A 447,270-nucleotide genomic window follows, 5' to 3' on the forward strand; every position below is an offset into this window, starting at 1 on the left:
CACCAGCAGCGGCAGGGTCTGCGAGGCGGTGACGAACTCCCGCAGCGGATGCCGGGCCAGCACCGCATCCACCTCCGGCGTCAACGCCGCCGCCAGGCGCGAGGCGGCCGGGCGGGTCTCGTCCCGCAGGGCGTCCACGGCGGCGACGATCACGTTCCGTCCGCCGCCCTCGGGGGTGCCGTCGGCCGCCCGCTCGTACAGCCGCGCCCCTTCCTCCAGCACCAGGTCCGTGTCCATCCCCGCCGGGATCTTGATCTGGGCGTGGTGCCGCCAGGTGGTGATCGGGTCGCCCCAGGCCTCCACCGTGTACGTCCAGTGGCCGGGTTCGCCGGCGGTGACAGCGGCGCCCCAGCGGTCGGTGCCCGGGGCCAGCTCCCGCATCGGCGTCCATGGACCGGCACGGCCCTCCGGATCCGTGAGGACGACGTTGGCGGCGACCGCGTCGTGGCCCTCGCGGAACACGGTGGCCGAGATCTCGAACGACTCGCCGGTCACGGCCTTGGCCGGCCTGCGCCCGTGCTGGACCACGGGGCGGACATCGAGGACGGGTATGCGCCCGATGCCCGCGGTGCCGCCCGCGGAGGGTGGCTCCGGGGTCGGCGGTCCGGCGTCGGCGGGGCGCACGGGAGGCGCTTCGGTGCTGGTCGTCGGGGGTGCTGACGAGTGGTGCGTGGCGGGCATGACCGCTCCTGTCCGCGTCAACGTGGGTGGGCGGATGGCAGTGGGGAGGTGGGTCCTGCGGGTGATGTTGCGTGGTGTGTCTGTGGAGTACCTGAGTCGTGTACCGGAGGAGCCTTCCCACCCTATTCGGGTGCGCAATCCGGCACTTTGTTAACTACTCACGCGTATGTCTACACACAAGACCGGTCCCGTTCGTGAACGAACGGGACCGGTCTTGGGACTGTGTGACTAAGAAGGCGGCACCTGCAGAAGTTCGTCCGGTGAGCCGAGGCCCCGGCCGGAGACCTTCCCGGACACCGCCAGCTTGACGAGTGCCTTGGAGACCTGGGCCGGCGTGGCCTTCGGATGGTCGGCCAGATACAGGGCGGCCGTGCCTGTGACGTGGGGAGTCGCCATCGACGTACCGGAGAAGGTCGCCTTCCCGGTGTCGCTCGCGTAGGAGTCCGAGGTGATCGACACTCCGGGGGCGAACAGGTCCACGACCGAGCCGAAGTTGGAGAAGCTCGCCCGCGCGTCCTTCTTGTCGGTCGCGCCGACCGTGATGGCCTCCTTCACGTCCGCCGGGGAGTAGAGGGCGGCCGGGAGGCCGTCGTTCCCCGCGGCGACTGCGTACGTGACGCCCGAGGCGATGGAGTTGCGGACGGCCGCGTCCAGCTGGGCGTTGTAGTAGCCGCCCAGGCTGAGGTTGGCGACCGCCGGTTTCCTCGCGTGCTTGGTCACCCAGTCGATGCCCGCGATGACCTGCGATGTCGTACCGGAGCCGTCGTTGTCGAGGACGCGGACGGCGACGACCTTCGCCTGCTTGGCGACGCCGTACGCCGTGCCGGCGATGGTGCCGGCGACGTGGGTGCCGTGCCCGTTGCCGTCGGCTGCGGTCCTGTCGTTTCCGACGAAGTCCCAGCCGTAGCTCGCCCGGCCGCCGAAGTCCTTGTGCGTGATGCGGATACCGGTGTCGATCACGTACGCGGTGACCCCTTTGCCCGCGGACTCGGGCCAGGTGTAGCTCCTGTCCAGCGGCAGGCTCGGCTGGTCGATCCGGTCCAGGCCCCAGGACGGCGGGTTCTTCTGCGTGTGGTCCAGCGACACACGCGTGTCCTGGACGACCGAGGCGACCTGCGAGTCGGCCGCGAGCAGCTTGGCCTGTCTCTCGTTGGCCTTGACGGCGTAGCCGTTGAGGACCGAGCCGTAGGCGTGGCTTATTTTCGCCCCGTACTTCTCGGCGATGCCTTTTCCGGTCGCCGACGGAGCCTTCGTTCCCCCCTTGAGCGTCACGAGATAACTTCCGCTGACGGAGCCGGGCTCACCGGCGCCGAGTATCTGCCCCTCCGGTGCGGCGTGCGCAGGCAGGGTGATGGCCGAAAGCGTGGCGGCACAGGCCACCGCGGTCAGACCCCCTGTCAAGCGCAGACGCCGTGTTCGCGTCCGTGCCATGGTCCGAATTCCCCTCCATTGACTCCACTTGGCAGCCTCTCGTGCGGTGTAGAAGGCCCACAAGAGGGCCTATGGGGGCGGAATCGGCCATGTCGGCCATGGTGGACGCGTGAAGGTTGCGGCGTTTTCCGGACGGCGTAGGAGTGTGGCGTGCTCTTGGACGTGCCGTGGTTGCGAAGCCCTCCACACGGATACCGTCGAGGTTGACGACGAGGCGCACAGCGTTGTGCGTCCGCACAGCGACACGCGTCGAGGTGGAAAGTGAAGGCGATCCGTCGATTCACCGTCCGACCCGTTCTCCCCGAACCCCTGCGGCCGCTCAGTGATCTGGCCCGCAATCTGCGCTGGTCCTGGCATGCGGAGACCCGCGATCTGTTCCAGTCCGTCGACCCCGAGCGCTGGGCGGCCTCGGACGGCGATCCCGTACGGCTCCTGGGCAGCGTGTCGCCGGCGCGGCTCGCGGAGCTGGCCGGGGACCACCGCTTCCTGCGCCGGCTGACGGAGGTCACGGGCGACCTGGACGACTACATGACCGGCGACCGCTGGTACCAGACCCACCCCGGGGAACTCCCCGCCGCCATTGCCTACTTCTCGCCCGAGTTCGGCATCACGGCCGCCCTGCCCCAGTACTCCGGCGGCCTGGGCATCCTGGCGGGCGACCATCTGAAGGCGGCCAGCGACCTCGGCGTACCCCTGGTCGGCGTGGGCCTCCTCTACCGGCACGGCTATTTCCGCCAGTCGCTGTCCCGGGACGGCTGGCAGCAGGAGCACTACCCGGTCCTGGACCCCAACGAGCTGCCCGTGGCCCTCCTCGAGGAACCCGACGGCACCCCTGCCCAGGTCTCCCTCGCCCTGCCCGGCGGCAGGCAGCTGCACGCCCGCATCTGGCTCGCCCAGGTCGGCCGGGTCCCGCTGCTGATGCTCGACTCGGACGTCGAGGAGAACGACCTCGGCGAGCGACAGGTGACCGACCGGCTCTACGGCGGCGGCAGCGAGCACCGGCTGCTGCAGGAGATGCTGCTCGGCATAGGGGGTGTGCGGGCGGTGCGGACGTACTGCCGCCTCACCGGCCATCCCGCCCCCGAGGTCTTCCACACCAACGAGGGCCACGCCGGCTTCCTGGGCCTGGAGCGCATCGCCGAGCTCTGCGACGGCGGGCTGGACTTCGATTCCGCGCTGGAGGCGGTCCGCGCCGGGACCGTCTTCACCACCCACACCCCGGTCCCCGCCGGTATCGACCGGTTCGACCGCGAGCTGGTCGCCCACCACTTCGGCCCCGACGCCGAACTCCCGCGCATCGACGTCGAGCGCATCCTGCAACTCGGCATGGAGACCTACCCCGGCGGCGAACCGAACCTCTTCAACATGGCCGTGATGGGCCTGCGCCTCGGCCAGCGCGCCAACGGCGTCTCCCTCCTGCACGGCCACGTCAGCCGCGAGATGTTCTCCGGACTGTGGCCGGGATTCGACCCCGACGAGGTACCGATCACCTCCGTGACCAACGGGGTGCACGCGCCCACCTGGGTCGCCCCCGAGGTCTTCCGGCTCGGAGCCCGGCAGATCGGCGCCCAGCGCACCGAGGACGCGCTGACCGTCGGCGGCTCGGACCGCTGGGACGCGGTCGGGGACATCGCCGACCAGGACATCTGGGAGCTGCGCCGGAACCTGCGCGAACAGCTGGTGGACGAGGTACGGGTGCGGCTGCGCGCCTCCTGGCGTCAACGCGGGGCGGGAACCGCCGAGCTGGGGTGGATCGACGGGGTCATGGATCCGGACGTCCTCACCATCGGGTTCGCGCGGCGCGTCCCGTCGTACAAGCGCCTGACCCTGATGCTGCGCGACCGCGACCGTCTGATGGACCTCCTCCTGCACCCGGAACGGCCCATCCAGATCGTCGTCGCGGGCAAGGCGCATCCGGCCGACGACGGCGGAAAACGCCTGGTCCAGGAGCTGGTCCGGTTCGCGGACGACCCACGCGTCCGCCACCGCATCGTCTTCCTCCCCGACTACGGCATGGCGATGGCGCAGAAGCTCTACCCGGGCTGCGACATCTGGCTCAACAACCCACTGCGCCCCCTGGAGGCCTGCGGCACGTCCGGCATGAAGGCGGCGCTGAACGGCTGCCTCAATCTCTCCGTCCTGGACGGCTGGTGGGACGAGTGGTTCCAGCCCGACTTCGGCTGGGCGATCCCCACGGCGGACGGCGCGGGCACCGACCCCGACCACCGTGACGCCATAGAGGCAGAAGCGCTCTACGACCTGCTGGAACAGCGTGTGGCCCCGCGCTTCTACGAGCGTGGTCAGCACGGTCTGCCCGACCGGTGGATCGAGATGGTCCGCCAGACCCTGACCCTGCTCGGCCCGAAGGTGCTGGCCGGCCGCATGGTCCGCGAGTACGTCGAGCGCCTCTACGCACCGGCCGCCCACGCACACCGCGCGATGGCCCCCGACTCCGCGCGCGAACTCGCCGCCTGGAAGGCACGGGTGCGGGCCGCCTGGCACGGCGTCACCGTCGACCACGTGGAGACGTCCGCCGCCACGGCCACCGCGGAACTCGGCAGCACGCTCGCCCTGCGGGTGCGCGTGGGCCTCGGCGAGCTCGGCCCGGACGACGTGGAGGTCCAGGCCGTCTCGGGCCGCGTCGACCCGGAGGACCGCATCGCGGACGCGGCGACGGTCCCGCTGAAACCGGCGGGAGGCCCCGACCAGGAGGGCAGGTGGGTGTACGAGGGCCCGCTCTCCCTCGACCGCACCGGCCCCTACGGCTACACGGTCCGCATCCTGCCGGCGCATCGACTGCTGGCGTCCGGTGTGGAGCTGGGGTTGGTGGCGGTGCCTTCGGAGGAGACGGGAGAGGGCGCAGGAGTACTTATGCGGTGAGGCAATTCAGCGGCGCTTCGGGCTTTCCGGCGCGGCAGGCATCTTCAGCCCGTCCGGCGTTTGAGGACGAGGCCGTTCAGGCCGAAGCGGGGGTCTGGGGGCGGCAGCCCCCGGCCAACGGTGCCCCAGACCCCCGCTCAGTCCTCGGACACCGGCGCGCACAACTGCTGCAAAACCTTCCCGCACCGCCGCGCGTAAGCGTTCTGCAGCCCCCGTGTAGCCGGGCCGCCGGCCTTCGCGTACCACTTCGCGGGCCTGCTGAACGCGGACACCGTCAGCCACACCGTGCCGTCGCCCGTGCGGTCCACGACGAAGAGTTCCTCGCCGCACTCCGGGTGCCCGGTCAGGGTGCCGTACGCCCAGCCCGCACGGCGGGGTTCGTCGACCGTGTAGATGATGCGGCACGGGGCCTTGATCACACCGGCGAGGGTGACGGTGACGTCGACGTCCGGGGCGGCGCGGTCCGCGCTCGCGTCGATGCCCACGCCCAGTTCCCGGTGCATCTCCCAGGTCAGGACCGCGTCGGCAGCTCTGCGGAAGCAGGGTTCCCCCTCGCCGATGCGCGTGCGCACGTGCAGGGGGCGGAAGCCCGGCGGGCAGAAACCGCGGCGGCGGGTGCCGCCGACGTCGTCGTAGGTGAAGTCCTCCAGGCGCATGGGACACAAGAGTAGGGCGGTACCCGGGAATGCCTTCGTCCCGGGTACCGCCCGCCAACCCCCCTCGGGTCAGCTCACGTTGACCGCGGACCAGGCCGCGGCGACCGTCTTGTACTCGGTGCTGCTCGACCCGTACAGGCTCGCCGCCGCCGCCAGCGTGCCCGTGCGGGCCGCCTTGTAGTTGGTGGTCGAGGTGAACTGCTCGGTCAGCGCCTTGTACCAGATCTGCAGTGCCTTGTCCCGGCCGATGCCGGTGACCGTGGAGCCGTTGGACGTCGGCGAGTTGTAGCTGACGCCGTTGATCGTCTTCGAACCGCTGCCCTCGGCCAGCAGGTAGAAGAAGTGGTTGGCGACACCGGACGAGTAGTGGACGTCCAGGTTGCCGACGGAGGAGGACCAGGAGTCCGCCGAGCCGCCGTCCTTGCTGGGCTTGTCGAAGTAGCGCAGCGGGGTGCCGTCGCCGTTGATGTCGATCTTCTCGCCGATGAGGTAGTCGCCCTTGTCGGACGAGTTGTTGGCGTAGAACTCGACGCCGACGCCGCCGAGGATGTCGGAGGTGGCCTCGTTGAGGCCGCCGGACTCGCCGCTGTAGTCCAGGCCCGCGGTGTTGGCGGTGACGCCGTGGGTCATCTCGTGGCCGGCCACGTCCAGCGAGGTCAGCGGGTGAGTGTTGCTGTCACCGTCGCCGTAGGTCATGCAGAAGCAGTCGTCGTCCCAGAAGGCGTTGACGTACGAGCTGCCGTAGTGGACGCGCGAGTAGGCGCCGACACCGTCGTTCTTGATGCCGCTGCGGCCGAAGGTGGCCTTGTAGTAGTCCCACGTCTCCTGCGCACCGTAGGTGGCGTCGGCGGCCGCGGTCTGGTCGGTCGTCGAGCTGGAGGCGGCGCCCGTGCCCCAGACGTTGTCCGAGTCGGTGAACAGCGTGCCGGTGCCGGAGCTGCTGGTGTGCTTCAGGTTGTACGTCTTGTGACCACCGCGCGTGGTGTCGTACAGCTGGTACGTCGAGCCCGACAGGTTGGTGGTCAGGCTGACGGTGCCCGAGTACAGCGTCTTGCCGGTGCCGGTCGCGTTCTCGACGGCCTGGTACTCGAAGAGCTTCTTGCCCGTGGCCGCGTCGGTGATGACGTGCAGCGCGTTCGGGGTGCCGTCGTCCTGGAGGCCGCCGACGACGGTCTCGATGGCGAGGACGGGCTTGCCGGAGCCGGCCCAGACGACCTTGCGGGCCTTGTCGGCCGAGGTCTTGTCCGAACCCGCGGCCTTGGCGGCGGTCAGCGCCTGCTTCTCGGCCTTGGCGGTGGTGATCTGCGGCTTGAGCGAGGCCACCTTGATCGCCGACTTCGTGGCCTTGGTGACGCTCTCGGTCTTGCCGGACTTCGTCGCGACGACCAGGTCGCCGCCGAGGACCGGCAGGCCCGCGTAGGTGCGCTCGTAGCGGGTGTGGACCGTGCCGTCGGCGTCCTTGATGACGTCCTTGACGACCAGCTTCTCCTTGGTGCCGAGGCCTATCTGCTGGGCCGTCTCGGCAACGTTGTCCTGTGCCTTCTGGATGAGGGCGGTGCGGGACGAGGCCGAGAGCGCGGCGGGGGCGCCTGCCGTGCGGGCCGTGGCCGTGGAGTCCGCCGTGGTCTGGGCGGCGGCCGAACCGGTGGTCAGACCGGTGGTGAGCAGGGCTCCGGCGGCAACGGCGGTTGCGATGGCCAGAGTCGAGCGCTTGTGACGCGCGTAGAGGGGGGTCACACAAGCTCCTTGTGGTGGGGGAGTCCGGCACGGCGTGGGGCGCCCGGCCGGAGTTGCTGTGAAGTTGTGCGGCGGTTGTGGGGAAGAGTGTCATCAAGGCGCGTACATGTCATGACCCTCAAGTGATGTTGGCTGAAAAACGACTGTCTGGTTAACGTTTCGGGAATGTAAACGGGCGCCGCCCCGGGAGTCGTACCCGGGACGGCGCCCTGTTTCCGATACCGCTACGTGCGGTCTACGGGAACGTCACCTTCCAGCTGTTGAGCGTGCCGACGTCCTGCGCGGCCTGGTCCTGGATCTTCAATTTCCAGGTCCCGTTTGCCGTTTCGGAGGAGGCGTTGACCGTGTAGGTCGCCTGTACGTTGTCGGCCGAGTCCGAGGAACTGAAGTTCTTCAGGCGGTACGCGGTGCCCGAAGGGCCGAGCAGATCGATCACCAGGTCGCCCCGCCAGGTGTGCGTGATGTCCACGGTCACCTGGAGGTTGCTTGGCGCGTTTCCGCTCCTGCCGGAGACGGTGATCGACGAGGTGACGGCCGGGCCGTTGTCCGGGATCGACAGCGGGGTCGTGTTCTCGTACGAGGTCCCGGACCCGCCGCCCCCGCCGGAGCGCGAGCCGACCGCGACGGCCGCCCACGCGTCCTGCACGGCCTTGTACTCGGTGGACGTGGTGCCGTACAGCTCACCGGCGGCCGCGAGCGTGCCGGTGCGTGCGCTCGCGTAGTTGGTGGTGGACGTCCACTTGGTGGTCAGTGCCCGGTACCAGATCGCCAGGGCCTTGTCCCGGCCGATGCCCGTGACCGGCAGGCCGTCCGAGGTGGGCGAGTTGTAGCTGACGCCGTTGATGACCTTGGCGCCGCTGCCCTCGCTCAGCAGGTAGAAGAAGTGGTTGGCGACACCGGACGAGTAGTGCACGTCGAGGTTGCCGACACCCGAGTACCAGGAGTCGGCGGAGCCGCCGTCCTTGCTGGGCTTGTCCATGTAGCGCAGCGGGGTGCCGTCGCCGTTGATGTCGATCTTCTCGCCGATGAGGTAGTCACCCGGGTCGGACGAGTTGTTGGCGTAGAACTCGACGCCGACGCCGCCGAGGATGTCGGAGGTCGCCTCGTTGAGGCCGCCGGACTCGCCGCTGTAGTTGAGGCCCGCGGTGTTGGAGGTGACGCCGTGGGTCATCTCGTGGCCCGCCACGTCCAGCGAGGTCAGCGGGTCCGCGTTGCCGGAGCCGTCGCCGTACGTCATGCAGAAGCAGCCGTCGTCCCAGAACGCGTTCACGTACGAGTTGCCGTAGTGGACGCGCGAGTAGGCGCCGACGCCGTTGTTCTTGATGCCGCTGCGACCGAAGGTGTTCTTGTAGAAGTCCCAGGTCTCCGCGGCGCCGTAGTGCGCGTCCGCGCCCGCGGTCGCGGCGTTCGACGTCGTCCCGTTGCCCCAGGTGTTGCTGGTCTGCGAGAACAGTGTGCCGGTGCCGGACGTGCCGTGGTTCAGGTTGTACGTCTTGTGGCCGCCGCGGTCGCCGTCGGTCAGGTTGTAGTTGGAGCCCGACTGCGTCGTCGTCAGCGAGACCGTGCCGCTGTACTGCGTGTTGCCGGTACCCGTCGCGTTCTCGATGCCCTGGTACTCGTAGAGCTTCTTGCCGGTGGCCGCGTCGGTGATGACGTGCAGCTGGTTCGGCGTGCCGTCGTCCTGGAGGCCGCCGACGACCGTCTCGTACGCCAGGACCGGCTTGCCGCTCGCCGCCCAGATCACCTTGCGGGCGCTGTCGGCGGTCGACTTGGTGGAGCCGAGGGCCTTCGCGCGCTTCACGGCCTGCTGCTCGGCGGCCGCTCTGGTGATGTCCGGGGTGACGTCGGAGACCTTGATGGCGGCGTTCGTCGCCTTGATGACGCCCTTGGTGGCGCCCGACTTGGCGGTGTCGACGACCAGGTCGCCGCCGAGGACCGGCAGGCCGTCGTAGGTGCGCTCGTAGCGGGTGTGCAGGGTGCCGTCGGTGTCCTTGACGACGTCACGGACGACGAGCTTCTCCTTCGCGCCCAGGCCTATGTCCTTGGCGGTCTGCGCACGGGCGCTGTCCGCGTCGCGTATCAGCTCGGCACGCTGCGAGGGGGAGAGCTTGACGGCCGCGTGGGCCTTGCTCGTGGACGAGGCCCGGTCCGGGGCGGCGGACGCGGCGCCCGACTGGACGGCCGCGGCGAGCAGGGCGGTGACGCCGGCGACGGCGACGATGTGGGAGGTGCGTCTGCGAGAGGAACTGCTTCTCAACACTGACTCCTTCTGCGTGGCCGCGGGTTGCGCGGCCAGGGAGATCCGGACGGTGGGTCGACCGACCGGGCAGAACATGGGGATGGAGCTTGTGGGGTTGCTGTGTTGAAGCTGTGGGAAGGGTGGCAGGAGATTTCCGCCCTGTCAGGAGCGCGTCACGAAGTTGGCCGGAAATGGTTCGTTGTCCGGGTGTTCATGTTCGGTATGCGGACTGCCTGTTGGATCGTGAGCGGAAATTTGCTCCGCCGACATGCCCTCGGAACCGAGGGGCAACGGATCCGGCAGGATCCTGCCGTCCAACCGGCGGTCGCCGGACCGCCGCTCCCTGGAGGGGAGTTGACGGTGCAGTGATCCCCTATCCCTCATGGCTCGACGCCGGCGACAACGCCTGGCAACTCGTCGCGGCCACGCTCGTCGGAATGATGAGCATCCCCGGTATCGCGATCCTCTACGGTGGTCTGGTCCAGCGCAAGTGGGTCGTGAACACCATGTTCATGGCCTTCACCGGCTTCTCGCTGGTGCTGGTCGGCTGGGTGCTCTGGGAGTTCAAGATGGGGTTCGGCGAACCCCTGAACTCGCACTGGCCCGGCATCCTCGGCGCCTTCGTCGGCCGCCCCGGCACGATCGTCGGCTCGGCGAGCGAACAGCAGCAGGCGTGGATACCGCTCATCAACGGCACCGACCTGATGCCGCACTTCCGTTTCTCCCAGTCCACGCTCGCGTACTTCCACTTCGCGTTCGCAGCGATCACGCCCCTGCTTTTCATGGGCAGCGTGATCGGCCGCATGAACATCCGCGCGTGGCTGCTCTTCGTCCCCCTGTGGTCGACCCTCGTCTACACCGTCAACGCCTTCCTGCTGTGGGGCGGCGGCTGGTGGGCGGCCCAGGGCGCGCTCGACTACTCGGGCGGCTACGTCATCCATCTCGCCGCCGGTACCTCTGGCTTCGTGGCGGCCGCGGTGATCGGCCCGCGCCTCGCCCGCGACCGGGCGCATGGCGTCCCCAACAACCTCCCCATGGTCGCGGTCGGCGCGGGCATCCTCTGGCTCGGCTGGAACGGCTTCAACGGCGGCGACATGTACTTCGGCGGCCACAACGCGGCCGCAGCCGTCCTGAACACCAATCTCTGTACGGCGGTTGCGCTGCTGGTGTGGGTGCTGTGGGACATGTTCGCGGGCCCGCAGCGCAAGCCGACCTTCCTCGGCGGCATCAACGGCATGATCGTGGGCCTGGTCGCGATCACCCCGGCGGCCGGCTTCGTGTCCGGCATCGGCGCGATCTACATCGGCATCATCGCGTCCTCGATCGTCTGGCTGGCCTGGAACTACCTCCCGAAGATCAGGCCCTTCTCGAAGGTCGACGACGCGCTCGGCGTCGTCTACACCCACGGCATCGCGGGCCTGGCGGGCGGCCTGCTGGTCGGCATCTTCGCCGACCCGGCCATGGCGGTCTACCTCAACAAGGACGGCTCCACGGCCTTCTCCACCAGCGGCTGGCTCTACGGCAACTTCGACCAGCTGTGGAAGCAGGCGGGGTCGGCCGGCACGATCATCCTCTACGACGCCGTGATGACCTTCCTGATCCTCAAGGGCATCGGCCTGTTCGTGAAACTCCGGGCCCCCGACGCGGTGCTGGAGAGCGGCGACCTCGCGGTGCACGACGAGGAGGCGTACCCGGCGGAGACGGCGGTGGCGTCGGCGGCGGAGCCGGTTTCGGTGGCCGCTTCGGCACCCGCGCCGAGTCCGCAGAAGGAGGCGGTGGAACCGGACTCCGGCTGAGGGAAGGGGAGTTGAGGAGCTCCCCATGAAACTCGTCACCGCGGTCCTCCCCCCGCACCGCGTCCCCGACGTCATGAAGGCGCTGCAGTCCTTCGGGGTGCGCGGAGTGACCGTGACAGAGGTGCAGGCGTATGTGCCCAGGACCGTCCGGGTGGAGATCTACCGGGGCAGCGAGTACCGCGTGAACCTCGCCCCGCAGCTCCGCCTCGACATCCTCACCCTCGACTTCGACGCCGCCGACCTGGTCCGCGTCATCCGTGCCGCGGGCGCCCGCGGCACGGGCGGCGGCACGGTCTGGGTGACGCCGGTGGAGGAGGTGGTGCGCATCAGGACGCGGGAGCGGGGGCCGGACGCGGTGTGAGTCCGGTGACTCCTGTGACTCCTGTGGCTCCTACGGCGACGGTTCGCCGTGCCAGGTGTGCCACAGCGCCGCGTACGCCCCCTCGGCCGCCACCAGCTCCTCGTGCGTGCCGAGTTCGGACAGCCGGCCGTCCTCCATCACCGCCACCCGGTCCGCGTCGTGGGCGGTGTGCAGGCGGTGGGCGATGGCGATGACCGTGCGGCCCTCGAGCACGGCGGCCAGGGCGCGCTCGGTGTGGCGGGCGGTCGTCGGGTCGAGGAGGGCGGTGGCCTCGTCGAGGATCAGGGTGTGCGGGTCGGCCAGGACCACGCGGGCGAGGGCGAGTTGCTGGGCCTGGGAGCCGTCGGTGCGGGACCCTCCCTCGCCGAGCGGGGTGTCCAGGCCGTCCGGCAGTTCGCGCACCCAGTCGTCGGCACCCACCGCCGTCAGCGCCGCCCACAACTCCTCGTCGGTGGCGGCCGGTTCGGCGATGAGCAGGTTGTCGCGGACCGAGCCGAGGAACACATGGTGCTCCTGGGTGACCAGGACGACCTGGCGGCGCAGCTGCTCGGGGCCGAGGTCGACGACGGGCACCCCACCGACGGTCACCGTGCCTTCGGTGGGCGCGTCGACGCCTGCCAACAGCCTGCTCAGCGTGGTCTTTCCGGCGCCCGAGGGGCCCACGACCGCCAGTCGCTCGCCGGGCCGTACGGTCAGGTCGACGCCGTGCAGCACCTCGCCGCCGCGGTCGTAGGCGTACCGCACGCCGGTGACGTCGATACGGTCGTCGGCGGGGGCGGGGGAGCCGTCGTCCGGGCCGGACCGCGGGGCGGCGGCCAGCCCCTCCACCCGGGCGAACGAGGCGTTGCTGCCCTGCAGTTGCTCCACCCGCATCAGGATCTGGTCCAGCGGCTCGGTGAACTGCCGCAGATACAGCGCGGCCGCCACCACCGCACCCAGCCCCACGTCCCCGCGCGCCTGCAGCACCCCGCCCACCAGCAGCACCCCCGCCACGGGGACGGTGTACGACACCTCGACCGCCGGGAAGAACACGCTGCGCAGGAACAGGGTGTAGAGGCGGGTCCGCCGTGACGTGTCCAGCGCGTCCCGGCTCGCCGCGATCCGCCGCTCCTGCAGACCGAACGCCTCCACCGTGCGGGCCCCGGATGCGGTCGCCGCAAGGATCTCGGCGACCTCCGAGGTGGCCGCGCCCTCCGCGAGATAGCCGTCCCGGGCCCGGCGCAGATACCAGCGCAGCGCAAACCAGATGGGCGTCAGCCCGAGCACACCGAAGAGACCGAGCAGCGGGTCGAGCGCGAAGACGGCGCCCATGATGAACAGCGCCTGCACGGTGCTGACCAGCAGTTCGGGCCCCACGTCGCGCAGCGTGGTGCCGACGGTGCTCACGTCGGCCGTGCCGCGCGCGGTGAGGTCGCCGGCGCCGGCCCGCTCCACGACGGAGGCGGGCAGTGCCAGTGTCCGGTCGACGAACTCCTCGCGCACCCGGGCGAGTGTGCGCTCACCGAAGCGGTGGCCCACGTAGCGGGCCCAGCGGGCGAGCAGCAGTTGGGCCAGCGAGGCGACGAGGATGCCGAGGGCCAGGCGGTCCACGGCCGCGACGCCGTGACCGGAGCGGACCTCGTCCACGATGCGGCCGAGCAGCCACGGTCCGGCGAGACCGGCCGCGGCGGCCAGGGCGTTCAGTGTCAGTGCGGCGGCGAACGCCTTGCGGTCGGCGCGCATCAGCCGGAGCATGGCGCGGCGTACGGCGGCCGGTTCGGCGACGGGGAGGTGGTCAGTCGTCACCGTACGGCCTCCTCGGCATCGTTGTCCCGGGCCACGAGCGCCTGGTAGCCGGGCACTTGGGCCAGCAGCTGTCGGTGGGTTCCGGTGGCTGCGACCTTGCCGTCCACCAAGTAGTGGACGGCGTCCATCCGGTCGAGGACCAGGGGGGAAGTGGTGGTCAGCAGCGTTGTGCGGCCCTCGCGGGCCTCGCGGAGGCGGGCGGCGACGGTGGACTCCGTGTGGGCGTCGAGGGCGGAGGTCGGTTCTACGGCGAGCAGGACCTCGGGGTTGGCCGCGAGTGCCCTGGCCAGGCGGATGCGTTGGCGTTGGCCGCCCGAGAGGCTTCGCCCTTCTGCGGTTACCAGTGAAGCCAGGCCTTCGGGTAGGCCCTGGACGATGTCGCTGGCGGCGGCTGCGTGTATTGCTTGGGTGAGGTGCGCCTCAGAGGGTGCCTCGGATTGTTGTCGGGCGTGTGCAGGTTCGTCGTGGCTTGTCGCGCAGTTCCCCGCGCCCCTGAGAGCCGCTGCTCCACCGTCGATCACGTCGTGCAGGGGGCCTGCGAACAGGGCCGCTTCGTTGTCGGCGACCAGGATGCGGGTCCGGACCTGCGCCATCGGGATTGCGTCCAGGCGCACGCCGCCCCAGGTGACGTTGGACGGTGCGTACCGTCCCAGGCGGTCCACCACGAGCTCGGTGTCGGCGGGGCGGGCGGAGACCAGGGCGGTCAGGCGGCCCGGCAGGACCCGTACGCCGGACTCGGGGTCGTGCAGTGCCGATGGTTCCGCGGGGGCCGGGTGTGTGCCTTCGTCGGGCTCCGGCTCCAGTTCCAGCAGGCGTACGACGCGGCGTGCGGCCACCACTCCGCGGCCCAGTTCGTAGGTCATCTGGATGAAGAACGCCACCGGGCCCACCAGCACCGCGACATAGCCGTACACCGCCACCAACTCGCCCACGCTGATCTCCCCTTGGGCGGCCAGGCGGGCCGCCAGCCAGGTCACCAGGGCGAGGAACAGGGTCGGCAGGCCCACGCCGAACGCCTGCATCCAGCTGGCCACCGAGCCCACCCGGTAGCCCTGGGCCCGCAGGCGTTGCGAGTCGCGTCGGAAGGCGTCCGCGAACAGGCCCTTGCCGCCGAGGCCGTTGAGGACGCGGAGGCCGCCCGCCAGGTCGCCGATGCGGGCGGTCAGCACGCCCTGCCGTTGCCGGTACTCGGTCTCCACGCCCTGCAGCCGTACGCTCAGCGGCCCGGCGCACAGCGCGATCAGCGGTACCCCGAGCAGGACCACCGCGGCCAGCGGCGTCGAGATGGAGAGCAGCAGTCCGGCCACGACCGCGTAGACGACCACGGCGCCGGCCCCGGGGCCGACGACGGTCAGGGACTGGGCGATCGTCAGCACGTCGCCGACGCCGATCGTGACGACCTCACCGGCCCCGGTCCGGCGCGGCAGCGCGGCGCCCAGCCGGACCGCGTGCCCCACGACCACCTTGACCGTACGGAAGTTGGCGTCCATCCGTACCCGGGTCATGGTGCGGTGGCGCATGATGCTCAGCCATGCGTTGACCGCGCCGACCAGGAAGAGGACGACGGTCCACATGGCCAGGATGCCCAGGCGGCCCGGCACGAGGCCGTCGTCGATGGCCCGGGACATCAGGTACGGCGCCGCCGCCATCAGCACCATCCACACACTGGCGAGCAGCGCCCCGGCGAGACATCTGCCCCACTGGCGCATCACCAGCCACCACAGGAAGTGCCAGCCGCCGCGACAGTCGGGCGTCCCGGGATCCTCGTACGCGTCGATCATGTGCCCCCGTTCCTCTCGCGTCCGCTACGCCAGACTGTCCCGCCAGGCCCGGTGCAGATCCGCGAACCGCCCCGTCCCCGCGATGAGTTCGGCCGGGCTGCCGTCCTCCACGATCTTCCCGTGCTCCATGACCAGCACCCGGTCCGCGATCTCGACGGTCGACAGCCGGTGTGCGATGACGACGGCCGTACGGCCGCGCAGGACCGTCAGCATCGCGCGCTGCACGGCCCGTTCGCCCGGAATGTCGAGCGAGCTGGTGGCCTCGTCGAGGATCAGCACGGCCGGGTCGGCGAGCAACGCCCTCGCGAAGGCGACGAGTTGGCGCTGGCCCGCGGAGATACGGCCGCCTCGTTTCCGTACGTCCGTGTCGTACCCGTCGGGGAGTGCGCTGATGAACTCGTGCGCACCGATCGCCTTCGCGGCCTGCTCGATCTGCTCGCGGGTCGCGTCCGGGCGGCCGATGGCGATGTTCTCGGCGACCGTGCCGGAGAACAGGAAGGCCTCCTGCGTCACCATCACCACCCCGCGCCGCAGTTCGGGCACGGCCAGTTCGCGCAGGTCGACGCCGTCCAGCAGGACCTGCCCGGCGGAGGGGTCGTAGAAGCGGGCCAGCAGCTTGGCGAGCGTCGACTTGCCGGCGCCCGTCGAGCCGACGACCGCGACCGTCTGCCCGGCGGGGATCGTGAGATCGAAGGCGGGCAGCACCTCGCCGCCGGTGCGGTAGCCGAAGCGGACGCCGTCGAAGACGACCTCGCGGCCCGGGTGCTCGCTCTCAAGTGCCGGAAGTTCCACGGGACTTGACGGCTCCGGCACGGACGGTGTCTGCGCCAGCAACCCGGCGATCTTCTCCAGGGAGGCCGCCGCCGACTGGTACGAGTTCAGGAACATGCCGAACCGGTCGATGGGGTCGTAGAGGCGGCGCAGATAGAGGACCGCCGCCGCCAGCACGCCCAGCTCCAGCGAGCCGCCCGCCACCCGGTAGGCGCCCCACAGCACGATCAGCGCGACGGCCGTGTTGGCGACCAGCCGGGAGCCGACGACATAGCGGGCCATCTCCAGCATGGCGTCGCCGTTGACCCGCTCGTGCCGCCGGTTCAGCACCAGGAAGTCGGCGTCGTTGGCGGCCTCGCGGCGGAAGGCGCGCACCGGCCGGATGCCGTTCATGGTCTCGACGAACTTGACGATGACGCCCGCGATGGCGGTGGACCGCACCCGGTACACCCGTACCGCGCGCCGCTGGTAGACCCGTACGAGCAGGTACAGCGGCACGAAGGACGCCACCGCCAGGGCGCCGAGCCCCAGGTCCAGCCAGAGCAGCATGGCCGAGATGTAGACGAAGGACAGGACGACCGTGATGAGTTCCTGCAGGCCCTCGTTGAGCAGCTCCCGCAACGACTCCACGTCCGCCGTGGACCGGGAGATCAGCCGGCCCGAGGTGTAGCGCTCGTGGAAGTCGATGCTCAGCGCCTGCGCGTGCCGGAAGATACGGCCGCGCAGATCGAGCAGCACGTCCTGGCTGACGCGGGCGGAGGCGATGATGAACGCGGACTGCAGCCCGCCGGAGACCAGCGCGCACAGCAGATAGGCCACGGCCACCGCGATCAGCGGGCCATGGTCGTGGTCCCGGAACGCCGGTACGGCCTTGTCGATCGCGTACGCCACCAGCAGCGGGCCCGCCTGGACTGCCGCCAGCTGGAGCAGCAGCAGGAGCGTGGCGACGGTGACACGGGCCTTCATCGGGGCGAGCAGGGAGCGCAGCAGGCCGGCGGTGGCGCCCGGGGGAGTGGGCAGGACGTCCCGGTCGAAGGGGTCGCCGGCGTCCTTGGGGCGGGGGAGGTCCGGCTCGTCCTCCGCCGTGGGGGCGGACGTGGTGGGGGCCGTCATCGGTCGTCTTCCTCCGCTTCCCCGGTACCGGACATCAGGTGGGCGTACTCGGCGTTCGTGCGCAGCAGTTCGTGATGCGTGCCGACGGCGGTGATCCGGCCGCCGGAGAGCAGCGCGACCCGGTCGGCGAGCAGCACCGTGGACGGGCGGTGCGCCACGATGAGCGCCGTGGTGTCCGCGAGCACATCCCGCAGGGCCCCCTCGACGGCGGCCTCGGTGTGCACGTCGAGCGCGGACAGGGGGTCGTCCAGGACGAGGAATCTGGGTCTGCCCACAACGGCCCGCGCGAGCGCCAGCCGCTGCCGCTGCCCGCCGGAGAGGCTGAGCCCCTGTTCGCCGACCTGGGTGTCCGTGCCCTGGGGGAGCGCATGCGCGAACTCGGCCTGCGCGACGGCGAGCGCCCGGTTCAGCTCGGCGGCTCCCGCGCTGTCCTGGGCACCCATGAGCACGTTGTCCCCGACGCTCGCGGAGAAGAGCGTGGGCTCCTCGAAGGCCACGGCGACGAGGGCGCGCAACGTTTCCCGAGGCATCGTGGTGATGTCCTCACCGTCCAGCGTGATGCGACCGGAGGTGACCTCGTGGAGACGGGGCACGAGAGCAGTGAGGGTCGTCTTGCCGCTGCCTGTGGCGCCCACCAGGGCCATGGACTCGCCGGGCCGGATGTGGAGGTCTATGCGGTCGAGGACGGGAGGGGAGTCGGCGGGGGCGTCGGGGTAACGGAACCGCACGTCATGAAAGCGAAGTCCGTTGTCCTTGCCGCCGGTTGAGCCCGTGCCTGGCGCAGCGGTCTGCTCCTCAGGGGCCTCGTCCATCACCTCGAAGTACCGCTCCGTCGCCGTCGCCGCCTCTTGACTCATCGCAAGCAGAAACCCGATCGAATCCACCGGCCACCGCAGCGCAAGTGCCGTCGACAGAAAGGCGACCAGCGTGCCGGCCGACAGGTCACCGTCCGCCACCTGCACGGTGCCCAGCACCAACGCCGCCCCAATGGCCACCTCCGGCAGCGTCACGATGACCCCCCAGATCGTGGCGAGCAGCCGAGCCTTCCGCAGCTCCGTCCCCCGCAGGGTCCGGGTCAGCTCCCGGAACGCCTGCGCCTGGCTGCGGTGCCGCCCGAACCCCTTGATGATCCGGATCCCGAGCACGCTCTCCTCGACGACCGTCGTCAGATCGCCGACCTGGTCCTGCGCGAGCCGCGCCACATCGGCGTACCGCTTCTCGAAGATCACGCAGGTGACCATCACGGGGACGGCCGGGCCCAGGATCACCAGCCCGAGGGTCCAGTCCTGCAGCAGCATGATCACCACGCCGACGAGAATCGTCACCCCGTTGACCAGCAGGAACGTCAGGGGAAAGGCGAGGAACATGCGCAGCAGCATCAGGTCCGTCGTGCCGCGGGACAGCAACTGGCCCGAGGCCCAGCGGTCGTGGAAGGCGACCGGCAGCCGCTGCAGATGCCGGTACAGATCCGCCCGCATCCCCGCCTCGACGCCGGCGAGCGGCCGCGACACCAGCCACCGCCGCAGCCCGAACAGCAGCGCCTCCGCGAGCCCGAGGAGCAGCAGGTACAGCGCCCCGAGCCATACGCCCGCCGGATCCCGGTCGGCGACCGGCCCGTCCACCATCCACTTCAGCACGAGCGGGATGACGAGCCCGGTACACGAGGCGAGCACGGCGACGAACGCGGCGGTGGACAGCCGCGCCCGCACGGGCCGTACGTACGGCCACAGGCGCAGCAGTGTGCGTACGGCCGATCGTTTGCTGGCTCCTGTGGGTTCCTTGGTGGTTGCACGTGTCGAGGGCATCGTCTGTGAGCCTACGGATCGGCACTGACAACGCCCACCGAGTTTTGGCCGGACCCGGATCGGCCGCTGGTCCTACGACCTGCGCGTTCGAGGGGTCGTACAGGAGATCCGGAGGGGTCGTACGCCGGCATCAACCGATCGGTTGATGTCCCTTCGAGCGCGACGGCCGATGTGGCGGCAGGGCGCTTCCCGCGAACCTGAGGCCATGCCCGTCATCGAAGTCACCGAACTGCGCAAGTCCTACGGCGGCCGGACCGTCGTCGACGGCGTCTCCTTCGCCGTCGAGGAGGGCGAGATCTTCGGGATCCTCGGCCCCAACGGCGCCGGCAAGACCACCACCGTCGAGTGCGTCGAGGGGCTCAGGGTCCCCGACGCCGGCCGGGTCCGTGTCACCGGCCTCGACCCCGTCGCCGACCACGCACGCGTGGCGCGCGTTCTGGGCGCCCAGCTCCAGGAGAGCGAGCTGCAGCCCAAACTCACCGTCCGCGAGGCGCTGGAGTTGTACGCCTCCTTCTACCCGAGCCCGCTCGACTGGGCGCCGCTCGCCGAACGTCTCGGGCTGACCGCGAAGCTGACCACCCGGTTCGGCAAGCTCTCCGGCGGCCAGAAGCAGCGCCTGTTCATCGCGCTCGCCCTGATCGGCAATCCGCGGGTCGTCGTCCTGGACGAGCTGACGACCGGCCTGGACCCGCGGGCCCGCCGGGACACCTGGGCGCTGATCGAGGACGTCCGGGACAGCGGCGTGACCGTCCTCCTCGTCACCCACTTCATGGAGGAGGCCCAGCGGCTGTGCGACCGGATCGCCGTGATCGACAAGGGGCGGGTGGCCGCCCTGGACACCCCGGCCGGGCTCATCCGGCGCTCGGCGGGCGCCACCGTCATCAGCTTCACCCCGTCCGCACCCCTGGACGACCGTGAGCTGAACGCGCTCCCCGCCCTCGCCTCGATCGAGCACAAGGACGGCCGTATCACGCTCTCCGGCACGGACGAGACGGTCAACGCCGTCATCACCCTTCTCGCCCGCCACCGCATCACCGCGCACCAACTGCGCGTCGTGGACGCCACGCTCGACGACGCGTTCCTCGACCTGACGAAGGCCGACAACGCCGACGACGCCGACAACACCGGCAACACCGCCAACAAGGAGGCAGCGGCATGAGCACCGCCGTACTGAAGACCGAGATCCGCCTGTTCCGCCGCGAACCCGGCGCCCTCTTCTGGATCCTGCTCTTCCCGACCCTCCTCCTTGTCATCCTCGGCTCCATCCCGTCCTTCCGCGACCATCAGGCCGACCTCGGCGGTCTGCGCACGATCGACGTCTACGTCCCGGTCGCCGTGCTGCTCGGCATGATCGTCGGCGGCCTGCAGTCGATGCCGCAGACCCTCACCGGCTACCGCGAGCGCGGCATCCTGCGCCGGATGGCCACGACGCCGGTCCGCCCGTCCGCCCTGCTGTCCGCGCAGATGCTGGTCTACGGCGGCGCCGCCCTCGCGTCGGCGCTGCTCTCCCTCGCGGTCGGGCGGCTCGGCTTCGACGTACGCCTGCCCGAGCAGCCCTTCGGATACGTCCTCGCCCTGCTGCTGGCCGTCCTGGTCGCCCTTGCTCTCGGATCGGTGGTGTCGGCACTGTCCCGTACGACGAAGATCGCCGGCGCGATCGGGTCCGCGGTGTTCTTCCCGTCGATGTTCTGCGCGGGCGTGTGGCTGCCGACGCAGGCCATGCCGGACATGATGGCCCGGATCGTCGGGTACACGCCCTTCGGGGCGGCCGCGCAGGCCCTGAACCAGGCCGCGGCCGGGCACTGGCCGGGCTGGGGTCACCTGGGCGTGCTGGCGATGTGGATCCTGCTGCTGACCGGCGCCGCGAGCCGCTGGTTCCGCTGGGAGTAGGCGGTCGGCCGTGCAGACTGGGGAAATGACCGTCGCGGACAGCCAGATCGACCGGCGCTGGGACCAGTTGCACACCTGGGGGCCCTACGGGCTGCTCGGCATCAGCGTCGTCCTCGGGGTCGCCTCGGCCGGCCCGGGGACCAGCGCGGCCAAGTGGTACACCGCCTGGGCCCTGATCTTCGCCGCGGTCGCGCTCCAGCTCTGGTGGCACTCCACCCGCCTGCGCCGCGGCGACTGCCGCCGTACGCCGTCCTGGACCGGGACGGCGTACTACGTCGTCCGCTGGGCCCTCGCCTTCGCCCTCACCTGGATCAGCCCGTTCTTCGCGTTCTACGCCGCCGCCGGCTACATGGACGCCGACGAGACGATCCCGGGCAGGTGGTGGCAGCGGCTCGGACTGCTCGCGAGCGCGGTCACCGTGGCCGGTGCGCAGGCCGGGGGAATGCCGTTCGGAAGCCTGGTCCAGTGGATCGTCTTCGCCGGGCTGCTGGTCGCCAACTCCGGCCTGCAGATGGCGGTCGCCCATCTCACCGATCAAGAGCAGCAGCGGGCCCGCGAGCGCACCGCCACCATCGCCGAACTCGAACGCACCAACACCGCCCTCCAGCAGGCCCTCGACGAGAACGCCGCCCTGCACGCCCAACTCCTCGTCCAGGCAAGGGAGGCCGGGGTCGCCGACGAACGGCGACGCCTGGCCGCCGAGATCCACGACACCATCGCCCAAGGCCTGACCGGCATCATCGCCCAGCTCCAGGTCGTCGCGAACACGCCCGACCGGGACCAGGCCCGCGAGCACATGGGCCGAGCCATGGAGCTGGCCCGGCACAGCCTCGGCGAGGCCCGCCGCTCCGTGCACAACCTGGCGCCGGTGGCGCTGGAGAACGACGGGCTCCCGGAGGCCCTGAAGAAGACGGTCGCCGAATGGGGCGAACGGACCGGCGTACGCGCCGAGTTCACGGTCACCGGCACCACGGAACAGCTCCACGAGGAGGTCGCCGCCACCCTCCTGCGCATCGTCCAGGAAGCCCTCTCCAACGCGGCCCGCCACGCCCGCGCCACCCGAGTCGGCGTCACCCTCTCCTTCCTGGGCGACGAGGTCATCCTCGACATCCGCGACGACGGCTCCGGCTTCGACCCCCTGGCCCTCCCCGCCCGCTCCCACGCGGGCGGCTTCGGCCTCGACGGCATGCGCGCCCGCGCCGAACGCATCGCCGGCTCGCTCACCGTGGAGTCCGAACCGGGTCACGGCACCGCGCTGTCTGCTCGCGTACCGTTGGTCCGCCATGAGTGACGAGCCGTTGATCTCCCTGCTGATCGTCGACGACCATCCCGTCGTACGGGACGGCCTGCGCGGCATGTTCGAGTCCGCGCCGGGCTTCCGTGTCCTCGGCGAGGCGGCGAACGGCGTCGAGGCCGTCGCCAGGACGGACGAACTCGACCCGGACGTGGTCCTGATGGACCTGCGGATGCCCGGCGGCGGAGGAGTGGACGCCATCCGCGAACTCACCCGACGCGGTGCCCGCGCCAAGGTCCTGGTCCTGACGACGTACGACACCGACTCGGACACCCTGCCCGCGATCGAGGCGGGCGCGACGGGCTATCTGCTGAAGGACGCCCCGCGCGACGAACTCTTCACCGCCGTCCGGGCGGCGGCCGACGGCCGCACGGTCCTCTCCCCGGCGGTCGCCTCCCGCCTGGTCTCGGCGGTCCGCACCCCGGGGTCGGGCGGCAACGAGCCCCTGTCCACCCGCGAACGCGAGGTCCTCGCCCTGGTCGCCAGGGGCACGTCCAACCGCGAGATCGCCCGCGAACTGTTCATCAGCGAGGCGACCGTGAAGACCCATCTCACCCATCTGTACGCCAAGTTGGGTGTCAGCGACCGCGCGGCGGCGGTCGCGACGGCGTACCAGCGGGGGATCCTCGGCTAGCTCGGGTACGGGAGCAGCCCGGAGGCGGTCTTCTCCCAGGCGGCCTTCAACTGCGCAAGCAACTCCGGCTTGTCGGGGGCCAGGTCGGCCTGCTCGCGCAGGTCGGCGCCGAGGTCGTAGAGGTGGTCCTCGCCGTCCGAGTCCTGGTAGTACTTCCAACTCCCGCGCCTGAGTGCCCGGTTGGCCCGTACCCGCCAGAACAGGTCCCGCTCCGGGAGCTCGTCGCCGCGCAGCAGGTACCCGGCCAGGCTCGTTCCGTCCAGCGGGTACGCCGGGTCGGGGCGGGCGCCCGCCACCTCCAGGAAGGTCGCCGTCCAGTCGGGGGAGAAGTTCGGCTCGTGGCTGACCTGGCCGCCGTCGATGCGGTGCGGCCAGCGCACGATCGTCGGGACGCGGATGCCGCCCTCCTGCAGCACGAACTTCTCGCCGCTGAGCGGCCACAGGTACGACCAGCGCTCGCCGCCGTTGTCGCTGGCGAAGTACACCAGCGTGTGCTCCTCCTGCCCGGAGCGGCGCAGCGCGGCGAGCACCTCGCCGACGGCCGCGTCCAGGCTCTGCACCATCTCCGTGTACTTGGCGACCGAACCGCCGTCGTAGTGGTTGAGGGCGTTGCTGACCTCCGCCTGGCTCTTCGCGGCCCGGATCTTCGCCGCGATCTCGGCGCCGGTCTCCTCGTCGCCCTCCGCCAGCCACGGCCAGTGCGGGGTGGTGAAGTTGAGGTTGAGCAGCCAGGGCGCGTCGTGGTCGCGGCTCACGTACTCCACGGCCCGCTCGGTCAGGACCTCCGTGTAGTAGCGCAGGTCCTTGTACTCGGCGTCGCCCTCGTAGAGGTCGTAGTCACCGAGCTGCCCGAGCTTGGAGAAGTACTCGAGGACGCCTCCGTGGTTGCCGAAGAACTCGTCCCAGCCGGACTTGGTGGGGCTGTAGTCGGGCAGCCAGCCGCAGTGCCACTTGCCGATGAGGGCGGTGGCGTACCCGGCCTTCTTCAGCAGGGAGGCCAGGGTCGGGTGATGGGGATCCAGCCCCTGTGTCCTGTTCGCGATGGGCTCGGCGAGCCCGCCCTTCGTACGACCGGGATAGCGCCCGGTGTACAGGCTGAACCGGGTCGGCGAGCAGGTCGCGGAGCCGGAGTAGGCGTCCGTGAAGCGCACACCCTGCCGGGCCAGCCGGTCCAGGTTCGGCGTCCGGATGTGCGGGGCGCCGTAGGAGGAGAGGTCGGCCCAGCCGAGGTCGTCGCCGAGGATGACCAGGAGGTTGGGGCGCTTTGTGGCCACGGAGGCCGTACGGGCCTGGAACGGGCGCTCGGCGGGGGCGGCTTCGGCGGCGCTCGCGGCGCCTGCCGTACCGGCAACGGCGGTCACGGCACCGCCACCGACGAGACCACCGAAGGCGCGACGGGATATGTGAGGCATAGGAATCCTAGGGATCGGCGCACCCTGCAACAGGGCACGCAGAAGCGAGGAGGAGAAGGGAGAGGCGAGAGAAAGGTGGAGGGGCTGCGGCTCAGCGACAGATGGCGCTGGACTGCCGGCACAGATCCACATGGCGTCGCTCCACGAGCGCGACGCGCGCGCAGCGGTGGTCGGCGGACAGCCTCATGACCATGGACCGTGCCAGCGGGACGGTTCAGCCGTCAAGGACGTGTTCGCAGTGTGGAACGCGGTCCACCGGGGCCGGCGGGGTGCCTACTTCACGGCTCCGCGCGCCGGCAGTGCGGTCAACCGCGCCATGACAGGCTGGAGTTGGCGCTTGACCAGCCGGCTCAGTGTGACGACGCTCGGCAGTCGCAGGGTCGTCGGATCGAACCGGATGAAGGTCGCCCGCCAGTCCGGTCCGAAGACGACGAGGCCCTTGAGTTCGAAGTCCCAGCGCAGCCGCGACCGGCCGCCGTTCACCAGCACCTCCCAGAGCGGCCGCTCGGGGCGGGCCGGCGGCGGGTAGTCGGGCAGCGCGGGCAGGGGCGGCCACCGGCCCGTGTCCGGCGCTCCCGGCTCGCTGCGTGACCGCCGTTCGTACTCGGCGGCAACGGCCGTGCGGAAGCCGTCGTAGGCCCCGGCGTCGCAGTAGGCGAGCAGCACCAGCCGCTCGGGCGGCAGCAGGCGCAGCGCCTCGACGAACTCCCACACGGTCCCGGGGCCGGGACCCGCCGACAGCATCACCACGTGCGCACCCGTGATCAGCCCGCTCACGGTGTCCCGCCAGTCGTCGATCGGCAGATACGCGCGCGCCGCGCCGGGCAGCGGAAGCGGCTCCCCGGGGCTGCCGATCGCGATGACCCGGCCGAGCCGCCCGAAGCGCCGGACCAGGCTCTCCTCGTGGGTCAGCCCGGAGATGAAGAAGAAGTTCTCCAGGTTCGCACCGCCGCCGGTGATGTCGGTGGGCAACAAGGACATGCTCTTGTCGTTCGAGAACGGGCGCAGATACAGCACGTAGCGGGTTCCGGCCAAGGGAGCGAAGGAGCCGATGACTCCGCTGGTGTGCTGTTTGCCGCGCACGATGCAGAGGCGTCCCGCGAAGAAGACCCCAACGCCGGCGCAGAAGGCGACCGCGGCCCCCAGCAGGCGCAGCCACCAGGAGACGTGCGTGACGGCCAACTGGTCGCTGTAGAAGCTCTTCTTGAAGACCGTGAAGCTCACCAGGCCCACCACCGCCCCGGCCACCCGCAGCGCCCACCCGGCGGCGATCAGCGTGCGCCCCAGCCCCGGCCGCTGCACAGGGCGCGGTGACGGCTCCCGGTCGCTCAAGAAGTACGTGTTCCCGTTGGTCACCGGCATCCCCCGTAGCCCAGCCGACTCACGCCGAAGCCCAGGATGACCGCTCAGCCGACCCGCAGCAACAGCACCGCCCGCGCCGGCACCGTGATCGCCGTACCCGCCCGGTGCACCACCCCGGGCGCCTCCCCCTGCGCCTCCCTCGACGTGTCGACGACCACCTCGTACTGCTCGGCCCAGGGCGGCCCCGGCAGTACGAAGCTCACCGGACGGTCCCCGGCGTGCAGGACGGCGAGGAAGCTGTCGTCGAGGATCGGGTCGCCGTGCTCGTCGCGGCCCGGTATGTCCCGCCCGGACAGATACATGCCGAGCGTGGCGGCGGGCGCGTACCAGTCCCGTTCCGTCATCTCCGTGCCGCGCGCGGTGAACCAGGCCAGGTCGCGCAGACCGTCGGCGGAGTGCGCCCGCCCAGAGAAGAAGGCCCGGCGGCGCAGCACGGGGTGCTGGTGCCGGAGCTCGATGAGCCGGGCCGTGAGGTCGAACAGGGCCTTCCAGCCCGGCTCTTCCAGCAGCTTCCAGTCCAGCCAGCTGATCTCGTTGTCCTGGCAGTACGCGTTGTTGTTGCCGCGCTGGGTGCGCCCAAGTTCGTCGCCGGCCACCAGCATCGGCACGCCCGTCGACAGCAGCAGAGTGGTCAGCAGGTTCCGCAACTGCCTTCGCCGCAGGCCCCGTACCCGCTCGTCGGCCGTCTCCCCCTCCGCCCCGCAGTTCCACGACCGGTTGTCGTCCGAACCGTCCCGGTTGCCCTCGCCGTTGGCCTCGTTGTGCTTGCGTTCGTACGACACCAGGTCGCGCAGGGTGAAACCGTCGTGCGCGGTGATGAAGTTGACGGACGCGTACGGCCGGCGGCCGCCCCACGCGTACAGGTCGCTCGACCCCGACAGCCGGTACCCCAGATCCCGTACGTCCGGCAGCGCGCCCCGCCAGAAGTCCCGTACGGCATTGCGGTACCGGTCGTTCCACTCCGTCCACAGGGGTGGGAAGGACCCCACCTGGTAGCCCCCGGAGCCCACGTCCCACGGTTCGGCGATCAGCTTCACCCGCCGCAGCACCGGGTCCTGCGCGATGACCGCCAGGAAAGGCGACAGCATGTCGACGTCGTGCATGGAGCGGGCGAGGGCAGCGGCCAGGTCGAAGCGGAAGCCGTCGACGCCCATCTCCGTCACCCAGTAGCGCAGGGAGTCGGTGATGAGGCGGAGTACGTGCGGCTGGACGACGTGCAGGGTGTTGCCGCAGCCCGTGTAGTCCGCGTATCGACGCGCGTCGGACTGCAGGCGGTAGTAGCCGCGGTTGTCGATGCCCTTCAGGGAGAGCGTCGGGCCCAGCTCGCCCGCCTCCGCCGTGTGGTTGTAGACCACGTCGAGGATGACCTCGATGCCGGCCGCGTGCAGCGCGCGCACCATGCGCTTGAACTCGCCGACCTGCTGCCCCGTCGTACCGGATGCGGCGTACGCGGCGTGCGGGGCGAAGTAGCCGATGGAGTTGTAGCCCCAGTAGTTCTTCAGGCCGCGGCGCAGCAGGTGGTCCTCGTGGGCGAACTGGTGCACCGGCAGCAGCTCCACGGCCGTCACGCCCAGCTTGACCAGGTGCTCGACGGCGGCCGGGTGCGCCAGTCCGGCGTACGTACCGCGGAGTTCCTCCGGGATCCCGGGGTGCAGGGCGGTGAACCCCCTGACGTGCAGCTCGTAGATGACGGAGTCCGCCCACGGCGTCTTCGGGCGGCGGTCGTCGGCCCAGTCGTCGTCATCGTGGACCACGACACCCTTGGGGACGTACGGCGCCGAGTCCCGGTCGTCGCGCACGGTGTCCGCGACCTGCTGCTGCGGCCAGTCGCGGACGTGGCCGTACACCTCGGGCGGCAGGCTGAAGTCGCCGTCCACCGCGCGCGCGTACGGGTCGAGGAGCAGCTTCGCCGGGTTCCAGCGGCCGCCGGTCCACGGGTCCCAGCGGCCGTGCACCCGGTAGCCGTACCGCTGCCCGGGCATCACACCCGGCACGAAGCCGTGCCAGATCTCGTGCGTCAGCTCGGTCAGCCGCGCGCGGGTCTCCTTGCCGGCCTCGTCGAACAGGCACAGCTCCACCGCCTCGGCCCCGCCCGCCCACAGCGCGAAGTTGGTGCCCGCGACGCCGTCCGGGCCGACCCGGAACCTGGCCCCGAGCGGCATCGGCGCACCCGGCCGCACGGGCACGCCCGGCACCTTGCGGGGCGCGCCGTTGACCGCGGTGGCCGGGCGTTCGCCCTCGTCGGCGCGCCCCTCGGCCACCGCCTCCTGCTCGGCTGCGCTGGACACCAGTCCGCCTCCCACGGCTCGTGGAACGACCTCGAAAGAGCCCACGGCGTCCCGGCCGCGGCTCCCCGTCGCGTCGTCCTCCCCACTGTTCTGCCCAGAGCATGGCCGACGAAGTCTCATCCGGTTCGGCTGCGCCCCTACAGGGGTGCGGGGCCGTGACATCAGCGGCTCCGCCGCGGGGCGCGACCAGCCACAATGGCGCCGCGGACGAAAGACGACCTCACGGCACAACCCGCGGAGCGCCCACGTCGTTGGGTACGCCGTGAGGCAGAGGCATGCACAAGGGCGCGCACGGCGCGCGGGGGCCGCTCTGGCCGCCGTACTGACATGGGCAGGACTGCTGGCCGGAGCCGCCGGCTGCTCTTCGAACCCGGCGGAGCGGAGCGACATCGACGAGGTGCTCGGCAAACCCCCGGCACCCGAGGACGTCATTCGGATCACCCCGGACGACGCCAGTAAGGACGTCCGCCCCGGCCGCCCGCTCCGGGTACGCGTGCCCAGTGGACGCCTGGAGTCGGTGAAGGTCGTCAAGTCCCAGGACGCGCAGGAGTCCGCGGTGCCCGGCCGTATCTCCGAGGACGGCCTGAGCTGGGAACCCGACCAGCCCAGGCTCGCGCTGGCCGCCAAGTACACGGTCGACGCGGTGGCCCTGGACGGCCACGGGCGCAGGTCCGCACGGCACACCACCTTCACCACGTTCGTCCCCGACGAGCGCTTCATCGGCTACGTCACCCCGGAGAACCGCTCCACGGTCGGCACCGGAATGATCGTCTCCCTGGAGTTCAACCGGGAGATCGAGCACCGCGCGGCCGTCGAGCGAGCCGTCCACGTCACCGCGAAACCGGCGGTCGAGATCCGTCCGCACTGGTTCGGCGATGACCGCCTCGACTTCCGCCCCGAGCGGTACTGGAAGCCCGGCACCCAGGTCACCGTCTCCCTCCGGCTCCGCGACGTCGAGGGGGCGCCCGGTGTCTACGGGCTGCAGTACAAGACGTTCTCCTTCACCGTCGGCCGCAGCCAGGTCTCCCTGGTCGACGCGGCCGCGCACACCATGCAGGTACGGCGCGACGGGGCGCTCCTCGCCACCGTGCCGATCACGGCCGGGGCGCCCAAGCACACCACCTACAACGGGAAGATGGTGGTGATGGAGATGCTCGAGCTGACCCGGATGAACGGCGCCACCGTCGGTTTCAAGAAGGAGAACGGCAAGGGCGAGTACGACATCCCGGACGTCCCGCACGCCCTGCGCCTCACCGACTCCGGCACCTTCCTGCACGGCAACTACTGGGCGCCGAACGCCCCCGGACACGTCAACGTCAGCCACGGGTGCGTGGGGCTCATGGACGTCAAGGGCGGCAGCTCCGACACCCCGGCCGGCTGGTTCTTCGACCGCAGTCTCGTCGGGGACGTCGTCCAGGTCGTCCACAGCAATGACAAAAAGGTCGCTCCTGACAACGGCCTCGGAGGGTGGAATATGGGCTGGAAGGAGTGGAAGGCGGGCACCGCGGTCAAGTAACCCGAGGGGAGGCGGGGATGGGGACAGGCGCCTGGCCGATGTTGCGACTGAACAGTGACCTTCACCTGACACGATCCCCAAAACCTTGGGGTTAAATTGCGCCAATGAGCGCGCGGGACGCGCCGGGGTGCGGGCCCGACCAGGCCCGGCGAGGGGAGAGCAACTTGAACGTGCGGCCGATATCGGGGGCGTCGGTTGACGCGCGCGGACGTGGGGGCAGGGGACTGCTGGCACTGATACTCGGGGTGCTGGTGCTGGCCGTCACCGCGTGCGGAGGCGGCGGTTCGGGTTCCGGATCCGGTTCCGGCGACGGCAAGGGCAAGGATGCCGACTCGGCGCAGAGCAAGCAGTCGGTGGCCGTCGTCACCATCGCCCCCAAGGACGGCGCGAAGTCCGTCGACACCAGCGGCGCCCTCAAGGTCAGCGCCAGCAAGGGCAAGCTGACCGCGGTCGAGGTCAAGGACTCCAAGGGCGCGGAGATATCCGGGACGATCACGGGCGGCGGCACCGGCTGGACGCCGTCCACCCACCTGGCGGCGTCCACCAAGTACACGGTGCACGCCGTCGCCAAGGACTCCGCGGGCCGGGTCGCGGCCGAGGACTCCAGCTTCACCACACTGACTCCGAAGAACACCTTCATCGGCACCTACACCCCCGAGGACGGCTCCACGGTCGGCGTCGGTATGCCGTTCTCCGTCCGCTTCACCCGGGGCATCACGCACCCCGAGGACGTCGAGAAGGCCATCAGCATCAAGACCGAGCCGGCCGTCGACGTCGAGGGCCACTGGTTCGGCAACGACCGCCTCGACTTCCGCCCCGAGCAGTACTGGAAGTCCGGCACCAAGGTCACGGTCAAGCTGAACCTCAACGGTGTCGAGGGCCGCCCCGGCGTCTACGGCTCGCAGGCCAAGACGGTCAAGTTCACGATCGGCCGCAACCAGGTCTCCTACGTGGACGCCAAGAAGCACACGATGAAGGTCACCCAGGACGGCAAGGTCATCAAGACCATCCCGGTCACCACCGGCAAGCCCGGATACGACACCTGGAACGGCCAGATGGTCGTGAGCGAGAAGTCCATCGAGACGCGCATGAACAGCGAGACGGTGGGCTACGGCAAGGAGTACGACATCAAGGACGTGCCCCACGCCGTCCGCCTGACCGACTCGGGCACCTTCGCCCACGGCAACTACTGGGGCGGCGACGCCTTCGGCAACTACAACGCCAGCCACGGCTGCATCGGCCTGCGCGACGTGCGCGGCGGCTACGACAGCGGCACGCCGGCGGCCTGGTTCTACAACCACTCGATCATCGGCGACGTGGTGGTCGTGAAGAAGGCCCACGACGCGACGGTCGATCCGGCCAACGGCCTCAACGGCTGGAACATGTCGTGGGAGAAGTGGAAGTCGTAAGCGGCTTCTGATCTGCGGCCCCGGTGTGAGGTACGGCACCGGGGCCGTTGTCGTTAGTCCCCGTTAACCTGCCTGCATGACCGTGAATCTCGAAGTCGCCGAAGGCGTCGGCACCATCCGCCTCGACCGCCCGCCGATGAACGCGCTGGACATCGCCACCCAGGACCGGCTCAAGGAGCTGGCCGAGGAGGCGACCCGTCGCGACGACGTACGGGCCGTGATCGTGTACGGCGGGGAGAAGGTGTTCGCGGCGGGCGCGGACATCAAGGAGATGCAGAACATGGACCACGCGGCGATGGTCCTGCGCGCCCGCGCCCTGCAGGACTCGTTCACGGCGGTGGCCCGCATCCCCAAGCCGGTCGTCGCGGCGATCACGGGCTACGCGCTCGGCGGCGGCTGCGAGTTGGCGCTGTGCGCGGACTACCGGATCGCGGCGGAGAACGCCAAGCTGGGCCAGCCGGAGATCCTGCTGGGCCTGATCCCGGGCGCCGGCGGCACCCAGCGGCTGTCCCGTCTGGTCGGCCCGTCGAAGGCCAAGGACCTGATCTTCACCGGCCGTATGGTCAAGGCGGACGAGGCGCTGACGCTGGGTCTGGTCGACCGGGTGGTGCCGGCCGAGGAGGTCTACACTGCCGCGCACGAGTGGGCGGCGAAGCTGGCGCAAGGCCCGGCGATCGCGCTCCGGGCAGCCAAGGAGTCCATCGACACCGGACTGGAGACGGACATCGAGACGGGCCTGGCCGTCGAACGGAACTGGTTCGCGGGCCTGTTCGCGACGGAGGACCGCGAGCGCGGGATGCGCAGCTTCGTGGAGGAGGGGCCGGGCAAGGCGAAGTTCCTCTGAGTCCCTCTGAACCACTTGCAATTGACGCGACGTCTGATCCGGGTCCCTCGATGGGGCGGTTTATGGGAGCCTTAAGGCAACCTTAAGTCTGCCTTGTCGAGGGAGACCGTCGATTGCCTCCAGTGGAGCCTTCGCCGCAGGTCGAGCAGGCTGTGGAAGCCTCTGAACTGCCTGTGGCATATGTCAACCCGCCTATTCGGAACGTCGTATTCCGGGGGGCGTATTCCTCCGGAACGGCCCCGGAGGGCGCTCTGGGCGGCCATGATGGGGGCATGGCGGGGCTGGAGGGCATCGAACAGCCGCGGGGACACAGCCGTGCGACCGCGGCACGCTGGTCGCCTGCGGTCGAGGACGAACGGGCGCTCAAGGCACTCGAGTTGTTCGGCAACCCGACCGAGGCGGAGGTCCCGCTGCCGTCCCGCCCGGAGTCCGCCGCCACCGCCCGCCGTCTCACCCAGGTCGTGGTGCTGCGCCAGTGGGGCCTGACTCCCAAGATGACGGAGGACGCCGTCCTGCTCGTCTCCGAACTGGTCGGCAACGCGGTCCGCCACACCGGCGCCCGAGTCTTCGGTCTGCGGATGCGCCGCCGCCGGGGCTGGATCCGCATCGAGGTTCGCGACCCCTCCCGGGGCCTGCCCTGTCTGATGCCGGTTCAGGAGACGGACATCAGCGGCCGGGGCCTGTTCCTGGTCGACAAGCTCTCCGACCGCTGGGGGGTCGACCTCCTGCCGCGCGGCAAGACGACATGGTTCGAAATGAGGGTCGCCGACCGCTGAGGGGTGCCTCCGGCGGTGGGGGCGTGTTCCGTGCGGGTGAGTGGGGGGTGCTGTCCCTGGTGGCTGCGCCCCCAGACCCCCGTCGGCCCGGAGGGCCTTGTCCTCAAACGCCGGACGGGCTGAGTTGCTGGCCGCGACCCGAAGAATGTTCCCCGATCGGGTCAATCGGCTGTTTTCTTACCCTTCGCCTCTTAAATGGTGAAGGTGACCTCGACCGACCGCCGTACGGCGCTCCGCACGGGCGCCGGCCTCCTCGCCGCAGGCGCCCTCACCGCAGGATGCGCCCCGAACGGTGCCGTCGCGCACTCCACTTCACCGGCGCACCCGTCGTCCTCCCCGCCTTCCACGCCATCCGCCGCACCCGCCCCCCGCCGCTACCCCGGCCGACCCGCCCAACTCACCCACGGCCCCCGCACCCACCCCCGCGTCGCCCTCACCTTCCACGGCCAGGGCGACCCCGCCATCGCCCACGCCATCCTCACCGAGGCCGAGAAGCGCGGCGCCCACCTCACGGTCCTGGCCGTCGGCAGCTGGCTCGACGAACACCCGGACATGGCCCGCCGCGTCCTCGACGGCGGCCACGACCTCGGCAACCACACCCAGCGCCATCTGGCCGTCAACGCCATGTCCGAGGCCGACGCCCGCAGCGAGATCACCGCCTGCGCCGACCGCCTGGAGCACCTCACCGGCTCCATCGGCACCTGGTTCCGCCCCTCGCGCGCACCCCTCGCATCCCCGCTGGTCCTGCGCCTGGCCCGCAGCGCCGGCTATCCGCACGTTCTCTCGTACGACGTCGACTCCCTCGACTACACCCGGCCCGGTGCCGATGCAATCCAGCGCAAGATCCTCGACGAGGTCCGCAACGGATCCGTGGTGAGCATGCATTTCGGATACCCGGACACGGTCGCCGCCCTCCCCGTCGTACTGGAAGAACTCGCCCGCCGCGGGCTGACCGCGGTGACCACCACGGAGCTGTTCAGCTGATGAACCCCACCCGGCTCACCCGCGCCCTGATCGCGACCGCCGCCCTCGCCTCGCTCACCGTTCTCGCCGCCTGCACCAGCGCCCCGCGGCACCAGGACGAGGCCCTCGGCAGCAAGGCCGCCATCGCCCCGGCGAAGAAGAAGGCCCCCGTCCCGGGCCTGCCCGGCATGCCGCCCGTCCTCGACCCGCACGACGTGTACGCGGCCGACCGCCCGAACCAACTCTCCCCGGCCGTAAGGGACTTCCCGTCCCGCGTCTACGTCCCCAACACCAACTCCAACACCGTCTCGGTCATCGACCCGAAGACGTACAAGGTCATCGAGACGATCCCGGTCGGCACCCAGCCCCAGCACGTCGTCCCCTCCTGGGACATGAAGACGCTGTGGGTCAACAACGACCGGGGCAACACCCTCACCCCCATCGACCCGAGGACGGGGAAGGCCGGCAAGCCCGTGGACGTGCACGACCCCTACAACCTCTACTTCACGCCGAACGGCAAGTACGCGATCGTCATGGCCTCGCTCGACCGGGCACTCGTCTTCCGTGACGCGCACACCATGAAGGTGGAGAAGACCGTCCCGGTCAGCTGCTACGGCGTCAACCATGCCGACTTCTCCCTCGACGGCCGCTACTTCATCGTCTCCTGCGAGTTCAGCGGCGAACTGCTCAAGGTCGACACGGAGAAGATGAAGGTGATCGAGCAGGAGAAACTGCCGTTCCACGGCGCGATGCCGCAGGACGTCAAGATCTCGCCCGACGGCAAGAGGTTCTACATCGCCGACATGATGGCCGACGGTGTGTGGATCCTGGACGGCGACAAGTTCACCAAGCCCACCCTCCTGCCCACCGGCAAGGGCGCCCACGGCCTCTACGTCAGCCGCGACTCGCGCGTGATGTACATCTCCAACCGCGGCGAAGGCACCATCTCCATCTTCGACTTCGCGCAGAACAGGCTCACCGAGAAGTGGCACCTGCCGGACGGCGGCAGCCCCGACATGGGCGGCGTCTCCGCGGACGGCAAGGTCCTGTGGCTGTCGGGCCGTTACAACTCCGAGGTGTACGCCATCGACACCCGCACCGGCACCCAGCTGGCCCGCATCAAGGTCGGCAGCGGCCCGCACGGCCTCGCGGTGTACCCGCAGCCGGGCCGCTACTCGCTCGGCCACACGGGCATCTTCCGCTGAAACACGGTGAGTTGAGAAAGGCCGGGAAAGGCTGGGGACACGCCGCCGAACGAGTGACGCTACGCATTCCGCAGCCGCGGGACGGGGATCGTCCACCCCATGATCACAACTCGCCTGCGGCGGCGGGCCGCTGCCGTCGTCCTGTCCCTCGCGGCAGCCTTCGCGACGACGGCCGCGACCGTCCCCACCGCCACCCCCGCGAAGGCCGCCGCTCCTGTCTGTCCCCAGTTCGACGACCCGATCAAGGCCGCCGTCGACCGCCGGGTCGACGTCGACCGCATCACACCCGAACCGGTCTGGCGCAAGACGTGCGGCACGCTCTACCGCAGCGACAGCCGCGGCCCCACGACCGTCTTCGAGCAGGGCTTCCACCCCAAGGACGTCATCAACGGCCAGTACGACATCGAGCAGTACGTCCTGGTCAACCAGCCCTCCCCGTACGTGTCGACGACGTACGACCACGACCTCTACAAGACCTGGTACAAGTCGGGCTACAACTACTACATCGATGCCCCCGGCGGCGTGGACGTCAACAAGACCATCGGTGACACCCACAAGTGGGCCGACCAGGTCGAGGTGGCCTTCCCCGGCGGCATCGCGCGGCAGTACATCATCGGCGTCTGCCCGGTCGACAAGAAGACCAAGACCGAGATCATGAACGACTGCCAGAGCAACCCGTACTACGAGCCGTGGCACTGAGCAGTACCTCTGCTCCCACAGGGCGATAGCCCGCCGCCTGGAACGCCCGCATGCTGCGGGCGTTCCCCGGCGCGACCTGCGCCCACAGGGGTTCGGGGGCGAGATGCCGGGCGGCGGTCACGAGCAGCCGCCCCAGCCCCCGGTGCCGTACCCCTTCGTCGACCTCGACGGAGACCTCCAGCCGCCCGGCGATCCCGCGCCCCATCACCAGCACGCCGCGCTCTGCCGTCCAGGCGCGCACGTCGTCGCGCCGCCCGCGGGCGTACCTGATCCGTGGATGCCCGGCGTCCGTGATCTCCTTCAGCGCGAGCGGCGGCCCGCCCGGCAAGGGGGAGCCGACCAGCATCGCGTCGATGGTCTCGGACGTGCGCCCCGTCCGCTCCATGAAGGCTGCCAGGAACACCGGGTTCATCGTCGCCGCGAGGGCGTCGCAGTCCAGGGCGTCCAGCGTGTCGTACACCCAGCGCGGATCCTCGTCCGTGAAGACGACCGAGTGTGCGGTGAAGGCGACAACGCCCGCGTCCCGGGCGCAGGCCTGCGGGACCACGGTCGTACGGCCGTCCGCCGGCGGGAAGACACCGCGGGCGGCCGCGTCGAGAATGTCGCGCAAGGTGTCCATCGGGCCCCTCCGCGCTCCTTGAGTCTCCACCCACTGGAAGGCCCAGACTCACACACATGATCGACGACGGCACCGGACTTCTCACCATCGGCGAGCTGGCGCGGTCCACCGGACTGACCGTGCGCACCATCCGCTACTGGTCCGACGAGGGCGTCCTGACCCCCGTGACCCGTTCCGCGGGCGGCTACCGGCTCTACGACGCCGAGTCCGCCGCCCGGCTGGAGCTGATCCGCACCCTGCGCGAGCTGGGCCTCGGCCTGGACGACGTGCGCAAGGTGCTGGACGGGGAGCGGACGGTCGCGGAGGTCGCGGCGGCGCACGTGGTGGCGCTGGACGCGCAGATCCGCTCGCTGAAGGTGACCCGTGCGGTGCTGTCGACCGTGGCGCGACGCGACTCGACCGCAGAGGAGATGACCCTGATGAACAAACTGGCGCGGCTGTCGGCCGCCGAGCGGGCCCGTATCGCCGAGGACTTCACGACGGAGATCTTCGACGGGCTCGACACGGCCGACCCCGACATCCGCAAGCGGCTCCGGTTCGCCCCGGCGGACCTGCCGGACGAGCCGACACCCGAGCAGGTGGACGCCTGGGTGGAGCTCGCCGAGATGATGCAGGATCCCGAGTTCCGGGGCCTGATGCGCAGGATGATCGAGTTCAATGCGGCGGACCGCGGCCCGGACGTGCCCGCGGGCACCTCGCTGTGGTTCATGAGCCGCCTGGTTCAGCTCGCGGGGGAGGCCCTGGAGCGGGGCATCGCCCCCGAGGCGCCCGAGGCCGAGGAACTCCTGCGCGGCCTGCTCGGCGACGCGGACCCGGCCGAGGTGTTGAAGCGGCTGGAGGCGGGCTCCAACGTCCGCGTGGCCCGGTACCGCCAGTTGTGGGCGGTCGTGAAGGGGCTCGGCCCGCAGTCGGCGCACGAGCCGGAGTTCGCCTGGGTGGTCGCCGCACTGAAGGCTCGCGTGGCCAGCTAATCTGACCTGCGTCAGTACGACAGCAAGACGCGCAGTTATGGAGAAAAGGGGCGGATCGGTGGCCGACATCGAAGCAGCACGCAAGGAGTTCCAGCGGATCGACACCGACGGCGACGGGTTCATCACCGCCGCCGAGTTCAAGGCCGCCCTCGCCCAGGAGGGCGACTGGAACGTCACCGAGTCGGTCGCCGAGGCGATCATCAAGACGCGTGACCTGAACGGCGACAAGGTGCTGTCGTTCGACGAGTTCTGGGCGTACCTGAACAAGTAGGACGTACCGGGGGGTGCCCGTCCGCACGGCGGACGGGCACCCCTTCGTCATGTCCGCAGGACCCGCGGAGGGCTAGGGAACCCGCCTGCGGTACTGCCCCGGCGCCACGCCGTACCCCCGCTTGAAGGCTTTGGCGAAGGCGAACTCCGAGGTGTAGCCCGCGCGTTCGGCCACCTGGCGCAGGGGGAGGTCCTTCTCGCGCAGGAGGCGGCCCGCCGTCGTCATGCGCCACCAGGTGAGGTAGGCGAGCGGCGGTTCGCCGACCAGCGTGGTGAAGCGGCGGGCGAAGGCCGCGCGGGACAGGCCGCCCGCGGCGCCGAGTTCCTCGACGGTCCAGGGGTGCGCCGGGTCGCCGTGGATGGCGCGCAGGGCGGCCGCCACGGCCGGGTCGGCGAGGGCGGCCGACCAGCCCGTCGGGCGGGCGGCGCCGTCCCGCTCCCACCAGGCACGCAGGATGTACAGCAACAGCGTGTCCAGGAGCGAGGTCACGATGGCCTCCGAACCCGGCCGCCGTTCCTCCAGCTCCATGCCCAGCAGTTCCACCGCCGCCCGCAGCGAACGGTGCGCGCCGACCCGGGCGGGCAGGTGCACCACCTCCGGCAGCTCGGTCAGCAGCCGGTGGGCGCGGCTGCGGTCCAGCTGGTACGCGCCGCACAGCATGACCGTGTCCGGAGCCGACTCCCTTGTCGCGGGCGGCGGTTCGGGCCACCGCCCGTCCGGCCCCGGCCGCACCTCCTCCAGCGGTACGTCGGGCCCGCTGGCCAGGGCGTGTCCGCGCCCGTGTGCCAGGAACACCACGTCCCCCGGCCCGACGGCCACCGGCTCGCCCTCGGCCGGGAGCAGCCACGCCGACCCGCGCAGCACCACATGGAACCCGGCCCCCTCGGAGGCCTCGAACCGCATGCCCCAGGGCGCCCACTTGTCCCGACGCGAGGAGTGCGGCCGCCCGGTGCGCATCGCGCCCACGGCGTCGCTGAGTACGTCCATGTCCGTACGGTAGCCGCAGGACGTACCGGCAAGACGATCGGACAGAAAAGGGAGACCGGCGAACATGGATCGTCTCGCGCCTGGCTCTTAGCGTCGTGTGTATGCCAACTACCGCACGTACCGTGCTTTTCCATGAAATCGGCGAACCGGAGGTCCTGCGGATCGAAGACGCCGCCGTCCCGGATGTCGCCCCCGGCCAAGTCCTGGTCCGGGTGGAGGCGTTGGGCCTCAACCGCGCCGAAGTCCTCTTCCGGTCCGGCACTTGCTACTACCAGCCCACCCTCCCCGCCTCCCGCCTCGGCTACGAGGCCGCCGGCGTCGTCGAGGCGGTCGGCGAGGGTGTCACCGAACTCGCCGTCGGCGACCCGGTGTTGACCGGTCCAGGCATCGAGATGAGCGCGCAGGGCGTGTACGCGGATCGGGTCGTCCTGCCCGAGACGGCCGTCCTGCGGCGCCCCGACTCCGTGGACGCCGTCACCGGCGCCGCGGCCTGGCTGACGTACACGACCGCATACGGCGCCCTGCTGGAGACCGCGGGTCTCAGGCCCGGCGACCACGTCCTCGTCACCGGCGCGTCCAGCGGCGTGGGCACGGCGGCGATCCAGGTCGCCCGTCGCATCGGCGCGATCCCGCTGGCCACCACCCGCACCGAGGCGAAACGGCGGCAGCTGCTCGGCCTGGGTGCGGCGGACGTGATCGTCACCGGGGAGTCGGCGCCGGAGGCCGTGGCCAAGGAGGCCAAGCGGCTCACCGGAGGCAAGGGCGTCGAGGTGATCTTCGACGCGATCGGCGGCCCCGGCTTCCGCCCGCTGGCGGAGGGCCTCGCGCCGGGCGGCGCCGTGGTGATCTACGGCTGGCTGGACCCCCGGCCCGCCGAGATCCCCTGGACCTGGCCCTTCACCATCCACACGTACGCCAACGGCGTCCTCACCAGCACTCCCGACGGCCGCCGCCGCTCCACCGCCTTCCTCAACGCCGGGCTCGCCGACGGGGGATTCCGCCCGGTCGTCGGCGAGGTTTTGGAGGGCCTCGACCGCATCCGGGACGCCCACCGCCTGATGGAGTCCAACCGGCACACGGGCAAGATCGTCGTACGGGTCTGAGGGCCGTCACCCGTTCGCCGCACCAGCGGAATAGTCCAGGGCCCCCCAGGGTTGATGCCGCCCAGACGTATGCATGCGCATCGACCGTGGAAGGCTCTGTCATGAAGATCGGCATCATCGGCGCGGGCAACATCGGCGGCAACCTCACCAGGCGGCTCACCACCCTCGGCCACGACGTCTCCGTCGCCAACTCCCGTGGCCCGCAGACGCTCACCGCACTGGCCGAGGAGACCGGCGCGACCCCTGTGCCGGTCGAGGAGGCGGCCCGCGGTGCCGAGGTCGTGATCGTCACGATCCCGGTGAAGGCGATCCCGAACCTCCCGTCCGGCCTGCTGGACGAGGCCGCCGACGGGGTCGCGGTGATCGACACCGGCAACTACTACCCCCAGCGCGACGGGAAGATCGCCGCGATCGAGGACGAGGGCCTCACCGAGAGCCGCTGGACGGAACGCCAGATCGGGCACCCCGTCGTCAAGGCCTTCAACGGCACATACGCCATCGACCTCCTGGAGCGCCCGCTCCCGGCCGGCGCCCCCGACCGCCAGGCGCTTCCGGTCGCCGGCGACGACGAGGCGGCCAAGCTCAAGGTCCGGGCCCTGATCGACGAACTCGGCTTCGACACCGTGGACGCGGGCGGCCTCGACGAGTCCTGGCGACAGCAGCCCGGCACCCCGGTCTACGGCCTGCGCGAGGGCGTCGACGGGGTCGCCAAGGCGCTCGCGGAGGCGTCCGAGGAGCGCCCCTCGGACTTCCGCGCCTAGCCGGCGGCGGCTTGCAGCGGGTTGCCGATCTACGGATCGTCAGGCGCCCTTGGCCCACTCCTTCAGCGCCGCCTTGTCGGCGAAGTCGGCGACGTCCTTGTCGTGGGGGTCGCTGGTGTACTGGTGGAAGCGCCACTTGGCCTTGATGCGGGGCTTGCCTGCCGTGACGTAGTCGGCGATCCAGAGGCCGTCGCCGGCGTACGAGGTCGTGTCGATGTTCAGCCAGAAATCGCGATTGGTGTAGAGCACGACCTGGTTGTGCGGCCGCAGTTCCTTCACCTTGCGGATGAAGAGGTCCTTCTCCGCGTTGCTCGCATGCGTCCCTGCGCTCGTCCGCTCCCAGTCCACGGCGAGGATGTCGCCCGCCTTCTCGGGGGCGTGCTCGACGAAGTACTCCGCCTGGGCCTGGAGATGGCCCGGCCACAGGAAGTGGTAGAAGCCGACGACGAGGCCCGCGTCGCGGCCGTGTTTTGTCTGGGCGCCGAGTCTCGGGTTGACGTACGAACGGCCCTCCGTCGCCTTGATGAAGGCGAAGGAGAGGCCGTCCGTGCCGTACGAGGAGGACTGGTAGGCGCTTACGTCGATACCGCGCAGCATGGAAGGACTCCCTGAAGTGCCGGTGGGGGGACAGCGGTTGATGTATCCCCACCTTTCCACGGGTGATCCGTTCCGGATGTGGAAACGAGGTGGAAACGTCGGCAGCAGGCCGGGTCTTGACGTCCTCGCCTCCGGGCGCGAATGTTTATCGATAAAACCTCGACGCATCCCGCGCCCCGCACGCCACCACATCCCCCGGAGAACTCCGTGCCCGACGCCACCGCGATCATCAACCTCGACCTCGAGGGCCCGAGGATCAGCCGTCATCTCTACGGTCACTTCGCCGAGCACCTCGGCCGCTGCATCTACGGCGGCTTCTGGGTCGGGGAGGACTCGTCGATACCCAACGAAGGAGGCATCCGGCTCGACGTCGTGGAGGCGCTGCGCGCGCTGAACATCCCCAACCTGCGCTGGCCGGGCGGCTGTTTCGCCGACGAGTACCACTGGAAGGACGGCATCGGACCTCGGGACCAGCGGCCCCGCATGGTCAACACGCACTGGGGCGACGTCGAGGAGAACAACCACTTCGGCACCCACGAGTTCATGGCCCTGTGCGAACTCCTCGGCGCCGAGCCGTACATCAGCGGCAATGTCGGCTCCGGCACCGTCCAGGAGATGAGCGAGTGGGTCGAGTACCTGACCCGCGACGGCGACAGCCCCATGGTGCGGCAGCGCAGGGCGAACGGCCGCAACGAGCCCTGGCGGGTGAAGTTCTGGGGCATCGGCAACGAGACCTGGGGCTGCGGCGGCAACATGCGCGCCGAGTACTCCGCCGACCTGGCCAGGCAGTACGCCACGTACTGCCGCGACCACGGCGACAACAAGCTCTACCGCATCGCCTCGGGTGCCTCCGACGACGACTACAAGTGGACCGAGACGCTGATGCAGCAGATCAGCTGCTTCGGCTGCGAGGCCACCCCGAAGACCTTCTTCCAGGGCCTGTCCGTGCACTACTACACGCTGGCCGGGCCCTGGGAGGCCAAGGGCAGCGCCACCGACTTCGACACCGACGACTACTACCGCACGATGGTCGCGGCCCGGCGCGTCGACCGCATCCTGACCGGTCACGCCACGGTCATGGACGTCTACGACCCCGGACGCAGGGTCGGCCTGGTCCTCGACGAGTGGGGCACCTGGTGGGACGTCGAGCCCGGCACCAACCCGGGGTTCCTGTTCCAGCAGAACTCCCTGCGCGACGCACTCGTGGCGAGCACCCACTTCGACGTCTTCCACAAGCACGCGGCCCGTCTGCACATGGCCAACATCGCGCAGACCGTCAACGTCCTGCAGGCGATGCTCCTCACCGACGGCGACGCGCTCGTCCTGACCCCGACGTACCACGTCTTCGAGATGAACAAGGGCCACCAGGACGCCGCCTCGCTCGCCGTCCACCTGCGCGGCGACGACATCCGGCGCACGGTCGGGGACACGGAGCTGGAGACCCTGTCCGCCTCCGCCAGCGTCAAGGACGGGGCAGTGCTGATCTCGCTGTCCAACCTGGACGCCGAGGAGCCCGCCGAGGTGACGCTCGACCTGCGCGGCCGCTCCGTCGGCGAGCCGACCGCGCGCATCCTGACGGCCGAGCGGCTCCAGGACCACAACACGCCCGGCACACCGGAGGCGGTCGGCCCGCGTCCCTTCGACGCCCTGAAGGCCACGGACCGGGGGCTCTCCCTGACCCTGCCGCCCCACTCGTTCGTGACGGTCCGGGCACCGCTCGCCTGACCGCCGCCGGCTGCTGAGAGACCACGGACGACGACCACAGACCTGGAGTGAACGTGACAACGGTGCAGGACGTGGCGAAGGCCGCCGGGGTCTCGGCGATGACCGTCTCGAACGTGATCAACGACCGCCCCAACGTGAGTGAGGCGACCCGGGAGAAGGTCCTCGCGGCGATGGCCCGGCTCGACTACCGCGTCAACGTGGCCGCCCGCAATCTGCGCAAGGGACGTACCGGCACCATCGGCCTCGCGGTCCCCGAGGTGAACAGCCCGTACTACGGCCGCCTGGCGACCGCCATCATCACCGCGGCCGAGCGATACGGCCTCCGGGTGAGCATCGAGCAGACCGGCGCCTCGCGCGAGAACGAGCTGGACGTGCTGTCCATGTCGCGCAACCGGCTCTACGACGGACTCATCCTCAGCACGGTGGGCATGGGATCGGCCGACGTCGAACTGCTCAAGGTGGACTACCCGGTGGTCATCCTCGGCGAGCGGATCTTCGGCGGTCCCGTGGACCATGTCGCCATGCCCAATGTCGAGGCTTCGCAGGCCGCCACCCGCCATCTGATCGAGCGCGGTTGCCGGCGTATCGCGATGGTGTGCGGGCGCGTACGGGACGAGGTCGACGTCTCCAGCCTCCGCTTCACGGGCTATCGGCAGGCACTGCTCGGCGCGGGCCTGCCCGTGGACCCCGACCTCGTGCAGAGCGTGGACGCCTTCACACGGCGCGCCGGTGCGGAGTGCGCCCGCCGGATGGTGGCGAGCGGACTCGACTTCGACGGTGTCTTCTGCGTGACCGACACCGTGGCGATGGGGGTGCTCCGCGGCCTGGCCGACACCGGGACACCGGTGCCGGACCGGGTCAAGGTGATCGGCTTCGACAACGTCGAGGAGAGCGAGTTCCTCGTCCCCTCACTGTCCACCATCGATCCGGACCACGACGCCATGGCACAGCGCGCGGTCGACCTGCTCGCCGGACGGATCGAGCGGAACGGGTCTCGAACCGAACGGGAAGGGACCGGACAGGAACGGATCGGACAGGAAGGGACCGGACAGGAAGAGTTCGTCAGCTCCTACTCGGTGGTCGTCCGGGAGTCCACGGACCTCCGCTCCTCTCAGCAGGGTGCGGGAGGAGGCTGAGGCCGCCTCAGGCGGAAACGTCCAACCAGGGGGCGCGAGCCCGCTCGTACGCCGTGATCCGGTCGGCGGCGCGCAACGTCACCTCCAGCTGGGTCAGCCCGGAGACGAGCCTGTCGTGGGCGTCGTCGTCGAGCCTGAACGGCGCGGCCCTGACCCCCGCGGCCTCGCAGGTGACCGTTCGCTCGGCCACGTCGACGCCGATCTCGGCGGTGGCGTCGGCGGTGGTGGCGGCCATCAGGGCGGTGACCACGGCCGGCTCGCACCATACGGGGACCAGCCCGGCGTTCGGCATGTTGTTGCGGAAGATGTCCGCGAAGCCCGGCGCGATCACCGCCCGGAAACCCCACTCGTGCAGCGCCCACGGCGCGTGCTCACGCGACGAACCGCAGCCGAAGTTCGGGCCGCTGACCAGGATCGCCGCCCCGGCACGCTCGGGCCGGTTGAGGACGAACTCCGGGTCGCGGCGCCACTGTTCGAAGAGGCCGTCGGCGTAACCGGTGCGGGTGGTGTTCTTCAGCCATGCGGCGGGGATGATCTGGTCGGTGTCGACATTGGGCCGGTCCAGGGGCACCCCACGGCCGGTGACATGGATGAGCGGTTCCATACGGCGTCTCCCTACAGGTCGGCCGGCGTGGCGAAACGCCCGGCAACGGCGGTGGCGGCGGCCGTGGCGGGGGACACGAGATGCGTCCGGGCCCCGGCGCCCTGCCGGCCTTCGAAGTTGCGGTTGGAGGTCGACGCACAGCGCTCACCCGGCGCGACGGTGTCGCCGTTGATGCCGACACACATCGAGCAGCCCGGCATGCGCCATTCGAAGCCGGCCGCGGTGAAGACCCGGTCCAGCCCTTCCTGTTCGGCCAGCTGACGTACGAGCATCGAGCCGGGGACGACCAGGCCGCGTACGCCGTCGGCCACGCGCCGCCCGCGCAGTACGTCGGCCGCGGCGCGCAGATCCTCGATCCGGCTGTTGGTGCAGGATCCGATGAAGACCACATCGATGCCGACCTCGCGCATCGGGGTGCCGGGACGCAGGTCCATGTAGGTGAGGGCGCGCTCGGCGGCGGCCCGCTCGCCGGGATCGGCGCTGTCGGCGGGGTCGGGGACCACGCCGTCGACCGGAACGCTCTGCCCGGGGTTCGTGCCCCAGGTCACCCGCGGCGCCAAAGACCCCGCGTCGAAGACCAGTTCGCGGCCGAAGACCGCGTCCGGGTCGCTGCACAACGTCCGCCATTCGGCGACGGCTTGGTCCCACAGCTCACCGCGCGGGGCCCGAGGACGGCCCTTCAGGTACGCGAACGTGGTCTCGTCGGGAGCGACCAGACCACTGCGCGCGCCCATCTCGACAGCCATGTTGCACAGCGTCATCCGCCCTTCCATGGACAGCGCGCGTACGGCGGGGCCCCGGAACTCGATGAGCGTGCCCGTGCCCGCGTCCGTGCCGCCGGCCGCGAGGATGCCGAGCGCGAGGTCCTTGGCGGTGGCTCCGGGCGGGAGTTCGCCGGTGACCGTGACGGCCATGGATTCCGGCCGACGGGCCCGCAGGGTCTGCGTGGCGAGGACGTGCTCGATCTCGCTGGTGCCGATGCCGAACGCGATGGCGCCGAACGCGCCGTGGGTGGCGGTGTGGCTGTCGCCGCAGACGATGGTCGTGCCGGGCCGGGTGAGCCCCATCTGGGGGCCGATCACATGCACGATGCCCTGCCCCGGGGTGCCCACCGGGTGCAGTTCGATGTCGTTGTCGCGGCAGTTGTCGGCGAGCACCTGCAACTGCTTGGCGGCGCCCGCGTCCGACGGCAGCTCGCGTCCGTCGGTCGGGACGTCGTGGTCGGAGGTGGCGACCGCGAGGGCGGGGCGGCGTACCGCGCGGCCGGCCTCGCGCAGCCCGGCGAACGCCTGGGGCGAACTGACCTCGTGCAGCAGATGCAGGTCGATGTAGATGAGGTCCGATGCCCCGGGCTCCACGACGTGCAGGTCCCAGATCTTGTCTACCAGGGTCTTCCGGGTCATGACTCGCCCTTTCGGAGCAGGTCGCCGACGGCGGGTGCGTCAGGAGGAACTCGAGGAGGTGATGTGGCGGCGGCGGAGCAGCGCGCGGTCGGCCTTGCCGACGACCGTGCGCGGGATCCGGTCGAACGCCAGGACGGCACCGGTCAGCCCGTGCGCGGCGAGGAGCTTGTCGACAGCGGCGACGGCGTCGTCGTCGGAGGTCCCCGGAGCCGCGCGCAACACCACGAGCACGCGGTTGCTCAAGGTGTCCGTGTCGGCGGCGAGGCTGACGGACTCGGCGACCGGGCATTGCCGGGCGATGAGTTCGTCGAGCAGGGGAGCGGCCAGGGGACCGTCCGTGGCCAGCACCAGGTCGGTGACGCGCCCGAGCAGGCGGAAGCTGCCGTCGGCCAGGCGCTGGGCGACGTCGCCGGTCCAGAAGTCGGGGCCGCGGAAGGTGGCCGCGTTCGCCTCGGCGTCGTCCAGGTAGCCGTTGCTGGTGCAGTCGGAGGTAAGTACCAGATGGCCGAGGTCGTCCCGGTCGTACCCGGCAAGTGGCTCCAGACGGGCGCGAACGCCCGCGACCTCGTGCATACCGCCGACGGTCTGCACCTCGTCCGCCATGTTGCCCAGGGCGAGGCCGAACTCCGTCGAGCCGTAGATGTGGCGGATGCGGATGCCGAGCACCTCGGCAGCGCCGGCGATGAGGGCCGGGCTCGCGTAGGCGCCGCCGCACATCGGGCGGCGCAGCCGGGACAGATCGGTGCCGGGCCGCTGCCCGGCGGCCGCGATCAGGTCCTCGTAGTGATTGGGCAGCATGCTGGTGTACGTGGCCCCGGTCGCGGCCAGCTGCGACAGCAGCGTCGCGGGTTCCGCGCCCGGGTCGGCGAGGATCAGGCGGGCCCCGGCGAGCAGCGCCGCGAAGGCGTGCAGGTCGGTCGCGTGCGCCACGTCAAGGGTGTGCCTGCAGAAGAACGCGTCGTGCTCGGTCGCTTCGATGTGGGCGATCCAGCGCCGGCGCTCGCGCACGAAAGGCTCCTGGCGCCAGGTGACGAGCTTGGGCGCCTTCGTCGAGCCGGAGGTCCACAGCATCCGGAAGGTCCCCGGCGCGAACGCCCGTCCCTCCGGCGCCGCGCCGGCCGCGCCGCCGGCGGTCCCCAGCTCGGCGAGCTCCACGCGGGGCAGGGTGACGCCTGCGCGATGGTGATTGTCGGGACCGACCCAGAGCACGGGCTGCGTCATCCGCAGGGCACGGGCCACGGCGGCGGCGTCGAAGTCGGCGAGCAGCGGGACATAGGCGGCACCGGCCGCGCAGAGTCCGAGCAGGAAGGCGATGTAGGAGGCGTCGTTGGCCAGGCCCGAGCAGACGACCACGCGGCCCTCGGTGACGCCGCGGGCGCGCAGGCCGACCGCGATCCGGTCGGCCTGCACGAGCAGTTCGGCGTACGAGGTGCGCTCGCCGGCCGTGGTCTCGACCGCGATCGCGTCCGGTCGGCGTCGCGCGATTTCGCGAATTGCTTTGTAGAGCGCTGTCATTAAGAGACCCAGCCCGCATAGGTGGCGAAGCGGAAGTCCTTGGCGAGGCAGTCGACGCTGCGGAATCCGGCGTCGCGCAGCCACTGCAATTGTGTTTCCAGGTCGATGCAGACGTCGAATTTCATCCGCTCGCGACCGGCCGCCCATTCGTGCGCCGGCGCCTGCTCCCGGACCACGTGCAGTTCGTGCTGACTGTCGTAGAGGGATTCCAGGTGGGGCAGCGGGCCCTGCACCTGTTCGACATTGACAAAGACGCCGCCGGGGAGCAGCGCATCGCGAATGCGCCGGAACAGGTCGCGCTTGTCGGTGTGGCTCAGGTGGTGGATCGCGAGACCGGAGACGACCGCGTCGAACTGCCCTTCCGGCAGCGGGTCGGTCAGGTCGCCGGTCTGCACCGTGACCCCTTCCTGGCTGGCGAAACGGCTGCGGGCCTGCGTCAGCATCAGTTCCGAGCGGTCGACAAGTACGACGTTCGCCTTGGGGAGTTCGCGCAGGATCGCCGCGCTCAGCAGACCGGTGCCGGCGCCGAGATCGAGTACCCGTGGCGCGTCCGGTACGGTCGCCGCGACGGTACGCACCGCGGCCTCGTAGATCAGGTCGAACGACGGGATCAGCTGACGACGCAGCGCGTCGAACGTTGTCGGGTCCCAGAGGTCGTTTCCCTTGATCTCAAACGCTTGCGCCACGTCTTCTCTCCGTTCGTCATCATGCCGCTGATGCGGAATCGTGGTGAGTATTACGGCGCCAAAGAAGTGGCGTCAACGCCGTTGCCGTAAAGCGCAATGGGGCGTTGCGGTAAAGCGCAATGGCGCTTCCTTTCCTCCGACTTCGCTTCTGCGCAGTTTTCTGGATGGCCGCTGCATCGCTGGCTAGCATGCTTTGCAATTTATGCGCGAGGAGTGTCCATGACGAACGAATTCGCGGCCCGTCCGGTCTGGAATGAGCAGCGCCCGAGCCCCATGCCGGCTCACCGCTACCGCTCGTACGCCGAGGAGGTCGAACCAGTTCTGCTGCCGGACCGGACCTGGCCGGACCGGACGATCACCCGTGCCCCGCTGTGGTGCTCGGTCGATCTGCGCGACGGCAACCAGGCCCTCGCCGTGCCGATGGACCCGGCCCGCAAGCACCGCTTCTTCCAACTGCTCGTGCGGATGGGCTACAAGGAGATCGAGGTCGGCTTCCCCGCGGCCAGCGAAACGGATCTCACGTTCATCCGGGAGATCATCGAGACCGACGCCATCCCGGACGACGTCCGCATCCAGGTCCTTTCGCCCTGCCGGCCCGAGCTCATCGACCGCACGGTCGAGGCCGTCGCCGGGGCGCGCAAGGTGACCCTGCACATCTACAACCCGACCTCCGAGCTGCAGCGACGGGTGGTCTTCCGCCAGGAGCGGGCGCAGATTCGCGAGCTCGCCGTCGCGTCGGCCCGCCGTCTCGCCGCGGGCGCCGAGTCGCTGACCGGTGCCGACGTGCGCCTGCAGTATTCGCCGGAGTCGTTCACCGGCACCGAGCCGGGCTTCGCGGCCGAGGTCTGCAACGCGGTCCTCGACGTCTGGCAGCCCACCCCGCAGCGCCCGGCCACGATTTGCCTGCCGGCCACGGTGGAGATGACCACCCCGAACACCTACGCCGACTCCATCGAGTGGATGAGCCGCAATCTGGAGCGGCGCGACTCGGTCCTTCTCTCGCTGCACCCGCACAACGACCGAGGCACTGCCGTCGCCGCCGCAGAACTCGGCCTCGCCGCCGGCGCGGACCGCATCGAGGGCTGTCTGTTCGGCAACGGTGAACGCACCGGCAACGTCTGCCTCGTCACGCTGGGCATGAACCTGTTCAGCCGCGGCGTCGACCCCGAGATCGACTTCTCCGACCTGGGCGAGGTCCGCCGGGTCGTGGAGGAATGCACGGCACTGCCGGTGCACGAACGCCACCCGTGGGGCGGCGAGCTCGTCTTCACCGCCTTCTCCGGCGGCCACCAGGACGCCATCAGCAAGGGGATCTCGGCACTCGCCGACGTGGCCCAGTCGAGCGGCTACGACCTGCGCGACGAGCACTGGCAAGTGCCCTACCTGCCGATCGACCCCGGCGATGTCGGCCGCGAGTACGAACCGGTCGTCCGGGTCAACTCGCAGTCCGGCAAGGGCGGCGTGGCGTTCGTGCTCAATGACTCCTACGGTCTGCACCTGCCCCAGCAACTCCGCGCGGACTTCGCCGTCCTGGTGCAGCAGGTCACGGACCGCGAAGGCGGCGAACTGAGCCCACAACAACTGCGTGAGCTTTTCGACACCGCGTACGCACCCGTCCCCGGCGCGCTGCGGCTCCTCGACCACACGCCGTCCTCAGTGACGGTCAGTCTTGACGGCATCGACAAGGAAATACCCCTGACCGGAACCGCGCCGTTACCCGCATTCGCCGACGCACTCACCCAACTCGGCCTGAAACTCACCATCACCGCGGCCACGGCACACGAACTGCCCGACGGCCGGGCAATTGCCTATCTGAACAGCGGTGGAACCTGGTCCGTCGGAACCGGCGAAGACACCACCACGGCGGAACTCGCCGCCGCCGTCGGCATCATCAACCGGACGCACCACACGGTGAAAGAATCTATTTATGAGGGCGATAAATAACTGAACTTGGACCGTGCGCAGCACCTCTGGGTAGGCTGACATAAAACGCAGCTGAAATCGTATTCGGCGTTTCGCTGAAGGGAAAAGCACGACATGCCTGATCCGCAGCAGAACGATTTCCCGCTCCTGGCCGATTTCACGGCGGCGCTCGCCTCGGTGACCTTCGGGAAATGGCAGGAGCTCGTCGACGACTACGCCCACCGCGCCGAGCTGGCCGGGGAGTGCCGACGCCTTGCGGACCTGGCCTTCCACGGCCGCGACGCCGCGGCGCGCGCACACCTGCACGACGTACTCGCGGTCGTCTACGCCCACGAGTTCAGCCAGTCCGCGGCGCACAACCCCGACCAGGACCCCCAGCCGGTCCTGCGGGACGTCACGAGCATCCTCGAGAACGCCATGCTGGACAATGAATTCCAGCAGGTGCCCGAGGAGCTGCTGAGCGGCTATCCCAGCGGCGAGAAGGAGTATGTGCGCTGGCTCAAGGCCCTCATCCAGGACCACCCGGCGAGCGCCCACCCGATGTACTCCGAGCACCTGACGAACTCGGCGACCATCGAGGACATACGCTTTCTGCTGGCCCAGGAGACCTCCCTGGATCCTCGCTTCGACGACATCCTCGCTGTCATGCAGTTAGGCGCGACCGGCGCCGAGAAGATGGAGATTGCGGCCAACTACTGGGACGAGATGGGCAACGGCGATTTCGCCGACGTCCATACGACGCTCTTCTCCCAGTGCCTCACCTCGATCGGCGTCGACCAGGGCTATGTCGAATCGAATCTGCTGCCCATAGCGAAGGAATGCGGCAATATATCGGCCGGCCTCGCGCTCAGCCGCCGGCACTACCTGCGCGCCATCGGCTACTACGGCGTCACCGAATTCCTCGCCCCCCGGCGTTTCCGCCAGTTGGTCACCGCATGGGACCGCCTCGGGCTCCCGGCGGAGGGCAAGATCTACCACGACATCCACATCGGCATCGACGCCCAGCATGCGGCCGGTTGGTACAAGAACGTCATCGGGCCCGTCGTCGAGCGCGATCCCGCCGCCGGCCGCGAGATCGCGCTCGGCACCTTCGTGCGGCTCAACACCTCTGCGCACTACCTCGACCAGGTCCTCGACGTGTGTCTGAAGCAGCCCCAGCCCGCCTGAACCACCGTTGCCCCGCCTCCCCCCGAAAGGCATCGACCGTGACTCTCAACGCGCAGCACTTCCAGGTCTTCGACCTCCCCGAGACGGGTGAGGACATTCTGAAGAGCTTCGAGGACCTCGCCTTCGACGAGTACATCGGCAACGGCAACCGCTGGCGCCGCTTCTCCCAGTACCGGCTCGAACACCGCGACGGCGCCTGGGATTTCGAGCGGCTCCCGCACCGCCCGTACGTCACCTATTCCAAGTTCAACCCGATAGCGGGCGGCATCCGCCGGCACTACCAGCCGATCCAGATCGACCTGGTCGAGCACATCCGGGAGGCCTGCGCCCAGATCCCGTTGCCCGAGGACGACATCTGGCAGATCAACGTCCACCAGTACCGGGTCATCGCCAACAAGGAGCTGCAGGGCGTCGTCGTCCCCGAGGGCGTGCACCAGGACGGCCATGAGTTCGTGGTGATCTCCGTCTACAACCGTGTCGGCATCACCGGCGCCGAGCTGACCCTGCGAAGCGGCGACGACAAGGAAAAGCCCATCTACACCGCGACCCTGCCGGCGGGGCAGGCCATCGCCTTCGACGACCGTGCGCTGTGGCACTACGTCACCGACATCGTGCCGATCGAGGAGGAGGGCCACCGCGACATCACGGTGGTGTCGTTCTCGCGCTGGAGCGAGCGCTGGTACGGCGATGCCTTCGAGGAGGACGCCATCGGTGAGGGCCGGTGACGACCACCCTCACGAAGTACCACACCCTCGGCAACGACTACCTCGTTGCCGACCCGGAGCTCGGCGCGCCCGCGCCGGGCGCCGCGGCCACCCGGGCCCTGTGCGACCGGCGCACCGGAGTCGGGGCGGACGGGGTGCTGTACGGCCCTCTCCCCGCCGCGGGTCCGGTGGCCGACCCGCAGGACACGTTCGACGTACGGGTCTTCAACTCCGACGGCTCCGAGTGCGCGCGCAACGCGAACGGCCTGCGTATCTTCGCCCGATACCTGCGCGAGCACGGCCGTACGCACCGCGACGAGATCACGCTGCGGACACCCGGCGGAGACGTGAGAGTGCGGCTCGGCAGCTCGGTCACCGCCGCCAGCACCATCGACCTGGGCCCGTGGACCCACCACAGCCCCGCACTGGCCGGCGGTGCGGAACTGATCGGCGTACCCCTCGAAATCGAGCCGGGCACAACGGTGAACGCGACGGCGGTGCACAACGGCGTGCCGCATCTGGTCGCCCTGGTCGACGACGCGACCGCCGAGCTGGCCGCCCGGATCGGCCCGGCGATCGTCGGGTACGCCGGCTTCGCGGAGCGGCCCAACGCCGAACTGCTCACCGTCGAGGACCGGCGCACCCTGCGGATCCAGATCTGGGAGCGGGGTGTCGGCTACGCTCCGGCCTCCGGCAGCGGTGCCTGCGCCGCCGCCTGCGCCGCCCACCGGCTGGGGCTCACCGATTCCTCGGTGACCGTGGTCATGCCCGGCGGCACCGTGGCCGTGGAGATCACGAAGGACGAGCGGGTGCTGCTCTCCGGACCCAGCTCCTGCGTCGGCCGGGTGACCCTGGCCGACGAGTTCGTGCCGTACCTGCGCGCGGAGCGGCCGCAGTGAACCGGGACACCCGAGACCCGGCGCAGGCGGCGCCGGGCGCTTCAGCGCCGGCCGGACGTGCCCTGAAGATCCTTCCCGGCGGCTGCCCGCTGGACTGCCCGGACGCGTGCTCCTGGCAGGTCGAGGTCGAGGACGGCGTCGCCGTGCGGCTGCGCGGAACCCCGGATCATCCGTACACCCGCGGAACCCTGTGCGTGAAGGTGAACCAGTATCTGGAGCACACGCAGGCCCCCGACCGTCTGCTGCACCCCCTGCGCCGGACCGGGCGCAAGGGCGAGGGCCGGTTCGAGCGGATCGGCTGGGACGAGGCGCTCGGCGAGATCGCCGACCGCCTCACGGAGGTGATCGACCGGTACGGCGGACAGGCCGTCTGGCCCTACCAGGGAACAGGGAACCTGGGCTATCTGCAGGGCCTGCAGGGGCGCGCCGGCAGCCGGCTGTGGAACACCCTGGGCGCCTCCCGCCACGACATGACGATCTGCTCCGTCGCGGGCCTGGTGGGCACCGGTTACACGCTCGGCACCAGCCGGGGCATCGACCCGGAGGATCTGCGCCACGCCCGGCTCATCCTGTTGTGGGGCTGCAACACGCTCACCACGAGCCATCACCTCTGGAAGGTGCTGTCGCAGGCGCAGCGGTCCGGGGCGTACGTCGTGGCCATCGATCCGGTCCTGACCAAGACGGCCCGGCTCGCCGACGAGCATGTGCCGCTCAACCCCGGCACGGACGCCGCGTTCGCCCTCGGGCTGCTCAACGTGGTGATATCGCTCGGCGCCGAGGACCGTGCGTACCTGGCGGAACACACGGTGGGCTGGCCCGAGTTCCGCGCACGCATCGAGCAGTTCACGCCCGAACGCACGGCGGAGATCTGCGGACTGCCGGTGGAGACGGTCGAGCGACTCGGGCGGCGCCTGGCCGTCACCCGGCCCACCGGGATGAAGGCGGCGCAGGGGATCCAGCGGCACGCCGGGGGTGGCATGGCGCTGCGTACGCTGGCGGCGCTGCCCGGGGTGACAGGGGACTGGAAGCTCCCGGGCGGCGGTCTGGCCTACTCGACGGACGGCTACTTCGGCGGCGACCGCGAAGCCCTCTTCCGTGACGACCTGCTGCCCGGGCCGGTACGAAGCCTCTCGATGACCCGCCTCGGCGAGACGCTCACCACGGTCGACGATCCGCCGGTCAAGGCGTTGTTCGTCTACGGGGCCAACCCGGCCACGGCGGTCGGCGGCCAGGGCCAGGTGCGCGCGGGCCTGCTGCGCGAGGACCTGTTCACCGTGGTCATGGAGCATTTCCGCACCGACACGGTGGACTACGCCGACATCGTGCTGCCGGCCACGATGCAGACCGAGCACACCGATCTGCTCGACGGGTACGGGCACATGTACATCACCTGGAACGAACCCGCGGTCGCCGCGCCCGGCGAATGCCTGTCGACCACGGAAACGTTCCGCCGGCTCGCGGCGCGGCTCGGCCTGACGGATCCGAGCCTCTTCGACTCCGACGAAGACCTGGCCCGGGAGCTGCTGTCCGGTGGTCACCCGTCGTTGGACGGCATCGACCTGGACCGGCTGCGCCGGGAGGGCTATGTCCGGCTCAACTACCCCAGTCCCTTCGTCCCGTTCGCGGACGGCTTTCCCACGCCGTCGGGGAAGCTGGAGTTCGTGTCCGCATCGGCGGCCGCCGACGGGTACGACCCGCTGACCGGATACACGCCGCCCAAGGAGGCCGCGGATCCGGAGCTGGCACGCCGGCTGCCGCTGGTGCTCATCTCGTCGGCCTCGCACTTCTTCCTCAACACGACGTTCGCGAACAAGGAATCACTGGTGCGCCGGGCCGGGGCACCCTTCGTGGAGCTGCATCCCGACGACGCGGCGGCCCGGGGGCTGGTCGAGGGGGAGCAGGTGCGGATCTTCAACGACCGGGGCGCCTTCACCGCGCAGCTTCAGGTGAGCGACTCGGTGCGGCCGGGGGTGGCCCGCACCACCAAGGGCTGGTGGGCGAAGCTCACCGGGAACCGGGCGGGGGTCAACGCCACCGTGGCCGAGCGGGACTCGGACATGGGCGGCGGCGCCGTCTACCACGACAACCGCGTCGAGGTGTCCGCGACCGAGCAGCGAGGGTGAGGGATGGACGACAACAACGAGGCAAGGCGCGCGGAGCTTCTCCTGGAAGCACAGGACAAGGCGGAGAAACTCTTCGAGGAGATCGGGCACCGGCAGCTGATCGCCGCCGGAAAGGGCGAGCGGGAACTCAGCGATCAGATCCGGGACTTGGCGCACGAGATGTTCGGCATCGAACGCTTCTGGCACAAGCGCATCGTGCGCGCGGGCCCGAACACCCTGCACCCCTACCGCGTGAACCCCCCGGACCGGCTGATCGCCGAGGACGACATCGTGTTCTGCGACTTCGGGCCGCTCCTCGAACAGTGGGAAGCCGATTTCGGCCGGACGTACGTGCTCGGTGACGACCCGGTGAAGCATCGTCTCCGCGACGACCTGCCGGTCGTCTTCGACGCCGGCCGCCGCTACTTCCACGACCGTCCGGACATCACCGGCGCCCAGCTGTTCGCCGAGATCCAACGGCTGGCAGGCGAGGCGGGCTGGGAGATCGGCGCCACCCACGCCGGACACCTGGTGGGCGAGTTCCCGCACGAGCGCATCAACGGCGACGACCTCGAGTACTACATCACCACCGGCAGCGACGAGCCGATGCGCCGCCCGGACCGTGCCGGGCGGCTCTGCCACTGGATTCTGGAGATCCACCTCGTCGACCGGTCCCGCGGGTTCGGCGGCTTCCACGAGCAGTTGCTCGACCTCGGCCGATGACGCCGTCGAGCGTGAGCGGGCACGGAGACAGCAACGTGACTGGCGAGCCCGTACGGCCGCCGCGACGTCCGCGGCGGCCGATGACCCGAGCGCTACGGTGAGCCGGTCAGGCCGCGCTTCGGGGCACCCGTGCGGGCTCGTCGACCAACGGGAACTGGCGAAGCGCCGCCCGGGCGACGGAGAACGCGGCCTCGACCACATCGGCCGGTGTGCCCGGCGCATAGACGAAGGAGACCGGCACGGGTCCGGGATGAAACGGCAACATGCCTCCGGGGACGGGCGTCAGATTCCACTTCTCGCCGCTGTTGGCGAGCAGGCCGATGACGCCGAGCCCTGCCCGGGTGGCCGCTCGCAGCCCAGCCAGGTCGGGGCCTTCGTAGGCTACGTGCCAGGGAACTCCCTGGCTGTCGAGGGCGCTGACGATGTGGGTGCGCGTATTGCACGGCTCGGCGGGCAGCACCATCGGAAGGGAACGGCCGGCGGCCAGGCCTGCCGCGTCGTGTGCGTACCAGGCCAGCTGCAGCGAGCCGAGCGAGCGGCTCCGTTCACCGAGGGAGCGGCCGATGACGACGGCGACGTCGGTCTCCTGCTCGGCCGTCCGCGCGGCAATGTGCACACTGGCGCCGATCCGCGCGGTCAGCGTGACCCGGGGCAGAGCGCGAGTGAGGCCGACGAGCAGGTCCTGGAGGACGTCCTCCAACTGCTCCGAGACGCCTATGGTGAGCCGGAGGGAATTCCTCGGTGCAGTCAGCCGGGCCATTGCCTCGTCATTGACGGTGAGGATTTTGCGAGCATAGAAAAGCAGCTCCTCACCGGCGTCGCTGAGTTCGAGCCGGCCCCTGGTCCTGACGAAGACGGGGCCATGCAGAACCGCCTCGAGCCGGCGAATATGATAGCTTACTGCGGGCTGAGTCAGTGCGAGCGCATCCGCTGCCCGCCGGAAACTCCCCGTTTCCACGATTGTGTTCAGCGTTCGCAGCTGATTCATGTCGAGATTACGAGACGTGATTATTCGTTCTGGACTCATAGGTCTTCACTTTCGCAGTCGCCGAGCCGCCTCGAACATCCCCCGTAATTTGAATCAAACGCTCATCGAGCGTGTCCGCGGTAACGACCGTGGTCATGTGGGCTGTTCGTCATGGCAGGCTGGCGCGGCGCCGGGCACGTGGTGCAGACACGGGTGCGGGCGCCGACGGCGATACCGAGCTGGAAGCGGTTGTTGATGCCTAACTCGTCCATCATGGAACGGAGCATGTAGGTCACGGTGCGACGGCTGACACCGAGCTGCCGGGCCGCGCTGGCATCGGTATGACCGGTGGCCAGTAAGGCGATCAGCCTTTCATGGCGGTTCTCGAGCGTCTCTCTCGGACTGTGCGGAGGTGCGGTGAGGGCGCGCTGACGTATTTGCTCACAATTTTGGCACATTACTCGAACCAATCTGAGATTGTCATGCTGGTCGAATGATGAAGAGCACCCGGCCCTGCCGATCGGGGCAGGACAGCGGGACGATCGCGCATGCTTGAACGGGACTGGTGCCGGTCGGTGCGGGCGCCGGCACTGCTGAATACGTCGCCTGCGGCGAAATGCCTCAGCGAACGAGGAAATCGATCTCCTCGAAAGAGGACAACGATGTCAAGTGAAATCTTGGTTCGCGGCAGAACAACTGCCGTGGCTGGAATCCTGCACAAGCGCGACCGGGAGAACACATTCCACCGTTCCCCTCCATTCCCGGCCGGTCGAGGTGCCACGCAAAACGCTACGTTCGATCGGCGGACTCAGCCACGCACTATCGATGTGTGGACACGGCATCGTCCGGCACGTATGAAAGGCCGGCCAACCGCTGTTGGGTGAGGGTGCCCGGAACCGGGTGAAGCGAGACCATACGCTGCCGCGACCGCGTACTCGTCATCACCGCGTAGTCGAAGTCCAGGCGTCCGATGCGGTCGTCCAGCACGCTCATGATCGGAGGGGGGACCCTGGAGACCCGGTGCTCGTCCCACATCCGCGAGAATTCCGCGCTCACCCCGCGCAGATCGGCCACCAGTGCCGCCGAGTCCGGGTCGTAGCCGCGCTCGGCCAGGACGACGCGCAGGTACGCGACGTAATTGCGGCCGATGGCCTCCTGGTGCTCCGCCGAGTTCAGTACGGTCCGTCGCCAACGGCCCGAGCAGAACCAGCGCCACAACATGTTCCCCTCCCGGCCGGGCAGACCGGCGATCTGGCCGAACAGCGTTGTGTGCAACTCGTTCTGTGCCGCGACGGTGGTGAGGTCGTCCATGACGAAGGCAGGGGACGCCGCGGCCACCGCCCGCATGACGGAGAGCAGTTCGGGATCGACGACGCCGTCCGGTTTCGCCCCCGCGGGCTCGGTGCGACCGGCCAGCAGGTACAGGTAGGCGCGCCCGTCCGGGGCCAGTCGTAACGCGCCGGCCAGCCCGGCGAGGATGGCGGCCGACGGCTGTGGGCCACGGCCCTGCTCCAGCCGTTCGTAGTAGGTCGTCGACATGTTCGCCAGGCGCGCCACCTCGTCCCGGCGCAGTCCCGGTGTCCGGCGCCGTTGACCGGTCCGCAGCCCGACCACCTCTGGTGACAGCGCATCACGTCGCCGGCGCAGGAAGTCGGCCAGCGCCTCCCGCGTGGTCGACTCGGTGTTCTCCCCCATCGGCTACACCGCCCCGCGCAGGTCACGAGGCCCCCACCCCGGTGACGCATTGGTGTTCATGTTCATAGTCTTGAGGATGACTTCCAGGCCTCGGGAGGTTCCGATGCCAGGGGCCTGGCGGTGGGGCGCAACGGCCACATTGACTCCTTTGCGGTAGCCGAGCTTCGTCGTGATCTTGGGTGCTCGGTCTGTGTGCCGCAAGGGCGAGTCGGTGCCGTTGGCTGGTCCCGGTCGGTGTGATGCGGCCCTTCGGGCCGCCCGGCCTGCCACCCGGAATCCCCCGACATGCGTTTATAAAATCTATTTATCGGCGCTTCGAAATGTGCGATTGCGCGGCGGTCGAACATAAGAAAGTTTGATCAACGCCCGGACCATAGTTTTGTGGGCTGGCCGTATATTTTGATCATTGCACCCGGGGGATCGATAGGAGTTCTCACCATGCTCGAAGTGATTCATCATGTCCGGCGCCCCGGTGTCGGGCCGACCGTGTTGTTCGTCCCGGGCCTGGGAATGACCTCGCGCTGTTTCGCGGACATGGCGCCCGGCCTCGGCCCGGACTACGACGTCATCACCGTGGATTTACGCGGGCACGGGGACAGCCCGGAACCGCCGCTCGGCTGGACCCTCGAGGACGCCGCCACCGATCTGGCGCAGGTCGTCGAGCAGCTCGACCTGCACGACGTCACGCTCGTCGGGTGGTCGCTCGGCGCGACCGTCACCTACAACTACCTCGACCGATACGGAACCGACCGGGTCTCCCGGCTGGTCTCCGTGGAGATGTCGCCGCACCTGCTGCGGGAGGAGGGCTGGGAGCACGCGGCATTCGGTGGTCTGGACGCGGTCGGCGCGCTGCAGGCGACCCAGCAGCAGTGGACCGACCCGGACACCTACCTCACCGCCCTGATCGAGAACTGCTTCGCTTCCGGGAGCGAACCCGAACCCGCCGCACTGCGGCCGCTGTTGGCGGAATCGCTGAAGACGTCGCGGCTGGCGCTGCTGGCCCTGTGGAGCGGGGTCCTCACCCAGGACTGGCGCGAGCGGATCGGTGCGCTGACGCTGCCGACCCTGCTGCTGCACGGGGCGAAAAGCCGGATCTTTCCCACTGAGGTCGGCAAGTGGCTGCTGGGTGCGCTCCCCGATGCCCGGCTGGAGATGTTCCCGGAGAGCGGCCACGCTCCCTTCCTCGAGGAACCGGACCGGTTCGTCCGCGTGCTCCGCGACTTCGTGGACGGGACGGCGGGCGCGTGAGCCGGCTGCGCGGCAACCCCTGGGCGACGCTGGTGGTGTTGTCCCTGGGCTACTTCATGACCTTGCTGGACTCGACGATCGTCACCATCGCGATCCCCAGCATCATCGACTCGATGCACGCCACGCTGCCCCAGGTGCTGTGGGCGTTGAACAGCTACATCATCGCCATCACCGTGCTGTTGATCACCGCGGGCCGATTGGGCGACCGGTACGGCCCGCGGCAGATATTCGTCGTGGGCGTCCTGCTCTTCACCGTCGCAAGCCTGCTGTGCGGGCTGGCGACGGTACCCGGCGTCCTGGTGGGTGCACGCGTGCTGCAGGGTGCCGGCGCCGCCTTGCTCATGCCGCAGAGCCTGGCCCTGATCGTGGCCTCCTTCCCGCGCGAGCGGCGCGGCACCGCACTGGGGGTGTGGGGCGCGATCGGCGGGGTGGCCTCGGTGCTCGGCCCCTCGCTCGGCGGCCTGTTGATCAACATGGCCGGCTGGCGGTGGATCTTCCTCATCAACCTGCCGATCGGCGTGCTCGTCGTGGTGGCGGGCCTGACCGTCGTCCCGGATCTGCGGACGGGCCGGCAGCACTCCTTGGACCCGCTCGGCGTCGGTATCGCCTCGGTGGCCCTTGCCTGCTTCGCCTACGCCGTGACCAACGGCGCGGATCACCACTGGGGCCCCCTCGTGTGGGCACTGCTGGCGGCAGCCGCGCTCTTCGGCACCGGTTTCACCGTCCACCAGCGCAATCGCCAGGACAGTGATCCGCTGGTGCCCTTCGCCCTCTTACGGATCCGCAGTTACACCGTGACGCTCGGGATCGCCGCGGCGATCACCGGTGCCACCTTCGCCATCACGGTGTTGGCCGCGCTGTACTTCCAGTCCGTACTCGGCCTGAGCGCCTTCCGGGCAGGGGTGATCCTGGCGCCGGCGTCGGCGATGTCCATGCTGATCGCCCTCGTCGCCGGCCGGCTGGCCGACCGGATCGAGGGCCGGTACATCCTGCTGACCGGGATGGTCGTACAGGGGACCGGCATCCTGTGGACCGCGCTGCTGATGACGGGCTCGGTGCACTGGACGGCCTTCCTGGTCCCGATGGCGGTCATCGGCATGGGCAACGGCTGCTCGATCGCGCCGAGGACGACGGTCGCCATGCGCGACGTCCCCCAGGAATTGACGGGTGCGGCCTCCGGGATCCTGGAAACGATGCGACAGCTGGGCGCGATGGTCTTCACCGCGGGCGTCGTGGCGCTGGTGGAGGGTCTGCAGTCGGTGACCGGCGGCAGCGGCGCGGCGATGCGCGCCGCCACGGTGCTGCCGATCGCGGCGCTGGCTCTCGGCGCCGTCGCCTGCCTGGCACTGCCGCGCGAGGAGGCGGCTGAGCCCGTCGTGCCTGCCCAGGCAGTACCGTCGGACTGACGGCGACAGACCTGAGGAGTGCGGCTTCCCCGGCGGCGAACGGGACTCCGGACAAGTCCCGTCGTCCCGGGGCAGCCGCACTCCTGTCTCATTCGGTCAGGCCGGCCGGCTTCCGGAACCGCTCTGTCCGGGCGTGTTGTGGAGCAGGAAGTCGATGTTCTCGTGGACGGAAGCGTGATCGTCGGCCGCGAACAGGGCATGGCCTGCTCGCCAGTACCGGATGCGCAGGCCTTCGTACGCGAAGACCTTCGGAGCCCGGCGGCGGTCGAGGTCGATCGAGACGACGGCCTCGGGGTGCGGGAAGGCATACGACGGCCAGGTGAAGGGAGCATCGGTCGGGCCGTTGAAGAAGCCCACGCCGTAGTGGGCCCCGGTCGGCCGAGGCCGGCCCGGGGAGCGGCCGTTGAGCATCGCGTCGAAGTACGCCTCGTACGGACGTATCTCGTACGCCGATTCGAGCAGCTCGACAACGCGGTCGCCGGGGTAGCGGGTGTGGATCTCGACGAGCTCGATCCGGTCGTCGAGCAGCTTGATCTCAGCATGCATCGGCGAGGTGACGAAGCCCAGCGCCGACACGACGGCCTGGAGGTACTCCTCGACCTGCGCGGCCCGCTCCTGCGTGTGCCTGCTGGGCACCATGTGGCCGACTTCCTCGAAGTGCGGCATACCGGTGTTGACCTTGTCGGTCAGGGAGAACAGCGTGAGCCGGCCGTCAACGACGAGCCCCTCGGCGCTGATCTCGGGGCCCGGCACGTACTCCTCGACGATGACCTCGTGCGTACGGTGGTCCCCGGCCAGGTGGGCCACCCGGGTGTCACGGTCCTCGAGATTGCTCTCGGCCAGGTCGTACGGCTCGAAGACGCGCGGCAGTTCGGAATGGTCGGCGACGAATGTCACGCCGTGGCTGCCGCTGAACGATCGCGGCTTGACCACCACCGGCGGCTCCAGGCCGCCGAGCAGGTCCTCGGGGGAGAGCAGCGAACTCCGGTGGAAACCAACCTTGGTGAGCCCGTGCTCGTGCAGCACCTCGCGGGTCTCCGCCTTGTCCAGGACGCGGGCCTCGACGGCGGACGGCGTGCCGGGGATGCCGAGTTGCTCGCGCACGGCCGCCGCCAGCTCCATGCAGAACTCGGTGATGGCAAGGACGGTGGCCGGCTCGGTGTCGCGCACGCAGTCGGCGATGAGCAACGGGTCGAGTGCCTTGACGGTCCGGGTGTCCACGGCGGTCTGGTCGCCGATCTGCGCGAGGGACTCGGGCGTGTCGACGACGAGGAGCGAGGCGCCGAGTGTGGCCGCGTCACGGATGGCGTCGTCCAGTTCATGGACGCTCCACGGGACTCCCACGAGCACGACGGTCTTGGTATTCATCCCGCTATTTTCCATACACAACGGCGCGTCGACAATGCCGGATACTCGCAGGAATTGTTATCGGCCGATTAAAAATCATTATTGGACCATTCCGTCGCAGGTTGCATAGGGTTTATTCGACCCAGTGCCACACGGCGTGTGAATTATCCGAGCGAATCGACAGCATATTTCGCACGTGCCAGTGTCCCTTCATCGATCTGCCAGGAGAATCATGATCGGAACCATCGCCCCGGACATCCTGCTCGCTCACGCCCGGATGATCGCCTCGTCCGGCGGGAAGGCAGTCCCCGACGGGGCGAAAGAGCTTTCCGACCTGGAGATCTGCGGTGCTGCCGAGATAACGGCGATGACCAGGGCGGCGGCCGAACGTGACGGCAGCGTGCTCGTCTCCAGCGGCGGCACCACGGGCACCCCGAAGCTGACCTACCTGCCCCACCACATGGCCTTCGACCGGCTCCTGCCGGTCTGGCGCCCGCTGGGCATCGGCGACGTCGTGCTCAACCTCTACGACGCGGGCCGTATGTGGGGCACCCACTATTTCGTCCAGAAACTCGCCGAGCGCACCGAATCCACGGTGATTCCCTCGGGACCGATGACGGCCGAGGAGCTCGAACTCCGGCTTCCGATGCTCCGCGAGGTCGGCGTCAGCGCTCTGGCCAGCGTTCCGTCCGTTCTCGCCGACTTCGCCGAGACCGTGCTCAAGACTGGCGTGAAGCCGCCGGTCAAGACCATCATCTGGATGGGCGAGGCATGGACGGAGTCCAAGCGGGAGCTGGTTCGACGTGCCTTTCCCGATGTGCAGTTGTGGGGCATCTACGGCTCGGTCGAGACCTGGGCGAATGGGTACAACCGGCCGGAGTGCGACGAGACGACGCTCCATCTGCTCGCGGACGAGATCTTCGAACTGGACGACGCGGGTGCCCTGCTGACCCGGGCCGGCGAAGGATGGACCGTGCCCGTCGTTCGCTATCGCCTCGGTGACCGCATCGCGGCAGCGGAGTGCCGCTGCGGACGCGGCGACGCTTTCCGGGTCCTGGGACGTGCCGACGACGGCTTCGGCCTTCTCGGCAACTACGTCAATATCGCGGACATCGTCGACCGCGCCCGGCAGTGCCCGGACGTCGTGGACGCCCAGCTCGTGTTGGTCCGCGACACCGACGCGGCCGACTCGGCGCGTTCGATGACGGTCGAATACACCGGGACGGCTGCCCCGGAAGCCGTCCGGAGCTGGCTGACCGGGGGCCACGTGCGCCTCGGCACCGTCGACAGCCAGCACCCCGAGGCGATCTCCGCCCGCCGCGTCGACCGGTTGCGCCGCATCGCGAGGACGAACAAGACGCCGGCCGCGGTCTGGCAAGACGCACTGGGAAGCGGTTCGTGACGGTGGTGACCGTCACTCACGACCGTCCCGAACTGTTCGCTGCCCGCTCGACGACGACAACACGACCGGCTGGTCGAACCCGGTGTTCCCAGGGCCTTTCCGCCGCCTGAGCCGGAAAGGCCCCCACAAACGCCGAAAGACACGAACGCGCAGGTCATGTTGATGCGAGCCGATGCCGTCGGGTTTCTGACAGCGGAAGGAGATGGCCGCAGGGGCCCTGTCCGCATACCTGGGAGCGGAGCTAGGCTGGCTGACGAGGCCCGAGCCCCCGGCAGCAGCTCAGTTGCTCTGCTCCAGGGAGGCGCGCGGTGTACGCAGGTCTCGACATCAGCGATGTGATACGCCCCGGCAGGGCGTAGGGGCGTCGGGCGCACCGTGACCCGACCCATCTGTCGGCCGGTCGGCGGCCTGTGCTGAGCGCCACCACGCGTCCGCCGACGGCATCTCGTGGCGCTTTGCGGACCGTTTCCCCCTGGAGGTCGCGTACGCAGCCTGCGTACCGGCGAACTTCACGCACAGCCACGCAAGGAGTCCCCTGTGACTGCGACCGCTCCCGAGCTCCAAGAGGCCACCCTCGGCGATGAGTTCGGCAAGGAACTCGACCGTGTGCGCTCCGAGATCATCGCCGCGCGAGGCGCCGACGACGCGCGCTACATCCGTACCGTGATCGCCACGCAGCGCGGCCTGGAAGCGGGAGGCCGGATCGCCCTCGCCGTCTCGCTGTTCCCGCCCGCCTGGGCGGCGGGCACCGCCCTGCTCTCCCTCGCCAAGATCCTGGAGAACATGGAGCTGGGTCACAACATCCTGCACGGCCAGTGGGACTGGATGGGCGACCCGGCGATCCACTCCACGACCTGGGAGTGGGATCACCTCACGCCCGCCGAGGCCTGGAAGCACACCCACAATCATCTGCACCACACCTGGACCAACGTCGTGGACCGCGACCGCGACCTCGGGTACGTCGTCTTCCGGATGAGCGCCGACCAGGCCTGGCATCCGCGCCATCTCGCCCAGCCGTTCTACAATTTCGTGCTCGCGCCCCTCTTCGAATGGGGCATCGCGCTGTACGACCTGGAACCGGATGCCGTCGTCGCCGGCCGCAAGACGTGGCGTTCCTTCCTGAACGACGTGAGTGGGTTTCTCGCCAAGGCGACCCGCCAGCTCGCCAAGGACTACGTGATCTTCCCGCTGCTGGCCGGGCCCTCCGCGTTGCCGTGTCTGCTCGGGAACCTCACCGCCAACACGGTGCGCAACCTCTGGACCCACACCGTCATCTTCTGCGGCCATTTCCCCGGCGACGTCCAGACGTTCACCGAGGAGCACATCGAGGGCGAGACCCGCGGTGAGTGGTACCTGCGTCAGGTTCAGGGCTCCGCCAACATCGAGGGCGGCCTGCTCTTTCACGTCCTCAGCGGCAACCTCGGCCACCAGATCGAGCACCATGCCTTCCCGGATCTGCCCAGCAACCGCTACGCCGAGATCGCCCCGCAGATGCGTGAACTCTGCAAGAAGCACGACATCCCGTACGTCACCGGCCCGTTGTGGCGGCAGTACGGCTCCACCTGGGGACGCATCCTGCGTTTCGCCGTACCGACCGGCTGAACTGCCGGACGGACTGGGGCGTTCGCCTTCGCGTCGGTGTCCTGGTCCTGCCGGCGTGCGCGCAGGACGCGGCGCCGTTCTGTGAGGGTGTCGGTGAACCGGGTGGCGACATTGGCGAGGACGGCGTCGGCCTCCTCCACCGCCTGGCGCGGGTTGTCGGCGAAGGTGGTCAGGGCCTGTTGGAGGCGCAGGGTGATCTTGTCCCGTTCGCCCTGCGAGACCAGGTCCTGGCCCGGCCCGGCCCCCGATCGGAGCCGCCGGCGCTGGTGCCGGGCTCAGGTGGCGCGAGGTGGCTGCGGGGCGCGCTGCATCGCTGGATCCGGGCCCTCGGCTGGGGTTGCCGTGCGTGTTCGGCGTCGTGCGACATCAGGTGCTGCTTCCCTTCACGGTGCGTGGCCCTGGTCGTCGGGGGACGGCCGGTGAGGCCGGTCCGGGTCGGCCGGCTGCACGGTGACCAGTGCTGTGTGCATGCTGCGGTAGCCCTGGACGTAGTGGGCGTGGTGGACGGACAGGGCGGCGATCTGGTCCTCGAACCGCTCGCCGTCGGGGAAGCCGCGGTCCCTGGCCAGGCGTGCCGGCAGCGCATCCGCCCGGACTGCCCACCCGGCACCGCCTGGTCTTCGTCCCCCCTTGAGGGCGCGATCGCCGGGCCCGGCCATCTCAAGGCCGGCTATGTCAGAACGCTGGTGAAGCAGGCCCCTTCGATCGGCACCGACGACGTGCTTCCCGCCGAACAGGAGGAAGCGATCTTCAGGCACTACGGACTGCCCTACCAGCCCGGCACGGCCGGCGAGCGGCAACTGGCGCGCCGCTGACCACCTACGGACGGGACGACTGTGTTCGCCGCGGCCGGGATCTGCGGTGGCAGCCGTCCGCTCACACAGACACCGGTGGGGCCGTGGCTCCTGGTCCGCCGTCGTGATCGGGCTGATTCTCCTCGTTCTCCTCGGCGTCTTCGTCCTTCGCCTCAGCCCGCCGGAGCCGCCTGTGAAGCGGTGGCCCAAGCCGGGTCGGCGAGGTTTCAACTCTGCTGGCAGGGCTAGTCGTTGGACATGTCCAGACGCTACGGCGGAAGCTCCGCGGGGACGGTCATCTCCATCATCGCGGACATCGCGGCACTGATTCTGATCCTGTGGATCGCCCTCTACCTGTTCGACGCCAACACCGCCAACAGCACGGTCTCCTGGGTCCACGACGCGGCGAACTGGCTCTCGGGCTGGTCGCACAATCTGTTCACCATCGACTCGGACAACTGGCGCACCGTGGTCAACTACGGTCTGCCCGCTGTCGTCTACCTGCTGATCGGTCACGCGGTGGCCGGCCGGGTCAACCGGACCTAGCCTCCCTTCCGCCGGCGCGCAGCCGCGCGTAGAAGTGAAATGCGGACGGCACTGAACTGCCGGAAGACGTTCAGAGCGCCGACGACCTCGTCCCGCAGACGCATCGGCAGCGCCTGCACCGCCCGTATCCATTCGGCGGAGACGGCCATGACACGCAGTTCACCGTCCCGGTCCGCGAGCAGCGCACCGGTGTCCTCCGCAGGAGTGTGCTTCCACGCGGCTGCGAAACGCTCCCGGATCTCCATCAAGGGCGCGTCAGCCCCACCGTGAGCAGCACAGATCCGGCCCTCACGCCGATGGCCACGGAGCCCGACGGCCGTCGGGCTCCGGAACTGTCCAGGGATATTGATGGGGAATCCGAGAGAAGAAGAACGGGCGCCCAAGCACAAGGTGCTCGACCTGACTGTTGTGCAGGTAGTGGCGAGCGCACTCGCGACTGTGGTGGGCGCGGTGCTGGCGTCCCTGCTGGGGGTGACGGGGACGATCATCGGAGCCGCCGTGGTCAGTACCAGCGCGACCACCGGCGCGGCGGTCTTCTCGCATGCTTTCCGACGGACAGGCGAGGGGATTCGTAGCCGGGTGCCGCCCGTGGGAGTGCCGAGGACGCCGGGCGAGGAGCGGGCGGAACACCGCGCGGACGCCTGGGCGGCGTTCGGGTCACCGCCCGACGCCAAGGCTGTTGACGCCAGGCCGCCCTTCAGGTCCGGTGGACCGGATGGCGAGCACGACGGTACAACAGCGGGCTCCGTGCCTCCCGAAGGCGAGTCGATCACCACGTATCGTGCCGGCTCCGTCCGGAGATCCATCGGATGGAGGAAATACGCCCTGGCGACGGGCCTGGTGTTCGCCCTGGCGATGGTCACGGTGACCACGGTGGAGCTGATCATGGGCAAGCCCGTGGCGGCCGTGGTCAAGAACGAGCCGGGCAGGGGAACCTCGGTGGGCGGTGGCTCGGCCGGTACCCCCGGTCCCACAGACAGCCGGGTACCCACCCAGGGTGCGTCCAGCGGCACGGCGCCGCACCCGGCCGGCTCTGCCTCGCCGGACGCGAGTGCGGCGCCGGACACCAGTTCTGGTCCCACCCCCACCCCCACCCCCAGCTCCAGCCCCAGCCCCAGTCCCAGCGGTTCGGCGTCGTCCGCGCCGTCCAGCGGCGCTGCCGTGAGCAGTTCCTACGGCCACCGCTGATTGAGCGGTGACCAGCGGGTCCAGACCTCGGTGGGCGGCCTCGGCGGCGAGCGGAGCGGGTAGGACCCGGCCCCTCGGGCAGCCGCGCCCGCGTCTGCCCGGGCGAGGCTCTAGTGCACCCGGTCCTCACGGGTCTCCTGCGTGTCCTCGTCCGGCAGGTGCACGTCGTTGACCGCGATGTTCACCTCGACGACCTCCAGGCCCGTCATCCGTTCCACCGCCGCGATCACGTTCTCACGGACCTCTGCGGCGATGTCGGTGATGCTCACTCCGTATTCGACGACGACCTGTAGGTCGATTGCGGTCTGCTTCTCACCGACCTCGACCTTGACGCCACGCCCCGCGCTCGGATGCCCGCCCGGGACCCGGTCGCGCATCGCACCCATGGTGCGGGTGAATCCGCCGCCCAGCGCGTGGATTCCCGGGACCTCCCGTGCGGCGATGCCGGCGATCTTCTCCACCACCCCGTCCGCGATGGTCGTCCGGCCGCGGGTCTCCGCCGGTTCCTGGGGCCTGGACCGTGCGGCGTGCAGCGTCGTGCCCAGGGCGGTGCGCGGCTCATCAGAGCCGGGCTTGGGCAGGGTCGAACCGTTCGGTTCCGTCATGCGGAGCCACCTCCTCGGGTGGTGCACGGACTGCCGTGCCCGGACGGCCGTCGGCCGCCGTGTTTCGTGCCGCTTGCCGAGTACCGCGCTGCGCATCGGGCAGCCTGCGTACGGCATCACATCGCGGCCACGGTCCAGGCGCCGGGAACAGGCAGGTCGCCCGCCCCCACCGGACCGCGCCGGGGACTATGCTGCTGGACGGACGTCCCAGACCCTGGCGGCTTGTCGTTGCTCGACACAAATGGCGCGGGGAGCGGACTTGTCGTCCGTCACCCGGCGCATCCCTGGAGGGAACCGGGTGGGTCCTCTGTCCTGTCGCACAGGCGGTCGGACCGGCCTTCGCTCCGACTCCGCCGAACGTACGTCCCCACCGGGAGCGCCAAGGGGGCCGGGTATCCGGCGTCACCGCGTTCACTGCCGGATGGTCCTCAGAACCGAGGCGTCATGTCCCTCCCACAGCTCGTCGTGTATCGCCATGACCGGAGGAAACGGGCACTGATCACCCTGGCGGGTGAGATCGACCTGGAATCGGTGCCACTGGTGCGCGCGGCATTGGAGCGCTGTCTGCACGACGACATGCGCACCATCGACGTCGATCTCACCCCCGTCACCTTCTGTGACTGCAGCGGCCTCAACGCCTTCCTGCACGCTGCGCAGCAGACCACGGTGGCGGGCGGGACGCTGCGGCTGCACCACCCGCCGCCGATGTTCGCCCTTGTCGTCGGCCTCGCCGGCTGCGGGTTCCTGCTCCTCGGCCTTCCGTCCGGCCAACTGCCACCTCCCCTCGGCGACAGCCTGGCCGCGCCCCGTCCAGCCCCCTCGCACGGGTCTGTCCCGCACGCGCCTGTTCTCTCGGGCGATGTGCGATGACGGCCGAACCCGGGCGGGGACCGTCACGGAAGCCGGGGGACGGCGAGCCCACCGCCATGGCTCCGGTGCGGTTGCGTCGGCTGAACCGCTGGCTGGTGGAGGGCATGCGGGAGGATCTGGCGGATCTGTACGTGGAGTCCCGGGTAACGGCGTCGGGTGATGCGTACCGTCGTCCCAGCTGCCAGAACTTCCTGAACCGTCTCACCGCGGACATGCGCCGGCCGGGATTCGCCATGGTGATCGGTGAGACGGACAGGCTGATGGGATGCGCCTTCGGATTCCCGGTACGCGGCGACGGCTCCTGGTGGTTCGGCTTCGACGGAGTGTTGCCACGCAGCATCGATCAACTCACGGTGTCCGACAGGGTCTTCGCGTTCTGTGACATCTTGATCCGGCCGCACCCGCAGGATCGGGGCCTCGCCCGCCGGGTGCAGGAGCGGCTGCTGACCGACCATCAGGCGTCACTCGGCGCCACGCTGGTGGACCGGGCCGATCGTGCAACCTCCGCTGCGCTGCGCTCCTGGGGGTGGCTGGATGTCGGGGAGCTTCGCAGGCCGCCCGGTCCCACGTTCCGCGCGCTGGTGCTTCCCGTCGGGGAACGCACCACCGCCAGGCTGGAGGGCCTCGCCACGATGCCCGGAGGCGGTGGCCCGGGTGGTCCCTGAGAGCCGGTCGGCCCGCATACAGATGCTGGTGGCCGAGCAGGCGGCGCGACGCGGTGTTCGGGTCGGTGTGGTGGATGTGTGCACCGCGGCCGTGGCCGCGCTGCCGGTCGGCGGGGCCGGGCTGTCGGCGATGTCCAAGGCCGCGCCGAGCCACCCGCTGTGCAGCACCGACACCGTCAGCGAGCAGCTGGAAGAGCTCCAGCTCACGCTGGGCGAGGGGCCCTGTGTGGACGCCTTCCGGCACGGCTCGGCCGTCCTGACACCCGATCTGCTCACCCCTGATCTGCAGGACCGCTGGATGGTGTTCGCCGAGGCGGCCCTGGAAGCCGGGGCCCGCGCGGTCTTCGCGCTCCCTCTGCAGATGGGGGCGATCAGCCCGGGGGTTCTGGACCTGTACGCCCGCCTTCCGGTCCGGTTGGACGCGAAGGAACTTGCGGACGCGATGGCGTTCGCCGATCTGGCGACTCTGGTGCTGCTCGACGCGCGAATCGACGAGACGGGCGGGCCGCCCGACGGCCCCGTCGAGGACCTGGGCGCGTACCGGGCGGAGATCGACCAGGCCAGCGGGATGCTCACGGTCCAGCTCGGCGTCGGCATCGAAGAAGCCTTCGTCCGCCTCCGCGCCCACGCCTATGCGCAGGGATGTCGGCTCGCCGACGTGGCCGCGGACGTGGTGGCTCGTCGGCTCCGTTTCCCACCGGACGCGGAGCCGGACCAGACTGGCAAGGACACTTGACGTCATCGGTACCGGCCGAGGCACGTGCCGTACTTCCCGCCCCGTCGGGCTGGGACTAGTCTCAATCGAGGGTGCCCACGATGGATCAACAGCTCCTGGCCAAGACCTTCGTCGAGCTGGCCGACAACCTGGTCGCCGACTTCGACCTCATCGACTTCCTGCGCCTGCTGACCGACCGCTGCGTCGGCATGCTCGACGCGAGCGCCGCCGGGGTGCTGCTCGCCGACCGGGACGGCAAACTCCGTGTCATGGCCGCCTCCGACGAACAGGTGCGCCTGCTCGAGCTCTTCCAGCTCCAGAACGACGAAGGGCCCTGCCTCGAGTGCTTCCGCACCGGCGCACCGGTGATCATCCACGACCTGACCCGGGAGGTCGACCGCTGGCCGCGCTTCGTCACGGTGGCTCACCGCAGCGGATTCGGGGCCGTCCAGGCCCTGCCCATGCGCCTGCGGGAGGAGACCGTGGGTGCCCTGAACCTCTTCCGCGCAGCCCCCGGCCCCTTCGACCCGGCCGCCACACTCGTCGCCCAGGCGCTGGCCGACGTCGCCACCATCAGCCTGCTTCAACAACGCACCGCGCAGCGCAGCACGGTGCTCAACGAGCAGCTGCAGACGGCGCTGAACAGCCGGGTGCTGATCGAGCAGGCGAAGGGGAAGCTCGCCGAACGCCAGGGCATCGACATGGAGCGGGCGTTCAGCGCGCTGCGCGGTTACGCCCGTTCCCACAACCGGCGCCTGGCCGACGTGGCCCGTGCCTTCATCGACGACTCCGAACCCCTCCCCGGTCTGGGGTTCTGACCCACGCCCCGGCGGGGCCCGCTACCTCTCTGCGCCGTCCTCGATCTGGCTCACTCACCGTTCAGTTGCCTGGCCCACAGCGGCCCCCTGCCTCCAACGGGCCCCGGCGCGGCGCCGATCCGGGGCTATGCTGATGGAGAGACGTCCCGGACCCCGGCGCCGCACCGCACATCGGCCACGATGGCACTCCCGCACCTGCTGGTCTCCTGAACCGAGGCGCCCATGCGCACTCCGCGGCAACCCCACGACCCCGAAGGCTCGGAGCCGTCCGCCATGGACACGGTGCGGCTGCGCCGGCTGAACCGCTGGCAGGCCGAGGGCCTGCGCGAGGACCTGGCGGATCTGTACGTGGAGTCCTCCACCACCCCGCCCGGCGAGGAGTTCCGCGGCCGGCAGGAGTTCCTGCACCGTCTGGCGGACGGCGTGAAACTGCCGGGATTCGACATGCTGGTCGCCGAGGCCCGGTCCCTGACCGGTTGTGTCTTCGGAATTCCCGTGCCGCGTGACGGCTCCTGGTGGCAGGGGTTCGACGGGCCGCTGCCGCAGAACCTGGAGCAACTGACCGCGTCCGGACACGTCTTCGCGATCCTTGAAACCGTCGTCCATCCGCACCAGTACGCCCGCGGGCTCGCCCGCCGGCTCCAGGAGCGCCTGCTCGCCGACCACCAGGCTTCGCTCGGCGTCACTTTGGTGGACCAGTCCGACCGTTCGGCCCGTGCCGGCTTGGAGGCGTGGGGCTGGCAGGAGGCGGGCCTGGTCCACCGGCTTCCGGGACCGACAACCTTGCGGCTACTGGTTCTTCCCCTCGGAGAGCGCACGGTGGAGCACCCGGACGGCCTCGGCCACAATGCCCGCACCCAACGGCCCGGATAGCCGCCTGCGCCGGCCGGGCGCCATGCGTGCGAAGACGTGGAGGCGTTGAGAAGCCGTGGAGGAGCGGGTGGAGCTGTCGCCGGAGCAGGAGGCGCGGCGGATCGCCGCGGTGCGTCGTTACGACATCCTGGACACTCCGCCCGACGGTGCCTTCGACCGGATCGCCGCGCTGGCCGCCCGCCTGTTCGACGCTCCGGCCGCCACGGTGACGATCGTGGACACCGACCGGGTCTGGTTCAAGGCCGCGTACGGTCTGGCGGGGGTCACACAGATCGGCCGGGACCCGGGGCTGTGCACCTCGGCGATCGTCGCCGGCGGCCCTCTGATCGTCCCCGACACCCTCGACGACCCGGTCGCCCGCGCCCACTCCCTGGTGACCGGGCCCGCTCGGGTGCGCTTCTACGCCGCCGCCCCGATCACCACCGGCGACGGTCACCGCCTGGGCACCGTGGACGTCCTGGACACCAGGCCGCGCCGCATCACACCGGACCAGGCCACCGCCCTGACCGACCTGGCCGCGCTCGTCATGGACGAACTGGAGCTGCGGCTGTCCTCCCTGCGCATGCTCCGTGTGGAACGGGAGCTGGTGGAGGCCGAGCACGCGGCACGGGAGCGCGCCGAGCGGGACCGGTCGGAGATCGCCGCGTACGCCTCCACCTTGCAGCGCACGCTGCTGCCCCCGGCACTGCCGGAGGTGCCGGGCCTGGAGGCCGCCTGCCACTACACCACCGCCTCGGTCCACGACGTCGGCGGCGACTTCTACGACGTCTTCCCGCTCGGCGCCGGGCGGTGGGCGTTCTTCCTCGGTGACGTCGGCGGCCGGGGCGCACCCGCCGCCGCGCTCACCTCGCTGATCCGCTACACGCTGCGCACCACCGCCCTGCTGGAACCGGACCCGTGTGCCGTACTGCGAGCGCTCAACACCGCCCTGCTGGCGGCATCGTCCGACGACAGCGGCTTCTGCACCCTGGTCTTCGGCACCCTCGTTCCCGAGCCCGCGGGCGGTTTCGCCCTCACCCTGGCAGGCGGCGGCCACCTCCCGGCCCACCACCTGCGGCCTGCCCGCCGCGACGGGCCCGACCGGGCCGTCGCCCGGGCCGAGCCGGTGAACCTGGCCGGAGGGATGCTCGTCGGCGCCCTGCCGCAGGCGGACTTCGTCTCCCGGGACCTTCAACTCCTGCCCGGCGAGGCGCTCTTCCTCTACAGCAACGGACTCACCGAGGCCCGTACTCCCCGAGGCGCCCGGTTCGGCGAGAGCGGCCTGGCCGCCCACCTCACCCACCACGCCGCCACCAACCGGGCCCTCGGCGCCACCGCTGTCATCAGCGACCTCACCGCGCTGCTGAACACGTTCCCCGCAGGACCCGCGGACGACGTCGCGCTCCTCGCCCTCAGCGCCACCTCCACGACGCCCGCCCCCACACCCTCCGGCGCCTCGGGCACCGCACACACCAGCGTGCCCCTCCCACCCCCCGACAGCACGTGACCGGGCCGAACGGGCGAAGAGCCGACAGGGCGTCCGCCGGGCGCGCGCCGTCATCGCCGGTCCGCCCTGTGAAGGCGCCGCAGTGCCTGGCGCAACTCCTGTCGTACCGGTTCCGGGAGTGCCTCGTCCTTCGCCGTGGCGACCAGGGCCGCGGCCACGTCCCGGAGCTTGACGTTGCAGCGCTGCGACACGTCCACCAGCAGGTCCCAGGCCCTCTCACCGGAACAGGGCGCCAGGGCCATGATCATGCCGCGCGCCTGGTCGATTACCGCACGGCTCACCAGCGCCCGCTCCAACTGCTCGTTCCGGGCTCGCAGTTCGACGACCTCGGCCAGCAGAGCCGCGTCCTCCGCCGACGTCACAGCCGTCGGCAGCCGCTGCTCTTCGCGAGGCGTGCTCACCTGGTGCATGGTGCGTACCTCACAACGCAGTCATCCTGTCCATGGGCGGTCGGCGGTACGCCAGTTGCTGTTCGCCGGCCGTACCGGACGGGTGGGGCAGGCCGCGGTGTCGGTCACTTGTCGTGCTCGCTGTCCCGACGGACCTCGCGCCTCCAGCGCGCCCGATGCGTACGGCGGTCCCGGTGCTCCCCGGGATCAGAACCGCCGCCACGGTCCCAGCCCCCGCCTTCACCACGGCGGCCGTATTGGACGGCGCCGAACACCAGCACGGCCGAGGCTGCGGCCACCCACCAGATGGGGTGGAGGAAGCCGAAGCCGAGCAGGACCGCGATGAGAACGAGAAGGAAGACGAACACGGCGGGCCTCCCCGGAGCGGAGCGTCACTGCCGGGGGCCGGGGGCCGGGGCCTGTTCGAACAGCGTAGCCCTGCCCGGAGACAGCTGGTAGCGCCCCATGTAACGGTCTCGCACCCGGAGAGGCTGGCTACTTGCCGTCTGTTCAGGGAGCGTGTCGAGGGCCGGCGTGCGCGGTACGGCCCGATTCCCTGGCAGCGGCGATCACCTCTCGCGCTCCTTCGGGGAGCGCACCTTGCACATCGGTGCCGGAACCTGCCTCGTCGGCGGCGCGTCCGCCACGAGGGCCGGCAGGAGCCGGACCGGGAGATCACGTAACGGCTGCTGCGCGTGTGAGCGGGGCATGGATCCACCGCACCGGCGTATCCATCAAGAGTGCGAGCCGCACCAGCCGCAGTAACATGGATCGTGGGTTGGCTCACTCTCACGTGCAGCCGCCCGGAAGGGCGACTCCGGCGTGGTTGCGCCGGAGTCGTTGTGCTCGAAGCGGTCTACGTGGGCACCATCACCGACGTCCCGCCGTGGTCACCGTACGAACCGGGCTGCCGGCTCGCCCTAACCAGGAGCCTGGTCAGGAAGGCTCAGGGAGGTGTACGAGTCGTGGCGTACTTTCTCTTGTTCGTCGTTGTTGCCGTCGTCCTGGGAATCATCGGCGCGACAGCCGAAGGCCTGGGTTATCTGCTGATCGTCGGCATCGTGGTTCTCGTGGCCGATGTGACCGTGGTCGCCGTGCGGCTGTCCCGGCGCGCACGGCGGCGTCCTCTCCGCTGACCTGTCTCGGCTCACCGGTTCTGGTCGACCTCGTTCCGCCGGAGCCGGTGAGCGTTCGGCGCGGCCGGAAGGCGCTTGCTCACCTGAGAACCGTTGTCGTGCTGATCACGGGCGCGGTGCCGGTGCCGAGCGGGTCAGGGCGATGCGAAGCCTTCGCAGGGCCGAGGTGACCGAGTGACCTCGTATCCCGTCGGACTCCTCGCGAAGGGGAGCCGTGGCATCGGGGCGTCGGACGAGTTGTCGTAGCCTGGCGCGGCTGTTGTGCTCGACGAGGATCGGCACGTAGCCGGCGATACGGGCGTTGCTGAGCGGCTGGTAGCAGTCCTGCACCACCTCCCGTACGACCGCGGGTGTCAGCAGGCCGGCGTAGGAGGCCGTCAGATGGTTGGTGAGCTTCCGAAGGGTGTCGGGTAGCGCGGTCTCGGCCGTGTTCGCGCCCATGGCGCGCTCCTCACTTCACAGACGGCCGACCTCGGCAGCCGATCGGTATCCGCGTGCTCGGCGACGCCCGTCCACTCCCCACACTTGCACGGATCGCGTCCGCGGAACGGCCCGCCGGATCTGTTCACCAAATGGCCATCTCGGACCTGTCGACCGCGTACGGCCCGTACGGCGGGCCGCAGGAGTACCCTGGTGTTACCGAGGGTATTTCGCGCACCGGCCGCCATGCTTGTGTCGTTTTCGGCGATTGATTACACCGGGCCGGTCCAACCGGCCCGGAGCAGGGTTCGCATCATGACTGCGACCGTTTGGTACACGCCGACACTCGAAGACCGGCCCTCCTCTCCGTCTCTCCGCATGCCGCCGGCTCTCACCGGTTCGGCTCCGGCCCTGCTGGATGGTGTCTCATCGACTGCCGTGCTCGACGCGCAGAGGACTCCCGTCTCGGCCCGCTGGTTGATGGCCGCCGTGAGCGACCCACTGCGCATGTCAAGTGCGGGCCGGCTGATGGAGGAGGCGGCGCGCCTGCGCACCGTGTCGGGGATCGACCGGGTGGTGGGGGCCGTCTGGGACGCCGAAGGAGGCCATGAGGGCCGCGGTCCGACCTCACGTCCACGGATTCCGGCAGTCACCGCTCCGGTACTCGGCATCCCGGCAGTAGCTCTGCCGACACCGACGGTGAGTTCCAGGCGTCCCAGCGGCTGAGTGACGCCGCGGCGACCATGGCCGACACTCCGGGCACGCTCCAACTGCGCCTGCTGCAGACCGTGGTGGACGTCTCCGCGGAGAAGAACAGCACGCTGGTCATGCCGTTCCCGGTGGAGATGCTCCGCTTCTTCGAGCACCAGAGCCGGGAGACCGACGGCGAATCCATCCACCGGAGCATCCCGCACCCCGCGCTCCCCGAACGCCCGGAACTCCCTGAACTCCCTGAACTGATCACCTCTGCCCCACTCGCCGCGCCCGCCTTCCCGCTGAGCGGAGAACGGGTCGGTTCCCACGGAGACCGGGTCGGCAGCCGCGCGGCAGTGGCGCGTGAACGGCGGGACGACTGGCCGACACACACAGACTCCGACCCCGACGCGTCACATGTCGGCGGCTGATCCCCGCCTGGTGCCGAGCAGTCGGCGGGTGAGCGCGAAGCGCCATGGCGGCGAGTCGTCCACCATGGGCGTTGTGCATTCCGCCGCGTGAGCAGGGAAGGCCCCGACAGCGCTGAAAGATACGAACGCACTGGTCAGGGCCTTTTCCGTCAGCACTCGATGATGTTGACCGCCAGCCCGCCCCGCGCCGTCTCCTTGTACTTCACGCTCATGTCCGCGCCGGTGTCCTTCATCGTCTTGATGACCTTGTCCAGGGACACCTTGTGCGAGCCGTCGCCGCGCATCGCCATCCGTGCGGCCGTGACCGCCTTCACCGCGGCCATGCCGTTGCGCTCGATGCAGGGGATCTGGACCAGGCCGCCGACCGGGTCGCAGGTCAGGCCGAGGTTGTGTTCCATGCCGATCTCCGCGGCGTTCTCGACCTGTTCGGGAGAGCCGCCGAGCACCTCCGCAAGTGCGCCCGCGGCCATCGAGCAGGCGGAGCCGACCTCGCCCTGGCAGCCGACCTCGGCGCCGGAGATGGAGGCGTTCTCCTTGAAGAGCATGCCGATCGCGCCGGCGGCGAGAAGGAAGCGGACCACCCCGTCCTCGTCGGCGCCGGGGACGAAGTTGATGTAGTAGTGCAGGACTGCCGGGATGATGCCCGCCGCGCCGTTCGTCGGGGCGGTGACCACCCGGCCGCCGGCCGCGTTCTCCTCGTTGACGGCCATCGCGTAGAGCGTGATCCACTCCATCGCGTGCGCCAACGGGTCGCCCTCGGCGCGGAGTTGGCGCGCGGAGAGCGCGGCCCGGCGCCGTACCTTCAGACCGCCCGGCAGGATGCCCTCGCGGGACATGCCGCGGGCCACGCACGCCTGCATGACCCGCCAGATGTCGAGAAGTCCCGTGCGGATCTCGTCCTCGGTGCGCCAGGCCCGCTCGTTCTCCAGCAACAGAGCGGAGATGGACAGGCCCGTCTCCCTGGTCAGGCGCAGCAGTTCGTCACCGGTGCGGAAGGGGTACTTCAGCACCGTGTCGTCCAGCTTGATGCGGTCCGCGCCCACCGCGTCCTCGTCGACGACGAAACCGCCGCCCACCGAGTAGTACGTCTTCGACAGCAGCTCCGCACCGTCCGCGTCGAACGCCCAGAGCGTCATGCCGTTCGCGTGGTACGGGAGGGCCTTACGGCGGTGCAGCTTCAGGTCCTCGTCGAAGGAGAACGGGATCTCGTGCTCGCCCAGGAGCCGGATGCGGCCGGACGACTTGATCGCCTCCACCCGGTCGTCCGCCGTCTCCACGTTCACCGTCCGCGGCGAGGCGCCCTCCAGGCCGAGCAGCACCGCCTTGGGTGTTCCGTGGCCGTGGCCGGTCGCGCCCAGGGAGCCGTACAGCTCGGAACGTATGGACGCGACGGAGCCCAGCAGCTCCTCATTGCGCAGGCGCCGCGCGAACATGCGTGCCGCGCGCATCGGGCCGACCGTGTGGGAGCTGGACGGGCCGATGCCGATCGAGAACAGGTCGAAGACCGAGATGGCCACGGTGACTCCTCAGAACGGGGGTGGTGCGAGGGGCTCCACACCGGGTGGAGCGGGGGCGGGGCACCGCGCACACCTCCCAGTGTGCGCGGCACCCTCGCGAAACGGGCCTACTTGCCCAGACCGGGGTACAGCGGGTGCTTGTCGGCCAGGGTCCTGACCCGGGCCTTCAACGCCTCCACGTCGGCCTCCCCGAAGGGAGAAGGCGCCTTGAGCGCCTCCGCGATGACGTCCGCGACCTCGGCGAAGTCCTCGGCCGCAAAGCCGCGGGTGGCCAGGGCCGGGGTGCCGATGCGCAGGCCGGAGGTGACCATCGGCGGGCGCGGGTCGTTCGGGACGGCGTTGCGGTTGACCGTGATGCCGACCTCGTGCAGACGGTCCTCCGCCTGCTGCCCGTCCAGCTCGGACTCGCGCAGGTCGACCAGGATCAGGTGCACGTCGGTGCCGCCGGACAGCACGTTGACCCCGGCGGCGCGGGCGTCGTCCGCGGTCAGCCGCGCGGCGAGGATCTGCGCGCCCTCGACCGTGCGGCGCTGCCGCTCCTTGAACTCCTCCGAAGCGGCGACCTTGAAGGAGACCGCCTTCGCCGCGATCACGTGCTCCAGCGGACCGCCCTGGAAGCCCGGGAAGACCGACGAGTTGAGCTTCTTCGCGAAGTCCTTCTTCGCCAGGATGATGCCGCCGCGCGGGCCGCCCAGCGTCTTGTGGGTGGTCGAGGTGACCACGTCCGCGTGCTCGACCGGGTTGGGGTGCAGCCCGGCCGCGACCAGGCCGGCGAAGTGCGCCATGTCGACCCACAGGTACGCGCCGACCTCGTCCGCGATCCGCCGGAAGGCGGCGAAGTCCAGCTGCCGCGGATACGCCGACCAGCCCGCGATGATCACCTTCGGGCGGTGCTCCTTGGCCAGCTTCTCCAGCTCGGCCATGTCGACCAGGCCGGTCGCCGCGTCCACGTGGTAGGCGACCACGTTGAACTGCTTGCCGGAGAAGTTCAGCCGCATCCCGTGGGTGAGGTGGCCGCCGTGGGCGAGGTCCAGGCCGAGGATGGTGTCCCCGGGCTGGGCCAGCGCGAACAGGGCGGCCTGGTTGGCGGAGGCGCCCGAGTGCGGTTGCACATTCGCATACTCGGCGCCGAACAGTTCCTTGACGCGGTCGATGGCGATCTGCTCGGCGACGTCGACGTGCTCGCAGCCGCCGTAGTAGCGGCGGCCCGGGTAGCCCTCGGCGTACTTGTTGGTCAGCACCGAGCCCTGCGCCTCGAGCACCGCCACCGGGGCGAAGTTCTCCGAGGCGATCATCTCGAGGGTGGACTGCTGACGGTGCAGCTCGGCGTCGACCGCGGCGGCGATGTCCGGGTCGAGCTCGTGCAGGGGCGTGTTCAGTACGGACATGCGTCTACGGCTCCTCAGCCGGCGTTCTGGGCGGTGTACTCGTCGGCGGAGAGCAGGTCGGCCGGCTCCTCCGTGACGCGGACCCTGAAGAGCCAACCGCCCTCGAAGGGGGCCGAGTTGACCAGCGACGGGTCGTTCACCACGTCCTCGTTGATCTCGGTGACCTCACCGGTGACCGGGGAGTACAGGTCGCTGACCGACTTGGTCGACTCCAGCTCGCCGCAGGTCTCGCCCGCGGTCACGGCGGAGCCCACCTCGGGAAGCTGGGCGTAGACGACATCGCCGAGCGCGTTGGCCGCGAACTCCGTGATGCCGACCGTCGAGACGCCGTCCTCGGCGGCCGACAGCCACTCGTGCTCCTTGCTGTAACGCAGCTGCTGGGGGTTGCTCATGGCCTGAATTCTCCTGTACGCGGGGGAGTGCTGATGAATGGGGGACTGCTGAAAACGCGTGTGAGCAGGGAAAATGTGCGCGGGGTCACGTCCGAGGACGGAGCCGGCCCTCGCCCAGTGTCGGTCAGTGTCTACTTCTTGCGCTTGTAGAACGGCAGCGCCACGACCTCGTACGGCTCGTGACTGCCCCGGATGTCCACACCGACACCCTCGCTGCCGGGCGCCGCGTGCGCCGCGTCGACGTACGCCATCGCGACCGGCTTGCCCAGCGTCGGGGAGGGGGCGCCGGAGGTGACCTCGCCGATCACCTCGCCGCCCGCGACGACCGGGTACCCGGCGCGCGGGACCCGGCGGCCCTGAGCGACCAGGCCGACGAGGACTCGCGGCGGGTTCTCGGAAGCCCTGGCGGCCGCCTCCCGGAGCGCCTCGCGCCCCACGAAGTCGCCCTCCTTCTCGAACTTCACCACCCGCCCGAGCCCGGCGTCGAACGGCGTGAGCGAGGTGGACAGTTCATGCCCGTACAGCGGCATGCCCGCCTCCAGGCGCAGCGTGTCCCGGCAGGACAGCCCGCAGGGCACCAGCCCGACGGGCGCCCCCGCATCGGTCAGCGCCTGCCACAGCTTCTCGGCGTCACCGGGGGCGACGAACAGCTCGAAGCCGTCCTCGCCGGTGTAGCCGGTGCGCGCGATGAGGGCGGGGACGCCGGCGACGGTGCCGGGCAGGCCGGCGTAGTACTTCAGGCCGTCGAGGTCGGCGTCGGTGAGCGACTTGAGGATGCCGGGGGACTCGGGGCCCTGCACGGCGATCAGCGCGTAGTTGTCCCGGTCGTCGCGCACCTCGGCGTCGAAGCCGGCCGAACGCTCCACCAAAGCGTCCAGCACCACCTGGGCGTTGGAGGCATTGGCAACCACCATGTATTCGGTCTCGGCGAGCCGGTAGACGATCAGGTCGTCGAGGATGCCGCCGTCGGCCCGGCAGATCATGGTGTAGCGGGCGCGGCCGACGCCGACGGAGGCGATGTTGCCCACGAGGGCGAAGTTCAGCAGGGCGGCCGATTCCGGCCCGGTCACCGTGATCTCGCCCATGTGCGAGAGATCGAAGAGACCGGCCCTCGTACGTACGGCGATGTGCTCGTCGCGCTCGGAGCCGTAGCGCAGGGGCATGTCCCAGCCGGCGAAGTCGGTCATCGTCGCGCCGAGCGAGCGATGCAGGGCATCGAGCGCGGTGTGACGGGGTGCGGTGCTGCTCATCGGACGGTCGTCTCCCAAGGCATGACGGGCGAGGTCGTTCCTCCCCATCTGTCATCGGAACCTGAGAGGTTCGCCATGACCACGAGTGTGGCTTCTGGCTTGCACCTTGGGTGGAGCCGCTGACGCAGCGGCCCGCTTTTCAGATGTGCCTCGCCCGCGCGGTAACGGGGCCTGAGAGATTCAAGGGAGGGACTTGCTCCTTCGGCGCCCCAGCGACACACACGTACTGCTGGGGACTCTCCCGCGCGGATTCGAACGGCCGGTATGCAGTTGGCGCGCACATCATTGCACGCCTCGTCCGCATCCGGCAGGGCCGCTCCGGCACCTCCTTTTCGACCCCTCCCTTTGTAACCGGGCTGTGGCCGGAACCGAACGGAACCGCGAGAGATCGTGCATTACCTTCTCTTTACATTCGATGGGGAGAACCTTTCCTGACCCCGCAGGGAGGACGATCACGGTGAACAGGACCACGGCATACGCCACGATCTCGGCCGTAGCGCTGCCCAAGCAGCCCGCGGCCCCGGCCGGGGAGGCGTGCGGCGCCCTCCCGGCACCCGTGGTCCGCGACCTGCGCGACCGCTCGGGGCACAGCCCGCACGCCCTGCTCTTCGGCCCCCGTGACCTCGTGGTGATCACCGGCCTGCCCGGCAGCGGCAAGTCCACGCTGATGGAGCGCGCGGTCCGCGGCATCCGCATCGACTCCCAGGACGCCCGAGACCGCTGGGACGCCCGCGCGTCCCGCTTCCTGCCGTACGCGGTCTACCGGCCGCTGGTCCGCCTCGCCCACTACGCGGGACTGCGCCGCGCCCTGCGCAGCGGCGAGGGCGTCGTCGTGCACGACTGCGGTACGCAGGCCTGGGTGCGCGGCTGGCTGGCCCGCGAGGCCCGTCGCCGCGGCGGCACCCTGCATCTGCTGCTGCTCGACGTCACGCCCGGCACGGCCCTGGAGGGCCAGCGCGAGCGCGGCCGGGGCGTCTCGCGCTACGCCTTCCTGCGTCATCGCACGGCGGCGGCCCGTCTGATCCGCGCGGTGGAGCGGGGCGACCTGCCCGAGGGCGTCGGCTCGGCGGTGCTGCTGGACCGGGACGCGGCGGACGTCCTGCGCAGGATCGGCTTCACGGGCTGACGCTCTGCGCGTCTTCACCCGATAGCCTTTTGGCCACATCAGTGGTTCACAGCAGGCGGTCGGACAGATGGACTTCCCAGCGGATCTCCCCGCGGACTTTCCCATGCAGGCGCACCCCCATCCGCACGGCGGATGGCCCGGCAACGAGCTGGAGGAGGTGCTGTCGGCCTCCCTCGGCATGCCCTCGGCGGGCGGCCGGATCATCGAGGTGCTCGGCCGCAGCTTCGTCTGGGTGCCGCTGCCGAGCGGCGGCGGCCCGCACAGCGGCCCCCTCGACCTGCCCACGCTGGAGATCGAGGGCCAGGCATACGTTCCGGTCTTCAGCTCCGAGGAGCAGTTCCGGCAGGTCGTCGGCTCCCACATGTCGTTCACGGTCGCCCCGGCCGTCGAGTTCGCCCGCGGACTGCCCCCGCAGGTCGGCCTCGCCGTGAACCCGGACGGTGTGGTCGGTGTCCCGCTCCCGCCGTCCGCCGTCGCCGAACTCTGCCGCGTGGGCCGCACCCCGCTGGACGGCCCCGCCTCCGGCGGCCGGGTCAAGCTCTTCGAACCGGACTGGCAGGACGACCCGATCGACTTCCTCGCCGCGGCCTCCGCCGAGTTCGCGGAAACCGGCGTGGTCGTCACGGCCCGCCGCTGCCTCGCCGCCGTCGAGACGGCGGACCCGGTGATGTTCGTGGGCGTCGAACTCTCCCAGTGGGAGGGGGACATCAGGGCGCTTCCCCTTCAGGCCCTGGGCCGGGCCATCACCAGGATCCCCACCCAGTGGCCGGTCAACCTGGTCCTCCTGGACGTGACGGACGACCCGGTGGCGAACTGGATGCGCGAACAGGTGCGCCCTTTCTATACAAGGGATCACCTGTAAGTGCCGCCGGGGGGAACGGGCCACCAGGTCCCGAGCTCCTGGGCGCTTAAGCTGTTGGCATACGCGGGGCAACCACCAGAAGGGGCACACACGTGAGCGCCAGCACCACGACCGGGACGGTCGAGCACATGCTGCGCCAGGTGACGCCGGGGCGCTACGACGCCTACGAGGCACTCCTCCGCGCACTCGCGACCCCGGGCTCCGGCCAGGTCTGGATGCTTCTGTGGCACGGCCAGGCGGGCTCCCCGGACGCCCAGTACGGAAACATGGAGGTCGACGGGTACGGGTACGCCCCGTGCGTCACCTCCGCCCAGGAGCTCTCGGCCAGCGGCTGGAACAGATCGTACGAGGTGGTCGACGGTCTGGACGTCGCCCGGACCCTGTACCCCGACCACTTCGGCCTCTGGCTCAACCCGCATGCCCCGGGCGGTGGCGTGGGCATCCCCTGGCTGGACCTGCGCCGGATCGCCACCGGTCTGGAGCGCCAGGCCGCCGGCCCGCTGCGGATGTCGGAACCCGCCATCGAGATCCCGCAGTTCTACGCCCTCCTCGCGCAGAACGCCCACCGTACCCCGGCCGTCCGCTCGCTGCGCCGCGCCTGGGTGCAGCCGGCGCTCGGGGCGCCGTATCTCGCCATCGGCCTGGACGTGTACGACACCAGCCCGCCCGCGGTGGACTCGGTGCGGGCGATGATGCAGCAGTCCATCGGCGCCGTCCCGGACGGGCTGCCGGTGTCGACGGTGGCGATGTCGGACGAGTACGACCCCGTCGCGCTGTGGATGCGCGCGAGCGCCCGCCCGTTCTACGACCGCGAGGCCCACGCGGCGGCCCCGGCCCAGGCCCCGGCGGCGGGGTACGGCTACCCGCCGGTGCACGGCGGATACTGAGACGCGGGCCTGGTCCATAGCGGGCCGGGAGTCGATCTGCGCGCGTAGATAGCGCCGGAAGATCCTTTTCTGTCCTGATTGTCCGAAATCGTCCCTGTCCGGCCGCCGTTACCCGCTGTCCGGATAACGGAACCCTCCAGCCCGCATCACGTTTACGCATCCTTTCACCGCCAAGTCTGGCAACAGATCGCCAAAGCGTTGAAGACTCCCGCTCCAGGGGGGTTCGCCCCCGTGTACGACGGACTGATCACGCCGCCACCGCGGCAAAGTGCGGGCCGGCTACCGCCGGTTGAGAGGGGTCCCTGCCAGATGACGGCACCATTGCACGAGCCGACCGCGGAAGCGGCCCCGAGCGCGGCCGAAGAAGCGGCGGCAGCCAGCGCCGGCGAGAAGGCCGTACAGGGGCGTTCCCTGGGCCGGATCGCCTGGGAGCGCCTCAAGCGGGACAAACTCGCCCTCACGGGCGGCGTCGTCGTGCTCGTCCTCATCGTGATCGCCCTGCTTGCACCGGTGATCACCAACCTGATCGGGCAGGATCCCGACGTCTACCACGAGAGCCTGATCGACCCGCTCTTCGGCACCCCCAAGGGGTCGCTGGGCGGCATCAGCGGCGAGCACCTGCTGGGCGTCGAGCCGGTCAACGGCCGCGACATCTTCGCCCGCATCCTCTACGGCGCCCGGATCTCGCTCCTGGTCGGCTTCCTGTCCGCGATCGTCGCCGTCGTGCTCGGCACGATCCTCGGCATCCTGGCCGGCTTCTTCGGCGGCTGGGTCGACTCGGTCATCAGCCGCGTCATGGACGGCCTGCTGGCCTTCCCGCAGCTGCTCTTCATCATCGCGCTGGTCTCCGTCATGCCGAACGAGATGCTCGGCCTGAGCGGCTCCAACGTGCGTGTGTTCGTGATGATCCTGGTCATCGGCTTCTTCGGCTGGCCCTACATCGGACGCGTGGTGCGCGGCCAGACGCTCTCGATGCGTGAGCGCGAGTACGTCGAGGCGGCCCGATCGCTGGGTGCCGGGCGGTACTACATCCTGTTCAAGGAACTGCTGCCCAACCTCGTCGCGCCCATCATCGTCTACACGACGATGATGATCCCCACCAACATCCTCACCGAGGCGGCACTCAGCTTCCTGGGCGTGGGCGTCAAGCCGCCCACGTCCTCGTGGGGGCAGATGCTCTCGACTGCGATCGACTACTACGACTCGGACCCCATGTTCATGGTCGTCCCCGGCGTGGCGATCTTCATCACCGTTCTGGCCTTCAACCTGTTCGGCGACGGCGTGCGGGACGCGCTGGACCCGAAGGGCTCGCGCTGAACTGCCGTACCCCAAGCGTCCCGTGAGTACTTCCACGGGGTCTCTCATCAAAACCGGAGGATCCGAGATCGTGACTACCCAGCGCACCTCAGGGCGGCGTAAGCAGGCTTTGGCCGCTGCTGCCGCGGTCGCCGGCATGCTGACCATGGCGGCGTGCGGCGGCGGCAACGGCGGCGGTTCGAGCAGCGGTGCGGCCGGCTTCGATGCAGCGAACAACAAGGTCGCCCAGGCCGATCAGGTCAAGAAGGGCGGCACGCTGAAGTTCGTCACCGCCCAGGACGCCGACTCGTGGGACACCACGCGCGGTTACTACGGCTTCATGTGGGACTTCTCGCGCTACTACAGCCGTCAGCTGCTCACCTACAAGACCGAGCCGGGCGCCAAGGGCGCCGAGCTCACCCCGGACCTCGCCACGGACACCGGCAAGGTCTCCGCCGACGGCAAGACGTACACGTTCACGCTGCGCGACGGGATCACCTGGGAGGACGGCAAGGCCATCACCTCCCAGGACATCAAGTACGGCATCGAGCGCAGCTGGGCGCAGGACGTCCTGTCCGGCGGTCCGGTCTACCTGCAGCAGATGCTCGACCCCAAGGGCACCTACAAGGGTCCGTACAAGGACACCTCCAAGGACAAGCTCGGCCTGAAGGCGATCGACACGCCCGACGCCAAGACGATCGTCTTCCACCTGCCCACGGCGAACTCCGACTTCCCGCAGGTGCTGGCGATGGTCACGGCCTCGCCGGTCCGCCAGGACCAGGACACCAAGTCCAAGTACGGCCTGCACCCGTTCTCCTCCGGCCCGTACAAGTTCCAGTCGTACAGCCCGGGCAAGAACCTGATCCTGGTCCGCAACGCCAACTGGAAGGCGTCCTCGGACCCGGTCCGCAAGGCGTACCCGGACAAGATCACTCTGGACATCTCCACCAACCAGAGCGACATGGACCAGCGTCTGATCAACGGCGACTACGACCTGGACGCCGGCCAGACGGGTCTCGGCCCGCAGGGCCGCACCATCGCCCTGAAGCAGCACAAGGGCAACCTGGACAACCCGGTCTCCGGCTTCATCCGCTACGCGGTCTTCCCGCAGACGGTCAAGCCGTTCGACAACATCGAGTGCCGCAAGGCCGTGATCTACGCAGCCGACCACGTGTCGCTGCAGACCGCGCGCGGTGGCCCGGTCGCCGGTGGTCTCATCGGCACCAACATGCTCCCGCCGTCGGTCTCGGGTGGCGAGGGCCAGAAGTACGACCCGTACCAGATCGCCGGTGCCAACAAGAACGGCAACGACGACCTGGCCAAGAAGGCGCTGAAGGCCTGCGGTCAGCCGAACGGCTTCAAGACCACCATCGCGGTCCGCAACAACAAGCAGCAGGAGGTGGCCACGGCCACGTCCCTGCAGGCGGCGCTGAAGAAGGTCGGCATCCAGGCCGACATCTACCAGTACGACGGTTCGCAGAGCCCGGGCATCATCGGCAGCCCCTCGAACGTCGAGAAGAAGAAGCTCGGCATCATCATCATGGGCTGGGGTCCGGACTTCCCGACCGTGCAGGGCTACGGCATCCCGCTGTGGAGCAGCAAGTACATCCTGCAGAGCGGCAACAACAACTACGCCATGATCAAGGACAAGACGATCGACGGCCTGTTCGACCAGTACAACGCCGAGCAGGACGCGGCGAAGAAGACCACGATCGCCACGGAGATCAACCACAAGGTCAGTGAGGGCGCGTACTACCTGCCCTTCACCTTCGAGCGACTCCTCAACTGGCGCTCGTCGCGACTGGCCAACGTGTACACGACGAACGCGTACAGCGGTTACTACGACTTCGTCAACCTCGGCCTGAAGTCCTCGAAGTAAACCCGGCACACCCGCCGTACGGCACGAAAGGCAGGTGAAGGCCGGCGCGGCGTGACCGCGGGCCACCGGACGACCTCCGGTGGCCCGCGATCCGCAGCGGGCCGTTAGCTGTGCTCGCTTACCTCATCAGGCGGCTCTTCGCCGCCGCAGTGATGCTGGTGGTCATCATCCTGGTGGTCTTCAGCATCTTCTTCCTCGTCCCCAAGTGGGCGGGCGTGGACATCGCCACGAGCTTCGTGGGCAAGCAGGCCGACCCCGCGGCGGTGGAAGCGGTTCGGACGAAGCTGGGTCTGAGCGACCCGATCTTCATCCAGGTATGGCACTTCTTCAAGGGCATCTTCGTGGGCCGCACCTACGCGGCCGGCGGCGACGTCACTCACTGCTCCGCGCCGTGCTTCGGCTACTCCTTCCGCAGCGAGCAGGCCGTCTGGCCGGTGCTGACCGACCGCTTCCCGGTGACCCTGGGTCTCGCGCTCGGTGCCGCCGTGCTGTGGCTGATCTTCGGTGTCGCGGCCGGTGTGCTCTCCGCGCTCAAGCGGGGCAGCATGTGGGACCGCAGCGCGATGGTCGTCGCCCTGGGCGGTGTGTCCCTGCCGATCTACTTCACCGGTCTGCTCTCGCTGGCGATCTTCAGTTACGGACTGAACTGGATCGACGGCAAGTACGTGCCCCTCAGCCAGAGTTTCTCCGGCTGGCTCGGCGGCATGATCCTGCCCTGGATCACCCTCGCCTTCCTCTACGCGGCGATGTACGCCCGGATCACCCGCGCCACCATGCTGGAGATCCTCGGCGAGGACTACATCCGCACGGCACGCGCGAAGGGCCTCAAGGAGCAGGTCGTCATCGGAAAGCACGCCATGCGCTCCACGATGACGCCCATCCTCACCATGCTCGGCATGGACCTCGGTGCCCTCATCGGCGGCGCGATCCTGACCGAGTCCACGTTCAGCATCCCCGGCCTCGGGCAGGCGGTGCTCAGCGCCATCAAGAACCAGGACCTGCCCATCATCCTGGGCGTCACCCTGATCACCTCCCTCGCGGTACTCATCGCCAACCTCGTGGTGGACGTCCTGTACGCCGTGATCGACCCCCGAGTGAGGCTCGCATGACCGAACTCAGCAAGACCGGAGCAGCCGTGGGCGAACCCACCTCGGCCTCGCCGGCCCCGACCTCCTTCCTGGAAGTGCGCGACCTGAAGGTGCACTTCCCGACCGACGACGGACTGGTCAAGTCCGTCGACGGGCTCTCCTTCCAGCTGGAGAAGGGCAAGACCCTCGGCATCGTGGGCGAGTCGGGTTCCGGCAAGTCGGTGACCTCGCTCGGCATCATGGGTCTGCACACGGCCGGCCAGTACGGCAAGCGCAAGGCGCAGATCTCCGGCGAGATCTGGCTGGACGGCACCGAGCTGCTGACCGCCGACCCGGACGAGGTGCGCAAGCTGCGCGGCCGGAACATGGCGATGATCTTCCAGGATCCGCTGTCCGCGCTGCACCCGTACTACACGATCGGTCAGCAGATCGTGGAGGCGTACCGCATCCACCACGACGTCGACAAGAAGACCGCGAAGCGACGCGCGGTCGAGATGCTCGACCGCGTGGGCATCCCGCAGCCGGACAAGCGGGTGGACAGCTACCCGCACGAGTTCTCCGGCGGTATGCGCCAGCGCGCGATGATCGCGATGTCGCTGGTCAACAACCCCGAACTGCTCATCGCGGACGAGCCGACGACCGCCCTGGACGTGACCGTCCAGGCGCAGATCCTCGACCTGATCCGGGATCTGCAGAAGGAGTTCGGCTCCGCGGTCATCATCATCACCCACGACCTGGGCGTCGTCGCCGAGCTGGCCGACGACATCCTGGTGATGTACGGCGGCCGTTGTGTGGAGCGCGGCCCGGCCGACAAGGTGTTCTACGAGCCCCGCCACCCCTACACCTGGGGCCTGCTCGGCTCGATGCCGCGCCTGGACCGTGAGCAGCAGGAGCGTCTGATCCCGGTCAAGGGCTCCCCGCCCTCGCTGATCAACGTCCCGTCCGGCTGCGCCTTCAACCCGCGCTGCCCGTACGCCGACATCCCCAAGGACAACGTCACCCGCACGGTCCGCCCCGAGCTGACCGAGGTCGGCAGCCAGCACTGGGCCGCCTGCCACATGACGCAGGAGCAGCGGGAGCGTATCTGGATCGAAGAGATTGCGCCGAAGCTGTGAGCGAGACCCCTAAGGACACAGCCGTGACCCTTCCCGCGCAGAGCGACGGTGCCACCCTCACCAAGGACGCCGCCCCCGGCGAGACCCTGCTGAAGGTGACCGGGCTCCAGAAGCACTTCCCGATCAAGAAGGGCCTGCTCCAGCGGCAGGTCGGCGCCGTGCACGCGGTCGACGGCATCGACTTCGAGGTCAAGGCCGGCGAGACCCTCGGTGTCGTGGGCGAGTCCGGCTGCGGCAAGTCGACGATGGGCCGGCTGATCACCCGGCTGCTCGAACCGACCGGCGGCAAGGTCGAGTTCGAGGGCAAGGACATCACGCACCTCGGGGTGAGCGGCATGCGTCCGCTGCGCCGCGATGTGCAGATGATCTTCCAGGACCCGTACTCGTCGCTGAACCCGCGCCACACCATCGGCACGATCGTCGGCGCCCCCTTCAAGCTGCAGGGCGTCGACCCCGAGGGCGGCATCAAGAAGGAAGTCCAGCGGCTGCTGTCGGTCGTGGGTCTCAACCCCGAGCACTACAACCGCTATCCGCACGAGTTCTCCGGCGGTCAGCGCCAGCGCATCGGCATCGCCCGCGCGCTCGCCCTGAACCCGAAGCTGGTCGTGGCGGACGAGCCGGTCTCCGCGCTGGACGTGTCGATCCAGGCCCAGGTCGTCAACCTGCTGGACGACCTCCAGAAGGAGCTGGGCCTGACGTATGTGATCATCGCGCACGACCTCTCCGTCGTCCGGCACGTCTCGGACCGGATCGCGGTGATGTACCTCGGCAAGATCGTGGAGCTGGCCGACCGCGAGTCGCTGTACAGGGCGCCGATGCACCCGTACACCAAGGCGCTGATGTCGGCGGTGCCGATCCCGGACCCGCGGCGCAGGAACGCCAAGAGCGAGCGCATCCTGCTCAAGGGCGACGTGCCCTCGCCGATCTCCCCGCCGAGCGGCTGCCGCTTCCACACCCGGTGCTGGAAGGCGACACAGATCTGCAAGACGACCGAGCCGAAGCTCGTGGAGCTCAAGCCCGGCCAGCAGGTCGCCTGCCACCACCCGGAGAACTTCGAGGACCAGGCCCCGCAGGACACCGTCCTGCTGACGGTCGCCAAGGAGGCGGCCGAGCTGGTCGCGGACGAGGTGCTCGCGGAGTCGGCGGAGACGTCGGCGGCGGTGGCGGCGGAGGTCGCGGCCGAGGTCGCGGAGACGGCCGAGGCAACGGCTGAGGCAACGGCTGAGGAGACCTCTGCAGACGAGGCCTCCGACAACGCCGGCTCCACAGAGGCGGAAGCGGGCGGTCAGAAGTCGGCCGACGGGCAGAACTGACCACTTGTGCGCCCGGGCCGGCAGCCCGACAGGAAAGAGCCCCTGCCAGTACTGGCAGGGGCTCTTTCCTGTCGGGCACCGCCTTTGTTCGCGCCTGGCGGGGGCCACCTGGGCTACCCCCAGACCAGCACCCGCCACGACACGGAAGGCTTCACCGCGAGCCGCATCACCCGGTCACTCTTCGCGCCGGTGAATCCCGTGGTGTACGCCGCCATGGCGTTGCAACCGGCCACCTCCATAACGGAACCGCCGGATCCGTCGGTCACCTTCGCAGCACCGGGCCCCAGGCAGATCAGCCGCACCGTGACAGTGGAGCCCGCTTTCGCCAGGGGCACATCGAACTGCTGGGCACCCTGCCCGCTCTTCGCGACCAGCAGCTTCCCGGACGGAACCGGGGACTTGAGAGATTCCAGCGGCGGCATCTTTGTTTCCGCGGCCGGCGAGGCGTGCACTGCCGTTCGTGGTGCCGGCTGCTGCGCCTCAGACCCCGAGCCGCTGCAGCCCGCCACGGATATCAACGCCCCGGACAGTACGGCCAGGCGTGCCGCGCATTGCGAGAAACGAACTCCGGCGATGGAAATCATCCCTTGCTGTGCCAGAATGCCGGAATGTGGTACGGGAATTTCGCGACGCCCTTGCGCGAGATCACCCACTTGCAATTCGCGCCGTAGTGTCCGACGTCCCAATTCATCACCTTGCGGTCGGCGCCGGCGTGGAGGTACCCCTCCCGCCACGACGACGGCACCTTCCAGCTGTCCGAGTAGGAGACCGACGCCGTCATCGAGACCGCGATCGAGACGCTCACGCTTGCCTTGGCCTTGGCGAAGATGACGCCCTCTTCGGTCGACACGGAGCCGGTGATGGTGCCGGTGACCGATGTCCCCGCAGTAAGGGTGATGCCGAGGGTGTGTCCGCCCGGTGCGCTGGACGGGGGGATCATCCCGATCCGGTCGGAGTGCACATTGCTGACTTCATATACCGAGCCCGTGCCGCAATTGGTCGGATGCGTTGTCACGGACGTAGCGGCCTGAGCCGAGGTCGTACCTACGGCGACCAGGGCGAGCATTGCCGCACCGACGGTCATGGTTCTCGCGTATTGCGTCAAGATTCTGGTCCCTCATCGAGGAATGGAGGAGACCCGTCAACCACCCCGTGTGGTGACTCCCCCGTGGTCATGAAGTTAGTGCATGAGCCGGATGGCGCAATAGGCAATTTGCAATCCCGTTGCCATCAGTTTGTCGGCAACCTCAGGTAAACCTCAAATGATTCACGGCCGGGGATTTGCCCTCAAGTAATCCTCAATTAATTGACGGCTCTAATTCCCGTAAGTTGGACATTCAGGGGTCGGTCGTCAGGAGTCAACTGTCGTCTAGGGCATGACAAGTTGGCAAAGTCATGTCCATGGCCGACCGGGAGGGTGCAGAGTCGGTCTGCCCGTCTGATCGGAACACACCCCGAAGGGACGACTCATGGCACTCTCCCGTTCGGCACGTTTAGGGGCCCTCGCAACAGCGGCGGCCTCTTTCCTCGTCATCGCCGCCTCATCCGCCCCCACCCCGGGCGCCCCCGGTATCGGTGACCCGTACTTCCCCAACCTGGGCGACGGCGGCTTCGACGCCCGCCACTACGCCCTCGACGTGGCGTACAACCCGGACACCGACCGCCTCGACGGCCGTACGACGCTCACCGCCCGCGCCACCCAGACCCTCTCCTCCTTCGACCTGGACCTGCAGAAGCTGGAGGTCACCAGAGTCGAAGTGAACGGCAGACGCGCCGAGTTCACCCGGGACGGCGACGAACTGCGCATCACCCCGCGCGGCGCCCTCCCCAAGGGCCACGACTTCACGGCCACCGTCACCTACGGCGGCGTCCCCGAACCCCTCAACGGCCCCATCGTCTTCGGCTCCGACTACGGGTGGATGAAGACCACCGACGGCGTCTTCGTCGCCTGCGAACCGAACGCCGCCTCCACCTGGTTCCCGTCCAGCGACCACCCGGACGACAAGGCCACGTACGACATCCGCATCAAGGCACCCAAGGGGCTGACCGGCGTCTCCAACGGCCGCCTCGTCTCGACGTACGACAAGGGCGACTCGACGTACACCCACTGGCGCGAGTCGAAGCCCATGGCGACCTATCTCGCGACCGCCACCATCGGGAAGTTCGACGTCAAGACCGGCAGGACCCCCTCCGGGATCCCGATCTACGTCGCCATCGACCCGGTGCTCACGAACAGCAACAACGTCGACGTGTACGCCGTCACCGCCGCGGTCACCGACTACTGGTCGCAGGTCTTCGGGCCGTATCCCTTCGAGGAGACCGGCGCGATCGTCGACGACATGCCCCAGGCCGGGTTCTCGCTGGAGGTGCAGAGCAAGCCGGCGTACTCGGCCGTGCGCAGCGAGACGACGATCGTGCACGAGCTGTCCCACCAGTGGTTCGGCGACTCGGTGTCGGTGGAGCGCTGGAAGGACATCTGGCTCAACGAGGGCTTCGCCACCTACGCCCAGTGGCTGTGGGCCGAGCACCTGGGCACGCGCAGCGCGCACGACTCGTTCCTGGCCGCCTACAACGCCCGCCCGGCCGACAGCGCCTTCTGGCAGATCACCGTCGCCGACCCGCAGCGCGACACCATGTTCGCCTCCGCGGTCTACCAGCGTGGCGCGATGACCCTCCAGGCGCTGCGCGAACGCATCGGCGACAAGGCGTTCTTCCAGCTGCTGCCGACCTGGACGAGGATCCACCGCTACGGCAACGCGAACACCGGGGAGTTCATCCGGCTCGCCGAGAAGATCTCCGGGCAGAACCTCGACGACCTGTTCCAGAAGTGGATCTACACCACCGGCAAACCGGCCCTGTGAGGACCGTAAGGACCCCTCGGTAAGAATGTGGGGTGCTTCAGCAACTGTTCAGCCCCTCCGTCCAGCACACGCTCGACCTCGTCGGCATCTTCGTGTTCGCCATCTCCGGCGCGCTGCTGGCCGTCCGCAAGAACTTCGACGTCTTCGGCATCGCCGTGCTCGCCGAGGTCACCGCGCTGGGCGGAGGACTGTTCCGGGACCTGATCATCGGGGCCGTGCCCCCGGCCGCCTTCACGGACCTGGGCTACTTCATCACCCCGCTCCTCGCCGCCCTTCTCGTGGTCTTCCTCCACCCGCAGGTGGAGCGCATCCAGGTCGCCGTCAACGTCTTCGACGCGGCCGGCCTCGGCCTGTTCTGCGTCGCCGGGACGACCAAGGCGTACGAGTACGGGCTCGGCCTCACCCAGTCGGCGACCCTCGGCCTCGCCACCGCCGTGGGCGGCGGTGTGCTCCGGGACGTGCTCGCCAACGAGGTTCCCTCACTGCTGCGCTGGGACCGCGACCTGTACGCGGTCCCGGCGATCGTCGGCGCCACCATGGTCGTCCTGTGCATCCGCTACGACGTCCTGACCCCGTTCACCAGCGGGCTCGCGGTCGTCACCGCCTTCGTGCTGCGCCTGCTTGCGATGAAGTACCACTGGCGAGCTCCGCGTGCGTGGAACCGGCGGTCGACGGTACGCGAGGAGTAGTGGCCCGGCTCCGGCCGCGGTGCTGGCCCATCTCCACGGAGAGCCAGCGGAACGACGGGACCACCTGCGGCCGCCACAGCGCCATGGTGTGGCCGCCCGCGCTCTTCGGGATGAAGATGACGTGCACGGTCGTCGGCGCCTTCGCGGTCTGCTCGAGGGCGACGCCGGCCTCGTAGCCGTCGTGCGGCTGGCCGGAGACGTACAGGGCGATCCGGGGCGGGGTGGGGGACTTCCTCAGCAGCAGGTAGGGGTTGTTCTGGGCCCTGACCGTCGGGTTCTGTGCGGCGAGCGAATTGCGTTCGCCGATCGGGTCGTTGTAGCCGGACATGCTGATCGCGGCCATGTAGCGGTTGGGGTGCGCGACGGCGAGCTTGACCGCGCAGTGCGCGCCGGCCGAGTATCCGGCGACCGCCCAGCCCTTGGGGCCGGGCTCGGCGCGGAAGTTGTCCATGACCATCTTCGGTACGTCGATGCTGAGCCAGCTGTCGGCGTTGACCTGGCCCGGGATGTTCGCACAGCCCGTGTCCACGCCGGCCAGCAGATTGGTGCGCGGGGCGACCAGGATGAACGGCGCGACCTGGCCGCTGCGCATCAGCGGGGCCAGTTGCTGGGTGGCCTTCATCGACCCGAACCACGCCTTCGCAGAGCCCGGGTAGCCGGGCAGCAGCTCCACCACCGGGAACTTGTGGTGGCGGTAGGCGGGCTCGTCGTACTGCGGCGGCAGCCACACGTAGACCTCGGCGTTCACGCCGGAGACACGGCCCTTGAGCTGCGTCTCGCGCACGCCGCGCATCCCCGGTCCGGTGGCCGGGGAGAAGTTCTGCCTGACCTTGGGCAACCGTTTCAGCGCTATTCCGCCGGTGCCGTCGGCGCCGAGGTTGGCCGCCTGCTGCACGTGGTTGCCCGTGCCGAGCAGGTCGTCCCAGTTGTCGTACAGGTTGTTGGCGTTGTTGACCATGGTGAAGACCAGCGCGACTGCCGTCCCCTGGGCGAACAGCAGCATCAGCATCCGGGCGGCCGTGCGCAGGGCCTTGGGCCCGCGCATCCGCGTCCACAGGGCGAGCGGCAGTATCAGGGCGACCGTGAACAGCACGATCAGTGTGTAGAGGAACGGAGTCCCGGTGAGGCTCATGTCCCCATAGAGGGGCAGACAGGCCCTCGGGTTGAGGACGAGTGCGGACACTTACCAAGAAATTGCCGGAACCTCACCCGGGAGGGTGGGGTTGGCCGGGACGTGTCACGCAGCCGTAACCTCAAAAGCTACCGCTTAGTAATTTCTCATTGTACGGTTCAGGCATGTCAGAAGCAGCTTCCGTGCAGGCCGTCAGGGCCACCATCGGTGACAGCGAGTTCGACCGGGACACTGCCCTCGTCCCGCGCGCACCCGGCGTGTACGACATCGACCTCTCCGCCGGCTGGACCATCATCAACGCCGTCAACGGCGGCTATCTGCTGGCCGTCCTGGGCCGCGCACTCGCGGACGCCCTGCCGCACGCCGACCCGTTCACGATCTCGGCGCACTACCTGACGGCGTCCCAGCCGGGCCCGGCGGTCGTCCGCACCGACGTCGTACGGACGGGCCGCACCCTGTCGACCGGCCAGGCCTCGCTCTTCCAGTACGACGAGCAGGGCCGCGAGGTGGAGCGCATCCGCGTCCTCGCCTCCTACGGCGACCTGGACGCACTGCCGGACGACGTCCGCACGACGGCCGTCCCGCCGGCGTTGCCGCCCATGGACCAGTGCTTCGGTCCCCAGGACGGTCCTGCCCCCGTCTCCGGCAGCTCGGCGATCACCGACCGCCTGATGATCAAGATCGACCCCGCCACCCTCGGCTGGGCACTCGGCGCACCGTCCGGCAAGGGCGAGATGCGCGCCTGGTTCGGCCTGGCGGACGGCCGGGACGCCGACCCCCTGTCCCTGCTGCTTGCGGTGGACGCGCTCCCGCCCACCGCCTTCGAACTCGGACTGAAGGGCTGGGTGCCGACAGTGGAGCTCACGGTCCACGTCCGCTCCCGCCCGGCCCCCGGCCCCCTCCGCGTCTCGATCACCACCCGCAACCTCGCCGGCGGCTTCCTGGAGGAGGACGCGGAGGTCTGGGACAGCAGCGACCGACTGGTGGCACAGTCCCGCCAGCTGGCCCGGGTCAGGCTCGGCTGAGCGCTTCCCGCCCGAGCCAGGCTGCCAACTGCCGGTAGGTGTCGGCGTCTTCGGGACTCGGCAGGACGTCGCCGAAGGGGGTCTGTTCGTCGCGGTGGGGGTCGGGCAGGACGCGGTGGGCGGTGGTGAGGGCGAATTCGGCCAGTTCCGGGTCGAGTTCGAGGGGGTGGCCGAGGGACTCGGAGAGGTCCCAGGTGTGGGTCACCAGTTCCATGACGTAGCCGGAGAGGGCCGCACGGCCGGGGACCTCACCCCACGGCACGCGGACCGGTGCCTCCATGCGGGAGTCGCTCTCCCAGGCCTTGAGGACCCGGGTGCGGACCTCGTCGTACACGGCCGTCCAGTCGTCGTCCGCCACGTCGTCCGCGAACGGGCGTACGGCGAGCCCGTCGCCGCCCTCGCCGACCACCGCGATACGCAGGGTGCCGCCGACGATGTGGCTGAGCAGGGTGCGCACGTCGAACTCGGTACAGGGCGTCGGGCCGGTCAGCTGCTCGGGACGTACGGTCTTGATGAGCGCCGCCATCTGCTCGGTGGCGCGGGTGTACACGGGGCGGGGGTCGATGGCGTTCGTGGTGTTCATGGCGTTCATGGGGCCTCTCTCCGAAGGGCTGTTGAGTCAGAGAGTCGGCGCATAACCTGACAGTTTCCGTCAACATTTGCCGGAGACCTTCGCGCGGCGCGATTCTGGTGCCGTGAAGTCCGACCGACTGCTCTCGATCCTGCTGCTCCTGCAGACCCGTGGCCGCGTTCCCGCGCACGAACTCGCCGACCGGCTGGAGGTGTCGGTGCGGACCATCTACCGCGACGTCGAGGCCCTGTCGGCCTCCGGCGTCCCGGTCTACGCCGAGCGCGGGCGGCACGGCGGCATCGAGCTGCTCGCCGGGTTCCGTACGGACGTCACGGGCCTGACCGCCGACGAGTCCCGCGCCCTGTTCATCCTCGCCGGCCAGGGCGTACACGCCGCGCTCGGCCTGGACGCGGCGCTCGGCTCGGCGCTGCGCAAGGTGATGGCCGCGCTGCCGGCGCCGTACCGCCCGGCCGCCGAGGTGACCTCCCGCCGCATCCTCGTCGACGCCACGCGCTGGAAGGGCGGTCCGCAACCCGCCGTCGACCTGGACACCCTGCAGGACGCCGTCTTCGCCGACCGCCGGCTGCGGCTGCGCTACCGGCACAGCGGGACGCAGGAGGCGCGGACGTACACCGTCGACCCGTACGGGCTCGTGTCGAAAGCGGGTGTCTGGTACCTCGTCGCCGACCGCCGTACGAAACCGCAGCTCTTCCGCGCCGACCGGGTGCAGTCCGCCACCGTCCTGGACGACGCCGTGCAGCGGCGGCCCGGCGTCGAACTTGCGCATGTGTGGGAGGTGTTGCGCCGCCAGGTCGAGGAGCGGCCCGGCGGACTCGACGTCACCGTCCGCGTCCGCCGCGACCGCCTCGACATGTTCCTGCGCCTGAACGCCTCGTACCTCACCGAACTCCCCGACGACGACGGCGAGAGCGAGTGGGTGACCGCGCGACTCTCGTACGCGTTCGCCCGCGCGGCCCGCCAACTTCTGGCGTTCTCCGATCAGGTCGAGGTCCTCTCGCCGCCCGAGGTGCGCGCGGAGCTCGCCGCCGCGGCCGCTTCTGTCACGGACCTGTACCAGCGAGTAGGCGAGACCGGTTTGTGAAGCCCCAGGTCAGCGCGGTCTCTTGAGATCCTCTTTACCTGAATCACAGGCCGGGGACAGACCGCCCCCAAGGAAGCCCTAAGCGCCGTTGATTGAGTGCCCGCCTCAAGGTTCCCTCATCTTCCTTGGAGTTGTTTCTCATGAAGCGTGTGCGTCTCGTCCCCGCAGTGGCCCTGCTGGCGCTCTCGCCTCTGGTCCTGGCGGCCTGCGGTTCGGGCGACTCGTCGTCGTCCTCGAACAGCGGCAACTCCGGGCAGCAGCAGGCCTGTCAGGCACCGACCGGCAACGCCTCCGGGCGCCCGAGCGGCGCCCCCTCGGGTGCTCCTTCGAGCGCCCCCACCGGCAACGCCACCGCCAAGCCGTCCGGCGCGCCCTCGGGCATGCCGAGCGGCGCGCCCAGCGCCGGCGCGGCCGCCGGCGGCGGTCAGGGCGGCCCCGGCGGAGGCGGCCAGGGCGGCGGCTGCGGCGGCGGTCAGGGCGGTCCCGGCGGCGGTGGTGCCGCACCCAGCGGCGCCCCCAGCGCGCAGGCGACCAAGAACTGACCTCGGACGCCGTACGCCGGCGTACGACAAGGGGCGGCACCCCCGGTGAACGGGGGTGCCGCCCCTGCGTGTTGCCTGTCTGCTGCCCGGGCGTCCGGGCTCAGGCCGGCCAGTGATGCCGGCCGATGCTGATCAGCCGCATCTGCCGGGTCGCGACCTGCGCCACACGCTCGCGCTCCTCCTTCGGGCCCTCCAGCGCCTCCAGGAACAGCGACGCGGTGATCAGCATCTGGTCCACGTACAGATGGGCCAGCATGAGCAGGTCGTCGTCGTTCCAGCCCACCGACTCGGGGTCCTTGGCCAGCTCGGTCTTCACCTCCTCGGCGAACCGGGCCAGTTGGTCCCGGATGGCCTCCCTCACCGGCTGGACTCCGCCGTGCCGCTCGCGGGCGATGAAGCGGACATGGGCGGGGTACGCGTCCACATGGCCGGCGATCAACTCGATGGCGCGTGCTATCCGTTCGTCGCTGCTGTCGCCCGTGGCCACCGTCGTCCGGATCATCGGGTGCAGGCTGCCCAGCGCCTCCTCGACCAGGGACACGCCGAGGTCCGCCGTGGAGCGGAAATGGCGGTAGAAGGCGGTCGGGGCGACGCCGACGGCGCGCGTGACCTCGCGCAGGCCCAGACTGCTCAGGCTCTGCTCCTCCAGCAGACCGAGCGCCGCGTCCAGGAGCGCCTGCCGGGTCTTCTGCTTCTGGGCCTGCCGGATGCCGAGGGTGTGACTCATGTCATCCAGTTAACAACTGTTCTCTGGATTTGAAAAGCCGTAGGGCGCGCTAGACTCTGGAGTCAGTGAACAAGTGTTACTACAACCGTTCACCGAAACTTAACGAGAGGCGCCCTTCCGGGCGTCCTGGAGGGGGATCGAATCCCATGCTGTTCCTCGTCGCCGCACTCATGCTCCTCGGCGTCGTCCTGGGCACCGTGGCCCACGCGCCGCTGACCGTCACCGCTCTCGTGGCCGCCGGCATCGCCGTCTGGCTCGGCATCTTCGCCGCCCGCGAGCGCCACAGCCGCCGCACCTCGGCCAACTGACCGCCCGACCCGACTTCCCGTCCCTGGAGATGAGCACGATGCAACTGACCGCCCCGGCCACGAGCCGCACCGACACCACCACCCGCAAGCCCGCCCGCGACGCCGACGGCATGGCCGTGGCGTCCTTCATCCTCGGCCTCCTCGGCCTCCTCGTGCTGAACGTCTTCCTCGGCCCCGTCGCCATCGTCCTGGCCGCCGTCGCCCTCTGGCGCGGCACCACCCGCCGCGGGCGCGCGTACCTCGGCCTGGGCCTGGGAGTGGCCGACCTGGCGGTCCTGGTGATCGCCATGCAGATGTCCAACACGGTTTCCTGGAGCCTGTGACCCCGAGGCACACACCATGACGAACGGCCGACCTCCCCGAGGACGACGGGGCCCGGTCGCCGAGCCCGGCCTGGACGTACGGCCGACGACAGGGGCCCCGTAGAATCGGCCCCACCATGGCTTACCTCGACCACGCCGCGACCACCCCGATGCTCCCCGAGGCAGTCGAGGCGATGACCGCCCAGCTGAGCGTCACGGGCAACGCCTCCTCCCTCCACGCCTCCGGCCGGCAGGCCCGCCGTACCGTCGAGGAGGCCCGCGAGACCCTTGCGGAGGCGCTCGGCGCCCGCCCCAGCGAGGTCGTTCTCACCTCCGGCGGCACCGAGGCCGACAACCTCGCCGTGAAGGGCCTGTACTGGTCCCGCCGCGACGCCGACCCGGCCCGCACCCGCGTCCTCGCCAGCCCCGTCGAACACCACGCCGTCCTCGACGCCGTGCACTGGCTCGGTGAACACGAGGGCGCCACCGTCGAGTACCTCCCGGTCGACGCGTACGGACGGGTGCACCCCGAGGCGCTGCGCGAGGCGATCGCCCGCAACCCCGACGACGTGGCCCTGGCCACCGTGATGTGGGCGAACAACGAGATCGGCACGGTCATGCCGGTCCGTGAACTCGCCGATGCGGCAGGGGAGTTCGGCATCCCGCTGCACGCCGACGCGGTCCAGGCCTTCGGCCAGGTCCCGGTCGACTTCGCCGCCTCCGGCCTCGCCGCGATGACGGTCTCCGGCCACAAGATCGGCGGCCCGTACGGCATCGGCGCCCTGGTCCTCGGCCGCGAGTACACCCCCGTACCCGTCCTGCACGGCGGCGGCCAGGAGCGCCATGTCCGCTCCGGCACCCTCGACGTCCCCGCCGTCGCCTCCTTCGCGGTGGCCGGACGCCTCGCCGCCGAGCAGCGCGAGTGGTTCGAGCGGGAGATCGGCGCCCTGCGCGACAGCCTGGTCGAGGCGGTCCGTACGGCGGTTCCGGACGCGATCCTGGGCGGGGACCCGGTGGACCGGCTGCCGGCCAACGCCCACTTCACCTTCCCCGGCTGCGAGGGCGACTCCCTGCTTCTGCTGCTCGACGCCCAGGGCATCGAGTGCTCCACCGGCTCCGCCTGCACCGCGGGTGTCGCTCAGCCCAGCCATGTCCTGCTGGCCACCGGCACCGCCCCCGACCTGGCCCGCGGCACCCTCCGCTTCTCCCTCGGCCACACCTCCACGGAGGCGGACGTCGAGGCGGTCGCCAAGGCGATCGGCCCGGCGGTCGAGCGTGCTCGAGCCGCCGGGCTGACCTGAACCGTGCCGGTCTGACGGTCGCTAGCTGTCGGTGATCATGAGGGACGCCATCATGCCCTCGTCCTCGTGCTGCAGCAGATGGCAGTGAAGCATGTACATGTAGGTGTCGTCGGAGAAGTCCGTGAACTCCATGGCGATCTCGATGGATCCGCCGCCGACCACTTCGTAGGTGTCGAACCAGCCGAGGTCGACACCGGTCGGATCGTCGCCGTTGATGGAGATCAACTGGTACGGCACATCGTGCAGATGGAACGAGTGCTCCAGCTGCGTGCTGTTCTTGATCGTCCAGATCTCCTTGGACCCCAGCGTGGTGCTGATCATGGCCATGGAGGACATGCTCGTGCCGGCCGAGCCGTTGATCGTCATCGTCGTGCCGCTCTGGCCGAGCGTGATGGTCCGGGCGGTGAAGTCGCTCGTGTCGTACCGGTCGATCGTGTTGAGCGAGCTCGGCAGGTCGTCCGGGGTGTCGGTGCCGGACGCGGTGATCGCGAGCACGTCGTAGGTGCCGCTGCCGCCGCGCACCCACCCGGTGGTGACCACGGCCTGCAGCGTCACGGCGTCCGACAGGTCCAGCACGAACTCGGCGCGGGCGCCCGCCACCAGCCGGATGCTGTCCACCTCGGTGGCCGCGGTGAGGTAGCCCTGGTCGGTGGCGATCTGGTTGAGCGTGCCGCCGTCGCTTCGCTGGATGGTGATGATGTCGGACGGCGAGGCGTTGAGCACGCGGAACCGGGTGCGGGTCTTGGTCGCCGTGAAGGTGAGCGTGGTGTCGTCGACGTTGGTGCCGTTCAGCAGCAGCGGGAAGCTCAGCCCGCTGCTCAGATAGCCGGTCAGGTTGTACTTGAGGTCACCGGCGCTGTCGGTGGCGAGGCTCTGGAAGATGAGCGGGATGTCGTCGGTGCCGTAGGTGCTCGGCAGGTCGGAGGACGCCGTGGAGTCGTCCTCCACGATGATCATGCCGGCCAGACCGTGCACGGCCTGCTTGGCCGTGGTGCCCAGGGCGTGCGGGTGGTACCAGAGCGTCTTGGCGTCGTCCTTGACCGTGAACGTCGGGGACCAGGTCTCCCCGTCGGCGAAGGCGACCTGGGGGCCGCCGTCCATCTTGGCCGGGACATGGGCGCCGTGGAAGTGGACAGTGGTGTCCTCGCCCAGGCTGTTGGTGATGTTGAGCAGGACCGTGTCGCCACTGGTCCACTTCATGGTGGGGCCGAGGAAGGACTGGTTGTAGCCCATCGTGTCGCTGGTGACCCCGGAGATCACCTCGGCGGTGCCGGTCTTCGCCTCCAGCGTGAAGGTGGTGGTGCTGTCGGACGTGGTGCCCTCCAGCAGGTCCGGGACGGTCAGGGTGGCGGTGTTGGTCGCGGCCCCGGCCTTGTTCCTGCCCGCCTCGGTCAGCAGGGAGAAGGCGGCCCCGGCCCCGGCGACGGCCCCGAGGCCGACTCCGGCCATGCCGCCGAGGAACCTGCGCCGGTGCATGCCTTTCCCGCCGGCGGTCCTGCTGCTCTTGGAGTGCTTGCCGTCGTTGCTTCTGCCCGTGGTGCTACCGGGCTCGGTGATGTCAGCCATGGCCCGGGATGTTTGACCCGCGGGCTATGGGAAGACTGGGACGAAGTTAGGAGCAGGCCGCGTCCGCTGTGAGGGTGCCGTGAGCGGCGAGATCGGTTAACTCCCTTGAAAAAAAGCCAAGTTGAGGAACGCCTGATCGCGCACGGCGGGAGGGACGCATCGGACACGTCGTCCCGGCGGAAGGCTTTACGACTTCGTTGTCATCGCAGACCGCACGAGCCCCATGTACCGGTCCCAGTCCCAGTACCGCCCCGGATCGGTGTGGTCCGTCCCGGCACCTCCACATGCCCGATGATGTGCTCCCGGTCGACGGGGATGCCGTACCGCCCGCATATCCCCGCCGTCAGCCGCGCGGAGGCCGCGTACATCGCGTCCGTGAACGAGGAGGCGCGCTCCACGAAGCCCTCGTGCTCGATGCCGACACTGCGTTCGTTGTACTCCCGGTTGCCCGCGTGGAACGCCACGTCCAGCTCGCGGATCATCTGGGTGATGTGCCCGTCCTTGCGGACTATGTAGTGGGCCGCGGCCTTGTGGTCCGGATCCTGGAAGGCCTTGACCGCGCTCGCGAAGCCGCCCTGGGTGACATGGATGATCACCCGGTCTATCGAGTAGTCGTCCGGCCGGTCGGCCCGCCGGTAGTTGGACGACGAGGCCGCCACCCAGGTGGCGCCCCGGAAGTCCACCGCGCCCGGCACCCGCGGCTTCTCCACCCCCGGCAGCCGCCACCACAGATGCGACAGCTCCTTGCGCGCCAGCACGGCCGTGCCGACGGCGGCCGCCGCCCCGCCCAGCAGCAGCGCACGGCGCCCGATGTGCCGGTCCGTATCGCTCTTCCTCGCCCCCATGCGATCACCAACGGATACTCGGGGGCTCCGGTTCCCGCGCCCCGTACTCTTGAAGGGCTATGACTGACACCACGCAGCGCCCCCGCCCTCTTCGCGTACTCGCCGCCATGTCCGGCGGAGTGGACTCCGCCGTCGCCGCCGCCCGCGCCGCCGAAGCCGGCCATGACGTGACCGGCGTCCACCTCGCGCTCTCCGCGAACCCGCAATCCTTCCGCACGGGCGCGCGTGGCTGTTGCACCATCGAGGACTCCCGCGACGCCCGCCGCGCCGCGGACGTCATCGGCATCCCGTTCTACGTCTGGGACCTCGCCGACCGCTTCCGCGAGGACGTGGTCGAGGACTTCGTCGCCGAGTACGAGGCCGGCCGCACCCCCAACCCGTGCCTGCGCTGCAACGAGAAGATCAAGTTCGCCGCCCTGCTGGACAAGGCCCTCGCGCTCGGCTTCGACGCGGTCTGCACCGGCCACTACGCCCAGGTGATCGTGAACGAGGACGGCACGCGCGAGCTGCACCGCGCCTCCGACATGGCCAAGGACCAGTCGTACGTCCTCGGCGTCCTCGACGAGAAGCAGCTCGCCCACGCGCTCTTCCCGCTCGGGGACACGGTGACGACCAAGGACGAGATCCGCGCCGAGGCCGAGCGCCGCGGCCTGGCGGTCGCCAAGAAGCCCGACTCGCACGACATCTGCTTCATCGCGGACGGCGACACCCAGGGCTTCCTGGCGAACAGGCTGGGCAAGGCCGAGGGCGACATCGTCGACGAGTCCGGCGCCAAGCTGGGCACGCACGAGGGCGCGTACGGCTTCACCATCGGCCAGCGCAAGGGGCTGCGCATCGGCACCCCGGCGCCCGACGGCAAGCCGCGCTACGTCCTCGACATCTCGCCGGTGAACAACACGGTGACGGTCGGCCCGGCCGACGCCCTGGACGTGACCGCCCTGACCGCGATCAAGCCCCGCTGGTGCGGCACCGCCCCCTCCGGCCCCGGCAGCTACACGGCCCAGCTGCGCGCCCACGGCGGCGAGACCGAGGTCACCGCCGAACTGGTCGACGGCCGCCTGGAGGTGTCGTTCACGGAGCCGGTCCGCGGCGTCGCCCCCGGCCAGGCGATCGTGCTGTACGACGGCACGCGCGTGGTGGGCTCGGCGACGATCGCGACGACCACGCGCGCGAGGACGGCGACTTCGCTCGCGTAAGCCCTAGGAAGGCGCCCAGAGCTCGAACCGGCTGCTGCCCCAGCCCGTGGCATAGGGCACCGTGCCGATGAGGCGGTAGCCGGTCGAGTGCACGAGCGCGTCGCGGACGGTCGTGCTCTCGCCCGTCGGGTTGCCCCGGTCCAGCACGATCAGCGTGAAGTGCCGCTCGGCCACCGCGGCCTTGAAGCCCGCGGCCCCGGTGAGGTGCCGTCCGGAACGGCTTGTGTAGTCGATCGTGTAGGTCGAGTTCCACTGGCGGTACGAGGTGTCCCGGCCCAGCGCGTAGACCGGCACCTCGTAGGTGTCGGCCAGGTAGCGGCCGTGCGCGCTCATGTAGGGCCGTACGGCGGCCACCAGGCCCCTGGAGTCCGGCCACACGTGGAAGTTGTCGTACGCCTGCGACATCCCGCTGGAGAGCAGCACCACGCCCAGGAAGATCGCCCACTGCGGGTACTTGAAGTGGGCCCCCATCAGCCGGGTGACGCCGACCCCGGCGAGCGGCGCCGCGAAGAACAGGCCGTAGCCGATGTGCTTGTGCAGCGAGACCTCGGTGTGCAGGTGCAGCTGGTAGGCGGGCGCGAGCAGGGCCGTGCCGACCAGGAGCAGTCCGAGCGCTGCCCGCCAGCGGGCCCCCGGCAGCGCCGCGCGCCAGCCCGGCATCTCGCTCATGCGGCCACTGCGGACGTAGCTGAACGCCCCCAGGAGGGCCACGGCGACCGCCAGGCCGCCCCAGCGGGCGGAGTCCCGCAGGATCGTCCAGGAGGGCGTCGTACCGGCCGCACGGGCCGTCGTGGTGGACTGGATCGCCGCCAGGTATCCGGAGGCGTACAGCCCGGCGCCCAGCAGCGCGCCGGTGGCCACGGCCAGCAGCACACCCCGCCCCAGCGCCCGCGGCAGACCGCGCCGTTGGTAGGCGGTCAGCACGCCGAGCAGGACCACGGTGGGCAGGTACAGCGCCGAGGCGTACTTGACCGCGACCGCCAGCGCGGCCACCGGTGCGGCCAGCAGGGCGAGCAGCGGGTGCGAGTCCGCGGTGCGTACGACGATCCAGGCGGCCAGCGCCAGCAGGAACAGGGCGAGGGCGTCGTAGGTGGCGAAGTTGCCCATGAAGGCCGTGGACTGGGCGATGGCGAAGACGCCGGCGGCGCACAGGCCCGCGCGCTCGTTGAACAGGCGGCGCGTCATCGCGTACAGCAGGGATGTGCAGCCCAGCATGCAGGCGAGGCTCAGCGCGCGGGCCCCGGCCAGCCCGAAGACGGAGTCGGCGGCGGCCGCCAGGACCGGGTAGAGGACGGGCGCGCCGGAGAAGTAGCTCTCGAAGCCGCCGTAGAGCTTCGTGCCGTGCAGCAGGTGGCCGAGTTCGGCGTGGCCGGCGAACAGGTAGAGCGCCTCGTCCTCGAAGGCCGTGTTCTGCAGGCGCAGCGACAGCGCGGTCTGCATGACCAGCAGGGCGAGCAGGACGAGCCGGCTGACCCGGGCGCGGCGCGAGCTCGGGGCGGCGGACCAGCCGGAGTCGGGGGCCGGGGGGAGCGTGTAGCCGGACCTGCGGGGCCTGAGCACCCGCAACTGCATCGTCTCGGCCACCCTCGACCGGGCCTTCGGCCTGGCCACGGGCAGTTGCATGGTGGAGTCGTTGCGCTCCATTGACGGGCCCCCTACGGTTTCCGGACGTCGAAGCCGAAGGAGTCGTCCGCCGCCGCCTTCTTGAACGCGGCGAGCGACAGCGGGCCGCTGTTGATCCGCCAGTCGGCCTCCTTCTTGAGGTTGAACCAGACCAGGCCCAGCACGTCGCCACGCGCGCGTACACCCGCGAACAGGTCGGCGATCTCGGTGGGCTTGCTCTCCCCGGCCTGGACACCCGTCTCCGCGATGACGAACGGCTTGCGGCTGAAGCGGCGGATCTCGGTCATGGTCGGGCCGAACAGGGTGCGGAAGGTGGTCGGGCCGCTCAGTGCGTAGTAGCCGACGACGCCGACCCAGTCGACATACGCGTCCCCGGGGTAGTACGGCTCGAGCCGTACGTCCGGGACCGGGTTGATGACGTTCGGGCTCCACACCCAGATGACATCGGCCGCGCCCTCGTCCGTGAACAGGTCGTGGATGTGCCGCCATGCGCGCGCGAAGTCGGCGGCACTGGTCTTCTCGCTGCCCCAGGGGTACCAGCCGCCGTTCATCTCGTGCCCGAAGCTCAGCGCGAGCGGCCGGTTGTAGTCGCGCACGGCGTCCGCGAACTCCCGGATGTACGCGTCGTCCCGTCCGGCGGCGATCTGCGCGGCCGTACGGGAGAAGGGTTCCCAGACCAGGAAGGGCAGTTGGCCGTCGTCCCACACGGCACGGTTGACGTCCGGCTGGAACGGGTCGCCCCATTTCGCGTAGTACTCACGCAGATTGGGCCGCTTCCCCGCCTTCTCGGCGAAGGCGGCCACGGGCGCGGCGGCGCGGGGCGAGCCGTTGAAGGCGGCACCGAGGTACTTGTGCTCCGGCTTCAGCAACGGGCGTATGTCGTACGGCGGTTCGGCACCCTGCGTCTGCTGCTGCGCCTTGGCCGCCGCGGCCGGGGAGACCTGCGGGGCGGGCGGCGCACAGGCGGCGACGGTGGCCAGCAGGCAGCCGACGAGGGTGAGCAGCAGGTGGCGGCGGGGCCCGGTCGTCCGGCTCATACGGCGGCCGCCTCGGCGTGCGGCTGGATGAGGGCGCGGGCGACCGCGACGCCGTAGAAGAGGCCGGAGGCGAGCATCAGGGCGTAGTCGGACGGGCTGAGCGAGGTGCTCATCCGCCAGACGGCGACCGCGATCCAGGCCACGGCCGTCGTCCCGCTCCAGGCCCACATGCCGATCCACAGGCGGCGCGTCTTGCTGCCCTTGGCGCCGCCCGCTCCGGTCGGCGTCCAGCCCATCGGGCGGCGGCGCACGGTGTCCCAGATGGCGAAGGCGTGCGCCCAGCCGTACAGGATGCGGGTGGCCCAGGCCTCCAGGCGGTAGGGGTTGCGGTGCCAGATCGGGTAGATCACGGTCAGGTAGATCACGCTGGGCAGCACCAGGCCGATGTTCGCCAGCTTCAGCTGCTCGGGGGCCGCCAGCATGATCGTCAGGGCGATCAGCGGGCCGCTGAAGGTCAGCAGGCCGGTCTCGACGTAGTAGATGAATCCGGACAGATAGCACAGCCGGCTGACGAAGCGCATCTTCGTGCGCCAGAAGTCCCTGCTGCCGAGCATCGCGAGCGAGGCCATGCACCAGCGGTACTGCTGGCTGTAGAAGGCACCCACGGTGTCCGGGCACACCCCCGTGGACAGCGCGACCGGCACGTACGTCAGATCCCATCCACGCGCGCGCAGTTCGAAGCCGGTGTACATGTCCTCGGAGTGCTCGACCAGGCTGGTGCCGCCGATCTCCGCCAGCGCGCTGCGCCGGTACACGGCGCAGCTGCCCACGCAGATCGAGCCGTCGCTCTTCTGCCGGGACACCTGGACGCTGCGGTAGAACAGCTCCTGCACGGCCGCCGCCCCGCGCTCGATCCAGTTCTGCTGGTCCAGGACGCGGAAGAACTGCGGCGACTGCACGATGCCGGTGCGCGGCTCGCGGTCCATGTACGGGAGCAGCTCGTGCAGCAGATCCGCGCGCGGGGCGAAGTCGGCGTCCAGGATGAGGATGAACTCGCCCGCCGAGCGCTCGAAGCCGTGGCGCAGATTGCCCGCCTTCTTCATCCAGCCCCGATTGGGCCGCACCAGATACCGGAAGCCGAAGTCGGCGGCCATCGCGCCGATCTCCGAGTCGTCGGAGTCGTCCAGCACGATCGGGGTGACTCTTCCCGGGTAGCGCTCGGCCAGCGTGCGCACATGCAGCCAGGTGTTGTGCAGCACCTCGATGGGCTCGCCGCACACGGGCAGGAAGACGTCGACGTCCGGGTACCGCTGCGGCTGCCACGCCTTGACCAGCCGGCGGTGCCCGCGCAGGTCGAAGCTCGGCGTGAAGGCGTCCAGCCGGAACGAGATCAGAAAGCTCACCACGGACAGCAGCAGGAACGGGACGTAGGCCCAGATCCACGCGCTGGTCGTCGCCGCCTGCACCTGACTGATCACCAGGCACACGAATCCCACGACGGAGGAATACGTCAGCACCCAGGTATGGCGCCTGACGTACGAGATCTTCTCCCGGTCGTCGGGAGGGGAGGGCAGCAGCCCGGTCCGGTCGTGGCCGGAAAGGGCCTTGCGCGGTTCGGCCCGGCGGCGGCGCTGCGGCGGGACCGCCGGGATGCCGCCGTCGGGCAGGGTGTGCGCGGTGTTCATGGGTCGTGCTCCACAAGCGAGCCGGAATGCCGGGGGACAAGGAGGCTCGCCGGAAGCGCGAGTTGGTTGTGAAGCTTATGTGACTATCCGGCCCGGTGGGTTGCGGGTTCTTTAAGTCTTGACGTGGGAGCGCGCCCATTTACGCGCCCGTCTACGCGCCCGTCTAGAAGAACTCCGCCAGCGCCGGCGCAAGGGCGTTCGGATCCACCATGTGGGTCTGGCCCTCCAGGACGCGATACGTCCCCTGGGGTGCCGTTTCGGCCACGGCCCGGGCGGCCTCGCGCATCCAGGCAGGGCTCGCGCTGCCCGCAAGGGACAGGACGGGCACGTCGATCCCGGCCAGCCGGTCCCGCGGCACCAGACCGCCTCCCATCACTGCGTTGTCGTACGCCAGGCTCGGCGCGATCGTCTCCATGCCGGGCCACATGGGGGAGTTGCGGGCACCCTGGATCATCTCCTCGGCCAGCCCGGTGAGCCTGAGGAACAGCTCGACCGCGTCCCCGCGCCGGCCCTGCCCGAGCGCCTCGTCGAGCTGCTCGGTGTACGCGGCGCGCTCCTTCGCGCCGCCTTCGTACACGGCGTACGGCACCTCGTACACCGCGACCCGACGGACCGGCAGCCCGCTCGCGGCCGCCTCCAGGACGAGCGCGCCGCCCGACGAGATGCCGTACAGCGAGGCCTCGCCGCCCGCCGTGTCGATAAGTGCGGCAAGGTCCTCGACCTCTCGGGCCACCTCGTACGGCTTGGTGTCGCCGCTCTCGCCGCGGCCCCGGCGGTCGTAGGAGATGACGCTGAAACGACTGGAGAGCGGCCCGGCGAGGGGCGCCACGGTGGCGCCCGTCGACATCGCGCCACTGACGAGGATGACCGCGGGCCCCTGCCCGGTGCGTTCATACGCGAGGGAGGTGCCGTCGCGCGAAATGGTCTTCTTGTCCATGCCTGTGGAGACTGCCCCAAGGCGGAGAAATAATCGCGGTTACTCGCTCACGACTCGCTCACGACACCTCGACTTCGTAGAAGCAGAGGTGGTCCTTGATCTCGGCGACCTCGGGCTTGGGCTCGGGATAGGACCACACCAGGTCCGCCGCATCCGGCAGCGACCAATAGCTCGCGGTGCCCTTGAACGGGCAGTAGGTGTGGGTGTCGGACGGGGTCAACAGCTCGAGTCGTACGTCCTCGGCGGGGAGGTAGTACCGCGGCGGACAGCCCGTCTCGCGCAGCACGAGGGCCCGCTCGCTCTCCGCCAGGACCTGCTCGCCGTGCACCACGCGCACGTGCTGGTCGACTTGCTCGATGGTGATCGTGTGTCCTTGTGCCATACCGGAAAAGCGCTCGCGGGCGCCCGGTTCTTCCCGCGTACGGTGACCTCATGCGAATCTGCGTCTTCCTCTCCGCCGCCGACCTCGACGACCGCTACACGCGTCCCGCGCGCGAGTTCGCGAAACTGCTGGGCAAGGGCGGGCACACGCTCGTCTGGGGCGGCTCCGACGTAGGCCTGATGAAGGTGGTCGCCGACGGCGTGCAGGAGGCGGGAGGGCGGCTCTGCGGGGTCTCCGTGGGCTTCCTGGCGGCCAAGGTGCGGCCCGGTGCCGACGAGATGGTGATCGCGAAGGACCTCGCCGAACGGAAGAGGCTGCTCCTGGAGAAGGCCGACGCCGTGGTGATCATGGTGGGCGGCACCGGAACGCTCGACGAGGCCACCGAGATCCTGGAACTGAAGAAGCACGGCCACACCGACAAGCCGGTGGTCCTGCTGAACACCGCAGGCTTCTACGACGGCCTGAAAGAGCAGTTCCGGCGGATGGAGGACGAGGGGTTCCTGCCCCGGCCCCTCGCCGACCTGGTGTTCTTTGCCGAGGAGCCGGTGGGCGCGCTGGCGTATCTGGAGGCTGTGACATCGGCTGCCACCGCCGCGGGCCAGGGCGTCGAGTGAGGCGCGCGTGACGCGAGCAGGGGAACAGGGCGGGGCGACGGGCGGCCGCCGGCGGGTGCGAGCATGGCGGACATGGCTACACATGTGATCACCGGAGCGGGCTCCGGCATCGGCGCGGCCGTCGCCCGCCGCCTCCACGCGCGCGGGGACGAACTCGTGCTGCACGCGCGCGATGCGGGCCGCGCCAAGGAGCTCGCGGCGGAGTTCCCCGGTGCGAGGACGCTGGTCGGCGACCTGGCCGACCCGGACAAGCTGTCCTGGGCCTTCTCGCACCAGACGCTGCCGGACCGTGTCGACTCCCTGCTCCACATCGCCGGTGTCGTCGACCTGGGCCCGGTGGGCGAGCTCACCCCGAAGTCCTGGCGCCACCAGCTCAATGTCAACCTGATCGCCCCGGCCGAGCTGACCCGCCACTTCCTGCCCCAACTCCGCGCCGCCCGCGGCCATGTGGTCTTCGTCAACTCCGGGGCGGGCCTGAACGCCCACGCCGACTGGTCCGCGTACGCGGCCTCGAAACACGGTCTGAAGGCGTTGGCGGACTCGCTGCGGCACGAGGAGCACGGCAATGGCGTCCGCGTCACCTCGGTGTACCCGGGGCGCACCGCCAGCCCCATGCAGGCCAAGGTCCATCAGCAGGAGGGCAAGGAGTACGACGCGTCGAAGTGGATCGACCCGGAGTCGGTGGCGACGACGATTCTGATGGCTGTTGATCTGCCGGCGGATGCGGAGGTCAACGATCTGACGGTGCGGCCGGGCCGCTGACGGCTTTGTCTCGCCCCCGCCGCCCCTACCCGTCCCATCCCCAGACCCCCGTTCGGCCCTGAACGGGCCTCGTCCTCAAACGCCGGACGGGCTGAAATCCAGCCCCTCCGGCGTTTGAGGAGCGGGGGTCCGGGGGCTGGCCCCCGAAGCGGGGTGCAGGGGCGCGGTCCCTGGTGGGGTCGAAGGGGCGGAGCCCCTGGGGATGGGACGGGTAGGGGCGGCGGGGGCGAGAAACATAGGCTTCTCGTGTGAACGCAGACCTTTCCTTCGGGGCAGCCACCGGTGTCGGCTCCATGCCCGGCGGCGACGCCCGCGAGGCCGCCAAGACCGTCACCGGGACCTTCGAGGACTTCCCGTTCCTGCCCGAGCTGCCCGCCCGCGGCCCCGGCGCGGACATGATCGGCAGGACCGCGGGGATGCTCGTCGAGTTGTACGCGCGCGTAGAGCCCAGCGGCTGGCGGATCGGGGACCACCCGGGCCGGGACACCAAGCGGGCGAGGTCGTGGCTGGGGGAAGACCTCGACGCCCTGGAGGAGTTCACGCAGGGGTACGAGGGCCCCCTGAAGGTGCAGGCCGTGGGCCCCTGGACCCTCGCCGCCGGCCTCGAGCTGAGGAACGGCGAGGCCGCCCTCTCCGACCCCGGCGCCTCCCGCGACCTCGCCGCCTCGCTCGCCGAGGGCCTGCGCCTGCACCTGGGTGAGGTGCAGCGACGCATCCCCGGCGCGCAGCTCGTCCTCCAGCTCGACGAACCCTCTCTCACCGCCGTACTCCGCGGCCAGCTGAAGACCGCCAGCGGCTACCGCACCCACCGCGCCGTCGACCGCCAGCTCGTCGAGGCCACCCTCCGCGATGTCGTCGGGGTTCACAGCGACGGCCCCACCGTGGTCCACTCCTGCGCACCGGACGTCCCGTTCGCCCTCCTGCGCAGGGCCGGCGCGGCGGCGATCTCCTTCGACTTCTCGCTCCTCACCGAGCGTGACGACGACACGATCGGCGAGGCGGTGGAAGGGGGTACCCGGCTGTTCGCCGGTGTCGTGCCGGGCACGGACGGCCCATTGTCAGACCCTGCCGGTAGCGTCATGGGTGTCAGGACGCTGTGGCGCAGGCTGGGGCTGCAACCGGGGCTTCTCGCGGAGACGGTCACGATCACTCCGTCGTGCGGACTCGCGGGGGCTTCCCCGGATTACGCGCGCAAGGCCCTCGCCCACTGCGTCCGGGCGGCGAGATCCCTCGCGGACAACCCAGAGTAACGGGAGGACAACACGGTGGCCGGCGACAAGCAAGCGGAGACGACGGTGCCCGCGGAGGCACGGGAGCAGCACGCGAAGCTCGCTGAGCAGATCGAGGAGCACCGCTTCCGGTACTACGTGAACGACGCTCCGGTCATCAGCGACGCGGAGTTCGACAAGCTCCTGCGCTCCCTGGAGGCCCTGGAGGAGGAACACCCCGAGCTGCGCACGCCCGACTCGCCGACCCAGAAGGTCGCGGGGGCGTACGAGACGGAGTTCACCTCCGTCGAGCACCGCTCACGCATGCTCTCCCTCGACAACGCCTTCAGCGACGAGGAACTGGCCGCCTGGGCGGAGCGCGTCGCCAGGGACGTCGGCGGGCCCGGCTACCACCTCCTGTGCGAGCTCAAGGTCGACGGCCTCGCCGTCAACCTCACCTACGAGCACGGCCGCCTCACCCGCGCGGCGACCCGCGGCGACGGCCGCACGGGCGAGGAGATCACGCCCAATGTCCGTACGATCGCGGAGATTCCGGACCGGCTCGGCGGTGACCGCGTCCCCGACCTCGTGGAGATCCGCGGCGAGGTCTACTTCCCGATGGAGAAGTTCGAGGAGCTCAACGCCCGCCTGGTCGAGGCAGGCGACAAGCCCTTCGCCAACCCGCGCAACGCGGCGGCGGGTTCACTGCGCCAGAAGGACCCCCGCGTCACCGCCACCCGACCGCTCCACATGGTCGTCCACGGCATCGGCGCCCTGGAGGGCTTCGAAGGCCTCACCCGCCTCTCCCAGGCCTACGACCTGCTGAAGACCTGGGGCCTGCCCACCTCCCGGCACAACAAGGTGGTCGACGACCTCGACGGCGTACGGGAGTTCATCGCCTACTACGGCGAGAACCGCCACTCCGTGGAGCACGAGATCGACGGAGTCGTCGTCAAGCTCGACGAAATCCCGCTCCAGGGACGGCTCGGCTCCACCTCCCGCGCCCCGCGCTGGGCGATCGCGTACAAGTACGCGCCCGAAGAGGTCAACACCAAGCTCATCAACATCCGCGTGGGCGTGGGCCGTACCGGCCGGGTCACTCCGTACGCCCAGGTCGAGCCGGTCACGGTGGCCGGCTCCGAGGTCGAGTTCGCGACGCTGCACAACCAGGACGTCGTCAAGGCCAAGGGCGTCCTCATCGGTGACACGGTGGTGCTGCGCAAGGCCGGTGACGTCATCCCGGAGATCCTCGGCCCGGTCGTCGACCTGCGCGACGGCAGCGAGCGCGAGTTCGTGATGCCGGCCGAGTGCCCCGAGTGCGGTACGGCGCTTCGGCCGATGAAGGAGGGCGACGTCGACCTGCGCTGCCCCAACGCCCGCACCTGCCCGGCCCAGTTGCGCGAGCGCCTGTTCTACCTGGCAGGCCGCAAGGCCCTCGACATCGAGCACTTCGGATACGTCGCCGCCGCGGCCCTCACCAAGCCGCTGGAGCCCGCCGACCCGCCGCTGCTGGACGAGGGCGACCTCTTCGACCTCACCGTCGAGCAGCTGCTGCCCATCAAGGCGTACGTCCTCGACCAGGACAGCGGCCTGCCCAAGCGCGACCCGAAGACCGGCGAGGAGAAGGTCGCCACGGTCTTCGCCAACCAGCAGGGCGAGCCGAAGAAGAACGCGGTTGCCATGCTGGAGAACATCGCCGCGGCCAAGGAGCGCCCGCTCGCGCGCATCCTCACCGGCCTGTCGATCCGTCATGTCGGCCCGGTCGCCGCCGAGGCTCTGGCCCGCGAGTTCCGGTCGATCGAGCGCATCGAGCAGGCCACGGAGGAGGAGCTGGCGAACACGGACGGCGTCGGCGGAATCATCGCCGCCTCCCTCAAGGAATGGTTCGCCGAGGAGTGGCACCAGGAGATCCTCCGCAAGTGGCGGGCCGCCGGCGTCCGCATGGAGGAGGAGAGCTCGGGCGAGGACGAGGGCCCGCGCCCGCTCGAAGGCCTGACCGTCGTGGTCACCGGCACGCTGGAGCACTTCACGCGCGACGGGGCCAAGGAGGCGCTGCAGACCCGGGGAGCGAAAGTGACCGGTTCTGTTTCGAAGAAGACGTCTTTCGTTGTCGTAGGTGACAATCCTGGTTCGAAATACGACAAGGCGATGCAGCTCAAGGTGCCTGTTCTGAACGAGGACGGCTTCGGCGTCCTGCTGGAACAGGGACCGGAAGCGGCGGCCGAAGTTGCGCTTCCCACAGAGGAATAGCGATTGAAGGCCACCCGATCGGCGCATACCAGATGCATACGGGTGGCCGGGGTGCATTCGGGCAACCGTCTACGACCGCTGCCCGTGGAAGCCTTCTGCGGCCTACTGTTGAGGTGTGCACCTGCCGTGCCCAGCTGCGGTTGGGGCATCCCCTTGCTCTTGACGAGCAAGGGGAAGGGTTTTCCAAACGCGGCGCCGTTGATGGATGTCGGGCATCGGGCCGCGTGGCGTGGGCACCGCCGGCTGTGAGAGGGACGGGAATGGAACCGACCGAGAGTGCCGCCCCTGACTCACGGCTGCGCCTGCGCCGGGTGACCGGCGCATGGCGGGCGAGCCGGTGGGCCGGGCGGCCTTCGGAGCGTCCGGGTGCGGAGGGGCGCGCCACCGGACAGTACACCGTGACGGACGGGCGCGCCCCGCACCTCACAGCCGACCACCCTCCCGGACTGTCGGATCCCGAACACGAACGGCACCTGTCCTGGCCCGCGCTGCCCGCGGCGGTCGTCGCGGCGGCCGCCTTCGTCCTCGGCGCCGGCTTCTACCGGGGGTTCACCGGCACCCACGCGCTCTTCCCGTCCGGCGCCGTCGGCTGGTCCTTCGCCGTGCTGACCGGCATCATCGTCGGCCACCTGGTCATGCTCGGCCGCTCCCGCTGGTGGGGCGGCACCGGCTCCGGCGCCGCCCTCACCCTCGCCGTTCTGATGCTGTACGGCTGGGTACCCGCCGGAATGGTCAGCCTCACCGTCGTCGTGCTGGTCGGGATAGCCCGGCGCAACCGCTGGCGCCAGGGCGTGCTGCACGGCTCGGTGGACATCCTCGGCATCGGGGCCGGAGCCCTGGTGCTCGGCGCCTTCGGACGCGTGCCGTCCGTGGAGAAGCCCTGGACCCCCGACACCTGGACCCTCTACACCGCCCCCGAGGTGGTGCTGGTCGCCACCGCATACCTCCTGGTGACCCGCACCCTGCTCTGGTATCTGCACGCCCCACGCGGCGGCCTGCCCACCGTCGCCCGGACCGCCCTGGTCAGACAGGGTCTGGTCGCGGTCGCGCTGCTCGGCATCGCACCGCTGGTCTGCGTGGTCGCCGTCGCGCAGCCGGTGCTGCTGCCGCTGTTCGCCATCCCGCTGATCGCCCTCGACTCCACCCTGTGGATAGCCCGCGCCCGGGCCGAGGAGCAGCTGCGCGACCCGCTGACCGGGCTGCCCAACCGGCAGTGGCTGCTGGAGCGCATCTGGACCGCGCTGGACGACGCCGAACGTATCGGCGCCCGCGCCGCCCTGATGCTGATCGACCTGGACCGCTTCCGCTCGGTCAACGACACGCTCGGGCATCTCGCCGGCGACCGGCTGCTCCTGCAGATAGCCGACCGGCTGCGCCTTGCGCTCCCGCGCGGAGCGGAGGCCGCGCGGCTCGGCGGCGACGAGTTCGCCGTTTTACTGCCGGTCGCCGACTCCACGACCTCCGCGACCCGGGTCGCCCGAGGCCTTGTCGCCGCGCTCAGCTCCCCGCTCGACCTCGACGGGCTCACCCTCGTCCTGGAGGCGAGTGCGGGAGTCGCCGTCTTCCCGGACCACGCGCTGGATGCCGAGGGGCTGCTGCGGCGGGCGGACGTGGCGATGTACCAGGCGAAGCGGGACCGTACGGGCGTCGAGGTGTACGAGTCCAAGCGGGACTCGAACACACCGGACCGGCTGGGCCTGCTGGGCGACCTGCGCCGGGCGCTGGACGCGCACGAGGTGCAGCTGCACTACCAGCCCAAGGTCCGCTTCGACGGACAGGTCGCCGGCCTGGAGGCCCTGGTCCGGTGGGTGCATCCCGAGCGCGGGAAGGTGCCGCCGGACGAGTTCATAGCGATCGCCGAGTCGTCGGGGCTGATGCCCCATCTCACGGAGTACGTGCTGGAGACGGCGCTGGGTCAGGTGGCCAGGTGGCGGGCCCAGGGACTGCATGTGCCGGTCGCGGTCAACGTCTCCCCGCGTGATGTCCACACCCCCGGTTTCGCGGGCTCCGTCGCCGCACGGCTGGCCCGGCACGGGGTCCCGGCGGGAGCGCTCCAGCTGGAGATAACGGAACACGTCCTCCTCGAGGACCCGCAGCGTGCCGCCGACACGCTGGCCGGCCTGACCGGGCACGGCGTGAAGATGTCGCTGGACGACTTCGGCACGGGCTATTCGTCCCTCGTGCATCTGAGGCGGCTTCCGGTGAGCGAGCTGAAGATCGACCGCTCCTTCGTGGCCCGCCTTGCCGTCGACGCGGAGGACGCGGAGATCGTCCGCTGCACGGTCGACCTCGCCCATTCCCTCGGTCTGCTGGTCGTCGCGGAGGGCGTCGAGGACGACGAGACCTGGGAGCGGCTGCGGGACCTCGGCTGCGACGCCGTACAGGGCTGGCTGGTCGCAGCCGCGATGCCGCCGGAGGAGACGACGGCGTGGCTACTGGCGCGGGGATCGCGGGGGTGGCAGCGGCCCCGCGCGGCCCTGCCGGCCGCGGCGACCGACGAGTAGTCCGCCCACCGGCCCGCGCGGGCCACACGGCGACGCCGCATGCCTCAGGAGCAAGGGCCTGAGACCCCATGGGCGTAGGGTCCGGGAAACCGTTTCACGGTCACCGGGCCCCGCCCCATAGGATTAGGGCCTGTCGTCACATTCCCGACTGCCCTTCGGGCGGACGACGGGAATGTGACGACAGGCCCTAGGCCCAAACCACACACACTCACCCCAGAGGAACGCTGCATGCCTGGCATCACGCGCGAGGAGGTCGCCCACCTCGCCCGGCTGGCGCGTCTGGAGCTGAAGCCCGAAGAGCTCGAACACTTCGCAGGCCAGCTGGACGACATCATCGGCGCGGTGGCCCGCGTCAGCGAGGTCGCCGACCAAGACGTACCGCCGACCTCGCACCCGCTCCCGCTGACGAACGTCATGCGGGCGGACGAGGTCCGTCCCTCGCTCACCCCCGAGCAGGCGCTCTCCGGCGCCCCGGCCCAGGAGCAGCAGCGTTTCAAGGTGCCGCAGATCCTGGGGGAGGACTAATCGCCATGACGGACCACGTCAACATCATCAAGCTCACCGCCGCCGAGACCGCCGCGAAGATCGCCTCCGGCGAGCTCACGGCCGTCCAGGTCGCCGAGGCCCACCTGGCCCGTATCGAGGCCGTCGACGAGAAGGTTCATGCCTTCCTGCACGTCGACCGCGAGGGTGCCCTGGCCCAGGCCCGCGCCGTCGACGAGAAGCGCGAGCGGGGCGAGAAGCTCGGTCCGCTGGCCGGTGTCCCCCTCGCGCTCAAGGACATCTTCACCACTGAGGGCGTCCCGACGACCGTCGGTTCGAAGATCCTGGAGGGGTGGATTCCGCCGTACGACGCCACCCTCACCAAGAAGCTCAAGGCCGCTGACGTCGTCATCCTCGGCAAGACCAACATGGACGAGTTCGCCATGGGGTCGAGCACCGAGAACAGCGCGTACGGGCCGACCGGCAACCCCTGGGACCTCACCAAGATCCCCGGCGGTTCCGGCGGTGGCTCCTCCGCCGCGCTCGCCTCCTTCCAGGCGCCGCTCGCCATCGGCACCGACACCGGCGGCTCCATCCGCCAGCCTGCCGCCGTCACCGGCACGGTGGGCGTGAAGCCGACCTACGGTGCCGTGTCCCGCTTCGGCATGGTCGCCTTCTCCTCCTCCCTCGACCAGGGCGGGCCCTGCGCCCGTACGGTCCTGGACGCGGCGCTGCTGCACGAGGTCATCGCCGGGCACGACCCGCTGGACTCGACGTCCATCGACGCGCCGGTCCCGCCGGTCGTCGAGGCCGCCCGCAACGGCAGCGTCGAGGGCATGCGCGTCGGCGTCGTCAAGCAGTTCCGCGGCGAGGGCTACCAGGCCGGTGTCATCCAGCGGTTCGACGAGTCCGTCGCGCTGCTGAAGGAGCTGGGCGCCGAGATCGTCGAGCTGGACTGTCCGAGCTTCGACCTCGCGCTGTCGGCGTACTACCTGATCGCGCCCTCCGAGTGCTCCTCCAACCTCGCCCGCTTCGACGGCCTGCGCTACGGCCTGCGTTCCGGCGACGACGGCTCGCACTCCGCCGAGGAGGTCACCTCGATCACCCGCGAGGCCGGCTTCGGCCCCGAGGTCAAGCGCCGCATCATGCTCGGCACTTACGCCCTCTCCAGCGGCTACTACGACGCCTACTACGGCTCCGCCCAGAAGGTCCGCACGCTCATCACGCGCGACTTCGAGAAGGCCTTCGAGCAGGTGGATGTCATCGTTTCGCCGACGACGCCCACCACCGCCTTCCCGATCGGCGAGCGCGCCGACGATCCGATGGCGATGTACCTGGCCGACCTGTGCACCATCCCCACGAACCTCGCGGGCAACGCGGCCATGTCGCTGCCCTGCGGTCTGGCCCCGGAGGACAACCTCCCGGTCGGCCTGCAGATCATCGCCCCGGCGCTGAAGGACGACCGTCTTTACAAGGTCGGCGCAGCCGTCGAAGCCGCCTTCGTGGAAAGGTGGGGGCACCCGCTCCTCGAGGAGGCTCCGTCGCTGTGACCAAGGCACTGACCAAGGCCAAGGACTTCAAGAAGTCCAAGTCCGGTACGTACGTGTCCATCGCCACCACCGCCTTCGGCGCGTTCGGTGTCGCCAAGCGGATCAAGAAGGCCAAGGCCGAACAGGACACGCTGCGGCTGATCGACGCGACGGTGGCCGCCGTCGGCATCGTCACCGGCCTCGCCATCCTGTACCGCGAGCTGAAGCGGCTGGGCGACGACGACGTCCTGCTGGGCTGAGAGGGAAGTTTCACCGTGACCACCACGACCGACCTGGAGTCGTACGAGGACGCGCTGGCGTCGTACGACCCCGTCATGGGCCTCGAGGTCCATGTCGAACTCGGCACCAAGACCAAGATGTTCTGCGGCTGTTCGACCGAGCTCGGTCAGGACGCCAACACGCAGACCTGTCCCACCTGCCTCGGCCTGCCCGGCGCGCTACCGGTCGTCAACGCGATCGGCATCGAGTCGGCGATCAAGATCGGTCTCGCGCTGAACTGCGAGATCGCCGAGTGGTGCCGCTTCGCCCGGAAGAACTACTTCTATCCGGACATGCCGAAGAACTTCCAGACCTCCCAGTACGACGAGCCGATCGCCTTCAACGGCTACCTCGACGTACAGCTGGAGGACGGCGAGACCTTCCGCGTGGAGATCGAGCGCGCGCACATGGAGGAGGACACCGGCAAGTCGACCCACGTGGGCGGCGCGACGGGCCGTATCCACGGCGCCTCGCACTCGCTGCTCGACTACAACCGCGCCGGCATCCCGCTCATCGAGATCGTCACCAAGCCGATCGAGGGCGCGGGCGAGCGTGCTCCCGAGGTCGCGCGGGCGTACGTCCGTGAGCTGCGTGAGGTCATCAGGGCGCTCGGCGTGTCGGAAGCCCGTATGGAGATGGGCCAGATGCGCTGCGACGTGAACCTGTCGCTGCGCCCGATCGGCACCGAGAAGTTCGGTACCCGCTCCGAGACGAAGAACGTCAACTCGCTGCGGTCCGTGGAGCGTGCGGCCCGCTTCGAGATCCAGCGGCACGCGGCCGTGCTGAACAGCGGCGGCACGATCATTCAGGAGACCCGCCACTTCCACGAGGACACCGGGTCGACGACCTCGGGCCGAGTGAAGGAAGAGGCCGAGGACTACCGGTACTTCCCCGAGCCGGACCTGGTGCCGGTGGCCCCCTCGCGCGAGTGGGTCGAGGAGATCCGGGCGGCGCTCCCCGAGATGCCGCTGGCCCGCCGCAACCGGCTGCTGGCCGAGTGGGGCATCTCGGCCACCGACATGCAGGCGATCCTGAACGCCGGTGCGCTGGACCCGATCGTCGCCACGATCGACGCCGGTGCCGACGCGGCCTCCGCCCGCAAGTGGTGGATGGGTGAACTGGCGCGCAGCGCCAACGAGTCGGGCACCTCGCTCGACGAGCTGGCGATCACGCCGGAGCAGGTCGCCCGGGTCACCGCGCTGGTCAACTCCGGTGACCTGAACGACAAGCTGGCCCGCCAGGTCATCGAAGGCGTTCTCGCGGGCGAAGGCACCCCGGACGAGGTCGTCGAGAAGCGCGGTCTGAAGGTCGTCTCCGACGACTCGGCGCTGGGCACGGCGGTCGACGAGGCCATCGCCGGCAACCCGGGCATCGCCGACAAGATCCGCGGCGGCAAGGTGGCCGCGGCCGGCGCCCTGGTCGGCGCGGTCATGAAGGCGACCCGCGGTCAGGCCGACGCGGCCCGCGTCAAGGAACTGATCCTGGAGAAGCTGGGCGTCAGCGAGGGCTGAGCGGCCACTCGCGGTACGGCCCCGGAGGCATGTCCTCCGGGGCCGTACGCCTACTTACGGCGCCCCACGACCCGTACGAATCCCAGCGCGCGGCCCTCGTCCGCCCGCACCATTTCGCCGACCCGGCGGGCCATCGTGCGGTGGAACTCCTCCGGGCTCTCCTCGGCGACCACCTCGCACCACAGCAGCCAGTCCCGCCAGCCGTCCGGCTGCCAGTCGGCCGCCTCGACCTCGACGGCTCCGCCGCGGGTCCAGTGGCGGCGCCACCATTCGGGGGAGTGGAAGCACCAGAAGTCGGGCTCCCACCACGGCTCGAGGTGCTCCGGCGGCTCGTCGCCCTGCGGTTCTTCCCGGAGTGCCGGTACGACGATCCCGATCCGCCCGCCGGGCTTCAACAGCCGGGTCAGTGTGGGCAGATACAGGTCGTTGGTGCCGAAGTACTGATATGCGTCGATGGACACGATCGCGTCGAACGTGCCCTGGCCGAACGGCAGGTCGTGCGCCTCGGCGTGCACGGGCAGGACGCGGTCGGCGACGCCCGCCTCCGCGATGCGTACGGCGTTCTCGTCGGGCTTCACCCACAGGTCGGCCGCGGTGACCTGGACGTCGTACTCCTTGGCGAGGAAGACGGACGTCATCGCGCGGCCGCAGCCCAGGTCGAGGACGCGGGCGCCGGGGCGCAGGTCCTCCAGGCCGAGCGCGGGGGCCAGCCACTCCAGCAGCCACAGGGCGTACGGGCCCATCTGGTTCTCGACGGCCCAGCGGGCGTCGTAGCGGCTGCTGCGGGGGTGGCGCGGGTGGGTCAGGCGGTCAGTCAGGTCGTCGTTCGTGGTCCTGGTGTCGGACATCGGTGAACGGGCTCCTCAAGATCTTCGTAGTGGAAGGAGATGCGTAGGAGCTCGGTCGGACCTTCAAACAATGCACCCGCTTCGGTCGTCGGCGAGGAGCCGGGGACGGTCGACGGGCGGAGGCTAGCAACTGCCCCGGATGCCCCGCACCCGGTTTCTCAGCGGGACGCGCTACGCTCGCCCGCCATGAACGGACGCGTTGATTCCGAGATACCGGACACGGATGTCGTGGACGCGCGCCGGGCCCGCTGGACGGCGGCCGGGACCGGAGCGCTGCTGGCCCTCGCGGGACTGGCCGCCTCCGTGCTGCGAGCCTCCGGTTCCGCCCCGGCGGTGGTGCCCGCCGCCTACGCCTTCGGGGCCGCCGTCTGTGCACTGGCCTCGGTGCTCGGCTCCCGGGGGCGCACCCGCCGGGCGCTGTGGCTGCTGATCATCGGGGCGATGGTGATGGCGCTGGGGGACCAGTTCGACTGAGGTGACAGAGTTATCGTTACTGTCCTGTGATGTGCCTCCCATTCCTGTGAAGAAACCCACGAATGGCATAAACGATCACTTCTGCCTGCAAGAGTGGTCTTCGCATTGCTCATGCGTTCTTTGCGGGCTGTTCATGTTGTGAACGACTGTTTCACGAATGTTCCCGGCCAAAGATCCATAAATCGTCCCCTGGGAGCTCGTTCGTGGCAGCCCTTGCACGCTGGTGTGTTCGGCATCGCCTTGTCGCGGTACTGCTGTGGCTCCTCGCCTTCGGCGGGGTGAGCGCGGCCGCCGCCGTCACCGGCTCGGCGTACTCGAACAACTACGAGGCTCCCGGCACCGAGTCCGGCCGGGCCATGCAGCTGCTGCAGGACGGCTTCCCGGGGTTCGGCGGCGACAGCGACACCGTTGTCTGGCACACCACGTCCGGCACCGTCCGCGCCGCCGACGTCGAACAGACGATGACGCAGACCCTGGACAAGATCGCCGACCTGCCCGGAATCGCCTCCGTCGCCGGTCCCTACGACGGCCAGGGCACGGGCCGGATCAGCGCCGACGGGCACACCGCGTACGCCACGGTCACCTTCGACGACCGGGCCGAGGACATCAAGAAGTCCGAGGCCCAGGCCGTCGTCAAGGCGGCCGAGTCGGCCCGGGCCGACGGGCTCCAGGTGGAGCTGGGCGGCAGTGCCATCGGGCTCACCGAGTCCTCGGGCGGGCACCTGGCCGAGGTGGTCGGCGTGGTCGTCGCCGCCGTCGTCCTGCTGCTCGCCTTCGGCTCGCTCGCCGCCTCGATGCTGCCCATCGCGACCGCGCTGGTGAGCGTCGGCACCGCGTACGGCGCGATCGTGCTGCTCGGGCATGCCATGACCGTCGCCGACTTCGCGCCCATGCTCGGGATGCTGATCGGGCTCGGCGTCGGCATCGACTACGCGCTGTTCATCGTGACCAGACACCGGCGCGGACTCAAACGCGGGCTGTCCGTCACCGAGGCGGTCACCAATGCCGTGGCGACGACGGGACGCGCCGTGGTCTTCGCAGGTGCCACGGTTTGCATCGCGCTGCTCGGGATGCTGATCCTCAGGCTGAGCTTCCTCAACGGCGTCGCGATCGCCGCCTCCCTGACCGTCGTCCTGACGGTCGCGGCCGCCGTCACCCTGCTGCCCGCCCTGCTGTCCTTCATCGGCCCGCGCGCCCTGAGCCGGCGCGAGCGGCGCCATCTGGAGGAGCACGGTCCGCAACCGGAGCTGCCGACCGGGTTCGCCCACCGCTGGTCGGCGTTCGTGGAACGCCACCCCAAGGTGCTCGGCATCGTCGCGCTGGTCGTCATGACCGTCCTGGCGCTGCCCACGCTCTCCCTCCACCTGGGCACCTCCGACCAGGGCAACGACCCCAGGTCGTCGACCACGCGGCAGGCGTACGACCGTCTCGCCGACGGCTTCGGGCCCGGCGTCAACGGGCCGCTGACCGTGGTGACGCGCGTCGAGGGGGCCGAGGACAAGCTCGCCCTCGACAACCTCGACGCCACCATCCGCACCACCGAGGGTGTCGCGTCGGTGACCCCGGTGACGTACAACGGCGCCAGTGACACGGCGTACTTCACGGTCGTCCCGGAGTCGGCGCCCCAGTCGCAGAAGACCAGCGACCTGGTCGACCGGCTGCGCACCGAGGTGCTGCCGCGCGCCGAGACCGGCACCACGCTCGACCTGCACGTCGGCGGTGTGACGGCCAGCTACGACGACTTCGCCGGCGTCATCGTCGGCAAGCTGCCCCTGTTCGTGGGCGTCGTCATCGGCCTCGGCTGTCTCCTGCTGCTCCTCGCGTTCCGGTCCATCGGCATCCCGGTGAAGGCCGCCGCGATGAACGTCGCCGCGGTCGCCGCCGCCTTCGGCATCGTCGTCGCGATCTTCCAGTGGGGCTGGGGGAGCGAGCTGCTGGGCCTCGGCCGCGCCGGGCCCATCGAGCCCTTCCTCCCCGTGATCATGGTGTCCGTCCTCTTCGGCCTCTCCATGGACTACCAGGTCTTCCTGGTCAGCCGGATGTACGAGGAGTGGCTGGAGACCGGCGACAACCGGCGCGCCGTCCGCGTCGGCCTCGCCGAGACGAGCCGGGTGATCAACTCCGCCGCGGTCATCATGATCTCGGTCTTCCTCGCCTTCGTGCTCAGCGGCGACCGCGTGATCGCCATGTTCGGCATCGCGCTCGCCTCCGCCGTCGCCCTCGACGCCTTCGTGCTCCGCACCCTGCTCGTACCGGCCCTCATGCACATGCTCGGCGGCGCCAACTGGTGGCTGCCCCGCTGGCTCGACCAGCGCCTGCCCCGCATCAGCATCGAACCCCCCGAGGCCCGCGCCGCCCATGAAAGGCTGGCTGCTGCGACGGACGCCGAGGTGGCGGACGTACTGGCGAAGGGGCGGGAAGAGGATGTACGCGATACCTCTGGGTGACGATGCCGAACTGCGTCCCCTGGAGACCTGGCACGCCGAGGAGTTCCTGGCGCATCTGGAGCGGGGGCGGGAGTTCATCGGGCAGTTCATCGCGTTCGGCTCCAAGGCCGTCGACGTGCCCTCCGCGCGGGAGGCGCTCCAGCGGTACGCCGACATGCGCGCCGCCGACACGGCGTCCGTGCACGGCATCTGGCTGGACGGAAAGCTCGTGGGCGGCGTGCTCACACTCAACTTCGACGCGGAGCAGGGCAACGCCGAGGTCGGCTGCTGGCTGGAGCCCGCCGCCACCGGCCGCGGACTGATCACCCGGGCGATGCGTGTGCTCATCGACTGGGCGGTCGAGGAGCGCGGCATCCACCGCATCGAATGGGTCGCCGCCTCGGGGAACGTCCCCAGTCTGAACGTCGCCCGCCGCCTCGGAATGACCCGCGATGGGGTACGGCGCCAGGCGCACCCCTATGGTGGGGTGCGGCACGATCTCGAGGTGTGGTCGATCCTCGCCCCGGAGTGGCGTGAAACACGCGCGCGTGCCGAACACAGCGATCAGTAACGATCAGTAAGAAGAGGCCTCCGCGATCGCCTCGGCGATCTTTTAGAGACTTCTCAGACAGTGTCCGTACGGTGCGAGGTATGGGAACCACCAAGACTGATGACGAGGCCGGCACGACCGAGGCCACCGAAGTGAAGCCCGACGAGGAGACGGTGGACGCCACCGGAACCGAGGCGACCGACGACACCCCCGAGGAGGCGACCGCCGAGGCCGACCTTGTCGAGAGCGACGGCGAGGACAAGGAGCCCTCCGGTGTCGGCCAGGGCGCGGGCGCCGTGGTCTCCGCCGCGCTCGGCATCGTCTCGCTGACCGGCAGCTGGATCGGCACGGTCGCGGCCGCGCGCGAGACGCTCATCGGCCAGCTGCAGACCTCGCAGACCGCGACCGTCGCCAAGCAGGTCAAGGAGGTCTACGGCGACGCCTGGCAGACCAGTGCCCTGTGGGGCGGCCTGTTCGCGCTGCTGGCGCTGGTCGTCGGCGTCGTGGTGCTTGCCCGGCCCGCCTTCGGCGCCCCCGGCAAGCCGCAGCCGGTCTGGATCAAGTCGGTCGCCTGGGGCGGCGTGGCGCTCGGCGTCATCGGCCTGCTCCTGGCCGTCCTCAAGTACACCGACATCCTGCTCGGGCTGCCCTCCACCAGCTGAATCACCGCAGGTCCTGAGGGGTCTTAGGGCATCCGTAAGCACCTTACGGAGCTCCTGAGGCCCCTCACGCACATCTAAGGCCCCGGGCGGTGCCGAAGATGCGGAACTCTCCCGATGTGGCGCACCCCCCTTGGAGACGAAGGTTGAGGCATCGCAGCAAGCGAAGCCGAAACCGACTCTCACAAGGGACACACCATGTATGAATACGAGCTCTCCCAGTTCCGCTCCGCCGAACTGATCCGCCGGGCCGACAACGAGCGGCTGGCCCGCGAGGCCGTCCGCGGCCGCCGCGCCGCCCGCCGCGAGGCCGCCCACCACGCCGCCGAGGACGAAAGCCATAGCCCACGTCTCCGCCGGCTTCGGTCCGCCCGCGCGGCGTGAGCGCGGCAAACGCCGGTCGGCTGCAACCAGCAGCCCGTCCGGCGTTTGAGGACGAGTCCCGTCCAGTGCCGAAGCCGGGGTCTGGGGGCGGCAGCCCCCAGCAGACGGCAACACCGGCGCCGGGCAACGAGCACCACACCGGCCCACTGAAAACCGGTGCCGCGTCGCCGGACACCCGTGCGATGCTCGGGTTCGTGGAGACCAGGTCCGTCAGTCCGGTGTTCGTCGGTCGTGCCGAAGAACTGGAGATATTGAACGATGCGCTCGCCCGTGCTGCCGCGGGCGAGCCGCAGGCCTTGCTGATCGGCGGAGAGGCCGGGGTCGGCAAGACCCGGCTGGTCGAAGAGTTCGCCACCGCGGCCTGCCGCGCGGGCGCCGTCGTCGCGCTCGGCGGCTGCGTCGAGATAGGCGCCGACGGCCTGCCCTTCGCCCCCTTCTCCACCGCCCTGCGTGCCCTGCGCCGGGAACTGCCCGAGGAACTCGCCGCCGCGGCCGCCGGCCAGGAGGAGGAACTCACCCGGCTGCTGCCCGAGTTGGGCGAGTCCACCGGCGGACGGCACGACGAGGAGGGCATGGCCCGCCTCTTCGAACTCACCGCCCGCGTCCTGGAGCGGGTCGCCGCCGACCGGACCGTCGTCGTCGCCCTGGAGGACCTCCACTGGGCCGACGCCTCCACCCGCCACCTCCTCGCCTACCTCTTCCGCACCCTGCGCACCGGCCGCCTCGTCGTCCTCGCCACCTACCGCGCCGATGACATCCACCGCCGCCACCCGCTGCGCCCCCTGCTCGCCGAACTCGACCGGCTGCGCACCGTCCGCCGCGTCGAACTCGGCCGCTTCAACCGGGAGGAAGTGGGCCGCCAGATCGCCGGCATCCTCGCCGCCGAACCGGACCCCACCCAGGTCGACGACATCTTCGAACGCTCCGACGGCAACGCCTTCTTCGTCGAGGAACTCGCCGTCTGCGCCCACGAGGGCTGCGGCACCGGCCTCACCGACTCTCTGCGCGACCTGCTCCTGGTCCGCGTCGAAGGCCTGTCCGAGATCGCCCAGCGGGTCGCCCGGATCGTCGCCGAGGGCGGCTCCACCGTCGAATACCGGCTGCTCGCCGCCGTCGCCCGGCTCGCCGAGGACGACCTCATCGAGGCACTGCGGGCCGCCGTGAACGCCAACATCCTGCTGGCCACGCCCACCGGTGACGGCTACCGCTTCCGCCACTCGCTGGTCCGAGAGGCCGTCAGCGACGACCTGCTGCCCGGCGAGCGCTCCCGCCTCAACCGCCGCTACGCCGAGGCTCTGGAGGCCGACCCGGCGCTCGTCCCCGCCGACGAACGTGTCATGCGCCTGGCCAGCTACTGGTACCACGCCCACAACGCCGCCAAGGCCCTCCCCGCCGTCCTGGACGCCTCCGTCGAAGCTCGCTGCCGCCACGCCTACAGCGAGCAACTGCGGCTCCTGGAACGGGCGATGGAGCTGTGGGACACCGCCCCCGAGGACGTACGGGACCAGCTGCGGCCCATCGACTACACCGAGGTCTATCCGCCCTGCGGCTGCGACCCGGCCACCACACCCCTGCGCTACCTCGACCTCATGGCCGAGGCCGCCGTCGCCGGCCGGCTGTCCGGTGAACGCGAGCGCGCCCTGAAGATCACCAAGCGGGCGCTGCACCTCCTGGAGGACGAGGGCGATCCGCTGCGTGCCGCCTGGTTCTGGGTCCAGCGCTCGCGGCTGGTGCAGGCGCTGGCCCGCGGCGACGGCTGGAAGGAACTGGCCACCGCCCAGGAGCTGGTCCGCGGTCTGCCGCCCTCCGAGGTGCACGCCGAGGTCCTCACCAACGTCGCCGGCTGGTCGATGCTCCACGAGCCGGGTCCCGACGCCCTCTCGGCCGCGGAACGGGCCGTGGAGTACGCGCGCATGGTCGGCGTCCGCGAGATCGAACTCAACGCCCGCCTCACCCTCGGCGGACTCATGGTCGACGCGGGCTCCGTCGAGGCCGGGCTCGCCGAGATGTACGAGGTCAAGGAACGCGCCCTGGCGGAAGGCGTCTCTTTCGTCGCCGGCCGCGCCTATGTCAATCTGCCCTCCGCACTCGACGCGGTCGGCCGCACCCGGGAAGCCGTACCCCTGCTCGAGGAGGGCCTCACCTTCACCAGGAGGTTCGGCCAGCTGGACTCCGAGGCCTGGGTGTGGGCGAATCTCTCCGAGTCGCTGTACTCCCTGGGCCGGTGGGACGAGGCCGCCGACGCCGCGGCGAGTGCCCTGCGCGTCGGGCACAGCGCCAAACCCCAGAGCGGTGGCGCCTTGTGCCTGGCGCACCTCGCCCTCGGCCGGGGCGATCTGGCCGAGGCCGCCCGCCAACTGGCCGCCGCGCGCGGCTACCTGGGCACGCACGACCCCATGCCCCAGTACACGCTGCTGCTCTCCCGCATCGCGATCGGCATGGCCGTCGGCGAGGGCCGACTCCTCGACGCCCGCGCCGAACTCGCCCGCGCCCTCGACGCCGGCTTCCCCACCGGCACCCAGCGCCACGCCTGGCCCCTGCTGCTGGCCGCCACCACCGCCGAGGCCGATGCGAGCGGCCTGCCCGCGGTCGCCCAGGGCCGCACCGACGTCCTCGAACGGCTCCGCGAGGCCGTCAAGAAGACCACCACCGACACCCCCATCTGGCTCGCCCACGAGCAGTGGGTCCGCGCCGAACTCGCCCGCGCCGAAGGCCTCGACACCGCCGACACCTGGTCCGACGTCGTCACCGCCTTCGAATGCCTGGACCGCCCCTACGATCTCGCCCGCGTCCGCCACCGCCTGGCCACCGCTCTGCTCGCAGCCGGCGGCGAGGACGAGCGCGACCGAGCCGCCGAACTGCTCCGGCTGGCCCACGCCGTCGCCGGTCATCTCGGTGCCCGCCCCCTCTCCGACTCCGTCGCGCTGCTCGCCCAGCGCGCCCGCCTCACCCTGAGCCGCGTCCCGGAACCGCGGGCCGCCGACCCGGCCGAGGCCCTCGGCCTCACCGGCCGGGAACGCGATGTCCTGCGTCTGGTGGCCGCCGGCCGCACCAACCGCCAGATAGCCGAGGAACTCTTCATCTCCCCGAAGACGGCCAGCGTCCACGTCTCGAACATCCTGGCCAAGCTGGGCGTCTCAGGAAGGGGAGAGGCGGCGGCGGTCGCGCACAGGCTCAGGTTGTTCCCCGCCGACGTCCTCCGCTCGACTCGGTAGGAGACCGACAGGGGAGGCAACGTGTTCAACATCTTTGAGGAGCTATTCGCACCAGGCCGCAAGCACACGCGCGACGAACAGAACCGGCTGGAGCTGACCCGGGAGGACGTGGGGGACGGGGATCCTGGGCGCGGACCGATAGATCTGGCGTCCGGGAAAGTCGTCGTACGCCCGGCGAAGCCGACGGAGACGGATGACGACACGGACGCCGCCGAAGAGTGAGGGACGGCTCTACTTCACCTCCAGCTCCAGGATCCGGTCGTCCCCGCTCTTGGGGTTTCCCCGTCCGTCCGTGTTGCTGGTCGTCAGCCACAGCTTGTCGCCGCCCGCCGAGACCACCGTACGAAGACGGCCGTACTTGCCGGTGAGGAACGCCTGCGGGGCGGCCGAGGCCTCCGTGCCCTTCAGGGGTATGCGCCACAGGCGTTGGCCCTTCAGAGCCGCCATCCAGATCGAGCCCTCGGCGTAGGCGATGCCGCTGGGGGAGGCGTCGTCCGTGTGCCACTGGGCTATCGGGTTGTGGTACTTGGGGTCGGACGACCTGCCCTCGGCCTCCGGCCAGCCGTAGTTGTCGCCCGGCTTGATCGCGTTCAGCTCGTCCCAGGTGTCCTGGCCGAACTCCGAGGCGAACAGGCGCTGTTCGGAGTCCCAGGCCAGGCCCTGCACATTGCGGTGGCCGTAGGTGTAGACGGCGGAGTCCGGGAACGGGTTGCCGGGAGCCGGGTCGCCCTCCGGGGTAAGGCGGAGGATCTTGCCGCCCAGGGACTTCTTGTCCTGGGCCAGGCCCCGGTCACCGCTCTCGCCCGTGCCCGCGTACAGCATCTTGTCCGGGCCGAAGGCGATGCGGCCGCCGTTGTGGATATAGCCCTTGGGGATGCCCTTGAAGATCGTGTCCGGCGCGCCCAGCTGTTCGCCGGACGGCTTCTTCGCGTCGTACAGCATGCGGACGATGCGGTTGTCCGAGGCGGAGGTGAAGTACGCGTAGATCATGTGGTCCGAGGCGTAGTCCGGGGAGAGCGCGATGCCGAGGAGACCGCCCTCTCCGGCGGGGGAGACCCCGGACACCTTGCCCAGCTCGGTCTTCCTGCCGGTCTTCGCGTCGACCTTGGTGATCGTCCCCTGGTCCCGGGAGGCGACGAGCAGGGCGCTGCCGTCGGGCAGCGGGGCGAGGCCCCAGGGGGTGTTCAGGCCCGTGCTCACCGTGCGCAGCACCTTGACGGACCCCTTGGCGGGCGGGGCCTGTTCGGCGGCCCGTTCCGACGGGGACGAGTTCGCGCTCGTGCTCCCCGGCGCCGTACTGTCACCGCCGCCCCCGGACCCTCCGCCTCCTCCGCTGGATGAACAGCCGGCCGTCAGCAGGAGCGCGGTCGTGGCCAGCACGGCCGGTAGTGCTCGTCGTAGCACGATCTTGGTCCCTTCGGGCGGCGGTCCAGCGGCAGGTTCTACTTGTCTTACACCGCTCGCGCCTCGCAGGTTCCCGGTCGACGGATCCCGAATCCCGGGCGCCGCGGCCACCCGTCCGCTTTCGGTCCCGCGTCCGCGATCCTCAGTCCCAGGATCCCCGCGCGCCCGGCAGCTCCGCCACCTCGGCGAGGTCCTCCGGCGTCAGCCGCAGAGCCGCGGACGCCGCGTTCTCCGTCGCCCAGCGCTCCTGTTTGGTGCCCGGGACCGGGACCACGTGCCGCCCCTGCGCCAGCACCCAGGCCAGGGCCACCTGGGCGGGCGTGACCTCGGCGCCGTGCCGGGCCGCGACCCGGCGCAGGCCGGCCACGATCGGCTGGTTGGCGGCCATCATCTCCGCGGTGAAACGGGGGTGGCGGGCGCGCACGTCGTCCGGTTCGAAGCCCTGGCCGGGGGTGAGCGTGCCGGTCAGGAAGCCGTTGCCGAGCGGCATCGCGGCCAGGAAGCCGACGTCACGCGCCTCGCACCACGGCAGCAGCGACTCCAGCGCCTCCGGCGACCACACCGACAGCTCGGCCTCCACCGCGCTCACCGGGAACACCTGCTGCACCCGCTGCAACTGCCTGATCGTCGCGTCGTGCAGCCGCCCGCCGGACCGGCGCCCGCCCCGCGCCCCGACCGCGCACAGCCCCAACGCCCGTACCTTTCCCGCCTGGACGAGCTCCGCCATCGCGCCCCACGTCTCCTCGACCGGAACCTCGGGGTCGGCGCGGTGCAGCTGGTACAGGTCGATCACGTCCGTCTGCAGGCGCCGCAGCGACGCGTCGCAGGCGCGCTTCACATAGCCGGGGCGGCCGTTGGCCACGATGTGCTGCTCGCCCACCAGCAGGCCGACCTTCGTCGACACGAACGCGTCCTGGCGGCGCTCCTTCAACGCCCGCCCCACCAGCAGCTCGTTGGTGAACGGGCCGTACATGTCGGCCGTGTCGAGGAGCGTCGAGCCCGCGTCCAGCGCCCGGTGCACCGCCCTGAGCGATGCGTCGCCCCGCTGCCGCGACCCGCTGTACGCCCAGCTCATCGGCATGCACCCGAGTCCGACGGCCCCCACCGCGAGTGCCCCCGCGCCGATCGTCCTGCGCTCCACCTGCTCGTGACCCTCCCTCTTCGGCCCCCCAACCTAACCTCTGCACTCCCATGGGCCTGACATAGCCTCCTGACATGACTGCTGACGTGTGGCTTTCCATCCCGCCCGACACCATCGACGGGCTCCCCGAAGGCCCCAACTACCGTTTCTGGGACGGCGCCGACGAGTTCCCCGCGGACCCGGCCGACTGCGTCTACTACGTCGTTCCCTACATGAAGCCCAGTGAGGTGGGCGTACGTCCCCTGCCCGAGATGAGTGGCCTGCAGGTCGTACAGACCCTGTCGGCCGGCATCGACAGCCTGGAGCCGGGGCTGGGGCATCTGCGTCCAGGCGTGCAGGTGTGCAACGCGCGCGGGGTGCACGAGGCGAGCACCGCCGAGCTCGCGCTCACGCTGATCCTCGCCTCGCTGCGCGGCGTCCCCGACTTCGTGCGCGCCCAGGGCCGCGGGGAGTGGCTCGGCGGGTTCCGGCCCGCGCTGGCCGACAAGAACGTCCTCATCGTCGGGTACGGGTCGATCGGATCCGCCATCGAGGACCGGCTCGTTCCGTTCGAGGTGGCGCGGGTGGCGCGCGTCGCGCGCTCTGAGCGCACCACGGCGCGCGGCCCGGTGCATCCGCTCACCGATCTGCCCGCCCTGCTCCCCGAAGCGGACGTCGTCGTCCTGGTCACGCCCCTCACCGAAGCCACCCGGGGCCTGGCCGGCGCCGAATTCCTCGCGCGGATGAAGGACGGCGCACTCCTCGTGAACGTCTCCCGCGGCCCCGTCGTCGACATCAAGGCCCTGCTCGCCGAGGTGGAGACCGGCCGCATCACCGCCGCCCTCGACGTCACCGACCCGGAGCCGCTGCCCCGCGAACACCCCCTGTGGCGTGCGCCCGGCGTCCTCATCAGCCCTCATGTCGGCGGCCCCACGTCCGCGTTCCTGCCCCGCGCCAAGCGACTGCTGGTGGACCAGTTGACCCGATTCGTGAACCGGGAGCCGTTGCGCAACGTGATCCTTACGACAGGCGCAACCGGCGCGTGACCCCGACGACTTGAGCGGCCCGAGCGCGCCCTGCGCGACGGGCGCAACGGGCGTGTAATCCGTTTCCGGTACCCTCCGCAACCTTGCGGACGCGGTCCGTGCTCACATTCCCGCTGGTCGTCACGGAGCGTAGAGGAACTATGTCCCTGAGTGACGAGACTGGTGTATCGTCCCGAGCAGGGGCTGCGCCGCGCACCAATCGGCGCCGGGGATGAACATTTCAGACTGTGAGGGGGGCGACGGGCGATGCACGGCCTATGGGCGAGCGATCCGACGCGACGGGGCCGCCGGAGGCGACCCTGGCGTACGGCCGCGCGCAGACGCGGTCACCACGGCAGTCACGGCTGCCGCCACAGCCATCACCACCGCAGGCACAGCAGTCGCCGGGAGCATGCGCACCCAGCGCACCGGGAGCCGCGGGATCTGGGAGCGACGCGGACCGGGTGGGCCCGGTGAGCTCGCCCCCGACTCCCACGACCATCCTCGACGGAGCGCTGCGGGTACAGCCTTCGCCAGGGACGCTGCTGCCCCGGCCGCCGGCCACCGGCCGCGGACCCGGCCTGGTCCACCAACTCGTCCTGGCCCTGGTCTGCGCGGGATACGCCGTCGGTTCCGCACTCGACTGGGGTTCGAACGAAATCGCACTGATCATGGGTGACTTCGGGCTGAGCGCCGCGGCGGGCACCGCCGCCGTGTCGCTGTTCCTGTACGCCCGCAGCCGCCGTGTCCGCTTTCGACCCGCCTGGCTGCTGTTCGCCCTCTCCTCGGCGATGGCCGCCCTGGGCAACGCGGTCTGGGGGTGGTACGAGGTGGTCCTGGGCCAGCAGGTGCCCACTCCCAGCTATGCCGACCTGTTCTTCCTGTGCTTCGCGCCGCCCGCGATCGTGGGGCTCCTGGTGCTCGCCAAGCGGCCGGTGACGAAGGCCGGTTGGGTCTGCCTCGCGCTCGATGCCTGGCTGATCGGCGGCTCGCTGCTGACGCTGTCGTGGAGCCTCGCGCTCGCCCAGGCGGCCAAGTTCGACGGGCCGAGCGTCGCGCACACCGCGCTGTCGCTCGCGTACCCGTTGCTGGACATCGCCCTGGTCAGCATGGTGCTCGCGCTGCACTTCAGGCGCTCTGCGGTGAACCGCACGGCGGTCAACACCGCCATCGGCGCGCTGGCGCTGACGGTGATGTGCGACGCCCTGTTCACCTCACCGCTGCTGCACAACAGCTACCACTCCGGCCAGTTGCTCGACGCGGGCTGGTTCGCCGGCTCCCTGCTCCTCGCGTACGCCCCCTGGGCCGCGCCCCGGCACGGGCAGCAGCCCGAGGCCGACAGGTGCGACATCGACGGGCACACGCGCGTGGTGCACGAACACGTGCCGGGCCAGCGGGGCGGCGCGCACCAGCATCACGCAGCACCGCAGGGAGGTGATCACAGCCGGTATCCGGCCGCCCGGCCGATCGCCGGCTCCCTGGCCGCCCTCACGCCCTATCTCGCCGCAGCCGTGTGCACGCTGGGGATCCTCTACACCGTCCTCAACGGCCACAGGGTCGACCGCGTGGTGCTCCTGACCGGCGGCACGGTCGTGCTCGCCCTCGTGGTGCGCCAGGGCATCATGCTGCTCGACAACATCACCCTCACCCAGGAACTCGCGCAGAAGGAGAACCACTTCCGCTCCCTGGTGCAGGGCTCCAGCGACGTCATCATGATCGCCGCGCCCAACGGCATCCTCCGGTACGTCTCCCCGGCCGCCGCCGGGGTCTACGGACGCCCCGCCGAGGAACTGGTGGGTACGGAACTGGCCAATCTCATCCACCCGGAGGACCTGGGCTGCGTGGTGCACGAGGTGCGCCGCTTCCTCGCCGCCAGCCCGCTCGAGGAACCCACTACGCGCATCGAATGCCGCTTCCGGTCCGGCGGCGGGGGCACCTCCCGCTCGAGCGAAGCCGAGAGTGGGGGAGGCTGGCTCAACGTCGAGTCCACCGTCAACCGCCACCACGGCGGCCTCATCTTCAACAGCCGGGACGTGACCGAAAGAGTGCGCCTGCAGGCACAGCTGCAGCACAACGCCGAGCACGACCCGCTCACCGACCTGCCCAACCGCGCCCTGTTCACCAAGCGCGTCCAGCAGGCCCTGTCCGGCCGCCGTGCCTCCGACCGGGTGGCCCTGCGCGGCACGGCCGTTCTCTTCATCGACCTCGACGGCTTCAAGGCCGTCAACGACACGATCGGGCACCAGGCCGGGGACGAGCTGCTCGTCCAGGCCGCCCGCAGACTCCAGGACGCGGTCCGGCACGGGGACACCGCCTCCCGGCTCGGCGGTGACGAGTTCGCGGCGCTGATCGCGGGTGACGGCACCCGTGACCGCTCCGCGCGCGAACGTCACATCCTGGAGCTCGCCGACCGCCTCAGGATCACGCTCTCGCAGCCGTACCTCATCGACGGCAACGATGTCCGGGTGGCGGCCTCCATCGGCGTCGCCTTCGCCGAACCGGGCCTCGGCGCGGGCGAGCTGCTGCGCAACGCCGACCTCGCCATGTACCGCGCCAAGGCGGCCGGCAAGGGTCGCGTGGAGCTGTACGCCCCGCAGATGCAGCAGGACGTCGTACGGAAGGCGGAGCTGGCCACGCGGCTGCGTGCCGCACTGCACGACGGCGAGTTCGCGCTGCTGCACCAGCCCGTGGTCTGCCTGGAGGACGGCCGGATCACGTCGGTCGAGGCCCAGGCGCGCTGGCGCTCCTCGCAGGGGGTGCTGTTCACCCCTGCCGAGTTCCTGCGCGTCGCCGAGGACAGCGACCGGACCGCCGAGCTGGGCCGCTGGATGCTGGAGGAGGCAGTGGAGCAGGCCGCCGAGCGCACCGGCACGGGGCTGTCCGTGCCCGTCGCGGTCCGGATGAGTGCCCGGCGGCTGCTCGACCGGTCGATGCCGCTCGGCTCGATCGAGGCGCTGCTGACCCGGCACGGGCTGCCGTCCGGGTCGCTGCTGATCGAGCTGTCCGACACGGATCCCCGAGTCTCTCTGGATGAACTCGAGCGACGCTTGGGCGCCTTGCGCAGGCTCGGCGTCCGGATCGCCCTGGACGGCTTCGGCAGCGGCTACGCGGCGATCACCGCACTGCGCAGACTTCCCGTCGACGTGCTGAAACTCGACCGCAGCCTGGTCGAGGGCGTCGTGGAGTCCGCGCGGCTGCACAAGATCACCAGCGGGCTGCTGCGGATCGCGACCGACCTCGGGCTGCAGTCCGTGGCCGACGGCGTGGACCTGCCCGAGCAGGTCGTCGCGCTGCGCGCGATGGGCTGCACGCACGGGCAGGGCATGGCGTTCTCCGGCCCGCTGGACGAGTACCGGCTGCGCCGGGCGCTCGCTTCCGGCCACTATCCGGTGCCGCACGGGCCGATCGAGCCCGCGTTCGCGGGCGGCGGCGCCGGGGTGTACACAGGTGGTGTGACCGCTGTTCTGGGAGGCGGAAGTGCCCTCCGCTCACATAATGAGACTCCCGTCCCACCCACTTGACACGTGGTGCGTGCCGGGGGGAGGGTCTGTGCCATGCGCACCCGAATTCTCGTACTTGGAAAGCGCGTCGGCTGAGCTGGTGATGTCCGGACGGACCCGGAACTCCCAGCGACCGCACCCGGCGCGCTCCCCTCGCTTGCCTTACGGCACGAGGGGTTTTTTGTTGCACAGGCACCAGTCGTGCAGCGCTTGAACACCGCACAAACCTCGCAAAAACCCTCAGCATCGAGAAGAGACTGACGATGACCGAGCAGGCCACCGGGGCCCATCCGCAGCCGCGGCCCCGATCCGGAGGACAGCAGTCCGCACCCGAGCACGTCACGGGTGCGAAGTCCCTCATCCGCTCTCTCGAGGAGGTCGGGGCCGACACGGTATTCGGCATTCCCGGCGGTGCGATCCTTCCCGCGTACGACCCGATGATGGACTCCACCCGGGTGCGCCACGTCCTGGTCCGCCACGAGCAGGGGGCCGGTCACGCGGCGACGGGTTACGCGCAGGCCACCGGCAAGGTCGGCGTCTGCATGGCGACCTCCGGGCCGGGCGCCACCAACCTGGTGACCCCGATCGCCGACGCACACATGGACTCGGTGGCGCTCGTGGCGATCACCGGGCAGGTCGCGTCCAAGGCGATCGGTACGGACGCCTTCCAGGAGGCGGACATCGTCGGCATCACCATGCCGATCACCAAGCACAACTTCCTGGTCACCAAGGCCGAGGACATCCCGCGGGTGATCGCGCAGGCCTTCCACATCGCCTCCACCGGCCGCCCCGGCCCGGTCCTGGTCGACATCGCGAAGGACGCGCTGCAGGCGCAGACGACCTTCTCGTGGCCGCCGGTCATGGACCTGCCCGGCTACCGCCCGGTGACCAAGCCGCACGCCAAGCAGATCCGCGAGGCCGCGAAGCTCATCACCTCCGCCAAGCGGCCCGTCCTCTACGTCGGCGGCGGTGTCATCAAGGCACACGCCACCGCCGAGCTCAAGGTTCTCGCCGAGCTCACCGGAGCGCCCGTCACCACCACCCTGATGGCGCTCGGCGCATTCCCCGACAGCCACCCGCTGCACGTGGGAATGCCGGGCATGCACGGTGCGGTCACCGCCGTCACCGCGCTGCAGAAGGCCGACCTGATCGTCGCCCTCGGAGCCCGCTTCGACGACCGCGTCACCGGCAAGCTGGACAGCTTCGCCCCGTACGCCAAGATCGTCCACGCCGACATCGACCCGGCGGAGATCGGCAAGAACCGCGCCGCGGACGTGCCGATCGTCGGTGACGCGCGCGAGGTCCTCGCCGACCTGATCCAGGCCGTCCAGAAGGAGCACAGCGAGGGCCACCAGGGTGACTACACCGCCTGGTGGAAGGACCTCAACCGCTGGCGCGAGACGTACCCGCTGGGCTACGAGCAGCCCGAGAACGGCCAGCTGTCGCCGCAGCAGGTCATCCAGCGCATCGGACAGCTCGCACCGGAAGGCACGATCTTCGCCGCGGGCGTGGGCCAGCACCAGATGTGGGCCGCGCACTACATCGAGTACGAGAAGCCCGCGACCTGGCTGAACTCCGGCGGCGCCGGAACGATGGGCTACGCGGTCCCGGCCGCGATGGGCGCCAAGGCCGGAGCCCCGGACCAGACGGTCTGGGCGATCGACGGCGACGGCTGCTTCCAGATGACCAACCAGGAGCTCACCACCTGCGCCCTGAACAACATCCCGATCAAGGTCGCCATCATCAACAACGGCGCTCTCGGGATGGTCCGCCAGTGGCAGACCCTCTTCTACAACCAGCGCTACTCCAACACCGTGCTGCACAGCGGCCCCGAGGCCGACGGCAAGCAGCCGAGCGCCGGCACCCGCGTCCCCGACTTCGTGAAGCTGTCGGAGGCGATGGGCTGCTACGCGATCCGCTGCGAGTCCCCGGACGACCTCGACAAGGTCATCGAGGAGGCGAACTCGATCAACGACCGCCCGGTCGTCATCGACTTCATCGTCCACGAGGACGCGATGGTGTGGCCGATGGTCGCCGCCGGCACCTCGAACGACACGATCATGGCCGCCCGGGACGTCCGCCCCGACTTCGGCGACAACGAAGACGACTGAGCGAGAGAGACGCAACCAGACCATGTCCAAGCACACGCTCTCCGTCCTGGTGGAGAACACCCCGGGCATCCTGGCCCGGATCGCCGCCCTGTTCTCCCGCCGCGGCTTCAACATCGACTCGCTCGCGGTCGGCGTCACCGAGCACCCCGACATCTCCCGCATCACCATCGTGGTGAACGTCGAGGACCTGCCGCTCGAGCAGGTGACCAAGCAGCTCAACAAGCTCGTCAACGTGCTGAAGATCGTCGAGCTGGAGCCGGCGCAGGCCGTTCAGCGCGAACTCGTCCTGGTGAAGGTGCGCGCCGACAACGAGACGCGCTCCCAGATCGTCGAGATCGTCCAGCTGTTCCGCGCCAAGACCGTCGACGTCTCCCCGGAGGCCGTCACGATCGAGGCCACCGGCAGCAACGACAAGCTGTCCGCCATGCTCAAGATGCTGGAGCCGTACGGCATCAAGGAACTCGTCCAGTCCGGCACGATCGCGATCGGCCGGGGCGCACGCTCCATCACGGACCGGTCGCTGCGCGCCCTCGACCGGTCGGCGTAACGACGGATTGGGGCGGCCGGGTGACACCGGCCGCCCGAATTCCGAGACCGCGAAACTTCATTTCCGCCCCCCGTCATACGGTGGGACGCAACACCTGCACACAAGGAGAGAACCCAAAGTGGCCGAGCTGTTCTACGACGCCGACGCCGACCTGTCCATCATCCAGGGCCGCAAGGTCGCGGTCATCGGTTACGGCAGCCAGGGCCACGCCCACGCGCTGTCGCTCCGTGACTCGGGTGTCGACGTCCGTGTCGGTCTGCACGAGGGCTCCAAGTCCAAGGCCAAGGCCGAGGAGCAGGGCCTGCGCGTGGTGACGCCGTCCGAGGCCGCCGCCGAGGCCGACGTCATCATGATCCTGGTGCCGGACCCGATCCAGGCCCAGGTCTACGAGGAGTCCATCAAGGACAACCTCAAGGACGGCGACGCGCTGTTCTTCGGTCACGGCCTGAACATCCGGTTCGACTTCATCAAGCCGCCGGCCAACGTCGACGTGTGCATGGTCGCCCCGAAGGGCCCGGGCCACCTGGTGCGCCGTCAGTACGAGGAGGGCCGCGGCGTTCCGTGTATCGCGGCCGTCGAGCAGGACGCGACGGGCAACGCCTTCGCGCTCGCGCTGTCGTACGCCAAGGGCATCGGCGGCACCCGCGCCGGCGTCATCAAGACGACCTTCACCGAGGAGACCGAGACCGACCTGTTCGGTGAGCAGGCCGTTCTCTGCGGTGGTACGGCCGCGCTGGTCAAGGCCGGTTTCGAGACGCTGACCGAGGCCGGCTACCAGCCGGAGATCGCGTACTTCGAGTGCCTGCACGAGCTGAAGCTGATCGTGGACCTCATGTACGAGGGCGGCCTGGAGAAGATGCGCTGGTCGATCTCCGAGACCGCCGAGTGGGGCGACTACGTCACCGGCCCGCGGATCATCACCGATGCCACCAAGGCCGAGATGAAGAAGGTCCTCGCCGAGATCCAGGACGGCACCTTCGCGCGTGAGTGGATGGCCGAGTACCACGGCGGTCTGAAGAAGTACAACGAGTACAAGACCGCGGACTCCGAGCACCTGCTGGAGACCACCGGCAAGCAGCTGCGCAAGCTGATGTCGTGGGTGGACGAGGAGGCGTAAGCCTCAAGGCCGCGGGGCCGGAGCGGACCGCTCCGGCCCCGTTGTCCAGTCCGTCCACTCACGGACGGGTGATCCTTCCGCAGAGGCGCAGGACGATCGTCGCCGCGCCACTACACTGCCGTACTACATACGCGTCAGGCCCACAGCGTCGTGCGTCTCCAACGCGGCTAGCAAACCTCCACCGCCTGCGGCCGTCGGGACGGCCGTCCGCATTGGACTTGTGAGGACTCACGTGAGCTCGAAACCCGTCGTACTCATCGCTGAAGAGCTGTCGCCCGCGACCGTGGACGCGCTTGGCCCGGACTTCGAGATCCGGCACTGCAACGGAGCAGACCGAGCCGAACTGCTCCCCGCCATCGCCGACGTCGACGCCATCCTGATCCGCTCGGCCACCAAGGTCGACGCCGAGGCCATCGCCGCCGCGAACAAGCTGAAGGTCGTCGCACGAGCCGGCGTCGGCCTGGACAACGTGGACGTCTCCGCCGCCACCAAGGCCGGCGTGATGGTCGTCAACGCCCCCACCTCGAACATCGTGACCGCCGCCGAGCTGGCCTGCGGTCTCATCGTCGCCACCGCCCGCCACATCCCGCAGGCCAACGCCGCGCTGAAGAACGGCGAGTGGAAGCGCAGCAAGTACACGGGCGTCGAGCTCGCCGAGAAGACCCTGGGTGTCGTCGGTCTCGGGCGGATCGGCGCGCTGGTCGCCCAGCGCATGTCCGGGTTCGGCATGAAGGTCGTCGCCTACGACCCCTACATTCAGCCCGCCCGCGCCGCGCAGATGGGCGTCAAGGTGCTGTCCCTCGACGAGCTGCTCGAGGTCTCCGACTTCATCACCGTCCACCTGCCCAAGACCCCCGAGACCGTCGGCCTCATCGGCGACGAGGCGCTGCGCAAGGTCAAGCCGAGCGTGCGCATCGTCAACGCCGCGCGCGGCGGCATCGTCGACGAGGAGGCGCTGTACTCGGCGCTGAAGGAGGGGCGCGTCGCGGGCGCCGGTCTGGACGTGTACGCCAAGGAGCCGTGCACCGACTCCCCGCTCTTCGAGTTCGACCAGGTCGTCGCCACCCCGCACCTCGGTGCCTCCACCGACGAGGCGCAGGAGAAGGCCGGTATCGCCGTCGCCCGCTCGGTGCGTCTCGCCCTCGCCGGTGAGCTCGTGCCCGACGCGGTGAACGTCCAGGGCGGCGTCATCGCCGAGGACGTCAAGCCGGGTCTGCCCCTCGCCGAGCGCCTCGGCCGCATCTTCACCGCGCTCGCGGGCGAGGTCGCGGTCCGTCTCGACGTCGAGGTGTACGGCGAGATCACCCAGCACGACGTGAAGGTGCTGGAGCTCAGCGCCCTCAAGGGTGTCTTCGAGGACGTCGTCGACGAGACGGTGTCGTACGTCAACGCCCCGCTGTTCGCGCAGGAGCGCGGCGTCGAGGTGCGGCTGACCACCAGCTCGGAGTCGGCCGACCACCGCAACGTCGTCACCGTGCGCGGCACGCTCTCGGGCGGCGAGGAGGTGGCGGTGTCCGGCACGCTGGCCGGCCCGAAGCACCTGCAGAAGATCGTGGCCGTGGGCGAGTACGACGTCGACCTCGCCCTTGCCGACCACATGGTCGTGCTGCGGTACGAGGACCGTCCCGGTGTCGTCGGCACGGTGGGCCGTATCTTCGGCGAGGCGGGGATCAACATCGCCGGTATGCAGGTTTCGCGGGCGGTGGCCGGCGGCGAGGCGCTGGCCGTCCTGACGGTCGACGACACGGTGCCCTCCGGGGTGCTGGCGGAAGTTGAGGCGGAGATCGGGGCGACGTTCGCTCGTTCCGTGAACCTCGTCTGAGGTTGCCGTCTGGGGGCTGCCGCCCCCAGGCCCCCGCTTCGGCCCTTAAGGGGCCTCGTCCTCAAACGCCGGACGGGCTGAAAATGCCTGACGCGCCGGACGGGCTGAAGAAGTTCAGCCCGTCCGGCGTTTTGTTTGTCCCGTTACCTGTCGGCCACGTGGATCCCCCGCAGCGCCCGTGCCGCCAGCACCGCCGCCCCCGCCAGCAGTACCGTGCCCGCGATCGCCGCGCCCTGCATCCCGTTGGTGAAGGCCTCGCGGGCCGCCGTTGCCAGGGCGTCTCCCGCGCGCCCCGGCAGCTGACCGGCGACCGCCAGCGCGCCGCCCAGTGTTTCGTGTGCCGCCGCCGGGGCCGAAGCCGGGATGTCGTGGCGGTAGAGCGCCGTACCGATGGAGCCGAGGACCGCCATGCCCAGTGCGCCGCCGAACTCGGCGCCGGTCTCCATCAGGGAGGACGCCGAGCCCGCCCGTTCCACCGGGGCGCTGCTCATCGCCAGGTCCGTGATCTGGGAGATGACCATGACGATGCCGGAGGCGAGGACGCCGCACGCGGTCAGGACCAGCCAGAGCGAGTCGGTGTCCGCGAGGGCCAGCAGGGCGTAGCCGACCGCGCCGATCGCGAAGCCCGCGGTGACGACGTAGGCGCGGTTGACGCCCTTCTGGACCAACGTGGTCGCCATCGGAGCCGCCATGCCGATCGGCACCGAGGGGAGCAGCGCCCACAGGGCCGCTTCCATCGCGCTCTTGTCGAGCACCGACTGCAGGTACTGCGTGGTGAAGAACGCCGAGCCCAGCATGGCGAAGGAAGCGATCAGGTTGAGGACGACCGACGGGGCGAAGCCGGCGCCGCGGAACAGGGCCGGGGAGATCATCGGGTTCGCGGCCGTGCGCTGACGGTGGACGAAGACGGCGGCGAAGAGCAGACCGACCGTGATCGAGACGACGTACTGCGCGTGCCAGCCCTCGGAGGGGATCTCCTTGAGGCCGTAGACGACGGGGAGCACCGCTGCCATCGAGAGCGGGACGCTCAGCCAGTCGAAGCGGCCGGGGTTGGGGTCCTTCGACTCAGGCAGCAGGAACGGGCCGAGGACCAGCAGCAGTGCCATCGCGGGCAGGTTGACCAGGAAGACCGAGCCCCACCAGAAGTACTGGACGAGGACACCGCTCATCACCGAGCCGAGCGCGATGCCGGCCGTCATCACGCCGGACCACATGCCGATCGCCTTGGCGCGCTGGCCGGGGTCGCTGAACATCGTGCGGATCAGCGCCATCGTCGAGGGCATCAGGGTCGCGCCGCCGATGCCGAGGACCGCGCGGGCCGCGATCAGGGTTTCGGCGCTGTTCGCGTAGGCCGCCGTGAGTGACGCGATACCGAAGGCCGCCGCGCCGATCAGGAGCAGCTTGCGGCGGCCTATGCGGTCGCCCAGCGAGCCCATCGTCATCAGCAGGCCGGCCAGGACGAAGGCGTAGATGTCGAAGATCCACAGCTGCTGCGTGCCGCTCGGCTCCAGGTCCGCGCTGATCGCCGGGATGGCGAAGTAGAGGACCGAGACATCCATCGAGACCAGCAGCAACGGGAGCATCAGCACGCCCAGTGCGGTCCATTCGCGGCGGCCGGCGAGGGCGCCGGCCGGGGTTGTGGTGGTGCTCGTCGAGTTCGTCATGACAGGGACTGTACGGGCGTCTTAAACGCTTGTCTAGAACGAATGTATAAGTCGTACGTATAGGACGGTTGTATGGATCGGGGGTAGGGTGGTGGGCATGGGACATCGTGAGGATCTGCTCGAGGGCGCCAAGCGCTGCCTGGTGGAGAAGGGTTTCGTGCGTACGACGGCGCGCGACATCGTGAAGGAGTCGGGGACCAATCTGGCGTCCATCGGCTATCACTACGGGTCGAAGGATGCGCTGCTCACGCAGGCCTTCGTGGAGCTGGTGCAGGAGTGGGGCGAGAACTTCGACCCCGCCGAGGCGCGGGATGTCGAGGCCGGGGGCTCGCTGGAGCGGTTCCGGGGGGTCTGGGTGCGGATGCTGGGCTCCGCGGAGGAGTTCCGCCCGATCTGGGCGGCCAGCCTGGAGATCGCCACCCAGGGCGAACGGGTGCCCGAGTTGCGCAAGTTGATGGCGGAGGCGCAGATGGAGGGTCGTTCCGGTCTGGTCGCCATGTTCACGGGCCTGGAGGAGGCCACGCTCGACGAGCGTACCGTCCAGACCCTCGGCGGCTTCTATCAGGCGCTGCTGAACGGTCTGATGGTGCAGTGGCTCTTCGACCCGGCGAGCGCCTCCACGGCCGACGACCTCACCGAAGGCCTGCGCCGCGTCATCGCGGGCGTCAAGGAGAGCTGACCCGCCCGTCCCGCATCTGCACCACCCGGTCCGCGAAGTGCCGTACCACCGCCCGGTCGTGGCAGATGAACAGGTACCCGAGGCCGAGTTCGTCCTGCAGGTCGGCGAGCAGGTTGAGGACGCCGGCCCGGATGGACGGGTCCAGGGCGGACACCGGTTCGTCGAGCACCAGCAGGTGCGGGTCGGAGGCCAACGCCCGGGCGATTCCCGCGCGTTGGCACTGGCCGCCGGAGAGTTCGTGCGGCCGGCGGTCTCCGTACGACGGGTCCAGGCCGACCCGGTCGAGGAGTTCGGCGACGCGGGCCGGGCCGTCGGCGGCGGTCCAGCGGCCCTGGACCTTCAGCGGTTCCGCCACCGCGTCGCGGATGCGGTGGCGGGGGCTGAGGGAGCCGTACGGGTCCTGGAAGACGGGCTGCATGCGCGGGCGGAGGGGGCGGAGCTCGCGTTCGGGGAGGCTCGTCAACTCCCGGCCCTCGAAATGGACTTCGCCTGCGTGCGGGCGGCGCAGCTGGAGGACCGCCAGCGCGGTGGACGACTTGCCGCAGCCGCTCGGGCCGTTCAGGGCGAGGGTCTCGCCGGGGGCGAGGGTGAAGGACACGTGGTCCACGGCGGTGACGGCGCCGTAGCGGACGACGAGGTCGCGGACGTCCAGCAGGGGCGCGCTCACGCTTCCTCCCAGTGGTGGCAGGCGACCAGTCGTCCGTCGACCCGCTGCGGCTCCGGCTCCTCTTGCCGGCAGGATTCCGTCGCGCGTCGGCAGCGCGGGGCGAAGGCGCAGCCCGGCGGGAGCGTGCCCGGCGCGGGTGGTGTGCCGGGGAGGGTGGGGAGACGGCGGCGGGCCGGGGCGTTCTGGGGGAGGGATGCCAGCAGGCCGGCGGTGTAGGGGGCCAGGGGGCGGCTCAACACCCGTTCCGCCGGGCCGAGTTCGGTCAGTCGCCCCGCGTACATGACCAGCGCCCGGTCCGCGTGCTCCCGTACGGCGTCCAGGTCGTGCGTGACCAGGACGAGCGCCGCACCCACCGCCTCCCGCTGCTCGGCCAGGACCCGCAGGACCTGGTCCCGGCGCTCCTCGTCCAGTGCGGTGGTGGGCTCGTCGGCGACCAGGACGGCGGGATCGTTGATCGTGGCCATCGCGACGACCGCCCGCTGCCGCATGCCGCCGGAGTACTCGTGCGGGTAGGCGCGTGCCCGGCGTACGGCGTCGGGGATGCCGACGCGTTCGAGCGCGGCGACGGCGCGGGCTCGGGCCTCCTTGCGGGACACGCGGCCCACTGAGCGCACGGCGGCGGCGAGTTGGTCGCCCACGGGGTGGACGGGGGAGAGGGCCGACAGCGCGTCCTGGGGGACGAGCGCGATACGTCGGCCGCGCGCGGCGGCCAGGTCGGTCGTGCCGAGCAGCTCGATGCTCCCGCTGCTCCTCGCGCCCCGCGGCACCATCCCCAGCAGCGCCCGCGCGGTGAGGGACTTGCCCGCGCCCGACTCCCCGACGATCGCGAGGACTTCGCGCCGGCGGACGTCGAAGGACAGGCCGCGCACGGCCTCGACCGAGCCGAACGAGATCCGCAGGTCCCGTATCGAGAGCAGCACTTCGGACGCTGCAGATTCGGCAGATTCCTCAGACTCCAACGGGGGCCTCCTTGGCGGCTTTCCGGCCCTGCCCGTACGCCGCTCCTGACACCGCCAGGCCCGCCAGCAGGGCCAGTGCGACGGCCGGGGCGAGGGCCGCCCACGGGGCCCGTTCCAGGTAGGCGCGGGACTCGTCGAGCAGCAGGCCCCACTCGGGGGCGGGCGGCTGGGCGCCCAGGCCGAGGAAGCCGAGGGAGGCGAGCGCGAGGGCGATGCCGGGCAGGCGGAGCAGAGCGTGACGGGCGACGGGCGCGGCGACGGACGGCAGGACGTGCCGGGTGAGGATCCACAACGGGGTTGCGCCGATGGCCCGTTGAGCGGTCAGGAAGGAGGAGGCGCGTACCTCCTGGACCAGGGCCGCCGCGTGTGCGGCAAGCGGGGGCCAGGAGATCAGGGCGACCGCGAGGGCCGCGCCACCGATGCCGGGTCCTGCGGCCGCCGCGACCAGGATGCCGACGATCACCGGGGGCAGCGCGTTGGCGATGTCGGCCGCGCCCGCCGCGACGCCGGGCAGAAAGCCGAGCGCCAGCGCGAGCAGCAGGCTCAGAAGGCATACGGCGGCTGCGGTGCCGACGGTCGGGGCGGCGCCGTGCCCGAGCCGGGCGAGGACGTCCCGGCCGAGGGCGTCCGTGCCGAGGGGGTGCGACCAGGAGGGGGCGGCCAGCCGGTCCGTCGTGTGTACGGCGTACGGGTCGCGCAGCAGGCCCGATCCGATGGTTGCGGCGAGTGCTGTGAACAGGGTCAACGGGATCGCCGGGTGTGTACGGACCGGACGGGCCGGCGGCAGGTTGAGCGAGGCGTCACGCAGCGCCGGTCCCAGCAGCCGGCGCCGTGTGAACGCCGCCGCCGCGCCCGTGACCAGCCCGAGCAGCAGCAGCGCGAGCACCGCACCCTGCAGCAGCGGCAGGTCCTGCGACTTGGCCGCACCCAGTGCCGTACGACCGATGCCGGGCACGGCGAACACGGTCTCCACCGCGACCGCGCCCCCGGTCAGACCGACGGCGACCATGCCGAACTGTGGTACCAGCGGCGGCAGCACGCGCCGAAGCGCGGCACCCGCAACACGCACACGGCTCACCCCCGCACCCCGCCACAGCTCCACCCACCGCTCGTCCAGCACCGCCGGCAGCGCGTCCGCGACCAGCCGGCCGAGCAGCCCGCCCGCCGGGACGCCGAGGGCGAGGGCGGGCAGCACCAGATACTCGGGCCCCTGCCAGCCGGACGTCGGCAGCCATCCGAGCCACACCCCGCAGACCAGTAGCGCCACGGTGGCCAGCAGGAATTCGGGTACGGCGGCGAGCATCGCGGCCCACGCCCCGGCCGAGGCCCGCTCCCGTACCAGCACGGGCGCCACCAGCGCGCACGCCAGCAGCACCGCCACGCCGAGTGCCGCGCCCATCAGCGCCAGTGACACCTGGAGCCCGGCCAGGACGGACGGCAGGACGTCGGTGCCCGACACCCAGGAGGTGCCGAGGTCGCCGTGCAGCAGGTCGTCGGCCCAACTCCCCAGCAGGGAAAGGGCACCTGCGTCCAGGCCGAGGTCACGGCGTACCGCGTCCAGGGCCTCCTTCGTGGGTTCCTGCTCGGCGGAGCGGGCGCGCAGGACCGTGAGTGCGGGGTCCTTGCCGGAGAGCCAGGGGAGGAGCCCCACCGCGGCCAGGACGGCGACGAGACAGAGGGCGCGGGTCGCCCCGGCGGTGGTCGGCAACCCCCTGGTGCGGGGCAACCCCCTTGTGCGGAGCCTCACTTGACGTACGTGTCCGCCGTGACCAGCTCCCGCTCGCGCGGGTCGTGGGCGGCGCCCCTGACCGAGGCCGCGTCGCCCTGGATCACGCGCTCGTGGAGCATCGGCACGGCGGCGTCGGTGGCGAGCACGGCGGCCTCGGCCGCGACGACCGCCTTGCGCCGGGCCGCACCGGTTTCGCTCTCACCGGCCTGCTTCAGCGCCTTGTCCACGTCCGGGTCCGAGAGCTGGGAGATGTTGAAGGAGCCGTCCGAGGCGAAGTCGCTGTAGAGGTACGCGGCCGGGTCGCCGGAGTCGAGGACCGTCGCCCGGGAAAGGATGAACGCGTCGAACTCGCCCGCCAGCGCGTCGGATTCGATGTTCGCGTACTCGCGGACGTCCAGCTTCACCTTGAACCCGGCCTTCTGGAGCTGCTGCTGCAGTGCGGCGGCGACCTCGGGGAGTTCGGCGCGGTCGGTGAAGGTGCCGATGGTGATGGCCCGGCCTTCGGGCTTGCCCGCCTTGGCGTGGGTCACCGGCCTGCGCAGTTCGGCCGCCCACGGCAGCGCGGGGCCGAGCAGGCCCTCGGCGACGTCGGCGCGGCCCTCGTACACACCCTTCACGATCGACCCGGCATCGACGGCCTCACGGGCAGCGGCCCGCAGGGAGGCGTCCTTGAAGGGGCCCTTCGCCGTGTTCAGGTACAGCGTGTTCGTACGTGGCATCGGGACCTCGGTGATCAGGTCCTGGTCGAGCAGCGCGGCCTGCGAGACGGGCACCGCCTCGACGACGTCGGCCTCGCCGCTGCGGAGCGCCGCCGCGCGGGCGGTGCCGTCGGGCACGAACTTCACGTCGATTCCGGGGGACTTGGCCCTGCCACCCCAGTAGGCGTCGTAGCGGTCGAGGGTGGCGGCGGAGGTGCCGTTCACGGAGACGAGCTCGAAGGGGCCGGTGCCCGCGCCGACCGGGTTCACCGTCTTCCCGCGGTACGCCTTCGCCGCGAGGATCGACAGCTGCGGTGAGCTGAGCCGCTGGGGGACGAGCGGGTCCTCGTCGGCGGTGGTGACGGTGACGGTGTCTCCGTGTGCCTCGGCGGTGAGGTCGACGCCGTCGAGGATGCGGGGCTTGGGGGCGGCGGTCGCGGCCCTGGTGAGGGAGCGGACGACGGCCTCGGCGTCGAGATTCGTACCGTCGTGGAAGGTGACGCCGTCGCGTATCTCGAAGGTCCAACTCCGGCCGGACTGCTGCCATTTGGTGGCGAGGGCGGGTTCGGCGTCGCCGTCCGCGTCCAGTGTCACCAGGGTCTCGGCGGTCGACCAGCGCGACAGTTTGAACGCGTCGTCGGAGAGGGGGGACAGGCCCGAGCGCGGGGGCTGCATCATCGCGACGCGGATGCGCCCGCCGGCTCCGTCCCCCTCGGCGGGGGTCCCCGAGAAGCAGCCGGTGAGCAGGGTGGACGCCACAGCGGCTGAGAGCAGGTGACGGGCGGACAGGCGCACGGAACCCTCCGGGTAAAGGGGTGGTCAAGGGTGGGTGCGCCGACGCTAGCATGATGACAATCATTTTCAGTAATCATTGTGGTGGCGATCACGCAGGGCCGGTGCCAGCGCGCCCAGCATCAGCACCGCCGTCATCGCGAAGGCCCACGGGTAGCCGGTCAGTCCCGCGAGGACGCCGAAGCCCGCGGCGCCGACGCCCATGCCGCCGTCGTAGGCGAGGTTCCACAGCGCGCTGACCGTGCCGTAGGAGGAGGCGGAGACCCGGGCGTACATCAGTGTCAGGGTGGCGTTCTGCGCGATGCCGAAGCCGGCTCCGAACAGGGCGGTACCCGCCACGACGGCGGCCGCGCTCCCGGTCGCCGCGGTGACCAGCACACCCGCCGCCGACAGGAGCAGGCCGGGCAGGACGAGCCGGGCGCTGCCGTGCCGGTCGCCGTGCCGGCCCGCCGCCCAGCGGGCCACGGTCGCGGCGGCGGGCTGCACGAACAGGGCCACGGTGACCACCGAGGCGGACGCCGAAGGGACGGCCAGCGGGAGGAAGGTGACCAGGATTCCGGCCGCCGTCGCGGTGGCCGCGAACACGACGACGGGGCGCAGCAGGGCGCCCGTGCGCAGCCCGCGCAGCACGCCCACCGACTCCTGCGAGTTCTCCGACCCCGCCGCACGGTCCGGCAGTCCGAGCACGGAGACGATCGCGGCCAGCGCCGCCGCGCCCCCGGCCACGGCGACCGGCCCGTACCCCACCTGCCCGACCAGCCACAGCCCCAGCGGCAGGCCGATCAGCGACGGCACCCCGGACACCACACCCACCACCGCCAGGCCCTCGCCCCGGCGCTCGGCCGGGATCAGCGACGCGGTCAGGGCGCCGCCCGCCACGATCGTGAGCGCGAAGCCCAGCCCGCGCACCAGGCACACCGCCACGATCCAGGCCGCACTGCCGGAGACGGTCAGCACCAGCGCCGGGGCGCCGAGCAGGAACAGGCCGGCCATCAGGGTCGCCCGGTACCCGTGGCGGGCGACGAGCCGGGGAGTGATCAGTTCGCCGAGGACCGTGGCGAGCATCAGGGAGCCGGTGGCGAGACCCGCCGCACCCCCACCGCCCGCCTCGGCCGCATAGGCGGGCACCACCGACAGCAGCAGGAAGAAGCTGACGCTCGCGCCGATCATGCTCACGAAGCGCAGCAGCAGGGGCCGGGTCAGCAGCGGCGGGCGCGAAGTGATCGTCTGCGGAGGGCAGTCGGCCGAAGGCTTCGTAGTCGTCATACCGTCGACGCTACGGATCGACCGGCCCTGGGCTAAGCTCCAATTCCATGCCTGTGCAGTGGGCCGGTTTGTCACCCGAGCTGCTCCTGACCGTCGACCGGGACAGCGGGGACCGGCTCTGCGCCCAGCTGGAGCGGCAGCTGCGCGACGCGATCCGCTCGGGTCGGCTGCAGGCCGGCGAACGCCTCCCCTCCTCCCGCGAACTCGCCCGCCTCCTGGGACTGTCCCGCGGTCTCGTCCAGGACTGCTACGGGCAGCTCCAGGCCGAGGGCTACCTCGTCACCCGCGTCGGCTCGGCCACCCGCGTGGCAGCCTGCGCACAGGTGGAGCCGACCCCCGCGGCACCCGCGCCCGACACCCGCCCGCGCCTGATCGCCGACTTCCGGCACGGCGTCCCCGACCTGGCCTCCTTCCCGCTCGCCGACTGGCTGTGGGCGACCAGGGAGGCCGCCCGCACCATGCCGACCGCGGAGTTCGACTACGGGGATCCGCGCGGCAGCCGGGCCCTGCGCGAGGTGGTGGCCGGGTATCTGCGGCGGGTACGCGGCGCCGCCGCCGACCCCGCCCGCACCGTCGTCTGCTCCGGCTATGCACAGGGCCTGAGCCTCGCCCTGCGTGCCCTCGCCCGCAGCGGGGCGCAGGCCGTGGCCTACGAGGACCCGGGCGGACCGGCCACCGCGAGGGCCGCCGCCGACGCGGCGGGCCTGACGGCCGTACCGGTGCCGGTCGACGAAGACGGCGTCGACGTACGGGCGTTGGACGCCACCGGCGCCCGCGCGGTGATCGTCACCCCGGCCCACCAGTGGCCGACGGGCGTCGTGCTGACGCCTGCCCGTCGCCACGCGCTGATCGAGTGGGCGGCCCGCCGGGACGCGTACGTCATCGAGGACGACTACGACGCAGAGTTCCGCTACGACCGCGAACCGGTCGGCTCGCTCCAGGGGCTGGCCGCGGACCGGGTGATCTCCATCGGCACGGTCAGCAAGTCCCTCGCCCCCGCCCTGCGCCTGGGCTGGCTGCTGTGCCCGCCCGCGCTCTTGGAGGCGGTCACCGACCTCAAGCGCATCGCCGACCGCGGCTCACCCACCCTCGACCAGCTCGCCCTCGCCCGCCTGATCGAGTCCGGCCGCTACGACCGCCATCTGCGCCGCATGCGTACGACGTACGCGACCCGCCGCACCGCCCTCGTCGAGGCCCTCGCCCGACACGCCCCGGCGGTACGGCTGTCGGGGCTCGCCGCGGGGTTCCACGCGGTGGCGCATCTGCCGGAGGGTGTGGGGGAGCGGGCGGTGGTGGCGGAGGCACGCGGGCGTGGGGTGGGGCTGTACGGCATGAGCCCGTGCAGGGCTTCGGGGGACGAGTCCCCCGCTCTACTCATCTTGGGGTTCGGTGATGTGACGGAGCGGGCGATTGTGGAGGGGGTGGGGGCGGTTGGGGATGTGCTCGGCGGCGGTGTGTGAGGGGGCCGCGATGGGTTGTTTGTTGGCTGCGGCGCCGTCGTGGCTGGTCGCGCAGTTCCCCGCGCCCCTTCGGGGCCCTGGCTACAGCCTTGCCCCCTTCAATGCCATATGTAGGAGCAGGCGGTCCTCGCCGTCGTCCAGGTCCAGGCCCGTCAGTTTTTCCACGCGGGAGAGGCGGTAGTACAGGGTCTGGCGGTGGATGCCCAGTTCGGCGGCCGTGCGGCCGGCCTGGCCTGCGCAGTCGAGGTAGATCTCGGCGGTGCGGGCGAGCTCCCGGTGGGCGGGGGACAACAGGGTCTGTACGGCAGGGTCGTGGGCCGCCTCCGGCGGCAGTGAGGTGAGCAGGCGGAACGGGCCGATGTGTGCCCACTGGGCGACCGGACCGAGCCGGGGCTCCGCCAGCGCGGCCCGCGCCGCCGCGGAGGCCTCCCGCCAGGCCGCCGCCAGTTCCGCGAGCCCGGTGCGCGCGGCCGCGACCCCGCACGCCGCCGTGCCGCCCCCGTCCAGCCGCTGGGCGCGCTCCAGCAGCCGCCCCGCCGCCGAGGTCGCCGGCGTCAGGACGTCCGCCGAGCGCAGCCGTACCAGCAGGGCGAGGGACTGGGAGGCCGCACCCCAGGGCACCGTGCACAACGCCGTCGCCCCCGGCACCGTACGGACCGAAGGGGCGTCGTCCGGGTCGGCGGACGGCCACGGAGTCACGCAGACCACCGTGTGCAGGCCGTCCGCGCGGGACCCCAGCGCCGTGCGCAGCTCCGCCACCGCCATGTCCTGGGGCCAGCCGCGCTCGGCGGTGAGCACGGCCCGCAGCTCCCGGGTGAGGTCGGCGCCGTGCTGCGCCTCGTCCGCGAGCAGGGCGCCGATGCGGACCGTCACGTTCATGGCCGCGGTCAGCTGTCGCTCGGTCGGGCCCGGGTCGGAGTCCAGCAGCCAGACGTAACCCAGGACGACACCCCGATGGCGTACGGGGAGACAGATCCGGCCCCGGTAGACCCCGGCCTCCGGTGTGGGCGGAATACGGACCGGGCCCGTCGCCCGGGTGATGCCGAAGCCCTCGAACCACGAACGGACGGCGGACGTGGAGCGCCGGGTCAGGATCGAGCGGGTGCGCACCGGATCCAGGGCGGACGCGTCGAGGTCGCCCTCGCTGTCGTACGCACCGAAGGCGATCAGCTCGAAGTCCCGGTTCTCCAGGGTCGCGGGGGCGCCGAGAAGCTCCGAGATCTCGTCGACCAGCTCCTGGTAGTCACCTCTGTATTCCGGTGTCACTCGGGCATTCTCCCGCATAATCCAGGACCCTTCATACATCTGTCTGAGATCTGCGGCACGGATGCGTGACAGCTGTCGATGGCTGACGATCGGAGGGATCCTTAGGTTTCACGGTGGTTCTATCTGCTGGTTTGTGGAGGTGCCCCGTGCTGGGTCCCGTGATTCTTGCCGCGTCGCGCAGCGACCGGATGCGACGCCTGATCTCGGCGGCCCCGGTGACCAAGCAGGTCGTCGACCGCTTCATCCCCGGTGAGACCGTCGACGACATCGTGCCGATCATCAAGGACCTCACCGGCCGCGGTCTGGAGCTGACGATGGACGTCGTCGGCGAGGACATCACCACCCCCGAGCAGGCGCGTGCCGCCCGCGACGCCTACCTGGCGCTGATCGACCGGCTGCGCGACCTCGGCCTGGGCGAGCGGGTCGAGATGTCCGTCAAGCTGTCGATGTTCGGCCAGGCGCTGGACGGCGGCCACGAGCTGGCCCTCGCCAACGTCCGGCCCGTCGTCGAAGCCGCCGCCGCCATCGGTACGACGGTCACGCTCGACGCCGAGGACCACACCACCCTCGACTCGATGTTCGCCATCCACGACGAGCTGCGGAAGGACTTCCCGCAGACCGGCTGCGTCATCCAGGCCTACCTGTTCCGCACCGAGGCCGACGCCCGCCGCCTAGCCGCGAGCGGCAGCCGGGTAAGGCTGGTGAAGGGCGCGTACAAGGAGCCCGCCGAGGTCGCGTACCAGCAGAAGCACGAGATCGACAAGGCGTACGTCCGGGTCCTGAGGACTCTGATGGACGGCGAGGGGTATCCGATGATCGGGTCCCACGACCCGCGCCTCATCTCCATCGCGCAGGAACTCGCCCGCAAGGCCGGGCGCAAACTCGACGAGTACGAGTTCCAGATGCTGTACGGGATCAGGAGCGACGAGCACCTGCGGCTGGCTGCCGAGGGTCACCGCATGCGCGTCTACACCGCCTACGGCACCGACTGGTACGGCTACTTCATGCGGCGCCTGGCGGAGAAGCCGGCGAACCTGCGCTTCTTCGCCCGCTCGATGCTCAGCAAGGGCTGAACCCGAACACCCGCTCAAGTTCAAGGAGTTACGGATCTCATGGACGCTGTGACCCAGGTCCCCACCCCCGTCAACGAGCCGGTGCACGGCTACGCCCCCGGCTCGTCCGAGCGCGCCCGGCTCGAGGCCAAGCTGAAGGAGCTGGCCGAGAACCCGGTCGACCTGCCGATGACGATCGGCGGCGAGAAGCGGATGGGCGGCGGCGAGCGGTTCGACGTCGTGCAGCCGCACAACCACAAGGCCCGCCTCGGCACGTACGCCAACGCCACCCAGCAGGACGCGCAGGACGCCATCGACGCGGCCCTCGCCGCCGCGCCCGCCTGGCGCGCGATGTCCTTCGACGACCGCGCCGCGATCATCCTGCGCGCGGCCGAGCTGCTGTCCGGCCCGTGGCGCGAGACGCTCGCCGCGTCCACCATGCTCGGCCAGTCGAAGACCGCCCAGCAGGCCGAGATCGACTGTCCCTGCGAGCTCATCGACTTCTGGCGCTTCAACGTCGCCTACGCCCGCCAGATCCTGGCCGAGCAGCCCCCCGCCAACTCCACGGGTGTCTGGAACCGCCTGGACCACCGCCCGCTGGAGGGCTTCGTCTACGCGATCACGCCCTTCAACTTCAGCGCCATCGCGGGCAATCTGCCCACCGCGCCCGCGCTGATGGGCAACGTCGTGGTCTGGAAGCCGTCCCCGACGCAGACCCACGCGGCGGTCCTGCTGATGCAGCTGCTGGAGGAGGCGGGTCTGCCCAAGGGCGTCATCAACCTCGTCACCGGTGACGGCATCGAGGTCTCGAAGGTGGCGCTCGAGCACCGCGACCTCGCCGGCATCCACTTCACCGGCTCGACCAAGACCTTCCAGTACCTGTGGAAGACGGTCGGCAACAACATCGAGAAGTACCGCTCCTACCCGCGTCTGGTCGGCGAGACCGGCGGCAAGGACTTCCTGGTCGCGCACCCGAGCGCGGACCGCGCGGTGCTCAAGACCGCCCTGACCCGCGGTGCCTTCGAGTACCAGGGCCAGAAGTGCAGCGCGACCTCCCGCGCCTACATCCCGGCGTCCATCTGGAACTCCGGCTTCAAGGAGGAGTTCGCCGCCGAGGTCGACTACCTCACCATGGGCGACGTCACCGACCTCTCCAACTTCATCGGCGCCGTCATCGACGACCGCTCCTTCGCCAAGAACAAGGCCGCCATCGACCGCGCCAAGCAGGACCCGGCGTGCACGATCGTCGCGGGCGGCAGCTACGACGACTCGGTCGGCTACTTCGTCCGCCCGACCGTCGTCGAGTGCAGCGACCCGGAGAACGAGGTCTTCCGCACCGAGTACTTCGGCCCGTTCCTCGCCGTGCACGTCTACGAGGACGACAAGTACGAGGAGATGCTGACCCAGATGGAGTCGGTCTCCGACTACGCGCTCACCGGCTCGGTCATCTCCAACGACCGCGCCGCGGCCGCGCACACGATGGAGAAGCTCCGCTTCGCGGCCGGCAACTTCTACATCAACGACAAGTCGACCGGCGCCGTCGTCGGCCAGCAGCCCTTCGGCGGCGGCCGCTCCTCCGGCACCAACGACAAGGCCGGCGCCCCGCAGAACCTGCAGCGCTGGACCCTGACCCGCGCCATCAAGGAGACGCTGGTCCCGCCGACCGACTACGGGTACCCGCACATGGGCTGACCCGTCATCGGGGCACACTGCCCCCATGACCGTGATGACGGAGAACGAGTCCCCGACCGTGGTGGCCGACGACGGTGTACGTCTGTGGGCCGCACGGTCGGGCGACGGCGAACCCCTCGTGCTGTGCCACGGCGGGCCGGGCCTGTGGGACATGTTCGCGGACGTGGCGGAGCTGCTGGCAGACCTGACCCCCGTCGTGCGCTGGGACCAGCGCGGCTGCGGGCGTTCGGAGCGGTCCGTCGCCGGGCCGTGGACGAGTGACCGCTTCGTCGCCGATCTCGACGCCGTACGACGGCACTTCGGGCTGGAGCGGATACGGCTGCTCGGCCACTCGTGGGGTGCACAGCTCGCGCTGAGCTACGCCCTGTCCCATCCGGAGCGGGTGAGTGGCCTGGTGTACGTGGCCGGCACGGGCATCGGCCCCGACGCCGACTGGCACCCGGGCTACCAGGCCAACCTCCTCGCCCGGCTCGGCGAGCATCCCGAACGCCTCGCCCGCTGGCGGGAGTTGAAGGACCGGCCGGCACGCTCCGAGGACGAGGACCGGGAGATGTCGGTCCTCCAGTGGTCGGCCGAGTTCGAGGACCGCGAGCGCGCCCTGGAGCACGCGGGGCGGATGGCCGACCCGTGGTTCGGCATCAACCACGAGAGCAACAAGGCCCTCAACGAGGAACGCAGGCGCATCTGGGGCACACCGGAGCTCTACGACGCCTGCCGCTCCCTCGACCTGCCCGTACTGATCCTCGACGGAGTCCACGACATCCGCCCGCGCTCCGCCGTGGACTCCCTGGAACGGGCCCTGCCCCGCGTCCGCCGGGTGATCCTGCCGGACGCGGGGCACATGGTGTGGACGGACGACCCGAAGGGCTTCCGGGAGGCGGTGGCGTCGGCGCCGGCCTAGCTGGGCATTTCCGTCCGCTCCCACCACTCGTACACGGGGAGGCTGCCCTCCGGGGTGTCCGCCTGGCGCGAGGTGGCCCTGAAGTGCTCGTAGCCGTTGCGGATCTCGATCTTGACGTCGGATCCGGGCGACGGGACCGGCACGATCCGCTGGGGCAGATCCTGGGGGCCGCCCTCGAGAAGCGCCTTCGCGTTGTCGTTCATGACCTCACCCTCCTCTTCACTGTCAGTCCGACAGGACGAGTACGAGCTTGCCCTTCGCATGTCCAGCCTCGCCCAGCTCGTGCGCCTTGGCCACCTCTGTGAACGGGAGAGCCGCCTCCACGTGGATGCGGATCCGGTCGCTCGCCAGGAGGGCGGCGATCTTGGCGAGGCGTTCGCCCGACGGTTCCGACCGGACGACCGCGAAGCGCATCCCGCGGGCCTCCACCTCCTCCGGGGACAGGCCCAGGTTGCCGGGGATCGCGGCGACGAGCAGGCCGTTCGGGCGGAGGGTGTTCAGGGTGCGGGGGCCGTAGTCGCCGCCGATCAGGTCGAGGGCCACGTCGATGTCGTGCACGGCGTCGGTGAAGTCGGTGGTCGTGTAGTCGATCAGTTCGTCGGCGCCGAGGCCGTGCAGGAAGGCGTGGTTGGCGGCGCGGGCGGTGCCGATGACATGTGCGCCCTCCGCCTTGGCCAGCTGCACCGCCGCGTGGCCGACGCCGCCGGCCGCCGCGTGGATCAACACCCGGGTTCCCGGGCCGACTTGGCCGATGTCGATCAGGGCCTGCCAGGCAGTGAGCGTGGCCGTCGGGGCGGCGGCCGCGTGGATGTGGTCGAGGGTGGCGGGCTTCGGGGCGAAGTGGGCTGCCGGGGCGGTGACGTGGGTGGCGTATCCGCCGGCCTCGATCCTGGCGAAGGCCTCGTCGCCGGGGCGGAGTCCGGTGACCGAGTCGCCGACGGCCTCCACGACGCCGGACACGTCCAGTCCCAGCGTGAACGGCGGCTCCCCGTACAGCGGGGCCGTGCCCGAACGCGCCAGCAGGTCAACGGCGTTGACGCCGGCCGCGCGCACGCGGAGCAGGACCTCTCCCGGGGCGGGCACGGGCCGCGGCCGCTCCTCGATCTCCAGGACCTCAGGCCCGCCGAACCGGTGCTGGGTCATCACCAGAGTGCGGGGACGTTCCGTGGTCATCGGGTCTCCCTCCCGAGTCCGGTCTCCCCATCGTGCTCCCCCGTTCGGCCGCTGTCAGCCGACACCGGCACGAGCGGGAAAACGCAGGTCAGTGCGGTGTGACCCAACCCACCGTCTCAGATAGTAGGAAGTCCGAGTAATTGTGGAGACAGACCGGGCCCGCTCCCTTACTTTTGTAGGAGCCGAACGTCTCGCTCGACCAAGCGAATGGCGGTCGTGAGCGCGCCCCGTGCAGGCAACCCCTGCGGCGCTACTCCCCGCCCCATCCGGCGTCTCGTAACCCCTTTCCGCACTCCCGGATTTCGAAGGAGTCGATTTCCCATGGCCGAGACGACCGCCCGCCGCCGAGTCCGTCACCTCTCCCGTACGAGCGAGTCCGACCGCAAGAACGCCGCAGCCGCCCTCCAGCGCGCCCTCGACCGCAGGGACAACGGCGGTTCGACCGGCCACTGAGCCGGGCATCACGTACAAGCCGGGAGCCGCACCCGCACGAGGTGCGGCGCGGGCTCATGCCCCGCGCCGCACCTCGAAGTGATCGATGCGCTCGCCGCTGTCCGTGAGCGCCGACACCTTCAGGGTGGGCCTGGCACCGCTCTCCGCCTCCACCGAGAGGAGGGAGAAGCCCCGGTAGCGCACCCGCGACCACTCCACGGTCTCCGCCGCGGAGGCCCTCGACTTCGTCCACCGGAAGGTGTCGACGGAGTCGTGGTGCGTGATGTGTCCCTCGTAGCTCTCCTTCACGCCCGCCGGGAAGCCGTACAGATCACGGCCGCCGCCGCCCGCTGTGACGTACACGATCCCATCCCGTGTCGGATCGGTCGACGCGCCGATGGGGACCGGCCTGCCGACCCCGCCGTTCCTGATGGCGTCCGTCCGCTCGTACACATGGTTGTGGCCGTTGATCACCAGGTCCACCTGGTACTGCGCAAACAGCGGCAGCCACTGCGCCCGTACTCCGCCGTCGGAGGCGTGTGCGGAGGTCGAGTAGGCGCAGTGGTGGAAGAAGACGACGATGAAGTCGACCGCCTTGGACGCCCGCAGTTCGGCCAGCTTCTGGTCCAGCCACCTCGTCTGCCTGCCGTCCGTGTAGCCGAAGTTGGCGGGGATCTCGTACGACACGTCGTTCGCGTCCAGCGCCACGAAGCCGACGTTGCCGTACGTGAACGCGTACACCCCCGGCGCCGTGCGCGCATCGAAGCCGCTGTCCGGCAGGGACCAGCGGGCCAGCTGGCCGCCGTAGCCCTCCGGCGAGTACCAGGCCTCCATGTCGTGGTTGCCGGTCGTCACCATCCACGGCACCGACCGGGCCACCGACTCGTTCTGCTTGAGGAACAGGTCCCAGAAGGCGGGGTCGTAGCCGTCCGACTTCTCGCCGCGGCCGTTGGTGTCGGCGTAGCAGATGTCGCCCGCATGCAGGTGGAAGGCGGGCTTCTGGCGCAGGATGACATGGTCGTTGGCGGCCGCGGCCTGGCTGACGCCCTGGTCGCCGAAGGCCGTGAACACGAACTTCTCCGGGGACGCCGGCGCCGTGCGGAAGGTGCCGATCGTCGAGCGGTGCTGCGCGGAGGCGGGGTCGTAGCCGTCGTGGCCGACGCCGTAGTAGTACGTCGTGCCGGGGCGCAGGCCGTCCAGGGCCGCGTGGAGGTAGTACTGCTCCAGCGCCGAGCGCACGCCCGTCACGCCCGGCGTGTGCAGGTCGCGGACCTCGGCCTCGATCTTCCGGCCCAGGTCGTCGGGCTTCAGACCGATGCGGACATACGGCTTCTGCACCGCGAGCGGTACCTGCCAGGAGATCCGCATCTGCGACTTCGGGTCGGCGCCGAAGGCGAGATGGCGTCCGAAGGGGGAGACGACCGAGCCGTGGACCTGCGGGGTCGTGGGCGCCGTGGTCGTCGTCCCCTGCGCTCCCGAGCCGCCGCCGCAGCCGGTCAGCAGCCCGCCGGCCGCCACGGCGCCCGCCGTCACCAGCGTGCGGCGCCGGATCAGCTTGGTGCGCAGGTACTCGTGCTGCTCTGCCATGCTCATCCGGCTTGCGAGCTGCGGCGGAATGCCGAAGTCGGGTATGTCCATGGAGGGGACGTTCCCAGCGAATCCCAACGCCCGCCATACGTACGGGTGAATGGAGGGCGTCGGGAAGGCGCCGCCGCCCGATCGGGTGTCCGTATGGCGGACGGCCTGTGTCATCCCATGGGACGGGGAGTAGGGTGCCGACATGTCTCGCAGCATCAATCTCGCAGTGATTCCGGGTGACGGCATCGGCCAGGAGGTCGTGGCCGAAGGCCTGAAGGTCCTCTCCGCCGTCCTTCCGCAGGATGTGAAGCTGGAGACCAAGGAGTACGACTTCGGCGCCAAGCGCTACCACGCCACCGGTGAGACCCTCACCGACGCCGACGTCGACGCGCTCAAGCAGCACGACGCCATCCTGCTCGGCGCCATCGGTGACCCGTCGGTGCCGTCCGGCGTCCTGGAGCGAGGCTTCCTGCTCAAGCTCCGCTTCGCTCTGGACCACCACGTCAACCTGCGGCCGAGCAAGCTGCTCCCCGGCGTGGCCACCCCGCTGGCCGGCGAGCCGAGCATCGACTTCGTCGTGGTCCGCGAGGGCACCGAGGGTCCGTACACCGGCAACGGCGGCACCATCCGCAAGGGCACCGAGCACGAGGTCGCCACCGAGGTCTCCGTGAACACGGCCTTCGGTGTCGAGCGCGTCGTCCGCGATGCCTTCGCCCGTGCCCAGGCCCGCCCGCGCAAGAAGCTCGCGCTGATCCACAAGAACAACGTGCTGACCTTCGCGGGTCACCTGTGGACCAACATCTTCAACAAGGTGGCCGCGGAGTTCCCCGAGGTCACCACCGAGTACATGCACGTGGACGCGGCGACCATCTACCTGGTCACGCAGCCCGAGCGGTTCGACGTGATCGTCACCGACAACCTCTTCGGCGACATCATCACCGACCTCGCCGCGGCCGTCTCCGGCGGCATCGGCGTCGCCGCGAGCGGGAACATCAACCCGTCCGGCGAATTCCCCTCGATGTTCGAGCCCGTGCACGGCTCGGCGCCCGACATCGCAGGCCAGGGCAAGGCCGACCCCTCCGCCACGGTCCTGTCCGTCGCGCTGCTCCTGCGCCACCTCGGCTACGAGGCCGAGGCCGCCCGCATCGACGAGGCGGTCTCCGCCGACCTCGCCGAGCGCACCGGCAAGCCCGCCCGCAGCACGTCGGAGATCGGCGACGCGCTGGCCGTACGAGTAGCCGGCTGACCCCGCCGCTCCTCGAAACCTTTCGAAGCCGCCGGGTCACTCCGCACCCGGCGGCTTTCGCATGTCCCCGCCGGGTGCCACCATCATCCCCTGGGTCGCATTTCACGCCGTTTCTTCCACGGCCCCCCGCTTGAGATAATCGAACGCGGAGCCGCGGAATGAGGGAATGCTCGGACGTCCTAGCACTGGCCACTGGCAGTACGGACGTGAGCGCGGCCCGTCACACACAACCGGTGAAGGACAACCACTCATGACGACGCCCACGATCGAGCTCAAGCCCTCGGCCTCGCCACTCTCCGCCGCCGAGCGCGACGAGATCCTGGCGAACCCCGGGTTCGGCCGCCACTTCACCGACCACATGGTGACGATCAAGTGGACCGAGGGCCGCGGCTGGCACGACGGCCAGCTCGTCCCGTACGCCCCGCTCTCCCTCGACCCCGCCACGATGGTCCTGCACTACGCGCAGGAGATCTTCGAGGGCCTCAAGGCCTACCGCCGGCCCGACGGCACCGTCGCCACCTTCCGCCCCGAGAAGAACGCCGAGCGGTTCCAGCGCTCCGCGCACCGCCTCGGCATGCCCGAGCTGCCGGTCGACACGTTCATCGAGGCCTGCGACGCCCTGGTCCAGCAGGACAAGGCATGGGTGCCCGCGCACGGCGGCGAGGAGTCCCTCTACCTGCGCCCGTTCATGATCGCGACCGAGGTCGGCCTGGGCGTGAAGCCCGCCAACGAGTACCTCTTCCTGGTCATTGCCTCCCCGGCCGGCGCCTACTTCCCCGGCGGCGTCAAGCCGGTCACCATCTGGCTCTCCGAGAACCGCGTCCGCGCCGTCCCCGGCGGCACCGGCGACGCCAAGACCGGCGGCAACTACGCGGCCTCCCTGCTCGCCCAGGCCGAGGCCGCCGCCAAGGGCTGCGACCAGGTCTGCTACCTCGACGCGGTCGAGCACAAGTGGGTCGAGGAACTCGGCGGCATGAACCTGTACTTCGTGTACGGCGACAAGATCATCACGCCGTCCCTGACCGGCTCCATCCTGGAGGGCGTGACGCGTGACTCGCTCCTGACCGTCGCCCGCGACCTCGGCTACGAGTCGGAGGAGGGCCGTGTCTCCATCGACCAGTGGCAGCGCGACGCGGAGAACGGCACGCTGACGGAGGTCTTCGCGTGCGGTACCGCCGCCGTGATCACCCCGGTCGGCACCGTCAAGCGCGAGGGTGCCGAGTGGCAGCAGGCGGGCGGCGAGCCGGGCGAGGTCACGCTCCGGCTCCGTGAGGCGCTGCTGAACATTCAGCGCGGTACGGCGGAGGACAAGCACGGCTGGATGCATCCTCTCGCCTGAGGGGTGGGCCCACTGGGGGGTGGCCCTACTGGGGGGCTCCGCCCCCCAGGCCCCCCGTTTCGGCCTGAACGGCCTCGTCCTCAAACGCCGGACGGGCTGAAATGATCGGCCCTCGCTCAGAACGTGCCCGGGGCTGCAGCAGCAGGTACGCCATGCCGCCCACCAGCCCCGACAGCACAAAGCTGCAGTCCACCCCACCCGTCAGCGACAGCAGCGGCCCCTCGTACGACGGCAGGGACACGGCGAGCAGGCCGACTCCCGCGCCCACCGCCCAGGACACCGCCGCCGGGATGTTCCAGCCCGCGCGGTACCAGTAAATGCCGCCTCGGAAGCGGCGGTTGAAGACCTGGAGCGCGTCCGCGTCGTACACCCCGCGGCAGCGCGCGAAGCCGATGAGTGTGATGACGGCCCACGGTGCGCCGATGGCCGTCAGGAGAAGCACGAAGGACGTCATCGCGGACTGGGCGTCCCAGGCATAGTGACCCGCGAAGACGCAGACCGTGGCGACGACGGCGACCGTGCAGGTGGCCCGCGCCCGGGAGGCGCGCGGCAGGATGGCGTCCAGGTCGAGACCCATGGAGTACAGCATCAGACCCGCGTTGCCGACCGAGCCCGCGGAGGCCGCCAGGAGCAGGGGGACCAGGTACCAGGTGGGGGACGCGGACACCAGCGGGCCCGCGTAGTCGAGCGCCGCCCGGGCCGCGTACGCCGTGAAGGTGCCGAAGAGCTGGGGGACCAGCAGGCCGAGGATCAGGCCGAGCCAGGTCGCGTGCAGGACCCGGCGGGAGGTGTGGCGGGCCGGGGAGATGTAGCGCGTGTAGTCGCCGAGGAGGGTGATGAAGGCGATCGGGCCCGACAGCCCGGCCGCCACCGTTGCCAGGAACCATGTCGGCCAGAAGCCGCCCAGCAGGTAGCCGCCGGTCTCCGGCAGTGCGGTGGTCGTGAAGTGCGGCGCGTACGCGATCACGCCCAGCGCCAGCAGTGCCGTCATGCCGATCGCCAGGACCCGGGACATCGCGAGGAGCACGCGGTAGCCGTACACCGCGCCCGCGACCGTCGCCGCCGCGAGCAGTCCGTACACGAGCCCGTACGACAACCCGCCCGCCGGCAGGCCGAACAGGCGGCCCAGCACGCTCACCATCACATCGCCGCCGATCCACACGGTCAGCGCGGTGTAGCCGAGGGCCAGCAGCAGGCCGACGACCGAGCCGACCAGCCGGCCCCGCACGCCGAACTGGGCGCCGGAGGAGGTGGAGAGGTTGGTCGCCGTGCGGAGCGAGATCAGGGCGAGGGGGGCCGTGAGCAGCGTCCCCAGCACCGTGCCGGCCACGATCGAGCTCACCGACGACCACCAGTCCAGCCCGAACGACGGCGGCAGCCAGCCGAAGATGATCACGCCCAGACAGAGGTTGGAGCCGAGCAGGATCGACACCAGGTCGCGCGGCCCGCTGGTGCGTTCCTCGTCGGGGATGGTGTCGACTCCTCGCTGTTCCATCGGCATGGCTGGTCTCCCTCGCGTTGCGCAGCAGTTAGAACGACACTCAATGTGAGTCACGCCAGGAGAGGCGTCAAGGCCTCCGATGCTCGCGATTACTTTCCATTCACGGATCTCACGATTAGAGTGACGTTCTAAGTGAAGGGAATGACATGCGGCTGACTCCCACCGAACGTGACCGGCTGCTGCTCTTCGGAGCCGCCGAGCTGGCCCGCGCCCGCCGGGCCCGCGGGCTCCGGCTCAACGTGCCGGAGGCCACCGCGCTCATCGCGGACACCGTCTGCGAGGCCGCCCGTGACGGCGCCCGGCTCGCCGAGGCCATCGAGCGCGCCCGGTCCGTCCTCGGCCCGGCCGATGTGCTGCCCGGTGTCGCGGACGTCGTCACCGAGGTGCACGTCGAGGCCGTCTTCGACGACGGCTCGCGGCTCGCGGTGGTGAGCGATCCGATCGGCGGGGGCGGACTGGGCGACCGGGCGCCGGGAGCGCTGCTGCCCGGGCCCGAGCACACCGAGCCCGAGGCGGTCGTGCGGGTGACGGTCACCAACACCGCCACCGTGCCCGTCTCCGTCACCTCCCACTTCCACTTCTTCGAGGCCAACCCGCGCCTGGACTTCGAACGGGCAACGGCCTACGGGATGCGGCTCGCCGTGCCCGCCGGGTCGTCGGTGCGGTTCGGGCCGGGGGAGAGCGTCGAGGTCGGGTTGGTGCCGATCGGGGGCGAGCGGGTCGCGATCGGGTTCGCGGGGCTCGTCGACGGGGCGCTGGACGCGCCGGGGGCGAAGGAAGAGGCCCTGCGCAGGGCCGCCGCCTGCGGATATCTGGGAGCAGACCGATGAGCAACGATTCCTACGCAAGCATCGATTCCGAAGCGAACATCGATCCTTATGCGTACGCCGCCACTCACGGGCCCCGCGCCGGCGACCGTATCCGGCTCGGCGACTCCGGGCTGACCATTCGCGTCGAGTCCGACTCCCAGCAGTACGGCGACGAATTCCTCGCCGGGTTCGGCAAGACCGCCCGCGACGGGCTGCACCTCAGGGCGGCCGCCGTCCGGGAGACCTGTGACGTCGTCATCAGCAACGTCGTCGTGATCGACGCCGTGCAGGGGATCCGGAAGGTCTCCATCGGCATCCGGGAGGGGCGGATCTGCTCGATCGGGCGCGCCGGGAACCCCGACACCCTCGACAGGGTCGACGTCGTCGTCGGTACGGGCACCTCGATCGTGTCCGGCGAGGGGCTCATCGCCACCGCCGGTGCCGTCGACACCCACGTCCATCTGCTGTCGCCGCGGATCATGGAGGCCTCGCTGGCGTCCGGCGTGACCACGATCATCGGGCAGGAGTTCGGGCCCGTGTGGGGCGTCGGCGTCAACTCGCCGTGGGCACTGCGGCACGCGTTCAACGCCTTCGACGCCTGGCCGGTCAACATCGGCTTCCTGGGGCGCGGTTCGTCCTCCCACCAGGCCCCGTTGGTCGAGGCCCTCGCCGAGGGCGGCGCCTGCGGCTTCAAGGTGCACGAGGACATGGGCGCCCATACGCGTGCGCTGGACACGGCGTTGCGGGTGGCCGAGGAGCACGACGTCCAGGTCGCCCTGCACAGCGACGGGCTGAACGAGTGCCTCTCCGTCGAGGACACCCTGCGGGTGCTGGAAGGGCGCACCATCCATGCCTTCCACATCGAAGGATGCGGGGGCGGTCACGTACCGAATGTCTTGAAAATGGCGGGAGTTGCGAACGTCATCGGGTCGTCCACCAACCCGACCCTGCCCTTCGGGCGGGACGCCGTCGCCGAGCACTACGGCATGATCGTCTCCGTCCACGACCTGAAGACCGACCTGCCCGGCGACGCCGCCATGGCCCGCGACCGCATCCGCGCCGGGACCATGGGCGCCGAGGACGTGCTGCACGACCTGGGCGCGATCGGCATCACCTCGTCCGACGCGCAGGGCATGGGCAGGGCGGGGGAGACCGTCCGCCGTACCTTCGCCATGGCCGGGAAGATGAAGGCCGAGTTCGGTGCCCCGGACGACCACGACAACGAGCGCGTCCTGCGCTACATGGCCAAGCTGACCATCAACCCGGCCATCGCGCACGGGCTCTCCCACGAGGTCGGCTCGATCGAGGTCGGCAAGCTGGCCGACGTAGTGCTGTGGCGGCCCGAGTACTTCGGCGCCAAACCGCAGCTCGTCCTCAAGTCCGGCTTCCCGGCGTACGGCGTGGTCGGTGACCCGAATGCGGCCACCGACACCTGCGAACCCCTCGTCCTGGGGCCGCAGTTCGGGGCGCACGGCGCGACGCCCGCCGATATCTCCGTCGCCTTCGTCGCCCAGGCCGCCCTCGACCAGGGCGACGACACGATGCCCACCCGGCGCAGAAGGGTCGCCGTGCGCGGCACCCGCGGCATCGGACCGGCCGACCTGCGGCTCAACTCCCGTACCGGAGCGGTGGACGTCGACCAGCGCACGGGGCTGGTCACCCTCGACGGCGAGCCGATCCGCTCGGAGCCGGCCGACTCCGTCTCCCTCAACCGCCTCTACTTCCTCTGAGAAGGACCTCCCATGTCTGCTGCCGCCGACGGCTTCCGCATGCCCGCCGAATGGACCCCGCACGAGCGCACCTGGATGGCGTGGCCGGGCCCCAACCACACCTTCGAGGATCCGGACGACCTCGCCCTCTCCCGTATCGCCTGGGCTGCGGTGGCCCGCGCCGTCCTCCGCTTCGAACCGGTGACGGTCGTGTGCGGTCCCGGCCAGTCGGCGGATGCACGGGCGCTTCTCGGACCTGGCGTGGACACCGTCGAGCGTGAGCTGGACGACGCGTGGATGCGGGACATCGGCCCCACGTTCCTCACGAACGGGCGTGAACTCGCCGCCGTCGACTGGACGTTCAACGGCTGGGGCGCCCAGGGCTGGGCCCGCTGGGAGCACGACGCGAAGATCGCCGCGTACGTCTCGGACCTCGCGGGCGCGAGGACGTACGCCTCGAAGCTCGTCAACGAGGGCGGCGCGATCCACGTCGACGGCGAGGGGACGGTCCTGCTCACGGAGACCGTGCAGCTCGGCCCCGAGCGCAACCCGGACTGGACGAAGGAACAGGTCGAGGCCGAGATCCACGCCCATCTCGGCACCCGCAAGGCCATCTGGCTGCCGCGCGGCCTCACCGGCGACTACCCGCCGCACGGCTTCGGCACTCTCGGCCATGTAGACATCGTCGCCGCCTTCGCGCGCCCCGGTGTCGTGGTCGCGCACTCCCAGCCCGATCCCGCGCACCCCGACCACGAGGTGACGAAGGAGGTCATCGGGCTGCTGAAGGCACAGACGGACGCCCGGGGCCGCAGCCTGGAGGTCGTCGAGGTCCCGGCGCCCACGGTCCTGGAGGCCGACGGCCACTGGGCCGACTACTCCTACATCAACCACTACCTCTGCAACGGCGGCGTCGTGCTGTGCGGCTTCGACGACGCGCGCGACGAGATCGCCGCGGGGATCTTCCGCCGGCTCTTCCCCGAGCGGACGGTGACGCTCGTCGACGCGCGGACGATCTTCGCCGGCGGGGGCGGCATCCACTGCATCACGCAGCAGCAGCCGAAGGTCCGGTGACGGTCCGCGTCGGGCAGAGGAGTCAGGTAGAACAGACGGGTGAACGTCCTGGTCTGCGCGGCCTGCGGCCGCCGCCTCAGCGAGCCGCTGCGTCTGCTTCCCGAGCTGTCCGAACGCCCGGAGTACGACGGGCTGAAGAACCCCGACGGCTCGCGGCACGCCCCGTCGACCGTGCGGCGCGGCACCTACGCGGTGGACCCCGAGCCGTGCGGGGCTCCGTACGCGCCGCACCCGGATCCCGAGTCCTACGAGTTCCGGTCCGCCACCGACTCCTACCTGCTCAACGGCGAGATCCTGGTCTCGGCCGGCCCGCGCGACACCCTGGTCGTGCATCCCGAGGACACCCTCGGTCATCTGGTGCATAACCCGGCCTCTGCGGAGTTCGGGTGTTGCGGCGCCCCCGGACGCGAGGGCCCCAACCAGGTGTGCGACGGCTGCGGGGCGGTCGTCGCGACCCGGTTCAGTGAGTGCTACGGCCGTTACGAGACCCACTTCCTGCCCGACGCCGTACAGGTGGCCGCCGTATGAGCACCCCCCGTCGCACCCCGGCCCCGCCGCGCGAGCAGGTTCTCGCCGCCGCCATGGGCATGATCGCCGAGCGCGGTCTGGAGAAGCTCACCATGGCGGCGCTCGGCCGCGAGGTCGGGATGAGCAGCGGGCACCTGCTCTACTACTTCCACTCCAAGGACGAGCTGCTGCTGCAGGCCCTGGAGTGGAGCGAGGGCAGGCTGGGCGCCGAGCGCGGACGGCTGCTGGCCCGTGTCGGCACGGCCCGTGAGCGGCTCGACGCATACGTCGACCTGTACGTCCCCGACGGCCACCGCGACCCGCACTGGACCCTCTGGCTGGAGGTCTGGAACCGCTCGCAGAACGCAGACGAGCAGGCCCGCGACCGGCAGGCCGCCATCGAGGGCGTCTGGCACCGCGACCTCGTGGCGCTGATCGCGGAGGGAGTGTCGCGTGGGGAGTTCCGCCGCGTCGACCCCGACCGCTTCGCGACCCGGCTGCGGGCGCTTCTCGACGGCTTCTCCATCCATGTGGCGATCGGGCTGCGGGGCACGGACCGGGGGCAAGTTCTCGGCCACGTAAGGGAGTTCCTGGACGAGAGTCTCCTCGCGGACGCTTGAGCCCACGCCCGGGTTGTACTCAATTCGGGGGATTGACGCTGTCCCGTGTGGTGCGTTTGCCTCGAAAGGAGCCCTTGGCGCAGGGCCGGGGGAGAAGCGTCACACGGGGAACGCAGGGGGAATCGTGCTGAGAGTCATGCGTGGGGTGTCCGTCGCGGTGGTCGCGGGAGCCGCGCTCGCGTTGGCGGCGACGTCGACGTCCGCGGCACCGGCGCCGGTGCCGCGGACCGAGCGGGTCACGCTGACGGCGACGGGGGAGCAGGCCGACGAGAACGCGTCCGGGCCGCAGTTCAGCGCCGACGGCCGGTTTGCGCTGTTCACGGCGTACGCCTCCAATCTGGTGCCGGGCGACACCAACCGGAACTCGGACGTCTTCGTGCGCGACCTGCGCAAGGGGACCGTCGAGCGGGTCAGTGTCGCCTCGGACGGGGCCCAGGCCGTCGGCGGCGAGTCGACCGCGCGGGCCATCAGCGCCGACGGGCGGTACGTCCTGTTCAGCTCCAACGCCAGGAACCTGGTCCACTGGGACAACCCGCCCACGAACGAAGCGGCCCAGGACATCTACCTGCACGACCGGCGCACCGGCCGCACCGAGCGGATCAGCGTCGCCCTCGACGGGGGTTCCGCCTTCACGGCGGGCGCCGTCATGTCGCCCAACGCCCGCTACATCGCCTTCAACGCCAAGGCCGACCGGATGGAGAAGGACCCCGGCGACCTCTTCGGGATCGTGTACCTCCTCGACCGCCGCACCGGCACCGTCGAGCGGATCAGCAACCGGGACCGCCCGGACAACCCCTCCCTGCTGCAGGGCCTGAGCGACAACGGCCGCTATGTGGCGTACACCCAGCCGGTGCCGCGCAGCTCGTACGGCCGCACCTGGGTGCACGACCGCCGCACCGGCACCGAGGAACAGGTCAACGTCAAGCCGGACGGCACCCCGGCCCAGCGGTACGCGATGCCCGCCTCGCTCTCCGCGGACGGCCGCACCATCGCCTTCGACTACTGGGGCGACGAGGAACTGGTCCCGGGTGAGAATCCCGGCACCGGCTCCACCGTCTACGTCCGCGACCTGCGCAGGGACGTCACCCGGCGGGTCAAGGCCGGTCCCGCCGGCGAGGACCGGATCAGTGGGCCCGCGCTCAGCCCGGACGGCCGGTACGTAGCCTACGAAGGGGAACAGCGGCTGGCGGACGGGCGGTTCGGGCCCGACAACGTCTACCTCCGTGACCTGCGCACCGGCTCCACCCGTCTGGTCAGCGAGTCCGTCACCGGCGGACCCGTCACGGACCAGTCCGTGGCCGTCTACACGGTGAGCGCCGGCGCCCGTCGCATCGGCTTCGGCAGCTACTCCAGCCAGCTCGTCGCGGGCGACACCAACGGCTTCTACGACGGCTTCGTCCGCCGTATGCGCTGAACTCCGTTATTTCACACGGCACTTGCAAGGAACCCCGGGGGGACTTCCATGCAGCTCGTAAGACACAGCACCGTCAGACGCAGCACCGTCCTGATCGCCACCGCCCTCGTGGCCGCCCTCGGGGGCACCGCCCTCCAGGCCGCGCACGCCGACTCCGCTCCGCCCCGGACCTCCCGGGTGAGCACAGCCACCGGCGGACTGGAGGCCGACGGTGCCTCCTCCGCCCCGGCGATCAGCGCCGACGGCCGCTACGTGGCGTTCGTCTCGGCCGCCGACAACCTTGTCCGGGGCGACACCAACGGCGTCGCCGACGTCTTCGTCCGCGACCTGCGCACGGGCCGCACCCAGCGCGTCGCCGAGGGCCCGGCCGAGGACCCCGCGCTCAGCGCGGACGGCCGCTATGTGGTCTTCTCCACCAGGGCCGCGCTCGCAAAGGGCGACGACAACGGCCTGGACGACATCTATCTCGTCGACCGCAGAACCCACCGCACCGAGCGCATCAGCACCGGCCACGCGACCGAGCCGCCCTCCTACAAGCTCAACTACGAGCCGACGATCAGCGCGAACGGCCGCTACGTCGCCTACAGCACCGCGACCGCGGACGCCGCGCCCGGCGACACCAACGGCCGTGACGACGTGATCGTGCACGACCGCAGGACGGGAGGGAACGAGCTGGTCCAGTACCGCACGGACGGCACCCTCGGCGACAGCGCCTCGTTCCTCGCCTCGTTCAGCGCGAACGGCCGCTACGTCGCCTTCACCACGGCCGCCCAGCTGGACCCGGCGCACGAGTGGACCCACGGCACCAACGTGTACGTCCGCGACCGCGCCAAGGGCACCACCGAGCAGGTCAGCATCCCCACCCGCTTCGTCTACAAGAACGGATCCTGGGGCCCGTCCATCAGCGCCGACGCCCGCTACGTCGCCTTCTCCTCCAACGTGAACAACCTGGTGCCGGACGACACCAACAAGACCACCGACGCCTTCGTCTTCGACCGGAAGCTGAAGACCACCCAGCGGCTGAGCACCGCGGCCGACGGCAGCCAGTCGGACGGTCCCAGCGAGGGCGTGAGCCTCAGCCCCGACGGCCGCCGCGTCGCCTTCGTCTCCAGCGCCGACAACCTCGTCCCGGGCGACACCAACGGCGTCGCCGACATCTTCGTCAAGGACCTGCGCACCGACGCCGTCCAGCGCGTGAGTCTGGCCGCCGACGGCAGCCAGGCCGACGGGCCCTCCGACGCCGTGTCCCTGAGCACCGGCGGACACGCGGCGTTCTCCTCGACGGCCACGAACCTCGTCCCGGGCGACGGCAACGGGGTCGCCGACGTCTTCGTACGACACCTGCGGTGATCAGCAGAGTGCTCGCATTCTGAGACGGAGGGTGAGCACGGGGGCGGGTTGTGCCAGACTGCCTCCGTGCTCTCGTTCGCCATGATTATTGGCAGCAGGCGCGCCGGTCCGCAGTGACCGCCACGTACGACCAGGTACGGGCGGACACCGTCGTCCTCGACCCGCGCGCAGACCTCTCGCACCCGCGAGAGGTTTTTCGCTTTTCTGGCCCACCTTCAGCCGGGAGCAAAGCGCGAGGGATCATTGGGGGACGGTGGAGCCGGTCATTCCGGTACAGACCGAGATCCAATACAGGAGTCTTGACACCATGACCGAAACCAGCGAGCTCGACGATTCTTTCCACGTCTTCGACACGACCCTGCGCGACGGTGCGCAGCGTGAGGGCATCAACCTCACCGTCGCGGACAAGCTGGCCATCGCACGGCACCTGGACGACTTCGGCGTGGGCTTCATCGAGGGCGGCTGGCCCGGCGCCAACCCGCGGGACACGGAGTTCTTCGCCCGCGCCCGGCAGGAGATCGACTTCAAGCACGCCCAGCTGGTCGCCTTCGGCGCCACCCGCCGGGCCGGCGCGAAGGCCTCGGAGGACCCGCAGGTCAAGGCGCTTCTGGACTCGGGCGCCGAGGTCATCACGCTGGTCGCCAAGTCCCACGACCGGCACGTCGAACTCGCCCTGCGCACCACCCTCGACGAGAACCTGGAGATGGTCCGCGACACCGTCTCCCACCTGCGCGAGCAGGGCCGCCGGGTGTTCGTCGACTGCGAGCACTTCTTCGACGGCTACCGCGCCAACCCGGAGTACGCGAAGGCCGTCGTACGGGCCGCGTCGGAGGCCGGCGCGTCCGTCGTCATCCTCTGCGACACCAACGGCGGCATGCTGCCGGCGCAGGTACAGGCGGTGGTGTCGACGGTGTTGGCCGACACCGGGGCCCGGCTCGGCATCCACGCCCAGGACGACACCGGCTGCGCGGTCGCCAACACCCTCGCCGCCGTCGACGCGGGCGCGACCCACGTCCAGTGCACGGCGAACGGCTACGGCGAGCGCGTCGGCAACGCCAACCTCTTCCCGGTCGTCGCGGCCCTGGAACTCAAGTACGGCAAGACTGTCCTGCCCGAGGGCGCGCTCCGCGAGATGACCCGGATCTCGCACGCCATCGCCGAGGTCGTGAACCTGACGCCCTCCACCCACCAGCCGTACGTCGGTGTCTCGGCCTTCGCCCACAAGGCCGGCCTGCACGCCTCCGCGATCAAGGTCGACCCGGACCTGTACCAGCACATCGACCCCGAACAGGTCGGCAACACGATGCGCATGCTGGTGTCCGACATGGCCGGCCGCGCCTCCGTCGAGCTCAAGGGCAAGGAACTCGGCATCGACCTGGGCGGCGACCGCGAGGTGGTCGGCAGGGTCGTCGAGCGGGTCAAGGAGCGCGAGCTCAAGGGCTACACCTACGAGGCCGCGGACGCGTCCTTCGAACTCCTCCTGCGCGGCGAGGTCGAGGGCAAGCCGCTGAAGTACTTCGAGGTCGAGTCCTGGCGTGCCATCGTCGAGGACCGCCCCGACGGCACCCACGCCAACGAGGCCACGGTCAAGCTCTACGCCAAGGGCGAGCGCATCGTCGCCACCGCGGAGGGCAACGGCCCGGTCAACGCCCTCGACCGCGCCCTGCGTGTGGCGCTCGAGAAGATCTACCCCCAGCTGGCCAAGCTCGACCTCGTCGACTACAAGGTCCGCATCCTGGAGGGCGTCCACGGCACCCAGTCCACGACCCGCGTCCTGATCTCCACCTCCGACGGCGCGGGCGAGTGGTCCACGGTGGGCGTCGCGGAGAACGTCATCGCGGCGTCGTGGCAGGCGCTGGAGGACGCTTACACGTATGGGTTGCTGCGGGCGGGGGTCGAGCCGGCGGAGTAGTGGGGGCTGCCGCCCCCGCCTTCGTCCTCAAATGCCGGAGGGCTGAAAATCAGCCCCTCCGGCGTTTGAGGAGCGGGGGTCCGGGGGCTGGCCCCCGGGATGGGACGGGTAGGGGCGGCGGGGGCGAGGAAACCCGGCCGCACCTACTGCAAGTGCCACTTCTGGTTGCCGGCCCCCGTGCACGACCAGATCTGTGCCCGAGCCCCGTTCGCCGACGAGTTGTCCGTGACGTCCAGGCACTTGTTCGCGGCCGTGTTCACCACGTCACCGGTCGAGGAGTTGTACGACCACTGCTGCGCACCCGTCGCATTGCAGTCGTACAACTGCACCTTCGCCCCGTCCGCCACCGAACCCGACGTCACGTCGAGGCACTTGCCGAGCCCCCGCACCGTGCCGTCCGTCTGCACGGTCCACTGCTGGGCCGCCGAGCCGTTGCAGTCGTAGAGCTGCACCGCCGCGCCGTTGGCGCTCGAACCGCCCGCCACGTCGAGGCACTTGCCCGCCAACCCGACGAAGGCCCCCGACTGCCCGCCCCCGCCCGACTGCGTCCCCGACCACGTGAACGTCGCCGACGTCTTGCCGGGGAGGGAGTAAGTCGCGTGCTGCGAGCCCCAGTTGATGGTCACCGTCTTCGCCGACGAAGCGTCGTTGTAGGCGATCAGCGCCTTCGAGCCGTCGGGGTTGCGCCAGGCCACGTTCGGTACGGCTGAGGAGGCCGTGGAGGCGATGCGCTGGGCGCCCGGCCGTACGAACTTCGTCAGGTGGCCCATCGTGTAGTACTCGACCGTGTAGTCGACGGTCCCGCTCGCCCCGTCCCCGTTGTGCACGGTGATCAGACCGGTGCAGGTGCCGCAACCCCCGTTGTGCGGGCCCATGTTCTGGTCCACGGCCAGCGACCACTTGGTCACCGACTTCGCCCAGTTGCGGGTGTAGTCGACGATGTTGTTCATGTCCTCGCGCTGCTGGTTGGCGATCCAGGTGCCGCCCGAGTGCTCGGTGCCGAAGGCGTCCAGCGAGGGGTACTGGTTGTGCACGGACGTCTGCTTGGTGACGTCGCCGCCATAGCCGTGCCAGGCGATCCCGCCGAAGTTGGGGTGGTTGCGGATCGCCGGGTCGTCGACCGACTGGGCCGCGTAGGAGTCGTAGACGTCCCAGTTCCAGTCGTGCGCCAGGACCTTCGTCGACAGCCCGGCCGACTGCAGCTTCGGCAGCAGCTCGCTCTTCAGGAAGTACGCCAGCCCGCTCGCGTTCCAGCTCATCGAGGGATACCCCGAGCAGCAGGTCGGCTCGTTCTGCGGGGTCACGTAGGACACCGGAACCCCCTGATCCCGGTACGCCTGAAGGTACTTGACGAAGTACGAGGCGTACGCCCCGTAGTCCTCCGCCTTCAGCCAGCCGCCGTTGAGCGCGCCGCTGTCCTTCATCCAGGCCGGAGCCGTCCATGGCGAGGCCATGACAGTCAGAGAGGGGTTCAGCTGGAGCGCCTGCTTGGTCAGCGGGACGACGTCCGCGAGGTCGTGCGCGATGGAGAAGCTGTTCAGGTTCGGGTCGGTCTGGCCGGCCGGCACGTCGTCGTACGTGTACCCGTACCGTGCCAGGTCCGAGGCGCCCATCGGATTGCGCAGGAACGACAGCCCGATGCCGTCCGTCGGCGAGAACAGCTTCCGCATGGTCGCGTCCCGGGTCGCCTGCGAGAGCGCCCCGCTGCTGTTCATCAGCCAGGCCGCGGTGTCCGTGAAGGACGCGCCGCCGCCGGTGAACGTCTGGTACCGGGTGTTCTCGTCGACGGTGATGTTCTCGCCGCCACCCCCGGTGCCGGACTGGAAGGCGAACGGTGTCTGGGCCTGGAGGCCGCGCGTCACATGGCGTCCGGCGGAGTCGTCGGTGGTGGTGAGCCAGGCCGTGACCTGCTCACCGGCGGCATGTGCGGGGGTCGTGGTCGCGGTGATGCCGGCCGTGGAGAGGAGTCCGGCCAGCAGCAGCCGAACCGTGCGGGTGGTTCTCCTCATGCTGTGTCGCCCTCCCGGAATGTCTGACGTGACGTCTTGACGGGTGTGTGAGCCGTTAGTTAACTCACGGCGTGATCTAAGTCATGAGTGAACCACGAGAGTCGAGGGATGGTCTATGCCAAGTACCGCTCTGCTCGTCTCGCGAAGAACCGCGCTGCTCGTCTCCGCGGCTCTCCTCGCCGCCGCGCTGCCACTGTCCTCGGCCCGGGCAGCCGACGACCCGGCCCCCGTCCCCGTGGACCGCTTCGAGGGCGAGGTGCCCTTCGCCGCCCAGCCCGCCGACGGCATCTTCACGTGGGGCAGCGACAGCGACGACCCGCCCCAACTTCGGTTCGCCGACCGGTCCGACGCGCCCGAGGGGGCGAAGGTCCTCGCCGGCACCTACGACATCAGCGGCTACGGCGGCTTCACCCACGACTTCGCCGCGGACGCACCCGCCCACGACTGGTCCGCGCACAAGGGCGTCCGCTTCTGGTGGGACGGCCAGGACAACGGCAGGAAGATCGCCTTCGAGATCAAGGACGGCGGCACGAACGGCGAGGCCTCCGAGCTGTGGACGACCTCCTTCACCGACGACTTCACCGGCTGGAAGCAGATCGAGATCCCCTTCACCGACTTCGCCTACCGCACCGACTACCAGCCCGTCGGCGGCATCGACCACGTCCTCGGGCTGACGCAGATGTGGGGGTACGCCATCACCCTCCCCGTCGGCGTCAAGGGCCAATTCGCCATGGATGACGTCGAGTTGTACGGCAAGGCCGACCAATCCCTGCGCGCGAACGTCACGACCGACGCCGCCGTCTACCCGGTCAAGGAAGGCGGGACCGCCGCCGTCAAGGTCACCGTGGCCACCACCGGCTCCGCCCCCATCGACGACCCGGTGACCGTCACGTACGAGACCACCGGCGGCTCCGCGGACCCCGGCAAGGACTACACGCCGGTCACCGGAACCCTCACCTTCCCCGCGGGTACGGCCTCCGGCGCCACGCAGACGATCCACGTGCCGACCCTGCGCGACAGGTCCGCCGAGTCCGCCGAGACGATCCCGCTCAAGTTCACGGTCACCGGTGCCAAGCCCCCGGCCGAACCCCCGCAGGTCGTCGTCGACGCCAACGGACTGCCTTACCTCGACGGCAAGTTGCCGGTGAAGAAGCGCGTCGCCGACCTCGTCTCCCGCATGTCCTTGGAGGAGAAGGCCGGCCAGATGACCCAGGCCGAGCGCGGAGCCGTGGGGACCGGCGCAGACATCGCCGCCTACGGCCTCGGCTCACTCCTGTCCGGCGGCGGCTCCACACCCACGCCCAACACGCCCGAGGCCTGGGCGAAGATGATCGACGGCTACCAGCTCCGGGCGCAGGCAACGCGGTTCCAGATACCGCTGATCTACGGCGTCGACGCGGTGCACGGCCACAACAACCTGGTCGGCGCCACGATCATGCCGCACAACATCGGCTTCGGAGCGACCAGGGATCCCCAACTGGCCCAGAGGGCAGGCGCGGTGACCGCATCGGAAGTCCGCGCCACCGGTGTCCCCTGGGACTTCGCCCCCTGCCTCTGCGTCTCCCGCGACGAGCGCTGGGGCCGCTCCTACGAGTCCTTCGGCGAGGATCCGGCGCTCGTCGAGTCCATGGAGACGATCATCCAGGGCCTCCAAGGCCGGGCGGACGGACGGGACTTGAAGGACAACGACAAGGTTCTCGCCACCGCCAAGCACTTCGTCGGCGACGGCGGCACCGAGTACGGCTCCTCCACCACCGGCACCTACACCATCGACCAGGGCGTCACCAAGGTCACCCGGCAGCAGCTGGAGGCGATCCACCTGGCGCCGTACCGGACCGCGGTCGACCGGGGCATCGGCACGGTCATGCCCTCGTACTCCTCGCTCGACATCCTCGGCGACGGACAGGGCCCGGTGAAGATGCACGCCCGCGCCGACATGATCAACGGCGTGCTCAAGGGCCGTATGGGCTTCGACGGCTTCGTGATCAGCGACTGGGACGCCATCAACCAGCTCCCCGGCGACTACCCGGCCCATGTCGGCACGGCCGTCAACGCCGGCGTCGACATGATGATGGTGCCGTACAGCTACAAGGACTTCCGTACGACGCTCGTCGACCAGGTGAAGGCCGGCCGCGTCAGCGAGCAGCGGATCGACGACGCCGTGTCGCGCATCCTCACCCAGAAGTTCCGGCTCGGGCTCTTCGAGAAGCCGTACGCCGACACGAGCGGCGCCTCGCAGATCGGCTCCGCCGCGCACAGGGCCGTCGCAAGGCAGGCGGCAGCCGAGTCGCAGGTCCTGCTGAAGAACTCCGGCGGCGTCCTGCCTCTGAAGAAGAACCAGAAGGTCTACGTCGCCGGGTCCAACGCCGACGACCTCGGCAACCAGACCGGTGGCTGGACCGTCACCTGGCAGGGCGCATCCGGCACCCACACCCAGGGCACGACGATCCTCGACGGGATGCGGAAGGACGGAGACGTCACCTACTCCAAGGACGCCTCCGCTCCCACGAGCGGCTATGACGTCGGCGTGGTCGTCGTCGGCGAGACCCCGTACGCCGAGGGCGTCGGCGACGTCGGCAACGGGCACGACCTGCAGCTCTCCGCCGCCGACAAGGCCGCCGTCGACAAGGTGTGCGCGGCCATGAAGTGCGCGGTGCTGATCGTCTCCGGGCGCCCCCAGCTGATCGGCGACCGGCTCGGCGGGATCGACGGCCTGGTCGCCTCCTGGCTGCCGGGTACCGAGGGCGACGGAGTGGCCGACGTCCTCTACGGCAAACGCCCCTTCACCGGCCGACTCCCGGTCACCTGGCCCAAGTCCGAGGCCCAGCTGCCGATCAACGTCGGTGACACGGCGTACGACCCGCAGTTCCCGTACGGCTGGGGTCTGACGACCCTGACCAAGGTGCCGGAGGGCGGCGCGGTGACCCTGAAGGCGCTCGCGGTGGCCGCCGCCGTCGCCGAGAAGGCGGGAGCGGACGAGGCCGGCCGCGAGCTCGTCACCAAGGCCCGGCTGATCGTCCAGCAGAAGGCGGGCGCCGGCATCACTGCGGCGGTCGCGAAGCCCTTCGCCGAGGCCGATCACCTCTCGCTCACCGGGCGGTACCGCGCGGCGGTGGAGAAGCTGATCGCGGCCTACAAGGCCGCCTGAGGCAAGCACCACCTGGATGGATGACCAGTTTTGGGAGGCTTCGGGTAGCTTCGAACTATGAAGCCCGGCGTACGGACCCGAAGCCTCCCAGGGCTGCTCCTGGCCCTGGTGCTCGCCGCCCTGACCGTACTGGCGGTGGCCCCCGCGCCGGCCTCGGCGGACACCAGCGTCTCGACGATCGCCCAGGCCCTGCGCAAGAGCCCGGTCTACGTCGACCCGGCGGCGAGCGCCCAGCTGTCGTCCGCCGATGCGCACGCCCTCGCCCGGAAGATCAAGGACGCCGACAAGCCGCTCTTCGTCGCGGTCCTCCCGGCCGGCTACCCGACGACGGATCTCTTCCGGAACCTCCGCACCGCCACCGGCATCACGGGCCTGTACGCCATCCGCCTGGGCGACCGCTTCGACGCCAGGGCCGACTCCTCCGTCCTGCCGCGCACCGCCGTACAGAACCTCGTCACCAGCGTCCAGGGCGACAAGAACGCCAAGACCCAGCTGGACGACTTCACGAACAGCGCCCTCGCCAACATGGGCGGCTCGGCCCCGTCGAGCTGGGGCTCTTCCTCCGGTGGCGGCGGGGTGTCGTACACCGCACTGATCGTGGCGGGCGCGGTGCTGGTGGCGGGCGGCGCGGGCGCCTACACGCTGGTACGACGCAACCGGCGCCGCAGGGCCGAGGAGCAGCGGGCCGCGCTGGACCGGCTGCGGGTCGTGGTCGACGAGGACATCACGGCCTTCGGCGAGGAGCTGGACCGCCTCGACTTCCACCCGGCGGAGGCGGGCGCCGACGACGCCATGCGCGCCGACTACGAACGCGCGCTGGACGCCTACGAGCAGGCGAAGTCGTCCATGGCCGAGGCCCGCAGACCCGAGGACGTGCGCGCCGTCACCCAAGCCCTGGAGGACGGCCGCTTCTCGCTGACCCTGCTCGCCGCCCGCCGCGAGGGCCACCCCCTGCCCGAACGCCGGCCGCCCTGCTTCTTCGACCCGCGCCACGGCCCCTCCGTCGCCGACGCCACCTGGACGCCCCCGGGCGGCGCCCCGCGCGAGGTTCCCGTCTGCGCGGCCGACGCCACCCGCCTCGCCGACGGCCGCGACCCCGTCATCCGCGAGGTCGACACCGACCAGGGCCGCCGCCCGTACTGGGACGCGGGCCCGGCCTACGGCCCCTGGGCGGGCGGCTACTTCGGCGGCGGCCTGCTGCCCGGCCTGCTCGTCGGCACACTGCTGGGCAGCATGATGGCGACCCCGTCGTACGCGGCCGACTACGGCACCGGGTACGGCGACTTCGGCGGCGGATACGACGGCGGGGACACCTCGGGCGCGGACTTCGACCCGGGTGACTTCGGGGGCGGGTTCGGCGACGGCGGGGGAGGCGGCGACTTCGGGGGCGGCGGGGACTTCGGCGGAGGTTTCTGAGGCGTCAGTCCTCCGCGTCCCCCGCGTCTGCCAGCCGCTCCATCAGCGCCGCCGCCAGCTCCAGCACCCCCCGCTCCGTCGGGCTCAGCGACGCCAGCGCGCCGGACAGCCAGGCGTCCCGGTCGGCCATGTCCCGCTCCAGCGCCCGCCGCCCCTGCCCGGTCAGCGACAGCACGGACTGCCGCCGGTCGACGGTGCCCGGCTCCCGCGCGATCAGTCCGTCCTCCTCCAGCTCCGCGAAGACCCGGGTCAGCGACTGCGGCCGCTGCCGCTCGGCCGCCGCTACCTCGCCGGGCGTGGCCGAACCGTGCCGGTGCAGATGCCCGAGCACCAACAGCTGGTTGGCGCTGAGACTCCCGTCGCCGCGCTCCTGCCGCAGCCGACGGTTGAGACGCATGACGCCACGGCGGATGCGGGCGGCTTCGGGGAGGTGGTCCATGACAGAGATCGTACGTGAATGCTTACTATCCTGACGCCGTCAATGCCCGTATTATCGAGCGAGTGACCGCAAAATTAATACGCAACGCGTACGAAGCGGTGCTGACGATGACCGCCATGCTGCTCTGCTGGGCCGCCGCCCTCGTGCTGGAGGGCGCCGCCGGGCTGCACACCGACGTGCTCGTCCTCGCGGTCGCCCTGACGCTCACCCTGGCCTCGACCCAGCGCACCGCCGACACCCGCCGTCGGCTCACCGCGCTCGTGCTGCTGCCCGCGACGGCCGGCGCCTCGATCTTCCTCGGCCGCCTGATCGCCGCCCATTACGCGATCGGCGCCGCCGTCTTCACCGCCGGCATCTCGCTGGCCATCTGGATCCGCCGCTACGGCCCGGCCGCGACGAAGGCCGGCACCCTGATGACCCTCCCGCTCGTCGCCCTCCTGGTCGTCCCCGGCCCCGCCCTGCCGCCCGAGGCGCAGAGCGGGCTGGTGACCTGGTTCTGGTCGGCGCTGATCGGGGCGCTGGCATGCTGCTCGGTCTGGCTGGTGCAGGGCTTGGGGGACCGGTTCGGCCCATGGCGTGCGGAACCGGCTCCCGAGCAGCCGCCGCGCCGCTCCCGCCTCCACCCCCGTCCGAGCACGCGCATGGCGCTGCAGATGGCGGCCGGTATCGCCGCCGCCTTCGCCCTCGGCCGCCTGCTCTTCGACGACCACTGGCCCTGGGCGGTCCTCACCGCCTACGTCGCCGCGAGCGGCAACCGCGGCCGGAGCGACGTGCTGCGCAAGGGAGTCGAGCGCCTCGCCGGGGCCTGCGTCGGCACGCTGCTGGCGGCGGGCGTGGCGGCGGCCGGCGTCACCGGCCATGCCTCCGTGGCGCTGATGTTCGCCGTCCTCGCGGTCGCGCTGTGGCTGCGGCCCCTCAACTACGCCTACTGGGCGGCCGGGATGACCTGCGCCCTCTCCCTCCTCCTCGGCTACTTCGGCCAGGACGCCCAGCATCTGCTGCCGACCCGGCTGGAGGGCATCGCCGTCGGCGTGGTGCTGTCGGTGGCGTCGGCGTGGTGGCTGCTGCCGGTGCCGCGCAGGCGTACGTCCAAGTAATGCTGGAAAAAGGGTTGATTGGCCGATATCCCTCGGCCCGCGGGGGGCTCCTAGGCTCTCGCCATGCTGACGCCGTCCGAGGGGGACGGTCAGGGCGTCATCGAAATCCTCGACGCGGACCGGCCCCTGTTCCGCGAGCTCTGGCGGGCCCTGTCGCGCCGCGCCCGGGCAGCCGTCGCCGCCTCGGCCTGCCTGGTCGTCCTCACCTCGCTGGCCGGGTACTTCCTCAGTCCCCGTCCGGCCTCTCCCGCACCCGTCCCGGCCGCGGGCATCAGTGTCCGCATCACGCACGTGAGCGTGCCGAAGGCGTACAACCCGTACTTCGGCATCACGCTGCGCGCCGCCGCCACCTCACTCGTCTCGGTCGAGGGCACCCGGGAGGGATACGAGAACCTCATCCTCTACGTCCCCCTGCCCGGCAGCCCTCTGGCCCCCGGCCAGGCACGCACCCTGCACGTCCGCGCCGCCGTCTGCAACTGCTGGCTGCCCCGCCCGCCGCACGGCACGCCCCTGCTGTACCTGACGGTGCGCACCTCGCGCGGCGACCGGCACCTGAGCGTCGTGCCCACTCCCGCCCAGTACGCCCAGCTCGACCTCGACCTCCGCCGCTCCTGCACGAGTTGAGCCCGCTCAGTCCGTTTCGGAAAGCGGGCCGCAGACGACAGACGACCCATCGCGGCACACCCCGCGGAGCGTTTGGCGCGGCTCAAACGTCCAGTGCAGCCTTCGCGAACCTGATCAGCCCGTCGAAGTCGATCGCCCCGGGATCCCCATGGTCGTTCTCGGGCACGTGCGTGTGACCGCACACCCCGTTGAACGCGTTCCACTCGTGCCCGCTCATCCGCTGCCCGGCCCGGCTCCCGAACGACTTCGGGTACGGCGGCCACAGCTCCGGCCCGCTCAGCGGCACATCGTGCTCCTGGTGCATCCAGGCCAGGAACCGGGCGAGCTCGCGCAGGGCCCACTCCGGGGCCTGGGGCCAGTAGAGGTGCGCCCTCCCGGCATCCGTCCACTTCCCGTGGGTGACGGGGTCGCAGGTGCCGACCAGTTCGGCCTGGCAGACGTTCAGAGTGTTCGTCTCGACGCCGCCCGGAAGGTTCACCAGGGCGCGCGAGGAGACGTCGATGTCGAAGTGCTGGTACCAGGTGAGCTTCTGGGCCGTGAGGTCCGGCACCGCCGTCAGGTTCGGCGCCATCCGGCCGCCGTTGTAGTCGGGCAGCGTGCGGCCCTCGGTGGTGTGCAGGACGACGACGTTGACCTCCATGGCGTCGCCGGGCCAGCGGTTCTGGTACCAGTGGGTACGGTCGGCTCCCGGATAGTGCTGTGGTCCTGACTTCCTGGTCATGGGTCCCCCTGGGTCTGACGTTCCATGGGCATGACCGAGCGCCCGCCCTCCTGATACAGGGGGACGGGCGCACTCGGGTGCAGATGCCGTGAAGGCGCAGTCGTGCGGAATCAGGCGTTCTTGATCGCCGAGATGTCGAAGTTCAGCTTGATCTTGTCGGAGACCAGCACACCACCCGTCTCCAGCGCCGCGTTCCACGTCAGACCCCACTCGGAACGCAGGATCTCCGCCTTGCCCTCGAAGCCGACGCGCTCGTTGCCGAAGGGGTCCTTCGCGGCGCCGTTGAACTCGAGGTCGATGGTGAGCGGCTTGGTGGTGCCGAGAATCGTCAGATCGCCGGTGATGCGGTAGTCGTCGCCGCCGAGGGCCTCGGCCGAGGTGGAGCGGAAGGTCATGGTCGGGAACTCGTCGATCTTGAAGAAGTCCGCGCTCTTCAGGTGACCGTCGCGGTCGGCGGACCCGGTGTCGATGCTCTCCATCTTGACGTCGATGGAGGCCGTCGACGTCGACGGGGCGCCGCCGTCCAGGTGCAGTGACCCGCTGAAGTCGAGGAACTTCCCCTTGACGTTGGTGACCATGGCGTGGCGGACGGTGAAGCCGATCGTGGAGTGGGCCGTGTCGATCGCGTAGTCGCCGGTCAGTGCGGTCAGGTCGGGGTTCGCCATGACGTGCTCCTTGGGGTGAGTATGTTGAACGTTGAACTACTCAACAGAACCGACCGTAGACCTATTCCATTCAAGTTTCAACATCATCCGCAAAGTGTTGGCGTGGTTACGCTGAGGTGGTAGATGCCCATGGCATGAACCCACACCGCAGGGGCTCCATGAGACCGACCCGTAGGGCCGTCCTACTCGCGGCGGCACTCCTGGCCGCGGCCGCACCCTCCGCCCGCGCCGCCGCCCCCGACCCCTACGAGGCCCTCCGCCGCCGCTGGCTCGACCTCGCCCTCGGCACCGGCTACGACCCCACCGCGCAGCCGTACGCCTCCCGCCTCGCCGAAACCGGAGAACTCGCCCGCGCCGCCCGGGCCACCATGGCCCCCACCCCCACCTCCCTCTGGCCCGGCTACCCCTACGACCCGCCCTCCGGCATCACCCAGAGCTACGGCCGCCTGTGGACGATGACCCAGGCCTACGTCCAGCAGGGCACCGGCTCGACCGGCGACCCTGCCCTCCTCGCGGACGTCCTGCGCGGCCTCGACCACCTCTCCGCCACGATCTACAACCCCTCCACGACCCGCTACGGCAACTGGTGGGAATGGCAGATCGGCAGCCCCCGCCTGCTGATGGACATCACGGCCGTCCTGTACGACGACCTCACCGACGCCCAGCGGGAAGCGGCCTGCGCCGCCGTCGACCACTTCATCCCCGACACGATGCTCACCGACTACTCCGGCACCTCCACCGGCGCCAACCGCGTCGACCTGTGCCGCTCCGTGGCCCTGCGCGGCATCCTGGGCCGCGCGGACACCAGGCTCGCGCTCGCCCGCGACGCCCTCTCCCCGGTCTTCCCGTACGTCACGAAGGGGGACGGGCTGTACGCGGACGGCTCGTTCGTCCAGCACACCTGGGTCGCCTACTCGGGGACGTACGGACAAGTCATGCTCGACGGCCTCGGCCGCCTCTTCACGCTCCTCGCGGGATCCGCGTGGGAGGTGACCGACCCCAACCGGCAGCTCGTCCTCGACAGCGTCGAGCACGCCTACGCGCCCCTGATCCACGACGGGTTGGTGATGGACGGCGTCAACGGCCGTGCCATCAGCCGGGGTTACCTCAAGAGCGACGAACGCCACGTCATGCGCAGCGACCACTTCCACGGGCAGGGCATCATCGCGGCCGTCGCCCTGCTGGCCGGCGGGGCGAGCACGGCGGAACGCGAGCGCTGGTACTCGTACATCAAGGGCTGGATCGAACGGGACACGGTGACACCGGTACTGACGGCACCTCAGTTCGGCGTCGCAGACCTGGCCCGGCTGCACGCCGTCGCCGACTCGCCGGTCCCGGCCGCCCCGGAACCCGTCGGCCACCGCCTCTTCGCGGCCATGGACCGCGCCGTCCACCGCGGCTCCGGCTTCACGGCGAGCATCGCGATGTGCAGCGACCGCATCACGTACTACGAGTGCGGCAACGGCGAGAACCCGCGAGGCTGGCACACGGGCGCCGGAATGCTCTACTGGTGGCCCGCCGGCCGGTCCGACCAGTACACGGACTGGTTCTGGCCGACCGTCGACTGGTACCGCCTCCCCGGCACCACCGTCTCCACCGTTCCGCTGGCCGACAAGGCGGGCGGCGAGTGGGGCGCGCCCAAGCCGGACGTGCGCTGGGTCGGCGGCACGACGGACGGCGAGTACGCGGCCGTCGGCCAGCACCTCAAGGGCCTCGGCTCGACGCTGCAGGCCCGCAAGTCGTGGTTCTGCGTCACGGACGCGGTGATCTGCCTCGGCGCGGGCATCACCTGCACCGACGGCGTCCCGGTCGAGACCGTCGTCGACAACCGCAACCTGGGGGAGGGCGGGACACAGGAATTCGTACGGGGGAGGGGCTGGGCCCACCTGGAAGGCCACGGCGGCTGGCTGCTCCCCGGTGGCGACCCGCACACCCTCCGCGAGGACCGCACCGGCGCCTGGGCCGACATCAACACCACCAGTACGGCCCAGCCGGCCACCCGCCGCTGGCAGACCCTCTGGCTCGACCACGGCACGGACCCGACCGACGCCACGTATGTCTACGTCCTCATGCCCGGCGCCTCCCGCCGAGCCGTGGCCTCCCGCGCCGCCGACCGCCACTGGCTGTCGCTCCTCGCCAACGACAGCACCTGCCAGGCCGTGCGGGTCCCCTCCCTGGGCTTCACGGCCGCCAACTTCTGGGGGCCGGGCACGGCGGGCCCGCTGACCGCCTCCGCCGCCGCGAGCGTCCTCGTACGCCTCCACGGCCGCACCGCTACCCTCTGCGTGAGCGAGCCGCCCCGAACGGGTGAGCCGTTCGAGATCACCTGGAACCACCCGGTACGCGCGCTGGTGCGGGCCGATGACAGCGTCGAAGTCCTGTGCACCGGCCGCCGTACGACCCTCCGGATTACCCCAGGCGTGTCATGTGCGACTCATCGATGTGAGCTGGCTCTCAGCTGACGGCTTTGTGTGACCCCTACAAGCCGGACGCCCTCTGAGCAGTCGGAAGGCCTGCATGCCGTCGAGGTTCTGTTCAGGGGTACCAGGAAAACGGGCCGGAGACTGTACGGAGTCGACGGCTCGCTTTCTTGGGTGGGCTTCGTAAGGTCACTACATGACCGTTTTGGATGAGGCGCCGGGTGATTCGACGGGTGAGCCGACGGACGCGCGCGGGCGCGTGGCCGAGCTGCACGAGATCCGTGCGCAGGCGCTGGCCGGCCCGAGCGAGAAGGCGACCGAGGCGCAGCACGCCAAGGGCAAGCTGACCGGCCGGGAGCGCATCGAGCTGCTGCTGGATGCGGGCTCCTTCCAGGAGGTCGAGCAGCTGCGCCGGCACCGCGCGGTCGGCTTCGGCCTGGAGGCCAAGAAGCCGTACACGGACGGTGTGATCACCGGCTGGGGCACGGTGGAGGGCCGCACGGTCTTCGTCTACGCCCATGACTTCCGCATCTTCGGCGGCGCGCTGGGCGAGGCCCACGCCACCAAGATCCACAAGATCATGGACATGGCCATCGCGGCCGGGGCGCCGCTGGTGTCGCTGAACGACGGCGCGGGCGCCCGCATCCAGGAAGGTGTCTCGGCCCTGGCGGGCTACGGCGGCATCTTCCAGCGCAACACCAGGGCGTCCGGGGTCATCCCGCAGATCTCGGTGATGCTCGGCCCCTGCGCCGGCGGCGCGGCCTACAGCCCCGCCCTGACGGACTTCGTCTTCATGGTCCGCGAGACCTCGCAGATGTTCATCACCGGCCCCGACGTGGTCAAGGCGGTCACCGGCGAGGAGATCACCCAGAACGGCCTGGGCGGCGCGGACGTCCACGCGGAGACCTCCGGCGTCTGCCACTTCGCCTACGACGACGAAGAGACCTGCATCGCCGAGGTCCGCTACCTCCTCTCGCTGCTCCCGCAGAACAACCGGGAGAACCCGCCGCGGGTGGACTCCACGGACGCGGCGGACCGCCGTAGCGACGTGCTGCTCGACCTGGTCCCGGCGGACGGCAACCGGCCGTACGACATGGCCAAGGTGATCGAGGAGATCGTCGACGACGGCGAGTACCTCGAGGTGCACGAGCGCTGGGCCCGCAACATCATCTGCGCGCTGGGCCGCCTGGACGGCCAGGTGGTCGGCATCGTCGCCAACCAGCCGCAGACCCTCGCGGGCGTCCTGGACATCGAGGCGTCGGAAAAAGCTGCGCGTTTCGTCCAGATGTGTGACGCTTTTAACATCCCGATCGTCACCTTCCTGGACGTCCCGGGGTTCCTCCCCGGTGTCGACCAGGAGCACGGCGGCATCATCCGCCACGGCGCGAAGCTCCTATACGCCTACTGCAACGCGACCGTGCCGCGGATTTCGCTGATCCTGCGCAAGGCGTACGGAGGCGCCTACATCGTCATGGACAGCCAGTCCATCGGTGCCGACCTCACCTACGCCTGGCCGACGAACGAGATCGCCGTGATGGGCGCCGAAGGGGCCGCCAACGTCATCTTCCGGCGACAGATCGCAGAGGCCGAGGACCCCGAGGCCATGCGGGCCCGCATGGTCAAGGAGTACAAGTCGGAGCTGATGCACCCGTACTACGCGGCCGAGCGTGGCCTGGTCGACGACGTCATCGACCCGACCGAAACCCGCGAGATCCTCATCCGCTCCCTGGCGATGCTGCAGACCAAGCACGCCGACCTGCCGTCGCGTAAGCACGGCAACCCTCCGCAGTAACCCAGCGGACCCTCCGCGACACCCTCGCGGAAACCTCTCTCACGGAGACTGAGACCTATGAACACCCCTGACATTCGTGTCGAGAAGGGCCACGCCGAGCCCGAGGAAGTCGCCGCCATCACGGCCGTCCTCCTGGCCCGCGCCGCAGCCGCCCCGTCGGACACCCAGCCCCACCGCGCCCACCCCAAGGCCGGCTGGCGCCGCCTGGAGCGCGAGCCCGGCTTCCGGGCTCCGCACAGCTGGCACTGAGGCCGCAAGCAAGGCGAAGGGCCCCTCTCGAAAGAGAGGGGCCCTTCGCCTTGCCAGGGGCGCGGGGCTGTATCGATTTGCGGCTCCGCCGCGTGGGCGCGACAAGCCACTGGGCCGCCGCAGACGGCAAACAACCGTCCGAGGCAGCCCAGTGGCCGCAAAGATCTACCTACCGCAGCCGAGCCATCAACGCATGCTCAACGAGCGTGATCAGCGCAGACTTCGCATCCGCCCGATGCCGCGCATCAGTCGTGATGATCGGAGTGTCCGGCCCGATCTGCAGAGCCTCCCGCACCTCGTCCGGGTTGTACGGCTGATTCCCGTCAAACCCATTCAGAGCGATCACAAAAGGAAGCCCCGAGTTCTCGAAGTAGTCGACAGCCGGGAAGCAGTCAGCAAGGCGCCTGGTGTCAACCAGCACAATCGCACCGATCGCACCGCGCACCAGGTCGTCCCACATGAACCAGAACCGGTCCTGACCCGGGGTGCCGAAGAGGTACAGGATCAGGTCCTGGTCCAGGGTGATACGGCCGAAGTCCATGGCCACCGTGGTGGTGGTCTTGTCCCCGGTGTGGGTGAGGTCGTCGATGCCTGCCGAAGCAGACGTCATGACGGCCTCGGTACGCAGCGGGTTGATCTCCGAGACGGCCCCGACGAACGTGGTCTTGCCCACGCCGAAGCCACCCGCCACCACGATCTTCGCCGAGGTGGTGGAGCGGGAAGGACCGCCGCTAGAGCTTGCGAAGTCCACTGAGCACCCTTTCGAGCAGTGTCACGTCTGGCTGGCCGCCGGCGTTCTCGTCGCCGCCGGGCTGATGGATGGCGACCAGTCCCGCCTCCGCCAAGTCGGCGACGAGGATCCTGGCCACGCCGAGAGGGATCGTCAGGAGGGCGGAGATTTCCGCCACCGACTTGATCTCGCGGCAGAGGTTGCAGATCCGCTGATGCTCGGGCAGCTGGCCCTGCATCTGGTGCGGCTGCGCGGTGGTGTGCACCAGCGCCTCGATGGCGAGCTGGTAGCGCGGGCGCGTCCGGCCGCCGGTCATGGCGTACGGACGCACCAAGGGGTTGTTCGACGACCCTGCGGGGGCCGGCTCAGGAGCACGTCGCTGCGGCTGCACGGGCTGGATGCGCGGCGCCGGCGGCTGGTCGTACGGCGACGGGCCGGGACCCTGCGGACCCTGGGGCGCGTACGGGTGCTGACGCCGCTGGCTCGGGGTGGAGGGGAAGTTGTAACGGTTCGGGTTCTGGGAACCGCCGCCCTGGCCCTGGGCAGGGCCGTACGACCAGTTGCCCGAATTCGAACCGCCTGGGGGTGTTGCCACTTTCTCCTCCTCCGACTGTGCCGGGCACCCAATCCCTGTGGAGCCGCGTCCCGAAACCTTACGGCCCCGGGACGCCAAAACGCACCGTCTGTCTGTCAGTTGAGCAGGCTGCCCTGGAGCTCCGCACGAAGATCCGGTGTCAGGACCGTACCGGCACGGTCGACCAGAAGTGCCATCTCGTACCCAATGAGGCCGATGTCCGCCTCGGGATGAGCGAGAACCGCGAGCGAGGAACCGTCGGATACGGACATGATGAACAGGAATCCCCGCTCCATCTCCACAACCGTCTGGTTCACGGCGCCGCCCTCGAAGATCCGGGAGGCGCCCGCCGTCAGTGACGTCAGACCGGAGGCGACGGCCGCAAGCTGGTCGGCGCGGTCGCGGGGAAAACCTTCGGACATCGCCAGAAGGAGTCCGTCGGCGGAGACCACCACGGTGTGGGACACCCCCGGGGTGTTGTCCACGAAGTTGGTGATCAACCAGTTCAGGTTCTGTGCCGCCTGGCTCATCGGGCTCACACTAACGCTCCTGGTTGTAGGTGCTGTCAGAGCCGAAGCCCTGACCGTTCGTTTCACTGCCTGCGTTGCGTCCGCGCTGGACGCCTCGGCGCAGGTTGCTCAGCCTGCCCCGGACGTCCTCCGGGGCGCGGGAGACCGATGGGCCGCCCTGGGGGGTGGTCTCGGCGGCTCCCTCGACCAGGTTGGCCTTGGGCACCCGCCGCGGCAGGCCGGAGGAGGTGACCCCGCCCGCCTTGGGCTTCCGGAGCGCCGAGGCCTGCTGCCAGCGCTCGTCGTTCGCCGAACGCCAGTCGCCGCCGGGGCCGCTTCCGTTGCCGTTGCTCGCCGGTGCGGGGGCCGGCGCCTCCTGGCTCACGTGCCGCGCGCCGTTCGAACCGCTCGTGCCGTTCGCACCGCCACCGAAGGAACCGCGGCGGGGCAGTCCGGCGTCGGTCAGCGCGTGAGCGGCGGAAGAGGCCGGTCCCGGACGGTCGAAGCCTACGCGGTCACGCTCGCTCACGTCAGCGGCCTGAGCAGATTCCGTTTCCGGAGCGTACTCGGACGAGTACCCGTTCTGGTAGCCGTCCTGCTGCGGCCAATCGTCCTGCTGGCGCCGCTCCTGGAAGGCCGGGAAGGACTCCGGGGCGGAGGCGCGGGTGGCGGCGGGCTCCTCGCGGACCGGCTCCGCATACGAGGGCTCGGGGTAGCCGCCGTTCGACGAGAACGTGTCGTTCTGCGGCAGCCCGCCGTTCGGCGCGTAGTACGGCTCGTCGTACGACGGACGCTGAGCCGGCTCGTCGTACGCGGGGCGCTGCTGCTCCTCGTACGGAGTCTGCTGCGGCTCGTCGTACGCCGGGCGCGGGTCGTAGCCGCCGGGCTGCTGCTCCGGGAAGCCGCCGCGGCCGTTGTCGTAGGACGGCTGGTCGAACGCGTCGGCGTACGGGGTCTCCGGGGACTCCTGGGCCGGCTCGTCGCCGTGCGACTGGGCCTCCAGGGCCGCACGGCGCTCCTCGCGCATCAGCGAGCGGCCGACGGGGTCCAGCTCGCGTATGTCGTCCGGGACGTCGATGTAGCGGCTGTCGTCGAAGCCGAGCTCCGCGGCCGTGCGCATCGGCAGGCCGTTGTTGAAGTCCTCACCCTGGTAGTTCTGCTCCGGGATGATCTGCGAGACCGTGAACTCGTCGCGCGGCTGCTGCTCGCCGCCACCGCCGTGGGTGATCGCGTCGGGCAGCATGACCAGCGAGGTGGTGCCGGCCTGCTCGCCGGAGGGGCGCAGCTGGACGCGGATGCCGTGCCGGTCGGACAGCCGGCCGACCACGAACAGGCCCATGCGCTGGGAGATCGCGGCGTCCACGGTCGGCGGGTTGGCCAGCTTGTGGTTGATGTCCGCGAAGTCCTCGGCGGTCAGGCCGATGCCCTTGTCGTGGATCTCGATCATGATGCGGCCGTCGGGCAGACGGGTCGCGGTGACGCGGACCTTGGTCTGCGGGGAGGAGAACGTCGTCGCGTTCTCCAGCAGCTCGGCCAGCAGGTGCACGAGGTCGGTGACCGCGCGGCCGTGGATCTCGGCCTCCGGGACGCCGGAGAGCTCGATGCGCTCGTACTGCTCCACCTCGGAGGAGGCGGCGCGCAGGACGTCGACCAGCGGGACCGGCTGGTCCCAGCGGCGGCCGGGCTCCTCGCCGGCGAGGACCAGGAGGTTCTCGCCGTTGCGGCGCATACGGGTCGCGAGGTGGTCCAGGCGGAAGAGGTTCTCCAGCTGGTCCGGGTCGGCCTCGTTGTTCTCCAGGTCCGTGATCAGGGTCAGCTGGCCCTCGATCAGCGACTGGTTGCGGCGCGACAGGTTGGTGAAGATCGCGTTGATGTTGCCCCGGAGCAGGGCCTGCTCGGCGGCGAGTCGCACGGCCTCGCGGTGGACCTGGTCGAAGGCGCGGGCGACCTCGCCGATCTCGTCGCGGGTGTTGATCGGGATGGGCTGGACCCGGGTGTCGACACGGCCCGGGTCGGTGCGCGAGAGCTGGTCGACCAGCATCGGCAGACGCTGCTCGGCGATGCCGAAGGCGGCGTTGCGCAGCTGGCGCATCGAGCGGGACATCTGGCGGGCCACGGCACCGGCCAGGATGAACGCCAGGAGCAGGGCGACGACGACGGCGGCACCGGTGATCAAGGCGTCACGCTTGGCGTTGTCGGCGATGTCCGAGGCCTCGTTCACGGCCTTGTCGGCCATGTCCGACTGGATCTGCCGGTAGACGTTGGCCCGGAGGGTGGTGACCCCCCACCAGTTCTCCGCGGTGATGCCCTTCGCGGCGAGCTGGGCGCGGGCGCCGGTGTCGGTGGTCTGCAGTGCCGAGAGGGCCGTGACCATGGCCGTGTCGCCGGACGGCGGCGGTACGTAGGCCTGGTTGTTGGCCGCTGCCTGCGCGGCGGCCTGCTTGGCCTGGGCCACGCCCTCGGTCCTGGCCTTCGCCTCGAGGTCGATGAGCTTCTGCGCGTCCGCCTCGGTGCCGCCGGCCTTGTACTCCTCGATGGCGATGCCCTCGAGGTAGGCGTAGGAGGAGAGGGCCACGCGCTGCTTGGCGAGGTCGTCCTTCTTGGGGCCGGGGCTGATCAGCAGGTGCATGCCGATCGACCGCTCCAGCGACAGGGCGGCCTGGGTGAGCGAGATGGCGTAGACGGTCCGGCCGTAGCTGGTGATGTTGCCCGTGCCCAGGCCCAGCTCGTTGGCGAACTCCATCAGGGGGTGGGCGACCGCGACGTAGCCCTCTTCGGTCTCCACGCCGTGGACCTTCGAGGAGTACGCGGTCGCGCGCAGGGTGGCCAGCTGGGGCTCGGCCTGGCGGAACAGCTTGAGGCGGCGCAGCAGGCCGGCCTTCTGCGGCATGTTCTGCGCCGCCTCGTCGAAGGCGTCGGCTGCGTCGTCCGTGGCCTTGCGGGCCGCGGCGATCGTCGCTTTGTCCTTGGCGGTCGCGCTCTTGCCCTTGAGCAGCGGTGCCGCGGTGATGTCGCGCTCGTTGTTCACCGCGTTGGCATAGGTCAGGGAGGCCCGCACCAGACGTGCGGTGTTCTCCGCGTCCTGTGCCTCCTGCCAGGTGTCGATCGAGCTCTTCACCTGGAAGCCGCCCATCACGAGGCCGACCATCACGGGTATGAGCAGGATCGCGTTCAGCCGGGTCGGCACCCGCCAGTTGCGGGGGGAGAAACGGCCGCCGCTCGGAGCGGGTACGGCCGTCGGCTCCGAACCGGGCACAGGGGCGGGCGCCGCTCCGCGCGGCGGCGGGGTGAAGTTGCCCCGGGCCGACGGCTCGGGACCGTTCTTGCTTCGCCTCACTCGACCAACAACCTTCCGGCGGTCGGCACCAACGATGTGCCGCAGTGTCTCAGAGCCCAGTACGCCCTTGAGTACGCAGTACTACTGAGTACGTCTTTGACTATTGGGCAGTTCACGCATTCCAGCACGACGACCTGCGCTCTTCCAAACAGTGGAAAGCGAGGATTCCGTGTGATGTAAGACCCAGATAAAACGGTCATAAAGAGCGAGCCCCGTCAAAAGACGGGGCCAATGTGAGCGCAGCGAGACCGGTTGACAGCGACGAGTGGCCGTGCCACCCGATTCCTCTCCCGAAACGTTATGAACACCGGGGCCGACCGTGTCAAAGGCCACAGCCGGCTCCGATGCGTCTACGACAACTGCCGTATGACATGGCTGATTTGAGTGTTACCTCAGCCGTGCCATGAGAGCGTGCTCGACCAGTGTGATCAGTGCGCTCTTCGCGTCCGAACGGTGCCGGGCGTCCGTCGTGATGATCGGGGTGTCCGGCCCGATCTGCAGCGCCTCGCGCACCTCCTCGGGAGCGTACGGCTGGTGCCCGTCGAAGCCGTTCAGCGCGACGACGAAGGGCAGGCCGCTGTTCTCGAAGTAGTCGACCGCGGGGAAGCAGTCCGCCAGGCGCCGGGTGTCCACGAGCACCACCGCGCCGATCGCACCGCGCACCAGGTCGTCCCACATGAACCAGAACCGGTCCTGGCCCGGCGTACCGAAGAGGTACAGGATCAGGTCCTGGTCCAGGGTGATACGGCCGAAGTCCATGGCCACCGTGGTGGTGGTCTTGTCCCCGGTGTGCGTGAGGTCGTCGATGCCCGCGCTCGCGGACGTCATCACGGCCTCCGTGCGCAGCGGGTTGATCTCCGAGACGGCGCCGACGAACGTGGTCTTGCCCACGCCGAAGCCGCCCGCCACCACGATCTTCGCGGAGGTGGTGGCACGACTCGGTTCAGAGCTTGCGAAGTCCACTGAGCACCCTTTCGAGCAGGGTCACGTCCGGCGCACCGGTCGTCTCGTCGCCACCAGGCTGGTGGATGGCGACGAGCCCGGCCTCGGCCAGGTCCGCGACAAGGATCCGGGCCACGCCCAGCGGCATGGACAGGAGCGCCGACACCTCCGCGACCGACTTCACCTCACGGCACAGGTGGCAGATGCGCTGGTGCTCCGGGAGCAGCCCCATGAGCGCTGCCGGGTCGGCCGTGGTGCTGATCAGCGCCTCGATGGCGAGCTGATAGCGGGGCCGGGTCCGGCCACCGGTCATCGCGTACGGACGTACCAGTGGCTGGTCGCCCTCATCCTCGTACGGCTCCGCGTACGGATCATGAGAGGCGGTGGGCGGGGTCATGAATCCTCCGGGCGGGACAGCAATCGGTCGGGCTGGCCGTCTGACTGGCCGTGGGGGGATTGTGGCGGCCGGACGGTGATGTGGTGACGGGGGTGGATCCTGGGCGGGTCAGTGGAGCAGACTGCCCTGTAGTTCGGCCCGCAGGTCCGGTGTGAGGACCGCACCTGCCCGGTCGACGAGCAGCGCCATCTCGTAGCCGACCAGGCCGATGTCGCACTCCGGGTGCGCGAGCACGGCCAGGGACGAGCCGTCCGAGACGGACATCAGGAACAGGAAACCCCGCTCCATCTCGACGACCGTCTGCGCCACGTTACCGCCCTCGAAGATCCGGGAGGCCCCGGCCGTCAGCGAGGTGAGCCCGGACGCCACGGCCGCCAGCTGGTCTGCGCGGTCCCGCGGGAAGCCTTCCGACATCGCCAGAAGGAGACCGTCGGCGGATACGACGACGGTGTGGGACACACCGGGGGTGTTGTCCACGAAGTTGGTGATCAACCAGTTGAGGTTCTGTGCCGCCTGGCTCATCTGGCTCAACTAACGCTCCTGCTGGTGAGTGGGGCTCGGGAAACTGCCGGTCTGACCGGTACCGGTACCGGCCTGGCGACCCTGCGCGATGCCCCGACGGAGATTGGTCAGCCGGCCGCGTACGTCGTCAGGCGCACGCGAGACCTGCGGACCGGCTTGGTGCTGTTGCTGCTGAGCCGTGCCCGGAACGAGGTTTGCCCGGGGCACCCGGCGCGGCAGGCCGGAGGTGGTGACGCCGCCCGCCGCCGGCTGCCTGACACGCTCCGCCTGCCGGACGAGATCGTCGTTCGGCGAGGTGCGCCAGGAAGAAGTGGCGGGACGCTGTGAAGCCGCAGAGTGCTGCGGAGCCGCGGGAGCGGCGGGGGCGGCCGGAGCCTGCGGCTGCTGCGGGGCCGGTGCGGAGCCGTTGCTCTGCTGACCGCCCTGCTGGCTGCCGTGGAACCAGTTGGTCTCCAGCGTGTCGTACAGCGGAGTACGGCCGTCACCCGGGCCCGCCGGCGGCAGGGCCTCGGGTTCCTGGCGGACGGGCCGCTGCTGCGGACGCGGCGGGACCTGCGGCCGCGGAGCACCGAAGTCGCCACCCGGCTGCGGACGCTCGAACTGCCCTGTGTCACTGGGGTTCTGGCGGCCCGGGAGGGAGTGCTGCCCGGTGGAGCCGTTGTCGTAGCCCGGCGTGGCGAACTGGCCCGTCGAGCTGGAGTCGTACGCCTGCGGGATCGCGAACTGGCCCGTGTTGGCGGGGTTGTTCGGGTTGTTCGACCCGTCGCGGCCGCCTCGCCCGTTCTGGCCGGACGGAGCGCCGAAGACGTCCGAGCGGACGAACTGGCCCGTGTTCTGCGAACCGTTCGTGCTCGGCTGCTGCGCGCCGAAGTCCTGGGCGGCGAACTGGCCGGTGTGCTGCGGGTTGCCCGGCGCCGGGGCACCGAAGTCGGGGCGCCCGAACTCGGACGTGGAACCGGGACCCTGCCGGTCCTCGGACCGCGGGATCGCCGGCATCTCGGACGTCGAGTCGATGCGCGGCATCCGGGAGGTCTCGTCGTGGCCGCGCGGGGTGTCGAGCGAGGCACGCGGCACCGGCGGCTGCGCGTTCTCGTCGCTCCAGCTCGGCCGGGGCTGCGGGTTGCCGCCCGGCAGCTCGGCCCGCGGACCGCCACGGCCCGGCAGCTGCGGCTGACGGCCACGCCGGCCGCGGCCCTCCTGCTGCTCGGGAGCGCCCGCGGCCGGGGACTGCGGCGGTACGGCGCCACGAGCGCCGCCGAAGCTGTCCTGACCCATGCCCGCGGCCTGCAGGCCCTGCGGCGCACCCGGCACCTGACCGAACCCGGCGCCCGCACCGGCGGGAGCCGGCCGACCCTGCTGCGGGGCTGCCGGAGACTGCGGTCCACGTGCTCCGCCCGGCGCACCCGGACGGCCGTCGCCCGCACCCGGCAGTGCGGCCCGCGGGCCCTGACCGGCACCGAGCAGACCACCACCGGCGGACGCACCGGCACCGAGGGCGCCACCACCGGGCGCGCCGGCACCGGCCTGGCGCCGTGCGGCGGCCACACCTGCGGCGGCCTGCGCGGCGGCCGGACCACCGGAGGCACCGGCGCCCTGACCCGGCTTGGGCTGCGGCTTCTTGCCGCCCTGGGCGACATCGACGGGCAGCATGACCAGCGCGGTCGTACCACCGGAGTCGGACGGGCGCAGCTGGATGCGGATGCCGTGGCGCTGCGACAGACGACCGACCACGAACAGACCCATGCGGCGGGAGACCGACACGTCCACGGTGGGCGGCGAGGCGAGCCGCTCGTTGATCGCCGCGAGGTCCTCGGGGGAGAGGCCGATACCGGTGTCGTGGATCTCGATCAGCACCCGGCCGTCGGGCAGGGCGTGACCGGTGACCTTGACCTTGGTCTGCGGCGAGGAGAAGGAGGTCGCGTTCTCGAGCAGCTCGGCGAGGAGGTGCACGAGGTCGTTGACCACGCGGCCGGCCACTTCGGTGGTGGGCACGGCGGCCAGTTCGATGCGCTCGTACTGCTCCACCTCGGAGGCGGCGGCGCGGAGCACGTCGACCAGCGGGACCGGGCGGGTCCAGCGGCGGCCGGGCTCTTCACCGGCGAGGACGAGGAGGTTCTCACCGTTACGGCGCATACGCGTCGCGAGGTGGTCGAGCTTGAACAGCGAGGACAGCTGGTCCGGGTCGGCCTCACGGGACTCGAGCTCGGAGATCAGCGACAGCTGGCGCTGGATAAGACCCTGGGAGCGGCGCGAGAGGTTGGTGAACATCGCGTTGACGTTGCCCCGCAGAAGGGCCTGCTCGGCGGCGAGGCGGACCGCCTCGCGGTGCACGTCGTCGAAGGCCGCGGCCACCTGGCCGATCTCGTCCCGGGAGTGCACACCGACCGACTCGACGGAGGTGTCGACGTCCTGCGGGTCCGACTCCGACAGCTGCTTGACCAGCTCGGGCAGACGGTCCTGGGCGACCTTGTTGGCGGTCTCCTGCAGACGGCGCAGCGAGCGGATCATGGAGCGGGCGATGACGAAGGCGCCGACGAGGGAGACGCCGAGCACGAGCAGGATCAGCGCACCGGAGATGATCGCCTCGCGCTCGGAGGCGGCGCGCAGCTCGCGGGCCTTCTGCTCCATGTCCTCGAGCAGCGAGTGCTCGATCTTCTTCATCTGCCCGATCTTGGTCGAGCTGTCGTCCACCCAGTCCTGGTACGAGCGCTTCGGCAGGTCGTCCAGGGCGTTCTGGGAGGCGAGGGCGCGGCTGGCGTACTTGTCGCTGGCCGTGATCGTCGAGTTGTTCTCCTCGATGGGCTTGAGGAGAGCGGTGGCCTTGTCGGTGCCGTAGATGCTCCGGAAGCTGCGCAGCTCGGACTTCTGGCTCTCCAGCGACGACTGCGCGTACAGCCGGTCGTTCTCCGACAGGTCGCCGATGGAGGTGCTGTTCGCGGGAAGCGCCGCCGCCAGAACGGCGCGCTGCATCGACGCGTACTCCTTGGCGGAGGAGAAGGACGCCAGAGCGCGGGTGCGCTGGATCATCTCGGGGTTGCTGGTGGCCTCGGCCATGTCCTGGGAGAGGTCCAGCAGGTGCGTGACCAGACGGTGGTAGGCCTCGACGGTCTGGGTCGAGTTGTTCTTGGCCTGGTAGGCGCTGGAGCGGATCTTCGACAGCTGTTCGAGGTCGCCGACCACGCCGACGAGGCTCTCGCGGACGCCCTGGAGCGAGCCGTCCTTGTTGGAGGTGTCGACCTCCTCGGCAGAGTCGATGAAGTTGGCCTTGGCCCGGTCCGTCTTGTCCCGGTAGCCCTTGACCGTGTAGTCGCTCGCCTTCGAGCCGTGCGCCAGCGGACCGGCGGCCAGGTCGCGCTCGTCCTGGAGCGCTTGGGCCAGCTCGGTGGCCTGCTTGGTCATCTCCGTCAGCAGCTTCATGTTGTCGAGCTGCTGGATGTCGTCCATGTTGTCGCTGATGCGCAGCGCGCCCAGCGAGGTGGCGGCCACCACGGGAAGCGCGAGCAGCGACACCAGGCGCGTGGAGATGCGCCAGTTGCGCAGTGCAACGCGCGATCCGGGGCCGCTCGGGCCCTTGGGCGGCTTGACCGCCGGAGCGGTGGAGCCGGGGGGCCCGGGGGGTGCCGACGCGCCGGGGCGCCCGGGGCGCTCTCCGCCGTCGCCGGACGGTGCCGGGCCCGGGTTCTGGGCGTGCTGGGGGGAGGGACTGCCGGCATTGGGGCCAGTCCCGCCGTGCGGCTCCGGCTCCGCCGAAGCACTGCCATCCCTCTTGAAACGTCCCTGCACTAGCGTCGCAACCTCTGGACCAGGCGCCCCTCCGCGTGAACGGAAAGACACGGTGTCGGCGTTTTAGGTGGCGCCCTGAATGCGCCCCCTGTGGTCGTGAAGTGACCGGCGCTGGCTCCCCCTTCTCGCCGCCACGCGGCGCTCGTTGCGCCCCCTGTGCGCCGGCTCGATCCTGCGGCGGTCCGTGGAATTCCAGCACAGTGCCGGATCTCCAACAAGGGCCGAGCACTATGCCGTGACGCACGTGACTGCACGTGAGTGCGGGGTTACCGGACGTAGAAAGTGATCTCGTCCATAACGGACTTATGTGAGCGAGTCGCCCAGGTGGAAGCGGTGTCCCAGTCGCCATGATCAGGAGCGGAATGATGGCTTCAGGGGGGCAATGTCCGTTTCGTGGGGGTGAATTGCAGGCCTGAATTGACCGTTTTGCCTGCGGGGTCGTGAGCAAACTCACATGCTGATCATGGGGTCTTCACGTCTTGGGAAGGGAATTGCATGTTTAGCCTGACGCTTTACAAGACGTAACACTTTGACAACCGCGCCCGCGTAAGAGGCCCTCGGACCCGGCCGGACGCCCGTAGACGACAAGGTCACGTACAACAGTGAAGACGACGATGATGTTCCGCAACATAGCCAACCCGCGGCGCACGACGCTGGCGCACCTCGAGGACGCCGACGAACTGCAGACGCCGCAGCAGCCGGAGCACTCCGTCGACCTCCCCTCCCAGACGGCCAACCCGCGTCGCACCATCCTGATGGAGGTCCCCGCCACGGCCTCCGTCGCGCAGTAGTACGCACAACGGTCGTAGATCACTCACCACGGCCGCGCACGCCCCGAATACGGGAAGCGCAGCCCCCTTGCCGCGTTAGCCTGGAGCGTCAGACTCCAGCCGGCTCAAGTGAGGGGCGCAGCATCCCGTGCGCATCGCCAGGTTCTCCATCGACGGGAACGTCGCCTTCGGCGCGGTCGAGGGCGACAAGCCGGACGAGCTCGTCCTCGACATCATCAAGGGCATCCCGTTCGCGGACTTCGAACTCTCCGGTACGAAGGTCCCGCTGAGCAAGGTGAGGCTGCTGCCGCCGGTGCTCCCCAACAAGGTCGTGGCCTTCGGCCGCAACTACGCGGAGCACGCGCGCGAACTCGGCAACGAGGTGCCCGACGCCCCGTTCGCCTTCTTCAAGCCGTCCACCTCGGTGATCGGCCCCGGCGACGAGATCCAGTACCCGTCCTTCTCCGAGGACCTGCACCACGAGGCCGAACTGGCCGTCGTCATCGGCCGTATGTGCCGCGAGGTCCCGCGCGAGCGCGTGGCGGACGTCATCCTCGGCTACACCTGCGCGAACGACGTCACCGCCCGTGACGTGCAGAAGCGCGAGAAGCAGTGGGCGCGGGCCAAGGGCTTCGACACGTCCTGCCCGCTCGGCCCCTGGGTGGAGACGGACCTCGACCTCAAGACCGCGTCGGATCTCACCATCCAGCTCACCGTCAACGGCGGGCAGCGCCAGCTCGGCCGGACGAGCCAGATGATCCACTCCATCGAGGACCTGATCGTCAACATCTCCGAGGCCATGACGCTGCTCCCCGGCGACGTGATCCTCACGGGCACCCCGGCAGGCGTCGGGCCGCTCACCGTCGGCGACGAGGTCGCCGTCACCATCGAAGGCATCGGCACTCTCACCAACAAGGTTGTCAAGCGTGGCTAGCGCACCCGGCTCCCCCGTACGCGTCCGTTTCTGCCCCTCGCCCACCGGTAACCCCCATGTGGGCCTGGTCCGCACCGCCCTGTTCAACTGGGCGTTCGCCCGGCACCACCAGGGCACGCTCGTCTTCCGCATCGAGGACACCGACGCGGCGCGCGACTCGGAGGAGTCGTACAACCAGCTGCTCGACTCCATGCGCTGGCTGGGCTTCGACTGGGACGAGGGCCCCGAGGTCGGCGGCCCGCACGCGCCGTACCGCCAGTCGCAGCGCATGGACCTCTACAAGGACGTCGCCGGGAAGCTGCTGGACGCCGGTCACGCGTACCACTGCTACTGCTCGCAGGAGGAGCTGGACACCCGCCGCGAGGCCGCCCGCGCCGCCGGCAAGCCGTCCGGCTACGACGGCCACTGCCGCGACCTCACCGACGAGCAGGTCGCGGAGTACAAGGCCCAGGGCCGCACCCCGATCGTCCGCTTCCGCATGCCCGACGAGACGATCACCTTCACGGACCTGGTCCGCGGCGAGCTCACCTTCACACCGGAGAACGTCCCGGACTACGGCATCGTGCGCGCGAACGGCGCCCCGCTGTACACGCTCGTCAACCCGGTCGACGACGCCCTGATGGAGATCACCCACGTCCTGCGCGGCGAGGACCTGCTCTCCTCCACCCCCCGCCAGGTCGCCCTCTACAAGGCGCTGATCGAGCTCGGCATCGCCAAGCAGATCCCGCAGTTCGGCCACCTGCCGTACGTGATGGGCGAGGGCAACAAGAAGCTCTCGAAGCGCGACCCGCAGTCGTCGCTGAACCTCTACCGCGAGCGTGGCTTCCTCCCGGAGGGCCTGCTCAACTACCTGTCGCTGCTGGGCTGGTCGCTCTCCGCGGACCAGGACATCTTCACCATCGAGGAGATGGTGGCGGCCTTCGACATCGCGGACGTGAACCCCAACCCGGCCCGCTTCGACCTCAAGAAGTGCGAGGCGATCAACGGCGACCACATCCGCCTGCTGGATGTGAAGGACTTCACCGAGCGCTGCGCCCCGTGGCTCAGGGCCCCGTTCGCCCCCTGGGCGCCGGAGGACTTCGACGAGGCCAAGTGGCAGGCGGTCGCCCCGCACGCCCAGACCCGCCTGAAGGTTCTCTCGGAGATCACGGACAACGTCGACTTCCTGTTCCTGCCGGAGCCGGCCGAGGACGAGGCGAGCTGGCAGAAGGCGATGAAGGAGGGCTCGGACGCCCTGCTCCGTACGGCCCGCGAGAAGCTGGAGTCGGCCGACTGGACCTCCGCCGAGTCCCTGAAGGAGGCCGTCCTGGCCGCCGGCGAGGCCCACGGCCTCAAGCTCGGCAAGGCCCAGGCCCCGGTCCGTGTCGCCGTCACCGGCCGCACGGTCGGCCTGCCCCTCTTCGAGTCCCTGGAGATCCTGGGCAAGGACAAGACGCTGGCACGCATCGACGCGGCGCTGGCGAAGCTCACCGCAGGGTGACGCCGACACGGTGAACTGGCAGGAGGGCGGCTTCCGTTCGGGAAGCCGCCCTCCTGGCGTACACGGACTCGTCACCCGGAGTTCTCCCTTCCGTGCGACTCCCGCTCCCCGGACGGTCGTTGCATGGTCGCCGTACAGGTGAGGCACAAGCTCATCCTGATCGTCCTGTGACTTGGGGGAGGGGACGTGACCCGTTCACGAAGACTTGCCGAGGCGGCGCTCACCGGGGTGGTGGCCCTGTCCTGCGCGGTGTTCACCACGCAGGCGCAGGCCGCGCCGAGCGCCGACGCACCCGTGGCGACCGTGCAGCTGAGCTCGACCGTGCCGACCGAGGTGCGGTACGTGTGGTCCGGGGCGTCCGGGTTCCAGTACTGGCTGCCCGAGAGCGGTTCCGGCACGGCGACGTCCGTCGACTACCCGGACTTCACCCCGCCGCAGCATGCCGGGCCCGACGACCTGGCCTCCGGCAACGATGTCAGCAACACCCGCAGCGGAGGCACGGTCACGCAGAAGCACCGCTCCACCGGTGCCACCGCGAACGTGCGGATCCCCGACGGCCAGACCTACGAGGCCGCCTCGGGCTGGAGCGTGCTGACCCAGGACGGCACGGGCGCCCCGCACGTCCTGCGCGCCGCCGCCGACGGCACCACCACGGACCTGCCGGTGACCGGACTGCCGGCCGGAGCCACGCCCACCGGCTACCTCGCCGGCGGTTCGGTACGCCGCGCCGCCGTGCTCTACACCCTGGACGGCGCCACCGGCGTGGGCCTGATCGACCTCGCGGACGGCTCCTTCCGTACGTACCTGACGAACGCGGGGAACGCACCGAAGATCGTCTTCAACGACCGCTGGCTGGCCTCCGCCACCCAGGCGATCCGGGTGGACTCCGCCCCCGGCACGGCACCGACGGCCATCACGGCCCCGCACAACGGCACGCCGAAGGCCGTCGTCGGCGACCAGTTGCTCACCGGCTACGGCACCGAGGACGACCCGTACTTCGTCGACCCCGCCCTGTGGTCCGTCTCGCTCACCGACAACACCACGCACACGCTGCTCGCCGACGCCAAGAGCTACTTCACGGTCACCCCCGACGGCGGCCTCCTCGCCACGGCGGGCCCGTCCGCCGTCGACTGGCACGTCTACCGGGTCACCCCCACCGCCGACGGCGCGGCCACCACCACCAAGGTGCAGGACATCCCGGCCTGGCAGGCCAAGGCGGACGGCCTCGCGCTCGCCGGCGGCGAACTGCTGCTGTACGGCAACACCACGCACACCGGCGGCATCTACGGCTTCTACACCATCCCACTGGACACGACGGGCCGCCCGACCGGCCTCCAGACCCGACGCGGCCCCACGCTGGCCCCCGCGTCCCCGTGCCTGACCGGCGACACCGCCTGCCCGCAGCTGGAGGCCCTCGGCGACGGCCGGGTCGCCTATCTGTGGACCGACTCCGCCGGCAAGGAGTCCGTGAACGTCGTCGGCGAGGACCCGACCACCATCCGCAACGCCCCCACCGGCGACTCCGGCGGCCGCATAGCCGGCGGCTCCGGCCGCTACGTGCTCTACAACGGCGGCAGCGCCGGAGTGCAGAAGGTCACCGACTTCCCCAAGGCCGCCGCCGGGACGACCGCCCTGAACCGCACCCGCACCGCCGCCACCGTCTGGGGCCAGCGCCTGTGGACCCCGGGCAGCACCCAGGGCACCGTCGTCGCCTACGACCTCAAGACGAAGAAGAACGTCGCCACGGTCAGCACCGGCGCCCCCTGCACCCCCAGCGAGCTCCAGGCCGTCAACGCCTGGCTCTACTGGTCCTGCGGCTCGTCCGGCCCCGCCGGCGTCTACGACCGCGCAGCCGGACGCGCGATCACGGTGCCCTCCGGCCAGGCCCGCCTCGCCGACGGCTACCTGGTCCGCGAGGACCGCACCACCCACGAACTCCTGCTCACCGACTTCCACACCGGTACGGCGACCACACGCACCGTGGCCGTGCTGCCCACCGCCGACCAGAACACCGGCGGCAGCAACGGACGGTGGGCCGTGGACCGCTTCGGCGGCAACGTCGCGTACCTCACGGACAAGGGCAAGGTGGCGCTCGTCACCGCCGACGTCCCGACCTCGTCCCTGGCTCAGACGGAGGCGCAGACGGATCCCGTGGCGAGCGGCCCGATCACCTCCAACCCCTGGAAACCGGTCTGGCAGCTCAGCAAGCCGTCGACCTGGACCCTGACCCTGGCCACCGGTACCGGCACGGTCGTCCGCACCCTCACCGGCACCTCCACAGCTGCCGCCGTCCGCCCCTCCTGGGACGGCTACCGGCAGGACGGCACCCGGGTCACCGGCACCTACACCTGGACCCTCACCGCCGAACCCCGAGACGGCCAGGGCCCGGACCTGACCCTGACCGGCACGACCACGGTCAACTGAGAGACGCGTCACGGGCTCCCGCGTTACCGTCGGATCATGAGCATCCGCGCCGTGGTCTGGGACGTCGACGACACCCTCTTCGACTACACGACCGCGGACCGCGTGGGCATGCGCGGCCATCTCGCCGCCGAGGGCCTGCTCGACGGGTACGCCACCGTCGAACAGGCCCTGGCGCGCTGGCGGAACATCACCGACCAGCAGTGGGCGAGGTTCTCTGCGGGCGAGGTGTCCTTCGAGGACCAGCGCCGCGAACGCATACGGGTGTTCCTGGGCGAGCGGCTGACCGACAACGAGGCCGACGCCTGGTTCCAGCGGTACATGACGCACTACGAGACGGCGTGGGCCCTCTTCCCGGACGTCCTGCCGGCCCTGGACGCCCTCGCCGCCAGCCACCGACACGCGGTGCTGTCCAATTCCAGCCTCACCGTCCAGGACCGCAAGCTGCGCAGACTCGGCGTGCACGACCGCTTCGAGGTCATCCTCTGCGCCGCCGAACTCGGCGTCTCCAAGCCCGAGGCCGGCGCCTTCCTGGCCGCCTGCGAGGCCCTGGAACTCGCCCCGCACCAGGTCGCGTACGTCGGTGACCACCCGGAGATCGACGGGCGCGGTGCAGCCGACGCCGGACTGCTGTCGGTCTGGATCGACCGTGACGGCACGCAGACCAGCGGCGACGCCCCCGAAGGCCGCCACCGGATCGCCTCCCTCGCCGAACTCCCCGCGATCCTTGGCTCGGATACCCGTTTTGGAGCCCCGTCCACCTTCAGGTAATGTTCTTCCTGCGCCGCCGGGGAGCGGGCCGAAAGGCCGGGAACCGGAGGAGCAAACTAGAACAAAATCCCCGAAGGGGCTTGCGTTCCAGTGGCCTATGGTGTAATTGGCAGCACGACTGATTCTGGTTCAGTTAGTCTTGGTTCGAGTCCAGGTAGGCCAGCTCGCAGAGCTCATCTGCATCCGCCCCCGTTGTGTAGCGGCCTAGCACGCTGCCCTCTCAAGGCAGTAGCGCCGGTTCGAATCCGGTCGGGGGTACTGATCTCGATCAACTCGGGATCGCTAGGGCCCCCGTTGTGTAGCGGCCTAGCACGCCGCCCTCTCAAGGCGGTAGCGCCGGTTCGAATCCGGTCGGGGGTACGAACTGGTCTAAACCACATTGGTCTATGGTGTAATTGGCAGCACGACTGATTCTGGTTCAGTTAGTCTTGGTTCGAGTCCAGGTAGACCAGCTCGGATCTGCGGAAACGTAAGATCCTCGCCCCCGTTGTGTAGCGGCCTAGCACGCCGCCCTCTCAAGGCGGTAGCGCCGGTTCGAATCCGGTCGGGGGTACAACACAAAGGCCCTTCGCTTCGGCGGAGGGCCTTCGTCGTGCCCGGCGCCGGTTACTCGAAGCCGTACCGCCGCGTTGTCTCCTCCTCCTGGGCCAGCCGGTGCAGCGACTGCAGGATCGGCTCGTTGATGATCGCCCCCAGGATCGCGAACTCGATCCGCTCCTCCTCCGAGGGGTGCGCCTCCATGTTGTCCAGATCAAGGACGGCCGTACGGTGCATCAACTCGGCGTACGGAGCCATCAGTTCGGCCCCCCAGCCGTAGCCGAGCCGGCGGAACGCGGCCACCGCCACCACCAGCGAGCGGTACGCGGGGGAGATGGTCGAGAGCCGCTTGGCGTTCTCCCAGCCGAGCCGGTCCAGGAGCGCGTCGACCTCTTCACGTGCGGCCTGGACGTACTCGTCGTCCTCGTCCGGCTCCGGCACCTGCGGCAGCGCCCACAGTGCCGCGCCCAGCCGGATCGAGCGACCCAGGGAGTCGTCGTCCACGTGCCCGAGCACCTCGCGGACCGTTGCCACCGGCACCCGGCCCACCTGGATCATCGCCCGCACCAGCCGCAGCCGGCGCAGGTGCTCCTCGTCGTACTCGGCGGTCGTGGCGTTGATCTGGCGGCCCGGCGGCAACAGCCCTTCGCGCAGGTAGTACTTGATCGTCGCGGTGGACACCCCACTGCGCTCGCTGAGCTCGGCCAGTCGCATCTCTTGCGTCCCTTCTTGGGAAGTGCCACTATCCAAGCACCACTCAGAAGGATAGTGCCGCTATCCGACAGGAGAGCAGGGGGCTGCCGTGTTCGCTAAGCCGGTGTCGGGTCGCACGACCGCGAATGCCGAGGGGGACGTGGTGGTCCTGCTCATCGGGATGCGGGTCAATCACTTCTGGGCGGTGCACCAGTGGCTGCCGGTCATGCTGTCGATGTTCCGCATGCTTGGGGAGCTTGCGCGGGACCGTGACCGGGGGCTGCTGGGGCACGTGATGCTGACGGCCTCGCCGCGGACGTACTACGTCGTCCAGTACTGGGAGTCGAAGGAGAAGCTGTACGCCTACGCGCACTCGCCGGAGATGTTCCACCACAAGGCGTGGGCGATCTTCAACCGCAAGGAGAGGGCGGGGAAGGCCCGGCAGCACGTGGGGCTGTGGCACGAGACGTACGTGGTGCCCGAGGGGTCGTACGAGTCGATCTACTTCGACATGCCCGCCTTCGGTCTCGCGGGAGCGCACGGCCAGGTGCCGCTGGAGCAGCGGGGGCGGTACGCCAAGGACCGGTTCGCACACCGGTCGGCGGCCAAATCCGGGTGACCAGGGGGGGCGGGGGATCGGGGGAGGGCCTGCCGCGGCGTTGAGGCGGGCCCTCTCCGGTCGTGTCCCGGAGGCTTCCCCGAGGTCAGCCCGTGCGGCGCAGCGCCTCGGAGAGGCGGGCGGCGGCGTCGATGACCGCCTGGGCGTGCATACGGCCCGGGTGGCGCGTCAGGCGCTCGATGGGGCCGGAGACGGACACGGCGGCCACCACGCGGTTGGACGGGCCGCGTACGGGCGCTGAGACGGACGCGACGCCCGGCTCCCGCTCGCCGATGGACTGGGCCCAGCCGCGGCGCCGTACGCCCGAGAGCGCGGTGGCCGTGAAGCGGGCGCCCTGGAGGCCGCGGTGCAGGCGCTCCGGCTCTTCCCAGGCCATCAGGATCTGTGCCGAGGAGCCGGCCTTCATGGTGAGCGTCGAGCCGACCGGGACCGTGTCCCTGAGGCCGGACAGGCGCTCCGCCGCGGCGACGCAGATGCGCATGTCGCCCTGGCGGCGGTAGAGCTGGGCGCTCTCGCCGGTGATGTCACGGAGGTGGGTGAGCACCGGGCCCGCCGTCGCGAGGAGGCGGTCCTCACCCGCGGCCGCGGCCAGTTCTGCCAGACGCGGGCCGAGAATGAAACGGCCCTGCATGTCCCGTGCCACCATGCGGTGGTGTTCCAGAGCCACGGCCAGTCGGTGGGCCGTGGGTCGTGCCAGCCCGGTCGCCGCGACCAGACCCGCGAGGGTGGCCGGACCGGACTCCAGGGCGCTCAGGACAAGGGCTGCCTTGTCCAGAACGCCGACGCCGCTACTGTTGTCCATGAAACGATACTCACGTCTCACTCTGTGAAACGCAAGTTCCTTTTTTCGTGAGACGCGCAACCCTTGTATGCACAGCGGCCCGAAGACCAACGGGCCTGGCGGCGGGTGCCCGGGACCAGGGGCCGTGGGCGTCGCCTCCACAAGATCTCTAGTTGGGCCGGCGCACCTTTGCCGGCCGGAGGGAAAGCGATGGGTAGGACACTCGCGGAGAAGGTCTGGGACGACCACGTCGTCCGGCGCGCCGAGGGCGAGCCCGACCTTCTCTTCATCGATCTCCACCTCCTGCACGAGGTGACCAGCCCGCAGGCCTTCGACGGTCTGCGCAAGACCGGTCGCCCGGTGCGCCGTCTCGACCTCACCATCGCGACCGAGGACCACAACACCCCGACCCTCGACATCGACAAGCCCATCGCGGACCCGGTCTCCCGCGTCCAGTTGGAGACGCTGCGGAAGAACGCGGCGGAGTTCGGTGTACGCCTGCACTCGCTGGGCGACGTCGAGCAGGGTGTCGTCCACGTCGTCGGTCCGCAGCTGGGTCTGACCCAGCCCGGTACGACGGTCGTCTGCGGTGACTCGCACACCTCCACGCACGGTGCCTTCGGCGCGCTGGCGTTCGGCATCGGCACCTCCCAGGTCGAGCACGTGCTCGCGACCCAGACGCTGCCGCTGGCCCGCCCGAAGACCATGGCGATCACGGTCGACGGCGAGCTGCCCGAGGGCGTCACCGCCAAGGACCTGATCCTGGCGATCATCGCCAAGATCGGTACGGGCGGCGGCCAGGGCTACATCCTGGAGTACCGCGGCTCCGCCATCGAGAAGCTCTCGATGGAGGCCCGGATGACCATCTGCAACATGTCGATCGAGGCCGGCGCCCGCGCGGGCATGATCGCCCCGGACGAGACGACCTTCGAGTACATCAAGGGCCGCGCCCACGCCCCCGAGGGCGAGGACTGGGACGCCGCGGTCGCGTACTGGAAGACGCTGAAGACGGACGAGGACGCCGAGTTCGACGCCGAGGTCGTCATCGACGCCGCGTCGCTGTCGCCGTTCGTCACCTGGGGCACCAACCCCGGCCAGGGCGCGCCGCTTTCGGCGGACGTCCCCGATCCTGCTTCGTACGAAGACGCCTCGGAGCGCCTCGCCGCCGAAAAGGCCCTGGAATACATGGGGTTGGAGGCCGGGCAGCCGCTGAGCTCCATCAAGGTGGACACCGTCTTCGTAGGCTCGTGCACCAACGGCCGGATCGAGGATCTGCGCGCCGCGGCCGCGATCGTCGAGGGCCGCAAAGTCGCCGACGGCGTACGGATGCTGGTCGTCCCGGGCTCCGCGCGGGTGGGTCTGCAGGCCGTCTCCGAGGGCCTGGACGTCGTCTTCAAGGAGGCCGGCGCCGAATGGCGGCACGCGGGCTGCTCGATGTGTCTGGGCATGAACCCGGACCAGCTGGCCCCGGGTGAGCGCTCCGCGTCCACCTCCAACCGCAACTTCGAGGGCCGGCAGGGCAAGGGCGGTCGTACGCACCTGGTGTCGCCGCAGGTCGCCGCCGCGACGGCGGTCCTGGGCCACCTGGCCTCCCCGGCCGACCTGTCCGACGCCGAGACCCGTACGCCCGCTGGAGTCTGAGAGTCATGGAAGCATTCACCACGCACACCGGCCGGGCCGTCCCGCTGCGCCGCTCCAACGTCGACACCGACCAGATCATCCCTGCTCACTGGCTCAAGAAGGTCACGCGGGACGGTTTCGAGGACGGGCTGTTCGAGGCCTGGCGCAAGGACGAGAACTTCATCCTCAACCGCCCCGAGCGGCAGGGCGCCACGGTCCTGGTCGCCGGCCCCGACTTCGGCACCGGCTCCTCCCGTGAGCACGCGGTGTGGGCACTGCAGAACTACGGCTTCAAAGCCGTGATCTCGTCCCGCTTCGCCGACATCTTCCGCGGCAACTCGCTGAAGAACGGCCTGCTCACGGTCGTTCTGGAGCAGAAGATCGTGGACGCGCTGCAGGAGCTCTCCGAGAAGGACCCGCAGGCCGAGATCACCGTCGATCTTGAGGCCCGCGAGGTGCGCGCCGAGGGCATCACCGCCTCCTTCGAGCTGGACGAGAACTCCCGCTGGCGGCTGCTGAACGGGCTGGACGACATCTCCATCACCCTCCAGAACGAGGCCGACATCGCCGCGTACGAGGCCAAGCGCCCGTCGTACAAGCCGCGGACGCTCAAGGTCTGACCCGGAGCCCCTCCGCGGGTCTGGTTTCGGCCACCTGAACACACCCGCTGTACCCCCGATCAGCCCGATCGGGGGTACAGCTGTGTCTGGGCCCGAACGACCTTGGGGGTGCTCGCGTTTCTTCCCAACTTCCCACGTTACGACGGTTGTTGCGGGGGTAGCCGAGCCTTGTAGGCGCGACTTCCGCCGGAGCCCGGAAGGCCGTTTGAGGCATCAGTTGCGACCCCCGCAGGCGACAACTCGCCCCAGATGGCACAATCTGTGCATGGGACACGACGGCCAACTCGAGCTCTATGCGGCAGTCGCGGACCAACTGAAGGAAGCGCACGCAAGAGTGCGCGCACTGCAAGTCCCGGAGGGCGTACGGATGGCGCTGACCCGGAAGCTGCTGGTCATTACGGCCGCGGCCAAGCACGATCTCGCCGACGCGGCAAGGCGTCTGGAGGCGTTCACCGTGGACCTCGACGAGGGTCGATTCCCCGAAGAGGACCGCTGAACGCGTTCGAGACAGCCGAGTTCGTTGCGGCGCACGGGTGATTAGCCCGTTTCGTGTTTGATTTGCGGTATATATCTGCCTAACGTGCGAAAAAGCTTGAACACTTTCGTTCTGGCAATGTCTCCGAAGGGGAAGACGTGAACAAGGCGCAGCTCGTAGAAGCGATTGCCGACAAGCTGGGCGGCCGCCAGCAGGCCGCCGAGGCTGTCGACGCGGTCCTGGACGCCATCGTCCGCGCGACCGTCGCCGGGGACCGGGTCTCGGTCACCGGCTTCGGCTCGTTCGAGAAGGTCGACCGTCCGGCCCGCTACGCCCGCAACCCGCAGACGGGCGAGCGGGTTCGGGTCAAGAAGACCTCCGTTCCGCGCTTCCGCGCGGGCCAGGGCTTCAAGGACCTGGTGAGCGGCTCGAAGAAGCTCCCGCGCGGCGGCGAGGTCGCCGTCAAGAAGGCGCCCAAGGGCAGCCTGACCGGCGGCGCTGCCGCAACGGTCAAGAAGGCCGCGGCGAAGAAGACCACCGCCAAGAAGGCGACCGCCGCCGCGAAGAAGACCACGGCGAGGAAGACGACGGCCAAGAAGACCACGGCCGCCGCCAAGAAGACGACCGCGAAGAAGACGACGGCGAAGAAGACCACGGGCGCCGCCAAGACCACCGCGGCGAAGAAGACCGCGGCCAAGAAGGCCACCGCCAAGAAGGCCCCGGCGAAGAAGGCGACGGCCAAGAAGGCCCCCGCCAAGAAGTCGACGGCTCGCAAGACCACCGCCAAGACGGCCACGGCCCGCAAGAGGTAAGGGCACAGGGGCACTCACGCGCCGGGCCGGACTCCGTGTCGGAGTCCGGCCCGCGGCATGTTCTTTTCAGGGGGGTCAGAGGGTCTGGAGTGTTACGAGGGTGATCCGGAGGCTGTCCTTGGTGCCCTCCGTCTCGATGCGGACCCGTTGGCCGGGGCGCAGCAGTCGCAGGCCGCCTGCGTCGAACGCCGGTGCGTCGAAGGGCACCGGGGTGCCGTCGTCGAGCAGCACGCTGCCGGTTCGTGTGTCTGCGTCGTAGGTGTATGCGGTGGCTTGCATGGCGGTCAGGGTAGTTCCTTCGGGTGTTCGCCGTTCGGCTGTGGGCTGTATGCCGAGTGCGGGCCTGTTGTGGCTGGTCGCGCAGTTCCCCGCGCCCCTTCTGGGGGCGCTTCAGGAACCGGGGATCAGCAGTCCCGCCGACACCGCTGCTGTGTACCGTCCCACCCCCAGCGCCAGTGCTGTGCGCAGGTCTGCGCCCGTGTCCACGTCCTGGCGTACGGAATCCACTGCGTCGAGGCGCAGTTCCATGGCTCCGGATGCGCGGTGGCGGGCGCGGGAATCCGTGCCGAATGCCGGGAGCAATTCGGAGTGCGGTGTTGCGGCCAGCAGGGTCGTGCCGATTGCGGCCGCGTCGGCGAGGAAAGCGCGGGGGAATTCCGCGGCCGCGTCCAGGACCCGGGACAATTCCAGGGGGCGGAGCGCCGGAAGGTCGGCGTTCAGGGCCGCGACGGGACTTTCGGGGCGTGCGGTGCGTACGGTGGCCGCGCCGTGCGCCAGGGCCGCGTTGAGGCCGCCCTGCGGCTCGTCGGAGACGATACGGGCGCCCAGCGCGGCCAGCTCGCGGCCGGCCAGGGCGTCGTCCGTGACGACCGCCACATCCCTGACCGCCGGGCAGGCCAGCGCCGCCGCCACGGTGTCCTGGGCGAAGGCCAGGGCGAGGCCCGGGCGCAGCTCGTCGGCCGCGGTGTCCGAGAGCCTGCTCTTGGCCCGAGTCAGGGGTTTCAGGGGTATGACCAAGGTCCACTGCACCGGTGTTCCGTCCCTCTCTTGTCGCGGCCATTGTCACTCAGCCGTCACCTGGACCATCTGGCGGTTGCGTCGGCGGGGCGTACCGTGTTCTCGACAGACCGGCGGCCTGGGGCGACACTTGTGCGGCCCCCAAGGCCCTAGAGGAAGGTGTCCGCGTGCCCCGCCGCAGAATCGGCTTCTGGTACCGCTTCGCAGCGGTCCTCTGCAAACCGCCACTGGTGGTTCTGATCAAGCGGGACTGGCGCGGAATGGAGCACATTCCGGCCGACGGCGGATTTATCACCGCGGTGAACCACAATTCCCATGCGGACCCCTTCGCGTATGCGCACTATCAGTACAACACCGGACGGGTTCCGCGATTCCTGGCGAAGAGCGGTCTTTTCAAGAAGGGATTCGTCGGCGCCGCGATGCGCGGCACCGGACAGATCCCCGTCTACCGCGAGACCACGGACGCGCTCAGCGCATTCCGGGCCGCGATCGACGCCGTGGAGCGCGGCGAGTGCGTTGCGTTCTATCCCGAGGGCACCATCACCCGGGATCCCGGTCAGTGGCCCATGACTGCCAAGACCGGCGCCGCGCGCGTCGCCCTCACCACCAAGTGCCCGGTGATTCCCGTCGCTCAGTGGGGCGCCAACGAACTGCTGCCGCCGTACGCCAAGAAGCCCAACCTCCGCCCGCGCAAGACCCACCACGTGCTCGCCGGCCCGCCCGTCGACCTCTCGCGCTTCTACGACAAGGAGCTGACCCCGGACCTCCTGAAGGAGGCGACCGAGGTCATCATGGCCGCCATCACCCGCCAGCTGGAGGAGATCCGCGGCGAGAAGGCGCCCGCGACGCCGTACGACCCGCGCCGTGAGCGGATCGAGCAGCGGCGCAGGACGCAGACGCAGAGCGGCCAGGAAGAGGAGAGCGCCAAGTGAGCAAGTCGGTCAAGGCGGCTGTCTTCAGCGCTGGTTCATGGGGTACGGCCTTCGGGATGGTGCTCGCCGACGCCGGCTGCGAGGTCACCCTCTGGGGCCGTCGGCCCGAGGTCGTGGACGCGATCAACTCCACCCGGGCCAACCCCGACTACCTGGCCGGTGTTGAGCTTCCGGAGAACGTGCGGGCCACCACGGACGCGGCCGAAGCCCTGGCGGGCGCGGACTTCACGGTCCTGTCGGTGCCGTCCCAGACGCTGCGCGCGAACCTCGCCGAATGGGCGCCGCTGCTCGCGCCGAACACGATCCTCGTCTCCCTGATGAAGGGCGTCGAACTCGGCTCCGCCATGCGGATGAGCGAGGTGATCGAGGACGTCGCCAAGGTGGGTGCCGATCGGATCGCCGTCGTCACCGGGCCCAACCTCGCGCGAGAGATCGCCGCCCGCATGCCGGCCGCCGCCGTCGTCGCCTGCACCGACGAGGCGGTCGCCCAGCGGCTCCAGGCCGCCTGCCACACGCCGTACTTCCGGCCGTACACGAACACGGACGTGGTCGGCTGTGAACTGGGCGGTGCCGTCAAGAACGTGATCGGCCTCGCCGTCGGCATCGCGGACGGCATGGGCCTCGGCGACAACGCCAAGGGCTCGCTCATCACGCGCGGCCTCGCCGAGACCACGCGGCTCGGCATCGCGCTGGGCGCCGACCCGCTGACCTTCTCCGGACTCGCGGGCCTGGGCGACCTGGTGGCGACCTGCTCCTCGCCGCTGTCGCGCAACCACACCTTCGGCACCAACCTCGGCAAGGGCATGACCCTGCAGGAGACCATCGCGGTCACCAAGCAGACCGCCGAGGGCGTCAAGTCCTGTGAGTCCGTGGCGGATCTGGCCCGCCGGCACGGCGTGGAGATGCCCATCACCGAGACCGTCGTCGACATCGTGCACGAGGGCAAGCCTCCGGTGGTCGCCCTCAAGGAGCTGATGTCGCGCAGCGCGAAGCCCGAACGACGCTGAGCAACGCCGCCGACGCACGCTGACTCAGGGCCCTACCACCGGGTACTCTCAACGCGATATGAGCACCGAGAACCTCCCCCAGAGCCCTGAGCAGCCGCCTCGCAAGCCGCGCGTGGCCGTCGTGTTCGGCGGACGCAGTTCCGAACACGGGATCTCCGTGGTCACCGCCGGCGCCGTCCTGCGAGCCATCGACCGGACCAAGTACGACGTCCTGCCGATCGGCATCACCAGGGAAGGCCGCTGGGCCCTCACCGCCGACGAGCCCGAACGCATGGCGATCACCGACCGCCGTACGCCCGAAGTCGAGGACGTGGCCGAGTCGGGCGAGGGCGGCGTGGTGCTCCCTCTCGACCCCGGCAACCGCGAAGTCGTCGTCAGCGAGCCCGGATCGGTGCCCAAGGCGCTCGGCGAGGTCGACGTCGTCTTCCCCGTCCTGCACGGCCCGTACGGCGAGGACGGCACCCTGCAGGGCCTGCTGGAGCTCTCCGGCGTCCCGTACGTGGGTTCGGGCGTGCTCGCCTCGGCCGTCGGCCAGGACAAGGAGTACATGAAGCGGGTGTTCACCTCCTTCGGGCTCAAGGTCGGCCCGTACGTGGTGATCCGGCCGCGCGAGTGGGAGCAGGACGAGTCGGCCGCCCGCAAGAAGATCGTCGACTTCGCCGGCGAGCACGGCTGGCCGCTCTTCGTGAAGCCCGCGCGCGCGGGCTCGTCGATCGGCATCACCAAGGTCGACGACATCGCCGGGCTCGGCGACGCGATCGCCGAGGCCCAGCGGCACGACCCGAAGATCCTCGTGGAGGCGGCGCTGCGCGGCCGCGAGATCGAGTGCGGGGTGCTGGAGTTCGAGGACGGTCCGCGGGCGAGCGTGCCCTCCGAGATCCCGCCGCCGGACACGCATGCGTACTACGACTTCGAGGCCAAGTACATCGACTCGACCCCGGGAATCGTCCCGGCTCCGCTGACGCCCGAGGAGACCGCCGAGGTCCAGCGCCTCGCGGTGGACGCCTTCGAGGCCGCGTCCTGCGAGGGCCTGGTCCGCGCGGACTTCTTCCTCACCGAGGAAGGCGAGTTCGTCATCAACGAGATCAACACCATGCCCGGCATGACCCCGATCTCGATGTACCCGCAGATGTGGCAGGCGAGCGGCATCAGCTACCCGGAGTTGGTGGACAAGCTCATCCAGGCGGCGCTTCGTAGGTCGACGGGCCTGCGCTAGGCAGTGAAGGGGCGCGGGGCTGTGTCGATATGCGGCTCCGCCGCGTGGGCGCGACCAGCCCCATCCGGCCCGCAGCCGACGCACAACCCTTCCGCCCACGGCGACTAGTCGGCAATACCAGCCGGGATCGCCTTCTTGATGGCAGGCGCCAGATCAACCAACGCCGCCATGCCATCCCCGGTCCGCCCCGCAGGGATCCTCACCTCGACGTACGCCTTCCGCAGCGTCGAGGTGAAGCGGAAGGCCCCGTCCTTCTGCTTCTGCAGTAGCCACCCCACCCCGTTCACCTCGACCCCGTCGGCCTCGGGATCACTCATCTCCGCGGGTCGCGGAACACCGCAGCGCAGTATGATCGCCGGGTTCCCCCAGCCCGCGGTCAGCGCGGACGCGGGCGTGGGATCCCGGCGATCCTGACCGTCGGCCTTGGACGGCAGTGCCTTGTCCAGTTTCCGGCACAGCTCGGTGACCTTCGTGCCCGGACCGGGAACCGCAGCCCGGGCGGTGTCGTCTGCTGAGGAGCAGCCCGCGGCGGTGATCAGCAGGGCGAGTACGGGCGGCCCGGTAAGGACGAGGCGCCGGCGACGCAAGAAGTTCACCGGCCAAGGGTAGACGGGGGCTACAGATGGACGACCGGGCAGGTCAGGGTGCGGGTGATGCCGTCCACTTGCTGGACCTTCGCGACCACCATGCGGCCGAGGTCGTCCACGGTGTCGGCCTGGGCCCGCACAATCACGTCATAAGGTCCTGTCACGTCCTCGGCCTGGATGACTCCAGGAATCTTGCTGATCGTCTCGGCGACGGTCGACGCTTTGCCGACCTCCGTCTGGATCAGGATGTACGCCTGTACCACGGAACCTCCAGGGCGGCCACGAGGATCATGTGGGGAAAAGGAACGCCACGGTATCGCGTCGCCGCTCGCCGCGGGGAGACCTGCGGAGGCCGGGGCTTGCGCGCCGCGGTGCAGGCACGACCAAGGTTGACGGTCACCTCGACCGTATCGAGGACACTGATGACGCGCGACCGGGCACGGCAAGGGACAGAAGGGGAGCAAGGGCAATGAAGGGCACTGTTGGTGAGCTCGGGGAGTTCGGGCTCATCAGGGAGCTCACCTCCCGTCTCACCACCACCCCGGCGGTCCGGGTCGGCCCCGGCGACGACGCCGCGGTGGTGGCCGCGCCCGACCGACGGGTCGTGGCCAGCACAGACATCCTCCTGGAGGGACGGCACTTCCGCCGCGACTGGTCCACCGCCTACGACGTCGGACGTAAGGCCGCTGCGCAGAACCTCGCGGACATCGCCGCCATGGGTGCCGTACCGACCGCACTGCTGCTCGGCCTGGTCGTGCCCGCCGAACTCCCGGTGACCTGGCCGAGCGAGCTGATGGACGGCATCCGCGACGAGTGCCAGGTCGCGGGTGCGTCCGTGGTCGGCGGCGATGTCGTACGAGGCGACACGATCATGGTGTCGATCACCGCGCTCGGCGATCTGCGCAACCAGGAGCCGATCACCCGGGGCGGCGCCCAGCCCGGCGACCTGGTCGCGGTGACCGGCTGGCTGGGCTGGTCCGCCGCCGGGTACGCGGTGCTCTCCCGGGGCTTCCGTTCGCCGCGCGCCTTCGTGGAGGCGCACCGGCGTCCCGAGCCGCCGTACCACGCGGGCCCGGCCGCCGCCGGACTCGGCGCGACCGCGATGTGCGACGTGAGCGACGGACTCATCGCCGACCTGGGGCACATCGCCGAGGCCAGCAAGGTCCGTATCGACATCCGTTCTGGTGCGATCGACATCCCGTCCCAGATGAACGACATCGGGCAGGCCGTCGGCGTCGACCCCATGCAGTGGGTGCTGACCGGGGGAGAGGACCATGCGATCGTGGCGACCTTCCCGCCGGACGTGAAGCTGCCGGCCCGCTGGAAGGTGATCGGCGAGGTGCTCAACCCCTCGGCGCTGCCCCAGGTGACGGTGGACGGGGCGCCCTGGACCAGCTCGGGCGGCTGGGACCACTTCGGGGACATCGAGTCATGAGCGCGCCGCCCAGGGTGCTGACGGTGGCGGGCTCCGACTCCGGCGGAGGGGCCGGAATCCAGGCCGACTTGAAGACGATGCTGGCGCTCGGCGTACACGGCATGAGTGTCGTCACGGCGGTCACGGCCCAGAACTCGCTTGGCGTGCAGGGGGCTTGGGAGCTGCCCGTGGAGGCGGTGCGGGCCCAGTACCGGAGTGTGGTCGACGACATCGGCGTACAGGCGGTCAAGACCGGGATGCTCGCCTCGGCCGAACTCGTCGAGGCAGTCGCCGAGTTGATCGCGGCGACCGATGCTCCTGCGGTCGTCGACCCGGTCGGCATCTCGAAGCACGGGGACTCGCTGCTGGCGGTCTCCGCGCTGGACTCCGTACGGACGAAGCTGCTGCCGGTCGCGACGGTCGCGACACCGAACCTCGACGAGGTGACCCAACTCACCGGTGTTCGGGTCGAGTCGGAGTCGGATCTGCGCGAGGCCGCCGCGGCCGTACTGTCGTACGGACCCCGCTGGGTGCTCATCAAGGGCGGTCATCTGCCCGGTGACGCCGTGGACTTGCTCACCGACGGATCCGAGGAGCACCGGCTGCGCGCCCCTCGCCACGACAATTCGCACACGCACGGCACGGGCTGCACCCTCGCGTCGGCGATCGCGTCGCAGCTCGCGAAGGGGCAGTCCGTGCCGGAGGCGGTCAGGGCCGCCAAGGAGTACGTCACCGGGGCGATCGCGGCCGGGTTCGCACTCGGCGGGGGGATCGGGCCCGTGGACCATGCCTGGGCCCTCAGGCCTCAAGCAGGGCCGGGTACTCCCTCAGCCTGATGTCCGTGGCCGCCTTCTCGGTCAGCCGCTTGAAGAAGCGGGCCAGGGGGCGGGAGCTGAGGACCCGGTACATGCGGTCCCGGCTGCGGATCCGCCGCTCGGTCGCCGGGGCGAAGAACGGACCCGCGTTCCCGGAGATCTTCTGGCAGCCCTTGGCGAAGTCCCTGATCCGCGTCTCGTACTCGGCGAAGGCGGTGCGGAAGTCGCCGCCCGCGAGGGCGAGTTCACCGGCGAGGACGTACGCACCGACGATCGCAACGCCCGTGCCCATCCCGCCCATGGTCGCCCCGTACCCGGCGTCCCCGAGCAGCACCACGCGCCCCTTGGTGAGGCGGTCGACGTGGATCTGGGCGATCGCGTCGAAGTACACGTCGTCGGCCTCCTCGAGGGCCTTGAGGACGGACGGCGCCTCCCAGCCCATCCCGGCGAAACGTTCCCGGAGGATCTCCTTCACCGCCGTGACGTCCCTGCGGTCGTACGACAGTTCCTCGGACCGGAAGACCAGCAGCGCGGCCGCGCGGTCCGGATCGCCGTCGTAGTTGCCGATGACGAACGCGCGGCCGGGCTCGCTGTAGACGCGGCCGGTGCGGTCCAGGCCCAGGTGGTTGTGGACGTCGAAGCCCGCCACGTAGTGGTCGAAGAAGCGCAGGTAGCGGGACTCGTCGCCGAAGACGAGCCGGCGGGTGTTCGAGTGCAGTCCGTCGGCGCCGACGACCAGGTCGAAGCGGCGGGGAGCGCCCTTGTCGAAGGTGACGTCGACGCCGTCGGCGTCCTCGGTGAGGGAGGCGATCGAGTCGCCGAAGACGTACTCGACGTCGTCCTTGGTGCGTTCGTACATGATCTGCGCGAGGTCGCCGCGGAAGATCTCCACGTCGCCGCTCATCAGCTCGGCGGGCAGGTCCACACGCGGGCTGCCGTCGGCGTCGACGACGGTCTGGCGGCCCATGTGGGTCTGGCGGGCATGGATCTCGTCCCAGATGCCCATGGAGGTCAGGACCGTGCGGTGGACGTGGCCGCGGAAGTCGACCGCGAAGCCGCCGCCGCGCAGCTCGGCCGCCTTCTCGACGACGGTGACGCGGGCGCCGAGCCGGGCGAGGTTGAGGGCGAGGGCGGGTCCGGCGACGCTGGCGCCGGAGATCAGGACGCTGAGGTGAGTGAGGTTTTTCGTCGTGTTCTTCGTCGTGTTCTTCGTCATGCGATGAGCTTCGGCGGGGGCGCTTACCGTCCCCCTACCGTTCGCTGACCGCCGCTGACCGCAGCCGTAGGCCCTGCTCGAAGGCCTGGTCATAGGCCTCGGGTGACAGTTTCGCCCGTACGTCCGTCTCGATGCGTACGACGTCCGGGTCGCCCTCGGTCCGCAGGCCCCGCAGGCCCGCCGCCGCGCCCAGCAGCAGTGCGGCCCGCTCGGCCGAGTCGGCGGCGGAGGCCAGTGCCTCGGCCGCGTCGGCGAGTTCCAGGTCGCCCCATCCCTCCACGGCCAGCTCGGCGGCCTGCCGGAACCAGTCGCGGGCCTCCTCGGTGAGACCCTCGGCGGCGGCCGTGCGGCCGAGCCCGATGAGGCTGCGGACGGTCTCGCCGACGCTGAACCAGTTGGCGGCGCACTCCTGGAGGGCGTTCTCGTAGTGCACGCGCGCGTCTGCCGTGTCCCCGGACAGCCGGGCCGCGTCGCCGAGGCCGCGCCGGGCGGCCGCCACCTTGTCGGGGAGCCCGGCGCCGCGCGCGAGCGTCAGCGCCTGTTCGAAGTGGGCCTCGGCGGCCGCCGTGTCGCCCCGGTGCAGCAGCACGATGGCCCGATTGCGCAGCAGATCGGCGGTCTCCTCCGGTGCGGCCAGTTCCCGCACGTGGGCCAGTCCCTCGTCGAGCAGTTCCAGGGCGCGTTCGGACTCACCGCGCGCGTGGGCGAGCATGCCGAGCGGGTCGAGGCAGTTGGCCATGCCCCAGCGGTCACCGGTGGCCCGGTATCCCGCCAGCGCCCGGGCGAAGCACTCCTCGGCCTCCTGTGGCCGGCCCGCGTACTGCGCCCGGAAGCCGAGGCCCACGTCGAGCAGGGCGCGCGCCCAGGGGGAGTCACCGGCCAGGGCGAGGGCTTGCGCGTCGGCGGCGGGCCGCGGACCGGCCGCGACCGCCCACAGCACGAGGATGTACGGCAGCCTGAGCGGCCCCTGGTACGCGTCCAGGACGGCGTCCACGCGCGCGATGAGCTCGGGTTCGTCGCCCGCGCCGGAGAGCGCGTTGATCGCGCACAGGACGTACTCCTCCTCCAGCCCGGGCGGCGGCGCGTCTCCGACGGCGGCCAGCAACTCCCGTGCCGTCGCCACCCGTTCGCCGTGCACTCCGCGCAGCCGCCAGAACCAGGAGAGGGGTCCCATGAGGCGCAGGGCCCGGCCGGTGTCGCGGCCAACGAGGTGGCTCAGAGCCGTGTCCAGGTTGGCGTGCTCGGCGGCCAGCCGGTCCAGCCAGGGCAGCTGCCCGCCGCCGCGCAGCTGCGGCTCGGCCTCCTCGGCCAGCCGCAGGAAGTAGCCGGCGTGGGCGTCCCCGAGGTCCTTCGTGTCCGTTGTGTCCCTCGCGTCCTCTGCTGCGAACGCCCTGATCGTCTCCAGCATCCGGTAGCGGCCCTCGGACACCTCCAGGAACGACTTCTCGACCAGCGAGGCCAGCACGTCCTCCGGGTACGGCAGCGCGCACACCGCCTCGACCGTCTCCAGCGTCGCGCCCCCGGAGAACACGGTCAGCCGCCGCGCCAGCTCCCGCTCCTCCTCGTCCAGCAGGTCCCAGCTCCACTCCACGACGGCGCGCAGGGTGCGGTGCCGGGGCGCCTTGGAGCGGTCGCCCCGGGACAGGACGCGGAACCGGTCGTCCAGGCGGTCCGCCAGCTCGTCCGGGGTCAGGGTGCGCAGCCGGGCCGCCGCCAGCTCGATGGCGAGCGGGAGCCCGTCGAGGGCGGCGCAGATGCCGGGCACGCGCGCGTGGGCCTCGAACCCGGGGCGCACGGCCCGGGCCCGGTCGACGAAGAGCCGCACCGCGGGTTCCGGTGGCAGCGGCGGCACGGGGACCAACACCTCGCCGGTGATCCCCAGGGACTCGCGGCTGGTGGCGAGGACGCGCACGCCGGGACACGAGCCGAGCAGCAGCGCGGCGACCCGCGCAGCCTCCTCGACCAGGTGCTCGCAGTTGTCGAGCACGAGGAGCAGGTCGCGGTCCTCCAGGGCGGCCAGCAGCCGGTCCGTGCTGTCGGCCGTGGCCGTACGGAAACCTTCACGCACTCCGAGCGCGGTGAGGACGGCGTACGGGATCTGCTTGCCGTCGGTGACCTGCGCCAGCTCGACGAAACAGACATCGGACTGCCGGTTCGCCGCCTCGATCGCCAGCCGTGTCTTGCCCGCGCCGCCCGGGCCGGTGAGTGTGACCAGGCGGGCGTCGGCCAGGAGAGCGGCGATCCGGGTGAGTTCGCTCTCACGTCCGACGAAACGGGTGAGCTGGACCGGGAGGCGGCGCCGCTCGGGTCCGCCGCCCTGGAGCAGCTCCAGGTGCAGCGCGGACAGTTCGGGCGAGGGATCGGCGCCCAGTTCGTCGGCGAGTGTGCGCCGGGCGTCCTCGTACACCGTGAGCGCCTCGGCGGGCCGCCCGCCCGCGTGCAGGGCCCGCATCAGCTGCCCGTACAGCCGCTCGCTCAGCGGGTGGGCCGACAGCAGCGCCCGCAGCTCCGGTACGAGTTCGGGGCTGCCGCCGAGCGCCAGGTCCGCCTCGATCCGGTCCTGTACGGCGGCCAGCCTGAGCTCCTCGAGCCGGGCGGCCTCGGCGTGCGCGTCCGGGAGGTCGGGCAGTGCCGGGCCGCGCCACAGGGCGAGCGCCTCCCGGAGCAGGGGCGCCGCCCGCGCGTGGTCGCCGGCGGCGAGAGCGGCCCGCCCCTCCTGGGACAGCCGCTCGAAACGTTGGACGTCGACGGAGTCGGCCGGGGCCGCGACGCGATAACCGGCGGGCCCCGCCTCGATGTCCGTGTGCGGGGCCAGGCGCCTCCGCAGACGGGAGATCTGCGACTGGAGGGCGCCCGCGGCCCCGGCGGGCGGCTCGGCGCCGTACAGGCCGTCGGTGAGGCGCTGCGTGGAGACCGGGCGGCCGGCGTCGAGGAGCAGCAGGGTGAGCAGTGCGCGGGGGCGGGGTCCGCCGGGGTCCAACGGGGTGCCGTCGTCGGTGCGTACGTCCAGGGGGCCCAGGATGCCGAAGCGCATTCGCAAGATTCTGGCAGCACACCTGGTGGCCGGGCACGGCCTTTTGCGCACAGCAAAAAGCCGGTCCACCGAGGTGGACCGGCTCAGAGCAGCGAACCAGCAGTGGCCGCGCGCTTAGCTGTGCGTCAGCGCGAGACCTTGCCGGCCTTGATGCACGAGGTGCAAGCGTTCACGCGCTTCGGCGTCCCGCCGACCACGGTACGCACGCGCTGGATGTTCGGGTTCCAGCGACGGGACGTACGGCGGTGCGAGTGCGAGATGTTGTTGCCGAAGCCCGGCCCCTTGCCGCAGACGTCGCAGTTGGCAGCCACGGGTCACTCCAAAGACTTCAGATGCACTTACGGATGAGATCCCGGCATGCCGGGATCGAGATCGTAGGATCAGAGATCTGAGTGGCGGTGCCAGGGGGAGAGCCCGATCTGCATCGGGCAACCGGAGCAGCATACAACGACTGCGCCAGTTCAACGAAACTACCATGGCTGATCAGGGCTCCGCCCCCGGCCCTCTTCCGGCGGACACCGGCCCGGGGTCTACGCTGCGTCCAGTCCAGGTCCTAAGGAGGCGCAGGTGGCGCAGGTGCCGCAGACATTCTTCGATGCTCTCGCGGTGCGCACCTGGTGCGGCCTCGCGCTGGAGGCGCTCGGCCGCGCGCGCGAGGAGATCGACGCGATCAATGTCTACCCCGTGGCCGACGGGGACACGGGCACCAATCTCTATCTGACCGTGGAGTCCGCCGTCGGGGCGGTGGAGGCCGTCTTCGCGGCCCATGAGGTGGGCGCCCACGTGTCCGTGAAGCCTTCGCTGGCCGACGCCGTGCGCGCGATGGCGCACGGGGCGCTGATAGGCGCCCAGGGGAACTCCGGGACGATCCTCGCCCAGCTGCTGCGCGGGATGGCGCAGGTACTGGCCGCCGACGGTGAGACGCCTCACACCGACGGCTCCGGTCTCCGGCTCGCCCTGCGGCACGCGGCCGACTCCGCACGCCGGGCCGTCGCGCACCCCGTCGAGGGCACGGTCCTGTCGGTCGCCACCGCCGCTGCCGACGCGGCCACCGGAGCCGAGGGCGACTGCGGGGCGGTGGCACGGGCGGCCTACGAGGGAGCGCGCGCTGCGCTTGCCGCGACCCCGGGGCAGCTGGCCGTGCTGGAGCGGGCCGGGGTGGTCGACGCCGGCGGGCGGGGGCTGGTGGCGGTGCTCGCGGCACTGGTGGAGACGTTCACGGGGGAGGCGCCGGCGGCTGTTGTGCTTTCCGCTGGGCACGCGCGCGTGCAGATCGATACGGTCCCGGCCCAGGGTGCCCTCGCCGCCGAGGACTGCGTCTCCCCTCTGGAGGAGGGCGGCCCCGCCTTCGAGGTGATCTACCTCCTGGAGGCCGAGGACGCGGCGGTGGAGCGGCTGCGGGCACGTCTCGACGACCTCGGGGACTCGCTGGTCGTGGTCGGCGGCGACGGGCTGTGGAACGTGCACGTACATGTGGACGACGCCGGCGCCGCCGTGGAGGCGGGCGTCGAGGCCGGGCGGCCGTACCGGATCCGGATCACCCACTTCGGCCTCGGCGACGTGCACACCACCGGCGGCCGGCGGCCGCCCCGGGAGCAGGTCCAGCGGGCGGTCGTGGCCGTCGTGCCGGGCGAGGGCCTGGCCGGGCTGTACACCGAGGCCGGAGCGACCACGGTGCTCGCGCGCCCCGGGGAGCCGCCTGCGAGCGGTGAGCTCGTCGACGCCGTACGGCGGGCCCACGCGCGCGAGGTCGTGCTGCTGCCCAACGACGCCGATCTGCGCCACACCGCCGCCGCGGCGGCCGAGCAGGCGCGCGCCGAGGGCGTCCGGGTGGCCCTGATCCCGACCCGCTCCGCGGTCCAGGGGATCGCCGCGCTCGCCGTGCACGAGCCCGAGCGCCGCTTCGACGAGGACGTCGTGTCGATGACCTCGGCGGCCGGTGCGACCCGCTACGCCGAGGTCGCCGTCGCCGAGCGCCAGTCCTGGACCATGGCGGGAATCTGCCAGGCCGGGGACGTTCTCGGCCTCATCGACGGCGACGTGGCCGTGATCGGCTCCGACGTCACCGTCACCGCCGAGACCGTCCTCGACCGCATGCTCCAGGCCGGCGGCGAGCTGGTCACCCTCGTCCTCGGCGACGAGGCCCCGCAGTCGGTCGCCGACCGACTGGAGGCACGCGTGCGTGAGTCGTACCTCGCCGTCGACACGGTGGTGTACCGGGGCGGCCGCCAGGGGGCGCTGCTGCTGATCGGCGTCGAGTAGCACCGCTGCGGGTCTTGTGCTGCTGTCTTCTGCGGGTGGCGAGGCGCCTGACGTCTGTCAGCCTTGTGCTGCTGACTTCTGCCGGCGCGGCGCCCGACCTCGGCGGCCCTTGCGCTGCTGACCTCCACCGTCGCCGAGGCTCCTGACCTCTGAGGCTCCTGACCTCTGCGGCTCTGCCGCTCCTGAGCTCAGCCGGTCCCGGGGCCCTTGGTTTCAGCTGGTCCCGGGGCTCCTGACCTCCGTCGGCCCCGGAGCTCCCGGCCTTGGCCGCCCCGTTTCCCGGCCCTCAGCCGGCCTCCTGCTCCTCCACCACCTGCTGCATCTGCTCCGCCTCCGCCCGTCGCCCCTGCGCGGTCTCGTCCTCGGCGCCGGCACCGTCGTACGCCGCGAGGACCGCACGCGCGCGTGCCGCCGCCCGGGAGGGGCGGCCGAGGTCGGACTCCAGCCAGCCCGCGGCGAGTTCGGCGCCGGTGCGGCTGTCCAGGGCGTCGTCACCCAGGGAGGCGAACACCGCGATCGCCTCGGTGACCTGGGACAGGGCGTCTTCGAGCGCGGCCCGGATCGAGTCGTCGTCGGCGTCCTCCGTGGCGGAACGGGCGAGCAGGTCGCCGAACTGGCGGCGGGTGTGCCCGAGTTCGGCGACGAGCCGCTGCCGCGCCTCCTCGTCGGTCCCGGCGGTGTCCAGCGCCGCCTCGCACTCCCCGACCGCGTCCGCCATCAACTCCCGTGCCGCGCCCGTCCCGTCCTCCGCGCGCAGCGCCAGCCACGCGCGGGCGCGCAGGGAGCGTACGAGGCCGTGGACGTTGCCGAGCGAGCGCCACAGGTCGCCCGCGCGCGCGTACGCCCGGTCCGCCTCGGCGGGCAGTCCCGCCGCGCCGAGGGACTCGGCGGCGAGGTGGGCGAGCGTGGCGTGGTCGTGCTGCTCCGGCCACTCCTTGGCGATCTCCGCGGCCTGCAGGCGCCGTTCGGCCGCCTCGCGGTGTTCGCCGAGTTCGCTCAGACAGTCGCCGAGCCACCACTGCGTCTGTACGACGGCGCCGTCGCCGTGCGTCTCGGCACTCAGGTCGGGCAGCGCCGACTCCAGCACCTCCGCGGCCTCGGCCCACCGCTCCTGGCGCAGCAGGAACCCGCCGAGCTGGTGCCGCGCCCAGGCGCCGAGCGTCGGGCCCTCGCCCGCCTCGTCGGCCCAGTGCGCCGCCTCCAGGGCGTGCTCGGCGGCCTCCACGGACAGTCCGCGGCCGCCCAGCACCTCGGCGAGCTGGAGGTGCAGCTGGGCCCGCCCGACCGCCTCCAGATGCGCCCCGCCGTGCTCCAGGGCCGCCCGCAGTGCCTGCTCCGCCCCCGAGATGTCGCCCAGGTGATGCGCCAGCCCGGCCAGCCGCGCCTCGTACTCCACCGCGAACCACGGCAGCCCGGCCCCGACGAAGCCGGCCGTGGCCCGCCCAAGCAGCTCCACGGCCGCCTCCAGGTCGCCGCCGCGCATCGCCAGATCCGCGAGCATGGCCTGAGCCTCGGCCTCCCGCGAGGCGATCCGCACGTCGTCCCCGGTGTACCCGCCGACCAGCGCGAGCAGTTCGCGTACGGCGCTCTCGGCGTCGGCGAGAACCCTTTCCCCGGCCGGCTCGCCCGCCTCCAGCACCCGCCGCATCAGGATCCGCGCCCGTCCCATCAGCACGGACGCCGTCTGCCGTACACCGGTGGCGTCGTCGGCGTACAGCGCCAGGACCTGGTCGTAGGGCTCGGCGACCGCCGCCAGCGCTGCGTCCACCTGGCCCGACAGAGCGCGTACGTATGCCGCACGCGTGCGTGCCGCCAGCGCCTCACCGGGGTCACCGGCCTCCGCGTACAGCTCGGCGGCCCGTTCGAAGAGTGCGGCGCCCTCGGGGCCCCGGTCCATCGCCTCGTGGTCGGCGATCTCCGCGCGGTCGCGGGCGTCCAGCTCGACGCCCTGCGCGGCGCGCGAGACGGCCGCCCAGGCGTCCATGGCGTTCGGCTGGAGGGTGTCCGACAGCCGGCGTGCCGCGGCCAGCAGGGCGGGCAGGTCCGGCGCGTCCGCGGCCACGGCCTCCGGCGGCACCGGGGGCGCGGAGACCGGGCGCGTCGCCCGCACCCCGAGCGGCAGCCGGTCGGCCAGCGGACGCTGCGCCATGCGCGCGCGTGCCCGCTCGGTGACGTACGAGTTGCCGTTGCGCTCGTCGAAACGCGCGGCCAGGGCGAGGGCCTCCGCACGCGCGTGCGTGGCGAGTTCGCGCGCCGTCCAGGTCCGGCCGGCCGGTCCGGGCACCTGACGGTCGGCAAGGCCCGCCTCGCCCAGCCGCTCCATGAGCAGCGTCACCACGCTCAGGAAGTCCATCCTGCTGCGCGGATGCCCGGTGTCCGTGAAGTACGCCGGCCGCTCCGCGAGCAGTTCCAGGCCGCGGGCCTCGTTGCCGGTCAGCGCGCAGAACTCCACGTGGTCCGCGTACGCACCCCGCATGCTCTCCATGCCCCGTGCCAGCCGGAAGCCCCGCAGATGGTTGGCCCGCGCCTCGTCCGTGCGGCCGAGCCGCAGCAGGGGCGTCAGGGACGACGCGAGCACCGTGTGCGGCTCGTGCGCGCACGTGAACTCGCCCTCCAGGACCGGCCGCCACAGCAGCAGGGCCTGAGCGTCCCGCCCCTGCTCCGCCTGCCACCAGCCCTGCCCGTGCAGTTCGCACGCGTGGCAGTCGGCCATGCTGTCCCGGTCGGCGGCCAGCCACGCGGCGTACGCCCGCTCCGCGCGCGCGATGTCCCCGATGTGCGCGGCCACGCTGAACTCGGCACTGCGCACGGCCCGTTCGGAGTGCCCGGCCAGCCGGTAGCGGTGCTCCATCTCGCCCAGCCACTTCTCGATCGAGGCGAGCGGCACATGCGGCTGGTCGAGCATGCCGGACGACATCCACTTGAAGACCCAGTGCAGCGAGTGCACCTCGTACTCGTCGAAGTCCTCGGGCCGCTCGTCCCACATGCGCAGCAGGCGCGCGAAGGGGACGAACATCTTGTCCTTCTCGGAGCTGTAGTTGTAGACCTTCAGCTGGTGTCCGAGCGCCTCGATCACGGCGAGCGGGATGCCCAGCTTCTCGGCCTCGGCAAGGAGCTGCTCCGCGCGCGCGTTGCGTGCCGGGCCCTCCGGCCGCTCGGAGTTCTCCGCCATCGCCCGGCGCAGCGAGTCGAAGTCCGTGATCTCGCTCATCAGTTGCCGTCCTCCCCGTGGGTCGCCCATTCCAGCAGGCCGATGAACGCCCGGTTCAGCAGCGCCGTGTCCGCCGGCCGCAGCGGCCGCTGCGCCATGAGCAGTGCCTGCCCGTACAGGGACTCGGTGGCGGTGCCGATCAGTTCCGGGTCGCCGAGCGAACTGATCCGCCGGATCAGCGGGTTGAGGTGGTTGAGCACGAGACGCGCGCGTGGGGCGCTGCCGCGGAGCGAACCCAGGATGCCTGCCCAGAGGTCGTCGGCCTGTTCCTCGGCCTCGGCGCGGGCCTGTTCGTGGCGGGCCGCGCGGTCGTCCAGGTGCAGTGCGGGAACGGAGAGCGGGTGGAAGGCCCGCAGGACCACATCGCACCCCAGGGGGTCGAGTTTCGCCCGCGCGGCCGCCAGGAAGCCGGACAGGGCCAGCTCCTCGGCCGGGTCGACCGCGTCCAGATGCGCGGTCACCGTGTCGGCGTCCAGCTCCGCGACCACCGTCCCGGGCCGCACCGACGGCAGCGCCTCGACCAGCTCACTGTCGTACGTGTAACCGCCGTTGATCACCCCGACGCCCTGCGCGGACGCGATCGGCGCGACCTGCCGGTACTCCTCCACGGTCCGCGTGAAGTGCACCACCGGGTGCCGCTGGGCGAACTCCTCCAGCGACAGCTGCCCGTCGGTGGTCTCGAACGGCAGCCACGGCAGCATCGTGCGCAGCATCTCCCTGTCGTGCCGCGCGAGGGACTTCACACCCAGGGAGTGCACCGACAGGAAGGCCTCCAGCCGTTCCGGATCGCCGGCCGCGAGCCCGGTCAGCCAGGACCGAATCCTTTCGCCCAGCGCCTCCCGTACGGCGGCCAGCGTCTCGTCCTCGTACAGCGACTCGCGCGAGGCCGTGGGCCGCAGACTGTCGGTGTCCAGTACGCACCGCACGAAGAACGCCCAGTCCGGCAGCAGCTGTTCGGCCCGCTCGGTCAGCAGCATGCCCTTGAGGTGCACCCGGTGCGTCGCCCGCTGGGCCGGGCTGACCGCCGAAGGCAGGACGTACGCCACGCCCCGGATCCCGGCGAGCGGCACGTCCAGCTCGATCGAGTCGAGCGGGGTGAAGCCGAACAGCTCGTGACAGTGCCGCGCCAGGGCCACACGCCGGGTGGCGGGGGAGGGGTACGACCGGTCCCAGGGCGCCGGGAGGTCGGTGACCGCCTCCTCGCCGACCCGGACGTCGTACGGCAGCAGCGACCCGAAGTCCCGCGCCAGCGCGAGCACCCGCTCGGGCGCGAGCCACTCGCCGGCCCCCGCCCGCGCCACCAGGTGCACGGTGGTGCCCGGTTCGGGCCGAGCCTCGTGCGGCAGCGTCCGCACGGTGTACGAACCGTCGTCGCTCGCCGTCCACTCCACGGGCGCCGCGTCCGGCGTACGGGCGCTGCGGCTGACGACCCGGATCCGCTCGGCGACCACGAAACACGCCAGCAGACCGATGCCGAACTGCCCGAGGAACTCGGAGCGGACCTCCTGGATCCCGTCGGCGATCCCGTCGGTCCGCTTGGAACTGCGCCCGATGGTGGCCAACAGGCTGTGCACGTCCGCCTCGGTGAGCCCGACCCCCGTGTCCTCGACACGCAGGGCAGTGCCCCCTTCGAAATGCGCATACAGCCGCACCCGGGCCGGCGCGTCGGGCTGCTCCGCGCGCCGGGCGGTGATGGCGTCCACGGCGTTCTGGAGCAGCTCCCGCAGATAGACCTTGGGGCTGGAGTAGAGGTGATGAGAGAGCAGGTCCACCAGACCGCGCAGGTCGACCTGGAACGTATGAGGCGGCTGGGGTGACTGGGACGGCTGGGATGACTTCGAGGTCTGGGAGTCCATCGTCGCAGCGCCGGTGGGAGGAGTTCGCGACGGCGCGGGGTCGGGCGGTCCCTGGTGGGGCGGTGACCGCGGGGGATGGCCGGAGCGCGCCATCCTAAGGCCGGAACGAGCCGCCTGACCAGGGGTTTCCCGGGACGTATACGGGATTGTCAGTGGTGTGGTGTGCAATGGATCTCGTGCCCGCACTGGAAGAACCACTGAAGCAACCACTGAAGTCAGTGCTCGGCCCCGCCACCGCGAAGGTGATGGCCGAGCACCTCGGCCTGAACTCCGTCGGCGACCTCCTGCACCACTACCCGCGCAGATACGAGGAGCGCGGCCAGCTCACCCACCTCGCCGACCTCCCCCTGGAGGAGCACGTCACGGTGGTCGCCATGGTCGCCGACGCTCGCCTGCACACCTTCGCCTCCGCCAAGGCCCCCCGCGGCAAGGGCCAGCGCCTCGAGGTCACCATCACCGACGGCAGCGGCCGCCTCCAGCTGGTCTTCTTCGGCCACGGCGTCCACAAGCCCCACAAGGAACTCCTGCCGGGCACACGCGCGATGTTCGCGGGCAAGGTCTCCGTCTTCAACCGCCGCCTCCAACTGGCCCACCCGGCCTACGAGTTGCTACGAGGCGACAGCGACGAAACAGTCGAGACCTGGGCCGGCGCCCTCATCCCCATCTACCCGGCCACGGCCAAACTGGAGTCCTGGAAGATCGGCAAGGCGCTGCAGACAGTCCTCCCCACTGCCCAGGAGGCCGTCGACCCCCTCCCGGACTCTCTCCGCGAGGGCCGCGACCTGGTCTCCCTCCCCGAGGCCCTCCTCAAGATCCACCGCCCGCACACCAAGGCCGACATCGAGGACGCCCGGGCCCGCCTCAAGTGGGACGAGGCCTTCGTCCTCCAGGTGGCCCTCGCCCGCCGCCGGCACGCCGACGCCCAACTCCCGGCGGTCGCCCGCAAACCCAAACCCGACGGCCTCCTCACCGCCTTCGACGACCGCCTCCCCTTCACCCTCACCGAGGGCCAGCTGAAGGTCTCCAAGGAGATCTTCGACGACCTGGCGACGGAACATCCGATGCACCGGCTGCTGCAGGGGGAGGTCGGAAGCGGAAAGACAATGGTGGCCCTGCGCGCCATGCTCGCCACCGTCGACGCCGGCGGTCAGGCGGCCATGCTCGCGCCCACCGAGGTCCTCGCCCAGCAGCACCACCGCTCCGTCGTCGAGATGATGGGCGAGCTGGCCGAGGGCGGGATGCTGGGCGGGACCGAGCACTCCACCAAGGTGGTGCTGCTGACCGGTTCCATGGGCGCCGCCGCCCGCCGTCAGGCCCTGCTCGACCTGGTCACCGGTGAGGCCGGGATCGTGATCGGCACGCACGCGCTGATCGAGGACAAGGTCCAGTTCCACGACCTGGGCCTCGTCGTCGTCGACGAACAGCACCGCTTCGGCGTCGAACAGCGCGACGCCCTGCGCGGCAAGGGCAAGCAGCCCCCGCACCTCCTCGTCATGACGGCCACGCCCATCCCACGCACGGTCGCCATGACCGTCTTCGGCGACCTGGAGACCTCGGTCCTCGACCAACTCCCCGCCGGCCGCTCCCCGATCGCCAGCCATGTCGTCCCCGCCGCCGACAAGCCCCACTTCCTGTCCCGCGCCTGGGAGCGCGTCCGCGAGGAGGTGGGGAACGGTCATCAGGCGTACGTCGTCTGCCCCCGCATCGGCGACGACATCGATGAACCGGCCGACCCGAAGAAGTCCGGCAAGAAGAAATCCCCCGAGGACGAGGCCGAGAAGCGCCCCCCGCTCGCCGTCCTCGAAGTGGCCGACCAACTCGCCAAAGGCCCTCTCCAGGGCCTCCGCGTCGAGGTCCTGCACGGCCGTATGCACCCCGACGACAAGGACGCGGTCATGCGCCGCTTCGCCGCCGGCGACACGGACGTCCTGGTCGCCACCACGGTCATCGAGGTCGGCGTCAACGTCCCGAACGCCACGGCGATGGTCGTCATGGACGCCGACCGCTTCGGCGTCTCCCAGCTCCACCAGCTCCGCGGCCGGGTAGGCCGAGGCTCGGCGGCAGGTCTCTGCCTCCTGGTCACCGAGATGCCCGAGGCGAGCGCAGCCCGCCAGCGCCTGACCGCGGTCGCCTCCACCCTCGACGGCTTCGAACTCTCCCGCATCGACCTGGAACAACGCCGCGAGGGCGACGTCCTCGGCCAGGCCCAGTCCGGCGCCCGCTCCAGCCTCCGGGTCCTGGCGGTCATCGAGGACGAGGAGGTCATCGCGGAGGCGAGAGAGGAGGCGGCGGCGGTCGTAGCGGCGGACCCGGAGCTGACCCAACTTCCGGGCCTGCGGACGGCTCTGGACGCCCTCTTGGACGAGGAGAGGGAGCAGTACCTGGAAAAGGGCTAGGGGAGCCGCCCTTCTCTTTCAGGGGCGCGGGGCTGTAATCCATATGCGGCTACCGCCGGGCGGGCGCGACCAGCCACAACAAACCCGCACCCGCCGACGGCGAAGACGCACCCACCCGGTAGGCCTGCCAAACTGAACCGAAAGCCGCCCACGAACAAGGACCCCGACAATGACCCGCGTGATCGCCGGCCGGGCAGGCGGACGGCGCCTCTCCGTGCCACCCGGCACCGGAACCCGCCCAACATCAGACCGCGCACGCGAAGCCCTCTTCTCCACCTGGCAGTCCCTCCTCGGCGGCCCCCTGGAAGGCGAACGCGTCCTCGACCTCTACGCGGGCTCAGGAGCCGTGGGCCTGGAGGCACTCTCCCGCGGCGCCGGACACACCCTCCTCGTCGAGGCCGACGCCCGAGCGGCCCGCGTCATCCGCGAGAACGTGAAATCTCTCGGCCTCCCCGGCGCCGAAGTGAGGGCGGGCAAAGCCGAACAGATCATCCAGACGCCGGCGCCGGCGGACCCGTACGACATCGTCTTCCTCGATCCGCCGTACGTTGTCCCAGATCACGATCTTCGCGAGATTCTCCTCACACTCCGCTCGGGAGGCTGGCTCGCGCCCGACGCCCTCGTCACCGTGGAGCGCAGCACCAGAGGCGGCGAATTCAGGTGGCCGGACGGCTTCGAAGCGATCCGGGCCCGTCGCTACGGCGAGGGAACGTTTTGGTACGGTCGCGCCGCCTCTACGTGCGAAGACGCACGATGACCGGACCGGAGAGCGAGGGATCTCAAGTGCGCCGCGCCGTCTGTCCCGGGTCGTTCGACCCGATCACCAACGGACACCTCGACATCATTTCCCGCGCCTCTCGTCTGTACGACGAGGTCTATGTCGCGGTCATGATCAACAAGTCCAAGAAGGGCCTGTTCGAGATCGACGAGCGGATCGACCTGATCCGTCAGGTCACCGCCGAGTACGGCAACGTGATCGTCGAGGCCTTCCACGGTCTCCTCGTCGACTACTGCAAGGAGCGCGACATCCCGGCCATCGTCAAGGGCCTGCGCGCGGTCAGCGACTTCGACTACGAGCTGCAGATGGCCCAGATGAACAACGGCCTGACGGGCGTGGAGACACTCTTCGTGCCCACCAACCCCACCTACAGCTTCCTCTCCTCCTCCCTGGTCAAGGAGGTCGCCACCTGGGGCGGCGACGTCTCCCACCTGGTTCCGCCGGTGGTTCTCGAGGCCCTCAACAAACGCCTGCGCAAGGACTGATGGGGCTACAGTCGTCCCGTCCGTCTCCAACACATCGGTAGAGAGTGGCGAGCACACGGTGGACGTGCAGAAGAAGCTCGACGAGATCGTCGCCGCGGTCTCCGGCGCCCGGTCGATGCCCATGTCGGCCTCGTGCGTGGTCAACCGCGCCGAACTGCTCTCGATGCTGGAAGAGGTGCGCGAGGCGCTGCCCGGCTCCCTCGCGCAGGCCCAGGAGCTGATCGGCGACCGCGAGCAGATGGTCGAGCAGGCCCGCCAGGAGGCCGACCGGATCATCTCCACGGCGCACGCCGAGCGCGGCTCGCTGATCTCCGACACCGAGGTCGCCCGCCGCTCCCAGGCCGAGGCCGACCGCATCCTCACCGAGGCCCGCCAGGAGGCGGAGGAGATCCGCGCCGAGGCCGACGACTACGTCGACTCCAAGCTCGCCAACTTCGAGGTCGTCCTCACCAAGACCATCGGCTCCGTCGGCCGCGGCCGCGAAAAGCTCCTCGGTACCGGCCCCGGCCTGGACGAGCAGGGCTACGAGGACGAGGACGCCCCCGAGCGCAGCCATGACCCCGAGACCCTGCGCAAGGACGCCGACACCTACGTGGACACCAAGCTCGGTGCCTTCGAGGCGGTCCTCACCAAGACCCTGGAGGCCGTCGGCAAGGGCCGCCAGAAGCTGCACGGCCGGATCGCCACCGACGACCTCGGCGCCCTCGCCGACGACTCCACGTCCTTCCAGCACTCCAGCGACGCCGACTACCTGGCCGACCTCGCCGCCGTCACGGAACAGAAGCCCCCGGCCGAGCAGCCCGCCCAGCAGCAGGACTACGGCCAGCCGCAGCCGGCGTACGGCTATCAGCAGCAGGCCGACCCCTACGCCGGCGGCTACCAGCAGCAGGGCTACGGCCAGCAGGACGCGTACGGCTACCAGCAGGCCGATCCGTATGCCTACCAGGGCTACGACGCCCAGCAGGCGCCGTACGACCCCAACCAGGCGCAGCAGGGGCATCAGACGCAGCAGGCGCACCAGTCGTACGCGCTCGACGAGACCAGTCTCTTCGACACCGGCATGATCACGCCCGAGCAGCTGAGAGCCTACGAACAGGGGCGCGGCCAGTAAGCAGCCACCGGATTGGGCCGTGAGCGAAAGGTCCAGTATCCTGGCTCTTCGGTCGCGTGCACGTCCGCGATCAGCGCTGCCCAGGGACACCGAGGGGCAGCGTCCCTCTGAGCTAGAAGATCGAAAGCAGGAATGGCCCTGAACGCCCGCCTCGACCACCGCAAGCCTCTCGTGTTCGACACACACGAGCTGGGGCGGCGGCCAGGTGCGCTGCAGCGCCTGACCCGTGAGATCGACGCTCCCAAGGATCTCGGGATCGCGGGAGTCATCGGAGTGCCGGAAGGCGCCCCGGTGGAGCTCGAACTCCGACTCGAGTCGGTCATGGAAGGGGTGCTTGTCACAGGCACCGCCCGTGCACAGGCCGAGGGGGAGTGCGTAAGGTGTCTGGAGCCGCTTCAGCTGGACGTCGAAGCGGAATTCCAGGAGATGTTCTCGTACCCTGACGCCGACGACCGGGGCCGCCCCAAGGCGGAGCCGGCCGACGACGCCGAGGAAGACGAGGACAGGCTCTTCATCGAGGACGGCCTGTTCGACCTCGAGCCCGTGCTGCGCGATGCGGTGGTGCTCGCACTGCCGATGCAGCCGGTGTGCCAGGACGACTGCCTGGGCCTGTGCTCCGAGTGCGGAGCCCGGCTCACGGACGACCCGGACCACCACCACGACGCCGTCGACATCCGTTGGGCGGCACTGCAGGGACTCGCCGGTTCACTCGGAGACGGCGAGAAGGACGAGATGAGCGGCGCCGAAGCGGAAGCGGGCGTCGACGAGAAGCAGGAGAAGTAGCCGTGGCTGTTCCGAAGCGGAAGATGTCGCGCAGCAACACGCGCCACCGCCGGTCGCAGTGGAAGGCTGCGGTCCCCACCCTGGTTGCGTGCGAGCGCTGCCACGAGCCCAAGCAGCAGCACATTGCGTGCCCGTCTTGCGGCACCTACAACAAGCGCCAGGTCCTCGAGGTCTGAGCGGCTGGTGAGAGGCACCGTGTCCACTGCCAAGAAGGCGGATGACGCCATGGCGGACCCAACCGCCAGGAAAAAGTCGGACAACACAGCCTCGTCCCACACGCTTCTGGAAGGGCGGCTCGGGTACAAGCTCGAGTCCGCCCTTCTGGTGCGAGCGCTGACCCACCGTTCGTACGCGTACGAGAACGGCGGTCTGCCGACCAATGAGCGGCTGGAGTTCCTCGGGGACTCCGTGCTCGGTCTCGTGGTCACGGACACGCTGTACCGCACCCACCCCGACCTGCCCGAAGGCCAGCTGGCCAAGCTGCGGGCCGCGGTGGTCAACTCGCGTGCGCTGGCGGAGGTGGGCCGTGGGCTCGACCTGGGCTCCTTCATCCGGCTCGGCCGGGGCGAAGAGGGCACGGGCGGCCGGGACAAGGCGTCCATCCTCGCCGACACCCTTGAAGCGGTGATCGGCGCTGTCTATCTCGACCAGGGTCTGGAAGCGGCGGGCGAGCTCGTCCACCGGCTCTTCGATCCGCTGATCGAGAAGTCCTCCAACCTCGGAGCCGGCCTGGACTGGAAGACCAGCCTCCAGGAGCTCACCGCGACCGAGAGCCTCGGCGTGCCCGAGTACCTGGTCACGGAGACCGGCCCCGACCACGAGAAGACCTTCACTGCTGCCGCCCGCGTCGGAGGCGTCTCGTACGGCACCGGCACCGGCCGCAGCAAGAAGGAGGCGGAACAGCAGGCCGCGGAATCCGCGTGGCGGTCCATCAGGGCCGCGGCGGACGAGCGCGCCGAGAAAGCGGCGGCCGAGAAGGCCGCCGAGGACGGCGAAGGCCCGTCATCCGTCTCCGCCTGACGAAAGTCTCTGACAGTCTCTGACGAACAGCGCACCCGAGCGCCCGTCCCTCCCCGGGGCGGGCGCTCGGCTCATACCGGTCCGTTACGGGGGTCCCGATGCCCGAGTTGCCCGAGGTCGAGGTCGTCCGGCGCGGCCTGGAGCGGTGGGTCGCCCACCGCGTCGTCGCCGACGCCGAGGTGCTGCACCCGCGTGCCGTACGCCGTCACATCGCCGGCGCCGACGACTTCGCGCACCGCCTCAAGGGCCACCGCATCGGCATCCCCGGCCGCCGCGGCAAGTACCTGTGGCTGCCCCTGGAGGACACCCACCAGTCGGTCCTCGCGCACCTCGGCATGAGCGGCCAGCTGCTGGTCCAGCCGAACGCGGCCCCCGACGAGAAGCACCTGCGCATCCGCGTCCGTTTCGCGGACGACCTTGCGACGGAACTCCGCTTCGTCGACCAACGCACCTTCGGCGGCCTGTCGTTGCACGACAACACCCCCGACGGTCTGCCGGACGTCATCGCGCACATCGCACGCGACCCACTCGACCCGCTCTTCGACGACGAGGCCTTCCACCAGGCCCTGCGCCGCAAGCGCACCACCATCAAACGGGCCCTGCTCGACCAGTCGTTGATCAGCGGCGTCGGCAACATCTATGCGGACGAGGCCCTTTGGCGCGCCCGCATCCACTACGAACGCCCCACCGCGAACTTCACCCGCCCGCGCACCGCCGAACTCCTCGGCCACGTAAGGGATGTGATGAACCAGGCGCTCGCCGTGGGCGGCACCAGCTTCGACAGCCTGTACGTCAACGTCAACGGGGAGTCGGGCTACTTCGACCGGTCGCTCGATGCGTACGGCCGTGAGGGGCTGCCCTGCAAGAGGTGTGCCACGCCGATGCGCCGGCGCCCCTGGATGAACCGGTCCAGCTACTTCTGCCCGAAGTGTCAGAGGCCGCCGCGCGTCCCGTCGTAACGCTCGCGGGCCGCGAGGACGTCGTCCATGCGGCCCTCCACCAGATGGACGAGGCCCAGCAGCCGCTCGGCGACCTCGTGGCCGAGCGGGGTGAGTTCGTAGTCCACGCGGGGCGGGTTCGTCGGCTGGGCCTCGCGGTGCACCAGGCCGTCGCGCTCCAGCGCGTGCAGCGTCTGGGAGAGCATCTTCTCGCTCACGCCGTCGACGCGCCGGCGCAGCTCGTTGAACCGCAGGGAGCCCTCGAACAGGGCGCACAGCGTCAGACCGCCCCAGCGTCCCGTGACGTGCTCCAGGGTGCCGCGCGAGGGACAGGCCTTGGCGAACACGTTGTACGGGAGGTCGGCCGCCTCCGTGAGCTCCTGCGTGGTGTCCATCCCTCAAGCCTACTTGAGCGCAGCGCTAACCGACAGGTTGCACTAACCGAGAGTTAGTGCCCTGCGCCTAGTAGCCGAAGTCCTGCGTCCACCAAGGGCCACCCGACCCGAAGTGCACACCGACCCCCAGCGTCTTGAAGTCGCAGTTCAGGATGTTGGCCCGGTGGCCGGGGCTGTTCATCCAGGCCTCCATCACGGCGGCCGCATCGGCCTGCCCCCGGGCTATGTTCTCGCCGCCGAGGTTGCTTATGCCGAGCTTCGCCGCCCGGTCCCACGGCGAGGCGCCGCTGGGGTCGGTGTGGTCGAAGAAGCCGTCGGCGGCCATGGCGTCGCTGAACCTCTCGGCCAGCTCCGACAGGGTGCTGTTGGCGGAGACCGCGCTGCAGCCGACCTTGGCCCGCTCCTCGTTGACCAGCTTGAGCACCTCCGCCTCGGCGGCGGCCTGCGCGGAGACCGTCACCGGGGCGGTGGTCTCCTTGGGCGGCTTGGTCTCCTGCTTCGGCGGAGTCGTCTTCGGCTTCTTGGTGGGCGTCGTCTTCTGCTTCTTCGGCGGCGCCTCGGTCGGCGCGGCCGAGGAGGTCGACGGGCTCGGCGAGGGCGAGGCCGAGCGGTCGGCGCCGCGGCTCGTCGAGGAACCCTGGTCGCGGCCGTCGGCGCTGCCGGAGGTGCCGCCCTGCTCGGTCGCCGAGTTGGTCGGCGTGCTCGCTGCCTGCACCTTGTCGGAGCTGCCGCCGCCGAGCTTGTAGTTGTCGAGGCCGGGCATCGCGCCGGTGGCGACCGCGACCGTGCCGATCGCGACGGCGGCGGAGACACCGAGCAGACCGGTGCGCACCGGCGTGACGGCCTTCTTCCGGCGGCGGCGCGCGCCCCCGCGCCGGGCGCCCTTGTCGGGCGCCAGCCCGTGCTCCGGGAACACCGTCGTGTAGTCGTCCTCGGTCGCGAACAGGTACGCGGCACTCCTCGCGGAGGCCTCGGTGTACTCCGTGGAGTGCAGATACGGGGCGGTGCCCATGGCGGGCTGCTCGTCGCCCGCGCCGGCCTGAGGCGGGTCGTAGCTGTACGAGTACTGCTGGGGGTCGTAGCTGCTCGCGTACGAGCCGTCCCTACCTGTGACCCCCGTGGCGCGGCCCGTGGCGGCGCGGCCGGCGGCGGAGCGTCGGTGGCGTCCCATGTCTTGGCCTTCCTCGTCTTGCGATCAACGTGTCCCATATGATCTTGCGGGTGACCCAACTCACTCGATCGAGTGAGTTTCATATGGGATTCATTGGGTGGGGACGGTACCGCATGGCGTCAGAGGAGGAAGTGTCCCGAGAGACATTGGCCGGTTAGGTTGCACCCATGAGCGAGGATGTGCGACTGGTCGCCTGGGTGCGGGGACGCGTCCAAGGTGTGGGTTTTCGCTGGTTCACGCGGGCCAAGGCCCTCGAGCTCGGCGGCCTGAGTGGTTTTGCTCTCAATTTGGGCGACGGACGGGTTCAGGTGGTCGCCGAGGGCTCGCGGGACCGGTGCGAGGGACTCCTCGGCTGGCTCCAGGGCGACGACACGCCCGGCCGCGTCGACGGTGTCACCGAGATCTGGGACACACCCCGCGGGGGGTACGACGGCTTCGCCATCCGCTGAGCCAATTCTGTAAAGAGGCCCGGGTGAAAGCGGACGGACATGCCACTGGCAGGTGCCCCGAGCAGAAATTGCCTGGTGGTTGCCAAGAACCGCTTGTCGTGGCAGGCTCCGCACCTAAGAATGATCGCTACGCCCTGAGGGCCCCGCAGGAGTCGCCGCGCCGCCGCTTTCAGGCCGCGCGCCCCCGGGTTGCCCGCCAATACAGGGCGTGATCGTGTTGACCGTCAAACTTTTTGGTGAGACGCTGAAAGCACCCCGCGCACCTTAGCTGTTTGGCATGGATGAACGGCAGCATGAACTCAAGAGTGTCAAGCACCGCGGGTGCGATTCCCTCACGACCCACACCGCTTCGGTCGGTCACTCAGTGTGGAGGACCATCCATCATGGCAAAGGCGCTTCTCGGTTACGTCGGCGGCTCCGACCCTCGACTCCTCGCCGAGATGCGACGGCTCCAGCAGCGCGTCCAGGACCTGGAATCCGAGCTCGTACGGATTCAGGCGGAGAACGACGCGCTCGCGGCTGCCGCTTCTCACGACAGGATCATGGAGAGCATGACCATCGACGCACACCAGGCGGAGCCTGCGCTCACCTGATCACTGCATCGCACCACGACAGCAGTGGTTGGGCCGCCCGTATCAACCGCTAAGTCGTCAGAGTTCAGAGTTTGCAAGGGACGCTTCGGCGTCCCTTCTTTCTTTCCCCCGCGCATCCTTTCACCCTCTTTAACGTTTGGTGTGCCCTGCACGTTCAAGGGTGAAACCGCGGGTTCATGGAGTGGGATACCGGCGGAAGGTAGAGTCCAGCGGCGTGCACCTCAAGGCCCTGACCCTCCGCGGGTTCAAGTCGTTCGCCTCGGCGACCACGCTCCGGTTCGAGCCGGGGATCACGTGTGTCGTCGGCCCGAACGGTTCGGGCAAGTCCAACGTCGTGGACGCCCTGAGCTGGGTCATGGGCGAGCAGGGTGCCAAGTCGCTGCGCGGCGGCAAGATGGAGGACGTCATCTTCGCCGGCACCACCGGGCGTCCGCCACTCGGCCGTGCCGAGGTTTCGCTGACCATCGACAACTCGGACGGGGCCCTGCCCATCGAGTACGCCGAGGTCACCATTACGCGGATCATGTTCCGCAACGGCGGCAGCGAGTACCAGATCAACGGTGACACCTGCCGCCTCCTCGACATCCAGGAACTCCTCTCCGACTCCGGCATCGGCCGCGAGATGCACGTCATCGTCGGCCAGGGGCAGCTCGACTCCGTCCTGCACGCCGACCCCATGGGCCGCCGCGCCTTCATCGAGGAGGCGGCCGGCGTCCTCAAGCACCGCAAGCGCAAAGAGAAGGCCCTCCGCAAGCTCGACGCGATGCAGGCCAACCTCGCGCGTGTGCAGGACCTGACGGACGAACTCCGCCGCCAGCTCAAGCCCCTCGGCCGCCAGGCCGCCGTCGCCCGCCGGGCCGCCGTCATCCAGGCCGACCTGCGCGACGCCCGCCTCCGCCTCCTCGCCGACGATCTCGTACGGCTGCGGGAAGCACTGAAGACCGAGGTCGCGGACGAGGCCGCGCTCAAGGAACGCAAGGAAGCCGCCGAGCAGGAGCTGAAGAAGGCGCAGCAGCGCGAGGCGCTCCTGGAGGACGAGGTGCGGCAGCTCGCTCCGCGGCTCCAGCGTGCCCAGCAGACCTGGTACGAGCTGTCGCAGCTGGCCGAGCGGGTGCGTGGCACGATCTCGCTGGCCGACGCGCGGGTGAAGAGCGCGACGTCGGCGCCGCCCGAGGAGCGGCGCGGTCGCGACCCCGAGGACATGGAGCGCGAGGCCGCCCGTATCCGGGAGCAGGAAGCCGAGCTCGAAGCGGCCCTGGAGGCGGCCGAGCGGGCCCTGGAGGACACGGTCGCGCACCGGGCCGAGCTGGAGCGCGAACTCACCCAGGAAGAACGGCGCCTGAAGGACGTCGCCCGCGCCATCGCCGACCGCCGCGAGGGCCTCGCCCGGCTGAACGGCCAGGTCAACGCGGCCCGTTCGCGCGCCGCCTCTGCCCAGGCCGAGATCGACCGCCTGGCCGCCGCCCGCGACGAGGCCCAGGAGCGTGCCGTCGCCGCCCAGGAGGAGTACGAGGCACTCAAGGCCGAGGTCGACGGCCTCGACGCGGGCGACGCGGAACTGGGCGAGCAGCACGAGGCGGCGAAGGCGGCGCTGGCCGAGGCGGAGGCGGCTCTGACCGCCGCCCGGGAGGCGGCCACGGCGGCGGAACGCAAGCGGGCCGCTACGCAGGCACGCCACGAGGCCCTGGCGCTGGGCCTGCGCCGCAAGGACGGAACGGGCGCGCTGCTCGGGGCGAAGGATCGTCTCTCCGGGCTGCTGGGACCGGCGGCGGAGCTGCTGACGGTGACTCCGGGCTATGAGGTAGCCCTGGCGGCGGCTTTCGGCGCGGCGGCGGACGCCCTCGCGGTCACCTCACCAGCGGCCGCTGCCGACGCGATCCGCCTGCTGCGCAAGCAGGACGGAGGCCGGGCGTCGCTGCTGCTGGCGGGTACGCCGGAGGAAAGCAGTTCGGCAGCGGGCCCAAGGGGCGCGGGGCAGCGTCCATTTGCGGCTCCGCCGCGGGGCGCGACCGGCCACGACGAACCCGCAGACGGCCAACGACCTCATGCGGCACTTCCCGCCGCCGACCTGGTCCGTGGTCCCGGCGACCTCATGCCTGCCGTCCGCCGTCTCCTCGACCGCATCGTCGTGGTCGGCACCCTCGAAGACGCCGAAGACCTCGTCTACTCCCGCCCCGACCTCACCGCCGTAACCGCCGAAGGCGACCTCCTCGGCGCCCACTTCGCACACGGCGGTTCCGCCGGCGCCCCCAGCCTCCTCGAGGTGCAGGCCTCCGTCGACGAGGCCGCAGCCGAGCTCGAAGAGCTGGCCGTCCGCTGCGAGGAACTCACCGAGGCACAGCACGCGGCCACCGAGCAGCGCAGGGAATGTGCCGCACTCGTAGAGGAGTTGGGGGAGAAGCGCAGGGCCGCCGACCGGGAGAAGTCGGCCGTTGCCCAGCAGCTCGGACGGCTCGCCGGGCAGGCACGGGGCGCGGCGGGCGAAGCGGAGCGTTCCGTGGCCGCAGCCGTGCGGGCGCAAGAAGCGCTGGACAAGGCCCTCGAAGAGGTCGAGGTCCTCGCCGAACGCCTCGCCGTCGCCGAGGAGTTGCCGGTCGAGGAGGAGCCCGACACGTCGGTACGGGACCGTCTCGCCGCCGACGGTGCCAACGCCCGCCAGACCGAGATGGAGGCCCGCCTCCAGGTCCGTACGCACGAGGAGCGGGTCAAGGGCCTTGCCGGGCGCGCCGATTCGCTGGACCGGGCCGCCCGCGCGGAACGCGAGGCACGCGCGCGTGCCGAGCAGCGCCGGGCGCGGCTGCGGCACGAGGCGTCCGTGGCGGAAGCCGTCGCCTCCGGTGCACGCCAGTTGCTCGCGCACGTCGAGGTCTCCCTCGCACGGGCCGAGGAGGAACGCACCGCGGCCGACGCCGCCAAGGCCCGGCGCGAGCAGGAGCTGACCGCCGCCCGCGGGACCGGCCGCGACCTCAAGGCCGAGCTCGACAAGCTCACGGACTCCGTCCACCGCGGCGAGGTGCTCGGCGCCGAGAAGCGCATGCGGATCGAGCAGCTGGAGACCAAGGCGCTGGAGGAGCTGGGCGTGGAGCCGGCCGGGCTCGTGTCCGAGTACGGCCCTCATCAGCTCGTACCGCCGTCCCCGCCCGCCGAGGGCGAGGAGCTGCCCGAGGATCCCGAGCACCCCCGCAACCAGCCCAAGACCTTCCACCGCGCTGAGCAGGAGCGGCGGCTCAAGGCCGCCGAGCGGGCGTACCAGCAGCTCGGCAAGGTCAATCCGCTCGCCCTGGAGGAGTTCGCCGCGCTGGAGGAACGCCACAAGTTCCTCAGCGAGCAGCTCGAAGACCTCAAGAAGACCCGCGCCGATCTGCTCCAGGTCGTCAAGGAGGTCGACGAGCGCGTCGAGCAGGTCTTCACCGAGGCCTACCGGGACACGGCCCGGGAGTTCGAGGGCGTCTTCAGCCGGCTGTTCCCCGGCGGTGAGGGGCGGCTGATCCTTACCGATCCCGACAACATGCTCACCACGGGTGTCGACGTCGAGGCCCGTCCGCCGGGCAAGAAGGTCAAGCGGCTCTCGCTGCTCTCGGGTGGCGAGCGCTCACTCACCGCCGTAGCGTTGCTGGTGTCGATCTTCAAGGCCCGGCCGAGCCCCTTCTACGTCATGGACGAGGTCGAGGCCGCCCTCGACGACACCAACCTGCAGCGGCTGATCCGCATCATGCAGGAGCTGCAGGAAGCCTCGCAGCTGATCGTGATCACGCACCAGAAGCGGACCATGGAGGTCGCCGACGCGCTGTACGGCGTCTCCATGCAGGGCGACGGCGTCTCGAAGGTCATCAGCCAGCGGCTGCGCTGAGCATTCTCTTCAAGAGTTGAACACATTCCCGTCACAGCTGCGCTGAAAAGTCACAGTCGCGACCACTTGACTTCGAAACTTGAAGGCATAGTCTCTGCAACGTTGCTTTTACCTTCAGGTATTACCTACCGGGAAGGGTCCCCCCACCCGGCAGCGTTGCCGGTGGCCCGAGGAGTTGAACGTGACCAGCACAGCCCAGGCACAGAAGTCAGGAGCCGGAACGGCTCGTCCCGAGCATCTCGGGCGCGTCACCTTCATCGCGGCGGCGGCCGCGATGGGCGGTTTCCTGTTCGGCTACGACAGCTCCGTGATCAACGGCGCCGTCGAGGCCATCCGCGACCGCTACGGCATCGGCTCCGCGGCCCTGGCCCAGGTCATCGCCATCGCCCTGATCGGCTGCGCCATCGGCGCCGCCTACGCCGGACGGATAGCCGACCGCATCGGCCGCATCCGGGTCATGCAGATCGCCGCCGTGCTGTTCACCATCAGCGCCGTCGGCTCGGCTCTGCCCTTCGCGCTGTGGGACTTCGCCCTCTGGCGCGTCGTCGGCGGCTTCGCCATCGGCATGGCCTCCGTCATCGGCCCCGCCTACATCGCCGAGGTCGCCCCGCCCGCGTACCGCGGCCGTCTCGGGTCCTTCCAGCAAGCCGCGATCGTCATCGGCATCGCCATCTCGCAGCTGGTCAACTGGGGCCTGCTGAACGGCGCCGGCGGCGACCAGCGCGGCAAGCTGATGGGCCTCGAGGCATGGCAGGTCATGCTCGGCGTCATGGTGGTCCCGGCCGTCCTCTACGGCCTGCTCTCCTTCGCCATCCCCGAGTCGCCCCGCTTCCTGATCTCCGTCGGCAAGCGTGAGCGCGCCCGCGAGATCCTCGCCGAGGTCGAGGGCGACCACAACGATCTGGACGCCCGCGTCACCGAGATCGAGCACGCCATGAAGAGCGAGCACAGGTCCACCTTCAAGGACCTCCTCGGCGGCGGATTCTTCTTCAAGCCGGTCGTCTGGATCGGTATCGGCCTCTCGGTCTTCCAGCAGTTCGTCGGCATCAACGTCGCGTTCTACTACTCCTCGACCCTGTGGCAGTCGGTCGGCGTCGACCCGACGGACTCGTTCTTCTACTCCTTCACGACGTCGATCATCAACATCGTCGGCACCGTGATCGCCATGATCTTCGTGGACCGCGTCGGCCGTAAGCCGCTGGCCCTGATCGGTTCCATCGGCATGGTCGTCGGGCTCGCGCTGGAGGCCTGGGCCTTCTCGTACGACCTGGTCGACGGCAAGCTGCCGGCCGCGCAGGGCTGGACCGCCCTGATCGCCGCCCACGTCTTCGTCCTCTTCTTCGCCCTGTCCTGGGGTGTGGTCGTCTGGGTCATGCTCGGCGAGATGTTCCCGAACAAGATCCGCGCAGCCGCCCTGGGCGTGGCCGCCTCCGCGCAGTGGATCGCCAACTGGGCCATCACCGCGAGCTTCCCGTCGCTGGCCGACTGGAACCTCTCCGCGACCTACGTGATCTACACGGTCTCCGCGGCGCTCTCCATCCCGTTCGTCCTGAAGTTCGTGAAGGAGACGAAGGGCAAGGCGCTGGAGGAGATGGGCTGAGCAGCCCCGCACACTCGGGGAGAAGGGCCAAGTCCCCGCTGCCCCTCTCCTCGTACCGTCCGCCGCCCCTGCCCGGTCACTGTCCGGGCGGGGGCGGCGGTGTCATGTCTCACCAGATGAGGACGCCGCCACCGATCTCCAGGGCCTTGCGGATGCTCTCCTCGATGATCCGCAGCCGGGTCTCGATCTGGTGCCGGTGCTCCTCGACCGTCCGTGGCCGCTGTGTGCCGTGGGCCACCTCGTCGAGACGGGAGCGCAGCAGGGCGACCTCGCGCCGGAACTCCGGTACGTCCTCGGCCTCGACGTAGAGGTCCTGGTCGGCCAGTACGGGCAGGAAGCGGGCACCGAGCGAGCGTACGAACTCCGATCCCCACACCGTCGTACGCCAGGACTCGAAGCCGCCGGACTGGTACACGTCGTCCGGTACGTCGAGTATCCGTACCTCACCGTCCGGCGCGCGGACGAACACTTCCACCAGCAGACTCATGGCCGCAGTGGACCACCGCCGGGCCCCGCCCGACCACCGTTTATCGCCCCGGCTCAGCCTCCCAGCGCCGGAATCACCCGCTCCGCGAACAACCGCAGACTCCGCCACCCCTCCTCCACCGGCATCCCGCCGGCCAGCGGATGCAGTACGAGGTTGTCGAAGCCCTGCGCCACGCACTCGTCCGGCGTGAGGATCCGGTACACGCCCTCGGCGCGCAGCTCCGCCACGCTCGTGGCCGCCGACTTCACCGCCGACCGGATGTCCCCGGACTGCCAGGAGGCGTACGTCCGGGCCTCGTGCAGGAAGTGCTCGCCGTGCTCGGCCCACGCGCGGTCCGGGTCCTCGGCGACGTGCAGCAGCGGGGTCTCGGCGGTCGGCATCATGGTCCAGCCCTCGGTGCCGTACTCCGTGAGCTTCTCCTTGTAGTACGCCTCCAGCTCCGGCAGATGCGCGCTGGGGAAGAAGGGGAGGCCGAGGCGGGCCGCGCGGCGGGCGGCGGCCTTCGAGGAACCGCCGACCAGGAGCAGGGGGTGCGGGTCGGTGAACGGGCGCGGGGTGACCCGTACCTTGCGGCCCCGGTACTCGAACTGCTCACCGGTCCAGGCCTTGAGCACGGTCTCCAGCAGCTCGTCCTGCAGCCTGCCGCGCCGTTTCCAGTCCACCCCGAAATGCGCATACTCCTCGGGCCGGTACCCGATCCCGGCGACGGTGACCAGCCGGCCGCCGCTCAGCAGATCCAGTACGGCGATGTCCTCGGCCAGCCGCAGCGGGTCGTGCAGCGGGCCGATGACCGCCGACACGGTGACCGCGATGTGCCGGGTCGCACCGAAGACCGCACCCGCGAAGGCGAACGGCGACGGCAGCCAGTTGTTCGCGACGCCGTGGTGCTCCTCCGTCTGGACGGTGGTGATCCCGTGGTCGTCGGCATAAGCGGCCATCTCCAGGGCGGCCCGGTAGCGGGCGCCGAGCGAGGCGGGGGTGGCACCGGGTTCGACGAGGTTGAAACGTACGACCGAGACGGGCATGGGGGGTCCCCCTTCACCGAGCGGGTGTGGAGGGGGACGTTAGCTGACAGTGTGTCAGACATCCAGAGGGGTGTCGCAGGACTCCATGACTGATACTGGACGCGTTATGGAAACCGTCATCCTTGCTGTAGTCATCGCCGTGGTCGTGCTCGGCGCGCTCGGCGGGCTCGTCATCGGCAGCCGACGGAAGAAGTCGCTGCCCCCGCCGCCGCCCGCCGCGCCCGACATCACCGCCCCTCCGGCCGAGCCGCACGTCGGCGACGAGGCCGAGACACCCCGCGACGAACCGCGCCGGACGATAGAGGAGGTGGATCTTCCGGAGGGCTCGGCGCCGGTCGCCGTCGAGGAGCCGCCCGCTCTTGAAATCCCCGAGATCGAGGTTCCCGAGCCGACGGCCGGACGTCTCGTCCGTCTGCGCGCCCGCCTCTCCCGCTCCCAGAACGCTCTCGGCAAGGGGCTGCTCACGCTCCTGTCGCGCGAGCACCTCGACGAGGAGACCTGGGAGGAGATCGAGGACACGCTGCTCACCGCCGACGTCGGCGTGGCTCCCACCCAGGAGCTGGTCGAAGGCCTGCGCGAACGCGTAAAGGTCCTCGGCACCCGCACCCCCGTCGAGCTGCGCGGCCTGCTGCGCGAGGAGCTCCTCAAGCTGGTCGGCACCGACTTCGACCGCACGGTGAAGACCGAGCCCGAGACCAGCAAGCCCGGCATCGTGATGGTCGTCGGGGTCAACGGCACCGGCAAGACCACCACCACCGGCAAGCTCGCCCGCGTCCTGGTGGCCGACGGCCGCACTGTCGTCCTCGGCGCCGCCGACACCTTCCGTGCCGCCGCCGCGGACCAGCTCCAGACCTGGGGCGAGCGGGTCGGCGCCCACACCGTGCGCGGGCCGGAGGGCGGCGACCCCGCCTCCGTGGCCTTCGACGCGGTGAAGGAGGGCAAGGAGATGGGGTCCGACGTCGTCCTCATCGACACCGCCGGGCGCCTGCACACCAAGACCGGCCTCATGGACGAGCTCGGCAAGGTCAAGCGCGTCGTCGAGAAGCACGCCCCGCTGGACGAGATCCTGCTCGTCCTCGACGCCACGACCGGGCAGAACGGCCTCGTCCAGGCCCGCGTCTTCGCCGAGGTCGTCGACATCACCGGCATCGTCCTGACCAAGCTGGACGGTACGGCGAAGGGCGGCATCGTGGTCGCGGTCCAGCGCGAGCTGGGCGTACCGGTCAAGCTGGTGGGTCTCGGCGAGGGCGCCGACGACCTGGCGCCGTTCGAGCCGGAGGCGTTCGTTGACGCCCTTATCGGAGAGTGAGACGCCTACCGACTCTGGTACGCGCACGAAGAAGCGCCCGCCCCCAAGGTGCAGTTGGGAGCGGGCGCTTCGCTGTGTACGTCTATGCGCGCGACCGGTGTGCCACATAAGCCAGCGTCCCCAGCAGCAGCCGTGCCGCCGGCGGCTTCGTGGCCGAATCCAGCGCGGGAGGCCGCAGCCATCGCACCGGGCCCAGGCCGCCCCGGTCGGACGGCGGGGCCGTGATGTACGTACCGAGGCCCAGGCCGCGCAGGTCGAGGGAGGTCGGGTCGTCCCAGCCCATGCGGTAGAGGAGCTCGGGGAGTTCGGCGGCGGCTCCGGGGGCGACCAGGAACTGGGCGCGGCCCTCGGGGGTCGCGGTGACCGGGCCGACGGGGAGGCCCATGCGCTCCAGGCGGACCAGGGCGCGGCGGCCGGCGGGCTCGGCCACCTCGATGACGTCGAACGCCCGGCCGACCACGAGCATGGCGGACGCTCCGGGAAACTCACTCCACGCCTTGGTCACCTCGTCGAGCGTGGCGCCGGCCTGGACCTGGGGTGCGAACTCCAGGGGATGCGCCCCCGGTGCGCTGCAGTCCGCCCGGCCGCAGGAACAGTCGCCCGCCGCGGCCCGGGCTCCGGGGACCACGTCCCAGCCCCAGAGCCCCGTGAACTCGGCGACGGCGGTGCACTCCGAGGAGCGGCCGCGCCGACGCGAGCCGGAGCGGATCTCCCGGATACCGCCGATCGTGAAGCCCATGCCCCCTCCAACGGGTCCGACGCGCCGGTGGTTACGACGCGGATGCGGATCGTGACCCTGTGTGTTCCGGGCGCACCGGCTCCGCTCGGTCCAGGCGGCGCTCCGAAGTGCCCCAGGTGGTGAACTCGGCGGTGCGCGCCCCTGAGTGCTTCGCTCCGCCTACTCCCGGTCGGTCTATGTCAAGTGAATCGCGTAGAGGCCACCGCGAGTTCATTCGAAGGGGTGGCGAATGGTGGCGTTTCCGGGATCGCCATGGCTGGACGCGTGATCGTAGGATTACTTTGAGTGCACGGGTCCTGGGGGCACATGCACTCGTGGGTATGCCGGAGGCAACTCGGCTTTCCGTTCGAAGGGTGAGAACCGCCGGACGAGAAGCCGTATTTACCGGCATTCTGATAGGGCTTGGCGCGCTCAGCGACAAGTGGTCTCAGGGATGGGGGCGTTCCAGTGAGCGGCAACGGCGGAAGCGGGACGACCGCGATCAGCACGGAGAAGCGCCCCAACGAGCTGCTCACCTCCTGGTTCGTGCGCAGCGGCTGGTCGAAGGGCGAACTGGCCCGTCAAGTCAACCGCAGGGCACGCCAGTTGGGCGCCAATCACATCTCCACGGACACCTCCCGGGTGCGCCGCTGGCTGGACGGCGAGAATCCCCGCGAGCCGATCCCCAGGATTCTCTCCGAGCTGTTCTCCGAGCGCTTCGGCTGCGTGGTCTCCGTCGAGGACCTCGGCCTGCGCGCCGCCCGCCAGTCACCGTCCGTGTCCGGCGTCGACCTGCCCTGGACGGGCCCGCAGACGGTGGCCCTGCTCAGCGAGTTCTCGCGCAGCGACCTGATGCTGGCGCGGCGCGGCTTCCTCGGGACCTCGCTGGCCCTGTCCGCGGGCCCGTCCCTCATCGAGCCCATGCAGCGCTGGCTGGTGCCCTCGCCCCAGGCCCCGCAGTCGGAGCCGGAGCCGCCGGCCGCGTCCCGCCGTGTCGGCCGGCTCTCCAAGCCCGAGCTGGACCTCCTGGAGTCCACGACGGTGATGTTCCGGCAGTGGGACGCCCAGTGCGGCGGCGGTCTGCGCCGCAAGGCGGTCGTCGGCCAGCTGCACGAGGTGACGGACCTCCTTCAGGAGCCCCAGCCCGAGGCCACCACCAGGAAGCTGTTCAAGGTCGCCGGTGAGCTGGCGGAGCTGGCGGGCTGGATGTCGTACGACGTCGGGCTCCAGCCGACCGCCCAGAAGTACTTCGTCCTCGCCCTGCACGCCGCCAAGGAGGCGGGCGACAAGCCGCTCGGCTCGTACATCCTCTCCAGCATGAGCCGCCAGATGATCCACCTCGGCCGGCCCGACGACGCGCTGGAACTGATCCACCTCGCGCAGTACGGCAGCCGGGACTGCGCGAGCCCCCGCACCCAGTCGATGCTGTATGCGATGGAGGCCCGCGCCTACGCCAACATGGGGCAGCCCGGCAAGTGCAAGCGGGCCGTCCGGATGGCCGAGGACACCTTCGCGGATGTGGACGACTGGGACGACCCGGATCCCGACTGGATCCGTTTCTTCTCCGAGGCCGAGTTGCACGGGGAGAACTCCCACTCCTACCGCGACCTCGCCTACGTCGCGGGCCGCAGCCCCACCTACGCGTCCCTGGCCGAGCCCGTGATGCAGCAGGCCGTCGAGCTCTTCTCCCAGGACACCGAGCACCAGCGCTCGTATGCACTGAACCTGATCGGCATGGCCACGGTGCACCTGCTGCAGCGTGAGCCCGAGCGGAGCACGGTGCTGGCCGAGCAGGCCATGCGCATCGCCAAGAAGGTCCGCTCCGAGCGCGTGAACACTCGTATCCGAAAGACGGTCGACACGGCCGTACGCGATTTCGGAGACCTCGCCGAGGTCGTGGACCTCACCGAGAAGCTCGCCGTCGAGCTTCCGGAGACCGCCGAGGCGGTCTGAATCCCTTGGCCCCGGCCGCGGCCGGCCCTCCCGAACTGCCCGACTCGGCTCCCCCATGCCAGGTCATCGGAAGGCCGCCCGCGGCCGGATCCTTTCCCTCAGGGAAGGTTGCGCCACGATAACGATCGATGCAGCTGACATCCGGCAGTTCATCGACGCGTAACACACAGGGCGCCTTCGTCACGCCGGCGAAACAACGAGGGGCTTCCAACGAAACCGCGCTGCGCCAATCTCATGGCGCATAACCGGCCCACCCCTCATGACCGCTTCAGGCTTCGCCCGCACGGGGCCGTACCAACGACGAGGAGACGCCGATGGCACCAGCCATCACGCTTGCCGCGGAGGCACCCAAGCTGTCTGCCGCCAACACAGGCTTCATGCTCATCTGTTCCGCCCTGGTGCTGATCATGACCCCGGGCCTCGCCTTCTTCTACGGAGGCATGGTCCGCGTCAAGAGCACTCTCAACATGCTGATGATGAGCTTCATCAGCATCGGCATTGTCACCATTCTCTGGGTGCTCTACGGCTTCTCCCTCGCCTTCGGTACGAACAACAGCCTCATCGGCTGGAACTCCGACTGGTTCGGCCTCAGCAACATCGGGCTGACGGAGCTCTGGGACGGTTACACCATCCCGATCTTCGTCTTCATGATCTTCCAGATGATGTTCGCCATCATCACGCCGGCCCTGATAAGCGGTGCCCTCGCGGACCGCGTCAAGTTCTCGGCCTGGGCGCTCTTCGTCGCCCTGTGGCTCACGGTCGTGTACGTCCCGGTCGCCCACTGGGTGTGGGGCGCCGACGGCTGGGCCTTCAAGCTCGGTGTGATCGACTTCGCCGGTGGTACCGCGGTCCACATCAACGCCGGTGCCGGCGCCCTCGGCGTCATCCTGGTCATCGGCAAGCGCGTCGGCTTCAAGAAGGACCCGATGCGCCCGCACAGCCTCCCGCTGGTCATGCTCGGCGCCGGTCTGCTGTGGTTCGGCTGGTTCGGCTTCAACGCCGGCTCGTGGCTCGGCAACGACGACGGCGTCGGCGCGCTGATGTTCGTCAACACCCAGGTCGCCACCGCCGCCGCCATGCTGGCCTGGCTCGCCTACGAGAAGATCCGCCACGGCGCGTTCACCACGCTGGGCGCCGCCTCCGGTGCGGTCGCCGGTCTGGTCGCGATCACCCCGTCCGGTGGCGCGGTCTCCCCGCTCGGCGCGATCGCCGTCGGCGCCATCGCCGGTGTCGCCTGCGCCGCGGCCGTGGGTCTGAAGTACAAGTTCGGCTACGACGACTCCCTCGACGTCGTCGGCGTCCACATGGTCGGCGGCATCATCGGCTCCCTGCTCATCGGCTTCTTCGCCACCGGCAAGGGCCAGTCGACCGCGACGGGCGTCTTCTACGGCGACCACTCCTTCACCCAGCTGTGGAAGCAGTTCGCCGGTGTCGGCGCGGTCCTCGCCTACTCCCTGATTGCCTCCGCGGTCCTCGCCTTCCTCCTCGACAAGACCATCGGAATGCGGGTCACCGAGGACGAGGAGGTCTCCGGCATCGACCAGGCGGAGCACGCCGAGACCGCATACGACTTCAGCGGCACGGGCGGCGGCCACATCGGAGGTGCCGCCACGGCCCTCGCCGCGACGGAGACGAAGAAGGTGGACGCATGAAGCTCATCACCGCCGTCGTGAAGCCCCACCGGCTCGACGAGATCAAGGAGGCCCTCCAGGCCTTCGGGGTCCACGGCCTGACGGTCACCGAGGCGAGCGGCTACGGTCGTCAGCGGGGCCACACCGAGGTCTACCGCGGTGCCGAGTACACCGTCGACCTGGTCCCCAAGATCCGTATAGAGGTGCTGGCCGAGGACGACGACGCCGAGCAGCTGATCGACGTCATCGTCAAGGCGGCCCGAACCGGCAAGATCGGTGACGGCAAGGTCTGGTCCATCCCGGTCGAGACGGCCGTACGGGTCCGGACCGGCGAGCGCGGCCCGGACGCGCTCTAAAAGAAGAAGTAAGGACAGGAGTCGCTGGGTGTCGAGTACGGACGTGCGCAAGGAAGCAGATGACTCGGGACCCAGCGGCTACGCGGCGGCCCGGCTGCGTCTCCTCACCGAGGGGGCGCAGTCCGGGCCGCCGCGCCGTACCGCCCTGTCCGAGCTGACGGACGACTGGCTGACGGGCCTGTTTGCCGCGGGTGCCGAAGGGCTGCGCGGGGCCTCCCTGGTCGCCGTCGGCGGCTACGGCCGCGGTGAGCTCTCCCCACGCAGCGACCTGGACCTGCTCCTCCTGCACGACGGCAGCGACGCCAAGGCGGTCGCCGCCCTGGCCGACCGCATCTGGTACCCCGTCTGGGACCTCGGCCTCTCCCTCGACCACTCGGTCCGCACCCCCGCCGAGGCCCGCAAGACGGCCGGGGAAGATTTGAAAGTCCAACTCGGTCTCCTGGACGCCCGCCACATCGCCGGCGACCTGGGCCTGACGGCCGGTCTGCGGACGGCCGTCCTCGCCGACTGGCGCAACCAGGCGCCGAAACGTCTCCCCGAACTCCAGGAGCTGTGCACCGAGCGCGCCGAACGCCAGGGTGAGCTGCAGTACCTGCTGGAGCCGGACCTGAAGGAAGCCCGCGGCGGGCTGCGGGACGCCACCGCCCTGCGTGCCGTCGCCGCCTCCTGGCTGGCCGACGCCCCGCGCGAGGGCCTCGACGACGCCCGGCGCCGGCTGCTCGACGTACGCGACGCACTGCACCTGACGACGGGGCGTGCGACCGACCGGCTCGCTCTCCAGGAGCAGGACCAGGTCGCCGCCGAACTCGGCCTGCTGGACGCCGACACGCTGCTGCGGCAGGTGTACGAGGCGGCGCGGGTCATCTCGTACGCCAGTGATGTCACGTGGCGTGAAGTGGGGCGTGTCCTCAGGTCGCGGGCCGTGCGGCCGCGGCTGCGCGCCATGCTCGGCGGCGCGAAGCCGGTCGCCGACCGTTCTCCGCTGGCCGAGGGCGTGGTCGAGCAGGACGGCGAGGTGGTGCTCGCCCGTGCCGCGCGCCCCGAGCGCGACCCCGTACTGCCGCTGCGCGCCGCGGCCGCCGCCGCCCAGGCCGGCCTCCCGCTCTCCCTGCACGCCGTACGGCGCTTGGCGGCGACCGTACGCCCCCTGCCCACGCCCTGGCCCGCCGAGGCGCGCGAACAGCTGGTCACCCTGCTCGGCTCCGGGCACCCCACCATCGACGTCTGGGAGGCACTGGAGGCGGAAGGCCTGATCACGCGGCTCCTTCCGGACTGGGAGCGGGTGCGCTGCCGCCCGCAGCGCAATGCCGTGCACATCTGGACCGTCGACCGGCATCTGATCGAGACGGCGGTACGGGCCTCCGAGTTCACCCGTCGCGTCCACCGCCCCGACCTCCTCCTGGTCGCCGCGCTGCTGCACGACATCGGCAAGGGCTGGCCCGGCGACCACTCCGTGGCGGGCGAGATCATCGCCAAGGACGTGGCCGCGCGTATCGGCTTCGACCGCGACGACGTGGCGGTGCTCTCCACCCTCGTACGCCACCATCTGCTGCTGGTGGAGACCGCCACCCGCCGCGATCTGGAGGACCCGGCCACGGTCCGTTCGGTCGCCGAGGCGGTCGGTTCGCAGGGCACGCTGGAGCTGCTGCACGCGCTGACCGAGGCGGACGCCCTGGCCACCGGCCCGGCCGCCTGGTCGTCCTGGCGCGGCTCGCTCGTCGCCGACCTGGTGAAGCGGGTCGCGGCCGTCCTCGCCGGGGACGTGCCCGACGAGCCCGAGGCCGCCGCGCCCACCGCCGAGCAGGAGCGGCTCGCCATCGAGGCGGTCGCCACGGGCAGCCCGGTGCTGTCCCTGCGCGCACAGACCGAGCCGCCGACGGAGGACCAGCCGTCCGGCGACCCCGAACCGCTCGGCGTCGAGCTGCTCATCGCCGTACCGGACCAGGCGGGCGTGCTGCCGGCCGTGGCCGGGGTGCTCGCCATGCACCGGCTGACCGTCCGCACCGCCGAGCTGCGGGCCCTGGACCTGCCGGACGGCGTCGAGGGCTCGGTCCTGCTGCTGGACTGGCGGGTCGCCGCCGAGTACGGCTCACTGCCCCAGGCGGCCCGGCTGCGCGCGGATCTCGTACGGGCGCTGGACGGTTCCCTGGACATCACGGGACGCCTCGCCGAGCGCGACGCCGCCTATCCGCGCCGCCGGGGCGTCGTGGCACCGCCACCGAGGGTGACGGTCGCCGCTGCCGCGTCCCGGCTGGCCACGGTGATCGAGGTGCGCGCGCAGGACGCCCCGGGCCTGCTGCACCGGATCGGGCGGGCGCTGGACGACGCGAAGGTGCGGGTGCGCAGCATGCACGTGTCGACGCTGGGCGCCAACGCGGTCGATGCTTTCTACGTCACGAGTGACGGGAGCGCTCCGCTCCCGGCCGAGGAAGCGGCCTCTGTGGCGCGGAAGCTCGAGGAGACCTTGCGAGGGTGACCTCGGGGCGTGTCCAGTGCCTGATCCCCGCCGACACGGGATTCCGTCACCGTCCGCTGTATGCAGCGGGCGGGGACGATTGTCTTGCGCGGCCGGATACCCTGGAAGACGCTCACACTGACACCGACCCCGAGGACCGACGCCGCCGTGTTCGATACTCTCTCCGATCGCCTCTCAGCGACTTTCAAGAACCTGCGCGGCAAGGGACGGCTCTCCGAGGCGGACATCGACGCCACCGCGCGCGAGATCCGCATCGCGCTCCTCGAAGCGGACGTGGCGCTGCCCGTCGTGCGGACGTTCATCAAGAACGTCAAGGAGCGTGCCCTCGGCGCCGAGGTCTCCAGGGCGCTGAACCCCGCCCAGCAGGTCCTCAAGATCGTCAACGACGAGCTTGTCACGATTCTCGGCGGCGAGACCCGGCGCCTGCGCTTCGCCAAGCAGCCGCCCACCGTGATCATGCTGGCGGGTCTGCAGGGTGCCGGTAAGACCACCCTCGCCGGCAAGCTCGGCTGGTGGCTGAAGGAGCAGGGCCACTCGCCGCTGCTGGTCGCCGCCGACCTCCAGCGCCCGAACGCCGTGAACCAGCTGAGCGTCGTCGCCGAGCGCGCGGGCGTGGCCGTCTTCGCACCCGAGCCGGGCAACGGCGTCGGCGACCCGGTCAAGGTCGCCAAGGACTCCATCGAGTTCGCGAAGGCCAAGGTCCACGACATCGTGATCGTGGACACCGCCGGCCGCCTGGGCATCGACCAGGACATGATGCAGCAGGCCGCGGACATCCGGGACGCGGTCAGCCCGGACGAGATCCTCTTCGTCGTCGACGCGATGATCGGCCAGGACGCCGTCAACACGGCCGAGGCCTTCCGCGACGGCGTCGGCTTCGACGGCGTGGTGCTCTCCAAGCTCGACGGTGACGCCCGCGGTGGTGCGGCCCTGTCGATCCGCCAGATCACCGGCAAGCCGATCATGTTCGCGTCGAACGGCGAGAAGCTCGACGACTTCGACGCATTCCACCCTGACCGGATGGCCTCCCGCATCCTCGACATGGGTGACCTGCTCACCCTGATCGAGCAGGCGGAGAAGACGTTCAGCCAGGAAGAGGCCGAGAAGATGGCCTCCAAGCTGGCGTCCAAGAAGGGCCAGGACTTCACCCTGGACGACTTCCTGGCCCAGATGGAGCAGGTCCGGAAGATGGGCAGCATCAGCAAGCTGCTCGGCATGCTCCCGGGCATGGGCCAGATCAAGGACCAGATCAACAACCTGGACGAGCGGGACGTCGACCGCACGGCCGCGATCATCAAGTCGATGACCCCGGCCGAGCGCGCCGACGCCACGATCATCAACGGCTCGCGTCGCGCCCGTATCGCCAAGGGTTCCGGCGTCGAGGTCAGCGCGGTGAAGAACCTGGTCGAGCGGTTCTTCGAGGCCCGCAAGATGATGTCCCGCATGGCCCAGGGCGGCGGCATGCCGGGGATGCCCGGGATGCCGGGCATGGGTGGCGGTCCCGGTCGCTCCAAGAAGCAGCCGAAGAAGGCCAAGGGCAAGCAGCGCTCGGGCAACCCGATGAAGCGCAAGCAGCAGGAGCAGGAGGAGGCCGCACGCAGGGCCGCCGGGGCTCAGGGCGGCGCCTTCGGTGTGCCGGGCCAGCAGGCGCCTCAGGACTTCGAGCTCCCGGACGAGTTCAAGAAGTTCATGGGCTGACGTTTCGTCGCCTACGTCACTGAGGGCGCCCCTCGCCGAAGGGCGCCCTCAGCGCGTGCCAAGGTCAGATATCTGCCGTAACGTCCAGATATGAGCGATGCCGCGCCACCACGCAAGGCCCCTGACCAGCCGTGGCGCACCGAGGGCACGCCGGACGAGCCGCCCCGGCGGCCCGGTGGCCGACGGATCCGCGGCCGCTGGTGGAGTCTGCTCCTCACCGCGGTAATCGTGTTCCTGCTGGCCTATGTGGGCCTGACGTACCTCAGCCCGGGGGCCGAGCCGACGATCTCGTACACCGAGTTCAGCAAACAGGTCGACGACGGCAACGTCTCCAAGATCTACTCCAAGGGCGACGCGATCCAGGGGCAGCTCAAGAACGCCCGGGACAACCCCGAGGGCGGTGGCGAGTACACGAAGTTCAAGACGCAGCGCCCGGCCTTCGCGGACGACGCCCTCTGGCAGAAGCTGAGCCGTCACGACGTCACGGTGACCGCGCGGCCGGTCGTGCAACAGCGCAGCCTGCTGTCCAACGTGCTGATCTCCCTGGTGCCGATCGTGATCCTCGTCGCGGCGTGGATCCTCGTTGCCCGGAGGACGGGCGCGGGCGGCGGTGCGGGGCGCATGCTCGGCCGCCGGGCGCCGCCCAAGCCGGTCGAGCTCCGGCCCGGGACCCAGCGCACGACGTTCGCCGACGTGGCCGGCATCGACGAGGTCCAGGGCGAGCTGGACGACGTCGTCGACTTCCTGGAGCACCCCGAGGCCTACCGCAGCATGGGCGCGAAAATGCCCCGCGGCGTGCTGCTCGCCGGGTCGCCCGGCACCGGCAAGACCCTGCTGGCGCGTGCGGTGGCGGGTGAGGCGGGGGTGCCGTTCTTCTCCGCCTCCGCGTCCGAGTTCATCGAGATGATCGTCGGCGTCGGTGCCTCCCGTGTCCGGGAACTGTTCGCGGAGGCCCGCAAGATGGCGCCGTCGATCATCTTCATCGACGAGATCGACACCATCGGACGGGTGCGCAGCGGCGGCGCGTCGGTGAGCGGTCACGACGAACGCGAGCAGACGCTCAACCAGATTCTCACGGAGATGGACGGTTTCTCCGGCTCGGAGGGCGTGGTCGTCATCGCGGCGACGAACCGCGCCGACATCCTGGACCCGGCGCTGACCCGGCCCGGCCGCTTCGACCGGGTGGTCAACGTCTCCCCGCCGGACCGCGGCGGGCGTGAGGCGATCCTGCGCATCCACACCCGTGAGATCCCGCTCGCCGAGGACGTGGATCTGGCCCGGCTCGCCCGCACGACGCCGGGCATGACAGGTGCGGATCTGGCCAATCTCGCCAACGAGGCAGCCCTGCTCGCGGTCAAGCGCAAGCAGGATCAGGTGACCGCCTCCGACCTGTCCGAAGCATTGGAGAAGGTGCAACTGGGCGCCGAGCGCACACTCGTCATGCCCGAGGAGGATCGCCGCCGCACCGCCTTCCACGAGAGCGGGCACGCCCTCCTCGGCATGCTGCAACCAGGCGCCGACCCCGTCCGCAAGATCACCATCGTGCCGCGCGGCCGGGCCCTCGGCGTGACGATGTCGACGCCCGAGGTGGAACGGTACGCGCACTCGGAGGGGTACCTGCGCGGACGCATCATCGGTGCCCTGGGTGGCATGGCGGCCGAGGAAGTGGTCTACGGAGTCGTCACCACGGGCGCGGAGAGCGACCTCGAGACGGTGACCAACATCTCGCGCGGGATGGTGGCCCGCTGGGGCATGAGTGAGCGCGTCGGTCGGCTGTCGGCCCTGCCGAGCGACGCCCAGCAGGCGTACGGGCTCGCCGCCGCCCCGCACACCCTCGACGTCATCGACCACGAGATGCGCCGCATCGTCGACGAGTGCTACGAGGAGGCCTGCCGCAAACTCCGCGACCACCGGTCCCAACTGGACGCCCTTGCAGAGGCGTTGCTGGAGCGCGAGACCCTGGAGGAGGCGGACGCGTACCGGATCGCCGGGATCACGCGGCTGACGAAGGGCGACGGCGCCTGAACGGCACCTAGGGCGTACGGGCGATCAGGTACCGGAACACGTTCGGCATCCACACCGTCCCGTCCCGGCGCAGATAAGGATGCAGGGCCTCCGCCAGTTCCTTGTCCACCTGCGACTGGTCCGTCGCCGAGATCGCCGCGTCGAACAGGCCCGTCGACAGCAGCCCCCGTACCGCGTTGTCCATGTCGGCGTACCCGAACGGGCAGGCGACCCGCCCGGAGCCGTCGGGCTTCAGGCCCGCCCGCTGGGCGACCTCCTCCAGGTCGTCGCGAAGGGCGGGGCGCCAGCTGCCCGTGCTGCGCAGCGGATCCGCCAGCCTGGTGGCCACCCGCAGCACGGACGACGTGGTGCAACGTTCCGGCGGACCCCAGCCGGCGAGCACCACGGGCGCCCCGTGCCCGGCGAGCGGTGTCGCTGCCTGCAACAGCCCGCCGAGCCCCTCCGAGTCGCCCGCCAGACACCCGATCGGCTCGAAAGCCGTCACCAGGGTGAACGCGGGCGTCTCCGCGTCGCCCGCGGCCGCGATGTCGCGGGGCGAGCCGGCGACGATGCGGGTGTCCGTACGCGCGCGTGCGCCCCACGCGTCCGGGAGCAGCCGCTCCCGCGCGAGAGCCAGCCGTTCGGGGGAGGAGTGGTCGACACCGGTGACCGCCGCGCCTCTGGAGGCCGCCAGCAGAAGGGCCAGCCCGCTGCCGCAGCCCAGGCCCAACAGCCTTGTGCCGGGGCCCACTTCCATTCGCTCGTAGACGGCCTCGTAGAGCGGCACCAGCATCCGCTCCTGGATCTCGGACCAGTCACGCGCGCGTGCACACAGGTCCACACGGGGCACCTCGCCCGCATGGGACGGGTGCTGCCGCACGAGCGTAGGTGTCATGTAAAGCGCCCCAATCCGCCGAGAGTTGCCGCTGTACCCGATTCCATGGCCCCCGTGACGTGCGCTCGCACTCCCCCCGTATGCCAGATAACTCCGCACTCGACCGCTCGTCCAGGGGTCGTGGGGCCCGGCTTGCGGGTTGCCTGGGCAGGCAAAAAGAATTCACATCCCGGCAACGTGGGCCCCTACCATCGCGCCCATGGCAAAGGCTCCCGTTCTCACCCCGCGCGCGGACGATTTCCCGCGCTGGTACCAGGATCTGATCACCAAGGCCGAGCTGGCCGACAACGGCCCGGTGCGCGGCACCATGGTGATCCGACCGTACGGGTACGGGCTGTGGGAGCGGATGCAGGCCGAGATGGACGCCCGGATCAAGGAGACGGGCACGCAGAACGCGTACTTCCCGCTGCTGATCCCGCAGTCGTACTTCGCCAGGGAGGCCGACCATGTCGAGGGCTTCGCCCCCGAACTGGCCGTGGTCACCCATGGCGGCGGCAAGGAACTGGAGGAGCCCGCGGTCGTCCGTCCCACCTCCGAGATGATCATCAACGACTACTTCTCGAAGTGGGTGCAGAGCTACCGCGACCTGCCCCTGCTGATCAACCAGTGGGCGAACGTGGTCCGTTGGGAGCTGCGGCCCCGTCTCTTCCTCCGTACGACCGAATTCCTGTGGCAGGAGGGCCACACCGCGCACGCCACGTACGAGGAGGCGCGCGACTTCGCCGCACACATCCAGCAGCACGTCTACGGGGACTTCCTGACCAACGTCCTCGCCATGGACTTCGTCTCCGGCCGCAAGACGGTCAAGGAGCGCTTCGCCGGTGCCGTCAACACCCTCACGCTCGAAAGCATGATGGGCGACGGCAAGGCCCTCCAGATGGTCACCAGCCACGAGCTGGGCCAGAACTTCGCCAAGGCCTTCAACACCCGGTACCTGTCCAGGGAAGGCAAGCAGGAGCTCGTCTGGCAGACCTCCTGGGGCTCGACCACCCGCATGATCGGCGCCCTGGTGATGACTCACGGAGATGACAACGGCCTCAGGGTCCCGCCGCGGCTGGCGCAGATCCAGGTCGTCGTCCTCGCGATCAAGGGCGACGAGGCGGTTTTGGCCAAGGTCCGCGAGATCGGCGACCGGCTGAAGGCGGCGGGCCTCCGCGTCCACGTCGACGACCGCACCGACACCCCCTTCGGGCGCCGCGCCGTCGACTGGGAGCTGAAGGGCGTGCCCGTACGCATCGAGGTGGGGCCCCGTGACCTGGAGAACGGCACGGCGATGCTGGCCCGCCGCATCCCCGGCGGCAAGGAGCCGATGCCGCTCGACTCCCTCGCACGACTCCTCCCCGCGATCCTCGAGGAGGACCAGGCGCTCCTCCTCGCCCAGTCCCGCGAGCGCCGCGAGTCCCGTACGTCCGACGTGTCGACGATCGACAAAGCCGTCGAGGCGGCCGGCGCCGGCGGCTGGGCGCGCATCCCCTGGGCGGACCTCGGTGAAGAAGGCGAGGCCAGACTGGCCGAGCACGCGGTGACCGTACGGTGTCTGGTCGCCGCCGACGGGTCGGTGCCCGACGCCGACGACGCGCCCGGTAACGTCGCGGTCGTCGCGCGCGCTTACTGATACAGGGCCGTTCCGCCGCCAGAGCGACCGAAACGCCCCTTGCGCACCTGCGGATCACAGCCGCACCGGGCCGTGGACATCGTCTACGTGCCCGGTCGTAGGTCGGACTACGTACCACCTTGGGACGAGCTGTGAGGTTTCTCCGCAGATCAGCGCACAAGCCCTCGTCAGGGCGCATCAGCGGCAACTGACGGGTACGTGCAAATTATTTGGGATGGCCCGGAATAGGAACACATTCGAGCTCCCGCTCGTTGTCATTACGTGAGCACGACACAGACACCACCTGTTCTCGCCGCAGAGCTGGCAGAGGCGTGGGCCGACATTCAGCGGTACCACCCCGAGCTGCCGGACCTTGCCGCGCCAGAGTCCCTGATCGGAGAGTCGTCGTCCGCCTGCGGTCACGAGCTCTCCTTCGAGCGACTGCTCCATGAGGCAGTCCATGGCATCGCCGCCGCCCGCGGCGTGCGCGACACGTCCCGCGCCGGCCGGTACCACAACCGCAGATTCCTCGCGATCGCCGAGGAGCTGGGCCTGGACCACCCCGAGGAACCGCACCCCAGCAGCGGCTTCTCGCTGGTCACGCTCAACCCCGAGGCAAAGCGCCGCTACCGCCCGACGATCGAGCGGCTCCAGCGCGCCCTGAAGGCCCACACGGCAGCCACCTCCGCCGACACCCCGAAGAGCTTCCGCGGCCCGGCGGCCCGGCACGGCTCGTCCGGGGGCGGGGTGCGCGTCAAGGCGGTGTGCGACTGCGGCCGTAACGTACGGGTCGTCCCGTCGGTGCTGGCGCAGGCGCCTATCGTCTGTGGGGGGTGCGGGAAGCCGTTCCGGATCCCGGAGGTCGTCGGCGCGGCATGAGGATGCGGCTGCTCGTGGCAGCCGCACCCCGAAGCCGTAGCGGGCGTGCGCAGTCTGTGGGCACCTGGAGTGTCGGGTGCCCCTCAGGCATGCCCTGCCACGCCCGGTCGGAAGCGACCCGCCGGGTGTGGCACAATGGCTAGCTGTACTCGACAGCCGCACAGGACCCCTCTCTCCTCCGGCTGACGCGTCCATCGGGCACTCGGGTACCGCAACCCCACGCGGCTCTCTCGCCGTGCCCAACCACGTCAAAACCAGGAGAACCCACTCCCGTGGCAGTCAAGATCAAGCTGAAGCGTCTGGGCAAGATCCGTTCGCCTCACTACCGCATCGTCGTCGCCGACTCCCGCACTCGCCGTGATGGCCGTGCGATCGAGGAGATCGGTCTGTACCACCCGGTGCAGAACCCCTCGCGCATCGAGGTCGACACGGACCGCGCGCAGTACTGGCTGAGTGTTGGCGCCCAGCCGACCGAGCCCGTCCTCGCCATCCTGAAGCTGACCGGCGACTGGCAGAAGTTCAAGGGCCTGCCCGCCCCGGCTCCGCTGCTCGTGGCCGAGCCGAAGGCCGCTCGCCCGGTGTTCGACGCCCTTGGCGGCGACGACGAGGGCAAGGGTGAGGCCATCACCCAGAAGAAGAAGGCTGAGAAGAAGGACGAGGCTGCGGCCGAGTCCGCGTCGACCGAGGCCTGAGCATGCTCGAGGAGGCTCTCGAGCACCTCGTGAAGGGCATCGTCGACAACCCTGACGATGTGCAGGTCGCCTCGCGCAACCTGCGCCGCGGGCGTGTGCTCGAGGTCCGGGTCCACCCCGACGACCTCGGCAAGGTGATCGGCCGCAACGGCCGCACCGCGCGCGCTCTGCGTACCGTCGTGGGCGCCATCGGCGGCCGCGGTGTCCGCGTCGACCTCGTCGACGTGGACCACGTCCGCTGACGCCAAACGCAACACCGGCTCGGGCCGGGGAGGGCCACTGGGCCGTCCCCGGCCCGCAGTCGTATGACAGGAGATCTAGAGAAGTGCAGCTGGTAGTCGCTCGCATCGGCCGTGCCCACGGCATCAAGGGCGAGGTCACCGTCGAGGTCCGCACCGACGAGCCGGAGCTGAGGCTCGGGCCCGGCGCCGTACTGCTGACGGATCCCGCTTCCACGGGCCCGCTCACCATCGAGACCGGCCGCGTCCACAGCGGCCGCCTCCTTCTGCGCTTCGAGGGCGTGAAGGACCGCAACGCCGCCGAGGCCCTGCGCAACACCCTCCTGATCGCCGAGGTGGACCCGGAGGTGCTCCCCGAGGAGGAGGACGAGTACTACGACCACCAGCTGATGGACCTCGACGTGGTCACCAAGGACGGCGTGGAGGTCGGCCGGATCACCGAGATCTCGCACCTGCCCTCGCAGGACCTGTTCATCGTGGAGCGCCCCGACGGCAGCGAGGTCCTCATCCCCTTCGTCGAGGAGATCGTCACGGAGATCGACCTGGAGGAGCAGCGGGCGGTCATCGACCCGCCGCCCGGGCTGATCGACGACCGGGCCGAGATCGCCTCCACGCGGGAAGAGTCGTAAGAGATGCGCCTGGACGTCGTCACGATCTTCCCCGAGTACCTGGAGCCCCTGAACGTCTCCCTCGTCGGCAAGGCACGCGCGCGTGGACAGCTGAACGTCCATGTGCACGACCTGCGCGCGTGGACGTACGACCGGCACAACACGGTCGACGACACCCCGTACGGCGGCGGCCCCGGCATGGTCATGAAGACCGACCCCTGGGGCGACGCCCTGGACTCCGCCCTCGCCGACGGCTACGAGACGGGCTCCCACGCGCCCGTGCTGATCGTCCCCACCCCCAGCGGCCGCCCCTTCACCCAGGAGCTCGCCGTAGAACTCTCCGAGCGCCCCTGGCTGATCTTCACGCCCGCGCGCTACGAGGGCATCGACCGCCGAGTGATCGACGAGTACGCCACCCGGATGCCCGTCTACGAGGTGTCCATCGGCGACTACGTCCTGGCCGGCGGTGAGGCGGCCGTCCTGGTCGTCACGGAGGCCGTGGCCCGCCTGCTGCCCGGCGTCCTCGGCAACGCCGAGTCCCACCGCGACGACTCCTTCGCACCCGGCACCATGGCCAACCTCCTTGAAGGCCCCGTCTACACCAAGCCCCCGGAGTGGCGCGGCCGCGGCATCCCCGACGTGCTGCTCAGCGGCCACCACGGCAAGATCGCCCGCTGGCGCCGCGACGAGGCCCTCCGGCGTACGACGGCCAACCGGCCCGACCTCATCGAGCGTTGCGACCCCAAGGCCTTCGACAAGAAGGACCGCGAGATGCTCTCCATCCTGGGCTGGGCCCCGGATCCGGAGGGGGAGCCGTACGGCCGATTTTGGCGCAGGCCAGAGGGCGTGGAAGAATAGACCGCTGTTGTGCGTCGTCCGGCGTGCGCCCCTGCCACAGGGGGACACGACGCCCGCCCCGACACGGACAGCAACCTTCTGGAACACCTAGCTCCCGTTGATGACCTGTGGCATCAGCGAAGAAAGCAGACGAAATGTCTCACCTGCTCGACTCCGTCGACAGCGCGTCGCTGCGCAGCGACGTCCCGGCCTTCCGCCCGGGTGACACCGTCAACGTCCACGTCCGCGTCATCGAGGGCAACCGCTCCCGTGTGCAGCAGTTCAAGGGCGTTGTGATCCGCCGCCAGGGCGCCGGTGTCCGCGAGACCTTCACGGTCCGCAAGGTCTCCTTCTCCGTCGGCGTCGAGCGCACCTTCCCGGTGCACACCCCGATCGTCGAGAAGATCGAGCTCGTCACCCGCGGTGACGTGCGTCGCGCCAAGCTGTACTACCTGCGCGAGCTGCGCGGTAAGGCCGCGAAGATCAAGGAGAAGCGCGACAGCTGAGCTCGCGCAGCCTGCGGTGAGCCGTAGGCGAACGAGCCAAAAGGCTGGCGTCTCAGCGAGGCCGGATAGCATCTGGCCTCGATGGACACCGAAGCACAGCCGACGGAGCGCGACCGCTCCTCCCGCCCTGAACCAGTGGCTGCGGAGGGACGGTCGCGTTTCGCGTTGGTGTCGCGGATCACGGACTGGCTGCCCGGCGGATGGATCTCCGTGACCATGCTGCTCAGCCTGGTGTTTTTGCTGATCCTCAACGCTTTCGTGGCGCAACCCTTCCAGATTCCCAGCGGATCCATGGAAAACGGATTGAGGATCGGGGACCGGGTTCTCGTAAATAAGTTGGCGTACCGTTTCGGTGCCGAGCCGCGCCGTGGCGATGTTGTGGTGTTCGACGGAACTGGGTATTTCGGGAACGCGGACTACATCAAGCGCGTCGTGGGAGTAGGTGGGGACCGAGTGGTCTGCTGCGACAAGGAGGGGAGGATCGAGGTGAACGGCCGGTCGGTCGACGAGTCGTCGTTCCTGCACCCCGGGGACAGCCCGTCGACGGTGTCCTTCCACGTCGTGGTGCCCGACGGCACCCTCTTCGTCCTCGGTGACCACCGCAGCGATTCCAGCGACTCCCGCGACCATCTCGGTTCGCCCGGGGGCGGCATGGTCCCGGTGTCCGACGTCATCGGCCGCGCCGACTGGATCGTCTGGCCCGCCGGCCACTGGATCCGTATCGGGCGTCCGAGCGCCTACGCGCGTGTACCCGCCGCCGGCGGTGCGCATGGGTAACCGCGGCAAACCGCGTGGGGCCACCTCCGGCAGCACCTTCGGCAACGAGAACCTGCTGCCCACCGGCTCCCGCCGCGCCTCGGCCCCGGCCGCCGCGGGCGGCGGCCGCACCCGCGCCGAGCGGCGCAAGCTGCAGCGCAAGGTCAAACGAAAGCGCAGACGCGGCGCGGTCAAGGAGATACCCCTCCTGGTCGGTGTCGCGGTCCTCATAGCCCTGGTCCTGAAGACGTTCCTCGTCCAGGCGTTCGTGATCCCGTCCGGCTCGATGGAGCAGACGATCCGGATCGGCGACCGCGTCCTGGTCGACAAGTTCACCCCCTGGTTCGGCTCGAAGCCCAAGCGCGGGGACGTCGTCGTCTTCAAGGACCCGGGCGGCTGGCTCGCGGACGAGCAGACCACGACCAAGAAGAACGACCCCGTTGTCGTCAAGCAGGTCAAGGAGGGGCTCACCTTCATCGGCCTGCTGCCGTCCGACAACGAGAAGGACCTCATCAAGCGGGTCATCGGGGTCGGCGGCGACCACGTCAAGTGCTGTGACGCACAGGGGCGGGTGACCGTCAACGGCGTTCCCCTGACCGAGGGCGGCTATCTGTATCCCGGAAACGCCCCCTCCACACAGGAGTTCGACATCACCGTCCCCAAGGGGCGGTTGTGGGTGATGGGCGATCACCGTGGCAACTCCGCGGACTCCCGCGCCCACCAGAACACCGCCTACGGCGGCACGGTCTCCGAGGACTCCGTGGTGGGGCGGGCGATGGTCATCGCCTGGCCCTTCGGCCACTGGACCTCCTTGAAAGAACCTAAAACTTTCTCCTCCGTTTCCAACTCCGTGTCGGGGACGACCGCGTCCCCGCAGCTGTCGCATAGGGTTGCTCCTGACTATTTCACCGGAACGGTCCAGCTCCCGAGCCCTGCGGAACTCCCGCTCGTTATGGGAGTGGTGGGCCTGCACCGCGTCTGGGGCAGGCAGCGGCACAGAGTAAGGAGTTGGCGTGGGGGATGTGGCGGTTGGCGCACGGTCCGGACACGACGGCGAGGAGCACCGCGGACAGCCCGTCCAAGGAGTCTCCGCAGCCGTCCCGGCCGCGGACAGCGCCGTGACCTCCGGGAGTGACTCCGGGGCGACCGATGACGGCACGGTGCCGGGCGAGCGGAACCGGACCGAGGAACAGGGTGCGAGCGGGACACCCCCCAAGTCCAAGAAGCAGCGCTCCTTCTGGAAGGAGCTGCCCATCCTGATCGGTATCGCACTCGTGCTTGCGCTGCTGATCAAGACGTTCCTGGTGCAGGCGTTCTCGATCCCGTCGGACTCGATGCAGAACACCCTTCAGCAGGGCGACCGGGTCCTGGTCGACAAGCTCACCCCCTGGTTCGGCTCGAAGCCGGAGCGCGGCGAGGTCGTCGTCTTCCACGACCCGGACAACTGGCTGGCGGGCGAGCCCACGGCCAATCCGAACGCGCTGCAGAAGGCCCTCAGCTGGATCGGCCTGATGCCGTCCGCCGAGGAGAAGGACCTCATCAAGCGCGTCATCGGCGTCGGCGGTGACACCGTCTCCTGCAAGGGCTCCGGCCCGCTCAGGGTCAACGGCAAGGCGCTCAACGACGCGTCGTTCGTGTACGCCGGCAACACGCCGTGCAGCGTCGACGACCAGGGCGGCCAGTTCTCGGTGAAGGTCCCCAAGGGCTACATCTGGGTCATGGGCGACCACCGCCAGAACTCGCGCGACTCGCGCTACAACCAGAGCGACAAGCACAACGGCATGGTTCCGGTGAGCAAGGTCGTCGGACGCGCCATCGTCATCGCCTGGCCGATCACCCGCTGGGACACCCTCCCGATCCCGGACACCTTCGACCAGCCGGGCCTGAGCGACCAGTCCTCGGCGTCCGCCGCCCTGCCGGCCGCCCCGAACGCGCTCGCCCTGGCCGGTGTGGTGCCGGTGGCCCTGTGGCGTCGTAGGCGGATCGAGGCCGCGAAGACCCGCTGAGGCCGCCCCCCGAACCCTGACTCTCCCGGAGTATCGGCCGCCCTCGTGAAACCCTCGTGGAGCTTGTGACCTTGGTCGCGGCAGAAGGGCTGACCGGGTCAGGTACTGCCGGGTAGGGTGCGGATCCATGGGTGGCGAGAGCACTACGCGTACGGCCCCGCGCAGCGGTGGCACAAGCACGAGCCCGGTGGGCAGCCGGACCGGACAGCGACTGTCCGGACTGGCCGTCGCACTGGGCATTGTGCTGTTCCTCGGCGGATTCGGCTGGGGAGCGGTGGTCTACCGGCCGTACACCGTGCCCACCAGCTCGATGACGCCGACGATCGACGCCGGCGACCGGGTGCTGGCACAGCGCGTCGACGGCAGTGAGGTACGCCGGGGCGATGTCGTCGTCTTCAACGACAAGTCCTGGGTGACCAACGCCTCCGTGGTCAAGCGCGTGGTCGCGGTCGGCGGCGACACGGTCTCCTGCTGCACGAACGGCAAGCTGACCGTCAACGGCAAGCAGATCGACGAGGGCTATCTCAAGGGCAGCGTCGTCGAGGACAAGAACATCCCGACCGTGAAGGTCCCCCAGGGCCGCCTGTTCCTGCTCGGCGACGAACGCCAGGGGTCGCTGGACTCCTCCGCCCACCTCAGTGACGCAGCCCAGGGCACCGTCGCGCGCTCCGCCGTGACGGCTCGTGTGGACGCCGTCGTCTGGCCCATGAAAGGCATGCTGGAACGCCCCACCGGCTTCGAGACCCTCGGAGGGCTCTCCCAGCAGGGCCCGCTGCGCATCGTCGTCGCCCTGATCGTGGCCGGGGCCGTTCTCGTCCTCGGCGGCGGCGCGTACGGCCCGATCGCCAAGCTGACGGGCGGGCGCCGCGCCCGCGCGCGGACGGAGCCCGTGGGTGCCCGCTGAGGCCGCCGGCGGGTACGAGGACTCGTACCGGGGCGGGCTGCGCAAGGTGGCCCGGGTGGTCCTGCTCGACCCCGAGGACCGCATCCTTCTCCTGCACGGCCATGAGCCGGACGATCCGGCCGACGACTGGTGGTTCACGCCCGGCGGCGGCCTGGAGGGCGACGAGAGTCGCGAGGAGGCCGCGCTCAGGGAACTTGCCGAGGAGACCGGCATCACCGATGTCGAACTCGGCCCGGTGCTGTGGCGGCGGATGTGCTCCTTCCCGTTCGCGGGCCGCCGCTGGGACCAGGACGAGTGGTACTACCTGGCCCGTACGGCGGATGCGCCCAGAGGTGTGCAGGCCACGGGCCTCACGGAACTGGAGCGGCGCAGCGTCGCAGGAGCACGCTGGTGGACGTGTCGGGAACTTGCCCGGGCGCATGAGACCGTGTATCCGACCAGACTCGCCGAGCTGCTGCGCAGGCTGCTCGACGAAGGTCCCCCGGCCGGGCCCGTGACCCTTGACCCCGAAATCGTCTAGGGGCTCACGGGACTGGCGCACAATGGTGGGATCGCACGGCTGAAGGGGAAGCTGCCATGAGCGCCGAGGACCTCGAGAAGTACGAGACCGAGATGGAGCTGAAGCTCTACCGGGAGTACCGCGATGTCGTCGGTCTGTTCAAATACGTGATCGAGACCGAGCGGCGCTTCTACCTGACCAACGACTACGAGATGCAGGTGCACTCGGTCCAGGGCGAGGTGTTCTTCGAGGTGTCGATGGCGGACGCCTGGGTCTGGGACATGTACCGGCCGGCTCGGTTCGTGAAGCAGGTGCGGGTACTCACGTTCAAGGACGTGAACATCGAGGAGCTGAACAAGAGCGATCTGGAGCTGCCGGGCGGCTGACGGGCGTAGCCGGTCGCTCGTGCGGGTGACGGGTTTGTCCACAACCGGTCAGTAGTCCACCAAGATCCACTTGGTTGGGCGCGATGCGTGACGGTTGGCGCCGGAGGTGGTGCCGACATGAGTACACGCAACGCACAACGCAGTGCGCTGGGCAGGTACGGCGAGGATCTGGCCGCCAGGCGGCTGGCGGACGCCGGTATGACGGTCCTGGAGCGGAACTGGCGCTGCGGCAGGACGGGGGAGATCGACATCGTGGCCCGGGACGGGGACGTCCTGGTGGTCTGCGAGGTGAAGACCCGCAGGGCGGGCTCCTTCCAGCACCCGATGGCCGCGGTCACGCCGACGAAAGCGGAACGCCTGCGCGGTCTGGCGGAACGCTGGGCGCAGGAACACGGAGGGGCCCCGCCGGGCGGCGTCCGTATCGACCTGGTGGGCGTCCTGCTCCCCGACCGCGGCGCCCCCGTGGTCGAGCACGCGCGGGGGGTGGCCTGATGGGGTTCGCGCGTACGTGCTCGGTGGCGCTCGTCGGCGTCGAGGGTGTGGTGGTCGAGGTCCAGGCGGATCTGGAGCCGGGGGTGGCAGCGTTCACGCTGGTGGGGCTGCCGGACAAGAGCCTGAGCGAGAGCCGGGACCGGGTGCGGGCGGCTGTAGTCAACTCGGGCGGCGAGTGGCCGCAGAAGAAGCTGACGGTGGGGCTCAGCCCGGCATCGGTACCGAAGGCCGGCAGCGGCTTCGATCTGGCCGTCGCCTGCGCCGTGCTCGGGGCTTGCGAGCGGATCGATCCGCGGGTGCTCGCCGACATCGTGATGATCGGGGAACTGGGCCTGGACGGCCGGGTCCGGCCCGTCCGGGGCATCCTGCCGGCGGTGCTGGCGGCGGCGGACGCCGGCTACGAGCAGGTGGTCGTGCCCGAGTGCGCGGCCGCCGAGGCCTCGCTGGTGCCTGGCGTGTCCGTCCTGGGTGTGCGCAGCCTGCGCCAGCTGATCGCCGTCCTGGCGGACGAGCCCGTACCCGACGAGGAACCGGATGAGCAGGGTCGTCCGGATCCGCTGCTCGCCGGTCTGCGGGTGCCCGGCACGGGCGCGGCCACGGGGATGCACAGCCTGGCCGCCGCGCAGCACGATCAGGCCCATGATCTCGCCGACGTGGTGGGCCAGATCTCGGCGCGGACCGCGGTGGAGGTCGCCGCGGCGGGCGGCCATCACCTGTTCCTGGAGGGCCCGCCCGGTGCCGGGAAGACGATGCTCGCGGAGCGCATGCCCGCGATCCTCCCCCTGCTCAGCCGGCAGGAGTCGCTGGAGGTCACAGCGGTGCACTCGGTGGCGGGCCTGCTGCCCCCGGGTAAACCCCTGATCGACGTCGCTCCCTACTGCGCCCCGCACCATTCGGCCACCATGCAGGCGCTCGTCGGCGGTGGTCCCGGCGTCGCGCGGCCCGGCGCGGTGTCGCTGTCTCATCGGGGAATTCTTTTTCTCGACGAAACTCCGGAGTTCAGCAGCCATGCCCTTGACGCGCTGCGGCAGCCCCTGGAGTCAGGGCACGTCGTGATCGCGCGCAGTGCGGGAGTCGTGCGGTTCCCGGCGAGGTTTCAGATGGTGCTTGCGGCCAACCCCTGCCCCTGCGGCCGCTTCTCGCAGATGGACGACTTCTGCGAGTGCCCGCCCTCGGCGATCCGCCGCTACCAGGCGCGGCTGTCGGGCCCGCTGCTCGACCGGGTCGATCTGCGCGTCGAGGTCGACCGGGTCACCCGCGCCCAGCTGACCCAGCGCGGCGCCCGGGGCGAGTCGACCACTACGGTCGCCGACCGGGTACGGGCGGCCAGGGAGCGCGCGGCGGCACGGCTCGTGGGCACGCCGTGGCGGACCAACAGCGAAGTCCCCGGGCGGGAGCTGCGCAGCCGCTGGCACGCCGCGACCGGCGCGATGGACGAGGCGGAACGGAATCTGGAGCGAGGCGTGCTGACCGCCCGCGGGCTCGACCGCGTCCTGCGTGTCGCCTGGACCGTCGCAGACCTCGTGGGTCACGACCGGCCCGACGCGACGGACGTCGCCCTGGCGCTGCAACTGCGTACCGGTGTGCCGCGCGGCGTGCCCATGGCCATCGGGGCGTTGACATGAGCATCAGTGACGATCCGGCCGAGGAGTTGCTCGCCCGTGTCTTTCTCAGCCGGGTTCTCGAACCGGGGGACGAGGCCGGCGGGCGGTGGCTGCGGGAGCTCGGGGCGGTGGAAGTGGCGCGACGGCTGCGCGACGGCGGGCCGCAGCTCGTCGGGGTGACCGACAAGCGGTGGGCCGGGCTGCTGGACCGGGCGGGGCAGGCCGAGCCCGAGCGGGATCTCGCCGTCGCCGAGGAGGCCGGGATGCGGTTCGTGGCGCCCGGGGACGGCGACTGGCCGGGGCAGCTCGACGACCTGGGGGACGCGCGGCCGGTGGGGCTGTGGGTGCGGGGGCGGGCCGGTCTGCGGATGTGGGCGCTCAGATCCGTCGCCGTCGTCGGGGCTCGGGCGTGCACCGAGTACGGGGCGCACATGGCGGCCACGCTCGGCGCCGGGCTCGCCGAGCACGGGTGGGTGGTCGTGTCCGGCGGTGCCTACGGGGTCGACGGGGCCGCACACAGGGGCGCACTCGGCGCCGGGGGCGCCACCGTCGCGGTGCTGGCCTGTGGGGTCGACCGGGCCTACCCGCGGGGACACACCGAGTTGATCAGCAGGATCGCGGAACAGGGACTGGTGGTCGGGGAATTGCCGCCCGGTGATCACCCGACGCCGAGCAGATTCATTGTCCGCAACCGCGTGATCGCTGCCCTGACCAGGGGCACCGTGGTCGTCGAGGCCGCCCACCGCAGCGGCTCGCTGGTCACGGCGCGGGCGGCGCAGCGGCTGGGGCGCCACACGATGGGGGTGCCCGGGCCGGCCACCAGCGGTCTCTCCGCGGGAGTGCACGAGCTCCTGCGCGGTGGCGCCGTGCTCGTCACCGACGCCGCGGAAGTCGTCGAGCTGGTCGGCGACATGGGCGAGCTGGCCCCGGACCGGCGCGGACCCGTGCTGCCCCGCGATCTGCTGGAGCCCGGCGCCCGGCGCGTCCTGGCCGCACTGCCGGGTCGTGGGGCGGCGCCGCCCGGCGTCATCGCGCGGGGTGCGCAGACCACGAAGGACGACGCGATCGCGAGACTGTACGAACTCCGATCACTCGGTTACGTCGAACGACACGGCGACGGCTGGAAGTTGACACGCCAGGCGATGATCTCCGTCCGCGGGGGTCGCGGTCGATGCTGACCGAGCGTGTTCGGCCGTCCGGGGGAAGCCTGACACCTGTGGAAATACCCGCAGTTGGCCTCGCCCGGCGGTCACGCACAGCAATCGCCATGACTCCGTGGGGCGGCCTGCGGAACGTATCTGCGCACCCGATCCGCGCCGCCCTTCGCGCACCGCGACACTTCAGTCACGCTACGCTCACGAGGATTCCGGCACAGACCGGCATCTCGACATCAGACCGACAGCTCACCCAGGCACCCCCACTTCACGGCAGAACGGCACAAGGCGACGAATGCCCCAGCACACCTCCGGGTCCGACCGGGCGGCGATCCCCCCAGCCGCCCGCGACGGTGGCAGCGTGCGGCCGCCCGCTCCCTCGACGCTCGACGAGCTGTGGCGGTCGTACAAGGACACGGGGGACGAGCGGCTGCGGGAGCAGCTGATCCTGCACTACTCGCCACTGGTGAAGTACGTGGCGGGACGGGTGAGCGTCGGTCTGCCGCCGAACGTCGAGCAGGCCGATTTCGTCTCCTCCGGCGTCTTCGGGCTCATCGACGCGATCGAGAAGTTCGACATCGACCGGGAGATCAAGTTCGAGACCTACGCGATCACCCGGATCCGGGGCGCGATGATCGACGAGCTCAGGGCGCTGGACTGGATTCCGCGGTCGGTGCGGCAGAAGGCGCGGAACGTGGAGCGGGCGTACGCGACCCTGGAGGCGCGCCTGCGGCGGACACCGTCGGAGGGTGAGGTGGCCGTCGAGATGGGCATCCCCGTCGATGAACTCCACGCGGTCTTCAGCCAGTTGTCGCTGGCCAACGTGGTGGCCCTGGAAGAGCTGCTGCATGTGGGGGGTGAGGGCGGCGACCGGCTCAGTCTGATGGACACGCTGGAGGACACCGCCGCCGACAACCCCGTGGAGGTGGCCGAGGACCGGGAGCTCAGGCGGTTCCTGGCCCGGGCGATCAACACCCTGCCCGAGCGGGAGAAGACCGTCGTCACGCTGTACTACTACGAGGGGCTCACGCTCGCCGAGATCGGGAACGTACTCGGCGTGACCGAGAGCCGGGTGAGTCAGATCCACACCAAGTCGGTGCTGCAGCTGCGGGCGAAGCTGGCGAGCTTCGGACGCTGAGCTGCCCGACTCACTCCCGTCGGGGGTGGCGCGTCCGTAAAGTGGTTGACGTGCCAAGGATTCGAGCGGCCTCCGTGGCCGAACACCGGTCGATGCAGCGAGCCGCCCTGCTGGACGCGGCTCGGTCTTTGCTGTCCGAGGGTGGGACGGAGGCGCTGACCTTTCCGGCCCTCGCCGAGCGGACGGGGCTTGCGCGGTCGTCCGTGTACGAGTACTTCCGGTCCCGGGCGGCCGTCGTCGAGGAGTTGTGCGAGGTCGACTTTCCCGTGTGGGCCGCGGAGGTCTCGGCGGCGATGCAGCGGGCGGGGTCGGCCGAGGGCAAGGTCGAGGCGTATGTGCGGCAGCAGCTGGTGCTGGTCGGGGACCGGCGGCATCGGGCTGTTGTGGCGATTTCCGCGAGTGAGCTGGATGCGGGGGCCCGGGAGAAGATCCGGGCTGCGCATGGGGGGCTTGTCGCGATGATCGTCGAGGCGTTGGGGGAGATGGGGCATTCGGAGCCGCGGTTGGCTGCGATGTTGTTGCAGGGTGTTGTGGATGCGGCTGTGCGGCGGATTGAGCTGGGGGCGGCTGAGGATCCCTCGGCGATTACTGAGGCTGCTGTGGCTATGGCTTTGCGGGGTGTGCGCGGCTGAGGTCGGTGGGGGTTGCTGTGGGGGTGGGTCGCTACCGGCGCTGGCCGGGTGCCGCTGCGCCCACCCGTGCCGCCCCAGCGGCACGACTGCCCGCAGCTACGGCGACTGTGCGCTGCCTGCAGCTACGGCGGCTGCCCGGCTGACCCCAGCTACGGCGGCTGCCCGGCTGACCCCAGCTACGGCGGCTATGAGGGCAGCGGTACCCCGAGTACCGGCAACAGCCTCGACGGACCCCTGTGCAGCAGCCACGGCGGTAGCAGTGACAGTGGGTCAAGGTAGGTCTTGCCCCTCAGCAAGCCCCAGTGCACGCACGTGACCGTGCAGTGCCCGCCCGTCGGTTCCACCATCCCCACCACCTCGCCCGCCTCCACCTCGTCCCCCTTCTTCACCGACGCCTTCACCGGCTCGTACGTCGTTCGCAGGTCCGTGTCCGTCAGCTTCACGGACACCACGCCCCGGCCTGCCACCCGGCCCGCGAAGGACACGCGGCCGGCTGCGACCGCTCTTACGGGTGTTCCGGCGGGGGCTGCCAGGTCCACGCCCCGGTGGCCGCGGCCGTAGACCGTTGCCGGGGGTTCCCAGCCACGTAGGACATCGGGGTGTGTGCCCACGGGCCAGGCGCGGCCGACGGCAGGGACCGGTGGGCTCGGTGTCGGTGCCGGCGGCGGGTCGTCCGCCCACGCCCAGGGGGCCACGACGGTCAACGTCAGTCCCAGCAGTGCCGCCCACGTCATCTGCACGTATCGCCTCGCTCGCATGCGAGAACCCTCCCGCGCCACCGCCGATCATGGCCGGGATCTGTGGACTACTCCCCGGTTGTGGACAGCGGCGTCACCCGGTGCCTCGCGGGTCCCGTACACTTCTTCTGGCGATCCGGGTCACCGGGTCGACTTCGCACGCCCCGACATCAGGTGGTCAAAAGCCGGTGTCAGCGCCCCTCGGTCCTTTGTGGCACGGCGCATGTGGGCGTCAGGCGCGAGTGCCCACCGGCACCCGCGGTACAACCGAGAAACTCAAGGAGAACGGCCATGGCCGTCGTCACGATGCGGGAGCTGCTGGAAAGCGGCGTCCACTTCGGTCACCAGACCCGTCGTTGGAACCCGAAGATGAAGCGCTTCATCTTCACGGAGCGCAACGGCATCTACATCATCGACCTGCTCCAGTCGCTGTCGTACATCGACCGCGCCTACGAGTTCGTCAAGGAGACCGTCGCCCACGGCGGCACGGTCATGTTCGTCGGCACGAAGAAGCAGGCGCAGGAGGCCATCGCGGAGCAGGCCACCCGCGTCGGCATGCCCTACGTCAACCAGCGCTGGCTGGGCGGCATGCTCACCAACTTCTCCACCGTCTACAAGCGTCTGCAGCGCCTCAAGGAGCTCGAGCAGATCGACTTCGAGGACGTCGCGGCCTCGGGTCTGACCAAGAAGGAGCTTCTCGTGCTCTCGCGCGAGAAGGCCAAGCTGGAGAAGACCCTCGGTGGTATCCGCGAGATGCAGAAGGTGCCCAGCGCCGTCTGGATCGTGGACACCAAGAAGGAGCACATCGCGGTCGGTGAGGCCCGGAAGCTCAACATTCCGGTCGTCGCCATCCTCGACACCAACTGCGACCCCGACGAGGTCGACTACAAGATCCCGGGCAACGACGACGCGATCCGCTCCGTCACCCTGCTCACCCGTGTGATCGCGGACGCGGTCGCCGAGGGCCTCATCTCCCGCTCCCGCGTCGCCACCGGCGACAAGGGCGAGAAGGCCGCGGGCGAGCCGCTGGCCGAGTGGGAGCGCGACCTGCTCGAGGGCGAGAAGAAGGCCGACGAGGCTCCCGCCGCCGAGGCCGAGAAGCCGGCCGAGGCCGCTGCTGAGGCTCCGGCCGCCGAGGCCCCCGCGGCTGAGGCCCCCGCGGCTGAGGCTCCCGCCGCCGAGGCTCCGGCCGCGGACGCCGAGCAGGCCTGACCCGTCAGCGTCAGAGTTGACGGCGGGAGCGGTGACATCTCATCCGCTCCCGCCGTTCACCCGTAGGTCGGCGGAGAGTCAGCGGCCCCCGACTACATGGGGGCCGTAGACCCCGTAGATCTTCGATCTTCCAGACTTCGAGAAAGATTCACAGACTCATGGCGAACTACACCGCCGCCGACGTCAAGAAGCTTCGTGAGCTCACCGGCGCCGGCATGATGGACTGCAAGAAGGCGCTGGACGAGGCCGAGGGCAACGTCGAGAAGGCCGTCGAGGCGCTCCGTATCAAGGGCCAGAAGGGCGTCGCCAAGCGCGAGGGCCGCTCCGCCGAGAACGGCGCCGTGGTCTCGATCATCGCCGACGACAACTCCTCCGGCGTCCTCGTCGAGCTGAAGTGCGAGACGGACTTCGTCGCCAAGGGTGACAGGTTCCAGGCCGTCGCCACCGCGATCGCCGAGCACGTCGCCAAGACCTCCCCGGCCGACCTCGAGGCCCTGCTCGCCTCCGAGATCGAGGCTGGCAAGACCGTCCAGGCGTTCGTGGACGAGGCCAACGCCAACCTCGGCGAGAAGATCGTCCTGGACCGCTTCGCGCAGTACGCCGACGGCTTCGTGACCGCGTACATGCACCGCACGATGCCCGACCTGCCCCCGCAGATCGGTGTCCTCGTCGAGCTGGACAAGCCCAACGCCGAGATCGCCAAGGGTGTCGCCCAGCACATCGCCGCCTTCGCGCCGAAGTACCTCTCCAAGGAGGACGTGCCGGCCGAGGTCGTCGAGTCCGAGCGCCGCGTCGCCGAGGAGACCACCCGCGCCGAGGGCAAGCCCGAGGCCGCCCTGCCGAAGATCGTCGAGGGTCGCCTCAACGGCTTCTTCAAGGACGCCACGCTGCTCGGTCAGCCGTACGCGCTCGACAACAAGAAGTCGGTCCAGAAGGTCCTGGACGAGGCCGGTGTCACCCTGAAGCGCTTCACGCGCATCAAGGTCGGCATCTGAGTCCGTACCGCGATCGGCGCGCGAGACCGATAGGGTCGAGTGCAGTCGTCAGCGTGCCGGGCGTATGCCGTCTCGCACGCGTGCGAGACGGACAGCAGATCTGACGAGGAGGCCATTGCCGAGCATGGGATGCGAAAAGCCACCCCAGCGGCAATGGCCTTCTTCGTATGTGCAACACGTGAAAGAGGCGGGATCTCCATGACCACCACCAAGCCCCAGAAGAGCGACGACGGCAAAGTACGCGGCCGGTTTCTGCTGAAGCTGTCCGGTGAGGCCTTCTCCGGCGGCGGGGGCCTGGGTGTGGACCCCGATGTGGTGCACAAGATCGCCCGCGAGATCGCGGCCGTCGTGCGCGACGGGGCTCAGGTCGCGGTCGTCATCGGCGGCGGCAACTTCTTCCGCGGCGCCGAGCTCCAGCAGCGCGGCATGGACCGGGCCCGCTCCGACTACATGGGCATGCTCGGCACCGTGATGAACTGCCTCGCCCTCCAGGACTTCCTGGAGAAGGAGGGCATCGACAGCCGGGTGCAGACCGCCATCACCATGGGCCAGGTCGCCGAGCCGTACATCCCGCTGCGCGCCGTGCGGCACCTGGAGAAGGGCCGCGTGGTCATCTTCGGTGCTGGTATGGGCATGCCGTACTTCTCCACCGACACCACCGCCGCGCAGCGCGCCCTGGAGATCGACGCAGAGGCGCTGCTGATGGGCAAGAACGGCGTGGACGGGGTCTACGACTCCGACCCGAAGACCAACCCGGACGCCGTCAAGTTCGACTCCCTCGGCTACGGCGAGGTCATCACCCGTGACCTCAAGGTCGCCGACGCCACCGCCGTCACGCTGTGCCGTGACAACAAGCTGCCGATCCTCGTCTTCGAGCTTCTGGCGGAGGGCAATATCGCCCGCGCCGTCAAGGGTGAGAAGATCGGCACGCTTGTGGGTGAGCAGGGCAGCCAGGGCTGACAGGCAACACCGACGGACCCTGACCGGGGGATGGACAATGTCCTGCCGGTCGGGAACCGTGCAGGAAGAAGACGCGACGCAGCCGGCCGCCGCCCCCACGCAAATGGAACAGCAGCCGGGCCTACTCAAGACACGCAGGAGCAAGTGGTGATCGAAGAGACCCTCCTCGAGGCCGAGGAGAAGATGGAGAAGGCCGTCGTGGTCGCCAAGGAGGACTTCGCCGCGATCCGCACCGGTCGTGCGCACCCGGCGATGTTCAACAAGATCGTGGCCGACTACTACGGCGCGCCGACGCCGATCAACCAGCTGGCTTCGTTCTCCGTGCCGGAGCCGCGCATGGCGGTAGTGACCCCGTTCGACAAGACGGCGCTGCGCAACATCGAGCAGGCGATCCGCGACTCCGACCTGGGCGTCAACCCGAGCAACGACGGCAACATCATCCGGGTGGTGTTCCCGGAGCTCACCGAGGAGCGCCGCCGCGACTACATCAAGGTCGCCAAGGGCAAGGCCGAGGACGCCCGGGTCTCCATCCGCTCCGTGCGCCGCAAGGCCAAGGACGCCATCGACAAGCTGATCAAGGACGGCGAGGTCGGCGAGGACGAGGGCCGCCGCGCCGAGAAGGAGCTCGACGACTCCACCCACAAGTACGTGGCCCAGGTGGACGAGCTCCTGAAGCACAAGGAAGCGGAGCTGCTCGAGGTCTGATGAACGACTCTTCCTGGGGAGCGCCGCCACACACCGGGTCACAGACCGGGTACTGGGGGCCCAACGAGCAGGGGCCTGTCCAGGGGGCTGCCCCGGCGGGTCCCGCGTACGATGCGCCTCAGGCGCAGCAGACTCGCCCCATGCCCATCGTGCCCGAGGTACCCGCGTACGGCGGTGACCAGGATGACGACCGGGGGGCCGCTCGGCTGAGCGGCCCCTTGTTCCGCGACGAACCGCCGCAGTCGCCGCCCTACGCAGCGGCGCAGCAGAATCCGGAGCCCATGCCCGACGCCCCCCAGCCGGCGCCCCGCCCGCAGAAGAAGAGCGCGGGCCGCGACCTGGGCGCGGCCATAGGGGTCGGTGTCGCGCTCGGTGTGGTGATCATTGCGTCGTTGTTCGTCGTCAAGGCCGTCTTCGTCGGTGTGATCGCGGTCGCCGTCGTGGTCGGTCTGTGGGAGCTGACCAGCCGGCTCCAGGAGCGCAAGGGCATCAATGCGCCTCTGGTCCCGCTGGCACTCGGCGGCGCCGGGATGGTCGTCGCCGGTTACGTCCGGGGCGCCGAGGGCGCGTGGGTCGCCATGGCACTCACGGCGCTCGCCGTCCTCGTATGGCGCATGACGGAGTCACCGGAGGGCTACCTCAAGGACGTCACGGCCGGCGTCTTCGCGGCCTTCTACGTCCCCTTCCTGGCGACGTTCGTGGCGATGATGCTGACGGCCGAGGACGGTCCGTGGCGGGTGCTGACCTTCCTGCTGCTCACGGTGGTCAGCGACACGGGCGCGTACGCCGTCGGCTGGCGCTTCGGCAAGCACAAGCTGGCCCCGCGCATCAGCCCCGGCAAGACCCGGGAGGGCCTGCTCGGCGCGGTCACGTTCGCGATGGTGGCGGGCGCGTTGTGCATGCAGTTCCTGATCGACGACGGCTCCTGGTGGCAGGGCCTGCTCCTCGGCTTCGCGGTCGCGGCCAGCGCCACGCTGGGAGACCTCGGCGAGTCGATGATCAAGCGGGACCTGGGCATCAAGGACATGGGCACGCTGCTGCCGGGTCATGGCGGGATCATGGACCGCCTGGACTCGCTGCTGCCCACGGCTCCCGTGGTGTGGCTGCTCATGGTGCTGTTCGTGGGGGCCGGCTGACCGGCCCGTGACGCGTGGAGCTCCCGCCCTTCCGAGGGCGGGAGCTCCACGCGTTTCGGACGATGGCGCACCGGTCGGCCGAGTGGGACGATTCCGGTGTAAGCCCTCAAAGGGGATCTCCCGAAGAGGAGGCGCCATGTCCACCATCCATGAAGAGTTCGACGTGGACCGCCGTCCCGAGGATGTCTGGGCGTACATGATCGATCCCTCCCACCTGCCGGAGTGGCAGCTGAGCGCGGTCGCCACCGAACAGCTCGACGACCGCCCCTTCGGACTCGGATCCAAGGTCCGGGTCACCCGGCACGTGGGCCGCCGCGACATTCCGATGACCATGGAGTGCACCCAGTACGAACCGCAGCGCTCCTGGACCGTGCGCGGGATCGACGGCCCTGTCAGGGGCAACTTCCACGGCGAGATCACGCCCATCGACGACGGCCGCCGTACCCACGTGACGATGGACCTCGACTTCGAGGGACACGGCATCGGCAGGGTCCTGCTGCCTCTCGTCGTCCGCCCCCAGGTGCGCAAGGAGATGCCGCGCAACGAGCAGCTGCTCAAGGACAAGCTGGAGCACACCACCGCCTAGCCTCTTACGAGCTGCAGACGTCCTTCAGCTCGTCGGCCGCCCTGTCGATCCTGCCGGAGTCCGGGTTCTCCCCGTTCAGGACGGCCTTGTTGTAGTCGGCGACGGCCTGGTTCAGGTCGTCCACGGCCTTGTCGGCCTTGCCGTCGCCGGCCTTCCTGTTCTTGTCCTTGATCTTGTCGAGGTTCTTCTCGATGGTGTCGATGGACGTGTCGGTCCGGGAGGGGTCGCTTGCCGCGTCCCGCCCGGCATCGTGGATCGCCTTCAGGCTGTCGGCGATCGTGTCGTAGCTCCGCACGCAGTCCAGCGACTTGTCGACGTCGTCGGGGCGGCAGCCGGTGACGAGCCCGACGGTCAGCGCGACGGCTGTCACGGCGGTGGCGACGATGGTGGTACGGCGTCGGTGTCGACGGTTGGCGGCCATGGGACGGTCCCCTCCTGAAAGGCTCCGGCAACGCTCTGTGCCGTCCACGATCCCGGCGCCGCACCCGCCGCCACGAGGGAACCTCCACCCGTATCCGGGGTGGAGCCCACGACACCACGGCCCCGGCCGGCTCGGGCCCCAGGTCACTCCTGTTGATCTGCGACACTGGTACAGCCATGCCTAAGCCCGGAGAACTCACTTTCGTCGCCCCCCGCGGAGCCAAGAAGCCGCCGCGGCACCTTGCCGACCTCACGCCCGCCGAGCGCAAGGAAGCGGTGGCCGAGATCGGCGAGAAGCCGTTTCGCGCCAAGCAGCTCTCGCAGCACTACTTCGCGCGGTACGCGCACGACCCGGCGGAGTGGACGGACATCCCGGCCGGTTCGCGCGGCAAGTTGCAGGAGGCGCTGCTTCCCGACCTGATGACGGTCGTACGGCATCTGTCGACCGACCAGGGCACCACCCGCAAGACGCTGTGGCGGCTGTTCGACGGGACGCTCGTCGAGTCGGTGCTGATGCGCTACCCGGACCGGGTGACCATGTGCATCAGCTCGCAGGCAGGGTGCGGGATGAACTGTCCCTTCTGCGCCACCGGGCAGGCGGGGCTGGACCGGAATCTGTCCGCCGCCGAGATCGTCCATCAGATCGTGGACGGGATGCGGGCGCTTCGGGACGGGGAGGTTCCCGGCGGGCCTGCGCGGCTCTCCAACATCGTCTTCATGGGGATGGGCGAGCCGCTCGCCAACTACAAGCGTGTGGTCGGGGCCATCCGGGCGCTCACCGACCCCGCTCCCGACGGGCTCGGGCTCTCGCAGCGCGGCATCACCGTGTCGACCGTCGGACTGGTCCCCGCCATCCACCGGTTCGCCGACGAGGGGTTCAAGTGCCGGCTCGCCATCTCGCTGCATGCGCCGGACGACGAGCTGCGTGACACCCTCGTCCCCGTCAACACGCGGTGGAAGGTGCGCGAGGTCCTCGACGCGGGGTTCGAGTACGTCGAGAAGAGCGGGCGGCGGTTGTCGATCGAGTACGCGCTGATTCGCGACATCAATGACCAGGCCTGGCGCGGTGACCGACTCGGGCGGCTGCTGCGCGGCAAGCCCGTGCACGTCAACCTCATCCCGCTGAACCCGACCCCCGGCTCGAAGTGGACGGCGTCCCGGCCCGAGGACGAGAAGGCCTTCGTCGAGGCCATCGCGGCGCACGGGGTACCGGTCACCGTCCGGGACACCCGAGGTCAGGAGATCGACGGGGCCTGCGGTCAGCTCGCGGCCACCGAGCGGTAATCTGAGCCCGTACGTACACATCTTCATATTCCGACAGGGGAGCGCCACAGCGCTGAGAGTGCGGCAACCGGGCCGCAGACCCTCTGAACCTTGCCCAGGTCATTCTGGGTAGGAAGTTCGGTCTTCACTCAAGCTGTTGCGCCCTGCCCGGGAGCCGGTGGAATTCTCCGGCGGTCCCGGGCAGGGCCGCGTCTCTTCCTGGTCAGCCAGGAGGAATTCAGTGCACACCAAGACGTTCGTGGCCGCCGCGGTCGGCCTCGGTCTCATCTCGTTGTCCGCCTGCGGTTCGTCGTCGTCCGGCAGCGAGGGCTCCGGCGGCTCCAAGAACATCACTCTCGTCAGCCACGACTCGTGGGCCGTCTCGAAGAAGGTCCTCGCCGACTTCGAGAAGCAGTCCGGCTACAAGGTCCGCGTCCTCAAGGACGGCGACGCGGGGCAGGCCGTCAACAAGGCCATCCTCACCAAGGACAACCCGCAGGGCGACGTCTTCTTCGGCGTCGACAACACCCTGCTCTCGCGGGCGCTCGACAACGGGCTCTTCCAGTCGTACGAGCCGAAGGGCGCAGACCGGATCCAGGCGCAGTACCGGGTCGACCAGGCCAGGCACCGGGTCACGCCGATCGATTCCGGCGACATCTGCGTCAACTACGACAAGGCGTACTTCAGCAAGCACAGGCTGACCCCGCCCGCCTCCTTCGACGACCTGGTCAAGCCCGAATACAAGAACCTCCTCGTCACCGAGAACGCCTCCACATCCTCGCCCGGCCTCGGCTTCCTGCTCGGCACCGCCGCCAAGTACGGCGACGCCGGCTGGCAGGGCTACTGGAAGAAGCTCAAGGCGAACGGCGTGAAGGTCGTCGACGGCTGGGAGCAGGCCTACAACGAGGAGTTCTCCGGATCGGCAGGGGGGAAGAAGGCCAAGGGCGACCGGCCGCTCGTCGTCTCCTACGCCTCCTCGCCGCCCGCCGAGGTCATCTACGGCGACCCGAAGCCCAAGACGGCGCTGACCGGGACGTCGTACGGCACCTGCTTCCGGCAGATCGAGTACGCGGGACTGCTCAGCAACGCCAAGAACAGCAAGGGCGGCAAGGCCTTCCTCGACTTCCTGGTCACCAAGGAGTTCCAGGAGGACATGCCGCTGAACATGTTCGTCTACCCGGTGCGCGAGGGCGCTCAGGTGCCCCCGGAGTTCGTGAAGTACGGGCAGCCGGCCAAGGACCCCGAGACCATGGCCCCGACCAGGATCGCCGCCAACCGTGACCAGTGGGTCAAGTCGTGGACGTCACTCGTACTGAAGTAGACGCGCGGGGGACGCGGCAGGGGAGCGCGGCGCGGCTCGGGCTCATGGCCGTGCCCGTCGTGTTCTTCGCGGTGTTCTTCGCCTGGCCCGTCGCCGCGATCGTGGCGCGCGGGCTCAAGGCCGACGGGAAGTGGCAGTTCGGGCGGATCGCGGACGTCGTCACGCAGTCCGACATCCGGCACGTCCTGTGGTTCACCACCTGGCAGGCGCTCGCTTCCACCGCGCTCACGCTGCTGATCGCGCTCCCGGGCGCGTACGTCTTCGCGCGCCTCGACTTCCCGGGCAAGCAGCTGCTGCGGGCCGTCGTCACCGTCCCCTTCGTGCTGCCGACGGTCGTCGTCGGTACGGCGTTCCTGGCGCTGGTCGGACGTGGGGGACTGCTCGACGAGCTGTGGGGCGTGCGGCTGGACACCACCGTCTGGGCCATCCTGCTGGCGCACGTCTTCTTCAACTACGCCGTCGTCGTACGGACCGTCGGCGGCCTGTGGGGGCAGCTCGACCCGCGTCAGGAGGAGGCGGCGCGGATGCTGGGCGCGTCGCGATGGGCGGCCTGGCGGAAGGTGACGCTGCCGGCTCTCGCGCCCGCGGTGGCCGCCGCCGCGCTGATGGTCTTTCTCTTCACCTTCACCTCCTTCGGCGTGGTGCAGATCCTCGGCGGCCCGACCTTCTCCACCCTCGAGGTCGAAATCTACCGGCAGACCTCGGAGATCTTCGACCTGTCCACCGCTGCCGTGCTCACGATCATCCAGTTCGTGGCCGTCGGCGCGATCCTCGCCGTGCACGCCTGGACGGTACGGCGGCGGGAGACCGCCCTGCGGCTGGTGGACGCGAGCGTCACGGCGAGCCGGCCGCGCGGGGCCGGGCAGTGGACGCTGCTGGCCGGGGTTCTCGGCACCATCGCCGTTCTGCTGGTGCTGCCGCTGGCGGTGCTGGTGCAGCGGTCCCTCGGCGCCTCCGGGTTCGGCTACTACCGCGCGCTGACGCACGACGACGGCGGGACCTTCCTCGTGCCGCCGATCCAGGCGATCGGCAACTCGCTCCAGTACGCCCTCGCCGCGACCGCCATCGCCGTGGTGATCGGCGGTCTGGCCGCCGCGGCGCTCGCGCGCCGGGACGCGGGCCGGCTGGTCCGCGGCTTCGACGCGCTGCTGATGCTGCCGCTGGGCGTCTCCGCGGTGACGGTCGGCTTCGGGTTCCTGATCGCGCTGGACAAGCCGCCGCTGGATCTGCGGAGTTCGTGGATCCTGGTGCCGCTCGCGCAGGCGCTGGTGGGCGCCCCCTTCGTCGTACGGACCATGCTGCCGGTGCTGCGGGCCGTGGACGCGCGGCTGCGGGAGGCGGCGGCCGTGCTCGGGGCGTCGCCGTGGCGGGTGTGGCGGGAGGTCGATCTGCCGATGGTGCGGCGGGCGCTGCTGGTGGCGGCCGGGTTCGCGTTCGCGGTGTCGCTCGGGGAGTTCGGGGCGACCGTGTTCATCGCGCGGCCCGACAATCCGACGCTGCCCGTCGCCGTGGCGCGGCTGCTCGGCCGGCCGGGCGACCTCAACTACGGGCAGGCGATGGCCCTTTCGACGATTCTGATGGTGGTGTGCGCGGTGGCGCTGCTGGTGCTCGAGCGGCTGCGCACCGACCGGAGCGGGGAGTTCTAGATGCTGCTGAGCCTGGAGGACGCGACCGTGCGGTTCGGCGGGCGGGCCGTGCTCGACGCCGTCGGCCTCGAGGTCGCCGAGCACGAGATCGTGTGCGTGCTCGGGCCCAGCGGCAGCGGCAAGTCGACGCTGCTGCGGGCGGTGGCCGGACTGCAACCCCTGGACGGCGGGCGGGTGTTGCTCGACGGACACGACCAGGCGGGGGTGCCCGCGCACAGGCGGGGGGTGGGCCTGATGTTCCAGGACCATCAGCTGTTCCCGCAGCGGGACGTGGGCAGGAACGTCGCCTTCGGGCTGCGGATGCACGGCGCCCGGCGCCCTCAACAGGACGAGCGCGTACGGGAGTTGCTCGACCTCGTCGGGCTGCCGGGTGCCGCACGCCGGGCCGTCGCCTCGCTCTCCGGCGGTGAGCAGCAGCGCGTCGCGCTGGCCCGCGCGCTCGCGCCCCGGCCGCGGCTGCTGATGCTGGACGAGCCGCTCGGCCAGCTCGACCGCTCGCTGCGGGAGCGGCTGGTCGTCGAACTGAGGGAACTCTTCGGGCAGCTGGGCACCACGGTCCTCGCCGTGACGCACGACCAGGGCGAGGCCTTCGCGCTCGCCGACCGGGTCGTGGTGATGCGGGACGGGCGGATCGCCCAGTCCGGTACGCCCCTCGAGGTGTGGCAGCGCCCCGCGGACGAGTTCGTGGCCCGGTTCCTCGGCTTCGACAACGTGGTCGAGGGGATGGTGAGCGGGGAGGCCGCGGACACCCCCTGGGGCAAGCTGCCGGTGCCCCAGGACGCCCCGCAGGGGACGCACACCCTGCTCGTGCGGCCCGCCGGTGTCCGGCTCGTCCCCGCCGACGAGGGCCTGCGCTGCACGGTGGCCGCACGCACCTTCAAGGGCACCCATGTCGCCGTACAGGTGCAGCCGGAAGGGGCGCCGCGACTCGAGGCGGCGGTGGCGCTGCGGGAGGCGCCGGAGGTCGGGGAGGCGGTCGGGGTGGAGTTCGACGCCGCCGAAATCGTGGTGCTCGGCTGAGGTGACCGACCGTAGTGTGAGCGGCATGACGCTACTTGCACATGATCGCTACTGCGACGAGATCGCCCACCAGGTCGAACAGCTGAGGGCGGTGGTGACGAGCGGCGCCGATCTGTCCGCGACCGTCCCGACCTGTCCGGACTGGACCCTGGAACAGCTCAACCTGCACATGGGCGGCGCCCTGCGCTGGGCTGGGACGCTGGTGCGGAAACGGGCCGAGGAGAACGTCCCCGACGAGGAGATACCGCGCGGCGACGGCCCCGAGACCCCGGGGAACGCCGAAGCCCTCGACGCCTGGCTGGCGGAGGCCGGGGAGCTGGCGGTGGGCGCACTGCGCGAGGCCGGGCCCGACGCGAAGGTGTGGGCCTGGTCCGAGATCCACACGTCCGGCTTCTGGGCGCGACGTATGGCGCACGAGATCACCGTCCATCGAGCGGACGCCACACTGGCCGCCGGGCTGCCGTACGAGGTCGCGCCCGAGGTGGCCGCCGACACGATCGACGAGTGGCTGCAGATCGTGGAATGGTCCCAGCGGGCGGAGCCGGAAGAGGCGGCTTCGCGGGAGCTGCGCGGACCCGGTCGCAGCATCCATCTCCATGCCACCGACACCGCTCCCGAGCTGAACGCCGAGTGGGTCGTCGAGCTCACCGAGGACGGTGTCTCCTGGCATCGCGGTCACGAGAAGGCGGACGTCGCCCTGCGCGGCCCCCTCACCGATGTCCTCCTCGCCTTCTACGGCCGACTCCCGCTGGACAGCCCGGAGTTGGAGGTCCTCGGCGACCGGGAGCTGCTGGAGTTCTGGCTGGAGCGGGCGAGCTTCTGAACGACTGCGGCCCGTCCCCCGGGGATACGGGGGACGGGCCGCAGCGGTGTTCTGCGAGAGGCGTCAGCGGCCGCTGTTCGCCCCACGACGGCGCATGCCGAAGAAGACGGCGCCGCCGCCGACCACGACCAGCGCGCCCGCGATACCGGCGATCAGACCGGTGTTGGAGTTCGCACCGGTCTCGGCGAGGTTGTCACCGGCCGCCGGGGACGGCGCGTTGCTCGAGCTGCCCGCCGGGGCGGAGCTGCTCTCCGAGGCGGACGGGGTCGGGGACTCCTCGGCCGGGGTCGAGGCGGACTCCGACGGCGACGGGGTCGCAGGCGGGGTCGACTCGCCCTTCGAGCAGCCCTCGGAGGGGGTCGTCAGGTTCGGCGTGATGTCCTTGTCGACGATCGGGTGGTCCTTGTCCTTCCCGGCCGTGACGTGGACGCGGTACTCGGCGTTCGCCGACCAGTCCTCGTTGAAGGTGACGGTGACACCCTCGCGGGAACCGGTGACGTCCTGCTCGCCGACCTGCTTCGCGTCGGCGCCGTTGTTCTCGAGGAACACGGTGATGGTCGCCGGGGTGCCGGAGGCGTCCTGGTCGGTGACGGTGATGACGCCCTTGCTGCCGTCGCACTTGGCTTCGGCGGAGAACTCACTGATGTTGCAGGCGAGTGCGCTGCCCGCGGCGCTCAGCGCGAGCGCGGAGGATGCGGCGGCGACGCCCAGGATCTGCACGGAACGACGTGCGGTACGGCGAGTTATGGACACGTTTGCCCTTCACGGGATGCGCAACTGCGGGGGGTTGACGAGGGGCGTGAAGCGACTGTGGAGGCGAAGCCTCACACTCCCCAGGAGACTCAAAGGTTTATAAGCGTTCGATAAGGAGTGTCAATGCGCAGGCGGGCCTGGGCCGTTGGCTTTGCACTCTTATTAACCGCCGAGACGTTTCAGCGCCTCCGGAGCCTCCTCGATCCGGTCAACGAGGGCGATACGGGACTCCATCGAGCGTTCCCGGGCGAGTGACTGCAAGAGGGGCCAGGTCGGCAGCCGCTCCGTCCAGTGCGCGCGGTCGACGAGCACCATGGGCGTCGGCTCGCCGCGCGACTCGTAGTAGTTGGGCGTCGCGTTGTCGAAGATCTCCTGTACGGTGCCGGCGGCGCCCGGCAGGAAAACCACACCAGCGTTCGAGCGGGCCAGCAGGCCGTCCTCGCGGGTGGCGTTGGCGAAGTACTTGGCGATGTGCGAGGCGAAGGGGTTCGGCGGCTCGTGGCCGTAGAACCAGGTGGGGATGCCGATGGAGTGGTTGCCCTTCGGCCAGCGGGTGCGCACCTCGAAGGCGGCCCGTGCCCACTCGGTGATCGAGAGGGTGAACGACGGTGACTTCGCGAGGAGTTGGCAGGCCTCGTCCAGCATGTCGTCGTCGTACGGCGCAGCGTAGGCGCCCAGGTTCGCTGCCTCCATGGCGCCCGGACCGCCGCCGGTCGCCACGGTGAACCCGCCGCGGCTCAGCTCGCGGCCCAGGCGCGCCGCTCCGGCGTACGCCGCCGTCCCGCGCGCCATCGCGTGGCCGCCCATCACGCCCACCACCCGTGCGCCGCGCAGGAGTTCGTCGAGGGCGTCGGAGATGGAGTCGTCATGGACGGCGCGCAGCATCGAGGCGAATATGTCGCCGTCGGCCCTGGTGCGCTGGAACCAGGCGTAGGCGAGGGCGTCCGGCGTCTGCTCGTACCCCTTCTCCAGCGAGGCGAAGAGCTCGTCGGGCGTGTACAGGTGCCCGCGGTACGGGTCGAAGGGCAGATACGGGACAGGCGGGAGGACCAGGGCCCCGTCGGCACGGACCTTCGCCGCCGCGTCCTCCCGCATCGGGCAGCCCAGGAAGACCGCCTCGGCGGTGTCGGTGGTGAGCAACTCCCTTGTACGGTCCATCAGATCGACGGCCTGTACGCGGTGTCCGGCGAGGGTGCCGCGGGCCGAGACGGTCGCGTCGAACTCCTCGAGCGTCTCGATCTCGCGGTCGTCGTGGTGGGCCGCATGGGCCGGGCTCGTCTGCACGGGCCCATGCTAGGCACGCCGTTCGCCGAAGCTGTCGGTCAGCCCTGGACCGCCGCCGGGTCCATCCACACGATCTCCCAGGTGTGGCCGTCGAGGTCGTCGAAGGAACGGCCGTACATGAAGCCCTGGTCCTGGACGTCGTCGTTCGCCGTGCCGCCGGCCGCGACCGCCTTCTGCACCAGCTCGTCGACCTTCTCGCGGCTCTCGGAGCTCAGACAGATCGCCACCTCGCTGGTCTTCGTCGAGTCCGCGATCTCCTTCTTCGTGAAGTCGGCGTACCGCTTCTTGCTGAGCAGCATCGTGATGATGGTGTCGCTGATCACGACACAGGCGCAGTCGTCGGTGCTGAACTGCGGGTTGATCGTGTAGCCGAGCTCGGTGAAGAACTTCTTCGACGCGTCGACGTCGTTGGTGGCCAGGTTCACGAAGATCATCTGCTGGTACATGCGGGTCTCTCCCATCGGATGCGTGTCCTTCGCAGGGATAGACCGGGGGCCCGTGCGGAACTCATCGGCGCCTGGGAATTCCGGTCGCAGGAGTTCTCAGCGGGCCGGCGGCAGGGCCGCCAGCTCCGCCACGATCAGGGTCAGCGGGCCGAACAGGGCGAGCAGCGCGCCCGCCCGCAGGGCGGCGGCACTGCGCAGCATCGTGGCGGGGGCGCCGAGGCGCAGCAGGGCGGCCGTGGTGTCGGCCCGGGCGTGCTTGGCCTCCAGGGCCGCGGTGAGCAAGGTGGCGACGGTGCAGCCGGCCACGAGGAGCGTGCCGAGGGTGGTGAGGGGCCCGAAGACGGGGGCGTTCGTGTCGTACAGCGCGGCCATGGCGTAGGTGCCGGAGGCGACCGCGCAGACGATGCCGAGGGGGCGGCCGATGCGGGTGGCCTCCTCCATGAGGACGCGGCCGGCCAGGAGCCGGAGGGCGCCGGGGCGCGCCGCCTGGAGGAGGCGGCCGCACAGATGGGTCAGGCCCGGGCCGGCGACGGCGAGGCCGACCGTGGTGAGGATCCAGCCGATGAGGACCGCGGGGGCGCCGATGGCGAGGCCGCCGGGGAGGGCGGGAGCGGGGGCGGCCGACGCGCGGGTGGCGTAGGCCTGCACGGCCAGGCCCGCGGTGAGTACGGCGACGCCCCAGGGGAGGCCCACAGGGATGCTGCCGGGCGCCGGCGGCTGGGCCGGGTCGGGTGCGGGTGCGGCAGCCTCCCGCGTCGGCGTCGGCGTCGGAGGGGCGGGTGCGTCCGCGGTCGGCTGTTCGGTGGCAGGGGCCGCGGGCGGCGGTGCGGCGTCAGGGGCCGCGTCAGGCTGGCGCGGAGCGCTCCGCAGACGTGCGCCGAAGCGGCCGTACGCCCCGAAGGTCTCCTGTGCCACCGTCCGGCCGTACGCCCCGAAGCGGCCGTAGCTCTGCCGCACCACCCGTGCCGCGACCGGCCTCGCGTCCCGGGGGAGCAGGACCAGCGCCACCGTCAGCGACGCGATCGCCGGGACCAGCGCCAGCAGGGTCAGGGCCGCCGGGACGGGCAACGGCTGGTTCGCGGCCAGGAATTCCGAGGCCGCGCCGTCGAAGGGGATGCCCGTGAGGTCGCCGCGGAGGTGGAGGAAGAGCAGGAGGGCCAGCAGCGCACCCAGCGTGCAGGACAGGGCCGTCGTCATGGCCGAGATCGTCATCAGGCGGACCGGGCCCAGGCCGAAGGCCGAGAGGCCGGTGCGGGGTTTCGTGGCCGGGTCGGTGCGGGCCACCGCCACCGCGAAGTGGACGGTGGCGGCCAGCGGGGTCAGGCACCAGGCGAGACGGAGGGCCGAGCCGCCGGGGTTCTCCGCATGGCTCATCGCGTAGCCGAGGGTGCACAGGAGGAGGAAGCCCGTGCCGGCCGAGGCCACCGCCACCAGGAGGCGGCGCAGCTGCACGGCCGGGTGGGCGCCGCGGGTCAGACGGAGAGCGAGCACGCGGCCCGGCCTTCCGTCTCGGCCACCGGGGGCAGGTGGACCGTGTTCACGCACCGGCCGTCCAGCAGCGACAGCGTGCGGTCGGCGATGGCCGCGGTCTCCGCGTCGTGGGTGGCCACGACGACCGTGATGCCGTGCGAACGGGCCGCCGTGGTGAGCGTGCGCAGGACATGGGCGCGGTCGGCGCGGTGCAGGGGGGCTGTGGGCTCGTCCGCGAAGAGGACGGTGGGGGCCTGGGCGAGGGCCCTGGCGATCGTCACGCGCTGCCGCTCGGCCTGCTTCATCTCGTGCGGGCGCCGACGGGACCGGTCGCCGACGTCGAGGCGCACGAGCCACTCCAGGGCGGCCGCTCTGGCGCGCTCGCGGCTGGTGCCGCGGAGCATCAGCGGGAGGGCGGCGTTCTCCAGGGCGTTCAGCTCGGGTACGAGCACGGGGGCCGGGTCGATCCAGCCGAAACGGTCGCGGCGCAGGCGCTCCCGGGCGTGCGGGGCCATGGTGTGGACCGGCACGCTGTTGAACCAGACCTCGCCGCGCTGGACCGTCACCAGACCGGACAGACAGCGCAGCAGCGTCGTCTTGCCGCTGCCCCGGGGGCCGCTGACGGCGAGGATCTCGCCCTCCCGGACCCCGAACGAGACGCCGCTGAGCGCGGGCGAGCCGTCACTGTGCTCGAAGTGCAGTGAGCGTGCCCAGAGCACATCGTTGTCCGGCGGGTCCACCATCCGCGTACACCTCGTTCAGATCCGTTGTTCCCGTGCCGATCCCCCGTGCGGGGGAACGAGGACAGGGCCGATCGGTTACCAGGCACGCTAAGGAGCCGGGGGCGCGACCCCGGACAGCACGCGGCCCGGGGTGCACCCTTCTCACTCGTACGGGTGCACCCCGGGCCGTATAAACGGCTGAACCGCCGCGGGCTAGAGCTTCGTCCACGCCTCCGTCAGTGTGGCGCGCAGGATCTGCTCGATCTCGTCGAAGGTCTCCTGGTTGGAGATCAGCGGCGGGGCGAGCTGGATCACCGGGTCGCCGCGGTCGTCGGCACGGCAGTACAGGCCGTTGTCGAACAGGGCCTTGGAGAGGAAGCCGTACAGGACGCGCTCGGTCTCCTCGTCGTTGAAGGACTCCTTGGTGTGCTTGTCCTTCACCAGCTCGATGCCGTAGAAGAAGCCGTTGCCGCGGACGTCGCCGACGATCGGCAGGTCGTGCAGCTTCTGCAGGGTCGAGAGGAACGCGCCCTCGTTGTCGAGCACGTGCTGGTTCAGGCCCTCGCGCTCGAACAGGTCGAGGTTGGCGAGGCCGACCGCCGCGGAGACCGGGTGACCGCCGAAGGTGTAGCCGTGCAGGAAGGTGTTGTCGCCCTTGTAGAACGGCTCGGCCAGGCGGTCCGAGACGATGCAGGCGCCGATCGGGGAGTAGCCCGAGGTCATGCCCTTGGCGCAGGTGATCATGTCCGGGACGTAGCCGAACTTGTCGCAGGCGAACGTCGTGCCGAGGCGGCCGAAGGCGCAGATGACCTCGTCCGACACCAGCAGCACGTCGTACTGGTCGCAGATCTCGCGCACCCGCTGGAAGTAACCGGGCGGGGGCGGGAAGCAGCCACCGGCGTTCTGCACCGGCTCCAGGAAGACCGCGGCGACCGTGTCCGGGCCCTCGAAGAGGATCTGCTGCTCGATCTGGTCGGCGGCCCAGCGGCCGAAGGCCTCCGGGTCGTCGCCGTGGATCGGGGCGCGGTAGATGTTGGTGTTCGGGACCTTGTGGGCACCGGGGACGAGGGGCTCGAAGGGGGCCTTCAGCGCCGGGAGACCGGTGATCGACAGAGCGCCCTGCGGGGTGCCGTGGTAGGCGACCGCGCGGGAGATGACCTTGTACTTGGTGGGCTTGCCCACCAGCTTGAAGTACTGCTTGGCGAGCTTCCAGGCGGTCTCGACGGCCTCGCCGCCGCCCGTGGTGAAGAAGACCTTGTTCAGGTCGCCCGGGGCCTCGTCGGCGAGGCGCTCGGCCAGCTCCACGGCCTTCGGGTGGGCGTAGGACCACACCGGGAAGAACGCCAGCTCCTGCGCCTGCTTGAAGGCGGTCTCGGCGAGTTCGGTGCGGCCGTGACCGGCCTGGACCACGAACAGACCCGCGAGACCGTCGAGGTAGCGCTTGCCCTTGTCGTCGTAGATGTAGGTGCCCTCGCCGCGCACGATCGTCGGGACGGGGGAGTTCTCGTACGAGGACATGCGGGTGAAGTGCATCCACAGGTGGTCGTACGCGGTCTTGCTGAGGTCCTTCTGGCTCACGGTTATCGGGTTCCCCACATGTAGGTCTGCTTCTTGAGCTTCAGATAGACGAAGCTCTCGGTGGAGCGCACGCCGGGCAGCGCCCGGATGCGTTTGTTGATGACGTCCAGCAGGTGGTCGTCGTCCTCGCAGACGATCTCGGCGAGGATGTCGAACGAGCCCGCGGTCATCACCACGTACTCGACTTCCGACATGTCCGTCAGCGCTTCGGCGATCTTCTCCACGTCGCCCTCGACGTTGACACCGACCATCGCCTGCCGGCGGAAGCCCACGGTGAGCGGGTCCGTGACGGCGACGATCTGCATCACGCCCTGGTCGAGCAGCTTCTGGACGCGCTGGCGCACGGCCGCCTCGGACAGGCCGACGGCCTTGCCGATGGCGGCGTACGGCCGGCGGCCGTCCTCCTGGAGCTGTTCGATGATGGCGAGGGAGACGGCATCCAGATGGGGAGTGCCGTTCCTGGACTCGCGGGACGAGTCCCTTTGCTCTGCGCTTCGACTGGCCACGACCTCACTGTGCACGACGTCTCGACCGTTCCGCAAGGGTGGACCGATGAAATTCGTTGTTTACGTGAGTGAGACCTGCGGATTTCGCAGTCTTGATGCGACTGGGGGTGTTGAAAACGTGGGAGCGCGGATTAGGGTGGGTGTCTCAGTCAATGGACAGCACGAACCTGACAGGAGGCCGGCAGTGAGCACCGAGCTGCGTCGTCTGCGCAACTACGTCAATGGTGAGTTCCTGGACGCCGCCGACGGACGGACCACCGAGGTGGTCAACCCCGCGACGGGCGAGGCGTACGCAACAGCGCCGCTGTCGGGCCAGGCGGATGTGGACGCCGCAATGGCGGCCGCCGCCGCGGCCTTCCCGGCCTGGCGCGACACGACCCCCGCCGAGCGGCAGAAGGCCCTGCTGAAGATCGCGGACGCGTTCGAGGAGCGGGCCGAGGAGCTCATCGCGGCCGAGGTGGAGAACACGGGCAAGCCGATCGGGCTCACGCGGTCCGAGGAGATCCCGCCCATGGTCGACCAGATCCGCTTCTTCGCGGGCGCGGCCCGGATGCTGGAGGGGCGGTCGGCCGGTGAGTACATGGACGGGATGACGTCCATCATCCGCCGGGAGCCGGTCGGCGTCTGTGCGCAGGTCGCGCCGTGGAACTACCCGATGATGATGGCTGTGTGGAAGTTCGCTCCGGCGATCGCGGCGGGCAACACGGTCGTGCTGAAGCCGTCGGACACGACCCCCGCGTCGACCGTGCTCATCGCGGACATCATCGGGTCGATCCTGCCCAAGGGTGTCTTCAACGTCATCACCGGCGACCGTGACACCGGCCGTCTGATGGTCGAGCACCCGACCCCGGCGATGGCGTCCATCACCGGTTCGGTGCGGGCGGGCATGTCGGTCGCCGAGTCGGCGTCCAAGGACCTCAAGCGCGTCCATCTGGAGCTGGGCGGCAAGGCGCCGGTCGTCGTCTTCGACGACACCGACATCGCCAAGGCCGTCGAGGACATCTCGGTCGCGGGCTTCTTCAACGCCGGCCAGGACTGTACGGCGGCGACTCGTGTCCTCGTCCAGGAGGGCATCCACGACGAGTTCGTGCGGGCGCTCGCCAAGGCCGCCGCCGACACCAAGACCGGGCAGCCGGACGACGAGGACGTGCTGTTCGGCCCGCTCAACAACCCGAACCAGCTCAAGCAGGTCTCCGGGTTCATCGAGCGCCTGCCCGCCCACGCCAAGGTCGAAGCGGGCGGTCACCAGGTCGGTGACAAGGGCTACTTCTACGCCCCGACCGTCGTGTCCGGGCTGAAGCAGGACGACGAGATCATCCAGAAGGAGGTCTTCGGGCCGGTCATCACCGTCCAGTCCTTCACCGATGAGGAGCAGGCGGTGGAGTGGGCCAACGGCGTCGAGTACGCGCTCGCCTCGTCCGTGTGGACCAAGGACCACGGGCGTGCGATGCGGATGTCGAAGAAGCTGGACTTCGGGTGCGTGTGGATCAACACGCACATTCCGCTGGTCGCGGAGATGCCGCACGGTGGCTTCAAGAAGTCCGGCTACGGCAAGGATCTGTCGGGGTACGGGTTTGAGGACTACACGCGGATCAAGCACGTCATGACTTCGTTGGACGCGTAGACAGCCCCGCGCCTCTGAGGGCGTTGCACGGCCCCGGACTGGTGAAGTGCCGTCCGGGGCCGTGCTGTTCCCCCCTCCGGGTGGTCAGGCGGTCCTGACGCTGGTGGTCAGGCCGGGCAGGTCGTCGTCGCCGGGCCCGCCCTTCTCGGTGCGTAGGGAGGGCCCCTCCTTGCCCGGCTCACCAGGCTTGCCCGGCCTGCCCGGGAGCGGTGGCAGGTCGGCCGGATTCGGGAAGGTGATGCCGGCCTTCTCCAGCATCGGGCCGCAGGTGTCGACGGCTTTCTTGTACGCCTTCGACGTCGGGTCGAACTCCCCGCCGGTGACCTTCACTTCCAGGCGGACGTGGCCCTCGTCGTCCTTCGAGGCGTGGAAGTGCGGGAAGACCGACTGGCCCTGGTCCTCCATGCAGGCGGCGAAGTAGTCGTTGGCGGTGTTGACGTCGTCCGGGGCGCTCGCGGTCGGGTGGTACTGCACCGCGAAACCCCCGGCCTTCGCGGGCGGTGCCGTCGTTGTGGACGTGCCGGACGCCTGGGCGGCCGATGCGCTGACCGTGCCGAGTGCTGCGGCCGTCAGGACGGCGATGCCCAGGGCGAGTCGTCGTGGGCGGGTCGTCGAAGTTCGCATGGGTTCTCCTGCGGTGAGGTGCCGTTCGGTACGACGTCCAGGCAACTCCGGGGGCGGTTACAGCAGCGGAACGACCGGGCTTATGTGCGTGTAACCGCTCTGTGGCCACACTGGAAGCCATGCGTGTGCTGGTGGTCGAGGACCACGAAGAGCTCGCCGAGACCGTGGCCGCCGGGCTGCGCCGGGAGGGCATGGCGGTCGACCTCGCCCTCGACGGCCCGACCGCACTGGAGCGCGCCGAGGTCAACGGCTACGACGTCGTCGTACTGGACCGGGATCTGCCCGGCGTCCACGGCGACCAGGTGTGCCGGAGGCTGGCGGCGGGCGGCAGCCGGGCGCGGGTGCTGATGCTGACGGCGTCCGGGACGGTGGCCGACCGGGTGACGGGGCTCGGGCTGGGCGCCGACGACTATCTGCCCAAGCCGTTCGCTTTCGCCGAACTCGTGGCGCGGATACGGGCGTTGGGGCGCCGGGCGCAGCCCGCGTTGCCGCCGGTCCTGGTGCGCGGGGAGCTGCGGCTGGATCCGGCGCGGCGGGAGGCGAGCCGGGCCGGCGGCCAACTGCCCCTCAGTCCCAAGGAGTTCGCGGTCCTCGAGCTGCTGCTCGGCGCGCAGGGGGCGGTGGTGTCCACCGAGGAGCTGCTGGAGCGGGGATGGGACGAGGCCGCGGATCCGTTCAGCCAGACCGTGAAGGTCACCGTGAGCCGGCTGCGGCGCAAGCTGGGGGAGCCGCCGTTGATCGAGACGGTGGACCGGGCCGGGTACCGGATCCGATGACGGAGCACAGGTCCGTGCGGCTCATCCCGCGCAGCATCCGGTGGCGGCTCACGCTCCTGTACAGCGCCCTGTTCGTGGTGGCCGGCGCGGCGCTGCTGGGCGTCGTCTACTTCCTGGCCGCGAGCTCCGTCGTGGGCGGCCGGACCGTCACCTCGGTCGAGGGGCCCGGTCTGCCCGATCAGGGCGCCACCCCGACTGCCCCGGCGACCATCAGCGCCGTCGCCGAGATCCTCCGCCGGGACCAACTGCACGACCTGCTCGTCTACGCCGCCGTCGCGCTCGCCGTGATGGCGCTGGCGTCCCTGGCCCTGGGTCGGCTGATGGCGGGCAGGGTGCTGTCGCCGCTGCGTGCGATGACCGCCACCGCCCGCCGTATCTCCGCCGACAACCTGCACGAACGGCTCGCGGTGCACGGACCCGACGACGAGCTGAAGGCGGTGGCGGACACCTTCGACGACGTACTGGCCCGGCTGGAGGGCGCGTTCGAGGCGCAGAAGCAGTTCGTCGCCAACGCCTCGCACGAGCTGCGCACCCCGCTCACGCTCCAGCAGACCATCGTCGACGTGACCCTCGCCGACCCGGCGGCGTCCGAACAGGCCCTGCGGGCCGCCCTGTTGCGGGTGCGGGCCGCAGGGCAGGAGCAGGAGCGGCTGATCGACGCCCTGTTGACGCTGGCGCGCAGCCAACGGTGCCTGGAGCGCCGGGAGTTCGTCGATCTCGCGGCGATCGTGCGGGAGCGGCTGCCGGACTCCGGGTGCCGGGTCGAGGCGCGGCTGGAGCCGGCGCCCGTGCTCGGCGATCCGCAGCTGATCGAGCGGCTGGTCGTCAACCTCACGGACAACGCCGTACGCCACAACCTCCCGGCAGGGGAAGGGGGTTGGGTGAGTGTGTGGACGGGACTGGACGCGGCGGGGCGGCCCGGGCTGCGGATCGAGAACAGCGGGCCGGTGATTTTGCCGGACCAGGCGGCCGGGCTCTTCCAGCCGTTCCGCAGGCTGGGCCCGGATCGGGTCCTCCCGCCCTCCCGCGTTCGCTCGAGCGGGAGGAGCCCCCATCGCGACGGTCTCGGCCTCGGCATGTCCATCGTCGCGGCCGTGACCGCCGCGCACGGCGGCCGGGTACGAGCGCGCACCCGGCCCGCGGGCGGCCTGATCGTGGAGGTCGGCCTGCCGCCGGCCGGCACTCCGCCGCGTACACCGGAGCCCGCGGCCGGCTCGCCTTCACGGACGCCGCCCGCTCCGGCCGACGCTCGCCCGCCATCGCTCCGGTGACCCCGCGCATGGGGGAGCGCGTGCCAGGGCCCGTGGCGCAGGGCTGATCCGCCGGACAGGCCCCGGAGCTCGGCCTCAGTCGCGAGGAGCTGCACGGCTGTCGGCAGGCTGGTTCGCGCCGGATACCGGAGGTCGTCGTACGCACTGATCGACAGGGTGTCCGGCCGGTGCGGAGGTACTCGACGCTGCGTCGATTGTCGGCGCACAGGCAGGGACGGCATGCTGCGGCAATGCCCCTCACGCCGAAGACCTCCTCCCTCTCCCGTCGGTCCCTGCTGCGCGCGCTGGGTGGTGGCGCGGTGCTCGGCGGCCTGGCCGGCTGCGGGGTGCCCGCCGCGTATGTGCACCCCGGTGACCGTGCCGTCGCCGATCTGTCCGCCAGCGACAGACGGCTGACCTGGGCGAACTGGCCCCTGTACATCGACACCGACGACGACCACCCGAACCGGCGGCCCACGCTCGAGGCCTTCGAGAAGCGGACGGGGATCTCCGTCAAGTACACCGAGGAGATCAACGACAACGACGAGTTCTTCGGCAAGATCAGCCCCGCCCTGATGAACCACCAGCAGACCGGCCGCGACCTGATCGTCATGAGCGACTGGATGTGCGCGCGGTTCGTGCGGCTGGGTTGGGTCCAGGAGATGGACCGGGCCAAGCAGCCCAACGTGGCCAAGTACCTTGACCCGCAGCTGCGTTCACCCGCCTTCGACCCGGGCCGCAGGTACTCGGTGCCGTGGCAGTCGGGCATCACCGGCATCGCGTACGACCGCCGCAGGCTCGGCCGCGAGATCCGCCATGTCTCGGACCTGTGGGCGAGCGACCTCAAGGGGCGGGTGACCCTGCTGTCCGGCCTGGACGAGGCGTTCGCGCTGCTGATGCAGGGCAACGGCGTCGACATCACCAAGTGGACGGCGGCCGACTTCCACAAGGTCTGCGACCAGGTCGAGAAGTACGTCGCGGGCGGCCGGATCCGCCGCTTCACCGGCAACGACTACACCAAGGACCTGGTCAGCGGCGACGTCCTGGCCTGCCAGGCGTACTCCGGCGACGTCATCCAGCTCCAGGCCGACAACCCGCACATCCGCTTCGTCGTCCCCGAGGAGGGCGCGGAGCTGTGGGCCGACTCCCTGATGATCCCGGACCGTGCAGCGCACAAGAGGAACGCCGAGCGGCTCGTCGACTACTACTACGAGCCCGAGATCGCCGCCGAACTCGCGGCCTGGGTGAACTACGTGTGCCCCGTCCCGGCGGCCCAGGACGTCCTTGCCGCCGCCAAGGACAAGGACACCGCGGCCCTCGCCGAGAACCCGCTGATCTTCCCGGACGCCGAGATGCGCCGACGGCTCGTGATCGCCCGGGACATCACATCGACGGAGCGGGTGGAGTTCGCGAAGAGGTGGAACCGGATCGTGGGGTTGTGACCCGTCGGAGGTGGTATGTGACGAGGATTTTTAGTTGGCACAAAAGAGGGATAGTTGGCACCAAGATCATGGGTGTTCTCACAGGTGACGGCGCATCACCTCGATGCACGTGGCTCGGGCCGCGTTCGATTGGTCCCGGGGGTAGGGGACTCCGAGGTTCATGCCGTCGTCGGTGGTGATCGGCGGCTGGTCCCAGGCAAGACTCATCTGCGTGCCGGCCTCCGCTCGTGCCGTGGCCACGAGCGTCGCGTAGGGGCCCGCGACGGCTGATGCCTCGATCTGGAGCCACGCCTGGTGGAAGGCAATGCGGGCCAGCAAGCCGCTGACCTCGTCGGTGAGTTGCTGTCGTACGGCGGACGAGGATTTGGGGCGGCGCCGTATGCGGTACGGCATCTCCAAGTACTCCTCGACCGCAGTCAGCGCTTCGGCGAAAGTCTTCGCCCGGCGCTCCTTGCGTACCGCCCGCTGGTTGAGGGCGTACGTCAGGAAGGCGCCGAAGAGGGCGATGAAGGGGACGATCAGGGCCGCGGTCTGGGCCCACGTCCAGCCGCCGTCCGTCGCTTGTGCCGTCGCGATGACCGCCACGCACCATCCTCCGGCATGCCGTGAGGCGGATCCTCTATGAGCCACTGGCCACCCTGCTCACCGCCGGTGAGCCGCCAGTAGTGTTCGAGGAACAAGTGTGTGCGGACTATCTCGATGAGGTCCAGCAGCCCTTTCGAACGAGGCGGGCGACCCCGCTGTCCGACGTGTCTTCCGCGAGGCCGCCGGCAAAGTGGGCCAGACGGCGAGCCTGCTGTGCAACGCCTTCAACCCCGACGCCATCATCATCGGAGGCGCTCTCGCCCGGGCCTCCGAGCATCTCATCCCCGAGATCAAGAACTGCATCAGGACGCTGGCTTTGCCCACCAACCACAACGTCGCGGTGCTCGCCACCAACCTGGGTCCGGAAGCCTCGGCCATGGGCGCGGTGCGCCTCGCCTTCACGCAGCTGGCGAACAGGACGGCGCACCCGAGGTGACACGCCGCGCGTCCGCTGATCCGGCTTCCGGCTTCCGGTTGGTGGTCACGTGAGCCCTGCCACCATCAAGCCGTCGAGGTCGCTGTTGAAGCGCCGGGTACCCGGGCTGCCGCAGCCGAGGCAGCGACTCCGGGCGCGTGAGCGGCTGCGGCCGGTTAGCGCAACTCAAGCGATCTTGTCTCGCGTTGTTTGGACAACCCCCGCCGCCGTCGACTGGACTGCGCTCGGGCACGCCACCCGGGCGCTGCGCGTGTTCCAGGACATCATCCGCACAGGCCTGCCAGAAGGCATGGAGGGCAGCCAGGGCGACGGCGAGGCGGTCGAGTGGTGTCCTTGCCTGGTCGAGCAGCCCCATGAGGCAGTCGGAGGGGATGGACCTGGGAATGCCCTTGATGCCGCCGACCGGGAGGTTCCGGGCGGGGTTGCGGAAGATCATGCGCTCGCGCTTGAGTGCGCGGAACAGGCCGCGCAGGGCTGTGGCCAGCCTTCGACGGGCAGAGCCGGTCAGGCCGTCCACGGCGTCTTCGATGTGGGTCGTGGTGATGTCCCTCGGCGAGGTCACGCCGGCCCACTTAAAAAGCCCTGAAATACTGCCCGGACTTTCCTGCCTGCTTCGGATCGATCCAGCACGCCCGAGCCTTCGCCGACGAGTTTTGCACCGCCTGCAACCACGAGCACCGGCACTCCGGGACCCGGACTGCACACCCCTGCCTCGGTGCACTTCGGCACTGCGGGATCCGCGAGCAGCGCGCCATCACCCTCGCCGCGGCCTACGCCGCCCACTCCGAGCGCTTCACCCGCAGACCGATCCCGCCCGAGATCCCCCTCGTCGCCTGGATCAGCGAAGCAACGACCGCCATCGCACAGGCAACTTGATATCAAGCTGTCTCAGCTGACTTGACAGGTTCGCTGTGATCCTCGTCTGGTCGCTCTGTCGTCGGCGGGTGACCGTAGAGGAAGGCTCGGAAGTCGCGTCGTAGGCGGATGGAGACTTCGTCGATTCCTTCATCGCCTGCGTAGAGGCGGGCGAGTTCGGGGTGGCGATGGTTGCCGAACAGTACGGGCACGTCGAGGGTGTGGGTGGCGCCGAGCCAGCCGTCCCACAGGGGCGCGGGGCGGCTGTAGCGGGTGCGCCAGACGCGGTTTGGTGCGGCGCCGGCCCAGGCGTCGGCGGGTTCTTCGAAAAGGGCGCTGGTCACGGCGGCGGACAGCGCCCAGTGCGGGTCGTCCGCTCTGGCTGTCGGGAGTGAGAGGGCTGCTGCCTTGTAGCGGCGGTGGCCGTCGCCGGGCAGCATCGCCGCGGCCAGGTCTTCGGCCTCGGTCGACGTCAGCCGGCGCGGGGAGCGTTCGTCGAGCACGAAGAACGTGCCCTCGTCGGACGTCGTGTTGAGCCTGGTCGGGATCGCGGAGGGCGCGGGGAGGCCGTCTGCGAGTTCGCCCGCGGCGACAGGGCCGAAGCGGTGGGTCGGGGCGATCGCGGACGCGGCGGCGATCAGAGTACTGTCATCGAGCTCTGCCAGCTGTCGGACAGATACGTCGAGCTGTGCGGCCAGGCGCTGCACGACGTCGGCTGCGGAGTCCGGTTCGGTGAGGCGGGGGACTCCGCTGTGCAGGGACAGTGCGGCGATTGGTGTGTCGGCGCCGGGCAGTACGGACTGTATGGCCGCGCTCATCGCGCCTGCCGAATCCCCGGCCAGGGTGACACGGCTGGGATCGCCGCCGAACGCGGTGATGTTGCGGCCGACCCAGTCGAGCGCGGCCCTCTGGTCGAGCAGGCCGAGGTTGGCGTGGTCGCCGGTCAGTTCGGGGTGCGAGGCGAAGCCGAGCGGGCCGAGCCGGTAGTTGACGGTGACGACGACGGTTTCGGTGTCTTTGGCGAGCGTCGCTCCACGCAGTGCGGGCACGTCGCCCGATCCGTTGGTGAACGCGCCGCCGTGAATCCATACGAGCACCGGCAGATTCGCTCGCCGGTCCGACTGTGGTGTCCATACGTTGAGTACGAGGTAGTCGGGGCCGGACGGTCCGGACTGGCCGAGGACCATCCGAGCTCGAAGGCTTCCCGGCTGCGGTGCGGTCGGCCCGAATCGGGTCGCCGGCCTGACACCCGCCCACCTGGGCGGCAGGGTGGGCGGGAGGAATCGCGACCTGCCCGTAGGACCGGCGGCATAGGGAACACCGAGGAACGCGGCCACACCGTCCTCGACGATCCCTTCGAGCTCTCCTGATTCGACGCGCACACGCATCGTGGTGCCTTTCGTCATGCGACCGGGACTCCTCGGAGGCTCAGCGTCTTCTGTGCGGCTTCGCGGGCTGCCGGGGCGACGTGGTCGGCGACGGCCCTGGCGGTGGCGGTGGCTTCGGCGAGCCCGATGTCGCCGAAGATGATCGACAGTTCGAGGTAGTTGATGCCGGACGCCTCGATCTGCGCCACGATCTCGTCGCGCACGGAGTCCGCGGTGCCGACGAACGCGTTGCCCTTGGCGAGGAGCTTCTCAGCGGAGAAGACACCGTCCAGCCGGTGGTCGTCGTTCTCGTGCCACAGGTGCAGGATGCGCTGCTGGAACAGGTCGCTCGCGCGGTGGAAGACGTCCTCCGCCTCGGCCCGGCTGCCCGCGATCACGACCGGGCTGGAGATGCCCAGACGCGGCCGGCCGGTGATGGGATTGAGCCGGTCCTCGTCGGCGCGGTGCTTCTCCCAGGTCGTCCAGAAGGTGTTGCCCACCTCGGCGACCCGGCCGTTCTCCCAGCGCGTGACGAAGTTGATGCCGTTGGATGCCGCCCACTCCGCGGTGGCCGCGCTGCCGGAGGCGTACCACAGTTGCGGGTACGGGCTCTGGACCGGGAGCACGGACAGCGCCGCGTCGTAATCGCGCAGCAGGGTTCCCCGATGCTTCATCCGGCCGGTGCGCAGCGCCGTCGTCACCGCCGTGAGCGTCTCCTCGTAGATCGCACGGGCCTGATCGCCTTGGACGCCCAGGATGCCGAGTTCCAGTGGGCTGACACCGGGGCCGACGCCGAAGTCGAGCCTGCCGTGCGAGAGTTGGTCCAGCGTGGCGATCTCCTCGGCCAGGCGGAACGGCTCGTAGGCGGGCAGGACGTTCACCAGGGTGCCGATGCGCAGCGTGCTGGTGATCCGGCTCAGGGCCGCGACGAAGAGGTTGGGCGACGGGACGACCGAGAGCGGCGTGCCGTGGTGCTCGGTCACGTGATAGTGCGCGAACCCCAGCCGCTCGACCTCCTGCGCGAAGCGGAACCGGTCGTCGAGCAGTTCCCCGACACTGCCGTGGGCGAGATCGAACGAGTCGAAGATGCCTAGTTCCAAAGACATGAGACGGCCTTTCCGCTTCCCGGTGTTCGTGACCTTTCGATCACTATGCGCGGGAGGCGGGAGGGCGGTCGAGGAGATCTTTCCAGTATGCGGAAACGCCCCGGATGATCAGCCGGGGTTCGCGATCTCCCGGGAGATCAGCTGGGCGTACTCCCGCAGCGGGGGGATCAGCCGCGGGAGGTTCGCGTCGGACGCGGAGACCAGCGCCGTCAGCGCCATCGGAGTGCGGTCGATCCCGGTCGCCACGGGCACGGAGAGCGAGGACTGCCCGGGGGAGCTCTCCGCGCGGGCGATGGCGTACCCGGCCTGTCGCGCGGCTTCGACTTGCGCCACGACGAGGCGCGGCAGGACCTGCGTGTACGGCGTGTGCCTCTCCAGGCGCGTACGGAGCGCTTCGGAGAGGGCGGTCTTGTCCACCGTCGACATCAACAGCTTGCCCGCGCTGGTCGCGAACAGCGGGAGCTCGTCGCCCGCGTGCGTCAGGCGGATGCTGTCGAGCTTGCCGCGCACGGTGTCGATGCACACGAGCCGGTCGCCGATCATCGTGCTCAGCGCGACGGCCGCCCCGGTGCGCGCGGCGAGTTCATTGGCGAACGGGAGGGCGGTCCTGCGCAGCTCGCGCTCCCAGGCCGAGGACACGCCCAGGCGCCAGATCTTCTCTCCCAGCCGGTACGTCCCCGACTCGGTCCGCTCCACGCCGCCCCACGCCACGAGCTCGCCCAGCAGCCGATGCGCCGTCGAAATCGGCAGGTCCGCGCGGCGCGCCAGCTCGCTGAGCGTGAGCGGCGAGGATTCCGCGCCGAGGAGATCCATCAGGCCGAACACGCGCCCGACGTGGCTGTTGGACTCGCCGCCGGGCTTCTGCGCCATCGAGACTCCAAGTACGTCCACCTCAGATATCCCCGATGTTAACCAGGAAATCGGGCGTTCACCCCATGCGGTCGGTCACGCGTATTCACTACATGCGGTCGGTCACGCGGCGGAACCTGCTGTGGTGGAACAGCAGCGGTTCGACGGCCGACTGCGCATGCGCGTCTTCCACGAGGAGGAACGCGACCTCGTGGTCCCCGATCGTGGTGAGTTCGGCGATCGAGCAGCTCAGTATCAGTGCGCTGCCTCCGATGTGCACCGCGCCCTCGGGTGTGGCGGTCCAGTCGGCGCCGGCGAACCGGTCGCCGGGCCCGGCCAGCACGCGCGCGTAGTCCGCGTGCTGGTCCGCCAGGACGCTGATGCCGAGTTGCCTCACCTCGCGCAGCCGCGCCCAGGTCCGCGACTGGTTCCCGAACGCGACGCTCACCAGTGGCGGGGCCAGGGAGACAGTCGTGAACGAACTCGCGGCCAGACCGACCGGAGACCCGTCGACGAGCGCGGCGACCGCGGTGACCCCGGAGGGGAACAGCGAGAACGCGCGGCGGAGTTCTTTGTGTTCGGCTGCCCCGACTGGTGCTGTTGCCTGAGTCGTCATTGCTGCTCACCTCGGAATCACTGACACTGTGATCTCCACTGTCACCGCCCGTCAGGCGCCTGTCGAAGAATTCCTTCCACGGATTGGAAGGCCCGGCCAGGGGCCTGTCCGTCGTCGGCGACAGCAGGCCAGGACAGCATCTGCCTGCAGACCCCGCATAGGCGGGTAGGGCTGGAGTAGCAGCCCCGCAGACCGGCCCGTCAGAGGTCAGGGCGTCGCCCCCCTTCACCGGCAGGGTGAAGCTCGCCGAGACCCGCCAGGCGAGTTCGGCGCCTTTGCCCGAGGAATGGGCCCACGACGTCCCACGGCGCACGGCTGCGGGAGTGCCCGAGGAGGTGGGGGCATGTGACCAAGCCCCGCCTGGCGTTGGGGCTGTTGGAGAGGCTGGCCGGCTGGGCTCGGTGCCGGTGCTCGTGGCCGATGCCGGCTACGGCCGCGGTGTCTACTTCCGTCTGGCCCTGGAGGAACGCAGCTGTTCCTACGTCATGGCTGTCGAGCCCAAAGAGACCGACCGCCCGGCTGAGCCGTCCCGTACTTGCCGCCCTACCAGGGCCTGGGCCCGCCTGCGTTGCCCCGCTACCGCGAGCCGGCCCGTCCCCTGCCTCAGCTGGTCGTGGCGGGTGCCTGCGTCGAGACGGTCACCTGGCGCCAGGGCAGCAAAGGGTCGATGACCTCACGCTTTGCGGTGCTCCAGGTGCGACCGTCGGGCAAGGAAGCCACCCGCACCGCCCAGGAAAAGGCCGGTGGACGCAGCAGGTGGGACGGGGGCTGCCCTTACGGACGCTGCTGGTCGAACACCCGGAAGAAGCCGACGAGCCCACCGGATGTCCAACCTGCCCGTCACCACTACGGTCGCCGATCTGGTGCGCTTCGCGAAGATGCGCTGGCGCATCGAGCACGACTACCTCGAACTCAAACACGGCCTGGGTCTGGACCATTTCGAAGGCCGCACCTGGCGCGGCTGGGTGACCAAGTCCTCGACGCGTTACAGGACCTGCTGCGGTGCTGGGACGGCACCTGCACCGCCTGCGGCCGCCCCCTTCTCGCCCCCGCAGAACCGGAACCTACACGAAGCACTACTGGGGCGCTTCTTGTGGATCAGGACGTGGCTTGATCACAGCGAACGAAGCGTCGAACGCCGGTTACGCCACTTTGTACAGCTCAAATCGGTGGCGGGGCCAGGGCCGGGAGCTGCGGCGGGAAGCGTCGCTCCAGGATCTCCGCCACCGGTGCAATTCCGCGAAGCAGGCCAGGCGCGGTCGCTCAGCGTCCCGCGTGCTGTGCGAGATATCGACCGCGATGGGATCCCAAATGAATACTACTCATTTTGCAGCCGCCGGTTTGACAGGGGGCTGGAAGGGGTGGTTCGGCGGATGACCGTTCCCGATTTGATGCCCTCTCACCTGGGATGATCACTCTGCCGTAGTCGTCTGAGTGACACCGACCTCGGTTAGTCCATATGTCATCGGTGTTACGTCCTCAGAAAATAGGTGTGCCTATCGTCTTGACTGGCGTGCCTTCTTGCCCCGATAAATGCGACTCATAGGTAGCAGCGGGGGTTCCAGGAAGGACACCACAGATGAGACCTCCACGCATCGGCGCGGGGACGGTCAAGGCGCTCGCAACGGCGGCTGTCGTCTTCGCGGCCGTGCTGCCCGCTACGCCCGCCTACGCGGCCACGACCAACTTCTACGTCGACCCTGTCAACGGCAGTGACAGCAACTCGGGAACCAGCACTGCCGCGGCGTTCAAGACCATCCAGGCCGCCCAGGACGCGGTGCGGGCCGTGAACGCGAACATGTCCGACGACATCGTGGTGAACCTGCGCGGCGGCACCTACTCCCTCACCAGCCCGGTCAGCTTCGGCACCAGCGACTCGGGCACGAACGGCCACACGGTCGTCTACCAGGCGTACAACGGCGAGACGCCCGTGATCAGCGGCGGCAAGGCGATCACCGGCTGGACCGCGGCCACCAACGGCGAGTACAAGGCGTCCGTGGGCAGCCTCAACTTCCGGCAGCTGTACGTCAACGGCGTCCGCGCCACCCGCGCCCGCTACCCCGACCTCGGCACGGACTTCCAGCTGGATGGCAGCGACAAGACCAACAAGCTCCTGAAGATGCTCAGCTCCCAGGTCTCCAACTGGAACAACCTCAGCCAGGTCGAGATGATGCTGGAAACGCAGTGGGGCGAGAGCTACCTGCGGCTGAAGTCGATCAGCTCCGCCAACGGCACCGCCGACGTGTCGATCCAGGACCACGAGGCGGGCATCCTCTTCCAGCGCCCCAACCCGAACCTCGCCAACGGCTCTCCGCTGCACTTCGAGAACGCCCACGAGTTCCTCAACGAACCGGGCGAGTTCTACGTCGACACCGCCGCGCAGACCGTCTACTACAAGCCCCGCCCCGGCGAGGACATGTCCACGGCCACCGTGCAGGCACCCACGCTGCCCACGCTCTTCGACATCAAGGGCACGAGCCTCGACAGTCCCGCCCACGACCTGCGCTTCTCCGGACTCACCTTCACCCAGACCACCTGGATGGAGGCGACGAACAACGGCTACCTCAACGCCCAGGGCGGCAACTACAACATCTCGTCCAACAACTCCAACCAGCAGTACGTGGGCCGTCCGCCGGCCGGGGTCCAGGCCGCGGACGCCGACCGCGTCTCCTTCACCGGCAACACCTTCACACAGATGGGCGCCAGCGCCCTGGACCTGTCCCACGGCGTGCACGACAGTACGGTGACCGGCAACCTCATCTCCGACATCGCCGGCAACGGCATCATGGTCGGCAAGTTCTCCGACCCGACCGTGGAGTACCACACCGTCTACAACCCGCCCACCTCACCGGCCGGTGAGGACGCCCGGGAGGTGGTCAAGAACGTCACCGTCAAGGACAACCTGATCACCCGCATCGGCGAGGACTACCCGGGAACCGCCGGCATCGACGCGGGCTTCGTCAACAGCACCACCATCGACCACAACGACATCAGCGACACCCCATGGGCCGCCATCTCGCTCGGCTGGGGCTGGCAGTCGGCGACCAACGCCGAAGGCAACAACAGCATCAGCTACAACCGGATCGGCAACGTGATGAACCGGCTGTGCGACTCCGCCGGTATCTACCACCTCTCCAACGACCCGGGCACGGTCATCAACGGCAACTACATCCACGACGTGGTGCGGGGACCGGCCGCCTGCACTTCCGCGGTCAGCGGCATCTACCTGGACGAGGGGTCGAACAACATGACCGTCTCGAACAACGTGCTGTCGCACACCGACGAATCCATCCACCAGAACAACAACGGAACCAACGTCACGCTCACCAACAACACCACGTCCGGTGACTCGGTGATCAAGGCATCCGGCCTGGAGTCCGCCTACCAGGGGCTGGCCACGAAGCTCAACCTCGCCTACAACAAGCCGGCATCCTCCTCCTCGGTGTACAGCTCAGCCTGGGTGGCGGCCAAGGCCAACGACAACAACGGCTCGACCGGCTGGTCGCCGACCGGCAGCGACACCTCGGCCTGGTGGCAGGTCGACCTCGGCCAGGCCTACCAGCTCGGCCAGTACTCCCTGACGACGCGCCAGGACCTCGACCAGCCCGAGACACGCAGCAACTTCGAGATCCGTGGCTCCAACGACGCGTCCTTCGCCACCTACACCGTGCTGGGACGCCAGGACGCCACCACCCTGCCACTCGCCTCGACACTCACGGGCAACATCGACGTCCGCCAGAAGTTCCGCTACCTGCGGGTCGCCAAGACCGACGGCGCGTACTTCTTCATCGCCGACTTCAGAGTCCAGCAGGCCGGCGGCGCGCTGGAGGACTCGACCAGTACTCCGAACACCAACCCGTCGACGTACTACACGATCAAGAACGCCAACAGCGGCCAGCTGATGGACGTGAACCAGAGCTCCACCGCCAACGGCGCGAGCGTCAACCAGTACCCGAGCAACGGCGGTACCAACCAGCAGTGGAACATCGTTCCGGTCAGCGGTCAGCTCTACAAGATCGTGAACAGGAACAGCGGCAAGGTCCTCGACATGAACGGCTCCAGTCACCGGAGGGGGACCGCGCTGCAGCAGTACACCTACAGCGGCGGCAACAACCAGCTGTGGTACTTCGAGCCGACCAGCGGCGGATACCTCATCCGCAACTTCGAGAGCGGGCAGGTCCTGGAGGTGGGTGCCGGATCGATGACGAACGGAGCCGCCATCAGCCAGTGGATGCCCCTGAACCACCTGTACCAGGCATGGACGATCCAGTGACCGGGTGACCCAGCGCAGGACGGTGACGGCGCGGCCGGAAGACGAAGGCTTTCCGGCCGCACCGTACCCAGCGCGCCCTCGTGGCCGGCATGCTCGCCGGCGCGACCAAGGAGTGAGGCACCGGGCAGCTGGGCGGACCTGACCGAGATCTGGCATCCGAGTGAGTCCGGCACACCGTGACGGTCATCCCCCATCCCTCGCCCGAGCCACCTGACCACCACCCATCGCAAGGAAAAGCCCAGTGAAACTTGTACGAGTCGGCGCGCCCGGCGAGGAGCGTCCCGCGGTCCGCACCGAGGATGGCCGGCTTCCGCATCATCGGCTCGCGCTACTCGCCCGACACCCGGCGGCTGCGCGAGTTCGCCGTCCGCAACCGGCTGCCGCACCGCTGGATCGACCTGGAGACCGACGAGGAGGCCGAGGACCTGCTGCGCCGCTTCGGCGTCGGCCCGGAGGAGACACCGCTCGTCATCTGGCGGGACACCACCCTGTTGCGCAACCCCAGCAACGCGGAACTGGCCCGGCTCATCGGCCTGCCGCAACTGCCCGCCGGAATCCGTCACGGTGACGTCCTCATCGTCGGCTCCGGACCCGGCGGCCTCGCTGCCGCGGTGTACGCCGCCTCCGAGGGCCTGAGTACCACCGTGGTGGAGGCGATGGCCACCGGCGGCCAGGCCGGCACGTCGTCCCGCATCGAGAATCTGCTCGGCTTCCCCGCCGGCATCTCCGGCGCCGAACTCACCGAACGCGCCGTGCTCCAGGCCGACAAGTTCGGCGCCAGGATCAGCATTCCGGTCGAGGCGACCGCTCTCCATCACAAGGACGAGGACCACTACGTGGTGGCGTTCGCCGACGGCAGCGAGATCGCTGCCCGCGCCGTCGTCCTGGCCACGGGCGCCCGCTACCGCCGGCTCCAGGTGCCCGGCATCGAACGCCTGGAAGGAACAAGCGTCCACTACTCGGCGACCGTCTACGAGGCCCAGCAGTGCCGCACCGACCCGGTGGCCGTCGTCGGCGGAGGCAACTCGGCGGGCCAGGCGGTGCTGTTCCTCGCCGGGTACGCGCCGAAGGTGCACCTGCTGGTCCGGGGACCCAGCCTTGAGGCCAACATGTCCCGCTACCTGGTCGACCAGGTCGAGCGCCATCCGCAGGTGGAGGTCATGCTGCACACCGAGGTCACCGAGGTCATCGGCCAGGAGGTGCTGGAGGAGCTCGACGTGGTCGACAACCGCACGGGCGGGCACCGCCGGCTCGGGGTAGGGGGCCTGTTCGTCTTCACCGGCGCTGACCGCCACACCGAGTGGCTCGCCGGCAGCATCGCCCTCGACTCCCGCGGCTTCGTCCTCACCGGCCCGGAGGCCCAGGAGGCCTGCGCCCACCCGGAGGTGTGGCACGACCGGGGACGCTCGTGCATGACCCTGGAGACCAGCCTGCCCGGGATCTTTGCGGTGGGGGACGTCCGCAGCGGCTCGGTGAAGCGGGTGGCCTCGGCGGCCGGTGAGGGCGCGATGGCCATCCACTTCGTGCACCGGCACCTGGGGCACTCGGCCGCACCCGGCACCACGGGCACGCCCGCTGCCGCGGGCGGCTCGGACGTCTCCGCGCGTCTACGTCACAAGGAGTCCGCATGGCTCGCATGACGAATGGCGAGCGACGAGATCACGAGGATTCTCGCGCGGCATACGCACAAGCCGGCAAGGGGTCAGTGTGAGTCCTCGAACACCTTGCGACAGCTGACCGAGCATGCGAAACGATGCAATTTCCGAATCGCCCTTGACCTGCAGTAGCAGGCAGGGAGCAGACGAATCGGGAGCACTCTCATGTTTCGTACCATGTTCAAGTCCAAGATCTAGCGTTTGGGTGTTTCCGCAGGTCAGATCCCTGGTGTCCGCCTCCGGGTCAGCAAAGGGTCAGCATCCGGCCGGACGATGTCCGGCGTGCTGACCTGCGCCTAGGGCAGGGGCCGGCTACGACACGCAGGATGGCGCTATCGAGCGTCTTATGCAGATTTACTCAGACAACGAACCAACTTCTCCCTGCTGCTCGAAACCGCCCGGTCCCGCGGCTGGATCCAGATGGACGCCCACGACTTCATGAAGATCGTCCGCTATGGCTCGAATGGTGGTGGGGCAGTGCGCGCGTCGTGAGGCAGGCCGACGCCGGTCAGACCTGGGCGTGGAAGGGGCCCGAGTTGCAGGTGATCGCGTCGGTGAGTGCCTGGGGCAGGCCGAAGGGGTGGCCGGTGGTCTCGGCGCAGGCGCGCGGTGCAGGTTGAGGACGATGCGTTCCGCGTCGGGCAGGACGGGTCCACATACGTACGTACGGACGGGCCGGAGCCGTGGGTCACGAGGGGGCGATCATGCCGGCCGAGAGGTCGATGTCCGCGCCGCAGAGTCCGGGCACGGCGAGCATCGCCACCAGGGCCTTCGTCACTTCGTCCTCCTCCACCAGTCTGCCCAGGGCCGCCCGGGACGCGAACGCCCGCTCGGCCTCTTCAGATGTGCTGCCCGTCAGTTCGGCCTCCAGCCGGAAGTTGCGGTCCATGCGCGGGCCGCGCACCGGGCCGGGGGAGAGGGAGTTGACGGCGACACCGTGGGGTCCGACCTCAGCGGCGAGGGTGCGGGTCAGGCCCAGCAGGGCCATCTTGGAGGCTGTGCAGGGGGTGCGGTTGAGGAGGGGGCGTTTGCCGCTGACCGACGCGATGTTGACGATGTCGTCGGCGCCCGCCAGGTGCGCGGCGGCGACGGTCGCGGAAGGGACCACGCCGCGGATCGGCGGGTGACGGCGACGACCCGGGGCACGCCCGCGACCTTCGCCGTGACGATGGTCATGTGGGCGGAGGCGGTCAGCGGGTAGCGGCCCCCGGGGATGTAGGCGCCCGCGGCCTGGACGGGGATGTGCTTCTGACCGAGCTTCACGCCGGGCGGGCACTGCAGGAGACCGACCGGGACGTCCTCGTCCTGGTCCTCGACGAACCCACGGCGAGTCTGCCCGAGCACGAGGCGAGCTTCCTTCTGGAGTCCGTACGCCGGCGTGCCGACCAGGGGCAGACGGTGATCCTCGTCAGCCACCGCCTCAGCGAGGTCATCGCCGTCACCGGCGACTACACCGTGCGGGACGGCCGGGTAGCCGGCACCCTCGTGGACCACCGCCCCACGGAGTCCGAACTGGTGGAGCTCATCGCCGGGCGCGCACTGGACGAGGCCGTGCGTCCGACCGTGAGCACGAGCCGGCCCCACCCGGTGCTCACGGTCACCGGCCTGACCGGCGGCCCGCTCAGTGGCGTCGACCTCAAGGTAGTCGCAGGTGAGATCGTCGGCGTCGCGGGCCTGCTCGGCTCCGGCCGCACCTTGCTGCTGCGTACCCTCTTCGGCGCCCACCGGCCGACCGGCGGCACCATCGAACTCGACGGCGCCAGGGTGTCCTTCACCGGTCCAGGCGACGCGATGCGCGCCCGCGTCGTCTACGTCCCCGAAGACCGCGGCGCTGACGCCGCGTTCCCGGACCTCCCGCTGCGGGCCAACCTGTCGATGTCGGTGCTGAGTCACGACGGGCGGCGCTGGCGCCTGGACCAAGGGGCCGAACGCCGCGACAGCCAGGACCTCGTGAGCCGCTACGGCGTGAAGGCCACTTCCGTCGAGGCGGCGTTCAGCACCCTGTCCGGCGGCAACCAGCAGAAGGCCGTACTGGGCCGCTGGCTGCGCCGCGACCCCCAGCTGCTGCTCCTCGACGAGCCCACTCAGGGCGTGGACGTGATGTCCCGCGCCGACATCTACACGGTGGTCCGCCGCACCGCTGCCACTGGGTGCGCGGTCCTGGTCGCCTCCTCCGACCCGGAGGAACTGGCAGTCCTGTGCCACCGGGTCCTCGTGCTGCACCAAGGCCGCGTCGTCACCGAGGCTGACGGCGAGGGCTCACTGCCGACCGCCTCGTCCGCCTCGTCCAGCGTTCACCGTCTCTCACCTCCGGAGCCAGGACATGACCATGAGCGGTGTCACTCCTTCCGCACCCTCGCCCCCGCCGCCCCCGTCCCCACCGAAATCCGAGACGTCCGAGGAGACGGAACCCACCCGGCGCACCCGGCGGTCCGCGCTGTCGCCGGGGCGGCTCGCCGGGCGGTACACCCTTCTCGCCCTGGCCATCGCCGTGGCGTGTTCTTCAGCCTCTACCCGCCGAGTGCCGTGGTCTTCCCGACCTCCGCCAACCTCAGCGTGGTCACCGGCAACCAGTCGGTCATCGCCCTGCTGGCACTGGCCTCGCTCGCACCGCTGGCCGCCGGCTACTTCGACTTCTCCCTCGGGGCGAACGCCGCGACCAGTTCCCTGGTGTGCGCGGCGCTCATGGCCCGCCACGATGTGGGTGTCGTGACAGCGGTGCTCGCCGCGGTGGCGACGGGCGTGCTCATCGGACTGGTCAACGGCGTCATGGTGGCCCGGTTCCAGATGAGCTCGTTCATCACCACCCTGCCGCAGCGCCACTCTCCTCGGCGGGGTCATCCAGTGGTACTCGGGCGGCCAGACCATCAGCGCGGGCGTCTCGCCCGCCCTGCTCGACTTCGGCTCCCAGCAGTGGCTGGGTCTACCCCGCGTGATGTCCGTCGTCGTCGTTCTCGGCGCCCTGATGTGGTACCTGCTGGGCCACAGTCCATACGGGCGGGCCCTGTACGCGATGGGATCCAACCCCAGGGCGGCGAACCTGGTCGGCATCCGCGTCCGGCGCAACCTGCTGCTGACGTTTGTCATCGCCGGAGCGCTCGCGGGGATCGCCGGCGTCCTACAAACCGCCCGTGTCGGCGGAGCCACCGCGGACAGCGGCACCAGCCTGCTCTTCCCCGCCTTGGCCGCGGTGTTCCTGGGCGCAACCGCGATCGAGCCGGGCCGGTTCAACGTGCTCGGCACGATGATCGGCGTGGTGTTCGTCTCCGAGACCGTCAGTGGCCTCACGCTGGCCGGTGCGGTGCCAGTGACTGGGTCGACATGGTGCCGCGCTCCTGCTGGCCGTGGGCCTGTCCACCTATTTCGGGCGCAGGCGGGCCGCCGGAGCCGCCGTCCAGCGAGATGGTTCCGGCGGCTGGCCGGCTACGGAGGGCGTCAGCGGCGGTGCCAGGGCAGAGCCGCCGGGTAGGCGTCCTCCTCGTCGGCCTGCTCGAGAGAACCGATGACGGTGGCGGTGATGGCCGCCAACTGCTCCACCTGTTCCGGACTGAGCGCGTCGAACACCGCGCGCCATTCAGCAACTCCATGCCTTCCTCTGTGAGTTCGACCAACTGACCGCGCCGGTCGGCCGGGTCGTCCCGGCGCCGTACGTAGCCGACGTTCTCGCGGCGGATCACCGCGCGCGTCAGGCGACTGCGCGTGAATTTGAGCTGCTCGGCGAGCACCGACATCCCCAGCGTGCGGTCGGGGCGCGCGGAGAGGCGTCCCAGGAGGCTGTAATCCGCATGCGTCACGTCGGCGTCGCGCCGTAACTGCTGATCGAGGCAGTCGCTCAGCAGGGTCGAGCAGTCGATGAAGTTGCTGCAGGCTCGCATCTCATCGGGAGTGAGCCAGCCGCCTTCCACGCGGCGATCACAGGCTCGACCAGCGCCCACTGCTCGTCGCTCACGTCGGCCTTGTAGGACTTGCGCTCGCTCACGGCGCCCAGGCCAACGCGCCCATGGCCGCCGGCCGACCGGGATGCCGCACTGCCACACGTTCAGGTGAAGACAAACCCCTATCCACTCGCATAGCGGGTGAAGGCGGTGGCGGTGCTCGCCGGCGTTTGACTCACACGGCCGGATCGACCTCCGTGGCGTGCGGTTCCCACTCTACGGTTGGACGTTCCGGTGCCGACCGCGTCCCGCCCCCGCCTGCTGCCGCAACTTCGGTAACTCCTCGACTCGCAGATGCAGCGCACGAGCCAGTGCCCCCGCTGTTCTTGGGCAGGGAACCGGCTTGCCGTCCTGCGACGCTTCCCGCCCGGTCGTGTGCCGCAGCCCCGACCGGGCGGGAAGGTGGGCCACCGGGGTGGCGCCGGTCAGGCGACCGGGCTGAACGTCCACAGCAGGTTGGTGCTCTGCTGCCACGTCCACTGCTTGGTCACGGACCCGGAGGCGACTCTTCCGCCGCTGTCGAGGACCAGTCCCGTGCTGCGGTTGGCGATCGAGTACTGGCCCCGGCCGCGGGGGGTGATCAGCCACTGCTGCGTGTCGCCACCGTCCCATGCCTTCTGCCGGGCCGGATCGCCGTTGGCGGTGGAGCCCCAGCCGTCGGCGACCATGCCGTTGGTGCGGTTGACGAGCTTGTAGTAACCATCGCCGAGTTCCACTGCCTGCCACTGGAGATTGGAGCTGTTTACCGGCGACCACTGCTTCAGGTTCGAGCCGCTGGCGACATCGCCGCCGCTGTCCAGCACCAAGCGGCTGGTGACATTGGTCAGGCGGAAGTACTTGTCGGGCCTGAACGTCACCTTCAGTGATCTGATCGCGTCGTTGTTGCCGGTCGCCACGAGGTCGGGGGCGTTCGAGGTGAACGTCCAGACGGTGCCGGTGAAGTTGTCGCCGGAGTAGCCCGTCACCTGGTAGCCGTCGGGTACCAGGATGGAGGAGGCCATGGCGGCCCCCAGGCCGGCGGCGGCCAGTTGGGAGGACGTGTAGCTGCCCAGCGGCAGAATGGCGCTGTTCCCTTGGTAGTTGACGTTCTGGAACACCGTCGCTGACGTGGAAACCCCGATGGGCATGCCCAGGACCTCGACGCACACCACGGAGACGTTGGCGTTCGGCGCGGTGGCCGGCACGGTGACGTCGATGGTGCCGCCGCTGACGGTGTACGAGAGCGAGACCGAGGGGTTGTCCAGCAGGTAGACGCGGCTGATCGTGTTGTCGAGCGCCGGGATCGCCAGCTGGCCGTTCGTGGGCCAGGTGAAGACATGGGCGAAGAGCTTGCCGCTCTTCTTGGTGACCTTCCCCCACGCCGGTTCGAAGGTGAACGGGCTGCCGCTGGTCCCGTGGATGCTGTCGCTGTACGTCGACATCCATGAGGCCAGGCCGTTCAGGACGGACTCGGTTCCGGCGGTGACCAGGCCCTCGCCCGTGGGGCCGATGTTCAACAGGTAGTTGCCGTCCCGGGAGACCACCGTGACGAGTTCCCGGACGAGGTCCTTCAAGGGCCTGTAGCGGGTCTCCAAGCCCGCGTTGTAACCCCAGGAGCCGTTCATGGTGGCGCACTTCTCCCACTGCCGGTTCATCGGCGTGGCGGGTATGCCGAACTCCGCGACCGCGTAGTCGCCGAGACCGAGGTCCCGCTTGACCCGTTCGTTGACGACGAGGCCGGGCTTGCGGGCGATCAGCCAGTTGTAGAGGTCGACGCCGTCCGATTTCAGCCACCAGTCCTCCAGGGTGGGGCTGGAGGGCTCGCCGGACCAGTCGCCGTCGAACCACAGCAGTGCCGGGTCGTAGCGGTCCAGCAGTTCCTGGAGCTGTGCCTTCATGTCGGCGATGTAGGCGGTGCGGGCGGCCTGCGAGGACATCGTGGTGAGACCGCCCTCGTGACGCTCGGTCTGTGAAGGATGGTTCCAGTCGAGGATCGAGTAGTACAGGCAGAACTTGATCCCGCGGCTCTCGCACTCCCTCTTGAGGTCCCCGAGCAGGTCGGTCTGGAAGCCGCTGTAGTCGTGCAGGTTGTACAGCTTGGTGCCGGTGGTGTCGGTGAAGCTCGCCACGTCGGAGTCCCACATCGCGTAGCCCTCGTGGTGCTTGGCGGTGATCACGAGGTACTTCATGCCGGCGTTCTTGGCGAGTTCGGCGATGGCGGCCGCGTTGAACTGGGTCGGATTGAACTTCTGGCTGACCTGCGTCTGGTAGTTCGCCTTGCTCCACCGCTGCTGCGCAAACACCCACTCGCCCTGGCCGAGGTACGAGTAGGACCCGAAGTGGATGAACATCCCGAACCGGGCCTCGTACCACCAGTCCATCTTCGAGGGGACGGTGTACGCCTCGGCGGTGGCGGGCCACAGGGCCTGCGGCAGCCCGAAGGCCGCCACTCCTCCGGCAAGGGCGGCGGCCTTCATCAGAGAGCGTCTGCTGAGGGATGCAGAGGACATGGTGCGGCTCCATGTGTTGGGGGAGGGAGGGCAGGGCGCTACGAGCGGAACACCGGCATGGCGGCCATGTTCCGCTTCACCCTCTAGAAGACATCGGATGGATTTATAGGGCAACTGCGAGGGCCGCGTCTACGGTTGAGGCGATACCGGTCCAAGTCACGGGAGGAAAAGGAAGATTCAGGGCGGGTACGTTAGACCTGAGGGGTCACTCATTCGGTGAGTGGAGCGCTATACATGGGATCTATAGCGCCGCCATTGCGCGTACTATTGATCTTGGTCGTAGCCTGCTGCTCGGCGGCGGGAAGCCGGCGGGCATGGCCCGCCGCTTGACTGGCCGCAGCAGCCGGGCCGCGTCGATGACGTCGGCCCGCAGAACGCGGCCGGGTGCGCACGGCTGTGCCGTCTGGTCTCGCCGTCCCGGAGCCGCTTGACGTTGCCGTGGGGTCGGCGGAGGACCACGCCGCCGAACTGCGCCGCGCGAGCATCGGGCACCTGCTCGGCTTCGAGGCCGAGGTCCCGTATGCGGCGCGGGGGTCGGTGTAACCGGAAAGTCTTCGCCTTCCGGGCACACCGTCACCATCCACTCATCGATGGCGGCTCCGCTCGTCGTTGATCCGCCGCTCACCCCCGGTATCTGTCTGCTCTCCAGGTTGCAGATGAGGTACCCGCCGGTGACCGGCTGGAAGTACCACAGCTGGTTGTTGGCGCCGGCGAAGGTGTACTGCTGTGGAGAAGTCTCCCTGCGGTGACTGAAGCCGTTGATGTCGAGGACCTTGCCGCTGTTCCTTTCATGGTCTTGCAGAGCTGCCTGCCGACCGGGACGATGCCTGTCCGCGGGCAGCGAGACGTCTCCGTCACTTCCTCGGCGTGGCGCAGGACCGCCAGGCGTCGCTGGGCCTGGCGGTCCTGCCGCGGTCCGGCTGAAGGGGGCCTGCCGGATCGGCGACGGGTGCCCCTTCCGCTGCGTCAGCTGATGGAGAACTGGCTGAAGCTCGCGGTTCCGGGTGTGGGGCTGTGGGCCGTGAAGAACGTGCCCGCGTGCAGGCTGCTGTTCGCTCCGGTCAGCGTGGCGGTGCCGACGGTGGTCAAGGTGGTGCCGTCGGTGGAGTAGGAACCGGTGTCCGAGGTGCCGCTCCTGACCAGCCGGAGCCAGACGGGGGCGGAGCGACCGGTCTTGGTGGTGATCTTGTCGACGTAGCCGTCGCTGCCGGAGTCCCACTCCAGGCTGACGCCGTTGCTCGGAGTGACGGCGAGGGATGCGTACCCGGCGGACGAGCCGGCTCCGGCGATGCTGTTGCGCAGCATCAGGCCGGCCTTGCTCCAGGCGTTGGTGTTGTCCTGGCTGTCGACGTGGACGGTGACCGTGGAGGAGGTTCCCGCGGCGGCCGGCTGGTAGGCGGCGGAGTACTCGTCGTCGTGCAGCGCGGTCGTTTCCCATGTGTCGATGCCCGCGCTGGTCAGGGAGGTCACTCCCTGGCTCTGGCTCACCGCGGCGGGGATGGAGCTGTAGGCACGCCATGGCGAGGTGAGGATCTGCAGTTTGCTGAAGGTCGCGCTGCCGGCTGTGGTGCTGTGGGCGGTGTGGATGACACCGGCGTCCTGGGTGGCGGCCATGGACGGCAGGGTCACCGCCGAGCCGATCTGGGTGAAGGTGGATCCGTCGGTGGAGTAGTAGATGGCAAAGGAGTCGAACTCACGAGCAGCGGATTCAGCCCCGTGGACCAACGCCCTGAATCCGCACCCCCAGATGAGACGTTTCCGCAGGTCAAAGCCCTGCGCAGTGGGGCGGGTGGGACTCGAACCCACGGCCGACGGATTATGAGTCCTTTGAGGATCTTGGCGACCCTTGTCGATCAATGCCAATCTTGGCCGTTTTCCCAGCTCAGGAGCGGTTTGACACCTCACCCCTTCTCAGCCCTTGTCGGTCTTTTCCGATCCTTGTGTCCAACCTGCGTCCAGAACGCGTCCTGGAAGGACGAACCCAACCAGCTTCCGCGCCTCGAAACTCGCCCGCAGCGGATTCACCTTCCAGCGCGCAGAGGCTCCGCCTCGGAACTCGGGGCGGAGTCTGATTCGAAAATCCCCCTACGTCGCGCTTCAGACCGATTCCGATGATGGGAGGGACACTCTCTTTCTCACCCTCGCCAGCCATAGCGCCGCTCGGGCCGGCCGGCCGCGCCGTAGCGCAGGGCGACGGCCGCCGTGCCGGTGGTGTGGAAGTGCTCCAGGTAACGGCGGGCGCTGACACGGGAGATACCGGTGGCGGCCGCGCATTCGGCGGCCGACAGGGTGCCGTCCGCATCGCGAAGCGTGCGTTGGACGAGGTCGGCGGTCTCCACGCTCAGACCCTTCGGGAGTCCGGCGACAGCAGCGGGGACAGACCCTGCGGACAGAGCCCGGTCGATGTCGGCCTGGCCGCGCACCACCGTGGTGAGAAGCCGGCCGCGCCGTGCGGCGTACCGGTCCAGGCGGGGCTTCAGGTCCTCATAGTCGAAGGGTTTGAGGAGGTAGTCCACGACACCGTGGCGGACCGCGCCGCGCACGGTGTCGGCCTCGCGCGCGGCACTGATGACCATGATGTCGCAGTCGTGTCCCGCGGTGCGCAGCCGCGGGATGACGTCCAGGCCGAAGACATCGGGGAGATAAAGATCGAGGAGAACGAGATCCGGGCGCAGTTCGTCGACTGCGGTGATGGCCTGCTCACCCGTGCCCGCGGTGCCGACGACCCTGAACGCAGGCACCCGCTCGACGAAGGTGCGGTGGACCCGAGCCACCATGAAGTCGTCGTCGACGACGAGAACGTCGATCGTGCCGGAGGTGTCCGTCAACGTGCTGCTCCTTCCTCGATCGCTTCCGTTGAGTGGCTCACGGACATGCGCGCGGTGAACCGGGCGCCTTCGGCGGTGTTGGTCACCCTGATCTCCCCGCCCCGTCGTTCACAGACGAGCTGGGTGAGTGCAAGGCCGATGCCCCGCTCGCCCTCCGCGGCGGCCTTGGTGGTGAAACCGTGGTGGAAGACCTCCTGGGCGAGTTCGGGAGCCACGCCCGGGCCCGAGTCGCACACCACGATCTCCACGCTGGACGCGTCCTGCCGGAGTTCGACCTCGATCCAGGGTTCCCGGTCGTCGAGGCCGCTTCCGGCTGCGGCGTCGATGGCGTTGTCGACCAGGTTGCCGACCACAGTCGCCACGTCGGCGGCGTCCTCCGAAGCGAGCCGGCCGAGGGAGGTGACGTCCGAGATCTTCAGGGTGATCCTGCGTTCGGCCGCGAGGGAGTCCTTCGCCATGAGGAGGGCGGCGACGGCCGGATCGTGGATGCGGCGGCCGATGGTCATGTCCAGGGACTGGCGGCGCCGGGTGAGCGCCCGGACGTAGCGTACGACCTCGTCCTGCTCGCCGATCTGGATGAGTCCGGAGATGGTGTGCAGCTGGTTGGCGAACTCGTGTGTCTGGGCCCGTAGCAGCTCGGACGTGCTGCGGAAGGAGCCGATCTCGCGTTCCAGCCGAGCCAGTTCGGTGCGGTCCCGCAGCGTGGTGACCGAGCCGAGCAGGCGGTCGTTCTTCGTGACGGTCATCCTGTTCATCACCAGCACGCGACCGTGCCGGATGACCACTTCGTCGGGCCCGTGCTCCGCTTCGGGCCGGGTGCCGGTGAGTACGTCGTGAAGACGGCCGTCGATGCCGAGCTCGCCCAGCGTACGGCCCACGCACTCCTCGGGCAGGTCCAGCAGCTGTCTGCCCACCTCGTTCACCAGGGTGAGGCGCTGCTGGGGATCCAGGGCGACCACGCCCTCGGCGATCCCGTACAGCATGGCCTCGCGGTGTTCGGCGAGCCCGGTGATCTCTCGCGGCTCCAGACCGAGCGTCTGCCGTTTGACCCGTCGGGCCAGCAGCCAGGAGCCGGCGAGGCCCAGCCCGCTGGCGATGCCCAGGTAGGCGAGGAGATAGGAAGAAGCACCGCTGAGCCGCTGCCACACCGTCGGGGACGCCTCCCCGATCATGACGGTGCCCAGGGTGCGCCCCAGGTCCCCGCTCGCCGCGCCGAGCACCGGCACCTGCGCCACCAGTTCGCGGCTGCCGTCCCAGGTGAGCGAGCCGGACCAGCCCCGTCCGCGGGCCACCCCCGGTCCGAGCCGCAGCCGGTCACCGATGACCGTCGGGTTGGTCGAACTGACGATGCGACCGGAGGAGTCGGCGATCGTCACGGAGGTGATCCCGGACTGCACCAGCGTGGAGTGCGTCAGCGGGGCCAGCGTCTCCTCCGGCGCCGGTCGTGGGAGCTGGTTGCGCACCAGTGGATTGGCGGCCAACTGCTCGGCCAGCGCACTCACGCGGCGGCCCTCGACCCGGCTGAAGGTGGCCTCCGACTGGGCGAGCGAGAGCGCCGCGACCGCCAGCAGCACGACCACGACGATGGCGAGCTGCAGCGCCAGCATCTCGCCCGCGAGGGTATGACGCCGAAAACTGGTGACCACAACGAACTCAATCTCTACTGCTGACACAAACTGGGCGGCTCGCACCACGGGCCGCACAATCATGACGTCCATCCCGACGGCTGCGGAAGAGAGGTGCCATGAGAGGTCGCTCGCACGCCCTTCGCGGCGCCCTCCTCGCGCTGTCACTGTTTCTCGTCACCGGGTGCCAGGTGCTGCCCGACGGGGAAGGGGCCGACACCGGGCTGCGGATCATGGTTCCGAACACCCCCGGTGGCGGCTACGACACCACGGCCCGGACAGTGGCCCGCGTGCTGCAGGAGACCGGTGTGGACTCCGGCGTGCAGGTCTTCAACCTGCCGGGAGCAGGCGGCACGGTCGGCCTGCAGCGCATCGTGAACGAGCGGGGCAACGGCCGGCTCGTTCTGCAGATGGGTCTCGGAGTGATCGGTGCGTCGCACGTGGCACACGCGAAGGCGTCCGTCATCGAGACCACTCCGCTGGCCCGGCTGGTCGCGGAGGCCGGCGCGGTGGTCGTGCGCCGTGACTCGCCCTACCGGTCGATCGACGATGTGATCGCCGCCTGGAAGAGGAATCCCGCGAGCCTGAAGGTCGGGGGCGGGTCCTCACCCGGCGGACCGGACCACCTGCTGGCCATGGAGCTGGCCAAGGCCGTCGGTATCAAGCCGCATCGGGTCGGCTACGTCGCCTATGGCGGCGGTGGCGGCGACCTGCTGCCCGCTCTCCTCGACGGCAAGGTCGACTTCGCCACCACCGGGTTCGGCGAGTTCCTCGACCAGATCGACGCCAGTCAGCTCAGGGTCCTGGCGGTGACCAGCCCACGACCGATCGACGCACTGCCCGGAGTACCGACCCTCAAGGCGTCCGGCATCGACCTGGTCTTCAGCAACTGGCGGGGAGTCGTGGCGCCGCCCGGCATCAAAGGCGCCGACCGGAAGCGGTGGATCGAAGCGCTGACGGCGATGCACCGGTCCCGGCAATGGAAAGCGGAACTCCGCCGCCATGGCTGGACCGACGCGTTCACCACCGGCGATGCCTTCGCCGCGTACCTGTCCGAACAGGACACATCTGTGGCCCGTCTCGTCAGGGATCTCGGACTGGACTGACCGGGCTACCGCCCGCCCCTCCTGACACCAGCCGCACAAACACCCTTCCGCGCTGCGGCTCACTTCGCCATGCCCATCACCTGTCCGTCGAAAGGCACCCGCATGACCACGCACACCTGGTGGTTGCTGCTCATCCTCACCATCGCGATCACGGCCCTGATCTACCTCATCAACTCCCGCTTGCGCATCCATCCGTTCGTCGCGCTCATCGTCGTCGCTGTCGGCACCGGCCTCGCCGCCGGTGAGCCCGCCGCCAAACTGGTGGAGTCCCTTGAGGACGGTGCCGGCGGCACCCTCGGGGACGTGGGCATCACACTGGCCCTGGGCGCCATGCTCGGGCGCCTGCTGTCCGACTCGGGCGCCACCGACGCCCTCGCCCACGCCCTGATCGACCGCTCCAGTACCCAAAGGCTGCCTTGGCTGGTCACGGCCGCGGCGTTCGTGATCGGCATCCCGATGTTCTTCGAGGTCGGCCTGATCGTGCTGCTGCCGCTGATCTTCAGCGTGGCGCGCCGGCTGGAGGCCCAGGGCGGCACGAAGGGCTCCCCCTACGTCCTGCTCGGCGTACCGGCCATCGCCGCGCTGTCCACCCTGCACGGCATGCTGCCGCCGCACCCGGGGCCGCTCACCGCCATGACCGGTCTCCACGCCGACCTGGGCCTCACCATGGTCGTCGGCTTCGTCTGCGCCGTCCCCACCGTGATCCTGGCCGGCCCCGTCTACGCCCGGTGGATCGCGCCGCGCCTTGCCGAGGTCCGCCCGGACGAGGCTCTTGTCGCGCAGTTCACGGGTGCGTCGCAGTCCGTCCGAGAGAAGTCGCCCGTCAGCGTGACGGCCGGCGCTCCGCATGCGTCATCGGCGGATACGGACGTCACCTCCCGTTCCCGGATACCGACCGGGCTGGCCATCACCGCGGTGCTCGTCCCTGTCGCCCTCATGCTGCTGCGTACCCTCGCCGAAACGGTGCTCGACGAGACGAGCACCGTGAGTTCCGCGCTGACCTTCCTGGGCGAACCCGTCGTGGCGATGCTCGCCGGGCTGCTCTTCGCTCTCGGCGTGACCACTCTGGGCACGGGCCGCTCCGGCGAGGAGGTCCGCGCATCCCTGACGGACAGCCTGAAGTCCATCGCCGCCATCCTGCTCATCATCGGTGGCGGTGGTGCGTTCAAGCAGGTTCTCCAGGACTCCGGCATCGGCGACGCGATCGCCTCCGCCGCCGAGGGGGCGCATCTGAACGTCATCGTGCTGGGCTGGCTGATCGCACTCCTGCTGTCGCTGACCACCGGTTCCGCCACCGTCGGCATCGTCTCCGCCACCGGCATCATCGCCCCCATGGTCAGCGGAGGCGGCCTGGAGGCATCGCTGCTCGTGGTGGCCATCGGGGCAGGCTCCCTCGGGCTGAACTACGTGAACCACGCCGGCTTCTGGCTGGTCAAGGAATCCTTCGGCATGGATCTCACCCAAGCCACCAAGACGCAGACGGTGGTGCAGACCCTGGTCAGCGTGCTGGGTTTGGGCATGGCCCTCCTGTTGTCCGTCTTTGCGTAGGAAGTGGACCGACCCGCACCGCGTCGGCCCACTGGGTCGGGAAATCCGCGAGACGCGCCGCGCATCGAAAGCCGCTCTCAGTGCGCCGCGTAGCGAGGAGGGCGGTGCCGGACCATGACAGTCCGGCACCGCCCTCCCACCGAACCTGTCAACGTTCACGTGGCAGGTCGAGCACCGCTCGATAGATGAGCAACGTGGCTCCGGAGCATCGCAGTTGAGCCGTCCGACGCCTTGATCAACGGATCGAGGACCCGAATGGGCGCCCGGCTCGGATTCCCGGACTGGTTCGGCCACCACTGGGACGCCTTCCTCGACTGCCTGCGCACGGTGGTGGACAACGCGGACCACGACCTGACGGTCGTCGTCCGAGAGGCCGGCGAGTTGCTCACCGACGAGCAGCCGGGCGTGCTGGGAATCTTTCTGGCCGTCCTGAGTCAGGTGAGGGATCGGCCCGGCACGGCACCTGGCTCGTCATTGCTCGTGGCCGACGCTTCCGACCGTCTGTCCGGTCTGGCACGGCGCATGACAGGTGCCGGCTGCTCCGTGGATCTCGACGGCGGCTGGAGTGCTTCTGCGTCCTTCTGATCAGGACGGCCACGGAGCTGACCGGCGCGAGCCGGGACTCACGCCGAAGGGGTGCCTCTCACGAGAGTGGTGCCCCTTCCGGCATGCAACGGTCGGACACGCGGTATCCCCCGAACGGTCAGCCCACGTCCAGTTCGAGCAGTCCTAGCCGCACAGCCTCACTGACCGTGCCGGCCCGGTTCTCGGTGCCGAGCTTGCGATAGATCCTGACCAGGTGGGTCTTGACCGTGGCTTCCGTGACGAACAGGGCCGAGGCGATGGCCCGGTTGCTGAGCCCCTCGGCGAGCAGTCGAACGACCTCGGACTCACGATCGGTGAACACGGGCCCCGGTTCGGCGGGCCGACCCACGAGGCGAGCCGCCGCCTCGGGGGCCAAGCCCATGCCGCCGGCAGCTGCGGCGCGCACGGCACGGAACAGCTCCTCGGGCGGGCCGGCCTTGAGGATGTAGCCCCGGGCGCCTGCCTCGACGGCGCGGACGACATCGCCACGGCCGCTGTAGCTGGTCAGCACGACGACATGGACGCCCGGTGCGGCGGCGGTGATACGGCGTGTCGCCTCGATCCCGCTGAAGCCGTCGTCCGACGTTGCGCCGTCCGACAGCCGCAGGTCCATGAGCACCACGTCGGGCCGCAGTCGCTGGGCCAGCCGTACGGCCTCCCTGCCATCGCCCGTCTCGGCTATCACATCGAGGCCTGGCTCGCCCTCCAAAAGAGCACGCAGACCGGCTCGTACAACGGTGTGGTCGTCGACGATCAGCACCCGCAGCGTCTTCTCGGTCACGAGGCGCCGACCAGGTCGCGGTCGGCCACCGGCAGTACGGCCCGGACGCTGGTGCCGTGGCCCGGGGTGCTGTCGACGGTGAGCGTGCCGCCGAGGGAGCTCAGGCGTTCCCTGGCGGCGACCAGTCCGAACCCCCGGTTCGGGCTTACGGGTTGAGCGATCCGTTGGTCGAAGCCCCGTCCGTTGTCACGGACTTCGACAGCCGCCCAGCCGTCCCCGTGGGTGAGAGTGACATGGACGTGGGTCGCCCGGGCGTGTTCGCGGGCATTGGCGAGCAGGCCCTGAGCCACGCGCAGCAGCGTCACGGCACGTTCGGTGGGTAGGAGGTGAGGTGCTCCTTCCGCACGAAAGGCGACGTGCGGTGCGGTGGTGGCGGACTGCAGGCGGGTGCACAGCCCGCGCAGGGCGGTTTCCAGGTCGTCCCGCTCCAGGGCGGGCGGTGTGAGGTCGCTGATGATGCTCCGGGTCTCCTCCAGGTGCGCGCCGAGGGCCTGGGAGACAGCACGCACCTGGCGCAGGGCGGCGTCCGGGTTGCGCTGCCAGTCCCGTTCGGCGGCCTGAAGGAGCATGCGGCTGCCCGCGAGTTCCTGAGCGAGGGTGTCGTGCAGGTCCCGGGCGATTCGCGCCCGCTCGGCGAGCCGTCCGGCCTCACGCTGACGGTTCGCCAACTCACCGCGTGTGGACTCCAGTTGGCTGTTCAAATGTTGCTGGGAACGGTAGAGGAGGACCGTGGCGCCAAGGGCGGCGAGCGGGGGCCCCAGCACATCGGCGTCGACGCCGCCGATCCGTACCAGCGAGGCGAGCAGCCCGGCCGTGATCGCGCCCACCGTCGCGACCGTCACCCCGCGCCCGGGCATCCGCAGTGCCAGCACCGCCAGCGGAACAGCGAGCCATGTGTAGGCGAAGGCGAGTGGTACCGGGATCTCCCAGGAGGTCCAGGCCCACAGAAGTACCAGCGTCCACAGCCAGACCGGCCGTCCCGCGGCACCGAAGCGGTCCCAGCGGGCCGGCCCGGCCATGTAGAGCAGGCCGAGGGCGGCGATAGCCGGTGCGACCCTCCAGCACAACTCGCTGTTCAGCTCGACGAGCCGCACGAGAGTGCCCGCGACCGGAAGCAGGAAGACCAGGTGCGCGAAGTGCCGCACGGTCGGGAACTGCCGTCGCTGAGCGACGGGATGGGAAGGGGACACACGGGCTCCCTGCGGCGGGCCGAACGCAGTCGACAACGGTGCCAGGAGTGTAGGACGCGTCTGTGTGCCCCCGGTAAACCACCCTCCACGTGGTCACCGCCCCGGGTGCAGGCCCAACCACCCCGGCGACGGGTCGCCCTTGACCTCACCGAAGTACAGGGCGAAGGTCTGCTTCAGCCGCTCGACCTCGGCCCGGTCCTCCATGAACTTCGGGAAGTCCTCGACGTGAGCGTTCGGGAAGTCCCAGACGGGCTTGAGGCTCGCGTTCGGAGTGATGTCCTCGCGGACCGACCAGCCGTTGAAGGCCGCTTTCTGGCGAGCCTCGGACAGTTGCCAGTTCATGTAGAGCTTGGCCGCTGCCGGATGAGCGGCCTGCTTGAGGATCGCAGCGCGCTGGCCCCAGGCCATGAAGGGCGCATCCTCCGGGAGGACCCACTTCAGTGTGGTCGAGGTGGAGACCGCGCTGCCGGAGCCACCGACGCCGATGGTCTTCTGCTGGCCGGTGACCGCGGCGCCAGGGGTGTGGGTCCCGCGCGCGAACTGCGGTTGCTGGGCCGCGAAGGCGGCCACCCAGTCCCAGCCGTAGGTGCGCTGGTAGAGGCTGTAGAGGTAGAGAACCGCGTCGTCGTCGTTGGGGTAGGAGGACGCGATGGCGTTCCTCCAGCGGGCGTCGACCAGGTCGGCGGCGGTCTTCGGGGCGTGGGCTCCGGCGGCCTGAATGTCGTACATGAAGCTGAAGGCGATGACCATCAGCGCCGTCCACGCGCCGTCGGGGTCCTTGAAGCCCTTGTGCACCTCGGAGAAACCGGCCGGCTTGTAGGGCAGCAGCTTGCCCTGACGCTTCCAGCGGGTGAAGTCCTGGAGGGTCTGCAACTGGACGACGTCGGGGACCAGGGTGCCGGTCGCGAGCTGGTTGTCGACCCGGACGTCGTGGTACTTGCTGTAGTCGACGACGACCGTCAGGTCGACCTCGGGGAAGGCAGCGGCCCATGCGGTCCGAACGCCGGCGGCCTGGCTGTCGACGTCGCCGCCCTGGTAGAGGACGAGCTTGCCGCCCTCGGCGACGGCGGCCTCGTACAGCTCTTCCAAGGAGCGCCGCTCCTCACGGACTCCGAACAGGGAAGCCCCGGCGCTTCGGGCGCCGGGCGCGGCAGACGCCTGCCCGGCGGCGGCCCCGGCGAACGCGACGCCCGCGCCTGCGGCGATCAGCCGGCGCCTGCTGAAGTCCCTGGACATGGTGGGAATCCTCTCCTCGTGTCTGATCTGCGATTCATCGGCGACTCAGGCTCGACGATCTGGCAAGTCTCGCGGGAGGAGGCTCTGTTCCGCGTCACCCGTAAGCCGGGACCGCATTCAACCGTTCGATGGACTCACGAACTCTTCTACCGACCGGACTCCACTGGCCACCGACACATCGATACATCGATACATGAAAGATCTTGTGTATAGATATCGTCCGCCTTGCACAACGAGGAGTGATTCACCACCGCCTACGCGCGCGGGCTGCTCGCCACCGCCGGCGTCCAGCCGCCACGCGATGAGAATCTCGCCCTCTTCACCGACTGGGTCGCGCGGACCATGGCCGAACTGCCACCACGGCACGTCAATCTCATCCGCCCGTTCGCCGAATGGCACGTCATCCGCGACGCCCGCCGACGCTCAGCGCACGGTCCCTACGAGTTGGGGCCACAGGAGCTGGCCGCAGATCATGCCGAGGAACTGTTCGGCCACTGCGGATGCCGTCTGCGTCTGTCGGTCGGTAGAACGGGAGATGAGGGTGCCGGCTTGCACTTCGGCCTCGAGGTAGTCGCAGAGCCGGTCGAAGAAGGGGCCGCGATCGACGGCTGAGCCGGTGCCGACGATGTCAGCGAGTTCCGGCGTCTGGGGAAGCTCGGTGCTGATGAGGCGGCACAGCGCCGCCGTGCCGGGCCGCGAGACCAGGCAGGTGTAGTCGCGGCCGATGTGAGTCAGGCCGTTCCGGGGATCGCCGGGCGGAGGCGGCTCGACGTACTGCACATGAAGAGGGTGCCGGTGGAGACGCGGGCCTCCCTGGTGATCTGGGCCAGGGAGGCCTTGTCGTATCCCTGGGCGAGGAAGAGGTTGCGGGCGGCGCGGATGATGCGCGCGCGGTTCTCCGCTTTGATCTGCGCGTGATACCCGGCCTCGCCCGTCTCCCAGCGCACCCTCGCTGTCAGAGGACGGTCTGGCCACCGTCCAGGATGAGGTCCTGGCCCACAGTGAAGGCCGAGGCATCGGAGGCCAGGTACACGACGGCTTCCGCGATCTCTCCGGGCATACCCATGCGTCCCACAGGGATGCCGGAGCTGATCGCCTCCAGCATCGCCGCGCGCTGCTCTCCGAACTTGGAGTACAGCGGGGTGTCCACCGGCCCAGGGCTGATCGCGTTGAACCGGATGCCGTGCGACTTGAGCAGGTCCGCGTTCCACGACCGCATCAGGGAGCCGACAGCCGCCTTCGTCGCGGCGTAGGCGTTCGACCGCCCGTAGCCGCCGTGCGCGCTGGCGGACGAGTTGAGGATGACCGAGGACGAGTTGGCCAGCACGGGTATCAGGGCCTGCGTGAGGAAGAAGACGCTCTTGACGTTGATGTCGAAGAGCCGGTCGAAACTGTCCTCCGTGTGGTCCTCGAACGGCAGCCAGTCCGAGACGCCGGCGTTCAAAAAGGCCACGTCCAGCTCTCCGAAGTGCTCACGCACCCGCTCCGCCAGGCCGCGCTGCGCATCGAGGTCGCGCGCATCCGCCCGGACCACCGGCACCTTGTCCCCGAGGACCTGTCGCGCCTTGTCGATGCTGGCCGGGGTTACGCCTGTGACCAGCACGTCCGCCCCCTCCGCGACAAAACGCTGCGCGGTCTCCAGACCGATCCCGCTCGTGCCGCCGGTGATGAGGGCGCGCTTGCCCGCAAGACGATTCATGTGTCTGTTCCTTGTCGAGACGTGAGGTAGGTCGAGGGACTTACCAACTGGGGGTAGCTGCTGCACTCCCCTCTTGGTAAGTGGATCCACTTGCCATCGAGGGGGGAATTGTTGATCACGTGGACGTGGGTGAGGTGCCGCGCATGCGTGAGCTGCCGGAACCCACTGACTGTTCACCGGCCCTTGCCGCAGCCGCCCAGGACCTGTCGGCGGTTCGGGGGCTGCACGCCGGCGTCACGCCCGGTGATCACGACTCGATACGCGCGCTAGACGAGGCGCGGGGCGTGCTGGATGTCGTCGGGGGTGATGCGGAAGTCGTCGGGATAGGCGTCGGGGTCGGCGGCGGCGGGTTCGGTGGACCGCCAGGCGTACCAGCACTGGGAGCAGGAGCGCATGATCCAGTGCCCGGGGAGGGGCGACTCGGCGACCAGGCTGATGTTCGGCGAGCTGCAGCGGGGGCAGGTGTGGGGTGTGGTTGCGGCGGTCATCGCAGCATCTCCTTGAGGGTGCGCTCCCAGTCGGCGGTCTCCGGGTAGGGGGTGATGAGCTGGTCGTCCTCACCGCGGATGTCCGGGGACCTGGGGGTCGTGGCGTCCAGGATGAGGCGGGTCGTGATTCCCTGGGGATCGCTGGCGGGGTCCAGGGGGTTGCCGAACATCCGCGGGATGCTGATGGCGTCGTGCTGGGGGTTGAACTTCACGGACAGGGCCCACATGACCTGTTCCAGGTTGAACGGGTCGACGGTCTCGTCCACGACGATGACGAGCTTGGAGTAGCCGATGCCGTGCGGGGTTGTCAGCGCGCGCAGGCCGACGACGCGACCGAACCCGCCGTGGCGAACCTTGGTGGAAATGATGTTGACCATGCCATGGGTGTACATGGCGTTGACGGCCTGGACCTCGGGGAATGCCTCCTTGAGCTGCCGGTAGATCGGCACGGAGGTGTTGAGTGCCATCAGGTAGTCGATCTCGGTCCAGGGGAGGCCGAGGTAGAGGTGTTCGAAGATCGGGTTGCGGCGCATGTGGACGCGGTGGACCTTGACGACGGGCAGGGCGCGGCCGCCGGAGTAGTGGCCGGTGAACTCGCCGAAGGGGCCTTCGAACTCGCGGTCTCCGTAGAGGACTTCGCCTTCCAGGACGACCTCGGATCCCCAGGGCACGTCGAGTCCGGTGTGCGGGGCCTTGACGATCGGGTAGGGGACGCCGCCGCGCCAGGCGCCGGCCATCTCGTACTCGGACTGGTCGTAGGCCAGCGGGGTGCTGGCGACGAGGGTCAGGACGGGGTCGTTGCCGATGGCGATGGCGATCGGCAGGCCGGTCTTCTTGCCGTCGGAGGCCATGATGTGGCGGCCGAAGTCGTGCGGGGGTCCGGACTGCAGGCCGAGGTGGTCGGGTCCCTTGACCTGCATGCGGTAGATCCCGACGTTCTGCTTGCCGAAGTTGTTCGGGTCGGCGGAGTCGCGGGTGATGACGGCTGCCTTGTCGATGTACGGGCCGCCGTCGGCAGGGTTGAGGCGGAAGACCGGCAGTAGCTCGAAGAGGTTGATGTCCTCGGAGATGCTGATCTCCTGCCACGGTGCCTCGGTGCGGCGGTCGACCGGCACAGGGAACTTCTGCCAGCGGTCACCGAGCTCGAAGAACTGCTCCTTGAGGGAGGTCTCCTTGGGGAGGCCGAGCATCAGTGCGTGGTTGGCCCAGGAGCCGTGGACGTTGAGCGCGACGCGTGCGTCACTGAAGCCCTTGATGTTCTCGAACAGCAGGGCCGGTGCCGTGTTGCCGTCGAGGTTGGCGACGGCACGGCCGGCGGCGCCGAGATCCGGCTCGGGCTTGACTTCACGGTCGATGTGCAGCAGCTGCTTGTTGGCTTCGAGTGCGCTCAGGAAGCCGCGCAGATCGTCATAGGGCGCTTGCATGAGATACCTCCCGGGAGGTGAGTGCGTCTTCCTCGGTGCGGATGGGGCTTACAGGGGTGGTGGGAGCGTTCTTCCGGGGCGGCGGGCCTTCCCAGCGGCGAGTGTCGGGCAGTTCCAGGTCGAACTGGTCCAGCAGCCGCGCGACCGTGTGGTCGACGATCTCGTCGACGGATTGGGGGCGGTGATAGAAGGCCGGCATGGGCGGCACGATGGAGGCGCCCATCCGGGACAGGGCCAGCATGTTGTCCAGGTGGATCTCGCTGAGCGGCGTCTCACGGGGTACCAGCACCAGTCGGCGCCGTTCCTTGAGGGTGACGTCGGCGGCCCGGCCGATGAGCCCTTCGCCGTATCCCATGCGGATGGCGGCCACCGTCTTCATGCTGCACGGAGCCACGATCATGCCGTCGGTGCGGAACGATCCGCTGGAGATGGCGGCGGCCTGGTCCTTCGGGCCGTAGGTCCGCGTGGCAAGTGCACGGACGTCGCGGACGGAACAGTCGGACTCCATCTCGATCGTGGCTCTGGCCCACTGGCTGAGCACGAGATGGGTCTCCACGTCGAGCGTGCGCAGCGCCTCCAGCAGCCGTATGCCGATGATCGCGCCCGTGGCACCGGTCATGCCTACCACCAGTCGCATCGGCCCTCCTTCCCACAACACTCCGTACACGGAATGTAAGAACACGGAATGTCCGTGCTTGGACTAAGGTAGGGCGAGGAAGCGCGAAGCGCAAATGTCGATGCGCAGAAGTGAAGGGCTGGACATGCAGGAGCAGGACACGAACGGGCCGGGTCGGGCGGGGCTTGACTCTCTCGACCCCCTCAAAGCGACAGGTCACCTGCTGCGACGGGCGAATCAGCGCTTCGCGGCGCTCTGGTCCGGCGCCATGCCTGGAGGCCCGACATCGCCCCAGCTCGCCGTCCTGGCCCTGCTCGCGGACGAGCAGCCGCTGGACCAGCAGACCATCGGGGAACGCGGCGGCTTCGACAAGTCGACCTGCGGCTACCTCATCGACCGCATGGACCGCGCCGGCCTCATCCATGCGGCCATCGACCCCGCCAACCGGCGCCGCAAGCTCGTACACCTCACCCCGGAAGGCCGTAGCACCCTCAACGCAGCACTCCCCGTAATACGCCAGGTGGAAGACGCCATGACGGCATCACTGACCCAGAGCGAGAGAACTCAACTCAACCGTCTGCTCGCCAAAATGCTCACCCTGCAGGGCGACGGCTCTGCACCCTGAGGTTCCCTCGCGGGGGTGGACCGGGCGCCGAGACGACACGAGGGCTCCATCCCAATGACGAGTCTGAGAACAACAGTTGAGGTCCTCTCCGTCGGCCACCCCACGTGCAGCTAGTGCCGTGACCGGTATGGTTCGCCGGGTAGGAGCGGAGGAACGCGGTGTTCATTGAGAGGTCCGGGAAGCGGTCCCGGACGTGCTCGATGCGGTCGAGCTTGGCGTCGCGCTCGGGGTCCGGGGACTCCTTCCACGTCTTGGTGCGCTGGAAGGTGATGCCGCGGCGGGCGAGCAGGCACCGTAACGCCTCACGGCCGATCCGGATCACGCGGCCATGCACTTTGCGCAGGTAGGCGGCGAGTTTGCGGATCGACCAGTGGGTGAACGGTTGGCCGAGCTTGGTTGGGCGGGTGGCGGCCGTCTGGACGACGAAGTCCTCGTCGTCAGGACTGAGAAGGCGGGGACGGCCTCCCGCCCACCGAGGGTCCAGACAGGCCAGGCCGATCTCGTTGAACCGGTGTATCACGTCTCGGACGGTGTCCTCGTCGGCCTGCACCACTTGGGCGATCACCGGGACCCGGTTCCCGCCGGCCGAGGCCGGCAGCGTCATCGCCCGCCGGAACCGCACCGAACTGGTGCTGCCCCGGCGCACGATCTGCTGCAGCTTCTGCCCCTCCTGGTCGGTCAACCTGTGCACACGGACAGGCTCAGCCACCACGCCCCCAACGGCCGGACCCCACACACGCCACCACACATCCAACCGCCAGGCAGGGCTCCGGCCGGAGCCGGCGTCATGCCGCCGTGCGCTCGCCGGCCGGTCGGCGGCGCAGTTCGGGGCGCTCGATGGCCGGCGGCTGGTAGGCGTGGTCGAGGGTGCCGGTGTCGGTGCCGGGCGGCGCGATCGCGTCGATCCGGTCCAGCACATCGTCGGTGAGGGTGACGTCGGCGCCCGCGAGCAGGTCGTCCAGGTGTTCCATGGTCCGCGGTCCGAGGAGGGCGGACGTCACGCCCGGGTGGGCGAGCACGAAGCCCATCGCGAGATGCGTGAGCGGCAGGCCGGCCTCCTCGGCCAGCGGGATGAGCTGCTCGACCACGTCGAGCCGACGGTCGTCCGTGTGCTGCCGGAAGCCGAACTTCGACCGGTGCGTCGCGGCCTCCTGGCCCTTGCGGTACCGCCCCGTCAGCAGGCCGCCTCCGAGCGGCGACCAGACCAGGGTGCCCATGCCGAACTCCTGCGCCACCGGGAGCACCTCGCGCTCGATGCCCCGGTTCAGGATCGAGTAGACCGGCTGCTCGGTGCGCGGCCGGGCCAGCCCGCGCCGCTCGGCGACCCAGTGCGCCCGGACGATGTGCAATGTCCGCGTCGACATAGACATGGTCGAGGCCGAGGCTGTCGACCTGGCAGACGGATCGCCCGCACACACTGCCTGGCACCTACTTCGCGACCAGCCCGGAATCGGGTGGGTCACGGCCGGCAAGCTCCTCGCCCGAAAGCGGCCGCGATTGGTGCCTGTTTACGACCAGGTCGTCCGATGCGTCCTCGGCCACCCCAAGTCTTTCTGGCTCGACCTGCATGCCGCGCTGCGCAGCGACAAATGGGCCCTCCACCACGAGCTGACGGCCCTACGACAGGCCGCCGAACTGCCGGAGACTGTGAGTGTGCTGAGGATCTGTGACGTGGTGCTCTGGATGCATCACCGTACGGATCATGAACAGAGGAACTGTACCGGCACCTGAATTCCGTCAGCGGCAGAGCCGTCATTCGAGCGGCGCACCCCTCGTGACCTGCGGTGTACCAAAGTGCCAACTATCTCTCCGATTTCGTACCGGGAGCCGTTGAACCTAGTTGGCATCAATGCAGGTCACGAAGGTTGTCCAGTGCCAACTACCGATCCTGGTCACAGGTACCGGGGTACCACCTCAGGTCAGGCGGGGAGCGTGCGGATGGCGGCGATGTCGAACTGGAGGCGCACCTTCTCGCTCACCATGGCGCCGCCCTCCGCCAGCTTCTGACTGTACGTCAGGCCCCAGTCGGAACGGTTGATGGTGGTCGTGCCGTCGAAACCCACCCGCTCGTCCCCGAACGCGTCGACGACGTGCCCGATGTAGGTGAGTTCCAGGTCGACGGGGCGGGTGGTGTTCTTGATGGTGAGGTCGCCGGTCATGCGGTAGACGTCGTTGCCGGTGAGCTGCACCGACGTACTGACGAAGCGCATCCGCGGATGGTTCGCCGCGTCCAGGAAGTCACGGCCGAGCAGATGGGCGTCGCGCTGTTCCACGCCGGTGTCGACGGACCCGGTGGCCAGGACGATCTCGGCGCGTGAGCGAGACGGATCGCGGCCGTCGAAGTAGAGCCGGCTCTGGTACTCCGTGAAAGCCCCGCGCACGGTCGTCACCAGGGCATGGCGGACGGAGAAGCCGATACGGCTGTGTGCCGGGTCGATCAGCCACTCTCCGGTGAGCGCCGCGAGAGCGGGGTCCGGACTGCCCGCCGTGGGGACGAAAGCCGGTGGTCCGAGGGGGCGTTGCGGGGCGGTGGCGGTGGGGGGAGCCGGGCGGCGCACAGACGCAGCACGGGTGAAAAGGTTCATGATTCACGTACCTACGTCATGACAGGAACGGCCGCAAGTCACCTTCAAGACCCGCGCACACGGTCGTCACCAATTGCCCCGATCGATCGGCCGAATCCCGCGGTCACGCGTGATCATGCGCGACTTTGCCAGCTCTTTACAACCTGCCCTGCCGCTGCCTCGTCTCTCCGCTCGATCAGTGACACAGTCCGCCGGTCGACCACCCGGCGGACCGACGAAGGAGAGCGATTCATGCGCCGAACCGGCCTCAGTGCCATGGCACTTGCGTGCACCGCCGTGCTGGCGGGCGCGCTGCCCGCGTTCGCCGACGGGGCGAGTGCGACCCCGAGCCCCGTCCCCAGCGCCACCCAGGCGCCCACCACCGCCCCCAGCGCCGAACCCAGCGCCACCACCGCCCCGAGTGCCGTCCCGAGCGCGGCCCCGACCCGGGTGCCGTCGTCGGGTCAGGTCTCCGTCGTGCCGAGCGGTGCGCCGAACACCGGTGTGGCGCCGACGACTTCGGACTCCTCGAGCACGGGTGCGCTGGTCGGCGGAGGGGCCGCCGCGGCCGTGGTCCTGGGTGGCGGCGCCGTCTTCCTCGTACGCCGCCGGCAGGCGAACGGGGCATGAGGCCGCGCTCCGGGCGCGCCCTCGCCACCGCGGCGCTGGCCGTCCTGCTCGTCGCCTGCGGCGGCCCCGGTGCCACGACCGGGAGCTCCGCGGGCGGCACCCCCGCGAGCAGGCCGTCGTCCTCCGCGCCGCCCCCCGCCAAGTCCGCCAAGTCGGTGTCCGCGGTGGGGCGATCGACCCCGGTCAGGCTCCGGATACCGGCCATCGGGGTCGACACCCCGGTCATGAAGCTGGGCCTGGCCGCGGACGGCAGCGTGCAGGTGCCGCCGATCGCCGCGCACGACCGCGCGGGCTGGTACGAACACTCCCCGACGCCGGGCCAGACCGGACCGTCGGTGATCCTCGGCCATGTCACGGTCGGCGCCTACGGGGACGGAGTCTTCCGCCATCTGGGGGAGCTGCACCGGGGCGAGAAGATCGTGACGCGCCTGGAGAACGGCACGGCTGCGGTGTTCGCCGTGACTGACGTACGCACGGTGGCCAAGGCCGACTTCCCGTCGCACGAGGTGTACGGGAACGTGAACCGGCCGGAGCTGCGGCTCATCACCTGTGGCGGCAAGCGGACCGGTGACGGATACCTCGACAACGTGATCGTCTTCGCGGCGCTGACCTCCGCGAGCCCCTGACCCGGCCACTCGGAATCCGGGCCGGCGGAACGTACGCCGCCGGCCCGGGCTCTTCCTCCACGAGTGCCCCCACGACCCTGGAGAGTGTTGAAACGGTCCCGCGAGAAGGCCGCGTCCGAGCTGTTCGCCGCCCTCTATCCGCGTCTCGCCGGCTGGTGCCGCCGGCTGGTCGACGACGACGAGACGGCCCACGAGATCGCCTCGGAGGCGTTCACCAGGCTCTGGGCCCGCTGGACTTCGGTCGCGGAGCCGCGCGGTTTCCTCTACGTCACCGCGGCCAACCTCGTCCGGGACCACTGGCGCAAGCTGGAGCGCGAACGCAGAGCCGTGCGCCGTGCGACCACGGAGGCCGCGGTGACCCCGCATCCCGAACAGACGGACCCCACGGTACGGCTGCTCGTGCAGTCCCTCCCGGAACGACTGCGCGTCCCGATCCTCCTGCACTACTACGCTGACATGCCGATCCGGGAGGTGTCCGTGCTGACCGGACGCAAGGAAGGAACCGTCAAGGCCGACCTCCACACGGCCCGCGAACTGCTCCGCGCCCACCTGAGGAGAAGCCTTGATCACACACTCTGACGAGGGCCCGGACTTCGACCCCGACGACCCGCTCACCGTCATCCTGCGGCCCCCCGCCGAGCATCTCGGCGCACCCCCCGGCCGCTACGAGCAGATCCGCCGCGGCGCATCCCGCCGCCGTCTCCTGCGCGCGGCCGCCGGAGCCGCCCTGACCTGCGGTGTCGCCGCGCTCGTAGTGCTGCCCCTGCGCCTGAACGCCTCCGACGGCCCCGCCTCACCCACGGTCCCCCTCGCCCCGCCGCCCGCGAGCAGCCCCTCGACGCTGCCACCGTCGACGACGGCACCCGCACCCTCCACTCCCACCCCCAGCCCCACCACAACACCCAGCCCCAGCCCGAGCACGATTCCCAGCCCCGGCCCCGGCCTCAGCACCACCCCCACCCGCGCACCGGGCACTCGGACCGCCGTACCGTCGGCCGACTCCGTCCCCACGGTCGCCCAGTCGGCGGCCGCCCCGAGCGGAAGTGCAACCGCCTCAGGCAGGTGAGCGAAACCAGCGACGAAACCGGCGACGAAACCAGTTTTGAACGTGTTCAACCAGGGGCGTACGCTGCTGCCATGAGCGACAGAGCCGCCCTTCTGAAGGGCATCCGCGCCTGGCTGGTCTTCTTCGTCGTCTGTCTGGTGCTCAGCGGCGCCACGGCCTTCCCCCTGGTCCACGAACTGCACTGGACCGAGGCCCTGCTGAGGTCCCTGACCGTGCCGGAGCACATCCCCGCCCTCATGGACTGGATCGAGCGCGTCCGGCACGGACTCGACACCGCCGACGCCGACTACCCCTTCCTGCTCTACGGCACGGACTGGCTCGCCTTCGCCCACCTCGTCATCGCGGTCGCCTTCTACGGGCCCTACCGCGATCCCGTACGCAACATCTGGGTCGTCGAGTTCGCGATGATCGCCTGCGCGGGGATCGTCCCGCTCGCCCTGATCTGCGGGCCGATCCGGGGGATCCCGTTCTGGTGGTCCGTGATCGACATGTCGTTCGGTGTCTTCGGGGTGATCCCGCTGTATGTCGTGCGGAAGAAGATCAAGCGGCTGGAGGCGCTGACCGCATCGCCGGTGCCTGCGGCCGCCGCCGTCGTCAGCGGTTGAACGCGGGGAAGGCGAAGCGCTGGGCGATGGCCAGGCCGTCGCCCTTCGCGTCGGTCGAGTTGACGGAGTAGACCACCGTCCGGGAGAGGTCGCGCGTCGCCGCGACCACGGTGTGGTAGCCGGGGCGGGATCCCGTCTTGCCCCAGATCTCCTTGCCGTTCAGCTCGAACCGCTCCAGCCCGGCGCCGTACCTGGCCCCGGGCACGTCCGGGACGGTGAACATCTCCTGCAGCTGCGGCCCGGGAACCACCCGCCCGCGGAACAGGGCCACCAGCAGCCGCTCCAGGTCCGCCGTCGTCGAGATCATGTCGCCGGCCGCCCACCGGTCGGACATGTTCCAGTCCGTCACGTCCACCAGCCTGCCGTCGATCCAGTCGTACCCGCGGTTGTGCGGGCCGTGGATGCGGGGGTCGGCGCCGACGGGGAAGGAGGTGTGCCGCATGCCGAGCGGCTGGAGGATCCGTACGGCCGCCTGGTGGGCGTACGAGTCGCCGGTGACCTTCTCGATCAGCATGCCGAGCACGGTGTAGCCGATGTTGCCGTAGACCTGCCGATCGCCCGGCCGGTACTCGGGGTCGGGGCCCTTGGTCACCGAGGCCGCGACGACCTCCTCGGGCGTCAGCGTCTCGAACCGGTGCGCGTAGGCGTCGTCCACGTCGTCGCCGAGCGATGCGCCCGGCTGGAGGCCGCCGGTGAAGTTCAGCAACTGCCGTACGGTGATGGGCTCGAACCTGTCGGTGAGCAGACCGGGCAGATACTGCTGCACCGTGCCGTCGAGGGAGATGCGTCCCTCGGCGGCGAGCTGCAGCACGACGGCCGCGGTCACGATCTTCGTCGTGGAACCGGCCCGGAAGCGGGTGTCCGGGTCGGCCGCTCGCCCGCTCTTCAGGTCGTGCACGCCTGCGCTGCCGCGCCAGGAGCCCCTGCCGTCGACCCGGATGAGCGCGGCGGTCGCGTCCGCGTCCGGGAGCCCGGCGATCGCTGCGCGCAGGGCTTCGACGTCCGGTCCGGCAGTCGTACCGCTCACGACTGCCGACTCCGTTGCCGGTGCGGCGAGCGCGGGGGCGGTCAGCGGGCCGGCCGCCAGGGCGAGAGCGAGCGACGCGGTGAGGGCGGCGGTGGTACGGGCGCTGCGGGTGCGCATGGGCTGCTCCCGGGAGTCGTCGGGTTGCTGTCGGTGATCATCCTGGGGGCCGGAGTGCGATCGGGGATCGTCGCCGAGGAGGGTGCCGACCCGGATGCATGCTTCGGGGCTCCCCTACGGGCCGATCTGGAGGGGCTGAAAGTCCCAGTTCACCTCTATGTCGCTTATGCGTCATTAGTTCTTGACTGGGAGGACATGTACGCAGCAGACTGGCCGTACGCTTACGTCGTAAACATACGACCTTGACCAGCCAGTCTGGAGGCGGATGAACGATGGATCACACCGGCATCCCCCCACTGCCCGCCCTGTCCTGCCTGGATCTCAACGAGGTCGCTCAGGCCGCTCCACCTCGTCTGACCGTCGTGGTGCCGACCCGCAACGAGCAGGAAGTGATCCCCCTGCTGCTGCGTGCCCTGGGGCCCGCCTTCGCGTCCCTGAGTGCGGAGGTTCTGCTCGTCGACGACAGTGACGACGACACTCCGGCCGTCGCCGCGGAGCATGCGGAGCTGTGTCCGTGCCCCGTGCGCATGCTGCATCGCGTGCCCGGGGCCCGTGGCGGAGGTCTGTCGGGCGCGGTGCTCGCCGGAGCGCGGCAGGCGCGGGGTGACTGGGTGCTGGTCATGGATGCCGACCTGCAGCATCCGCCGGAAGCGGCCGCGGCGGTCGCCCGGACCGCCATGGGGCACGACATCGACATCGTGGTCGGGACACGCCACGCCGGGTCGGGTTCCAGCGGCGGGCTGAGCGGCGCCGGACGGTCCCTGGCCTCCTCCGGCAGTGCGGTGCTGGCCAAGGTGTTCTTCCCGCGCTGCCTCGCGACCGTCACCGACCCGATGAGCGGGCTGTTCGCCTTCCGCAAGGACGCCGTGGACCTGGAGCGGCTCAACCCCCTCGGCTTCAAGGTCCTGTTGGAGATGCTCGTCCGCAACCCGTCGGCACGGGTCGCCGAGGTGGCGTACACCTTCGCGCCGCGCGCCGCGGGCCGGTCCAAGGCCTCCCTCCGCGAGGGGCTCACCTACCTGCGCCATCTCCTGCGGCTGCGCCGGACCGGCCGGCAGAGCCCCCAAAGCGCTCAACGCGCCCATGAATTCGGCCGGTTGATCGCCTTCGGGCTCATCGGTCTGAGCGGGATCGTCGCCAACACGGCCGCGCTGTGGCTTTTCTTCGACGTGCTGGGCCTCTCGCCCCTGCTGGGCGCGGCGCTGGCCACCCAGGTCTCCACGGCCTGGAACTTCGCTCTCGTCGAGTTCCTCGTCTACCGCGGCACCGGCAACGGCACCCGGCCCGGCCGCGCCACCCGCTTCTTCGCCCTCAACAACGTGCTGCTGCTCGGCCGTCTGCCGGTGCTGGCCCTGCTCGTGAGCTGGGGCGTCGGCGTCCTGTCCGCGAACATCATCACCCTCGTCGGGCTCTTCCTGCTGCGCTTCCTGTTCAGCGACCGGATCATCTACGGAACCGGCGACCACCGCGCGGCGAAGCGCGATCCGGTGCGCACACTGGTCGATCCCCGGGCCCCCGCGGACGACCCGGCCACGGCGCACGCCGCCCACAAGCGGTCGAAGTACCTCTCCCACCGCTACGACATAGCGGGCCAGGTCACCATCGGATCCCAGGTCGGCCTGCCCGAGCTGGAGTTCTTCCGCGCCCAGTGGGTGTCGCCGGACAGCTGCGACATCGTCATCCGGGTCGGCGACATCGGGCGCCGCATGCCGCACCACCGCGCCGCCCTGACCGAATTCTCCCGCCCGGCGGACGGCCGGCCAGTGAGCCTGAACTACGAGGAGCAACTCGGCCGCCTCGGCGCCAACTTCCGTGTCGATCTGGGCCACCCGATCTCCGTCGAGGTCAGCCCGCTGCTCGCGCACTCGCCGCACGTCGTCTACACCAACGTGGTCGAGGCCCTGCTGCGCTTCGTGCTGGTGCCCCGCGGCTGGATGCTGCTGCACTCGGCATGCCTCGACTTCAACGGCACCGGGGTGATGCTCTCCGCCCTGACCGACACCGGGAAGACCTGCACGATCCTCAAGCTCCTGCGTGAGCAGGGCGGTTGCTTCCTCTCGGACGACATGACGCTGGTCGACGCGGCCGGCCATGCCCTGTGCTTCCCCAAGCCGCTCACCATCAGCGCCCACACCCTGCACGCCGTCCACGCGGACGACCTGACCGGCCCGGAGTGGATGAGGCTGCGCCTGCAGAGCCGGCTGCACTCCAGGGAGGGCCGGTCCTTCGCCCTGACCCTCGCCCGCCTCAACCTCCCCATCATGGCGATCAACGCGCTCACCCAGATCCTCGTACCACCGCCCAAGTACGCCGTGGATCGGCTGGTGCCCTGCGCCATCGGCACCGCCACCGAGGTCCGCGATCTGTTCGTCATCGAGCGCGGCGCCCCCGGGCTCGCCGACATCCCCTACGACGAGGCGGTCCGCCGGCTGCTGGGCAACACCGAGGACGCCTACGGCTTCCCGCCCTTCCGCTACTTCGCCCCGGCCCTCACCGTGGACGGCCTCGACCACGCCCAACTGCGCGCCCGCGAACGGGAGATCCTCTCCGGCTTCCTGTCCGGGATCCGGGTCAGGGCACTGGCCTCCGACCACTTCGGCTGGGCCGAGGAGATCCCCCGCCTGCTCGCGCGGGAAGGCGTGTACATGGCCGCCGACGGACACCTCGACGGCGAGGAACGGCCCAGCTGGGACTGGCAGTTCCCGGCTCCGCTCGCCGTGAACGGTGCCGTCCGCCCGATGCCGGCCGGAGGACCGCCATGATGCGGCAGGCCCGGGCGCTGCGCACCAGCACCGCCATGCTGGTGCACGGCCTGACCGACACCGCCGGGCGACCGGCCGTCCGCGTGCCTACGGGCACGAGCACCCGCGCAGGCCCCGGCCCCCGGCGGAACCGGCCCGGGGTGCCGGACCTGCGCGGGCTCGTTCTGCGCAGGCTGTCCGCGGCGGCGCCGCTCACCGCCGTCCTCGTCCTGGCCGGTCTGATGCGGTTCTGGGCGCTGGGCGCGACGGGGTTCAACAGCGACGAGGCCGTGTACACGGGAACGGCCGCCTCGCTGGCCGGCGACCCGACGCTCCAGCAGTTCTTCCCGGTCTTCCGCGCCCACCCGCTGCTGCTGGCCACCGTGCTCTCGGGCCTCCTGGGGCGCGGGATCGACGACTTCTCCGCCCGTGCCGTCACGGCGGCCATCGGAGTGGCCTGCGTCGCGCTGACCTATCTGCTGGCCAAGCGGCTCTACGGGCGCGGGGCCGGCCTTGCCGCCGCGCTGTTGCTCGCCGTCATGCCGTACCACGTGATCGTCAGCCGCCAGGTGCTCCTCGACGGTCTGCTGACTCTGTGCGCCACCGGCGTGCTGTACTGCGTGGTCCGGTACGTCGAGAGCACGAGCTTGCCCTGGCTGCTCGCTGCGGGAGCAGCCATGGGCGCCACCGTCCTGGCCAAGGAGACCGGAATGGTGTTCCTCGGCGCGCTGTACGGCTTCTTCGCGCTCACCAAGGGCGTTCCGGTCCGGCTGCGCCACCTGGTCTACGCGCTCGCGACCATGACCGCGGTGGCCGCCGCCTTCCCACTGGCGGTGTACCTGGCGGGCAGTCACCGCACCGGCCAGAACTACGTGCTGTGGCAGCTGTTCCGCCGCGCCAACCACCACCCCTGGTTCTACCTGGTCAACGTGCCCGGTGCGGTCGGCTGGGCGGTGCTCGTCGCCGCGGCGGCCGGACTCGTTTGGCTGCGCCGGCAGGGCACCTGGCGCGAGCCGCTGCTGCTGTGGTGGATCGCCGTACCGGTGCTCTTCTTCGACCTGTGGCCCGTCAAGGGCTACCAGTACCTGCTGCCGATCGCCCCGGTGCTCGCCGTCCTCGCCGGACGGACCCTGGCCGCGGTCGCCGGCCTGCGCCTGCCCGGACGGTGGCCCGCCCACGCGGCCTCCGTGGTCTCCGTGGGGCTCTGCCTCGCCGTCGCGGCCTCCCTGGCCGGGCCCGCCGCCGCCCGGATCGACCCCGCGCCCACCGGAAAGCTGCTCGCCGGAACGGGCGGGCTGCCCGGCGGCCGGGAAGCCGGCCTCTGGGTGCGCACCCACGTCCCCCAGGGCGCACGGATGCTGGCAGCGGGACCCTCGCTCGCCAACGTGCTGCAGTTCTACGGCCACCGCCAGGTGTCGGCTCTCTCGGTGACCGGCGGCGCGCTCTACCACAACCCGGCCTACCAGCCCGTGCGCAACCCCGACCGCGCGCTGCGCACCGGTCAGTACCAGTACGTCGTATGGGACTCGTACACCGCGGCCCGCTCCTCCTTCTACGGAGACAAGGCCCGCGACCTCGCGGCCAAGTACCACGGCATCACCGTCTACACCGGCGTCGAGAACGTGCGCACCGGACCGGGCGGCGCCCACGCGGACCGGAAGACCATCGTGATCTACAAGGTGCGTGCGTCATGAGGGCCGCCCGGGTGCTCGCCGCACTGACCGCCACGCTCGCCCTGCTGACTCCGGCGGCCGCCGCCCGGGCCGGTTCGGACCCGGGGCCCAGGACACCGATCCACCACTTCGTCTACCTCATGCAGGGCGGCCGGACGTTCGACAACTACTTCGGCACGTTCCCCGGAGCCGACGGTCTGCCGGCCGGCACCTGCCAGCTCCGCTCCGTCCAAGACCACTCCCAGGGCTGTGTCCGGCCCTTCGCGCTGCACGGCACGGTGCCGGCGCCTCTCTCGCCCACCCGCTCGATCATCGGCAACCAGCTGGACCGGGGCCGTATGGACGGCTTCGTGTCTGCCTACACCCGGCAGGGCCGCGACGGTTCCACCGCCATGGGCCACTACGACGGCCGTGACCTTCCCTTCAGCTGGGCCGCGGCACAACACGGCGCCCTGTTCGACCGGTTCTTCTCCGCCGCCCCGTACGGCGCCGCGACCGAGCGCTCCTACTGGGTGTCCGCCGCACCCGCGCCCGGGAGCGGGGACAAGGTGCCCGCCGGCGGCTACGGCGACCGGCCCACCATCTTCGACCGGCTCCAACAGGCCGGAGTCAGCTGGAAGTTCTACGTCGAGGGCTACCGGCCCCAGGAGACCTTCCGGACCGCCGGCAGCACCCAGCCGGTCCGCGTGCCCCTGCTCGGCTACGCCCGCTTCGTCGACGACCCGGCCCTGCGCGGGCACATCGTCGGCCTCGGCCAGTACTACCGCGACCTCGACAACGGCACCCTGCCGTCCGTCGCCTACATCGCCACGAACGGCTCGGCCGAGCGCTCGGCCCGCTCCATCCCCGCAGGCCAGCACCTCATCCGCAACCTCGCCACCCAGCTGGCGGTCAGCCACTACTGGGACAGCTCGGCCCTGCTGTGGACCTACGACGGCTCCGGCGGCTGGTACGACCACGTCGCCCCGCCCCGCGCCACCGACGGGCCGCGCGGCCTCAGGGTGCCCGCCGTCCTGCTCAGCCCCTACGCCCGGCAGGGTCACGTCGACCACGCCGTGCTCGACTCCGCCGGTGCGCTGCGCTTCGTTGAGGACAACTGGCGGCTGAAGCCGCTGACCCGGCGCGACGCCATCGCCGCGAGCATCGCCGGCGCGTTCGACTTCGGCCACGGACCCCGCGCCCCTCAGGTCCTCCCCGCCGTACGGGCCCGCCACCCGGTCGGCCGCATCGACTCGCCACTGGTCTACGGGATCTACGGCACCGCGGTCTCCGCGGTCGTCCTCCTCGCGGTCTACGCCGCCCAGGTCAGCGCCCGCTCCCCGCTCGACGTCCCGTTCCGCCGCCCGGGCGCCGGTTCCCGGCCCGGCCGCCCGACCGCGAGCCCCCGGCCCGACGGCCACTCTGCGGCTTCACGGCCGGATCGTTCGGCCGCCGGCACCCCGCTCCGGCGCTCCGCCGCCGGCGTCCCGCCCCGTGTCCCGGGGCTCCGGAAAGGACCGGAGCGGTGAACCCCCGACACCCGCGCCCGCCGCTGACCGCCGTGCTGCTCGCCCTCGGCGGACTGGTCCTCGCCGCGACCCAGGCGCCGCAGGCGTCCACGACCCCGCAGCCGTCCACACCTGCGAAGGCAACGGCGGCGAAGACCCCGGGCCAGGCCCACCAAGGGACCTCCCCGCACGCCCGTCGGGTCACCGTCGGCTTCCGCACCGTGCCCGCGGTGGCCGGCGTGCGGATCGCGTTCGGCGGCCACGTGGTCACCACCGACGCGGCCGGCCGCGCGAGCTACACCGCTGCGCACACGCTCACCCCCCAGATGCTGCGCCTCCTGGACACCGCCGTCGACACCGCGGGGCGCCACTACCGCTTCACCCGCTGGGTCGGCCAGCGCGACCCCGACCAGGCCTTCCGCCCTGTCGTGCGCGGCCTCCCGCTGCGCGCCGACTACACGGTCACGGCCGCGTTCACCGTGCTGTACCCCGTGACCGCAGGCTTCACCGACCAGCACGGCAGCCCGCTCGACCTCACCCACATCAGCAAGGCCACCGTGAAGAGCTCCACCGGACGGCTCACGGACCTGAACGTGGGCGGCACCACCTGGCTCGACGGAGCGTTCCCGGTGTACCGCGGCAGCCGGGTCGACGAAACGCCCGTCACGTACTCCCTGCAGAGCCTGGTCTACGACGGCGCGCAGTTGGCCGACGCCGGACGCCAGCGCTTCAGCCCGAGCACCCCGGGGACGGTCACCTTCACCGGGCCCTTCCACGACCTGAGGATCACCGCGCACGACGCCGTCTTCGGCGGCCGTACAGGACAGCGGGCCGAGGTGACCGGGCCCGACGGGAAGGTGCGCACGGTACGGTTCGGCGCGCACCGAACCGCGGTCCTCACCCATCTGCCGCGCGGCAGCTACCTGGTGACGGTGAAGGCCCCCGGCGGGCTGGTCGCCGACCAGGAGGTCCGGCTGTCCGGTTCGCGGACCGTGGACGCCCCGGTGATCACCCCCCTCGACATGCTGTTCGTCGGCCTCCCCCTGCTCGCCCTCGCCGGTGCGGTCGTGGTGATCCGCCGCACCCGCAGGTCCCCGCAGAAGCCGGAGCTACGGCCGCTGCGGCCGGGACCGCTGGCAGGTGACGACGTCTTCGCGAGGAGCTGGCCGCCGTGAAGCGCTGGTTCGTGCTGCTGGCCGCCCTCGTGCTGTGCTGCTTCCCCTCGCTGGGACACGCCGCCGACGAGCCGGCCCCGGCCGCCCCCGCCAAGTCCGCCGTCCCGCTGCTGGCGTACTACTACCAGTGGTTCGACGCCGGTTCATGGCGCCGGGCCAAGACCGACGTCCCCGCCCTCGGCGCCTACTCCAGCGACGACGCGAAGGTGATCCGTCAGCAGATCCGCTGGGCCGAGTCCGCGGGCATCGACGGCTTCATCACCAGCTGGAAGGACACCCCGAAGCTCGACCGCCGGCTGGAGAAACTGATGGCCATCGCGCGGTCCGAGCACTTCAGGCTCGCCATGCTCTACGAGGGTCTCGACTTCGGACGCCGTCCGCAGGCCGTGAGCCGGGTCGCGGCCGACTTCCGCACCTTCCGCGACCGCTACGCCCACGATCCGGTCTTCCTGCGGCTCGGCGGCAGACCGCTCACCGTCTTCAGCGGCACCTGCAAGTTCTCGCACCAGGACGTCGCCCGTGTCACCTCGGGCGTCCGCCCCGACCTGTTGGTGCTGTCGACGGAGAAGAACGCCGCGGGCTACCGCCGGCTCGCCGATGTCACCGACGGAGACGCCTACTACTGGTCGTCCGTCAACCCGGACACCTATCCCGACGCTCCGGCCAAACTCCGGGCCATGGCCCGCGCCGTCCACGCCGACGGCCACTACTGGATCGCGCCGTTCGCGCCGGGGTTCGACGCCCGCCGGGTCGGGGGCACCAGGTCCGTCCCGCGCCGCGACGGCGGGACGCTGCGCGCCGAGTACGCCAACGCCGCACGCTCCTCGCCCGATGTGCTCGGCCTGATCAGCTGGAACGAGTTCAGCGAGAACTCCCAGATCGAGCCGAGCAAGGCGTACGGCACCCGCTACCTCGACGTGCTGCGAGAACTGCACGGTGCCGTACAGGCGCCGCAGTCGCCCGTGGCCGGCGACTCCGGCGGCGGTCCCGCGCAGCACAAGGCCCAGCGCCTCGTTCTCGTGGCGACGGGCATGGTGGTGCCGGCGGTGGCGGTCGCCTGCGTCGCCGTGTGGCGACGCAGGCGGTCCGGGTCGGTCAGCAGGTGATCGACATCGTGGAGCTGCTGGTGTTGCCCGCGAGATCGCGGGCCGCGACGCGGTAGCTGTAGCTGCCCGGGCAGGTGGCCGTCTTGTCGCTGTACGTGGTGACGTTGGGCGCCAGCGTGGCCAGGTACGTGCCGTTGCGGTACACGTCGTACGCCGCCACGGACTTGTTGTCCGTGCTCGTGTGCCAGTCCAGCCGCGCGGTGGTGGAGCCCTGCCGCTTGGCGGTCAGCGTGACCGGCGCCGAGGGCGCGATGCTGTCCGGTCCGAAGTCGTACGTCTTCTGGTCGAAGACGGTGCCGTTGGAGTTGGTGGGCGCGACGGTCACGAGGTTGCCGTTCACCGTAATCTTCAGGAAGTGGTACACCTGCGAGTCACTGGTCGGGGCGGTCGCGGCGCCGCACTTCCGGCCCACGTTCGAGGTGTACGACCAGCTGATCCCGTAGGCGTCGGTGGTGGCGCAGCCATGACCTGCGAAGCCGCTCAGGTTGGCACCGCCGCCCCCGGTCACATAGCTGATGACGCCTCCGGGCGGGGCGACGTTGCGCTGGTAGATGTGGGCGTGGCCGTTGAGCACCAGGTTGACGCCGTTGTCGTGCAGCAGCTGCTCCAACGTGTCGGTGCTGCCCGGGGTGTTCTTCAGGTACGCGTCGTCCGGCTCGGTCGAGTCGTCGGACCGCAGCGGGAAGTGGAACGCGGCGATCTTGATGCCGCCGGGGTGCGCGGCCAGGTCCTGCTGGAGCCACTGGTACTCGGGTGACGACGTCGTCCAGTGGGCGTCGTGGTCGACCTGGTACTTGGCACAGGGCGACCCGCACGCGCCGCCGGTGGCCGACCCGACGTTGCTGTCGGACCAGGAGGCGTCCAGCGCGTAGACGCGGACCCCGCCGGTGGTGAACGCGTACCACGTCGAGGGGTAGCTCGCCGGGGTCGAGCCGTCGAAGGAGGCGTAGTCCTCCATCACGTACTTGCCGTTCGACGCGGCCGCGGTCGCGCTCTCCGGCCAGGTGGTCAGCAGGGTCTGGTTGCGGCCGTGGTTGCCGTTGAGCGAGAAGTACGGGATCCGCTGCCCCGGCACGGTCCAGTACGAGGGCCCGAAGACGGCGCTGATGTTCACGCCCGTCTGGTTGAGGTCGCCGTAACTCGTGGGGGTGCCGCCCGGGTAGGCCACATCGCCCGTCGTGAGGGCGAACCGGGCCCCGCTGTTCGCCATCTGGCCCAGGACGCCTGCCTGGTTGACGTTGAGCGAGCCGTCGTTGACCCCGCGGTTGGTCGTGTCTCCCCAGTCGCCGAACGCGGCGAAGGTGACGGGGGACGTCCCGCCCGCGGCCTGCAGGGTGGTGAAGTCGGGGGAGGCGTTGGTGCCCAGCAGATCGGTCTGGGCGGCGTCGCCCGTGTAGATCCGGTAGCAGTACTGGGTGTCGGCCGAAAGGCCGGTGACGGCCACCGAGTTCGTGTACTCCCGGACCCCGTTGATGGTGGTCGGCGAGCCCGAAGGGGTGGACTGCACGGTGTTCGCCGTGCAGTTCCCGAGCGGACCCCACTTGACGATGCCTCGGGTCTGGGTGGTGGTGGCCCAGTTCACCTGCACCTTTCCGGTGCCGAGATCCGTGAGGTACGGCGCCCGGGTGAGCTGGGGATCGGCCCCCGGCAGATCGGCGTGTGCCGAGCCGGGCAGGGCGGCTGCCGCCGCCATCGCCAGGAGGGCGGCGGCCGAGGCACGGGCGAGGTGCCGGCGGCGGGGTCTGGTCGGGATGGTCGGTGAACGGCGCATGGGGGCTCCGCCTGGGGTCGCAGTGATCGGGCATGACGGGTCTTCAGCGAAAGCGCGTACGGATGAGTCGTTACCGCCATCACGACGGAGAAAGGGCGGGCCACCAGGGACGGCAGGCCATCCTTCACCCGTTCGGTCGCCCAAAAGTTGCCGAACGCGTGACACTCCACGCGGCGTCGCGACCGCATCCCATGGAGGGGCGACCCGGCACAGGATTCTGGAGCGGCTTCTTCCGGATCCGGTGACTGGCCATGGAGGTCCCGTGCACGACGTTCGCCCGAATCAGAAGACCCAGAGCCCTTCCGCGCGGCACGAGCGGGGGCGGCGGTCGCGGTTCCTGGGAAGAGCGGCCGGCGGCTGCGCCATGGCCGCGCTGCTCGTGGCGGCGCTGACGGCCCCTCAGGCGGCAGCGGCAGACCTGGGCGGGGGGTGCGGGTGCGGAGACGGAGACGGAGGCGGACACGGGGGCTATGCCTACGTCGCGAACTCCGACGCCCGTACGGTTTCGGTCGTCGACACCGCCAAGAACGCCGTCGTCGGCACCGTCTCCGTACCCGCGGGCGTGGAGAACATCGCCGTCGGCTCCCACAACGAGCGCGCGTATGTGACCGGCGGTGCCGGTTCCGACGCCGTCTCCGTGATCGACACCACCCGCAGGTCCACGATCCGGACCATCCGCGCCGGACAGCGCCCCGAAGGCGTGGCCGTCACGCCGAACGACAAGCGGGTCTACGTCACGAACGCCCGCAGCAACACGGTGTCGGTCATCGACACCGCCACGAACCGGGTCACGAAGACCCTCCGCGTCGGCCGTCAGCCGCAGAACATCGCCATCAGCCCGGACGGCTCCCGCGCCTTCGTCACGAACCTGCTCTCGGGCACCGTGTCGGTGATCTCCACGTCCCGGGAGAAGGTGATCGACACCATCCGGTTCACCACCCCGGCGGCGCCCTTCGACGTGGTGATCGCGCCCGACGGCCGCCGGGCGTACGTGAGCCTGGGCCTCGGGACCGACGCCGTGGCCGTGATCGACACCAGGGAGGCGGAGGTCGAGGACACCGTCATGCTGCCCGAGGGCGCGGAGCACCTCGCCGTCACCCCGGACAGCCGCCGGGTCTATGTGACCACCGGCTTCGGCTCCGACGGGGTGTCGGTCATCGACGCGCGCACGAACGCCGTGAGCGGCTACCTCGAGGTCGGCGCGGGCACTGAGGGCATCGCACTCGGCGACGGGGGGCGTCGCGCCTACGTGACCGCGGGCGACAGCGCCCCCGCCACCAACGTGGTGGACACCGGCACCGGCGAGGTCGTCGCCACCGTCGACGTGGGAGCCGGACCCAACCGCGTGGCCGTGGCAGGCGGCGGCTCGTAGGGTCGCTCCGCGAAAACTGTTATCCCGCCCGTCTCCACTCCGTCTCCTCTCGCGTCCCCCATTCCCCTCACGCCCGGGAGACCCCCATGGACCACCCGCACCGGGAACCCACTGTGATCTCCGACATAGCCAACAGCCCAGGTCGGGCTGAGAAGGTGCGGTCGGACAGCAAGTGAGCGCACAGAGGACGGGCGAGATCGGCATGGACGGGCGGCAGTGGCGTTCCACCATCGCGGCCGCGCAGGCGGGTGACCGGCAGGCGCTGGACGATCTCGTCGCGGGCTGGCTGCCGCTGGTCTACAACGTCGTCGGCCGCGCCCTGAACGGCCACGCCGACGTCGACGACGTCGTCCAGGAGACCATGCTGCGCGCCGTCGACAACCTCGGCTCGCTCCGTGACCCGGACAGCTTCCGGTCCTGGCTGATGGCGATAGCCATGCGGCAGATACGGGACCGGGCGCGCCGCAGGTCCCCGCAGCAACTGGACGAGAGTGCCGCCCGGGAGGCCACCGACTTCGCCGAACTCACCGTGCTGCGGCTCCAGTTGGAGGGGCAGCGGCGTGAGGTCGCGGAGGCGGTGCGCTGGCTGGACGACGAGGACCGGCAGCTGCTGTCGCTGTGGTGGCTGGAGGTCGCGGGCGAGCTGACCCGGCGCGAACTGGCGGCGGCCGTCGGCATCAGCCGGCAGCACGCCGCCGTACGCGTCCAGCGGATGAAGGAGCGCCTGGAGACCTCGCGCGGCATCGTCCGCGCCCTGGACGGGGCCTGCCCCGAACTGCGGGAGCTGACCGGCCGCTGGGACGGGCGGCCCGACTCGGTCTGGCGCAAGCGGCTGGCCCGGCACATCAGGGGCTGCGCCTACTGCGGCGACGCGGGCGAGTCCGTCGTACCGGCGGAAAGGCTCCTGGTCGGCATCGCGCTCGTACCGCTCCCGGTCGGCTTCACGCTCTCCCTGGCCTTCGGCGGCAAGACGGCCGCGGCTGCCGGCTCCGTCGGCTGGTCCGCCAAGGTGCTCGGCGTCCTGGCCAAGCCCGCCGTCGCCGTCACGGCGAGCGCGACCATCGTCGCGGGCGGCGCCTACGTCGTCACCCAGACCCCGCCCACCCCGCCCGCCCCGCCCCCGCGCGCCTCCGGCACCCCCACGGCGTCGAGCACCCACCGCCCGCCGCCCCCGTCCGCCCCGCCCACGCCCTCTCCGTCCCCTTCGGTGACGAAGAAGCAGAAGACCGAGGAGCTCTACGGCAGTGTCGTCGACGCCGTGGACAAGGCACCCGCCCCGGACAGACCGCCCGCCGCGCTCCCGCACCGGCCCGCCTCCGGCATCACCAGCACCGGCGGAGCGCACGCCACCATGACGCACCGCGGCGACAGCGTGACGCTCACCGGCCAGGGCTATGTCCTGGTCCGCTGGCAGCTCGAACCGCAGTACCGGCCCGGCAGCCTGGTCCCGCCGAGCTGGACCGGCCTCAAGGGCAGGCTCTTCCATGTGGCCTCGGGCGGCGGCCGCCGTATGGACGACCGCGTCAGCAGCACCGACCCCACGGCCACCGGCATGGGCAGCAAGGCGACCGGCTTCGACGTCCTGCCGTCCGGCACCCAGCAGATGTGGCAGAACGAGTACTTCTACGTCGACGGCCGCGTCACCCTCACCGTGAACGAACGCGGCGCCGACTACAACCTGAACGTCTTCCCGACCACCTGGGACGCCGTCGAGAAGGACATCACCACCGGCCCCGCCCAGGGCGCGATCCGCTACGGCCTGGTCCGCGACACCGGCAAGGACGACACCCCGGTCCCGCAGTACGTCACCCGCGCGACCCCGTCCGATCCGGCGACGGTGGCTCAGCGCTCGCGGGTGTAGGGCCGGACAGGTCCCACGCGGTCAGCCGCCGTCGCGGAGGGCGCGCAGGACGTCGATGCGGTTGGTCGTGATCGAGTCGACGCCGAGGGCGATGAGGCGGCGCATGGAGCGGCGGGTGTCCGGGGTCCACACGGACAGCAGGTATCCGTCGTGGTGGACGCGGGCGGCCAGGTCGCGGTCCACCAGGGAGAAGCGGTAGTTGAGCCATCGCGGCTTGACCGCCTCGAGCAGCGCGGGGCGCGGGGGTGCGAGGCTGGTGCAGGTCAGGGCGATCTCGGCGGACGTGTCGGCGGCGCGGACGGCGAGCATCGCGGTGGCGTCGGCGCAGTAGTAGACGCGGTCGGCCGCCCCGGCCTCCCGTACGGTGTCCACGATGCGGCGCGCCGCCCGTACGTCCCGCACCCCCGGCAGGTCCAGCATCAGCCGGGTGCCGTCGGTGGCGGCCAGCGCCTGCGCGAGCGTCGGCACCCCGCCGTCCGTGAGACCGCGCACCTCGTCCGCGGACAGCGAGCGGAGGGGCCGCTCGTGCTCCCACAGCCGTTTCAGCGTCTCGTCGTGCAGCAGCACGGGGACGCCATCCCTGGTCAGCCGTACGTCGATCTCGACGGCGTCCGCGCCCTGTCGGAGCGCGGAACGCAGCGAGTCGATCGTGTTCTCGCGGACGCGGTAGGGGTCGCCGCGATGGGCCACGGCGGTCACGTTCTGCATGGCCCCATTGTGGAGGGCGTCCTTCTGGAGGGCGTCAGGGGGCGAGCCACGCCGAGGTGTAGGAGTCGATCTCGTCCCGGATGCGGGCCTTGCCGGGCTCGTCGAGGAAGGAGGCGTCGACGGCGCTCCTGGCGAGGGCGGCCAGACCCTGTGAGTCGAGATTCAGCAGGCGCGCGGCGACGGCGTACTCGTTGTTGAGATCGGTGCCGAACATCGGCGGATCGTCGGAGTTGATGGTGATGACGATCCCGGCCTTCGCGAACTCCTTGATCGGGTGCTCGTCGAGGTTGCGGACCGCGCGCGTGGCGATGTTGGAGGTCGGGCAGACCTCCAGCGGGATCCGGTGCTCGGCGAGGTGCGCGAGGAGCTTCGGGTCCTGGAAGGAGTGGGTGCCGTGCCCGATGCGCTCGGCCCGCAGATGGGTGAGCGCGTCCCACACCGTCTCCGGGCCGGTGGTCTCGCCGGCGTGCGGCACGGAGCGCAGCCCCGCCGCGATCGCCCGGTCGAAATACGGCTTGAACTGCGGCCGCGGCACCCCGATCTCGGGCCCGCCGAGCCCGAACGACACCAGCCCCTCAGGCCGCAGCCGGTCGTCGGTGGCGAGCCGCGTCGTCTCCTCGGCGGCCTCCAGCCCTGCCTCGCCGGGAATGTCGAAGCACCAGCGCAGGACCGTTCCGAACTCGGCCTCGGCCGCCTTCCGCGCGTCCTCGATGGCGTCCATGAAGGCGCGCTCATCGATGTTGCGGCGGGTCGAGGACCACGGGGTGATGGTCAGCTCGGCGTAGCGCACCTGCTGCCGGGCCAGGTCCCGGGCCACCTCGTACGTCAGCAGCCGTACGTCCTCCGGCGTGCGGATGAGGTCCACGACGGACAGGTACACGTCGATGAAGTGGGCGAAGTCCGTGAAGGTGAAGTAGTCGACCAGGGCCTCGGGGTCGGTGGGCACCTTGGAGTCGGGGTGCCGGGCGGCGAGCTCCGCGACGATACGGGGGGAGGCGGAGCCGACGTGGTGCACATGCAGTTCGGCCTTGGGCAGTCCGGCGATGAAGGCGTGCAGGTCGCGCGGAGCGGCGGCGAAGGCGCCGAGGGTCTCGGTCAAGGGTTCCTCCCCGAAGCGGCGTCCCGGGACGGCTCGGCCGGGCGGGACGCGGGTGATCGGCTGATCGGTGGGTCGGGATCATCGTAGGCCGGGCCCGCGGCGGCGGTGCCGCCGGAGTGGGCGCCGCCGACCGGCCGGGCGGCGGAACCGCCAGGACAAGGCTTTACGATGGCGTGGCTAATCGAACGAGGGGGACTGGGACGTGGCGGATCAGACACAGCCGCGCGGGGGCGCAGGAGAAGACCACGACCCGTGGGCGCCGCCCGAGCGCAAGACGTCGCTGGAGAAGGGCGGGCAGCCGGCCGGGTCCGGGCAGCAGCCTCTTCCGCAGGACCAGCAGCCCGCGCCCCAGCAGCCCCCGGTGCAGCCGCCTCAGGTGCACGACCAGGCCACGGTGACGTCCCTGCCGTCCGACGGCTTCGCACCGCCCGGCTTCGGCGCCCCCGGCTACGGCGCGCCCGGCGTACCCCCTGTCCAGGACGGCTGGTCCGAGTCGTCCGTACCGCCCCCGCCGATCGCGCCCACCGGCCCCGGCGTCGGCCCGCAGGGCCCGGCGGCGCCCGGCGGATACGGTTACCCCGCCTACCCGCAGGGCTACGGCTGGCCCGGTATGCAGCCGTTCCCGCAGAACGGCATGGGCACCGCGGCGATGGTGCTGGGCATCCTGTCCTGCTGCATGTTCTGCATCTACGGCATCGTCTCCGTCGTCCTCGGCGTCCTCGCGGTCGTCTTCGGCATCAAGGGGAAGCAGCGGGCGGACCGCGGCGAGGCCACCAACCGGGGTCAGGCCCAGGCGGGCTTCATCACGGGCATTGTCGGGATCGTCCTCGGCATCGCCACGATCGCCCTGCTGGTCATCGCGATCGTGGCCGCCGTGAACGACGAGAAGAACAGGGTCGACTCCGACCCGTACTACAACTCCGCCCCCAGGGTGGCGGCACCTCTCGTGGCGGGCGGCTGACGCCACCCGCCCGGCCCGCCCCGCATCGCGAGGGCGGGCCCGCTCACTCCTCCCGCAACCGCTCCCGCGCCTGCATCAACGCGAACCCCAGCAGATTCGGCCCCCGCCACCGCTGCGGATCCGCCGCGGCCTCGTCGTCGGCCGCGAGGCCGATGCCCCACACCCGGTCCACGGGACTCGCCTCGACCAGCACCCGATCCCCGCTGTTCAACAGGAACTCCCGCAGATCCGCGTGCGCGGCGAACTTGTGGACGCTGCCCTCGAGCACGATCCCGAAGCGCTCGCGCTGCCATATCTCCTCGTCGAAGCCGCGCACGAGCCGCCCTGCCTTCTTGGCGACGGACGGATGCCCCGCGGCCAGCACCCGCTGCTCCGCCTCCGCGTCGTCGAACAGCCGCGCCTTGGCCGCCATCATCCAGTGCTCCGCCGACGAATAGCGCACCCCGTCCACTGTGAACGGCGACGGCCACCATTGGCTCAGACAGCTCGAGCCCACCCGGCCGTCCGCCCGCGCCCGGTGACCCCAGAAGTGCAGGTACTTCACCTTCGCGCCCTCGCGAACCGCCTTGACCAGTGCTTCCCGCGAGTCGATCCGCCCCGTGATCCTTTCCATGCATGCGAGTCTCGCAGCCACCACTGACACTCCGTCCTCCCTTTTCCGAGCTCACTCGACACCTGGTCGACAGATTCCGTCGCGTAACCGAAAGGCAACAACGGAATCCCTTGTAGGAGTGCCATCCCTCTGTCAGGATCGGCACTCAAATCGAGCTGGAGCTACGCCACCCGCCCCCCTGGAGCCGCGGGGCGACGGCGGAGGAGAGCGACATGCAGAACCCGGGCACCGCCACCCCGGAACGATTCCCGGCACAGGACCGCTTCGCGGACGGCGCGCAGTTCATCGCGGGCCGCCTGACGAAGGGCACCTCCGGCCGTACGCACGCCGTCGTCGACCCTTCGACGGGCGAGGAGGTGTACACGTACGAACTGGCCGGCCCCGACGACGTGGACGCGGCCGTGGCCGCCGCGCGCGAGGCCTTCCCCGGCTGGGCCGCCGCCACCCCCGGCGAGCGCTCCGACGCGCTGCACCGCTTCGCCGCCGTGCTCGCCGACCGTGCCGAGGACTTCGCCCGCGCAGAGAGCCTGCAGTGCGGCAAGCCACTGAAGCTGACGCGGGAGTTCGACGTCCCGGGCACCATCGACAACACCGCCTTCTTCGCGGGCGCCGCCCGGCATCTGCAGGGGCAGTCCGCCGGCGAGTACTCCGGGGACCACACCTCGTACGTACGTCGTGAGCCCATCGGTGTCGTCGGGTCGATCGCGCCCTGGAACTACCCCCTCCAGATGGCCGCCTGGAAGATCCTCCCGGCGATCGCCGCGGGCAACACCATCGTGCTCAAGCCCGCCGAGCTCACCCCGCTCACCTCACTGCTGTTCGCGCAGGCCGCCACCGACGCCGGCATTCCGGACGGTGTCATCAACATCGTCACCGGTACCGGCAAGGAGGCGGGGGAGCGTCTGGTCGGCCATCCCGACGTGGCCATGACCTCCTTCACCGGCTCCACCGCCGTCGGCAAGCGCGTCGCCGAGATCGCCACCGCCACTGTCAAGCGACTCCACCTGGAGCTCGGCGGCAAAGCCCCCTTCGTCGTCTTCGACGACGCGGACCTGGACGCCGCCGTCAACGGCGCGGTCGCGGGTGCGCTCATCAACACCGGGCAGGACTGCACGGCCGCCACGCGCGCGTATGTGCAGCGCCCGCTCTATGAGGCGTTCATCGAGCGGACCGCCGCCCTCATGGAGACCGTCCGGCTCGGCGATCCCTTCGCCGCCGGCACCGACCTCGGCCCGCTGATCTCGCACGTCCAGCGCGACCGCGTCGCCGCTTTCGTCGACCGGGCGCGCTCCTACGCGCGCGTGGTGACCGGCGGCGAGGCTCCGAAGGGGGATCTCGAGAACGGCGCCTACTACCGGCCCACCCTTGTCGCGGACGCCGCCCAGGACAGCGAGATCGTCCAGTCGGAGATCTTCGGACCGGTTCTGGTGGTTCTGCCGTTCGACAGCGATGACGATGGCATCAGGCTCGCCAACGACACCCCGTACGGCCTCGCCGCCTCCGCCTGGAGCCGCGACGTCTACCGGGCGAACCGCGCCACCCGCGAGATCAAGGCGGGCTGCGTGTGGATCAACGATCACATCCCGATCATCAGCGAGATGCCGCACGGCGGCTACAAGGCGTCCGGCTTCGGCAAGGACATGTCCGCGTACTCGTTCGAGGAGTACACGCAGATCAAGCACGTCATGTTCGACAACACGGCGGTGGCCAGGAAGGACTGGCACCGCACGATCTTCGGGGACCGCTAGCAGAAGAGGCCGTCCGACCCGCGGCCGTCACTCCCGAAAGGGCACCACGCGCATGGAGCAGTACGAGCCCGACCGCCTGACACCGGCCGTGGCGGCCGCGATGCGGCGCAGCCTGCAAAAGGGCCGGGCAGCGGCGACGACCCGCCGGTCCCTGTTGCGCGCCTCCGCCGGCGGCGCGCTGACCGTCGGCGGCCTCGCGGCGCTGAGCGGCTGCGGGATCCCCGCAGCGGGCAAGACACAGGGCGGCGTGTCCGCAGACGACCACTCGGCGAAGGAGAAGGCCATCAACTTCTCCAACTGGCCCGAGTACATCGACGTGGACGACAGCGGCAAGCACCGCCCGACGCTGGACGCGTTCCGCAAGCGGGCCGGGATCACGGTCAAGTACACCGAGGACATCAACGACAACGACGAGTTCTTCGGCAAGATCCAGCCGCAGCTCGCCGCGGGCCAGGACACCGGCCGCGACCTGATCGTGCTCACCGACTGGCTGGCCGCCCGCATGATCCGCCTGGGCTACGTCCAGAAACTGGACGCGTCCAACCTGCCGCACGCCTACGCCAACCTCTCGGAGCAGTTCCGCAGCCCCGACTGGGACCCGGGCCGCGCCTACTCGTACGTGTGGCAGGGCATCTCGACCGTCATCGCGTACAACAAGAAGGCGCTCGACGGCGTCGAGGTGAAGTCGATCTCCGACCTGCTCGACAACCCCAAGCTCAAGGGCCGGGTCGGCTTCCTGACCGAGATGCGCGACAGCGTCGGCATGACGATGCTCGACATGGGCAAGGACCCGGCGAAGTTCACCGACGACGACTACGACGCGGTGATCGCCCGCCTGCAGAAGGCCGTCGACAAGGGCCAGATCCGCCGCTTCACGGGTAACGACTACACGTCCGACCTCACCAAGGGCGACTTCGCCGCCTGTGTCGCCTGGGCCGGGGACATCGTGCAGCTTCAGGCGGACAACCCGAACGTCGGCTACGTCATCCCCGACAGCGGCTACATGACGTCCACCGACAACCTGCTCATCCCCAACAAGGCACGCCACAAGACGAACGCCGAGCGGCTCATCGACTACTACTACGAGCCGGGGCCGGCCGCCGAACTCGCCGCGTACATCAACTACGTGAGCCCGGTCGCGGGTGTGAAGCCGTACCTTGCCAAGATCGACAAGTCGGCGGCGGACAACCCGCTGATCCTTCCCGACCAGGCCATGCAGGCCAAGTCCCGCGCCTTCCGCTCGCTGAGCTCGAAGGAAGAGACGGCCTACCAGCAGAAGTTCGCGAAGCTCACAGGGGCGTGACGAAGATGACGACGACAGACAACAGCGGCGACGTCCGCCTCTCCGGGATCAGCAAGACCTACGGCGCTTTCACCGCCGTGCACCCGCTCGACCTCACCGTGCCGCAGGGCTCCTTCTTCGCCCTGCTCGGCGCCTCCGGCTGCGGCAAGACCACCACCCTGCGCATGATCGCCGGCCTGGAGGAGCCCACCGGCGGCACCGTCCACCTCGGCGACCAGGAGGTCACCCATCTGCCGCCGTACAAGCGGCCGGTGAACACGGTCTTCCAGTCCTACGCCCTCTTCCCGCACCTCGACATCTTCGAGAACGTCGCCTTCGGCCTGCGCCGGCGCGGCATCAAGTCGGTGAAGAAGCAGGTCGAGGACATGCTGGAGCTGGTCCAGCTCGGCGAGCAGGCGCGCAAGAAGCCGCACCAGCTCTCCGGCGGCCAGCAGCAGCGCGTCGCGGTGGCCCGCGCGCTGATCAACACCCCCAAGGTGCTGCTCCTCGACGAGCCCCTCGGCGCCCTCGACCTCAAGCTGCGCCGCCAGATGCAGCTGGAGCTCAAGCGCATCCAGACCGAGGTCGGCATCACCTTCATCCATGTCACGCACGACCAGGAGGAGGCCATGACCATGGCCGACACGGTCGCCGTGATGAACGCGGGCCGGGTGGAGCAGCTGGGTTCGCCCACCGACCTCTACGAGAACCCGAACACCACCTTCGTCGCCAACTTCCTCGGCACGTCGAATCTGATCGAGGCCGAGGTCGACACCAAGAACGGCGACGACATCGTCCTGAAGGCGGGCGGCGGCAAGCTCGTCCTCCCCGAGGCGCGATGTTCCGCGCCCACGACGACCGGCGGCAAGGTGCTGGTCGGCGTCCGCCCGGAGAAGATCTCCCTCACCCACGCCGACGACGCGGGCGAGATCGCCGAGAACCGCAATCGGATCACCGGCAGGATCGCCGACTCCAGTTTCATCGGCGTCTCCACGCAGTACGTCATCGACAGCCCGGTCTGCCCGGAGTTCGAGGTCTACGCGCAGAACATCGACCGCGATGCCCGGCTGGTGCCCGGCGCCGAGGTCGTCCTGCACTGGAACCCGGCGCACACCTTCGGCCTGGACGCCGCGCAGGACATCGACGCCGGCGTCGCCGAGGTCGAGGAGGACGCCGCCTGATGGCCGCCGTCACCGAGGCGCCACCCCTGGCGCCGGCCCCCGAGACCAAGCCCCCGCGCAAGCGGGGCCGCCTGGTGCCGTACTGGCTCCTGCTCCCCGGCCTGCTGTGGCTGATCGTCTTCTTCGCGCTGCCGATGATCTACCAGGCCTCCACGTCCGTGCAGACGGGCTCCCTGGAGCAGGGCTACAAGGTCACCTGGCACTTCGCCACCTACTGGGACGCGCTGTCCGAGTACTGGCCGCAGTTCCTGCGCTCGGTCGCGTACGCGGCCGCCGCGACCGTCCTGTGCCTGCTGCTGGGCTACCCGCTGGCGTATCTGATCGCCTTCCGCGCGGGCCGCTGGCGCAACCTGATCATGGTCCTGGTGATCGCGCCGTTCTTCACCAGCTTCCTGATCCGCACCCTCGCCTGGAAGACGATCCTCGCCGACAGCGGCCCGGTGGTGAGCACCCTCAACACGCTGCACGTCCTGGACGTCACCAACTGGCTCGGCTGGACCTCCGGCGACCGCGTCCTCGCCACACCACTGGCCGTGGTCTGCGGACTGACGTACAACTTCCTGCCGTTCATGATCCTGCCGCTGTACACCTCGCTGGAGCGCATCGACGGGCGGCTGCACGAGGCGGCCGGCGATCTGTACGCGAAGCCCTGGACCACCTTCCGCAAGGTGACCTTCCCGCTGTCGATGCCCGGCGTGGTCTCCGGCACGCTGCTGACCTTCATCCCGGCGGCCGGTGACTACGTCAACGCCGAACTGCTCGGCTCGACCGACACCCGCATGATCGGAAACGTCATCCAGACGCAGTTCCTGCGGATTCTGGACTATCCGACGGCGGCGGCACTCTCCTTCATCCTCATGGCCGCCATTCTCCTCATGGTCACCATCTACATTCGCAAGTCCGGGACGGAGGATCTGGTTTAAATGTCCGTCCTCAACTGGCTCAAGCGCCATCTCGTCGTCATCGCGGGACTGCTGACACTCGGATATCTGCTGCTGCCGAACGTCATCGTCACGGTGTTCTCCTTCAACAAACCGAAGGGGCGCTTCAACTACCAGTGGCAGCAGTTCTCCACGGACGCGTGGAAGGATCCCTGCGGCGTCGCCGACATGTGCGGCTCGCTGTCGATCAGCCTTCAGATCGCCTTCTGGGCGACGATCGGCGCCACCGTGCTCGGCACGATGATCGCCTTCGCGCTGGTCCGCTACCGGTTCCGCGCGCGCGGCACCGTGAACTCGCTGATCTTCCTGCCGATGGCGATGCCCGAGGTCGTCATGGCGGCCTCGCTGCTCACCCTGTTCCTCAACCTGGGTGCCCAGCTCGGTTTCTGGACGATCCTGATCGCCCACATCATGTTCTGCCTCAGCTTCGTCGTCGTCGCCGTCAAGGCGCGCGTGATGTCGATGGACCCGCGACTGGAGCAGGCGGCGCAGGACCTCTACGCCGGCCCCGCGCAGACCTTCCTGCGCGTCACCCTGCCCATCGCGGCCCCCGGAATCGCCGCGGGCGCGCTGCTGTCCTTCGCGCTCTCCTTCGACGATTTCATCATCACCAATTTCAACGCGGGCTCGACCGTCACCTTCCCCATGTTCGTCTGGGGCTCGGCACAGCGCGGAACGCCCGTTCAGATCAATGTCATCGGTACGGCCATGTTCCTTGTCGCCGTACTGTTGGTCCTTTCCTCGATGCTCATCGGGAATCGCCGCAACAAGCAAAAGGCGTAATCGAAAAGCCCCCGTAGGGAGTTGAAATCATGGCCCCAAGCGCCATGAGCCGTGGCAACAACTGGACAAAGTCACTTTCCGACGCACAGCCCGTCCCGTACTGGCTGGAAGACCCCGGCAAGCCCCACCCCGAGCCCGCGCTCACCGGCGCCGAGACCTGTGATCTGCTGGTCGTCGGCGGCGGCTACAGCGGACTGTGGACCGCGCTGATCGCCAAGGAGCGCGACCCCGGACGGGATGTCGTCCTGCTGGAAGGCCGCGAGGCGGGCTGGGCCGCCTCGGGTCGCAACGGCGGCTTCTGCGCCGCCTCCCTCACCCACGGCCTGCCCAACGGGCTGGCCCGCTGGCCGGAGGAGATCCACCAGCTCGAGGAGCTGGGCGCCCGCAACCTCGACGAGATCGAGAAGGCGGTCGCCCGCCACTCCCTGGACTGCGACTTCGAGCGCACCGGCGAGATCGACGTCGCGACCGAGACGTACCAGGCCCGGGAACTGCGCGACTGGTACGAGGAGATGGAGCGCGAGGGCCTCGCCGAGGGCGTCGAGTTCCTGGACGCGGAAGCGGTACGGGAACAAGTCGACTCACCGACATTCCAGGCCGGCCTCTGGGACCGCCGTGGTGTCGCCATGCTCAACCCGGCGAAGCTCGCCTGGGGCCTCAAGCGCGCCTGCCTCGGCCTCGGCGTCCGCATCTACGAGCACACCCCCGCCCTCACGCTGAAGCCGTACGGCGCCGGCATGGCCGTACGCACCCCCTACGGCTCGGTCCGCGCCCGCAAGGTCGCGCTCGGCACCAACATCTTCCCCAACCTGGTCAAGCGCGTACGGGCGTACACCGTCCCGGTCTACGACTACGCGCTGATGACCGAGCCGCTCAGCGACGAACAGCTGACCTCGATCGGCTGGAAGAACCGCCAGGGACTCGGGGACAGCGCCAACCAGTTCCACTACTTCCGCCTCTCCGCCGACAACCGCATCCTGTGGGGCGGCTACGACGCGATCCACCACTACGGCGGCCGGGTGCGCCGCGAGTACGACGACCGGCCGGAGACGTACGCCAAGCTCGCGGGGCACTTCTTCACCTGCTTCCCGCAGCTGGAGGGCGTCCGCTTCACGCACGCGTGGGGCGGCGCGATCGACACCTGCTCGCGCTTCTCGGCCTTCTTCGGCACCGCCCACCAGGGCAAGGTGTCGTACGCGGCCGGCTACACGGGCCTCGGCGTGGGCGCCACCCGCTTCGGCGCCGAGGTGATGCTCGACCTGCTGGCGGGGGAGACCACGGAGCGGACCTCGCTCGAGATGGTCCGCAAGAAGCCCCTGCCGTTCCCGCCCGAGCCCTTCGCCTGGACCGGCATCGCGCTCACCAAGTGGTCGCTGGCCCGCGCCGATTCGCACGGCGGCCGGCGCAACCTGTGGCTGCGGACGATGGACCGGCTGGGCCTGGGTTTCGACAGCTGAGGTGCACCCGGCCCGCGGTGATTGTGATCCAGCTCACTTCATCGGGTCGGGAAAACCCGCGTAATGCTCGCCAGGAGACCTCCCTCTCTCCCGTGACGCGACCAGCGTCCAGGAGAGACAGGAGGTCTCCTCATGGCTGGGGCGAACACGGCGGTCGAGTGGCTGGCGTCCGTTGCTCCGGATCCCGAGGCCTGCCGCTGGGAGTGGGAGCGCAATCCCCTGGGGATCGCGCTGCTGCCCGCCGGCAGGGCCTGGGACGTACTCATCCTGCCGGGCGAACTCGGCTATCCCACGCTCGACGTCCTCACCCGCTTCCTGGACCAGCCCGGCCCGGTGCTGGTCGACTTCGGGGACGCGCGCATGGGCTTCTTCGTGCCGCCGGGCACCGCGGCCCGCTGGCTCGGTACCGGCATCCGTACGGCAGGGGCCGGCACCTGGATCGTGGTGCCGTACCCGGGGCGCTCGACCGGCGGCGTCCGCTGGCTGGTCCCGCCGGACGGCTCGGGCACCCTCACGGATCCCGCACTCCTCGAACTGGCGATGCACGAGGCGGCGGCGGGCCTGGCGCGCGAGGAGGACATATGACGGGCCACTGATGGCCGGAGGTCTGCATAGACGCGGCTTATAGCGACGGACTACTCGGACTTACCACATTTCGGACTTACCGCATTCGCGTCGGCCCCCCGTGAGGCCGACGCGGACCAGGAAGATCCAGTAAGACGCGATCAGCACCGTGCACAGACACCAGCTGGCCACGACGTCCAGGGGCCAGTGATAGCCGCGCCGCACCAGCCCGAAAGCGACGGCGAGATTGACGACGGCGCAGGCGACGACGAGCGAACGGCGGGCGTGGACCGTGCGGAGCCAGGGGAGCAGGAGCAGGGTCGCCGAGCCGTAGGCGACGGAAGCCGTCGCGGTGTGGCCGGACGGGTAGTAGCCGGTGCCAGGGGGCACGACGGGGGTGCCCGGCCGGTCGATCAGTTCCTTGAGGGGGACGATCAGCGCCGGGACCAGCGCCATCAGGAGGGTGGCCGCGAGGGGCGGCAGCCACCAGCGGTACATCCCCGCCGCACGGCCCCGCCAGGCCACGTACGCCAGGACGACGACGAGCACGGGCACCGCGACCTCGACATTGCCCAGGTCGGCGAGGAGTTCGGAGAAGCGGTCCGGGTGCGCGAGAGCGCCGCTGACCCGCCGGTCCACGCGCAGAAGCAGGCCGTTGGACACGACCTGCCAGGTGATCAGCGCGAAGAGGAGGGCGGGAAGCCCGAGAAGGAGAAGAAAGGAGGTCGGCCGCCCCGGAACAGGGGGGGTAGTTCCGAGGCGGCCGATCAGATCGGATCGACGCCCACCCCGGGGGGTTTGGGGCGGGCGACTGTCCGATCGGTGAGGAGATCCGGAGCCGGAAGCTCCGTGTGTGTGCGCGAGGGCACGACCAGGTCGTAGCTGGGGAGGCCACGGCCTGAAATCGCCCACAGTCCCCTGTGAGCGGGGTGTATCTCTCATCTGGGTAGAACCTACGGCAGGGAATGGGTCGAAGACAGAAGGAATCGCGTCCCGCCATCCACCCCGCACACGTTCTTCACACGGCCTGACGCCGACCGCCCCGGCCCCGGAATCTCGGCGGATGCAAGGGCTGGGGCGGGTGGTGCGCATGGGACGCGCATCCTGTGCGTGAGCTGCGGATTCCGTTTGGCTCAGATCCGCGCGAAGGCCTGCTCGATGATGTCGAGACCCTCGTTCAGGAGGTCCTCGCCGATCACCAGCGGGGGCAGGAAGCGGAGGACGTTGCCGTAGGTGCCACAGGTCAGGACCAGCAGGCCCTCCTGGTGGCAGGCCTTGGCCAGCGCGGCGGTCGCCTCCGGGTTCGGCTCCTTGGTCGTACGGTCCTTGACCAGCTCGATGGCGATCATCGCGCCACGCCCGCGGACATCGCCGATGATGTCGAACTTCTCGGCCATGGCGGTGAGGCGGGCCTTCATGACCGCCTCGATGTTCTTCGCCTTGGCGTTGAGGTCCAGCTCCTTCATCGTCTCGATCGAGCCGAGCGCACCGGCGCAGGCGACCGGGTTGCCGCCGTAGGTGCCGCCCAGGCCGCCCGCGTGCGCGGCGTCCATGATCTCGGCGCGGCCGGTGACGGCGGCGAGCGGCAGGCCGCCCGCGATGCCCTTGGCGGTGGTGATCAGGTCCGGGACGATGCCCTCGTCCTCGCACGCGAACCACTGGCCGGTGCGGCAGAACCCGGACTGGATCTCGTCCGCGACGAAGACGATGCCGTTGTCCTTGGCGAACTTGCTGATCGCCGGCAGGAAGCCCTTGGCCGGCTCGATGAAGCCGCCCTCGCCGAGCACCGGCTCGATGATGATCGCGGCGACGTTGTCCGGGCCGACCTGCTTGCTGATCTGGTCGATGGCCTGCGTGGCGGCCTCGGGACCGGCGTTCTCCGGGCCGGTCGGCCAGCGGTAGCCGTACGCGACCGGCACCCGGTACACCTCGGGCGCGAACGGCCCGAAGCCGTGCTTGTACGGCATGTTCTTCGAGGTCAGCGCCATCGTCAGGTTGGTACGGCCGTGGTAGCCGTGGTCGAAGACGACGACGGCCTGGCGCTTGGTGTACGCACGGGCGATCTTGACGGCGTTCTCGACGGCCTCGGCGCCGGAGTTGAACAGCGCGGACTTCTTGGCGTGGTCACCCGGGGTGAGCTCGGCGAGGGCCTCGGCGACCTCCACGTAGCCCTCGTACGGGGTGACCATGAAACAGGTGTGGGTGAAGTCGGCGAGCTGGGCGGAGGCCCGGCGTACGACGGCCTCGGCGGAGGCGCCGACCGAGGTCACGGCGATGCCGGAGCCGAAGTCGATGAGCCGGTTGCCGTCGACGTCCTCGATGATTCCGCCGCCCGCGCGCGCGGTGAACACGGGCAGCACGGAGCCCACGCCCTGCGCGACCGCGGCGATACGGCGGGCCTGCAGTTCCTGCGACTTCGGACCGGGGATGGCGGTGACGATCCGGCGCTCCTGCGGAAGTGCACTCATGAGGGGCTCCTGGGGGTGTGCGGCCTTACGGACTCTTGTCTTCTTTTCTCGCAGGTTAGGACCGGGAGAGGGGGGTGGGCATGCTCCATGTGGGCGCTGTCGGGGGTTCGGGTTGTCCGCGGTGGACATGGCGGGGACGGGCAGTCGGCCGCCACTGGGTTCGGGTCCGCTCGCCGCCCGCGGCCGCGTAAGCGGTGAACTCCCTTGGCCGGGGCGTTAGATTGACCGCTGACGGTGGACGGAACGGCTGGTCAGGGAGCGAAGGCGATGGACAGCGACGGGACGCAGGACGCGCGGGGTACGCATGCGAATCCTGTGCCGCGCCCGGCAGGGTCTCCGGACGCGCCCGCGGCGCCGCCGCGGCCGACGTGGGATCCGGGAGTGCCACTGCGGCCGTCACACGGACCGGGCGAGGCTGTCGCCGCCTGGCTCAACGAAGCTCGGCCCGAGGCCAAGCCCGGCATCTGGCGCTACGGGTACCGGCTGCCGAAGGTCGCGGTGAATGCGGAGCGGCTCCATCCGGTGACCCTCTTCGGCATGTTGATTCCGCTCGCCGTGGCGATTGTGGTGTGGTCCTTCTGGCGGCGCGGCGAAATTCCCTATGAGTTCACGATTCTGAGGTTGTTCACCCCGGACGGTTGGTGGTGGGGTGGCACGCTGGTCTCGCCCAAGGAGCTGAAGGGAGCAGTCCCGTATCCAGGCGCGGAGGCCCTGGATGTTTACGGCGGTGTCTCCTTTGCCGTGCTTGTTTATGCCGTGATTCGGCTGGGGGGTTGGCCGGCTGTCGTCCGTCACCTCGTGGGTCGCAAACCCCAGCCCGCCCGAGCCCTGATCGCCGCCCTGGGTGCCCTGGTCACCCTCAGCTTCGTCTTCCCGGGGGCCTTTCCCGGTGTTGGCTGGGACCCCGCGCCCGTCGTGAGCCCGCTGTTCTCCCTGATCGTGCTGATCAGTGGCGGGTACGAGGTCTACGCCTCGCCGACCAAGGACGTGCTCCATGCCCTCATCACGGTCCTCGTCCTGTGGCCCTTCGCCCGGATCGGTGCCTGGTGGCCCCTGGCCCGCACCTGGCTCGCGGCCCGTGGCCGCCCCGCGCAGGGCCAGGCCCCGTTGCCCGTCGCCGAGCAGCCCCGGGCCCGCTGGCCCGAGCTGCGGGCGGCCGGGCAGCACGAGGCTGCCGACGTTCTCACCGCCGAGGTGCTCGCCGGGCGGATGAACGACGTGGACTGTGCCCGCATCGAGCACGGCTGGACCCGGGCCCGGAGCCAGGGGCGCCTCGCCATCTTCACGGACGCGGTGCTGCGCCACGGCGCGGCCGCACTCACCCACCCCTCAGGCGCCCGCGACCTGTCCGGCCGCGGCGCCCGGCATGACCTACTCACTGGACAGGTGCGCATCGGACAGTGGGCTCCAGCCGAGCGCACCCCGCCCGTCTATGGCGGCGTGGGCGCAGCCCTTGGGCCGGAGACACTGGGCACCTCGCTGTTGGTCGTCGGGCCGTCAGGCGCCGGCAAGACTCGTCACGTGATTGCCCCAGTGGCCGAGTCTCTCGCATTCCAGGCACTCGTCGGCAGCTGTGCCGTTGTCGCGGTGTGCGGCGCGGGGACGGCGGTCGGGGCGGATTCGGCGTACGACGTAGTAGTGCGCATCGGCGATCCCGCCTCCGCACATGATCTCGACCCGTACGCAGACGCCGACGACCCCGACGAGGCGGCTGGGTTCCTCGCCGAGTCGCTGGCCGGAGACCTCGACGCCGTGGGTGCCGAGCGCGCGGCGAGGTCCCTCGCCCAGCTCCTGGGCCCCTACCGGGCCGCGTACGGCTGCTTCCCGACGCTGCCCGTCCTGCGGGGACTGCTGGAAGGAGATCCGGCGGCCCTCGCGGCCCTGCGCGAGCGGCTGACTGGCGATCAACATACGGCGATGCGCCGCGAACTAGACGCCCGTGCCCGGCAGACCGGCACCCCCGGCGACCCCGGTCCGGCGCTCGCTGACCGGCTCGCCCTGCTGGACCGGCCCGCTTTTGCCGACTTCTTCGGCTCGGGCGGTGACGCGATCCGTCCGTTCTCTCTGCGCGCCATCGCCCACCACCCTCTGCGGGTCCGCATCGACCTGCCCCGACACGGTCATGAGGAAGCCTCCCGTCTGATCGCCCGGCTGGTGTTGGCCCAGTTCGCCGGGGTCGTACGGGAGGGGGCCCGTGACCACTTCATCAGCCTGGTCTTCGACGACGCCACCGGCACCGTCACCCCCGAGTCAGTACGACGGATTCAGCGTCTGCGCTCGCAGAACGCCGGCGTTGTGCTCGCGCTGCGCACGGTCTCCGACGTTCCGGAGGCCCTGCACGGGCCCTTGTTCGGGGCCGTCGGCTGCCGGATGGCCCTGTCCGGAGTGACGACTTGGGACGGCACTCGTTTCGCCGATGCCTGGGGCAAGGAGTGGGTGGAGACCAAGGACGTCGCCCAGCACACCGTGTTTGCCGACCAGCCGATGACCCGGGCCATGCACGCCCTGCGCAAGCTGGTGACGGGCAAGGCGGTGACGACAGAAGCCGTGACCGTCCGCCAGGTCGAACGTGAGCGGTGGTCGGCCTCCGAGCTTGCGCACGGGGTGCCGCCCGGGCACGCGGTGCTGTCGCTGACGACCGTGAAGGGTGAGCACGCGCCGCCGCTGCTGGTGGATCTGAGGCATTAGGTCTGGACTTCACAGCGCCGGGTGACCGTACGGTGAGGCAGAATCGCCACAGGCCGTTCATACGAGGCGGCCAAAAGATCCACAAGGTTCGCCCGATCCCCGCAGACCTGACCTGAAGGCCTCATGCCCCCGACGCTCGCCTCGCTCGTCCACCATTCCGCGCTCAAGCTGACCGTGCGCGCGGGCGAGGACCGCCTCGACGTGCCGGTGCGCTGGGCCCATGTCAGCGAGCTCGCCGACCCCGTGCCGTACATGGAGGGCGGGGAACTGCTGCTGATCACCGCGCTGAAGCTGGACGCGGAGGATCCGGAGGCGATGCGGCGGTATGTGAAGCGGCTGGTGGGGGCGGGGGTCGTCGGGCTCGGGTTTGCCGTCGGGGTCAATTACGAGGAGATCCCCAAGGCGCTCGTCGACGCGGCGGAGGGCGAGGGCCTGCCGCTGCTGGAGGTGCCGCGCCGCACGCCCTTCCTCGCGATCAGCAAGGCCGTGTCCGCCGCGATCGCCGCGGACCAGTACCGGGCGGTGACGGCGGGTTTCGCCGCACAGCGCGAACTGACGAAGCAGGCGCTGACGGGCGGGCCCGAGGGGGTGCTGTCCGCACTCGCCTCGCAGGTCGACGGGTGGGCGGCGCTGTACGACGCCTCGGGCGCCGTCGTCGCGACCGCGCCGGAGTGGGCGGGGCGGCGGGCCGGGCGGCTGACGGCGGACGTGGAGCGGCTGCGGGAGCGGCCCGCGCCGGCGTCCTCGGTGGTCGGCCCTCCGGACAACGAGGACCGCGTCGAACTGCACTCGCTGGGCACGGGGCGGCGGCCGCGGGCGGCGCTGGCGGTGGGGACGGCGGCGGCACTCGGCACGGCGGAGCGGTACGCGGTCCACTCGGCGATCGCCCTGCTGACACTGACGACGGAACGGTCGAGGTCGCTGCACGCTGCGGAACAGCGCATCGGTGCGGCGGTGCTGCGCATGCTGCTCGCGGGGGAGCCGGACCATGCGCGGGCCGTCGCGGGCCACCTGTACGGGGGCCTGCTGGATGCGCCTTTCCGGATGATCGTCGCCGAGTCGGCCGCACGGGCCGCCGCCGAAGCGGGCGGCGATCCGCTGGCCGGTCTCGCCGAGACCGTGGAGTCGGCGGCCGCGCGGGCGGGGGAGGCCGTGCTGGTCGTACCCGAGGGGGAGCGGCTGGTCGTGCTGGCCGCGGACGGGGGCGCGGCGGTCGCCGCGTGCGGGGAGTACGCGGCGGCGGTGGAGGCTGCGCGGGGCGCGGCGGAAGCGGGGCGGGATGCTGCCGGCGGTGACGAGGACGAGTTGGTGGTCGGGCTGTCGGCGCCCGTGGGGCCGATCGCGGCTGCGGCGGCGTACAAGCAGGCCGAGCAGGCGTTGTCGGTGGCCCGGCGGCGGGGGCGGGTGTTCGTGGGGCACGAGCAGTTGGCGGCCGGGTCGGTGCTGCCGTTGCTGGCCGACGATGCGGTGAAGGCGTTCGCGGACGGGTTGCTGCGGCCGCTGTACGAGCATGACGCGACCGGGCGGGGGGATCTGGTGGCCTCGCTGCGGGCGTGGCTTTCGCGGCATGGGCAGTGGGATGCGGCGGCTGCGGATCTGGGGGTTCACCGGCATACGTTGCGGTATCGGATGCGGCGGGTGGAGGAGATTCTGGGGCGGTCGCTGGATGATCCGGATGTGCGGATGGAATTGTGGCTGGCGTTGAAGGCGACGTCTGCCGAGTAGGCAACGTGGGGCCCGCGGCGGAGCCGCTGATGGATGCAGCTCGCCCCCGCCGCCCCTTCCCTTCCCGTCCCTGGGGGCTGCGCCCCCAGACCCCCGCTTTCGGCCTGAACGGCCTCGTCCTCAAACGCCGGACGGGCTGGGTGCGCCATACCGGCGTATCGGCTGTACCGACCACTACACCCCGGCCAAACACCCCCCAGCCCCCACCGCCCTACCGTGGACCTGAACCACCACCCTGCACACACCCCCTAACGCGGAAGGGCCGGGACCCACATGACTTCCACCCACGCCTTCTGGCTCGCCGGCCGCCAGGTCACCGGCGAGGACAGTTTCGACGTCACCTCCCCGTGGGACGGCCGGCTCGTCGGCAAGGTGAGCGTGCCGAGCGATGCCCAGGTCGAGGAGGCCGTGGCCGCCGCGTACGCCGTACGGGACGAGTTCGCCGCCACGCCCGCGCACGTCCGTGCCGCCGCCCTCGACCATGTGAGCCGCAGGCTCGTCGAGCGCACCGAGGAGATCGCCCAGCTGATCTCCGCCGAGAACGGCAAGCCGATCAAGTGGGCCCGGGGCGAGGTCGGACGTGCCGTGTCCGTGTTCCGGTTCGCCGCCGAGGAGGCCCGCCGGTTCAACGGCGGTGAGGCCCAGCGGCTCGACACCGACCTCGGCGGTCAGGGCCGTCTCGCCCTCACCCGGCGCTTCCCCAAGGGCGTCGTCCTCGGCATCGCGCCCTTCAACTTCCCGCTCAACCTGTGCGCCCACAAGATCGCGCCCGCGATCGCCGCCGGTGCGCCGATCATCCTCAAGCCGGCGCCGGCCACCCCGCTCTCCGGGCTGATCATCGGCGACCTCCTCGCCGAGACCGACCTCCCGGCCGGCTCCTGGAGCATCCTCCCGGTCGCCAACGACAAGATGCCCGCCCTCGTCCAGGACGAGCGTCTGCCGGTCATCTCCTTCACCGGTTCCGAGAAGGTCGGCTACGCGATCATGGACTCGGTGCCGCGCAAGCACTGCACCCTGGAGCTGGGCGGCAACGGCGCGGCCGTCGTCCTCGGCGACTTCGCCTCCGACGCCGACCTCGACTGGGCCGCCACCCGCATCGCCACCTTCTCCAACTACCAGGGCGGCCAGTCCTGCATCTCCGTGCAGCGGGTCATCGCCGACGCGTCGGTCTACGACCGGCTGCTGCCCCGTATCGTCGCCGCCGTCGAGGCCCAGGTCACCGGCGACCCGAGCGACGACAAGACCGACGTCGGCCCGCTGGTCAGCGAGGACGCCGCCAAGCGCGTCGAGTCCTGGGTGAAGGAGGCCGTCGAGGCCGGGGCGGCCCTGCTCACCGGCGGCGACCGCGACGGCGCCTCCTACGCGCCGACCGTCCTCACCGACGTGCCGGCTGACACCACCATCTCCTGCGAGGAGGTCTTCGGGCCGGTCCTCACCGTGCAGAAGGTGGACGGGGAGGCGGAGGCGTTCGCCGCCGTCAACTCCTCCAAGTACGGCCTCCAGGCAGGCGTGTTCACGCACGACCTGCAGGTCGCCTTCCGCGCCCACCGTGCGCTTGAGGTCGGCGGCGTCGTCATCGGCGACGTCCCCTCCTACCGCGCCGACCAGATGCCGTACGGCGGCGCCAAGCAGTCCGGTGTGGGCCGCGAGGGCGTGAAGTTCGCGATGGACGACTACACGTACGAGCGGGTGCTGGTCCTCACGGGCCTCGCCCTCTAGCTAATGGGAACCATTTTCATATAGGCTCTCCGAAGGGGCCCGGCACCGATGCCTTCCGGTGCCGGGCCCCTTCTCTGTGTCGGCCTCGCCCGGACCCTCAACCGGAGAAGCCGACATGCGCGAGCCGCAGCGGGCCGCGCAGTCTGATGTGTACGTCGTGCACGCCCTCGGCGACGATGTCGGCATTGAGCGTGGTGTAGGCGTACGGGTCGTCCGAGGTGTCCGTGTCGCCCGGCGTCAGTACGGCGAGCAGCGCGCCGCCGTCCAGGGACACTTCCACGACGCCCTCGCCCGCCACGGAGACCGTCACCTCCGCGACGCCGTCCCCGAAGTCGCAGTCGCGATAGATCAGTTCGGCGTTCCGGCCCGCCGCCGGTGTCACCGCATCGCCCGACACCTTCGTCCGGTCGACGATCGCGACGCCGCTCTGCTCGTCGAAGTCGGCGGCGTTCAGGCCGTGTCGGAGCACGGGGCGTGGGGCGTCGGGCTCGCCGTCCAGGATCACTGTCGTCCGCAGGCGGATGTCCTCGCTGGAGGTGCCCACCAGCACGTCGTACGGGCCTGGCTCGCGGCGCCAGCCGCCCGTGGCAACGTCCCAGAACTCGAAGGCGGACAGCGGGACTTCGAAGGACAGTTCCTCTCGGGCGCCGGGCGCGAGGGTGATCCGGCGGTGGCCGAGCAGCTCGCGGCGCGGGCGCGTCACCGTCGGCTCCACGGCGCGCGTGTACAGCTGCGCGACCTCGTCGGCGGTGATGTCGCCGGTGTTGGTGACCGTGAAGGAGACGTGCGCCGCTGCGTCGTCGACCCGCACCGACAGATCGGCGTAGGAGAAGCTCGCGTACGACAGACCGTGTCCGAACGGGAACAGTGGCGTCCCCTCGAAGTACAGATACGTCTGGCGGCCGCCGATCACGTCGTAGTCGAAGAGGTCGGGCAGGTCGGCGTCGTCCTCGTACCAGGTCTGCGGGAGGCGGCCCGCGGGGGAGACGTCGCCGGCCAGCACGCGGGCCAGGGCGGTGCCCGCGGCCTGGCCGCCGTGCGCCGTCCACAGCACCGCCCGGAGGGCGGCCGGCGCGACCGCGTACGGATACGCGGAGACCAGCGCCAGCACCGTGTTGGGGTTGGTGGCGCGGGCGGCGCGCAGAATGCGCTCCTGGTGGGCGGGCAGTCGCAGGGTCGTGCGGTCCTCGGTCTCCCGGCCGTTGATGTGCGGGTCGTTGCCCGCGACCACCAGCACCACATCGGCCTGCGCAGTGACCTGCGTCACTGCGTCCTCGCCGCGTTCGGTGACGATGATCTCGAAAGTTTCCGGATTTCCGTCGGCAACCTTTACTCCGTCGGCGGAGACAGAGACGTGGCGACCCGTACCGACGTGCCTGAGGAGGTGACCGTTCTCGTGAGGTTCCAGGCGGAACGTCTCCTGGACGACCCAGCCGCCGGGCTGGTCCGCGGAGGCGCGCACGTAGCCGTCGTCGGCCACCGAGAGGTAGCGGCCGTCGGGGGCGCGCAGGGTCAGGATGCCCTCGCCCCAGTCGATCAGCGCGAACTCGGTGCCCGTGGTGTCGGTGGTGAGCGGGGGCAGGTCCGTGCGGCCCGCGAGCAGGGCCGGGTCCAGGGTGCCCTCCGCGCCGCGCACCTCGTCGCGGGCATCGGCGGCCGCGGGGACGTGCAGGAACGCACCGGCGGAGGTCTTCAGGAGCACCCGGTCCACGCCCTCGCTGAACTGCACACGCTCGGCGCCGAACCGCTCGTACAGGCCCTCCAGCGGAGTGGAGCGGTGGATGAGGGTGCCGCTGTACCAGTCGAGTTTGCACTCGTCGGCCAGCAGGCCCACCACGGCGATGCGGGTGTCGGGGGCCAGCGGCAGCAGGCCATCGTTCCTGAGGAGCACGATCGCCTGCTCCGCCGCCTCCTGGGCGAGGGCGCGGTGGGCCGGGGTGTCGAAGTCCTTGGTGCCGGCGTGCGGGTCGTAGAGCGGGTCGAACTCGCCGAGCCGGAAGCGGACGGAGAGCTGGCGGCGGACCGCCGTGTCGATGTCGGCCTCGGTCAACAGGCCTTCTGTGTATGCCTTCTTGACCCGGGCGACGATCTGCGAACCGTCCGTCCCGTGATCGGTGAAACTGTCGACGCCGGCGATCAGCGCGGCCGCCGTCGCCTCCTCGTGGGTGTCGTAGTAGTGCTCGAGGTCCACCAGGTTGGAGGGTGCGCCCGCGTCCGAGCAGACCAGCAGGTCCTCGTCGGTCCAGGCGCGCAGGTGCTCCCGCAGGTACGGGGAGACGTGGTTGGGGCGGCCGTTGACCAGGTTGTACGCCGGCATCACACCCGCCACCGCGCCCGCCTCGACCGCCTCGCGGAAGGCGCGCAGGTCGTACTCGTGCAGCACGCGCGGGCGGACCGAACTGGACGAAGTGGCCCGGTCCGCCTCGTTGTTGTGGGCGAGCCAGTGCTTGAGGACCGGCGCCGTGCGCCAGTACGTCGGGTGGTCGCCGCGCAGGCCGCGGGTGTACGCGACGGCGATCGCCGAGGTGAGCTTGGGGTCCTCGGAGTAGCCCTCCTCGTTGCGGCCCCACAGGGGGTGGCGCAGCAGGTTCACCGTGGGGGACCAGACATTGAGGCCGACGCGGTCGTCCTGGGCGCGCATCGCGCGGGCCTCCTTGGACACCGCCTCGCCGACGCGGCGTACGAGGTCCGTGTTCCAGGTCGCGCCGAGGCCGACGGCCTGCGGGAAGACGGTGGCCGGGCCCATCCAGGCGACGCCGTGCAGCGCCTCCTGGCCGGTACGGAAGGCGTCGATGCCCAGGCGCTCCACTGCGGGCGCGAACTGGTGCAGGAAGGAGATCTTCTCGTCGAGCGTCAGCCGCTGAAGCAGGTCGTCGATGCGCTTCGCGAACGGCAGTTGCGGATCGCGGAACGGCGGCGTGGGCGGCGTCTGTGCGGTCACGTGGGGATCCCCTTGCGATGGAGCGGCATAGCGCTTTCGAAGCGCTTCGATGCTCATTCGACGGACCTCCGGGTGTCAAGGGGCGCTCACCGATACTTCAAGCAGCGCATAAGAAAAGGTCGTTGGTGACAGCTCGGAGGAATCTTGGAAGCGACCCTTGTGCACCCCCAGGTGTTCACTTAACCTCACAGCAACATCGAAGCGCTTCGACTGCGGATCGATCTGCATTGGTCGGATGCCTGGGTCGGAGGATCGCTTCAGCTCAGCCAGTTCCACTCGAGACACCGCAGCCGACGGCCACCGCCGGGTGTCCTGGTGCGCCATGAAGGGTTGACGCAATGACGCCGAACGCCGCTTCCGCCTCGTCCGGACCGAGCCGGAGAAGCTTCCTCGCCTCCACTGCGGTTGTCACCGCAGCAGTGGCGGGCGGGATGCCGCTGCTTGCCGCCTGCGGCGGTTCGGACAGCGGCTCCCGCGGGGGCACCACCTCGGGCAAGGACGCGAAGAAGCTGCTGCCGGCCTACGTCGCGAGCAACGTGGTGACGCCCGACATCCCCGCCAAGAACGGCTCGGCGATGGGCTTCACCCGTGAGCTGGCCATCGCCGACCTCAAGACGTCCGTGGCGAAGAAGCTGGGCAAGGGCGGCAAGGTCACCATCATGTCCCCGTTCTGGGGCTCGCCGCCGAAGGGCGACAACCCCTACTACACGGCGATGAACAGCCTGATCGGCGTCGACGTCGTCTGGCAGAACCAGGACGGCAACACCTACGACCAGAAGCTCGGCGCGGTCCTCGCCTCCAGCGACATCCCGGACGTGGTGGTCGTCCCCAGCTGGAACATGGGCGGCAAGATACCCAGCGCCATCACCGGCAAGTTCGCCGACCTCGGCCCCTATCTGTCCGGGGACAGGGCCAAGGAGTACCCGAACCTCGCGGCGATCCCGACGGACGCCTGGCAGCGCTCGATCTTCGGCGGCCGGCTGCGCGGACTGCCGCAGCCGGGCCCGTACGTCACGGGCATCGTGCCCCTCTACCGCAAGGACCTCTTCGACAAGGCGGGCTACGACGTCCCCAAGTCCGCCGACGAGTTCACGGCGCTGTGCAAGGAGATCACCAGCCCCAAGTCGAAGCGCTGGGCCTGCGGCGACATGAAGTGGACCGCGTTCAACATCTTCGGCGTGATGTCCGGCTCGGAGAAGCCGCTCGGCTGGAACCTCGTCGACGGCAAGATGACCTACCGCATCGAGACCCCCGAGTATCTCGAGGCGCTGGAGTGGACCCGCAAGCTGTTCGCCGCCGGATACGTCCACCCAGACTTCAAGCTGGGCAAGAGCCAGGCCACCGACCCCAGCCCCAAGTTCGCCGCCGGTGAGTTCCTGATCTGGAACAACAACATCGTCAACTGGTACGGGCAGCAGGCCGCCCAGGCCACCCAGAACCCGAGCTTCAAGATCTGGGGCATGGACCTCTTCGGCCACGACGGCGGCAATCCGACCCTGTGGGCCGAGCAGCCGGCCGGCATCTTCGCGTTCGTCAGCAAGAAGGCCTCCGAGTCCGTCATCCGTGACGTACTGGCCGTCGCCAACGTCACCGCGGCGCCGTACGGCACCAAGGAGTGGATGCTGACCAACTACGGCGTCGAGGGCACCCACTACACGATGAAGAACGGCGTGCCCGTCAAGAACGACAAGGGCAACAACGAGGTCGTCAACGCCTACGTCATGGTCGCGAGCCCGGCCGCCACCATCGCCCACCCCGACTTCCCGGACATCGCCAAGGCCAGCGTCGAGTGGCAGCAGCGGATGGGCGCCTTCACCAAGAAGTCGTCCTTCTGGGGCCTGACGATCTCCGAGCCCTCCCGCTTCACCAATCTCTCCAACGACATGGAGCAGATGGAAGACGACGTGGTCCGCGGCCACAAGTCGATCAGCGACATGCAGCAGTGGATCTCCGACTGGAAGAGCAAGGGCGGCGACAAGCTGCGCGACTGGTACAAGAAGCTCCTCGACGACAACGGCTCGGCGGCGAGCTGACCCGGCACTGAGGCAAGGAGAACCGCCGTGTCCCACAGCACGGTGCCTCGGAGCAGAGCCGAGGCCAGTACGCCGGTGAAGACCCCGGAGGCGTCCGGCGGCGCCACCGGTTCCCGGAAGAAGAAGGATCCGGGCAGGCTGAGCCTCGGGCTCAGGTTCAGACGCGACCGCGTCCTGCTCCTGATGACGCTGCCGGCCGTCGTGCTGCTCCTGGTCTTCAACTACCTGCCCATCCTGGGCAACGTCGTCGCCTTCCAGGACTACGACCCCTACGTCAGCGACAACGGCATCGTCTCGATGCTGCACAGCCCATGGGTGGGTCTGGAGAACTTCCAGGCGATCTTCGCGGACTCGGCCTTCTGGGGTGCCGTCCAGAACACGCTGGTGCTGTTCTTCCTCCAGCTGCTGCTGTACTTCCCGATCCCGATCCTGCTCGCGCTGCTCATCAACAGCGTGGTCAGGCCCCGGGTACGGGCGTTCTCCCAGGCGATCCTCTATCTGCCGCACTTCTTCTCGTGGGTGCTGGTCATCGCCGTCTTCCAGCAACTGTTCGGCGGCGCCGGGCTGTTGTCGCAACTCCTGCGGCAACACGGCTTCGACGGCCTGGACATCATGACCGACCCGTCGACCTTCAAGTTCCTCGTCACCGCGCAGAGCGTGTGGAAGGACGCCGGGTGGGGGATCATCGTCTTCCTCGCCGCGCTGGCCTCGGTCCCCCCGGACCTGTACGAGGCCGCAGCGATGGACGGTGCCGGGCGCTGGCGGCGGATGTGGCACGTCACCCTGCCGGCGCTGCGGCCGGTGGTCGCCCTGCTGCTGGTGCTGCGCGTGGGCGATGCGCTGACGGTCGGGTTCGAGCAGATCCTCCTCCAGCGCGATGCCGTCGGGCCGGGAGCGGCGGAGGTCCTCGACACCTTCGTGTGGTGGAACGGCGTGCGCAATCAGGACTTCGGCTATGCGGCCGCCGCGGGTCTGATCAAGGGCGTCGTCAGCCTTGGACTGGTCCTCGCCGCGAACAAGGTGGCCCATCTCATGGGCGAGCAGGGGGTGTACAAGAAATGACCGCCGTCATCGACAAGCCGTCCGTACGGGAGCCGTCCCGGTGGGGCGCCCCGCCGCGGCCGGTGTGGGAGGAGGAGCCCAGCAGGGCCGGACTGGCCGGCAAGGGGCTCGTCCTCACCCTCGCCTGCCTGGGGATCCTCTTCCCGCTGTGGATCGTCGTGGTCACCAGCCTGTCCTCCCGCAAGACCATCGACGAAGCCGGCGGCCTGGTGATGGTGCCCAAGGGCATCACCTTCATCGCGTACAAGGAGCTGCTCAGCGGGGGGCAGGTCACCCGGGCCTCGATCATCAGCGTGCTCATCACCCTGGTTGGCACGCTGTTCTCGATGGGGGTGTCGGTGCTGTGTGCGTACGGGCTGTCCCGGACCGGGTCGCTGGGGCACCGGTGGATCCTCATGGTGCTGCTGGCGACGATGTTCTTCAGCGCCGGTCTCATCCCGACGTATCTGCTCGTGCAGTCCCTGGGGCTGATGGACAGCTATCTCGCGCTGATCCTGCCGAGTGCGATCAGTGTGTTCAACATCCTGGTCCTGCGCGGCTTCTTCATGGGGATCTCGCAGGAACTCATCGACAGCGCGCGGATCGACGGGGCCGGGGATTTCCGGATTCTGTGGCAGATCGTGATGCCGCTGTCGCGTGCGGTGCTGGCCGTTATCACGCTGTTTTATGCCGTGGGGTATTGGAGTGCGTGGTTCAACGCGTCCCTTTATCTGAACGACCAGGACATGATGCCGTTGCAGAACGTCATGATCCAGCTTGTGCAGAAGCGCGAGGCGCCGGTTGGGCTGGGGCAGGCCATTCGGACTGGGCAGTTGTCGGGGCTGGCGGTGCAGATGGCTGTCATGGTGGTGGCGTTGTTGCCGGTGGCTGTTTTGTCGCCGTTTGTGCAGCGGCATTTCAAGAAGGGCATGCTGACTGGCGCGGTTAAGGGCTGACCGGTCGCCTATTGGGCAGGGGTGTTCGGTCGTATGGCGACTGCGGGTGCGTTGTGGCTGGTCGCGCCCACGCGGCGGAGCCGCAAATCGATGCAGCCCCGCGCCCCTTTGGGGCGCTACCCATCCCCACTCTTTTAGAACGAGGTGTGTGTCATGCTCACGTCCCGCCTGAGCCGCCGGGCCGTTCTTGCCGGGACCGCGGCCGCCGCCGCGCCCACCGCCCACGACGCACCGGGGCCCATCGCCACCAACGCCGACGGCAGCGCCACCAACGTGCGCGGGATCCAGTACGGGGAGCCTGTCTGATGCCGGACCTGAGTGACGCCACCCGCGGCCGCATCCTCTTCGGCGGCGACTACAACCCCGAGCAGTGGCCCGAGGAGACCTGGCACGAGGACGTACGGCTCATGCGCGACGCCGGCGTCAACTCCGTCACCCTCGGTGTCTTCTCCTGGGCCAGGCTCGAACCCCGGCCGGGGGAGCGGGAGTTCGGCTGGCTCGACAGGCTGATGGGCCTCATGCACGACAACGGCATCGGTGTCGTGCTCGCCACCCCCACCTCCTCGCCCCCGCCGTGGCTCGGCCGACTGCACCCCGAGACCCTGCCCCGCGACGAGGACGGCCGCACCGAATGGTGGGGCGGCCGCCAGCACTTCTCGCACTCCAGCGCCGCCTACCGGCGCTACGCCGCCGCCATCACCGAGGACCTGGCCGCCCGCTACGGCGGCCACCCCGCCCTCACCATGTGGCACATCAACAACGAGTACTGCACCTACGACTGGGGCGACGAGGCCGCCGCCCGTTTCCGCCGCTGGCTGCAGCAGAAGTACGCCACCCTCGACGCCCTCAACTCCGCCTGGGGAACTGCCTTCTGGAGTCAGGGCTACGGCGACTGGGCCGAGGTTCTGCCGCCCCGCCACGCCCACTACCTGAAGAACCCCGGCCAGGTGCTGGACTTCAAACGCTTCACGTCCGACATGCTCCTGGAGTGCTTCGTCGCCGAGCGCGACATCGTCCGCCGTCATACGCCGTCCAACATTCCGGTCACCACCAACTTCATGCCGTTGTGGGTCGGGCAGGACGCCTGGCGGTGGGTGGAGGAAGAGGACGTCGTCTCCGTCGACCTCTACCCGGATCCGCGCGATCCCCTCGGTGCACAGCACGGCGCCCTCGTCCAGGACATGACCCGCTCACAGGCCCGCGGTCCCTGGATGCTGATGGAGCAGGCGGCGGGACCGGTCAACTGGCGCGGGGTCAACCACCCCAAGCCGCGCGGCCTCAATCGCCTCTGGTCGCTGCAGGCCGTCGCCCGCGGTGCCGACGTCGTCTGCTACTTCCAGTGGCGCCAGTCCCGGCAGGGAGCGGAGAAGTTCCACTCCGGGATGGTCAGCCATGCGGGGGAGGAGGGGCGTACGTACCAGGAGGTCAAGCAGCTCGGCGCCGAACTCGCCCGGATCGGCAGGGAGGTGACGGTCAGTCACAGTCGCGGTGACATCGCGATTCTGCACGACTGGCACTCCTGGTGGGCCGGCGCCCACGAGGGCAGGCTCTCGACCGAGGTCGACTGCGCCCAGGTCCTGACCTCCTGGCACCGCGCCCTGTGGCAGGCCCACCTCACCACCGACTTCGCCCACCCCGAACACGACCTCAGCGCCTACAAGTTGGTGGTGGTCCCCCAGCTGTACGCCCTCACGGACGCGGCGATCGACAACCTCCTCGCCTACGTCCACGGCGGCGGCACCCTCGTCTGCGGGTTCCTGACCGGTGTCGCCGACGAGGACGACCGGGTGCGCCCCGGCGGCATGGACCCCCGCCTGCGCGAGCTGTTCGGTATCCGCACGCTGCACGAGTGGTGGCCGCTGGACGCGGACGAGACCGTCGAGACCGACGGTTTCCGCGGGACCCTGTGGTCGGAGGAGATCGAGGCGGCCGGGGACGCGTCGGTCGAAGCCGCTTACAAGGGCGGCGAACTCGACGGGATGCCCGCCGTTCTCCGTAACGGCCGCGCCTGGTACCTCTCCACGCTCCCCGAGCCGCACGCGCTGCGCGTGCTGCTCGCCGGGATCGCGGCCGACGCGGGTGCCCGTCCCGTCCTCGACGGCCTGCCCGACCGGGTCGAGGCGGTCCGCCGCGGCGACCTGCTCTTCGTGCTCAACCACGGGCGGGAGCCGGTGACCGTGCAGGTGCCGGGCACCCACCACGACCTGCTGACGGGCGCGACCGTCGAGGGCGGGTTCACGCTCGGCCGGTACGGCGTGGTGGTGTTGCGTCCATGAACACACCCATGAACACCCCCATGAACATCGTCCACGGAACCTGGGAACCCCTCCCCGCCACCCGCTGGGAGGACGGCTTCCTGAGCGGCAACGGCCACCACGGCGTTCTTGTGTTCGGCGATGCGAACGACGAACGGGTTGTCGTCACCCATCACACCCTCGTCCGTCCCAACGGCAGCGAGAACGCCGGACCTCCCCGCCTCGCCGCCCAACTACCGCTCCTGCAGGACCAGTTGCTGGCCGGCGAGCTGCATGCCGCCGAGACCTTCACCGACGGACGCGACCTCCAGTGGGTCCAGCCCTTCCACCCCGCCTTCCAGGTACGGCTGCGCAGACCGTCCGGCGCGGAGCCGCGCCGCTACCGCCGTTCCGTCGACTTCACCACCGGTGTCGTGAAGGCGGTGTGCGAGGGCTGGAGCAGCCGCGTCTTCGTGTCGCGGGCCGACGACGTGATCGTCCAGCACATCACGGCCGCCGACCTCGACATCGCCCTGGACCACCGCCTGCCGGGCGCACCTCCGGGCCTCGCCGTCGGCGACGGAGCGGTCCTCACCCCCGAGGGCGCCCTGCTCACCCTGCGCGTCCGCTACCCCGGCAACGACACGGCGTACACCGGAGTGACGCTCGTCGTGGTCACCGGCGGCCGTACGACGCTCACGCCCCCCGGCGTACGGGTCGTGGGCGCGGAGTCGGTCCTGCTGCTGACCCGGGTGCTGCGGCACACCGGCGAGCTGGACACGACGCCCCACGCCCGTGCCCTGCGCGAACTGCTGCCGGCCGGCGAGGACCCGTACGCCACTCTTCTGGACCGCCACACCGCCCTCCACCGCACCGCGTACGAGCGCGTCACCCTCGACCTGGACGCGGACCCGGCCGAACGCTCCCTGTCCGGCTCGGAGTTGCTCGTCCACCCCGACAGCCCCGCCCTCCTGGAGCGCCTCTTCGCGGCCGGCCGCTACCACCTGCTCTCCGCCGCCGGACTGCTCCCGCCCCGCCTGGTCGGCCTGTGGACCGGCGACTGGAACACGGCATGGTCGGGTGCGTTCACCAACGACGCCAACCTCAACCTCCAGACCGCCTCCGCAGCAACCGCTGCCCTTCCCGAAGTCACGGCAGCCCACGCATCCCTGATTCAGCGTCAGCTTCCCGACTGGGCCGAGAACGCCCGCGCGGTCTTCGGCGCCCGCGGCGTCGTCGCCCCCGCCCACACCGACGGCGAGTCCGGGCTGACGTACCACTTCAGTCGCGAATACCCCCTGCACCTGTGGACCGCGGGCGCCGACTGGCTGCTCAAGCCCCTCGTCGACCACGACGAGACCAACGGCTGCCGGGACCCCCGTACCGCCCACGCACTCGCCCAAGTCGCCCAGTTCTACGAGGACTTCCTCACCCGGACCGACAAGGACGGAAATCTCGTCGTCGTCCCGTCCTACTCGCCGGAGAACCGCCCGGCGAACGCGAGCTGGGGCGCGATCAACGCGGCCATGGACCTCTCGGCCGCCCGGCACGCCCTGCTGACGGCAGCCGAGTACCACCCGGGGCCGGACGGGGACCGTTGGCGAGCCCTCGCCGACCGGCTCCCGCCGCACCGGATCAACGCCGACGGCGCCCTCGCCGAATGGGCCTGGCCCGGCCTCGACGACACCTACGACCACCGTCATCTCAGCCACCTCTACGGCGTCTGGCCGCTGGACGAGATCAACCCGTACGACACCCCGGACCTCGCGGCCGCCGCCCACCGCGCCCTCGAACTGCGCGGCGCCGAGAACGACTCCGCCCACGGTCATCTGCACCACGCCCTCGTCGCCGCCCGGCTGCGCGACGGCGAACGGGTCGCGCACGCCCTCGGCCAGGTCCTCAAGGGCGACTTCTTCCACGCCTCGCTGATGAGCGCGCACTACCCGGACCGCGACGTCTACAACGCCGACGCCGCACACACCCTGCCCGCCGTGCTGATCGAGATGCTCGTGCAGTCGACCCCGGACCGCCTGGTCCTGCTCCCTGCCCTTCCGACGGCATACCCCAAGGGTCAACTCCTCGGCATCCGCACCCGGTTCGGGGCGGAACTCGACCTCACCTGGAACCCGCAGGAAACGACGGCGGTGCTGCGCCCCACCCGTACGCACCGCATCGAACTCAGGACTTCCGCCGGTGCCGGACCGCTCGACCTCGTCGCCGGAGAAGACCACGTCCTCGCCCTGGGGGCGTGGTAACCACCCCCGCAACTCCCCCCACCCATGGAAGGGACACCATGGCAAAGAGCACTCTGCGCAAGGTCACCATGGCCGTACTGGCTCCGGCGATGGCCATCGGCGCCACCGTCGGCCTCGCGTCCGCCCCCGCCTCCGCCGCCGTCTGGAGCTCCTGCGACCAGTGGGGCAACACCACGCTGAACGGCTACACCCTCTACAACAACATCTGGGGCTCCGGCGCCGGCGCCCAGTGCATATGGGCCAACTCCGGCACCAACTGGGGCGTCAACGCCAACCACCCCAACACCGGCGGCATCAAGTCCTACCCCAACGCCAAGAAGGTGATCAACAAGTCGATCACCTCGCTCGGTTCGCTCTCCAGCAGCTACAACGTCTCGGTCCCGTCGTCCGGCGCGTACAACACGTCGTACGACATCTGGGACACGAACCACAAGTACGAGATCATGCTCTGGGTCAACAAGACCGGAGCCGTCGGCCCGCTCGGCACCTCGCAGGGCAACCTCACCCTCGGCGGCCACACCTGGACCGTCTACAAGGGCAACAACGGCTCCAACGACGTGTTCTCGTTCGTCCGCACCTCCAACTCCGGCTCCGGCACCGTCAACGTCCTGCCGATCCTGAAGTGGATCAAGGACACCAAGGGCTGGTTCGGCAACGTGACCATCGGGGACTTCCAGTTCGGCTTCGAGATCACGTCCTCGTCCGGCGGTCTGGACTTCGTCGTCAACAGCGAGAGCGTCAGCAGCAGTTGAGGTTGTTGCGGACGGGGTGAGGTTTGATGGACCCCATGTCCATCATCACCCCCCTCCGCAGCACGCTGATGGCCGCTGCCGCGCTGCTCGCCATACCAGGCACCGCGGCAGCGGCCCCCACGTTCCCCTCCTTGCCCCCCATGTCATCCCCCCTGCACCCGGTGGCCTCCCTCGCCGCCGAACGCCTCGCCACCGCCGACCTGGTGGCCGCGGCCAAGTGGGGCACCGACAGCCCCATCGACGACCCCGCCCGCGAACAGGTGGTCCTCGACAACGTGGCCGCCCAGGCCCGGCAGATCGGCGCCGACCCCGACGAGATCCGCCGCATCTTCCGCGACCAGATCGAGGCCAACAAGGCCGTCCAGCGCGCCCTTTACGCCCGCTGGACCGCCCACCCCGACCAGGCCCCGACCACCAAGCCCGACCTGAACGTGGTCCGCCAGACCATCAACCGCATCAACACGGACCTCGTCCAGGCCGTCGCCGACTCCACCCCACAGCGCACCGCCCCGACCTGCCGCCCCGAACTCACCGTGGCCGTGATCGAGGTCCACCACGAGAAGCACCCGGACCTGCTGCACACCGGCGCCCTGGTCCGCTCCCTCGTCTCCGTCTGCCGCAACTGACGGTCCCTCTGGAGCAGGGGCCATCCCGCGCCCCGTTTTCAGGGGCGCGGGGAACTGCGCGACCAGCCACAACGAGGCCGCAGCCGATCGACGACCTACCGCGGCACTTCCTCCGAAGCAACAGGCAGCCGCGCAGCGTCCCGCAGGAACAGCGGAATCCGATCCAACGGCGCATCGACCGTCACGGCCGCACCGCCCGCGTACGTCCGACCGGTCCACGCATCCGTCCACGTGGCCCCCGCCGGAAGATAGGTGGTCCGGGCGCTCGCGCCAGCCGTAAGCACCGGCGCCACCAGCAGATCCCGCCCGAACAGATACGCATCGTCCACCGCCCAGGCCGCCTGGTCCTGAGGAAACTCCAGGAACAGCGGCCGCATCACCGGCAACCCCTCCTCATGCGCCTCCCGCATGACGTCCAGAACGTACGGCTTCAGCCGCTCCCGCAGCCGCAGATACTTCTCCAGGATCGCCCCGGCCTCCTCGCCGTAGGACCACACCTCGTTCGGCCCGCCGGTCATCTTCGGCCCCAGTGGCATACCCGGGTCACGGAACCCGTGCAGCCGCATCACGGGGGACAGGGCCCCGAACTGGAACCACCGCACCATGACCTCGCGGTACGCCGGGTCGTCCGGGTCGCCGCCGTGGAAGCCGCCGATGTCCGTGTTCCACCAGGGGATGCCGGAGAGGGCCGTGTTGAGGCCGGCCGCGATCTGGCGGCGCAGGGTCGGGAAGTCGGTGCCGATGTCGCCGGACCACAGGGCGGCGCCGTAGCGCTGACTGCCCGCCCAGGCCGAGCGGTTGAGGGTGATGACCTCCTCGCCCTGTGCGCGCAGGCCCTCGTAGAAGGTGCGGGAGTTCTCGGCGGGGTAGCTGTTGCCGACCTCCAGGCCGGGGCCCGACCAGTAGCGCAGGTTCTCCTGGAAGCCCGGCTTGAGCTCGGGCTCGCAGGCGTCCAGCCAGAAGGCCGTGATGCCGTACGGCTCCAGGTAGTTCTCCTTCACGCGCGACCACACGAAATCACGGGCGTCCGGGTTCGTGGCGTCGTAGAAGGCGACCTGAACGGTGGAGGCGACCCCCTTGTCGGGCCAGTCCGCGTGCGCCATCGGGCCGTACTGGGTGCCGATGAAGTAGCCGCGCTGCTCCATCACCGGGTGGTTCTCGCTCAGCGGCGACACGGACGGCCACACGCTCACCACCAGCTTGATGCCGAGTTCCGCCAGCTCGCGCACCATCGCCGCGGGGTCCGGCCACTCGTCGAGGTCGAACTTCCACTCGCCCAGGTGCGTCCAGTGGAAGAAGTCGCACACGATGGCGGAGATGGGCAGGCCCCGGCGCTTGTACTCCCTTGCCACCGCGAGGAGTTCGTCCTGCGTGCGGTAGCGCAGCTTGCACTGCCAGAAGCCGGCCGCCCACTCCGGCAGCATCGGCGTACGGCCCGTCACCGCGCTGTAGCGGCGCTGGCCGTCGGCCGGGGTGCCCGCGGTGATCCAGTAGTCGATCTGGCGGGCGGAGTCGGCCACCCAGCGGGTGCCGTTGTGCGCCAGCTCCACGCGGCCGATGGCCGGGTTGTTCCACAGCAGGGTGTAGCCGCGGCTGGAGGAGAGCACCGGGATGCCGACCTCGGCGTTGCGCTGGACCAGGTCGAGGACCAGGCCCTTCTGGTCGAGGCGGCCGTGCTGGTGCTGGCCGAGGCCGTACAGCTTCTCGTCGTCGTAGGCGGCGAAGCGCTGCTCCAGACGGTGGTGGCCGTTGCCGACGGCGGTGTAGAGGCGGGAGCCCGGCCACCAGAAATGCGCACGTTCCTCGGCCAGCACCTCGCTGCCGTCGTCCGTGCGCAGGAAGCGGATCAGGCCCTCGGCGCTCACCTCCACGGTGAGGGCGCCGACGGTCAACTGCCCTTCCCCGTCACCGATCTTGACGCTGCTCTCGGTGGCCGGTGCCGCGTCGAGCAGGGCGCCCGGCAGGCCCTCGAGGATCGGGCCGCCGAGCCGGGCACGCACCCGGACCGCGTCCGGACCCCACGGTTCGATACGGAGGGTCTCCTGGCGGCCGCTCCACTCCAGCGCGCCGTCCCGCTCCCGGAAGGTGCCGACGGTGGGTGACGACTGAGCGAGGCTGACCTCGGGCCGGTTTTCGGCAGACTGGTTCACGAAGGGTGCTCCCGAAAGGACATAAGGGTGCCCGGAGGGCACGGAAGAGCGGGATCAGGAAGTACCGGAGGGCGCCGGGCCCGTGCTCGCGCGCACCGTCAACTCCGGTGCGATCAACACGACTTCGTCAGTGCCCCGGCCGTCGAGCTTGGCGACCAGACGCTCCACGGCATGCCGGCCCATCTCCTGCGCGGGGATGGCGACGGACGTCAGGCGCACCGAGGCCTGCACGGCGACCTGGTCCGGGCAGACCGCGACCACCGACACGTCCTCGGGCACGGCACGGCCCTGCTGGCGGAGCAGGGCGAGCAGTGGCTCGACCGCCGACTCGTTCTGCACGACGAAGCCGGTGGTGCCCGGCCGCTCGTCGAGAATGCGGGCGAGGGTGACGGCCATGGCGTCGTACCCGCCCTCGCACGGCCGGTGCAGCAGCCGTACGCCCAACTCCTGGGCGCGCGACCGCAGTCCGTCGAGGGTGCGCTCGGCGAAACCCGTATGCCGCTCGTAGACGGCGGGGGCCTCTCCTATGACAGCGATGTCGCGGTGGCCGAGCATCGCGAGGTGCTCCACGCACAGTGCGCCGGTCGCCCTGAAGTCGAGGTCGACGCAGGTGAGTCCGGAGGTGTCGGCGGGGAGGCCGATGAGTACCGACGGCTGGTCGGTCCCGCGCAGCAACGGCAGCCGCTCGTCGTCGAGTTCGACGTCCATCAGGATCATCGCGTCGGCGAGCCCGCTGCCGGTGACCCGGCGCACCGCGTCGGGGCCCTCCTCGCCGGTCAGCAGCAGGACGTCGTACCCGTGCGTCCGGGCCGTGGTGGCGACCGCGATGGCGATCTCCATCATCACCGGCACATACATGTCGGTGCGCAGCGGGACCATCAGCGCGATGATGTTCGACTTGCTGCTGGCCAGGGCCCGCGCGCCCGCGTTCGGGTGGTAGCCGAGCTCGCGGATGGACTGCTCGACCCGCAGCCGGGTGATCGTGGAGATGGACCGCTTGCCGCTGAGGACATAGCTCACCGTGCTCGCCGAGACTCCGGCGTGCTGGGCGACCTCGGCGAGGGTGACCATCCGGCTCTCCAAGCGGTGTGTGTGAAGCGCTTCGACAGTGCGCATTGCGAACAGGGGCGTGTGAGGGTGGTTCGACACTAGCTCTAGCGAGGGTGGGTGTCCATAGGTTGTCGAAGCGCTTCGACAGCTTTCTTTTCCGCGGTGTCGTTTCTGTGGGCGCGGCAACCTCCCCGGCCGTCGGCAGTCACAGAGAGGTCGTACCCGAACCGTCCCCCCGGAGGGACCCCCGATGCAACACCGCAGACCGCGCCTGTCCAAGAAGACGAAGACCCTTCTCGCCTCCGCGGTCGCCCTCGCTGCCGTCCGCCGCAGCAACACCACGAAGGCCACCCTCGACCTGGACGCCTTCCCCCAGGCACTCGTCCGGCGCAAGCTCCTCGGCAACGACAAATACGTCTCCGGCATCGAGGCAGGCGCCGAGGTCTTCAAGGGCGCGGGGCGTCTGGACACGAAGTCGTACTCCGTCAACATCGGCTGAACGGCTGCGCAAAGGGTGGTGGCCTCGCCCCGAATCGGGTACATACGATCGGGTAGCACCCGTCGGTAACCAAAACTGGACCAAGATCCCGATTCGCGGCGAGGTGGCCCCCATGTCCGCAGCACCCGCACCCTCTTCCCGACGCCCCACCGTCACCGAACGCGAGGCCCGCCAGGTGGCGGAGGCGGCCCGTGAACAGGACTGGCGCAAGCCGAGCTTCGCCAAGGAACTCTTCCTCGGCCGCTTCCGCCTCGACCTCATCCACCCGCACCCCACCCCGGCCACCGAGGACGTCCAGCGCGGCGAGCAGTTCCTCGCCAAGCTCCGCGACTTCTGCGAGACGAAGGTGGACGGCGCGCTGATCGAGCGCGAGGCCCGCATCCCCGACGAGGTCGTCAACGGCCTCAAGGAGATCGGCGCCCTCGGCATGAAGATCGACACCAAGTACGGCGGCCTCGGCCTCACCCAGGTGTACTACAACAAGGCGCTCGCGCTGGCGGGCTCGGCCTGCCCGGCGATCGGCGTACTGCTGTCTGCGCACCAGTCGATCGGCGTACCGCAGCCGCTGAAGCTGTTCGGCACGGCCGAGCAGAAGGAGCAGTTCCTGCCGCGCTGCGCCCGCACCGACATCAGCGCCTTCCTGCTCACCGAGCCGGACGTCGGCTCCGACCCGGCCCGGCTCGCGACCAGCGCAGTGCCCGACGGGGACGACTACGTCCTCGACGGCGTGAAGCTGTGGACCACCAACGGCGTCGTCGCCGACCTGCTGGTCGTGATGGCACGGGTGCCGAAGAGCGAGGGCCACAAGGGCGGCATCACCGCGTTCGTCGTGGAGACCAACTCGCCCGGCATCACGGTCGAGAACCGCAACGCCTTCATGGGCCTGCGCGGCATCGAGAACGGCGTCACCCGCTTCCACCAGGTCCGGGTCCCGGCGGCGAACCGCATCGGCCCGGAGGGCGCGGGCCTCAAGATCGCGCTCACCACGCTCAACACCGGCCGGCTCTCCCTCCCCGCCTCCTGCGTGGCCGCCGGCAAGTGGTGCCTGAAGATCGCCCGCGAGTGGTCCGCGGCCCGCGAGCAGTGGGGCAAGCCCATCGCCCACCACGAGGCCGTCGGCTCGAAGATCTCCTTCATCGCGGCGACGACCTTCGCCCTGGAGGCCGTACTCGACCTGTCCTCGCAGATGGCCGACGAGAACCGCAACGACATCCGCATCGAGGGCGCCCTGGCCAAGCTCTTCTCCTCGGAGATGGCCTGGCTCATCGCCGACGAACTCGTCCAGATCCGCGGCGGCCGCGGCTTCGAGACGGCAGCCTCCCTGGCCGCACGCGGCGAACGGGCCGTCCCAGCCGAACAGGTCCTGCGCGACCTGCGCATCAACCGCATCTTCGAGGGCTCGACCGAGATCATGCACCTGCTGATCGCGCGCGAGGCGGTCGACGCCCACCTGTCGGTGGCCGGCGACCTCATCGACCCCGAGAAGTCCCTGCAGGAGAAGGCGAAGGCGGGCGCGAACGCAGGCGTCTTCTACGCCAAGTGGCTCCCCAAGCTGGTCGCCGGACCGGGGCAACTCCCGGTCTCCTACGGCGAGTTCAAGCACGGCGTCGACCTCTCCCCGCACCTGCGCTACGTCGAACGGCACGCCCGCAAGCTGGCCCGCTCCACCTTCTACGCCATGTCCCGCTGGCAGGGAAAGATGGAGACCAAGCAGGGCTTCCTCGGCCGCATCGTCGACATCGGCGCGGAACTCTTCGCGATGAGCGCGGCCTGCGTACGGGCCGAACTCCTGCGCAGCCAGGGCGAGCACGGCCGCGAGGCCTACCAGCTCGCCGACGTCTTCTGCAGCCAGTCCCGCATCCGCGTCGAGGAACTCTTCGACCGCCTGTGGACCAACACCGACGACCTCGACCGCAAGCTGGTCAAGGGCATCATGTCGGGCACGTACGAGTGGCTGGAGGACGGCATCGTCGACCCCTCGGGCGAGGGGCCGTGGATCGCCGCGGCGGACCCCGGACCCTCGGCGAAGGAAAACCTGCACCGCCCCATCAACTGACCTCCCGGCACCTTCCGAAGGGACCTCCCCCCGGCGCGTGATCTTCACGGCGGTTTCGCCGGGGGCTGTCCGGCGGATCGGGCCGGCTGGAGGGAACGGCTCCTGCCGGCCGACCCGAGCGCGGTCATAGGGGTCCCGCCGCTCGAACGAAGCCGAGAGTGGGGGAGCGTGCAGCTGCAGGCGGCCGACGGTGACGCGGCTGGGGTCCCCCCACGCCTTTCAGGCAGTGGGGGAGCGCGTGCCGGACCCGCGACGCCGAGCCGATCCGCCGGGCAGCCCCCAAGGAGGGATCCCGCTTCAACCCCCGCAGAGCGCGACAAGCCACCCGCCCGAGCGACGCACTGTCCTCCCGGTGCCCCGCCTCGGCAACAATGGAGGAATGAGCGACAGTCCAGCCCCACTCGCCGACCCGCATCTCGTCTACGACCCCGTGGCGGGCAGCGGCCCGAAGGACGTGGTGATCCTCGGCTCCACCGGGTCGATCGGCACCCAGGCCATCGACCTCGTGCTACGCAACCCCGACCGCTTCCGGGTCACCGGACTCTCCGCCAACGGCGGCCGGATCGCCCTCCTCGCCGAGCAGGCGCGCCGGCTGCGGGTACGGACCGTCGCGGTCGCCCGCGAGGACGCCGTAGCGGCGCTGCGCGAGGCGCTCACCGCGCAGTACGGCGCGGGGGAGCCGCTCCCGGAGATCCTCGCCGGGCCCGAGGCGGCCACCCAGCTCGCCGCCTCCGACTGCCACACCGTGCTCAACGGCATCACCGGCTCCATCGGTCTCGCCCCGACCCTCGCCGCCCTGGAGGCGGGCCGCACCCTCGCGCTCGCCAACAAGGAGTCGCTCATCGTCGGCGGCCCACTGGTCAAGGCGCTCGCCAAGCCCGGGCAGATCATTCCGGTCGACTCCGAGCACGCGGCCCTGTTCCAGGCGCTGGCGGCCGGCACGCGTGCGGACGTACGCAAACTCGTCGTCACCGCGTCCGGCGGCCCCTTCCGCGGCCGTACCAAGGCCGAGCTGGCGAACGTCACCGTCCAGGACGCGCTCGCCCACCCCACCTGGGCCATGGGCCCGGTGATCACGATCAACTCCGCGACCCTGGTCAACAAGGGCCTCGAGGTCATCGAGGCACACTTGCTGTACGACATTCCCTTCGACCGCATTGAGGTCGTCGTGCATCCCCAGTCGTATGTCCACTCGATGATTGAGTTCACGGACGGATCGACGATCGCCCAGGCGACGCCCCCCGACATGCGCGGGCCCATCGCCATCGGCCTCGGCTGGCCCGACCGCGTCCCCGACGCGGCACCGGCCTTCGACTGGAGCACGGCGTCGACGTGGGAGTTCTTCCCGCTCGACAACGACGCGTTCCCGTCCGTGAACCTCGCCCGGCACGTGGGTGAGCTCGCGGGCACCGCCCCGGCGGTGTTCAATGCGGCCAACGAGGAGTGCGTGGAGGCGTTCCGCAGTGGCGCGCTGCCGTTCAACGCCATCATGGAGACCGTGACCAGGGTGGTCGAGGAGCACGGCACCCCGCGTACGGGAACTTCACTCACCGTGCCGGACGTCCTCGAAGCGGAGACCTGGGCACGGGCCCGGGCCCGGGAACTGACGGCGCAGACGACTTCTGCCGCGGAGGCGCGTGCATGACATCCCTGATGATGATCCTCGGCATAGTGATCTTCGTGGTCGGCCTGCTGGTCTCGATCGCGTGGCACGAGCTGGGGCATCTGTCCACCGCCAAGCTCTTCGGCATCCGCGTGCCGCAGTACATGGTGGGCTTCGGCCCGACCCTCTGGTCGCGGAAGAAGGGCGAGACGGAGTACGGCTTCAAGGCCGTCCCGTTCGGCGGCTACATCCGCATGATCGGCATGTTCCCGCCGGGCGACGACGGCAGAATCAGCGCGCGCTCCACCTCGCCCTGGCGCGGCATGATCGAGGACGCCCGCTCGGCGGCCTTCGAGGAGCTCCGCCCCGGCGACGAGACCCGTCTCTTCTACACCCGCGCCCCCTGGAAGCGGGTCATCGTGATGTTCGCGGGCCCCTTCATGAACCTGATCCTGGCCGTGGCGCTGTTCCTCACGGTCCTGATGGGCTTCGGCATCACCCAGCAGACCACCACCGTCAGCTCGGTCTCCCAGTGCGTCATCGCCCAGAGCGAGAACCGCGACAAGTGCAAGAAGTCCGACGCCGACTCCCCGGCCGCCGCGGCGGGCCTCAAGGCCGGCGACAAGATCGTGTCCTTCAACGGGGTGCGCACGAACGACTGGAACAAGCTCTCCGACCTCATCCGCGCCACTCCCGGCAAGGACGTGGCGATCGTCGTCGACCGCAAGGGCCAGGAGACGACCCTGCACGCGAAGATCGCCACCAACCAGGTCGCGAAGAAGGACTCCACCGGCCACGTCGTCCCGGGCAAGTACGTCACCGCGGGCTTCCTCGGCTTCAGCGCGGCCAACGGCGTCGTCCGCCAGGACTTCGGCGAGTCCGTGTCCTGGATGGGCGACCGCCTCGACGAGGCCGTCAGCTCCATCGCGGACCTGCCCGGCAAGATCCCGGCCCTGTGGAACGCGGCCTTCGACGGCGCCCCCCGTCAGGCCGACTCCCCGATGGGCGTGGTCGGCGCCGCCCGCGTCGGAGGCGAGATCTTCACCCTCGACATTCCGGCCACCCAGCAGCTGGCCACGGCCCTGATGCTGATCGCCGGCTTCAACCTCTCCCTGTTCCTCTTCAACATGCTCCCGCTGCTCCCGCTGGACGGCGGGCACATCGCGGGCGCCCTGTGGGAGTCCCTGCGCCGCAACCTGGCGCGGGTGCTGCGGCGGCCGGACCCGGGTCCGTTCGACGTGGCGAAGCTGATGCCGGTGGCGTACGTGGTGGCGGGCGTCTTCGTCTGCTTCACCCTCCTCGTGCTGATCGCGGACGTGGTTAACCCAGTCAAAATCACCTAGTCACGCGGAGTTTGTGACGGCCTGGCACGCTATGTGCCAGGCCGTCTTCCATTGAGTGGGTTTACGGGCGGGATGTGCCCGGGCCTGCGCACGTGCCGTAATCTCGAAGCCTGGAGCCCGCTGCTGACGGGACCGGACCTTGATCCACGACTTGGGGTTGCACAGCAGATGACTGCGATTTCTCTCGGCATGCCGTCCGTTCCGACCAGGGTTGCCGAGCGTCGGCACAGCCGGCAGATCCAGGTCGGGACCGTGGCCGTCGGCGGGGACGCGCCCGTGTCGGTGCAGTCCATGACCACGACGCGTACGTCGGACATCGGCGCGACGCTCCAGCAGATCGCCGAGCTGACGGCCTCCGGCTGCCAGATCGTGCGGGTGGCGTGCCCCACACAGGACGACGCGGACGCGCTCGCCACCATCGCCCGCAAGTCGCAGATCCCGGTGATCGCGGACATCCACTTCCAGCCGAAGTACGTGTTCGCGGCGATCGAGGCCGGCTGTGCCGCGGTGCGGGTGAACCCCGGCAACATCAAGCAGTTCGACGACAAGGTCAAGGAGATCGCGCGGGCCGCCAAGGAACACGGCACCCCGATCCGCATCGGCGTCAACGCGGGCTCCCTCGACCGGCGCCTGCTCCAGAAGTACGGCAAGGCGACCCCGGAGGCCCTCGTCGAGAGCGCGCTGTGGGAGGCGTCCCTCTTCGAGGAGCACGACTTCCGGGACATCAAGATCTCCGTCAAGCACAACGACCCGGTCGTGATGATCGAGGCCTACAAGCAGCTCGCCGCCCAGTGCGACTACCCGCTGCACCTCGGCGTGACCGAGGCCGGCCCCGCCTTCCAGGGCACGATCAAGTCGGCCGTCGCCTTCGGGGCGCTGCTCTCCCAGGGCATCGGCGACACGATCCGTGTCTCCCTCTCCGCGCCCCCCGTGGAGGAGGTCAAGGTCGGCAACCAGATCCTGGAGTCCCTGAACCTCAAGCAGCGCGGCCTGGAGATCGTCTCCTGCCCGTCCTGCGGCCGCGCCCAGGTCGACGTCTACAAGCTGGCCGAGGAGGTCACCGCGGGCCTGACCGGCATGGAGGTCCCGCTCCGCGTCGCCGTCATGGGCTGCGTCGTCAACGGCCCCGGTGAGGCCCGCGAGGCCGACCTCGGCGTCGCCTCCGGCAACGGCAAGGGCCAGATCTTCGTCAAGGGCGAGGTCATCAAGACGGTCCCCGAGTCCAAGATCGTGGAGACCCTCATCGAGGAGGCCATGAAGCTGGCCGAACAGATGGAGGCGGACGGCACCCCCTCGGGCGAGCCGTCGGTTTCGGTGGCGGGCTGAGGAAACTTCGAGCTCAGGGAACTTCGGGCTGAGGGAACTTTTCGAGCGCCGGTCGGCAATCTTCAGCCCGTCCGGCGTTTGAGGACGAGGCCGTTCAGGCCGACAGCGGGGGCCTGGGGGCGGCAGCCCCCAGTGACGGCACCGCAGCCACAGGGCACTTGGCAACGGACAGCAGGTCAACCAAGGGGGGGCGGCGCGGCTCAGCTTCCGCAGGTACAGTGCGGAGATCAGCAGAACCTCAGGGTGAGGCCCCGCACGTGTTGACGCAGACCACCTCACGGGTGCTCGAACCGAGCGACCTGGACGCCGCGCTCGCCGTCCTCGACCGCGAGCCGGTCGCGAACGCCTTCGTGACCTCCCGGGTGCAGGTCGCGGGCCTCGACCCGTGGCGGCTCGGCGGCGAGATGTGGGGCTTCTACGAGGAGGGCATGCTGACCTCCCTGTGCTACGCGGGCGCCAACCTGGTCCCGATCTGCGCCGGCCCGCGCGCCGTGCGCGCCTTCGCCGACCGCGCGCGCAGGGCCGGCCGCCGCTGCTCCTCGATAGTCGGCCCCGTCGAGGCCACCACCCTGCTCTGGCGCCTGCTCGAACCCAGCTGGGGCCCCGCCCGCGAGGTCCGCGCCCACCAGCCGCTCATGGTCACCGACCGCATGCCCGACGGCATCGGCCCGGATCCCTACGTCCGCCGCATCCGCAAGGACGAGATGGAGACGATCATGCCGGCGTGCGTGGCGATGTTCACCGAGGAGGTCGGCGTCTCGCCGCTCGCCGGGGACGGCGGCCTGCTCTACCAGGCCCGGGTCGCCGAACTCGTCGGATCCGGCCGCTCGTTCGCCCGCCTCGACGAGCACGGCAAGGTCGTCTTCAAGGCGGAGATCGGCGCGGCCACTGCCCAGGCCTGCCAGATCCAGGGGGTGTGGGTGGCCCCCGAGTACCGGGGGAGGGGGATCGCCGCCCCGGGCATGGCGGCGGTGCTGCGGTACGCGCTGGCGGACGTGGCCCCGATCGTCAGCCTCTACGTCAACGACTTCAACACCCCGGCGCGAAGGGCGTACCAGAAGGTGGGGTTCCAGGAGGTCGGCGCGTTCATGAGCGTTCTCTTCTAGCCGCACTTCACAGTGCTGTTCTGAGCCTCGTACGAGACCTGTAGTCTCCCCGGCATGCTGCGCTTTCCCGGCCACGGACACCGCCGACCCGACGACGTCGTCATCGGTCCCCTCGATCTGTCCGCCCGGGTCGACGAGGCGCTCGCCGTGCAGGCCGTGGCCTTCGGGCTCGGTGCCGACGAGGTCGCCGTACGGCGGCAGATCGTCCTGCGGCACATGACATACCCGGGAGCCCGCGCCCTCGGCGCCACCGTTGAAGGCCGCCTGGTCGGCTTCGTCTACGGCATGCCGAACGACCGCACGCACTGGTGGTCCACGGTCGTCGAGCCCTACCTCCGCGCCCAGGGCCACGACGGCTGGCTCGACAACTCCTTCGTGATCACCGAGCTGCACGTCCACCCCCGCCACCAGAACAGCGGCATCGGCCGCTCCCTCATCACCACCATCACCGACGGCGCCCTCGAGCCCCGCTCGATCCTCTCCGCGATCGATGTCGACAGCCCGGCCCGCGGCCTCTACCACTCCCTCGGCTACCAGGACCTGGCCCGCCAGGTCCTCTTCCCGAGCGCCCCGAAGCCGTACGCCGTGATGGGCGCACCGCTGCCCCTGCGGCGCCGTTAACGGATTTCCACCGGAACCGGCCCCCCGGCTAACCTCCTTGCCATCACCCTTACGCAGCAGGAGTACGAGAACCATGGCGAACGCACCGGTCCAACGCATGTCCCAGTTGATGGCGAAGACGCTGCGTGACGACCCGGCGGACGCCGAGGTCCTCAGCCACAAGCTGCTCGTCCGCGCCGGCTACGTCCGCCGCACGGCGGCCGGCATCTGGTCGTGGCTGCCCCTCGGCAAGAAGGTCCTCGCCAACGTCGAGCGCATCGTCCGTGAGGAGATGGACGCCATCGGCGCCCAGGAGGTGCTGCTCCCCGCCCTGCTGCCGCGGGAGCCGTACGACGCCACGGGCCGCTGGGACGAGTACGGCGCCGAGCTGTTCCGCCTCAAGGACCGCAAGGGCGGCGACTACCTCCTCGGCCCGACCCACGAGGAGATCTTCACCCTGCTGGTGAAGGACCAGGCGTCCTCGTACAAGGACCTGCCGGTCATCCTCTACCAGATCCAGCACAAGTACCGTGACGAGGCCCGTCCGCGGGCCGGCATCCTGCGCGGCCGCGAGTTCCTGATGAAGGACTCGTACTCCTTCGACACCGAGGACGAGGGCCTGGCCCAGTCCTACGCGCTGCACCGCCAGGCCTATCAGCGCGTCTTCGAGCGCCTCGGCCTCGACTACCGCATCTGCGCCGCCACCGCCGGCGCCATGGGCGGCTCCAAGTCGGAGGAGTTCCTCGCCCCGGCCGAGGCCGGCGAGGACACCTTCGCCGACTGCCCGAACTGCGACTTCGCGGCCAACACCGAGGCGATCACGTACGAGCTCAAGGCGGTGGACGCCGAAGGCGTGCCCGCGCTCGACGAGATCCCCACCCCGGACACCCCGACCATCGAGACCCTCGCCGCCTTCCTGGAGGTCCCGGCCTCCGCCACCCTGAAGAACCTCCTCGTGAAGGTCGACGGCGAGATCGTCGCCGTCGGTGTCCCCGGTGACCGCGAGGTCGACATGGGCAAGGTCGAGGCGCACTTCGCGCCGGGCATCGTCGAGATGGTCACCGAGGCGGACTTCGCCGGCCGCCCGGACCTGGTCCGCGGCTACGTCGGCCCGCAGGGCCTGGGCGAGAAGGTCAAGTACATCGCCGACCCGCGGGTGGCCCCCGGCACCGCCTGGATCACCGGCGCCAACAAGGACGGCATCCACGCCAGGAACGTCCTCGCCGGCCGCGACTTCGAGGTCGCGGAGTACGTCGACGTCGTGGTCGTCCAGGAGGGCGACCCCTGCCCGAACTGCGGCACCGGCCTCAAGCTGGACCGCGCCATCGAGATCGGCCACATCTTCCAGCTCGGCCGCAAGTACGCCGACGCCCTCAAGCTCGACGTCCTCGGCCAGAACGGCAAGCCGGTCCGGGTCACCATGGGCTCCTACGGCATCGGTGTCTCCCGCGCGGTCGCGGCGCTCGCCGAGCAGACCGCCGACGAGCAGGGCCTGTGCTGGCCCGCCGAGGTCGCCCCGGCCGACGTGCACGTCGTCGCCGCGGGCAAGGCCCTGCAGATCGAGCTGGCACTCGAGGTCTCCGAGAAGCTGCGGGCGGCCGGCCTGCGCGTCCTGGTCGACGACCGCGCCGGCGTCTCCCCGGGCGTCAAGTTCACGGACGCCGAACTCATCGGCGTACCGAAGATCCTGGTCGCGGGCCGCCGCTCCGCCGAGGGCGTCCTGGAGCTCAAGGACCGCAGGACCGGCGAGCGCGAGGAGCTGACGGTGGACGAGGCGATCGCCCGCCTCACCGCCTGATCGTCTGAAGAAACTCCTCAGGAACGTCTCTGGGTGCCTAAAGGCGCCTCACAGACTTCTCTCAGGCCGTTCCCCGACCGTAGGACGTGACAGAACGTCACTGCGGGAGGGGAACGGTCATGACGACCAGGGAAGAGGAACGCGGGGCCGCGGCAGCGGTCCGCAGAGGTGCACGACGTACGGCGGCCTTCGCCGCGGCCGTGACGCTGGCCGGGGTGGCGGGAGTGTTCGCCCTGATCGGCACGATGCAGGCGGATGCGAGCTCGGCGGCGAGCAGCAGCACGGGCACGAGCAGCAGCTCCAGCTCAAGCGCCGGCACGGATACGTCGTCGAGCAGCTCGGCGAGTTCATCCGGCTCGGACAGCTCGTCGAGCAGCTCGGACAACTCCTCGAGTTCGTCCGGCTCCAGCGGCCTCACCTCCTCCTCCGGCGGCTCCGCCGACTCCACCTCGGGGGCGTCGTGATGAGCACGCCCGTGCAGACCCGCACCACGGCCGCCACCGACTGGCGTGCCCTCGGTACCAGCGTCCGCCTGGTCGTCACCGACCCGGCACTGCTCGACTCCTGCAATCTGCTCCTGGCCCGGCACCTCGCCGAGGTCGACGCGGCCTGCAGCCGGTTCCGCGCCGACTCGGAGCTGGCCGCCCTCGACGGGACGGCGGGCCGCCCGGTCCGGGTCAGCCCCGTGCTCGCGGAGGCCCTCGCGGTCGCCCTGCACGCGGCCGAGACGACCGACGGCACCGTCGACCCCACGGTCGGCTCCGCGATGGACGCGATCGGCTACGACCGCGACTTCACCCTGGTCCAGGAGGACGACCGCCCCGTACGGCTCACCGTGCGGCGGGCCCCGGGCTGGCGCACCGTGCAGCTCGACCGCGCGACCGGCACGGTCGTCGTCCCGGCCGGCGTCCGCCTGGACCTGGGCGCCACGGCCAAGGCCTGGGCCGCAGACAAGGCCGCCGCGCTGCTCGCGGCGACGGCCGGCTGCGGAGTCCTGGTGAGCCTCGGCGGCGACACCGCCGTCGCGGGCGAGCCCCCGGCGGGCGGCTGGCAGATCCGCGTCCAGGACGTCACCGGCCCGGCCGACGAGACGCCCACGCAGGGCCCGTGCGCCACCGTCGGCCTGCACAGCGGCGGCCTCGCCACCTCCGGTACGGCCGCCCGCAACTGGCACCGCAACGGCCACGACCTCCACCACATCGTCGACCCGCACACGGGCCTGCCCGTCCGCTCCCCGTGGCGCACGGTCTCGGTAGCCGCCTCCACCTGCGCCGAAGCCAACGCGGCGACCACGGCGGCCTTGGTGAAGGGCGCGGGCGCGGAACGCTGGCTGACGCGGCGAGGCCTGCCGGCACGGCTGGTGAGCCAGGAGGGCCTGGTCATCACAACGCCGGGCTGGCCAACCACCCCCAGGGGCGCGGGGCTGTGTCAATCAGCGGCTCCGCCGCGGGGCGCGACCAGCCCGCACCGGGAGTCAACCGCATGACCTCCGAAACCCTCTGGTACGCCAACCGCGCCACCGGCGCCGTCTGCCTGGTCCTCTTCACGGTCGTGGTCCTGCTCGGCATAGCCGTAAAGCTCCGCGGCAGGCTCCCCGGCCTGCCCCGCTTCGGCACCGTCTCCCTCCACCGCACCCTCTCCCTCACCGCAACGGCCTTCCTGGCCCTGCACATCGCACTCGCGGTGACCGACAGCTACGTCAACATCGGCATCCTCGACGCCGTGGTCCCGTTCGTCTCCGACTACCAGCCGCTCTGGCTAGGCCTGGGCACGGTCGCCGTCGACCTCATGCTCGCGGTACTGATCACCAGCCTGCTCCGCGCCCGCATGGGCCACCGCACGTGGCGCGCAGTCCACTGGCTGGCGTACGCCTCCTGGCCGGTCGCCCTGATCCACGGCATCGGCATCGGCACGGACACCGGCACCGACTGGATGACCTGGCTGACCATCGCCTGCGTGGCCACCGTCCTCACCGCCGGAGGCATCCGCGTGGCGCACTCCGCCCGCACCGCCCGCCGCACCCCCGCCGCCCTTCTCCGCACGGCCGAAGGAGCCCGCTGATGACCGCCACCCTCCCCGACCTCTACATGCCCCCGCGCCTGCTCGCCCCCGGCGGCGCCCCGGCCGACCTCACCACGCACCAGCAGCGCTACGGCCCACTGTCGTACGGCGATCCGGCCGCCCTCCTGAGAACCGTCGCCGCATCCGGGCTCACCGGTCGCGGGGGAGCGGCGTTCCCCGTGCACCGCAAGCTCGCCGCGGTCGCCGAGGCCGGCCGCCGCACCGGCCGCGCTCCGGTCGTCGTCGCCAACGGCGCCGAGGGCGAGCCCGCGAGCCGCAAGGACAAGACGTTGCTGGCCCTGTCGCCGCACCTCGTCCTGGACGGAATCCAGGTGGCCGCACAGGCGGTCGGCGCGGGGGAGGCGTACCTCGCCGTCGAGGAGGGCGCGTCCTACGTGGAGTCGGCCCTCGCCCACCGCAAGGACCCCGTCGCCGTCCAGGTCGTACGACTCCCCAAACGGTTCCTGTCCGGGCAGGCCTCCGCGCTCGCCCGGTTCGTCGGCGGCGGCGCCGCGCTGCCCGCCCACCAGAACCCGCCGGTCCGCGAACGCGGGGTGGGCCGGGCCCCCACCCTCGTCCAGAACGTGGAGACCCTCGCCCACCTGGCACTTGTCGCCCGCTACGGCGCGGACTGGTTCCGCACCGCCGGGACCCCGGCCCAGCCGGGCAGCGCCCTGTGCACGGTGCACGTGCCCGGCTGCGAACCCCGCGTCGTCGAAGCCCCGTTCGGCATGCCCCTGCACCGCATCGTCCCCCTCGACGGCATGTCCGCCGTCCTCCTCGGCGGCTACCACGGCACCTGGCACCCGGCGGCCGAAGCGTCCCAACTCCCCCTGGACGCAAGCACGATGGGCGCCGGTGTCCTCGCGGCCCTTCCCGCCACGCACTGCGGTCCGGCCGAAACCGCCCGAGTCCTGCGCTACTTGGCTCTCCAGTCGGCGGGCCAGTGCGGCCCCTGCCTCAACGGCCTTCCGCGCATCGCCACGGCCTTCCGGACCCTGGCCACCCCCGGCCCCCAGGGCACCACCCGCACCGACGCCGCCCGCTGGTCCGGCCTCGTCGAGGGCCGCGGCGCCTGCCACCACCCCGACGGCACGGCCCGCCTGGTACGCAGTGCCCTCACCACCTTCGCGGCCGAACTGGACGCCCACGCAAGGGGGTTGTGCACGGCGACCGACCAGATGCCTCTGCTTCCCGTCCCTCAGGAGGTCTGAAAATGGATCAGCGAATCGACATCGACTGGACAGCCTGTGAGGGCCACGGCCTGTGCGCGGAAATCCTTCCGGACCACATCACGCTGGACGAGTGGGGCTACCCGCTCGTGGACAGAAGCCCCGTACCCACGAGAACAGTGAAACGAGCCCGCAGAGCAGCCTCAGACTGCCCCGTCCTGGCCTTGAAGCTGACGGTCGGCTGAACGCCCTCAAGGGGCGCGGGGAACTGCGCGATCAGCCCCAACGCACCCGCACTCCGAAAAGCAACCCGCACCCCCGAGCTGAACCGCTCTAAACATCCGCCCAGAAATCCATCGGCACCCGCCCACTGATCCGCCCCCGCTCATCCAGCAGACACCCACCAAGCTTCACCGCCCGCAAAGTAACCGCCCGATCCACGATCTCCAGCCGCGACACCTTGCCCACCATCTCGCTCTCCACCCCCACCGCATCGCCGGGCGACCGCAACCACACGCCAACCAGAAGATTGGCAGTGCCGCTCACAGCGGCGCACATCCGCACCTCAGGAAACCGCCCCAACATCCCCGCCGACCGCTCCAGTTGATCCGGCGGCACCCGCACCCACAACAGCATGGTCACCGGAGCCGTCGACAGCGACCGCGCAACCTCGCAGCGCAGCCGGATCACCCCGCCCGCCAGGGCCCCGTTCAGATGACGGCGAACCGTGCTGGCGCCGACGCCGAGCCGCTCGGCCAGTTCGGCGTGCGCGGCCCGCGGGTTCTCCCCGAGGGCCAGCAGCAGGGCCCGGTCCAGCTCGCCGAAGCGCGGCGGCCCGGCCGGGGACGGGGGCGCGGCAGCGGTGAGTGTGTCGCGCTGGCTGCTCGAGATCGCCCGCACCTGCCAGCGACTGCCCTCGGTGTACATGTGGGGCGCCACCAGGGTCCGCGTCGCCACCACACCCGGCAGTCCCGCCAGCCGGTCCACGACGTACCGCGACACCGCCTCCAGGTCGGCCGCCACCAGGTGCACCATCAGGTCGCAGGGGCCCGCGACGTGGTCGACGGCCACCACATGCGGGTCGGCAGCCGCCCTCCGCGCCACCCGCACGGCCTCGCCGGGCGCGCAGTCGACCTGGACGAAGGCGAAGACCAGCTGCCCCGCGACGGTGTGGCCCGGATAGGCGGTCAGCCAGGCCTCGCGCCGCTCGACCAGCTGCTCCCAGTGCCGGGCCACCGTCACCGGGCCGACGCCCAGCGCCCGCCCGATCAGCGACCAGGGGGCGCGTGGGCTGACCTGGAGGGCGTTGACCAGAGCGAGGTCGGTTTCGGACAGCATGGCGGATCCTTCGGATTCGGGGCCCCTGAGCGGCGTATTCCGCCAATTCCCGCGCGACGCTGCGCTGCCCTCTCATCATTTCCGACCACGTGGGCAATACACGCGACAGATGGTGCACGAGTGAGGGGAGAGGGATGAGTCTGCGAGACGATGCGCGTGCCCTTCAGGGTGAACTGGCAGTCCTGCGACGGGCGTTGCACCAAGAACCGGAGATAGGACTGCATCTGCCGCGCACGCAGGAGAAGGTGCTGGCCGCGCTGGACGGACTGCCGCTGGAGATCAGCACCGGCAGCTCGCTGTCCTCCGTCACGGCCGTTCTGCGCGGCGGCGGTGCGCCCGACGGCCCCGTCGTACTGCTGCGCGGAGACATGGACGCCCTGCCCGTCACCGAGCGCACCGGAGCGGAGTTCGCCTCCCGGATCGCGGGCGCCATGCACGCGTGCGGTCACGACCTGCACACCGCCGGTCTGGTCGGCGCCGCCCGGCTGCTCGCCGACCGGCGCGAAAGCCTCGCGGGGGACGTGGTGTTCATGTTCCAGCCGGGGGAGGAGGGCTGGGACGGCGCCGGTCACATGGTCGAGGAGGGGGTGCTGGAGGCGGCGGGCCGCCCGGTCGGCGCCGCGTACGGGCTGCATGTGAGCTCGTCGTCGTACCCCACCGGCGTCTTCGCCTCCCGCCCCGGCCCGCTGATGGCGGCCTCGGCGGGCCTGCATGTGCGGGTCATCGGCGCCGGCGGCCACGGCTCCCGGCCGCACGCCGCCCTCGACCCCGTGCCGGCGGCCTGCGAGATGGTCACCGCGCTGCAGACCATGGTGACCCGGCGCTTCGACGTCTTCGACCCGGTCGTGGTCACCGTCGGCGTCTTCCATGCCGGCACCCGGCGCAACGTCATCCCGGACGACGCGGTCTTCGAGGCGACCGTACGGACCTTCAGCGCCGCCGCCGCGGAGCGCGCCGCCGAGGTCGCCGTACGCCTCTGCCAGGACATCGCCACCGCCCACGGCCTCACCGCCGAGGTCGACTTCGTCCCCGAATACCCGGTCACCGTCAACCACACCGCCGAGCACGACTTCCTCGCCGACACCGTCCGCGAGGCCTTCGGGGAGGAGCGCTTCGAGCAGCTCGCCGACCCGATCACCGGCTCGGAGGACTTCTCGCGGGTCCTGGACCGGGTTCCCGGTGCCTTCGTCTTCCTCGGCGCCGACGCCACCGGCGACCCGGAGACCGCCCCCAGCAACCACTCCCCGCTCGCCGCCTTCGACGACAGCGTGCTCGCCGACGGCGCCGCGCTGCTCGCCGAACTCGCGGTCCGCCGCCTCGACCGTCCTTCCAAGGAGGCGTAGTGCGCCCCTACCACCTGATTCCCGCCATACCCGCGCTGGGACTGGTCCTCATGCCCTTCCTGCCGTTCGTCAACACCGACGGACTGTGGTTCGGCCTCCCCCGGATGCTCGTGTGGGGCGCGGTCTGGTGCGTGATGTGCACACCCGCCCTCCTTCTGACGGAGCGTCTGATGACCCGTGAGGAGGCGGAGAAGTGACCACGATCCTGGTCATGACCTTCACCGGCATCGCGCTGATCGGCGTCCTCGGCTTCGTCGGCCGTCGCAAGCCCGCCGCCGACCTGTCCGAATGGGCCGTGGGAGGAAGGAACTTCGGCGCGATCAGCATGTGGTTCCTGCAGGCCGGTGAGGTGTTCACCACCTTCACCTTCCTCGGCATGGCAGGCCTCGCCTTCAGCGGCGGAGTCGCCGCCCTCTACGCCCTCCCGTACGTCCCCATCGGCTACATGGTGCTGTTCTTCCTCGCCAAGCGCCTGTGGTCGCTCGGCAAGGAACGCGGCTACCTCACCCAGGGCGACTACCTGGAGGACCGCTACGACAGCAAGCTGCTCGGCACGGTCGCGGCCGTCCTCGGCGTCGTCTTCGTGCTGCCGTACCTCCAACTCCAGATCACCGGCCTGGGGTTGATCGTGCAGCTGGTCACCGGCGACTCGGCCTCCGGCACCCTCAGCATGATCATCGGCTGTGCGCTGGTCGTGGCCTTCGTGCTGTGGGCGGGCCTGCACGGCGTCGCGATGACGTCGTACTTCAAGGACGTCGTGATGCTGGTCGTCCTCGCTGTGCTCCTCATCGCGGTCCCCGCCCACTTCACCGGCGGAGTGACGGCGATGTTCCACCGCATCGACAAGCTGCACCCGGAGATGCTGACGATCCACGCCGGGCCGTCCGACCAGGTCTGGTTCACCACGAGCATGCTGGTCAGCATGATCGGCGTCGGCCTGATGTGCCTGCCGCACGCCTGGCCCGCCGTGATGTCCGCCCGCGACCCCAAGGTGCTGCGCCGCAACTACACCTGGATGCCGCTGTACGAACTCTGTCTCCTGATGCCCATCATCGTGGGCTTCGCCGCCGTCCTCGTGCTCAAGCCGGGCACCCCGGCCAACGGCATCCTGCTGACGCTGAGCAAGCAGGTGCTGCCGACGTGGGCCACGGGCCTGGTCGTGGTCGCGGCCATCGCGACGGCGATGGTGCCGGCGGCAGGCATCCTGATCGGCATCTCGTCCCTGGTGGCCCGCAACATCGCACGGGTGCAGGACGAGCGCAGGCAGTTCTGGATCAACCACGGCACGGTGGTGGCCGCCTGCGGCCTCTCCCTCCTCCTCGCCATCTACCGCCCCGACCTGCTGGCCAACCTCCTCCTGCTCACCTACAGCGGCACGGTCCAGCTCGCCCCCGCCATCGCCCTGGGCTTCCTGGCCCGCCGCCCGGTGGGCAAGGTCTCCGTCCTGGCCGGACTCTTCGTGGGCGAACTGGTCGTCATCTGGCTGACGTTCTGGCAGAAGGGCCTGACCGGGAACGTCAACGTCGGCCTGGTGGGCCTGGGCGCGAACCTCGTCGTGCTCGCCCTCGCGGCAGCCGCGGAGCGCATGACCCGCAGGACCTCCCCCGAATCGGAGACCGACGAGTCCGTGGCAGTGACCGCATGAGCGAACAAGGACTCCGTACGGTCTTCACGGGCGGCCTCGTCTTCGACGGCACCGGCGCTGCCCCGGCCCCCGCCGACGTGGTCGTCTCCGACGGCCGCATCGTCGACGTGGGCACGGGCCTGGACGGCGACACCCACGTCGACTGCACCGGCCGCACCCTCCTGCCCGGCCTGTTCGACTGCCACGTCCACCTCACCCTGAACGGCATCGGACTCCTGGGAGCCCTCCAGAAGCCGTTCTCGTACCAGTTCTTCGAGGCGGCCGTGAACCTGCGGCGCACCCTGGAGGCAGGAATCACGACGGTCCGCGACGCCGCGGGCGCAGACCTGGGAGTCAAGCAAGCGGTCGAGGACGGCCTGGTCCCTGGCCCCCGCGTCCAGATCTCGGTCGGTCTGATCAGCCAGACCGGCGGTCACGGCGACAACTGGATGCCCTCGGGCCACTGCGCCGGCCTCGCGATCCCGCACCCGGGCCGCCCACCGGCGATCGCCGATGGTCCGGACGAGATGCGCCGTACGGCGCGCACACTGCTGCGGGCCGGGGCGGAGGTGCTGAAGGTCTGCACGACGGGCGGCGTCCTCTCCCCGCGCGACGACCCAAGGCACAGCCAGTTCACGCCCGCCGAACTCGACATCCTGGTCGCCGAGGCCACCGCCCAGGGCCGCTACGTCATGGCCCACGCCCAGGGCGCCGAAGGCATCAAGAACGCCGTCCGCGCCGGAATTCGCTCCATCGAGCACGGCATCCACCTCGACGACGAGGCGATCGACCTGATGCTGCAGCGCGGCACCTGGCTCGTCCCCACCCTCATCGCCCCGGTCGCGGTGATCCGCGCGGCGGAGTCCGGCGTCCAGATCCCCGACACCATGGTCCGCAAGGCGCAGGAGGTGGCCGAGGCCCACTCCGACTCGGTCCGCCGGGCAGCCGAGGCGGGCGTCCGCATAGCCATGGGCACGGACAGCGGCATCGGTCCCCACGGCACCAATCTGGAGGAGCTTGCGCTGATGGAACGGTGCGGCATGACTCCGGGCCAGGTGCTGTCAGCGGCCACGTCGTCCTCCGCCCGTCTTCTCGGGTACGACGACCTGGGCGTCCTGGAACCAGGCCGCCGAGCCGACCTGGTCCTCGTCGAGGGCGACGCATACGACCTCACGACGCTGCCTTCGAACGTGATGGAGGTATGGAAGGACGGGGTGCAAGTAGCCATGGGGAAGTGAGACGCCCTTAAGGGGCGCGGGGAACTGCGCGACAAGCCCCCACTGACCCGCAGAGACTCACGACCTAAAGCCACCCGGCAAATTCGAGCAACAGCTCCGCATCTCGGGACCGCCCCACCCGCAGCGCCCGGACCCCGGACTCCACAGCCCGGAACAACGTCCACCCCCGCAACCGCTCCTGATCCACATCCAACGACTCGGCAAGCCGTTTGACCCGCCGCCGAGTAGTGGCCGCCCCGGCCGGCGAGGCAATCAAGTCCTCCACCCGATCCCGCACCAACCGAGCCAGATCAAACGCACACTCACCCACCACCGGATCCGGCCCGACCGCCAGCCACGGCATCCGCTCACCGGCCAGCACCTTGCTCTGCCGAAACGTCCCATGCAGCAACCGCTGCTCGGGCGGATCCGCCAGCAGTTCCTCGCGAGCGGCCAACGCAGCGTCGACCAACGGCGCCACCTCGGTTTCCGCCAACGCAGTGCCCCTCATCGCTCCGGCCTGCCGCCCCGTCCGCTCGGCGACGGTCTCGAAGGAGTACTCACGCGGTGGCTCCACCCACAGTCGCCGCAGTGTGCCCGCGGCCTCCAGCAACGCCTTCGCCTCCGGCAACGACCGCACGGAAACATCCGGATGCAGCCGCTCCAGCACCAACTCACCCGCGACAACGGGCCCGCCGAGCAACTGCACCGCACCGACCCCACCCCAGTGCGCCAGCGCGGCCCGCTCGGCCTCCGGCCGGCACCTCGGCGGGGCCAGCTTCAGCACGGCGGGGGTCCCGTCGGGCCGCCGCACCAGCACGACCAGGCTGCTGCGCCCGCCGGGCACCTGTACCCGCTCCACCGTCAACTCGCGTAGCGCGACGGCCTGCTGGGCCGCCTCGGGCAGCTTCTCCAGCCACTCGTCGCCGTCCGGTGCCGTCTCACCGAGCGCCCTGACCAGACGCTGCGGCGGTGCGAAAGCCATACGCGAGTCGTTCCCTTCCCGTGCCGATCAAGCCGAGGGTGTCGGCGTGGCAGACGTCGTGGCCGCCCGCTCGGCGAGCCCAGGGAAGGCTACGCTCTCGCCGCTCCAGCGCACCGCCCGCACCGCTGCCTCCCGCAGCGCCACGGCGGCCGCGCGCCGCCGCTCGCCCCCGGTCGCCCGCACCAGGTCGGAGTAGACCCCGGCCACCCGGTCCTCCAGCTCGGTGGCGAGCCGCACGGCCGCGGCCGAGTCCGGCACCGGGAACGGCAGCGCGTACGCCGCCGCCGCGGCCACCGGAGTGCCGCCCAGGTCCCGTACCTCGCGGGTGAGCGCGTCACGCCGGGCCCGGTGCGCGTCGTACGCCGACCGGGCCTCCGTACGCCGTCCCGCGCGGATCCGACCGCCGACGACCCCGTAGCCGTACACCGCCGCATGCTCGGCGGCCAGCGCCGCCTGCAGGGCCTTCAGCTCCTTCTCCCTGCTCACTGGGCACCCTCCGTCAGCAGATACGCGTGCGCCGCCCCGGCCGCCGCCACCGAGGCCAGCAGCCGCGCAAGCTCTCCCGGCACGTCGAGGAGCGCCGCGATACGCCGGTCGGCCAGAGCCCGCTCGGCCGCGGCCAGTTCGGCGAGGGCGTCCTTCTCGTTCGCCGGTACGGCGGCGTAGGGCGACGACTCGGACGCCGAAGCGGACGGGGACGCCGACCCGATGCTCCCGCCACCCTTCGCGACCGTCCCCCCGAACGCCTCCGCATGCCGCACGACCTCCGCCCGCAGCGGCCGCAGCTGCTCCGCCACGGCCGGATGCGCGGCGAGCACGGCGTCGTACCGCCCGAGCAGCCCCACACTGTCCCGGGCCGCAAGCGCGCGTGCCTTCTGCGTGACGGACAGGCTGCCGCCCGCGCTCTCCTCGGACCCTCCGGACCCGGTGGAGCAGCCCACCAGCAGGGCGGCCCCGGCGGCCGAGGCGAGCAGGGATCTTCTACGCGGCCCCGAGGGGGTGCGCGAGGGTGGGGGGTACGGCACGGCTTACGTCCTCGGGGGGCTCGTACGAACACACGGGCGGGAAGGGCGGCCCGCCGTGATCACGGTACCCGCGCCCCCGCCCGCCGGTCCTCATCGGCACCGCACGTCCGTACGTGTACGGCAACACACCCTGCGACCGGATACCCTTTGACCAGACACGCGACCCATCCCACAACAGCACACGCGGCCGAGGAGTCACCCGGATGAGCACCACCCAGAGCGAGAGGCTGCGAGAGCTCCTGGAACCGCTCGTCAGCTCCCAGGGCCTGGATCTCGAAGAGATCGCAGTGGACTCCGTCGGACGCAAGCGGGTGCTGCGCGTGGTCGTCGACTCCGACACCGGTGCCGATCTGGACCAGATCGCCGATGTGAGCCGCGCGCTGTCGGCGAAGCTCGACGAGACGGACGCGATGGGCGAGGGCGAGTACACCCTCGAGGTGGGAACCCCGGGCGCGGAGCGCCTCCTCAAGGAACACCGGCACTACGTGCGCGCCACGGGCCGGCTGGTGAAGTTCCAGCTGGCCGACGGTGACGAGCTGGTCGCCAGGATCCTGAAGGCCGACGACGAAGGCCTCGACCTCGAAGTGCCCGGAGTCAAGGGCCGCAGGCCCACCGCCCGCAGGCTCGGCTACCCGGACGTCGAAAAGGCGCGCGTGCAGGTCGAGTTCAGCCGCAAGGACAAGAACGAGAAGGAAGAGGAGGCGTAGCCGTGGACATCGACATGAGTGCCCTGCGGGGCTTGGTACGGGAGAAGGAGATCTCCTTCGACCTGCTGGTCGAGGCGATCGAGTCGGCCCTCCTCATCGCCTACCACCGCACCGAGGGAAGCCACCGCCACGCGCGCGTGAAGCTCGACCGGGAGACCGGGCACGTGGTCGTGTGGGCGAAGGAGGACCCCGAGGACCTCGAGGAGGGCCAGGAGCCCCGCGAGTTCGACGACACCCCGTCCGACTTCGGCCGTATCGCCGCCACCACCGCCAAGCAGGTCATCCTGCAGCGGCTGCGCGACGCCGAGGACGACGCGACGCTCGGCGAGTACGCGGGGCGTGAGGGCGACATCGTCACCGGAGTGGTCCAGCAGGGCCGCGACCCGAAGAACGTGCTCGTGGACATCGGCAAGCTCGAGGCCATCCTGCCGGTGCAGGAGCAGGTGCCGGGCGAGACGTACCCGCACGGCATGCGGATCCGGTCGTACGTCGTACGAGTGGCGAAGGGCGTCCGCGGCCCGTCCGTGACCCTCTCGCGCACGCACCCCAATCTGGTGAAGAAGCTCTTCGCCCTGGAGGTGCCGGAGATCGCCGACGGGTCCGTGGAGATCGCCGCGATCGCCCGCGAGGCCGGTCACCGCACCAAGATCGCCGTACGGTCCACCCGTTCGGGCCTGAACGCCAAGGGCGCCTGCATCGGCCCCATGGGCGGGCGTGTGCGCAACGTCATGGGCGAGCTGAACGGCGAGAAGATCGACATCGTCGACTGGTCGGACGACCCGGCCGAGATGGTGGCGAACGCACTGTCGCCGGCGCGGGTCTCCAAGGTGGAGGTCGTGGACCTCGCCGCCCGCTCCGCGCGCGTGACGGTGCCGGACTACCAGCTGTCGCTGGCGATCGGCAAGGAGGGGCAGAACGCCCGCCTCGCGGCCCGGCTGACCGGCTGGCGGATCGACATCCGTCCGGACACCGAGCAGGCCGAGGACCAGCGCACGGACCGGCGCGAGGAATAGATCCAAGCCGCGGAACGCTTGGATCACGACAGTTGTATGCGCGGAACTGTTCGATTCTTGCCCCAAAGGGGTGAGGTCGCCACGGGGAGGTAGACTTAAGGGTGTCTGGCCGGACGCGCGCCCGCGCATGCCCTGAGCGCACCTGTGTGGGGTGCAGGCAGCGAGCGGCCAAGAAGGGTCTGCTGCGCATCGTGGCGATCGAGGGTGAATGTGTCCCCGATCATCGCGGTACGCTGCCCGGCCGGGGTGCGTATGTGCACCCCGCCCTGGTCTGTCTCGACCTGGCGGTACGCCGCCGGGCGTTCACGCGGGCGTTGCGCGCCCCGGGAGCGCTCGACACAAAGGCGTTGCGCCTCTATGTCGAGCAGGCAACACCGTAAGACGCGTCGTACGGAACCTCCGTGCGGCCCTGGTACCCCGCGAGTTGGAAGTAGGTCGAGATTGCGATGAGCACTCGATGAGCACGCGATGAGTACGCCCATGAAGTAGCGACGGTCCGGCCGCAACCCGGACCTAAAAGGAGCGAAGTGGCTAAGGTCCGGGTATACGAACTCGCCAAGGAGTTCGGGGTTGAGAGCAAGGTCGTCATGGCCAAGCTCCAAGAACTCGGTGAATTCGTCCGTTCGGCGTCTTCGACCATCGAAGCGCCCGTCGTCCGTAAGCTGACGGACGCCCTCCAGCAGGGCAACGGAGGCGGCAAGTCCGCCCCCGCACGCAAGGCTGCCCCGGCACGTCCGGCAGCCCCCTCTCCCGCGCAGGCAGCCCGTCCGGCCGCCCCGCGCCCGCCGGCCCCCAAGCCGGCCGCCGCCGAGAAGCCCGCGGCTCCCGCCGCGCCGGCCGCTCCCGGCCCCCGTCCCACCCCGGGCCCGAAGCCCGCGCCGCGGCCCGCCCCGGCGTCCCCGGCTCCGACCACGCCCGAGTTCACGGCACCGCCGGCGGCTCCCGCCGCCCCGGCTGCCTCCCAGCAGGGCTCCGGCCCGCGTCCGGGCGCTCCGCGTCCGGCAGGCCAGGCTCCGCGTCCGGGCGCCCGTCCGGGCGGCCCCGGTCAGGGCGGCCAGGGCCGTGGTGACCGCGGCGACCGTCCCGGCGCTCCGCGTCAGGGTGGCGGCGCCCCGCGTCCCGGTGCCCGTCCGGCCGGTCCCCGTCCGGGCAACAACCCCTTCACCTCCGGTGGCTCCACCGGCATGGCGCGCCCGCAGGCGCCCCGTCCGGGTGGCGCCCCGCGTCCCGGCGGCCCGGGTGGCCCCGGTGAGCGTCCCGGCGGCGCCCCGCGTCCGCAGGGCCAGGGCGGTCCCCGTCCCCAGGGTGCGGCGGGCGGTCCCCGTCCGCAGGCTCCGGGCGGCGCGCGTCCGACCCCGGGCGGCATGCCCCGTCCGCAGGGCGGTCCCCGTCCCGGCGGCGGCCCCGGCGGCCCGCGTCCCAACCCCGGCATGATGCCGCAGCGTCCTGCTGCCGGCCCGCGTCCCGGCGGCGGTGGCCCCGGCGGCCGCGGTCCCGGCGGCGGCGGTCGTCCCGGTGGCGGTGGCGGCGGTCGTCCGGGCGGCGGCGGCTTCGCCGGTCGTCCCGGTGGCGGCGGCGGTGGCGGCGGCTTCGCCGGTCGTCCCGGCGGTCCCGGTGGCGGCGGCGGTGGCGGCTTCGCCGGTCGTCCGGGTGGTCCCGGCGCCGGTGGCGGCGGTCGTCCCGGCTTCGGTGGTCGTCCCGGCGGTCCCGGTGGCCGTGGTGGCACGCAGGGCGCCTTCGGTCGTCCCGGCGGTCCCGCGCGCCGCGGTCGCAAGTCGAAGCGGCAGAGGCGCCAGGAGTACGAGGCCATGCAGGCCCCGTCGGTCGGCGGCGTGATGCTGCCTCGCGGCAACGGCGAGTCCATTCGCCTGTCGCGCGGTGCCTCCCTCACCGACTTCGCGGAGAAGATCAACGCCAACCCGGCGTCGCTCGTCGCGGTCATGATGAACCTCGGCGAGATGGTCACGGCCACGCAGTCCGTCTCCGACGAGACGCTGCAGCTCCTCGCGGGCGAGATGAACTACACGGTTCAGATCGTCAGCCCCGAGGAGGAGGACCGCGAGCTGCTCGAGTCCTTCGACATCGAGTTCGGCGAGGACGAGGGCGGCGAGGAGGACCTCGTGGTCCGTCCGCCGGTCGTCACCGTCATGGGTCACGTCGACCACGGAAAGACCCGACTGCTCGACGCCATCCGCAAGACGAACGTCATCGCGGGCGAGGCCGGCGGCATCACCCAGCACATCGGTGCCTACCAGGTCGCGACCGAGGTCAACGAAGAAGAGCGCAAGATCACCTTCATCGACACCCCGGGTCACGAGGCGTTCACCGCCATGCGTGCCCGTGGTGCGAAGTCGACCGACATCGCGATCCTGGTCGTCGCGGCCAACGACGGCGTCATGCCGCAGACGGTCGAGGCGCTCAACCACGCCAAGGCGGCCGACGTCCCGATCGTCGTCGCGGTCAACAAGATCGACGTCGAGGGCGCCGACCCGACCAAGGTGCGCGGTCAGCTCACCGAGTACGGGCTGGTGGCCGAGGAGTACGGCGGCGACACCATGTTCGTCGACATCTCCGCCAAGCAGGGTCTGCACATCGACTCCCTGCTGGAGGCCGTGGTCCTCACCGCGGACGCCTCGCTCGACCTGCGGGCCAACCCGAACCAGGACGCGCAGGGCATCTCGATCGAGTCCCGTCTCGACCGCGGCCGTGGTGCCGTGTCGACGGTCCTCGTCCAGCGAGGCACCCTGCGGGTCGGCGACACGATGGTCGTGGGCGACGCCTACGGCCGCGTGCGCGCCATGCTCGACGACAACGGCAACAACGTCGCCGAGGCCGGCCCGTCGACGCCGGTCCAGGTCCTGGGCCTGACCAACGTCCCGGGTGCGGGCGACAACTTCCTGGTGGTCGACGAGGACCGTACGGCCCGTCAGATCGCCGAGAAGCGCGCCGCCCGTGAGCGCAACGCCGCGTTCGCCAAGCGCACGCGCCGTGTCTCCCTCGAGGACCTGGACAAGGTGCTCAAGGCCGGCGAGGTCCAGCAGCTCAACCTCATCATCAAGGGTGACGCTTCCGGTTCCGTCGAGGCGCTCGAGTCGTCCCTGCTCCAGCTGGACGTCGGCGAAGAGGTCGACATCCGCGTCCTGCACCGCGGCGTCGGTGCGGTCACGGAGTCGGACATCGACCTGGCGATGGGCTCGGACGCCATCGTGATCGGCTTCAACGTCCGTGCGGCAGGCCGCGCGGCGCAGATGGCCGAGCGCGAGGGCGTGGACGTCCGCTACTACTCGGTCATCTACCAGGCGATCGAGGAGATCGAGGCGGCCCTCAAGGGCATGCTCAAGCCGGAGTACGAAGAGGTCGAGCTCGGTACGGCGGAGATCCGCGAGGTCTTCAAGTCGTCCAAGCTGGGCAACATCGCGGGTGTTCTCATCCGCTCCGGCGAGGTCAAGCGCAACACCAAGGCGCGCCTCATCCGCGACGGCAAGGTGGTCGCGGAGAACCTCAACATCGAGGGTCTGCGTCGCTTCAAGGACGACGTCACCGAGATCCGCGAAGGGTTCGAGGGCGGTATCAACCTCGGCAACTTCAACGACATCAAGGTCGACGACGTCATCGCGACGTACGAGATGCGCGAGAAGCCGCGCGTCTGATCCCAGCACGCGATCGGGGCCGATCGGCGGGGCAGTTCCCTCAAGGGAATTCCGTCGATCGGCCCCGGCCGTTGCGTGTACGGTTCCCGTATCGGCGTCGAAGCGTGGCGCCCGTACCCCGAACCGGCGGGACATCCGGAACACACATGTATGTGGGGACTCTGTCCTTCGACCTGCTCCTCGGCGACGTCCACTCGCTCAAGGAGAAACGCTCTCTCGTCCGTCCGATCGTGGCCGAGCTCCAGCGCAAGTACGCGGTGAGCGTGGCGGAGACGGGCAACCAGAACCTCCATCGCAGGGCCGAGATCGGGCTCGCGATGGTTTCCGGGGACACGGGACACCTCACCGACGTACTGGACCGCTGCGAGCGGCTGGTCGCCGGGCGGCCCGAGGTGGAACTGCTCTCGGTTCGACGCAGGCTCCACAGCGACGAAGACTGAAGCAAGAAGTAAGCACTTAAGGAGACGGACCAGTGGCCGACAACGCGCGTGCCAAGAGGCTGGCGGACCTCATCCGAGAGGTGGTGGCCCAGAAGCTGCAGCGCGGGATCAAGGACCCGCGGCTCGGCTCGCACGTCACCATCACGGACACCCGGGTCACCGGGGACCTGAGGGAGGCGACCGTCTTCTACACGGTGTACGGGGACGACGAGGAGCGGGCGGCCGCGGCCGCCGGTCTGGAGAGCGCCAAGGGCGTCCTCCGGTCCGCGGTCGGTGCGGCGGCGGGCGTGAAGTTCACGCCGACGCTGACGTTCGTGGCCGACGCCCTGCCCGACACCGCCAAGACCATCGAGGACCTCCTCGACAAGGCGCGCCAGTCCGACCAAAAGGTGCGCGAGGTCTCGGCCGGCGCCACCTACGCCGGCGAAGCGGACCCGTACAAGAAGCCGGGTGAAGACGAGGACGACACCGCCGAATGACCCAGAAGAACCGGACGCCCGACGGGCTTGTCATCGTGGACAAGCCGTCGGGCTTCACCTCGCACGACGTGGTCGCCAAGATGCGCGGCATCGCCCGCACCCGCCGCGTCGGGCACGCCGGCACCCTCGACCCCATGGCGACGGGCGTGCTCGTCCTCGGCGTCGAGAAGGCCACCAAGCTGCTCGGTCACCTCGCGCTGACCGAGAAGGAGTACCTGGGGACGATCCGCCTCGGGCAGACGACCCTGACCGACGACGCCGAGGGCGAGATCACGGGGTCGGTCGACGCCTCGAAGGTCACCCGTGAGGCCGTCGACGCCGGGATCGCCAAGCTCACCGGCAACATCATGCAGGTGCCCTCCAAGGTCAGCGCGATCAAGATCGACGGCGTGCGCTCGTACAAGCGGGCGCGGGAGGGCGAGGAGTTCGAGATCCCCGCCCGGCCCGTCACCGTCTCGTCCTTCGCGGTGTACGACGTGCGGGACGCCGTCGCCGAGGACGGCACCCCGGTGCTGGACCTCGTGGTGTCCGTCGTCTGCTCCTCCGGCACCTACATCCGGGCCCTGGCCCGGGACCTGGGCGCCGACCTGGGCGTCGGTGGCCACCTCACGGCACTGCGCCGCACGCGCGTGGGCCCGTACAAGCTGGACTCCGCGAAGACGCTGGACCAGCTGCAGCAGGAGCTCGCCGTGATGCCGATCGCCGAAGCGGCCACGGCCGCGTTCCCCCGCTGGGACGTGGACGCCAAGCGGGCCCGGCTGCTCACCAACGGCGTACGGCTCGAGATGCCCGAGGTGTACGCGGGCGGCGGCCCGGTGGCCGTCTTCGACCCCGAGGGGCACTTCCTGGCGCTCGTCGAGGAACAGAAGGGCAAGGCGAAGAGCCTGGCCATCTTCGGCTAGGCGCTCCGCGGGAAGGGCCGCGATTGGCCGTGGATCGTCTGCGGGTCCGTCGTGGTTGGTCGCGCCCGCGCGGCGGAGCCGCATATCGATGCAGCCTTGCGCCCCTTTGGGGCGCTGCCTGCCCGTGGAGCGGCGATCACGGGGTTGTGCCCGCCGCTCCACGGTCCCCCCTCGGTTCCCCCACCCCTAGGGTGTATCCACCGACCCCCGCCTGTTCACCCGTCCGGGCAGGCGCTCGGAGTGAACCGAGGGAGCGGAAGGGGGCGCGTTCGCCAAGCGATCTGTCCCGCTGATCACCACGCGCCTAACGTCGAACCGAGGGCACAGGTGTACGGCGGGGAGGCTCGAACATGGCGGGACGGGGCCCGCGGACCGGGGGCGGACACCGGCCGGCGGAGGGTGCGCGAACCGGACGCGTCGGTGACGCGGAACCGGCCGCCCGCGACGACGCCCTGGTCCGCATCCACGACCTGGCCGGCCGCCCCCGCGGCACCGGCTTCGTCGCCGACCACCACGGCACCGTCATCACCAGCCACGAGGCCGTCGACGGCCTGCCCAGGCTCGTCCTGCACGCCGCCGGTGACCGCACCTGCCTCGTCACCGCGGACGCCGTAACCCCGCTGCCCGACCTGAACCTGGCCCTCGTACGCACCGAGGGCCTCGGTGTGGACCCGCTGCCCGTCACGGTGCGGGACCGGGTCGAGTCGGGCACGTACGTGCGGATCGCCGCCGGCTGCTGGCGCGAGGCGCGCGTGCTCGGCGCGACCCCCGTGACGTATGCGGCGACGGACCGCTTCCATCTCCTCGACGAAGCCCTGGAGTTGGCGATCGGCACGGCCGGCCGGGACGCCCTGCGGCTGGGCGGCGGGGCCGCCGGGGGACCGGTCCTGGACGCCGAGACCGGTGCCGTCGTCGCCGTCCTCGGCACCGCGCTGCAGTCCGGCCACCGCGACGTCGGCTTCGCCGTCCCGCTCCGCTCCGCACCGGCCGACCTGCTGGCCCGGAACGCGGCGACGGTGCCCGCGTACGGAGCCGACCTCAACCTGGCCGGTGTGCTGGAGCTGACGGCCACGTCGGTGGGGCAGGACGGCCCTCCGGGTTGCGTCGGCCGGGCGGGCGACTCCGTCGAGCCGGTCGAACGGGCCGCCACGGCAAGGGAGTTCACCGCGTTCCTGCAGGGCCCGGCCGCCGTCCTCGGCCTCGTCGGGCCACCGGGCAGCGGTCGTACGACGGAACTCGCGTCCCTCGCCGCCCGCCGCAACCGCGGCCCCGAACCGGCCCCCACACTGTGGCTGCGCGGCGCCGACCTGAGGGACGACGACACGTCGCTCGCGGACGCGGCCCGCCGGGCTCTGGCCCGCGCGGCCCGCATCGTCGCGGCGTCGGAGCACGCGCGTGTGAAGGACCTGGGCGACATCACGCCGGAGCGCCTGGCCGACGTGGCGCGCACAGCAGGCCGCCCCCTGCTGCTCCTCCTGGACGGCCCTGAGGAGATGCCACCGGTCCTGGCACACCGCCTGGGGGAGTGGACGGAGGGGACGGCGAGTTGGCTGCGGGAGGCGGGGGCGCGGCTGGTGGTGGCGTGCAGGGCGGAGTACTGGGACGGGGCGGGGGCGGAGTTTCCGGGAGAGATGCTCTATGGCGCGGGCGGGTCTTGTGATGGCGCGGGCGGGCCTTGTGACGCCGGTCCGCACCCTCCAGCCCGTCCGGCGTCTGAGGACGAGGCCGTTCAGGCCGATGGGGGTCCAGGGGGCGCAGCCCCTTGGCGGGGCCGAAGGGGCGGAGCCCCTGGTGACGGGACGGGTAGGGGCGGCGGGGGCGAGATCCCTTGCGTGGCCCTGGCCGACCTGACAGACGAAGAGGCCCGCAGAGCCCGCGCGCGGTACCGCATCCCAGACGGCACCCTGGAAAACCCCGACGCCCGCCACCCCCTCACCCTCCGCCTCCTCTCCGAGATCCGCACCGCCCTCCCCGACACCCCCCACGCGCGCGTGGACCGCAACGACGTCTTCTCGGCCCACCTCGACCTGATGTGCCTGCGCATCGCCGTCAGACTGGCCGCCGAGAACGGCCTGCGCGGCACCGCCGTACGCCGTCTCGCCGCAAAGGTCGCCGGCCAGGTCCACGAGGCCGCCCGCCGCAGCCTCGGCCCCGGGCAGGGCGAGCTGGCCCGGGAGACGTTCGAGGCGGTGTTCCCCTGGGGGCAGGCCCCCGCGAAGCTGGGCGGCGGCACCGGCTGGGCGTCCGCCGTCCTCACCGAAGGCCTGCTCGTCCCCGCCGGCAGCGGATACCGCTTCGCCCACGAGGAACTCGCCGACTGGCTCCAGGGCACGCACCTCGACCTCGACGAGGCCCTCCGCGCCCTGGTCCACCACCACGCCGCGGACGACATCCGCGCCCTTCCCGTGCCGCACCACCGCATCGGCCCCGTCGTAGAGGCACTGCTGCTGCTCGCCCGTCAGTACGGAACCGTCCAACTCGCCGTCCGCCTGGAGGAGTTGGCAAACGTCCTGGACGCGGACCCGCACTCCTGGTGGCCCGCCCGCCTCCTCACCGAGACCCTGCTGCGCGTACCGGACGCCACCCCGTACCTGGCCGTCCTGCGACGGCTCGCCGACCGGCTCGTGGCGGCCCGTCGGCAGGACTGTCCCGACTCCCGGGAAACAGACGGCGATTCCCGTCAGGCACCCACCGTCCCGGAAGCCTTCGCCCCCGACTTCTGGACCGCCCTGCCGCTCCCGCAGACCGAACGCCTCGACCTGCTGCGCCACCTGCTCCTCGCTGACAGCCCGCCGCAGGACACCGGCCCCCGCTTCCTGGACGCCGTCTCCCGTCTCCTCGCCGCCGACCCCACCGCCGTACAACCCCTCCTCACCCGCTGGTTCGACGACGAGCGCCCGCTCCCCGCGACCCCGCACGCGACCGTCGCCAAGGCGGCGCAGGCGCTGCTGCACACCCACCGGCACCTCGCCCTGGACGAACTGACCGAGGTGCTGGTCGAGAGTGCGCACCCGAGGGCGGACGAGTTGCTGGCCGTGCTGGCCGAGGACGAGCCGCCGACGGTCTGCCGGGCCGTCGACCGGTGGGCGCACGACGAGCGGCCCGCGCGGCGGGTGGCGGCGGTGGCGTACGGCCTGCGCGCCGCCCCACACGTCCGTACCGACGCCGACCGCGAACTGCTGCGCTACGCGGCCCTCGCCCTCCTCGCCCGCCCCGCAGACTGCACCCTGCACGGCGGCGCGCTCGCCCTCCTCGTACGCGATCCACGCACGCGTGCCCGCCATCTCCCGCAGGCGCTGCGGCAGTTCGCGGCCGGCGACCCGCACTTCCCGCCGAGCGCACTGGTCGCCGCCCTGACCACGCACCCGGAACCGGTCCTCGACGCCTTTCGCGAGCGCCTGCGCAGGCCGGACGCCGGTCAGGCGCTGCGCACGCTCGCCGACGTCACCACACCGCCGCTCGCCCGAAGGGTCGCCGTGCTCGTCCGGGAGGCCGTGGAGCGGCGCCCGGAGACCGCCGTCGACGTGGCCGCGTACGTCGACCGGCGGCTCGACCAGGGACCGGAGGCCCGGGCCGTGCTCTTCCCCCTGGTCACCGGGCTCCTCGACGGCGGCCCGGAGGAGGTGCGGGCCGCGCTCGCCGCCGTACTCGCCGCTCCCGGCACCTCCGCCTCCCGCCTCCTGCGCCGCGAACTCCTCGACTTCCTCCTGACCCACGAACAAGCCCCCGCCGTCCTGGACGCCCTGCTGCACGCCACGGCCCGGCACGCGGGCGACGACATGCGCGAGCTCGTGCACCGCACCGGCCTGCTCCTGGTCCGCACCCCGGACGGCGCGGCCCGTTTCGACCGCGGCCTGGTCGACCTGGGCCGGCAGGTCCCCGGCTTCGCCGCCCGCATGGCCGGCTGGCTCACCGAGGCCCCGCAGACCTGGGCCGCGGTGGTGGGCCCGAGCACCCGCCGGATGATCGAAAACCTGGCGGGCGTCCGCGTGCCCGTCTGAGCTGTGCCCCAAGCAGGTCGGGCGAAGTCCGCTGCGGTTTGAAGGGGCGCGGGGAACTGCGCGACCAGCCACGACGACGCCGCAGTCGGTGTCCGTCATATCGCGGCCCCGCGGCGGAGCCGCAAATCGGCACAGCCCGCGGAGCGCTCAGCGTGCGTCGGGTCACAGCCCCTATGCCGATGCGGGCGGTCCGCGCCCGGCATGGCACCCTTAGACCTGCGTAAGAGGTCGGTAGACACGGACACGGGTTCGAGGAGCGGTCACAGTGCAGCGCTGGCGTGGCTTGGAGGACATCCCCGAGGACTGGGGGCGCAGCGTCGTCACCATCGGTTCCTACGACGGAGTCCACCGCGGACACCAGCTGATCATCCGGCATGCCGTGGACCGCGCCCGCGAGCTGGGCGTTCCCTCCGTGGTCGTCACCTTCGACCCGCACCCCAGCGAGGTCGTCCGCCCCGGCAGCCATCCGCCGCTGCTGGCCCCGCACCACCGCCGCGCCGAACTCATGGCGGACCTGGGCGTGGACGCGGTCCTGATCCTCCCCTTCACGACGGAGTTCTCGAAGCTCTCTCCCGCCGACTTCGTCGTCAAGGTCCTGGTCGACAAGCTGCACGCCAGGGCGGTCGTCGAGGGCCCGAACTTCCGCTTCGGGCACAAGGCCGCGGGGAACGTCGAGTTCCTCGTCGAGCAGGGCAAGGTCTACGACTTCGAGGTCGAGGTCGTCGACCTGTATGTGCGCGGTGAGGCGGGAGGCGGCGAGCCGTTCTCGTCCACCCTCACCCGGCGCCTGGTCGCCCAGGGGGACGTCGAGGGCGCCGCGGAGATCCTGGGCCGCCCGCACCGCGTCGAGGGCGTGGTCGTACGAGGCGCTCAGCGGGGCCGTGAGCTGGGCTTCCCGACCGCCAACGTCGAGACCCTGCCGCACACCGCGATCCCGGCCGACGGCGTCTACGCCGGCTGGCTGCACGTCCAGGGCGAGGCGATGCCGGCCGCGATCTCCGTCGGCACGAACCCGCAGTTCGACGGGACGGAGCGCACGGTGGAGGCGTACGCCATCGACCGCGTGGGCCTCGACCTGTACGGCCTGCACGTGGCCGTCGACTTCCTGGCCTACGTCCGCGGCCAGGCGAAGTTCGACTCCCTGGAGGCCCTGCTGGAGCAGATGGCCGAGGACGTGAAGCGGTGCCGCGAACTGGTGGCCGCCGCCGAATAGCCGTTCCTCAAGTCGTTCCTGAATTCCTGAAGCAAGTCGTTCCTACGACGCCGAAGGGCGGCCGGTGCCTCGGAGCACCGGCCGCCCTTCGTTGTTGCCGTACTACTGCTGCTGCTGCGTCCAGCCGGGCGGTACGACACCCTGCTGCGGCGGCTGGCCCTGCTGCGGATCCTGGGGCTGCTGCTGCCAGCCCTGACCTGGTCCCGGCTGCTGCGGGGGCTGCACCCAGCCCTGCCCCGGCTGGGGGGCGCCACCGGGCTGGCCGTACGGCTGCTGGGGCTGCTGCTGCGGAGGCGCGTACCCCTGCTGGGGCTGCTGGTACTGCATGTTCGGGTTGCCGAAGCCCTGCTGCGTACGGGCGAAGTCCTCGGCGATGAGGGCCGCGAGATCGAAGTAGGCCTCGCGGGTCTTGGGCCGCATCATCTCGAGGTCCACTTCGGCGCCCGCCGCGAGGTGTTCGTCGAAGGGGATCACGACGACGGCGCGGCAGCGGGTCTCGAAGTGCGCGACGATGTCCTCCACCTTGATCATCTTGCCCGTCTCGCGGACACCGGAGATCACGGTGACCGACCGCTGGACGAGATCGGCGAAGCCGTTCGCCGACAGCCAGTCGAGCGTGGTCGAGGCGCTGCTCGCACCGTCCACCGAGGGGGTGGAGATGATGATCAACTGGTCGGCGAGGTCGAGGACTCCGCGCATCGCGCTGTAGAGCAGACCAGTGCCCGAGTCGGTGAGGATGATCGGGTACTGCCGGCCCAGCACGTCGAGGGCGCTGCGGTAGTCCTGGTCGTTGAAGGTGGTGGAGACCGCCGGGTCCACGTCGTTGGCGATGATCTCGAGGCCCGAGGGCGCCTGCGAGGTGAAGCGGCGGATGTCCATGTAGCTGTGCAGCTGCGGGATCGCCTGGACGAGGTCGCGGATGGTGGCGCCCGTCTCGCGCCGGACCCGTCGGCCGAGCGTGCCGGCGTCCGGGTTGGCGTCGATCGCCAGGATCTTGTCCTGGCGCTCGGTGGCGAGCGTGGCGCCGAGCGACATGGTCGTCGTGGTCTTGCCGACGCCGCCCTTGAGGCTGATCACCGCGATCCGGTAGCAGGACATCACCGGCGTACGGATCAGCCCCAGCTTCCGCTCCCGCTCCGCCGCCTCCTTCTTGGCGCCGAGCTTGAACCGGGACGGGGCCTGGTTGTTCTTGCGGGCCTTCGGCTGGTTGCGCAGCAGCCGGTCCGAGGAGAGCTCCACGGCGGCGTTGTAGCCGAGCGGGGTTCCCGGCGCGGCTTGCTGCTGCTGGGGCGCACCGGGTCCGGCCTGGGGGCCGGGCGGGGCGGTCCAGCCCTGGTTGCCGTACGCGCCGGGTTGCTGCTGCTGGGGCGGCTGCGGTGCCTGCGGTGCCTGCTGCGGGGGCTGGGCGGCCGGAGGCTGCTGCTGCGGTGCGGGCTGCTGCTGGGCGGGCTGCGGGTAGCCGTAGCCCGGCTGCTGGGGCGGGTAGCCGTAACCGGCCTGCTCGGGCTGGGGCGGGTAGCCGTAACCGGCGGGCTGCGGCTGGCCCGGCTGGGCCTGCGGCGGTGCGGGCTGCTGCGGGGGCTGGGCGGCCTGGGGCGCCTGCGGCGGGTAGCCGTATCCGGCGGCCTGCGGCTGACCGGGATGCGGCTGGGGCTGCCCCGGCTGGCCGGTCTGGCGCGGGTCGGCCGGTGCGGGCTGTCCGCCCTGCGCCGGGTATCCGGGCTGCGGCTGCGGCTGCGGCTGCGCCGGGCCGAACGTGCCCTGCGGCGGGGTCTGGTGGGTCGGCTGCCCCGGCTGCGGCTGGGCGGCGGGCTGGCCCGGTGCCTGGGGGTAGCCGTAACCGGCCGCGGCCTGCGGGTCCGGCTGAGGCACTCCCTGGCCGGGGTGTGCGGGTGCGAAGCCCTGCGGCAGCGGGGGAAGTCCCGGGGCGGCCTGGGGCGACGCGGGGGCCTGCCCGGTGGGCTGCGCCTGCGGCGGCTGCCCCTGAGCAACGGGCGGGGACATGGGAGCGGCGGGCGCCGCCTCGGCCTCCGGCTCGGCTTCCGCCGTCGGCGGCGCGGGGGAGTCCGCCTCGGGCCGGACGTGGGCCGACTCGTCGCCCTCGGCACCGGCCGCGGATCCGGCGGAGTCACCCGGCTCCGTTGCGTCGCCGTGCGCCTCCTGAGGCTCCACGTCGTCGTCACCGCCGAACAGCCGCGCCGCCTCGGCGTCGGCGGCCGCATGGTTGAGCTCGGTCTCCGGCTGCTCGGGGGCGGCCGCAGCCGGTACGCCCGCCGCCGGGGTGGCGGTCTGGGACGGCCCGCTCTGGGCGTCCTCGTCGACCGGGCGCAGCACGGGGAAACCGGGCGCGGCAGCCGACGGCTGGGCAGGCGTGGGCTGCTGGGGCGCGGCGGGCGGCGGAGGCGTCTGCTGCTGCGGCGCTCCGAAACCACCCGACGTGTCCTGGCTCGACGGAGGCGCACCGGCTCCCGCCTGCTGCGGGTAGCCGTATCCGCCGGGCGTCGCCGCGGGGGCGGTGCCCGGCGCGGACTGCTGCGGAGGGAATCCGTAGCCACCCGTGCCCTGAGCCGGAGCGGGCTGCGCAGGCTGCGAGGGCTGTGCGGGCTGCTGCGGTGCGGCCTGGGCGGGGGGCTGTACCGGTGCGGGGGCGGGCGGTGCGGGACGCTGCGGTGTGACGCCCGGCGGCCCCGTGGGCGCTCCGATGGGCGGCCCGCTGGGCGGTGGTGGCGAAGCCGGTGCGTTCTGCTGGCCGCCGGACGAGGAGCCACCCTGCGTGCTTTGGGCGTACCAGGCGGGGGGCTCGTAGACGATTTCGAACTCGCCGGTGAGATCCACCTCGTGATCGTCCCCGTCCGAGGAAGGGCTCCCGCCGTTGTACTCGGACCGATCCCTGTTCACTGCTTGCCTCCTGGTCAGCCACTGCTGCTGAGCTGGTCGTCGTCGCGGTCGGGCGGACCGAGTGGCGAGTCCCACGCGACTGCGATCGTCACCGCACCACCAGAAGCCTAATCACTCACATGGCGGGACGGAAAAGCCCCCATGGGTGCGAACTCAACAGCCCCAAGGGTGCGGCCGGTTCGCCCCGTTCGCACCCTTCCCCCGGTGACGACGACGCGTCAGTCCATCCGTCGGGCCACGCCGAGCAGGCCCGTCTCCGCATCGGTGGGTTCGGTCATGACGAACTTGTGGTGCTTGCGGGTGCACCACAGGGCGGCACCGTCGTGCAGCGTCGGCAGGTGCTGCAGATGCTCGTTCGGGACGCCCAGGGTGTCGCGTACGACCTCGGTCTCCTGCGGCGAGATGCGCTGGATCCCGACCAGCTGGGCCTGAGACAGCCAGCGCGGCGCGTGCTCGCTGACGTACGGCAGCACCGTCACCACGGCCTGCCACGGCACTGAGGTCACCCGACCGCGCGGCGGACGGACGCCGCAGTCCCGGATCAGCACCACCGGACTCGACACGGACGGCCCCTGCGCGGGCACCCGCCCCACCGGATAGACGGTCACGCATTGCTGGCCGCCGCCGGCCGCCTGGGCCAGCTGCTGCCAGACCTGCGGACGGCCGGTCTCGACGCCCACGCGCGCGCCCGTCGCGGCGGCGCGCAGCGCCAGCACCTGGGCGAGCCACAGACCACCCACGAGGACGACGTCGAAGGCGGTCGGCCGGGACAGGCCCAGCACGGCCGGCTGCGAGTCGGGGTCGGTGCCGATGAGTACGCCGTCGTCACCGATCGGCATGCTGATCGCCGCGAGCTCGTCGGCGCTGACGACATGGCGGTTGCGGCGCGGCCCGCGCAGCCCGAACCCCGGGCTGACGATGCGCCGTTGCTGCTGCGGGGTCTCCGGCTGCCGGATGATCGGGATCATGCCGGTGTCGGTCGGCGAGGCCACGTGGGCCGGCGTCGCACGACCGGGGGTGCTGCCCTGTTGTCCCGGCGGCATGGTCTGAGCGGGGTATGACATCAGTAGGTACCTCCGAGCGGCAGGGTGGCGAGAGCTCCGGGGACCTGCTCCCGGTCGAGACGGACCAGACCGGCCTTCGCGGCACTGGCGGCCCGTTCCAACTCCCGTCCCACCTGGCCGAGTTCACTGTCACCGCGCGCGGTGACACGGATGTGCCCGGTGAGCGAGACACCCCGGTTGCCGGCCTTGCTCAGGGTCATGCTGAACGTCGTGGCGAGCACCGGCAGCGAGGTGAACCGCGTGACCAGCTCGGGCAGCGCAACGCCGCCCTGCCCCAACTGCGGCCAACGGGACACCCAGTACGTCGTGTGCCAGCGGTCGTCGACCCGCCAGGTCTTCACCGCCTCGACCGTACGGCGCTGGGGCGCGCGGCCTTCCTGAGCGCGCTGCGCGTTGGCCCGCGGGTTCAGACAGCTGGACGTCGCGAGCGCCTGCACCAGCTCGTTCTCGTCCAGGATGGTCGCCTTGAAACCGGCGCCGGCCAGCCGGCTGGAGAGCTGGTCCGCCACCCGCACCAGCGCCTTCTGCGCCCCGGGAACACCGTCCCCGCGTGCCTGCACCGCCTCCGGGCACAGCTCCGGGTCGAGCTTGAGGGCGACCCAGGTGAGCCGCAGCGCGGGCGAGCCGACCGCAGCCTGCAGGGGGCCGTACGACCGCGCGGCGAGCGACTGCTGGGGCAGATGCGGCGCGGGCGCCGGCTGGGTGTGCTGCACGACCTGCGCGGAGGCGAGCCGGATGCCGTCGACCTCCAGGGCGTCCTGGACCAGCTTCAGCGGCAGTTGCCGATGGGCGGCCGCGGGGCGCAGCGGCTCGTCGGCCGGCTGCACGAAGAGGACGGCGGTCAGAAAGGTGCCGTCGCCGATCATGCCGATCTGGCGGTTGTCACGGGAGACGAAGGCGTACGTCCGCAGGGCCGGGTCGCACTCCACGACCGGGGCGAGCATCGCGTCCGTCCCGGGCGGTACCGGCAGCTTGGTGTCGCGGCGGCGCTGCCGCAGGGCGCGCGTCGTCTCGTACCACTCGGGCAGCGGGCGCCGGGCCCGCCGCAGGACCGCCAGGAGCAGCAGCAGCGCCGCCACCACACCGGCCGGAACCAGCAGCCACTTCACATCGGCGGCCCAGGCGGCGAGCATGACCGCTGCCGCGAGCTCCACCAGGATGAGCTGCTGCAGCCGCACCGGACCCAGCCCGCCGGGGCGGGGCAGCGTGCGCGGCGACGCGGCGGTGGGGGCGGGTGCAGCCGGCGTGGCTGACGTTCGTCTGCCGCCCGGGCCACCCTGTTGCTGCTGTGCGCGGCGTCCGCGCCGAGTGCTCGTAGCGCTGGTCATCCCCCGGGACATCCCTTTCGCGAAATATGTGGCCGCTCACTGGGCCGCTCACTGGGCCCACAACATCCATGTGGGCGGCTCACGGTACCCGCTGCGCAACACGAGGCGACACACGGGACACCGAAACCCCAGGTGGCCAGCCTGTCACGGACCGACCCCCCATGGTGGAGCGCTGTGGTGAAGCTCTGTGAAGATGCGGGGTCGGCCGCCCACCTGGTGAACCGTCGCCCCGTGGCGCAGGGCATAGTAGGTGCCTGCGCGACTGAAGTGCCTTTGAAGCGCCTTTGAAGTGCCTTGCGAGTACGGGCGATTCGGGCGACTTCGGGTCATTCGGGCACGGTGGGGCTGTGGCCTGCCGGGCAGGGTCGGGCGTCACCGCTCGATCGAGATCGGGCAGTGCAAATCGAGTAGTACAAAACGGGAGAAACGGGGACCATGGCCAAGCGTCAGGACGAGCTCGCCGCCTACAACTTCGCTCGCAAGCGCACCGTCGCGGCGTTCCTGGCGCCGTCGCCGGGCGGCTCGGAAGAAGGCGCACCGCGTCCCATGCGTACGGTGACGCCCAGCCTGGCGCTCGGCGTCGTCCTGGTGATCGGCTTCATCGCCTACGGTGTGATCAAGCCGACGGCGCCGGCGGGCTGGGACAAGCCCGGCGAGTACATCATCGTCGACAGCGACTCCACGACGCGCTACGTCGTCATCAACGACAAGACGTCGAGCGGCAAGAAGGTCGCGACGCTGCACCCAGTCCTCAACTACGCCTCCGCCAAGCTCCTCCTCGACAAGGGCAAGGGCAGCGTCCTCGAGGTCCCCGGCAGCGAGATCGACAAGAGCAGCATCCCGCACGGCGCGACGATCGGTATCCCGTACGCCCCGGACCGGCTGCCGTCCGCGAGCGACGCGGAGAAGGCGAAGACGTGGGCGGTGTGCGAGCGGCCGGCGCCGGGGGGAACGGCCGACGCCATTGACCGTGCGGTCTTCGTTCTTGACGCGGCAGACGCCAAGACGCTGGACAACTCGGGCAAGGTCAACTCCGGTCAGGTCCTGTATGTCAAGGACAGCAAGACCGGTGCGCGCTACCTGGTCGACAGCAAAGGGAACCGTTTCCTGCTGGGGGGAAAGGATCTCGGCCCGACGACCATGGCGCAGCTGCTCTCGGCCGTCATCGGCCAGTCGGCCGATCCGCAACCGGTGAGCCAGGAGTGGCTTGCCACCCTCAACGACGCCGGAGCCATCACCTTCCCGACCGTCACAGGCGCGGGTAGTACGACCTTGGCCAAGGGCCTGCCCGCCGGGGCGACCACGGTGGGCCAGGTGCTGGAGTCGGAGGACGCGGCGGGCAAGCAGTACTGGGTCGTCCTCAAGGACAAGGTCGCCTCCATCACGCCATTCGTCGCGGAGCTGCTCAAGCAGTCGCCCCAGGCTCAGGCGGCCGCCGCCAAGGTCCCCCAGAACGTCATCATCGCGGCCAACGGCGGCTCGGCGGAGAGGTTCTACGGAGGCAAGGACTGGCCGAAGGACGTCCCCCACCAGGCCAACCCTGCGACCACGGCGACCGGCCAGCCCCGTACCACTTCGTGCAGCGTCTACAACGGCGCCTTCGGCGCGGACAAGAAGCCGCAGCTGGCCGCCTGGGCCGGAACGACGTACCCCAAGAAGGTCGTCTCCGACTCGGTGAGCGCCTACGTCTCGTCCGGCTCGGGACTCCTCTTCAAGGAGCTCACCGGCGTGGCGGGCGGCGGCGGTGCGCAGTACCTGCTGACGGACACGGGCCTGCGGTACTCGCTGCCGTCGAACAACGACAGCCAGGCGAAGGGAAGCGGCAGCGGTTCGTCTGCGTCCTCCTCGGACGGCTCGTCGCAGAATGCGAGCGAGACGGACAAGGCGCGCACACGGCTGGGCTACGGGGACATCACCAACATCGCGCTCGTGCCGCAGACTTGGGCGACATTCATCCCCAAGGGCCCGACGCTGGACACGGGCAGCGCGTCGCAGGAACAGAGCCAGTGACCTGAGAACTCCTGTCGGTGGGCGGCGGCGGTTGGAGCCGCCGCCCCGCCAACGGGCAGACAGGCGGGCGGACTTGAGCGCGCACGCCCTGTTGATCACAAGATGATCGCTCAAGTGTGTGAGCCGTGTAACTGATTGGTCTTGCCTGTGGATGTGCGACAGGCTGACGATAGAGTGTTTGCAGCGCTCAACGGTGCGAAGCTTCTCCGGGCACCAACGCAGGTTTCCCGGATCAACGACGACATGGGGGAAGGTTCAACATGGCCGGCCAGTTCCGGGTAACAGAGGACGAACTCACCAAGCTCTCCGGTGACATCAGCACTGCCAACGGCCAGCTGCAGGGCGAGATCCGCCGTCTGAACGGCGTCATCGAGCAGATCGCCGGCGGCTGGAAGGGCCAGGCGGCCACGTCCTACCACCAGCTGCAGGAGCGCTGGAACCAGGACGCGAAGAAGATGAGCGACATCCTCAACGACATCAAGGAAGCCGTGGACTCCACGCGGAGCAACTACTCCGCGTCGGAAGAGCAGCAGAACTCCGAGATCAGCAAGATCATGTCGGACTTCGGCTGAGCCGATTCCCTGGCTCGGACCGATCCACCGAGCCCACTGATCCTGATCGATCCCGAACGACTTCCTAACGACTCTTCCTGAAAGGGAATGACGATGTCGATCCTCGTCAATTACGCAACCATCACCAACGCCTCCACGGACGTGCGTACGACCGCCGGCCGCATCAAGCAGCAGCTCGACGACCTCGAGGCCGCGGTCAAGCGCGTCGCCAGCACCTGGGAAGGCGAGGCGCAGGAGGGCTACCAGCGCAAGCAGACCGAGTGGGACAAGACCGCTCAGGACCTGCACAACACCCTCCTGAAGATCTCCACGGCGCTGCAGAGCGCGGCCGAGAGCTACCAGGCCACGGAGAAGAGCAACGCCTCGACCTGGGGCTGAGCCAGTCGGCGACCCGAGGCACCTGAGGGACCTGAGATGAAGAGAATCGGCCCAGCCGACGCCACGGTGTCGACTGGGCCGAGCTCTGCTTCGGGGTCGTACACAGCAAATCCCGCAAATCTTCACATCCGTTTATTGGTACGTCCGTCACCGGTACGTCGAGGAAGCCCTGGGGGCCTGGACATGAGGGGCCTGAACGTGGAGGGCCGCAGAGCCCGTTCGCGTAGCCGCAACGACCGCAACAGTGGAACCCGCGCACTGCAGCGGGTTTTTGGCGTGCTTGCGGCGAGTGGGCTGTGCGTGGTGTCGGCGCCGCCGGCATTCGCTTCCGACAGCCCTGCCTCCGGCGGCGCGAAGTTCGGCCTGGCAGCGAGCACGGAATGCGTCTTCGGCGGCGACGTCATCAAGTCCACGCCCTGGTCGCTCCAGCGGGTTCTCCTGGACCAGCTGTGGGGGCAGGCGACGGGCAAGGGCGTCACGGTTGCGGTGATCGATACGGGTGTGGACAGCTCGAACCCGCAGCTCAGCGGCGCCATGGCCTCCGGCAGTAAGTCCTTCGTCGGCGGCTCCGGCACCCAGGACCTCGAAGGCCACGGCACTCGGGTCGCGGGCATCATCGCGGCCCGCCCGCTGAAGGGCACCGGCTTCGAGGGCATCGCCCCCAACGCCAAAATCCTCTCCTTCCGCTACGCGGGCGGAGAGAACAAGAAGGGCGACGCCGGGACCATGTCTCAGGCGATCCGTGCTGCAATCGCCGCGCGCGCGGACATCATCAACATCTCTTCGGACACGGCCAACAAAAGAACCGACCCGACGCTGGAGAGCGCCGTGACGGCGGCCGTGAACTCGGGGGCCTTGGTCGTGGCGGCCGCCGGCAACGACGGAGCCGACGGCAAGTCCGCGGACACGTACCCCGCCGCGTACCCGGGCGTGCTGGCGGTGGCGGCCTCCGACCGCAACGACGAACGCGCCTACTTCTCCCAGTCGGGAGACTTCGTGGACGTCGCGGCTCCGGGCGTCGACATGGTTTCTACGGTCCCGAAGAGCGGCCAGTGCTCGGCGGACGGGACGAGTTTCGCGGCCCCGTACGTCGCGGGCGTCGCGGCCCTGCTGAAGGAGAAGCACTCGGGCTGGAACGCAGATCAGATCGCCACGCGCATCGAGGAAACGGCTCAGCGCCCGGGCCGCGGCCCCAACCGCTACACCGGGTGGGGCGTGATCGACCCGGTGGCCGCGTTGTCGGACGACTCGACACCGGGCACCTCGCCGACGCCGGATCCGGCAGTGAAGACCGGGTCTGGCGGGGTTGTTCCCATGGCTGTGACCATGGGGGAGAGCGAGGCGGAGCGGGAGCGCCGGACAGCCATTTATGTGCTGGGGACGGGGCTTGCGTTGGTGCTCGTGGTTGCGGGGAGTGGGGTGGCTGTGCGGGACTGGCGTAGTCGGCGGGTAGGAAGAGCTGAGCGGGTTGGGCGCGTTGGTCGGGCTGGGTAGTCGGGTTAGCCGACCGGATCGGCCGACGCGGGCGATGACTTGGGCACCGAGCGGTGCTGACAATTTGAGGTACAGGGGAGAGGACAACGGGGTATGAGCGACGGAATGCGGGTTGATCTGAGCGCGCTTGATGAGGTCATCAGGCGCCTTTGGACGCTGCTGGACGACATGGATGAGGCGGGGAAGACGTCGAGGTATCGTACGGATATTTCGATGAAGGCGTTTGGTGCGGCAGGCACCTTCCAAGAGGCGTCTGACCTTTTCCATGCTCACAAGGATGCGAAGGACGACCTCGAAGACGCCATCGCGGGGCTGCACGGATTGATTACCAGGTTCGGCAAGAGCACCTCCAAGGTCAGGGACAAGTACACCGAGCAGGAATACGCGAACAGGCAGCAGATGGGCGGCGACTCGGGAAATAGATCATTCGAGTAAGTAGCCCGATCGAGAATCACTGACTGAGGGAGGGTTCGCCAATGACTGATGGCAAAGAGATGCAGAAGCCGCCGGTGCTTGATCAGGGAATGTGCTATTCGGGGCGCCCTGAGACGAAGACGGATTTCATTGAGTTTCCGCTGGTGAAGCTCAAGGCGATGCTCGCTGACGCCGATCCGGAAGCGGTCAAGACCACGGGTGAGAACTGGGGAATGGTCCACGACATCCTCGTCGGCGGTAAGGGCGACAGCCTTGGGATCGCCGGTGCGCTCGACAAGGCGGTCAAGGAGGTTCTGGAGCACTGGGGAGGGGATGCGGCAACGGCCTTTTCGAAAGAGGCTGCCAAGGTATCGACCAGCATCCGGAACGCAGCTTGGCAGGCTGACCTCAACAGGTCCCAGATGGCTGACGCCAGTACGCAGTTGCGGATCGCCAAGACTGTAGTGGATCACCTTGAGGAACCGGGCGTCTTGGAAAAAGGCCTCGATGACTTGACCGAGATTACAACCGACGGATCCAACGCCAACGCGGCGCTTGCGAAAGGCGACAAGAGCGCCGCGCAAATCGCCGACGAATATGAGAGTGATATCGGTTCCAGCAGGTACGTGCAACTGAAGGCCGTCGGGGCTATGGAGACCCTCGGGGCCAACTACATGCGAGTCACGCGGAACCTGCAGAACAATAAGATCCGAACGGGCGACGATGGCCACATCAAAGACCCGAACCGTGAAGTGGAGTACCCGCCACCTGTCGTCTCGCCCGGTGCGGGTGCGTCCCGTCCAAGCGGTTCGACATCGGGTAATAAGCCGTGGAGTGCAGGCCAGACCGCTGGCATCAAGCCAGCCCCGACAGTGCCCCGTGCCCCGGGCATCACGGGAGGCACGCAGCTTCCGACGACCAAGACGAGTCTCCCTTCGACCGGGACGAATGTGGACAGCATCTCCACCGGTATGACAGGGACAGGTCCCGGCACCAGTGCGGGCGTACCCGGTGGCAGTGGCAACTTCGGTGTCAGCGGATCCCAGGGTTCCGGTGTCGTGGCTCCTGGCGGAACGTCTGGTTTGGGCGGCGGCGTCGGATTTGCTGGCGGTCGCGGTGGCGTGACCGGTACTGGCGCGGCTGGCCGCGCCGCCGGAGGGCGAGCAGGTATGGGTGGCATGGGTGGCGGGGGCCTCGGCGCAGCTGGCCGAGGTGGTGCCAGCGCTGGCGGTCGTGGAGCCCTCGCGAGGGCCCGTGGCGGTGTGGTCGGGGCGGCCAAGGGAGTCGGCAAGGGTGCCGGTGGCGGTGCAGGCTTGCACGGCAGCCGGGGCGGCACCCAGGCTGGCGCAGCTGGGGCGGGTGGCAAGGACCGCCGCAAGAAGGAGAACAGCCAGGGCGACCGCCCCGACTACTTGGTCGAGGACGAAGAGACCTGGATCTCGGAAGAGGACCGCAACCGGAACGTCCCGCGAACCATCGAGTAGGTACGTTGGCGAGCCGCACGGAGGAACCGTGCGGCTCGCTCGTATGAAGGCTGGCGGAACCAGCCGTTGTTGAGTGAGGAGCAAAGAACATGGGTGCCAAGCGAGTCTGGTCCACGACGGGGGTTGTGGCGTTGACAGGAGCCTTGCTCCTCACTTCAGCCCCGATTGCCTCGGCCGATTACGTTCGGGACCAGCAGTGGGTCCTGGATGCCTACAAGATGGACGCAACTTGGGCGTTGACTCAGGGTGAGGGAGTCACCGTTGCCGTCGTCGACTCAGGTGTCGATGGCAGTCACCCTGACCTGACTGGTCAAGTCCTCCAAGGGAAGGACTTCACCGGAGGGGGAAATGCTCAGAAGGATGTGGCCGGACATGGCACCGGCATGGCGAGCTTGATTGCTGGCCATGGCCATGGTGCGGGAAATAAAGCGGGCATGGTGGGGCTCGCGCCGAAAGCAAAAATTCTTCCGCTGCGCGTTCTTCAGAACAAGGATGATGATTTCGAGGACGACACTTGGGCCAAGGCTGTGCGATATGCCGTGGACAACGGCGCGAAGGTCATCAACCTTTCTCTCAGCGGAGGAAGAGGCGGTAGGACTCTCACTAGTGGCCGCGAGGCAATCGCGTATGCCCAAGCACACGACGTCGTAGTTGTTGCGGCTGCGGGTAATGAAGGAGGGTTCACCGTTGATGAGCCGGCAGCTCTGCCGGGTGTAGTCTCTGTCGGCGCCGTAGACAAGGACGGGAACCTCTGGGACGAATCCAATACTGGAAAGGGATTGGCCCTTGTTGCTCCAGGCGTTGAGATCGTCTCTGCGAACAAGAATCGGTCCGACGGATATAGCTTGGACAGCGGAACTTCGGACGCCACGGCTTATGTTTCCGCTGCGGCAGCCCTTGTCCGGGCCAAGTATCCTGACCTCACCGCAGGCCAGGTAATCAACCGCCTCATCAAGTCAGCTTCATTCCTTCAGCACAAGGGATTGAAGGCCCCTGATCGCGAATACGGTTACGGCATCCTCCGCCCCAACAAGGCCCTCACGATGGACATCCCCAAGGGTTCCAAGGAAGGCCCCTTGGGGCAGCTCCCGTCCAGCACAGAGTCAAAGGCCGGCAGCGCCACCGAAGGCAACGAAGACGGCTCAACTCAGGCCAAGGAGCAGGACTCTTCAAGCCGCCTGCCCATCCCCCTCATCATCGGTGGCATCGCGGCGGTAGTAGTGATCGGCGGCATCATCTTCGCGGTGATGCGCAGCCGAGGTAACCGCGGCAACGGCGGCCCCGGCTCCGGCGGTGGAGGCTCCCAGTACCCAACGTACCCGCCTGCCCAGCAGCCGTACCCCAACTCCGCTCCGAACCAGGGGTACCCCGCTCCTCCAGGTCAGCAGCACCCGAACCCCTACGCCCAACAGCCCCCGCACCAGGGGCAGTAGGCGTAGCTGACCGTCCAGCGGCGGCAGGAGTGTTTGGCCATAGCGATCCTCGTATTCTTGGTGGTGCTCCGCCCTGTTATCGGATTGACCCATGGCCTACACAGTCGAGGCGGAGGTCGCTCAGCGAGTGATGGTCTTCGCACCGTGCTCTGCGGCCTGTACACCCCCAAGATGAGGACTGAAATGGCTGATGACGGAACCTCGTATTACGAGCCTGGAGCGGGCAGGGAATTGGCCCGCAAGTTTGAGTTGCAGGCATACGACCTGAGGTCCTACCTCAAGAAATTCGAGGAGCAGACAGGAGAAGAAGCCATAACCGACGGATTCGGTGTCCTGACCGAATCGGAGGAAGTCACCTCCGCCTACATCTCTTACTCTGCGGATGTTGCCAGCGCCATGAAGGTCGTGCATGAGCACTTGGACAAGATTGCCGACGCTTTGCGGAAGGTGAACAGGGACACCGAGGTCACCGACGACGACCTCGCAGTCCTCTTCGGGAAGCACGAGGGCGGCGACCGGTGAGCGGAAACGAGTCCGCGGCCGAAGAGATCATCGAACTCGGCATTGAAATCATCAATCCCGGTGGTCGCCCGGATGTGTTGAAAGACGCGGCCAAGGCGTGGCGAACGCTTAAGTCGGATGTCGAGGGCCTGGTCAAGGATCTAGACAAAGATGTCAAAAGAACCGTCGGGCACACCTGGCGCGGTGAGGCAGCCAATGCATTCCAGGCTCATTGGAACGAATTTGCTGCTGCCGTCCTGGATGCAACGGATGACTTCGACAAAGCGGCCAAGGGCCTCGAGGATGCTGCTGAGAGCATTGAACAGGTCAATGATGAGATCCACGATATCTATACGGAGATCGGGATTTCCATCGGCGTCTCGGTGGGTATGTCGTTCCTCACGCTGGGTGTCTCGGCAGCGGCCGGTACAGCGCGAGTCACCATGTTGGTCACAAGGGCTCTCGATGCCGCGGGCCGCCTGGGCAGGCTCCTGCGGGCGATCAGCACAGCGTTCCGGGCTCTGTATAACTCAGGAAGGGCAGGGAAACTCCTCGCCGATGGGTTGTTGAACTGGGCGGGTGGCACTGCCGGCGGCATGGTTACCAGCAAGGTCAGCGGCAATGGTTGGGAAGTCGGCACCAACATGGTCGGAGGCCTGGCGGGCGCGACGGTCGGGACCGCCGCAGGCAAGGGCGTGACCGCGCTGGGTGGCGGGGACATCCTCAGCGGGGTGGCTGGCGGTGCGGCAGGAGGGATGTCGGGAGACTACCTGGACTCGTTGCGCACGGGTGACGATTTCGACATCAGGCAGAGCCTCGTCACTGGTGTCACCGGAGGCGCAGCCGGTGGAATCGGTGGCGGAGCAAGGGTCGTCGACAGGGGACTTGACGACATGGCCCGAGGTCTGAGGAACGATAATGACTTCGCCTACAGCGGGGATCGGCCGGAGCACCAACAGGCCGGAATTGACGCCGCCTTTGGTGCCGCCACTCCTATAGCAGGGGGCGTTTCCGCGAACACCGCGAAGGACGGGTTCGATGGAGTGGACAAGAGTTCTGGAGAGGCGCAGAAGGCCGCCGAGCGGGGCGTTGAGGGGAACCACGCGTCGGCAACGGACCGGATTCGCGAGGATTTCGGCTGATGATGCATGGGGAAGTGACTCGTACGCCATTCAAGGTGTCCCCTAGGATTGGCGCGTGGTGTGCGGGGCTGGGAGTGACTGCAGCGACGTCCGTGCTCGGGCTGTGGCTGTTCGGTTCCGACCCAGAGCTGCGGCGGCAGCTGGTACTGGTCTCCCTTGGCTTTGCGCTCGTCTGTGTAGTGGCGATCGCGCTCCAGCAACGGTCGTCAGGGGGTTGGCGGCCGCTCGACGAGGTCGCCGCGGCTGCGGTCTCTGAGGCGGTCGAGGATGCGCATGGCTCGGTCCTGGAGCCGCTCTCTATGCCGCGGACCATCCCTTCGAGACGAGGTCGGCAGCTTCGAAGCCTTGCCTGGGTGATCGGGATCTCCACTGTGTTGCTGGGGGTTATCGCCCTGACTGTAGGAACACCGCAGAGGCCGGTGAAGGTGGAGCGTCTCCATTCGGCCGGAGCCGAGTTCGGAGTCGCGAGGGCGGAAAAGATCAGCGATGTGCGTAGAAAGTCCTCCCGAGGCACTGACCCCTATGTGTCGACCGTCGTCGTCCAACTGCCCGTCGAAGCCGATGGCGAGACCGTGTCGGCAACGGTCGAAGCCACGACGAACGAGCCGTTGAGTCCCGGTGACCAGGTGGAGGTGCTGTATGCGCCTGCCCAGCCGCGCCTCGGGGCACTGGCAGGGAACGAGCGCAGTCTTGGTTGGAAACTGCGTGGGGAAACGATGCCCGCGTACATGCGCTGGTTGTTCGTCGCTGCTACGGTTCTCAGTTGGTTCCTGGCCGTGAATCATCTGTCAGTCAAACATGGTTTTCGTTCGTTCTCTCAACTAGGCAAGAAGGACAAGGCTATTCGGGGAAGCTACACCCGAATTGGCGGACATTTCGACACGGCAGGGCGGGGATCGCCGCTCAAGGGGAAGCATCTGGAGATCCAAACAGACGCCGGATGGGTGCGCTTCTACACTGATGCAGGCAAGGGCGGTCTACCCGAGGCGATGGAGGGTCAGCAGCTTTGGCTGTGCTGGGATGCGCATCGGGGAGCGCGGGGCTGGCGGATTTCTCCGCGCGCAACCCCTGCGGCGTTGGTATTCGACACCGGCTTGGTCGTGCACGGAATGATGAGTGTCGACCAGGCGCGGTCGTTCAACGACAGTGGTGTCTCCATTGAGAAGCTCAGCCCTGTTCCTGGACAGGGCCAGCCGCTCCGAGTATTTGATCCTCGCTCCCAGTGGCCTCTTTTCCTCGAGTCCCTAGAATTGCAGATCTGTGTGGTCGTCATAGCTTGTGCCGCGCTGTTGACGTTCGATGTGGCGACTGGTTGGCGATGGGCGGCGGGAATTGTCGGTTTCCTCGGAGTGACCGCGGCCTGTGGATCCTATTTGGGCCAGGATGCCCCTAAGAAGCGAGTCGCGGGATAGCTGTTGATCAAGTTCGTCCTTGCTCTCCCGTCGCGAGGGATTGAAGACGCTGAGTCTATCCCAATACCCGGATTGGGCCATGATGACCATGCCGTTTGGCAAAATTCCAAGAATTGCCAGTCCGGGGGGCCTCTATGTCTTTCGTCAAGCGAGGCGTGGGGTTCTCGGTTCGTAGAAGGTCCCGTCGCGGAGCATCGCGAACAGCACGTTGATCCGCTGGCGGGCCAGGCGGAGAAGTGCCTGGGTGTGGGTCTTTCCGCGGGCCCGGCATCGGTCGTAGTAGGTGAGGGAGGCGGGATCGTGCAGGGCGGCGAATGCGGACAGGAACATCGCGCGTTTGAGCTGTCGGTTGCCGCCTCGGGGCGCGTGTTCGCCGTGGAGCGAGGTTCCCGAAGACTTGGTCGTGGGGGCGAGGCCAGCGTAGGGGGCGAGGTGGGCGGCGGTGGGGAACCTGGTGCCGTCGCCGACGGTGACCAGCAAGGTGGCGGCGGTCCTGACCGCGACCCCCGGAATCGAGGTCAGGACCGCGGAAAGAGGGTGAGGCTCCAGCAGGGCCTGGATCTGGGCCTCCAGGGCTCGTCGTTGTTCGTGGACGGCGGCGAGCGAGCGGGCCAGGGACGGGATCACGATGTCGAGGGTGCCGGTTCCCGGGACCACGGCGGTTTGTTCGTCGAGCGCGTCGAAGACCTCGTTGACCCCACATCCTGGGCATGCTGGAGAAGCAGGGCGTCATCCATGTCTCCATCGGTGCCCATCCCGAGGAGGACGGCTCCGCATTCATGGTGTCCGTGCTGACGGTTGCCGAACAGCCGCTTGAGGGGATCAAGCCTGCGCTCGCGCTCGCCGGGGCACTCGACGCGCTGGGCGCAGGAGGTGCCACCGAAGCCACCATGGTCGACCTGCCCTGTGGGCCGGCCCTGCTCACCGATGGGATAGAGCGCGCTCCGGCGCCGCCCGCCCGTGAGGGTGCGGACCCCAACGATGCCGAGGACCGCGTCTGGCGCGGCACCGTTCTGATCCCCAACCGTACGGGATCATCGGTCTACCTCATGCAGCTCACCACGGCCGCGCTGGCCTACGAGGCCGAGTACCGGGAGATCTTGCTGGCCATGGCCCACACCGTTACGTTCGATGACCCAGAAGGGCCGAGTCCGGCCCTGGCGACCGCTCGACAACGAGCACTCGAGGATGACATGCGAGAGACATTCGGATGAGTCGGAATCACTTGTCGACCGACGGCCCGCAGACGCCCCCGCTTTCGGGAAACGCCCTGGATGATCCACGGATGCTGGAAATCTGCCGATCGCTTCGCGTGCGACTGTGGATACGCCTGGCGCTGATAGTCCTCATCGCTGCCGCCGCCGGGCTGCTCATCGCCCTGGGCTTCGGCCCGGTCAGGTTTGTACCCGTCCTCGTGTGGATTCTCTGCTTGGTGATGCTTCAAGTCATCATCGCCAATTTCCGCTGGTTGCGGCGTATCGAGCGAGTCCTTCGTGTCTATCCGTGGGAACAGCGGCCGGGCGTCCGTCGCCTCGACGTAATCGAACGACGACCCCGGAGTCCGCATGTCGTCAAGATGTCTCATGGCTCCGGGCGTTGGTCCCCAGAGCTGGTCATGAGCCCGGTGATACGTCACCGCACGTGGGAAGGGGACATGGCCTCGGCCATCTGGTTCGCGGGCGACGAACGCTTCGGCGGAATTGTCGCGATCCCCGGTGGTGAAGCCCCGATGTTCACCAAGCCCCGACAATGGGAGCAGCTGGAGTCTCGCAGGGCAAAGGCTGACGCTGACGCCTTGGACCGCGCCCAGCGCGCCGGGATCGACCGGAAGAAGTGGTGAGAGACAGTTGTGTGGCTGGCGAGGCTGTCGAGCGCATCGGCAAACTGTCTGATTACAAAGCCCTCACGATGAATATTCCCTAGGGGTCCAAGGGGAATCCCGTCGGTCATATCCAGTTGGCCGACGATGCATCCGCGGACAATGACCGCTCGGCAAAACAGGCTGAGAGCAGGAAGGGATCCACATCAATGGGCGCCATCGTCCTTCTCATCGGCGTTATCGGCCTCGGAGCCGTCATCGCCGCCGTCGTTGTCTTCGCCGTGACCCGTAGCCGCCGTAATTCGGCGAACGGCGGCCCCATCAACGGGCCTTACCCCCAGACCATGGGGTACCCGCCCCAGCAAGCAATGCCCCCGGCCGCTCAACCCCCGTACCCCGCCCCTGCTCCCAACCAGCCGTACGGGTACTCCGCTCCTCCTGCACAGCCTCCGCAGAACCCCAATCCCTACACCCAGCAGCCCCCGTACGGGCAGTGAGACGTTTCGGTGACTACCCGACACATTGGCGTGCAGCAAGTGGTTGTAAAGAGTAGGTATAACCCTATCCATGGGCTACTCACGTAGATAAGTGACCTCTTTCAGGTCGGTCACCGATCGAGGGAAGGCCGGGTCCGACAGATCCCAAATTCCTTTGCAGGCCAGAGACTCGTGAAACTGTGAAACCGGCGGCACCCTTCCGCCCGCTCTTCATCTCGCGGACGCGCACCGAGACATCCGTCGCGGGGTGGCCCGTACGCGGGCACCCCTGATTCGGCGAAGCTGGCGCCGACACCGTGCAGCGAGCCGCGAGCGTGCGCGGACGAGGCGGCCATGGGTCAACGACCTCGGATAAGGACAGAACCCCCTTCATGGACAACCCGCCCAAGGCGCCCGACATTGCGCAGGTACTCAAACACAACCGGACCCTCCTGTACCGGCACATTGCCACTCGCCTAGCGCTCGCCGTGATCCTTTTCGTCGTGCCGATCGTGGCGCGTCTGGGTGGCTGGGATGCTGCCCTGCCCGCTTTCTGTGCCCCTGCCGCCCTGCTCGTGTTGATCTTCCTCGTCCTCCGGCTGCGGCATGGGTCGCGGTTCAAGGTGTGCGAGAAGGTGCTGCACACCTACCCCTTGGAGTACCGCACGCGTGTGTCCAAGAAGGACACCGAGTGGAAGTACCTGGGCGATGTACACACCGTCCGGCTGTCGGTGCGCGGGCAGCACGGCGCTCCTTCTCTGCGTGCGATCAACGCCTCGACAGTGCGCCGCTGGCCGAAGGAGGTCGAGGAGGGAGGGGCCTGGTTCGCAGGTGACCTGGCCTTTGGCGGCGTCATGATCGTGCCGGGGAGCAACGACATGCTCTTCGTGCAGCCCGCGGACTGGGACAAGTACGAGCAGGAGCGCGCCCAAGCCGACCCGCGGCGCAGGGCCCTTGCCGAACAAGCCGGTATCTCCGGGCTGTTGGAGAAGGAGCCGAGGATCTTGGTGCACGGATGATGCGTGTATTCGGCTGGGTGTGTGGCGTCGTCCTCGCCCTCGTGACAGCCTTCTGGTGCGTCACCGCGACTGCCGACCTTGCCTTGTCCGCAGGCGTCTACGGCACCCCTGGCACATACAAGGTGGACACCTGCGTCAACACCAGCAACACCCGTAAGAACTCCAACTACGACTGCTACGGGGACTTCACGCGGGACGGCGGCACAGCCGCCGACGCCGTCTACGTACACCTCAAAGACACCGGGCACGACTACCCGGACGGCACCGAGTTCGATGCACGGCGGGGGCTGGAGCCCCACACGATTCAGCGGGTCGGGTTCTGGGGCATCGTGGGCGAACTCTGGCAGGTTTCGGTCTGCGTGGCCGTCCTCGGATGCCTCGCGTACCAAGCGATCAAGCCACGGGGAGCGTCCCAGCGCCGGGAATCCCATAGCCGGCAGCCCTCGAGGCGTCAGCGGGTCGCCGACCGGATGGGCTATGCCGTCATCGTCGCGATCCCCGTGGGCATCCTGAGCTGGATCGCCATGGCCGCGGAGCCGACCCCCTAATCGCGGATGCGCTCTGCGACAGTTCGGAGCAGGCCGTGATCACTGACGAGTGCCACGGCCAGGCCAGGCCAGCACTATCTTCGAACGTCAGCGGCCCGGGGGATTGCTTGCGAGTACCGGATGGCCGACTCCCGCTGACCTTGCCACACGACCTACGCGGCAATGATCTCGCACCACACGCACTTGCCCCGGTTGCCGTTCCTGGCCAGCGGCTGCCAGCCCCATACGTCGGCGCAGGCGCGGACCAGTGCGAGACCTCGGCCTTCCTCCGCTTCGACCAAGTCGTTTGTGGGGTTCCCTCCTTCCGCCTACACCACTGAGCAGTTGCAGACGTGGCTGGCCACGGGGCAGCGGCCCAAGAAGCCGTTCTGAGCCCATGAGCGATCCGGTATCGCAGGCTGAGGACGGGTTGCGGCGGACCTGCCGACCATGACCAGCGCCGGGCTTGTAGTCGTAGTAGTCGGCGGACACTTCAGATCGTCCTGGATTCAGGAGTCCAGGGGCAGCCAGGGCAGGGCGGTTCGCCAGGCGTCGTCGGGTGCCCAGCTCTTGGCCACGGTGGCGGCGAGGTCGTGGCCGCGCATGCCCCGTCAGGAGCAGGAGTAGTTCGGCCCGGTGTTCTGCCGGTAGGTCGCCATCATCTGCCCGCCGCCCCGCGAGTTCTCTCTACGCGTACGACGCCGAACTCCACCTCACCCAGGTCACCGCTCCAGACGGGCTCACCTGGAGCTACGAGTTCGACCACCGGCCGCAGTGCGCAGCCCGGAGGAGAGTGCCCCGCCGTGCGGCCCCCTGCCGCTTCTGATCACAGTTTCTGCACGGGAGCCCCATAGAAGCCAGTAAGGACTGCGTTAGCCAAGGTCATAAGGTGTTGCCTGAACATAAGGGGAGGGTAAGTCGGGCAATGTGAGTGCCGCTCAATGAGCCTGCACGCATCGCCCATTGAGGCCCGGGTGAGTCACCCGGGCCTATGTCACGTGTGGCTGGACCGCATCGTGCCCTTCATCCGAATGACCGCATGAGAGGTAGCCATGTCCTATTCGACGCCGCCACCGGGAGGCCCGGGGCACGCCGGTCCGTACGGGGCACCAGTCCAGCAGCAAGGGTGGTATCCGCCACCGCCGCCACCGCCTGACAACTCTGGCGATGGCAAGGGGCTGAAGCGCGTCGTGATCGGGCTGCTGGTCCTGGCTGTGGTGGCCGTCTTCGCAGTCGGTGGGCTGGCTCTCTACAAGGCTGTTGGCGGGGGCTCGCTGCCCGGCGCCCAGGACGGCGGCGACGAGGCACAGCAGATCTTGAGCTCGGACGAGATCGACACGTTGCTCAACGGCCGCACGAATGCCTTGAAGAGCGGAGACGAAGACGAGTTCCTGAAGCCGTTCGTCGGCGCGGCAAAGGACAAGCAGCGCAAGATCTTCGAGAATCTGCGGAAGGTTCCTTTCGCGGAGAGCAAGTACATGGTGCTCCAGCAGACCGGCGACGGTTCGGATGAGTACGGCTCCGATGTGAAGCTCGCGCTGGACGTGGCCTTCGTCCATCAGATCAAGGGCGTTGACGTTCGACCGGTCTCCGAGTGGTATCGGTGGACGGTCGAGAAGCAGTCCGACTCGGCCCCGCCGCGCATCAGTGAGGTGGGGGGATCTCCAGGCGCGAGCGCATTGGCCAACGCGGTCTACTATCCGGCCCCCTGGGACCTCTACGACGACATGTACGTCAAGCGTCAAGCGCACACCATCACGATCTCGGCCAAGAAGAACGCCGTTGACGCCGGCCGTTTCGCGCCCATCGTCGAGGAGAGCGCAGAGAAGGACATCGCGCTGTGGGGATCGAAGACGTCGTCGGTTCCCAACACCCCTGAGGGCTTCCTCGTCGTACTTGAGCCGAACCGTAAGACGTACTCGAGGCTGTACAACAACGACGGATCTGACGTGGGATGGGATGCTGGGCAAAGCGTGCCCATGCCCGCCTTCAACAACGGCAGCAGCGACAAAGATCGGCTCGAATACGGCGGCGCGCGCATCAAGATGGACACCTCGGCGGGCCAGTTCACTTCCTCCGCGTGGCGCAGGGGTGTCGGAGAGATCTCCCGCCATGAAATCACGCACGCTCTTGTTCAGCCGCAGGACCCTGGTGCCTACGGCCAGGACGAGAAGACGAGCATTCGGGCGTGGGTTGTCGAGGGATTTGCAGAGTACGTTTCCTATCGGTTCGACCCGACTCTGGGTGACCAGCGGGTGCGTGCTGACATGGCGGGGGAGGAGTTCGACGGCGAACTGCCCGGCCAGGACTTCTCATCGGCGGGCAACTCGGTCGGTGCGAACTACGCCCTCAGCTATCTGGCCAATCGTTTCATCGCGGAGAAGGGCGGCGAGGAAGCGCTCTTCGAGTTTGTCGTGGACCACTACAGGCATCCGACGAACCTCGACCAGCAGCTGCAGAAGGCAGTTGGCATGAACGAGAGCGAATTCCAGACCGCCTGGGCCCAGTACGTCAGGAGCAACATCCGATGAGCGCCAACGGACCTGTGCCGGGTTCCGGTCCCTACGGGCAGCAGCCCCCTCCACCCCAGCAGCCCCCCATGCCACCCCAGCAGGGCTACCAACCGCCGCAGGGATACGGCTATCCGCAACAGCCACCTTCGACACCGCCGGGACAGCCCGGCTACGGCTACCCGCAGCAGCCGTCCGCCGGCCCACCAGGGCAGCCCGGTTACGGCTATCCCCAACACTCGGTGCCCCCGCAGTATCCGATGGCTCCCCAGCCCGGTTACGGCCATCCACAGCAATACCCCGGAGCGCCCGTTCCGTCTGCGCGGCCGCGGAAGAAGAAGGCCGGGCTGATCGTGCTGCTCGTTGTCGCACTCGTCGTGCTCGGTGGGGCCGGAGGGGCCGCGTGGTACGTGTTGGCGAACTCGGCCACTGAGCTTCTTCGAGTTGGCCTCTGATCAGGTGACGGCTCAGGAGCGCAACGAGCGAGGCCCCCGAGCTGTTGATCGAGATGTCTGACGTCTCA

At 70.0% G+C, this 447,270-nt stretch carries 386 protein-coding genes, 5 tRNA genes, 15 pseudogenes and 2 riboswitches; of the genes and pseudogenes, 262 read left to right on the forward strand and 144 right to left on the reverse strand.

Features of this window, described 5'->3' with window-relative positions:
* On the reverse strand, positions 1-681 hold a 681-nt coding region (locus tag ACFY10_RS25565; protein WP_390667535.1), incomplete at its 3' end, for a maltotransferase domain-containing protein.
* A 228-nt stretch (positions 682-909) separates the two neighbouring features.
* On the reverse strand, positions 910-2,112 hold the full coding sequence (locus ACFY10_RS25570) for a S8 family peptidase (protein WP_390667536.1): 1,203 nt from the start codon (positions 2,110-2,112) through the stop codon (positions 910-912).
* 261 nt (positions 2,113-2,373) lie between these two features.
* Between ACFY10_RS25570 and ACFY10_RS25575 the strand changes: the two genes are divergently transcribed.
* Positions 2,374-4,992, forward strand: a complete 2,619-nt coding sequence (locus tag ACFY10_RS25575) for a glycosyltransferase family 1 protein (RefSeq protein ID WP_390667537.1) — start codon at positions 2,374-2,376, stop codon at positions 4,990-4,992.
* A 137-nt stretch (positions 4,993-5,129) separates the two neighbouring features.
* Here ACFY10_RS25575 and ACFY10_RS25580 read toward each other — a convergent pair whose 3' ends face one another.
* The 3 genes from ACFY10_RS25580 to ACFY10_RS25590 form a co-directional block, all read right to left on the reverse strand.
* The gene (locus tag ACFY10_RS25580) at positions 5,130-5,648 is read right to left on the reverse strand and encodes a DUF1990 domain-containing protein (protein WP_390667538.1); all 519 of its coding nucleotides are present in this window, start codon (positions 5,646-5,648) and stop codon (positions 5,130-5,132) included.
* A gap of 69 nt (positions 5,649-5,717) precedes the next feature.
* On the reverse strand, positions 5,718-7,385 hold the full coding sequence (locus tag ACFY10_RS25585; protein ID WP_390667539.1) for a M4 family metallopeptidase: 1,668 nt from the start codon (positions 7,383-7,385) through the stop codon (positions 5,718-5,720).
* Between the two features lie 235 nt (positions 7,386-7,620).
* Positions 7,621-9,642 (reverse strand): M4 family metallopeptidase, encoded by a 2,022-nt coding sequence (locus ACFY10_RS25590; protein WP_390667540.1) that lies wholly within the window; start codon positions 9,640-9,642, stop codon positions 7,621-7,623.
* 347 nt (positions 9,643-9,989) lie between these two features.
* On the opposite strand from ACFY10_RS25590, the gene ACFY10_RS25595 reads away from it, so the two are divergent.
* Both ACFY10_RS25595 and ACFY10_RS25600 read left to right on the forward strand, forming a co-directional pair.
* Positions 9,990-11,420, forward strand: coding sequence for an ammonium transporter (locus tag ACFY10_RS25595; RefSeq protein WP_390667541.1), 1,431 nt, complete (start codon positions 9,990-9,992; stop codon positions 11,418-11,420).
* A 25-nt stretch (positions 11,421-11,445) separates the two neighbouring features.
* Entirely contained in the window at positions 11,446-11,781 is a 336-nt protein-coding gene (locus tag ACFY10_RS25600; protein WP_275779786.1) for a P-II family nitrogen regulator, read from the forward strand.
* 30 nt (positions 11,782-11,811) lie between these two features.
* Here the strand turns inward: ACFY10_RS25600 and ACFY10_RS25605 are convergent, their stop codons facing one another.
* Genes ACFY10_RS25605 through ACFY10_RS25620 form a run of 4 tightly spaced genes read right to left on the reverse strand, consistent with a single transcriptional unit; the run spans position 11,812 to position 19,036 of the window.
* Positions 11,812-13,515: an ABC transporter ATP-binding protein gene (locus ACFY10_RS25605; RefSeq protein ID WP_390667876.1), complete on the reverse strand. Its 1,704-nt coding sequence runs from the start codon at positions 13,513-13,515 to the stop codon at positions 11,812-11,814.
* A 47-nt stretch (positions 13,516-13,562) separates the two neighbouring features.
* Positions 13,563-15,347 carry an ABC transporter transmembrane domain-containing protein gene (locus ACFY10_RS25610; protein WP_390667542.1) on the reverse strand — a complete coding sequence of 595 codons (1,785 nt, stop codon included), beginning with the start codon at positions 15,345-15,347 and terminating at the stop codon, positions 13,563-13,565.
* Between the two features lie 24 nt (positions 15,348-15,371).
* Positions 15,372-17,231, reverse strand: coding sequence for an ABC transporter ATP-binding protein (locus tag ACFY10_RS25615; protein WP_390667543.1), 1,860 nt, complete (start codon positions 17,229-17,231; stop codon positions 15,372-15,374).
* A complete protein-coding gene (locus ACFY10_RS25620) occupies positions 17,228-19,036 on the reverse strand; it encodes an ABC transporter ATP-binding protein (protein WP_390667544.1) in 1,809 nt (602 codons plus the stop codon). The genes ACFY10_RS25615 and ACFY10_RS25620 overlap by 4 nt, the downstream gene beginning before the upstream one ends.
* Positions 19,037-19,241: 205 nt before the next feature.
* Between ACFY10_RS25620 and ACFY10_RS25625 the strand changes: the two genes are divergently transcribed.
* The 4 genes from ACFY10_RS25625 to ACFY10_RS25640 are packed head-to-tail and all read left to right on the forward strand — an operon-like array spanning position 19,242 to position 22,854.
* A complete protein-coding gene (locus tag ACFY10_RS25625; RefSeq protein ID WP_390667545.1) occupies positions 19,242-20,195 on the forward strand; it encodes an ATP-binding cassette domain-containing protein in 954 nt (317 codons plus the stop codon).
* Entirely contained in the window at positions 20,192-20,926 is a 735-nt protein-coding gene (locus ACFY10_RS25630; RefSeq protein ID WP_390667546.1) for an ABC transporter permease, read from the forward strand. Before ACFY10_RS25625 ends, ACFY10_RS25630 begins: the two co-directional genes overlap by 4 nt.
* Positions 20,927-20,951: 25 nt before the next feature.
* Positions 20,952-22,217: a sensor histidine kinase gene (locus ACFY10_RS25635; protein ID WP_390667547.1), complete on the forward strand. Its 1,266-nt coding sequence runs from the start codon at positions 20,952-20,954 to the stop codon at positions 22,215-22,217.
* On the forward strand, positions 22,210-22,854 hold the full coding sequence (locus tag ACFY10_RS25640) for a response regulator (RefSeq protein ID WP_390667548.1): 645 nt from the start codon (positions 22,210-22,212) through the stop codon (positions 22,852-22,854). The genes ACFY10_RS25635 and ACFY10_RS25640 overlap by 8 nt, the downstream gene beginning before the upstream one ends.
* On the opposite strand, the gene ACFY10_RS25645 is transcribed toward ACFY10_RS25640, so the two are convergent.
* From ACFY10_RS25645 to glgX, 4 genes are all read right to left on the reverse strand, one after another.
* Positions 22,851-24,266: a sulfatase gene (locus ACFY10_RS25645; RefSeq protein ID WP_390667549.1), complete on the reverse strand. Its 1,416-nt coding sequence runs from the start codon at positions 24,264-24,266 to the stop codon at positions 22,851-22,853. The two genes, ACFY10_RS25640 and ACFY10_RS25645, sit on opposite strands and share 4 nt — an antisense overlap.
* Positions 24,267-24,357: 91 nt before the next feature.
* Positions 24,358-24,459, reverse strand: coding sequence for a putative leader peptide (locus ACFY10_RS25650; protein ID WP_390667550.1), 102 nt, complete (start codon positions 24,457-24,459; stop codon positions 24,358-24,360).
* Between the two features lie 80 nt (positions 24,460-24,539).
* Positions 24,540-25,622 carry a hypothetical protein gene (locus ACFY10_RS25655; RefSeq protein WP_390667551.1) on the reverse strand — a complete coding sequence of 361 codons (1,083 nt, stop codon included), beginning with the start codon at positions 25,620-25,622 and terminating at the stop codon, positions 24,540-24,542.
* Positions 25,623-25,672: 50 nt separating this feature from the next.
* Positions 25,673-27,916, reverse strand: coding sequence for a glycogen debranching protein GlgX (glgX, locus tag ACFY10_RS25660; RefSeq protein ID WP_390667552.1), 2,244 nt, complete (start codon positions 27,914-27,916; stop codon positions 25,673-25,675).
* 262 nt (positions 27,917-28,178) lie between these two features.
* Here glgX and ACFY10_RS25665 point away from each other — a divergent pair, with 262 nt between their 5' ends.
* The 7 genes from ACFY10_RS25665 (at position 28,179) to ACFY10_RS25695 (ending at position 35,328) form a co-directional block, all read left to right on the forward strand.
* Positions 28,179-29,432 (forward strand): Ig-like domain-containing protein, encoded by a 1,254-nt coding sequence (locus ACFY10_RS25665; RefSeq protein WP_390667553.1) that lies wholly within the window; start codon positions 28,179-28,181, stop codon positions 29,430-29,432.
* Positions 29,433-29,596: 164 nt separating this feature from the next.
* Positions 29,597-30,841, forward strand: coding sequence for an Ig-like domain-containing protein (locus tag ACFY10_RS25670; RefSeq protein ID WP_390667554.1), 1,245 nt, complete (start codon positions 29,597-29,599; stop codon positions 30,839-30,841).
* A gap of 76 nt (positions 30,842-30,917) precedes the next feature.
* A complete protein-coding gene (locus tag ACFY10_RS25675; protein ID WP_390667555.1) occupies positions 30,918-31,685 on the forward strand; it encodes an enoyl-CoA hydratase/isomerase family protein in 768 nt (255 codons plus the stop codon).
* 272 nt (positions 31,686-31,957) lie between these two features.
* Positions 31,958-32,461, forward strand: a complete 504-nt coding sequence (locus ACFY10_RS25680) for an ATP-binding protein (protein WP_390667556.1) — start codon at positions 31,958-31,960, stop codon at positions 32,459-32,461.
* Between the two features lie 195 nt (positions 32,462-32,656).
* Positions 32,657-33,445 carry a polysaccharide deacetylase family protein gene (locus ACFY10_RS25685; protein ID WP_390667557.1) on the forward strand — a complete coding sequence of 263 codons (789 nt, stop codon included), beginning with the start codon at positions 32,657-32,659 and terminating at the stop codon, positions 33,443-33,445.
* Entirely contained in the window at positions 33,445-34,629 is a 1,185-nt protein-coding gene (locus ACFY10_RS25690) for a YncE family protein (protein WP_390667558.1), read from the forward strand. Before ACFY10_RS25685 ends, ACFY10_RS25690 begins: the two co-directional genes overlap by 1 nt.
* A gap of 99 nt (positions 34,630-34,728) precedes the next feature.
* On the forward strand, positions 34,729-35,328 hold the full coding sequence (locus ACFY10_RS25695; protein ID WP_390667559.1) for an ADP-ribosyltransferase: 600 nt from the start codon (positions 34,729-34,731) through the stop codon (positions 35,326-35,328).
* Here the strand turns inward: ACFY10_RS25695 and ACFY10_RS25700 are convergent.
* Positions 35,282-35,947, reverse strand: a complete 666-nt coding sequence (locus ACFY10_RS25700) for a GNAT family N-acetyltransferase (protein WP_390667560.1) — start codon at positions 35,945-35,947, stop codon at positions 35,282-35,284. The genes ACFY10_RS25695 and ACFY10_RS25700 overlap by 47 nt on opposite strands.
* A gap of 56 nt (positions 35,948-36,003) precedes the next feature.
* Between ACFY10_RS25700 and ACFY10_RS25705 the strand changes: the two genes are divergently transcribed.
* Positions 36,004-36,918, forward strand: coding sequence for a MerR family transcriptional regulator (locus tag ACFY10_RS25705; protein WP_390667561.1), 915 nt, complete (start codon positions 36,004-36,006; stop codon positions 36,916-36,918).
* Positions 36,919-36,976: 58 nt separating this feature from the next.
* Positions 36,977-37,189 (forward strand): EF-hand domain-containing protein, encoded by a 213-nt coding sequence (locus ACFY10_RS25710; RefSeq protein WP_390667562.1) that lies wholly within the window; start codon positions 36,977-36,979, stop codon positions 37,187-37,189.
* A gap of 72 nt (positions 37,190-37,261) precedes the next feature.
* Here ACFY10_RS25710 and ACFY10_RS25715 read toward each other — a convergent pair whose 3' ends face one another.
* On the reverse strand, positions 37,262-38,176 hold the full coding sequence (locus ACFY10_RS25715; RefSeq protein ID WP_390667563.1) for an AraC family transcriptional regulator: 915 nt from the start codon (positions 38,174-38,176) through the stop codon (positions 37,262-37,264).
* Between the two features lie 101 nt (positions 38,177-38,277).
* Between ACFY10_RS25715 and ACFY10_RS25720 the strand changes: the two genes are divergently transcribed.
* Together ACFY10_RS25720 and ACFY10_RS25725 are read left to right on the forward strand one after the other, a co-directional pair.
* A complete protein-coding gene (locus ACFY10_RS25720; protein WP_390667564.1) occupies positions 38,278-39,279 on the forward strand; it encodes a zinc-dependent alcohol dehydrogenase family protein in 1,002 nt (333 codons plus the stop codon).
* Between the two features lie 101 nt (positions 39,280-39,380).
* Positions 39,381-40,040, forward strand: coding sequence for an NADPH-dependent F420 reductase (locus ACFY10_RS25725; RefSeq protein ID WP_390667565.1), 660 nt, complete (start codon positions 39,381-39,383; stop codon positions 40,038-40,040).
* 39 nt (positions 40,041-40,079) lie between these two features.
* Here ACFY10_RS25725 and ACFY10_RS25730 read toward each other — a convergent pair whose 3' ends face one another.
* Positions 40,080-40,637, reverse strand: a complete 558-nt coding sequence (locus ACFY10_RS25730) for a GH25 family lysozyme (RefSeq protein WP_390667566.1) — start codon at positions 40,635-40,637, stop codon at positions 40,080-40,082.
* A 207-nt stretch (positions 40,638-40,844) separates the two neighbouring features.
* Between ACFY10_RS25730 and ACFY10_RS25735 the strand changes: the two genes are divergently transcribed.
* Together ACFY10_RS25735 and ACFY10_RS25740 are read left to right on the forward strand one after the other, a co-directional pair.
* On the forward strand, positions 40,845-42,362 hold the full coding sequence (locus tag ACFY10_RS25735; protein ID WP_390667567.1) for an alpha-N-arabinofuranosidase: 1,518 nt from the start codon (positions 40,845-40,847) through the stop codon (positions 42,360-42,362).
* Positions 42,363-42,415: 53 nt separating this feature from the next.
* The gene (locus tag ACFY10_RS25740; RefSeq protein ID WP_390667568.1) at positions 42,416-43,498 is read left to right on the forward strand and encodes a LacI family DNA-binding transcriptional regulator; all 1,083 of its coding nucleotides are present in this window, start codon (positions 42,416-42,418) and stop codon (positions 43,496-43,498) included.
* Between the two features lie 7 nt (positions 43,499-43,505).
* Here ACFY10_RS25740 and leuD (ACFY10_RS25745) read toward each other — a convergent pair whose 3' ends face one another.
* Genes leuD (ACFY10_RS25745) through ACFY10_RS25760 form a run of 4 tightly spaced genes read right to left on the reverse strand, consistent with a single transcriptional unit; the run spans position 43,506 to position 47,706 of the window.
* Positions 43,506-44,102, reverse strand: coding sequence for a 3-isopropylmalate dehydratase small subunit (gene leuD, locus ACFY10_RS25745; RefSeq protein WP_390667569.1), 597 nt, complete (start codon positions 44,100-44,102; stop codon positions 43,506-43,508).
* Positions 44,103-44,113: 11 nt separating this feature from the next.
* Complete coding sequence (leuC, locus tag ACFY10_RS25750; protein ID WP_390667570.1) at positions 44,114-45,505, reverse strand: 3-isopropylmalate dehydratase large subunit; 1,392 nt, start codon at positions 45,503-45,505, stop codon at positions 44,114-44,116.
* 39 nt (positions 45,506-45,544) lie between these two features.
* A complete protein-coding gene (locus ACFY10_RS25755; protein ID WP_390667571.1) occupies positions 45,545-47,020 on the reverse strand; it encodes a class I adenylate-forming enzyme family protein in 1,476 nt (491 codons plus the stop codon).
* Positions 47,020-47,706, reverse strand: coding sequence for a class I SAM-dependent methyltransferase (locus tag ACFY10_RS25760; protein ID WP_390667572.1), 687 nt, complete (start codon positions 47,704-47,706; stop codon positions 47,020-47,022). The genes ACFY10_RS25755 and ACFY10_RS25760 overlap by 1 nt, the downstream gene beginning before the upstream one ends.
* A gap of 219 nt (positions 47,707-47,925) precedes the next feature.
* On the opposite strand from ACFY10_RS25760, the gene leuA reads away from it, so the two are divergent.
* The 6 genes from leuA to ACFY10_RS25790 all read left to right on the forward strand — a co-directional run bounded on the left by leuA (position 47,926) and on the right by ACFY10_RS25790 (position 55,224).
* Positions 47,926-49,650, forward strand: a complete 1,725-nt coding sequence (leuA, locus tag ACFY10_RS25765) for a 2-isopropylmalate synthase (protein WP_390667573.1) — start codon at positions 47,926-47,928, stop codon at positions 49,648-49,650.
* Between the two features lie 93 nt (positions 49,651-49,743).
* A complete protein-coding gene (locus tag ACFY10_RS25770; RefSeq protein ID WP_390667574.1) occupies positions 49,744-50,796 on the forward strand; it encodes an iron-containing redox enzyme family protein in 1,053 nt (350 codons plus the stop codon).
* A 38-nt stretch (positions 50,797-50,834) separates the two neighbouring features.
* Positions 50,835-51,521, forward strand: coding sequence for a 2OG-Fe dioxygenase family protein (locus tag ACFY10_RS25775; RefSeq protein WP_390667575.1), 687 nt, complete (start codon positions 50,835-50,837; stop codon positions 51,519-51,521).
* On the forward strand, positions 51,518-52,399 hold the full coding sequence (gene dapF, locus ACFY10_RS25780) for a diaminopimelate epimerase (protein ID WP_390667576.1): 882 nt from the start codon (positions 51,518-51,520) through the stop codon (positions 52,397-52,399). The genes ACFY10_RS25775 and dapF overlap by 4 nt, the downstream gene beginning before the upstream one ends.
* Complete coding sequence (locus ACFY10_RS25785) at positions 52,396-54,522, forward strand: molybdopterin-dependent oxidoreductase (protein ID WP_390667577.1); 2,127 nt, start codon at positions 52,396-52,398, stop codon at positions 54,520-54,522. The genes dapF and ACFY10_RS25785 overlap by 4 nt, the downstream gene beginning before the upstream one ends.
* Before the next feature lie 3 nt (positions 54,523-54,525).
* Entirely contained in the window at positions 54,526-55,224 is a 699-nt protein-coding gene (locus tag ACFY10_RS25790; RefSeq protein WP_390667578.1) for a M24 family metallopeptidase, read from the forward strand.
* Positions 55,225-55,330: 106 nt separating this feature from the next.
* Here the strand turns inward: ACFY10_RS25790 and ACFY10_RS25795 are convergent, their stop codons facing one another.
* The 3 genes from ACFY10_RS25795 to ACFY10_RS25805 all read right to left on the reverse strand — a co-directional run bounded on the left by ACFY10_RS25795 (position 55,331) and on the right by ACFY10_RS25805 (position 57,886).
* Entirely contained in the window at positions 55,331-56,212 is an 882-nt protein-coding gene (locus ACFY10_RS25795; RefSeq protein WP_390667579.1) for a LysR family transcriptional regulator, read from the reverse strand.
* A gap of 101 nt (positions 56,213-56,313) precedes the next feature.
* Positions 56,314-56,649, reverse strand: a complete 336-nt coding sequence (locus ACFY10_RS25800) for a LuxR C-terminal-related transcriptional regulator (RefSeq protein ID WP_390667877.1) — start codon at positions 56,647-56,649, stop codon at positions 56,314-56,316.
* Positions 56,650-57,010: 361 nt separating this feature from the next.
* A complete protein-coding gene (locus ACFY10_RS25805) occupies positions 57,011-57,886 on the reverse strand; it encodes a helix-turn-helix transcriptional regulator (protein WP_390667580.1) in 876 nt (291 codons plus the stop codon).
* Positions 57,887-58,324: 438 nt separating this feature from the next.
* Here ACFY10_RS25805 and ACFY10_RS25810 point away from each other — a divergent pair, with 438 nt between their 5' ends.
* Together ACFY10_RS25810 and ACFY10_RS25815 are read left to right on the forward strand one after the other, a co-directional pair.
* Entirely contained in the window at positions 58,325-59,134 is an 810-nt protein-coding gene (locus ACFY10_RS25810; protein ID WP_390667581.1) for an alpha/beta fold hydrolase, read from the forward strand.
* Complete coding sequence (locus tag ACFY10_RS25815) at positions 59,131-60,540, forward strand: DHA2 family efflux MFS transporter permease subunit (RefSeq protein ID WP_390667582.1); 1,410 nt, start codon at positions 59,131-59,133, stop codon at positions 60,538-60,540. Before ACFY10_RS25810 ends, ACFY10_RS25815 begins: the two co-directional genes overlap by 4 nt.
* A gap of 96 nt (positions 60,541-60,636) precedes the next feature.
* On the opposite strand, the gene ACFY10_RS25820 is transcribed toward ACFY10_RS25815, so the two are convergent.
* Positions 60,637-61,908, reverse strand: coding sequence for an acetyl-CoA carboxylase biotin carboxylase subunit family protein (locus ACFY10_RS25820; RefSeq protein WP_390667583.1), 1,272 nt, complete (start codon positions 61,906-61,908; stop codon positions 60,637-60,639).
* 211 nt (positions 61,909-62,119) lie between these two features.
* On the opposite strand from ACFY10_RS25820, the gene ACFY10_RS25825 reads away from it, so the two are divergent.
* From ACFY10_RS25825 to ACFY10_RS25840, 4 genes and pseudogenes are all read left to right on the forward strand, one after another.
* Positions 62,120-63,289, forward strand: coding sequence for an AMP-binding protein (locus tag ACFY10_RS25825; RefSeq protein ID WP_390667584.1), 1,170 nt, complete (start codon positions 62,120-62,122; stop codon positions 63,287-63,289).
* Positions 63,290-63,826: 537 nt separating this feature from the next.
* Positions 63,827-64,891 carry a fatty acid desaturase family protein gene (locus ACFY10_RS25830; RefSeq protein ID WP_390667585.1) on the forward strand — a complete coding sequence of 355 codons (1,065 nt, stop codon included), beginning with the start codon at positions 63,827-63,829 and terminating at the stop codon, positions 64,889-64,891.
* Positions 64,892-65,483: 592 nt separating this feature from the next.
* Positions 65,484-65,706, forward strand: a pseudogene (locus tag ACFY10_RS25835) (PRC-barrel domain containing protein); the annotation flags it as partial.
* 237 nt (positions 65,707-65,943) lie between these two features.
* Positions 65,944-66,231 carry a hypothetical protein gene (locus tag ACFY10_RS25840; protein WP_390667586.1) on the forward strand — a complete coding sequence of 96 codons (288 nt, stop codon included), beginning with the start codon at positions 65,944-65,946 and terminating at the stop codon, positions 66,229-66,231.
* Here ACFY10_RS25840 and ACFY10_RS25845 read toward each other — a convergent pair.
* Positions 66,228-66,476 carry a hypothetical protein gene (locus ACFY10_RS25845; RefSeq protein ID WP_390667587.1) on the reverse strand — a complete coding sequence of 83 codons (249 nt, stop codon included), beginning with the start codon at positions 66,474-66,476 and terminating at the stop codon, positions 66,228-66,230. The genes ACFY10_RS25840 and ACFY10_RS25845 overlap by 4 nt on opposite strands.
* A gap of 103 nt (positions 66,477-66,579) precedes the next feature.
* On the opposite strand from ACFY10_RS25845, the gene ACFY10_RS25850 reads away from it, so the two are divergent.
* Positions 66,580-67,419 (forward strand): hypothetical protein, encoded by an 840-nt coding sequence (locus ACFY10_RS25850; protein ID WP_390667588.1) that lies wholly within the window; start codon positions 66,580-66,582, stop codon positions 67,417-67,419.
* 110 nt (positions 67,420-67,529) lie between these two features.
* Here ACFY10_RS25850 and ACFY10_RS25855 read toward each other — a convergent pair whose 3' ends face one another.
* Positions 67,530-68,024 carry an Asp23/Gls24 family envelope stress response protein gene (locus ACFY10_RS25855; protein ID WP_390667589.1) on the reverse strand — a complete coding sequence of 165 codons (495 nt, stop codon included), beginning with the start codon at positions 68,022-68,024 and terminating at the stop codon, positions 67,530-67,532.
* Between the two features lie 444 nt (positions 68,025-68,468).
* Here ACFY10_RS25855 and ACFY10_RS25860 point away from each other — a divergent pair, with 444 nt between their 5' ends.
* The 6 genes from ACFY10_RS25860 (at position 68,469) to ACFY10_RS25885 (ending at position 73,451) form a co-directional block, all read left to right on the forward strand.
* Entirely contained in the window at positions 68,469-68,894 is a 426-nt protein-coding gene (locus tag ACFY10_RS25860) for an STAS domain-containing protein (protein ID WP_390667590.1), read from the forward strand.
* Entirely contained in the window at positions 68,891-69,559 is a 669-nt protein-coding gene (locus tag ACFY10_RS25865) for a hypothetical protein (protein WP_390667591.1), read from the forward strand. The genes ACFY10_RS25860 and ACFY10_RS25865 overlap by 4 nt, the downstream gene beginning before the upstream one ends.
* A complete protein-coding gene (locus ACFY10_RS25870; RefSeq protein WP_390667592.1) occupies positions 69,549-70,295 on the forward strand; it encodes a GAF and ANTAR domain-containing protein in 747 nt (248 codons plus the stop codon). Before ACFY10_RS25865 ends, ACFY10_RS25870 begins: the two co-directional genes overlap by 11 nt.
* Before the next feature lie 80 nt (positions 70,296-70,375).
* A complete protein-coding gene (locus ACFY10_RS25875) occupies positions 70,376-71,092 on the forward strand; it encodes a GAF and ANTAR domain-containing protein (protein WP_390667593.1) in 717 nt (238 codons plus the stop codon).
* Between the two features lie 222 nt (positions 71,093-71,314).
* Positions 71,315-71,965, forward strand: a complete 651-nt coding sequence (locus ACFY10_RS25880) for a hypothetical protein (RefSeq protein ID WP_390667594.1) — start codon at positions 71,315-71,317, stop codon at positions 71,963-71,965.
* Between the two features lie 67 nt (positions 71,966-72,032).
* The gene (locus ACFY10_RS25885; RefSeq protein ID WP_390667595.1) at positions 72,033-73,451 is read left to right on the forward strand and encodes a PP2C family protein-serine/threonine phosphatase; all 1,419 of its coding nucleotides are present in this window, start codon (positions 72,033-72,035) and stop codon (positions 73,449-73,451) included.
* 50 nt (positions 73,452-73,501) lie between these two features.
* On the opposite strand, the gene ACFY10_RS25890 is transcribed toward ACFY10_RS25885, so the two are convergent.
* Positions 73,502-73,861: an ANTAR domain-containing protein gene (locus tag ACFY10_RS25890; protein ID WP_390667596.1), complete on the reverse strand. Its 360-nt coding sequence runs from the start codon at positions 73,859-73,861 to the stop codon at positions 73,502-73,504.
* 104 nt (positions 73,862-73,965) lie between these two features.
* Entirely contained in the window at positions 73,966-74,208 is a 243-nt protein-coding gene (locus tag ACFY10_RS25895; protein ID WP_390667597.1) for a hypothetical protein, read from the reverse strand.
* 597 nt (positions 74,209-74,805) lie between these two features.
* Here ACFY10_RS25895 and ACFY10_RS25900 point away from each other — a divergent pair.
* Positions 74,806-74,976, forward strand: coding sequence for a hypothetical protein (locus ACFY10_RS25900; protein ID WP_390667598.1), 171 nt, complete (start codon positions 74,806-74,808; stop codon positions 74,974-74,976).
* A 105-nt stretch (positions 74,977-75,081) separates the two neighbouring features.
* Here the strand turns inward: ACFY10_RS25900 and ACFY10_RS25905 are convergent, their stop codons facing one another.
* Positions 75,082-75,417, reverse strand: coding sequence for a three-helix bundle dimerization domain-containing protein (locus tag ACFY10_RS25905; protein WP_390667599.1), 336 nt, complete (start codon positions 75,415-75,417; stop codon positions 75,082-75,084).
* 294 nt (positions 75,418-75,711) lie between these two features.
* On the opposite strand from ACFY10_RS25905, the gene ACFY10_RS25910 reads away from it, so the two are divergent.
* A complete protein-coding gene (locus tag ACFY10_RS25910; protein ID WP_390667600.1) occupies positions 75,712-76,122 on the forward strand; it encodes a hypothetical protein in 411 nt (136 codons plus the stop codon).
* Between the two features lie 17 nt (positions 76,123-76,139).
* Positions 76,140-76,520 (forward strand): hypothetical protein, encoded by a 381-nt coding sequence (locus ACFY10_RS25915; RefSeq protein WP_390667601.1) that lies wholly within the window; start codon positions 76,140-76,142, stop codon positions 76,518-76,520.
* Between the two features lie 149 nt (positions 76,521-76,669).
* Here the strand turns inward: ACFY10_RS25915 and ACFY10_RS25920 are convergent, their stop codons facing one another.
* From ACFY10_RS25920 to gcvT, 4 genes are all read right to left on the reverse strand, one after another.
* On the reverse strand, positions 76,670-78,037 hold the full coding sequence (locus ACFY10_RS25920; RefSeq protein ID WP_390667602.1) for an L-serine ammonia-lyase: 1,368 nt from the start codon (positions 78,035-78,037) through the stop codon (positions 76,670-76,672).
* Between the two features lie 107 nt (positions 78,038-78,144).
* Positions 78,145-79,425: a serine hydroxymethyltransferase gene (glyA, locus tag ACFY10_RS25925; protein ID WP_390667603.1), complete on the reverse strand. Its 1,281-nt coding sequence runs from the start codon at positions 79,423-79,425 to the stop codon at positions 78,145-78,147.
* A gap of 14 nt (positions 79,426-79,439) precedes the next feature.
* On the reverse strand, positions 79,440-79,817 hold the full coding sequence (gene gcvH, locus ACFY10_RS25930) for a glycine cleavage system protein GcvH (RefSeq protein WP_058923055.1): 378 nt from the start codon (positions 79,815-79,817) through the stop codon (positions 79,440-79,442).
* 131 nt (positions 79,818-79,948) lie between these two features.
* Entirely contained in the window at positions 79,949-81,067 is a 1,119-nt protein-coding gene (gcvT, locus tag ACFY10_RS25935) for a glycine cleavage system aminomethyltransferase GcvT (RefSeq protein ID WP_390667604.1), read from the reverse strand.
* A gap of 149 nt (positions 81,068-81,216) precedes the next feature.
* A riboswitch (glycine riboswitch) is annotated at positions 81,217-81,321 on the reverse strand.
* 197 nt (positions 81,322-81,518) lie between these two features.
* Between gcvT and ACFY10_RS25940 the strand changes: the two genes are divergently transcribed.
* The 8 genes from ACFY10_RS25940 (at position 81,519) to ACFY10_RS25975 (ending at position 90,633) form a co-directional block, all read left to right on the forward strand.
* The gene (locus tag ACFY10_RS25940; RefSeq protein ID WP_390667878.1) at positions 81,519-82,193 is read left to right on the forward strand and encodes an AAA family ATPase; all 675 of its coding nucleotides are present in this window, start codon (positions 81,519-81,521) and stop codon (positions 82,191-82,193) included.
* Between the two features lie 67 nt (positions 82,194-82,260).
* The gene (locus tag ACFY10_RS25945; RefSeq protein ID WP_390667605.1) at positions 82,261-83,055 is read left to right on the forward strand and encodes an enhanced serine sensitivity protein SseB; all 795 of its coding nucleotides are present in this window, start codon (positions 82,261-82,263) and stop codon (positions 83,053-83,055) included.
* 92 nt (positions 83,056-83,147) lie between these two features.
* Positions 83,148-83,942 carry an enhanced serine sensitivity protein SseB C-terminal domain-containing protein gene (locus ACFY10_RS25950; RefSeq protein WP_390667606.1) on the forward strand — a complete coding sequence of 265 codons (795 nt, stop codon included), beginning with the start codon at positions 83,148-83,150 and terminating at the stop codon, positions 83,940-83,942.
* A 309-nt stretch (positions 83,943-84,251) separates the two neighbouring features.
* Positions 84,252-85,259, forward strand: a complete 1,008-nt coding sequence (locus ACFY10_RS25955; RefSeq protein WP_390667607.1) for an ABC transporter permease — start codon at positions 84,252-84,254, stop codon at positions 85,257-85,259.
* 70 nt (positions 85,260-85,329) lie between these two features.
* Positions 85,330-87,117, forward strand: a complete 1,788-nt coding sequence (locus ACFY10_RS25960; protein ID WP_390667608.1) for an ABC transporter substrate-binding protein — start codon at positions 85,330-85,332, stop codon at positions 87,115-87,117.
* 110 nt (positions 87,118-87,227) lie between these two features.
* On the forward strand, positions 87,228-88,226 hold the full coding sequence (locus ACFY10_RS25965) for an ABC transporter permease (RefSeq protein ID WP_390667609.1): 999 nt from the start codon (positions 87,228-87,230) through the stop codon (positions 88,224-88,226).
* On the forward strand, positions 88,223-89,320 hold the full coding sequence (locus ACFY10_RS25970) for an ABC transporter ATP-binding protein (RefSeq protein WP_390667610.1): 1,098 nt from the start codon (positions 88,223-88,225) through the stop codon (positions 89,318-89,320). The genes ACFY10_RS25965 and ACFY10_RS25970 overlap by 4 nt, the downstream gene beginning before the upstream one ends.
* Positions 89,321-89,343: 23 nt before the next feature.
* Positions 89,344-90,633 carry an ABC transporter ATP-binding protein gene (locus tag ACFY10_RS25975; protein ID WP_390667611.1) on the forward strand — a complete coding sequence of 430 codons (1,290 nt, stop codon included), beginning with the start codon at positions 89,344-89,346 and terminating at the stop codon, positions 90,631-90,633.
* A gap of 113 nt (positions 90,634-90,746) precedes the next feature.
* On the opposite strand, the gene ACFY10_RS25980 is transcribed toward ACFY10_RS25975, so the two are convergent.
* The gene (locus ACFY10_RS25980) at positions 90,747-91,217 is read right to left on the reverse strand and encodes a hypothetical protein (RefSeq protein ID WP_390667612.1); all 471 of its coding nucleotides are present in this window, start codon (positions 91,215-91,217) and stop codon (positions 90,747-90,749) included.
* Positions 91,214-91,717 carry a hypothetical protein gene (locus ACFY10_RS25985; RefSeq protein WP_390667613.1) on the reverse strand — a complete coding sequence of 168 codons (504 nt, stop codon included), beginning with the start codon at positions 91,715-91,717 and terminating at the stop codon, positions 91,214-91,216. The genes ACFY10_RS25980 and ACFY10_RS25985 overlap by 4 nt, the downstream gene beginning before the upstream one ends.
* Positions 91,718-92,102: 385 nt before the next feature.
* On the opposite strand from ACFY10_RS25985, the gene ACFY10_RS25990 reads away from it, so the two are divergent.
* Positions 92,103-93,494 carry a M1 family metallopeptidase gene (locus ACFY10_RS25990; RefSeq protein WP_390667614.1) on the forward strand — a complete coding sequence of 464 codons (1,392 nt, stop codon included), beginning with the start codon at positions 92,103-92,105 and terminating at the stop codon, positions 93,492-93,494.
* 32 nt (positions 93,495-93,526) lie between these two features.
* On the forward strand, positions 93,527-94,183 hold the full coding sequence (locus ACFY10_RS25995; protein WP_390667615.1) for a trimeric intracellular cation channel family protein: 657 nt from the start codon (positions 93,527-93,529) through the stop codon (positions 94,181-94,183).
* Here the strand turns inward: ACFY10_RS25995 and ACFY10_RS26000 are convergent.
* Positions 94,092-95,315 (reverse strand): alpha/beta hydrolase, encoded by a 1,224-nt coding sequence (locus ACFY10_RS26000; protein WP_390667616.1) that lies wholly within the window; start codon positions 95,313-95,315, stop codon positions 94,092-94,094. The two genes, ACFY10_RS25995 and ACFY10_RS26000, sit on opposite strands and share 92 nt — an antisense overlap.
* Positions 95,316-95,479: 164 nt before the next feature.
* On the opposite strand from ACFY10_RS26000, the gene ACFY10_RS26005 reads away from it, so the two are divergent.
* Positions 95,480-96,340, forward strand: a complete 861-nt coding sequence (locus tag ACFY10_RS26005; RefSeq protein WP_390667617.1) for a thioesterase family protein — start codon at positions 95,480-95,482, stop codon at positions 96,338-96,340.
* Here the strand turns inward: ACFY10_RS26005 and ACFY10_RS26010 are convergent.
* Entirely contained in the window at positions 96,327-96,923 is a 597-nt protein-coding gene (locus tag ACFY10_RS26010) for a TIGR03086 family metal-binding protein (protein WP_390667618.1), read from the reverse strand. The two genes, ACFY10_RS26005 and ACFY10_RS26010, sit on opposite strands and share 14 nt — an antisense overlap.
* Positions 96,924-97,035: 112 nt before the next feature.
* Here ACFY10_RS26010 and ACFY10_RS26015 point away from each other — a divergent pair, with 112 nt between their 5' ends.
* The gene (locus ACFY10_RS26015) at positions 97,036-98,013 is read left to right on the forward strand and encodes a helix-turn-helix transcriptional regulator (protein ID WP_390667619.1); all 978 of its coding nucleotides are present in this window, start codon (positions 97,036-97,038) and stop codon (positions 98,011-98,013) included.
* Positions 98,014-98,153: 140 nt separating this feature from the next.
* A complete protein-coding gene (locus ACFY10_RS26020) occupies positions 98,154-98,555 on the forward strand; it encodes a hypothetical protein (protein ID WP_390667620.1) in 402 nt (133 codons plus the stop codon).
* A gap of 100 nt (positions 98,556-98,655) precedes the next feature.
* Here ACFY10_RS26020 and ACFY10_RS26025 read toward each other — a convergent pair whose 3' ends face one another.
* Entirely contained in the window at positions 98,656-99,282 is a 627-nt protein-coding gene (locus ACFY10_RS26025) for a TetR family transcriptional regulator (protein WP_390667621.1), read from the reverse strand.
* Between the two features lie 146 nt (positions 99,283-99,428).
* Here ACFY10_RS26025 and ACFY10_RS26030 point away from each other — a divergent pair, with 146 nt between their 5' ends.
* The 3 genes from ACFY10_RS26030 (at position 99,429) to ACFY10_RS26040 (ending at position 101,193) form a co-directional block, all read left to right on the forward strand.
* On the forward strand, positions 99,429-99,590 hold the full coding sequence (locus tag ACFY10_RS26030; RefSeq protein ID WP_030942782.1) for a hypothetical protein: 162 nt from the start codon (positions 99,429-99,431) through the stop codon (positions 99,588-99,590).
* A gap of 38 nt (positions 99,591-99,628) precedes the next feature.
* Positions 99,629-99,913: a DUF4190 domain-containing protein gene (locus ACFY10_RS26035; protein ID WP_390667879.1), complete on the forward strand. Its 285-nt coding sequence runs from the start codon at positions 99,629-99,631 to the stop codon at positions 99,911-99,913.
* A gap of 116 nt (positions 99,914-100,029) precedes the next feature.
* Positions 100,030-101,193 carry a cysteine desulfurase family protein gene (locus ACFY10_RS26040; RefSeq protein WP_390667622.1) on the forward strand — a complete coding sequence of 388 codons (1,164 nt, stop codon included), beginning with the start codon at positions 100,030-100,032 and terminating at the stop codon, positions 101,191-101,193.
* A 21-nt stretch (positions 101,194-101,214) separates the two neighbouring features.
* Here ACFY10_RS26040 and ACFY10_RS26045 read toward each other — a convergent pair whose 3' ends face one another.
* Positions 101,215-102,759, reverse strand: coding sequence for a multicopper oxidase family protein (locus tag ACFY10_RS26045; RefSeq protein ID WP_390667623.1), 1,545 nt, complete (start codon positions 102,757-102,759; stop codon positions 101,215-101,217).
* Positions 102,760-102,945: 186 nt separating this feature from the next.
* Positions 102,946-103,604, reverse strand: a pseudogene (locus ACFY10_RS26050) (N-acetylmuramoyl-L-alanine amidase).
* Between the two features lie 59 nt (positions 103,605-103,663).
* Between ACFY10_RS26050 and mnmA the strand changes: the two are divergent.
* Complete coding sequence (mnmA, locus tag ACFY10_RS26055) at positions 103,664-104,800, forward strand: tRNA 2-thiouridine(34) synthase MnmA (RefSeq protein ID WP_390667624.1); 1,137 nt, start codon at positions 103,664-103,666, stop codon at positions 104,798-104,800.
* Positions 104,801-104,803: 3 nt separating this feature from the next.
* On the opposite strand, the gene ACFY10_RS26060 is transcribed toward mnmA, so the two are convergent.
* The 5 genes from ACFY10_RS26060 to ACFY10_RS26080 all read right to left on the reverse strand — a co-directional run bounded on the left by ACFY10_RS26060 (position 104,804) and on the right by ACFY10_RS26080 (position 110,404).
* Positions 104,804-106,444 (reverse strand): glycosyltransferase family 39 protein, encoded by a 1,641-nt coding sequence (locus ACFY10_RS26060; RefSeq protein WP_390667625.1) that lies wholly within the window; start codon positions 106,442-106,444, stop codon positions 104,804-104,806.
* Between the two features lie 11 nt (positions 106,445-106,455).
* Positions 106,456-107,460 (reverse strand): glycoside hydrolase family 26 protein, encoded by a 1,005-nt coding sequence (locus ACFY10_RS26065; protein ID WP_390667626.1) that lies wholly within the window; start codon positions 107,458-107,460, stop codon positions 106,456-106,458.
* Complete coding sequence (locus ACFY10_RS26070) at positions 107,457-109,085, reverse strand: glycosyltransferase family 2 protein (RefSeq protein WP_390667627.1); 1,629 nt, start codon at positions 109,083-109,085, stop codon at positions 107,457-107,459. Before ACFY10_RS26070 ends, ACFY10_RS26065 begins: the two co-directional genes overlap by 4 nt.
* A 163-nt stretch (positions 109,086-109,248) precedes the next feature.
* Positions 109,249-110,022 (reverse strand): alpha/beta fold hydrolase, encoded by a 774-nt coding sequence (locus ACFY10_RS26075; protein ID WP_390667628.1) that lies wholly within the window; start codon positions 110,020-110,022, stop codon positions 109,249-109,251.
* 58 nt (positions 110,023-110,080) lie between these two features.
* Complete coding sequence (locus ACFY10_RS26080; protein ID WP_390667629.1) at positions 110,081-110,404, reverse strand: DUF427 domain-containing protein; 324 nt, start codon at positions 110,402-110,404, stop codon at positions 110,081-110,083.
* 50 nt (positions 110,405-110,454) lie between these two features.
* On the opposite strand from ACFY10_RS26080, the gene ACFY10_RS26085 reads away from it, so the two are divergent.
* From ACFY10_RS26085 to gatB, 9 genes are all read left to right on the forward strand, one after another.
* The gene (locus ACFY10_RS26085) at positions 110,455-111,018 is read left to right on the forward strand and encodes a TIGR00730 family Rossman fold protein (RefSeq protein ID WP_390667630.1); all 564 of its coding nucleotides are present in this window, start codon (positions 110,455-110,457) and stop codon (positions 111,016-111,018) included.
* Between the two features lie 63 nt (positions 111,019-111,081).
* Positions 111,082-111,780: an SDR family oxidoreductase gene (locus tag ACFY10_RS26090; RefSeq protein ID WP_390667631.1), complete on the forward strand. Its 699-nt coding sequence runs from the start codon at positions 111,082-111,084 to the stop codon at positions 111,778-111,780.
* Between the two features lie 293 nt (positions 111,781-112,073).
* The gene (locus tag ACFY10_RS26095; protein ID WP_390667880.1) at positions 112,074-113,030 is read left to right on the forward strand and encodes a methionine synthase; all 957 of its coding nucleotides are present in this window, start codon (positions 112,074-112,076) and stop codon (positions 113,028-113,030) included.
* A 15-nt stretch (positions 113,031-113,045) separates the two neighbouring features.
* Entirely contained in the window at positions 113,046-115,238 is a 2,193-nt protein-coding gene (ligA, locus tag ACFY10_RS26100) for an NAD-dependent DNA ligase LigA (RefSeq protein ID WP_390667632.1), read from the forward strand.
* 260 nt (positions 115,239-115,498) lie between these two features.
* On the forward strand, positions 115,499-117,742 hold the full coding sequence (locus tag ACFY10_RS26105) for a putative bifunctional diguanylate cyclase/phosphodiesterase (protein ID WP_390667633.1): 2,244 nt from the start codon (positions 115,499-115,501) through the stop codon (positions 117,740-117,742).
* 228 nt (positions 117,743-117,970) lie between these two features.
* Positions 117,971-118,267, forward strand: coding sequence for an Asp-tRNA(Asn)/Glu-tRNA(Gln) amidotransferase subunit GatC (gene gatC / locus ACFY10_RS26110; protein WP_007384860.1), 297 nt, complete (start codon positions 117,971-117,973; stop codon positions 118,265-118,267).
* 5 nt (positions 118,268-118,272) lie between these two features.
* A complete protein-coding gene (gene gatA, locus ACFY10_RS26115; RefSeq protein WP_390667634.1) occupies positions 118,273-119,775 on the forward strand; it encodes an Asp-tRNA(Asn)/Glu-tRNA(Gln) amidotransferase subunit GatA in 1,503 nt (500 codons plus the stop codon).
* Positions 119,772-120,014 (forward strand): hypothetical protein, encoded by a 243-nt coding sequence (locus tag ACFY10_RS26120; protein WP_030942833.1) that lies wholly within the window; start codon positions 119,772-119,774, stop codon positions 120,012-120,014. Before gatA ends, ACFY10_RS26120 begins: the two co-directional genes overlap by 4 nt.
* Positions 120,015-120,029: 15 nt before the next feature.
* Positions 120,030-121,544, forward strand: a complete 1,515-nt coding sequence (gatB, locus tag ACFY10_RS26125) for an Asp-tRNA(Asn)/Glu-tRNA(Gln) amidotransferase subunit GatB (RefSeq protein WP_390667635.1) — start codon at positions 120,030-120,032, stop codon at positions 121,542-121,544.
* 50 nt (positions 121,545-121,594) lie between these two features.
* On the opposite strand, the gene ACFY10_RS26130 is transcribed toward gatB, so the two are convergent.
* Positions 121,595-122,392: an SAM-dependent methyltransferase gene (locus ACFY10_RS26130; RefSeq protein ID WP_390667636.1), complete on the reverse strand. Its 798-nt coding sequence runs from the start codon at positions 122,390-122,392 to the stop codon at positions 121,595-121,597.
* A 186-nt stretch (positions 122,393-122,578) separates the two neighbouring features.
* Between ACFY10_RS26130 and ACFY10_RS26135 the strand changes: the two genes are divergently transcribed.
* From ACFY10_RS26135 to ACFY10_RS26165, 7 genes are all read left to right on the forward strand, one after another.
* The gene (locus tag ACFY10_RS26135; protein WP_390667637.1) at positions 122,579-122,866 is read left to right on the forward strand and encodes a hypothetical protein; all 288 of its coding nucleotides are present in this window, start codon (positions 122,579-122,581) and stop codon (positions 122,864-122,866) included.
* 203 nt (positions 122,867-123,069) lie between these two features.
* A complete protein-coding gene (locus tag ACFY10_RS26140) occupies positions 123,070-125,313 on the forward strand; it encodes an MMPL family transporter (protein WP_390667638.1) in 2,244 nt (747 codons plus the stop codon).
* On the forward strand, positions 125,291-125,863 hold the full coding sequence (locus ACFY10_RS26145; protein WP_390667640.1) for a GNAT family N-acetyltransferase: 573 nt from the start codon (positions 125,291-125,293) through the stop codon (positions 125,861-125,863). Before ACFY10_RS26140 ends, ACFY10_RS26145 begins: the two co-directional genes overlap by 23 nt.
* Before the next feature lie 80 nt (positions 125,864-125,943).
* Complete coding sequence (locus tag ACFY10_RS26150) at positions 125,944-126,504, forward strand: hypothetical protein (protein ID WP_390667641.1); 561 nt, start codon at positions 125,944-125,946, stop codon at positions 126,502-126,504.
* 195 nt (positions 126,505-126,699) lie between these two features.
* On the forward strand, positions 126,700-126,885 hold the full coding sequence (locus ACFY10_RS26155) for a hypothetical protein (RefSeq protein WP_390667642.1): 186 nt from the start codon (positions 126,700-126,702) through the stop codon (positions 126,883-126,885).
* A gap of 182 nt (positions 126,886-127,067) precedes the next feature.
* Entirely contained in the window at positions 127,068-130,100 is a 3,033-nt protein-coding gene (locus ACFY10_RS26160; RefSeq protein ID WP_390667643.1) for an AAA family ATPase, read from the forward strand.
* A gap of 21 nt (positions 130,101-130,121) precedes the next feature.
* Positions 130,122-130,322: a DUF6191 domain-containing protein gene (locus tag ACFY10_RS26165; protein ID WP_390667644.1), complete on the forward strand. Its 201-nt coding sequence runs from the start codon at positions 130,122-130,124 to the stop codon at positions 130,320-130,322.
* A 9-nt stretch (positions 130,323-130,331) separates the two neighbouring features.
* Here the strand turns inward: ACFY10_RS26165 and ACFY10_RS26170 are convergent, their stop codons facing one another.
* Together ACFY10_RS26170 and ACFY10_RS26175 are read right to left on the reverse strand one after the other, a co-directional pair.
* Positions 130,332-131,504, reverse strand: coding sequence for a PQQ-dependent sugar dehydrogenase (locus ACFY10_RS26170; RefSeq protein WP_390667645.1), 1,173 nt, complete (start codon positions 131,502-131,504; stop codon positions 130,332-130,334).
* A 142-nt stretch (positions 131,505-131,646) separates the two neighbouring features.
* Positions 131,647-132,645, reverse strand: coding sequence for an aldo/keto reductase (locus tag ACFY10_RS26175; protein ID WP_390667646.1), 999 nt, complete (start codon positions 132,643-132,645; stop codon positions 131,647-131,649).
* 74 nt (positions 132,646-132,719) lie between these two features.
* On the opposite strand from ACFY10_RS26175, the gene ACFY10_RS26180 reads away from it, so the two are divergent.
* The 6 genes from ACFY10_RS26180 to serA all read left to right on the forward strand — a co-directional run bounded on the left by ACFY10_RS26180 (position 132,720) and on the right by serA (position 142,746).
* Positions 132,720-133,670, forward strand: coding sequence for a 2-hydroxyacid dehydrogenase (locus ACFY10_RS26180; RefSeq protein ID WP_390667647.1), 951 nt, complete (start codon positions 132,720-132,722; stop codon positions 133,668-133,670).
* A 452-nt stretch (positions 133,671-134,122) separates the two neighbouring features.
* Positions 134,123-137,170: a putative bifunctional diguanylate cyclase/phosphodiesterase gene (locus ACFY10_RS26185; RefSeq protein WP_390667648.1), complete on the forward strand. Its 3,048-nt coding sequence runs from the start codon at positions 134,123-134,125 to the stop codon at positions 137,168-137,170.
* Positions 137,171-137,412: 242 nt separating this feature from the next.
* Positions 137,413-139,260, forward strand: a complete 1,848-nt coding sequence (locus tag ACFY10_RS26190) for an acetolactate synthase large subunit (protein ID WP_390667649.1) — start codon at positions 137,413-137,415, stop codon at positions 139,258-139,260.
* Between the two features lie 22 nt (positions 139,261-139,282).
* Positions 139,283-139,807 carry an acetolactate synthase small subunit gene (gene ilvN, locus ACFY10_RS26195; RefSeq protein WP_390667650.1) on the forward strand — a complete coding sequence of 175 codons (525 nt, stop codon included), beginning with the start codon at positions 139,283-139,285 and terminating at the stop codon, positions 139,805-139,807.
* Between the two features lie 118 nt (positions 139,808-139,925).
* On the forward strand, positions 139,926-140,924 hold the full coding sequence (ilvC, locus tag ACFY10_RS26200; RefSeq protein WP_030942878.1) for a ketol-acid reductoisomerase: 999 nt from the start codon (positions 139,926-139,928) through the stop codon (positions 140,922-140,924).
* 232 nt (positions 140,925-141,156) lie between these two features.
* Entirely contained in the window at positions 141,157-142,746 is a 1,590-nt protein-coding gene (gene serA / locus ACFY10_RS26205; protein ID WP_390667651.1) for a phosphoglycerate dehydrogenase, read from the forward strand.
* Between the two features lie 143 nt (positions 142,747-142,889).
* Here the strand turns inward: serA and ACFY10_RS26210 are convergent, their stop codons facing one another.
* Entirely contained in the window at positions 142,890-144,410 is a 1,521-nt protein-coding gene (locus tag ACFY10_RS26210; protein WP_390667652.1) for an MFS transporter, read from the reverse strand.
* Positions 144,411-144,507: 97 nt separating this feature from the next.
* On the opposite strand from ACFY10_RS26210, the gene ACFY10_RS26215 reads away from it, so the two are divergent.
* Complete coding sequence (locus tag ACFY10_RS26215; protein ID WP_390667653.1) at positions 144,508-145,089, forward strand: TetR/AcrR family transcriptional regulator; 582 nt, start codon at positions 144,508-144,510, stop codon at positions 145,087-145,089.
* Here ACFY10_RS26215 and ACFY10_RS26220 read toward each other — a convergent pair.
* The 5 genes from ACFY10_RS26220 to ACFY10_RS26240 form a co-directional block, all read right to left on the reverse strand.
* A complete protein-coding gene (locus tag ACFY10_RS26220; RefSeq protein ID WP_390667654.1) occupies positions 145,076-145,756 on the reverse strand; it encodes an ATP-binding cassette domain-containing protein in 681 nt (226 codons plus the stop codon). The genes ACFY10_RS26215 and ACFY10_RS26220 overlap by 14 nt on opposite strands.
* A complete protein-coding gene (locus ACFY10_RS26225) occupies positions 145,753-146,715 on the reverse strand; it encodes an ABC transporter ATP-binding protein (RefSeq protein WP_390667655.1) in 963 nt (320 codons plus the stop codon). Before ACFY10_RS26225 ends, ACFY10_RS26220 begins: the two co-directional genes overlap by 4 nt.
* Positions 146,705-148,441 carry an ABC transporter permease subunit gene (locus ACFY10_RS26230; protein ID WP_390667656.1) on the reverse strand — a complete coding sequence of 579 codons (1,737 nt, stop codon included), beginning with the start codon at positions 148,439-148,441 and terminating at the stop codon, positions 146,705-146,707. Before ACFY10_RS26230 ends, ACFY10_RS26225 begins: the two co-directional genes overlap by 11 nt.
* 17 nt (positions 148,442-148,458) lie before the next feature.
* Complete coding sequence (locus ACFY10_RS26235; protein WP_390667657.1) at positions 148,459-149,937, reverse strand: ABC transporter substrate-binding protein; 1,479 nt, start codon at positions 149,935-149,937, stop codon at positions 148,459-148,461.
* A 66-nt stretch (positions 149,938-150,003) separates the two neighbouring features.
* Positions 150,004-151,200 carry an MFS transporter gene (locus ACFY10_RS26240; protein ID WP_390667658.1) on the reverse strand — a complete coding sequence of 399 codons (1,197 nt, stop codon included), beginning with the start codon at positions 151,198-151,200 and terminating at the stop codon, positions 150,004-150,006.
* Between the two features lie 47 nt (positions 151,201-151,247).
* Between ACFY10_RS26240 and ACFY10_RS26245 the strand changes: the two genes are divergently transcribed.
* Complete coding sequence (locus ACFY10_RS26245) at positions 151,248-152,660, forward strand: PLP-dependent aminotransferase family protein (RefSeq protein ID WP_390667659.1); 1,413 nt, start codon at positions 151,248-151,250, stop codon at positions 152,658-152,660.
* Positions 152,661-152,741: 81 nt separating this feature from the next.
* Here ACFY10_RS26245 and ACFY10_RS26250 read toward each other — a convergent pair whose 3' ends face one another.
* A complete protein-coding gene (locus ACFY10_RS26250) occupies positions 152,742-153,944 on the reverse strand; it encodes a PucR family transcriptional regulator (protein WP_390667660.1) in 1,203 nt (400 codons plus the stop codon).
* A 128-nt stretch (positions 153,945-154,072) separates the two neighbouring features.
* Here ACFY10_RS26250 and ACFY10_RS26255 point away from each other — a divergent pair, with 128 nt between their 5' ends.
* From ACFY10_RS26255 to ACFY10_RS26265, 3 genes are read left to right on the forward strand one after another with little or no spacing between them, the layout of a single operon-like run.
* Positions 154,073-154,999, forward strand: a complete 927-nt coding sequence (locus ACFY10_RS26255) for a proline dehydrogenase family protein (protein ID WP_390667661.1) — start codon at positions 154,073-154,075, stop codon at positions 154,997-154,999.
* A 39-nt stretch (positions 155,000-155,038) separates the two neighbouring features.
* Positions 155,039-156,670, forward strand: coding sequence for an L-glutamate gamma-semialdehyde dehydrogenase (gene pruA, locus ACFY10_RS26260; protein ID WP_390667662.1), 1,632 nt, complete (start codon positions 155,039-155,041; stop codon positions 156,668-156,670).
* Positions 156,671-156,695: 25 nt separating this feature from the next.
* Entirely contained in the window at positions 156,696-157,571 is an 876-nt protein-coding gene (locus ACFY10_RS26265) for an alpha/beta fold hydrolase (RefSeq protein WP_390667663.1), read from the forward strand.
* On the opposite strand, the gene ACFY10_RS26270 is transcribed toward ACFY10_RS26265, so the two are convergent.
* Positions 157,568-157,774 carry a DUF5988 family protein gene (locus tag ACFY10_RS26270; RefSeq protein ID WP_390667664.1) on the reverse strand — a complete coding sequence of 69 codons (207 nt, stop codon included), beginning with the start codon at positions 157,772-157,774 and terminating at the stop codon, positions 157,568-157,570. The genes ACFY10_RS26265 and ACFY10_RS26270 overlap by 4 nt on opposite strands.
* Positions 157,775-157,796: 22 nt before the next feature.
* A complete protein-coding gene (locus ACFY10_RS26275; RefSeq protein WP_390667665.1) occupies positions 157,797-158,744 on the reverse strand; it encodes an NADP-dependent oxidoreductase in 948 nt (315 codons plus the stop codon).
* Between the two features lie 321 nt (positions 158,745-159,065).
* Here ACFY10_RS26275 and ACFY10_RS26280 point away from each other — a divergent pair, with 321 nt between their 5' ends.
* On the forward strand, positions 159,066-159,197 hold the full coding sequence (locus ACFY10_RS26280) for a hypothetical protein (RefSeq protein WP_115905715.1): 132 nt from the start codon (positions 159,066-159,068) through the stop codon (positions 159,195-159,197).
* Between the two features lie 54 nt (positions 159,198-159,251).
* Here ACFY10_RS26280 and ACFY10_RS26285 read toward each other — a convergent pair whose 3' ends face one another.
* Positions 159,252-160,814 carry a purple acid phosphatase family protein gene (locus ACFY10_RS26285; protein ID WP_390667666.1) on the reverse strand — a complete coding sequence of 521 codons (1,563 nt, stop codon included), beginning with the start codon at positions 160,812-160,814 and terminating at the stop codon, positions 159,252-159,254.
* 142 nt (positions 160,815-160,956) lie between these two features.
* Here ACFY10_RS26285 and ACFY10_RS26290 point away from each other — a divergent pair, with 142 nt between their 5' ends.
* Positions 160,957-162,000, forward strand: coding sequence for a 3-isopropylmalate dehydrogenase (locus ACFY10_RS26290; RefSeq protein WP_390667667.1), 1,044 nt, complete (start codon positions 160,957-160,959; stop codon positions 161,998-162,000).
* Positions 162,001-162,250: 250 nt separating this feature from the next.
* The gene (locus tag ACFY10_RS26295) at positions 162,251-163,339 is read left to right on the forward strand and encodes a branched-chain amino acid aminotransferase (protein WP_390667668.1); all 1,089 of its coding nucleotides are present in this window, start codon (positions 162,251-162,253) and stop codon (positions 163,337-163,339) included.
* A gap of 25 nt (positions 163,340-163,364) precedes the next feature.
* Here the strand turns inward: ACFY10_RS26295 and ACFY10_RS26300 are convergent, their stop codons facing one another.
* Positions 163,365-164,840, reverse strand: a complete 1,476-nt coding sequence (locus ACFY10_RS26300) for a cytosine permease (RefSeq protein ID WP_390667669.1) — start codon at positions 164,838-164,840, stop codon at positions 163,365-163,367.
* A gap of 146 nt (positions 164,841-164,986) precedes the next feature.
* On the opposite strand from ACFY10_RS26300, the gene ureA reads away from it, so the two are divergent.
* The 8 genes from ureA (at position 164,987) to cimA (ending at position 174,232) form a co-directional block, all read left to right on the forward strand.
* Complete coding sequence (gene ureA, locus ACFY10_RS26305; RefSeq protein WP_390667670.1) at positions 164,987-165,670, forward strand: urease subunit gamma; 684 nt, start codon at positions 164,987-164,989, stop codon at positions 165,668-165,670.
* A complete protein-coding gene (locus tag ACFY10_RS26310; RefSeq protein WP_390667671.1) occupies positions 165,667-167,379 on the forward strand; it encodes an urease subunit alpha in 1,713 nt (570 codons plus the stop codon). The genes ureA and ACFY10_RS26310 overlap by 4 nt, the downstream gene beginning before the upstream one ends.
* A gap of 12 nt (positions 167,380-167,391) precedes the next feature.
* Entirely contained in the window at positions 167,392-168,429 is a 1,038-nt protein-coding gene (locus ACFY10_RS26315; protein WP_390667672.1) for an agmatine/peptidylarginine deiminase, read from the forward strand.
* A 39-nt stretch (positions 168,430-168,468) separates the two neighbouring features.
* Complete coding sequence (locus ACFY10_RS26320) at positions 168,469-168,957, forward strand: hypothetical protein (protein ID WP_390667673.1); 489 nt, start codon at positions 168,469-168,471, stop codon at positions 168,955-168,957.
* Positions 168,954-169,556 (forward strand): TetR/AcrR family transcriptional regulator, encoded by a 603-nt coding sequence (locus ACFY10_RS26325; RefSeq protein ID WP_390667674.1) that lies wholly within the window; start codon positions 168,954-168,956, stop codon positions 169,554-169,556. Before ACFY10_RS26320 ends, ACFY10_RS26325 begins: the two co-directional genes overlap by 4 nt.
* Before the next feature lie 136 nt (positions 169,557-169,692).
* Positions 169,693-170,970 (forward strand): TolB family protein, encoded by a 1,278-nt coding sequence (locus ACFY10_RS26330; RefSeq protein ID WP_390667675.1) that lies wholly within the window; start codon positions 169,693-169,695, stop codon positions 170,968-170,970.
* A 48-nt stretch (positions 170,971-171,018) separates the two neighbouring features.
* On the forward strand, positions 171,019-172,320 hold the full coding sequence (locus ACFY10_RS26335; RefSeq protein WP_390667676.1) for a TolB family protein: 1,302 nt from the start codon (positions 171,019-171,021) through the stop codon (positions 172,318-172,320).
* A 307-nt stretch (positions 172,321-172,627) separates the two neighbouring features.
* Positions 172,628-174,232: a citramalate synthase gene (gene cimA, locus ACFY10_RS26340; protein ID WP_390667677.1), complete on the forward strand. Its 1,605-nt coding sequence runs from the start codon at positions 172,628-172,630 to the stop codon at positions 174,230-174,232.
* A gap of 143 nt (positions 174,233-174,375) precedes the next feature.
* Here cimA and ACFY10_RS26345 read toward each other — a convergent pair whose 3' ends face one another.
* The gene (locus tag ACFY10_RS26345) at positions 174,376-176,241 is read right to left on the reverse strand and encodes a ricin-type beta-trefoil lectin domain protein (protein ID WP_390667678.1); all 1,866 of its coding nucleotides are present in this window, start codon (positions 176,239-176,241) and stop codon (positions 174,376-174,378) included.
* 115 nt (positions 176,242-176,356) lie between these two features.
* On the opposite strand from ACFY10_RS26345, the gene ACFY10_RS26350 reads away from it, so the two are divergent.
* On the forward strand, positions 176,357-179,389 hold the full coding sequence (locus ACFY10_RS26350; RefSeq protein ID WP_390667679.1) for a glycoside hydrolase family 3 N-terminal domain-containing protein: 3,033 nt from the start codon (positions 176,357-176,359) through the stop codon (positions 179,387-179,389).
* A gap of 57 nt (positions 179,390-179,446) precedes the next feature.
* Positions 179,447-180,805: a hypothetical protein gene (locus ACFY10_RS26355; protein WP_390667680.1), complete on the forward strand. Its 1,359-nt coding sequence runs from the start codon at positions 179,447-179,449 to the stop codon at positions 180,803-180,805.
* Between the two features lie 4 nt (positions 180,806-180,809).
* Here ACFY10_RS26355 and ACFY10_RS26360 read toward each other — a convergent pair whose 3' ends face one another.
* Positions 180,810-181,244, reverse strand: coding sequence for a MarR family winged helix-turn-helix transcriptional regulator (locus ACFY10_RS26360; protein WP_390667681.1), 435 nt, complete (start codon positions 181,242-181,244; stop codon positions 180,810-180,812).
* A 62-nt stretch (positions 181,245-181,306) separates the two neighbouring features.
* On the opposite strand from ACFY10_RS26360, the gene ACFY10_RS26365 reads away from it, so the two are divergent.
* Positions 181,307-182,341 (forward strand): FUSC family protein, encoded by a 1,035-nt coding sequence (locus tag ACFY10_RS26365; protein WP_390667682.1) that lies wholly within the window; start codon positions 181,307-181,309, stop codon positions 182,339-182,341.
* 63 nt (positions 182,342-182,404) lie between these two features.
* Entirely contained in the window at positions 182,405-182,965 is a 561-nt protein-coding gene (locus ACFY10_RS26370) for a hypothetical protein (RefSeq protein WP_390667683.1), read from the forward strand.
* A gap of 82 nt (positions 182,966-183,047) precedes the next feature.
* On the opposite strand, the gene ACFY10_RS26375 is transcribed toward ACFY10_RS26370, so the two are convergent.
* Both ACFY10_RS26375 and ACFY10_RS26380 read right to left on the reverse strand, forming a co-directional pair.
* Positions 183,048-183,686, reverse strand: a complete 639-nt coding sequence (locus tag ACFY10_RS26375) for a hypothetical protein (protein ID WP_390667684.1) — start codon at positions 183,684-183,686, stop codon at positions 183,048-183,050.
* Between the two features lie 110 nt (positions 183,687-183,796).
* Positions 183,797-184,351 carry a YceI family protein gene (locus tag ACFY10_RS26380; RefSeq protein WP_390667685.1) on the reverse strand — a complete coding sequence of 185 codons (555 nt, stop codon included), beginning with the start codon at positions 184,349-184,351 and terminating at the stop codon, positions 183,797-183,799.
* A gap of 158 nt (positions 184,352-184,509) precedes the next feature.
* On the opposite strand from ACFY10_RS26380, the gene ACFY10_RS26385 reads away from it, so the two are divergent.
* The 3 genes from ACFY10_RS26385 to ACFY10_RS26395 all read left to right on the forward strand — a co-directional run bounded on the left by ACFY10_RS26385 (position 184,510) and on the right by ACFY10_RS26395 (position 188,812).
* Entirely contained in the window at positions 184,510-186,813 is a 2,304-nt protein-coding gene (locus tag ACFY10_RS26385) for a polysaccharide lyase 8 family protein (protein ID WP_390667686.1), read from the forward strand.
* A gap of 217 nt (positions 186,814-187,030) precedes the next feature.
* Positions 187,031-188,563 (forward strand): acyl-CoA carboxylase subunit beta, encoded by a 1,533-nt coding sequence (locus ACFY10_RS26390; protein ID WP_390667881.1) that lies wholly within the window; start codon positions 187,031-187,033, stop codon positions 188,561-188,563.
* A 57-nt stretch (positions 188,564-188,620) separates the two neighbouring features.
* Positions 188,621-188,812, forward strand: a complete 192-nt coding sequence (locus ACFY10_RS26395; RefSeq protein ID WP_390667687.1) for an acyl-CoA carboxylase subunit epsilon — start codon at positions 188,621-188,623, stop codon at positions 188,810-188,812.
* A 169-nt stretch (positions 188,813-188,981) separates the two neighbouring features.
* Here the strand turns inward: ACFY10_RS26395 and ACFY10_RS26400 are convergent, their stop codons facing one another.
* The 8 genes from ACFY10_RS26400 to ACFY10_RS26435 form a co-directional block, all read right to left on the reverse strand.
* Positions 188,982-189,563: an ATP/GTP-binding protein gene (locus tag ACFY10_RS26400; protein ID WP_026248371.1), complete on the reverse strand. Its 582-nt coding sequence runs from the start codon at positions 189,561-189,563 to the stop codon at positions 188,982-188,984.
* A complete protein-coding gene (locus ACFY10_RS26405) occupies positions 189,544-190,137 on the reverse strand; it encodes a DUF742 domain-containing protein (RefSeq protein ID WP_030942992.1) in 594 nt (197 codons plus the stop codon). The genes ACFY10_RS26400 and ACFY10_RS26405 overlap by 20 nt, the downstream gene beginning before the upstream one ends.
* 95 nt (positions 190,138-190,232) lie before the next feature.
* Entirely contained in the window at positions 190,233-190,646 is a 414-nt protein-coding gene (locus tag ACFY10_RS26410; protein ID WP_003993185.1) for a roadblock/LC7 domain-containing protein, read from the reverse strand.
* A gap of 10 nt (positions 190,647-190,656) precedes the next feature.
* On the reverse strand, positions 190,657-193,962 hold the full coding sequence (locus tag ACFY10_RS26415) for a nitrate- and nitrite sensing domain-containing protein (protein ID WP_390667688.1): 3,306 nt from the start codon (positions 193,960-193,962) through the stop codon (positions 190,657-190,659).
* Positions 193,963-194,349: 387 nt separating this feature from the next.
* Entirely contained in the window at positions 194,350-194,925 is a 576-nt protein-coding gene (locus tag ACFY10_RS26420; protein WP_390667689.1) for an ATP/GTP-binding protein, read from the reverse strand.
* Entirely contained in the window at positions 194,906-195,301 is a 396-nt protein-coding gene (locus ACFY10_RS26425) for a DUF742 domain-containing protein (RefSeq protein WP_030943001.1), read from the reverse strand. The genes ACFY10_RS26420 and ACFY10_RS26425 overlap by 20 nt, the downstream gene beginning before the upstream one ends.
* 108 nt (positions 195,302-195,409) lie before the next feature.
* Positions 195,410-195,823, reverse strand: coding sequence for a roadblock/LC7 domain-containing protein (locus tag ACFY10_RS26430; RefSeq protein WP_003973453.1), 414 nt, complete (start codon positions 195,821-195,823; stop codon positions 195,410-195,412).
* A 9-nt stretch (positions 195,824-195,832) separates the two neighbouring features.
* A complete protein-coding gene (locus tag ACFY10_RS26435; protein ID WP_390667690.1) occupies positions 195,833-199,606 on the reverse strand; it encodes a nitrate- and nitrite sensing domain-containing protein in 3,774 nt (1,257 codons plus the stop codon).
* 602 nt (positions 199,607-200,208) lie between these two features.
* Here ACFY10_RS26435 and ACFY10_RS26440 point away from each other — a divergent pair.
* From ACFY10_RS26440 to ACFY10_RS26485, 10 genes are all read left to right on the forward strand, one after another.
* A complete protein-coding gene (locus ACFY10_RS26440) occupies positions 200,209-200,397 on the forward strand; it encodes a hypothetical protein (RefSeq protein ID WP_390667691.1) in 189 nt (62 codons plus the stop codon).
* 127 nt (positions 200,398-200,524) lie between these two features.
* Positions 200,525-201,310 carry a fumarylacetoacetate hydrolase family protein gene (locus ACFY10_RS26445; RefSeq protein WP_390667692.1) on the forward strand — a complete coding sequence of 262 codons (786 nt, stop codon included), beginning with the start codon at positions 200,525-200,527 and terminating at the stop codon, positions 201,308-201,310.
* Positions 201,303-202,790 carry a glutamate--tRNA ligase gene (gene gltX / locus ACFY10_RS26450; protein ID WP_390667693.1) on the forward strand — a complete coding sequence of 496 codons (1,488 nt, stop codon included), beginning with the start codon at positions 201,303-201,305 and terminating at the stop codon, positions 202,788-202,790. Before ACFY10_RS26445 ends, gltX begins: the two co-directional genes overlap by 8 nt.
* Positions 202,791-202,976: 186 nt before the next feature.
* On the forward strand, positions 202,977-205,214 hold the full coding sequence (locus ACFY10_RS26455) for a hypothetical protein (protein WP_390667694.1): 2,238 nt from the start codon (positions 202,977-202,979) through the stop codon (positions 205,212-205,214).
* Positions 205,215-205,250: 36 nt separating this feature from the next.
* On the forward strand, positions 205,251-205,982 hold the full coding sequence (locus ACFY10_RS26460) for an HAD family hydrolase (protein ID WP_390667695.1): 732 nt from the start codon (positions 205,251-205,253) through the stop codon (positions 205,980-205,982).
* Between the two features lie 91 nt (positions 205,983-206,073).
* Positions 206,074-206,145: transfer RNA gene (locus ACFY10_RS26465), tRNA-Gln, on the forward strand.
* 22 nt (positions 206,146-206,167) lie between these two features.
* A tRNA-Glu gene (locus ACFY10_RS26470) sits at positions 206,168-206,240 on the forward strand.
* Between the two features lie 29 nt (positions 206,241-206,269).
* Positions 206,270-206,342 (forward strand) — tRNA-Glu (locus tag ACFY10_RS26475).
* Between the two features lie 20 nt (positions 206,343-206,362).
* Positions 206,363-206,434 (forward strand) — tRNA-Gln (locus ACFY10_RS26480).
* A gap of 28 nt (positions 206,435-206,462) precedes the next feature.
* A tRNA-Glu gene (locus ACFY10_RS26485) sits at positions 206,463-206,535 on the forward strand.
* A gap of 53 nt (positions 206,536-206,588) precedes the next feature.
* Here ACFY10_RS26485 and ACFY10_RS26490 read toward each other — a convergent pair.
* Positions 206,589-207,233, reverse strand: a complete 645-nt coding sequence (locus ACFY10_RS26490) for a MerR family transcriptional regulator (RefSeq protein ID WP_390667696.1) — start codon at positions 207,231-207,233, stop codon at positions 206,589-206,591.
* An 88-nt stretch (positions 207,234-207,321) separates the two neighbouring features.
* Here ACFY10_RS26490 and ACFY10_RS26495 point away from each other — a divergent pair, with 88 nt between their 5' ends.
* The gene (locus ACFY10_RS26495) at positions 207,322-207,831 is read left to right on the forward strand and encodes a DUF4188 domain-containing protein (protein WP_390667697.1); all 510 of its coding nucleotides are present in this window, start codon (positions 207,322-207,324) and stop codon (positions 207,829-207,831) included.
* 85 nt (positions 207,832-207,916) lie between these two features.
* Here ACFY10_RS26495 and ndgR read toward each other — a convergent pair whose 3' ends face one another.
* Positions 207,917-208,633 carry an IclR family transcriptional regulator NdgR gene (gene ndgR, locus ACFY10_RS26500; protein ID WP_007384919.1) on the reverse strand — a complete coding sequence of 239 codons (717 nt, stop codon included), beginning with the start codon at positions 208,631-208,633 and terminating at the stop codon, positions 207,917-207,919.
* 189 nt (positions 208,634-208,822) lie between these two features.
* Here ndgR and leuC (ACFY10_RS26505) point away from each other — a divergent pair, with 189 nt between their 5' ends.
* From leuC (ACFY10_RS26505) to ACFY10_RS26520, 4 genes are all read left to right on the forward strand, one after another.
* Positions 208,823-210,253 carry a 3-isopropylmalate dehydratase large subunit gene (gene leuC / locus ACFY10_RS26505; protein ID WP_390667698.1) on the forward strand — a complete coding sequence of 477 codons (1,431 nt, stop codon included), beginning with the start codon at positions 208,823-208,825 and terminating at the stop codon, positions 210,251-210,253.
* Between the two features lie 5 nt (positions 210,254-210,258).
* Positions 210,259-210,852, forward strand: coding sequence for a 3-isopropylmalate dehydratase small subunit (gene leuD / locus ACFY10_RS26510; RefSeq protein WP_390667699.1), 594 nt, complete (start codon positions 210,259-210,261; stop codon positions 210,850-210,852).
* A gap of 265 nt (positions 210,853-211,117) precedes the next feature.
* Positions 211,118-211,348 (forward strand): hypothetical protein, encoded by a 231-nt coding sequence (locus ACFY10_RS26515; protein WP_390667700.1) that lies wholly within the window; start codon positions 211,118-211,120, stop codon positions 211,346-211,348.
* A gap of 137 nt (positions 211,349-211,485) precedes the next feature.
* A complete protein-coding gene (locus ACFY10_RS26520; RefSeq protein ID WP_390667701.1) occupies positions 211,486-212,139 on the forward strand; it encodes an HU family DNA-binding protein in 654 nt (217 codons plus the stop codon).
* A gap of 75 nt (positions 212,140-212,214) precedes the next feature.
* On the opposite strand, the gene ACFY10_RS26525 is transcribed toward ACFY10_RS26520, so the two are convergent.
* Positions 212,215-212,418, reverse strand: a complete 204-nt coding sequence (locus ACFY10_RS26525; RefSeq protein ID WP_123967707.1) for a hypothetical protein — start codon at positions 212,416-212,418, stop codon at positions 212,215-212,217.
* Positions 212,419-212,529: 111 nt separating this feature from the next.
* A complete protein-coding gene (gene cofC, locus ACFY10_RS26530; protein WP_390667702.1) occupies positions 212,530-213,168 on the reverse strand; it encodes a 2-phospho-L-lactate guanylyltransferase in 639 nt (212 codons plus the stop codon).
* A gap of 155 nt (positions 213,169-213,323) precedes the next feature.
* Between cofC and ACFY10_RS26535 the strand changes: the two genes are divergently transcribed.
* Genes ACFY10_RS26535 through ACFY10_RS26545 form a run of 3 tightly spaced genes read left to right on the forward strand, consistent with a single transcriptional unit; the run spans position 213,324 to position 216,311 of the window.
* Complete coding sequence (locus tag ACFY10_RS26535; protein WP_390667703.1) at positions 213,324-214,088, forward strand: lysophospholipid acyltransferase family protein; 765 nt, start codon at positions 213,324-213,326, stop codon at positions 214,086-214,088.
* Positions 214,085-215,095: an NAD(P)H-dependent glycerol-3-phosphate dehydrogenase gene (locus tag ACFY10_RS26540; protein ID WP_390667704.1), complete on the forward strand. Its 1,011-nt coding sequence runs from the start codon at positions 214,085-214,087 to the stop codon at positions 215,093-215,095. The genes ACFY10_RS26535 and ACFY10_RS26540 overlap by 4 nt, the downstream gene beginning before the upstream one ends.
* 58 nt (positions 215,096-215,153) lie before the next feature.
* The gene (locus tag ACFY10_RS26545; protein WP_390667705.1) at positions 215,154-216,311 is read left to right on the forward strand and encodes a D-alanine--D-alanine ligase family protein; all 1,158 of its coding nucleotides are present in this window, start codon (positions 215,154-215,156) and stop codon (positions 216,309-216,311) included.
* A 104-nt stretch (positions 216,312-216,415) separates the two neighbouring features.
* Here ACFY10_RS26545 and ACFY10_RS26550 read toward each other — a convergent pair whose 3' ends face one another.
* A complete protein-coding gene (locus ACFY10_RS26550; RefSeq protein ID WP_390667706.1) occupies positions 216,416-216,907 on the reverse strand; it encodes a DUF3515 domain-containing protein in 492 nt (163 codons plus the stop codon).
* Positions 216,908-216,927: 20 nt separating this feature from the next.
* Positions 216,928-217,161, reverse strand: coding sequence for an Lrp/AsnC family transcriptional regulator (locus ACFY10_RS26555; RefSeq protein ID WP_003997603.1), 234 nt, complete (start codon positions 217,159-217,161; stop codon positions 216,928-216,930).
* Positions 217,162-217,367: 206 nt separating this feature from the next.
* Between ACFY10_RS26555 and ACFY10_RS26560 the strand changes: the two genes are divergently transcribed.
* Positions 217,368-218,333, forward strand: a complete 966-nt coding sequence (locus ACFY10_RS26560) for a thiamine-phosphate kinase (RefSeq protein WP_275776584.1) — start codon at positions 217,368-217,370, stop codon at positions 218,331-218,333.
* On the forward strand, positions 218,330-219,148 hold the full coding sequence (gene thiD, locus ACFY10_RS26565; RefSeq protein WP_390667707.1) for a bifunctional hydroxymethylpyrimidine kinase/phosphomethylpyrimidine kinase: 819 nt from the start codon (positions 218,330-218,332) through the stop codon (positions 219,146-219,148). The genes ACFY10_RS26560 and thiD overlap by 4 nt, the downstream gene beginning before the upstream one ends.
* Here the strand turns inward: thiD and ACFY10_RS26570 are convergent.
* From ACFY10_RS26570 to rpmB, 3 genes are all read right to left on the reverse strand, one after another.
* Positions 219,111-220,343, reverse strand: coding sequence for an FAD-dependent monooxygenase (locus tag ACFY10_RS26570; RefSeq protein ID WP_390667708.1), 1,233 nt, complete (start codon positions 220,341-220,343; stop codon positions 219,111-219,113). The genes thiD and ACFY10_RS26570 overlap by 38 nt on opposite strands.
* A gap of 34 nt (positions 220,344-220,377) precedes the next feature.
* Positions 220,378-223,377, reverse strand: a complete 3,000-nt coding sequence (locus tag ACFY10_RS26575) for an ATP-binding protein (protein WP_390667709.1) — start codon at positions 223,375-223,377, stop codon at positions 220,378-220,380.
* 125 nt (positions 223,378-223,502) lie between these two features.
* Positions 223,503-223,688 (reverse strand): 50S ribosomal protein L28, encoded by a 186-nt coding sequence (gene rpmB, locus ACFY10_RS26580; RefSeq protein WP_003993230.1) that lies wholly within the window; start codon positions 223,686-223,688, stop codon positions 223,503-223,505.
* A gap of 256 nt (positions 223,689-223,944) precedes the next feature.
* Here rpmB and ACFY10_RS26585 point away from each other — a divergent pair, with 256 nt between their 5' ends.
* A complete protein-coding gene (locus tag ACFY10_RS26585; protein ID WP_390667710.1) occupies positions 223,945-225,639 on the forward strand; it encodes a DAK2 domain-containing protein in 1,695 nt (564 codons plus the stop codon).
* 286 nt (positions 225,640-225,925) lie between these two features.
* On the opposite strand, the gene ACFY10_RS26590 is transcribed toward ACFY10_RS26585, so the two are convergent.
* A complete protein-coding gene (locus tag ACFY10_RS26590) occupies positions 225,926-228,850 on the reverse strand; it encodes a tetratricopeptide repeat protein (protein ID WP_390667711.1) in 2,925 nt (974 codons plus the stop codon).
* Positions 228,850-230,706, reverse strand: a complete 1,857-nt coding sequence (locus ACFY10_RS26595; protein ID WP_390667712.1) for an HSP90 family protein — start codon at positions 230,704-230,706, stop codon at positions 228,850-228,852. Before ACFY10_RS26595 ends, ACFY10_RS26590 begins: the two co-directional genes overlap by 1 nt.
* A 167-nt stretch (positions 230,707-230,873) precedes the next feature.
* Here ACFY10_RS26595 and recG point away from each other — a divergent pair, with 167 nt between their 5' ends.
* The 8 genes and pseudogenes from recG to mutM all read left to right on the forward strand — a co-directional run bounded on the left by recG (position 230,874) and on the right by mutM (position 238,238).
* A complete protein-coding gene (gene recG, locus ACFY10_RS26600) occupies positions 230,874-233,102 on the forward strand; it encodes an ATP-dependent DNA helicase RecG (protein WP_390667713.1) in 2,229 nt (742 codons plus the stop codon).
* A gap of 157 nt (positions 233,103-233,259) precedes the next feature.
* A pseudogene (gene rsmD, locus ACFY10_RS26605) lies at positions 233,260-233,859 on the forward strand (16S rRNA (guanine(966)-N(2))-methyltransferase RsmD); the annotation flags it as partial.
* 26 nt (positions 233,860-233,885) lie between these two features.
* The gene (gene coaD / locus ACFY10_RS26610; protein ID WP_361270906.1) at positions 233,886-234,365 is read left to right on the forward strand and encodes a pantetheine-phosphate adenylyltransferase; all 480 of its coding nucleotides are present in this window, start codon (positions 233,886-233,888) and stop codon (positions 234,363-234,365) included.
* 58 nt (positions 234,366-234,423) lie between these two features.
* Positions 234,424-235,476: an ATP synthase F0 subunit B gene (locus ACFY10_RS26615; protein WP_390667714.1), complete on the forward strand. Its 1,053-nt coding sequence runs from the start codon at positions 234,424-234,426 to the stop codon at positions 235,474-235,476.
* A 132-nt stretch (positions 235,477-235,608) separates the two neighbouring features.
* Positions 235,609-236,259, forward strand: coding sequence for a YceD family protein (locus ACFY10_RS26620; RefSeq protein WP_390667715.1), 651 nt, complete (start codon positions 235,609-235,611; stop codon positions 236,257-236,259).
* Positions 236,260-236,261: 2 nt separating this feature from the next.
* The gene (rpmF, locus tag ACFY10_RS26625; RefSeq protein WP_003951102.1) at positions 236,262-236,435 is read left to right on the forward strand and encodes a 50S ribosomal protein L32; all 174 of its coding nucleotides are present in this window, start codon (positions 236,262-236,264) and stop codon (positions 236,433-236,435) included.
* 7 nt (positions 236,436-236,442) lie between these two features.
* Complete coding sequence (gene rnc, locus ACFY10_RS26630) at positions 236,443-237,279, forward strand: ribonuclease III (protein WP_390667716.1); 837 nt, start codon at positions 236,443-236,445, stop codon at positions 237,277-237,279.
* Between the two features lie 98 nt (positions 237,280-237,377).
* A complete protein-coding gene (gene mutM / locus ACFY10_RS26635) occupies positions 237,378-238,238 on the forward strand; it encodes a bifunctional DNA-formamidopyrimidine glycosylase/DNA-(apurinic or apyrimidinic site) lyase (RefSeq protein WP_390667717.1) in 861 nt (286 codons plus the stop codon).
* Here the strand turns inward: mutM and ACFY10_RS26640 are convergent.
* Positions 238,211-238,612, reverse strand: coding sequence for a winged helix-turn-helix transcriptional regulator (locus ACFY10_RS26640; protein WP_390667718.1), 402 nt, complete (start codon positions 238,610-238,612; stop codon positions 238,211-238,213). The two genes, mutM and ACFY10_RS26640, sit on opposite strands and share 28 nt — an antisense overlap.
* Positions 238,613-238,679: 67 nt before the next feature.
* Positions 238,680-239,783 (reverse strand): CAP domain-containing protein, encoded by a 1,104-nt coding sequence (locus ACFY10_RS26645; protein ID WP_390667719.1) that lies wholly within the window; start codon positions 239,781-239,783, stop codon positions 238,680-238,682.
* Positions 239,784-239,950: 167 nt separating this feature from the next.
* Here ACFY10_RS26645 and ACFY10_RS26650 point away from each other — a divergent pair, with 167 nt between their 5' ends.
* The 4 genes from ACFY10_RS26650 to ACFY10_RS26665 all read left to right on the forward strand — a co-directional run bounded on the left by ACFY10_RS26650 (position 239,951) and on the right by ACFY10_RS26665 (position 246,275).
* A complete protein-coding gene (locus tag ACFY10_RS26650; RefSeq protein ID WP_390667720.1) occupies positions 239,951-240,232 on the forward strand; it encodes an acylphosphatase in 282 nt (93 codons plus the stop codon).
* Positions 240,233-240,615: 383 nt separating this feature from the next.
* A complete protein-coding gene (locus ACFY10_RS26655) occupies positions 240,616-240,825 on the forward strand; it encodes a hypothetical protein (RefSeq protein WP_390667721.1) in 210 nt (69 codons plus the stop codon).
* A gap of 214 nt (positions 240,826-241,039) precedes the next feature.
* Entirely contained in the window at positions 241,040-244,675 is a 3,636-nt protein-coding gene (smc, locus tag ACFY10_RS26660; RefSeq protein WP_390667722.1) for a chromosome segregation protein SMC, read from the forward strand.
* Positions 244,676-244,856: 181 nt separating this feature from the next.
* Positions 244,857-246,275 carry a sugar porter family MFS transporter gene (locus ACFY10_RS26665; RefSeq protein WP_390667723.1) on the forward strand — a complete coding sequence of 473 codons (1,419 nt, stop codon included), beginning with the start codon at positions 244,857-244,859 and terminating at the stop codon, positions 246,273-246,275.
* A 109-nt stretch (positions 246,276-246,384) separates the two neighbouring features.
* Here the strand turns inward: ACFY10_RS26665 and ACFY10_RS26670 are convergent, their stop codons facing one another.
* Positions 246,385-246,762, reverse strand: coding sequence for a hypothetical protein (locus tag ACFY10_RS26670; RefSeq protein ID WP_390667724.1), 378 nt, complete (start codon positions 246,760-246,762; stop codon positions 246,385-246,387).
* Between the two features lie 53 nt (positions 246,763-246,815).
* Positions 246,816-247,787: an LLM class flavin-dependent oxidoreductase gene (locus ACFY10_RS26675; RefSeq protein ID WP_390667725.1), complete on the reverse strand. Its 972-nt coding sequence runs from the start codon at positions 247,785-247,787 to the stop codon at positions 246,816-246,818.
* Positions 247,788-247,893: 106 nt separating this feature from the next.
* Between ACFY10_RS26675 and ftsY the strand changes: the two genes are divergently transcribed.
* Positions 247,894-249,096, forward strand: a complete 1,203-nt coding sequence (gene ftsY, locus ACFY10_RS26680; protein WP_390667726.1) for a signal recognition particle-docking protein FtsY — start codon at positions 247,894-247,896, stop codon at positions 249,094-249,096.
* A gap of 82 nt (positions 249,097-249,178) precedes the next feature.
* Here the strand turns inward: ftsY and ACFY10_RS26685 are convergent, their stop codons facing one another.
* Positions 249,179-249,835, reverse strand: coding sequence for a bifunctional DNA primase/polymerase (locus ACFY10_RS26685; protein ID WP_390667727.1), 657 nt, complete (start codon positions 249,833-249,835; stop codon positions 249,179-249,181).
* Between the two features lie 447 nt (positions 249,836-250,282).
* Here ACFY10_RS26685 and ACFY10_RS26690 point away from each other — a divergent pair, with 447 nt between their 5' ends.
* The 6 genes from ACFY10_RS26690 (at position 250,283) to ftsH (ending at position 259,953) form a co-directional block, all read left to right on the forward strand.
* Entirely contained in the window at positions 250,283-251,767 is a 1,485-nt protein-coding gene (locus tag ACFY10_RS26690; protein WP_390667728.1) for a hypothetical protein, read from the forward strand.
* 314 nt (positions 251,768-252,081) lie between these two features.
* Positions 252,082-253,419, forward strand: a complete 1,338-nt coding sequence (locus tag ACFY10_RS26695; RefSeq protein WP_390667729.1) for an ammonium transporter — start codon at positions 252,082-252,084, stop codon at positions 253,417-253,419.
* Positions 253,416-253,754, forward strand: coding sequence for a P-II family nitrogen regulator (locus tag ACFY10_RS26700; protein WP_009308760.1), 339 nt, complete (start codon positions 253,416-253,418; stop codon positions 253,752-253,754). Before ACFY10_RS26695 ends, ACFY10_RS26700 begins: the two co-directional genes overlap by 4 nt.
* A gap of 28 nt (positions 253,755-253,782) precedes the next feature.
* Entirely contained in the window at positions 253,783-256,230 is a 2,448-nt protein-coding gene (locus ACFY10_RS26705) for a [protein-PII] uridylyltransferase (RefSeq protein WP_390667730.1), read from the forward strand.
* 147 nt (positions 256,231-256,377) lie between these two features.
* Positions 256,378-257,928 (forward strand): signal recognition particle protein, encoded by a 1,551-nt coding sequence (gene ffh, locus ACFY10_RS26710; protein ID WP_390667731.1) that lies wholly within the window; start codon positions 256,378-256,380, stop codon positions 257,926-257,928.
* Between the two features lie 90 nt (positions 257,929-258,018).
* A complete protein-coding gene (gene ftsH / locus ACFY10_RS26715) occupies positions 258,019-259,953 on the forward strand; it encodes an ATP-dependent zinc metalloprotease FtsH (protein ID WP_390667732.1) in 1,935 nt (644 codons plus the stop codon).
* 7 nt (positions 259,954-259,960) lie between these two features.
* On the opposite strand, the gene ACFY10_RS26720 is transcribed toward ftsH, so the two are convergent.
* Positions 259,961-260,827 carry an SAM-dependent methyltransferase gene (locus ACFY10_RS26720; RefSeq protein ID WP_390667733.1) on the reverse strand — a complete coding sequence of 289 codons (867 nt, stop codon included), beginning with the start codon at positions 260,825-260,827 and terminating at the stop codon, positions 259,961-259,963.
* 199 nt (positions 260,828-261,026) lie between these two features.
* Here ACFY10_RS26720 and proS point away from each other — a divergent pair, with 199 nt between their 5' ends.
* The 18 genes from proS (at position 261,027) to ACFY10_RS26810 (ending at position 275,753) form a co-directional block, all read left to right on the forward strand.
* Positions 261,027-262,442, forward strand: a complete 1,416-nt coding sequence (gene proS / locus ACFY10_RS26725; RefSeq protein WP_390667734.1) for a proline--tRNA ligase — start codon at positions 261,027-261,029, stop codon at positions 262,440-262,442.
* A gap of 261 nt (positions 262,443-262,703) precedes the next feature.
* Positions 262,704-263,300, forward strand: a complete 597-nt coding sequence (locus ACFY10_RS26730; RefSeq protein WP_030943152.1) for a hypothetical protein — start codon at positions 262,704-262,706, stop codon at positions 263,298-263,300.
* Positions 263,301-263,572: 272 nt separating this feature from the next.
* Positions 263,573-263,992, forward strand: coding sequence for a 30S ribosomal protein S16 (rpsP, locus tag ACFY10_RS26735; protein WP_390667735.1), 420 nt, complete (start codon positions 263,573-263,575; stop codon positions 263,990-263,992).
* 2 nt (positions 263,993-263,994) lie between these two features.
* The gene (locus ACFY10_RS26740; protein ID WP_003973401.1) at positions 263,995-264,234 is read left to right on the forward strand and encodes an RNA-binding protein; all 240 of its coding nucleotides are present in this window, start codon (positions 263,995-263,997) and stop codon (positions 264,232-264,234) included.
* An 83-nt stretch (positions 264,235-264,317) separates the two neighbouring features.
* Complete coding sequence (gene rimM / locus ACFY10_RS26745) at positions 264,318-264,860, forward strand: ribosome maturation factor RimM (protein WP_390667736.1); 543 nt, start codon at positions 264,318-264,320, stop codon at positions 264,858-264,860.
* A 3-nt stretch (positions 264,861-264,863) separates the two neighbouring features.
* Positions 264,864-265,697 (forward strand): tRNA (guanosine(37)-N1)-methyltransferase TrmD, encoded by an 834-nt coding sequence (gene trmD, locus ACFY10_RS26750; protein WP_390667737.1) that lies wholly within the window; start codon positions 264,864-264,866, stop codon positions 265,695-265,697.
* Between the two features lie 134 nt (positions 265,698-265,831).
* Positions 265,832-266,182, forward strand: coding sequence for a 50S ribosomal protein L19 (gene rplS, locus ACFY10_RS26755; protein WP_030866123.1), 351 nt, complete (start codon positions 265,832-265,834; stop codon positions 266,180-266,182).
* Positions 266,183-266,263: 81 nt separating this feature from the next.
* The gene (gene lepB / locus ACFY10_RS26760; RefSeq protein WP_390667738.1) at positions 266,264-266,959 is read left to right on the forward strand and encodes a signal peptidase I; all 696 of its coding nucleotides are present in this window, start codon (positions 266,264-266,266) and stop codon (positions 266,957-266,959) included.
* Positions 266,952-268,073, forward strand: coding sequence for a signal peptidase I (gene lepB / locus ACFY10_RS26765; protein ID WP_390667739.1), 1,122 nt, complete (start codon positions 266,952-266,954; stop codon positions 268,071-268,073). The genes lepB (ACFY10_RS26760) and lepB (ACFY10_RS26765) overlap by 8 nt, the downstream gene beginning before the upstream one ends.
* Positions 267,961-268,944 carry a signal peptidase I gene (gene lepB / locus ACFY10_RS26770; RefSeq protein WP_390667740.1) on the forward strand — a complete coding sequence of 328 codons (984 nt, stop codon included), beginning with the start codon at positions 267,961-267,963 and terminating at the stop codon, positions 268,942-268,944. The genes lepB (ACFY10_RS26765) and lepB (ACFY10_RS26770) overlap by 113 nt, the downstream gene beginning before the upstream one ends.
* Positions 268,945-269,071: 127 nt before the next feature.
* On the forward strand, positions 269,072-269,848 hold the full coding sequence (lepB, locus tag ACFY10_RS26775) for a signal peptidase I (RefSeq protein ID WP_390667741.1): 777 nt from the start codon (positions 269,072-269,074) through the stop codon (positions 269,846-269,848).
* Positions 269,838-270,368 carry an NUDIX hydrolase gene (locus ACFY10_RS26780; protein WP_390667742.1) on the forward strand — a complete coding sequence of 177 codons (531 nt, stop codon included), beginning with the start codon at positions 269,838-269,840 and terminating at the stop codon, positions 270,366-270,368. The genes lepB (ACFY10_RS26775) and ACFY10_RS26780 overlap by 11 nt, the downstream gene beginning before the upstream one ends.
* A gap of 56 nt (positions 270,369-270,424) precedes the next feature.
* Entirely contained in the window at positions 270,425-270,733 is a 309-nt protein-coding gene (locus ACFY10_RS26785) for a DUF2469 domain-containing protein (protein WP_003965949.1), read from the forward strand.
* A gap of 87 nt (positions 270,734-270,820) precedes the next feature.
* Positions 270,821-271,225 carry a YraN family protein gene (locus tag ACFY10_RS26790; protein ID WP_390667743.1) on the forward strand — a complete coding sequence of 135 codons (405 nt, stop codon included), beginning with the start codon at positions 270,821-270,823 and terminating at the stop codon, positions 271,223-271,225.
* Complete coding sequence (locus ACFY10_RS26795) at positions 271,225-272,850, forward strand: YifB family Mg chelatase-like AAA ATPase (RefSeq protein WP_390667744.1); 1,626 nt, start codon at positions 271,225-271,227, stop codon at positions 272,848-272,850. Before ACFY10_RS26790 ends, ACFY10_RS26795 begins: the two co-directional genes overlap by 1 nt.
* A complete protein-coding gene (dprA, locus tag ACFY10_RS26800; RefSeq protein ID WP_390667745.1) occupies positions 272,847-274,007 on the forward strand; it encodes a DNA-processing protein DprA in 1,161 nt (386 codons plus the stop codon). Before ACFY10_RS26795 ends, dprA begins: the two co-directional genes overlap by 4 nt.
* Positions 274,008-274,278: 271 nt before the next feature.
* Positions 274,279-275,121, forward strand: coding sequence for an RNA polymerase sigma factor WhiG (whiG, locus tag ACFY10_RS26805; protein WP_390667746.1), 843 nt, complete (start codon positions 274,279-274,281; stop codon positions 275,119-275,121).
* Between the two features lie 74 nt (positions 275,122-275,195).
* Entirely contained in the window at positions 275,196-275,753 is a 558-nt protein-coding gene (locus tag ACFY10_RS26810) for a TetR/AcrR family transcriptional regulator (RefSeq protein ID WP_390667747.1), read from the forward strand.
* 185 nt (positions 275,754-275,938) lie between these two features.
* On the opposite strand, the gene ACFY10_RS26815 is transcribed toward ACFY10_RS26810, so the two are convergent.
* Positions 275,939-276,511 (reverse strand): M23 family metallopeptidase, encoded by a 573-nt coding sequence (locus ACFY10_RS26815; RefSeq protein ID WP_390667748.1) that lies wholly within the window; start codon positions 276,509-276,511, stop codon positions 275,939-275,941.
* 270 nt (positions 276,512-276,781) lie between these two features.
* Between ACFY10_RS26815 and rpsB the strand changes: the two genes are divergently transcribed.
* The 6 genes from rpsB to ACFY10_RS26845 all read left to right on the forward strand — a co-directional run bounded on the left by rpsB (position 276,782) and on the right by ACFY10_RS26845 (position 282,084).
* On the forward strand, positions 276,782-277,702 hold the full coding sequence (gene rpsB / locus ACFY10_RS26820; RefSeq protein ID WP_390667749.1) for a 30S ribosomal protein S2: 921 nt from the start codon (positions 276,782-276,784) through the stop codon (positions 277,700-277,702).
* Between the two features lie 158 nt (positions 277,703-277,860).
* Positions 277,861-278,697: a translation elongation factor Ts gene (gene tsf, locus ACFY10_RS26825; protein WP_275776634.1), complete on the forward strand. Its 837-nt coding sequence runs from the start codon at positions 277,861-277,863 to the stop codon at positions 278,695-278,697.
* Between the two features lie 198 nt (positions 278,698-278,895).
* The gene (pyrH, locus tag ACFY10_RS26830) at positions 278,896-279,657 is read left to right on the forward strand and encodes a UMP kinase (RefSeq protein WP_390667750.1); all 762 of its coding nucleotides are present in this window, start codon (positions 278,896-278,898) and stop codon (positions 279,655-279,657) included.
* 147 nt (positions 279,658-279,804) lie between these two features.
* Positions 279,805-280,362: a ribosome recycling factor gene (gene frr / locus ACFY10_RS26835; protein ID WP_030943211.1), complete on the forward strand. Its 558-nt coding sequence runs from the start codon at positions 279,805-279,807 to the stop codon at positions 280,360-280,362.
* Positions 280,362-281,498 (forward strand): phosphatidate cytidylyltransferase, encoded by a 1,137-nt coding sequence (locus ACFY10_RS26840; protein WP_390667751.1) that lies wholly within the window; start codon positions 280,362-280,364, stop codon positions 281,496-281,498. Before frr ends, ACFY10_RS26840 begins: the two co-directional genes overlap by 1 nt.
* 136 nt (positions 281,499-281,634) lie before the next feature.
* Positions 281,635-282,084, forward strand: a complete 450-nt coding sequence (locus tag ACFY10_RS26845; RefSeq protein WP_390667752.1) for an SRPBCC family protein — start codon at positions 281,635-281,637, stop codon at positions 282,082-282,084.
* Between the two features lie 4 nt (positions 282,085-282,088).
* Here ACFY10_RS26845 and ACFY10_RS26850 read toward each other — a convergent pair whose 3' ends face one another.
* Positions 282,089-282,505 carry a hypothetical protein gene (locus ACFY10_RS26850; protein WP_390667753.1) on the reverse strand — a complete coding sequence of 139 codons (417 nt, stop codon included), beginning with the start codon at positions 282,503-282,505 and terminating at the stop codon, positions 282,089-282,091.
* 176 nt (positions 282,506-282,681) lie between these two features.
* Between ACFY10_RS26850 and rlmN the strand changes: the two genes are divergently transcribed.
* From rlmN to ACFY10_RS26875, 5 genes are all read left to right on the forward strand, one after another.
* Positions 282,682-283,788, forward strand: a complete 1,107-nt coding sequence (gene rlmN, locus ACFY10_RS26855; RefSeq protein WP_390667754.1) for a 23S rRNA (adenine(2503)-C(2))-methyltransferase RlmN — start codon at positions 282,682-282,684, stop codon at positions 283,786-283,788.
* Positions 283,789-283,813: 25 nt separating this feature from the next.
* Positions 283,814-283,921, forward strand: a riboswitch (TPP riboswitch).
* An 87-nt stretch (positions 283,922-284,008) separates the two neighbouring features.
* Complete coding sequence (locus ACFY10_RS26860) at positions 284,009-285,088, forward strand: thiamine ABC transporter substrate binding subunit (RefSeq protein ID WP_390667755.1); 1,080 nt, start codon at positions 284,009-284,011, stop codon at positions 285,086-285,088.
* A gap of 44 nt (positions 285,089-285,132) precedes the next feature.
* Positions 285,133-286,734 carry an ABC transporter permease gene (locus ACFY10_RS26865; RefSeq protein WP_390667756.1) on the forward strand — a complete coding sequence of 534 codons (1,602 nt, stop codon included), beginning with the start codon at positions 285,133-285,135 and terminating at the stop codon, positions 286,732-286,734.
* Positions 286,735-287,754, forward strand: coding sequence for an ABC transporter ATP-binding protein (locus ACFY10_RS26870; RefSeq protein WP_390667757.1), 1,020 nt, complete (start codon positions 286,735-286,737; stop codon positions 287,752-287,754).
* 25 nt (positions 287,755-287,779) lie between these two features.
* Positions 287,780-288,577 (forward strand): maleylpyruvate isomerase family mycothiol-dependent enzyme, encoded by a 798-nt coding sequence (locus ACFY10_RS26875; protein ID WP_390667758.1) that lies wholly within the window; start codon positions 287,780-287,782, stop codon positions 288,575-288,577.
* Positions 288,578-288,640: 63 nt separating this feature from the next.
* Here the strand turns inward: ACFY10_RS26875 and ACFY10_RS26880 are convergent, their stop codons facing one another.
* From ACFY10_RS26880 to ACFY10_RS26910, 7 genes are all read right to left on the reverse strand, one after another.
* The gene (locus ACFY10_RS26880; protein WP_390667759.1) at positions 288,641-289,330 is read right to left on the reverse strand and encodes an LAETG motif-containing sortase-dependent surface protein; all 690 of its coding nucleotides are present in this window, start codon (positions 289,328-289,330) and stop codon (positions 288,641-288,643) included.
* 162 nt (positions 289,331-289,492) lie between these two features.
* Positions 289,493-290,614, reverse strand: coding sequence for an LOG family protein (locus ACFY10_RS26885; RefSeq protein WP_390667760.1), 1,122 nt, complete (start codon positions 290,612-290,614; stop codon positions 289,493-289,495).
* A gap of 38 nt (positions 290,615-290,652) precedes the next feature.
* Positions 290,653-291,060: a VOC family protein gene (locus ACFY10_RS26890; protein WP_390667882.1), complete on the reverse strand. Its 408-nt coding sequence runs from the start codon at positions 291,058-291,060 to the stop codon at positions 290,653-290,655.
* A 96-nt stretch (positions 291,061-291,156) separates the two neighbouring features.
* Entirely contained in the window at positions 291,157-292,551 is a 1,395-nt protein-coding gene (locus ACFY10_RS26895) for a hypothetical protein (protein ID WP_390667761.1), read from the reverse strand.
* Positions 292,533-293,273: an ABC transporter ATP-binding protein gene (locus ACFY10_RS26900; protein WP_390667762.1), complete on the reverse strand. Its 741-nt coding sequence runs from the start codon at positions 293,271-293,273 to the stop codon at positions 292,533-292,535. Before ACFY10_RS26900 ends, ACFY10_RS26895 begins: the two co-directional genes overlap by 19 nt.
* A gap of 192 nt (positions 293,274-293,465) precedes the next feature.
* Positions 293,466-294,830: an aspartate aminotransferase family protein gene (locus ACFY10_RS26905; RefSeq protein WP_390667763.1), complete on the reverse strand. Its 1,365-nt coding sequence runs from the start codon at positions 294,828-294,830 to the stop codon at positions 293,466-293,468.
* Between the two features lie 2 nt (positions 294,831-294,832).
* Positions 294,833-295,351: an Lrp/AsnC family transcriptional regulator gene (locus ACFY10_RS26910; protein ID WP_266961142.1), complete on the reverse strand. Its 519-nt coding sequence runs from the start codon at positions 295,349-295,351 to the stop codon at positions 294,833-294,835.
* A 169-nt stretch (positions 295,352-295,520) separates the two neighbouring features.
* Between ACFY10_RS26910 and ACFY10_RS26915 the strand changes: the two genes are divergently transcribed.
* Positions 295,521-296,960: a gamma-aminobutyraldehyde dehydrogenase gene (locus ACFY10_RS26915; RefSeq protein WP_390667764.1), complete on the forward strand. Its 1,440-nt coding sequence runs from the start codon at positions 295,521-295,523 to the stop codon at positions 296,958-296,960.
* A gap of 84 nt (positions 296,961-297,044) precedes the next feature.
* Here the strand turns inward: ACFY10_RS26915 and ACFY10_RS26920 are convergent, their stop codons facing one another.
* The gene (locus ACFY10_RS26920; protein ID WP_390667765.1) at positions 297,045-297,584 is read right to left on the reverse strand and encodes a hypothetical protein; all 540 of its coding nucleotides are present in this window, start codon (positions 297,582-297,584) and stop codon (positions 297,045-297,047) included.
* Positions 297,585-297,703: 119 nt separating this feature from the next.
* Here ACFY10_RS26920 and ACFY10_RS26925 point away from each other — a divergent pair, with 119 nt between their 5' ends.
* From ACFY10_RS26925 to ACFY10_RS26935, 3 genes are all read left to right on the forward strand, one after another.
* A complete protein-coding gene (locus ACFY10_RS26925) occupies positions 297,704-298,360 on the forward strand; it encodes a response regulator transcription factor (protein WP_390667766.1) in 657 nt (218 codons plus the stop codon).
* A complete protein-coding gene (locus ACFY10_RS26930) occupies positions 298,357-299,631 on the forward strand; it encodes a sensor histidine kinase (protein WP_390667767.1) in 1,275 nt (424 codons plus the stop codon). The genes ACFY10_RS26925 and ACFY10_RS26930 overlap by 4 nt, the downstream gene beginning before the upstream one ends.
* 230 nt (positions 299,632-299,861) lie before the next feature.
* Positions 299,862-301,052, forward strand: coding sequence for a spermidine/putrescine ABC transporter substrate-binding protein (locus ACFY10_RS26935; RefSeq protein ID WP_390667768.1), 1,191 nt, complete (start codon positions 299,862-299,864; stop codon positions 301,050-301,052).
* A gap of 78 nt (positions 301,053-301,130) precedes the next feature.
* On the opposite strand, the gene ACFY10_RS26940 is transcribed toward ACFY10_RS26935, so the two are convergent.
* A complete protein-coding gene (locus ACFY10_RS26940) occupies positions 301,131-301,637 on the reverse strand; it encodes a hypothetical protein (protein ID WP_390667769.1) in 507 nt (168 codons plus the stop codon).
* A 151-nt stretch (positions 301,638-301,788) separates the two neighbouring features.
* Here ACFY10_RS26940 and ACFY10_RS26945 point away from each other — a divergent pair.
* Positions 301,789-302,073 (forward strand): annotated as a pseudogene (locus tag ACFY10_RS26945) (ROK family protein); the annotation flags it as partial.
* An 878-nt stretch (positions 302,074-302,951) separates the two neighbouring features.
* On the opposite strand, the gene ACFY10_RS26950 reads toward ACFY10_RS26945, so the two are convergent.
* The 4 genes from ACFY10_RS26950 to ACFY10_RS26965 all read right to left on the reverse strand — a co-directional run bounded on the left by ACFY10_RS26950 (position 302,952) and on the right by ACFY10_RS26965 (position 306,866).
* Positions 302,952-304,334: a carboxylesterase family protein gene (locus tag ACFY10_RS26950; RefSeq protein ID WP_390667770.1), complete on the reverse strand. Its 1,383-nt coding sequence runs from the start codon at positions 304,332-304,334 to the stop codon at positions 302,952-302,954.
* Positions 304,331-305,401, reverse strand: a complete 1,071-nt coding sequence (locus tag ACFY10_RS26955) for an LLM class flavin-dependent oxidoreductase (RefSeq protein WP_390667771.1) — start codon at positions 305,399-305,401, stop codon at positions 304,331-304,333. The genes ACFY10_RS26950 and ACFY10_RS26955 overlap by 4 nt, the downstream gene beginning before the upstream one ends.
* Positions 305,402-305,509: 108 nt before the next feature.
* A complete protein-coding gene (locus tag ACFY10_RS26960; protein ID WP_390667772.1) occupies positions 305,510-306,271 on the reverse strand; it encodes an IclR family transcriptional regulator in 762 nt (253 codons plus the stop codon).
* Positions 306,272-306,359: 88 nt separating this feature from the next.
* The gene (locus ACFY10_RS26965; protein WP_390667773.1) at positions 306,360-306,866 is read right to left on the reverse strand and encodes a flavin reductase family protein; all 507 of its coding nucleotides are present in this window, start codon (positions 306,864-306,866) and stop codon (positions 306,360-306,362) included.
* Between the two features lie 236 nt (positions 306,867-307,102).
* Here ACFY10_RS26965 and ACFY10_RS26970 point away from each other — a divergent pair, with 236 nt between their 5' ends.
* The 4 genes and pseudogenes from ACFY10_RS26970 to ACFY10_RS26985 all read left to right on the forward strand — a co-directional run.
* Complete coding sequence (locus tag ACFY10_RS26970) at positions 307,103-307,537, forward strand: transposase (protein WP_390667774.1); 435 nt, start codon at positions 307,103-307,105, stop codon at positions 307,535-307,537.
* A gap of 153 nt (positions 307,538-307,690) precedes the next feature.
* A complete protein-coding gene (locus ACFY10_RS26975) occupies positions 307,691-308,278 on the forward strand; it encodes a hypothetical protein (RefSeq protein WP_390667775.1) in 588 nt (195 codons plus the stop codon).
* Positions 308,279-308,445: 167 nt separating this feature from the next.
* On the forward strand, positions 308,446-311,139 hold the full coding sequence (locus tag ACFY10_RS26980; protein WP_390667776.1) for an RICIN domain-containing protein: 2,694 nt from the start codon (positions 308,446-308,448) through the stop codon (positions 311,137-311,139).
* A 302-nt stretch (positions 311,140-311,441) separates the two neighbouring features.
* Positions 311,442-312,779, forward strand: a pseudogene (locus ACFY10_RS26985) (FAD-dependent oxidoreductase); the annotation flags it as partial.
* Between the two features lie 703 nt (positions 312,780-313,482).
* On the opposite strand, the gene ACFY10_RS26990 reads toward ACFY10_RS26985, so the two are convergent.
* Positions 313,483-313,902, reverse strand: a complete 420-nt coding sequence (locus ACFY10_RS26990) for an SDR family oxidoreductase (RefSeq protein WP_390667777.1) — start codon at positions 313,900-313,902, stop codon at positions 313,483-313,485.
* 74 nt (positions 313,903-313,976) lie between these two features.
* Positions 313,977-314,378: pseudogene (locus ACFY10_RS26995) on the reverse strand (hypothetical protein); the annotation flags it as partial.
* 3 nt (positions 314,379-314,381) lie between these two features.
* Between ACFY10_RS26995 and ACFY10_RS27000 the strand changes: the two are divergent.
* A pseudogene (locus ACFY10_RS27000) lies at positions 314,382-314,870 on the forward strand (ATP-binding cassette domain-containing protein); the annotation flags it as partial.
* 548 nt (positions 314,871-315,418) lie between these two features.
* Here ACFY10_RS27000 and ACFY10_RS27005 read toward each other — a convergent pair.
* On the reverse strand, positions 315,419-315,595 hold the full coding sequence (locus ACFY10_RS27005; RefSeq protein WP_390667778.1) for a hypothetical protein: 177 nt from the start codon (positions 315,593-315,595) through the stop codon (positions 315,419-315,421).
* A 116-nt stretch (positions 315,596-315,711) separates the two neighbouring features.
* Here ACFY10_RS27005 and ACFY10_RS27010 point away from each other — a divergent pair, with 116 nt between their 5' ends.
* Positions 315,712-316,263, forward strand: a complete 552-nt coding sequence (locus ACFY10_RS27010; protein ID WP_390667883.1) for an ABC transporter permease — start codon at positions 315,712-315,714, stop codon at positions 316,261-316,263.
* 208 nt (positions 316,264-316,471) lie between these two features.
* Here ACFY10_RS27010 and ACFY10_RS27015 read toward each other — a convergent pair.
* Both ACFY10_RS27015 and ACFY10_RS27020 read right to left on the reverse strand, forming a co-directional pair.
* Positions 316,472-316,669: pseudogene (locus tag ACFY10_RS27015) on the reverse strand (MarR family transcriptional regulator); the annotation flags it as partial.
* Positions 316,670-317,154: 485 nt separating this feature from the next.
* Complete coding sequence (locus ACFY10_RS27020) at positions 317,155-319,218, reverse strand: alpha-L-fucosidase (protein WP_390667779.1); 2,064 nt, start codon at positions 319,216-319,218, stop codon at positions 317,155-317,157.
* 396 nt (positions 319,219-319,614) lie between these two features.
* Here ACFY10_RS27020 and ACFY10_RS27025 point away from each other — a divergent pair, with 396 nt between their 5' ends.
* Positions 319,615-319,761, forward strand: a complete 147-nt coding sequence (locus ACFY10_RS27025) for a hypothetical protein (protein WP_390667888.1) — start codon at positions 319,615-319,617, stop codon at positions 319,759-319,761.
* Positions 319,762-319,810: 49 nt separating this feature from the next.
* On the opposite strand, the pseudogene ACFY10_RS27030 reads toward ACFY10_RS27025, so the two are convergent.
* The 4 genes and pseudogenes from ACFY10_RS27030 to ACFY10_RS27045 all read right to left on the reverse strand — a co-directional run.
* Positions 319,811-320,188, reverse strand: a pseudogene (locus ACFY10_RS27030) (RICIN domain-containing protein); the annotation flags it as partial.
* Positions 320,185-320,943 (reverse strand): DUF1349 domain-containing protein, encoded by a 759-nt coding sequence (locus ACFY10_RS27035; protein WP_390667780.1) that lies wholly within the window; start codon positions 320,941-320,943, stop codon positions 320,185-320,187. The pseudogene ACFY10_RS27030 and the gene ACFY10_RS27035, both read right to left, overlap by 4 nt.
* Positions 320,944-321,353: 410 nt before the next feature.
* Positions 321,354-322,046: a response regulator gene (locus tag ACFY10_RS27040; protein ID WP_316770436.1), complete on the reverse strand. Its 693-nt coding sequence runs from the start codon at positions 322,044-322,046 to the stop codon at positions 321,354-321,356.
* Positions 322,043-323,692, reverse strand: coding sequence for an ATP-binding protein (locus ACFY10_RS27045; RefSeq protein ID WP_390667781.1), 1,650 nt, complete (start codon positions 323,690-323,692; stop codon positions 322,043-322,045). Before ACFY10_RS27045 ends, ACFY10_RS27040 begins: the two co-directional genes overlap by 4 nt.
* A 98-nt stretch (positions 323,693-323,790) precedes the next feature.
* On the opposite strand from ACFY10_RS27045, the gene ACFY10_RS27050 reads away from it, so the two are divergent.
* From ACFY10_RS27050 to ACFY10_RS27060, 3 genes are all read left to right on the forward strand, one after another.
* Positions 323,791-324,777, forward strand: coding sequence for a Bug family tripartite tricarboxylate transporter substrate binding protein (locus ACFY10_RS27050; RefSeq protein ID WP_390667782.1), 987 nt, complete (start codon positions 323,791-323,793; stop codon positions 324,775-324,777).
* A gap of 102 nt (positions 324,778-324,879) precedes the next feature.
* Entirely contained in the window at positions 324,880-326,325 is a 1,446-nt protein-coding gene (locus ACFY10_RS27055; protein ID WP_351804386.1) for a gluconate:H+ symporter, read from the forward strand.
* A 255-nt stretch (positions 326,326-326,580) separates the two neighbouring features.
* Positions 326,581-326,910: a barstar family protein gene (locus tag ACFY10_RS27060; protein ID WP_390667783.1), complete on the forward strand. Its 330-nt coding sequence runs from the start codon at positions 326,581-326,583 to the stop codon at positions 326,908-326,910.
* A 118-nt stretch (positions 326,911-327,028) separates the two neighbouring features.
* Here ACFY10_RS27060 and ACFY10_RS27065 read toward each other — a convergent pair whose 3' ends face one another.
* The 9 genes from ACFY10_RS27065 to ACFY10_RS27105 all read right to left on the reverse strand — a co-directional run bounded on the left by ACFY10_RS27065 (position 327,029) and on the right by ACFY10_RS27105 (position 334,365).
* Positions 327,029-327,691 carry a response regulator gene (locus ACFY10_RS27065; RefSeq protein WP_390667784.1) on the reverse strand — a complete coding sequence of 221 codons (663 nt, stop codon included), beginning with the start codon at positions 327,689-327,691 and terminating at the stop codon, positions 327,029-327,031.
* Positions 327,688-328,881, reverse strand: coding sequence for a histidine kinase (locus ACFY10_RS27070; RefSeq protein WP_390667785.1), 1,194 nt, complete (start codon positions 328,879-328,881; stop codon positions 327,688-327,690). Before ACFY10_RS27070 ends, ACFY10_RS27065 begins: the two co-directional genes overlap by 4 nt.
* 93 nt (positions 328,882-328,974) lie before the next feature.
* Positions 328,975-330,117 carry an ABC transporter substrate-binding protein gene (locus ACFY10_RS27075; RefSeq protein WP_390667786.1) on the reverse strand — a complete coding sequence of 381 codons (1,143 nt, stop codon included), beginning with the start codon at positions 330,115-330,117 and terminating at the stop codon, positions 328,975-328,977.
* A gap of 423 nt (positions 330,118-330,540) precedes the next feature.
* On the reverse strand, positions 330,541-330,897 hold the full coding sequence (locus tag ACFY10_RS27080) for a TetR/AcrR family transcriptional regulator C-terminal domain-containing protein (RefSeq protein ID WP_390667787.1): 357 nt from the start codon (positions 330,895-330,897) through the stop codon (positions 330,541-330,543).
* Positions 330,849-331,064, reverse strand: coding sequence for a TetR/AcrR family transcriptional regulator (locus ACFY10_RS27085; protein ID WP_390667788.1), 216 nt, complete (start codon positions 331,062-331,064; stop codon positions 330,849-330,851). The genes ACFY10_RS27080 and ACFY10_RS27085 overlap by 49 nt, the downstream gene beginning before the upstream one ends.
* Before the next feature lie 8 nt (positions 331,065-331,072).
* A complete protein-coding gene (locus ACFY10_RS27090) occupies positions 331,073-331,816 on the reverse strand; it encodes an SDR family oxidoreductase (RefSeq protein WP_390667789.1) in 744 nt (247 codons plus the stop codon).
* A gap of 266 nt (positions 331,817-332,082) precedes the next feature.
* Positions 332,083-332,304, reverse strand: a complete 222-nt coding sequence (locus tag ACFY10_RS27095) for a non-oxidative hydroxyarylic acid decarboxylases subunit D (protein ID WP_390667790.1) — start codon at positions 332,302-332,304, stop codon at positions 332,083-332,085.
* Entirely contained in the window at positions 332,301-333,728 is a 1,428-nt protein-coding gene (locus tag ACFY10_RS27100; RefSeq protein WP_390667791.1) for a non-oxidative hydroxyarylic acid decarboxylases subunit C, read from the reverse strand. The genes ACFY10_RS27095 and ACFY10_RS27100 overlap by 4 nt, the downstream gene beginning before the upstream one ends.
* On the reverse strand, positions 333,712-334,365 hold the full coding sequence (locus tag ACFY10_RS27105; protein WP_390667792.1) for a non-oxidative hydroxyarylic acid decarboxylases subunit B: 654 nt from the start codon (positions 334,363-334,365) through the stop codon (positions 333,712-333,714). Before ACFY10_RS27105 ends, ACFY10_RS27100 begins: the two co-directional genes overlap by 17 nt.
* Before the next feature lie 247 nt (positions 334,366-334,612).
* Between ACFY10_RS27105 and ACFY10_RS27110 the strand changes: the two genes are divergently transcribed.
* Positions 334,613-334,969, forward strand: a complete 357-nt coding sequence (locus ACFY10_RS27110) for a MarR family winged helix-turn-helix transcriptional regulator (protein WP_390667793.1) — start codon at positions 334,613-334,615, stop codon at positions 334,967-334,969.
* Positions 334,970-335,141: 172 nt separating this feature from the next.
* Here the strand turns inward: ACFY10_RS27110 and ACFY10_RS27115 are convergent.
* Positions 335,142-335,678: pseudogene (locus ACFY10_RS27115) on the reverse strand (transposase); the annotation flags it as partial.
* A gap of 76 nt (positions 335,679-335,754) precedes the next feature.
* Positions 335,755-336,312, reverse strand: a pseudogene (locus tag ACFY10_RS27120) (aldo/keto reductase); the annotation flags it as partial.
* Between the two features lie 25 nt (positions 336,313-336,337).
* On the opposite strand from ACFY10_RS27120, the gene ACFY10_RS27125 reads away from it, so the two are divergent.
* Entirely contained in the window at positions 336,338-336,700 is a 363-nt protein-coding gene (locus tag ACFY10_RS27125) for a DUF6308 family protein (RefSeq protein WP_390667794.1), read from the forward strand.
* 188 nt (positions 336,701-336,888) lie between these two features.
* Here the strand turns inward: ACFY10_RS27125 and ACFY10_RS27130 are convergent, their stop codons facing one another.
* Complete coding sequence (locus ACFY10_RS27130) at positions 336,889-337,554, reverse strand: YceI family protein (protein WP_390667795.1); 666 nt, start codon at positions 337,552-337,554, stop codon at positions 336,889-336,891.
* Positions 337,555-337,785: 231 nt separating this feature from the next.
* Between ACFY10_RS27130 and ACFY10_RS27135 the strand changes: the two genes are divergently transcribed.
* From ACFY10_RS27135 to ACFY10_RS27155, 5 genes are all read left to right on the forward strand, one after another.
* Positions 337,786-338,163 (forward strand): LPXTG cell wall anchor domain-containing protein, encoded by a 378-nt coding sequence (locus ACFY10_RS27135; protein WP_390667796.1) that lies wholly within the window; start codon positions 337,786-337,788, stop codon positions 338,161-338,163.
* Positions 338,160-338,789 carry a class F sortase gene (locus tag ACFY10_RS27140; RefSeq protein WP_390667797.1) on the forward strand — a complete coding sequence of 210 codons (630 nt, stop codon included), beginning with the start codon at positions 338,160-338,162 and terminating at the stop codon, positions 338,787-338,789. The genes ACFY10_RS27135 and ACFY10_RS27140 overlap by 4 nt, the downstream gene beginning before the upstream one ends.
* An 87-nt stretch (positions 338,790-338,876) precedes the next feature.
* Positions 338,877-339,368: an RNA polymerase sigma factor gene (locus tag ACFY10_RS27145; protein WP_390667798.1), complete on the forward strand. Its 492-nt coding sequence runs from the start codon at positions 338,877-338,879 to the stop codon at positions 339,366-339,368.
* Positions 339,352-339,855: a hypothetical protein gene (locus tag ACFY10_RS27150; protein WP_390667799.1), complete on the forward strand. Its 504-nt coding sequence runs from the start codon at positions 339,352-339,354 to the stop codon at positions 339,853-339,855. The genes ACFY10_RS27145 and ACFY10_RS27150 overlap by 17 nt, the downstream gene beginning before the upstream one ends.
* A gap of 71 nt (positions 339,856-339,926) precedes the next feature.
* Positions 339,927-340,460, forward strand: coding sequence for a hypothetical protein (locus ACFY10_RS27155; protein ID WP_390667800.1), 534 nt, complete (start codon positions 339,927-339,929; stop codon positions 340,458-340,460).
* On the opposite strand, the gene ACFY10_RS27160 is transcribed toward ACFY10_RS27155, so the two are convergent.
* The gene (locus tag ACFY10_RS27160) at positions 340,450-341,604 is read right to left on the reverse strand and encodes a serine hydrolase domain-containing protein (RefSeq protein ID WP_390667801.1); all 1,155 of its coding nucleotides are present in this window, start codon (positions 341,602-341,604) and stop codon (positions 340,450-340,452) included. The genes ACFY10_RS27155 and ACFY10_RS27160 overlap by 11 nt on opposite strands.
* A 272-nt stretch (positions 341,605-341,876) precedes the next feature.
* Between ACFY10_RS27160 and ACFY10_RS27165 the strand changes: the two genes are divergently transcribed.
* Genes ACFY10_RS27165 through ACFY10_RS27185 form a run of 5 tightly spaced genes read left to right on the forward strand, consistent with a single transcriptional unit; the run spans position 341,877 to position 349,786 of the window.
* Positions 341,877-344,366 carry a glycosyltransferase gene (locus ACFY10_RS27165; protein ID WP_390667802.1) on the forward strand — a complete coding sequence of 830 codons (2,490 nt, stop codon included), beginning with the start codon at positions 341,877-341,879 and terminating at the stop codon, positions 344,364-344,366.
* On the forward strand, positions 344,363-346,039 hold the full coding sequence (locus ACFY10_RS27170; RefSeq protein ID WP_390667803.1) for an ArnT family glycosyltransferase: 1,677 nt from the start codon (positions 344,363-344,365) through the stop codon (positions 346,037-346,039). The genes ACFY10_RS27165 and ACFY10_RS27170 overlap by 4 nt, the downstream gene beginning before the upstream one ends.
* Positions 346,036-347,526 (forward strand): alkaline phosphatase family protein, encoded by a 1,491-nt coding sequence (locus ACFY10_RS27175; protein ID WP_390667804.1) that lies wholly within the window; start codon positions 346,036-346,038, stop codon positions 347,524-347,526. The genes ACFY10_RS27170 and ACFY10_RS27175 overlap by 4 nt, the downstream gene beginning before the upstream one ends.
* On the forward strand, positions 347,523-348,680 hold the full coding sequence (locus ACFY10_RS27180; RefSeq protein WP_390667805.1) for a hypothetical protein: 1,158 nt from the start codon (positions 347,523-347,525) through the stop codon (positions 348,678-348,680). Before ACFY10_RS27175 ends, ACFY10_RS27180 begins: the two co-directional genes overlap by 4 nt.
* A complete protein-coding gene (locus ACFY10_RS27185; protein ID WP_390667806.1) occupies positions 348,677-349,786 on the forward strand; it encodes a hypothetical protein in 1,110 nt (369 codons plus the stop codon). The genes ACFY10_RS27180 and ACFY10_RS27185 overlap by 4 nt, the downstream gene beginning before the upstream one ends.
* Here the strand turns inward: ACFY10_RS27185 and ACFY10_RS27190 are convergent.
* A complete protein-coding gene (locus ACFY10_RS27190) occupies positions 349,776-351,557 on the reverse strand; it encodes a fibronectin type III domain-containing protein (RefSeq protein ID WP_390667807.1) in 1,782 nt (593 codons plus the stop codon). The genes ACFY10_RS27185 and ACFY10_RS27190 overlap by 11 nt on opposite strands.
* Before the next feature lie 262 nt (positions 351,558-351,819).
* On the opposite strand from ACFY10_RS27190, the gene ACFY10_RS27195 reads away from it, so the two are divergent.
* Positions 351,820-352,929 carry a cytochrome D1 domain-containing protein gene (locus ACFY10_RS27195; protein ID WP_390667808.1) on the forward strand — a complete coding sequence of 370 codons (1,110 nt, stop codon included), beginning with the start codon at positions 351,820-351,822 and terminating at the stop codon, positions 352,927-352,929.
* A 202-nt stretch (positions 352,930-353,131) separates the two neighbouring features.
* Positions 353,132-354,790 carry an RNA polymerase sigma factor gene (locus ACFY10_RS27200; protein WP_390667884.1) on the forward strand — a complete coding sequence of 553 codons (1,659 nt, stop codon included), beginning with the start codon at positions 353,132-353,134 and terminating at the stop codon, positions 354,788-354,790.
* Between the two features lie 21 nt (positions 354,791-354,811).
* Here ACFY10_RS27200 and ACFY10_RS27205 read toward each other — a convergent pair whose 3' ends face one another.
* A complete protein-coding gene (locus ACFY10_RS27205) occupies positions 354,812-355,498 on the reverse strand; it encodes a glycerophosphodiester phosphodiesterase (protein WP_390667809.1) in 687 nt (228 codons plus the stop codon).
* A 34-nt stretch (positions 355,499-355,532) separates the two neighbouring features.
* Positions 355,533-356,689: pseudogene (locus ACFY10_RS27210) on the reverse strand (adenosine deaminase); the annotation flags it as partial.
* A gap of 110 nt (positions 356,690-356,799) precedes the next feature.
* Between ACFY10_RS27210 and ACFY10_RS27215 the strand changes: the two are divergent.
* Positions 356,800-357,558, forward strand: coding sequence for a DUF4190 domain-containing protein (locus ACFY10_RS27215; RefSeq protein ID WP_390667810.1), 759 nt, complete (start codon positions 356,800-356,802; stop codon positions 357,556-357,558).
* A 43-nt stretch (positions 357,559-357,601) separates the two neighbouring features.
* On the opposite strand, the gene ACFY10_RS27220 is transcribed toward ACFY10_RS27215, so the two are convergent.
* Positions 357,602-358,171 carry an NADAR family protein gene (locus ACFY10_RS27220; RefSeq protein WP_390667811.1) on the reverse strand — a complete coding sequence of 190 codons (570 nt, stop codon included), beginning with the start codon at positions 358,169-358,171 and terminating at the stop codon, positions 357,602-357,604.
* Positions 358,172-358,383: 212 nt separating this feature from the next.
* Here ACFY10_RS27220 and ACFY10_RS27225 point away from each other — a divergent pair, with 212 nt between their 5' ends.
* From ACFY10_RS27225 to ACFY10_RS27255, 7 genes are all read left to right on the forward strand, one after another.
* Entirely contained in the window at positions 358,384-359,919 is a 1,536-nt protein-coding gene (locus ACFY10_RS27225; RefSeq protein WP_390667812.1) for a gamma-aminobutyraldehyde dehydrogenase, read from the forward strand.
* Between the two features lie 52 nt (positions 359,920-359,971).
* Positions 359,972-361,222, forward strand: coding sequence for a PotD/PotF family extracellular solute-binding protein (locus ACFY10_RS27230; protein WP_390667813.1), 1,251 nt, complete (start codon positions 359,972-359,974; stop codon positions 361,220-361,222).
* Positions 361,223-361,227: 5 nt separating this feature from the next.
* On the forward strand, positions 361,228-362,382 hold the full coding sequence (locus ACFY10_RS27235) for an ABC transporter ATP-binding protein (protein WP_390667814.1): 1,155 nt from the start codon (positions 361,228-361,230) through the stop codon (positions 362,380-362,382).
* Positions 362,382-363,305 (forward strand): ABC transporter permease, encoded by a 924-nt coding sequence (locus ACFY10_RS27240; protein ID WP_390667815.1) that lies wholly within the window; start codon positions 362,382-362,384, stop codon positions 363,303-363,305. The genes ACFY10_RS27235 and ACFY10_RS27240 overlap by 1 nt, the downstream gene beginning before the upstream one ends.
* The gene (locus ACFY10_RS27245) at positions 363,306-364,106 is read left to right on the forward strand and encodes an ABC transporter permease (protein WP_390667816.1); all 801 of its coding nucleotides are present in this window, start codon (positions 363,306-363,308) and stop codon (positions 364,104-364,106) included.
* Between the two features lie 29 nt (positions 364,107-364,135).
* Positions 364,136-365,563 carry an NAD(P)/FAD-dependent oxidoreductase gene (locus ACFY10_RS27250; protein ID WP_390667817.1) on the forward strand — a complete coding sequence of 476 codons (1,428 nt, stop codon included), beginning with the start codon at positions 364,136-364,138 and terminating at the stop codon, positions 365,561-365,563.
* A 132-nt stretch (positions 365,564-365,695) separates the two neighbouring features.
* Positions 365,696-366,148, forward strand: coding sequence for a hypothetical protein (locus ACFY10_RS27255; protein WP_390667818.1), 453 nt, complete (start codon positions 365,696-365,698; stop codon positions 366,146-366,148).
* A gap of 60 nt (positions 366,149-366,208) precedes the next feature.
* Here ACFY10_RS27255 and ACFY10_RS27260 read toward each other — a convergent pair whose 3' ends face one another.
* Complete coding sequence (locus tag ACFY10_RS27260) at positions 366,209-367,039, reverse strand: phosphatase PAP2 family protein (protein ID WP_390667819.1); 831 nt, start codon at positions 367,037-367,039, stop codon at positions 366,209-366,211.
* A 221-nt stretch (positions 367,040-367,260) separates the two neighbouring features.
* A complete protein-coding gene (gene gabT / locus ACFY10_RS27265; protein ID WP_390667820.1) occupies positions 367,261-368,595 on the reverse strand; it encodes a 4-aminobutyrate--2-oxoglutarate transaminase in 1,335 nt (444 codons plus the stop codon).
* Positions 368,596-368,862: 267 nt separating this feature from the next.
* On the opposite strand from gabT, the gene ACFY10_RS27270 reads away from it, so the two are divergent.
* From ACFY10_RS27270 to ACFY10_RS27280, 3 genes are all read left to right on the forward strand, one after another.
* Positions 368,863-371,283 (forward strand): ATP/GTP-binding protein, encoded by a 2,421-nt coding sequence (locus ACFY10_RS27270; RefSeq protein ID WP_390667821.1) that lies wholly within the window; start codon positions 368,863-368,865, stop codon positions 371,281-371,283.
* A gap of 123 nt (positions 371,284-371,406) precedes the next feature.
* The gene (locus ACFY10_RS27275; protein WP_390667822.1) at positions 371,407-373,008 is read left to right on the forward strand and encodes a PucR family transcriptional regulator; all 1,602 of its coding nucleotides are present in this window, start codon (positions 371,407-371,409) and stop codon (positions 373,006-373,008) included.
* A 273-nt stretch (positions 373,009-373,281) separates the two neighbouring features.
* Positions 373,282-374,727 (forward strand): aldehyde dehydrogenase family protein, encoded by a 1,446-nt coding sequence (locus ACFY10_RS27280; protein ID WP_390667823.1) that lies wholly within the window; start codon positions 373,282-373,284, stop codon positions 374,725-374,727.
* A gap of 97 nt (positions 374,728-374,824) precedes the next feature.
* Here ACFY10_RS27280 and ACFY10_RS27285 read toward each other — a convergent pair whose 3' ends face one another.
* Complete coding sequence (locus ACFY10_RS27285; RefSeq protein ID WP_390667824.1) at positions 374,825-377,668, reverse strand: glycoside hydrolase family 3 C-terminal domain-containing protein; 2,844 nt, start codon at positions 377,666-377,668, stop codon at positions 374,825-374,827.
* Between the two features lie 338 nt (positions 377,669-378,006).
* Between ACFY10_RS27285 and ACFY10_RS27290 the strand changes: the two genes are divergently transcribed.
* The 8 genes from ACFY10_RS27290 to ACFY10_RS27325 all read left to right on the forward strand — a co-directional run bounded on the left by ACFY10_RS27290 (position 378,007) and on the right by ACFY10_RS27325 (position 387,565).
* A complete protein-coding gene (locus tag ACFY10_RS27290; protein WP_390667825.1) occupies positions 378,007-379,701 on the forward strand; it encodes an extracellular solute-binding protein in 1,695 nt (564 codons plus the stop codon).
* A gap of 27 nt (positions 379,702-379,728) precedes the next feature.
* Entirely contained in the window at positions 379,729-380,763 is a 1,035-nt protein-coding gene (locus tag ACFY10_RS27295; protein WP_390667826.1) for an ABC transporter permease, read from the forward strand.
* Positions 380,760-381,698, forward strand: a complete 939-nt coding sequence (locus ACFY10_RS27300; RefSeq protein ID WP_390667827.1) for a carbohydrate ABC transporter permease — start codon at positions 380,760-380,762, stop codon at positions 381,696-381,698. The genes ACFY10_RS27295 and ACFY10_RS27300 overlap by 4 nt, the downstream gene beginning before the upstream one ends.
* 153 nt (positions 381,699-381,851) lie before the next feature.
* Positions 381,852-382,004 (forward strand): hypothetical protein, encoded by a 153-nt coding sequence (locus ACFY10_RS27305; RefSeq protein WP_390667828.1) that lies wholly within the window; start codon positions 381,852-381,854, stop codon positions 382,002-382,004.
* Complete coding sequence (locus ACFY10_RS27310; protein WP_390667829.1) at positions 382,004-383,974, forward strand: beta-galactosidase; 1,971 nt, start codon at positions 382,004-382,006, stop codon at positions 383,972-383,974. Before ACFY10_RS27305 ends, ACFY10_RS27310 begins: the two co-directional genes overlap by 1 nt.
* A gap of 20 nt (positions 383,975-383,994) precedes the next feature.
* Complete coding sequence (locus tag ACFY10_RS27315; protein ID WP_390667885.1) at positions 383,995-386,187, forward strand: glycoside hydrolase N-terminal domain-containing protein; 2,193 nt, start codon at positions 383,995-383,997, stop codon at positions 386,185-386,187.
* Between the two features lie 38 nt (positions 386,188-386,225).
* On the forward strand, positions 386,226-386,939 hold the full coding sequence (locus ACFY10_RS27320; protein WP_390667830.1) for a hypothetical protein: 714 nt from the start codon (positions 386,226-386,228) through the stop codon (positions 386,937-386,939).
* Between the two features lie 35 nt (positions 386,940-386,974).
* Positions 386,975-387,565 (forward strand): chorismate mutase, encoded by a 591-nt coding sequence (locus tag ACFY10_RS27325; protein WP_390667831.1) that lies wholly within the window; start codon positions 386,975-386,977, stop codon positions 387,563-387,565.
* 95 nt (positions 387,566-387,660) lie between these two features.
* Here ACFY10_RS27325 and ACFY10_RS27330 read toward each other — a convergent pair whose 3' ends face one another.
* A complete protein-coding gene (locus ACFY10_RS27330; RefSeq protein ID WP_390667832.1) occupies positions 387,661-389,715 on the reverse strand; it encodes a TIM-barrel domain-containing protein in 2,055 nt (684 codons plus the stop codon).
* A gap of 54 nt (positions 389,716-389,769) precedes the next feature.
* Complete coding sequence (locus tag ACFY10_RS27335) at positions 389,770-390,786, reverse strand: LacI family DNA-binding transcriptional regulator (protein ID WP_390667886.1); 1,017 nt, start codon at positions 390,784-390,786, stop codon at positions 389,770-389,772.
* 229 nt (positions 390,787-391,015) lie between these two features.
* On the opposite strand from ACFY10_RS27335, the gene ACFY10_RS27340 reads away from it, so the two are divergent.
* The 8 genes from ACFY10_RS27340 to ACFY10_RS27375 all read left to right on the forward strand — a co-directional run bounded on the left by ACFY10_RS27340 (position 391,016) and on the right by ACFY10_RS27375 (position 401,096).
* Complete coding sequence (locus tag ACFY10_RS27340) at positions 391,016-391,264, forward strand: hypothetical protein (RefSeq protein WP_390667833.1); 249 nt, start codon at positions 391,016-391,018, stop codon at positions 391,262-391,264.
* Between the two features lie 112 nt (positions 391,265-391,376).
* A complete protein-coding gene (locus ACFY10_RS27345) occupies positions 391,377-393,320 on the forward strand; it encodes an acyl-CoA dehydrogenase family protein (RefSeq protein ID WP_390667834.1) in 1,944 nt (647 codons plus the stop codon).
* A gap of 379 nt (positions 393,321-393,699) precedes the next feature.
* Positions 393,700-394,965, forward strand: a complete 1,266-nt coding sequence (gene dxr, locus ACFY10_RS27350; RefSeq protein WP_390667835.1) for a 1-deoxy-D-xylulose-5-phosphate reductoisomerase — start codon at positions 393,700-393,702, stop codon at positions 394,963-394,965.
* 8 nt (positions 394,966-394,973) lie between these two features.
* Positions 394,974-396,266 (forward strand): M50 family metallopeptidase, encoded by a 1,293-nt coding sequence (locus ACFY10_RS27355; RefSeq protein WP_390667887.1) that lies wholly within the window; start codon positions 394,974-394,976, stop codon positions 396,264-396,266.
* Positions 396,267-396,434: 168 nt separating this feature from the next.
* Positions 396,435-397,592: a flavodoxin-dependent (E)-4-hydroxy-3-methylbut-2-enyl-diphosphate synthase gene (gene ispG, locus ACFY10_RS27360; protein ID WP_390667836.1), complete on the forward strand. Its 1,158-nt coding sequence runs from the start codon at positions 396,435-396,437 to the stop codon at positions 397,590-397,592.
* Between the two features lie 257 nt (positions 397,593-397,849).
* Positions 397,850-398,698, forward strand: coding sequence for a GNAT family N-acetyltransferase (locus ACFY10_RS27365; RefSeq protein ID WP_390667837.1), 849 nt, complete (start codon positions 397,850-397,852; stop codon positions 398,696-398,698).
* Positions 398,699-398,752: 54 nt separating this feature from the next.
* A complete protein-coding gene (locus ACFY10_RS27370) occupies positions 398,753-399,319 on the forward strand; it encodes a GNAT family N-acetyltransferase (protein ID WP_390667838.1) in 567 nt (188 codons plus the stop codon).
* A gap of 73 nt (positions 399,320-399,392) precedes the next feature.
* The gene (locus ACFY10_RS27375; RefSeq protein WP_390667839.1) at positions 399,393-401,096 is read left to right on the forward strand and encodes a proline--tRNA ligase; all 1,704 of its coding nucleotides are present in this window, start codon (positions 399,393-399,395) and stop codon (positions 401,094-401,096) included.
* A gap of 97 nt (positions 401,097-401,193) precedes the next feature.
* Here ACFY10_RS27375 and ACFY10_RS27380 read toward each other — a convergent pair whose 3' ends face one another.
* Positions 401,194-401,544, reverse strand: coding sequence for a hypothetical protein (locus ACFY10_RS27380; RefSeq protein WP_390667840.1), 351 nt, complete (start codon positions 401,542-401,544; stop codon positions 401,194-401,196).
* Positions 401,545-401,559: 15 nt separating this feature from the next.
* Between ACFY10_RS27380 and ACFY10_RS27385 the strand changes: the two genes are divergently transcribed.
* The 4 genes from ACFY10_RS27385 to ACFY10_RS27400 are packed head-to-tail and all read left to right on the forward strand — an operon-like array spanning position 401,560 to position 404,574.
* On the forward strand, positions 401,560-402,582 hold the full coding sequence (locus tag ACFY10_RS27385; RefSeq protein WP_390667841.1) for an FAD:protein FMN transferase: 1,023 nt from the start codon (positions 401,560-401,562) through the stop codon (positions 402,580-402,582).
* Positions 402,579-403,157 carry a ferric reductase-like transmembrane domain-containing protein gene (locus tag ACFY10_RS27390; RefSeq protein WP_390667842.1) on the forward strand — a complete coding sequence of 193 codons (579 nt, stop codon included), beginning with the start codon at positions 402,579-402,581 and terminating at the stop codon, positions 403,155-403,157. The genes ACFY10_RS27385 and ACFY10_RS27390 overlap by 4 nt, the downstream gene beginning before the upstream one ends.
* Complete coding sequence (locus ACFY10_RS27395) at positions 403,157-404,371, forward strand: NADH-ubiquinone oxidoreductase-F iron-sulfur binding region domain-containing protein (RefSeq protein WP_390667843.1); 1,215 nt, start codon at positions 403,157-403,159, stop codon at positions 404,369-404,371. Before ACFY10_RS27390 ends, ACFY10_RS27395 begins: the two co-directional genes overlap by 1 nt.
* Before the next feature lie 2 nt (positions 404,372-404,373).
* Positions 404,374-404,574, forward strand: coding sequence for a ferredoxin (locus ACFY10_RS27400; RefSeq protein ID WP_390667844.1), 201 nt, complete (start codon positions 404,374-404,376; stop codon positions 404,572-404,574).
* Positions 404,575-404,662: 88 nt separating this feature from the next.
* On the opposite strand, the gene ACFY10_RS27405 is transcribed toward ACFY10_RS27400, so the two are convergent.
* Positions 404,663-405,667, reverse strand: coding sequence for an Lrp/AsnC family transcriptional regulator (locus ACFY10_RS27405; protein WP_390667845.1), 1,005 nt, complete (start codon positions 405,665-405,667; stop codon positions 404,663-404,665).
* Positions 405,668-405,801: 134 nt separating this feature from the next.
* Between ACFY10_RS27405 and ACFY10_RS27410 the strand changes: the two genes are divergently transcribed.
* From ACFY10_RS27410 to ACFY10_RS27425, 4 genes are read left to right on the forward strand one after another with little or no spacing between them, the layout of a single operon-like run.
* Positions 405,802-407,010: a M20 family metallopeptidase gene (locus ACFY10_RS27410; protein ID WP_390667846.1), complete on the forward strand. Its 1,209-nt coding sequence runs from the start codon at positions 405,802-405,804 to the stop codon at positions 407,008-407,010.
* Positions 407,010-407,207 (forward strand): hypothetical protein, encoded by a 198-nt coding sequence (locus tag ACFY10_RS27415; protein WP_388832661.1) that lies wholly within the window; start codon positions 407,010-407,012, stop codon positions 407,205-407,207. The genes ACFY10_RS27410 and ACFY10_RS27415 overlap by 1 nt, the downstream gene beginning before the upstream one ends.
* A complete protein-coding gene (locus ACFY10_RS27420; RefSeq protein ID WP_390667847.1) occupies positions 407,204-408,655 on the forward strand; it encodes a sodium:solute symporter in 1,452 nt (483 codons plus the stop codon). The genes ACFY10_RS27415 and ACFY10_RS27420 overlap by 4 nt, the downstream gene beginning before the upstream one ends.
* A complete protein-coding gene (locus tag ACFY10_RS27425) occupies positions 408,652-409,872 on the forward strand; it encodes an amidohydrolase family protein (protein WP_390667848.1) in 1,221 nt (406 codons plus the stop codon). The genes ACFY10_RS27420 and ACFY10_RS27425 overlap by 4 nt, the downstream gene beginning before the upstream one ends.
* A gap of 64 nt (positions 409,873-409,936) precedes the next feature.
* Here ACFY10_RS27425 and ACFY10_RS27430 read toward each other — a convergent pair whose 3' ends face one another.
* From ACFY10_RS27430 to ACFY10_RS27440, 3 genes are read right to left on the reverse strand one after another with little or no spacing between them, the layout of a single operon-like run.
* Positions 409,937-410,836, reverse strand: coding sequence for an aminoglycoside phosphotransferase family protein (locus tag ACFY10_RS27430; RefSeq protein ID WP_390667849.1), 900 nt, complete (start codon positions 410,834-410,836; stop codon positions 409,937-409,939).
* Between the two features lie 27 nt (positions 410,837-410,863).
* The gene (locus tag ACFY10_RS27435) at positions 410,864-411,322 is read right to left on the reverse strand and encodes a ferritin-like domain-containing protein (protein ID WP_390667850.1); all 459 of its coding nucleotides are present in this window, start codon (positions 411,320-411,322) and stop codon (positions 410,864-410,866) included.
* Positions 411,319-411,861: a hypothetical protein gene (locus ACFY10_RS27440; protein ID WP_390667851.1), complete on the reverse strand. Its 543-nt coding sequence runs from the start codon at positions 411,859-411,861 to the stop codon at positions 411,319-411,321. Before ACFY10_RS27440 ends, ACFY10_RS27435 begins: the two co-directional genes overlap by 4 nt.
* Before the next feature lie 203 nt (positions 411,862-412,064).
* Between ACFY10_RS27440 and rimP the strand changes: the two genes are divergently transcribed.
* The 9 genes from rimP to ACFY10_RS27485 all read left to right on the forward strand — a co-directional run bounded on the left by rimP (position 412,065) and on the right by ACFY10_RS27485 (position 424,266).
* On the forward strand, positions 412,065-412,568 hold the full coding sequence (gene rimP, locus ACFY10_RS27445) for a ribosome maturation factor RimP (protein WP_390667852.1): 504 nt from the start codon (positions 412,065-412,067) through the stop codon (positions 412,566-412,568).
* 2 nt (positions 412,569-412,570) lie between these two features.
* Positions 412,571-413,581 carry a transcription termination factor NusA gene (nusA, locus tag ACFY10_RS27450; RefSeq protein ID WP_390667853.1) on the forward strand — a complete coding sequence of 337 codons (1,011 nt, stop codon included), beginning with the start codon at positions 412,571-412,573 and terminating at the stop codon, positions 413,579-413,581.
* A gap of 101 nt (positions 413,582-413,682) precedes the next feature.
* Positions 413,683-413,961, forward strand: a complete 279-nt coding sequence (locus ACFY10_RS27455; RefSeq protein WP_390667854.1) for a YlxR family protein — start codon at positions 413,683-413,685, stop codon at positions 413,959-413,961.
* Positions 413,962-414,108: 147 nt separating this feature from the next.
* Positions 414,109-417,231 carry a translation initiation factor IF-2 gene (infB, locus tag ACFY10_RS27460; RefSeq protein WP_390667855.1) on the forward strand — a complete coding sequence of 1,041 codons (3,123 nt, stop codon included), beginning with the start codon at positions 414,109-414,111 and terminating at the stop codon, positions 417,229-417,231.
* A 146-nt stretch (positions 417,232-417,377) separates the two neighbouring features.
* Entirely contained in the window at positions 417,378-417,671 is a 294-nt protein-coding gene (locus ACFY10_RS27465; protein WP_275776755.1) for a DUF503 domain-containing protein, read from the forward strand.
* Between the two features lie 32 nt (positions 417,672-417,703).
* On the forward strand, positions 417,704-418,150 hold the full coding sequence (gene rbfA / locus ACFY10_RS27470) for a 30S ribosome-binding factor RbfA (RefSeq protein ID WP_390667856.1): 447 nt from the start codon (positions 417,704-417,706) through the stop codon (positions 418,148-418,150).
* Positions 418,147-419,052 carry a tRNA pseudouridine(55) synthase TruB gene (gene truB / locus ACFY10_RS27475; protein ID WP_390667857.1) on the forward strand — a complete coding sequence of 302 codons (906 nt, stop codon included), beginning with the start codon at positions 418,147-418,149 and terminating at the stop codon, positions 419,050-419,052. Before rbfA ends, truB begins: the two co-directional genes overlap by 4 nt.
* Before the next feature lie 350 nt (positions 419,053-419,402).
* Entirely contained in the window at positions 419,403-423,053 is a 3,651-nt protein-coding gene (locus tag ACFY10_RS27480; protein ID WP_390667858.1) for a trypsin-like peptidase domain-containing protein, read from the forward strand.
* A 265-nt stretch (positions 423,054-423,318) separates the two neighbouring features.
* The gene (locus ACFY10_RS27485; protein WP_390667859.1) at positions 423,319-424,266 is read left to right on the forward strand and encodes a bifunctional riboflavin kinase/FAD synthetase; all 948 of its coding nucleotides are present in this window, start codon (positions 423,319-423,321) and stop codon (positions 424,264-424,266) included.
* Positions 424,267-424,368: 102 nt separating this feature from the next.
* Here the strand turns inward: ACFY10_RS27485 and ACFY10_RS27490 are convergent, their stop codons facing one another.
* The 3 genes from ACFY10_RS27490 to eccE all read right to left on the reverse strand — a co-directional run bounded on the left by ACFY10_RS27490 (position 424,369) and on the right by eccE (position 429,556).
* Positions 424,369-427,164, reverse strand: a complete 2,796-nt coding sequence (locus tag ACFY10_RS27490) for an SCO5717 family growth-regulating ATPase (protein ID WP_390667860.1) — start codon at positions 427,162-427,164, stop codon at positions 424,369-424,371.
* Positions 427,165-427,382: 218 nt separating this feature from the next.
* Positions 427,383-428,228, reverse strand: a complete 846-nt coding sequence (locus ACFY10_RS27495) for a hypothetical protein (RefSeq protein WP_390667861.1) — start codon at positions 428,226-428,228, stop codon at positions 427,383-427,385.
* Positions 428,228-429,556: a type VII secretion protein EccE gene (gene eccE / locus ACFY10_RS27500; protein ID WP_390667862.1), complete on the reverse strand. Its 1,329-nt coding sequence runs from the start codon at positions 429,554-429,556 to the stop codon at positions 428,228-428,230. The genes ACFY10_RS27495 and eccE overlap by 1 nt, the downstream gene beginning before the upstream one ends.
* 435 nt (positions 429,557-429,991) lie before the next feature.
* On the opposite strand from eccE, the gene eccB reads away from it, so the two are divergent.
* The 10 genes from eccB (at position 429,992) to ACFY10_RS27550 (ending at position 440,396) form a co-directional block, all read left to right on the forward strand.
* Positions 429,992-431,566, forward strand: coding sequence for a type VII secretion protein EccB (eccB, locus tag ACFY10_RS27505; RefSeq protein WP_390667863.1), 1,575 nt, complete (start codon positions 429,992-429,994; stop codon positions 431,564-431,566).
* Between the two features lie 260 nt (positions 431,567-431,826).
* Complete coding sequence (locus ACFY10_RS27510; protein WP_030944974.1) at positions 431,827-432,138, forward strand: WXG100 family type VII secretion target; 312 nt, start codon at positions 431,827-431,829, stop codon at positions 432,136-432,138.
* 87 nt (positions 432,139-432,225) lie between these two features.
* Positions 432,226-432,516: a WXG100 family type VII secretion target gene (locus ACFY10_RS27515; RefSeq protein WP_275776768.1), complete on the forward strand. Its 291-nt coding sequence runs from the start codon at positions 432,226-432,228 to the stop codon at positions 432,514-432,516.
* Positions 432,517-432,792: 276 nt separating this feature from the next.
* Entirely contained in the window at positions 432,793-434,010 is a 1,218-nt protein-coding gene (gene mycP, locus ACFY10_RS27520) for a type VII secretion-associated serine protease mycosin (RefSeq protein WP_390667864.1), read from the forward strand.
* 93 nt (positions 434,011-434,103) lie between these two features.
* Entirely contained in the window at positions 434,104-434,445 is a 342-nt protein-coding gene (locus tag ACFY10_RS27525) for a hypothetical protein (protein WP_390667865.1), read from the forward strand.
* Positions 434,446-434,486: 41 nt separating this feature from the next.
* Positions 434,487-435,908 carry a hypothetical protein gene (locus ACFY10_RS27530; protein ID WP_390667866.1) on the forward strand — a complete coding sequence of 474 codons (1,422 nt, stop codon included), beginning with the start codon at positions 434,487-434,489 and terminating at the stop codon, positions 435,906-435,908.
* 89 nt (positions 435,909-435,997) lie between these two features.
* Positions 435,998-437,341: a type VII secretion-associated serine protease mycosin gene (gene mycP / locus ACFY10_RS27535; protein ID WP_390667867.1), complete on the forward strand. Its 1,344-nt coding sequence runs from the start codon at positions 435,998-436,000 to the stop codon at positions 437,339-437,341.
* 183 nt (positions 437,342-437,524) lie between these two features.
* The gene (locus ACFY10_RS27540; protein WP_390667868.1) at positions 437,525-437,863 is read left to right on the forward strand and encodes a hypothetical protein; all 339 of its coding nucleotides are present in this window, start codon (positions 437,525-437,527) and stop codon (positions 437,861-437,863) included.
* Complete coding sequence (locus tag ACFY10_RS27545) at positions 437,860-438,984, forward strand: WXG100 family type VII secretion target (protein ID WP_390667869.1); 1,125 nt, start codon at positions 437,860-437,862, stop codon at positions 438,982-438,984. The genes ACFY10_RS27540 and ACFY10_RS27545 overlap by 4 nt, the downstream gene beginning before the upstream one ends.
* Before the next feature lie 74 nt (positions 438,985-439,058).
* The gene (locus tag ACFY10_RS27550; RefSeq protein WP_390667870.1) at positions 439,059-440,396 is read left to right on the forward strand and encodes a hypothetical protein; all 1,338 of its coding nucleotides are present in this window, start codon (positions 439,059-439,061) and stop codon (positions 440,394-440,396) included.
* A gap of 144 nt (positions 440,397-440,540) precedes the next feature.
* On the opposite strand, the pseudogene ACFY10_RS27555 reads toward ACFY10_RS27550, so the two are convergent.
* Positions 440,541-441,083 (reverse strand): annotated as a pseudogene (locus tag ACFY10_RS27555) (transposase); the annotation flags it as partial.
* A gap of 23 nt (positions 441,084-441,106) precedes the next feature.
* Here ACFY10_RS27555 and ACFY10_RS27560 point away from each other — a divergent pair.
* From ACFY10_RS27560 to ACFY10_RS27575, 4 genes are all read left to right on the forward strand, one after another.
* Complete coding sequence (locus ACFY10_RS27560) at positions 441,107-441,610, forward strand: hypothetical protein (protein ID WP_390667871.1); 504 nt, start codon at positions 441,107-441,109, stop codon at positions 441,608-441,610.
* A gap of 11 nt (positions 441,611-441,621) precedes the next feature.
* A complete protein-coding gene (locus ACFY10_RS27565) occupies positions 441,622-442,236 on the forward strand; it encodes a hypothetical protein (protein WP_390667872.1) in 615 nt (204 codons plus the stop codon).
* Between the two features lie 847 nt (positions 442,237-443,083).
* Positions 443,084-443,710 (forward strand): hypothetical protein, encoded by a 627-nt coding sequence (locus ACFY10_RS27570; RefSeq protein ID WP_390667873.1) that lies wholly within the window; start codon positions 443,084-443,086, stop codon positions 443,708-443,710.
* Positions 443,707-444,258, forward strand: coding sequence for a hypothetical protein (locus ACFY10_RS27575; protein WP_390667874.1), 552 nt, complete (start codon positions 443,707-443,709; stop codon positions 444,256-444,258). Before ACFY10_RS27570 ends, ACFY10_RS27575 begins: the two co-directional genes overlap by 4 nt.
* Positions 444,259-444,410: 152 nt before the next feature.
* Here ACFY10_RS27575 and ACFY10_RS27580 read toward each other — a convergent pair.
* A pseudogene (locus ACFY10_RS27580) lies at positions 444,411-444,539 on the reverse strand (ATP-binding protein); the annotation flags it as partial.
* Between the two features lie 401 nt (positions 444,540-444,940).
* Between ACFY10_RS27580 and ACFY10_RS27585 the strand changes: the two are divergent.
* Together ACFY10_RS27585 and ACFY10_RS27590 are read left to right on the forward strand one after the other, a co-directional pair.
* Positions 444,941-445,063 (forward strand): annotated as a pseudogene (locus tag ACFY10_RS27585) (hypothetical protein); the annotation flags it as partial.
* Between the two features lie 226 nt (positions 445,064-445,289).
* On the forward strand, positions 445,290-446,768 hold the full coding sequence (locus ACFY10_RS27590) for a hypothetical protein (protein WP_390667875.1): 1,479 nt from the start codon (positions 445,290-445,292) through the stop codon (positions 446,766-446,768).
* The last annotated feature ends 502 nt before the right edge of the window (positions 446,769-447,270 follow it).

Origin of the sequence: Streptomyces sp. NPDC001401 (genome assembly GCF_042895385.1) — a bacterium.
Taxonomy (GTDB): Bacteria; Actinomycetota; Actinomycetes; order Streptomycetales; family Streptomycetaceae; genus Streptomyces.

Bases quoted from the DNA above. Each gene is read 5' to 3' on its own strand.
- ACFY10_RS25810 (WP_390667581.1), top strand. From the start codon at position 58,325: ATGCTCGAAGTGATTCATCATGTCCGGCGCCCCGGTGTCGGGCCGACC.
- ACFY10_RS27140 (WP_390667797.1), top strand. From the start codon at position 338,160: ATGAGGCCGCGCTCCGGGCGCGCCCTCGCCACCGCGGCGCTGGCCGTC.
- ACFY10_RS26330 (WP_390667675.1), top strand. From the start codon at position 169,693: ATGCGTGGGGTGTCCGTCGCGGTGGTCGCGGGAGCCGCGCTCGCGTTG.
- ACFY10_RS26035 (WP_390667879.1), top strand. From the start codon at position 99,629: ATGCAACTGACCGCCCCGGCCACGAGCCGCACCGACACCACCACCCGC.
- ACFY10_RS27540 (WP_390667868.1), top strand. From the start codon at position 437,525: ATGGCTGATGACGGAACCTCGTATTACGAGCCTGGAGCGGGCAGGGAA.
- ACFY10_RS26210 (WP_390667652.1), bottom strand. From the start codon at position 144,410: ATGACGAACTCGACGAGCACCACCACAACCCCGGCCGGCGCCCTCGCC.
- ACFY10_RS26675 (WP_390667725.1), bottom strand. From the start codon at position 247,787: ATGCCCGTCTCGGTCGTACGTTTCAACCTCGTCGAACCCGGTGCCACC.
- ACFY10_RS25855 (WP_390667589.1), bottom strand. From the start codon at position 68,024: ATGACGGAACCGAACGGTTCGACCCTGCCCAAGCCCGGCTCTGATGAG.
- ACFY10_RS27170 (WP_390667803.1), top strand. From the start codon at position 344,363: ATGATGCGGCAGGCCCGGGCGCTGCGCACCAGCACCGCCATGCTGGTG.
- ACFY10_RS25605 (WP_390667876.1), bottom strand. From the start codon at position 13,515: ATGCTCCGGCTGATGCGCGCCGACCGCAAGGCGTTCGCCGCCGCACTG.
- ACFY10_RS27095 (WP_390667790.1), bottom strand. From the start codon at position 332,304: ATGACCGCCGCAACCACACCCCACACCTGCCCCCGCTGCAGCTCGCCG.
- ACFY10_RS26270 (WP_390667664.1), bottom strand. From the start codon at position 157,774: ATGAACGACAACGCGAAGGCGCTTCTCGAGGGCGGCCCCCAGGATCTG.
- ACFY10_RS26315 (WP_390667672.1), top strand. From the start codon at position 167,392: ATGTCTGCTGCCGCCGACGGCTTCCGCATGCCCGCCGAATGGACCCCG.
- ACFY10_RS27230 (WP_390667813.1), top strand. From the start codon at position 359,972: ATGGAGCAGTACGAGCCCGACCGCCTGACACCGGCCGTGGCGGCCGCG.
- ACFY10_RS26670 (WP_390667724.1), bottom strand. From the start codon at position 246,762: ATGAGTCTGCTGGTGGAAGTGTTCGTCCGCGCGCCGGACGGTGAGGTA.
- ACFY10_RS25840 (WP_390667586.1), top strand. From the start codon at position 65,944: ATGTCCAGACGCTACGGCGGAAGCTCCGCGGGGACGGTCATCTCCATC.
- ACFY10_RS25985 (WP_390667613.1), bottom strand. From the start codon at position 91,717: ATGACCGTCGGTGCGGCAATGCTCGCCCTGGTCGCCGTAGGTACGACC.
- ACFY10_RS26890 (WP_390667882.1), bottom strand. From the start codon at position 291,060: ATGTACCAGCAGATGATCTTCGTGAACCTGGCCACCAACGACGTCGAC.
- ACFY10_RS25800 (WP_390667877.1), bottom strand. From the start codon at position 56,649: ATGTGCCAAAATTGTGAGCAAATACGTCAGCGCGCCCTCACCGCACCT.
- ACFY10_RS26360 (WP_390667681.1), bottom strand. From the start codon at position 181,244: ATGGACCACCTCCCCGAAGCCGCCCGCATCCGCCGTGGCGTCATGCGT.
- ACFY10_RS26460 (WP_390667695.1), top strand. From the start codon at position 205,251: ATGAGCATCCGCGCCGTGGTCTGGGACGTCGACGACACCCTCTTCGAC.
- ACFY10_RS26740 (WP_003973401.1), top strand. From the start codon at position 263,995: ATGCTCGAGGAGGCTCTCGAGCACCTCGTGAAGGGCATCGTCGACAAC.
- ACFY10_RS26300 (WP_390667669.1), bottom strand. From the start codon at position 164,840: ATGCCGATGGAACAGCGAGGAGTCGACACCATCCCCGACGAGGAACGC.
- ACFY10_RS25905 (WP_390667599.1), bottom strand. From the start codon at position 75,417: ATGGGCGCGAACACGGCCGAGACCGCGCTACCCGACACCCTTCGGAAG.
- leuD (WP_390667699.1), top strand. From the start codon at position 210,259: ATGGAAGCATTCACCACGCACACCGGCCGGGCCGTCCCGCTGCGCCGC.
- ACFY10_RS27055 (WP_351804386.1), top strand. From the start codon at position 324,880: ATGACCACGCACACCTGGTGGTTGCTGCTCATCCTCACCATCGCGATC.
- ACFY10_RS26980 (WP_390667776.1), top strand. From the start codon at position 308,446: ATGAGACCTCCACGCATCGGCGCGGGGACGGTCAAGGCGCTCGCAACG.
- ACFY10_RS27205 (WP_390667809.1), bottom strand. From the start codon at position 355,498: ATGCAGAACGTGACCGCCGTGGCCCATCGCGGCGACCCCTACCGCGTC.
- recG (WP_390667713.1), top strand. From the start codon at position 230,874: ATGGATCTCGTGCCCGCACTGGAAGAACCACTGAAGCAACCACTGAAG.
- ACFY10_RS26590 (WP_390667711.1), bottom strand. From the start codon at position 228,850: ATGAGCGAGATCACGGACTTCGACTCGCTGCGCCGGGCGATGGCGGAG.
- ACFY10_RS26010 (WP_390667618.1), bottom strand. From the start codon at position 96,923: ATGAACACCACGAACGCCATCGACCCCCGCCCCGTGTACACCCGCGCC.
- ACFY10_RS25845 (WP_390667587.1), bottom strand. From the start codon at position 66,476: ATGGAGATCCGGGAGCGTTTCGCAGCCGCGTGGAAGCACACTCCTGCG.
- ACFY10_RS27425 (WP_390667848.1), top strand. From the start codon at position 408,652: ATGAGCGAACAAGGACTCCGTACGGTCTTCACGGGCGGCCTCGTCTTC.
- ACFY10_RS25695 (WP_390667559.1), top strand. From the start codon at position 34,729: ATGATCACAACTCGCCTGCGGCGGCGGGCCGCTGCCGTCGTCCTGTCC.
- ACFY10_RS26135 (WP_390667637.1), top strand. From the start codon at position 122,579: ATGAACGGACGCGTTGATTCCGAGATACCGGACACGGATGTCGTGGAC.
- ACFY10_RS27240 (WP_390667815.1), top strand. From the start codon at position 362,382: ATGGCCGCCGTCACCGAGGCGCCACCCCTGGCGCCGGCCCCCGAGACC.
- ACFY10_RS27345 (WP_390667834.1), top strand. From the start codon at position 391,377: ATGTCCGCAGCACCCGCACCCTCTTCCCGACGCCCCACCGTCACCGAA.
- ACFY10_RS27495 (WP_390667861.1), bottom strand. From the start codon at position 428,228: ATGTCATACCCCGCTCAGACCATGCCGCCGGGACAACAGGGCAGCACC.
- ACFY10_RS26005 (WP_390667617.1), top strand. From the start codon at position 95,480: ATGTCAGAAGCAGCTTCCGTGCAGGCCGTCAGGGCCACCATCGGTGAC.
- ACFY10_RS25880 (WP_390667594.1), top strand. From the start codon at position 71,315: ATGCGCACTCCGCGGCAACCCCACGACCCCGAAGGCTCGGAGCCGTCC.
- ACFY10_RS25915 (WP_390667601.1), top strand. From the start codon at position 76,140: ATGGCCGACACTCCGGGCACGCTCCAACTGCGCCTGCTGCAGACCGTG.
- ACFY10_RS27315 (WP_390667885.1), top strand. From the start codon at position 383,995: ATGAACATCGTCCACGGAACCTGGGAACCCCTCCCCGCCACCCGCTGG.
- ACFY10_RS27370 (WP_390667838.1), top strand. From the start codon at position 398,753: ATGCTGCGCTTTCCCGGCCACGGACACCGCCGACCCGACGACGTCGTC.
- rpsB (WP_390667749.1), top strand. From the start codon at position 276,782: ATGGCCGTCGTCACGATGCGGGAGCTGCTGGAAAGCGGCGTCCACTTC.
- ACFY10_RS27325 (WP_390667831.1), top strand. From the start codon at position 386,975: ATGTCCATCATCACCCCCCTCCGCAGCACGCTGATGGCCGCTGCCGCG.
- ACFY10_RS25805 (WP_390667580.1), bottom strand. From the start codon at position 57,886: ATGGGGGAGAACACCGAGTCGACCACGCGGGAGGCGCTGGCCGACTTC.
- ACFY10_RS25770 (WP_390667574.1), top strand. From the start codon at position 49,744: ATGCCTGATCCGCAGCAGAACGATTTCCCGCTCCTGGCCGATTTCACG.
- ACFY10_RS25945 (WP_390667605.1), top strand. From the start codon at position 82,261: ATGGACTTCCCAGCGGATCTCCCCGCGGACTTTCCCATGCAGGCGCAC.
- ACFY10_RS25725 (WP_390667565.1), top strand. From the start codon at position 39,381: ATGAAGATCGGCATCATCGGCGCGGGCAACATCGGCGGCAACCTCACC.
- ACFY10_RS26030 (WP_030942782.1), top strand. From the start codon at position 99,429: ATGCTGTTCCTCGTCGCCGCACTCATGCTCCTCGGCGTCGTCCTGGGC.
- ACFY10_RS25980 (WP_390667612.1), bottom strand. From the start codon at position 91,217: ATGATTTCCATCGCCGGAGTTCGTTTCTCGCAATGCGCGGCACGCCTG.
- lepB (WP_390667739.1), top strand. From the start codon at position 266,952: ATGGGTAACCGCGGCAAACCGCGTGGGGCCACCTCCGGCAGCACCTTC.
- thiD (WP_390667707.1), top strand. From the start codon at position 218,330: ATGAGCGCGCCGCCCAGGGTGCTGACGGTGGCGGGCTCCGACTCCGGC.
- ACFY10_RS27300 (WP_390667827.1), top strand. From the start codon at position 380,760: ATGACCGCCGTCATCGACAAGCCGTCCGTACGGGAGCCGTCCCGGTGG.
- ACFY10_RS26955 (WP_390667771.1), bottom strand. From the start codon at position 305,401: ATGTCTTTGGAACTAGGCATCTTCGACTCGTTCGATCTCGCCCACGGC.
- ureA (WP_390667670.1), top strand. From the start codon at position 164,987: ATGCGGCTGACTCCCACCGAACGTGACCGGCTGCTGCTCTTCGGAGCC.
- gatA (WP_390667634.1), top strand. From the start codon at position 118,273: ATGACGGACCACGTCAACATCATCAAGCTCACCGCCGCCGAGACCGCC.
- ACFY10_RS25685 (WP_390667557.1), top strand. From the start codon at position 32,657: ATGGTGAAGGTGACCTCGACCGACCGCCGTACGGCGCTCCGCACGGGC.
- ACFY10_RS26920 (WP_390667765.1), bottom strand. From the start codon at position 297,584: ATGCGAACTTCGACGACCCGCCCACGACGACTCGCCCTGGGCATCGCC.
- ACFY10_RS25860 (WP_390667590.1), top strand. From the start codon at position 68,469: ATGTCCCTCCCACAGCTCGTCGTGTATCGCCATGACCGGAGGAAACGG.
- ACFY10_RS25790 (WP_390667578.1), top strand. From the start codon at position 54,526: ATGGACGACAACAACGAGGCAAGGCGCGCGGAGCTTCTCCTGGAAGCA.
- mnmA (WP_390667624.1), top strand. From the start codon at position 103,664: ATGACTGACACCACGCAGCGCCCCCGCCCTCTTCGCGTACTCGCCGCC.
- ACFY10_RS26395 (WP_390667687.1), top strand. From the start codon at position 188,621: ATGAACACCCCTGACATTCGTGTCGAGAAGGGCCACGCCGAGCCCGAG.
- ACFY10_RS26375 (WP_390667684.1), bottom strand. From the start codon at position 183,686: ATGACCAGGAAGTCAGGACCACAGCACTATCCGGGAGCCGACCGTACC.
- ACFY10_RS27075 (WP_390667786.1), bottom strand. From the start codon at position 330,117: ATGTCCAGGGACTTCAGCAGGCGCCGGCTGATCGCCGCAGGCGCGGGC.
- ACFY10_RS26080 (WP_390667629.1), bottom strand. From the start codon at position 110,404: ATGGCACAAGGACACACGATCACCATCGAGCAAGTCGACCAGCACGTG.
- ACFY10_RS27375 (WP_390667839.1), top strand. From the start codon at position 399,393: ATGGCGAACGCACCGGTCCAACGCATGTCCCAGTTGATGGCGAAGACG.
- ACFY10_RS26870 (WP_390667757.1), top strand. From the start codon at position 286,735: ATGCTGCTGAGCCTGGAGGACGCGACCGTGCGGTTCGGCGGGCGGGCC.
- ACFY10_RS27385 (WP_390667841.1), top strand. From the start codon at position 401,560: ATGAGCACGCCCGTGCAGACCCGCACCACGGCCGCCACCGACTGGCGT.
- tsf (WP_275776634.1), top strand. From the start codon at position 277,861: ATGGCGAACTACACCGCCGCCGACGTCAAGAAGCTTCGTGAGCTCACC.
- ACFY10_RS26640 (WP_390667718.1), bottom strand. From the start codon at position 238,612: ATGGACACCACGCAGGAGCTCACGGAGGCGGCCGACCTCCCGTACAAC.
- ACFY10_RS26105 (WP_390667633.1), top strand. From the start codon at position 115,499: ATGGAACCGACCGAGAGTGCCGCCCCTGACTCACGGCTGCGCCTGCGC.
- ACFY10_RS27355 (WP_390667887.1), top strand. From the start codon at position 394,974: ATGATGATCCTCGGCATAGTGATCTTCGTGGTCGGCCTGCTGGTCTCG.
- ACFY10_RS26295 (WP_390667668.1), top strand. From the start codon at position 162,251: ATGACGACGCCCACGATCGAGCTCAAGCCCTCGGCCTCGCCACTCTCC.
- ACFY10_RS26545 (WP_390667705.1), top strand. From the start codon at position 215,154: ATGAGCACCGAGAACCTCCCCCAGAGCCCTGAGCAGCCGCCTCGCAAG.
- ACFY10_RS25865 (WP_390667591.1), top strand. From the start codon at position 68,891: ATGACGGCCGAACCCGGGCGGGGACCGTCACGGAAGCCGGGGGACGGC.
- ACFY10_RS25645 (WP_390667549.1), bottom strand. From the start codon at position 24,266: ATGCCTCACATATCCCGTCGCGCCTTCGGTGGTCTCGTCGGTGGCGGT.
- ACFY10_RS26645 (WP_390667719.1), bottom strand. From the start codon at position 239,783: ATGGGACGCCACCGACGCTCCGCCGCCGGCCGCGCCGCCACGGGCCGC.
- ACFY10_RS26090 (WP_390667631.1), top strand. From the start codon at position 111,082: ATGGCGGACATGGCTACACATGTGATCACCGGAGCGGGCTCCGGCATC.
- ACFY10_RS27280 (WP_390667823.1), top strand. From the start codon at position 373,282: ATGACTTCCACCCACGCCTTCTGGCTCGCCGGCCGCCAGGTCACCGGC.
- ACFY10_RS27570 (WP_390667873.1), top strand. From the start codon at position 443,084: ATGGACAACCCGCCCAAGGCGCCCGACATTGCGCAGGTACTCAAACAC.
- ACFY10_RS27225 (WP_390667812.1), top strand. From the start codon at position 358,384: ATGCAGAACCCGGGCACCGCCACCCCGGAACGATTCCCGGCACAGGAC.
- mutM (WP_390667717.1), top strand. From the start codon at position 237,378: ATGCCCGAGTTGCCCGAGGTCGAGGTCGTCCGGCGCGGCCTGGAGCGG.
- ACFY10_RS26045 (WP_390667623.1), bottom strand. From the start codon at position 102,759: ATGGCTGACATCACCGAGCCCGGTAGCACCACGGGCAGAAGCAACGAC.
- ACFY10_RS26975 (WP_390667775.1), top strand. From the start codon at position 307,691: ATGTCCAACCTGCCCGTCACCACTACGGTCGCCGATCTGGTGCGCTTC.
- ACFY10_RS26655 (WP_390667721.1), top strand. From the start codon at position 240,616: ATGGCAAAGGCGCTTCTCGGTTACGTCGGCGGCTCCGACCCTCGACTC.
- ACFY10_RS25705 (WP_390667561.1), top strand. From the start codon at position 36,004: ATGATCGACGACGGCACCGGACTTCTCACCATCGGCGAGCTGGCGCGG.
- ACFY10_RS27255 (WP_390667818.1), top strand. From the start codon at position 365,696: ATGGCTGGGGCGAACACGGCGGTCGAGTGGCTGGCGTCCGTTGCTCCG.
- ACFY10_RS26070 (WP_390667627.1), bottom strand. From the start codon at position 109,085: ATGAACACCGCGCACACCCTGCCCGACGGCGGCATCCCGGCGGTCCCG.
- ACFY10_RS26345 (WP_390667678.1), bottom strand. From the start codon at position 176,241: ATGAGGAGAACCACCCGCACGGTTCGGCTGCTGCTGGCCGGACTCCTC.
- ACFY10_RS27220 (WP_390667811.1), bottom strand. From the start codon at position 358,171: ATGGAAAGGATCACGGGGCGGATCGACTCGCGGGAAGCACTGGTCAAG.
- ACFY10_RS26275 (WP_390667665.1), bottom strand. From the start codon at position 158,744: ATGACCACGGAACGTCCCCGCACTCTGGTGATGACCCAGCACCGGTTC.
- pyrH (WP_390667750.1), top strand. From the start codon at position 278,896: ATGACCACCACCAAGCCCCAGAAGAGCGACGACGGCAAAGTACGCGGC.
- ACFY10_RS26930 (WP_390667767.1), top strand. From the start codon at position 298,357: ATGACGGAGCACAGGTCCGTGCGGCTCATCCCGCGCAGCATCCGGTGG.
- ACFY10_RS27165 (WP_390667802.1), top strand. From the start codon at position 341,877: ATGGATCACACCGGCATCCCCCCACTGCCCGCCCTGTCCTGCCTGGAT.
- ACFY10_RS27575 (WP_390667874.1), top strand. From the start codon at position 443,707: ATGATGCGTGTATTCGGCTGGGTGTGTGGCGTCGTCCTCGCCCTCGTG.
- ACFY10_RS27060 (WP_390667783.1), top strand. From the start codon at position 326,581: ATGGGCGCCCGGCTCGGATTCCCGGACTGGTTCGGCCACCACTGGGAC.
- ACFY10_RS26385 (WP_390667686.1), top strand. From the start codon at position 184,510: ATGAGACCGACCCGTAGGGCCGTCCTACTCGCGGCGGCACTCCTGGCC.
- gcvH (WP_058923055.1), bottom strand. From the start codon at position 79,817: ATGAGCAACCCCCAGCAGCTGCGTTACAGCAAGGAGCACGAGTGGCTG.
- ACFY10_RS26875 (WP_390667758.1), top strand. From the start codon at position 287,780: ATGACGCTACTTGCACATGATCGCTACTGCGACGAGATCGCCCACCAG.
- ACFY10_RS25990 (WP_390667614.1), top strand. From the start codon at position 92,103: ATGGCACTCTCCCGTTCGGCACGTTTAGGGGCCCTCGCAACAGCGGCG.
- ACFY10_RS27245 (WP_390667816.1), top strand. From the start codon at position 363,306: ATGTCCGTCCTCAACTGGCTCAAGCGCCATCTCGTCGTCATCGCGGGA.
- eccB (WP_390667863.1), top strand. From the start codon at position 429,992: ATGGCCAAGCGTCAGGACGAGCTCGCCGCCTACAACTTCGCTCGCAAG.
- dxr (WP_390667835.1), top strand. From the start codon at position 393,700: ATGAGCGACAGTCCAGCCCCACTCGCCGACCCGCATCTCGTCTACGAC.
- ACFY10_RS26265 (WP_390667663.1), top strand. From the start codon at position 156,696: ATGACCGTGATGACGGAGAACGAGTCCCCGACCGTGGTGGCCGACGAC.
- ACFY10_RS25850 (WP_390667588.1), top strand. From the start codon at position 66,580: ATGGGGAATCCGAGAGAAGAAGAACGGGCGCCCAAGCACAAGGTGCTC.
- ACFY10_RS27335 (WP_390667886.1), bottom strand. From the start codon at position 390,786: ATGGTCACCCTCGCCGAGGTCGCCCAGCACGCCGGAGTCTCGGCGAGC.
- ACFY10_RS26335 (WP_390667676.1), top strand. From the start codon at position 171,019: ATGCAGCTCGTAAGACACAGCACCGTCAGACGCAGCACCGTCCTGATC.
- ACFY10_RS26720 (WP_390667733.1), bottom strand. From the start codon at position 260,827: ATGACACCTACGCTCGTGCGGCAGCACCCGTCCCATGCGGGCGAGGTG.
- ACFY10_RS26180 (WP_390667647.1), top strand. From the start codon at position 132,720: ATGACTGCTGACGTGTGGCTTTCCATCCCGCCCGACACCATCGACGGG.
- ACFY10_RS26040 (WP_390667622.1), top strand. From the start codon at position 100,030: ATGGCTTACCTCGACCACGCCGCGACCACCCCGATGCTCCCCGAGGCA.
- ACFY10_RS27310 (WP_390667829.1), top strand. From the start codon at position 382,004: ATGCCGGACCTGAGTGACGCCACCCGCGGCCGCATCCTCTTCGGCGGC.
- ACFY10_RS27050 (WP_390667782.1), top strand. From the start codon at position 323,791: ATGAGAGGTCGCTCGCACGCCCTTCGCGGCGCCCTCCTCGCGCTGTCA.
- ACFY10_RS26865 (WP_390667756.1), top strand. From the start codon at position 285,133: ATGGCCGTGCCCGTCGTGTTCTTCGCGGTGTTCTTCGCCTGGCCCGTC.
- ACFY10_RS26155 (WP_390667642.1), top strand. From the start codon at position 126,700: ATGTATGAATACGAGCTCTCCCAGTTCCGCTCCGCCGAACTGATCCGC.
- ACFY10_RS26150 (WP_390667641.1), top strand. From the start codon at position 125,944: ATGGGAACCACCAAGACTGATGACGAGGCCGGCACGACCGAGGCCACC.
- ACFY10_RS26000 (WP_390667616.1), bottom strand. From the start codon at position 95,315: ATGAGCCTCACCGGGACTCCGTTCCTCTACACACTGATCGTGCTGTTC.
- ACFY10_RS27125 (WP_390667794.1), top strand. From the start codon at position 336,338: ATGGTCGAGGCCGAGGCTGTCGACCTGGCAGACGGATCGCCCGCACAC.
- ftsH (WP_390667732.1), top strand. From the start codon at position 258,019: ATGAGCGATGCCGCGCCACCACGCAAGGCCCCTGACCAGCCGTGGCGC.
- ACFY10_RS26620 (WP_390667715.1), top strand. From the start codon at position 235,609: ATGGCCCTGAACGCCCGCCTCGACCACCGCAAGCCTCTCGTGTTCGAC.
- ACFY10_RS27305 (WP_390667828.1), top strand. From the start codon at position 381,852: ATGCTCACGTCCCGCCTGAGCCGCCGGGCCGTTCTTGCCGGGACCGCG.
- ACFY10_RS25630 (WP_390667546.1), top strand. From the start codon at position 20,192: ATGAGCACCGCCGTACTGAAGACCGAGATCCGCCTGTTCCGCCGCGAA.
- truB (WP_390667857.1), top strand. From the start codon at position 418,147: ATGACCCAGAAGAACCGGACGCCCGACGGGCTTGTCATCGTGGACAAG.
- leuC (WP_390667570.1), bottom strand. From the start codon at position 45,505: ATGACCCGGAAGACCCTGGTAGACAAGATCTGGGACCTGCACGTCGTG.
- rimP (WP_390667852.1), top strand. From the start codon at position 412,065: ATGAGCACCACCCAGAGCGAGAGGCTGCGAGAGCTCCTGGAACCGCTC.
- ACFY10_RS25700 (WP_390667560.1), bottom strand. From the start codon at position 35,947: ATGGACACCTTGCGCGACATTCTCGACGCGGCCGCCCGCGGTGTCTTC.
- ACFY10_RS26900 (WP_390667762.1), bottom strand. From the start codon at position 293,273: ATGGTGGACCCGCCGGACAACGATGTGCTCTGGGCACGCTCACTGCAC.
- ACFY10_RS26240 (WP_390667658.1), bottom strand. From the start codon at position 151,200: ATGACGACTACGAAGCCTTCGGCCGACTGCCCTCCGCAGACGATCACT.
- ACFY10_RS25625 (WP_390667545.1), top strand. From the start codon at position 19,242: ATGCCCGTCATCGAAGTCACCGAACTGCGCAAGTCCTACGGCGGCCGG.
- ACFY10_RS26290 (WP_390667667.1), top strand. From the start codon at position 160,957: ATGTCTCGCAGCATCAATCTCGCAGTGATTCCGGGTGACGGCATCGGC.
- ACFY10_RS27130 (WP_390667795.1), bottom strand. From the start codon at position 337,554: ATGAACCTTTTCACCCGTGCTGCGTCTGTGCGCCGCCCGGCTCCCCCC.
- ACFY10_RS25600 (WP_275779786.1), top strand. From the start codon at position 11,446: ATGAAACTCGTCACCGCGGTCCTCCCCCCGCACCGCGTCCCCGACGTC.
- ACFY10_RS25675 (WP_390667555.1), top strand. From the start codon at position 30,918: ATGACCGTGAATCTCGAAGTCGCCGAAGGCGTCGGCACCATCCGCCTC.
- ACFY10_RS25875 (WP_390667593.1), top strand. From the start codon at position 70,376: ATGGATCAACAGCTCCTGGCCAAGACCTTCGTCGAGCTGGCCGACAAC.
- rlmN (WP_390667754.1), top strand. From the start codon at position 282,682: ATGCCTAAGCCCGGAGAACTCACTTTCGTCGCCCCCCGCGGAGCCAAG.
- ACFY10_RS27480 (WP_390667858.1), top strand. From the start codon at position 419,403: ATGGCGGGACGGGGCCCGCGGACCGGGGGCGGACACCGGCCGGCGGAG.
- ACFY10_RS25650 (WP_390667550.1), bottom strand. From the start codon at position 24,459: ATGGTCATGAGGCTGTCCGCCGACCACCGCTGCGCGCGCGTCGCGCTC.
- ACFY10_RS25620 (WP_390667544.1), bottom strand. From the start codon at position 19,036: ATGCCCTCGACACGTGCAACCACCAAGGAACCCACAGGAGCCAGCAAA.
- ACFY10_RS27405 (WP_390667845.1), bottom strand. From the start codon at position 405,667: ATGCTGTCCGAAACCGACCTCGCTCTGGTCAACGCCCTCCAGGTCAGC.
- ACFY10_RS27290 (WP_390667825.1), top strand. From the start codon at position 378,007: ATGACGCCGAACGCCGCTTCCGCCTCGTCCGGACCGAGCCGGAGAAGC.
- ACFY10_RS27275 (WP_390667822.1), top strand. From the start codon at position 371,407: ATGCCCCCGACGCTCGCCTCGCTCGTCCACCATTCCGCGCTCAAGCTG.
- ACFY10_RS27395 (WP_390667843.1), top strand. From the start codon at position 403,157: ATGACCGCCACCCTCCCCGACCTCTACATGCCCCCGCGCCTGCTCGCC.
- ACFY10_RS26325 (WP_390667674.1), top strand. From the start codon at position 168,954: ATGAGCACCCCCCGTCGCACCCCGGCCCCGCCGCGCGAGCAGGTTCTC.
- ACFY10_RS26850 (WP_390667753.1), bottom strand. From the start codon at position 282,505: ATGGCCGCCAACCGTCGACACCGACGCCGTACCACCATCGTCGCCACC.
- ACFY10_RS26795 (WP_390667744.1), top strand. From the start codon at position 271,225: ATGGGGTTCGCGCGTACGTGCTCGGTGGCGCTCGTCGGCGTCGAGGGT.
- ACFY10_RS27515 (WP_275776768.1), top strand. From the start codon at position 432,226: ATGACGATGTCGATCCTCGTCAATTACGCAACCATCACCAACGCCTCC.
- gatC (WP_007384860.1), top strand. From the start codon at position 117,971: ATGCCTGGCATCACGCGCGAGGAGGTCGCCCACCTCGCCCGGCTGGCG.
- ACFY10_RS26060 (WP_390667625.1), bottom strand. From the start codon at position 106,444: ATGGAGCGCAACGACTCCACCATGCAACTGCCCGTGGCCAGGCCGAAG.
- ACFY10_RS25730 (WP_390667566.1), bottom strand. From the start codon at position 40,637: ATGCTGCGCGGTATCGACGTAAGCGCCTACCAGTCCTCCTCGTACGGC.
- ACFY10_RS26950 (WP_390667770.1), bottom strand. From the start codon at position 304,334: ATGACGAAAGGCACCACGATGCGTGTGCGCGTCGAATCAGGAGAGCTC.
- leuA (WP_390667573.1), top strand. From the start codon at position 47,926: ATGACGAACGAATTCGCGGCCCGTCCGGTCTGGAATGAGCAGCGCCCG.
- ispG (WP_390667836.1), top strand. From the start codon at position 396,435: ATGACTGCGATTTCTCTCGGCATGCCGTCCGTTCCGACCAGGGTTGCC.
- ACFY10_RS27160 (WP_390667801.1), bottom strand. From the start codon at position 341,604: ATGCGCACCCGCAGCGCCCGTACCACCGCCGCCCTCACCGCGTCGCTC.
- ACFY10_RS25955 (WP_390667607.1), top strand. From the start codon at position 84,252: ATGACGGCACCATTGCACGAGCCGACCGCGGAAGCGGCCCCGAGCGCG.
- ACFY10_RS25570 (WP_390667536.1), bottom strand. From the start codon at position 2,112: ATGGCACGGACGCGAACACGGCGTCTGCGCTTGACAGGGGGTCTGACC.
- ACFY10_RS26370 (WP_390667683.1), top strand. From the start codon at position 182,405: ATGCTGACGCCGTCCGAGGGGGACGGTCAGGGCGTCATCGAAATCCTC.
- ACFY10_RS27400 (WP_390667844.1), top strand. From the start codon at position 404,374: ATGGATCAGCGAATCGACATCGACTGGACAGCCTGTGAGGGCCACGGC.
- ACFY10_RS27105 (WP_390667792.1), bottom strand. From the start codon at position 334,365: ATGCGACTGGTGGTAGGCATGACCGGTGCCACGGGCGCGATCATCGGC.
- ACFY10_RS27190 (WP_390667807.1), bottom strand. From the start codon at position 351,557: ATGCGCCGTTCACCGACCATCCCGACCAGACCCCGCCGCCGGCACCTC.
- ACFY10_RS27235 (WP_390667814.1), top strand. From the start codon at position 361,228: ATGACGACGACAGACAACAGCGGCGACGTCCGCCTCTCCGGGATCAGC.
- ACFY10_RS27135 (WP_390667796.1), top strand. From the start codon at position 337,786: ATGCGCCGAACCGGCCTCAGTGCCATGGCACTTGCGTGCACCGCCGTG.
- ACFY10_RS25635 (WP_390667547.1), top strand. From the start codon at position 20,952: ATGACCGTCGCGGACAGCCAGATCGACCGGCGCTGGGACCAGTTGCAC.
- ACFY10_RS26310 (WP_390667671.1), top strand. From the start codon at position 165,667: ATGAGCAACGATTCCTACGCAAGCATCGATTCCGAAGCGAACATCGAT.
- ACFY10_RS26845 (WP_390667752.1), top strand. From the start codon at position 281,635: ATGTCCACCATCCATGAAGAGTTCGACGTGGACCGCCGTCCCGAGGAT.
- ACFY10_RS26025 (WP_390667621.1), bottom strand. From the start codon at position 99,282: ATGAGTCACACCCTCGGCATCCGGCAGGCCCAGAAGCAGAAGACCCGG.
- ACFY10_RS26685 (WP_390667727.1), bottom strand. From the start codon at position 249,835: ATGGGCTTCACGATCGGCGGTATCCGGGAGATCCGCTCCGGCTCGCGT.
- ACFY10_RS26965 (WP_390667773.1), bottom strand. From the start codon at position 306,866: ATGACGACTCAGGCAACAGCACCAGTCGGGGCAGCCGAACACAAAGAA.
- ACFY10_RS27465 (WP_275776755.1), top strand. From the start codon at position 417,378: ATGTATGTGGGGACTCTGTCCTTCGACCTGCTCCTCGGCGACGTCCAC.
- ACFY10_RS26515 (WP_390667700.1), top strand. From the start codon at position 211,118: ATGGGACACGACGGCCAACTCGAGCTCTATGCGGCAGTCGCGGACCAA.
- ACFY10_RS25795 (WP_390667579.1), bottom strand. From the start codon at position 56,212: ATGAATCAGCTGCGAACGCTGAACACAATCGTGGAAACGGGGAGTTTC.
- mycP (WP_390667867.1), top strand. From the start codon at position 435,998: ATGGGTGCCAAGCGAGTCTGGTCCACGACGGGGGTTGTGGCGTTGACA.
- ACFY10_RS26410 (WP_003993185.1), bottom strand. From the start codon at position 190,646: ATGAGCCAGGCGGCACAGAACCTGAACTGGTTGATCACCAACTTCGTG.
- ACFY10_RS26020 (WP_390667620.1), top strand. From the start codon at position 98,154: ATGAAGCGTGTGCGTCTCGTCCCCGCAGTGGCCCTGCTGGCGCTCTCG.
- ACFY10_RS26570 (WP_390667708.1), bottom strand. From the start codon at position 220,343: ATGACGAAGAACACGACGAAGAACACGACGAAAAACCTCACTCACCTC.
- ACFY10_RS26650 (WP_390667720.1), top strand. From the start codon at position 239,951: ATGAGCGAGGATGTGCGACTGGTCGCCTGGGTGCGGGGACGCGTCCAA.
- ACFY10_RS27560 (WP_390667871.1), top strand. From the start codon at position 441,107: ATGCTGGAGAAGCAGGGCGTCATCCATGTCTCCATCGGTGCCCATCCC.
- ACFY10_RS27250 (WP_390667817.1), top strand. From the start codon at position 364,136: ATGGCCCCAAGCGCCATGAGCCGTGGCAACAACTGGACAAAGTCACTT.
- ACFY10_RS26085 (WP_390667630.1), top strand. From the start codon at position 110,455: ATGCGAATCTGCGTCTTCCTCTCCGCCGCCGACCTCGACGACCGCTAC.
- ACFY10_RS25640 (WP_390667548.1), top strand. From the start codon at position 22,210: ATGAGTGACGAGCCGTTGATCTCCCTGCTGATCGTCGACGACCATCCC.
- ACFY10_RS25825 (WP_390667584.1), top strand. From the start codon at position 62,120: ATGATCGGAACCATCGCCCCGGACATCCTGCTCGCTCACGCCCGGATG.
- ACFY10_RS26145 (WP_390667640.1), top strand. From the start codon at position 125,291: ATGTACGCGATACCTCTGGGTGACGATGCCGAACTGCGTCCCCTGGAG.
- ACFY10_RS27005 (WP_390667778.1), bottom strand. From the start codon at position 315,595: ATGAACGAGCTCATCTGGAACCGGGCCACCATGACGCCGTTGACCAGT.
- ACFY10_RS26785 (WP_003965949.1), top strand. From the start codon at position 270,425: ATGAGCGCCGAGGACCTCGAGAAGTACGAGACCGAGATGGAGCTGAAG.
- ACFY10_RS26075 (WP_390667628.1), bottom strand. From the start codon at position 110,022: ATGGACAAGAAGACCATTTCGCGCGACGGCACCTCCCTCGCGTATGAA.
- rplS (WP_030866123.1), top strand. From the start codon at position 265,832: ATGTCTCACCTGCTCGACTCCGTCGACAGCGCGTCGCTGCGCAGCGAC.
- ACFY10_RS26695 (WP_390667729.1), top strand. From the start codon at position 252,082: ATGGCACCAGCCATCACGCTTGCCGCGGAGGCACCCAAGCTGTCTGCC.
- eccE (WP_390667862.1), bottom strand. From the start codon at position 429,556: ATGACCAGCGCTACGAGCACTCGGCGCGGACGCCGCGCACAGCAGCAA.
- ACFY10_RS26490 (WP_390667696.1), bottom strand. From the start codon at position 207,233: ATGCGACTGGCCGAGCTCAGCGAGCGCAGTGGGGTGTCCACCGCGACG.
- ACFY10_RS27110 (WP_390667793.1), top strand. From the start codon at position 334,613: ATGCCTGGAGGCCCGACATCGCCCCAGCTCGCCGTCCTGGCCCTGCTC.
- ACFY10_RS27090 (WP_390667789.1), bottom strand. From the start codon at position 331,816: ATGAATCGTCTTGCGGGCAAGCGCGCCCTCATCACCGGCGGCACGAGC.
- ACFY10_RS26280 (WP_115905715.1), top strand. From the start codon at position 159,066: ATGGCCGAGACGACCGCCCGCCGCCGAGTCCGTCACCTCTCCCGTACG.
- ACFY10_RS27175 (WP_390667804.1), top strand. From the start codon at position 346,036: ATGAGGGCCGCCCGGGTGCTCGCCGCACTGACCGCCACGCTCGCCCTG.
- leuC (WP_390667698.1), top strand. From the start codon at position 208,823: ATGGGTAGGACACTCGCGGAGAAGGTCTGGGACGACCACGTCGTCCGG.
- ACFY10_RS27340 (WP_390667833.1), top strand. From the start codon at position 391,016: ATGCAACACCGCAGACCGCGCCTGTCCAAGAAGACGAAGACCCTTCTC.
- ACFY10_RS27410 (WP_390667846.1), top strand. From the start codon at position 405,802: ATGAGTCTGCGAGACGATGCGCGTGCCCTTCAGGGTGAACTGGCAGTC.
- ACFY10_RS26215 (WP_390667653.1), top strand. From the start codon at position 144,508: ATGGGACATCGTGAGGATCTGCTCGAGGGCGCCAAGCGCTGCCTGGTG.
- gabT (WP_390667820.1), bottom strand. From the start codon at position 368,595: ATGAGTGCACTTCCGCAGGAGCGCCGGATCGTCACCGCCATCCCCGGT.
- cimA (WP_390667677.1), top strand. From the start codon at position 172,628: ATGACCGAAACCAGCGAGCTCGACGATTCTTTCCACGTCTTCGACACG.
- ACFY10_RS25890 (WP_390667596.1), bottom strand. From the start codon at position 73,861: ATGCACCAGGTGAGCACGCCTCGCGAAGAGCAGCGGCTGCCGACGGCT.
- ACFY10_RS25680 (WP_390667556.1), top strand. From the start codon at position 31,958: ATGGCGGGGCTGGAGGGCATCGAACAGCCGCGGGGACACAGCCGTGCG.
- ACFY10_RS25690 (WP_390667558.1), top strand. From the start codon at position 33,445: ATGAACCCCACCCGGCTCACCCGCGCCCTGATCGCGACCGCCGCCCTC.
- ACFY10_RS26700 (WP_009308760.1), top strand. From the start codon at position 253,416: ATGAAGCTCATCACCGCCGTCGTGAAGCCCCACCGGCTCGACGAGATC.
- ACFY10_RS25715 (WP_390667563.1), bottom strand. From the start codon at position 38,176: ATGGACGTACTCAGCGACGCCGTGGGCGCGATGCGCACCGGGCGGCCG.
- dprA (WP_390667745.1), top strand. From the start codon at position 272,847: ATGAGCATCAGTGACGATCCGGCCGAGGAGTTGCTCGCCCGTGTCTTT.
- ACFY10_RS27430 (WP_390667849.1), bottom strand. From the start codon at position 410,836: ATGGCTTTCGCACCGCCGCAGCGTCTGGTCAGGGCGCTCGGTGAGACG.
- ACFY10_RS27270 (WP_390667821.1), top strand. From the start codon at position 368,863: ATGGACAGCGACGGGACGCAGGACGCGCGGGGTACGCATGCGAATCCT.
- ACFY10_RS27020 (WP_390667779.1), bottom strand. From the start codon at position 319,218: ATGTCCTCTGCATCCCTCAGCAGACGCTCTCTGATGAAGGCCGCCGCC.
- ilvN (WP_390667650.1), top strand. From the start codon at position 139,283: ATGTCCAAGCACACGCTCTCCGTCCTGGTGGAGAACACCCCGGGCATC.
- ACFY10_RS25910 (WP_390667600.1), top strand. From the start codon at position 75,712: ATGACTGCGACCGTTTGGTACACGCCGACACTCGAAGACCGGCCCTCC.
- ACFY10_RS25720 (WP_390667564.1), top strand. From the start codon at position 38,278: ATGCCAACTACCGCACGTACCGTGCTTTTCCATGAAATCGGCGAACCG.
- ACFY10_RS25580 (WP_390667538.1), bottom strand. From the start codon at position 5,648: ATGCGCCTGGAGGACTTCACCTACGACGACGTCGGCGGCACCCGCCGC.
- ACFY10_RS26245 (WP_390667659.1), top strand. From the start codon at position 151,248: ATGCCTGTGCAGTGGGCCGGTTTGTCACCCGAGCTGCTCCTGACCGTC.
- ACFY10_RS25615 (WP_390667543.1), bottom strand. From the start codon at position 17,231: ATGACGGCCCCCACCACGTCCGCCCCCACGGCGGAGGACGAGCCGGAC.
- ACFY10_RS26190 (WP_390667649.1), top strand. From the start codon at position 137,413: ATGACCGAGCAGGCCACCGGGGCCCATCCGCAGCCGCGGCCCCGATCC.
- ACFY10_RS26350 (WP_390667679.1), top strand. From the start codon at position 176,357: ATGCCAAGTACCGCTCTGCTCGTCTCGCGAAGAACCGCGCTGCTCGTC.
- lepB (WP_390667738.1), top strand. From the start codon at position 266,264: ATGGACACCGAAGCACAGCCGACGGAGCGCGACCGCTCCTCCCGCCCT.
- ACFY10_RS26525 (WP_123967707.1), bottom strand. From the start codon at position 212,418: ATGCAAGCCACCGCATACACCTACGACGCAGACACACGAACCGGCAGC.
- ACFY10_RS27100 (WP_390667791.1), bottom strand. From the start codon at position 333,728: ATGCAAGCGCCCTATGACGATCTGCGCGGCTTCCTGAGCGCACTCGAA.
- glyA (WP_390667603.1), bottom strand. From the start codon at position 79,425: ATGTCCGTACTGAACACGCCCCTGCACGAGCTCGACCCGGACATCGCC.
- ACFY10_RS26380 (WP_390667685.1), bottom strand. From the start codon at position 184,351: ATGGCGAACCCCGACCTGACCGCACTGACCGGCGACTACGCGATCGAC.
- ACFY10_RS25755 (WP_390667571.1), bottom strand. From the start codon at position 47,020: ATGACAGCGCTCTACAAAGCAATTCGCGAAATCGCGCGACGCCGACCG.
- ACFY10_RS27390 (WP_390667842.1), top strand. From the start codon at position 402,579: ATGACCTCCGAAACCCTCTGGTACGCCAACCGCGCCACCGGCGCCGTC.
- ACFY10_RS26285 (WP_390667666.1), bottom strand. From the start codon at position 160,814: ATGGACATACCCGACTTCGGCATTCCGCCGCAGCTCGCAAGCCGGATG.
- ACFY10_RS26575 (WP_390667709.1), bottom strand. From the start codon at position 223,377: ATGCGCTTCGGCATCCTGGGCCCCCTGGACGTACGCACCGACGACGGC.
- ACFY10_RS25820 (WP_390667583.1), bottom strand. From the start codon at position 61,908: ATGAATACCAAGACCGTCGTGCTCGTGGGAGTCCCGTGGAGCGTCCAT.
- ACFY10_RS26160 (WP_390667643.1), top strand. From the start codon at position 127,068: ATGCTCGGGTTCGTGGAGACCAGGTCCGTCAGTCCGGTGTTCGTCGGT.
- ACFY10_RS27200 (WP_390667884.1), top strand. From the start codon at position 353,132: ATGGACGGGCGGCAGTGGCGTTCCACCATCGCGGCCGCGCAGGCGGGT.
- lepB (WP_390667741.1), top strand. From the start codon at position 269,072: ATGGGTGGCGAGAGCACTACGCGTACGGCCCCGCGCAGCGGTGGCACA.
- pruA (WP_390667662.1), top strand. From the start codon at position 155,039: ATGGACGCTGTGACCCAGGTCCCCACCCCCGTCAACGAGCCGGTGCAC.
- ACFY10_RS26960 (WP_390667772.1), bottom strand. From the start codon at position 306,271: ATGGCGCAGAAGCCCGGCGGCGAGTCCAACAGCCACGTCGGGCGCGTG.
- ACFY10_RS26925 (WP_390667766.1), top strand. From the start codon at position 297,704: ATGCGTGTGCTGGTGGTCGAGGACCACGAAGAGCTCGCCGAGACCGTG.
- ACFY10_RS26425 (WP_030943001.1), bottom strand. From the start codon at position 195,301: ATGACCCCGCCCACCGCCTCTCATGATCCGTACGCGGAGCCGTACGAG.
- ACFY10_RS26935 (WP_390667768.1), top strand. From the start codon at position 299,862: ATGCCCCTCACGCCGAAGACCTCCTCCCTCTCCCGTCGGTCCCTGCTG.
- ACFY10_RS27155 (WP_390667800.1), top strand. From the start codon at position 339,927: ATGAGCGACAGAGCCGCCCTTCTGAAGGGCATCCGCGCCTGGCTGGTC.
- ACFY10_RS27530 (WP_390667866.1), top strand. From the start codon at position 434,487: ATGACTGATGGCAAAGAGATGCAGAAGCCGCCGGTGCTTGATCAGGGA.
- ACFY10_RS26250 (WP_390667660.1), bottom strand. From the start codon at position 153,944: ATGCGGGAGAATGCCCGAGTGACACCGGAATACAGAGGTGACTACCAG.
- whiG (WP_390667746.1), top strand. From the start codon at position 274,279: ATGCCCCAGCACACCTCCGGGTCCGACCGGGCGGCGATCCCCCCAGCC.
- ACFY10_RS27590 (WP_390667875.1), top strand. From the start codon at position 445,290: ATGTCCTATTCGACGCCGCCACCGGGAGGCCCGGGGCACGCCGGTCCG.
- gcvT (WP_390667604.1), bottom strand. From the start codon at position 81,067: ATGAGCAGCACCGCACCCCGTCACACCGCGCTCGATGCCCTGCATCGC.
- ACFY10_RS25970 (WP_390667610.1), top strand. From the start codon at position 88,223: ATGACCGAACTCAGCAAGACCGGAGCAGCCGTGGGCGAACCCACCTCG.
- ACFY10_RS26095 (WP_390667880.1), top strand. From the start codon at position 112,074: ATGCCCGGCGGCGACGCCCGCGAGGCCGCCAAGACCGTCACCGGGACC.
- trmD (WP_390667737.1), top strand. From the start codon at position 264,864: ATGCGCCTGGACGTCGTCACGATCTTCCCCGAGTACCTGGAGCCCCTG.
- ACFY10_RS27510 (WP_030944974.1), top strand. From the start codon at position 431,827: ATGGCCGGCCAGTTCCGGGTAACAGAGGACGAACTCACCAAGCTCTCC.
- ACFY10_RS26595 (WP_390667712.1), bottom strand. From the start codon at position 230,706: ATGGACTCCCAGACCTCGAAGTCATCCCAGCCGTCCCAGTCACCCCAG.
- ACFY10_RS25610 (WP_390667542.1), bottom strand. From the start codon at position 15,347: ATGATCGACGCGTACGAGGATCCCGGGACGCCCGACTGTCGCGGCGGC.
- ACFY10_RS27320 (WP_390667830.1), top strand. From the start codon at position 386,226: ATGGCAAAGAGCACTCTGCGCAAGGTCACCATGGCCGTACTGGCTCCG.
- ACFY10_RS26130 (WP_390667636.1), bottom strand. From the start codon at position 122,392: ATGTCCGACACCAGGACCACGAACGACGACCTGACTGACCGCCTGACC.
- ACFY10_RS26065 (WP_390667626.1), bottom strand. From the start codon at position 107,460: ATGAGCCGGACGACCGGGCCCCGCCGCCACCTGCTGCTCACCCTCGTC.
- proS (WP_390667734.1), top strand. From the start codon at position 261,027: ATGGCAAAGGCTCCCGTTCTCACCCCGCGCGCGGACGATTTCCCGCGC.
- ndgR (WP_007384919.1), bottom strand. From the start codon at position 208,633: ATGGACAACAGTAGCGGCGTCGGCGTTCTGGACAAGGCAGCCCTTGTC.
- ACFY10_RS26355 (WP_390667680.1), top strand. From the start codon at position 179,447: ATGAAGCCCGGCGTACGGACCCGAAGCCTCCCAGGGCTGCTCCTGGCC.
- ACFY10_RS26840 (WP_390667751.1), top strand. From the start codon at position 280,362: ATGAACGACTCTTCCTGGGGAGCGCCGCCACACACCGGGTCACAGACC.
- ftsY (WP_390667726.1), top strand. From the start codon at position 247,894: ATGGAAACCGTCATCCTTGCTGTAGTCATCGCCGTGGTCGTGCTCGGC.
- leuD (WP_390667569.1), bottom strand. From the start codon at position 44,102: ATGGAACCGCTCATCCATGTCACCGGCCGTGGGGTGCCCCTGGACCGG.
- ACFY10_RS27525 (WP_390667865.1), top strand. From the start codon at position 434,104: ATGAGCGACGGAATGCGGGTTGATCTGAGCGCGCTTGATGAGGTCATC.
- ACFY10_RS26430 (WP_003973453.1), bottom strand. From the start codon at position 195,823: ATGAGCCAGGCGGCACAGAACCTCAACTGGTTGATCACCAACTTCGTG.
- ACFY10_RS26560 (WP_275776584.1), top strand. From the start codon at position 217,368: ATGAAGGGCACTGTTGGTGAGCTCGGGGAGTTCGGGCTCATCAGGGAG.
- ACFY10_RS26815 (WP_390667748.1), bottom strand. From the start codon at position 276,511: ATGCGAGCGAGGCGATACGTGCAGATGACGTGGGCGGCACTGCTGGGA.